Annotated in this window: 447 protein-coding genes, 1 tRNA gene and 5 riboswitches (1 of these 453 only partly in view); of the genes, 249 read left to right on the top strand and 199 right to left on the bottom strand. The window is 49.0% G+C overall.

Annotation, left to right across the window (positions count from 1 at the left end; translation table 11 throughout):
* The 18 genes from H9Q78_RS02240 to H9Q78_RS02155 form a co-directional block, all read left to right on the top strand.
* A protein-coding gene (locus H9Q78_RS02240) for an aminopeptidase (protein WP_249303376.1) crosses the window boundary here: on the top strand, positions 1-741 show its 3' portion. Its footprint begins 219 nt before the window's first position; the window shows 741 of its 960 coding nt (coding positions 220-960); its start codon lies beyond the left edge, outside the window; it ends in the stop codon at positions 739-741.
* Positions 742-778: 37 nt separating this feature from the next.
* A complete protein-coding gene (locus H9Q78_RS02235) occupies positions 779-1,531 on the top strand; it encodes a helix-turn-helix domain-containing protein (RefSeq protein WP_249303375.1) in 753 nt (250 codons plus the stop codon).
* A 258-nt stretch (positions 1,532-1,789) separates the two neighbouring features.
* Complete coding sequence (locus H9Q78_RS02230) at positions 1,790-2,935, top strand: M20 family metallopeptidase (RefSeq protein ID WP_249303374.1); 1,146 nt, start codon at positions 1,790-1,792, stop codon at positions 2,933-2,935.
* 14 nt (positions 2,936-2,949) lie between these two features.
* The gene (locus H9Q78_RS02225) at positions 2,950-4,068 is read left to right on the top strand and encodes a mandelate racemase/muconate lactonizing enzyme family protein (protein ID WP_249303373.1); all 1,119 of its coding nucleotides are present in this window, start codon (positions 2,950-2,952) and stop codon (positions 4,066-4,068) included.
* A gap of 59 nt (positions 4,069-4,127) precedes the next feature.
* A complete protein-coding gene (locus tag H9Q78_RS02220; RefSeq protein WP_249303372.1) occupies positions 4,128-5,534 on the top strand; it encodes a sodium:solute symporter family protein in 1,407 nt (468 codons plus the stop codon).
* Positions 5,531-6,280: a gamma-glutamyl-gamma-aminobutyrate hydrolase family protein gene (locus H9Q78_RS02215; protein ID WP_249303371.1), complete on the top strand. Its 750-nt coding sequence runs from the start codon at positions 5,531-5,533 to the stop codon at positions 6,278-6,280. Before H9Q78_RS02220 ends, H9Q78_RS02215 begins: the two co-directional genes overlap by 4 nt.
* A gap of 26 nt (positions 6,281-6,306) precedes the next feature.
* Positions 6,307-7,671, top strand: a complete 1,365-nt coding sequence (locus H9Q78_RS02210; protein ID WP_249303369.1) for an alanine/glycine:cation symporter family protein — start codon at positions 6,307-6,309, stop codon at positions 7,669-7,671.
* A 108-nt stretch (positions 7,672-7,779) separates the two neighbouring features.
* Entirely contained in the window at positions 7,780-8,943 is a 1,164-nt protein-coding gene (locus H9Q78_RS02205) for a M24 family metallopeptidase (RefSeq protein ID WP_249303368.1), read from the top strand.
* Positions 8,944-9,035: 92 nt separating this feature from the next.
* Positions 9,036-9,896 (top strand): ABC transporter substrate-binding protein, encoded by an 861-nt coding sequence (locus H9Q78_RS02200; RefSeq protein WP_249303367.1) that lies wholly within the window; start codon positions 9,036-9,038, stop codon positions 9,894-9,896.
* Between the two features lie 52 nt (positions 9,897-9,948).
* A complete protein-coding gene (locus H9Q78_RS02195; RefSeq protein WP_249303366.1) occupies positions 9,949-10,653 on the top strand; it encodes an amino acid ABC transporter permease in 705 nt (234 codons plus the stop codon).
* 23 nt (positions 10,654-10,676) lie between these two features.
* Positions 10,677-11,417 (top strand): amino acid ABC transporter ATP-binding protein, encoded by a 741-nt coding sequence (locus H9Q78_RS02190; protein ID WP_330595215.1) that lies wholly within the window; start codon positions 10,677-10,679, stop codon positions 11,415-11,417.
* 713 nt (positions 11,418-12,130) lie between these two features.
* A complete protein-coding gene (locus H9Q78_RS02185; protein ID WP_249303364.1) occupies positions 12,131-13,282 on the top strand; it encodes an ABC transporter substrate-binding protein in 1,152 nt (383 codons plus the stop codon).
* Between the two features lie 88 nt (positions 13,283-13,370).
* The gene (locus H9Q78_RS02180) at positions 13,371-14,237 is read left to right on the top strand and encodes a branched-chain amino acid ABC transporter permease (protein WP_249303363.1); all 867 of its coding nucleotides are present in this window, start codon (positions 13,371-13,373) and stop codon (positions 14,235-14,237) included.
* The gene (locus H9Q78_RS02175) at positions 14,234-15,214 is read left to right on the top strand and encodes a branched-chain amino acid ABC transporter permease (protein WP_147596541.1); all 981 of its coding nucleotides are present in this window, start codon (positions 14,234-14,236) and stop codon (positions 15,212-15,214) included. The genes H9Q78_RS02180 and H9Q78_RS02175 overlap by 4 nt, the downstream gene beginning before the upstream one ends.
* Entirely contained in the window at positions 15,214-16,005 is a 792-nt protein-coding gene (locus H9Q78_RS02170) for an ABC transporter ATP-binding protein (RefSeq protein WP_249303361.1), read from the top strand. The genes H9Q78_RS02175 and H9Q78_RS02170 overlap by 1 nt, the downstream gene beginning before the upstream one ends.
* Positions 15,992-16,699: an ABC transporter ATP-binding protein gene (locus H9Q78_RS02165; RefSeq protein ID WP_147596539.1), complete on the top strand. Its 708-nt coding sequence runs from the start codon at positions 15,992-15,994 to the stop codon at positions 16,697-16,699. Before H9Q78_RS02170 ends, H9Q78_RS02165 begins: the two co-directional genes overlap by 14 nt.
* 34 nt (positions 16,700-16,733) lie before the next feature.
* Positions 16,734-17,729, top strand: a complete 996-nt coding sequence (locus H9Q78_RS02160; RefSeq protein ID WP_249303360.1) for an agmatinase family protein — start codon at positions 16,734-16,736, stop codon at positions 17,727-17,729.
* 85 nt (positions 17,730-17,814) lie between these two features.
* Complete coding sequence (locus H9Q78_RS02155; protein WP_249303358.1) at positions 17,815-19,017, top strand: M24 family metallopeptidase; 1,203 nt, start codon at positions 17,815-17,817, stop codon at positions 19,015-19,017.
* 40 nt (positions 19,018-19,057) lie between these two features.
* Here H9Q78_RS02155 and H9Q78_RS02150 read toward each other — a convergent pair whose 3' ends face one another.
* The gene (locus H9Q78_RS02150; protein ID WP_249303357.1) at positions 19,058-19,555 is read right to left on the bottom strand and encodes a flavin reductase family protein; all 498 of its coding nucleotides are present in this window, start codon (positions 19,553-19,555) and stop codon (positions 19,058-19,060) included.
* A gap of 243 nt (positions 19,556-19,798) precedes the next feature.
* Here H9Q78_RS02150 and H9Q78_RS02145 point away from each other — a divergent pair, with 243 nt between their 5' ends.
* A complete protein-coding gene (locus H9Q78_RS02145; RefSeq protein ID WP_249303355.1) occupies positions 19,799-20,722 on the top strand; it encodes an AEC family transporter in 924 nt (307 codons plus the stop codon).
* Between the two features lie 167 nt (positions 20,723-20,889).
* Positions 20,890-21,780: a YitT family protein gene (locus tag H9Q78_RS02140; RefSeq protein WP_249303354.1), complete on the top strand. Its 891-nt coding sequence runs from the start codon at positions 20,890-20,892 to the stop codon at positions 21,778-21,780.
* Between the two features lie 87 nt (positions 21,781-21,867).
* On the opposite strand, the gene H9Q78_RS02135 is transcribed toward H9Q78_RS02140, so the two are convergent.
* Positions 21,868-22,614: a hypothetical protein gene (locus tag H9Q78_RS02135; protein WP_249303352.1), complete on the bottom strand. Its 747-nt coding sequence runs from the start codon at positions 22,612-22,614 to the stop codon at positions 21,868-21,870.
* Between the two features lie 202 nt (positions 22,615-22,816).
* Between H9Q78_RS02135 and rlmH the strand changes: the two genes are divergently transcribed.
* Together rlmH and H9Q78_RS02125 are read left to right on the top strand one after the other, a co-directional pair.
* Positions 22,817-23,296 (top strand): 23S rRNA (pseudouridine(1915)-N(3))-methyltransferase RlmH, encoded by a 480-nt coding sequence (rlmH, locus tag H9Q78_RS02130; protein WP_249303351.1) that lies wholly within the window; start codon positions 22,817-22,819, stop codon positions 23,294-23,296.
* Between the two features lie 27 nt (positions 23,297-23,323).
* Positions 23,324-23,656 (top strand): LPS biosynthesis protein, encoded by a 333-nt coding sequence (locus tag H9Q78_RS02125; RefSeq protein WP_249303350.1) that lies wholly within the window; start codon positions 23,324-23,326, stop codon positions 23,654-23,656.
* A gap of 11 nt (positions 23,657-23,667) precedes the next feature.
* On the opposite strand, the gene H9Q78_RS02120 is transcribed toward H9Q78_RS02125, so the two are convergent.
* The gene (locus tag H9Q78_RS02120) at positions 23,668-25,278 is read right to left on the bottom strand and encodes a sensor domain-containing diguanylate cyclase (protein WP_249303348.1); all 1,611 of its coding nucleotides are present in this window, start codon (positions 25,276-25,278) and stop codon (positions 23,668-23,670) included.
* Positions 25,279-25,440: 162 nt separating this feature from the next.
* Here H9Q78_RS02120 and H9Q78_RS02115 point away from each other — a divergent pair, with 162 nt between their 5' ends.
* Both H9Q78_RS02115 and H9Q78_RS02110 read left to right on the top strand, forming a co-directional pair.
* On the top strand, positions 25,441-25,944 hold the full coding sequence (locus tag H9Q78_RS02115; protein ID WP_249303347.1) for an RNA polymerase sigma factor: 504 nt from the start codon (positions 25,441-25,443) through the stop codon (positions 25,942-25,944).
* Positions 25,934-26,728 carry a hypothetical protein gene (locus H9Q78_RS02110; RefSeq protein WP_249303345.1) on the top strand — a complete coding sequence of 265 codons (795 nt, stop codon included), beginning with the start codon at positions 25,934-25,936 and terminating at the stop codon, positions 26,726-26,728. Before H9Q78_RS02115 ends, H9Q78_RS02110 begins: the two co-directional genes overlap by 11 nt.
* 30 nt (positions 26,729-26,758) lie before the next feature.
* Here H9Q78_RS02110 and H9Q78_RS02105 read toward each other — a convergent pair whose 3' ends face one another.
* The 3 genes from H9Q78_RS02105 to H9Q78_RS02095 all read right to left on the bottom strand — a co-directional run bounded on the left by H9Q78_RS02105 (position 26,759) and on the right by H9Q78_RS02095 (position 29,056).
* Positions 26,759-27,523, bottom strand: a complete 765-nt coding sequence (locus tag H9Q78_RS02105; RefSeq protein ID WP_249303344.1) for a nucleoside phosphorylase — start codon at positions 27,521-27,523, stop codon at positions 26,759-26,761.
* Positions 27,520-28,116 (bottom strand): TetR/AcrR family transcriptional regulator, encoded by a 597-nt coding sequence (locus tag H9Q78_RS02100; protein WP_249303343.1) that lies wholly within the window; start codon positions 28,114-28,116, stop codon positions 27,520-27,522. Before H9Q78_RS02100 ends, H9Q78_RS02105 begins: the two co-directional genes overlap by 4 nt.
* A gap of 100 nt (positions 28,117-28,216) precedes the next feature.
* Positions 28,217-29,056 (bottom strand): helix-turn-helix domain-containing protein, encoded by an 840-nt coding sequence (locus tag H9Q78_RS02095; protein WP_249303342.1) that lies wholly within the window; start codon positions 29,054-29,056, stop codon positions 28,217-28,219.
* 191 nt (positions 29,057-29,247) lie between these two features.
* Here H9Q78_RS02095 and H9Q78_RS02090 point away from each other — a divergent pair, with 191 nt between their 5' ends.
* Complete coding sequence (locus H9Q78_RS02090) at positions 29,248-29,394, top strand: hypothetical protein (RefSeq protein ID WP_249303341.1); 147 nt, start codon at positions 29,248-29,250, stop codon at positions 29,392-29,394.
* A gap of 29 nt (positions 29,395-29,423) precedes the next feature.
* On the opposite strand, the gene H9Q78_RS02085 is transcribed toward H9Q78_RS02090, so the two are convergent.
* Positions 29,424-29,774, bottom strand: coding sequence for a sporulation initiation factor Spo0A C-terminal domain-containing protein (locus tag H9Q78_RS02085; RefSeq protein WP_249303340.1), 351 nt, complete (start codon positions 29,772-29,774; stop codon positions 29,424-29,426).
* Between the two features lie 252 nt (positions 29,775-30,026).
* On the opposite strand from H9Q78_RS02085, the gene H9Q78_RS02080 reads away from it, so the two are divergent.
* The 43 genes from H9Q78_RS02080 to H9Q78_RS01870 all read left to right on the top strand — a co-directional run bounded on the left by H9Q78_RS02080 (position 30,027) and on the right by H9Q78_RS01870 (position 64,237).
* Positions 30,027-30,386, top strand: coding sequence for a DUF2089 domain-containing protein (locus H9Q78_RS02080; RefSeq protein ID WP_249303339.1), 360 nt, complete (start codon positions 30,027-30,029; stop codon positions 30,384-30,386).
* Between the two features lie 20 nt (positions 30,387-30,406).
* Entirely contained in the window at positions 30,407-30,793 is a 387-nt protein-coding gene (locus H9Q78_RS02075; RefSeq protein ID WP_249303337.1) for an SHOCT-like domain-containing protein, read from the top strand.
* A 9-nt stretch (positions 30,794-30,802) separates the two neighbouring features.
* On the top strand, positions 30,803-31,066 hold the full coding sequence (locus H9Q78_RS02070) for a hypothetical protein (RefSeq protein ID WP_249303336.1): 264 nt from the start codon (positions 30,803-30,805) through the stop codon (positions 31,064-31,066).
* An 86-nt stretch (positions 31,067-31,152) separates the two neighbouring features.
* Complete coding sequence (gene rfbD, locus H9Q78_RS02065) at positions 31,153-32,001, top strand: dTDP-4-dehydrorhamnose reductase (protein WP_249303335.1); 849 nt, start codon at positions 31,153-31,155, stop codon at positions 31,999-32,001.
* Between the two features lie 16 nt (positions 32,002-32,017).
* On the top strand, positions 32,018-32,809 hold the full coding sequence (locus H9Q78_RS02060) for a nitroreductase family protein (RefSeq protein WP_249303333.1): 792 nt from the start codon (positions 32,018-32,020) through the stop codon (positions 32,807-32,809).
* A 48-nt stretch (positions 32,810-32,857) separates the two neighbouring features.
* Entirely contained in the window at positions 32,858-33,907 is a 1,050-nt protein-coding gene (gene rsmH / locus H9Q78_RS02055) for a 16S rRNA (cytosine(1402)-N(4))-methyltransferase RsmH (protein WP_249303332.1), read from the top strand.
* A gap of 55 nt (positions 33,908-33,962) precedes the next feature.
* Positions 33,963-34,841, top strand: a complete 879-nt coding sequence (locus H9Q78_RS02050; protein ID WP_330595214.1) for an AAA family ATPase — start codon at positions 33,963-33,965, stop codon at positions 34,839-34,841.
* On the top strand, positions 34,838-35,488 hold the full coding sequence (locus tag H9Q78_RS02045) for a pentapeptide repeat-containing protein (protein ID WP_249303331.1): 651 nt from the start codon (positions 34,838-34,840) through the stop codon (positions 35,486-35,488). The genes H9Q78_RS02050 and H9Q78_RS02045 overlap by 4 nt, the downstream gene beginning before the upstream one ends.
* A 111-nt stretch (positions 35,489-35,599) precedes the next feature.
* Positions 35,600-36,643, top strand: coding sequence for a helix-turn-helix domain-containing protein (locus H9Q78_RS02040; protein ID WP_249303330.1), 1,044 nt, complete (start codon positions 35,600-35,602; stop codon positions 36,641-36,643).
* Between the two features lie 170 nt (positions 36,644-36,813).
* Positions 36,814-37,344 carry a DUF6323 family protein gene (locus H9Q78_RS02035; RefSeq protein ID WP_249304700.1) on the top strand — a complete coding sequence of 177 codons (531 nt, stop codon included), beginning with the start codon at positions 36,814-36,816 and terminating at the stop codon, positions 37,342-37,344.
* 25 nt (positions 37,345-37,369) lie between these two features.
* Positions 37,370-38,206 carry a DUF6179 domain-containing protein gene (locus H9Q78_RS02030; RefSeq protein WP_249303328.1) on the top strand — a complete coding sequence of 279 codons (837 nt, stop codon included), beginning with the start codon at positions 37,370-37,372 and terminating at the stop codon, positions 38,204-38,206.
* Positions 38,207-38,312: 106 nt separating this feature from the next.
* A complete protein-coding gene (locus H9Q78_RS02025) occupies positions 38,313-38,696 on the top strand; it encodes a VOC family protein (protein WP_249303327.1) in 384 nt (127 codons plus the stop codon).
* Positions 38,697-38,738: 42 nt separating this feature from the next.
* A complete protein-coding gene (locus H9Q78_RS02020; protein WP_249303326.1) occupies positions 38,739-39,332 on the top strand; it encodes a DUF2284 domain-containing protein in 594 nt (197 codons plus the stop codon).
* 107 nt (positions 39,333-39,439) lie between these two features.
* Complete coding sequence (locus tag H9Q78_RS02015; RefSeq protein WP_249303325.1) at positions 39,440-39,952, top strand: hypothetical protein; 513 nt, start codon at positions 39,440-39,442, stop codon at positions 39,950-39,952.
* Between the two features lie 151 nt (positions 39,953-40,103).
* Positions 40,104-41,099, top strand: coding sequence for a stage III sporulation protein AA (gene spoIIIAA, locus H9Q78_RS02010; RefSeq protein WP_249303324.1), 996 nt, complete (start codon positions 40,104-40,106; stop codon positions 41,097-41,099).
* Between the two features lie 36 nt (positions 41,100-41,135).
* Complete coding sequence (locus H9Q78_RS02005; protein ID WP_249303323.1) at positions 41,136-41,657, top strand: stage III sporulation protein AB; 522 nt, start codon at positions 41,136-41,138, stop codon at positions 41,655-41,657.
* A gap of 31 nt (positions 41,658-41,688) precedes the next feature.
* On the top strand, positions 41,689-41,883 hold the full coding sequence (gene spoIIIAC, locus H9Q78_RS02000) for a stage III sporulation protein AC (protein WP_249303322.1): 195 nt from the start codon (positions 41,689-41,691) through the stop codon (positions 41,881-41,883).
* A gap of 36 nt (positions 41,884-41,919) precedes the next feature.
* Positions 41,920-42,300 (top strand): stage III sporulation protein AD, encoded by a 381-nt coding sequence (gene spoIIIAD / locus H9Q78_RS01995; protein WP_231062497.1) that lies wholly within the window; start codon positions 41,920-41,922, stop codon positions 42,298-42,300.
* The gene (locus H9Q78_RS01990) at positions 42,297-43,439 is read left to right on the top strand and encodes a stage III sporulation protein AE (protein ID WP_249303321.1); all 1,143 of its coding nucleotides are present in this window, start codon (positions 42,297-42,299) and stop codon (positions 43,437-43,439) included. The genes spoIIIAD and H9Q78_RS01990 overlap by 4 nt, the downstream gene beginning before the upstream one ends.
* Before the next feature lie 26 nt (positions 43,440-43,465).
* Positions 43,466-44,146 carry a stage III sporulation protein AF gene (locus H9Q78_RS01985; protein ID WP_249303319.1) on the top strand — a complete coding sequence of 227 codons (681 nt, stop codon included), beginning with the start codon at positions 43,466-43,468 and terminating at the stop codon, positions 44,144-44,146.
* A gap of 48 nt (positions 44,147-44,194) precedes the next feature.
* The gene (locus H9Q78_RS01980) at positions 44,195-44,791 is read left to right on the top strand and encodes a stage III sporulation protein AG (protein ID WP_249303318.1); all 597 of its coding nucleotides are present in this window, start codon (positions 44,195-44,197) and stop codon (positions 44,789-44,791) included.
* A gap of 14 nt (positions 44,792-44,805) precedes the next feature.
* On the top strand, positions 44,806-45,561 hold the full coding sequence (locus H9Q78_RS01975) for a SpoIIIAH-like family protein (protein WP_249303317.1): 756 nt from the start codon (positions 44,806-44,808) through the stop codon (positions 45,559-45,561).
* 87 nt (positions 45,562-45,648) lie between these two features.
* Entirely contained in the window at positions 45,649-46,035 is a 387-nt protein-coding gene (locus H9Q78_RS01970) for an Asp23/Gls24 family envelope stress response protein (protein WP_147596487.1), read from the top strand.
* A 117-nt stretch (positions 46,036-46,152) separates the two neighbouring features.
* Positions 46,153-46,560: a transcription antitermination factor NusB gene (gene nusB / locus H9Q78_RS01965; RefSeq protein ID WP_249303316.1), complete on the top strand. Its 408-nt coding sequence runs from the start codon at positions 46,153-46,155 to the stop codon at positions 46,558-46,560.
* A gap of 5 nt (positions 46,561-46,565) precedes the next feature.
* Positions 46,566-47,774, top strand: coding sequence for an exodeoxyribonuclease VII large subunit (xseA, locus tag H9Q78_RS01960; protein ID WP_249303315.1), 1,209 nt, complete (start codon positions 46,566-46,568; stop codon positions 47,772-47,774).
* The gene (gene xseB, locus H9Q78_RS01955; RefSeq protein ID WP_249303314.1) at positions 47,767-47,994 is read left to right on the top strand and encodes an exodeoxyribonuclease VII small subunit; all 228 of its coding nucleotides are present in this window, start codon (positions 47,767-47,769) and stop codon (positions 47,992-47,994) included. The genes xseA and xseB overlap by 8 nt, the downstream gene beginning before the upstream one ends.
* Complete coding sequence (locus H9Q78_RS01950; protein ID WP_249303312.1) at positions 47,984-48,871, top strand: polyprenyl synthetase family protein; 888 nt, start codon at positions 47,984-47,986, stop codon at positions 48,869-48,871. Before xseB ends, H9Q78_RS01950 begins: the two co-directional genes overlap by 11 nt.
* Positions 48,872-48,880: 9 nt before the next feature.
* On the top strand, positions 48,881-50,752 hold the full coding sequence (gene dxs, locus H9Q78_RS01945) for a 1-deoxy-D-xylulose-5-phosphate synthase (protein ID WP_249304698.1): 1,872 nt from the start codon (positions 48,881-48,883) through the stop codon (positions 50,750-50,752).
* A 1-nt stretch (position 50,753) separates the two neighbouring features.
* Positions 50,754-51,548 carry a TlyA family RNA methyltransferase gene (locus H9Q78_RS01940; protein WP_249303311.1) on the top strand — a complete coding sequence of 265 codons (795 nt, stop codon included), beginning with the start codon at positions 50,754-50,756 and terminating at the stop codon, positions 51,546-51,548.
* Positions 51,545-52,369: an NAD(+)/NADH kinase gene (locus H9Q78_RS01935; protein WP_249303310.1), complete on the top strand. Its 825-nt coding sequence runs from the start codon at positions 51,545-51,547 to the stop codon at positions 52,367-52,369. Before H9Q78_RS01940 ends, H9Q78_RS01935 begins: the two co-directional genes overlap by 4 nt.
* Positions 52,370-52,388: 19 nt before the next feature.
* Positions 52,389-52,844 carry an arginine repressor gene (gene argR / locus H9Q78_RS01930; RefSeq protein ID WP_147596480.1) on the top strand — a complete coding sequence of 152 codons (456 nt, stop codon included), beginning with the start codon at positions 52,389-52,391 and terminating at the stop codon, positions 52,842-52,844.
* A gap of 13 nt (positions 52,845-52,857) precedes the next feature.
* The gene (recN, locus tag H9Q78_RS01925) at positions 52,858-54,534 is read left to right on the top strand and encodes a DNA repair protein RecN (RefSeq protein WP_249303309.1); all 1,677 of its coding nucleotides are present in this window, start codon (positions 52,858-52,860) and stop codon (positions 54,532-54,534) included.
* Positions 54,535-54,709: 175 nt separating this feature from the next.
* The gene (spoIVB, locus tag H9Q78_RS01920; protein ID WP_249303308.1) at positions 54,710-56,002 is read left to right on the top strand and encodes a SpoIVB peptidase; all 1,293 of its coding nucleotides are present in this window, start codon (positions 54,710-54,712) and stop codon (positions 56,000-56,002) included.
* Between the two features lie 210 nt (positions 56,003-56,212).
* A complete protein-coding gene (gene spo0A / locus H9Q78_RS01915; protein WP_249303305.1) occupies positions 56,213-57,007 on the top strand; it encodes a sporulation transcription factor Spo0A in 795 nt (264 codons plus the stop codon).
* A 149-nt stretch (positions 57,008-57,156) separates the two neighbouring features.
* Positions 57,157-58,593 (top strand): glycogen synthase GlgA, encoded by a 1,437-nt coding sequence (glgA, locus tag H9Q78_RS01910; RefSeq protein ID WP_249303304.1) that lies wholly within the window; start codon positions 57,157-57,159, stop codon positions 58,591-58,593.
* A 118-nt stretch (positions 58,594-58,711) separates the two neighbouring features.
* Entirely contained in the window at positions 58,712-59,152 is a 441-nt protein-coding gene (locus H9Q78_RS01905; protein ID WP_249304696.1) for an HD domain-containing protein, read from the top strand.
* Positions 59,153-59,312: 160 nt separating this feature from the next.
* Positions 59,313-59,831 carry a CarD family transcriptional regulator gene (locus tag H9Q78_RS01900; protein ID WP_249303302.1) on the top strand — a complete coding sequence of 173 codons (519 nt, stop codon included), beginning with the start codon at positions 59,313-59,315 and terminating at the stop codon, positions 59,829-59,831.
* Between the two features lie 158 nt (positions 59,832-59,989).
* Positions 59,990-60,187 (top strand): sulfur carrier protein ThiS, encoded by a 198-nt coding sequence (gene thiS / locus H9Q78_RS01895; RefSeq protein ID WP_249303300.1) that lies wholly within the window; start codon positions 59,990-59,992, stop codon positions 60,185-60,187.
* A 66-nt stretch (positions 60,188-60,253) separates the two neighbouring features.
* The gene (gene thiF / locus H9Q78_RS01890; RefSeq protein WP_249303298.1) at positions 60,254-60,907 is read left to right on the top strand and encodes a sulfur carrier protein ThiS adenylyltransferase ThiF; all 654 of its coding nucleotides are present in this window, start codon (positions 60,254-60,256) and stop codon (positions 60,905-60,907) included.
* Positions 60,908-60,950: 43 nt separating this feature from the next.
* Positions 60,951-61,718 (top strand): thiazole synthase, encoded by a 768-nt coding sequence (locus tag H9Q78_RS01885; protein WP_249303297.1) that lies wholly within the window; start codon positions 60,951-60,953, stop codon positions 61,716-61,718.
* Positions 61,719-61,837: 119 nt separating this feature from the next.
* Complete coding sequence (thiH, locus tag H9Q78_RS01880; RefSeq protein WP_249304695.1) at positions 61,838-62,989, top strand: 2-iminoacetate synthase ThiH; 1,152 nt, start codon at positions 61,838-61,840, stop codon at positions 62,987-62,989.
* A 358-nt stretch (positions 62,990-63,347) separates the two neighbouring features.
* Positions 63,348-63,533 carry a hypothetical protein gene (locus H9Q78_RS01875; RefSeq protein WP_249303295.1) on the top strand — a complete coding sequence of 62 codons (186 nt, stop codon included), beginning with the start codon at positions 63,348-63,350 and terminating at the stop codon, positions 63,531-63,533.
* Positions 63,534-63,640: 107 nt separating this feature from the next.
* Complete coding sequence (locus H9Q78_RS01870) at positions 63,641-64,237, top strand: thiamine phosphate synthase (RefSeq protein WP_249303294.1); 597 nt, start codon at positions 63,641-63,643, stop codon at positions 64,235-64,237.
* A gap of 594 nt (positions 64,238-64,831) precedes the next feature.
* Here H9Q78_RS01870 and H9Q78_RS01865 read toward each other — a convergent pair.
* The gene (locus H9Q78_RS01865) at positions 64,832-65,080 is read right to left on the bottom strand and encodes a helix-turn-helix domain-containing protein (RefSeq protein WP_249303292.1); all 249 of its coding nucleotides are present in this window, start codon (positions 65,078-65,080) and stop codon (positions 64,832-64,834) included.
* Between the two features lie 248 nt (positions 65,081-65,328).
* Here H9Q78_RS01865 and H9Q78_RS01860 point away from each other — a divergent pair, with 248 nt between their 5' ends.
* The 8 genes from H9Q78_RS01860 (at position 65,329) to rimM (ending at position 70,682) form a co-directional block, all read left to right on the top strand.
* On the top strand, positions 65,329-65,715 hold the full coding sequence (locus H9Q78_RS01860; RefSeq protein WP_249303291.1) for a BlaI/MecI/CopY family transcriptional regulator: 387 nt from the start codon (positions 65,329-65,331) through the stop codon (positions 65,713-65,715).
* On the top strand, positions 65,693-67,060 hold the full coding sequence (locus H9Q78_RS01855) for a M56 family metallopeptidase (protein WP_249303289.1): 1,368 nt from the start codon (positions 65,693-65,695) through the stop codon (positions 67,058-67,060). Before H9Q78_RS01860 ends, H9Q78_RS01855 begins: the two co-directional genes overlap by 23 nt.
* Positions 67,061-67,225: 165 nt before the next feature.
* Complete coding sequence (locus tag H9Q78_RS01850; protein WP_231062521.1) at positions 67,226-67,546, top strand: sporulation initiation factor Spo0A C-terminal domain-containing protein; 321 nt, start codon at positions 67,226-67,228, stop codon at positions 67,544-67,546.
* Positions 67,547-67,812: 266 nt separating this feature from the next.
* The gene (gene ylxM / locus H9Q78_RS01845; protein WP_249303288.1) at positions 67,813-68,154 is read left to right on the top strand and encodes a YlxM family DNA-binding protein; all 342 of its coding nucleotides are present in this window, start codon (positions 67,813-67,815) and stop codon (positions 68,152-68,154) included.
* Positions 68,155-68,196: 42 nt separating this feature from the next.
* Positions 68,197-69,534, top strand: a complete 1,338-nt coding sequence (ffh, locus tag H9Q78_RS01840; protein WP_249303286.1) for a signal recognition particle protein — start codon at positions 68,197-68,199, stop codon at positions 69,532-69,534.
* A 33-nt stretch (positions 69,535-69,567) separates the two neighbouring features.
* On the top strand, positions 69,568-69,813 hold the full coding sequence (rpsP, locus tag H9Q78_RS01835; protein WP_147596455.1) for a 30S ribosomal protein S16: 246 nt from the start codon (positions 69,568-69,570) through the stop codon (positions 69,811-69,813).
* Between the two features lie 20 nt (positions 69,814-69,833).
* A complete protein-coding gene (locus H9Q78_RS01830; protein WP_147596454.1) occupies positions 69,834-70,061 on the top strand; it encodes a KH domain-containing protein in 228 nt (75 codons plus the stop codon).
* Positions 70,062-70,169: 108 nt separating this feature from the next.
* On the top strand, positions 70,170-70,682 hold the full coding sequence (rimM, locus tag H9Q78_RS01825) for a ribosome maturation factor RimM (RefSeq protein WP_249303285.1): 513 nt from the start codon (positions 70,170-70,172) through the stop codon (positions 70,680-70,682).
* A gap of 225 nt (positions 70,683-70,907) precedes the next feature.
* On the opposite strand, the gene H9Q78_RS01820 is transcribed toward rimM, so the two are convergent.
* Positions 70,908-71,045 carry a hypothetical protein gene (locus H9Q78_RS01820; RefSeq protein WP_249303283.1) on the bottom strand — a complete coding sequence of 46 codons (138 nt, stop codon included), beginning with the start codon at positions 71,043-71,045 and terminating at the stop codon, positions 70,908-70,910.
* Between the two features lie 332 nt (positions 71,046-71,377).
* Here H9Q78_RS01820 and trmD point away from each other — a divergent pair, with 332 nt between their 5' ends.
* From trmD to yaaA, 9 genes are all read left to right on the top strand, one after another.
* Entirely contained in the window at positions 71,378-72,118 is a 741-nt protein-coding gene (gene trmD, locus H9Q78_RS01815; protein ID WP_249303282.1) for a tRNA (guanosine(37)-N1)-methyltransferase TrmD, read from the top strand.
* 87 nt (positions 72,119-72,205) lie between these two features.
* Positions 72,206-72,553, top strand: a complete 348-nt coding sequence (rplS, locus tag H9Q78_RS01810; RefSeq protein ID WP_147596450.1) for a 50S ribosomal protein L19 — start codon at positions 72,206-72,208, stop codon at positions 72,551-72,553.
* Positions 72,554-72,680: 127 nt separating this feature from the next.
* Positions 72,681-73,241, top strand: a complete 561-nt coding sequence (gene lepB, locus H9Q78_RS01805; protein ID WP_249303281.1) for a signal peptidase I — start codon at positions 72,681-72,683, stop codon at positions 73,239-73,241.
* A 52-nt stretch (positions 73,242-73,293) separates the two neighbouring features.
* The gene (gene ylqF / locus H9Q78_RS01800; RefSeq protein WP_249303280.1) at positions 73,294-74,145 is read left to right on the top strand and encodes a ribosome biogenesis GTPase YlqF; all 852 of its coding nucleotides are present in this window, start codon (positions 73,294-73,296) and stop codon (positions 74,143-74,145) included.
* Positions 74,146-74,158: 13 nt separating this feature from the next.
* The gene (gene lepB / locus H9Q78_RS01795; protein ID WP_249303279.1) at positions 74,159-74,800 is read left to right on the top strand and encodes a signal peptidase I; all 642 of its coding nucleotides are present in this window, start codon (positions 74,159-74,161) and stop codon (positions 74,798-74,800) included.
* 29 nt (positions 74,801-74,829) lie between these two features.
* A complete protein-coding gene (locus tag H9Q78_RS01790; protein WP_249303277.1) occupies positions 74,830-75,588 on the top strand; it encodes a ribonuclease HII in 759 nt (252 codons plus the stop codon).
* 48 nt (positions 75,589-75,636) lie between these two features.
* Positions 75,637-75,987: a YraN family protein gene (locus H9Q78_RS01785; protein WP_249303276.1), complete on the top strand. Its 351-nt coding sequence runs from the start codon at positions 75,637-75,639 to the stop codon at positions 75,985-75,987.
* Positions 75,988-76,001: 14 nt separating this feature from the next.
* Positions 76,002-76,883 carry a peptidoglycan editing factor PgeF gene (gene pgeF, locus H9Q78_RS01780; protein WP_249303275.1) on the top strand — a complete coding sequence of 294 codons (882 nt, stop codon included), beginning with the start codon at positions 76,002-76,004 and terminating at the stop codon, positions 76,881-76,883.
* A gap of 4 nt (positions 76,884-76,887) precedes the next feature.
* Positions 76,888-77,661: a peroxide stress protein YaaA gene (gene yaaA, locus H9Q78_RS01775; RefSeq protein WP_249303273.1), complete on the top strand. Its 774-nt coding sequence runs from the start codon at positions 76,888-76,890 to the stop codon at positions 77,659-77,661.
* A 77-nt stretch (positions 77,662-77,738) separates the two neighbouring features.
* On the opposite strand, the gene H9Q78_RS01770 is transcribed toward yaaA, so the two are convergent.
* From H9Q78_RS01770 to H9Q78_RS01760, 3 genes are all read right to left on the bottom strand, one after another.
* Positions 77,739-79,421 (bottom strand): carbon starvation CstA family protein, encoded by a 1,683-nt coding sequence (locus H9Q78_RS01770; RefSeq protein WP_249303272.1) that lies wholly within the window; start codon positions 79,419-79,421, stop codon positions 77,739-77,741.
* A 53-nt stretch (positions 79,422-79,474) separates the two neighbouring features.
* On the bottom strand, positions 79,475-79,999 hold the full coding sequence (locus H9Q78_RS01765; RefSeq protein ID WP_249303271.1) for a hypothetical protein: 525 nt from the start codon (positions 79,997-79,999) through the stop codon (positions 79,475-79,477).
* Between the two features lie 251 nt (positions 80,000-80,250).
* The gene (locus H9Q78_RS01760; protein WP_249303270.1) at positions 80,251-80,655 is read right to left on the bottom strand and encodes a DUF3783 domain-containing protein; all 405 of its coding nucleotides are present in this window, start codon (positions 80,653-80,655) and stop codon (positions 80,251-80,253) included.
* 138 nt (positions 80,656-80,793) lie between these two features.
* Between H9Q78_RS01760 and H9Q78_RS01755 the strand changes: the two genes are divergently transcribed.
* Both H9Q78_RS01755 and H9Q78_RS01750 read left to right on the top strand, forming a co-directional pair.
* Positions 80,794-80,876 (top strand) — tRNA-Leu (locus H9Q78_RS01755).
* 327 nt (positions 80,877-81,203) lie between these two features.
* Complete coding sequence (locus H9Q78_RS01750; protein WP_249303269.1) at positions 81,204-83,759, top strand: response regulator; 2,556 nt, start codon at positions 81,204-81,206, stop codon at positions 83,757-83,759.
* 6 nt (positions 83,760-83,765) lie between these two features.
* On the opposite strand, the gene H9Q78_RS01745 is transcribed toward H9Q78_RS01750, so the two are convergent.
* The 6 genes from H9Q78_RS01745 to H9Q78_RS01720 all read right to left on the bottom strand — a co-directional run bounded on the left by H9Q78_RS01745 (position 83,766) and on the right by H9Q78_RS01720 (position 89,486).
* Positions 83,766-84,668 (bottom strand): helix-turn-helix transcriptional regulator, encoded by a 903-nt coding sequence (locus tag H9Q78_RS01745; RefSeq protein ID WP_249303267.1) that lies wholly within the window; start codon positions 84,666-84,668, stop codon positions 83,766-83,768.
* A 48-nt stretch (positions 84,669-84,716) separates the two neighbouring features.
* On the bottom strand, positions 84,717-87,176 hold the full coding sequence (locus tag H9Q78_RS01740; protein ID WP_249303265.1) for an nSTAND3 domain-containing NTPase: 2,460 nt from the start codon (positions 87,174-87,176) through the stop codon (positions 84,717-84,719).
* A gap of 144 nt (positions 87,177-87,320) precedes the next feature.
* Positions 87,321-87,617, bottom strand: coding sequence for a DUF3892 domain-containing protein (locus tag H9Q78_RS01735; protein ID WP_147596437.1), 297 nt, complete (start codon positions 87,615-87,617; stop codon positions 87,321-87,323).
* 150 nt (positions 87,618-87,767) lie between these two features.
* Complete coding sequence (locus tag H9Q78_RS01730) at positions 87,768-88,244, bottom strand: SAM-dependent methyltransferase (RefSeq protein ID WP_249304693.1); 477 nt, start codon at positions 88,242-88,244, stop codon at positions 87,768-87,770.
* A gap of 63 nt (positions 88,245-88,307) precedes the next feature.
* Positions 88,308-89,126, bottom strand: coding sequence for a MerR family transcriptional regulator (locus H9Q78_RS01725; protein WP_249303261.1), 819 nt, complete (start codon positions 89,124-89,126; stop codon positions 88,308-88,310).
* A gap of 27 nt (positions 89,127-89,153) precedes the next feature.
* Positions 89,154-89,486 (bottom strand): sporulation initiation factor Spo0A C-terminal domain-containing protein, encoded by a 333-nt coding sequence (locus tag H9Q78_RS01720; RefSeq protein ID WP_249303259.1) that lies wholly within the window; start codon positions 89,484-89,486, stop codon positions 89,154-89,156.
* A 248-nt stretch (positions 89,487-89,734) separates the two neighbouring features.
* Between H9Q78_RS01720 and H9Q78_RS01715 the strand changes: the two genes are divergently transcribed.
* The 7 genes from H9Q78_RS01715 (at position 89,735) to H9Q78_RS01685 (ending at position 96,774) form a co-directional block, all read left to right on the top strand.
* A complete protein-coding gene (locus tag H9Q78_RS01715) occupies positions 89,735-90,097 on the top strand; it encodes an anti-sigma factor family protein (RefSeq protein WP_249303258.1) in 363 nt (120 codons plus the stop codon).
* Positions 90,098-90,125: 28 nt separating this feature from the next.
* A complete protein-coding gene (polA, locus tag H9Q78_RS01710; RefSeq protein ID WP_249303257.1) occupies positions 90,126-92,768 on the top strand; it encodes a DNA polymerase I in 2,643 nt (880 codons plus the stop codon).
* Positions 92,769-92,786: 18 nt separating this feature from the next.
* Positions 92,787-93,374, top strand: coding sequence for a dephospho-CoA kinase (gene coaE, locus H9Q78_RS01705; protein ID WP_249303255.1), 588 nt, complete (start codon positions 92,787-92,789; stop codon positions 93,372-93,374).
* Between the two features lie 70 nt (positions 93,375-93,444).
* The gene (locus tag H9Q78_RS01700; protein WP_231062609.1) at positions 93,445-94,242 is read left to right on the top strand and encodes an MBL fold metallo-hydrolase; all 798 of its coding nucleotides are present in this window, start codon (positions 93,445-93,447) and stop codon (positions 94,240-94,242) included.
* Between the two features lie 61 nt (positions 94,243-94,303).
* Positions 94,304-94,576, top strand: coding sequence for an ACT domain-containing protein (locus tag H9Q78_RS01695; protein WP_249303254.1), 273 nt, complete (start codon positions 94,304-94,306; stop codon positions 94,574-94,576).
* Between the two features lie 11 nt (positions 94,577-94,587).
* Complete coding sequence (locus H9Q78_RS01690) at positions 94,588-95,952, top strand: PFL family protein (protein WP_249303253.1); 1,365 nt, start codon at positions 94,588-94,590, stop codon at positions 95,950-95,952.
* Between the two features lie 30 nt (positions 95,953-95,982).
* Entirely contained in the window at positions 95,983-96,774 is a 792-nt protein-coding gene (locus tag H9Q78_RS01685) for an SDR family NAD(P)-dependent oxidoreductase (protein WP_249303251.1), read from the top strand.
* Positions 96,775-96,884: 110 nt separating this feature from the next.
* Here the strand turns inward: H9Q78_RS01685 and H9Q78_RS01680 are convergent, their stop codons facing one another.
* Positions 96,885-98,183 carry a nucleotidyltransferase gene (locus tag H9Q78_RS01680; RefSeq protein ID WP_249303249.1) on the bottom strand — a complete coding sequence of 433 codons (1,299 nt, stop codon included), beginning with the start codon at positions 98,181-98,183 and terminating at the stop codon, positions 96,885-96,887.
* 204 nt (positions 98,184-98,387) lie between these two features.
* Between H9Q78_RS01680 and pta the strand changes: the two genes are divergently transcribed.
* The 12 genes from pta to hflC all read left to right on the top strand — a co-directional run bounded on the left by pta (position 98,388) and on the right by hflC (position 111,384).
* Positions 98,388-99,383, top strand: a complete 996-nt coding sequence (pta, locus tag H9Q78_RS01675) for a phosphate acetyltransferase (RefSeq protein ID WP_231062553.1) — start codon at positions 98,388-98,390, stop codon at positions 99,381-99,383.
* Between the two features lie 94 nt (positions 99,384-99,477).
* On the top strand, positions 99,478-99,999 hold the full coding sequence (locus tag H9Q78_RS01670) for a YceD family protein (RefSeq protein WP_249303247.1): 522 nt from the start codon (positions 99,478-99,480) through the stop codon (positions 99,997-99,999).
* A gap of 40 nt (positions 100,000-100,039) precedes the next feature.
* Positions 100,040-100,219 (top strand): 50S ribosomal protein L32, encoded by a 180-nt coding sequence (gene rpmF / locus H9Q78_RS01665; protein ID WP_147596425.1) that lies wholly within the window; start codon positions 100,040-100,042, stop codon positions 100,217-100,219.
* A gap of 419 nt (positions 100,220-100,638) precedes the next feature.
* On the top strand, positions 100,639-100,860 hold the full coding sequence (locus H9Q78_RS01660) for a hypothetical protein (RefSeq protein ID WP_249303244.1): 222 nt from the start codon (positions 100,639-100,641) through the stop codon (positions 100,858-100,860).
* 314 nt (positions 100,861-101,174) lie between these two features.
* Positions 101,175-102,194 carry a phosphate acyltransferase PlsX gene (gene plsX, locus H9Q78_RS01655; RefSeq protein WP_249303241.1) on the top strand — a complete coding sequence of 340 codons (1,020 nt, stop codon included), beginning with the start codon at positions 101,175-101,177 and terminating at the stop codon, positions 102,192-102,194.
* Positions 102,195-102,210: 16 nt separating this feature from the next.
* Positions 102,211-102,441 carry an acyl carrier protein gene (acpP, locus tag H9Q78_RS01650; protein WP_147596422.1) on the top strand — a complete coding sequence of 77 codons (231 nt, stop codon included), beginning with the start codon at positions 102,211-102,213 and terminating at the stop codon, positions 102,439-102,441.
* 76 nt (positions 102,442-102,517) lie between these two features.
* Positions 102,518-103,216, top strand: coding sequence for a ribonuclease III (gene rnc, locus H9Q78_RS01645; protein WP_249303239.1), 699 nt, complete (start codon positions 102,518-102,520; stop codon positions 103,214-103,216).
* Positions 103,217-103,222: 6 nt separating this feature from the next.
* Positions 103,223-106,777 carry a chromosome segregation protein SMC gene (gene smc, locus H9Q78_RS01640; protein ID WP_249303237.1) on the top strand — a complete coding sequence of 1,185 codons (3,555 nt, stop codon included), beginning with the start codon at positions 103,223-103,225 and terminating at the stop codon, positions 106,775-106,777.
* Between the two features lie 87 nt (positions 106,778-106,864).
* Positions 106,865-107,800 (top strand): signal recognition particle-docking protein FtsY, encoded by a 936-nt coding sequence (gene ftsY, locus H9Q78_RS01635; protein ID WP_249303234.1) that lies wholly within the window; start codon positions 106,865-106,867, stop codon positions 107,798-107,800.
* Positions 107,801-107,831: 31 nt separating this feature from the next.
* Positions 107,832-109,058 (top strand): threonine ammonia-lyase, encoded by a 1,227-nt coding sequence (ilvA, locus tag H9Q78_RS01630; protein ID WP_249303228.1) that lies wholly within the window; start codon positions 107,832-107,834, stop codon positions 109,056-109,058.
* Positions 109,059-109,392: 334 nt separating this feature from the next.
* On the top strand, positions 109,393-110,490 hold the full coding sequence (gene hflK / locus H9Q78_RS01625) for an FtsH protease activity modulator HflK (protein WP_249303226.1): 1,098 nt from the start codon (positions 109,393-109,395) through the stop codon (positions 110,488-110,490).
* A gap of 27 nt (positions 110,491-110,517) precedes the next feature.
* Entirely contained in the window at positions 110,518-111,384 is an 867-nt protein-coding gene (gene hflC, locus H9Q78_RS01620) for a protease modulator HflC (RefSeq protein WP_249303224.1), read from the top strand.
* A 2-nt stretch (positions 111,385-111,386) separates the two neighbouring features.
* On the opposite strand, the gene H9Q78_RS01615 is transcribed toward hflC, so the two are convergent.
* Positions 111,387-113,135, bottom strand: a complete 1,749-nt coding sequence (locus H9Q78_RS01615; RefSeq protein ID WP_249303222.1) for an Rqc2 family fibronectin-binding protein — start codon at positions 113,133-113,135, stop codon at positions 111,387-111,389.
* A gap of 230 nt (positions 113,136-113,365) precedes the next feature.
* On the opposite strand from H9Q78_RS01615, the gene H9Q78_RS01610 reads away from it, so the two are divergent.
* The 11 genes from H9Q78_RS01610 (at position 113,366) to H9Q78_RS01560 (ending at position 120,706) form a co-directional block, all read left to right on the top strand.
* Complete coding sequence (locus H9Q78_RS01610) at positions 113,366-114,244, top strand: YicC/YloC family endoribonuclease (protein WP_249303220.1); 879 nt, start codon at positions 113,366-113,368, stop codon at positions 114,242-114,244.
* Positions 114,245-114,258: 14 nt separating this feature from the next.
* Positions 114,259-114,540: a DUF370 domain-containing protein gene (locus H9Q78_RS01605; protein ID WP_283245056.1), complete on the top strand. Its 282-nt coding sequence runs from the start codon at positions 114,259-114,261 to the stop codon at positions 114,538-114,540.
* Positions 114,533-115,168 carry a guanylate kinase gene (gene gmk / locus H9Q78_RS01600; protein WP_249303218.1) on the top strand — a complete coding sequence of 212 codons (636 nt, stop codon included), beginning with the start codon at positions 114,533-114,535 and terminating at the stop codon, positions 115,166-115,168. Before H9Q78_RS01605 ends, gmk begins: the two co-directional genes overlap by 8 nt.
* Complete coding sequence (gene rpoZ, locus H9Q78_RS01595; protein WP_147596411.1) at positions 115,169-115,426, top strand: DNA-directed RNA polymerase subunit omega; 258 nt, start codon at positions 115,169-115,171, stop codon at positions 115,424-115,426. It abuts the gene before it with no gap.
* Positions 115,427-115,520: 94 nt separating this feature from the next.
* Positions 115,521-116,864 carry a 30S ribosomal protein S12 methylthiotransferase RimO gene (gene rimO, locus H9Q78_RS01590; protein WP_249303216.1) on the top strand — a complete coding sequence of 448 codons (1,344 nt, stop codon included), beginning with the start codon at positions 115,521-115,523 and terminating at the stop codon, positions 116,862-116,864.
* Positions 116,848-117,387 (top strand): CDP-diacylglycerol--glycerol-3-phosphate 3-phosphatidyltransferase, encoded by a 540-nt coding sequence (pgsA, locus tag H9Q78_RS01585; RefSeq protein WP_249304690.1) that lies wholly within the window; start codon positions 116,848-116,850, stop codon positions 117,385-117,387. The genes rimO and pgsA overlap by 17 nt, the downstream gene beginning before the upstream one ends.
* A 2-nt stretch (positions 117,388-117,389) precedes the next feature.
* Positions 117,390-118,643: a competence/damage-inducible protein A gene (locus H9Q78_RS01580; RefSeq protein WP_249303214.1), complete on the top strand. Its 1,254-nt coding sequence runs from the start codon at positions 117,390-117,392 to the stop codon at positions 118,641-118,643.
* 54 nt (positions 118,644-118,697) lie between these two features.
* Positions 118,698-119,063, top strand: coding sequence for a hypothetical protein (locus H9Q78_RS01575; RefSeq protein ID WP_249303213.1), 366 nt, complete (start codon positions 118,698-118,700; stop codon positions 119,061-119,063).
* 16 nt (positions 119,064-119,079) lie between these two features.
* Positions 119,080-120,045 carry a hypothetical protein gene (locus tag H9Q78_RS01570; RefSeq protein ID WP_249303211.1) on the top strand — a complete coding sequence of 322 codons (966 nt, stop codon included), beginning with the start codon at positions 119,080-119,082 and terminating at the stop codon, positions 120,043-120,045.
* A 38-nt stretch (positions 120,046-120,083) separates the two neighbouring features.
* Positions 120,084-120,488, top strand: coding sequence for a GerW family sporulation protein (locus tag H9Q78_RS01565; protein WP_147596406.1), 405 nt, complete (start codon positions 120,084-120,086; stop codon positions 120,486-120,488).
* A 77-nt stretch (positions 120,489-120,565) separates the two neighbouring features.
* The gene (locus H9Q78_RS01560; protein WP_231062570.1) at positions 120,566-120,706 is read left to right on the top strand and encodes a hypothetical protein; all 141 of its coding nucleotides are present in this window, start codon (positions 120,566-120,568) and stop codon (positions 120,704-120,706) included.
* Between the two features lie 70 nt (positions 120,707-120,776).
* Here the strand turns inward: H9Q78_RS01560 and rpmB are convergent, their stop codons facing one another.
* Complete coding sequence (gene rpmB / locus H9Q78_RS01555; RefSeq protein ID WP_147596405.1) at positions 120,777-120,962, bottom strand: 50S ribosomal protein L28; 186 nt, start codon at positions 120,960-120,962, stop codon at positions 120,777-120,779.
* A 225-nt stretch (positions 120,963-121,187) separates the two neighbouring features.
* Between rpmB and H9Q78_RS01550 the strand changes: the two genes are divergently transcribed.
* From H9Q78_RS01550 to H9Q78_RS01525, 6 genes are all read left to right on the top strand, one after another.
* Positions 121,188-121,547, top strand: a complete 360-nt coding sequence (locus H9Q78_RS01550) for an Asp23/Gls24 family envelope stress response protein (protein WP_147596404.1) — start codon at positions 121,188-121,190, stop codon at positions 121,545-121,547.
* A gap of 18 nt (positions 121,548-121,565) precedes the next feature.
* Positions 121,566-123,245: a DAK2 domain-containing protein gene (locus H9Q78_RS01545; protein ID WP_249303209.1), complete on the top strand. Its 1,680-nt coding sequence runs from the start codon at positions 121,566-121,568 to the stop codon at positions 123,243-123,245.
* Between the two features lie 112 nt (positions 123,246-123,357).
* Positions 123,358-125,418, top strand: coding sequence for an ATP-dependent DNA helicase RecG (gene recG, locus H9Q78_RS01540; RefSeq protein WP_249303208.1), 2,061 nt, complete (start codon positions 123,358-123,360; stop codon positions 125,416-125,418).
* 109 nt (positions 125,419-125,527) lie between these two features.
* Positions 125,528-128,461 (top strand): metallopeptidase domain-containing protein, encoded by a 2,934-nt coding sequence (locus tag H9Q78_RS01535; RefSeq protein WP_249303206.1) that lies wholly within the window; start codon positions 125,528-125,530, stop codon positions 128,459-128,461.
* 23 nt (positions 128,462-128,484) lie between these two features.
* Positions 128,485-129,189, top strand: a complete 705-nt coding sequence (locus tag H9Q78_RS01530; protein WP_249303204.1) for an ABC transporter ATP-binding protein — start codon at positions 128,485-128,487, stop codon at positions 129,187-129,189.
* Entirely contained in the window at positions 129,183-129,977 is a 795-nt protein-coding gene (locus H9Q78_RS01525; RefSeq protein ID WP_249303202.1) for a hypothetical protein, read from the top strand. Before H9Q78_RS01530 ends, H9Q78_RS01525 begins: the two co-directional genes overlap by 7 nt.
* A 127-nt stretch (positions 129,978-130,104) precedes the next feature.
* On the opposite strand, the gene H9Q78_RS01520 is transcribed toward H9Q78_RS01525, so the two are convergent.
* Together H9Q78_RS01520 and H9Q78_RS01515 are read right to left on the bottom strand one after the other, a co-directional pair.
* Positions 130,105-130,953 (bottom strand): PHP domain-containing protein, encoded by an 849-nt coding sequence (locus H9Q78_RS01520; protein ID WP_249303200.1) that lies wholly within the window; start codon positions 130,951-130,953, stop codon positions 130,105-130,107.
* A 189-nt stretch (positions 130,954-131,142) separates the two neighbouring features.
* Complete coding sequence (locus H9Q78_RS01515) at positions 131,143-131,331, bottom strand: hypothetical protein (protein ID WP_249303199.1); 189 nt, start codon at positions 131,329-131,331, stop codon at positions 131,143-131,145.
* Positions 131,332-131,875: 544 nt separating this feature from the next.
* Between H9Q78_RS01515 and H9Q78_RS01510 the strand changes: the two genes are divergently transcribed.
* The 16 genes from H9Q78_RS01510 to H9Q78_RS01435 all read left to right on the top strand — a co-directional run bounded on the left by H9Q78_RS01510 (position 131,876) and on the right by H9Q78_RS01435 (position 149,480).
* The gene (locus H9Q78_RS01510) at positions 131,876-132,376 is read left to right on the top strand and encodes an SEC-C metal-binding domain-containing protein (RefSeq protein ID WP_249303197.1); all 501 of its coding nucleotides are present in this window, start codon (positions 131,876-131,878) and stop codon (positions 132,374-132,376) included.
* Positions 132,377-132,559: 183 nt separating this feature from the next.
* Entirely contained in the window at positions 132,560-132,985 is a 426-nt protein-coding gene (locus H9Q78_RS01505) for a cobalt transporter (RefSeq protein WP_249303196.1), read from the top strand.
* Between the two features lie 13 nt (positions 132,986-132,998).
* On the top strand, positions 132,999-133,193 hold the full coding sequence (locus H9Q78_RS01500; RefSeq protein WP_249303194.1) for a CooT family nickel-binding protein: 195 nt from the start codon (positions 132,999-133,001) through the stop codon (positions 133,191-133,193).
* A 140-nt stretch (positions 133,194-133,333) separates the two neighbouring features.
* Complete coding sequence (locus tag H9Q78_RS01495) at positions 133,334-134,254, top strand: methylenetetrahydrofolate reductase (protein WP_249303192.1); 921 nt, start codon at positions 133,334-133,336, stop codon at positions 134,252-134,254.
* A gap of 35 nt (positions 134,255-134,289) precedes the next feature.
* Positions 134,290-135,066 (top strand): ATP-binding protein, encoded by a 777-nt coding sequence (locus H9Q78_RS01490; RefSeq protein ID WP_249303185.1) that lies wholly within the window; start codon positions 134,290-134,292, stop codon positions 135,064-135,066.
* Between the two features lie 53 nt (positions 135,067-135,119).
* Positions 135,120-137,012: an anaerobic carbon-monoxide dehydrogenase catalytic subunit gene (gene cooS, locus H9Q78_RS01485; protein ID WP_249303183.1), complete on the top strand. Its 1,893-nt coding sequence runs from the start codon at positions 135,120-135,122 to the stop codon at positions 137,010-137,012.
* Positions 137,013-137,052: 40 nt separating this feature from the next.
* Positions 137,053-137,826, top strand: a complete 774-nt coding sequence (locus H9Q78_RS01480; protein WP_249303181.1) for an ATP-binding protein — start codon at positions 137,053-137,055, stop codon at positions 137,824-137,826.
* An 11-nt stretch (positions 137,827-137,837) separates the two neighbouring features.
* Positions 137,838-139,967 carry an acetyl-CoA decarbonylase/synthase complex subunit alpha/beta gene (acsB, locus tag H9Q78_RS01475; protein ID WP_249303179.1) on the top strand — a complete coding sequence of 710 codons (2,130 nt, stop codon included), beginning with the start codon at positions 137,838-137,840 and terminating at the stop codon, positions 139,965-139,967.
* Between the two features lie 183 nt (positions 139,968-140,150).
* Positions 140,151-141,092 carry an acetyl-CoA decarbonylase/synthase complex subunit delta gene (gene acsD, locus H9Q78_RS01470; protein ID WP_249303177.1) on the top strand — a complete coding sequence of 314 codons (942 nt, stop codon included), beginning with the start codon at positions 140,151-140,153 and terminating at the stop codon, positions 141,090-141,092.
* 24 nt (positions 141,093-141,116) lie between these two features.
* Complete coding sequence (acsC, locus tag H9Q78_RS01465; protein WP_249303175.1) at positions 141,117-142,463, top strand: acetyl-CoA decarbonylase/synthase complex subunit gamma; 1,347 nt, start codon at positions 141,117-141,119, stop codon at positions 142,461-142,463.
* A gap of 76 nt (positions 142,464-142,539) precedes the next feature.
* A complete protein-coding gene (acsE, locus tag H9Q78_RS01460; protein WP_249303174.1) occupies positions 142,540-143,325 on the top strand; it encodes a carbon monoxide dehydrogenase/acetyl-CoA synthase methytransferase subunit in 786 nt (261 codons plus the stop codon).
* Positions 143,326-143,347: 22 nt separating this feature from the next.
* The gene (gene acsV / locus H9Q78_RS01455; protein ID WP_249303172.1) at positions 143,348-145,282 is read left to right on the top strand and encodes a corrinoid activation/regeneration protein AcsV; all 1,935 of its coding nucleotides are present in this window, start codon (positions 143,348-143,350) and stop codon (positions 145,280-145,282) included.
* Positions 145,279-145,926 (top strand): DUF3786 domain-containing protein, encoded by a 648-nt coding sequence (locus tag H9Q78_RS01450; RefSeq protein ID WP_249303169.1) that lies wholly within the window; start codon positions 145,279-145,281, stop codon positions 145,924-145,926. The genes acsV and H9Q78_RS01450 overlap by 4 nt, the downstream gene beginning before the upstream one ends.
* Before the next feature lie 33 nt (positions 145,927-145,959).
* Positions 145,960-146,079, top strand: a riboswitch (THF riboswitch).
* Positions 146,080-146,177: 98 nt separating this feature from the next.
* Positions 146,178-147,851 carry a formate--tetrahydrofolate ligase gene (locus tag H9Q78_RS01445; protein WP_249300740.1) on the top strand — a complete coding sequence of 558 codons (1,674 nt, stop codon included), beginning with the start codon at positions 146,178-146,180 and terminating at the stop codon, positions 147,849-147,851.
* 101 nt (positions 147,852-147,952) lie between these two features.
* Entirely contained in the window at positions 147,953-148,582 is a 630-nt protein-coding gene (locus H9Q78_RS01440) for a cyclodeaminase/cyclohydrolase family protein (RefSeq protein ID WP_249303168.1), read from the top strand.
* A 46-nt stretch (positions 148,583-148,628) separates the two neighbouring features.
* On the top strand, positions 148,629-149,480 hold the full coding sequence (locus H9Q78_RS01435) for a bifunctional 5,10-methylenetetrahydrofolate dehydrogenase/5,10-methenyltetrahydrofolate cyclohydrolase (RefSeq protein WP_147595908.1): 852 nt from the start codon (positions 148,629-148,631) through the stop codon (positions 149,478-149,480).
* A 74-nt stretch (positions 149,481-149,554) separates the two neighbouring features.
* Here H9Q78_RS01435 and H9Q78_RS01430 read toward each other — a convergent pair whose 3' ends face one another.
* Positions 149,555-150,907, bottom strand: coding sequence for an MATE family efflux transporter (locus tag H9Q78_RS01430; protein WP_249303167.1), 1,353 nt, complete (start codon positions 150,905-150,907; stop codon positions 149,555-149,557).
* A 155-nt stretch (positions 150,908-151,062) separates the two neighbouring features.
* Here H9Q78_RS01430 and H9Q78_RS01425 point away from each other — a divergent pair, with 155 nt between their 5' ends.
* The 3 genes from H9Q78_RS01425 to deoD all read left to right on the top strand — a co-directional run bounded on the left by H9Q78_RS01425 (position 151,063) and on the right by deoD (position 152,983).
* Positions 151,063-151,521, top strand: a complete 459-nt coding sequence (locus tag H9Q78_RS01425; RefSeq protein WP_249303166.1) for an Lrp/AsnC family transcriptional regulator — start codon at positions 151,063-151,065, stop codon at positions 151,519-151,521.
* Between the two features lie 100 nt (positions 151,522-151,621).
* Positions 151,622-152,197 (top strand): TetR/AcrR family transcriptional regulator, encoded by a 576-nt coding sequence (locus tag H9Q78_RS01420; RefSeq protein ID WP_249303165.1) that lies wholly within the window; start codon positions 151,622-151,624, stop codon positions 152,195-152,197.
* Between the two features lie 72 nt (positions 152,198-152,269).
* Positions 152,270-152,983 carry a purine-nucleoside phosphorylase gene (gene deoD, locus H9Q78_RS01415; RefSeq protein ID WP_249303163.1) on the top strand — a complete coding sequence of 238 codons (714 nt, stop codon included), beginning with the start codon at positions 152,270-152,272 and terminating at the stop codon, positions 152,981-152,983.
* Here deoD and H9Q78_RS01410 read toward each other — a convergent pair.
* On the bottom strand, positions 152,973-153,899 hold the full coding sequence (locus H9Q78_RS01410; RefSeq protein WP_249303161.1) for a carbohydrate kinase family protein: 927 nt from the start codon (positions 153,897-153,899) through the stop codon (positions 152,973-152,975). The two genes, deoD and H9Q78_RS01410, sit on opposite strands and share 11 nt — an antisense overlap.
* 85 nt (positions 153,900-153,984) lie before the next feature.
* Between H9Q78_RS01410 and cls (H9Q78_RS01405) the strand changes: the two genes are divergently transcribed.
* Genes cls (H9Q78_RS01405) through H9Q78_RS01395 form a run of 3 tightly spaced genes read left to right on the top strand, consistent with a single transcriptional unit; the run spans position 153,985 to position 159,102 of the window.
* Entirely contained in the window at positions 153,985-155,514 is a 1,530-nt protein-coding gene (cls, locus tag H9Q78_RS01405; protein WP_249303159.1) for a cardiolipin synthase, read from the top strand.
* A 47-nt stretch (positions 155,515-155,561) separates the two neighbouring features.
* On the top strand, positions 155,562-156,536 hold the full coding sequence (locus H9Q78_RS01400) for a Gfo/Idh/MocA family protein (protein WP_249303157.1): 975 nt from the start codon (positions 155,562-155,564) through the stop codon (positions 156,534-156,536).
* 43 nt (positions 156,537-156,579) lie between these two features.
* Entirely contained in the window at positions 156,580-159,102 is a 2,523-nt protein-coding gene (locus tag H9Q78_RS01395) for a glycoside hydrolase family 2 protein (protein WP_330595205.1), read from the top strand.
* Between the two features lie 56 nt (positions 159,103-159,158).
* Here H9Q78_RS01395 and H9Q78_RS01390 read toward each other — a convergent pair whose 3' ends face one another.
* Positions 159,159-160,214 carry a PTS transporter subunit IIC gene (locus H9Q78_RS01390; RefSeq protein WP_249303155.1) on the bottom strand — a complete coding sequence of 352 codons (1,056 nt, stop codon included), beginning with the start codon at positions 160,212-160,214 and terminating at the stop codon, positions 159,159-159,161.
* 249 nt (positions 160,215-160,463) lie between these two features.
* Here H9Q78_RS01390 and H9Q78_RS01385 point away from each other — a divergent pair, with 249 nt between their 5' ends.
* From H9Q78_RS01385 to H9Q78_RS01195, 39 genes are all read left to right on the top strand, one after another.
* The gene (locus H9Q78_RS01385; RefSeq protein WP_249303151.1) at positions 160,464-161,582 is read left to right on the top strand and encodes a DUF3048 domain-containing protein; all 1,119 of its coding nucleotides are present in this window, start codon (positions 160,464-160,466) and stop codon (positions 161,580-161,582) included.
* A 65-nt stretch (positions 161,583-161,647) separates the two neighbouring features.
* Entirely contained in the window at positions 161,648-163,123 is a 1,476-nt protein-coding gene (spoIVA, locus tag H9Q78_RS01380; RefSeq protein ID WP_249303150.1) for a stage IV sporulation protein A, read from the top strand.
* Between the two features lie 159 nt (positions 163,124-163,282).
* The gene (locus tag H9Q78_RS01375; protein WP_249303149.1) at positions 163,283-164,977 is read left to right on the top strand and encodes a MutS-related protein; all 1,695 of its coding nucleotides are present in this window, start codon (positions 163,283-163,285) and stop codon (positions 164,975-164,977) included.
* 7 nt (positions 164,978-164,984) lie between these two features.
* Entirely contained in the window at positions 164,985-165,458 is a 474-nt protein-coding gene (rnhA, locus tag H9Q78_RS01370) for a ribonuclease HI (RefSeq protein WP_249303147.1), read from the top strand.
* Between the two features lie 100 nt (positions 165,459-165,558).
* The gene (gene tyrS / locus H9Q78_RS01365; RefSeq protein WP_249303145.1) at positions 165,559-166,791 is read left to right on the top strand and encodes a tyrosine--tRNA ligase; all 1,233 of its coding nucleotides are present in this window, start codon (positions 165,559-165,561) and stop codon (positions 166,789-166,791) included.
* A 34-nt stretch (positions 166,792-166,825) separates the two neighbouring features.
* Positions 166,826-166,969 carry a hypothetical protein gene (locus H9Q78_RS01360; protein ID WP_249303143.1) on the top strand — a complete coding sequence of 48 codons (144 nt, stop codon included), beginning with the start codon at positions 166,826-166,828 and terminating at the stop codon, positions 166,967-166,969.
* Positions 166,970-166,993: 24 nt separating this feature from the next.
* Positions 166,994-169,636, top strand: a complete 2,643-nt coding sequence (gene alaS / locus H9Q78_RS01355) for an alanine--tRNA ligase (protein ID WP_249303141.1) — start codon at positions 166,994-166,996, stop codon at positions 169,634-169,636.
* A 108-nt stretch (positions 169,637-169,744) separates the two neighbouring features.
* Positions 169,745-169,921 carry a 30S ribosomal protein S21 gene (gene rpsU, locus H9Q78_RS01350; RefSeq protein ID WP_003504099.1) on the top strand — a complete coding sequence of 59 codons (177 nt, stop codon included), beginning with the start codon at positions 169,745-169,747 and terminating at the stop codon, positions 169,919-169,921.
* 92 nt (positions 169,922-170,013) lie between these two features.
* Positions 170,014-170,277, top strand: a complete 264-nt coding sequence (locus H9Q78_RS01345; protein ID WP_249303139.1) for a YabP/YqfC family sporulation protein — start codon at positions 170,014-170,016, stop codon at positions 170,275-170,277.
* Positions 170,270-171,511: a sporulation protein YqfD gene (locus H9Q78_RS01340; RefSeq protein WP_249303138.1), complete on the top strand. Its 1,242-nt coding sequence runs from the start codon at positions 170,270-170,272 to the stop codon at positions 171,509-171,511. Before H9Q78_RS01345 ends, H9Q78_RS01340 begins: the two co-directional genes overlap by 8 nt.
* Before the next feature lie 80 nt (positions 171,512-171,591).
* Positions 171,592-172,590, top strand: a complete 999-nt coding sequence (locus tag H9Q78_RS01335; RefSeq protein WP_249303137.1) for a PhoH family protein — start codon at positions 171,592-171,594, stop codon at positions 172,588-172,590.
* Entirely contained in the window at positions 172,587-173,090 is a 504-nt protein-coding gene (gene ybeY / locus H9Q78_RS01330) for an rRNA maturation RNase YbeY (protein WP_249303136.1), read from the top strand. Before H9Q78_RS01335 ends, ybeY begins: the two co-directional genes overlap by 4 nt.
* 9 nt (positions 173,091-173,099) lie before the next feature.
* On the top strand, positions 173,100-174,209 hold the full coding sequence (locus H9Q78_RS01325; RefSeq protein WP_249303130.1) for a DUF3048 domain-containing protein: 1,110 nt from the start codon (positions 173,100-173,102) through the stop codon (positions 174,207-174,209).
* A complete protein-coding gene (locus H9Q78_RS01320; protein ID WP_249303128.1) occupies positions 174,202-175,869 on the top strand; it encodes a putative polysaccharide biosynthesis protein in 1,668 nt (555 codons plus the stop codon). The genes H9Q78_RS01325 and H9Q78_RS01320 overlap by 8 nt, the downstream gene beginning before the upstream one ends.
* Positions 175,870-175,988: 119 nt before the next feature.
* A complete protein-coding gene (locus H9Q78_RS01315) occupies positions 175,989-176,651 on the top strand; it encodes a hypothetical protein (RefSeq protein ID WP_249303126.1) in 663 nt (220 codons plus the stop codon).
* 80 nt (positions 176,652-176,731) lie between these two features.
* On the top strand, positions 176,732-177,964 hold the full coding sequence (locus tag H9Q78_RS01310; RefSeq protein ID WP_249303124.1) for a BaiN/RdsA family NAD(P)/FAD-dependent oxidoreductase: 1,233 nt from the start codon (positions 176,732-176,734) through the stop codon (positions 177,962-177,964).
* The gene (locus H9Q78_RS01305) at positions 177,961-179,589 is read left to right on the top strand and encodes an NAD(P)/FAD-dependent oxidoreductase (protein ID WP_249303122.1); all 1,629 of its coding nucleotides are present in this window, start codon (positions 177,961-177,963) and stop codon (positions 179,587-179,589) included. Before H9Q78_RS01310 ends, H9Q78_RS01305 begins: the two co-directional genes overlap by 4 nt.
* Before the next feature lie 67 nt (positions 179,590-179,656).
* Positions 179,657-180,499 (top strand): glutamate 5-kinase, encoded by an 843-nt coding sequence (gene proB / locus H9Q78_RS01300; RefSeq protein WP_249303118.1) that lies wholly within the window; start codon positions 179,657-179,659, stop codon positions 180,497-180,499.
* 45 nt (positions 180,500-180,544) lie between these two features.
* A complete protein-coding gene (locus tag H9Q78_RS01295) occupies positions 180,545-181,396 on the top strand; it encodes a patatin-like phospholipase family protein (protein ID WP_249303117.1) in 852 nt (283 codons plus the stop codon).
* 9 nt (positions 181,397-181,405) lie between these two features.
* Positions 181,406-181,633: a DUF896 domain-containing protein gene (locus H9Q78_RS01290; protein WP_147595882.1), complete on the top strand. Its 228-nt coding sequence runs from the start codon at positions 181,406-181,408 to the stop codon at positions 181,631-181,633.
* Positions 181,630-182,184: a 5-formyltetrahydrofolate cyclo-ligase gene (locus H9Q78_RS01285; protein WP_249303116.1), complete on the top strand. Its 555-nt coding sequence runs from the start codon at positions 181,630-181,632 to the stop codon at positions 182,182-182,184. The genes H9Q78_RS01290 and H9Q78_RS01285 overlap by 4 nt, the downstream gene beginning before the upstream one ends.
* Positions 182,185-182,218: 34 nt before the next feature.
* Positions 182,219-183,466, top strand: coding sequence for a glutamate-5-semialdehyde dehydrogenase (locus H9Q78_RS01280; protein ID WP_249303114.1), 1,248 nt, complete (start codon positions 182,219-182,221; stop codon positions 183,464-183,466).
* 123 nt (positions 183,467-183,589) lie between these two features.
* On the top strand, positions 183,590-185,029 hold the full coding sequence (gene miaB, locus H9Q78_RS01275; RefSeq protein WP_249303112.1) for a tRNA (N6-isopentenyl adenosine(37)-C2)-methylthiotransferase MiaB: 1,440 nt from the start codon (positions 183,590-183,592) through the stop codon (positions 185,027-185,029).
* A gap of 16 nt (positions 185,030-185,045) precedes the next feature.
* Positions 185,046-186,014, top strand: coding sequence for an SH3 domain-containing protein (locus tag H9Q78_RS01270; protein WP_249303111.1), 969 nt, complete (start codon positions 185,046-185,048; stop codon positions 186,012-186,014).
* A 47-nt stretch (positions 186,015-186,061) separates the two neighbouring features.
* Positions 186,062-188,695 carry a DNA mismatch repair protein MutS gene (gene mutS, locus H9Q78_RS01265; protein WP_249304689.1) on the top strand — a complete coding sequence of 878 codons (2,634 nt, stop codon included), beginning with the start codon at positions 186,062-186,064 and terminating at the stop codon, positions 188,693-188,695.
* A 1-nt stretch (position 188,696) separates the two neighbouring features.
* Positions 188,697-190,556: a DNA mismatch repair endonuclease MutL gene (gene mutL, locus H9Q78_RS01260; protein ID WP_249303108.1), complete on the top strand. Its 1,860-nt coding sequence runs from the start codon at positions 188,697-188,699 to the stop codon at positions 190,554-190,556.
* A 12-nt stretch (positions 190,557-190,568) separates the two neighbouring features.
* Entirely contained in the window at positions 190,569-191,531 is a 963-nt protein-coding gene (gene miaA, locus H9Q78_RS01255) for a tRNA (adenosine(37)-N6)-dimethylallyltransferase MiaA (RefSeq protein ID WP_249303106.1), read from the top strand.
* 22 nt (positions 191,532-191,553) lie between these two features.
* Positions 191,554-192,837: a methionine gamma-lyase family protein gene (locus H9Q78_RS01250; protein WP_249303104.1), complete on the top strand. Its 1,284-nt coding sequence runs from the start codon at positions 191,554-191,556 to the stop codon at positions 192,835-192,837.
* A gap of 151 nt (positions 192,838-192,988) precedes the next feature.
* Positions 192,989-193,687 (top strand): RadC family protein, encoded by a 699-nt coding sequence (radC, locus tag H9Q78_RS01245; protein WP_249303100.1) that lies wholly within the window; start codon positions 192,989-192,991, stop codon positions 193,685-193,687.
* 1 nt (position 193,688) lies between these two features.
* Positions 193,689-194,549 (top strand): rod shape-determining protein MreC, encoded by an 861-nt coding sequence (mreC, locus tag H9Q78_RS01240; protein WP_249303098.1) that lies wholly within the window; start codon positions 193,689-193,691, stop codon positions 194,547-194,549.
* Positions 194,546-195,070, top strand: coding sequence for a rod shape-determining protein MreD (gene mreD / locus H9Q78_RS01235; RefSeq protein ID WP_249303097.1), 525 nt, complete (start codon positions 194,546-194,548; stop codon positions 195,068-195,070). Before mreC ends, mreD begins: the two co-directional genes overlap by 4 nt.
* On the top strand, positions 195,063-197,966 hold the full coding sequence (locus H9Q78_RS01230) for a penicillin-binding transpeptidase domain-containing protein (protein ID WP_249303096.1): 2,904 nt from the start codon (positions 195,063-195,065) through the stop codon (positions 197,964-197,966). The genes mreD and H9Q78_RS01230 overlap by 8 nt, the downstream gene beginning before the upstream one ends.
* 20 nt (positions 197,967-197,986) lie before the next feature.
* The gene (gene minC, locus H9Q78_RS01225) at positions 197,987-198,661 is read left to right on the top strand and encodes a septum site-determining protein MinC (protein WP_249303095.1); all 675 of its coding nucleotides are present in this window, start codon (positions 197,987-197,989) and stop codon (positions 198,659-198,661) included.
* A gap of 41 nt (positions 198,662-198,702) precedes the next feature.
* Complete coding sequence (gene minD / locus H9Q78_RS01220) at positions 198,703-199,494, top strand: septum site-determining protein MinD (RefSeq protein ID WP_249303093.1); 792 nt, start codon at positions 198,703-198,705, stop codon at positions 199,492-199,494.
* Positions 199,495-199,506: 12 nt separating this feature from the next.
* Entirely contained in the window at positions 199,507-199,788 is a 282-nt protein-coding gene (gene minE / locus H9Q78_RS01215) for a cell division topological specificity factor MinE (protein ID WP_249303092.1), read from the top strand.
* A gap of 10 nt (positions 199,789-199,798) precedes the next feature.
* Positions 199,799-200,941, top strand: a complete 1,143-nt coding sequence (locus H9Q78_RS01210) for an FtsW/RodA/SpoVE family cell cycle protein (RefSeq protein WP_249303087.1) — start codon at positions 199,799-199,801, stop codon at positions 200,939-200,941.
* Between the two features lie 2 nt (positions 200,942-200,943).
* Positions 200,944-201,339: a methylglyoxal synthase gene (gene mgsA, locus H9Q78_RS01205; RefSeq protein WP_147595867.1), complete on the top strand. Its 396-nt coding sequence runs from the start codon at positions 200,944-200,946 to the stop codon at positions 201,337-201,339.
* A 25-nt stretch (positions 201,340-201,364) separates the two neighbouring features.
* Positions 201,365-202,396: a D-alanyl-D-alanine carboxypeptidase family protein gene (locus H9Q78_RS01200; RefSeq protein WP_249303085.1), complete on the top strand. Its 1,032-nt coding sequence runs from the start codon at positions 201,365-201,367 to the stop codon at positions 202,394-202,396.
* A gap of 91 nt (positions 202,397-202,487) precedes the next feature.
* Positions 202,488-202,907 carry a twitching motility protein PilT gene (locus tag H9Q78_RS01195; protein ID WP_147595865.1) on the top strand — a complete coding sequence of 140 codons (420 nt, stop codon included), beginning with the start codon at positions 202,488-202,490 and terminating at the stop codon, positions 202,905-202,907.
* Between the two features lie 174 nt (positions 202,908-203,081).
* Here the strand turns inward: H9Q78_RS01195 and H9Q78_RS01190 are convergent, their stop codons facing one another.
* Entirely contained in the window at positions 203,082-203,291 is a 210-nt protein-coding gene (locus H9Q78_RS01190; RefSeq protein WP_147595864.1) for a DUF378 domain-containing protein, read from the bottom strand.
* 93 nt (positions 203,292-203,384) lie between these two features.
* Here H9Q78_RS01190 and H9Q78_RS01185 point away from each other — a divergent pair, with 93 nt between their 5' ends.
* The 12 genes from H9Q78_RS01185 (at position 203,385) to H9Q78_RS01130 (ending at position 214,972) form a co-directional block, all read left to right on the top strand.
* Positions 203,385-204,776 carry an HlyD family efflux transporter periplasmic adaptor subunit gene (locus tag H9Q78_RS01185; RefSeq protein WP_249303083.1) on the top strand — a complete coding sequence of 464 codons (1,392 nt, stop codon included), beginning with the start codon at positions 203,385-203,387 and terminating at the stop codon, positions 204,774-204,776.
* A 91-nt stretch (positions 204,777-204,867) separates the two neighbouring features.
* A complete protein-coding gene (locus H9Q78_RS01180) occupies positions 204,868-205,398 on the top strand; it encodes a cell division protein SepF (RefSeq protein ID WP_147595862.1) in 531 nt (176 codons plus the stop codon).
* 12 nt (positions 205,399-205,410) lie between these two features.
* The gene (locus tag H9Q78_RS01175) at positions 205,411-206,181 is read left to right on the top strand and encodes a YlmH family RNA-binding protein (RefSeq protein WP_249303081.1); all 771 of its coding nucleotides are present in this window, start codon (positions 205,411-205,413) and stop codon (positions 206,179-206,181) included.
* 40 nt (positions 206,182-206,221) lie between these two features.
* Positions 206,222-207,343: a 3-dehydroquinate synthase gene (gene aroB / locus H9Q78_RS01170; RefSeq protein WP_249303079.1), complete on the top strand. Its 1,122-nt coding sequence runs from the start codon at positions 206,222-206,224 to the stop codon at positions 207,341-207,343.
* Between the two features lie 3 nt (positions 207,344-207,346).
* Positions 207,347-207,916 carry a signal peptidase II gene (gene lspA / locus H9Q78_RS01165; RefSeq protein ID WP_249303078.1) on the top strand — a complete coding sequence of 190 codons (570 nt, stop codon included), beginning with the start codon at positions 207,347-207,349 and terminating at the stop codon, positions 207,914-207,916.
* Positions 207,913-208,824: an RluA family pseudouridine synthase gene (locus H9Q78_RS01160; RefSeq protein ID WP_249303077.1), complete on the top strand. Its 912-nt coding sequence runs from the start codon at positions 207,913-207,915 to the stop codon at positions 208,822-208,824. The genes lspA and H9Q78_RS01160 overlap by 4 nt, the downstream gene beginning before the upstream one ends.
* A gap of 64 nt (positions 208,825-208,888) precedes the next feature.
* On the top strand, positions 208,889-209,521 hold the full coding sequence (locus H9Q78_RS01155) for a cytidylate kinase-like family protein (RefSeq protein ID WP_249303076.1): 633 nt from the start codon (positions 208,889-208,891) through the stop codon (positions 209,519-209,521).
* A 75-nt stretch (positions 209,522-209,596) separates the two neighbouring features.
* Positions 209,597-209,741: riboswitch (adenosylcobalamin (AdoCbl) riboswitch) on the top strand.
* A 154-nt stretch (positions 209,742-209,895) separates the two neighbouring features.
* Positions 209,896-211,500, top strand: a complete 1,605-nt coding sequence (locus tag H9Q78_RS01150) for an ABC transporter substrate-binding protein (RefSeq protein WP_249303074.1) — start codon at positions 209,896-209,898, stop codon at positions 211,498-211,500.
* Position 211,501: 1 nt separating this feature from the next.
* Positions 211,502-212,452: an ABC transporter permease gene (locus H9Q78_RS01145; RefSeq protein WP_249303072.1), complete on the top strand. Its 951-nt coding sequence runs from the start codon at positions 211,502-211,504 to the stop codon at positions 212,450-212,452.
* Positions 212,449-213,288 (top strand): ABC transporter permease, encoded by an 840-nt coding sequence (locus tag H9Q78_RS01140; protein ID WP_249303071.1) that lies wholly within the window; start codon positions 212,449-212,451, stop codon positions 213,286-213,288. Before H9Q78_RS01145 ends, H9Q78_RS01140 begins: the two co-directional genes overlap by 4 nt.
* Before the next feature lie 9 nt (positions 213,289-213,297).
* A complete protein-coding gene (locus tag H9Q78_RS01135; RefSeq protein ID WP_249303069.1) occupies positions 213,298-214,242 on the top strand; it encodes an ABC transporter ATP-binding protein in 945 nt (314 codons plus the stop codon).
* Complete coding sequence (locus H9Q78_RS01130; RefSeq protein ID WP_249303068.1) at positions 214,214-214,972, top strand: ATP-binding cassette domain-containing protein; 759 nt, start codon at positions 214,214-214,216, stop codon at positions 214,970-214,972. Before H9Q78_RS01135 ends, H9Q78_RS01130 begins: the two co-directional genes overlap by 29 nt.
* 63 nt (positions 214,973-215,035) lie before the next feature.
* Here H9Q78_RS01130 and glmS read toward each other — a convergent pair whose 3' ends face one another.
* Entirely contained in the window at positions 215,036-216,853 is a 1,818-nt protein-coding gene (gene glmS, locus H9Q78_RS01125) for a glutamine--fructose-6-phosphate transaminase (isomerizing) (RefSeq protein WP_249303067.1), read from the bottom strand.
* Between the two features lie 428 nt (positions 216,854-217,281).
* On the opposite strand from glmS, the gene H9Q78_RS01120 reads away from it, so the two are divergent.
* The 3 genes from H9Q78_RS01120 (at position 217,282) to H9Q78_RS01110 (ending at position 220,358) form a co-directional block, all read left to right on the top strand.
* On the top strand, positions 217,282-218,226 hold the full coding sequence (locus H9Q78_RS01120) for an aldo/keto reductase (RefSeq protein ID WP_249303066.1): 945 nt from the start codon (positions 217,282-217,284) through the stop codon (positions 218,224-218,226).
* Between the two features lie 293 nt (positions 218,227-218,519).
* Entirely contained in the window at positions 218,520-219,248 is a 729-nt protein-coding gene (locus H9Q78_RS01115) for a tRNA lysidine(34) synthetase (protein ID WP_249303064.1), read from the top strand.
* A gap of 45 nt (positions 219,249-219,293) precedes the next feature.
* The gene (locus tag H9Q78_RS01110; protein WP_249303063.1) at positions 219,294-220,358 is read left to right on the top strand and encodes a tyrosine-type recombinase/integrase; all 1,065 of its coding nucleotides are present in this window, start codon (positions 219,294-219,296) and stop codon (positions 220,356-220,358) included.
* A gap of 69 nt (positions 220,359-220,427) precedes the next feature.
* On the opposite strand, the gene H9Q78_RS01105 is transcribed toward H9Q78_RS01110, so the two are convergent.
* Positions 220,428-220,751, bottom strand: a complete 324-nt coding sequence (locus tag H9Q78_RS01105) for a LysM peptidoglycan-binding domain-containing protein (protein WP_249303061.1) — start codon at positions 220,749-220,751, stop codon at positions 220,428-220,430.
* Positions 220,752-220,992: 241 nt separating this feature from the next.
* Between H9Q78_RS01105 and lexA the strand changes: the two genes are divergently transcribed.
* Positions 220,993-221,607 carry a transcriptional repressor LexA gene (gene lexA / locus H9Q78_RS01100; RefSeq protein ID WP_249303060.1) on the top strand — a complete coding sequence of 205 codons (615 nt, stop codon included), beginning with the start codon at positions 220,993-220,995 and terminating at the stop codon, positions 221,605-221,607.
* Between the two features lie 192 nt (positions 221,608-221,799).
* On the opposite strand, the gene H9Q78_RS01095 is transcribed toward lexA, so the two are convergent.
* The 19 genes from H9Q78_RS01095 to H9Q78_RS01005 form a co-directional block, all read right to left on the bottom strand.
* Positions 221,800-222,003 carry a hypothetical protein gene (locus tag H9Q78_RS01095; protein ID WP_249303058.1) on the bottom strand — a complete coding sequence of 68 codons (204 nt, stop codon included), beginning with the start codon at positions 222,001-222,003 and terminating at the stop codon, positions 221,800-221,802.
* 3 nt (positions 222,004-222,006) lie between these two features.
* Positions 222,007-223,875 carry a hypothetical protein gene (locus tag H9Q78_RS01090; protein ID WP_249303051.1) on the bottom strand — a complete coding sequence of 623 codons (1,869 nt, stop codon included), beginning with the start codon at positions 223,873-223,875 and terminating at the stop codon, positions 222,007-222,009.
* Between the two features lie 202 nt (positions 223,876-224,077).
* The gene (locus tag H9Q78_RS01085) at positions 224,078-224,674 is read right to left on the bottom strand and encodes a recombinase family protein (RefSeq protein WP_249303049.1); all 597 of its coding nucleotides are present in this window, start codon (positions 224,672-224,674) and stop codon (positions 224,078-224,080) included.
* Between the two features lie 198 nt (positions 224,675-224,872).
* Positions 224,873-225,136 carry a hypothetical protein gene (locus tag H9Q78_RS01080; protein WP_249303047.1) on the bottom strand — a complete coding sequence of 88 codons (264 nt, stop codon included), beginning with the start codon at positions 225,134-225,136 and terminating at the stop codon, positions 224,873-224,875.
* A 512-nt stretch (positions 225,137-225,648) separates the two neighbouring features.
* Complete coding sequence (gene rsfS, locus H9Q78_RS01075; RefSeq protein WP_249303045.1) at positions 225,649-226,005, bottom strand: ribosome silencing factor; 357 nt, start codon at positions 226,003-226,005, stop codon at positions 225,649-225,651.
* The gene (yqeK, locus tag H9Q78_RS01070; protein ID WP_249303043.1) at positions 226,002-226,610 is read right to left on the bottom strand and encodes a bis(5'-nucleosyl)-tetraphosphatase (symmetrical) YqeK; all 609 of its coding nucleotides are present in this window, start codon (positions 226,608-226,610) and stop codon (positions 226,002-226,004) included. The genes rsfS and yqeK overlap by 4 nt, the downstream gene beginning before the upstream one ends.
* A 38-nt stretch (positions 226,611-226,648) precedes the next feature.
* Positions 226,649-227,275, bottom strand: a complete 627-nt coding sequence (gene nadD, locus H9Q78_RS01065; protein ID WP_249303041.1) for a nicotinate-nucleotide adenylyltransferase — start codon at positions 227,273-227,275, stop codon at positions 226,649-226,651.
* A gap of 50 nt (positions 227,276-227,325) precedes the next feature.
* Positions 227,326-227,616 carry a ribosome assembly RNA-binding protein YhbY gene (gene yhbY / locus H9Q78_RS01060; protein ID WP_249303039.1) on the bottom strand — a complete coding sequence of 97 codons (291 nt, stop codon included), beginning with the start codon at positions 227,614-227,616 and terminating at the stop codon, positions 227,326-227,328.
* Between the two features lie 8 nt (positions 227,617-227,624).
* Positions 227,625-228,911 (bottom strand): GTPase ObgE, encoded by a 1,287-nt coding sequence (obgE, locus tag H9Q78_RS01055; RefSeq protein WP_249303037.1) that lies wholly within the window; start codon positions 228,909-228,911, stop codon positions 227,625-227,627.
* A 77-nt stretch (positions 228,912-228,988) separates the two neighbouring features.
* Entirely contained in the window at positions 228,989-229,279 is a 291-nt protein-coding gene (gene rpmA / locus H9Q78_RS01050; protein ID WP_147595844.1) for a 50S ribosomal protein L27, read from the bottom strand.
* Positions 229,280-229,282: 3 nt separating this feature from the next.
* The gene (locus H9Q78_RS01045) at positions 229,283-229,630 is read right to left on the bottom strand and encodes a ribosomal-processing cysteine protease Prp (protein ID WP_249303035.1); all 348 of its coding nucleotides are present in this window, start codon (positions 229,628-229,630) and stop codon (positions 229,283-229,285) included.
* 13 nt (positions 229,631-229,643) lie between these two features.
* Positions 229,644-229,952 (bottom strand): 50S ribosomal protein L21, encoded by a 309-nt coding sequence (rplU, locus tag H9Q78_RS01040; RefSeq protein WP_147595843.1) that lies wholly within the window; start codon positions 229,950-229,952, stop codon positions 229,644-229,646.
* A gap of 177 nt (positions 229,953-230,129) precedes the next feature.
* Positions 230,130-230,498: a lipocalin-like domain-containing protein gene (locus tag H9Q78_RS01035; RefSeq protein WP_249303033.1), complete on the bottom strand. Its 369-nt coding sequence runs from the start codon at positions 230,496-230,498 to the stop codon at positions 230,130-230,132.
* A 137-nt stretch (positions 230,499-230,635) separates the two neighbouring features.
* Complete coding sequence (locus H9Q78_RS01030) at positions 230,636-231,844, bottom strand: ribonuclease E/G (protein WP_249303031.1); 1,209 nt, start codon at positions 231,842-231,844, stop codon at positions 230,636-230,638.
* Positions 231,841-232,593 carry a TIGR03936 family radical SAM-associated protein gene (locus tag H9Q78_RS01025; protein WP_334298669.1) on the bottom strand — a complete coding sequence of 251 codons (753 nt, stop codon included), beginning with the start codon at positions 232,591-232,593 and terminating at the stop codon, positions 231,841-231,843. Before H9Q78_RS01025 ends, H9Q78_RS01030 begins: the two co-directional genes overlap by 4 nt.
* Positions 232,568-234,436, bottom strand: a complete 1,869-nt coding sequence (locus tag H9Q78_RS01020; RefSeq protein WP_249304687.1) for a TIGR03960 family B12-binding radical SAM protein — start codon at positions 234,434-234,436, stop codon at positions 232,568-232,570. Before H9Q78_RS01020 ends, H9Q78_RS01025 begins: the two co-directional genes overlap by 26 nt.
* 329 nt (positions 234,437-234,765) lie before the next feature.
* On the bottom strand, positions 234,766-236,889 hold the full coding sequence (locus H9Q78_RS01015) for an InlB B-repeat-containing protein (RefSeq protein WP_249303027.1): 2,124 nt from the start codon (positions 236,887-236,889) through the stop codon (positions 234,766-234,768).
* A 32-nt stretch (positions 236,890-236,921) separates the two neighbouring features.
* Positions 236,922-238,982: an InlB B-repeat-containing protein gene (locus H9Q78_RS01010; protein WP_249303025.1), complete on the bottom strand. Its 2,061-nt coding sequence runs from the start codon at positions 238,980-238,982 to the stop codon at positions 236,922-236,924.
* A 77-nt stretch (positions 238,983-239,059) separates the two neighbouring features.
* On the bottom strand, positions 239,060-239,380 hold the full coding sequence (locus tag H9Q78_RS01005; protein ID WP_249303024.1) for a response regulator: 321 nt from the start codon (positions 239,378-239,380) through the stop codon (positions 239,060-239,062).
* Between the two features lie 228 nt (positions 239,381-239,608).
* On the opposite strand from H9Q78_RS01005, the gene H9Q78_RS01000 reads away from it, so the two are divergent.
* Positions 239,609-240,334, top strand: coding sequence for a LytR/AlgR family response regulator transcription factor (locus H9Q78_RS01000; RefSeq protein WP_249303023.1), 726 nt, complete (start codon positions 239,609-239,611; stop codon positions 240,332-240,334).
* A complete protein-coding gene (locus H9Q78_RS00995) occupies positions 240,331-241,680 on the top strand; it encodes an ATP-binding protein (protein ID WP_249303022.1) in 1,350 nt (449 codons plus the stop codon). Before H9Q78_RS01000 ends, H9Q78_RS00995 begins: the two co-directional genes overlap by 4 nt.
* Before the next feature lie 41 nt (positions 241,681-241,721).
* On the opposite strand, the gene H9Q78_RS00990 is transcribed toward H9Q78_RS00995, so the two are convergent.
* Positions 241,722-242,162: a hypothetical protein gene (locus H9Q78_RS00990; RefSeq protein WP_249304855.1), complete on the bottom strand. Its 441-nt coding sequence runs from the start codon at positions 242,160-242,162 to the stop codon at positions 241,722-241,724.
* Between the two features lie 305 nt (positions 242,163-242,467).
* On the opposite strand from H9Q78_RS00990, the gene H9Q78_RS00980 reads away from it, so the two are divergent.
* From H9Q78_RS00980 to H9Q78_RS00900, 17 genes are all read left to right on the top strand, one after another.
* Entirely contained in the window at positions 242,468-242,686 is a 219-nt protein-coding gene (locus tag H9Q78_RS00980) for a hypothetical protein (protein WP_008979746.1), read from the top strand.
* A 128-nt stretch (positions 242,687-242,814) separates the two neighbouring features.
* Complete coding sequence (locus tag H9Q78_RS00975) at positions 242,815-243,759, top strand: DUF6017 domain-containing protein (RefSeq protein WP_008979747.1); 945 nt, start codon at positions 242,815-242,817, stop codon at positions 243,757-243,759.
* 36 nt (positions 243,760-243,795) lie between these two features.
* Entirely contained in the window at positions 243,796-244,269 is a 474-nt protein-coding gene (locus H9Q78_RS00970; protein ID WP_008979748.1) for a PcfB family protein, read from the top strand.
* Positions 244,266-246,050: a VirD4-like conjugal transfer protein, CD1115 family gene (locus H9Q78_RS00965; RefSeq protein WP_008979749.1), complete on the top strand. Its 1,785-nt coding sequence runs from the start codon at positions 244,266-244,268 to the stop codon at positions 246,048-246,050. The genes H9Q78_RS00970 and H9Q78_RS00965 overlap by 4 nt, the downstream gene beginning before the upstream one ends.
* Before the next feature lie 63 nt (positions 246,051-246,113).
* On the top strand, positions 246,114-246,329 hold the full coding sequence (locus tag H9Q78_RS00960; RefSeq protein WP_003431213.1) for a Maff2 family mobile element protein: 216 nt from the start codon (positions 246,114-246,116) through the stop codon (positions 246,327-246,329).
* A gap of 82 nt (positions 246,330-246,411) precedes the next feature.
* On the top strand, positions 246,412-247,263 hold the full coding sequence (locus tag H9Q78_RS00955) for a VirB6/TrbL-like conjugal transfer protein, CD1112 family (protein ID WP_003431220.1): 852 nt from the start codon (positions 246,412-246,414) through the stop codon (positions 247,261-247,263).
* A 4-nt stretch (positions 247,264-247,267) separates the two neighbouring features.
* Entirely contained in the window at positions 247,268-248,176 is a 909-nt protein-coding gene (locus tag H9Q78_RS00950; RefSeq protein WP_044491973.1) for a hypothetical protein, read from the top strand.
* 1 nt (position 248,177) lies between these two features.
* Entirely contained in the window at positions 248,178-248,570 is a 393-nt protein-coding gene (locus H9Q78_RS00945; protein ID WP_007860207.1) for a PrgI family protein, read from the top strand.
* Complete coding sequence (locus H9Q78_RS00940; RefSeq protein ID WP_249303021.1) at positions 248,530-250,926, top strand: VirB4-like conjugal transfer ATPase, CD1110 family; 2,397 nt, start codon at positions 248,530-248,532, stop codon at positions 250,924-250,926. The genes H9Q78_RS00945 and H9Q78_RS00940 overlap by 41 nt, the downstream gene beginning before the upstream one ends.
* Positions 250,923-251,879 (top strand): DNA-methyltransferase, encoded by a 957-nt coding sequence (locus H9Q78_RS00935; RefSeq protein ID WP_044491998.1) that lies wholly within the window; start codon positions 250,923-250,925, stop codon positions 251,877-251,879. Before H9Q78_RS00940 ends, H9Q78_RS00935 begins: the two co-directional genes overlap by 4 nt.
* Complete coding sequence (locus tag H9Q78_RS00930; RefSeq protein WP_008979752.1) at positions 251,876-253,846, top strand: C40 family peptidase; 1,971 nt, start codon at positions 251,876-251,878, stop codon at positions 253,844-253,846. Before H9Q78_RS00935 ends, H9Q78_RS00930 begins: the two co-directional genes overlap by 4 nt.
* Positions 253,847-253,867: 21 nt before the next feature.
* A complete protein-coding gene (locus tag H9Q78_RS00925; protein ID WP_003508256.1) occupies positions 253,868-254,134 on the top strand; it encodes a DUF4315 family protein in 267 nt (88 codons plus the stop codon).
* Entirely contained in the window at positions 254,124-254,855 is a 732-nt protein-coding gene (locus H9Q78_RS00920; protein WP_008979753.1) for a DUF4366 domain-containing protein, read from the top strand. The genes H9Q78_RS00925 and H9Q78_RS00920 overlap by 11 nt, the downstream gene beginning before the upstream one ends.
* Complete coding sequence (locus H9Q78_RS00915) at positions 254,852-256,927, top strand: type IA DNA topoisomerase (RefSeq protein ID WP_008979754.1); 2,076 nt, start codon at positions 254,852-254,854, stop codon at positions 256,925-256,927. The genes H9Q78_RS00920 and H9Q78_RS00915 overlap by 4 nt, the downstream gene beginning before the upstream one ends.
* Positions 256,924-257,292, top strand: coding sequence for a cysteine-rich VLP domain-containing protein (locus tag H9Q78_RS00910; protein ID WP_044492000.1), 369 nt, complete (start codon positions 256,924-256,926; stop codon positions 257,290-257,292). Before H9Q78_RS00915 ends, H9Q78_RS00910 begins: the two co-directional genes overlap by 4 nt.
* A gap of 125 nt (positions 257,293-257,417) precedes the next feature.
* Positions 257,418-260,816, top strand: a complete 3,399-nt coding sequence (locus H9Q78_RS00905; protein WP_008979755.1) for a YodL domain-containing protein — start codon at positions 257,418-257,420, stop codon at positions 260,814-260,816.
* Positions 260,817-260,820: 4 nt separating this feature from the next.
* A complete protein-coding gene (locus H9Q78_RS00900) occupies positions 260,821-261,030 on the top strand; it encodes a transposon-transfer assisting family protein (RefSeq protein WP_008979756.1) in 210 nt (69 codons plus the stop codon).
* 201 nt (positions 261,031-261,231) lie between these two features.
* Here H9Q78_RS00900 and H9Q78_RS00895 read toward each other — a convergent pair whose 3' ends face one another.
* From H9Q78_RS00895 to H9Q78_RS00885, 3 genes are all read right to left on the bottom strand, one after another.
* Positions 261,232-262,566 (bottom strand): relaxase/mobilization nuclease domain-containing protein, encoded by a 1,335-nt coding sequence (locus tag H9Q78_RS00895; RefSeq protein WP_008979757.1) that lies wholly within the window; start codon positions 262,564-262,566, stop codon positions 261,232-261,234.
* Positions 262,527-262,856 (bottom strand): plasmid mobilization protein, encoded by a 330-nt coding sequence (locus H9Q78_RS00890; protein WP_008979758.1) that lies wholly within the window; start codon positions 262,854-262,856, stop codon positions 262,527-262,529. The genes H9Q78_RS00895 and H9Q78_RS00890 overlap by 40 nt, the downstream gene beginning before the upstream one ends.
* A gap of 201 nt (positions 262,857-263,057) precedes the next feature.
* Positions 263,058-263,414 (bottom strand): helix-turn-helix transcriptional regulator, encoded by a 357-nt coding sequence (locus tag H9Q78_RS00885; protein WP_002584957.1) that lies wholly within the window; start codon positions 263,412-263,414, stop codon positions 263,058-263,060.
* A gap of 386 nt (positions 263,415-263,800) precedes the next feature.
* On the opposite strand from H9Q78_RS00885, the gene H9Q78_RS00880 reads away from it, so the two are divergent.
* From H9Q78_RS00880 to H9Q78_RS00855, 6 genes are all read left to right on the top strand, one after another.
* A complete protein-coding gene (locus tag H9Q78_RS00880; protein ID WP_249303019.1) occupies positions 263,801-264,019 on the top strand; it encodes a cysteine-rich KTR domain-containing protein in 219 nt (72 codons plus the stop codon).
* Positions 264,003-264,986: a 23S rRNA (adenine(2503)-C(2))-methyltransferase RlmN gene (gene rlmN, locus H9Q78_RS00875; RefSeq protein ID WP_002584956.1), complete on the top strand. Its 984-nt coding sequence runs from the start codon at positions 264,003-264,005 to the stop codon at positions 264,984-264,986. Before H9Q78_RS00880 ends, rlmN begins: the two co-directional genes overlap by 17 nt.
* Positions 264,987-265,459: 473 nt before the next feature.
* Positions 265,460-265,897 (top strand): sigma-70 family RNA polymerase sigma factor, encoded by a 438-nt coding sequence (locus tag H9Q78_RS00870; RefSeq protein WP_002604474.1) that lies wholly within the window; start codon positions 265,460-265,462, stop codon positions 265,895-265,897.
* Positions 265,881-266,123 carry a helix-turn-helix domain-containing protein gene (locus tag H9Q78_RS00865; protein WP_002604473.1) on the top strand — a complete coding sequence of 81 codons (243 nt, stop codon included), beginning with the start codon at positions 265,881-265,883 and terminating at the stop codon, positions 266,121-266,123. The genes H9Q78_RS00870 and H9Q78_RS00865 overlap by 17 nt, the downstream gene beginning before the upstream one ends.
* Before the next feature lie 207 nt (positions 266,124-266,330).
* Positions 266,331-266,858 carry a DUF6870 family protein gene (locus tag H9Q78_RS00860; RefSeq protein ID WP_231311547.1) on the top strand — a complete coding sequence of 176 codons (528 nt, stop codon included), beginning with the start codon at positions 266,331-266,333 and terminating at the stop codon, positions 266,856-266,858.
* A 94-nt stretch (positions 266,859-266,952) separates the two neighbouring features.
* Positions 266,953-268,635: a recombinase family protein gene (locus tag H9Q78_RS00855; protein WP_008979761.1), complete on the top strand. Its 1,683-nt coding sequence runs from the start codon at positions 266,953-266,955 to the stop codon at positions 268,633-268,635.
* Between the two features lie 278 nt (positions 268,636-268,913).
* Here the strand turns inward: H9Q78_RS00855 and H9Q78_RS00850 are convergent, their stop codons facing one another.
* From H9Q78_RS00850 to H9Q78_RS00830, 5 genes are all read right to left on the bottom strand, one after another.
* Positions 268,914-269,534: an ABC transporter ATP-binding protein gene (locus H9Q78_RS00850; RefSeq protein ID WP_249303017.1), complete on the bottom strand. Its 621-nt coding sequence runs from the start codon at positions 269,532-269,534 to the stop codon at positions 268,914-268,916.
* Positions 269,524-270,453: an ABC transporter ATP-binding protein gene (locus tag H9Q78_RS00845; protein WP_249303015.1), complete on the bottom strand. Its 930-nt coding sequence runs from the start codon at positions 270,451-270,453 to the stop codon at positions 269,524-269,526. Before H9Q78_RS00845 ends, H9Q78_RS00850 begins: the two co-directional genes overlap by 11 nt.
* Before the next feature lie 9 nt (positions 270,454-270,462).
* Positions 270,463-271,335: an ABC transporter permease gene (locus tag H9Q78_RS00840; RefSeq protein ID WP_249303013.1), complete on the bottom strand. Its 873-nt coding sequence runs from the start codon at positions 271,333-271,335 to the stop codon at positions 270,463-270,465.
* Entirely contained in the window at positions 271,316-272,320 is a 1,005-nt protein-coding gene (locus H9Q78_RS00835) for an ABC transporter permease (protein WP_249303011.1), read from the bottom strand. Before H9Q78_RS00835 ends, H9Q78_RS00840 begins: the two co-directional genes overlap by 20 nt.
* 94 nt (positions 272,321-272,414) lie before the next feature.
* Complete coding sequence (locus H9Q78_RS00830) at positions 272,415-274,094, bottom strand: ABC transporter substrate-binding protein (protein WP_249303008.1); 1,680 nt, start codon at positions 274,092-274,094, stop codon at positions 272,415-272,417.
* Between the two features lie 388 nt (positions 274,095-274,482).
* Here H9Q78_RS00830 and H9Q78_RS00825 point away from each other — a divergent pair, with 388 nt between their 5' ends.
* Positions 274,483-275,328 (top strand): DUF368 domain-containing protein, encoded by an 846-nt coding sequence (locus H9Q78_RS00825; RefSeq protein WP_249303007.1) that lies wholly within the window; start codon positions 274,483-274,485, stop codon positions 275,326-275,328.
* 78 nt (positions 275,329-275,406) lie between these two features.
* Here H9Q78_RS00825 and H9Q78_RS00820 read toward each other — a convergent pair whose 3' ends face one another.
* The 16 genes from H9Q78_RS00820 to H9Q78_RS00745 all read right to left on the bottom strand — a co-directional run bounded on the left by H9Q78_RS00820 (position 275,407) and on the right by H9Q78_RS00745 (position 292,332).
* On the bottom strand, positions 275,407-275,832 hold the full coding sequence (locus H9Q78_RS00820) for a hypothetical protein (protein WP_231061051.1): 426 nt from the start codon (positions 275,830-275,832) through the stop codon (positions 275,407-275,409).
* A 68-nt stretch (positions 275,833-275,900) separates the two neighbouring features.
* Entirely contained in the window at positions 275,901-277,187 is a 1,287-nt protein-coding gene (gene hisIE / locus H9Q78_RS00815) for a bifunctional phosphoribosyl-AMP cyclohydrolase/phosphoribosyl-ATP diphosphatase HisIE (protein WP_249303006.1), read from the bottom strand.
* 26 nt (positions 277,188-277,213) lie between these two features.
* Positions 277,214-277,801, bottom strand: coding sequence for an imidazoleglycerol-phosphate dehydratase HisB (gene hisB / locus H9Q78_RS00810; protein ID WP_249303004.1), 588 nt, complete (start codon positions 277,799-277,801; stop codon positions 277,214-277,216).
* A 9-nt stretch (positions 277,802-277,810) separates the two neighbouring features.
* On the bottom strand, positions 277,811-279,100 hold the full coding sequence (hisD, locus tag H9Q78_RS00805; protein WP_249303002.1) for a histidinol dehydrogenase: 1,290 nt from the start codon (positions 279,098-279,100) through the stop codon (positions 277,811-277,813).
* Between the two features lie 40 nt (positions 279,101-279,140).
* Positions 279,141-279,800 (bottom strand): ATP phosphoribosyltransferase, encoded by a 660-nt coding sequence (hisG, locus tag H9Q78_RS00800; protein ID WP_249303000.1) that lies wholly within the window; start codon positions 279,798-279,800, stop codon positions 279,141-279,143.
* 37 nt (positions 279,801-279,837) lie between these two features.
* Positions 279,838-281,103, bottom strand: a complete 1,266-nt coding sequence (gene hisZ, locus H9Q78_RS00795; protein WP_249302998.1) for an ATP phosphoribosyltransferase regulatory subunit — start codon at positions 281,101-281,103, stop codon at positions 279,838-279,840.
* Between the two features lie 90 nt (positions 281,104-281,193).
* The gene (locus H9Q78_RS00790) at positions 281,194-281,727 is read right to left on the bottom strand and encodes a Holliday junction resolvase RecU (RefSeq protein WP_249302997.1); all 534 of its coding nucleotides are present in this window, start codon (positions 281,725-281,727) and stop codon (positions 281,194-281,196) included.
* A gap of 59 nt (positions 281,728-281,786) precedes the next feature.
* Entirely contained in the window at positions 281,787-282,800 is a 1,014-nt protein-coding gene (locus H9Q78_RS00785) for an RluA family pseudouridine synthase (protein WP_249302995.1), read from the bottom strand.
* A 33-nt stretch (positions 282,801-282,833) separates the two neighbouring features.
* Positions 282,834-283,391: a hypothetical protein gene (locus tag H9Q78_RS00780; protein WP_249302993.1), complete on the bottom strand. Its 558-nt coding sequence runs from the start codon at positions 283,389-283,391 to the stop codon at positions 282,834-282,836.
* Positions 283,392-283,398: 7 nt separating this feature from the next.
* Positions 283,399-285,003: an MBL fold metallo-hydrolase RNA specificity domain-containing protein gene (locus H9Q78_RS00775; RefSeq protein WP_249302991.1), complete on the bottom strand. Its 1,605-nt coding sequence runs from the start codon at positions 285,001-285,003 to the stop codon at positions 283,399-283,401.
* A 15-nt stretch (positions 285,004-285,018) separates the two neighbouring features.
* Positions 285,019-286,890 (bottom strand): YgiQ family radical SAM protein, encoded by a 1,872-nt coding sequence (locus H9Q78_RS00770; RefSeq protein WP_249302989.1) that lies wholly within the window; start codon positions 286,888-286,890, stop codon positions 285,019-285,021.
* 38 nt (positions 286,891-286,928) lie between these two features.
* On the bottom strand, positions 286,929-287,591 hold the full coding sequence (locus tag H9Q78_RS00765) for an HAD family hydrolase (RefSeq protein WP_249302987.1): 663 nt from the start codon (positions 287,589-287,591) through the stop codon (positions 286,929-286,931).
* The gene (locus tag H9Q78_RS00760) at positions 287,588-289,006 is read right to left on the bottom strand and encodes an RsmB/NOP family class I SAM-dependent RNA methyltransferase (RefSeq protein ID WP_249302985.1); all 1,419 of its coding nucleotides are present in this window, start codon (positions 289,004-289,006) and stop codon (positions 287,588-287,590) included. Before H9Q78_RS00760 ends, H9Q78_RS00765 begins: the two co-directional genes overlap by 4 nt.
* Positions 289,007-289,037: 31 nt before the next feature.
* The gene (locus tag H9Q78_RS00755) at positions 289,038-289,853 is read right to left on the bottom strand and encodes a GTP pyrophosphokinase (protein WP_147595818.1); all 816 of its coding nucleotides are present in this window, start codon (positions 289,851-289,853) and stop codon (positions 289,038-289,040) included.
* A gap of 106 nt (positions 289,854-289,959) precedes the next feature.
* Positions 289,960-290,763, bottom strand: coding sequence for a M23 family metallopeptidase (locus H9Q78_RS00750; RefSeq protein WP_249304685.1), 804 nt, complete (start codon positions 290,761-290,763; stop codon positions 289,960-289,962).
* A gap of 99 nt (positions 290,764-290,862) precedes the next feature.
* On the bottom strand, positions 290,863-292,332 hold the full coding sequence (locus H9Q78_RS00745) for an aminoacyl-histidine dipeptidase (protein ID WP_249302984.1): 1,470 nt from the start codon (positions 292,330-292,332) through the stop codon (positions 290,863-290,865).
* 85 nt (positions 292,333-292,417) lie between these two features.
* Between H9Q78_RS00745 and H9Q78_RS00740 the strand changes: the two genes are divergently transcribed.
* The gene (locus tag H9Q78_RS00740; RefSeq protein WP_249302982.1) at positions 292,418-293,347 is read left to right on the top strand and encodes a hypothetical protein; all 930 of its coding nucleotides are present in this window, start codon (positions 292,418-292,420) and stop codon (positions 293,345-293,347) included.
* Between the two features lie 77 nt (positions 293,348-293,424).
* On the opposite strand, the gene H9Q78_RS00735 is transcribed toward H9Q78_RS00740, so the two are convergent.
* The 4 genes from H9Q78_RS00735 to rsmD all read right to left on the bottom strand — a co-directional run bounded on the left by H9Q78_RS00735 (position 293,425) and on the right by rsmD (position 295,941).
* Entirely contained in the window at positions 293,425-293,745 is a 321-nt protein-coding gene (locus H9Q78_RS00735; protein WP_249302981.1) for a hypothetical protein, read from the bottom strand.
* Between the two features lie 411 nt (positions 293,746-294,156).
* Positions 294,157-294,849, bottom strand: coding sequence for a DivIVA domain-containing protein (locus H9Q78_RS00730; RefSeq protein WP_147595813.1), 693 nt, complete (start codon positions 294,847-294,849; stop codon positions 294,157-294,159).
* 27 nt (positions 294,850-294,876) lie between these two features.
* Positions 294,877-295,353, bottom strand: coding sequence for a pantetheine-phosphate adenylyltransferase (gene coaD, locus H9Q78_RS00725; protein ID WP_249302979.1), 477 nt, complete (start codon positions 295,351-295,353; stop codon positions 294,877-294,879).
* Positions 295,354-295,377: 24 nt separating this feature from the next.
* Complete coding sequence (gene rsmD / locus H9Q78_RS00720; RefSeq protein ID WP_249302978.1) at positions 295,378-295,941, bottom strand: 16S rRNA (guanine(966)-N(2))-methyltransferase RsmD; 564 nt, start codon at positions 295,939-295,941, stop codon at positions 295,378-295,380.
* Between the two features lie 223 nt (positions 295,942-296,164).
* Between rsmD and H9Q78_RS00715 the strand changes: the two genes are divergently transcribed.
* A complete protein-coding gene (locus H9Q78_RS00715) occupies positions 296,165-296,377 on the top strand; it encodes an alpha/beta-type small acid-soluble spore protein (RefSeq protein ID WP_147595810.1) in 213 nt (70 codons plus the stop codon).
* Between the two features lie 106 nt (positions 296,378-296,483).
* Here H9Q78_RS00715 and H9Q78_RS00710 read toward each other — a convergent pair whose 3' ends face one another.
* On the bottom strand, positions 296,484-297,299 hold the full coding sequence (locus H9Q78_RS00710) for a carbon-nitrogen hydrolase family protein (RefSeq protein ID WP_249302977.1): 816 nt from the start codon (positions 297,297-297,299) through the stop codon (positions 296,484-296,486).
* Between the two features lie 131 nt (positions 297,300-297,430).
* Here H9Q78_RS00710 and H9Q78_RS00705 point away from each other — a divergent pair, with 131 nt between their 5' ends.
* Positions 297,431-298,555 (top strand): PTS transporter subunit EIIC, encoded by a 1,125-nt coding sequence (locus tag H9Q78_RS00705; protein WP_249302976.1) that lies wholly within the window; start codon positions 297,431-297,433, stop codon positions 298,553-298,555.
* A gap of 5 nt (positions 298,556-298,560) precedes the next feature.
* Here the strand turns inward: H9Q78_RS00705 and H9Q78_RS00700 are convergent, their stop codons facing one another.
* From H9Q78_RS00700 to H9Q78_RS00685, 4 genes are all read right to left on the bottom strand, one after another.
* Entirely contained in the window at positions 298,561-299,202 is a 642-nt protein-coding gene (locus tag H9Q78_RS00700; protein ID WP_249302975.1) for a lactate utilization protein, read from the bottom strand.
* A gap of 104 nt (positions 299,203-299,306) precedes the next feature.
* Positions 299,307-299,876, bottom strand: a complete 570-nt coding sequence (locus tag H9Q78_RS00695; RefSeq protein WP_249302974.1) for a DUF305 domain-containing protein — start codon at positions 299,874-299,876, stop codon at positions 299,307-299,309.
* A 140-nt stretch (positions 299,877-300,016) separates the two neighbouring features.
* Positions 300,017-300,673, bottom strand: coding sequence for an HAD family hydrolase (locus tag H9Q78_RS00690; protein ID WP_249302972.1), 657 nt, complete (start codon positions 300,671-300,673; stop codon positions 300,017-300,019).
* Position 300,674: 1 nt separating this feature from the next.
* Positions 300,675-302,027, bottom strand: a complete 1,353-nt coding sequence (locus tag H9Q78_RS00685; RefSeq protein WP_249302971.1) for an MATE family efflux transporter — start codon at positions 302,025-302,027, stop codon at positions 300,675-300,677.
* A gap of 165 nt (positions 302,028-302,192) precedes the next feature.
* On the opposite strand from H9Q78_RS00685, the gene H9Q78_RS00680 reads away from it, so the two are divergent.
* Both H9Q78_RS00680 and H9Q78_RS00675 read left to right on the top strand, forming a co-directional pair.
* A complete protein-coding gene (locus H9Q78_RS00680) occupies positions 302,193-303,590 on the top strand; it encodes an MATE family efflux transporter (RefSeq protein ID WP_249302969.1) in 1,398 nt (465 codons plus the stop codon).
* Between the two features lie 324 nt (positions 303,591-303,914).
* Positions 303,915-304,136, top strand: a complete 222-nt coding sequence (locus H9Q78_RS00675) for a hypothetical protein (protein ID WP_249302967.1) — start codon at positions 303,915-303,917, stop codon at positions 304,134-304,136.
* Between the two features lie 143 nt (positions 304,137-304,279).
* On the opposite strand, the gene H9Q78_RS00670 is transcribed toward H9Q78_RS00675, so the two are convergent.
* The 5 genes from H9Q78_RS00670 to H9Q78_RS00650 are packed head-to-tail and all read right to left on the bottom strand — an operon-like array spanning position 304,280 to position 309,907.
* A complete protein-coding gene (locus H9Q78_RS00670; protein WP_249302965.1) occupies positions 304,280-305,479 on the bottom strand; it encodes an FprA family A-type flavoprotein in 1,200 nt (399 codons plus the stop codon).
* Between the two features lie 37 nt (positions 305,480-305,516).
* Positions 305,517-306,527 (bottom strand): NAD(P)H-dependent glycerol-3-phosphate dehydrogenase, encoded by a 1,011-nt coding sequence (locus H9Q78_RS00665; RefSeq protein ID WP_249302963.1) that lies wholly within the window; start codon positions 306,525-306,527, stop codon positions 305,517-305,519.
* A gap of 47 nt (positions 306,528-306,574) precedes the next feature.
* A complete protein-coding gene (gene plsY / locus H9Q78_RS00660; RefSeq protein ID WP_249302961.1) occupies positions 306,575-307,210 on the bottom strand; it encodes a glycerol-3-phosphate 1-O-acyltransferase PlsY in 636 nt (211 codons plus the stop codon).
* Positions 307,211-307,212: 2 nt separating this feature from the next.
* Positions 307,213-308,538, bottom strand: a complete 1,326-nt coding sequence (gene der, locus H9Q78_RS00655) for a ribosome biogenesis GTPase Der (protein WP_249302959.1) — start codon at positions 308,536-308,538, stop codon at positions 307,213-307,215.
* Positions 308,531-309,907 carry a DUF512 domain-containing protein gene (locus H9Q78_RS00650; RefSeq protein ID WP_249302957.1) on the bottom strand — a complete coding sequence of 459 codons (1,377 nt, stop codon included), beginning with the start codon at positions 309,905-309,907 and terminating at the stop codon, positions 308,531-308,533. Before H9Q78_RS00650 ends, der begins: the two co-directional genes overlap by 8 nt.
* Positions 309,908-310,094: 187 nt before the next feature.
* On the opposite strand from H9Q78_RS00650, the gene H9Q78_RS00645 reads away from it, so the two are divergent.
* A complete protein-coding gene (locus H9Q78_RS00645) occupies positions 310,095-311,315 on the top strand; it encodes a ribose-phosphate pyrophosphokinase (protein WP_249302955.1) in 1,221 nt (406 codons plus the stop codon).
* A 59-nt stretch (positions 311,316-311,374) separates the two neighbouring features.
* On the opposite strand, the gene H9Q78_RS00640 is transcribed toward H9Q78_RS00645, so the two are convergent.
* The 20 genes from H9Q78_RS00640 to ruvA all read right to left on the bottom strand — a co-directional run bounded on the left by H9Q78_RS00640 (position 311,375) and on the right by ruvA (position 341,843).
* Positions 311,375-315,358 carry a cadherin-like beta sandwich domain-containing protein gene (locus tag H9Q78_RS00640; RefSeq protein ID WP_249302954.1) on the bottom strand — a complete coding sequence of 1,328 codons (3,984 nt, stop codon included), beginning with the start codon at positions 315,356-315,358 and terminating at the stop codon, positions 311,375-311,377.
* A gap of 100 nt (positions 315,359-315,458) precedes the next feature.
* Positions 315,459-315,635: riboswitch (cobalamin riboswitch) on the bottom strand.
* A gap of 8 nt (positions 315,636-315,643) precedes the next feature.
* Positions 315,644-316,510, bottom strand: coding sequence for an AraC family transcriptional regulator (locus H9Q78_RS00635; RefSeq protein WP_249302953.1), 867 nt, complete (start codon positions 316,508-316,510; stop codon positions 315,644-315,646).
* Between the two features lie 80 nt (positions 316,511-316,590).
* On the bottom strand, positions 316,591-318,075 hold the full coding sequence (locus tag H9Q78_RS00630; RefSeq protein ID WP_249302952.1) for a DUF4430 domain-containing protein: 1,485 nt from the start codon (positions 318,073-318,075) through the stop codon (positions 316,591-316,593).
* A gap of 15 nt (positions 318,076-318,090) precedes the next feature.
* Positions 318,091-319,026 carry an ECF transporter S component gene (locus tag H9Q78_RS00625; protein ID WP_249302951.1) on the bottom strand — a complete coding sequence of 312 codons (936 nt, stop codon included), beginning with the start codon at positions 319,024-319,026 and terminating at the stop codon, positions 318,091-318,093.
* Positions 318,993-320,684 carry an ABC transporter ATP-binding protein gene (locus H9Q78_RS00620; protein ID WP_249302946.1) on the bottom strand — a complete coding sequence of 564 codons (1,692 nt, stop codon included), beginning with the start codon at positions 320,682-320,684 and terminating at the stop codon, positions 318,993-318,995. Before H9Q78_RS00620 ends, H9Q78_RS00625 begins: the two co-directional genes overlap by 34 nt.
* The gene (locus tag H9Q78_RS00615) at positions 320,657-321,541 is read right to left on the bottom strand and encodes an energy-coupling factor transporter transmembrane component T (protein WP_249302945.1); all 885 of its coding nucleotides are present in this window, start codon (positions 321,539-321,541) and stop codon (positions 320,657-320,659) included. Before H9Q78_RS00615 ends, H9Q78_RS00620 begins: the two co-directional genes overlap by 28 nt.
* Positions 321,542-321,556: 15 nt before the next feature.
* Positions 321,557-325,027 carry a cobaltochelatase subunit CobN gene (locus H9Q78_RS00610; RefSeq protein WP_249302943.1) on the bottom strand — a complete coding sequence of 1,157 codons (3,471 nt, stop codon included), beginning with the start codon at positions 325,025-325,027 and terminating at the stop codon, positions 321,557-321,559.
* Positions 325,020-326,045, bottom strand: coding sequence for a radical SAM/SPASM domain-containing protein (locus H9Q78_RS00605; protein WP_249302939.1), 1,026 nt, complete (start codon positions 326,043-326,045; stop codon positions 325,020-325,022). Before H9Q78_RS00605 ends, H9Q78_RS00610 begins: the two co-directional genes overlap by 8 nt.
* Complete coding sequence (locus H9Q78_RS00600) at positions 326,032-327,012, bottom strand: ATP-binding protein (protein ID WP_330595200.1); 981 nt, start codon at positions 327,010-327,012, stop codon at positions 326,032-326,034. The genes H9Q78_RS00605 and H9Q78_RS00600 overlap by 14 nt, the downstream gene beginning before the upstream one ends.
* On the bottom strand, positions 326,999-328,765 hold the full coding sequence (locus tag H9Q78_RS00595; protein ID WP_249302937.1) for a VWA domain-containing protein: 1,767 nt from the start codon (positions 328,763-328,765) through the stop codon (positions 326,999-327,001). The genes H9Q78_RS00600 and H9Q78_RS00595 overlap by 14 nt, the downstream gene beginning before the upstream one ends.
* An 83-nt stretch (positions 328,766-328,848) precedes the next feature.
* Positions 328,849-329,032: riboswitch (cobalamin riboswitch) on the bottom strand.
* 58 nt (positions 329,033-329,090) lie between these two features.
* Positions 329,091-331,226, bottom strand: a complete 2,136-nt coding sequence (locus tag H9Q78_RS00590; RefSeq protein ID WP_249302935.1) for a thioester domain-containing protein — start codon at positions 331,224-331,226, stop codon at positions 329,091-329,093.
* A gap of 235 nt (positions 331,227-331,461) precedes the next feature.
* A complete protein-coding gene (locus tag H9Q78_RS00585; RefSeq protein WP_249302933.1) occupies positions 331,462-332,190 on the bottom strand; it encodes an MBL fold metallo-hydrolase in 729 nt (242 codons plus the stop codon).
* 75 nt (positions 332,191-332,265) lie between these two features.
* Positions 332,266-333,789 carry a carboxypeptidase M32 gene (locus H9Q78_RS00580; RefSeq protein WP_249302931.1) on the bottom strand — a complete coding sequence of 508 codons (1,524 nt, stop codon included), beginning with the start codon at positions 333,787-333,789 and terminating at the stop codon, positions 332,266-332,268.
* Between the two features lie 122 nt (positions 333,790-333,911).
* Complete coding sequence (locus tag H9Q78_RS00575) at positions 333,912-334,364, bottom strand: NUDIX hydrolase (RefSeq protein WP_147595772.1); 453 nt, start codon at positions 334,362-334,364, stop codon at positions 333,912-333,914.
* Positions 334,365-334,453: 89 nt separating this feature from the next.
* Positions 334,454-335,950, bottom strand: a complete 1,497-nt coding sequence (locus H9Q78_RS00570; RefSeq protein ID WP_249302929.1) for a peptidoglycan D,D-transpeptidase FtsI family protein — start codon at positions 335,948-335,950, stop codon at positions 334,454-334,456.
* Positions 335,862-337,316 carry an FtsW/RodA/SpoVE family cell cycle protein gene (locus tag H9Q78_RS00565; RefSeq protein ID WP_249302926.1) on the bottom strand — a complete coding sequence of 485 codons (1,455 nt, stop codon included), beginning with the start codon at positions 337,314-337,316 and terminating at the stop codon, positions 335,862-335,864. The genes H9Q78_RS00570 and H9Q78_RS00565 overlap by 89 nt, the downstream gene beginning before the upstream one ends.
* Positions 337,317-337,324: 8 nt before the next feature.
* Positions 337,325-339,523, bottom strand: a complete 2,199-nt coding sequence (locus H9Q78_RS00560) for a U32 family peptidase (protein WP_249302924.1) — start codon at positions 339,521-339,523, stop codon at positions 337,325-337,327.
* A 96-nt stretch (positions 339,524-339,619) separates the two neighbouring features.
* On the bottom strand, positions 339,620-340,036 hold the full coding sequence (locus H9Q78_RS00555; RefSeq protein WP_249302921.1) for a cell division protein ZapA: 417 nt from the start codon (positions 340,034-340,036) through the stop codon (positions 339,620-339,622).
* 128 nt (positions 340,037-340,164) lie between these two features.
* Positions 340,165-341,175 (bottom strand): Holliday junction branch migration DNA helicase RuvB, encoded by a 1,011-nt coding sequence (gene ruvB, locus H9Q78_RS00550; RefSeq protein ID WP_249302919.1) that lies wholly within the window; start codon positions 341,173-341,175, stop codon positions 340,165-340,167.
* A gap of 53 nt (positions 341,176-341,228) precedes the next feature.
* The gene (ruvA, locus tag H9Q78_RS00545; RefSeq protein ID WP_249302917.1) at positions 341,229-341,843 is read right to left on the bottom strand and encodes a Holliday junction branch migration protein RuvA; all 615 of its coding nucleotides are present in this window, start codon (positions 341,841-341,843) and stop codon (positions 341,229-341,231) included.
* Positions 341,844-341,970: 127 nt separating this feature from the next.
* Between ruvA and H9Q78_RS00540 the strand changes: the two genes are divergently transcribed.
* Positions 341,971-343,071, top strand: a complete 1,101-nt coding sequence (locus H9Q78_RS00540; RefSeq protein WP_249302915.1) for a ribonuclease H-like domain-containing protein — start codon at positions 341,971-341,973, stop codon at positions 343,069-343,071.
* A 56-nt stretch (positions 343,072-343,127) separates the two neighbouring features.
* Here the strand turns inward: H9Q78_RS00540 and H9Q78_RS00535 are convergent, their stop codons facing one another.
* The 14 genes from H9Q78_RS00535 to H9Q78_RS00470 all read right to left on the bottom strand — a co-directional run bounded on the left by H9Q78_RS00535 (position 343,128) and on the right by H9Q78_RS00470 (position 360,368).
* Complete coding sequence (locus H9Q78_RS00535; protein WP_249302914.1) at positions 343,128-344,177, bottom strand: site-specific integrase; 1,050 nt, start codon at positions 344,175-344,177, stop codon at positions 343,128-343,130.
* 178 nt (positions 344,178-344,355) lie between these two features.
* A complete protein-coding gene (locus H9Q78_RS00530) occupies positions 344,356-344,835 on the bottom strand; it encodes a hypothetical protein (protein ID WP_249302912.1) in 480 nt (159 codons plus the stop codon).
* A gap of 118 nt (positions 344,836-344,953) precedes the next feature.
* Positions 344,954-345,901 (bottom strand): dimethylarginine dimethylaminohydrolase family protein, encoded by a 948-nt coding sequence (locus H9Q78_RS00525; protein WP_249302910.1) that lies wholly within the window; start codon positions 345,899-345,901, stop codon positions 344,954-344,956.
* Positions 345,902-345,933: 32 nt separating this feature from the next.
* Complete coding sequence (locus H9Q78_RS00520; RefSeq protein WP_249302908.1) at positions 345,934-349,473, bottom strand: M14 family metallopeptidase; 3,540 nt, start codon at positions 349,471-349,473, stop codon at positions 345,934-345,936.
* 57 nt (positions 349,474-349,530) lie between these two features.
* Positions 349,531-350,496 (bottom strand): ABC transporter ATP-binding protein, encoded by a 966-nt coding sequence (locus H9Q78_RS00515; protein ID WP_249302906.1) that lies wholly within the window; start codon positions 350,494-350,496, stop codon positions 349,531-349,533.
* Positions 350,489-351,523 (bottom strand): ABC transporter ATP-binding protein, encoded by a 1,035-nt coding sequence (locus tag H9Q78_RS00510; protein ID WP_249302904.1) that lies wholly within the window; start codon positions 351,521-351,523, stop codon positions 350,489-350,491. The genes H9Q78_RS00515 and H9Q78_RS00510 overlap by 8 nt, the downstream gene beginning before the upstream one ends.
* Before the next feature lie 12 nt (positions 351,524-351,535).
* On the bottom strand, positions 351,536-352,450 hold the full coding sequence (locus H9Q78_RS00505) for an ABC transporter permease (protein ID WP_249302902.1): 915 nt from the start codon (positions 352,448-352,450) through the stop codon (positions 351,536-351,538).
* A gap of 12 nt (positions 352,451-352,462) precedes the next feature.
* Positions 352,463-353,380, bottom strand: coding sequence for an ABC transporter permease (locus H9Q78_RS00500; protein WP_231061115.1), 918 nt, complete (start codon positions 353,378-353,380; stop codon positions 352,463-352,465).
* 151 nt (positions 353,381-353,531) lie between these two features.
* Positions 353,532-355,262 (bottom strand): peptide ABC transporter substrate-binding protein, encoded by a 1,731-nt coding sequence (locus tag H9Q78_RS00495; protein WP_249302900.1) that lies wholly within the window; start codon positions 355,260-355,262, stop codon positions 353,532-353,534.
* A 68-nt stretch (positions 355,263-355,330) separates the two neighbouring features.
* Positions 355,331-356,257 carry a dimethylarginine dimethylaminohydrolase family protein gene (locus H9Q78_RS00490; protein ID WP_249302898.1) on the bottom strand — a complete coding sequence of 309 codons (927 nt, stop codon included), beginning with the start codon at positions 356,255-356,257 and terminating at the stop codon, positions 355,331-355,333.
* Between the two features lie 152 nt (positions 356,258-356,409).
* Positions 356,410-357,525: a 30S ribosomal protein S1 gene (gene rpsA, locus H9Q78_RS00485; protein ID WP_147595753.1), complete on the bottom strand. Its 1,116-nt coding sequence runs from the start codon at positions 357,523-357,525 to the stop codon at positions 356,410-356,412.
* Positions 357,506-358,372, bottom strand: coding sequence for a 4-hydroxy-3-methylbut-2-enyl diphosphate reductase (gene ispH / locus H9Q78_RS00480; protein ID WP_249302896.1), 867 nt, complete (start codon positions 358,370-358,372; stop codon positions 357,506-357,508). Before ispH ends, rpsA begins: the two co-directional genes overlap by 20 nt.
* Positions 358,373-358,379: 7 nt before the next feature.
* Positions 358,380-359,048, bottom strand: a complete 669-nt coding sequence (cmk, locus tag H9Q78_RS00475; RefSeq protein ID WP_249302894.1) for a (d)CMP kinase — start codon at positions 359,046-359,048, stop codon at positions 358,380-358,382.
* Between the two features lie 15 nt (positions 359,049-359,063).
* Positions 359,064-360,368: a BaiN/RdsA family NAD(P)/FAD-dependent oxidoreductase gene (locus H9Q78_RS00470; protein WP_249302890.1), complete on the bottom strand. Its 1,305-nt coding sequence runs from the start codon at positions 360,366-360,368 to the stop codon at positions 359,064-359,066.
* 135 nt (positions 360,369-360,503) lie between these two features.
* Here H9Q78_RS00470 and H9Q78_RS00465 point away from each other — a divergent pair, with 135 nt between their 5' ends.
* Positions 360,504-361,610 carry a DUF362 domain-containing protein gene (locus H9Q78_RS00465; RefSeq protein WP_249302888.1) on the top strand — a complete coding sequence of 369 codons (1,107 nt, stop codon included), beginning with the start codon at positions 360,504-360,506 and terminating at the stop codon, positions 361,608-361,610.
* Between the two features lie 2 nt (positions 361,611-361,612).
* On the opposite strand, the gene H9Q78_RS00460 is transcribed toward H9Q78_RS00465, so the two are convergent.
* The 11 genes from H9Q78_RS00460 to H9Q78_RS00410 form a co-directional block, all read right to left on the bottom strand.
* Complete coding sequence (locus H9Q78_RS00460; RefSeq protein ID WP_249304681.1) at positions 361,613-362,884, bottom strand: M16 family metallopeptidase; 1,272 nt, start codon at positions 362,882-362,884, stop codon at positions 361,613-361,615.
* An 88-nt stretch (positions 362,885-362,972) separates the two neighbouring features.
* Positions 362,973-364,385: an oxaloacetate decarboxylase subunit alpha gene (locus H9Q78_RS00455; protein ID WP_249302887.1), complete on the bottom strand. Its 1,413-nt coding sequence runs from the start codon at positions 364,383-364,385 to the stop codon at positions 362,973-362,975.
* A 23-nt stretch (positions 364,386-364,408) separates the two neighbouring features.
* The gene (locus tag H9Q78_RS00450; protein WP_249302886.1) at positions 364,409-365,533 is read right to left on the bottom strand and encodes a sodium ion-translocating decarboxylase subunit beta; all 1,125 of its coding nucleotides are present in this window, start codon (positions 365,531-365,533) and stop codon (positions 364,409-364,411) included.
* A gap of 63 nt (positions 365,534-365,596) precedes the next feature.
* Complete coding sequence (locus tag H9Q78_RS00445) at positions 365,597-365,974, bottom strand: biotin/lipoyl-containing protein (protein WP_147595745.1); 378 nt, start codon at positions 365,972-365,974, stop codon at positions 365,597-365,599.
* Positions 365,975-365,999: 25 nt separating this feature from the next.
* On the bottom strand, positions 366,000-366,326 hold the full coding sequence (locus tag H9Q78_RS00440) for an OadG family transporter subunit (RefSeq protein ID WP_249302885.1): 327 nt from the start codon (positions 366,324-366,326) through the stop codon (positions 366,000-366,002).
* Positions 366,327-366,341: 15 nt separating this feature from the next.
* Positions 366,342-367,796, bottom strand: coding sequence for an acyl-CoA carboxylase subunit beta (locus H9Q78_RS00435; protein WP_249302884.1), 1,455 nt, complete (start codon positions 367,794-367,796; stop codon positions 366,342-366,344).
* Between the two features lie 215 nt (positions 367,797-368,011).
* On the bottom strand, positions 368,012-368,344 hold the full coding sequence (locus H9Q78_RS00430; protein WP_249302883.1) for a hypothetical protein: 333 nt from the start codon (positions 368,342-368,344) through the stop codon (positions 368,012-368,014).
* A gap of 597 nt (positions 368,345-368,941) precedes the next feature.
* Entirely contained in the window at positions 368,942-369,343 is a 402-nt protein-coding gene (locus H9Q78_RS00425; protein WP_249302882.1) for a VOC family protein, read from the bottom strand.
* A 57-nt stretch (positions 369,344-369,400) separates the two neighbouring features.
* A complete protein-coding gene (locus tag H9Q78_RS00420) occupies positions 369,401-370,117 on the bottom strand; it encodes a J domain-containing protein (RefSeq protein WP_249302880.1) in 717 nt (238 codons plus the stop codon).
* A gap of 1 nt (position 370,118) precedes the next feature.
* Positions 370,119-370,994 (bottom strand): DUF5685 family protein, encoded by an 876-nt coding sequence (locus tag H9Q78_RS00415; RefSeq protein ID WP_249302878.1) that lies wholly within the window; start codon positions 370,992-370,994, stop codon positions 370,119-370,121.
* 57 nt (positions 370,995-371,051) lie between these two features.
* Entirely contained in the window at positions 371,052-372,353 is a 1,302-nt protein-coding gene (locus H9Q78_RS00410; protein WP_249302876.1) for a D-alanyl-D-alanine carboxypeptidase family protein, read from the bottom strand.
* Positions 372,354-372,499: 146 nt separating this feature from the next.
* On the opposite strand from H9Q78_RS00410, the gene H9Q78_RS00405 reads away from it, so the two are divergent.
* The 4 genes from H9Q78_RS00405 to H9Q78_RS00390 all read left to right on the top strand — a co-directional run bounded on the left by H9Q78_RS00405 (position 372,500) and on the right by H9Q78_RS00390 (position 375,357).
* Complete coding sequence (locus H9Q78_RS00405) at positions 372,500-373,129, top strand: histidine phosphatase family protein (RefSeq protein WP_249302874.1); 630 nt, start codon at positions 372,500-372,502, stop codon at positions 373,127-373,129.
* Positions 373,130-373,138: 9 nt separating this feature from the next.
* Positions 373,139-373,323, top strand: a riboswitch (cobalamin riboswitch).
* Positions 373,324-373,461: 138 nt separating this feature from the next.
* Positions 373,462-374,214: an energy-coupling factor ABC transporter permease gene (locus H9Q78_RS00400; protein ID WP_249302872.1), complete on the top strand. Its 753-nt coding sequence runs from the start codon at positions 373,462-373,464 to the stop codon at positions 374,212-374,214.
* The gene (locus tag H9Q78_RS00395; protein WP_249302867.1) at positions 374,211-374,558 is read left to right on the top strand and encodes an energy-coupling factor ABC transporter substrate-binding protein; all 348 of its coding nucleotides are present in this window, start codon (positions 374,211-374,213) and stop codon (positions 374,556-374,558) included. The genes H9Q78_RS00400 and H9Q78_RS00395 overlap by 4 nt, the downstream gene beginning before the upstream one ends.
* Positions 374,559-374,574: 16 nt before the next feature.
* Positions 374,575-375,357 (top strand): sirohydrochlorin cobaltochelatase, encoded by a 783-nt coding sequence (locus tag H9Q78_RS00390; protein WP_249302865.1) that lies wholly within the window; start codon positions 374,575-374,577, stop codon positions 375,355-375,357.
* An 87-nt stretch (positions 375,358-375,444) separates the two neighbouring features.
* On the opposite strand, the gene H9Q78_RS00385 is transcribed toward H9Q78_RS00390, so the two are convergent.
* The 21 genes from H9Q78_RS00385 to fba form a co-directional block, all read right to left on the bottom strand.
* Positions 375,445-376,863, bottom strand: a complete 1,419-nt coding sequence (locus H9Q78_RS00385; protein WP_249302863.1) for a DUF6612 family protein — start codon at positions 376,861-376,863, stop codon at positions 375,445-375,447.
* A gap of 66 nt (positions 376,864-376,929) precedes the next feature.
* Entirely contained in the window at positions 376,930-378,384 is a 1,455-nt protein-coding gene (locus H9Q78_RS00380) for a tetratricopeptide repeat protein (RefSeq protein WP_249302862.1), read from the bottom strand.
* Position 378,385: 1 nt separating this feature from the next.
* Complete coding sequence (locus tag H9Q78_RS00375) at positions 378,386-379,030, bottom strand: precorrin-8X methylmutase (RefSeq protein WP_249302861.1); 645 nt, start codon at positions 379,028-379,030, stop codon at positions 378,386-378,388.
* Between the two features lie 9 nt (positions 379,031-379,039).
* Positions 379,040-379,573, bottom strand: coding sequence for a cob(I)yrinic acid a,c-diamide adenosyltransferase (locus H9Q78_RS00370; protein ID WP_249302860.1), 534 nt, complete (start codon positions 379,571-379,573; stop codon positions 379,040-379,042).
* A gap of 25 nt (positions 379,574-379,598) precedes the next feature.
* The gene (locus tag H9Q78_RS00365) at positions 379,599-381,095 is read right to left on the bottom strand and encodes a cobyric acid synthase (protein WP_249302859.1); all 1,497 of its coding nucleotides are present in this window, start codon (positions 381,093-381,095) and stop codon (positions 379,599-379,601) included.
* Positions 381,096-381,148: 53 nt separating this feature from the next.
* Positions 381,149-382,198 (bottom strand): pyridoxal phosphate-dependent aminotransferase, encoded by a 1,050-nt coding sequence (locus tag H9Q78_RS00360; protein WP_249302857.1) that lies wholly within the window; start codon positions 382,196-382,198, stop codon positions 381,149-381,151.
* Between the two features lie 10 nt (positions 382,199-382,208).
* On the bottom strand, positions 382,209-383,189 hold the full coding sequence (cbiB, locus tag H9Q78_RS00355) for an adenosylcobinamide-phosphate synthase CbiB (protein WP_249302855.1): 981 nt from the start codon (positions 383,187-383,189) through the stop codon (positions 382,209-382,211).
* A 1-nt stretch (position 383,190) separates the two neighbouring features.
* Positions 383,191-383,784: a histidine phosphatase family protein gene (locus tag H9Q78_RS00350; protein ID WP_249302854.1), complete on the bottom strand. Its 594-nt coding sequence runs from the start codon at positions 383,782-383,784 to the stop codon at positions 383,191-383,193.
* A gap of 3 nt (positions 383,785-383,787) precedes the next feature.
* The gene (locus H9Q78_RS00345; protein ID WP_249302852.1) at positions 383,788-384,132 is read right to left on the bottom strand and encodes a bifunctional adenosylcobinamide kinase/adenosylcobinamide-phosphate guanylyltransferase; all 345 of its coding nucleotides are present in this window, start codon (positions 384,130-384,132) and stop codon (positions 383,788-383,790) included.
* A gap of 106 nt (positions 384,133-384,238) precedes the next feature.
* A complete protein-coding gene (locus tag H9Q78_RS00340) occupies positions 384,239-384,997 on the bottom strand; it encodes an adenosylcobinamide-GDP ribazoletransferase (RefSeq protein ID WP_249302851.1) in 759 nt (252 codons plus the stop codon).
* Complete coding sequence (locus H9Q78_RS00335; RefSeq protein WP_249302850.1) at positions 384,994-385,536, bottom strand: bifunctional adenosylcobinamide kinase/adenosylcobinamide-phosphate guanylyltransferase; 543 nt, start codon at positions 385,534-385,536, stop codon at positions 384,994-384,996. Before H9Q78_RS00335 ends, H9Q78_RS00340 begins: the two co-directional genes overlap by 4 nt.
* Before the next feature lie 27 nt (positions 385,537-385,563).
* The gene (cobT, locus tag H9Q78_RS00330) at positions 385,564-386,694 is read right to left on the bottom strand and encodes a nicotinate-nucleotide--dimethylbenzimidazole phosphoribosyltransferase (protein WP_249302849.1); all 1,131 of its coding nucleotides are present in this window, start codon (positions 386,692-386,694) and stop codon (positions 385,564-385,566) included.
* 4 nt (positions 386,695-386,698) lie between these two features.
* A complete protein-coding gene (locus H9Q78_RS00325; protein WP_249302848.1) occupies positions 386,699-388,084 on the bottom strand; it encodes a cobyrinate a,c-diamide synthase in 1,386 nt (461 codons plus the stop codon).
* Positions 388,081-390,114 carry a precorrin-6A reductase gene (gene cobK / locus H9Q78_RS00320; RefSeq protein WP_249302846.1) on the bottom strand — a complete coding sequence of 678 codons (2,034 nt, stop codon included), beginning with the start codon at positions 390,112-390,114 and terminating at the stop codon, positions 388,081-388,083. The genes H9Q78_RS00325 and cobK overlap by 4 nt, the downstream gene beginning before the upstream one ends.
* A 24-nt stretch (positions 390,115-390,138) precedes the next feature.
* Positions 390,139-390,870 carry a precorrin-3B C(17)-methyltransferase gene (cobJ, locus tag H9Q78_RS00315; RefSeq protein ID WP_249302844.1) on the bottom strand — a complete coding sequence of 244 codons (732 nt, stop codon included), beginning with the start codon at positions 390,868-390,870 and terminating at the stop codon, positions 390,139-390,141.
* Positions 390,867-391,973: a cobalt-precorrin 5A hydrolase gene (locus H9Q78_RS00310; protein ID WP_249302842.1), complete on the bottom strand. Its 1,107-nt coding sequence runs from the start codon at positions 391,971-391,973 to the stop codon at positions 390,867-390,869. Before H9Q78_RS00310 ends, cobJ begins: the two co-directional genes overlap by 4 nt.
* A gap of 26 nt (positions 391,974-391,999) precedes the next feature.
* Positions 392,000-392,755, bottom strand: coding sequence for a precorrin-4 C(11)-methyltransferase (gene cobM, locus H9Q78_RS00305; RefSeq protein ID WP_249302840.1), 756 nt, complete (start codon positions 392,753-392,755; stop codon positions 392,000-392,002).
* Positions 392,748-393,446 (bottom strand): precorrin-2 C(20)-methyltransferase, encoded by a 699-nt coding sequence (gene cobI, locus H9Q78_RS00300; protein WP_330595199.1) that lies wholly within the window; start codon positions 393,444-393,446, stop codon positions 392,748-392,750. Before cobI ends, cobM begins: the two co-directional genes overlap by 8 nt.
* Positions 393,436-393,759, bottom strand: coding sequence for a hypothetical protein (locus H9Q78_RS00295; protein WP_249302838.1), 324 nt, complete (start codon positions 393,757-393,759; stop codon positions 393,436-393,438). The genes cobI and H9Q78_RS00295 overlap by 11 nt, the downstream gene beginning before the upstream one ends.
* A 15-nt stretch (positions 393,760-393,774) precedes the next feature.
* The gene (gene cbiD, locus H9Q78_RS00290) at positions 393,775-394,917 is read right to left on the bottom strand and encodes a cobalt-precorrin-5B (C(1))-methyltransferase CbiD (RefSeq protein WP_249302837.1); all 1,143 of its coding nucleotides are present in this window, start codon (positions 394,915-394,917) and stop codon (positions 393,775-393,777) included.
* A gap of 230 nt (positions 394,918-395,147) precedes the next feature.
* Positions 395,148-396,089 (bottom strand): class II fructose-1,6-bisphosphate aldolase, encoded by a 942-nt coding sequence (gene fba, locus H9Q78_RS00285; RefSeq protein ID WP_249302835.1) that lies wholly within the window; start codon positions 396,087-396,089, stop codon positions 395,148-395,150.
* Positions 396,090-396,322: 233 nt separating this feature from the next.
* On the opposite strand from fba, the gene H9Q78_RS00280 reads away from it, so the two are divergent.
* Positions 396,323-396,943 carry a DUF4397 domain-containing protein gene (locus H9Q78_RS00280; RefSeq protein ID WP_249302833.1) on the top strand — a complete coding sequence of 207 codons (621 nt, stop codon included), beginning with the start codon at positions 396,323-396,325 and terminating at the stop codon, positions 396,941-396,943.
* A gap of 19 nt (positions 396,944-396,962) precedes the next feature.
* On the opposite strand, the gene H9Q78_RS00275 is transcribed toward H9Q78_RS00280, so the two are convergent.
* The 3 genes from H9Q78_RS00275 to H9Q78_RS00265 are packed head-to-tail and all read right to left on the bottom strand — an operon-like array spanning position 396,963 to position 401,655.
* A complete protein-coding gene (locus H9Q78_RS00275; protein WP_249302831.1) occupies positions 396,963-398,816 on the bottom strand; it encodes an ABC transporter ATP-binding protein in 1,854 nt (617 codons plus the stop codon).
* Positions 398,809-401,034 (bottom strand): ABC transporter ATP-binding protein, encoded by a 2,226-nt coding sequence (locus tag H9Q78_RS00270; RefSeq protein WP_249302829.1) that lies wholly within the window; start codon positions 401,032-401,034, stop codon positions 398,809-398,811. Before H9Q78_RS00270 ends, H9Q78_RS00275 begins: the two co-directional genes overlap by 8 nt.
* Before the next feature lie 24 nt (positions 401,035-401,058).
* The gene (locus tag H9Q78_RS00265) at positions 401,059-401,655 is read right to left on the bottom strand and encodes a MarR family winged helix-turn-helix transcriptional regulator (protein WP_249302827.1); all 597 of its coding nucleotides are present in this window, start codon (positions 401,653-401,655) and stop codon (positions 401,059-401,061) included.
* A gap of 229 nt (positions 401,656-401,884) precedes the next feature.
* Here H9Q78_RS00265 and H9Q78_RS00260 point away from each other — a divergent pair, with 229 nt between their 5' ends.
* Entirely contained in the window at positions 401,885-402,832 is a 948-nt protein-coding gene (locus H9Q78_RS00260) for a LysR family transcriptional regulator (RefSeq protein WP_249302825.1), read from the top strand.
* Positions 402,833-402,877: 45 nt separating this feature from the next.
* Here the strand turns inward: H9Q78_RS00260 and thrC are convergent, their stop codons facing one another.
* Positions 402,878-404,089 (bottom strand): threonine synthase, encoded by a 1,212-nt coding sequence (gene thrC / locus H9Q78_RS00255; protein WP_249302823.1) that lies wholly within the window; start codon positions 404,087-404,089, stop codon positions 402,878-402,880.
* A 147-nt stretch (positions 404,090-404,236) separates the two neighbouring features.
* Positions 404,237-405,175, bottom strand: a complete 939-nt coding sequence (gene arcC, locus H9Q78_RS00250) for a carbamate kinase (protein WP_330595198.1) — start codon at positions 405,173-405,175, stop codon at positions 404,237-404,239.
* A 341-nt stretch (positions 405,176-405,516) separates the two neighbouring features.
* Between arcC and H9Q78_RS00245 the strand changes: the two genes are divergently transcribed.
* The 3 genes from H9Q78_RS00245 (at position 405,517) to H9Q78_RS14460 (ending at position 408,057) form a co-directional block, all read left to right on the top strand.
* Positions 405,517-406,497, top strand: coding sequence for a serine hydrolase domain-containing protein (locus tag H9Q78_RS00245; protein ID WP_249302821.1), 981 nt, complete (start codon positions 405,517-405,519; stop codon positions 406,495-406,497).
* Between the two features lie 108 nt (positions 406,498-406,605).
* Complete coding sequence (locus tag H9Q78_RS00240; RefSeq protein ID WP_249302820.1) at positions 406,606-407,439, top strand: C40 family peptidase; 834 nt, start codon at positions 406,606-406,608, stop codon at positions 407,437-407,439.
* Between the two features lie 483 nt (positions 407,440-407,922).
* Positions 407,923-408,057 (top strand): hypothetical protein, encoded by a 135-nt coding sequence (locus H9Q78_RS14460; RefSeq protein WP_283245055.1) that lies wholly within the window; start codon positions 407,923-407,925, stop codon positions 408,055-408,057.
* A gap of 248 nt (positions 408,058-408,305) precedes the next feature.
* Here H9Q78_RS14460 and H9Q78_RS00235 read toward each other — a convergent pair whose 3' ends face one another.
* The 7 genes from H9Q78_RS00235 to argS form a co-directional block, all read right to left on the bottom strand.
* Complete coding sequence (locus H9Q78_RS00235; RefSeq protein WP_249302818.1) at positions 408,306-409,595, bottom strand: O-acetylhomoserine aminocarboxypropyltransferase/cysteine synthase family protein; 1,290 nt, start codon at positions 409,593-409,595, stop codon at positions 408,306-408,308.
* Positions 409,596-409,631: 36 nt separating this feature from the next.
* The gene (locus tag H9Q78_RS00230; RefSeq protein ID WP_249302816.1) at positions 409,632-410,801 is read right to left on the bottom strand and encodes an iron-containing alcohol dehydrogenase; all 1,170 of its coding nucleotides are present in this window, start codon (positions 410,799-410,801) and stop codon (positions 409,632-409,634) included.
* A gap of 47 nt (positions 410,802-410,848) precedes the next feature.
* Entirely contained in the window at positions 410,849-411,913 is a 1,065-nt protein-coding gene (locus tag H9Q78_RS00225) for a hypothetical protein (protein WP_249302814.1), read from the bottom strand.
* Between the two features lie 47 nt (positions 411,914-411,960).
* Positions 411,961-413,133 (bottom strand): iron-containing alcohol dehydrogenase, encoded by a 1,173-nt coding sequence (locus tag H9Q78_RS00220; RefSeq protein ID WP_249302812.1) that lies wholly within the window; start codon positions 413,131-413,133, stop codon positions 411,961-411,963.
* A gap of 113 nt (positions 413,134-413,246) precedes the next feature.
* Positions 413,247-414,269, bottom strand: coding sequence for a dipeptidase (locus H9Q78_RS00215; RefSeq protein WP_249302810.1), 1,023 nt, complete (start codon positions 414,267-414,269; stop codon positions 413,247-413,249).
* On the bottom strand, positions 414,253-417,510 hold the full coding sequence (locus tag H9Q78_RS00210; RefSeq protein WP_249302808.1) for a DEAD/DEAH box helicase: 3,258 nt from the start codon (positions 417,508-417,510) through the stop codon (positions 414,253-414,255). The genes H9Q78_RS00215 and H9Q78_RS00210 overlap by 17 nt, the downstream gene beginning before the upstream one ends.
* A gap of 7 nt (positions 417,511-417,517) precedes the next feature.
* Positions 417,518-419,287, bottom strand: a complete 1,770-nt coding sequence (gene argS, locus H9Q78_RS00205) for an arginine--tRNA ligase (RefSeq protein WP_249302806.1) — start codon at positions 419,285-419,287, stop codon at positions 417,518-417,520.
* 160 nt (positions 419,288-419,447) lie between these two features.
* On the opposite strand from argS, the gene H9Q78_RS00200 reads away from it, so the two are divergent.
* Entirely contained in the window at positions 419,448-419,900 is a 453-nt protein-coding gene (locus tag H9Q78_RS00200; RefSeq protein WP_147595699.1) for a hypothetical protein, read from the top strand.
* A gap of 645 nt (positions 419,901-420,545) precedes the next feature.
* Here H9Q78_RS00200 and efp read toward each other — a convergent pair.
* The 7 genes from efp to coaBC all read right to left on the bottom strand — a co-directional run bounded on the left by efp (position 420,546) and on the right by coaBC (position 426,957).
* A complete protein-coding gene (efp, locus tag H9Q78_RS00195) occupies positions 420,546-421,103 on the bottom strand; it encodes an elongation factor P (protein WP_249302803.1) in 558 nt (185 codons plus the stop codon).
* Positions 421,104-421,161: 58 nt separating this feature from the next.
* Complete coding sequence (locus H9Q78_RS00190; RefSeq protein WP_249304849.1) at positions 421,162-421,662, bottom strand: YqeG family HAD IIIA-type phosphatase; 501 nt, start codon at positions 421,660-421,662, stop codon at positions 421,162-421,164.
* Positions 421,662-422,129: a transcriptional regulator NrdR gene (nrdR, locus tag H9Q78_RS00185; protein ID WP_147595695.1), complete on the bottom strand. Its 468-nt coding sequence runs from the start codon at positions 422,127-422,129 to the stop codon at positions 421,662-421,664. The genes H9Q78_RS00190 and nrdR overlap by 1 nt, the downstream gene beginning before the upstream one ends.
* A gap of 24 nt (positions 422,130-422,153) precedes the next feature.
* Entirely contained in the window at positions 422,154-422,411 is a 258-nt protein-coding gene (locus H9Q78_RS00180) for a YlmC/YmxH family sporulation protein (protein ID WP_231061853.1), read from the bottom strand.
* Between the two features lie 87 nt (positions 422,412-422,498).
* The gene (locus tag H9Q78_RS00175; protein WP_249302801.1) at positions 422,499-424,106 is read right to left on the bottom strand and encodes a peptide chain release factor 3; all 1,608 of its coding nucleotides are present in this window, start codon (positions 424,104-424,106) and stop codon (positions 422,499-422,501) included.
* 67 nt (positions 424,107-424,173) lie between these two features.
* Positions 424,174-425,706: a cardiolipin synthase gene (cls, locus tag H9Q78_RS00170; protein ID WP_249302799.1), complete on the bottom strand. Its 1,533-nt coding sequence runs from the start codon at positions 425,704-425,706 to the stop codon at positions 424,174-424,176.
* Between the two features lie 60 nt (positions 425,707-425,766).
* Positions 425,767-426,957: a bifunctional phosphopantothenoylcysteine decarboxylase/phosphopantothenate--cysteine ligase CoaBC gene (gene coaBC, locus H9Q78_RS00165; protein ID WP_249302798.1), complete on the bottom strand. Its 1,191-nt coding sequence runs from the start codon at positions 426,955-426,957 to the stop codon at positions 425,767-425,769.
* Positions 426,958-427,085: 128 nt separating this feature from the next.
* Here coaBC and H9Q78_RS00160 point away from each other — a divergent pair, with 128 nt between their 5' ends.
* On the top strand, positions 427,086-427,850 hold the full coding sequence (locus tag H9Q78_RS00160; RefSeq protein ID WP_249302796.1) for a type III pantothenate kinase: 765 nt from the start codon (positions 427,086-427,088) through the stop codon (positions 427,848-427,850).
* Positions 427,851-427,985: 135 nt separating this feature from the next.
* Here H9Q78_RS00160 and H9Q78_RS00155 read toward each other — a convergent pair whose 3' ends face one another.
* The 23 genes from H9Q78_RS00155 to H9Q78_RS00045 all read right to left on the bottom strand — a co-directional run bounded on the left by H9Q78_RS00155 (position 427,986) and on the right by H9Q78_RS00045 (position 452,911).
* Positions 427,986-428,609: an ECF transporter S component gene (locus H9Q78_RS00155; RefSeq protein ID WP_249302795.1), complete on the bottom strand. Its 624-nt coding sequence runs from the start codon at positions 428,607-428,609 to the stop codon at positions 427,986-427,988.
* A gap of 94 nt (positions 428,610-428,703) precedes the next feature.
* Complete coding sequence (locus tag H9Q78_RS00150) at positions 428,704-429,432, bottom strand: peptidoglycan recognition protein family protein (protein ID WP_249302793.1); 729 nt, start codon at positions 429,430-429,432, stop codon at positions 428,704-428,706.
* 208 nt (positions 429,433-429,640) lie between these two features.
* The gene (locus tag H9Q78_RS00145; RefSeq protein ID WP_249302791.1) at positions 429,641-430,486 is read right to left on the bottom strand and encodes a putative manganese transporter; all 846 of its coding nucleotides are present in this window, start codon (positions 430,484-430,486) and stop codon (positions 429,641-429,643) included.
* Positions 430,487-430,509: 23 nt separating this feature from the next.
* On the bottom strand, positions 430,510-432,387 hold the full coding sequence (locus tag H9Q78_RS00140) for an ATP-dependent helicase (protein WP_249302789.1): 1,878 nt from the start codon (positions 432,385-432,387) through the stop codon (positions 430,510-430,512).
* Positions 432,381-433,835, bottom strand: coding sequence for a glutamate--tRNA ligase (gene gltX, locus H9Q78_RS00135; RefSeq protein WP_249302787.1), 1,455 nt, complete (start codon positions 433,833-433,835; stop codon positions 432,381-432,383). The genes H9Q78_RS00140 and gltX overlap by 7 nt, the downstream gene beginning before the upstream one ends.
* A 27-nt stretch (positions 433,836-433,862) precedes the next feature.
* The gene (locus H9Q78_RS00130) at positions 433,863-434,600 is read right to left on the bottom strand and encodes a Sir2 family NAD-dependent protein deacetylase (RefSeq protein ID WP_249302785.1); all 738 of its coding nucleotides are present in this window, start codon (positions 434,598-434,600) and stop codon (positions 433,863-433,865) included.
* A gap of 107 nt (positions 434,601-434,707) precedes the next feature.
* Positions 434,708-436,711: a ferrous iron transport protein B gene (gene feoB, locus H9Q78_RS00125; protein ID WP_249302783.1), complete on the bottom strand. Its 2,004-nt coding sequence runs from the start codon at positions 436,709-436,711 to the stop codon at positions 434,708-434,710.
* Positions 436,708-436,935 (bottom strand): FeoA family protein, encoded by a 228-nt coding sequence (locus H9Q78_RS00120; protein ID WP_249302781.1) that lies wholly within the window; start codon positions 436,933-436,935, stop codon positions 436,708-436,710. Before H9Q78_RS00120 ends, feoB begins: the two co-directional genes overlap by 4 nt.
* A gap of 124 nt (positions 436,936-437,059) precedes the next feature.
* Positions 437,060-438,499 (bottom strand): spore germination protein, encoded by a 1,440-nt coding sequence (locus tag H9Q78_RS00115; RefSeq protein ID WP_249302779.1) that lies wholly within the window; start codon positions 438,497-438,499, stop codon positions 437,060-437,062.
* 95 nt (positions 438,500-438,594) lie between these two features.
* Positions 438,595-439,284: an L-ribulose-5-phosphate 4-epimerase gene (locus tag H9Q78_RS00110; protein WP_283245054.1), complete on the bottom strand. Its 690-nt coding sequence runs from the start codon at positions 439,282-439,284 to the stop codon at positions 438,595-438,597.
* 70 nt (positions 439,285-439,354) lie between these two features.
* A complete protein-coding gene (locus tag H9Q78_RS00105) occupies positions 439,355-439,663 on the bottom strand; it encodes a Dabb family protein (RefSeq protein ID WP_249302777.1) in 309 nt (102 codons plus the stop codon).
* An 18-nt stretch (positions 439,664-439,681) separates the two neighbouring features.
* Entirely contained in the window at positions 439,682-441,064 is a 1,383-nt protein-coding gene (gene gltA / locus H9Q78_RS00100) for an NADPH-dependent glutamate synthase (protein ID WP_249302775.1), read from the bottom strand.
* Positions 441,064-441,951 (bottom strand): sulfide/dihydroorotate dehydrogenase-like FAD/NAD-binding protein, encoded by an 888-nt coding sequence (locus tag H9Q78_RS00095; protein ID WP_249302773.1) that lies wholly within the window; start codon positions 441,949-441,951, stop codon positions 441,064-441,066. Before H9Q78_RS00095 ends, gltA begins: the two co-directional genes overlap by 1 nt.
* Before the next feature lie 177 nt (positions 441,952-442,128).
* The gene (locus H9Q78_RS00090; protein WP_249302772.1) at positions 442,129-442,461 is read right to left on the bottom strand and encodes a hypothetical protein; all 333 of its coding nucleotides are present in this window, start codon (positions 442,459-442,461) and stop codon (positions 442,129-442,131) included.
* Positions 442,462-442,755: 294 nt separating this feature from the next.
* Entirely contained in the window at positions 442,756-443,880 is a 1,125-nt protein-coding gene (locus tag H9Q78_RS00085) for a hypothetical protein (RefSeq protein ID WP_249302770.1), read from the bottom strand.
* Between the two features lie 122 nt (positions 443,881-444,002).
* A complete protein-coding gene (locus tag H9Q78_RS00080) occupies positions 444,003-444,761 on the bottom strand; it encodes a zinc ribbon domain-containing protein (RefSeq protein ID WP_249302768.1) in 759 nt (252 codons plus the stop codon).
* A gap of 19 nt (positions 444,762-444,780) precedes the next feature.
* Positions 444,781-445,749, bottom strand: a complete 969-nt coding sequence (locus H9Q78_RS00075; RefSeq protein WP_249302766.1) for an FHA domain-containing protein — start codon at positions 445,747-445,749, stop codon at positions 444,781-444,783.
* Positions 445,750-445,773: 24 nt separating this feature from the next.
* Positions 445,774-446,796, bottom strand: a complete 1,023-nt coding sequence (locus H9Q78_RS00070) for an AAA family ATPase (protein ID WP_249302764.1) — start codon at positions 446,794-446,796, stop codon at positions 445,774-445,776.
* Between the two features lie 32 nt (positions 446,797-446,828).
* Positions 446,829-447,578: a YARHG domain-containing protein gene (locus H9Q78_RS00065; protein ID WP_249302762.1), complete on the bottom strand. Its 750-nt coding sequence runs from the start codon at positions 447,576-447,578 to the stop codon at positions 446,829-446,831.
* A gap of 74 nt (positions 447,579-447,652) precedes the next feature.
* The gene (locus H9Q78_RS00060) at positions 447,653-448,888 is read right to left on the bottom strand and encodes an AI-2E family transporter (protein ID WP_249302761.1); all 1,236 of its coding nucleotides are present in this window, start codon (positions 448,886-448,888) and stop codon (positions 447,653-447,655) included.
* A 206-nt stretch (positions 448,889-449,094) separates the two neighbouring features.
* Complete coding sequence (locus H9Q78_RS00055) at positions 449,095-449,817, bottom strand: HAD family hydrolase (protein ID WP_249302759.1); 723 nt, start codon at positions 449,815-449,817, stop codon at positions 449,095-449,097.
* Between the two features lie 4 nt (positions 449,818-449,821).
* Positions 449,822-451,096: a diaminopimelate decarboxylase gene (locus H9Q78_RS00050; protein ID WP_249302757.1), complete on the bottom strand. Its 1,275-nt coding sequence runs from the start codon at positions 451,094-451,096 to the stop codon at positions 449,822-449,824.
* An 81-nt stretch (positions 451,097-451,177) separates the two neighbouring features.
* Positions 451,178-452,911, bottom strand: a complete 1,734-nt coding sequence (locus tag H9Q78_RS00045; RefSeq protein WP_249302756.1) for a DUF5050 domain-containing protein — start codon at positions 452,909-452,911, stop codon at positions 451,178-451,180.
* A 234-nt stretch (positions 452,912-453,145) separates the two neighbouring features.
* Between H9Q78_RS00045 and H9Q78_RS00040 the strand changes: the two genes are divergently transcribed.
* On the top strand, positions 453,146-453,478 hold the full coding sequence (locus H9Q78_RS00040; protein ID WP_249302755.1) for a hypothetical protein: 333 nt from the start codon (positions 453,146-453,148) through the stop codon (positions 453,476-453,478).
* A gap of 136 nt (positions 453,479-453,614) precedes the next feature.
* On the opposite strand, the gene guaB is transcribed toward H9Q78_RS00040, so the two are convergent.
* From guaB to H9Q78_RS00025, 3 genes are all read right to left on the bottom strand, one after another.
* On the bottom strand, positions 453,615-455,069 hold the full coding sequence (guaB, locus tag H9Q78_RS00035) for an IMP dehydrogenase (RefSeq protein WP_147595669.1): 1,455 nt from the start codon (positions 455,067-455,069) through the stop codon (positions 453,615-453,617).
* Between the two features lie 203 nt (positions 455,070-455,272).
* Entirely contained in the window at positions 455,273-456,895 is a 1,623-nt protein-coding gene (gene groL, locus H9Q78_RS00030) for a chaperonin GroEL (protein WP_249302753.1), read from the bottom strand.
* A gap of 29 nt (positions 456,896-456,924) precedes the next feature.
* On the bottom strand, positions 456,925-457,197 hold the full coding sequence (locus H9Q78_RS00025) for a co-chaperone GroES (RefSeq protein ID WP_147595667.1): 273 nt from the start codon (positions 457,195-457,197) through the stop codon (positions 456,925-456,927).
* A 337-nt stretch (positions 457,198-457,534) separates the two neighbouring features.
* Between H9Q78_RS00025 and H9Q78_RS00020 the strand changes: the two genes are divergently transcribed.
* From H9Q78_RS00020 to H9Q78_RS00010, 3 genes are all read left to right on the top strand, one after another.
* Complete coding sequence (locus H9Q78_RS00020; protein ID WP_249302751.1) at positions 457,535-457,795, top strand: hypothetical protein; 261 nt, start codon at positions 457,535-457,537, stop codon at positions 457,793-457,795.
* Between the two features lie 145 nt (positions 457,796-457,940).
* Positions 457,941-458,480, top strand: a complete 540-nt coding sequence (locus H9Q78_RS00015) for a sigma-70 family RNA polymerase sigma factor (protein WP_249302749.1) — start codon at positions 457,941-457,943, stop codon at positions 458,478-458,480.
* Positions 458,470-459,657 (top strand): DUF4179 domain-containing protein, encoded by a 1,188-nt coding sequence (locus H9Q78_RS00010; RefSeq protein ID WP_249302747.1) that lies wholly within the window; start codon positions 458,470-458,472, stop codon positions 459,655-459,657. The genes H9Q78_RS00015 and H9Q78_RS00010 overlap by 11 nt, the downstream gene beginning before the upstream one ends.
* Here H9Q78_RS00010 and pdxR read toward each other — a convergent pair.
* Positions 459,646-461,088, bottom strand: a complete 1,443-nt coding sequence (pdxR, locus tag H9Q78_RS00005) for a MocR-like pyridoxine biosynthesis transcription factor PdxR (RefSeq protein WP_249302745.1) — start codon at positions 461,086-461,088, stop codon at positions 459,646-459,648. The two genes, H9Q78_RS00010 and pdxR, sit on opposite strands and share 12 nt — an antisense overlap.
* Between the last annotated feature and the right edge of the window lie 285 nt (positions 461,089-461,373).

Raw genomic sequence — 461,373 nt, 5'->3', positions numbered from 1 at the left:
AAGGAATCCGACGTGATGTTTTCTGCTACCACGTTTTCGCTGTATAATAGTTCAGCGAGAATCGAGGCCTGCGAAGCCGGATCCCGATTTGTGAATATGGCGGATTACTCCATGGAGATGCTGGAGGAAGGCTGCCTGTTTACAGACTGGGGTGAAGTCCGCAAACTCGTAGATGAGACGAAGACAAAGATCGTGGGAAAAGAGCTGTCCATTACGACGCCGGCCGGCACCGATTTCCGGACGTCCATTGTTGGGAGACATGCAGATGTGGGATACGGCGTTTCCAGAGATAAAGGCGAGGCTTCTTCCCCGCCCGACGCAGAGTGTGCTGTAGGACCAGCAGACGATTCGGCCGAAGGAGTTTTGGTGATTGACGGAAGCATTCCTCTTCCGGGCCTGGGTGTCATCAAAGAACCGATCACGATCAAAGTAGAAAAGGGATACATCACCTCCATTGAAGGAGGTAAAGAGGCGGATATCCTTCGCGATACACTGGCAGGCTTCCATGACGAACGGGTATATCTGGCGGCAGAGGTAGGCTTTGGCCTGAACCCCGCAGGTACTTTGAGCGGACGCATGCTGGAGGATGAAGGCGTTTTGGGTACCATGCATATCGGTATCGGAAACAATCTGTCCTACGGCGGAACCTGTGATACGCCAGTACATATCGATCTGATCATGAAAGAGCCTACCTGTATTGTGGACGGCCATTATGTGATCAAGGACGGAAAGCTGCAGTAATTCCACAGACAGCTTATGGATGGCAGGAGGTGGCACAGTGGAATTTAAGACCTTTTGCACCGGTACGCGCACAACGTACCGGGAAGTACGGCTGGAGCATGAACTGATAAACAAGTTTTATGAAATCAGGAATCCACTGCAGGAAAAGATATTATCCATCCCAGACGGCTGTGTGAATATCTGGTTTCTATGGAAGGACGGAAAATGCCAGGCCAGGCTGATCGGAAGCGCGCTGATGGGAAAACCTTCTCTTGTGAGCAACCATGAACAATGCTTTGGCATAAAATTCAACGCAGGAGTCGTGCCGGAGGTGTTTTTGAACGACATCGGTCATATCATTAATAATAACTGCCCGGTGAATAAATATAAAGACATCTCGTTTATGGAAAAAGAAGTGGAGACTATGGAAACCTTCGAGCAGAAACTGATTTATTTTCTGGAGCGGGATTCCGTCTTCGGGAAGAACCGGGTAAATTCCATTACTAAGTTTATTGTGGAGGACGTTGCGGAGAAAATGGGGAATCTGACGGTTTCAGAGTTGGCTGATATGCTGGGATACAGCCAGCACTATACCAATCAGGTTTTTCGCCGTAATCTTGGTATGCCCATTAAACAATATTCCGGTATCGTGAGAATCCAGCAGGCGATTTATGGAATAGAAATGAAAGACAGAGATTTCATCTATGAAAACCTGGGTTATTATGACCAGTCTCATTTCATCCGTGAATTCAAAAGGTATACACTGCTGACTCCCAAGTCATATGACAAAGAGGATTGGTCTTTTGTATAAGGTTTGGTAAGAACAATAATAAGAATAGAGCCGCCGCATGGCTGAATGAAAAGCCGTGCGGCGGCTTTTTTTGTTTTAATTATATTACTTTTTAACATTGTACAAGTTTTTTTTGCTGATTCTTAAAAAAATAAAGTATTTTGGTCCTTTTTTTACAATATGTTTTACTGCTGGTTTTATAAAATGAAATCATAAATAAAGTAATAAAAATGTCGAATTAATTATAAAAACAAAATACGAGAGGGAAGGAGTGAAATTATGGAAATATTGGAGGAGGCGCTGGGACTTTTAGGACAAATGGTTGAAATCCCCAGCACAGAAGGTCAGGAAGAAAAAATGGGGGAACTGGTGGCCAAATATGCAGAGAGCCTGGGCATGGCAGTGGAAAAACAAGAGGTGGAAAAAGGGAGATTTAACGTCATTGCCAGAGCCAGTATCGGAAAGGGAGGAAAGACAGTTGTGCTGAATTCCCACATGGATGTGGTTCCCGCGGCAGACGGCTGGGATACAGAGCCCTACCGGCTGACGAGAGGAGAAGACCGTGCTTTCGGCAGGGGGGCGACTGATGCAAAAGGCTGCCTGACCGCACTTTTGATCGCCACAAAGCATATACTGGAAAATCCGGGAAGTACAAACGGAAACATCATAGTCACAGCCGTGGTGGACGAGGAGACCTACAGCAAGGGGGCCAGATATCTGGTGGACCATACAGAACTATCAGCCGATTTCGGGATTGTAGGAGAGCCTACCAACTGCCGGATTGGACTGGGGCATAACGGAAGTATCCGGCCAGTGCTGGTAATCCATGGACGGACGGCTCATTCTTCCGCGCCGGAGCTCGGAATCAGTTCTGTCAGGGTGGCGGCATATATTTCTAAGCTGGTAGATGATATCCAGGCGAAGCTTCATAAGGTTACTCATCCTTCCACTGGCAAGCCCTCCATTTCCATTACGCTGCTCAAGGCAGGAACGAAGGAGAATATGCTGCCGGATTGGTGCGAACTTGTCATAGACCGGAGGATGATACCGGGAGAAGATGAAAAGGAGATCATAAAGACAATTGAAAAAATCTGTTCCGATGCGGAAGCTGAATTTCCTGGGGCAAGAGTGGAGATTGACCGCTATCTGGTGACTACGGGGCCGGCTTCCGAAGTAAAGCCTGACAGTGAGATTGCGCAGATCGCTTACAAAGCGTGTGAGAAGGTGACTGGAGTAAAGCAGACGCCTTATGGGGTAATCTGTAATACAGATATGAATCATCTGATGAGAAAAGGAATTCCCACAGTCATAATCGGCCCGGGTAATATCAATTACTGTCATAAACCAAACGAATACGTGGAATATAAAGAGCTGGAGACGGCATGCAGGGTGGATGAACAGGTGATTCGGGCACTTTTGAGCTAAAGGAGAAAAATGGTATGAAAATCAAAAATGTCTCTGTATATACTTGCCTTCAGCCGTTAAAGATACCCTTCAGCCATGCATCTTCGGGGCTGGTGACAAACCTGGAGGGAGTTTATGTAAAACTGGAGGCAGAAGACGGGACCGCAGGATTTGGAGAAGTAAGAGGAAACTGTTCTTATTTTACCGGCGATACCACCGGAGCGGTAGTGTCCACAATCTGTTCAGCCATTGCGCCTAAAATGGTCGGACAGGATGCAGAAAATCTGAATGTACTTCATCAGATCATAGAAGAAAGTCTGGTAGGCAATACTGCCGCGAAAGCAGCCTGTGACTGTGCGGCATATGATTTGGCCGGAAAACTGGCCGGAAAACCGGTATATGAATTACTGGGAGGAAAACTTAACGACAGACTGCCGTCGGAAGAAAACATTCCATTCATGACGGTAGAAGAAGCGGAAAAGAGAGCTGAGGAGATCATAGACAGCGGCTGCCGTTTTATCAAAGTAAGGGTCGGAGGACAGCAGTTCCGTTATGATGAAGAACGGGTGAGTGCGGTCTGGGACGTGATACGGAGCAGAGGGGTACAGGATGAGGTGGTCTACAGTGTGGATGCGAATCAGGCCTGGAATACGAGAGAAGCCATACGAAATCTAAACCGTTTGGCGGAATATGGGGTCACCATCGCGGAACAGCCGGTGCATTATAATTCGCCCATCCGTCTGAAAGAATTAAAAGAAAACTGTCCGATGAAGCTTTTCGGAGACGAATGTGTGGCCACTGTGGAAGATTTGGCACGCTATATTGAGATGGGAGCAGTGGACGGTATCCATATCAAGCTGATCAAATGCGGAGGCATCTACAATGCGGTCCGGCTTATGAATCTGGCAAAGGCTCATGAAATCGAGTACATGATAGGAGGGATGGATGAAGGAATGATGGCAGTGGCCGCCGCCGTCCAATGTGGAGCCGTGGCGGAAACGAAGCTGTTTGAGGTTCACGGACATGTGAGAATCAAAGCAGATGCCACAAGCGGCCTTGTAGTGCACGGCAGCGTGGTGGAAGTACCTGACGGCCCCGGCCTCGGGGTGACAGTCAGAGAAGAGATGCTGAAGAAAGTATTCTCAGCAATCTAGAAGTAAAATGAAACGGAAGACGATGCGGGTCAAGAAAATTATAACAGGAGGGAAAGGGTATGACATTAGGATTGATTCTGGTACTGTGTATGGGCGCGGTGATGCTGACAGTCGGGCTGTGGGCGTCGAAACGGATAAAGACTTCAGATGATTACTATGTGGGCGGAAGAAGCCTCGGTCCTCTCGTCACCATCAGCACGCAGTGCGCTACCTTCGTAGGCGGAGGTATGACACTCGGATGGATCGGGATGGGATACCGGTACGGCGTGGGCGCGGCCTGGTACGGCGCGCCGCAGGCGCTGGGGTTTTTCTTTATGGCGGTCGTCATGGTAAAAGCCATGAGGAAGGGAAACAGCTTTATCTCTCTGCCGGATTGGTTCGACAGCCTGTATCACAACAAATTCCTGAGCATTATATCTGCTCTTGTTTGTCTGATCGTGCCGATTACCTGGGTGACGGCTCAGACGACGGCGGCAGCCCGTATGCTGGAGACGATCGGAGTCCCGTATCTGGTGGGAGTGCTGGTGATCGGAGGTGTCGTGATCCTTTATTCCACCGTGGGCGGATATCTGGCTGTGGCATATACAGATACCCTCCAGTGGATTTTGCTGCTGCTGATCTTTGCCGGCACGGTTCCGTTTGCCATATATTATGCGGGAGGTTTCGGCGGCATTTCTTCCGGTGTGGAGGCTCATATGATGAATCCCATGACGGTGCAGGGGATGCCGGGATATACGATACCCCTTTGGATCGTATCTGGCCTGGTATCCGGCATGGGGCTTCAGTCCAGCTATCAAAGGATTTATTCGGCCAAGACAGACCGGGTGGCAAAGCAGGGCCTGGTCGTGACCGGAATCGCGACAATCTTCTTTGCCGTACTGACTGCGTTTGTAGGCATGGCAGTTCTCAGACTGGGCGCCCCGGCTGATTTGATCAATGACAAGGTATGGCCCTGGTTCCTCAACAATTACATGCCCCAGTGGGTGGCGCTGATCTATACGGTGTGCATCATGATGGCGACTATGTCCACGGCGGATTCCATGCTGAATTCCATCTCCCTTACAATCACCCACGACCTGTACTCCAAGTTCATCAACCCGAAAGCGGATGATAAAAAGGTACTTAGAGTGGGTATCATCGTATCTGGGATTTTCGGTATACTGGCCCTCTATTGGGCGACCGGCGGCTCATGGATGATCGCGCTTTTCGGCATGAGCTATACGTTGGGTGCAGGTCCTCTGGCCGGGGCAGTCATGACGGCTGCTCTGATGAAGAAGAAGGCTAACGCGAAGTGTTTGGCGGCAGGGATGATCCTCGGAGCGATAGTAGGGTTTATCACCCTTAAGGTTCCGGCCCTTTCCGGTATTCCGGCAGGAGGGACAGTATTTTCTTTCGGAAGCTGCATCCTTGTCTGTATAATCGGTTCTCTGATCTGGAAGAACAAAGAAGGAGGTAATGATTTATGAAGCCTGTGATTGGCGTTCCAATGGATTTAATCCATGACATCGACTGCATCATGTCAGGAGGGCTTCCCGACATGATGATAGCAGACACTCCAATGGAGACCATAGACGGAATCAGGGCAGGAGGCGGGATGGCCGTAGGGCTGCCGCTTGTCTGGGGGGAAGAGCAGGCCATGGAAGTCTGCAGAAGAATAGACGGGCTCGTGGTGCCGGTGGGGCAGGATCTTTCGCCGGAAGCCAGCGGCGTCCCGGTGAACGGACACAGCGGAGTATTCTGTGTAAGAAAGGACAGAAGCGATATTTATTACATAAAGGCGATGAAAGCGCTGGATAAACCGGTATTAGGTCTTTGCAGAGGGATGCAGCTCATGAACGCGGCCGCCGGCGGTAGTATGATCAAACATCTGCCGGATATTTTGGATGAAAGCGAGGTGCACAGTTCCCCGGTCGTGCCGACGGATTATATCCTCCATCAGGTATGGATAGAAGAACATACACAGCTGGCGCTGGTCTATGGAACGAAGGAGCCGGTGGATGTCAACAGTTTTCACCATATGGCGATTGAAAAGCCGGGCGAGGGTTACCTGGTGGCCGCGAGGAGCCGGGACGGAGTCATTGAGGCCATTGAAGACGAATCTGGAAAGCGGATCGGCGTGCAGTGGCACCCGGAATGTCTCTTCAAGGAAAGAGAGGAGCATCGGAAGCTGTTTGAACGGTTTGTGGAATTAGCCAGAGAAGGAATGAAGTAAAATCGGAATCTCAAAAGGAGAAGGATATGGGGATTTTTATCAAGATAAGTGACTTTTTATGGGGATGGCCACTGATTATCATCATACTTCTGACAGCCGTAGTGCTGACCGTACGGACAGGAGCGATTCAGTTTCGCAGATTTGGGTATATGCTCCGGACTACCTTTGGCAGTATTTTTAAGAAAGAAGAAGAAGGCGAAGGCGTCATGAAGCCGTTCAAGCTGGCTATGGCAGCCATGAGCGGCACCATCGGCACAGGAAACATCGCCGGCGTAGGACTGGCGATCGGTATCGGAGGTCCGGGAGCGGTATTCTGGATGTGGATCGTCGCGCTGTTTTCCATGGTAACAAAATACAGCGAAATCGTCCTGGGCGTAAAGTACCGGGAACTCAATAAAGAGACAGGCGAATATAATTCTGGGCCAATGTATTATATCCTGAAGGGATTGGGAAGCAAATGGGGCTGGCTGGCCGTGACATACGCGCTGCTTTTCGGCCTTGGATATTTTGTTATGGCTTTTGTACAGTCCAATACCATAGCCGCGGCCATGAGCACAATGCTGAATGTAAAGCCTTTGATCACAGGCATCGCGCTGGCGGTTCTGATGAGTCTTGTAGTCTATGGCGGACTGAAAAGACTGGTAAAGGTAGCCGATGTCCTGGTTCCTTTTATGACCATCGTGTACTTCGTCGCTTCTCTTGTAATCATCCTCATGAATATCGATAAACTGCCCGGCGTTTTTGGAACTATCATATCCAGCGCGTTTACCGGAAGCGCCGCGCTGGGAGGATTTGCAGGATCCACGGTCGTGCTCTCCATGCGCCAGGGATTTGCCCGCGGCATTTATTCCAATGACGGCGGCGTGGGCCTGGGAGCAGTCATCCACGGCCAGGCAATCACGACACATCCGGCAAAGCAGGGTATGTGGGGCATTTTCGAAGTGTTTATTGATACCTGTGTTGTGTGTACGGCGACCGCGCTTGTCATCATGTTCACAGGCGTTTACGGAAGCGGTGAAAAGGGGCTGGCTCTCACGAGTCTTGCGTTTTCCACCGGCCTTCCGGGAAAATGGCTTGGTCACGCCATTGTATGTTTCGGGGTAGTGATGTTTGGCTATACGACATCCATCAACAACAATTTCCTGTTCCAGAATGCCATGGGATATGTCTTCAAAAATGTGAAGCGGAAGATCATCATCATGGTCTGCGGTACCTTAAGCCTGTTTGGAGCCATATTCGGGGCCATGGGAGGGCTGGAAGAAATCTGGGGGTTATCAGACCTGTTCCTGGCGCTTGTTATCCTGATCAATGTACCGGTGGTACTGGCACTTTCCAAAGAGGTAAAGGAACTGACAAAAGAGTATTATGGCCACGGTCAGCACCGGAAATAGTGAAGATTCAGGGAAACATGTCCGTTTTTTACAATACACAGACTGGCAGAATCACTAAAATAAATAGCAATTTAATAATATATACGAATGTCCTTAAGGAGGCGCGATATGAGTCAGAAAGAAATCGGATTTTCAATGAATGAGTTTCAGGCCAGAGTTCAGAAAGTAAAGGCATCGATGGCGGATCAGGGACTGGATATGCTTCTTGTGAACACTCCGGAAAATATTTTCTATTTGACAGGGCATAAATCACCGGGTTATTATATGTATATGTGTCTGGTACTTCCCATGGAAGGCGATATGACGCTGGTCCTCCGCAGAGGCGAAGTTGGAAACGCCAGTGTCTATTCCTGGCTGGAGGGTGACGGCTTAGTAGCTTATGACGATACAGACGATCCGCTTCAGAAGACGGTGGACGTCATACTCGAAAAGGGTTTTAAAGGAGGACGCGTCGGCGTGGAATTCACTTCCTGGTTCCTTACGACGAAAAACTTCCTGGGACTGAAGGAAAAGCTTGCCGGGGCACAGATCACAGATGCTTCCGGAACGGTGGAAGCGGCGAGGATGATCAAATCCCCGAAGGAGATCGAATACATAGAGGAATGCTGCCGCATTGCAGATATGGCGATGGCAAAGGGGATGGAAAAGGTACGTCCCGGCAACAAGGAAAAAGAAGTGGCCGCGGCGTTTTTCTCTGAAATGTGCTTGCAAGGCAGTGAATATTATGGCACAGAGCCTTATGTAGCCTCCGGTCCCAGAGCGGGCGCGATGCACTCCTCCTGGGGAGAAAGAGTCATTCAGAACGGCGAGTCGGTACTTTTGGAGCTGGCAGCCACGGTGAATCGATATAACGGAGCTCTGATGAGAACCGTTCATCTTGGAAAGCCTTCTCCGCTCATTGCAGAATGGACGAAAGTTTGTATTGAAGCTTTGAATGCGGCAATTGATGCGATTAGGCCCGGCGTAACTTCTGAATACGTGGATGCCGCCTGCTGTAGCGTCATCGAAAGGGCGGGGTTATACGAAAATTACCGGAAACGTACCGGTTATTCCCTGGGAATCGCATTTGCTCCCGACTGGGGCGAGGGTCATATCATGAGTCTCCAAAAAGGAGATAAGCGTCTGCTAAAGCCGGGCATGGTATTCCATATGCCTCCGGCGCTCCGGGAGCTGGATGCCTACGGCGTGGGATTCAGCGAGACTGTGCTGGTGACAGAGACAGGATGCAAGGTGCTCGGGAATACAAAACGTGAGCTTTTGATAATAGACTGATATAAAAACAGACTTATTGATTGAGACAGGACGAGGGCGTCATTGGGAAATCCAATGGCGCCTTTTATGTTTTTTAAGAAAGGAGAATGATTATGAAAAAAAGAATCCTGGCAGTATGTATGACGGCACTGATGGTTTTGAGCATGTTCGGCGGATGCAGAACAAAGAAAGCGGGTGAAACCACAGCAAGCGAAACCACAGCGTCTGAAACGGCGGCGCCCTCCAACCTGGTGACGAAAGGAAAACTCACCTACGCAGTAGCGGCTACCTTCCCGCCTTTTGAGTACATGAAGGACGGGGACTATACCGGTTTGGATATCGAGATGGGCGAGGCCCTGGCGAAGGAAATGGGCCTGGAAGTGGAGATTATGGACATGACCTTTGACGGATTGATCAATGCCCTTCAGGGAGGACGCTGCGATATCATCAATTCCGCCATGTATATCAAACCGGAAAGAGAGGAGCAGGTGGATTTTGTCCGCTATCTGACTCTTGGCGATACCATTCTGGTCCGTACAGGCACCGCGGAGGAGCTTGGGATCTTCGGACCGGATGACCTGTCCGGGAAAACAGTGGCCGTAACGGCCGGGGCAGTAGAGGAGATGAAGTGTAATGAACTCAATGAGCAGTTTGTTTCAGAAGGAAAAGATGCGATTAATATCCTTTCCCTTCCCACCAGCAACGACGCGGTACTGGCGGTGAAAAATTCTCAGGCCGACTGTATGATTTACTCTTCTCCAGGCGCAGCATACCTCCAGGAAGAAGAACCCGGCGTATTTGATGCAGTGAGCACCTTTGACAATGATACGGAAATTGGCATTGCCGTGAGAAAGGGCGATACTGAAATGAAAGAGGCTGTGGAAGAGGCCCTTCAGCGGCTGGTTGATAACGGTACTTACGCAGAGCTGTTGGAGAAATACAATTTTCCGGAAGAATTGAGCTATTTTAAATGATTTTAGGCAGACATTTATTATAAATATTTCCGTTGGAATAGGAGCTGACAACATGGATAAAATTCTGAACTATTTGATATCCCCGATGTTCATCGAGGGAGCGCTTAATACGCTGAAGGTCACATTGTGTTCTCAGACCTTGGCGATTCTCCTGGGATTTTTTATCGCTTTGGCGAAACGATCCAGAGTAAAGCCGCTTGTCTGGCTGGTCAGTGGCTATGTCTGGATATTCCGAGGGATTCCTGTCATGGTACAGCTGATTTTTGCTTTTAATGTCCTGCCACAGTGGGGAATCCGCTTGAGCGGATTTCAGACAGCCATCCTTGCGCTTACGCTGAATGAATCGGCCTACATGTCCGAAATCATTCGATCTGGTCTGGCCTCTGTGAGCAGAGGACAGCAGCGCGCGGGCCATGTGCTGGGAATGAGCAGGTTTCAGATCATGCGCCACATCACGCTTCCGCAGGCGCTTAGAGTAATTGTTCCTCCCACCGGAAATCAGTTCATCGGTATGCTTAAGACCTCTGCCATGGCTTCCGTGATCGGTTTCGGGGATTTGCTGAGAAGGGCTTCACAGTCAGCGGCGGCCAACTTTGACTATGTATCCGCATTGGCAGCGGCATCCATTTATTATCTGGCATTTTCCGCGATTTTTACAGCGATTCTCGGATTGATTGAAAGGAGTATGGATATCACACGGAAGGAGAAAACAGCGGCGAAGCCCGTCACTGTTTTAAGCCAGGAAAGCCAGGCGTAGTATCGGAAATAAGGAGGAAAGCTATGGAAAAAATGATCATGCTGAGAGCAGAACATATTGAGAAATCTTATAATGGGACACAAGTATTGAAAGATGTATCGCTGAATATTAAGCAGGGAGAAAAAGTTGTTATTATCGGACCATCCGGATCGGGGAAGTCCACTCTGCTCAGAAGTATTTCAGGACTGGAAAAGGCAGATGCGGGCAGCGTTTCTTACAAAGGCGTGCCGATACGGGAAAAAGGAGCATATGACAGGACAGAAATCGGCATGATATTCCAGTCTTTTGATTTATTTGAACATTTGACTGCACTGGAAAATATTATGCTGGCTCCTGTGCTGGTCCATAAAGAGAATAAGGAAAGAGCAAAGGAAAAGGCCATGGAGCTATTGGAAATCGTTCATTTGTCTGAAAGGGCAGACTATTATCCCCAGGAATTATCCGGCGGGCAGCAGCAGAGGATTGCCATAGCCAGAGCGCTGGCCATGAATCCAAAACTGATGTTCTTTGATGAGCCGACCTCCGCCCTCGATCCGGAGATGACGGTAGAGGTGCTTGATATTGTCGTGGAGCTGGTAAAGGGCGGGATGACTGTCGTGATCGTCACCCACGAAATGGAGTTTGCCAGGAGAGTAGGAGACCGTGTGGTATTCATGGATCAGGGAACCATCATTTCAGATATGCCGGCGGAGAGATTGACCATGTCAGCAGCGGAGAATCCCAGAATCAAGCAGTTCTTAAGCCAATTGGGGCAGTATAACTAAGGGAAAAAGGAAAATTTATTCTTGAAGAATGAATAGACTTTCCTTTTCCGTCATAGTATTGATTGTACAGAAGAATTGAAAAAAACGTTTAAATTATCAGATATAACCTTGGGGATATAAGCTTATAGACAATAAGCATTTGACAAATACCTCTGTCATTGATACACTATATGTACTAATAGCCTGATATTAATTGACAGAGAAAAGACAGAGACGTCGTTGAGCGAATTCAACGGCGTCTCTTTTCTATAATAGAGAAAGTCTGAGATGATAGAAGGAATCGTTTGGGTTTATTTTGAAAGGAGGGATGAGATGAAACATATTTTTTGTGATGATGGATAATGAAGAGACATATTTTGAAAGACAAATGAATAGTTTAATTTTAGACGGATCGGCTGTGAGATGATAGGTCGGAAATTCATAATCATACTTTTTGTTTCGATTAATATTTTTTTGGGGCTTTTTGTTCAGAAAAGATTGACATCGAGTGGAAACTATTGTATGCTTTCACTATAAAAAGTAAATATGTTTTTGAATATCATCGTTAATGTGCTCAAATGAAAGAAAACAGTCAGCTTAGGATTCGTCAAAATTATTCTAAAGTGGCTGTTTTTTTAAAGAAAGTAGATTGTAGACAACCTACAATCCACAAAATGGTATTACGATATGATGTTCAAACATATAAAAGTAAAAAAGAAAATGGAGGGAGAAACATGAAGAAACGGTTTGTTGCATGTGTTATGACAGTGGTGGTAGTTGCAGGACTGTTTGCCGGATGCGGGAAGAAGAAGGAAGCAGAAACTTCTTTCAGCGACAGTGAAACTATCAAGATTGGCGTGGGCGTGCCCATGACAGGCGGCTCGGCGGAGCTTGGCGGACGTGTATTCAACGGTGCGGAGCTGGCAGTGGACGAGATCAATGAGGCCGGCGGTGTGAAAGGTAAGAAGATCGAACTGGTATCCATGGATGACAAGGCTGACCCCAAGGAAGCCGCCAACGTAGCTAAGCTGTTCGTAGCCGATAAAGATATCGTGGCATGTATCGCCGGTTATAACAGCTCATGTACTTTATCAGGAGCTCCCATTTATAACAAGGCGGGCCTGGTACATATCGCAGTCGGTTCCAGCTCCCCCAAAGTGAGTACGGCCGGTGACTATACCTTCCGTGTATGGAACTCTGATGTTTATCGTGCTACCTTCGACCTGGATGTCATCATCGACGCAGGTTATAAGAAGATCGGCATCATCTATCAGAACGATGACTTTGGCCAGGGCGCTCTGGAAGTCGCGAAAGAACGTCTGAAGGAAGAAGGAATTGAGCCCCTCGTAGCAGAAGGATATCTGCTGGGCGAGACCATCGACTTTAACACCGTGATCACAAAAATGGTAGATACCGGATGTGAAGCCGTATTTGCCATCGCAGATGAGACAGAGCTGGCAGCCTTTGCAAAGCAGTGCGTACAGCAGGGTTATAATCCGTTCATTTCAGCAACCGGTACATATAATCCTTCTGTTATCAGCCTCGGCGGCGACGCGGTAGAAGGCATGGTAGGCGATTCTTATTTCGATCCCGACAATGTACCCGAAAAAGCGAAAGAATTCTTTGACAAATACAATGATAAATATTCTGCCAATGGTGTGAGGACAGAAGATCCTACGTCTCCTTGTGCATATGCGGCTATCTATATGCTGAAGGCAGCCATTGAAGACGGTGCGGAAACCCGCGAAGACATCCAGAAATATCTGGCTAACCTGAAGGATTTCGAAACTGTAGTCGGTTCCCTTTCCTTTGATGAGAACGGCGATGTGAAGATTCCGTTGGTAGCAGTACAGATTAAGGATGGTGCATTTGCAGCGTACAAATAAAAGAAAGACGTAAAGCATCCGCTAAGAGGACGGGCAGGGGTGCATCCCCTGCCTGCCCTGTATCTTACGGTCAAAGGAGGCAGAAACTTTGATAGCACAACAATTGATTAACGGTTTAACCCTGGGCGTACTGTATGCACTGCTGGCCCTCGGCTATACTCTGATATTCGGGACACTTTCCTTTATCAACTTCGCCCACGGTGAAGTATCCCTGTTGGGTGCATACCTGGCCTGGTTCGCCATAGCCAGAATGGGTCTTGGAGTGATTCCCGCCTGTATTTTCGGCGTTGTCATCACTTCTGTTGTCGGCGTCGTGATGGAGAGAGTCGGCTACAAGCCGATCCGTACAGCTCCGAAGCTGGCGATGATCACAGTATCAGTAGGATTTTCTTATATTGTTCAAACTGCGATCCAGCTGATCTTCGGAACGCAGCCTCATGAGTTCAAGGTTATGAACGTAACTTCCTGGAGTTTCGCAGGGATCACCATCAATTCTATTCATATTTTAGTTTTGATCGTATCCATTATCCTGATGGTCTCTCTCCAGCTGTTCATTCACTATACCAAGAGCGGCAGAAGTATCCGCGCCATTTCCATGGATCAGGATACGGCGGGCCTTATGGGAATCAATGTCAACGCGACGATTTCCCTGACCTTTGCCATCGGTTCTGCTCTCGGTGCAGTTTCCTCTATCCTGATGGGCATGTATTACGCGCAGGTTTATCCGATGATGGGTACTTCCATCGGTAACAAAGCCTTTGCTGCCGCTGTTTTGGGCGGTTCCGGAAGTATACCCGGCGCCATGCTGGGCGGTATCATGATGGGACTCATTGAAAGCATCGCCGGCACTGTACTGAACACTCAGGTCAGAGAGGGCGTGGCGTTTGTCGTGATGATTCTTATCCTTATCTTTAAGCCTTCCGGCATTTTAGGAAAGGAGGTCGTCAAGGATTGAAAAAGGTATATGATTTCTTAAAAAAACATTCCATTATTGTTGTAGCCGTCCTTGGAATCCTGGCACCTTTGGTGATCACCAATACGTATCACGTACATATCATCTTAATGTGCATGATGTATGGCGTCCTGGCATCCAGCCTTAATATTGCAGTAGGTATGACCGGGTTATCCAACCTGGCACATGCAACCTTCTTCGGTATCGGTGCATATGCAGCAGCCATTTTAAATACAAGATATGGTCTTCCTTTTTATCTGACGTTTTTTGCCGGCGGCCTTGTGGCCATGGTATTTGGATTCATCCTTGGCGCTCCGACTCTGAGGCTGAAGGGTGTGTTCCTCGCGCTTGTCACCACCGGATTCGGGCAGGTGATCAGGATCGTAGAGCTTAACTGGGTGTCTCTTACCAATGGGCCTATGGGTATCAGCGGCATTGACGCGGCAGAGGTCGGAAGCTACAGCTTCTCCACCGTTTCTTATATTTATTATGGACTGGCGCTCCTCATTCTCTGCATGTATATGAGTAAGCGTCTTATGGGTACCAGAGTGGGGCGTGCGCTTTTCGCTATCAAATATGATGAGACCGTAGCCCGTTCTCTGGGTGTGAACATCACATTTTATAAAGTAGGGGCATATGTACTTTCCGCATGTATGGCAGGTATGGCCGGAAGTATTTTCGCCCATTATGTATCCTTTATCAGCCCGGATACCTTTACCGTGGCAGACTCTACCACCGTGCTCTGCATGGTCATCCTCGGCGGAGCCGGTTCCCTTTTAGGCCCGGTCATCGGCGCCTTCATCCTGACCATAGCGCCGGAAATCTTCCGTTTCGCCCAGACCTACCGCATGATCTTCATCGGTGCGGTTATGGTAATCGGCGTAATTGCCAATGAACGCGGATGGGTTCCCATGATCACTTCAAAGATAAGGGGGCTGTTCCACAAGAAGCAGACATCAGAAGAGGGAGGTAAGGCATAATGGCATTGTTAGAGGCGCAACATATCAACATGTTTTTCGGCGGCCTTAAGGCTCTGAATGATGTATCCCTGCAGGCTGAGGAAGGAAAAATCTCCGCTTTGATCGGCCCCAACGGCGCAGGCAAGACGACACTTTTCAATGTAATGACCGGTTTTCTGGTCCCTACGGCGGGCAAGGTTTTATTCCGCGGCGAGGAGATCCAGGGACTGCCTTCATACAAATTTGTAGAAAAAGGCCTTTCCAGGACCTTCCAGAATATCCGCCTTCTTCAGGAAATGACGGTGCTGGAGAATGTGCAGCTGGGCTGCCATCACAATATGAAACAGAATATTTTCGATGAACTTTTCAGTTCTCCCCGCTGCAGACGGGAAGAAAAAGAAAGTCAGGAACGTTCCATGGAGGCCCTGGAATTTGTAGGGCTTGGAAACCTGGTGGGTGAAAAGGCGAAAAATCTCCCTTATGGACATCAGAGGAAGCTGGAGATTGCCAGAACTCTGGCTACCGGTGCGGAGATGCTGCTTTTCGACGAGCCCTGCGCCGGTATGAATACGGCGGAGAAAGCCCAGTTGTCTGAGCTGATCCTGGACATCAACAAGAAGCTTAAAAAAACCGTCATGTTAATTGAGCACGATATGCGTTTCGTAATGAAGCTGAGTGATACCATCACGGTTTTAGCTCAGGGCGAATGGCTGGCTGCCGGTACTCCGGAAGAAATCCAGGCGAATCCCAAGGTCATCGAGGCATATCTGGGAACCAAGAGAAAGGCGGTGGGCTATCATGTTGGAGATTAAAGACCTGACAGTACGATATGGAAATATTACAGCCCTTCATGGTATCAGCCTGGAGGTAAGGAAGAACGAGGTAGTTGCTCTCGTTGGGAATAACGGCGCAGGAAAGACGACGACTCTCCGCAGTATTTCCGGACTTCAGAAGCCGGCCAAAGGCGATATCCTTTTCCAGGGCGAATCCATTGTGGGAAAGCCCGTTCATAAGATTGTGCAGATGGGCCTTATCCATGTGCCGGAAGGAAGAAAGATATTTACAAAACTGACAGTAAAAGAGAATCTTTTGATGGGGTCATTTTCCATAAAGAGCAAGACAGAGGTGGCGGAAAACCTGGAGAGAGTAATGCAGGTGTTCCCCAAGCTGAAGGAGAGAATCAACCAGTACGGCGGCACCTTGTCAGGCGGCGAGCAGCAGATGCTGGCGGTAGGACGTGCCATGATGGCTTCCCCTAAGCTTTTGCTGCTGGATGAACCTTCTCTTGGACTTGCGCCTCAGATCGTAGACGTGATCGGCGATACCGTTTTGGATATCGCAAAGCTTGGCATTCCGATCCTATTGGTGGAGCAGAATGCCAACCTGGCTCTGGAAATTTCCAACAGGGCTTATGTAATTGAGACTGGGAATATCCAGATGTCCGCGAATTCGGCTGATCTTCTGAAGGATGATACCATCCAGAAGACCTATCTGGGCGTTTCATAACGATCGTCCTATCTGAACAGGGGGATAATGACCTATGGATGAAAGAATTTTATATCCGTCTTTTTGCGGCATCAATACGTTCCTTCGGGCTCCGTATGTAAAGCTGGATGAAATAAAAGAGGGGGATTATGTGGTTTCCGGCGTTCCTTATGATGTGACCATCGGCACCAGGCCCGGTCCGAGGTACGCGCCGAACGCCATCAGGGAAGAGACCAGGCATTTTATCTATCATCTCTGCGCCATAGACGGAGAAGTGATTGATGTCTGTACGAAAAAAAGGATGCTGGCTCCTCCGAAAGAGATTGTGAAGGATATCGGAGATATTCGCGTATATCCTACAGATGTCTGCAAGACCACCGACAGTGTGGCTTCCACGATCAGCAAGATCGTGGAGAAGGGCGCTACGCCTGTGACTCTGGGTGGCGATCATTATGTGGCGTATCCTGTGGTAAAGGGATTTGAGGACGGATTTAAGAAACGGATGGGCCGTCCCGTGAAGATTGGTTACATTCATGTGGATTCCCATATGGATATGTATGATGAAAACGATACCTGGGGGAAATATTATCAGGGTTCTCCCGCAAGGCGGATCAGTGAATTTGAGAGCGTGGACCTCAAAAATATGGTGTTTGTAGGCCTGAACGGGACTACTGGTGTGGAAGGCTATGACTATGCTGTGAACGGCGGGGCCACCCTTTATACGATCGATGATATCCGAAGGGAAGGAATCGCGGAAATTATGGAGAAGGCTATCGCCATCGCGTCAAAGGGCTGTGATACAGTCTATGTGACCATTGACATCGATGTGCTGGACAACGCTTTTGGCTGCGGCACAGGATGTTATGTGTTTGGCGGAATCACTTCCGTAGAGCTGCTGGAGATTGGTTCTATCCTTGGCAAAGCTCCCATAATAGGAGGAGTTGACATGGTGGAGGTTTCTCCGCCCTGTGATACAACAGGATCGACCACCCGGCTGGCAGCCAGCACTTTGATCAACTTCCTGAAGCCGAGGATTTTTGAGTTCCGATAGGGGAGAAAAACAGAAAAATATAAACATGGATAGGAGGGGCGTCTGCCCCTTCTTCCTTTGTGTATCCACAGGGAGGAGACGGTATATGGATGGATTACAGGATTTCCGGATGAAACGAATCAAAAAAGCCATGGGAGATGCCGGAGCGGATATTCTCGTGGCGACGATGCCGTCAAATTTGTCTTATCTGACAGGAGGCTATGTGAGTGTCATGCAGTCGGCCATCCAGCACGCGGAATGTGCGGTCGGATATGTGCCGGAGGAGGATGCGTTATTTTACGTGGCCGGATATTCGGAGCTTCCAACGGTCTTTGAATTTGCAGGGCTCTCGGCAGAGGTTTATGTGTCCGGCGGCCGGTTTTGCTTTGAAAAGGAAGAGGCTTGCAAGGACGGTTTTGCAGAAAGAGTCATGACTTATCAGAAGCAGGCATATGAGACGACGGCAGAAGCGTGGGCGGCGGCCGTGAAGGCCCATGGGAAAACGGGAGCAGTGGTCGCCGTGGATGAAGGGCGTATATTTCCGAGCCTTCTGGATGCCGTGAAAAAAGAGCTGCCAGAGTACCGTTTCGCCGGAGGAAATCCCATATTCAAGGAGGCCAGGCGCATTAAGCATCCGGACGAGGTCATGGGAATCCGAAAAGCGGCGGTGACTGCGTCGGAGGCATTGATGGAGATGCTGTCCCGGTTTCGTCCGGGCATGACAGAATATGAGATGTACAGAGAGTATAATCTGGAGCTTACGAGGAGAGGGGCGATTCCCTGCTATGGAGTGATAACCGCCGGAAAAAGGGCGGCTTATTCGGATACAGTAAGCGACAGGACGAGGAATATTCTGTCTGGGGACGTGGTACGGTTTGATTTTGGCTGCTTTTTGGATGGATATTGCTCAGATCTGGCCCGTACGGCCTATGTCGGAGAACCGGATGAAAAAACAGCTCTTTATTACCAGGCGGTGCGGGAAGGCTGTTTGGCGGCCGCAGAAAAGATGAGGCCTGGGGTCTTGTGCGGTGATATTTTTGAAACGGCGGTGGAAACGGTAAGAAGCGCCGGAATCCCCCATTACCGCAGGCATCATTGTGGACATGGGATTGGTCTTGAGATGTACGATTTGTATTCCATCGCTCCGGGAAGTGAGGATGTGGTCGAAGAGCAGATGACGTTCTGTGTCGAGACCCCCTACTATGAGCTGGGGTGGGGAGGCGTACAGCTGGAGCATACCCTGGTTGTCACAAAAGATGGGTATGAGTATCTGGATAAAACGGAAGACGGGCTTATCCTGATAGGTTGAGATATGCGAAGGGCCGGACTTGATCGTCCGGCCCTATATTCTATTTTATCATGGCTTTTTCTATTTCGACTACATACATGGTATGGTAGTCTTTGGACGGATACCATTTTTCATCTATCCAGCCGGCTGTCATGTATTTGGCGTCCATGGGCTGGGAATAGAGCTTTTCACAGATAAAGGCAATGTCTGCGTCAGCAAAGTAAGGGACGCCGTCATTCTCTTCCAATTTCAGACCGGATTTGGCAATCTTGTCTTCATTCCGCCCGGATACCGTGCCGAAGTAGGAAAGTGTCTTTCTGTGAGAGTCGTCCAGCACGGAGATGGAGAGCTTGTTCCCGGCATCTACGAATTCTTTCGTATAACGGGTGGGCCGAATAAAAATAAAGGCTACGGGCTTTCCCCACATGATGCCGACGCCGCCCCAGGAAGCAGTCATGGTGTTTACCTTGTCCCCCTTTTTCGCTGTCAAAAGAAGCCAGTCCTTCCCTATCATCTGGAAAGGGTTTCTGGTTAGTTCCTCTGGACTGATTGATTTCATAAGAGTTCCTCCTGTTCTGTATTTCTTAGTTTACACAGCATTATATTATACATATTATACCATAATACGGAAAGGGCGGCTATACTCGGTTTCACATTGGGACAGTTTGTGACGGGGACACAAGAGAATAGGAAAAAGTAGTTGTATCCCTACAAATAGGGTCATCCTAAGGGTGATAGAATAGAGTTGGCGGCTGCCGGATTTTGGCAGGCGCTGGAATCTGTAATAAAAGGGGTAAGAGGGATGGATGCAGGAATCGTATTTCAGAAAATGCTTGTTTTGTTGATCATGATATTTGCCGGGTGCCTGGTGTACAGGCTGGGAATTATCGGAAAGGAGACGAGCCGGCAGATTTCCAGCCTCATGATCAAGGTTCTGAATCCGGCGCTTTTACTTTCCAGTGCCATGGGGGATAAGGGGAATGTAACGGGGAAAGAGCTTTTGATCGTAGCGGCTTTCACCGTCTTGATGTTTGCGTTTTTGATTGTCCTTGGAATCCCGTTTGGGGCCCTGTTCGGAAAGACAAAAGAAGAGAAACTCATGTACAACATGATGACCGTGTTTTCTAATCTGGCCTTTATCGGCATTCCGGTGGTCAAGGCACTTTATGGAGACAAGGCGGTAATCTATGCGTCTGTATTCAATTTGGGATATAGCTGCTGCTTTTATACATATGGAATGATGCTGGTCGATAAGGCGGCAGGAGTGAGAGATAAAGGATTTTCTTTGAAAAGTCTTTGGAATCCTGGAGTGGTTTCTTGTGTTTTGACTCTTCTTCTGACGGTCACAAAGTTTCGGCTGCCATTTTTTATCAGCGGGCCGGTAGAGTATTTGGGGAGTGCCAGTGTCCCTATAGCACTGCTGACTGTCGGCATTTCATTGGCACAAAATGACTGGAAATCCATTTTTTTGGACTGGAAGGTGTATGTCTATTCCATATTGAAGCTGGTGGTGATTCCCGTAGCCTGTGTCTTTTTGCTGAGATTTCTGCCGATAGACGAAACGATATTGGGCGTGACGGCGGTAATGCTGGCTATGCCGGTGGGAAATATGGCAGTCATAGCGGCGGAGAGTGTGGGGATGGACGGAAGCGTCTGCGCCAGAGGGATTATGGTTTCCACCATCATGACATTGGTCACGGTTCCCATGGTGGCTGCCATGGTATAAAGGCCGGCAGCAGTGACAGGAGCTGAAAGGAAAATTTTGGAAGTCGCGACGCATAGTTTTCTTTTCATTTTTCAAAGAAAGGCTTGACAAAAAGCTCTATTTGAGATACAAGTGATACAATTCAATAGGAAAGGTTTGGCCCTGCCGGCTTTTAATGAGGGAAAAATATGAAAAGTGTTGAAGTGTATTTGGAGAGAAAACAGTGGACAAAATATATGCTCTGTGTGATAGGGGCATTGATCTATTCCTTTGGCATGAATGCGTTTGTAGTTCCGGTTCAGCTGTATGCCAGCGGTGTCATGGGAGTCAGCCAGATTATAGAGACTCTACTGGTGGAAAAAGCCCATATCAACCTGGGCGGCTTTAATCTTACCGGTACGATTTATTTTCTGATGAACCTGCCTCTTTTCTTTCTTGCTGTGCGTCAGATTGGAAAACAGTTTCTTTTAAAGACAGGGATCAACGTGGTCTGTGTCACATTTTTTATGAGTGTTCTGCCGGTTCCACGGATTCCCATCATGGAAGAGCGTCTGACCTGCGCTATTATAGGCGGCATTATCTGCGGGGTGGGATCAGGGATCGCCCTTCAGGCCGGAGGAAGCGGCGGCGGTTTAGATATTCTCGGAATCTATCTTGCGAAAAAGAATAAAGAATTCAGTGTTGGGCGCCTGTCTCTGATCATCAATGGCGTCATATATGGAATCTGTATTCTTTTATTCGATGTGTCGGTGGCAATCTATTGTATCATATACTCGACATTTGCAGCGATGATAGTGGATAAAGTGCATACACAGAGTATCAATGTGGAGGTGATGATATTCACCAGGACTGATGGAGAAGCCATTTGCAATATTATCATCCAGGAGTTTAACCGAAGTGCGACGTTCTGGAAAGGCGTGGGAGGTTATACGGAGAAGGATACGGTGATTGTCTATTCTGTCCTTTCCAAATATGAGGCTACGATCTTGAGGCGGATGGTGAAGGAAAAGGATCCTCATGCTTTCATAGTGCTGCAGGAAGGGTGTCATATTGCAGGAAATTTTCAGAAGCATTTATAATAAAAAAACGGTGGAATGTTGTAAAGCCTGCCTAGCAGAAAAAGACCGCAGCCTTTTTAATGATTAAAAGGCCGCGGTCTTCTATTGTCATGCGGTTTTGGATTCATATAATTTCTGATAGATTGTTTCTCCCAGGCTGTCGGCATGGTTTTCTTCGAGGGAAGGGTATTCCCTCAGCAGATAATCCCGAATCAGGGCCAGCCGTTTCAGGCAGAGAATCTCTTCTTTCGGTATCGAGCCTTCTTCTGCTTCAATGGTATGGTCCAGCTGTGCGCCGGTGTAAGTATCCACAAACCATTTGATGATGTCGGTTTCCATGGTAGTTTCTTCACTCATTTTGGCTTTGTAGACGTTTGCTTTTTTAAGGGAGACTGCTCCGATGATCAGGAAAGCGACAGAAATACAGCAAAGCACTAAGAACATAATGGGCTGTTCTCCCCAGGTGATAGGAAGAGGCAGGATATCCAATGAGGCCAGAATGAGGACGATGATCACCAGCGCGCCTACGACCAGGAATGACATCGCGGAAGAAGAATTCTCTTTATATTTTTCTTCACTGCCGACGAAGATACGGGCTGCCTGTTCTGCGGGCTCTTCCTCAGGAAGCTCTTCTTCCGGCTCCTGCTCCATATAAATCTTCAGCAAAGAAGCGGCTTTACTGTACTGGCTGTCGGGGACCGCCAGCTGAAAGATATCGGATTCTTCGTCAAAGACACTTTTGGCATCAATGCCTGAATATGTCAAAAATTCGATGATTCTGGAGATTCGCTCTGATTCATCAGAGATGAGGATGCTCATCGCTTCCTCTGTAGGATCTGTTTGTATAGAAGTCATGAAGTTTCGTTCCTTTTCTATTTATTGATGTGGCAGATGACTCTTCCTTTTTATTATAGTATAAGTGCCTGGCGCTGGCAACCGGTTACTTTAAAAAGAAACGGATTCCGCCAATTCCTGTCGGAAAAATACTGTAACAGGGAAAAAATGTGGTATGATGATAAAAGGAAAAGACAGTTTCGGATACAGAAAGGATTTCCATATGAGGATTACAATACTTGCGGTAGGAAAAGTGAAGGAAAAGTTCTATTCACAGGCGGCTTCCGAATATATCAAACGTTTAGGCAAATATTGCAGGCTGAATATAATAGAAGTGGCAGATGAGAAGACGCCAGACGGGGTCAGTGATACCGTTGATCGGAAGATTAAAGAGAAGGAAGGAGAGCGGCTCCTGTCCCATATCAAAGAAGGGATGTATGTTATTGCTCTGGCCATAGAGGGGAAACAGAGGAGTTCGGAGGAACTGGCGGACAGGCTGGCGGAGCTGGGGATTCGGGGTGACAGCAACCTGGTTTTTGTCATCGGAGGTTCTTTGGGACTGTCTGAAGCGGTCATGGAAAGGGCCGACGAATCTCTCAGCTTTTCCAGGATGACATTTCCCCATCAGCTGATGAGGGTGATACTGCTGGAGCAGATATACCGGGGATTCCGGATCATGCGCAGAGAGCCGTATCACAAATGACCAAGATCAGATTAAGGAGAATCACAGATGAAGATTGAAGGAAATCAAAAAGAACTAGACGCGATGAAACAGTTTCATGCAGGCAACCGGCAGGAGGGACTGCGGCTGCAGGAAGAATTTGCGGCTTCTTTCCGGGAAGAGTATAAGAATAAAGATCACTGTCCATGTAAGAAAGCCTGCCGATATCATGGTAACTGCAAAGAATGTGTCGCGATACACAGGGCACACCAAGAACACGTCCCAAACTGTATGAGGCCGGTCATCAATAAAAAAATCAAATTGCTATCAGAACTGACAGAACATACGCTCGCGAACGAAATCGAAGCTCCGAAGGAAGTTTTGCGGAAAGAATTTCAATAGAACGCAGCCGTTTATTGCTCAGATGCGTTTACATATTTTCCGTCATGTGTTTTTTTCGCGTCATATAGAGCGGCGTCAGCAATCTTGGCCAGTTCTGAATAATTGTCGCCGCGCTTAGCCAGGACCGCGCCGGCCGAGAGGGTAATGGAAGGCATGTTGCGCCGCTTGGATTCTTTCGCCAATGTATTATTGATGTCGGACATTATCCGCTGACCGATGGAATAATCGTCTACCTTGGAGACAAATATGGCGAATTCATCTCCATGCAGGCGGGATGCGAGGTCAATGGTCCGGAGACGTCCCACTATCATCTGGGCCGTAAGCTTGATGACTTCATCCCCGACGGTGTGTCCATAGTTGTCATTTACAGATTTAAAGTGATCTCCGTCTATCATGATCAGGATGCTCCGTTCATCAGGTTCCATGTTTTCCAACAGATCAGCGACGCTTTTCCGAAAAGATTTGGAATTCATGATGCCAGTCAGATCGTCCACAGCCGCGGCTTTTTGTGCAGCCGACAGCGCGATTTCCAGGCGTCTCTGTGTCTGTCCCAATTCCACATAAGCAGCTTTCAGCTCCCGGTTATTCAGTTCCTTATTGACTCTAGCCATTACATAGATGAGCAGAAGCTCCAGTATGAGTAGAGGCAGGATCCAGATTTGTACGCTTGATTTCAGCATGGACAGGAGCGGTACGAGGAGCAGGAAGCTGTATTCTTCCCCGGGAAGCAGATAGCCGCAGTATGTAGTGCCGTTCAGTTTGACAGAAACTGCTTTTTGCGGGGATGAGGAAAGCTTGTTCAGACCGGTGTCAAAGCTTTTTCGAAAACTGTAAAAGGCATCGGCTGAGTTCACCTCTTCTTTCAGCTTTTCAAATGACACGCCGGAAGACGCATCGGCTTCTGACAGTGCCTTTTTAGCTGCTTTCAGTTTATTCTCTGCATCTTCAGGCGTGGAAAAAAGACTTCCTCCCAAAAAGTCTTCGTTGGAACTGCCAATCACCGTTCCCTCGCTGTCGAAGATCATCATTTGCTCCTTGCCATATTCTTTCAGTGACAGAGCCAGGTCCTGAATGTCCCCCATTTTGATATCGTAGGCGAACACAGTTTCACCATCTGGCTGAAGCTGAGAGATTGTGGAAAGAATATAATGATTCGCATAGCTCATATATGGAGGTGTAAATACGATTTTGCCTTTGCCGGCGACCGCGTTTTTATACCAGGGGCGTTCTGTGGCGTCATAGCCGGTGCTCTCGTATTCGGAGTAGGGGGTATCCCAGCTGTACAGGTACCGTCCCTGATAATACATATACAGTCCATCAAAGGTGTCCCCTTCAATGTCAAGCATAGGGTCATTGATATTCTTTAGATATTCCCAGATGGAGTCAGGCTGAGGATTGCTGTCAAGCTTTTGGGACATCATATGGGTGAACAGACGGAAGGAGTGGATATAGTTTTCCATCACTTCTTCTGTCTTAAGCTGGAAATTTTCTGCGTGTTCGGTTAAAGCAGTCTGGATATAGTTCTTTTCATTTTTGCCGATGATAAAAAAAGCCAATAGATTGATGACTACGAATATGCCTGCGTACCAATAAGAATGATGCCGTTTTTTGTTCTTTTCCATTGTACCCTGTCCCCCGAAACTGTCTTTTTCTATTTCTTTCTTATTAAGAATATTTTAACTCAAAAGTATAAAGTATGCAATATACATATATTTACTGTTTCATGTAACTTTTTATCACGGAATGTCACTAATATTTTAAATGGACAAGAAAGGCAGAAGCGTGTGGATATATTTGAAGAAATATATATTGCATATAAAGACGATATCTATCGGTTTATCTATAAACTGACGGGCTATGATTCTGCCTTATCAGAAGAACTTTTGTCTGAAACTTTTTTTCGGGCATTTGTATCGTTCGGCAATTTTAAGGGGTTATGCGAAATAAAGACCTGGCTTTGTCAGATTGCCAAAAATACTTATTCGGGGTATGTCCGGTCGGAGATAAGAAAAAAGCGTCTTTTCAGCAAGTTTGAAAAGGCAGAAAAGGCCGAAGATTTTACAGAGGATATTGAAAATAAAGAATTGCTTTTCTGTATACAGTCTATTTTAAAAGGCTGTGATAAAAAAGCGAGGGACATCGTCCAGTACCGGATGTTTGCCGGACTTAAATTTAAGGAGATTGCCAGTATACTGGATATGAAAGAAACGACAGCGAAGGTGATCTTTTACAGGACGAGGGCGGTTATTCAAATTCAGTTAAAGGAGAAGTTCGGCTATGAAGTATAAATGTGATATGATTCGGGATCTGATGCCTTTGTGTACAGATGATTCTGCGTCTGAAAGCAGCAAAAAAGCGGTTTTCGGGCATATGGTGGAATGCAGGGACTGTGAGAAATATTATGAGGAACTGATTCATGGCGTGGAGCTTTGCACAAAAGAGGAGGATGTCTTTTCTTCGGGATACGCAGCTTTGGCGAGGAGAATCCGGAAACGGAATATGAGACGCAGGTTCACCGCATGTCTTATCGCCGGCATAGTATTTTTGCTTCTGGGAAATTATGCACTGGGATATCGGTTTTCCGCAGAAAAAGCGGCGTCTCAGTCTGGAAAGCTCAACTCTACGTCTGAACTGCTTGGCACATATGACTGGGGGAAGGTCAGGTTTTTCTTTTATGAAAGCGCCGCCAATTATGATACGATCGTATCATGCAGACACTGGAACGGCTGGAGATCGGACGATAATTATTTTGTCTGGCCTAAATATCCGGGCGATGAAGGAAAGGTCCTTGTGACGAGCGGAATATATTTCTGGGTTCGTGAGAAAGGCATCCTTCTGTTTCCGGTGCTTTCCGATGATCCGGACATTGTAAAGATAACCATCACTGCTTTTGGAGAAACAAAATCGGCGGATGTCGCCCCTGGCGCGCTGTCTGTTCTGGCTTTTGAAAACAATGATCCTTCTGTCCCGGATCATACGGCCGGTTGTGCATATGATGGAGAGGGAAAGGTGAAATACGAGCTGGAATACGACGAGTCCATGGTCCGATGGAGATGGGAGAACGCCGGCTGAAAGGGGAAACCAGCCGGCTCCTATGTGCGTTTAAAGTGCCAGTCCGCATTCCAGTGCCAAAGCCAGATATTTTTCTGAATGATGCAGTCCGTAGTCCGTCAGATCCCGGGGCTGCCATTCTTCGCCGTCCAGATTGTCCGCGCCGTAAAAGAATTGGGCAAACCGGACGCTACGGTATTTAGAGACTGCCAGCAGTGCGGAATATTCCATGTCGACGCCCACACATCCCAGATTTTTATAGGTTTGGATCGCATCCGGCGTTTCCCGGTATATGGCGTCGGTAGTCCATATTTTACCTGTAACATAGGAGTATCCGCATTTTTTCAGGCAGTCTTCTAGGATCCGGTTCGTTTCCGGGTCGGATTCAATCTCATCGTTTGGGGGCAGATAGTGGTAGCTGGTTCCTTCCTCTCTTATGGCGGCGGAGGGAATGATGAGGCGGCCGTTGACGGCGCCGTCGTCCAGAATTCCGCAGCATCCGAAGAATACGAATTTCCGGGCGCCCAGGGCGATCACTTCTTCCAGGCCGCAGACACTGGCCGGCGCCCCCACCAAAGAAAGATAAAAAGCGATTTCTTTTCCGCCATACGTGATTTTATAAATTGGATTCGCCCCATTGGCGGTATACAGATGCGCGATGACCTCTACGCCGTTCAGGCCGGCAAATTTATCAATGATTTGCTTGGAGAAGGTGGATATGCAGATTTCTGGAAAACCCTTGGACGGTTTTGTGAGATCCGTCGGGTTAATGAAAGACGCGGCAGACTGCCGTTCCTTGTAAAATACAGTATTCATTTTATATCCTCCTTTTTGAATAGCAATAAACGTTTGATCTGGCCGGTTATGTTTTGCGGCAGCTTTTTGTCTATATTCATCAGACGGCTGTACATCCGGACTCCCTGGTAGGAAAATATGATCAGATCAAAAACGGCTTCTGGGTCCACATCTTGGAATTCTCCTGTCTGAACCCCGTACTCTATCAATTCCGTCCACATTTTTTTGGAGGCCAGATATTGATAAAAGATGGAATTATCGCTTTTGGATATATGAGGGCTGCTGAAAAATTCGTATATGGCGACGCTTAAAGAGTTTTCGGAGTCGAGCATTTCATGTTCGTATCTTGTCAGGGCGTCATCCAATATCTTTGCGGCAGACTCGCCGCATTGTATCTTTCCGGAAAATTCATTCTGCTGGTCTTTCATAAGAGCAGATAAAATTTCCAAAAAAATTTGTTCGGTGCTTCCATAATGTCGGTAGAGACCGCCGCGGCTTAGATTCGTACTCTCGCAGATATCCTGCATAGTCGTTTCTTTATATCCTTTTTCAGCGAACAGTCTGTATGCTTTCGAACAGATCAGCTGCTTCGTTTGTTCTCCTTTTGTCCCCATATATACTCCTCGTTTGCGACATTTGTGTCGCTTATTATTATGCGACATGAATGTTGTTTTGTCAAGAGAACGGAGAGATATTGATGTGGAGCGGAGAGATTTATTTTTTTCGCTGTGTCATGAGATAGTCGATTCCAAAACAAATTATGGAACATATGAGTAAAGAGAGGATATTTACGATATCCTCCGCAATGTTTTTTTTCGGCTGTCTGATCAGATATGCGACCGTATAATTGATTCCCAGGCTCGTGGGAACGGCAAGTAAAAAGGTGATACCCAGAGCACGCAGCTTTCGGTTCCGAAACTTTGCAAAAACGCCGTATATACACCACAGCGCAGCTATGGAGATGACAGAAACGCATGCTCCCAGCCTGAATACCATGGATTCCTTTAAAAGCCATGCTAAAACCGCCAGATAAGGGATGGTCAGGATGCTGACGATCAGAAAAGTTTTCTTGGCGATTTTCTTTTTGGACTGAAAGAAAGGCAGCATCACTATCCAGCTGAAGACCAAAGAGACAATGACAAGAGGCGACCACGTCAGAGACTCGGTTATGCTGAAATCACAGATCAGGCAAGTGATGGCTGCGATTAGGAAAGAGGCGGACAAGATGACAAGCGTATACTTTTTTATCTGTTCTATTTTCTGCCGGGTGCTTCGGCTGGAGTATTGAAGAGCCTCTTCTACCGTGGCTTCTGTTGGTTCCTGCTGAGGGACGGTTTTTTTTTCTCCGTTTAATAGTTCGCTCGTCGTCACATCTAATATTTTAGACAGAGGTATCAAAAGAGAGATATCGGGACAGCTCAGCCCTCGTTCCCATTTAGATATTGCTTTGTCTGTTACGTCTAATTTCTCGGCCAGATCTTTTTGCGTGAGATTCTGAGCTTTTCTCATTTCATAAATGAATTTTCCGGTTTTTTCACTTTGATTGTTTCCCATGGATGTACCTCTTTCTATTCCTTCGTTTGATAATATCATAAAGCAGATTCAGGCTAGCAACAACCGATTAATGGTCGAATATTGGACTCGACCATTGGTTTAGCCGGTGTTTTCTCAGTGTATGGCAGTTACCATCATATCATGTAATAAGAAGAAGTCAAATTGCTCATACTAACGAAAGAGGTGATAATATGGACAAGGATAAACAGGAAGAACAAAACCGCAGGAAAAATGAGGAAGAATTCAATAGTATCACGCAGAAGGTGAAACCGGAGAATCAAAACCAGAGTCACAATGTGCGGAAAGAAGCGGTGGACCGGAAGAACAGACAGATATAAGTATTTGTGAAAAAAGAAAGCCAGGGATTTCATTCCCTGGCTTTCTTTATCGGGCGGTTTTGCAGGACATATTCGGCGAATGCCTCTATGATTTCTCTGGGATAAGGGGCCTTAATATCATACGGCTCACCTGGAGCTAGTTCTTTAAGAAAAGGTTTATTGTCCCGCACAATGACATCACGAATGGTGCGGATATCCCGTTCCACGTTTTGTATATTTTCCTTATACCGAATGGCTATGGGAAGATATACTTCTTTTCGGATATTGGACAGTTTTGTCTCATCCTCTGATATCATTTTGACTGCGGCCGCGAAATATTGGTATCCCCGGTATGATTGGGATATTCCAGCGGACCGCATCAACTTATAAATCTCCTTCATAGTCTCACCTCAAAATTAACGTTGTAATATACAAAAGTATTATACCGCCGCTTCAATACAGAGTCTACTGAAATGACAAAGGTCGACATGCAAAGGGACACCTTTTTTTTAGAAGAGAACTATCGTATTAAATATTTAATTGAGAATTAAATAAATCAATATTTAAATTAAAAATATTAATATACATATTGACATGTTTGAAGAATAGTATTATATTTGTTGTATCAAAACAAAACAGAAAGGAAGGATGGCATGAAAAAAGTCATCAGCCGCTGCCCAGTATGCAGCAGTGAGCTTACAGTGGCGAGGCTTAAGTGCGATTCCTGCGACACGGTAATTGAAAACAGTTTTCAGCTCAGCAAATTTGATTATCTTTCAGACGAGGAATTGTATTTTACAGAGACGTTTATCCGGTGCAGAGGAAATATCAAAGAGGTGGAGAAGGAACTTGGGATATCTTATCCGACGGTCCGCTCAAAACTGGATGCCGTGATCAAGAAGCTTGGCTATGAGACAGGGGGAGAGGCGCAGACAGCTAAGAAAGAGGAAATCCTGAAAGCCTTGGAAAACGGAGAGATAACGGCGGAGCAGGCCATCGCGCAGCTTAAATAATAGGAAAAAGGAGAATGATTATGGATGAGACATTGAGGATTTTAAAAATGGTTGAAGAAGGAACGATAACGGCGGAACAGGGAGCAGAGCTTTTGTCCGCCATAAACGCAGATATGCCGGTACAGCAGACTCAGATCATAAAGAGCAGCTATGACAAAAAAATGTTTCGGGTGATTGTAGACAGTACTTCCGGGGACAAGGTGAGAGTACAGTTTCCGGTAGGCGCCATCAAAAAGATTTTGAAAGTGACGGGGAAGCTCCCCATACCGGAAAAGGATCTGCAAGGTGTTGACCTCTCCAGTATGATGGACGCCATTTCAGAGTGTCTGGACGACGAGATTGAAGGAGATTTTGTCAGCGTGGAAGCGGCAGACGGAACAACGGTGAGGGTATTTGTTGACAAGTAGGGGAAAACTATGAGAGTGAAAATCAGGACGAAGGATATGCGTTTTTTTCTGCCGGTGCCTGTCTCCATGATCGGGTTTGTCATAAGGCTGATTCCCGCCAAAGTATTTGAGGAAATGAGGGTGAATACACCTGAGCCTTATAACAGCCTGATCACAAAAGAGAATATCATCATGATATCGCGGGAATGCCTGGATATCCTGAAGGAGAATAAAAGGCTGGAGATCATCCATGTGGAGGCGGCAGACGGTACGTTCGTCTCCATAAAATTATAGCTTTCTGGCTCTGTTGAGTTATAATAGGGATAAAGGGACGAAATGAGTTCCGGGAGTCTTGTGATTATAGCGCGAGGAGACATCATATGAAAGTTTTGGTTACTGGGGCTACCGGCCAATTGGGCCATGATATCATGAAAGAGCTGAAAAAACAGAAGATTGAGGCAAAGGGAATAGGATCGGCGGACTGTGACATAACGGACCTGAAGGAAGTGGAAAAGACAGTTCGGGCCGAGAAGCCGGACGCCGTTATACATTGTGCCGGCTACACGGCAGTTGATAAGGCGGAAACGGAGGCGGATAAGTGCAGCGCCATAAATGTAGATGGAACGAGGAATATTGTATCAGTCTGCAAAAAAGAGAATCTTAAGCTGATGTATGTAAGCACCGATTATGTCTTTGAGGGAGGCGGTACATCTCCCTGGAAAACAGATGATGAACGGTGCCCGGTCAGCGTTTATGGAAGAAGCAAATATCTGGGTGAGCTGGAAGTGGAAAAGGCTCTTTCCAGGTATTTTATCGTGAGGATATCCTGGATATACGGTATGAACGGGAGGAATTTCATCAAAGCGATATTAAAGCTTGCGGAAACGAGTCCTGAGATCAAGGTTGTCTCAGATCAGATAGGGACGCCCACATATACTGTGGACATAGCCAAGACTATGGCTGAAATCATACGGACGGAAAAGTACGGAATATATCATGTGGCAAATGAAGGGTATTGCTCCTGGTATGAATTTGCGTGTGAAGTGTTTAAACAACTGGGAAAAGAGATAAAGGTCGTCCCCGTTACCAGCGAAGAATATGGAGCAAAGGCAAAAAGGCCTTTAAACAGCAGGCTGGATAAGAGTAAATTGTCAGAAAACGGTTTTGAGAGGCTGCCCAGCTGGGAAGATGCACTTAAGAGATTCTTGAAGGAATACAATGAGGCCTGATCAAAGGAGAGTACATATGGTTGAGATAAAGAAGGAAACTTGTATCGGCTGCGGGGCATGTGTCAGGGATTGCCCGGGAAATGCGCTGAGGATGACGGATGAAAGAGCAGAGGTCATCCGGCCCTGTATCCAATGCGGTCATTGTGTGGCTATATGTCCGGTTAATGCGGTTGCGATACCGGAGTACGATATGGAGGAAGTAGAAGCGTATGAAAGAAGTACTTTTGCCATAGATCCTGTGCAGTACCTTCATGCAGTGAAATTCCGGAGGAGCATCCGGAATTATAAAGACATTCCGCTGGAAAGAGATAAGGTTCAGAGGATACTGGATGCCGGGCGCTATACGGCTACGGCGAAGAACCAGCAGGCCTGCCGTTTTGTATTCGTTCAGGACCGCCTGCCGGAGTTTAAGGAGCTTGTGTGGAAGGAAATGCCGGATATCATAGGGAAACTCAAAGAAGCTGCTCCCGATTATGCCCGGGCGTTTGAGCTGTTCTACAGGAAGTACCAAAGGAATCCCGATGAGGACACCTTCTTTTTTAATACGCCCTCTTTTCTTGTCATTGCCGCCCCAAATCCTCTGGATGGCGGACTGGCTGCCGCGAATATTGAAAACATGGCCGCCGCGGAAGGGGCCGGAGCGCTGTACAGCGGCTACATGATGCGCGTGCTGGAAGCGGGAGTATCTTTAAAGGCTTGGCTCGGTATTGAAGGAATGCCGGTGGCCTGCTGTATGCTGCTTGGATATCCAAATGTCCGGTACAGGAGGACAGCTCCTAGAAGAAAAGCAGATATTCTCTGGATATAGATGAAATGGCGTGCACAAAAGACATGCCAGAATGAAAGGTAAAATAATATGGAAGACCAGGCGGGAAAACACGTAAGGCGTCCCCGGTATCGGGGGACTCATCCCAGAACCTATAAAGAGAAATATAAAGAGCTTCAGCCGGAAAAATACGCAGATACCATAGCAAAGGTGATTCAGAAAGGGAGCACGCCGGCCGGCATGCACATTTCCATATGTGTTAAGGAGATATTAGAATTCCTGCAGATCAGGCCGGGACAGACCGGACTGGACGCTACGCTGGGGTACGGAGGGCATGCACAGGAGATGTTAAAATGTCTGGAGAGGGAAGGGCATCTGTACGCTTTGGATATAGACAAAGGCGAATCGGAAAAGACCAGGAAACGTCTGGAACTCCTGGGCTACGGACCGGATATCCTGACCATTCGGAATATGAATTTTGCCAGGCTGGATGAAATTGCCGCAGAGTCAGGGCCTTTTGATTTTATATTGGCCGATCTGGGGGTTTCTTCCATGCAGATAGACAACCCGGACAGAGGGTTCTCTTATAAATATGAAGGCCCTCTGGATCTGAGACTGAATCCGGAAAAGGGCGTCACTGCCGCAGAAAGGATAAAGAAGATTTCCCGAGAGGAACTGGAAGGTATGCTGATTGAAAATGCGGACGAGCCCTATGCAGAGGAAATAGCGAAAGCGGTTTGGGAAAAGAAAAGAACCGGATTGGAAATTTCTACGACCACGGAGCTTCGCCAGATCATTGAAGAAGCGCTGGCATTCATACCGGCGGAAAAGAGGAAAGAGACTGTAAAAAAATCCTGCCAAAGGACCTTCCAAGCCCTTCGAATTGACGTGAATCACGAATATGAAGCGCTGTATGAATTTTTGGAAAAGCTGCCGGACGCGTTGGCGCCAGGCGGACGAGCCGCCATATTGACCTTTCATTCAGGGGAGGACCGGCTTGTGAAAAAATCCTTTAAAGCTTTTCAGAAGAAGGGGGTTTACCGTGAAGTCTCCAATGAAGTCATCCGGCCGTCGGCGGAAGAATGTCTGAGAAACAGCAGGGCTCATTCAACGAAAATGAGATGGGCGATTAAGGCGTGAACAAAAACTGCTTGGCAGGATATACCGAAAATACCAGAGAAAAGGATGACGCGATATGAGCATTACCTATTTAAAATCGTTCCAGTTTCCCAGCGAAGGTATGGAATGGAGGTTTTTCATGGGCGTTCGGAGGAGCTGTTACAATTCTTTTTATCCGTTTCAGGTTTTGTCACAGCGGGGTTTGGAAAAAATAGAGTTTGAACCGGTCACGATTCTGTATGGAGGAAACGGTTCCGGAAAATCGACGGCTCTTAATATTGTCGCGGACAAAGTGGGGGCGGTACGGGAAGCAGCTTATAATAAATCAAATTTTTATCCGGATTACATAAATTTGTGTGAAATGGAACGGATCTCAGAACCGCCGGAAAACTTAAGGATAATCACCAGCGACGACGTGTTTGATTATATGCTGAATATCAGGAATCTGAATGAGGGAATCCATCAAAAGCGGGAGGACTTATTTAAAGAGTATCTGGAATCGAAATATTCGGATTTCCAGTTCCATTCACTGGAGGACTATGAGAAGCTGAGAAAAGTGAACCTGTCAAGGAGCAGATCCCAGTCGATATTTGTCCGAAAACAGCTGATGGACAATGTCCGGGAATATTCCAACGGGGAAAGCGCTTTTCGGTATTTCACGGAGAAGATAGAAAAAAATGGGCTTTATATTCTGGATGAGCCGGAAAACAGCCTTTCTCCAGAGAGGCAGATGGAACTGATGGCATTTCTGGAGGACTCTGCGCGTTTTTTTCAGTGCCAGTTCATCTTGTCTACTCATTCTCCGTTTTTGCTGTCCATGCGCGGGGCGAAGATATATGATCTGGATGAAAAACCAGTAAAAGTAAAGCGGTGGACAGAACTTAAGAATGTAAAAGCTTATTATGAGTTTTTTGAAGCGCACAGGAACGAGTTCAGGAAGGAAAGAAATATATGAAGCAGATAGAACCGGTCATGCCGGAGGAACTTGACATCGTACTGGACGGCGCTGAATTTCTTTCAAAAGCGGCGGCAGAGGAAGAACGAATTCAGGATAAGATGATCAGGGACGCGGCATCAGACGGCGGGATGTTTCTTCATCTTCTGGTTTCCGCGGTGAAATTTGAAAACTGCCGTTTCTGGGAGAGCTCCTTTGAAAGGGGAGGATTCACGGACGTCATATTTCAGTCCTGCGATTTTTCTGGATGCGACTGGAGCGGAGGATATTTTGAACGGGTTCATTTCACCTCCTGCAAAGGAGTTGGTGCGAAGTTTTCCAGCGTCACGATGAAAAATGTCACAGTGAAAGACTGCAATCTGGACTATGTGAATTTTGACGGGGCGCGGCTGGAAAAAATCGTGATTGAGGATACCAGGCTAAACAGCAGCAATTTGACGCAGTGTAAATGCAGACAGGTGACTTGGAAACGGGCGGAGCTGGTCAACGCCAGTTTTTTTAAGACATCGTTGAGAGGAATGGATTTTACGGACAGCATCATAAACGGTCTCGTGCTGTCGGAAGACAATTCAGAGCTGCGCGGAGCCGTAGTGGACGTTTTCCAGGCCGCCGAGCTAGCGAAGCGGATGGGGCTGATCATCAAATAAGCCCGTAAATATAGGCTGGCTTGACAGTCGAGCGGTGATTTCCTCCGAATTTGTTGACAATCCGACAGCGAATGAGTATAACTTCTTTAACACTTTGAGGAGGAACCGTTCATGGAAGAAAAAATAACGTTTGGAAAATTTGTGATGAGGAAGCGGAAGGAAAAAAACCTGACGCAGAAGGAGCTGGCAGAAAGGCTGTTTGTGACAGAATCGGCTGTATCAAAATGGGAAAGGGGAATTTCCTATCCGGATATTTCCCTGGTATCTTCTTTATGTGAGGTATTGGAGATCACGGAGCATGAACTGATTACATCCAGTGAAGATACCGGGCAGAAGGAAATGGAACGCCAGGCAAAAAATTTCAGGAGTCTGATAAAGACTTATTCTATTGTATTTTATGTACTTTATGGGGCGGGCCTGATAAGCTGCTTCATCGTGAACCTGGCGGTGAATCACGCGCTGACCTGGTTTTTCATTGTATTGGCAGCAGAGCTTTTGGCATTTTCACTGACTGTTCTGCCGGTCCTTTTGAAAAAGCAGAACCGGGGGGTTCTGACCTTTGCAGCCTTTTTCCTGTCTCTGAACCTGCTGCTTTTTGTCTGCTGTATTTATACGGGAGGAAATTGGTTTGGAATCACCTTTATCTCTCTGCTTTTTGGCGCTTCGGTGGTATTTCTTCCGCTTTTCATCCGGGATCTCCCGCTTCCGGAAAGGGCCTATGGACATAAGGTGCTGATCTGTTTTGCTGTGGATACGCTCCTGTTGATCTTACTGGTCGCGTCGGCTCTTATCTACACGGGCAGCCGCAGCCTGTTTTTCCAGGAAGGCCTGCCGGCCATAATTATCGGCGTGGCTCCGTTCTGGATCATGATGCTTGTAATACGGTATACGAAGATCAACGGTTTGTTCAAAACATCAATCTGCCTGTTCCTTATGGGAATTTATGAATTTTTTCTCAACAGCGTCATGGAAGTGGTACTCGATCATAAGGCGTTTTCCCTGCCGCCGATCAGGCTTTCCGATTGGAGCTTTGAGTACCAGAGCGGAAACATCAATCTTGTCATCATCCTGGCATTTTCCGGCATGGCAGTGCTGTTTGCCGTGGGAGGCATCATTTTGAGCATACGGAAGCAGGAGAGAAAAGAAATCGGTTAAGAGTGCGTTATGCGGTGCTGAGATGACGAAAAAAGAGATAGGGCCTTTTGACCCTATCTCTTTTCTGGTTTTATAATACCACAAAACTGCCTTTATTTCAAGACTTGTAATATCCGGGAGGTCCTCCTATAATAGGCTATCACTGACAGAAGGGGGGAAGCATGGTGAAAATGGAAAATGGGATATGGAGTATTAAAAAACGGGAGGAAGAGCTGACGGTTCTCGTTTCCTGCAACCAGATAACGGGACAGTTTGGACTGTCACTCACCAGGGAGGAAGCTGGAGAGCTGGCAGAGGAACGGGATGAGAGCCTGAAAAAGTACGGAAGAGTGGAATTCGGAAAGGGAATCCTTGATAAGATTATCTATCAATTCTGCGATTCGGATTATATCTATCAGGAGAAGTATCTGGAGACTCTGATACGCCTGCAGGAGATGTTCTATGAATTCAAACGGGCTGCAGAGGATCGTCTGAGTGACGACGAACTGCTGAATTTCATGAAAGAACAATTTGAAACGGTATGCACAGGGGATTTGGATTATCTGGAAGATACGTGCCTGGAGCGGTTTGCCGCCGCGGTGCGGGCCGGATACGGCGGATACAAAGCTTCCGAGGGAAGGGGCGAGTATGAAAAAATCAGCGAAGAAGTGAGATGGGATAAGAATTTGTATCAGGAGGTTTTAAAGGAGCTCTTTTGGTGAGAGATTCCAGGAAGGAGGAGTTTCAGTGGAATACCAGATGGAAGAGCTATTACCTCTGGCAGCGTCTTTGGCGGATAAGTACACCATGGGAGAGAGTAGTTCGGTGTCTTATGAGACTGCCCAGATGCTGATGGAAGCCATACTTTACTGTATTCGGGAGTTTGAAATGCCGGACGGTGAGAGGGAGTTGTCCGGCCAGGCTGTAGATGCCGGGACGGCCTGGCGGATTGGATATAAACGAGTCGTGGAAAAAGTTTTCAGGGCGAAAGCCGTATACGATGACCTGCTGAACAGATTTAAGGATTACGGCTGCCGGAACTATAGCGATACGATTCGGGCCGGGATGCCGTCGTTTTTCTTATACTATGACGCAAGGTTCAAGCCTCAGGATCATATCCTTACCCTTGATTATCCGCTTGTCCGCGACTGCGGCGGGATTTGCGGAGCTGACAGAATCTATCGATATCTGCAGAACGCAGCCATGGAGTCGGATTTTCTTTCTCAGTTTTGTGAATCGTCGGTTTGGGGGCTGTTAAAAAGAGAAGAAGAACGATATCAGACGCCTTATATGGGGAATCTATGTCAATTAGTCCTGTTGAATGCGATGGGGCGGACCGCGTCCGGCAGGCCCGGAGCGGATTTGATTTTGGATCCTGTGGATTATGAAGCCGCCAGAGAATATTTCTCAGAATACAGTCTGGAAGAAATCGAAGAAGAAGGGGCTGTGATTGTAAGACAGACAGCAAAGGCGGCCGGAAACGACGGAATGATGGATTATTTCCGCCCCCTCTGTCATGACTGCGCCTTTCAGATCCAAAACGGGCTGGAAAACGGTTCTCTTTTCCATGTTTTTGTACTGTGAGAAGGAAGACTTCTTTTTGGAGATATGCCGCTTGAACGAAAATAAAAGGTGTAGTAAACTGAACAAAGGACGGAACTAGGCGGATTAAAAGGAGGGAGCCCAAGAGATGAGAATCGATCATATGGCGGTATATGTGAAAGACTTGGAGAAAATGAGGGAATTTTATCAGAAATATTTTGGTGGAGTGTCTGGCGAGCGGTATCATAATGAAAAGACCGGCCTTATGACTTATTTTTTATCCTGGGACGGAGAACCCAGACTGGAACTGATGACACGGCCCGGGCTGAACGAAAAAGATGCAGAATCATTGATATGCGGATATGCCCATCTGGCTTTTTATGCTGGAAGCAGAAAACAGGTGGATGAATGGACTGCAGAGCTTTTAAAGGCGGGATATCATATTGTCAGCGGTCCAAGAGTGACCGGAGACGGATATTATGAAAGCTGTGTGCTGGATCCGGAGGGAAACCAGATAGAGATTGTGGAGTGAGAATGTTTTGTTTCAGGAAGTAAGACCTTTAGGAGTGGAGAGATGAAAGGAACAGAGGAAAAAAAAGCGGACGGAGAGATGAGGGTGTCTGAACGGGAGGCCGCCATGCGTGACAGGATAGAGGCCCGCCTGGCGGAACTGCCGGTCATGCAGTACGCGTTCATAGAGATCCGGGATCTGGAATTTGAGGACAGAGTACGCTATATATGTGAAACAGAGTGCTCTCAATATGGGAGGTCCTGGGCCTGCCCGCCGGCGGTCGGAACGGTGGAGGAATGTAAAAAAAGATGCTTTCAATACCGTGAGGGATTTGTATTTACGACGCTGTCTGAAGTGCCGGATATCCAGGACATCGAACAAACACTGGCGACGAGAGGAAGCCATGAGGAGATAACCAGGAAAATCTGCGGATTTTTTAGGGACGAGGGAGAAGACGTTATGGCTCTTTCCACGGAATCCTGTGCTATATGCAAAACCTGTACGTATCCGAATGGTCCCTGCCGGCATCCGGAAAAGATGTTCCCCTGTGTGGAGAGCTATGGAATCCTGGTGACAGCTCTGGCGGAAAAATACGGGATGGAGTTTATGAACGGGGGAAATGTTGTGACGTGGTTCAGCTTGATTCTTTTGCGATGAAAAGAATGTTACAAAAGTTAGAAACTTTGCTGTATTTATTACGAAGATGGTAAGATTGTAATAGGATTCTGTGAATTGTATTGCCCGAATGCCGGAGATGTGCTAGATTGAAATCAATAGCGAACGAGAACGGATATTATCTGATATTGCCGGATGGGGGTCCGGCGATTGAATGGAGAGGTGTTGTGGGGCAGATGAAATATGAGATTTGGATTCTGATCATTTTCTTTGTGCTCCTGGTTCCGACCGTGCTGCTGATTTTTCAAAGGCGCATGTCTCCGGCTGTGGGAAAGGGAACAGGAACGGCAAACGAGGATGGAAACCGGATTTTCTGGCCGGATTTCATAAAGTACAATGGTTCCTATTACCTGTATGAAGAAAAAGAATGCCGGAAGATGGACGTGGCAGAGGAGCTGGGGGAGATTCGGGAGAAATCCTCAGAGGACAGGCGGGAAGCATATGACTTTGAAGCGTCGAGGCTGGAGACGGGGACGGAGCTTTACCGAATCCGGGGCGTAATGGATGATAGCCAGCTGGCTGCCAAAAGAGAAGAGACCTATAAAGTATATGAAATGGTTTCTGATGAGGAGTTTTATAAAAATTTGTCTGAAGGTGAATAGCAGATATGCAGAGAAGACCTGCGGCTGACTGAGAGATCAGGGCCGCAGGTCTTTTTATTTCATAGGAAAATACGTCCAAGGTACCTGTCCGAAGTTTGGAATATTCAATGGACAGGTTTCATAGATTAGGGTAAGAAGGCAGGTGACAGATATGGAAGGTGGAGAAGAAATCCTTAAAGTAATGGCCGGAGGGCTCAGACGGCTGCTGGAACAGGCGGCCCTTAAATTTGAGTATCTGCAGGAATTGAGGCTGCGGGCGGGACTCCCGTTCTTCTGCCAATATGACGGCAGGGAATACGGGTTCCTGGAGAGCGGGCGCATGGTTCCGGCAGCATCACTTCAGGCTGGACATGCAGGAGGCGGAGCCCCCCATGTCGTGAGCCGGAAGGAAGTCAAAGAGACTCTGGAGTATTTGAGCAGTTATTCTCTTTATGCTTACGAGGAAGAGCTGCGGCAGGGATTTTTGACCATTCGCGGAGGCCACCGGATCGGACTGGCCGGGAAAGCGGTCCTGGAGAACGGAAATATCCGCACTGTCCGTCACATATCCTTTTTAAATATCCGGCTTGCCCATCAGATACCCGGCTGTGCCAGACGTCTGCTTCCTTATCTCTATGAAGAGGACAGCGTCTGCAATACGCTTTTGATCTCCCCTCCGGGCTGCGGAAAGACCACTCTTTTACGGGATATGGTTCGTCTGATCTCCAACGGAGAAAACGGACATGCCGGAATGAGCATAGGAGTGGCCGATGAACGGTCGGAGCTTGCGGCCTGTTATCAGGGGGTTCCTCAGAATGATCTGGGAATCCGCACAGATGTGCTGGACAACTGTCCGAAAGCCCAGGGGCTTATGATGCTGATACGTACCATGTCTCCGAGGGTGGTGGCAGCTGATGAGATCGGTGGATTCGAGGATCTGGACGCGGTCCGGTATGCCGGAAACTGCGGCTGCAGCGTGCTTGCCACAGCTCATGGCGCAACTTTGGAGGAAATACGCGGAAAGCCTGCCTTTGCCAGGATCATGGAGGAGGGACTTTTTGACCGGTATATCCTCCTGGGGAAAAAAAAGAAGGATACCGGGTGGGAAGTGGGACATGTCCAGGCCGTATATGACAGGAACGGACAGCCTATGGAATATCCTGTGTGAAACCGAAAGGCAAGAATATGGAAATGGGGAATTGAAATGACACTGAAAATCATTGGAGCCGTCTGTATCATCATCTCCTGTACGGCGATCGGGTTCAGCTTAAGCTACCGGGTGCACGGACGGTACCGGGAATTGACGGAACTGAAAAAGATCCTGTATCTTCTGAGCGGTGAGATCAAGTTCGGAAGCAGCACATTGGAAGAGGCGTTTCAGACTGTGGCAGAGAGAAGCGGGCCGCCCTATGACGGTTTCTTTTCATACCTGTCGGAGGAAATGCAGAAACGAAACAGCGTAACCCTGGCGGAGATTTGGAGATCCGGTCTGGAGACGAAGCTGAAAGCGGCGCGCCTTTCTAAAGGAGACAGGGAAATCCTTCTGCATGTGGGAAATGATATGGGCTGCCTGGATAAGGAAACACAGCTTAAAACATTGGCATTGGCAGGGGAACAGCTGGAAGACGTGCGGAAGAGCCTGTACATAGAGCTGCCGAAAAAGATGAAGCTTTACAATTATCTCGGGATACTGGCGGGGGTATTCCTCACGATTCTGCTGATCTGACAGCCGGTATCGGGAATATAGGGAGGAAGACATGACAGTTAGTTTGATTTTTAAAATTGCCGCTGTGGGAGTCCTGGTTTCCGTCATCTGCCAGGTGCTGAAGCACAGCGGGAGAGAGGAACATGCCTTTCTTACCAGCCTGGCGGGGCTTCTTCTGGTATTATACTGGCTGGTCCCTTATATATATGATCTGTTTGAGTCCATCAAAGCGTTGTTTTCCTTATGAGCCTTTCAGCGGCGGTAAAAGAAAGAGGGAATTGGATTGATTAAAATTGCAGTAGTAGGGGTAGCTGCCATCCTGATGGCCATGCAGCTTCGGGAGGTGAAGCCGCAGTTCGGTATGTATGTGGTATTCGGCGCCGGCATTCTCATTTTTTTTTATGCGTTTACCAAGCTGGAAGGAATCGTGGAGGCGATGGGGCAGCTGGGGAAATATGTGACCATTGAAGAAAAATATCTGCAGATTCTGCTTAAAATGCTGGGGATCAGCTATGTTTCCGAGTTTGCTGCCTCTCTGTGCAAGGACAGCGGGTACAATTCTGTGGCCGGCCAGATCGAATTGTTTGGAAAATTATCCATCCTTCTGATCAGTATGCCGGTGGTACTGTCCCTTCTTAAGACCTTGGGACAGCTGCTCACATGAGGCCGCGTAAAATGCTCAGCCGCATGGGCATCGTGTTTTTTCTGCTTTTTTGGCTCCTTTTTCCCATGAGCGTCAGGGCAGAATCCCTGGAAGAACAGGCAGATGACTACGATTACAGCGGCGCCCAGGAGGTAATGGACGATGCTCTGGAGGAATCGGCCCCGACTTTTTCCGGCATGGTGAACGCCCTTGTCTCAGGGAAAATCGGAGAAACGGTCAAGAAGGTGCCGGTATATCTGAAAAACAGTCTGTTGTCGGAGATATCCATAAACAGGAAAAGTCTGGGACATGTCCTTCTCATAGCGGCTTTTGGGACGATTTTTTCCGGTCTTGCTTCCTCCTTTCAGGACAAACAGGCGGGAGAGACCGGATTTTATGTGACATATCTGCTGCTCCTTTCTCTGCTTCTGACTGCGTTTTTTGAAGCGGCCGAGGTGGCCAAGGATACAGTGACCCATGTGATGGAATTCATGGGAGCGCTGCTTCCGGCATTCACATTGGCGGTAGCCGCCACCGGGAAGACCATGACTTCTGTCTTTTCCTATGAGTTTATCATGGGAGCGGTCAGTATCGTGGAATGGCTGTTTCAGGTACTGTTTCTTCCGGGGATCCAAATCTATGTGGTGCTGAGCCTGGTGAATCATATATCAAAAGAAGAGATCCTGACGAAGATGACGGAGCTTTTGGAGCTGGTCTTAAGCTGGGGGATTAAGACCGTCATAGGGCTGGTGGTTGGATACGGGGCCATACAGAGTATGGTCCTTCCGCTGGCCGATTCCATGAAGACAGGTGTGGTGACAAAGGCGCTCAGCGCGATTCCCGGTATTGGGGGAGGGGCCGGAGCGGCCGCAAGCCTCATCACCGGCACGGCCAGCCTGATAAAGAACGGGATAGGAGCGGCAGCGTTGATTGCTCTGCTGCTTATCTGCGCGGTTCCGGTCCTTAAGCTGGCCGTCATCACAATACTCTACCATGGGGCGGCGGCGATGGTGCAGCCCGTGGCGGATGAACGGGTCACAGAATGTCTGTCTGGAGTGGCCTCCGGTACCCGCCTGCTTTTAAAGGTGACGACTGCCTCTGCCGGAATGTTTCTTCTGACGATAGGGATTCTATGTGCGTTTACATCGGTTCAGATCTAAAACGAAAACAAGGAGGAGAGCGGCAGATGCTGGCGGGATTTTATCAGTGGGTGAAAAATATAGCGGCATACCTCATTTTCATGTCGCTGGTCCTTAAGCTCCTTCCGGATGGGAAAAACGTCAAATATATCAAATACTTCATGGGAATGGTGCTGGTTCTCATCGTACTGGCTCCAGTGGGAAAGCTCTTCCGCCTGGAGGATGTATTTTCCCAGTTTGAGACGGAGCTTGAAAGCCAGGGAAGAGAGGAGGAATTCCGGGAGGAGCTGGAACTCAAAGGAGAAGAGTATTCTTCCTCGGTGATTTCCCAGTATGAAGAGGAACTGGCTTCTCAGGCATCGGAGTCTCTCGCGGCTGCCGGATGCGGCAGCGCTGCTGTCAGGGTAAACCTGGATACTATGAATGGGAGCGAAACATTCGGCCAGGTACTGTCCATAGAAGTGGATTTTACCATGAGCGACCGTATGTCAAGTGAGGCAGGAAAGACCGGGAGTATCGATCCGGTCGTCATTGAGAAGAGGAAGGTAAAGATTCTGGATGAGGATGGCGGAGAAGCGGGGGATGAGGCCGGAGCAGGAGAGAAAACAGAGGAAGAACTGGGGGAAAATACCAGGAATTATAGAGAAGAGGCAGAAGATGAGACGGTACGGAAGCTGCTGTCGGAAAAATTTTCCGTGGCAGGGGACAGCATCCGAATCCGGAGATGAGGATCAGGCCGCGGCGCAGGGATGCCGGAGGAAGGGAGTGGAGCTTTCATGAAAAAATGGAATTTTAATTTCCGGAAATTAAAACAGATCAAGACGGAAACCTGGATTCTGCTTCTTCTCGCAGGCGTTCTCCTGCTCGTGATCGCTCTCCCTACGAAAAAGAATGGGGAGAATACAGAAAAAATCAGCGGACAACAGGAAGTCAGCCGTGAAAATGGAAGTGGGAGTGGTACGTCGGATGTCAGTGATTATGCAAAGAAAATGGAAAAAAGGGTGGCGGAGATTCTGTCCACCATAGACGGAGTGGGAAAGGCGGAAGTCATGGTGACCCTGGAATCGGGCGGCGAGACTATCCTCCAGACAGACGCTTCCCTGGAGCAGAGCAGTACAAAGGAGACGGACAGCGAGGGAGGCTCCCGGTCTGTGGAAGAGAAGAACCAGTCCAGCCAGACGGTTCTGACTGGCAGTGAAGACAGTCCCTACGTGACAAAAGAGCTCTGTCCAAAGGTGACAGGAATCGTCATTACAGCGGAGGGAGGAGGAGAAGCTACCGTAAAAGCTGAAATCTCTGAGGCAATGGAAGCATTATTTGACCTTCCCGCACATAAAATTAAAGTATTAAAGAGAGTCAAACAAGAATCTTAAAAAGGAGCGGTACTGTGAAACGAATTGTGAAGAAAAACCAGATTGTCCTGACCCTGCTGGCAGTGATGATTGCCGTGGCAGGCTACTTAAGCTACGCCGGGAAATTTAATTTCCTTGGCGGAGAGAAAAAGGCTCAGGCCGATGGAAATGCTGCAGAAGAGACTGTTGCCGCAGGACTTTTGGACATTTCCGATGAAGATGTCCTGGCAGAGAATCAGGCACTTTCCAAGGCAAACGGAGAAAGTCTGACGGATGTTTACACACCGGCAGAAGACGGTGATGAAACCCAGGCGGCGGCAGCTACTGACGCTCAGAACGGAGAATCTGTGGCAGCCGCAGAGGAGTCTTCCACAGCCGCGGAGGCAGGGGCTTCCGTACCCGGCGAAGCCGTTCTTACGAACGGGGTCACGGTCAGCAATTATGTGTCGCAGATGCAGCTGAACCGGGAGCAAGTACGCAGCAAGAATAAAGAGACTCTCATGGAGGTCATCAACAATGCGGCGATCGCAGATGACCAAAAGCAGGCGGCGGTGGATCAGATGATCGCCCTCACCGCAGTCGCGGAAAAAGAAAACGCGGCAGAGACTCTCCTTGGGGCCAAGGGTTTTACGGATTCCGTAGTCTGCATCAATGACGGGACCGTGGACGTGGTAGTCGGAAAAACGGAACTTACCGACGCGGAAAGAGCACAGATAGAGGATATCGTCAAGAGGAAGACAGAGGTAGACGCGGCGAACGTAGTCATCACCCTTATGGACCTGGACCAGTAAAGACTTTACATATTTGGTTGATAAATATTCATCTTTTTGGTATAATGAAAGACAAAGTATGAATTTTAGGTACAGGAGGTAGCGGCGGTGGAACATGAAAATAGAAATACTCATACCCTGCGTCACGACAAAGAGACCGTTGGTGAAGTCCAGATCGCAGATGAGGTGGTGGCGATCATTGCCGGGCTGGCGGCTACGGAGATCGAGGGAGTCGCATCCATGGCAGGAAACATTACCAATGAGCTGGTCGGAAAGCTGGGGATGAAAAATCTCTCCAAGGGCGTGAAGGTAGATGTGCTGGATACTTCTGTATCGGTGGATTTATCTCTCAATATGGAATACGGCTATAGTATCCCCGATGTATGCGCGCAGGTTCAGGAGCGTGTGAAGTCGGCTATTGAGAATATGACGGGACTTTCGGTGATTGATGTGAATGTAAAGATCGCCGGTGTGAATATTGACAAGACCAGATAGAAAGAACTGAAAAGGGTGCCCATAAAAAGCACCCTTTTTCCTTATGTCCGAAAGGACCATACGGGTTTTTCCGCGGGCTCGGCCTTTGGAAAGACTGAAGTGATTTGGAGGATGCACATGAGCAGAAGAGAACTGAGGGAGCATGTGTTCCGCATGCTGTTCCGCAAAGAATTCTATGAATCTGAGGCGGAATTCAGCGAACAGGTAAAAAGATACCTGGAAGAGCTGGAGCCCCTGGAAGAAAAAGATGAAAGCTATATGTCCGGAAAAGTAGAGGATATCTATGGACACGTCAAAGAACTGGACGACCGGATAAATGAGGTGGCGAAAGGCTGGAAGACCCGTCGTATGGGAAAGGTAGACCTGACGGTCCTGCGCCTGGCGCTTTATGAGATGCTGTACGAGGAATCGGTGCCGGAGAAGGTAGCCATCAATGAAGCGGTGGAAATAGCCAGAAAATACGGCGGAGATGATTCTCCGTCTTTTGTCAACGGGATTTTAGCCAAGCTTGTCACGGAGAGCTGAGACAGATGGGACGAAGCGTCTATACGGTGGGGCAGGTAAATGCCTATATTAAAAATATGTTTACCCAGGATTATCTGCTGGGGGCCATATCTGTAAAAGGTGAGGTGTCCAATTGTAAGTATCATTCCTCAGGCCATATTTACTTTACCCTGAAGGACAAGGGGGCAGTCCTGCAGGCCGTGATGTTCGCCGGTAACCGCGGAGGGCTTCCCTTTGCCATGAAAGAGGGCCAGCAGGTCATCGTGTCGGGAGCCGTAAATGTGTTTGAAAGAGACGGGAAATATCAGCTTTATGCCAGGGAAATCACCCTGGACGGGATTGGAAGTCTCTATGAGCAGTTTGAAGCGCTTAAAAGGGAATTGGAAGAGAGAGGACTTTTTGCATCGGAATATAAGCAGCCGATCCCCCGCTATATTAAGACTCTTGGGATTGTCACGGCCAGCACCGGCGCAGCAGTCCGTGATATCATAAATATTGCGGAAAGGAGAAATCCTCACGTCCGCCTGGTGCTGTATCCGGCAAAGGTACAGGGAGAGGGAGCCGCCGATACCATAGCGGCGGGAATCGAGGCTCTGGAACGGTTTGGCGTCGACTGTATGATCGTAGGCAGAGGCGGCGGTTCCATTGAAGACCTATGGGCTTTCAATGAAGAAAAGACGGCGCAGGCGATATTTGACTGCTCTGTGCCGGTGATATCCGCAGTCGGTCATGAGACAGATTTTACGATTGCTGATTTCGTATCAGATCTGCGCGCGCCGACTCCATCGGCTGCGGCTGAGCTGGCTGTTTATGACTACCGTCTTTTTTTATCTCAGCTTGACGAAGCGGGGCGGAGGATGTCGGAAGCTATGATAGGCCGGACGGAAAGGCTTAAGCAGATGCTGAAAGCGAAAGAGCTCCGGCTGGGCAGATTCCGGCCGGATTATCAGGTGGCGGAAAAAAGACAGCTTCTCGATCAGTATCAGGACAAGCTTTCCTCAGTCATGAGGGGCAAGCTCAAATCAGCGGATCATAAGCTGGCTGTTTATGCGGAGCGGCTGAAAGGCTGTTCTCCGCTTGACCGGATCACGAGAGGATATGCCTTTGTGACCAAAAAGGACGGAAGCCGTCTGCTGTCGGCATCTCAGGCGCTGCCGGGGGAAAGGCTGTCTTTACAGCTGTCCGATGGTGTCGTAGAAACTGAGGTTATAGGAGCAGATTCGGCAGATGAATAGAAAGGAACGGGACATGGCGGAAACTTTGAGTATAGAACAGACCTTTGAAAGGCTGGATGAAATAATCGGACGCCTGGAGGGGGAAGAACTTTCCATGGAGGAATCTTTTGCGGCTTACGCGGAAGGTCTCGCCTTGGTAAAGAAATGCCGCGGAAGTATAGATGAAGTGGAGAAAAAAGTGCTGGTATTGGAAGAAAGTGGGGAACAGCATGAACTTTAATGAGGAAATGAAGGAAAAGGTAAAAGATATTGAACGGATGATCTGTGCATATCTTCCGGAGGAAAAGGGATTTCAGAAGACAATCCTGAAAGCGATGAATTACAGTGTGCTGGCGGGAGGCAAAAGGCTTCGTCCGCTTCTCATGCAGGAAACCTTCCGCCTGTTCGGCAGAAAAGGAGATGAGATCGCTCCATTTATGGCGGCCATTGAAATGATCCATACCTCTTCCCTCGTCCATGATGATCTTCCGGCCATGGATGCCGATGAATACCGCAGAGGCAGAAAGACTACCTGGGTCGTATACGGAGAAGACATGGCGATCCTGGCGGGGGACGCACTGATGATCTATGCTTTTGAGACCGCGTCAAAAGCCTTTGGGCAGACAGACCGGCCGGATCTGGCGGGAAGGTGTATCGGCATTCTGGCAGAAAAGACCGGGATATACGGCATGATCGGCGGCCAGACGGTGGATGTGGAGATGACAGGCGAGCCGGTTCCGGCAGACAAGCTGGATTTCATATACCGTCTGAAAACTGGGGCGCTTTTAGAAGCGTCTATGATGATAGGGGCCGTTTTGGGCGGGGCCTCTTTAGAAGAGGTGAAAATGATAGAGCAGGTGGCCTCCGATGTGGGTCTTGCGTTTCAGATCCAGGATGATATCCTGGATGTTACCAGTTCGAAGGAAGTTCTCGGAAAACCGGTGCTGAGTGATGAAAAGAACAACAAGACTACTTATGTGACCCTGGAGGGGCTTGATAAAGCCAGGGGACAGGTGGAGTTCTATTCCAAGCGGGCGGTGGATACCTTAAATGGCCTGTCCAGAAAAAATGAATTTTTGAATCAGCTGATCCTTACGCTGATCACAAGAGAAAAATAAGAGGATGAGATCATGTTAGAGGAAATCAGAAGTCCTGAAGATCTGAAGGCTCTGGACCCTGCACAGTTTCCGGCGCTGGCAGAGGAAATCCGCCAGTTTTTAATAGAGAAAGTGAGTGAACACGGCGGCCATCTGGCTTCCAACCTGGGAGTGGTCGAGCTGACCATGGCTCTTCACCTGGCTCTCAATCTGCCGGAGGATAAGATTGTTTGGGATGTGGGGCATCAGTCCTATACCCATAAGCTTCTTTCCGGCAGGAGAGAAGATTTTGAGAGTCTGAGGGAATATGGAGGAATGAGCGGTTTTCCCAAGCGGAGAGAATCTGAATTTGACAGCTTTGATACGGGACACAGCTCCACGTCGATTTCGGCAGGGCTGGGCCTGGTAGAAGCGCGCGACCGGCTGCACGAGGATTATACGGTGGTGTCTGTCATCGGCGACGGCGCTCTATCGGGAGGCATGGCCTACGAAGCACTCAACAATGCGTCCAGGCTGAAGAGCAATTTCATCATCATTCTCAATGATAATCATATGTCCATCTCGGAGAGTACCGGAGGGTTTTCAAAGTACTTGTCCAAGATACGGGTGGGAAGCGGGTATAACAATCTGAAACGGGATGTGAGCCGGGGGCTTTCCAAGGTTCCGGGAGTGGGCGAGCCTCTTGTGGAGAACATTGTGCGCGCCAAAATGGCGCTGAAGCAGTTCATGGTTCCGGGCATGTTCTTTGAAAATCTGGACATCACCTATGTGGGTCCCATGGACGGCCATAACATTCCTGAAATGGTTCGTATTCTGGAGGAAGCAAAGAAATTCGAACGGCCGATCCTTATCCATGTGAAGACTAAGAAGGGGAAAGGATATATCCCCGCCGAACGGTATCCCGTCAAATTTCATGGAGTAGGCCCTTTCTGCATTGAGACAGGCAAGTCTGTGGAGGAGAAAAAAGGCATCAGCTATACGGAGGCCTTTTCTCATACGATCTGCCGGCTGGCAGAAAAGGATGATAAGATCGTAGCGGTCACGGCAGCCATGCCGGAGGGCACCGGGCTTAAAAAATTTGCCGCCCTCTATCCGGACCGGTTGTTTGACGTGGGGATTGCCGAGGAACACGCAGTCACATTTGCGGCCGGTATGGCGGCGGGAGGACTGAAGCCTGTGGTGGCGGTCTACTCCTCGTTTTTGCAAAGGGCATATGACCAGATGCTTCATGATGTCTGTCTCCAGAAGCTTCCGGTGGTGTTTGCCATCGACCGTGCCGGTCTCGTAGGCTGCGATGGCGAGACTCATCAGGGAATTTTTGATCTGTCTTATTTGAGAAGTATGCCGGGGATGGCGGTTTTTGCACCCATGAACAAGTATGAACTCAGGAATGGTCTGGAATTTGGAATACAAGCGGGGGTCCCGTTTGCCGTCCGGTATCCAAGAGGTACTGCGTATTCCGGACTTAAGGAGTATCAGGATCCTATAGAGTTAGGAAAGAGCGAAGTGATATACAGAGGCGGAGAAATCGCGCTTCTTTCTGTCGGCAGTATGATGGAGACGGCAGTACAAGTCCATGGGAAGCTGAAGGAATCGGGCATATCGGCTACGCTCATAAATGTACGGTTTGTTAAGCCCATGGATAAAGAACTGCTGGATGATCTGGCAAAGACCCACGGGTGCCTTGTGACCATGGAGGAAAATGTGATCTGCGGAGGATACGGAGAGGCGGTCTCTTCTTATATCCATGAACGAGGCTATGGGGCCAAGGTGCTGAAAGCCGCAGTTCCGGATACGTTTGTGGAGCATGGACCAGTAGATATCCTTAAAAGGGATTTGGGGCTGGATGCGGATTCCATTTTCCAGAGGATCAAGAACGAATATATACGGAAGGAAAGCTAAAATGAAGGAACGTCTCGATGTGCTGCTGGTTTCCAGGGGGTTCGCTGAATCCAGGGAAAAGGCAAAAACCATGATCATGGAAGGAATCGTTTTTGTAAACGGGCAGCGGGAAGATAAGGCAGGGGCATCGTTTCATCCGGAGGCGCCCATCGAGGTCCGTGGGCAGACTCTTAGATATGTGAGCCGGGGAGGACTTAAGCTGGAAAAAGCCATGAGCCATTTCGGAATTTCTCTGGACGGGAAGATTTGCATGGACGTGGGAGCTTCCACGGGAGGATTTACCGACTGTATGCTGCAAAACGGCGCAGTGCGGGTATACTCTGTCGATGTGGGACGCGGGCAGCTGGCTTGGAAGCTTCGGCAGGATGAACGGGTCGTCTGTATGGAAAAGACGAATATCCGTTATGTGACGCCGGAGGACATCGGTGAGCCGGTGGACTTTTCTTCCATTGACGTTTCTTTTATATCCCTTACAAAAGTACTTCTTCCAGTGCGGGAGATCCTTAAAGACGGAGGAGGCGTAGTATGCCTGATCAAGCCTCAGTTTGAAGCCGGACGGGAAAAAGTCGGCAAAAAAGGAGTAGTCAGAGAGCCGGAGATTCATCTGGAAGTCATTCATAAGGTAATGGATTATGCGGAAAGCATCGGATTTGGCAGAAGGGCTCTGGAGTTTTCTCCAATCAAAGGCCCGGAGGGAAATATTGAATACCTGCTCTTTCTGATAAAGGGAGGAGAGGATGCGGAAACCATCAACCCGGAAGACATCGTTGTGAAAGCCCATGAGGAATTGAGATGAACCGATTTTATATCATTACAAACAGAGAAAAAGATCCGGAGCTTACTGTGACCGGAAAGATTAAGAGATTTCTGGAAAGTCAGGGAAAAGTCTGTGTGCTGAATGGAGACGCGCCGATACCTGGGGATACGGACTGTGTCCTGGTCCTTGGCGGCGATGGGACTCTCCTTCAGGCGGCCAGGAACCTGGTGTGGAAGGATGTCCCGCTTCTTGGCGTGAACCTGGGAACTCTGGGGTATCTGGCGGAGCTGGATATCCATTCGGCACTCGGCGGCCTGAAAGAGCTGCTGGAAAGCGGACCCTCCGTGGTGGAAGAGCGGATGATGTTAAAAGGTTCCGTATATCATGATGGAAAGATGGTTTGTGAAGACATCGCCCTCAATGATATCCTGATCGGACGGAAATCTGGCTTTAAGGTGATTCGGTTCAAGGTTTACGTGGATGGAGAATTCCTGAATGCCTATGCGGCGGACGGCATGATCGTGGCTACGCCCACGGGCTCCACAGCGTACAATCTGTCGGCAGGCGGTCCAATCGTGGAGCCGACGGCTTCTTTGATCGTCCTGACTCCCATAGCGCCTCATACGATGATAAACAGGAGTATCGTACTTTCTGCGAAAAGCCAGATAAAGCTGGAGCTGGTAGTTCCTCCGGGACGCGCAGAGGTGGAGGCCACGGTTGGCTTTGACAGTGATAACCAATGTCCGTTCCAGGCGGGGGATTATATAGAAATACAGAAAGCCATGAGGACGACGAAGATTCTGAAACTGAATCGGATCGGATTTTTGGAAACGCTCCGCCATAAGATGTCGGCGGAATGACATAGAGGAGGAATTGGACATGAAAATTGAGCGCCACAGCAAGATTGTGGAATTGATTGGAAAGTATGACATTGAGACACAGGAAGAGCTGGCAGAGAAGCTGAATGAAGCCGGATTCCGGGTGACTCAGGCTACTGTGTCCAGAGATATCAGAGAACTGAAGCTGACAAAGGTGGCCGTGGACGGAGGAGGACAGAAATATGTGGTGCTCCACAAAGCCGACAGCAATCTGAACGATAAGTATATCAGAATCCTCCGGGACGGATTTGTATCCATGGATATGGCCCAGAATATTCTGGTGGTGAAGACCGTGCCCGGCATGGCTATGGCAGTGGCGGCGGCGCTTGACGCGCTTCGGTTCCATGAGATCGTAGGCTGTATCGCGGGAGACGACGCCATCATGTGCGCGGTCAGGAGTGTGGATGATACCATCATTGTTATGGAAAAGCTTCGCCGGGTGATGTCATCCCAGTGAGAGGAGTGATGCCATGTTACTGAATCTGCATGTGAAAAATGTTGCCCTCATTGAGGAAGCGGATGTGAGCCTCGGAGACGGCCTTAATATTTTGACTGGCGAGACCGGCGCCGGAAAATCCATTCTGATCGACGCGGTGAATCTGGCCCTGGGGGCAAAGACTGCGAGAGGTCTGCTTCGGAATGAGGAGATACCTGCCAGCGTGGAGCTCCTGTTCAGCGTTTCCGGACGAGAGAAAAAAGAGGCGCTGGAAAAGCTTGGGGTCGTTCCGGAAGAGGACGGCTCTGTTTTGATTGCCAGAAAGCTGTCCCAGGGAAAGAGCATATGCAAGATCAACGATGAAACGGTGACCGTATCCAGGCTGCGGGCAGTGACCGGCCTTTTGATCGATATCCACGGCCAGCATGAGCACCAGTCGCTTTTACATAAGTCCAATCATCTGGAGATTCTGGACGCGTATGCGAAGCATCAGGAAGAATCGGTAAAGGAACGTCTGGCAGAGGCTTATTCCGTCTATGCGGCAGCCAAAAAAGAGCTTGCGACCTATGAGATAGGGGAGGAAGACAGAATCCGGGAGCTGGACTTTCTTTCTTATGAAATCCGGGAGCTGGAGAACGCCGGTCTGAAGGCGGGCGAGATAGAGGAGCTGGAGCACCGTTATAAACGCATGATGAACGGGCGGCGGATCACGGAGAGTCTTTCGAAAGCTCAGGAGTTTACGGGAGATGAGGACGGAGCAGGCGAACTTCTCGGCCGGGCAGTCCGCGCTCTCTTTGAAGCGGCAAATTATGATGAAGGGCTGGCAGGACTTCTTTCACAGGCGGAAGAGGCGGAAGATATTGTCAGCAGCCTGAACCGAGCGCTGTCTGAATACGGAAAGGAACTGGAGTTTGATGAAAGGGAGATGAACCAGATGGAAAAGCGTCTGGATTTTCTCCACAGTATTCAGATTAAATATGGGGAGTCCTATGAGGATATGATGGAATCCCTGGATACCAGGAGAAGCCGATTTGAAAAGCTGACGGCATTTGATGAAAGAAAACAGGCTGCGAAGGCTGCTTTTGAGCAAGCAGAAAAGAAGGTGCTTTTGTTTGCAGGAGAGCTGTCGAAGATTCGGAAGGCAGAGGCGTTTTATCTGACAGAATCCATCCGTTCTGCGCTGGCAGATCTAAACTTTTTGGATGTTCAGTTTTCCATGGAATTTATGAAAAAAGGGCAGGCGGGACCGGATGGATTTGATGAGGTGGAGTTCCTCATTTCCACCAATCCCGGTGAAGAGCTCAGGCCCTTATCCCAGGTGGCGTCCGGAGGCGAGCTCTCCAGGATCATGCTGGCGATCAAGGCTGTGTTGGCGGACACGGATGATATCGAGACCTTGATCTTTGATGAGATCGATGCGGGAATCAGCGGCAGGACTGCCCAGAAAGTATCGGAAAAGCTGAACGATATCGGAAAGAGCCATCAGGTGATCTGCATCACACATCTGCCGCAGATAGCGGCGATGGCCGACTGCCATTATAAGATTGAAAAAAATGTTAAAAATGGAAGGACAGTGACGGAGGTCACAAAGCTTTCTGATAAAGAAGAAATAGAAGAGCTCTGCCGTCTTTTGGGCGGCGCGGCCATCACCGATGCAGTGGCGGAAAATGCGAGAGAGATGAAAGAGCTGGCAATGACTTACAAACAGTAAAACTGCATCCGTAATAGAAAGAATGCCTAAAACGCTAGTAGCCATGAGCCTTGTTCGATCGAGGGAAAAATTACCTCAGATTGAATGAGGCTCTTTTGCATGGCGTTTTATTTTTTGCTCCATACTAAAGGGGAGCGATTGAAAAAGAAAATTCTTTAAAATACGGAGGCGCGCCATGACACGGAAACAAAAATACAGGCAGTTCCTTATACGACTGATCTGGATTATGATTATTTTTACCTGTTTGTTCTCATATTATTATATTCGGCATATGATTCCCGGGAAAATTCGTGTCGTAGTGGGAGAAGAAGGTACTTTTCAGTTTTCTCTTCCCTGGGGAAGCACCCTGGAAACGGAAAATGAAGAGGTGCTTTTAGGAAGTATTTCGAACATACCGGAGGGCGCCGTCCGGATCAATACAGACCGGGCATTTACCGTAGAAGGGACCTCTCTTGGCAGCTATGACATGGATATCAAGCTGTTTGGCTGGCTGCCGCTCCGCAACATTCAGGTTGACGTAGTGGAATCCCGGTCAGTGATACCAGGAGGCGAATCCATAGGCCTCTATCTGGAAATGGACGGCGTGATGGTAGTCGGTACGAGCGAACTGACAGATAAAGAAGGAAATATTGTGGAACCGGCTTACGGCATCGTCAAATCAGGAGATTATATCCTGGAGGCAAATGGACAGCCGGTGACAGATAAGGAAGCACTGATTGCCGCGATATCTTCCAACGGCGAGGCGCCTTGTGTTTTTAAAATACGCAGAGACGGCGAGATCATGGAAGCAAAGGTGGATACGGTTCTGACCAGTGACGGAAGCTGCAAGGCCGGGATATGGGTAAGAGATGATGCCCAGGGTATTGGCACCCTCACTTATGTGGACGAAAACGGATATTTCGGCGCTCTGGGACACGCCATGAGCGATACGGATACAGGGCAGCAGCTGGAGGCTTCCGGTGGCGATCTTCAGAAAGCTCAGATACAGGACGTGATAAAGGGCCAGTCTGGTACACCGGGCTCTCTTCTGGGAACGATCGTCTACAGCGACAGCCATTGGGGAGATGTCTTCGGCAATACGGCGGCTGGCGTGTTCGGTCATACAGAGCTGGCCAACTGGGATATGAAAGCGGCAGACGCGATTCCCGTAGGATTTAAGCAGGATGTAAAGCTGGGGCCTGCGTCGATTCGATGTTCTGCCGACGGAGAAGTCAAGGAATATGACATTGAAATCATAAAAGCGGATATTACCACAGACAGCAACAAGGGTATGGTGGTACAGGTGACGGATCCAGAGCTTTTAGAACTGACCGGAGGAATCGTTCAGGGAATGAGCGGCAGCCCTATCATACAGGACGGAAAAGTTGTGGGGGCAGTGACCCATGTGTTTGTTCAGGATTCTACAAAAGGATACGGGATTTTTCTGGAAACCATGCTGGAAAAGCAGGAAGAGACTGTAAAGAAATAAAGAAGTTTTGATATGATCTGCAAGGATTCTCTTTTTCGACAAAAAACGACGGAAAAATGTCGATTAAAGCGTCTCTTTTCCGTTGCTATTCTACCTTCTTCTCTTTTATAATGGGAAAGTACCCCTGTAAAGGAAAAAAATAACAGGATTACGACGGAAAGCAGGACTTGCTGTCAGGCTGCGGGGGCAGACGGAAAAGGAGGATGAAAAATGGCAAAACTACAGGTGGCAATTGCTGACGACAACGAAAGAATCTTACAACTTTTAGATAACATCATCAGCCGTGATGATGAATTTGAAGTGATAGGAAAAGCGAACAACGGAGAAGAAGCTTATGAACTGATCAAAGAGAAGGAACCGGATATTATGCTGCTCGACATTATCATGCCGAAGCTTGACGGTTTATCCGTAATGGAAAAGGTCGGAAAAGACCCAACTCTTAAGAAAAGGCCGGAATTCATCGTGATCACTGCCATCGGGCAGGAGAGAATTACGGAAGATGCCTTTCAGCTGGGGGCATCTTATTATATTATGAAGCCTTTTGATTCAGACATGGTATTGAACCGGATGAAGCATATAGGGATGGGACGCCGCAGAGGTGCGGAGACCAGGAAGATCGTACCGTATGAAAGTCAGGAACAGTACATTGAAAGAAATCTGGAAACCGATGTGACAAATCTGATACACGAGATCGGGGTTCCGGCACATATCAAAGGATATAGTTATTTGAGAGACGCCATCATTTTGTCGGTTTCCGACATGGACATGCTGAATTCCATTACCAAGATGCTTTATCCAACGATCGCCAAGATGCACCAAACGACACCCAGCAGAGTCGAACGCGCCATCCGGCATGCCATCGAAGTAGCATGGAACAGAGGCAAGATGGATACCATCGATTCTCTTTTCGGCTATACTATCAATACAGGAAAGGGCAAGCCGACAAATTCCGAATTTGTTGCCCTGATCGCAGATAAGATCCGTCTGGAATATAAGAACAAATGAGTGAGGGCCCTCTGTCAGGAGGGTCTTTGAATTTCCGAACGGCTTAAGTCGGCGAATTCGGAAATACTGCTTCCAAAATCCCGCGGAATCTAGTATAATGGAACATAGGATTTGATTTTTGGGGAAAGTGATATTCTGGAGGTAGCAGAGTGAAGAAAATATTATTCGTTGCATCGGAAGGTGTGCCTTTTATTAAAACAGGCGGTTTGGCGGACGTTGTAGGCTCTCTGCCCAAATATTTTGACAAAGAGAAATATGATGTCCGGGTGATGCTTCCCTATTACCAGTGCATTCCTGCACGGTATAAGGAGCAGGCAGAATATCTGACTAATTTTTATATGGACTATATGTGGCAGGACAGATACGTAGGGCTTTTTAAAATAGAGCATGAGGGGATCATCTTTTATTTCGTGGACAATGAATGGTACTTCAGCGGTGATAAGCCTTACACCGACCAGTATTTTGATCTGGAGAAATTCGCTTTTTACAGCAAGGCGGTGCTGTCGGCGCTTCCCGTGCTGGATTTTAAGCCGGATGTGATTCACTGTCACGACTGGCAGACCGGTCTGATACCGGTACATTTGAAGGATAAATTCCGTGCCAATCCATTTTACAGAGATATTAAGTCTGTGATGACCATTCACAACCTGAAATTCCAGGGAGTGTGGAGCGTGGATGTGATACAGCGGATTTCAGAGCTTTCCGACTATTATTTCACGCCGGATAAGCTGGAATCCTACAGCAACGGCAACATGCTGAAGGGCGGCATCGTCTATGCCGACAAGGTCACGACGGTCAGCAACACCTATGCACAGGAAGTGAAGATGCCCTTCTACGGTGAGGGCCTGGACGGACTGATGCGGGCTCGTTCCCATGATCTGTGGGGAATACTGAACGGAATTGATTACGACGAATACGACCCGGCGGCGGATCCCTTCATCTACCAAAATTATGATGCAAGGACATTCCGCAAGGAAAAAGGAAAGAATAAGACAGGCCTTCAGCGGGAGCTGGGCATGGAAGTGAATCCGAAAAAGTTTATGATCGGTATTGTTTCCAGACTCACGGACCAGAAGGGGCTGGACTTGGTCCAGGCCGTGATGGATCAGATCTGTTCGGAGGATCTGCAGTTTGTCATCCTGGGGACCGGCGATGAGAAATATGAGAATATGTTCCGCCACTATGACTGGAAGTATCATGACAGCGTATCCGCGAACATTTATTATTCGGAGACGATGTCCCATAAGGTATATGCGGCATGCGACGCTTTCCTGATGCCGAGTTTATTTGAGCCCTGCGGCCTGAGCCAGATCATCAGCCTGCGCTACGGGACGGTGCCCATCGTCAGGGAGACCGGCGGACTTAAGGATACGGTGGAGCCTTACAATGAATACGACAGCACCGGCACGGGCTTTTCCTTTGCAAATTATAATGCCCATGAGATGTTAGGCAGTATCATGTACGCGAAAAATACTTATTATAATAAAAAGAGAGAATGGAATAAGATCATTGACAGAGGGATGGCGAAAGATTTTTCCTGGACCAGTTCCGCCCAAAAATATGAGGAGTTATACAGTGTCTTATAAGAAATCAGAAAATAACCAGTCTTTTGTGCTCCGGGGAGAAGACAAGGAGCTTGCCAGAGAGTGGATACAAGATACTTCATGGCTGGAAAAGGAAGCGTACGAATGGGATGATGATTACATGGAATGTGTGTCGGATATCATGGCCGCTCCGGTATTTCAGTCCATGGACCGGTATATTCAGCATGGAAATACTACGACAAAGGCACACTGTATCCAGGTTTCCTATCTGAGCTACCGCATCTGCAGGAGATATTCCTGGGATTATATGGCGGCGGCCAGGGCAGGCCTTCTTCACGACCTGTTCCTCTATGACTGGCATACGGAGAAAAATCATATCCATGGTTTTACCCATCCAAGGGTGGCGATGGAAAATGCGAAAAAATATTTTGATATCACTCCTCATGAGCAGAACATCATATTGAGACATATGTGGCCTTTGACCCCGGTGCCGCCAAAAAGCCGGGAGGGTATAGTGATCGTTTACGCGGATAAATTCTGCGGGGTCAGTGAAATGTACGGCAGAGTGAAGCAGGCGGTGCTGCGGGCAGTACACGCGTAGGACTGTAAAGCTGCTGGAATTCTGCACAACAGGCGGTCGCGGCAATGTCTGCATTTTTCACAAAATTCTCGGTATTTTTTTATTTCCCTTACGAAGAATGTCATCTGGTGGTATAATACTATTAAATCAGTTGGAAATTCTTGGAAAGGGAGGCTGTCGAATGTTTCAAGTGGGAGAATATATTGTCTGTGACCATAATGGAGTGTGCAGGGTATTGGGCGTTTCCGAAATGCCGGAGCTGAAAAAAGGGGTTCTGTATTATCAGCTGGAGCCGGTTTATTCCAAAGGCAGCCGGATTTTTGTCCCGGTGGACAGCGACAAGCTGGTGCTGAGGAGGATATCATCGGCAGATGAGGTGGAAGCGCTGCTTGATGAAATCCCTTCCATAGAGACCATTTGGATTTCCAATGAAAAAAAGCGGGAAGAAGAATACAGGGAGGTTGCCAGGAGATATGAATGCAGAGAATGGGTTAAGATTATCAAAACTATTTATCTGCGGAAAAAGAGCAGGCGGCTGGAAGGAAAAAAGATCACTTATATAGATGAAAAGTATATGAAGCTGGCGGAGGATAATCTGTATGGAGAGATCAGTATTCCTTTGCATCTCACACCGGACAAAGTGGAAAAATTCATCCGGGAGAGAATCAATAAGGCAGCGGTCCTGGTAAAAGAAGAATAGGAAGGGCCGGTATCGGATGAGAGACTTGACAGATACCAAAAAAACAGTATAATCTTTCATAGAGTGTGAACGCAGGACGGGCACACGAAGGGGTACACCACCACGGGTGTAGTCTTTCGTGTGCCTGTTTTTTGTTCCATAGAAAGGAGGAATATGGTGTGATCAAGATAAACGGCGAGCTTTTGGACCAGGCAGAAGGGAAGTCTCTTTCGGCCTATCTTTCCGAATGCGGCTATAAACGGGAAATGGTTGCAGTGGAACGGAATGGGAAGATCGTACCCAAATCGGAATATGACGATACGGTCCTATGGGACAATGATGAGGTGGAGATAGTCAGTTTTGTAGGCGGGGGCTGAAAAAAGTGTGAGTGATGGAGTGTAAAAATCACAAATGAGATATTGGAAAGGGAGGAGGTCCCGTACATGGATGATGCAGAGGAAGAAAAGCTGACAAGAGAAGAAATCGCAGCAGCAGTGGACAGCCGGTTTCCTGAAAATGTGAGAAATAGACTTAGGGAGGCCACAGTCGGCATCGCCGGCCTCGGCGGACTCGGTTCCCATATTGCCATTATGCTGGCAAGGAGTTTCGTGGGACATCTTCTCTTAGTGGATTTCGACCGTGTGGATGTGAGCAATTTGAACCGGCAGGCCTATGGGATATCACACTTGGGCATGGAAAAAACGAAGGCTCTTTCTCAGATCATAAAAGGCATCAACCCTTATCTGGATGTAAAAATCCATACGGTGCGCGTGGACAGAGAAAATGCCGGACCGTTATTTGAAGAGTGCCCGATCGTCTGTGAGGCCTTTGACCGTCCGGAAGAGAAGGCCATGCTTGTGAATACACTGTTAGAGAAGTGTCCGGACACGGTAGTGATATCTGGCTCCGGCATGGCGGGTTATGGAAGCGGAAATGAGATACGGGCAAAAAAGGTGATGAGGCGCCTGTATCTGTGCGGAGACGGAAAGACGGATATTGCGGACGGAATCGGGCTTATGGCTCCCAGGGTGAATATATGCGCGGGTCAGCAGGCGAATATGGCAGTCCGCCTGATTCTCGGAGAACCGATGCCGTGATCGGAGAAGACGATATATAGTACAGCAGGAAAAGGAGAGAAACATGAAAGAGGACAAATTAATAATCGGCGGGCATGAGTTTTCATCCAGGTTTATCCTGGGTTCCGGAAAATATAATCTGGATCTGGTCAAGGCAGCTGTGGAGTGTGCAGGGGCAGAGATCATCACATTGGCTGTCCGCCGGGCGAACAGCGAGACCGCCAGTATACTGGATTATATTCCGAAAGGGGTGACGCTTCTGCCAAATACTTCCGGAGCGAGAAACGCGGAGGAGGCTGTCCGGATCGCCCGCCTGGCCAGGGAATTGGGGTGCGGAAATTTTATAAAGATCGAGGTGATCCACGATTCCAAATATCTGCTCCCCGATAATCAAGAGACGATCAAAGCGACAGAAATTCTGGCAAAGGAAGGTTTTGTCGTGATGCCTTATATGTACCCGGATCTGAATACAGCGAGAGCGCTTAAGGACGCCGGAGCTGCTTCCATCATGCCCTTGGCCGCGCCGATCGGTTCCAATAAGGGGCTTTGTACGAAGGATTTTATCCAAATACTCGTGGATGAGATAGAGCTTCCCATTATCGTGGACGCGGGAATCGGACGTCCCTCCCAGGCATGTGAAGCGATGGAGATGGGAGTAGCCGCAGTCATGGCGAATACGGCGGTGGCGACGGCCGGAGACATAAAGTTCATGGCAGGAGCCTTTAAGAAGGCCATTGAGGCAGGCAGAGAAGCGTATTTGGCGGGACCGGGCAGAATCCTGGGAAGGGGCGGAGCCGCCTCCTCGCCTCTTACCGGATTTTTGAGAGACTGAAGACGGGAGGCTAAAGAATCATGGAGAAAGAAGCAGAAAAGGTGGCCGGCACGGCTCAGATTAACGCGGAGGAAAACAATCAATTTATTCCGGAGGATGAATTGGAGCGTTATCTGAATATGGAACGGACGAATCATATGGAATATATGGAAGGCATGGAGCAGATCTCTCCGGAGGTGATGGATGAGATCATAAGCAGGATGAACGCTTATGATTATAATTCCTATACAGAGCAGGATGTGAGGCGGGCGCTGGCGAAGGATAATCTGAGTCCGGAGGATTTTGGGGCGCTTCTTTCCCCGGCGGCCGGCCCTTTCCTGGAACAGATGGCGGTCAAAGCTCAGGCAGAAACCAGAAAGCATTTTGGAAGCTCCGTATATTTGTTCACTCCGCTTTACATAGCCAATTATTGCGAGAATTTCTGTATTTACTGCGGTTTCAATTGTCATAATAAAATCCGCAGGGCGAAGCTGGACGAGGCCGGCATAGAAAAGGAGCTCAAGGCGATCGCAGAAACGGGATTGGAGGAGATCCTGATCCTGACAGGGGAGAGCCGTCATATGTCCGATGTCCGTTATATCGGGGAGGCATGCCGGCTGGCTAAAAAGTATTTTAAGATGGTCGGAATCGAGGTATATCCGATGAATTCCGATGAATACGCTTATCTTCACGAATGCGGCGTGGATTATGTGACTGTGTTCCAGGAAACATACAATTCCGATAAATATGAGACTTTGCATATTTCAGGACATAAACGGGTATTTCCATATCGGATCAATGCCCAGGAGCGGGCGCTGAAGGGAGGAATGCGGGGAGTAGCTTTTGCGGCGCTTCTCGGCCTGGATGATTTCAGAAAGGACGCCTTCGCTACCGGCATTCATGCATGGCTGCTCCAGAGAAAATATCCCCACGCGGAAATCTCCTTCTCCTGTCCCAGACTTCGGCCTATCATCAACAACGATAGGATCAATCCGAAGGATGTCCACGAGCCGCAGCTTCTGCAGGTGATGTGTGCGTACCGCCTGTTCATGCCTTACGCGGGCATGACAATCTCCACCAGAGAAAGGGCAGGCTTCCGTGACCATGTGATAGGCTTAGCGGCGACAAAGATTTCGGCAGGAGTCAGCACTGGCGTAGGCAGCCATGGGGAGGAAGAGGAACAGGGAGACGACCAGTTTGAGATCGCGGATATCAGAAATGTGGAAGAGGTGTGCTCAGCGATTCGGGAACAGGGGCTGGAGCCGGTGATGAATGATTACGTATATCTTTAAGTACCTTTCAAACAATTTTTCTCAATCTGGTTTACAAAGCAAGAGGAAATCCGATTCCATCCAGGCGTCTCGCTGGCAGCCGTAACCAGAATCTTTGCGGCCTCCAGTCGGTCCTTTCCAACTGGCATGGATAAATCGATATTTTTCCATGTCAGATTCCAACAAAAATCCGCATGATATGCGATTTTTGCCTCCCTGCGGCCGGGAAGATTCTGCTAACGCCTTTGCGGCGCTCGCCTTACGATGGAATCGGATCGTTCCTCTCGTTCTTTCTTTCCGCACCGAAACAAGCTTTTGTTCGCCTTGAAAGTTATTTGGGCGGTCTATCGTAGCCCGCTGCGGTACGCGCGCGAGCTGTGTGGATATCCGATCCTTTTCTGGAATCAAGGGAACCGAGATTATCCGAAAAGGTGCGGCGGGCAGGATACCGGCAGAAAGATTCCGGAGCGGGGATAAAGCGGCCTTTGCATCGCCAGCGAACCGAAATCGTGACGGCCAGGAACTTCTGCCGGTGTCAAACTGGGGCTTGGCCGGAACTTACTAAGAATGATTACAAAAAGTGTTTTGTATCATACCTTCCAGGCAAGCGCACTTCGTGCGGCGGGGTATATCAGTCGAGCAACGGATTACAAACAAAAAGGAGGTCCTGATATGAAATTTATTGCGGTCACTGACAGGAGCCTATGCAGAGGATCTCTTATCACTCAGCTGGAACGGATTTTAAATTTGCCGGATGAAGCAGCTCTTCCGAAACCGGATATGGTGATTCTCCGGGAAAAGGATCTTTCGGAAGCGGAGTATGAGGCGTTGGCCGGACAGGTGATTCTTCTGTGCCGTGAGTATCAGACTGAGTGCATCCTTCATACTTATCCCCATGTGTCGGAGAGACTGGAGCACGGGAAGATACATCTCTCTCTTCCGTCACTCGAAAGGATGCAGGAGTCGGGAGAATGGTCTGAAATCAGAGGGATATTTGAAAAGACGGGCGTTTCTGTCCACAGCGTATCGGAAGCGGAGCGGGCGGTCTGCCTGGGGGCAGATTACCTGACGGCCGGACATGTGTTTTCCACAGACTGTAAAAAAGGAGTGCCGCCCAGAGGCCTTTCTTTTTTAACAGACGTGGTGGAGGCGGTGGACCGGAGGTGCCCCGTTTATGGGATTGGCGGAATGGACAGGACAAAGCTTTCTGCCGTCTCAGGGACAGGAGCGGAGGGAATCTGTATCATGTCAGGGTATATGAAGGTGTGACGGAGGAATAGAAAATCAGAAAGTCAATGAATGGAAAAGCAATAGGGAAGCGGCGGTCTGGAAACGGACCGCCGCTTTTGTGCCTTAAATGGGTTCAAAGGCTTAAATTTAAATATAATTTATAAAGGCTAACATTTAAAAACGGCCGAAAAAAACAAGGCGACATTGTCAAATACCATACAAGTTGCCGAATGGTTTGTTTTTTTCCCTTCTTCTTGTATTGGAGGCATAATTGCGATTTTTATGTATGACGGCTGGTACATACAGTTTGATAACGATGGATTTGAATATCGTTCCTGCCTGTGGAAAAAATAAACATTTTCGTATCAAGAGGTGATTGAAACAAAGAAGAAAGGAAATACAGTATACATCTATACAGACGAGACGGTAGTCAAGCTTCCGCTCCAGGAGACAGTAAACAGCCAGTTCTTTTTAAAGCATTTATCAGAGGAGATGAATCGCAGAAAACTAGGATAAATGGCCGGGATGCTGCATAATTGTGATTTGAATCAATCAAGTGACACATAACAGGGTAAGGTCCAAATGTGACCTTACCCTGTTTATGTATTGATTTTATTTTTTATGACGATACTTCTATAATTCTCTGAATAACTGGAAGGGTTCTACACCCAGCGCATTTGCCAGATCAAAAAGAACCTCAAGGGTGGGGGGATAGTTAAAGGATGAGGATTCGATCTGAGACAGATATTTGACGGAGATTTCTGCTTTTGCGGCAGTTTGTTCCTGCGTAAGCTCCAGGCGGTTCCGATAATATTTCAAATTCAGGGATAGAGTACGGTAATAGCTGTAATTGCAGATTTTAGGAGACTTTGGCTGAGACAATGCGCTAAATCCTTTCTTGGCAGCAAATGGAAGCCCTTTATTTATAGTTTATTTAAGAATAAGAAAATCTTAAACACATTATTAATAACTTTTTTCTTATTATTAATAGGATTATACTGGATAATAATAGCTGTAAAATAAAAGACTTTTGTCAACTTTTCAGTTGAAATATCTTGCATTTACCAATTAAATATAGTAATATATGGTATATGAACTACTAAGAAAATAGACGATGAGATGAGGGGAACATGAACTTTAACGAATTATCGGATGCGGAACTGATTATTATGAAAATAATCTGGGACGCCGGCCGTCCTGTCCAGGCTCCGGAGGTTACAAGAGCCGCGGCAGAAAGGTATGGACGGGAATGGGCCAGGACTACGGTATCTACTTATTTGAAGATACTGGTACAGAAAGGGTATCTGGAGATGACACGGACCGGCGGGAAGACGTACATCTATACGCCGTTGATAGAGGAGGGGGTGTATCAGAAGCAGGTGATGAACAAGTTTTCTAACTTTTGGGGAAAGGGTTTTCTGAAAAACTTTGTTACATCATTGCACGATGAGGCTTTGACAGATGAAGATATTCAGGAACTAAAGGACTTTTTGAATGGCGTGGACGATTCTAAGTAGTTGGTTTTTCGGTGTGTTTCTGACTTCTCTGACAGGAACGGTTTCCTGTTTTTTCTGGAAGCTGCTGGAGTTTGTCATGGAGAAAAAGAAGCAGTTTCGTTGGATTGTGTTTTCTGGAAAGCTGGTGATAATCTTTTATCTGGTTCCGGTCATATACCTGTATATTTATTTTTCAGAAATGCTGATTGCGAATAATACATACATGTATACGATGGTTGTTACACCAGTTATACTCTATAGTATTGTTGCCGCGTTTCTGATTTGGTTTGTGGGGTTTTGCGTTGGAATACTTCGATATTTTATGCAGAAGCAGAATTTAAAATTATTCGTGAGTTGTTCTGTACCTGCGGATTTGAAGATAAACCGGATAAAAGATGAGATTGAGAAGAGGCTGGCGCTGAAACAAAGCGTAGCGGTCCGTTTCAATTCTCAGTGCAGTGTACCTGTGGTCATGGGAGTACGGAAACCGGTGATTCTTCTTCCGGAACAGGAGTACGACCAAAAGAAGCTGAGGATAATCCTGGAGCATGAGCTGATGCATGTGAAGCACCGTGATTTATTCTGGAAACACTTTTTGTACTGGATATCCAAGGTCCATTGGTTTAACTATTCGTTTAAATGTTTAACAGATGACATCAACGGCTGGAACGAAACCTACTGTGACCGTGACGCCTGTTATGGAGAAATGGCCATTTGCACGTATGAAGAGTATTTCGATACAATCCTGGAAAATGCCAGGGTGAAACCAACTGAGAAGTTATTGTTTACCATGTATTTATATGAAAACAAAAAGGGAATCAAAAGGAGGATGGTGAGAATGAGACATTATCACGCATCAAAGGAATTGAGAAAGGTGGTGGTGGCGTTACTAACGGTCTGCTTTGTCGGCGTCAGTTCAGTGACCGCATTTGCTGCGGGTGAGGGAATGCTGAAAGGATATGATGCTCTGACGGATACGACTGCGAATAAGTTAACAGAAGCAGATGTTACAAATGACGTCGAGACGATAATACCTCCGGGAACGGATATCGGTATAATCGAGATTGAGGTGCCCGCACGCACAAGAACTTACATGGATTGGACCATTCCTGGAGATACCGGTTATCGGACAGGGCCGTTTTGGGTGACGAAGGGAAAGAAAATTGCAACATCAGCGCTTATCTCTCCTGGTAATAAATTTATTAATCTGGGGATTATTGAGCCGGATGGTACAAGACGGCAAGTTTCTGGTATGAGTGCAGTAGCACATACCTTTGATGTCAATTACACTGGCGGATACTGTGTGTTTGTAGAAAACCGGGCGAGCTCTGAGATCACAGTTCAGCTCCTGTATGAGGCACAGTAATGGGTCATGAGAAAAGGCGGTTCACCGCTTTTTCTTTCAAAGGAAAAGACTAAAAACTAAAACAATACTACCTTTTGTTTTCATATGAAATAGATTTAAAGATCAAGGAAACCGGTAACCTACAAAAGAAAAAGGAATGTTTTATTTACAAGGAGGATGGACATAATGACTTTGGAAGAGGTATTGATGGAAGTCCATTATTTGAAAAGCTACAAGGGTTATCCGTGTCTCGTTTCTTGTGTCAAACGAGTAGTGGAAGACGAAACGAGACTATGTGAGATCAGGAAGAGAGTATATCTTCCCGTAGCAGAAGAACAAGGGATAAAGCTCCAGAACCTGGAGAAAAATCTGAGAACGGTTCGAGACGTTTTTCAAATGCGCGGAGGGATTAAGATGCTGGAAAAGCATTTGGGAGGGAAACATGAGTTTTTCATATATCCCCGTGAGCTGATTGAAGCTTTGGCAGATTGTATCACAAATGAATGACAGTGCCTTTTATACCTTAAAGTAAGAAGAAGCGCAGAGGAATGAAGCGGCAGGGAGATGATATCATATATAATCTCCCTGCTTGTTTTTGTCAAGATGTAATCTGGAAATTTTTATTTGGGGTATCTCCTTTGGATTGGTTTTCTTTTTTGTCAAGAAAAAACACTTGACAGAACAGGGCGGTTCCTGTATGATAGACGAGGTGACAGATTCTGGATGGATTATGTGAATCCGCGTGAATATTTGGCCGCCGGACGAGGGAGAGCATGGAAAAGATTGTAGAGCAGACGCTTTTATATGATTTTTACGGAGAGCTCCTGACAGAGCACCAGAAACGGGTCTATGAAGATGTCGTGTTCAACGATCTGTCGTTCAGCGAAGCGGCAGAGGAGCGGGGGATATCCAGACAGGGCGTCCATGATCTGATCAAACGATGCAACCGCATTTTACAAGAATATGAAGAGAAGCTGGGACTGGTGGAAAAATTCCTGATGACTCAGGAAAAGGTAAAAGAGATTCACAGTCTGGCTCAGGAATACCGAAAGACAGAGGACAGGAAGCTGATTTTTAAAATAGAAGAGATATCAGAGGAGATCAGCCATCTGTGAAGTCAGAACATAAATAGGATTGGACAGCAGCGGAGGGAACGAATGGCTTTTGAAAGCTTATCCGACAAATTGCAGAATGTATTCAAGAAGCTGCGCGGCAAGGGGCGTTTGAGCGAGGCCGATGTCAAGGCGGCTCTTAAAGAGGTTAAGATGGCTCTTTTGGAGGCCGATGTCAGCTTTAAGGTGGTAAAACAGTTCATCAAATCCGTAGAAGCCAGGGCAATCGGGCAGGATGTGCTTAACAGCTTGACCCCGGGCCAGATGGTGATCAAGATTGTAAATGAGGAAATGGTATCCCTTATGGGCTCTGAGACTACGGAGCTCAAGCTGAATGTCGGAAGCGCCATGACGGTCATTATGATGGTGGGGCTTCAGGGCGCGGGCAAGACCACGACCTCGGCGAAGATTGCCGGAAAGATGAAGGAAAAAGGCAAGAGACCGCTTTTGGTGGCGTGTGATGTTTACCGCCCGGCAGCGGTGAAGCAGCTCCAGGTGAATGGGGAAAAGCAAGGCGTACCTGTGTTTTCCATGGGTGACAGGCATAACCCCGTCAATATCGCAAGAGCTGCCATCGAGCACGCAGAGAAGAACAATAACAATATAGTAATCTTGGATACAGCCGGACGTCTTCATATAGATGAAGACATGATGGCGGAGCTCCAGGAGATAAAGGGAAGCGTCCAGGTGGACCAGACGGTCCTGGTGGTAGACGCCATGACCGGACAGGACGCGGTGAACGCGGCCAGCATGTTCCAGGATAAAGTCGGCATTGACGGCGTTATTATTACAAAGCTGGACGGTGATACCAGAGGCGGGGCCGCCCTTTCCATCCGGGCAGTGACCGGCAAGCCGATTTTATATGTGGGCATGGGAGAAAAGCTTTCGGATCTGGAGCAGTTTTATCCGGACCGGATGGCTTCCAGGATTCTCGGTATGGGAGATGTGCTGACCCTGATTGAAAAGGCAGAGGCCCAGTTTGATGAAAGTCAGGCGAAGAAGCTGGAACAGAAGATGAAGAAGGCGGAGTTTGACTTCAACGACTATCTGGAGCAGCTGGAACAGATTAAGAAGATGGGCGGCATCGGCGATATGCTGAACATGCTTCCCGGCATGGGAAGCAAGATGAAAAATGTGGACATCGACGAATCAGCCATGGACAGGACGAAATCCATCATCTATTCCATGACGCCGGCGGAACGCTCCAATCCGGACATCATAAATCCTTCCAGAAAAAAGAGGATTGCGGCCGGAGCGGGCGTGGATATCGCGGAGGTCAACCGGCTCATGAAGCAGCATGAACAGAGCAGGAAGATGATGAAGCAGATGGCCGGCATGATGGGCAAAGCAGGAAAAAAAGGCAGGTTTAAACTTCCTTTTTAATAAATGAATACTATTCCAAGGAGGTGAATTCACATGGCAGTAAAGATGAGATTAAAGAGAATGGGTCAGAAAAAGGCACCTTTTTATAGAGTGATCGTTGCAGATTCCAGATCTCCCAGAGATGGCAGATTTATTGAGGAAATCGGATACTATGACCCTACTAAGGACCCCAGCGTAATCAAAATCGACGAGGAGTTAGCAAAGAAGTGGTTATCCACAGGCGCACAGCCTACTGATACCGTTGCAAAGCTTCTGAAGATCGCCGGTATTGAGAAATAATCCGGACTGGAGGTATGGCGATGAAAGAATTAGTAGAAGTGATTGCGAAAGCTCTGGTGGATAATCCGGACTCCGTTTCCGTTACGGAAAAGGAAGACGGCAAGGAAACCGTACTTGAGCTGACCGTTGACCCGTCTGATATGGGCAAGGTGATCGGCAAGCAGGGCAGGATTGCGAAAGCGATCCGCTGTGTGGTGAAAGCGGCGGCCTCCAGAGAAGACAAAAAAGCAGTTCTGGAAATTCAGTAAAGAAGCAGACAGAAGCGGCTGCCGCAGATTATTCTGAGGCGGCCGTTGGCATTTTTAGGATTAAGGCGTCTTTTGCAGTGTCTGCTGTTCATGATTCAGGAGGGATTTATGGTATCAAGGTTTCGGGTAGGCGTGATTTCATCCACCCACGGAATCCGCGGCGAGGTGAAGGTGTTTCCTACGACGGATGACGCGTCACGTTTTCTGGCGTTAAAGCAGGTGATTCTGGAGGCAAAGCGGGAGACCAGGGAACTGGAAATAGAGCATGTTAAATTTTTTAAGCAGTTTGTGATCCTTAAATTTAAGGGAATCGACGATATCAATGATGTGGAAAAATATAAGGGCGCGGAGCTTTGGGTGACGAGGGAGAACGCGGTTCCTCTGCAGGAGGGGGAATACTTTATCGCTGATCTTATCGGCCTGCCGGTGGTGACCGACGAAGGCGGTACGCTGGGAGTCCTTAAGGATGTGCTGCAGACGGGAGCCAATGATGTCTATGAGGTAACGATGGAGAACGGAAAGGAACTGCTGCTTCCTGTGATCGATGAGTGTGTCCTCAATGTGAATCTGGAAAAAGGCGAGATTCTGGTCCATGTGATGGACGGACTTCTGGATTTATAAGCCATACCTTGCCGCACGAAGTGCGCCCGCCCGGAGGGCATAAATTAAGGGATACCCTTGGGTATGATACAAAATACTTTTCGGAATCATTTTTAGTAAGCTCTAATCAAGCCCCAGTTAGACACCGGCAGAAGTTCCGGACCGTCACGGTTTCGGTTCGCTGGCGATGCAGTGGCCGCTTTATCCCCGCTCCGGGAGTACCGCTCACATGTCGGCATGAAATCTTTATGATTTCCTGTCTCCGGTTCGCTCAGAAACGGAACCAGTATTTTTCGTTTCTGTCTCCCTCTGCATGGGGAACACCGGCCTCTGCCCTGCGGCGCTCACCTTTAGGCTGGTCCGGAATCTTTCTGCTGGTGCCATTTCTGCCGCACTGTTTCGGATGACTTCCCTTTCATGATTCCATCGTAAGGCAAGCGCCGCAAAGGCGTTAGCAGAATCTTCCCGGCCGCAGGGAGGCAAAAATCGCATATCATGCGGATTTTTGTTGGAATCTGCCATGGAAAAATATCAATTTATCCATGTCAGTTGAAAAGGACTGACTGGAGGCCGTAAAGATCCTGGTTACGGCTGCCAGCGAGCCGCCTGGATGGAATCGGATTTCCTCTTGCCTTGTAATTCAGACAGAAAAAATTTATTTGAAAGGTATTACAAGGGACGCCCTTGTGTATAGTTAGAGATGTAGGAGATATACCATGAATTATCACGTATTGACACTGTTTCCCCAGATGGTCCTTAACGGTTTGCATACCAGCATCATCGGGAGGGCTGAGGAAAAGGGACTTCTCCATATTGAGGCCATTGATATCCGAGATTATGCGGAAAATAAGCATATGCGGGTGGATGATTACCCCTATGGAGGCGGAGCCGGCATGGTGATGCAGCCGGGCCCGGTGTATGGGGCCTATCAGGCTCTTTCGGACAGGTTGGGAAAGCGGCCGAGGGTAATCTATCTTACGCCCCAGGGACGGGTATTCAGCCAGTCCCTGGCGGAGGAATATTCGAAGGAAGAGGATCTGGTGTTTTTATGCGGCCATTATGAAGGCATAGACGAACGGGTGCTGGAGCTTATTGTCACTGATTACGTTTCCATTGGAGATTACGTACTGACGGGAGGCGAGCTGCCTGCCATGGTCATGATTGACTGCATTTCCAGGCTGGTGCCCGGAGTCCTGAGCAACGATGTATCGGCGGAATTTGAGACGTTCCACGATAGCCTTTTGGAATATCCTCAGTATACCAGGCCGGAAACGTTCATGGAAAAGAGCGTGCCGGAAGTGTTGCTTTCCGGCCATCACGGAAACATAGACAAATGGCGCAGAGAGCAGTCCGTGATCCGCACGGCGAAATTCCGACCGGATCTGCTGCCTTTCGCGGATTTGAGTGAAAAAGAAAAAGAGCTGCTGAAAACGCTTGATTTTCAGGCTAAAATATGATAAAATGCAACAGTTGTGAAAGATAAGAGATGGTCCTCTGTTACCGACGCGTATTAAGAACATCCAACAATCATAAGGAGGTCGCAAATGAACGACATTATCAGATCCATTGAGGCAGGCCAGATGAAAGAGTCTGTAGATGCTTTTCGCGTAGGCGATACCGTAAAGGTATACAATAAGATCAAAGAGGGCGCCCGCGAGAGAATCCAGGTTTTTGAGGGAACCGTGATCAAGAGGCAGAACGGCGGTTCAAAAGAAACCTTTACCGTGAGAAAAAATTCCAATGGTATCGGCGTAGAAAAAACATGGCCGGTACATTCTCCCTTCGTAGAGAAGATTGAAGTTATCAGAAGAGGTAAAGTAAGAAGGGCTAAGCTGTTCTACTTAAGAGACAGAGTAGGTAAGGCGGCCAAGGTTAAAGAGCTGGTTCGCTGATCGGAAATAATATCATCATGGGACTTTGAGGGGACAAATACTTTCGTATCTTGTCCCTTTTCCTGCTTTTTCGGAAAAATTATTTCTCATGGGAGTTTTGCAGAAAAACGCACGGAGGGATTTTGCATTGCGTTCGTACTATCAGGATAATGGGGCGGGGCAGGGCAGGCTGAAAACGCTTTTGAGCTGGGGCGTGGACATCGTGGCAGTGATCACACTGGCTTTATTTGCCGTGATGATGTTCGGAACGAAGATCACCATGTCCGGACGCTCTATGGAGCCGACCCTGCAGACCGGAGATGTTGTTTTACTGGATAAATTGTGGTATAATTTCTCAAAGCCGAAGCGGATGGACGTGGTGGCTTTTCAGAACATGGGGGATGACACGAAGACCTATATCAAGCGGATCGTAGGGCTTCCGGGAGAGACCATACAGATCCAGGGCGGAAAGCTGTATGTCAATGGAAAAGAGGCAGAGCTGGGAGAAAAGGCGGGAGCCATCGCGCTGCCGGGACTGGCTGAGACAGCCGTAGAGCTTAAGAAGGACGAGTATTTTGTCCTGGGAGACAATCCGGAAACCAGTGAGGACAGCCGCTTTGCAAACGTAGGGAACGTCCATATCAGTCAGATCAAAGGGAAGCTCTGGCTCAGGATGTCTCCGTTCAGCCGGTTCGGATTCATAAAATGAAGATTTTAAAAGAAGGCCGCCGGAAATAAACAGATAGGACAGAGGAAATAATATGCAGGTTCAGTGGTATCCAGGACATATGACAAAGGCCAGGCGCGCCATGCAGGAAGATATAAAGCTCGTGGACCTGGTGATAGAGCTTTTGGATGCGAGGGCCCCCTTATCCAGCCGGAATCCGGATATCGATGAGCTGGGGCGCCAGAAAGCCCGTCTGATCATCCTGAATAAGGCGGATCTGGCGGATGCCCGCGCCAATAAGGCGTGGGAGATATATTTTGAGGATAAAGGATGCACTGTGGTTCAGGTGGATGCCAGGAGACGGGCGGATATGAAGCCCATTCAGGCAGCCATTCTTTCTGCATGCAGGGAAAAAATAGAGAGAGACCGGCGCAGAGGTATTAAGAATCGTCCAGTCAGGGCCATGGTGGTGGGAATCCCCAATGTGGGCAAGTCCACGTTCATCAATTCGTATGCCGGACGGGCCTGTGCCAAGACCGGTAATAGACCGGGCGTCACAAGAGGAAACCAGTGGATTCGCCTCAGCAAGGATGTGGAGCTCCTGGATACGCCTGGTATCCTGTGGCCGAAGTTTGAAGACCAGGAGGTTGGAATCAGGCTGGCGATGCTGGGATCCATCAAAGATGATATCCTGAATACTGATGAGCTTTCCATGAGGCTTCTGGATTGTTTGAGCGCGCGGTATCCGGAGGCGCTTAAGGAACGTTATCAGCTTCCGGAGGAAGCATACGGGAAAGGGCCGGCGGAGATCCTGGCAGAAGTGGCAAGGCTGCGGAACTGTCTTCTTAAAGGCAGCGAGCTGGACTATGGGAAAGCGGCCAGGATGGTAATCGAAGATTTCAGATGCGGAAGACTGGGCAGGATTACCCTCGAGCTTCCAGATTAGGCAGGTATCCATTATGGAAGAGAACAGACAGGACTGGGAAGACGAAAAGCTTGAAGAGACACTGAAAGCCCTTGACCAGGAAAAAGAAAGAGAAGAAAAGCGGAAGGCAAAGAAGGAAGAAAAGAATGTGCTGCGGGATATCATAAATCTCCTGATCTACGCGGCGATTGTTTTCGGCATCACTTTTTTGATCATTACTTTTGTCGGGCAGCGGACGAGGGTATCAGGTAATTCCATGTATAATACGTTGAGTGACGGCGATAATCTGATCCTTGAGAAGCTCAGCTACCGGTTTCATGAGCCGGAGAGGTTTGATATTGTGGTTTTCCGCTTCACTCATAAAAAGGACACCTTTTATATCAAACGTGTGATCGGCCTGCCTGGTGAGACGGTGCAGATCATCGGCAGCGATATTTATATCAATGGTGAGATACTGGAAGAGGATTATGGCCTGGAGCCCATCCAGGACGCAAAAAGAGCGGCACAGCCTATCACCCTCGGTGAAGACGAATATTTTGTCATGGGGGACAACCGGAATGACAGCTCCGACAGCAGGGACCCTGCGGTGGCCAATGTGAAGCGGAGCCAGATCGTGGGCAAGGCGTGGCTGCGTATCTGGCCTCTTAATAAGATTGGATTTATCAGCCATCGATAGCATGATTTGATATACAGTAGGAGAGTTATATGACCATACAGGAGATAAAAATACAGCTTGAACAGGCAGGCAATGCGGATTTACCCGCATTGCTTGCGTTTTATAAAAAGGATGAGAGAGCCGGCGTCAGGAAGCTGGCGGAGTCTGTGGAAAAAAAGCAGATGCTCTTGCGGGCAGAATACGACCGGCTGGATTCCATGCTGTCTTATGAACGGAAGTACCGGAGGTTTGGAGTCATCTGCGGAATCGACGAGGCCGGACGGGGACCTCTGGCGGGGCCGGTGGCGGCTGCGGCGGTGATCCTTCCGGAGGACTGCAAGATCCTTTACGTCAACGATTCGAAGAAGCTTTCCGAAAAGAAAAGAGAGATGCTGTATGATGAGATCATGGACCAGGCCATAAGCGTAGGGGTTGGAATCATAGGACCGGGAAGGATTGATGAGATCAACATTCTTCAGGCGACTTATGAAGCGATGCGGAATGCGGTCGCGGAGCTCTCGCCCTGTCCGGATGTGAGTCTCAACGATGCGGTCACGATTCCCGGCCTTCCCGGGTCTGTGCGGCAGGTGCCGATCATCAAAGGAGACGCGAAGAGCCTGTCCATAGCAGCCGCCAGTATTATCGCGAAGGTGAGCAGGGACAGGATGATGCGGGAATATGACAAGCTTTATCCGGAATATGGTTTTGCCGGCCACAAGGGTTATGGTTCGGCGGAGCACATCGCCGCCGTTCGGAAATATGGGATGACGCCCATACACAGGAGAAGCTTTTTAAAGAATCTGCTGTGATCGGGGCCGGTTGCGCCGGAGACAAGGATACCGAAAAGGAGTGGGTGTTTGAACCGTCGGCAAATAGGAGCCAGGTATGAGGAGCTGGCGGCCAGGATATTGTGCAGTTCCGGTTATCGGATATTGGAGAGGAATTTCCGGTGCCAGCTGGGAGAAATCGACATCATAGCCAGGCACAGGGGCTATCTGGTGTTCATTGAGGTCAAGTACAGAAAAAACGCGGGGACGGGATATCCGGAGGAGGCCGTAGACGTAAGGAAACAGACGGTCATAAGAAAAACGGCGGAATTTTACATGAAGACCCATGGGTATGGACTGTCGGTCCCCTGCCGGTTTGATGTGGTATCCATGGAAGGGGAACGGATCCGAATCATTGAAGACGCCTTTTGGACATATTAGGAAAGGAGTGCGGGATGATGTGCGGAACATCTTCTGAGCAGACGATATTGTGGAACAGGAAGGCCGGAGAGAAGGAACAGGAAATTCAGTGCCGTATACGGAAAGGAATTCCGTTTTTAAGCTTTCCTTTGCTGGAAGAATCAGGGCTTGTGAAACATGGCTTTTCCACCCGTTTGGGAGGAGTCAGCGAGGGGGTGTGTGCATCCATGAACCTGGGGTTTCATCGGGGAGAGGCCAGGCAGAAGGTAATGGAGAATTACCGGCGCATGGCGGAAGCTCTGGAAATGCCCATGGAGCGGATGGTCTTGTCTCAGCAGACTCATACGACGAATGTCAGAGTAGTTACAGAGGCCGACGCGGGAAACGGCATTATCCGTCCGCTTCCCTATTCAGATGTGGACGGATTGATAACGAATGTGCGCGGACTTCCTCTGGTCACTTTTTATGCGGACTGTGTGCCCTTATACTTTGTCGATCCGGTCAACAGGGCTATCGGCCTTTCTCATTCCGGCTGGAGGGGGACAAAAGACCGGATGGGCCGCCATACTCTGGAGAGGATGCGGGAAGCTTTCGGCAGCCGGCCGGAGGAGGTACTGGCCTGTGTAGGGCCCAGTATCTGCCGCAGCTGTTACGAGGTGAGCCTGGATGTGGCGGAGGAATTCCGGAGGGCTTTCGGAGAACTGGCGGATGAGCGGCTGCTGGATGAAAAACCGGACGGCAAATTCCAGCTGGATCTGTGGGAGGCGAACCGTCTGATCCTGCTGGATTCCGGTATCCTGCCGGAGCATCTTGCCGTAACAGATATATGTACCTGCTGTAATCCGGAGTTTTTATTTTCTCACAGGGCGTCCGGGGGCAGACGGGGAAACCTGGCGGCGTTTCTTTGCCTGGAATGACAATATGAAGATCATTATTTCTCCTGCTAAAAAAATGAAAGAAGACATGGACAGCCTGGAGGTTTGCAGCTGTCCGGTATTTCTGGAAGAGGCGGATATACTCCTCCGATATATGAGGTCGCTGTCTTTTGAGGAGGCAAAAAAGCTCTGGCGCTGTAATGACAAAATCGCTGAACTCAATTACGGGCGGTTAAAGACCATGGACTTAAAGCGCCGCCTGACGCCGGCTCTTCTTGCGTATGAGGGAATCCAGTATCAGTATATGGCGCCTGTTGTTTTTGAAGCGGAGGGCTGGAAATATATCCAGGAGCGTCTCCGGATCCTTTCCGGATTTTATGGCGTTCTGAAGCCTTTGGACGGCGTGGTGCCTTATCGTCTGGAAATGCAGGCAAGAGCAGAAGTTTCGGGGAAAAAGAACCTCTATGAGTTTTGGGGCAGAAAGCTTTTTGAAGAGGTTTCCAAGGAGGACGATTTGATTTTAAATCTGGCCTCGCAGGAATACAGCCGCTGTATTACGCAATATCTGACGAAAGGAAGCCGGACTTCCGGCCGGTCTGGAAAGCTTCACGTTCTCACCTGCCGGTTCGGGGAAAGACGCGGAAACCAGGTAATGGAAACAGGAACACAGGTGAAAATGGCCAGAGGGGAAATGGTCCGCTTTCTTGCGGAAAATCAGGTGGATAGACCGGAGGAGATGATGAGATTTGATGGTCTGGGCTATCATTTCTGCAGGGAAATGTCGGAGGAAGACTATTATGTGTTCTTGAAAACGAAATAAACATGGAAATTATATTCAATAACTAAAAAGTGCCTCCGGGAATGATTCCGTGGAGACACTTTTTTCTATACTGTGATTTATGCCTGCTGTTTTGTCTTTCCAAACAGGACTTTGAAGCCGTCGATCACCATTATGATGGCCAGTACGACGATCGGTACTACCAGAATGTCCTGAAGCCCTTCTACCAGGAACGTCCCGGTTCCGTCAATCAGCTTCTTTATGTTGTTTATGAAGGTGATGACCAAAGAGGACAGGGTTGCGGCAAGCATGAAGAACATCGGGAAATAAAACATCTTGTGGTTTCTGCCGATTTTTTTAAGCCAGCATGCCACGGCCAGAAACGCAGGCACAGCCACCAGCTGATTGCAGGCGCCGAACAATGCCCAGATTTTGCTGTATCCGGCGATGGTCAGAAGCCCGGCGGCGGCAATTGTGATAATGGTCGCCACATACATGTTCCCGAGTATATTCTTGCTTCCGTCCTTTTTAGTGGCAAAGAGCTCCTGGAAGAGGAAGCGGCCGAGTCTGGTAGCCGTATCCAGGGAAGTCAGGGCAAAGGCGGAGATGGCCAGCAGGATGATGGTATGTACGGTGCTCACCGCCTTGTCTCCCATTCCCATATTCGCGAAGAAGGTACTGATGGCAGTTGCAAATACTTTCGGCGGGGTGCCGATGCTCGTATACGCGCCGTCCGCGGTCAGATAGCCGACAGCTACCAGTGCGATCACGGCCAGGACACATTCGATCAGCATGGAACCATAACCGATGAGCTTGGCATCCTTTTCGCTGTTGAGCTGCTTGGAGGTGGTGCCGGAGCTGATGAGACTGTGGAAGCCGGATACGGCTCCGCAGGCCACTGTGATGAATAAGAAGGGGAACAGAGTCTGCCCGTTGATATTCCATCCGGTGAACGCGCTCAGCTGTACATTGGGGTTGGTGCCAAAGATGCCGATGATAGCGGCAATGATCATGAAGTACAGTAAAAAGCTGTTCAGATAATCCCTGGGCTGCAGGAGAATCCACACGGGAGCCACAGATGCGACAAAAATATAGGCAAATACGATAAACAGCCATACATTTTTGGACACATGGAGCGGAAAATTAAGGCCGGCCACGATGCAGACGGCCAGAAGCACCACACCGATGACAGTGGAAATCAACAGATTCAGATTTTTCCGGTTCATGAATCCGAACATGACGGCCAGCGGTATAAACAGCATGGAGGCTGTGGCCACAGAGCCGTTGGCATTGGCGGCAGATACGGCGGCGGCATCCGCAGGATCAGCGGCTACACCGGCGAAGGTACCTGCTACAATATCCGCAAAGGCGGCCACGACCAGGATCAGGACCAGCCACGCAAATACGGTGAAACAGACTTTTGCTTTGGTGCTGATGTTTTCTTCAATAACTTCGCCAAGAGATTTTCCCTTATGACGGATGGAAGCGAACAGAGACGAGAAATCCTGTACCGCTCCAAAAAAGATACCGCCGATGACAATCCATAACAGTACGGGAACCCAGCCGAAAATTGCAGCCTGGATAGGGCCGTTTATGGGACCCGCCCCGGCGATGGAAGAGAAGTGATGTCCCAAAAGGATCGGAGCCTTGGCCGGCACAAAATCGACACCGTCTTCTTCTGTATGGGCGGGGGTCTTTCTGGACGGCTCCACGCCCCATTGCTTTGCCAGCCATGAACCATAGGTTACATAGGCAATCAGAAAGACTGCGATGGCAACACCTAAAATTGCTATACCACTCATTATTTTTTCCTCCCTTGTTTTATGTTATGAATGGATTTTATTCTACAAAAAGATCATTTGAAGATCTTTTTATATTCTTTGACCAAATCCCTTGCAGCAGGGTTTCCATACACTTTTTTTGCGGACAGATCGAATCCGACGGTACGAAGCTGGCAGAAGCCGCGGATGGCAAGCCGGTAATTTTTGTGGAATTTTAAATGCCGGAGCGCTTTTTTTGCTTCTTCGGAAAAGCCACATTCTTCGATGAAGATCACCGTTACGTATGTATACATATGATCCTTGGGCGGACAGGCATTTCCCTCCCGCACCAGATCCGGTTCAATATGGGAGACCAGCTGTTCCCGGAATGCGGATATCAGTTCCGGTGAGATGTGCTCCCGGCGGATAAAAAATACATGCTCTTTACATTCGGAGCGCCATAGCTCCGCGCGCCTGACCAGAACATAGCGGGAATTACTCATGGAAAAGGCGGCGTACAGATCATAGGACATATTGCCGATGGTATGGTCTTCCGCTAAGTTATAATTAGCTTCATAGTAAGAACGGAGCCGACGGGTGAACTCATCATCTTTCATCATAACGAAACAGAGCCCTTTCTATAAAAAATGCTTAAGTATGTTGCAAATATAAAGAAATTATAAAAATTCCATAAAATCATACCATCTTTGGGCTGGAAATACAAGAAAAAGAGGAGAAAATTGTGTTGTGAACATATAAGAATATGATATTGCAGATATAATCAGAAGCTATAGCAGATGAATTTCATTAAAACAGGGAAAATAAAAATGACCGGCTGCTTAACGGCAGCCGGCAAATGTACAGCGATATTTCAGTTTCCATCAGATTGCTCGGAACGGGCCTGCATAGCCGCGTGTTCCTTTTGCAGTTCTTCGTGGAGTTCGAGAGAATTCCAGTACTTGTTGTGTTCGGTGACTACAGCCTTTAGAAGGATAGGGGGTATTTCGTACCGGCGAAGAAGCTGTAAAAGCTCATCGATCCTGTTTCCGGTGAAGCCGCGCATGACCAGCATTTGTTCCGGAAAGCCGCTGCCTTTATAGACTTCTCCTGTGGGAGGGATGGCTTTGATCCCGGCCAGCCAGCCAATGGGCTCCAGATATTGGTCCGGCTCCACAAGTTTGATGCGGACACGCATCTGTAAGAGGACAGATTTGAGCTTTTGTCCGGTATCGGTGCCGGAAAAATTATATAAGAGTACTGTTTCTGTGGGATTCATAGGGGTTCCTTTCTGCTTGTCCAGATTCTATCATCCATTTTAACAATGAAAATCCCAGCCGTCAACGGGGGACTGCGGAAAAAATACTTGCATAATAAATGGGGATATGCTACAATAAATCTCGGCTTGAGAAGTCACGCGGATGTGGCGGAATGGCAGACGCATCAGACTCAAAATCTGACGGGGGCGACCTCGTGTGGGTTCAAGTCCCACCATCCGCATTTTAAAGAAAAAGAACAGCTTTCCCATTGGGGAGAGCTGTTTTTTTAACCTTCACATGGGTTTGAGGTTTTTTTTACTGATAAAGGCATAGCCAGAAAATTTGTATGAGCCGGCTCATCCGGCCGTTATCGTTTTCGGTCCTCCTGCTTTGTCAATTTGCTTTCTGCATATATCCGGGACAATATCGGTTGCGAAGCCAACGGAGATTGTGGTATAGTAGTACCAGATATAGGATAAAAGATTTACACAATGGCCGCACGCAGGCAATTTATAGCCGGTGGGGCCATCTTATACGATAAATTTTAATATTAAGGAGAACTTTCCCCATGAAAAAAAGCACGCTGCGTTTTTTATGGATCAGTCTGATCAGCGCCCTTACTCTCTGTATCGGTGTATTTGTATGGATCACCACATATATGGTGCGCCAGAGCAGTGAGGCACTCCATAAGGTAGGGACAATATATATGTCTCAGATGAGCACGCAGCTCAAGCTGCATTTTAATCTGCTGATCGATCTGCATCTGTCTGAGGCAGAAGGGATTATCGAACAGGTTTCTTCCGGGCTCTCAGACAGCGCTGGCGGAACACGGATAAGGTTAGATGCAGGCGGTGAAAATAATAGCTTTACATATTTGAGTCTTTATGCTGAGGATGGGAAAAATGATGTGCTCCGGGGAGAAACGGTTGAGATCATTGATGAAGCGGACTTTATCGATTCTCTGAACCACGGAGAAAAAAAGGTGGCGGCTGGAGTTACAGAATCCGGAGAGATGCTGCTTTTGCTGGGAGTGCCGGCCTCTTATTCCATGGAAGGTGGTACATCGTCTTTGGCCTTGGTAGCCGGACTTCCTATGAAATACGTTGGGGAGAGTCTTTCCCTGGATATCGGAGAGACACTGGTCTATTCCCATTTTATCCGGAAAGACGGCCGCTTTATCCTGCGGAATGCAGATGCCGGAGAGGATTCTTATTTTGAACGGATATTATCCCAGAAGGGAATTGATGGAAAAACGCCGCAGGAAATGGTGCAGGAAATGAAAGAGGCGATTGCGGGAGAAGAGGATTATTCGGTTGTAGTGGAAATCGATGGGGAACGCCGGAATACCTATTTTACTCCACTGCCTCATTCTGACTGGTATCTGGTATCGGTGATGCCATACGGGACTTTGGAGGAACCCATACTTACTCTCGGAAGACAGCGGATAGTCACCACTCTCGCAGGGAGCGGTCTGATCATGATCACTTTGCTGATCATCTTTTTCCTTTACTTCCGGATGTCACAGCGGCAGCTGACGGCGCTGAAGGAGGCCAGAAAGAAGGCGGACAGCGCAAATCACGCCAAGAGTGAGTTCCTGTCAAACATGAGTCATGATATCCGCACTCCGATGAATGCGATCGTAGGAATGACAGCCATAGCTTCGGCAAATCTGGAGAAAACGGAACAGGTAAAGGACTGTCTGCAGAAGATTACCTTTTCCAGTAAGCATCTGCTGGGGCTTATCAACGATGTGCTGGATATGTCGAAAATCGAGAGCGGGAAGCTGACACTGAATCTGGAGCAGATATCCCTTCGGGAGACTGTGGACAGTATTGTCAATATCGTTCAGCCACAGATTAAGATGAAAAATCAGCAGTTTGATGTGTTTCTTCAGGATGTTCATACAGAGGAAGTGCTCTGCGACGGGGTGCGGCTGAATCAGGTCCTTTTAAACCTGCTGTCCAATTCGGTCAAGTTCACGCCGGAGGGCGGGACCGTTCATCTGACCATGCGGGAGGAGCCGTCTCCGAAGAAGGACACTTTTATCCGGATCCATTTCTATGTGAAAGATACGGGAATCGGAATGTCGAAAGAATTCAAGGAGCGGCTGTTTGAGGCTTTTGAACGGGAAAGCAGCAGCCAGGTGAACAGAACAGAGGGAACCGGTCTTGGAATGGCGATCACTAAATATATTGTCGATGCCATGGAAGGAACCATTGAGGTAGACAGTGAGCCGGGTGCCGGGAGTGAATTCCATGTTACGATCGATGTGGAGAAGGCTCAGATGCTGGAAGAAGATATGGTCCTCCCCGAATGGAATATCCTTGTGGTGGACGATGATGAGCAGCTCTGCCGGAGTGCGGCTTCTGCCCTGAAAGAGCTTGGCGCTGTTTCAGAATGGGCATCTGGCGGGGAGAGCGCGCTTCGGATGGTCCAGGCACGCCAGGAAACCGGGGATGAATACCAGATCATCCTTTTGGATTGGAAAATGCCGGGACTGGACGGCCTGCAGACCGCAAGACAGCTCCGCCGGAAGATTGGAGGCGAGATTCCGATTCTGCTCATTTCCGCTTATGAATGGGGGGATATTGAAGAAGAAGCGGATGCTGCGGGCATAAGTGGTTTTATTGCAAAGCCGTTGTTTAAATCGACTCTGTTTCATACGCTGAGCCATTACATGGGAGTTTCGTCAGATGCTATGAAGGCGGAAGAACTATATAAGCCTGAACTTGGCGGAAGGCGTATTTTGCTGGCAGAAGACAATGACCTCAACTGGGAGATTGCCGATATGCTTCTTTCTGAATATGGATTGGAAATTGAACGGGCGGAAAATGGACAGATATGCGTACAAAAGTACGATCAGTCAGAGCCTGGTTTTTATGATGCGGTCTTAATGGATATCCGTATGCCGGTAATGGACGGCTATGCGGCGGCAAAAGCGATTCGGGCTTCAGGCCGGGTGGATTCCGATATCCCGATCATCGCAATGACCGCTGATGCTTTTTCAGAAGACATTCAAAAGAGTGCCGCCTGTGGAATGAACGGCCATGTGATCAAGCCGATCGATACCGCGCTGGTGATTCAGCTTCTTCAGAAGTATATCCGTCCGGGAAAAGGCTCCTGACGTCATTTAATCCATTTGCAGGATCCGTTCGGCCTGATTTTTTCGGTCGGTTTTCAGTTGGCCAGGCTCCATGATACGTACCTTATCACCAAAGCTGAATATCCATTCACGCATATTTTCATAGTTTACAAAATCGCGCTCCAGAAGCAGTTCGCCGCTTTCAGTGGAAGAAAAGCATTCGATGCCGTATTCTTCTATCAGCCGGTATTTTTCACTGGGAGCGAACAGGGCTTTTAAATGTATGGAACCAGACGTGAAATAGTCATCAAGCTTCAATTCCTTTTCTGGTATGGTTCTGACTGAATATGTTTCTTCCATAACCTGCAGCTCCCAAAGCCGGTTCAGCTTAAAAAGGCGGTAGCCTTGTCTGTCCGGACAGTAGCCGAAGACATACCAGGAAGACCATTTGAAGATCAGATGATAGGGCTCGATTCTTTTTTGCTGTTCTCCTTTTGAGTAATAGTAATGGAAAGAGAGAATACGCCGTTCCCGGATCGCATATTTTATGAGTTCTATTTTTTTCGTGAGCGGTTTCTGATAATGGGATGCCAGGTCAAGGATTATAATATCTTCTGATATCATGCGGTTTTCTTTGTCCGAGAGCTTTTCAAGGAGAGTTTTCAAATATGAGGTTTTTGATACGCTGTCGATTCCCTTTAATCCAGTAAAGATTGTCTGCAGTTCCTCATCTGTAAAGAAGGATCTGTCTATTTTGTATCTGTCGTCAATGGAAATACCTCCTCCATATCCCTGGGTGGTAATGAGGGGGATTCCAGCTTTGCAGATGTCTTCAATATCTCTGTTTATGGTCCTCCTGGAGACTTCGAACCTCTCTGCCAGTTCCGGCGCCGTTATTTTGTCCTGTTGCAGCAAAATTGTAATGATGCCGATCAAACGGTCAATTTTCATATTATTCCTCTATGATCTGAACATAGTGTTTTTGTTTTGATTTGGTTTTTACTCTGTAAACAGAGAGCAGATTTGTAGATCTTGGTTTTCCTTTTCTGTATTATTCCAATATTCCATGCTGCTACGCTCCAGGCGCAGATTATCACTGGCTTCTCGTCGTTGAGCAGTATAAGTGTCGTATGTCTCCCGTGGTAAACAATCGTACATCGCATTATCGATCATAATTTCTGCTCTACCCCAGATATCTTGATCAATCAGTACAATATCCCGGTCAATACTGATTTTTCCATCAAACCATGGCTGTGCTTCTAGTACATCTTGAATGCTGCGAATCACGCACTCTACAAATTGATCAGTCAGATCGTCTTCCAGAAATGAACTCAATTCATATTCAAAATAATCAATGACATCCTCTATGGGCATATCCGCGGGAATCTCCCGCACTAAATGGTCAAATTTCGATCGGTCGTATTTTTGTATACAAAACGTATTAAAATCACCAACCTCGTCCAGCAATTGGTTTTCTGTATACTCCGCGGCTTTTTGCCGGAAGTACGAAAGATCATAGTCATATTTTTGTACCGGATTAGAAAATACAGACCAGATGAGAGACAGCACCTGGAGCAGTTCGTTAGAATCTTGAGCGCTTTGCATCAAACTATCTACAAAACCGTTGTCTGTCAAATTACGCTCCATTTGATAGTAGGAAAACAGCGGTTTTGAAAACAGCGGCAGAATATAGGACAGACAGCCGTTCAGTAAAAACGGGCGATAGTTATCGACAGCTCCCTGCCGGAGAAGGCTGATTAATTTGTCGCGGTACACGTCATCCAGCAAGGGCTGCCGTACAATGCATTGATAAGCCAGAATATTGCCCAAATATGTATCATCCTGGAAACGCAGATTGAGGAGTGAATGATCTTCAAACTTTTGTTCTACCAGTGCAAGCAGTGCCGGAGAGTTTAGAATATTTTGTATGGAATTTCCATGCATGAGCTTATATATCTGTTCGAAATAGACTGCTGAGGCGATAATAGCCTCCTGTTCCAACGGGTGCTTCCGTATGTATTGGGACAGAAAGTCATTGACAGAAGGATTCATCACTGATATTTTCCGCGTCTCATCCCAGGTCTGCCGAAGCATGGAACGATTCAGACGCCTCAGTGCGTTTTCTGCCTGGTTGACCGTTTTATCGATTTCCGGCATGGTTCTGATTCGTGCGGCGTAACATGCTTCCAATAGAGCGAAATCCACGTTCGTATTTGTCAGGGAATATAGGGTCGTCAATAGGAGCCGATCCTCTGGGCGGAGATTTTGCTCAAACTCCTGCGCCCAGATATTTGCCGGATCATTGAGCAGTTCCAGCAGACGGTCATATAAGTCTTTTGGATCGGACAGGTTTGCTGTCATGGCGGCTATCATACCGATGATACGCGGATTAAAGTTGCGGTGATGAATAATATTCCAGTATCGTCCCTCGGAAGCAATGTAACGAAAGACCTTTGGGCAGTCACCGCACTGCTTTTTCAGAGTGTTGTGGAGTATGCGGGCTTTTTCATATTCTGTCAGTTCGTCAACATTGATTTTTTTGAGGTTTGAAAAAATCCGGGTGAAGAGAGGTATGCTCCGTTCAGCTTCCTGCAGAACCGTAATACGTGAGTTTAGGAGAATCCGCTTATGTTTGCTGCGCTGGACAAAATGCAGCAGTGTCTCAAGCTCACCGGCTTTGCCTGGATCAAGTGTTACGTACATTTGTCCCAGAAAATCGTCCAGCAGGATCAGTTCCGGCGTGTCATCCTGCGAGAGGATGCCCTTTATATCACGCAAGTTTCCGTCTGTCGTATAGTGGACCTGATATCCCTGCTGTGCCAGTTCCAAAGCAATCCGGCGCGAGATCACAGTTTTTCCTGTACCCGGCGCACCCTGCAGCAGGACTGCGTGATCCTGCTCCAGCAGTTCAATGCACGCGCAATAACTCTCCGTAGGCACAAATTCACTGAATGATTGGATATTCAAGAGCATTTCCCGTGTGTCAAAATCAATATTTTTATATAGCGCTCTGCTGAGGATATCCATGGAAAAGTTCCAAAGTTTCGGGTGTTTCTCAAGGATATCTCTATATTCCTTTTTTTGAAGCAGTTCATCCATTTTACCAAGAGTAAAAATATGTTCAAAATCAAACCTTGTGACTGGATTAAATAAGTTTACGATTTTTTCCAGACGCTTCCGAGTGAGATTTTTTGGCAAGAACAAATAATAGGCTTCTGGCTGCAGCTTGCTCACACGTTCTTTTTCCTCTTCCAATTTACGCATCAATTTATCTATGGGGGTGAGAATAAAATTCTTAGCCTGACCTATGATTCTGGAGTTTTGAGGATTATCCGTAAAATCAATACCTTCATCATAGGGACCATCCGTCAAATAAAGAGTTTTTTTGACTATTTTCTGTAAAATATCTCTGGATAACTCTGCAAACTCTTTCGGTTCCAATGTAAAGAAATTCAGCATGCTCTGGCACCTCCGCCCAATCTGTAGTTTGAACTATCACTGCTTAATTATATCAGTTTTCGTTAATATGGGCAATGTATCAAGAAGAGCTGCCGCCTTTACGATTTATAATCGTTATGGCGACAGCTCGTTTGACGGTGAACCTTAATTGGTCACAGTGGGGAGATTTCCCAAATTATTGCTTTCTGTATCGTCAGGAAGTGACTTCAGATACTCATTGCCGTTTCGTGAAGAAATTCCGACTCCCTGGATTTCTCCCTGCTTCGCAAGCTCTACTCCTTCCGCTTTGTTCACGATCCGTCCGTCGGACAGCTGATATCCTGAAATCTTACCGCTGTGCTTTACCAGCCCCGTGATCTTTTTGGCATCGGCGTTGGGCGTGGGAATCTCGCTGAGGGCGTTCATGGGAAGGCTTTCTGCTTCCTGGTATTTTACAGTCATATGCGTTTTCCTCCTGTTGAATTTTTATTCGGAACGATGTTTTAGACAAACTGTTTATTCCATTTTCTTCGTTAGTATTAATCGAAAGGGCGATAACTATTCGTGAGGAGAAAACAGGACATCCGCAGCCGTTAAAAGCTGCGGATGTATTTAAAAATTGAACTCATTTTCCCAGTCAAATTCACCTGACTGTTCGATGCTCTGCGGCCAGTGGCGGCACCATTGCGGCAGTTCGGGCGTGTCCACGCGGTCAAGGCTCGGAGTATATGGCTTGATGTCCAGAAGGGGCGTGTTGTCAAAAGCATCGATATAATCCAGTAAGATAATGCCCTTTTCATAGTCAATATGAAGAATTCCTGCGGTGGACAACGCGATTGGATTCGGGCGCACAGGCGCTCTTGTGGCGAAGATTCCCATAATCTCGGGGGATCTTTTATACGGTTTAGTTACCTTGAGAGTCTGCCTGGCTTCTTTTGTATCAAAGTCACTAAACCACCACAGGGCGTTTAAATGGGAGAATCCGTCCAAAGCTGTTAAAGCGGGGATGAACTGCTTGTCCAGTTCCAGGGACATGACTTCATCACGGACACGGATCCGGCCGATTGGGTTTATCAATAATTGTTTCATCATAAATTCCTCCATTTCTTGTCTGCTTCTAAATGGAGTGTAAACCATGACACGGTGGGAGAGTCAAGTGGTTTCTTCCAGAGGTATCTGGATTTCTGTCAGATAGTTCCGGGAGTTGTTTTCATTCCAGGGGCCCCGGTGTACAATCTGCCTGCTCTGTCCGGTCATGCGGTAGAGGCTGTGCTTCTGAAGCCAATCCGCCATTGAAAGATAGGCGCCGGCGATGTTTTCGAAAGGGCCGTATACCATGGAACAGGCCATGACAGGCACCGGTTCTGTTTCACGGTAAACGAACCCTTCACGATTGTCTCCTGTTTTTTCCGTCAGAGCGCATAATTCTACATCGACGTCCTTTTCCCGATAATCCGGATCGTGATAGATGGAAAAGGTATCCTGGGAAACCGATATCCTATGCTTTGTCACGAAACGGGACATTTCCTGCCACAGCTTGCTTTCAGCATAATAATCTGGTATGATTTTTCTCAGTGAGAGGACATGATAGCTGGGGACTGACTTTAGAGAGACCTGATAATGCATCTCATTTTTATCCGACAGGATATTTTTTTGAGCCAATTCGATTTTTTTTAGTTTCGCCTGTTCTGATAAAATGTTTTCTTTTATTTCTGCCTGTTTTCTTTCAAACTGCCTGAGAATGAAATCAGAAGAGCTGTGTTTCAGGGCCTCAGAGATTTCCGTCACATTAAAACCGCTGTCCCTCAGGAACAGGATTTTATTGAGGAGCGGGATCTGATCGGCAGAATACATGCGGTATCCCGTGTACGGATTCGTCTGTTCGGGTTTTAAAAGTCCTGTTTCATCATAGTAGCGCAGCATCCGGATGGATACTTGCGTCAGCTTGGAGAATTCACCGATTTTGAACACTGCGTTATAGTCCTTTCTATTCCGTTATTAGGTTTGATTTTTCAGATATTCCGCAAATATTTCGATGATTTCCCTGGGATATGGGCTCTTGGTGTGGCTGAATTTTCCTCCGGAAAGCTCCGTGAGAAAGTCTTCCCCTCCGTTTCTCATGATCACGTCCCGAATGGTCCTGATATCCCGTTCAATATTCTGCACGTCCTCTTTATATCGAATAGCAATCGGGAAGTACACATCTTTGCGGATGTTGCATAGTCTAGATTCATCTTCTATCACCATCTCTACCGCCAGTACAAAGTAGGGATAGCCTTGGTAGCTTTTGGATACCCCGACTGTCTGTAATAATTCGTACATCTTTTTCATATCATATCTCCTCCTAATTCTTTATATAAGAGAAATATAAGAAAGAAAGGAAATTATTACCATGAATTCGACAGATTTAGCCAAATTATGACAGATAATAGGACAGCTTTTTGGTTTTCATCTTTTTACAAGATTATTTGAATTGTAGCAAGAAAAGGAAGGGCTCCTTTTTCTTATGGATATCCTCTATAAAAATATAAGAAGACATGATATAATGGCGAAAGAATCACATAGAAAGAAGGCATTATATGACCAGATGCATGGAAGTCCAGGCCCAGATCACGGACTATATTGACGGAAAGCTTCCCGCGGAGGAGCTGGAGGCCTTTGTTTCTCATATAAACGAATGTGAGGAATGCAGGGAAGAACTGAATATCTATTATACGATATATGTGGGGCTTTCACAACTGGAACATGACGATCAGGAAATCAATGAGCTGTATGATCTGGACGGGGCCTTAGAAGAGGAACTGTACCAGTCGGAGCTTCTGATAAAAAAACGTCATTTTTTCCAGGGGTTCCGTTACGTGGTGTATACGGTGGCTTTCTGGTGTATCATGCTGGCTGTTTTTCTGCAGCTGCGATTGTTCGCCGATATGGGAATATTATAAAAGATCAAGGAAGAAAAAGGAACCGGATATGAGAGAAAAAATCGTATTGATTGACGGACACAGCATTTTGAACCGGGCTTATTATGGCGTCAATATGGGGATGACCAATTTTGAGGGGCTCCATACCAACGCCGTATACGGTTTTTTAAACATTTTACTGAAGATAATCGACGAAGAACAGCCGCAGTATATAACTGTGGCTTTTGATGTAAAGGCTCCGACCTTCCGCCATGAAATGTATGAAGCGTATAAAGGGACACGGAAGGGAATGCCGGAAGAGCTGCACGAGCAGGTGCCGCTGACGAAGGATGTGCTTAAGGCGATGGGGATCCAGGTGGCGGAGCTTCCCGGCTACGAGGCAGATGATATCCTGGGGACGCTGTCAGCCCGATGTGAGAAAGAAGGGCTGGATGTTGTTGTGGTTTCCGGAGACAGGGACATGCTGCAGCTGGCGAGCGGCAGGATAAAGATCCGGATACCGAAAACGAAGGGCGGGACGACCGCCGTTGAGGATTATTTGGAAAAGGACGTAATGGAGAAGCTGGGAGTGACCCCGTCGGAGTTTGTGGACGTAAAGGCGCTTATGGGAGATTCCTCCGATAATATTCCAGGTGTCCCTGGCATCGGGGAAAAGACAGCGTTTGCCTTGATTCAGAAATATCACAGCCTGGAGGCCGTCTATGCGGATGTGGATAATGTAAAGCCGGCCAGGGCGCAGAAAGCGCTGGCGGCAGGCAGGGAAATGGCGGAGCTGTCCCAGACACTGGCAAGGATCGACAGAGAATGTCCTGTGGAATTTTCTCTGGAACAGGCCAGGATAGGCAAGCTGTTCACTCCGGAGGCTTATGAGATCATGAAGCGCCTGGAGCTGAGAAGCCTGCTGAAACGGTTTGAAGCGGGATGCCAGACTCAGAATTCGGTGGAGAGGACTTTTTTATACCTTGATGATCTGGAAGGTGCGGAGCTGGCGTTTGAAAAGGCTATGGAAGCAGAGCGGATCGGAATACAGCTGGTGGCAGAAGACGGAGAGCTTCTCGGTCTGTCCCTGGCTTTTGGGGAAGAAGATGTCTATTTTCTGGAGGCGTCTGGTTTTCTGACCGGAGAGTATTTGACCGGAAAAGCCAGGCAGCTGTGCCTTCGTGGAAAAGATACATGGATGCTGGATTTAAAGGAGGCGCTTCCCTATCTGGATATAGAGGAAACAGAAGGAGTGTATGACGCCGGCGTAGCGGGGTATCTGCTCAATCCCCTGAAAAGCGCTTATGTGTATGATGATCTGGCCAGAGAATATCTGGAGCTGACAGTCCCTTCCAGGACGGATCTGCTTGGAAAGGTTTCTTTCCGGTCGGCCCTTCAGGATAAAAAAGAGAGCTGCATCACGTGTTTCTGCTATTCGGCATACACGGCCATGGCGTCGGGAGAGATTCTGCTCAGGAAGCTTCGGGAGACCGGCATGGAGCCGCTGTTTCGAGAGATTGAGATGCCTTTGATCTACAGCCTTTACCATATGGAGAAAGAAGGCATCCAGGTGGAAAAAGAGGCCCTCCGGGTTTACGGAGAAACGCTGCAGGTTCAGATTGAACGCCTGGAAATAGAGATATATGAGCTTTCCGGAGAAACCTTCAATATCAATTCTCCCAAGCAGCTGGGAGTGATCCTGTTCGAAAAGCTGAAGCTGCCCTATGGAAAAAAGACAAAGACGGGATATTCCACGTCTGCTGATATTTTGGAAAAGCTGGCGCCTGAACAGCCTCTTGTGGCAAAGATTCTGGAGTACAGGCAGCTTACGAAACTAAAATCCACCTATGCCGACGGCCTGGCCGTATATATCGGGGAGGACGGAAGGATTCACGGGAAGTTTAATCAGACCATCACGGCTACCGGCCGTATCAGCAGCACGGAGCCAAACCTTCAGAACATTCCGGTCCGGATGGCTTTGGGACGGGAAATCCGCAAGGTATTCGTACCGAAGGAAGGCTATGTATTTGTGGATGCGGATTATTCCCAGATTGAGCTGCGGATCCTGGCCCATATGTCGGGGGACAGCCGGCTCATTGAGGCATATCATCAGGCGGAGGATATCCATAGGATGACGGCGTCACAGGTGTTCCATGTGCCTTTTGACGAGGTGACGCCTCTGCAGAGAGGGAATGCCAAAGCAGTTAATTTTGGGATCGTATACGGCATCAGTGCCTTTGGACTCAGCGAGGGCTTAAGCATAACAAGGCAGGAAGCGCTTGATTATATCAAGCAGTATTTTGAAACATATCCCGGAGTCAAGATCTTTTTGGACGGCCTGGTGGATTCGGGCAAAGAGAAGGGATATGTGACGACCTTATTCGGCCGAAGACGTCCCGTGCCGGAACTGTCTTCCTCCAACTTCATGCAGAGAAATTTCGGGGAGAGGGTCGCCATGAACAGTCCTATCCAGGGGACAGCGGCCGATATTATGAAGATCGCGATGATCGGCGTGGACCGGAGGCTTCGCAGGGAGAAGCTTAGATCCAGGCTGATCCTGCAGATCCATGACGAGCTTCTGGTGGAAGCGGCGGAGGATGAAGTCGAGCAGGTTAAACGCATACTGAAGGAGGAGATGGACGGTGCGGCCGAGCTGTCGGTGCCTCTTGAAGTGGATCTGAATACGGGTTACAGCTGGTTTGAAACGAAATAGAGTTTTCGGAGAGAAAATATGAAGATAATTGGAGTGACCGGCGGCGTAGGTGCAGGAAAGAGCACGGTGCTGGAAATCTTAAAAGAGGACTACGGTGCAGGAATCCTGATGGCAGATGAAATCGGGAGGGAACTCATGGAACCGGAAGGCGCCTGTTTCGCACAAGTGAGAGATGCCTTTGGCGAAGGCGTCATGAAACGGGACGGGACTCTGGACCGGGGAAAGATCGCGTCGGCGGTGTTCCGGGACCAGGCAGCGTTAAAGCGGCTGAATGGTATTATCCATCCGGCAGTCCGGAAAGAGACGGAAAGGCGGCTTCAGGATCTTGAGATTTCCGGAAAGGAGATTGCCGTAATCGAGACGGCCATTCTGTTTGAAGCCGGGTATGAGGATATCTGCGATGTGGTCTGGTATGTCTATGCCGATGAGGAGACGAGGATACAAAGACTTATGAAAAGCAGAGGCTATGGAAGGGATAAATGCCGGGAGATCATGGCAAATCAGATGCCGGACAGTGAATTCCGGCGGCGGTCCGGCGTGGTCATCGACAACAGCGGGAGCAGAGAGGATATAAAAGAGCAGATTGCAACTTCCTTGTCCTTATGATAAAATAGCACACGACGTATGTAGATAAAAGGAACGAAAATTGTAGAGATAAAGTGAGGAATGTGACATGATACGCCTTGTCAGTATAGCCAGCGGCAGCAGCGGAAACTGCATCTATGTAGGTACGGAGCACACCCATCTCCTGATCGATGCAGGGATATCTGCCAAACGGATTGAATGCGGGCTGTGTGAGCTGGGGATCAAAGGCTCAGAGCTTTCCGGTATCTTGATCACCCACGAGCACTCCGACCATATAGGGGGGCTGGGAGTCTTTTCAAGAAAAAATGAGGTGCCCATATATACCACCCGGGAAACCTATGAAGGTATACGGTCGGCGAAGACAGTGGGAGAGCTGCCGGAGGGACTTCACAGGGAAATTTTCCCAGATGTGGATTTTTCCATAGGAGATATGAGGATATCGCCATTTTCCATTGACCATGACGCTGCGAATCCCTGTGCGTTCCGGGTGGGGTCCGGCGGAAGCTCAGCTGCTGTAGTGACAGACCTCGGCAACTACAGCCAATATACGATTAATCATCTGCAGGGCCTGGACGCCGTTCTTTTGGAAGCGAACCATGATGTACATATGCTGGAAGCGGGACCGTATCCTTATTATCTGAAAAAGCGGATCATGGGGAACAGAGGGCATCTTTCCAACGATTCGGCGGGGCGGCTGCTGGGTGAGGTCCTTCACGACAAGTTTAAGAAGGCGTTGCTGGGACATCTTTCCAAAGAGAATAATTATGCAGATTTGGCTTATGAGACAGTCCGCCTGGAAGTGACAATGGGGGAGAACGCTTACCGTGGCACTGACTTTGATATCGCAGTTGCGGACAGGAGCAGGATGTCGGAAATCGTGTACCTTTGATGGGTTATGATCTGGTCTAGAACAATTAAGATATTTTACATATAGGACGAGGAGAATGAAGATGAAAAAAACTATTATCACAGTCGTAGGAAAAGATACGGTAGGCATCATTGCAAAGGTATGCACATATCTGGCCAATAACCGCATCAACATTGAGGATATTTCCCAGACCATCCTGCAGGGATATTTCAATATGATGATGATCGTGGATGCCAGCCAGTCTGCCAAGCCTTTTGGCGATGTGGTCGAGGAGCTGGACCAGATCGGTGAAGAAATCGGCGTGAAGATTCGCTGTCAGCATGAGGATATCTTCAACAAAATGCACAGAATTTAAGAGGGACGGCCATGATAAACAGATTTGAAGTAGATGAGACGAATAAAATGATCGAACAGGAGAAGCTGGATGTCCGGACGATCACCATGGGCATCAGTTTATTGGACTGTATCGATTCTCAGCTTGATAAGGTAAATGAAAAGGTTTATAAAAAGATCACTTCTTATGCGAAGGACCTGGTCGAAGTAGGGCATGAAATTGAAGTGAAATACGGTATTCCAATTGTAAATAAAAGGATTTCCGTCACTCCCATCGCGCTGGTGGGAAGTGCGGCCTGTAAAACAGCGGAAGATTTTGTGACGTTGGCGAAGACCCTTGATCAGGCGGCAAAGGAAGTAAAAGTGAATTTCATCGGAGGATATTCTGCCCTGGTCAGCAAAGGGATGACTCAGGCCGAAGAGCTTCTGATTCGTTCGATTCCCCAGGCCCTCGCCTGTACGGACAGAGTTTGCAGTTCCGTGAATGTGGGGTCCACCAAGACAGGTATCAATATGGACGCGGTAAAGCTGATGGGAGAGGTGATTAGAGAGACGGCGCTTGCCACCAGGGAGCGGGATTCCCTGGGATGCGCGAAGCTGGTAGTGTTCTGTAATGCTCCCGATGACAATCCATTCATGGCCGGAGCCTTTCACGGCGTGACGGAGGCCGATGCCATCATCAATGTCGGAGTCAGCGGGCCGGGAGTGGTGAAGACTGCCCTGGAAGAAGTGCGCGGACAGAATTTTGAGGTGCTTTGTGAAACCATAAAGAAAACGGCTTTTAAGGTGACGCGGGTGGGTCAGCTGGTGGCACAGGAAGCTTCCCAGAAACTGGGAGTGCCTTTTGGGATCGTGGATCTTTCGCTGGCGCCGACGCCGGCTGTGGGAGACAGTGTAGCGGAGATCCTGGAAGAAATCGGTCTGGAAAGCGTAGGTGCTCCAGGGACGACAGCCGCTCTTGCCCTTTTGAACGATCAGGTGAAAAAGGGAGGCGTGATGGCGTCCTCCTATGTGGGAGGTCTGAGCGGCGCATTTATTCCCGTGAGTGAGGACCAGGGGATGATCGATGCTGTGAACAGAGGAGCCTTGAGCATCGAGAAGCTGGAGGCTATGACATGCGTGTGTTCTGTCGGGCTGGATATGATAGCGATTCCGGGGGACACCACTCCGGACACCTTGTCCGGTATCATTGCCGACGAAGCTGCCATTGGGATGATAAACCAGAAGACCACGGCGGTCCGTCTGATCCCCGCCATTGGGAAAAAGGCCGGCGACACGGTTGAATTCGGAGGGCTTTTGGGATACGCGCCGGTGATGCCGGTGAATCCTTATTCCTGTGCAAAATTTGTCAATAGGGGAGGCAGGATCCCTGCTCCCATTCACAGCTTTAAAAACTGATCATGGCCGGATAAAGGCAGGAGGAATATCATGGACTTGGGTTTAAAGGGCCAAGTGGCAGTCATATGCGGAGGAACGACCGGAATAGGCGCCGCCGCCGCATTGCGATTTGCAGAGGAGGGCTGTAAGGTTGCGGTCTGCAGTCATTCATCATCGAAAGTTGAGGCATTTGAACAGCAGGCGAAAGACTCCGGATACGAAGATATCCTTGCGGAACAAGTGGACGTGACAGAGCTTTCCCAGATACAGGCGTTTGCGGACGAGGTTGTAAAGCGGTTTGGAGGCATCGATATCTGGGTGAACTGCGCGGGAGGAAATAAACACGGTCCTCTCCATTCACTGCCGGAGGAGACCTTCCGCTATATCATGGATTTGAATCTGACCAGCACTTTCTTTGGCATTCAGACGGCGGCAAAGCATATGATGACGAAAAAGAGCGGAGTGATCATCAATCTGTCTTCTCTCTCCTCCAGAATACCAGTGGATTACCGGGTGACCTATGGAGCCGCAAAAGCGGGTGTCAATATGCTGACGGTTGGCGCGGCGTCGGAGCTGGCGCCCTATGGGATCCGTGTCAACGCGGTATCTCCGGGAGTGATCGATACGGTGCTTTCCGCCAAGGCAATCTATGAGCAAAAAGACTATACGATGTCCATGATACCTCTTCACCGGGCAGGACGCCCGGAGGAGATCGGAGATGTGATAGTCTGTATGGCGAGCAGCCGCTTTGGCTATATGACGGGCACTGTAGTGAATGTGGACGGCGGAAAAAACAGTGTAGAGGATACGGAGCTTCCGTGGGCAAAGCCCTGGGAGGGATGAAATCGTATCATTTTCATAAAGAAAAACGCATTTCCTGGACAAAGCCGGGAAGTGCGTTTTTTAAATATATTGAGAAAAGATGTTCCATGGAACAAAAGACCATGCTGTAATCACGGTTCAACGATCACACCCTGAGTATATTCGTTTTTCATCCGGTAACCAAATTTATGGTATACTACGGACTGATACAGATTGGAGGCGAAAACCTCCTGGTTCAGCATATCGAAGCCCATGGGCGACAGCCGGTTTTCCGCGTCGGCCATTTTGGTTAGGAGCGGGATAGAGCCGTTCTTTTTAATGCCCTTTAGTAAAGGGCCGGAGGACTTTTTGAAGCCAAGTACCCTGGCGTAGGGAACAAAGTCGTTGTTTTTATATCGGGCGATATCCTCCACCCGGATATCCAGAAGGATATGCAGCAAAGCACGGCTGATCCTAGTCCTGGTGTATTGCCTGCATTTTACCGAATCAATAAAATCCGAGAAGGTGGAAACATCGGTCAGACAGTTCTTGATCCGGTTTTCCAGTTCAGGGGAAAGATCGGAATAGTCCGTTAAATCCGCGTTCCGCGCAGAAAGAAGCTTATACAAGAGCACAGAAGAAAAATCATCCACAAAAATCGGCAGACGCTTGTTAAAGTTTTCTGCGATCAGGGAATACGCTTCTTCCGGCATATAAGAACGGACCGTTTTCAAGGTTTGCGACATGGGACCGGAAGCCAGACCGGCGCTTCTCGAATGAAAGACATGACGGATGGCAGAAGAAGAACAAAACGGAGCAGAAAGAGCTTTGGAAAGATAATCCGAAGTCCGCAGGATGGTGGCAGGCTTAATGGAAGAATGCCTTCTGTACAGGGCCTTTAAGTATTCAATGCCCAGAATATTATTGGGCGCGGAAAGAAGTGCGTTTACCTGATCCGTAAGACGGTCCTCAGGACCGGCCGGCAGTGCGCTCAGGGAAAGGTAGGAGAGAAGCGCCTGATTTCTGGCGGCCGGATAGCTCAGCCCTTTTTTCAGCAGATCTTTGATGAGCTGGGAAAATTCCTTCGGTTCATCGGACAGGATGGACGCGACGGAAGAGAGCAGGGCCAGATCACCGCTTTCGCTTCCAAAACAGAGTGAATCAACAATTCCAAGCTTATCCAGGATGGAGACCGCGCCGGCGGCAAAATATTCGGCGCTTCCGATTGCGAAAGGCACCGGCAGTTCAAGGACTAAATCTGCTCCAGACCGCAGCGCGATATGAGTCCTTAAATATTTGTCCATACAGGCTGGTTCACCGCGCTGAACATAATTTCCGCTCATGACTGCAACACAGTAATCGGCGCCGGTGACCTTTTTTGCCCGCTGGATATGATAGCTGTGTCCGTTGTGGAACGGATTGTATTCTGTGATCAGACCGACAACCCTCATAAGCCCACACTCCTTTCTTCTGTATTTAATTTTATTTTAAAACAGAAGGGGGAAAAAGACAAGATACAATTGTCTGTAAATGTACGGATAAAGAGTGGAATGTGTGAAATAAAGTACAGAAATTCCCTTGTGAAGTGAATCCAGATGCGTTATAATATGATATTAGATTAGAATTTAACGAACCACGAAAGGAGCCTTATCATCATGGCGTTTATTGACACGGTTAAAGCGAAAGCAAAGAGTAACAAAAAGACGATCATTCTGCCCGAATCCATGGACAGAAGAACCTTTGAGGCGGCAGCTCAGATTCTGGAGGAGGATTTTGCGGACCTCATCATCATCGGTACTCCCGAGGAGATAGCGGAAAACAGCAAAGGACTGGATATCTCCAAGGCGACCATCATCGATCCTCATACATACGAGAAGACTCAGGAGTATATAGACCTGTTTGTCGAACTCCGGAAAGCAAAAGGCATGACTCCGGAGAAGGCAAAGGAGACCATTTTCAATGATTATGCTTATTACGGGTGCCTGATGATCAAATCCGGACATGCAGATGGCATGGTATCCGGCGCCTGCCATTCCACGGCAAACACCCTTCGCCCCTGTCTGCAGATCGTAAAGACGAAGCCCGGTACAAAGCTGGTATCTGCGTTTTTCCTTATGGTAGTCCCGGACTGCGAGCTCGGTGAGGAAGGTACGTTTGTGTTCTCTGACTGCGGCCTGAACCAGAATCCGAATCCGGAAGAGTTGGCTGCCATCGCAGGCTCTTCAGCAGAGTCCTTCCGCCTTCTGGTAGGCAAAGAGCCGAAGGTCGCGATGCTTTCTCATTCTACCATGGGCAGTGCAAAGCATGCGGATGTGGATAAGGTAGTAGAGGCGACAAAGATCGCGAAGGAAACTTATCCGGATCTCAAGCTGGACGGCGAGATGCAGCTGGATGCGGCGATCGTTCCCAGCGTAGGCGCTTCCAAGGCTCCCGGCAGTGAAGTGGCGGGACAGGCCAATGTACTGATCTTCCCCGACCTGGATGCGGGAAACATCGGCTATAAGCTTGTACAGAGACTCGGAAAGGCAGAAGCTTACGGTCCCATGACCCAGGGCATTGCGGCTCCGGTAAACGATCTTTCCAGAGGCTGCAGCGCTTCTGATATCGTAGGCGTGGTCGCCATTACAGCGGTACAGGCCCAGGCACAGTAAAAAGAACCTTTGATCGCTGGCAATCTGCGCGATAATTGTTGACAAATTGAATGCACCTATGTATAATAGTACAGGTGTGTATTAGGAGAATACTATGCACATTCATTTATCAGACTCCCTGACCCATGAACAGGAGACAAAAGATTACACGGCAGAGCTGGAATTTGACGTGTTTGAGAACGGGTTAGCCGATTATCCGGTCATAGATAAGAAGCCTGTGAAGCTGCGGGTGACCAATACCGGAGATAAAAAGCTGCTCATTGAGGCAGATGTGTCATTTGCCCTCGTGATGCCTTGTGACCGTTGTCTGGAAGCTGTGACCGTTCCTTTTTCTTTCCCGATTAGCCGCATGGCCGATTTTCGTGAGGGAAAAGAGGAATCAGAGGAGCCGGAGGAGCAACCGTATATCGAAGGATATACCCTGGATGTGGATGCGTTGGTACGCGATGAGCTGTTCGTGCATATGCCTATGAAAGTTCTGTGCAGGGAAGACTGCAAAGGAATCTGTAATAGATGTGGTGCAAATCTCAATCATGGGGTTTGCGGCTGCGAGGTCACGGAACAGGACCCCAGGATGGCGGTTATCCGTGATATTTTCAGAGACGCGAATCAGTAATGCATGAAATGAAATTTATCGGTTAAGGAGGTGTGTGACCATGTCTATCTGTCCCAAGAATAAGCATTCAAAGGCGAGAAGAGACAGCCACAGGGCAAACTGGAAGATGAGCGCAGTGAATTTAGTGAAGTGCAGCAAGTGCGGTGCTTTGACGATGCCTCACAGAGTTTGCAAGGCTTGCGGCTGCTATAATAAGAAAGAAATCATCAATGTAGATTGATGGATTGGCTTGAGACGGGCTTTCCTGACAGGGAGCCCGTCTTTTTCATTATACCTTTGAATACTTTTAAAACAAATTTGTCTTATGTATAAGATGAGACAGGAGGAAATCCAATCCCATCCAGGCGGCTCGCTGGCAGCCGTAACCAAAATTTTTACGGCCTCCAGTCGGTCCTTTCCAACTGACATGGATAAATCGATATTTTTCCATGTCAGATTCCAATAAAAACCTGCATGAAATTCGGTTTTTACCTCCCTGCGGCCGGGAAAATTCTGCTGACGGCTTTGCGGCGCTCGCCTTACGATGGAATCGGATTGTTCCTCCCGCTCCTCTTGCCGCACCGGGATAAGGCTTCCGCGTGTTTTGAAAACCATTGGGGCGGCCCACCGCAGCCCGCTGCCATAAGGCGCGCGGGCCATGTGGATATCCAATCCTTTTGTGGAATCAAGGGAACGGAAATCATCCGAAATGGTGCGGCAGGCAGGGCACCGGCAGAAAGATTCCGGGCCGGCCTAAAGGTGAGCGCCGCAGGGCAGAGGCCGGTGTTCCCCAGGCGGAGGGAGGCAGAAACGAAAAATACCGATTCCGTTTCTGAGCGAACCGGAGGCGGGAAATCATCAAGATTTCCCGCCGACATGTGAGCGGTACTGCCGGAGCGGGGATAAAGCGGCCCCTGCATCGCCAGCGAACCGAAATCGTGACGGCCAGGAACTACTGCCGGTGTCTAACTGGGGCTTGGCCGGAGCTTACTAAGAATGATTCCAAAAAGTGTTTTGTATCATACCCTAACATAGAAAATTGGAAAAATCATTGATTTATAGATTGATATTGTGTATATTATTTCTTAGAATCCTTCGGACATGGCAGGGCACTTTTGAAAGTTGCAGCCGCTTTTCTCTGCATAGGGGAAAGGTACCGGAAGATATCAGGTTCTTCGTTATATGGAGGAAAGAAGATGCAGGAAACAGTAAGAGTTGCGCTGGATGCCATGGGCGGCGACAATGCTCCCGGCGAGTTGGTAAAAGGCGCGGTGGATGCGGTGAATGCGAAAGAAAATATCCAGGTCATCCTGGTGGGAAAAGAAGACGCGATAAAAGCGGAGCTTTCCAAGCACACCTATCCAAAGGACAGAATTGAGATTCGCAGCGCATCGGAGGTGATCACCACAGAAGAAGCGCCTGTCACGGCCATCCGAAGAAAAAAGGACTCTTCTATCGTAGTGGCTCAGACTATGGTGAAGAAGGGGGAGGCGGATGCCTTTGTTTCCGCCGGAAGTACCGGGGCTATTTTAGTGGGAGGACAGTTGGTGGTAGGCAGAATCCGGGGAGTGGAAAGGCCGCCTTTGGCGACATTGATTCCTACGACAAAGGGTGTGTCCCTTCTGGTGGACAGCGGAGCGAACGTGGATGCCCGCGCCAGCCATATGGTACAGTTTGCGAAAATGGGTTCTATTTATATGGAGCATGTCATAGGCATTAAAAAACCAAGGGTCGCCATAGTCAATGTGGGAGTGGAGGAGGAAAAAGGAAGTGCTTTGGTAAAGGAGACCTTTCCGCTTCTCAAGGAATGCAGTGATATCCATTTCACAGGAAGCATAGAGGCGAGGGAGATACCCCACGGCGGCGCGGATGTGATCGTGGCAGAGGGTTTCTCCGGCAATGTGATTCTTAAGCTGTATGAGGGTCTTGGATCTGCCCTCATCGGAGAAATAAAGAAGGGCATGATGTCTACCTTCCGTTCTAAAATGGGAGCTCTTTTGGTCAAGCCGGCTCTGAAGGAGACGCTCAAGACCTTCGATGCCACAGAGTACGGCGGAGCGCCGATGCTGGGGCTTAACGGATTGGTAGTGAAAACTCATGGGAACGCCAGCGCGAAAGAAGTGAAGAACACAATTTTCCAGTGTGTGACGTTCAAAGAGCAGAAAATCAATGAGAAAATAAAAGCGTGTTTTATAAAAAAAGAGGAGAATGAATAGGAAAGGGTGAATTTTTATGGAATTTGAAAAACTACAGGGGATTATTGCAGAGGTATTGAATGTAGAGACGGATGAGATAACGATGGATACCACATTTGTGGATGATCTGGGGGCGGATTCGCTGGATATATTCCAGATCATCATGGGAATCGAGGAAGAGTTTGACATCGAGATTCCCAACGAGGCGGCGGAGCAGATCGTCACGGTGGGAGACGCGGTAGAGCAGATCAAGAACGCCTGCAATTAAATAACGGATTCGGAAAAAGCCCTGGCCGGATTTCGGATGGGGCTTTGCTTTTAGGAATAAGTAAGGGGAAAGAAACATGAATCAGGAATATGTAAAATTAAAAATGCTGGAAGATACGGTCGGCTATGTGTTCCGTGACAAGGAGCTTTTATACCATGCCATGATACACAGCTCCTATACCAATGAGCACCGCATGAAGCGTTCTGAGAATAATGAGCGCCTGGAGTTTTTGGGAGACGCGGTCCTGGAGCTGTCCAGCAGTGATTATCTGTATCGGGAATTTCCGGACAAGCCCGAGGGAGAGATGACTAAGCTGCGCGCCAGCGTCGTATGCGAACCCACCCTGGCGTATTGCGCGAGAACGATCGGACTGGGGCAGTATCTGTTTCTGGGAAAAGGAGAGGACGCTGAAGGGGGCAGACAGAGAGATTCGATTCTTTCGGACGCTTTGGAAGCGCTGATCGGCGCAATCTATCTCGACGGTGGTTTTGCTAATGCAAAGGAGTTTATATTTCGTTTTATCATGAATGATCTGGAGCATAAGAAGCTTTTTTACGATAGCAAGACTATCCTGCAGGAAATGGTGCAGAGCCGGTTTGAGGGAGGCTTGTCTTACGAGCTTCTTGAAGAAAAAGGACCTGACCACTGCAAGGTGTTTCGTGTTCAGGCGGTAATCGCCGGAAATGCGGCCGGAGAAGGAGAGGGACGGACGAAAAAAGCGGCGGAGCAGATGGCAGCATATAAGACCATCCTCATGCTGAGGGAAAAGGAATAAAAATTTATGTTTTTAAAGAGTATTGAGGTGCAGGGATTTAAATCCTTTGCCAATAAAATCCTATTTGAATTCAATGACGGCATCACCGGGATCGTAGGGCCGAATGGGAGCGGAAAGAGCAATGTGGCTGACGCAGTCCGCTGGGTGCTGGGTGAACAAAGTGCGAAGCAGCTCAGAGGGGCCAGCATGCAGGACGTCATATTCTCCGGAACGCAAAACCGGAAGCCACAGGGCTATGCTTATGTGGCGATCACCCTCGACAATTCCGATCACTCCCTCCCCATTGACTACGATGAAGTCACCGTATCCAGACGTGTTTACCGTTCCGGAGAAAGTGAATATCTGCTTAATGGAGCGGCGTGCCGCCTGCGGGATATCAATGAGATGTTTTATGACACCGGTATTGGGAAGGAAGGCTATTCCATCATCGGACAGGGGCAGATCGATAAAATTCTGAGCGGAAAGCCCGAGGACCGGAGAGAGCTTTTTGACGAAGCCGCCGGGATTGTAAAATTCAAAAAAAGAAAGAATATTGCCCAAAAAAAGCTTTTGGATGAACAGCAGAACCTGGTCAGAGTGACCGATATCCTGACCGAGCTGGAAAAACAGGTGGGTCCTTTGGAAGAACAGTCTGGAAAAGCAAAGGAATATCTCAGGCTGAAGGAAGAGCTGAAGAATCTGGACATGCACAGCTTCTTTCTGGAAAGTCAGGCTCAAAAAGAGAAAAAAAAGAGCATAGAGGATAATCTGGCGGCGGTTTCTGCCGATCTTAATGAGAGCCGGAGGTGTTCAGAGGAACTGAAAGGCCGGTATGATGAACTGGCAGAAATTATTTCCCAGGTGGATGAGAAACTGGAGAACAGCCGAACGGCGCTGGGGAACAGCCATCTGGCGTCAGAATCCATGGAAGGCCGCATAAAAGTGCTGGAGGAGCAGATCCATACGGAAGAGGCGAGTGAAGAGCATGTGAAAGCCCGTATGTCGGCTATTTTCCAGGAGCTTTCAGATAAAATGGAGCAAAAAACAGAGTTTACCAGGCAAAAAGGAGAAATCAACGAGATCCTGGATGCTCTGGACGACAGGCAGGGGCTGCTCCGCGAAAAGCTTGAGGAGGATGAAGACAGGATTCATGCGCTGGAATTTGAGATCAGCGCCAAGAAAAACAGCATTTTAGATGCGTTGAATGATAAAGCGTCCTTGGGAGCGAAAAATCAGCGGTTTGTGACCCTGCAGGAGCAGAATCAGGTCAGAAAAAGCGAGCTGAGCCAGAGGCTTCTCAGAGTAAAGAGCGAAGAAGAGGCGCAGAAACAGGTCATAGAGCGGATTAAGGCTCAAATCAAGAAAACGAATGAAGAAATAGACGGACTCACCCGTGAGAACGAGGAAAAAAACCTTGCATATAAGGATGCGCAGGAAAATTTTTATCATGAGAATAAGATACTCAATCAGAAGCAGCAGGAATATCATACGCTTCGAACGAGACTGGAATCCCTCAGGAATCTGGCGGAACGGTATGAAGGATATGGAAACAGCATCCGGAAAGTCATGGAGGTAAAGACCTCCACACCGGGAATCATCGGCGTCGTAGCGGATCTTCTGGAGACGCCTAAGGAATATGAAACAGCCATAGAGACGGCTCTGGGCGGCTCCATTCAGAATGTGGTGACGGACTCTGAGCCGACGGCGAAAAATCTGATTGAGTATCTGAAGAAAAATAAATTTGGCCGGGCGACGTTTCTGCCGTTAACGAGCATCACGGCCCGGGGCGGCTTCCAGAAGAAAGAAGCGCTTGAGGAGCCGGGAGTCATCGGCCTTGCCCATGATCTGGTCAGCGTAAAAGGCGGATATGACAAGCTGGCTGAATACCTGCTGGGCAGGATTCTGGTGGTTGATAACATAGATCACGCCATTGCCCTTGCGAAAAAATTCAAATATTCGCTTCGGATCGTCACTTTAGAAGGAGAGCTTTTGAATGCGGGAGGCTCCATGACTGGAGGCGCTTTCCGCAACAGCAGCAATCTTCTTGGCAGAAAGAGAGAGCTGGAGGAGCTGGAGCACTCCATGAATCAAGTGCTCGCCCAGTATGACAGGGTGCAGGAGAGGGTCACGGCAGTTTCGAAGGAAATGAAGAATCTTCAGGAGGCCATTGAGGCAAATAGAAACACTCTTCAGAAAGCACAGGTGTCGTTGTCCTCTCTCGAGGCAAACCTATTCGGCGCTGGTAAGAAAGCGGAAGAGATTGCCTCGGGATATGAAAGTATTTCGGCAGAAGGAAAGCAGCTTGCGGCCCAGCTTGCGGAGATTGAAGCTGGAAAAGCAGAATTAAAGGCGGAAAGCAAGGACCTGGAATCGAAGAACAGGGAATATGAAAAAGAAATAAAGAAGTTGGAGGCGAGGGCCGAAAAAGAACGGGAAAAGCGGGAAGCCCACAGAGCAGAATTTTCCAAGGCTCAGCTGGAATTTTCCTCCATGTCCCAGAAGGACAGCTTTATTTTGGAGAACATTCTCCGGATCACAGGGGAGGCGGGACGTCTGAAAGAGGAGGAGGCTTCCCTTCGGGAAAGTATGGAGGGCTGCAGAAAAAATGTGGAGGAAAAACGGGCGCAGATTGTATCAATCCGCGGTCAGATAGAGGAAAAGGTGTCAGAGTCTGCTCGCCTGGAGATTTCTATTTCTGAATATACGGCTGAAAAAGAGCGGTATGCGAAAGAGCAGAAAAGCTTTTTTGAAAGAAGAGAGACTCTTTCCAATGAAATCAGCCGGCTGGACAAGGAGGTCTACCGTCTGGAAAGCCAGAAGGAAAAATGTGAGGAATTGATCGAACAGCAGATTCAATATCTCTGGGAGGAATATGAGCTCACGCCTTCTGCTGTTTCCGCCATGTCGTTTGAGGAGGAGCTCGGCCTGACTGCCATACGCAGGCAGGTGGCGGCGCTCAGGCAGGCGATCAAGGAGCTGGGCCCGGTCAACGTAAACGCCATTGAGGACTACAAAGAGATATCGGAGCGGTATTTCTTTATGAAGGGACAGCACGACGATCTGAAAAAAGCAGAGGAAAGCCTGATTCAGATCATCGAAGAGCTGGACAGCGGCATGCGGCGCCAGTTTGAGGAGAAATTCCGGGATATCAGATTGGAATTCGACAGAGTGTTCAGGGAGCTTTTCGGCGGAGGCCAGGGTACTTTGGAGCTGGTGGAAGGAGAGGACCTTCTGGAGGCCGGAATTCAGATCATTGCACAGCCTCCTGGTAAGAAGCTCCAGAATATGATGCAGCTGAGCGGCGGAGAAAAGGCGCTGACGGCGATCAGCCTGCTGTTCGCCATTCAGAACCTGAAGCCGTCCCCGTTCTGTCTGCTGGACGAGATTGAGGCGGCTTTAGACGACAGCAATGTGGGGCGTTACGCAGCCTATCTGGAGAAGCTTAAGAAGCATACACAGTTTATTGTGATAACCCATAGAAGAGGGACTATGCTGATCGCTGACCGGCTGTATGGCATTACCATGCAGGAAAAAGGCGTGTCGACGCTGGTTTCGGTAGACCTTACGGAACAGCCGGCATAACCTGCAGATATGTCAGACTTAGTCTATAGTTATTTGACAGAATAGCAGAAATAGGTGTACATTTAGTATAACGGAGGAGGCGCATATATGAGCCAGGAGAAAAAAGGATTTTTCAGCCGCTTAGTTGCCGGCCTAAGTAAGACCAGGGATAATATCGTCGCGGGGATTGATTCCATCTTCAATGGTTTTTCCGCCATTGACGACGATTTTTACGAAGAGATTGAAGAGACCCTGATCATGGGCGACATTGGAATCCATACGACGGAATCTATCATCCAGGATCTGAAGGCTCAGGTAAAGGAACGGAAGATCAAAGAGCCGTCCGAGTGCAAGGCGCTGCTGATCGATACCATCAAAAAGCAGATGGACCTGGGGGAGAATGCCTACGAATTCGAGAACAGGAAATCGGTGGTGCTGGTGATCGGAGTCAACGGAGTGGGAAAGACTACTTCGGTGGGAAAGCTGGCCGGACAGCTGAAGGAAAAGAAAAAGAAAGTTCTGGTGGCAGCGGCCGATACGTTCCGTGCCGCTGCGATTGAGCAGCTGACGGAATGGGCGGTACGGGCAGGAGTGGATATCATCGCGCAGCAGGAAGGGTCCGATCCGGCGGCTGTGGTCTATGACGCGGTCTCGGCGGCCAAAGCCAGAAACGCGGACGTGCTGATATGTGATACTGCCGGCCGTCTTCACAATAAAAAGAATTTGATGGAGGAGCTTCGGAAAATTCACAGGATCATAGACAAGGAATACCCGGAAGCGTATAAGGAAACGTTAGTGGTCCTGGACGGGACCACAGGGCAGAACGCCCTGGAGCAGGCAAGACAGTTCCGAGAGGTGGCGGATATCACCGGCATCATTTTGACGAAGCTGGACGGTACTGCAAAAGGAGGAATCGCCGTAGCGATACAGGCAGAGCTCGGCATTCCGGTAAAATACATCGGTATCGGCGAACAGATGGACGATCTGCAGAAATTTGATCCGGATGAGTTTGTCAATGCTTTATTCCACGTGGGCCAGTCATAAGAGACGATATATAAAGTGAGGGAAAGGGAAAATGCTGACACTTGAGAAATTTGAAGAGGCGGCGGAGGCCGTCAGCAATGTAACACTGGAGACAAAACTGGTATTTAGTGAGTATTTCAGCGCACAGACCGGAAATAAGGTATATTTCAAGCCGGAAAATCTGCAGTATACGGGAGCCTATAAGGTACGGGGGGCTTATTATAAAATCAGCACGATGACAGAAGAGGAGCGGGCAAAGGGCCTGATCACCGCGTCCGCTGGAAATCATGCCCAGGGAGTGGCTTATGCTGCAAAGAAGTTTGGAGCAAAAGCGGTCGTAGTGATGCCTACCACAACGCCTCTTATGAAGGTGAACAGGACGAAAAGCTATGGCGCTGAGGTCGTGCTCTATGGGGATGTATACGATGAGGCATGTGAATATGCCTATCAGCTGGCAGAGGAGAACGGATACACCTTTATCCATCCCTTCAATGACCTCACCGTGGCGACCGGACAGGGAACCATTGCCATGGAGATCGTCAAGGAACTTCCTACGGTGGACTATATCCTGGTGCCCATCGGCGGCGGCGGACTCTGTACAGGCGTTTCCACGCTTGCAAAGCTTCTGAACCCCAGCATCAAGGTTATCGGTGTGGAACCGGCCGGGGCCAACTGCATGCAGGAATCCCTGCGCCAGGGGAAGGTTGTCACTCTGCCGAAGATAAATACCATTGCGGACGGCACCGCTGTGAAGACACCGGGCGACCTTCTGCTGCCTTATATCCAGGAGAATGTGGACGATATCATAACCGTGGAGGATACGGAGCTTATCGTAGCGTTTCTGGATATGGTGGAGAATCACAAAATGGTGGCGGAAAATTCCGGGCTTTTGACAGTCGCTGCCCTTAAGCATCTGGATGTGAAAAATAAAAAAGTGGTATCCATCATAAGCGGCGGCAACATGGATGTGATCACCATGTCTTCCATCGTACAGCACGGGCTGATCCAGAGGGACCGGATTTTTACCGTGTCCGTACTGCTTCCGGATAAGCCGGGTGAATTAGTGAATGTTTCCTCTGTGATCGCCGGAATGCAGGGAAATGTCATCAAGCTGGAGCATAATCAGTTTGTGAGCATCAACAGGAATGATGCCGTGGAGCTTCGGATCACGCTGGAGGCCTTTGGAACTGAGCATAAGCATCAGATCGTAAATGCTCTGGAGGAAAAGGGATACCGCCCGAAGGTAGTAAAACAGAAGGGGATTTTCCAGGGATCATGATAAAAAAATGTGCTTGAGCATATGGATGCCGTAACGAATTGTTAATAAATATGAAATCCATTTATCGTTGACAAAGCTGCCGCTTCTGTGTATACTATTTCTCAATAAGAGGGAGTAGCTAACATCAGAGAGAAGATGTTCTATCCTGCGTCACGACGGTTAGGGATTAACCCGCAGATAGCTTAATAGCAAGACTTTTATTGCAGCCGGACGGCTGCGGTAAAGGTCTTTTTCTTTTATATGGCAGGAATATCCGGAGAAAGGCCTTGGAAGCTCCGCAGCGGGCTCCGGAAAGTAACTCGGAGGTTATCATCATACACACAGGAGGTTAAGTATGAGAAGCTTTTTTGAAACTTATTTTAACAAAGGTCCGAAGGTGGTAGAACCAGATTCCGACGGCCCGAAAAAATCAGGAAAAGGGAAAAAAGTCCTGAAGCATGGAAAACGGATATCGGTCATCCTGCTGGCCGCAGTGGCGGTGGTCGTGCTGGCATTTAATTCTACTTATACCATCAACGAACAGGAACAGGCGGTGGTCACAACCTTTGGAGTCGCCAAATCTGTAAAGGAATCCGGACTGCATTTTAAGGTTCCATTCGTACAGCAGGTGAAGAAGGTGGACACCACCATTCAGGGATTTTCCGTAGGATTTGACAGCGAAGGGCAGGCGGTGACCGAAGAGGCGGTGATGATCACCTCCGACTTCAATTTTGTGGATATAGATTTTTATGTGGAGTACCGTGTATCGGATCCGGTGAAAGCCGTGTTCGCTTCTGAAAAGCCGGTGGAGGTCCTTAGAAATCTGGCCCAGAGCTGCATCAGGAGCGTGGTGAGTAACTACGATGTGGATAGTGTCCTGACGACAGGGAAAAATGAGATTCAGTCCAGGATAAAAGAGCTGCTGCTGGAGCAGCTGGAACAGAAGGATATCGGTCTTCAGCTGGTGAATATCACCATACAGGATTCCGAACCTCCCACGCTTGAGGTGCTGGAGGCATTTAAGGACGTGGAGACTGCAAAGCAGGGGAAGGAAACTTCCATAAACAATGCAAATAAGTACCGGAATGAAAAGCTTCCCAAGGCAGAGGCGGATGTGGATCAGATTCTGCAGGAAGCCGAATCTACCAAGACGAAACGTATCAATGAAGCTTACGCGGATGTATCGATGTTCAGCGCCCAGTATGAAGAATACGTAAAGAATCCGCTGGTCACGAAACAGAGGATGTTTTATGAAACGATGGAGGCGGTGCTTCCCAACCTGAAAGTCATCATCGACGGGACCGACAGCACCAGCACCATGCTGATGGATCAGCTGTCCGGCGGAGCGACGGTAAACCAGGCCGCAGCGGCAGGAAGCGCTGCTGGGAGCGGCACAGGCTCTTCGGGAACTGACGCGGGCGCCTCGGGCTCAGATGCCGGCACGGCGAATTGATCGGGAAAGGATTAGGAGGACAGAATCATGAAGAAAAAATTAATAGCAGTTGTTCTCGGGATTTTTGCGGTGGTCCTTTTGGCGTTATCCATCGTGATAACGAAGGAGAATGAATACAGTCTGATACGCCGCTTTGGAAAAGTGGACAGAATCATAGCGGATGCCGGGATAACATTCAAGATTCCCTTTTTGGAATCCGCAGATAAGATTCCCAATCAGCTGCTTCTCTATGATCTGCCGGAATCGGATGTGATCACCATGGATAAAAAGACCATGATCGCAGACAGCTATGTTCTCTGGAAAGTGACAGACCCCCTGAAGTTTGCGAAGACACTGAATTCGTCTCAGACCAGCGCGGAACAGAGGATTGATGCGGCAGTATATAATTCCACCAAGAACGTCATCAGCAATATGACGCAGAATGATGTGATCGCGGCCAGGGACGGTGAGCTTCAGGAGGCAATCCAAGCAGGAATGGGAGAGTCTATGGATTCCTATGGAATAGAGCTTCAGACCATCGAATTAAAGCAGCTGGACCTTCCGGAGGACAATAAAGAGGCTGTTTATGAAAGGATGATCTCTGAACGGGGAAAAATCGCGGCGACTTATCAGGCGGAAGGCGATTCAGAAGCGCAGAAAATCCGGAATACTACGGATAAAGAAGTGGAGATCATGCTGTCAGATGCAAAGGCACAGGCGGCAGGGATCATCGCAGAAGGAGAATCCGAGTACATGAAGATACTGGCAGACGCTTATTCCGACGAGAACAAAGCAGATTTTTATGCTTACGTCCGTTCTCTGGATGCTGCAAAGGCCTCATTGACCGGTGGGAATAATACGCTGATCCTTCCCAAGGATTCTCCCATAGCAGAAATATTTATGAATCAGGGTTAAGACTATTTCACTTCCGTTAGGCCTGAGATATCCGGATCGGCTATCATGGAGTAATTGGTGTGGTAAATGACAAAGCCCGGCTTTGCGCCGCTTACCTTTTTTACCTGCTTTTTTTCCACGTAGTCGATTTCCACCTTGTCATTCTCACGGCCTTTGGAATAATATGCGGCCAGGCGGGCGGCTTCCTCGTACAGACGGTCGGGAAGCTCCTCCCTGGCTTTTCCTTCGGCTTTGACGATGACGTGGGAACCGGGTATGCCTTTGGCATGGAACCACCAGTCGCTCCCGGACGCGAAGTGAAAGGTCAGCTCCTCGTTCTGCAGGTTATTTTTTCCGACATAGATATGGTAGCCGTCTGAAGAAAGATAATGAAGCGGGATACTGGTGATCTTCGCTTTTTTATCCTTCGGGCCCCGCTTGCGGATATAGCCGGATTCCCGGAGTTCTTCCTTGATCTGGGTGAGATCTTCTTCTGTCCTGGCGATATCCAATGCAGAGGAGACGGATTCCAGATAATCGATTTCTTCTTTTGTCTCCTTTGTGAGTTCCGTGAGGGCTTCAAAGGTGCGTTTCAGTTTTCCGTATCTGTCAAAATATCGTTTGGCATTCTCCTGAGGGGTCATGGTATCGTCCAAAGGAATCTTGACCGTCTCGCCGGAATAATAATTGAGGGCCTCCAGGACTTTTGCGCCGGATTCCAGTTCATAGCCGTAGGTATTGATGAGTTCGCCGTAAATACGGAATTTGTCCCGCTTTTCTGTGTCCTTCAGCTGGCGGAGCTGCAGATCGTATTTTTTCCGGTTCCGCTCCAGGGCTGTCTGGACGATCCGGCGAAGGTCCACAGATTTCTGCCGGATACGGGTCACTGTTTCGCGGGAAGCGTAATAAGATTCCAGGACCTCACTGATGGAATCAAAGGTTTTCTGTTCGTAAGCCGCCAGATGTGTGAGCGGAAGGGCTGAAAATTCCACAGGGAGCCTGCCGTCATATGCGATACAGGGGGTAAAGCGCCCGCTTTTCACATCCTCCATAAAGGCTCGGAAGATTCCGAACAGATGGGTCAGCTCCAGACTGGATAAAGTATTGATGGGCCGCGAGCTGTCCAGAGAAGCGGCGTAGCAGATTTCCTCCGCCATTACGGGACTCAGTCCGGTGTACCCGGTATAAAGAGCCTTTGAGATCGGCATGGGTTTTGCGGCGGCGCCTGAGAAAAAGCTCTCTTCGGAAAGGGACAGGGGATTTTCTTTTTTCATGGTGTCGGGAATAAAATAAGGCCGGCCGGGAAGCACTTCCCGGACGGAGCTTACGGAGAGTGGAATATGCTTTATGCTGTCAATGATGGTATCACTGCTGTCGCAGAAGATCAGGTTGCTGTGTTTTCCCATGAATTCCGCGACCAGCCTTTTCCGGCACAAGTCCCCCATTTCATCCAGATGTTCGATTTCCAGCTCCAGAATCCGTTCCAGTCCAGGCTGTGTCACGGAAAGGATGCGCCCCCCTCCGATATGCTTGCGGAGAAGCATGCAAAAATTGGGGGCCGTCATGGGACTCTGCTTGTTCTGTTCGGTGAAGTAGACGAGGGGGAGGCTGGCTCCCGCCGAAAGGAAGAGCTTCCAGGTGTCTTTTTGGTTTTTTATGGTGAGCATCAGGGCGTCTGCCTCCGGCTGGGCGATTTTTGTGATTCGCCCTCCTGTGATGCGTTCCTTCATTTCTTTTGCCATACAGGCGATTACGATTCCGTCCAGTGCCATATGAGTCATACCTCCACATAATGATATCCCCTATTTTATCACAAGTGGAGTTAGGGGGCCAGAGAAATTTCCTTAGGCTCCGGCTCCTAAAATGACCGGGGGCTTTGGAGGCCATTTCTCATTGACTTGTATCAGGGAATGAATTATAATAAATTAGATTATGTGCAAATGCAGGACATCAAATAATCGGAGCAGGAAACGGCCCCGGTAATTGGAAGGACAAAGAGACAATGGTTAAGAGCATGACAGGCTTCGGCAGATGCGAGGCGTCCAATGAAGATTATAAGATCTCGGTGGAGATGAAATCGGTCAATCACCGTTATCTGGATTTGGGCATTAAGATGCCGAAGAAATTCGGAGCCTTTGAGGCGGATATCAGAAGCCTTTTGAAAAGCGGCATCCAAAGGGGCAAGGTGGATATCTATGTCTCTTGTGAGACATTCTCGGATAAGGCTGTGAGACTCAATTACAATGAGGCGCTGGCCAGAGAATACATGGATATTTTTTCCAAGATGAGCGATCAGTTCTCCATCGAGAATGATGTGAGGGTATCCTCTCTTTCTCGTTTCCCGGAGGTCATCACCGCGGAACAGTCGGAGGAGGACGAAGAGGAGCTTTGGCAGCTTTTAAAGGAAGCGCTTTTAGGAGCTCTGGAAAAGTTTGTGGAGCAGCGGACGGAGGAAGGCGGACATCTCAGGGAAGACCTCTGCGAGAAGCTGGATACCATGGCCGGATGGGTCGGAGAGATAGAGAAGCGTTCTCCTCAGATCATCCAGGAATACAGGAAAAAAGTAGAAGACAAGGTAAAAGAGCTTCTTGAGGGCAGCGGCATCGACGAGAACCGAATTGCCGCGGAGGTCACTTTGTTTGCGGATAAAATCTGCGTGGATGAAGAGACGGTACGCCTTATGAGTCATATTAAGACCATGAAGGACTCTCTCATGAAGGGCGGGGCCGTAGGAAGGAAGCTGGATTTCATTGCCCAGGAGATGAACCGGGAAGCGAATACGATTCTTTCCAAAGCAAATGACATGGAGATTTCCGGGACGGCCATAGATTTAAAGACAGAGATAGAAAAAGTAAGGGAACAGATTCAAAATATTGAGTAGACATGGTGATTACAGTGGGAAAGCTGATTAATATCGGATACGGCAATGTGGTCCATACAGAAAAGGTGCTGGCTGTGGTCAGCCCGGATTCCGCGCCGGGAAAACGTCTGATCCAGGCCGCCAGAGATGAAGGGCGGAGCATCGACGCCACGCAGGGACGAAAGACCAAAGGTCTCATTGTGATGGACAACGGATATGTGGTGCTGTCGGCGCTGCTGCCGGAGACGATTGCCGGCAGGTTCAACGAATCCGGGATTTCGGACAGAATTTCAGATAAGGAGGGAGACTGTGAGTAAAGAAGGGCTTATTCTCGTGGTTTCCGGCTTTTCGGGTGTCGGGAAGGGCACTGTAGTGAAGCGTCTTTTAGAGAAATATGATAATTACGCGCTGTCTGTCTCGGCCACGACCAGGGCGCCCCGGGAGGGGGAGACGAACGGAAAAGAATATTTTTTCGTGAGTGAGGAAGAATTCTCTGCGATGGCAGAAAGCGGACAGTTAATTGAATACGCAGGATATGTGGGTCACCATTACGGCACTCCCAGGGAGTATGTCCAAAACCGCCTGGAGGCAGGTGTGGATATTATTCTGGAGATAGAGATACAGGGAGCCCTGAATGTAAAACGTCAGTATCCCGATGCCGTACTGGTCTTTGTGATTCCGCCTGATGCGGCCACGCTTAAGAGACGTCTGGTCGGCCGGGGCACGGAGACGCTTCCGGTGATAGAGGAACGCCTGAAACGCGCGGTGGAAGAATCGGAGGGGATGGAGCGGTACGATTATCTGCTCGTCAACGACGACCTGGAAACTTGCGTGGAGGAGCTTCATCAGATCATGATCTGTGAGCATCGGAAGGCCGGACTTAACCAGGAACTCATCGATTGTATCAGGGACGACCTGAAAAGATTTGTGAAAGGAGAAAGATAGATGTTACATCCGTCATATTCAGATTTGATAAATGTTGTGAACAGTGAGGTGGAGCCGGGCGAGCACCCGATTATCCAAAGCCGTTATTCCATTGTGATCGCCACGGCAAAAAGGGCGAGACAGCTGATCGCAGGAGAAGAGCCTCTTGTGGAGACCACGTCCCACAAGCCGCTGTCTATCGCGGTCGAGGAGCTGCACCAGACCAAGGTCAAAATCGTCGGTGAAGACGATATCCCTGAGGATGAGATCGAGGAATGACAGACGCAGGCAGGCAGTCCATGCCTGCTTGATTTGCTTTCCCAATCGGGGATGTGTCTAAGGGAAGGAAACGAAGAAAAGGAATGAAGTCAATATGAAAATACTGTTTGTATCCCTGGGTTGTGATAAAAATCTGGTGGATTCTGAAGTGATGCTGGGATTTCTTGGCAGAGCTGGATATCAGTTTACCGACGACGAGTCGGAGGCGGATATTATTGTGGTAAATACCTGCTGCTTTATCGGCGATGCAAAAGAGGAGAGCATCAGCACCCTTTTAGAGATGGCAAAACAGAAGGAGACAGGCCGCTGCAAAGTACTGATCGCTGCCGGCTGTCTGGCGCAGCGCTATAAGCGCGAGGTCCTGGAAGAAATTCCGGAGGTGGACGGCATCTTAGGTACGGCATCCTGCGATAAGATCACGGAAGTGGTGGAGGAAACTCTGGAAGGGAAGAAGTGCGAAGAATTCGAAAGTCTTGACAGGCAGAGGACGGAGGAAGAGGGGCGTGTTGTCACAACAGGAGGGCATTATGCGTATCTTAAGATCGCGGAGGGCTGTGACAAACACTGTACCTATTGTGTGATTCCCAGCGTCCGAGGCAGATACAGGAGCGTTCCGCTTGATGAGCTTGTAAAAGAAGTGGAACAATTGTCGGAAGGAGGCGTCCGGGAGCTGATCTTGGTTGCTCAGGAGACGACCCTCTATGGCGTGGACTTATACGGAAAGAAGATGCTCCCGGTGCTGCTGAAAAAGCTGGCTTTCATATCCGGCATCCATTGGATACGTCTCCTTTACTGTTATCCCGAGGAGATTACCGATGAGCTGATAGAAGTGGTAAAAACGGAAGAGAAGATATGCCATTACATGGACATTCCCATTCAGCACGCCAGTGACCGGATATTGAAGCGGATGGGCAGAAAGACTGACCGGCAGGAGATCACAAAGCGCATCTGCCGTCTGAGAGAAGAGATACCGGACATAGCCATACGGACCACGATGATCACCGGATTTCCCGGTGAGACCGAGGAAGATATGGAGGAACTTCTGGATTTTGTAGATGAGATGGAATTTGACCGTCTTGGCGTATTCCCTTATTCCCAGGAGGAAGATACGCCGGCCGCCGTCATGGACGGACAGGTGCCGGAGGAAGTGAAAAATGAACGCCGGAATCAGGTCATGGAGCTTCAGCAGGAAATCGCCTTTGCTCACGGAGAAGAGATGGTCGGCGAAGTGCTGGAGGTATTCATAGAAGGAAAGGTTGCAGACGAAAGTGCTTATGTGGGGAGGACTTATATGGATGCGCCGGGAGTTGACGGATATATATTTGTGAACACGGAGCTGGAGCTGATGAGCGGGATGTTCGTTCGCGTGAAAGTGACCGGGGCTGTGGACTATGATCTGATAGGAGAGTTGATAGATGAAGATGAATTTACCGAATAAGCTGACGATACTCCGTGTGCTGATGATTCCATTCTTTGTATTTTTTATGCTGGCAGATTTTTTCGGGTATCCAGGCAGGATCATTGCTCTTGTTTTATTCTGCGCGGCCAGCTTTACTGATTTCCTGGACGGCTTTATTGCCAGGAAATATCATCTGGTATCGAATTTTGGAAAGTTCATGGATCCCCTGGCTGACAAGCTTCTTGTCTGTTCTGCCCTTATCTGCTTCGTGGAAAGAGGGGAGCTGGCAGCCTGGATCGTCATCATCATCATGGCGAGGGAATTCATCATAAGCGGATTCCGCTTGGTTGCGTCGGATAACGGCGTGGTGATTGCGGCCAACATGTGGGGCAAGTTTAAAACGGTATCTCAGATGATCATGATCATACTGATCATACTGAATATAAAGAGCCTATATATCCTGACGCAGATATTCATATATCTGGCGCTTGCACTGACCATTATTTCTCTTGTGGATTATATTCGGAAAAATATTGACGTACTGAAAGAGGGAGGAGCCTGAACATGGTTGTAGAAATTCTTGCTGTCGGAACAGAGCTTTTGCTGGGGAATATTGCCAATACCAACGCCCAGTACCTGTCACAAAAGTGCGCGACCCTTGGATTGTCTGTATATCATCACACGGTTGTGGGTGATAATGAAAAACGGATGACAGATGCCATCAAGCGCGCCATGAAACGTTCAGATATCATCATCCTGACCGGCGGGCTCGGGCCCACGGAAGACGACATTACAAAAGAGGTCTGTTCCAAGGTGATGGGATTTGAACTTGTGGAGGATGCTCATACAAAGAAACGGATCGCAGAACATTTCAAAGCCTCTGGAAGAAAGAATGTGACGGAAAATAACTGGAAGCAGGCGGTTGTACCCCAGGGTGCCAAGGTCCTGGATAATCATAATGGTACGGCTCCCGGGCTCATCCTGGAAGCCGAGGGAAAGACCGCGATACTTCTTCCGGGACCGCCCAATGAGCTGAAGCCTCTGTTCGCAGAGCAGGTGGCGCCATATCTGAGGAGTATCCAGCCGGAGACCATATGTTCTCAGATTGTGAAGGTATGCGGCATTGGTGAGAGCAGAGCGGAAACGATGGTGCTGGATATGATTGACGCCCAGACGAACCCGACCATCGCCACCTATGCAAAGACCGGAGAAGTGCATCTTCGTGTGACGGCAAAAGCGGAGAACGAGGAACAGGCCAAGAAGCTTTTAAAGCCCGTGGTCAAGGAACTGAAGAAACGTTTTGATATAAATGTTTATACAACGAATGAGGATGAGAACCTGGAAGACGTGGTAGTCAAGCTCATGAAAAAGCACGGGCTGACCGTAACTACGGCGGAATCCATGACCGGAGGAATGCTGGCAGGAAAGATCATCAATGTGGCCGGGGCGTCGGAATGCTTTAAAGAAGGTTTTATCACTTATTCCAACAAAGCGAAGAAAAAAACGCTGGACGTGAGCAAGGCAACTTTGAAAAAATATGGCGCCGTCAGTGAACAGACGGCAAAGGAGATGGCAAAAGGAGGCGTTTTTGCCACAGATTCTGATATCTGTGTGGCGGTGACCGGCTTTGCCGGCCCTGAGAATACGGCAGAGGAACCGAAGGGGCTGGTGTATATTTCCTGCTATATTAAAGATAAGGTTTTTGTGAAGGAATTTCATTTTACGGGAAACCGGATGAAGATTCGGGAGCAGGCTGTCGTGCAGGCTCTGGACCTGCTCCGCAGGTGTATCATCGAAAACTATAAGAGTGAAAAATAGACTGGCGGGATGATGGCAGGTATCTGGGAATTCCGTCTGTCCGGAGAGAAAAATATGAAGTGGTACCGGCAGCTGTATCTGAGTGAGAAGGCCAGGGAACAGAGAAAAACAATGATAAAGAAATTTAAGGATGGAGCCCTCCATCCCAGATTGTATGTGATAGCGCTGCCTTCCAACAAGGAGAATCTGCTGGATATCCTGCCTCAGCCGGTGCTCCTCCAGGAGCATTATAAAAAAGCCGGGATATCCGTGGTGGGAATCGCGTGCAGCAAACAGGAAGCCATGGAGCTTTCCGGAATGATTGTTATGGATGCTTATCGGGCCACCGGATCGACAGATGTGGAATCGTATTTGGGAGACGATTTTGGCTCTGTTCCTGAAGAGGGATTCGATGGAAAAGAGAGGTACAGAGAATGGTGAGTGAGGATGTGATGCGGTGCTTTCTATCATATGGGGCGTTCTGAAAGTCATTGGGATAGTGATTCTGGCTGTCCTGGGTATTTTGCTCGCCTTGATCCTGATCGTATTATTTGTGCCTCTCCGATATGAAGGAAGGACAGCAGGGCGGTTTTCTGCGGGAGAAACGGTTGACGGAGATCCGGAAGGCGGGATGGCGTATTGCGCCAGGTTTCGGGTGTCGTGGCTTTTACGGATCGTGACAGTGAGAATCCAGGCGGATGAAAAAGGCGTCAAGTATAAAATCAAGCTGTTTGGCGTTCCGATACGGAGCAGCAGGAAAAAGGAAACAGCCGGTGAGGAGTTCCGAAGAGAATCCATTCATGTATCCATGCCGGATGAAACTGCCGGGCAGCGCCGGTACGGAAATTCAGAAGAGCTGGAGGAACCGCTGACGGCACAGTCCCTGGGAAATGAAATAAGGGAAGAAGAGGAAAGAGGATTTTTCCGGAGGTTTGCCGCCAGAGTGATTTGTTTTTTCCGGAGGCTGGCCGAAAAAATTAAGTATTTTTTCCGAAGGATTCAATATACTTATGGAAAATTCCGTGATAAGATAAAAAAGGCGGGAGAGAAGTTCCATCTGGTCCGGGATTTTCTTGAGGATAAAGAGAATAAAGAGATGTTTCATTTTCTCTTGGCAAAGGGAAAAAAGGCGTTTAAGCATATTTTTCCCAGAAAACTCTCGGGGAGTGTGGCTTTCAGCCTGGAGGATCCTGCGGCGACTGGAAAGGTCCTGATGGGATTGGGATTCCTGTATCCGCTTTTAAAGGACCGGATTCGGGTGACACCGCTTTTTGAAAACAGGAATCATGTGTCGGGGGAACTTTATTTTAAAGGCAGAATAAGAGCCTTTTCTTTGCTCATAATAGCAATGAGGGTGTGGTTCAACAAAAAATTCAGGGCTTTCATGAAACGGGGACAGAAGCTTAGGGAGAATCTAGGCTGACCGGCAGACGGAACAGATTGGAATAAGGAGGAATATTTATGTCAGCAGATAAAGAAAAGAATACATTTGGAAATACTGTGGAAAATCTGTTCAAAGGAATGGACGGCTTTATCACCACAAAAACGGTGGTGGGGGACGCCATCCATCTGGACGATACGATCATCCTTCCTCTGGTAGACGTATCCTTTGGCGTCGGCGCGGGGGCCTTTGCCGGAGACAGTAAAAATAACAGTGCGGGCGGTATGACTGGAAAGATCACTCCCAGCGCGGTGCTCGTCATTCAGAACGGACATTCTAAGCTGGTCAACGTAAAGAATCAGGACAGTGTGACAAAGATACTGGATATGGTGCCTGATTTTATCAATAAATTCACAAAATCGGATAAAAAGGAAAAGGATATGGACGTGGACATTCCGGATGATGCCTTTGATTCTGCAGAATAAAAACGGGCCTTGCATATCATGCCTGTCTCCTGCATAGGATGATAGCAGATAGAAAAAGCTGCGGCAGGGGGGAGGATATGAAAAGACTGATTGGCCTCTGCCTATTCTGGATGGGAATCGGCATGTTGCTTTATCTGATTTTGCCTAATAATTTCTTCAGCATCTGCCTGATGGCGGGATCCATTGCCGGAGGGTATTATCTGTTCTGCGGCTGCTGAGGCCGCAAAGAAAAAGAATAAAATTTAAAAGGACAATCCCGCAGGATTGTCCTTTTTTAATACTTTCAAATTAAGCTCTTTCTACCAGGCCGGATTTTAAACAAGATGTACATACGTACATTTTCCTTGTGCCGCCGTTTACCTTGACTTTTACGGACTTTACGTTGGATCTCCACATCTTGTTGGATTTTCTATTGGAATGACTCACCTTATTTCCGAAGTGAGCGCCTTTCTCACAGATTGCACATTTCGCCATGATAGCACCTCCTTATACAGATTTGGCCGGCTTCCGTCCATGCCAGACCCATAACATTAAACATAATATCAGATATCAGGGAAAAAAGCAAGCAAATTCACTTTAAAATTTTAAAAAATTTATATTTCATTTTTGCCAGGAAAAGGGTATAATACTTTAAGATAGGTGCAGTGTGGTGATTTACATGTTTCTGTACTGCATGAGGAAAATAATGGAGGTCAGCTTATGAAATGTCGGATCAATAACATGATGGGCGAAATCTTGATTGATACAGATGTCATTGCAAAATACGCGGGCAGCGTGGCGGTGGAGTGCTTCGGTATCGTTGGCATGGCGGCGGTCAGTATGAAAGACGGCCTGGTAAAGCTCCTGAGAAAGGACAGCCTGACCCATGGAATTAACGTGGAGGTAATGGAAAACAAGCTTCATCTGAGTTTCCATGTGATTGTATCTTATGGTGTATCTATTTCAGCCGTGGCGGACAATCTCATAGAAAATGTGAAATACAAAGTTGAGAAGTTCACGGGCATAGAAGTCGAGAAGGTCAATATCTTCGTAGAGGGCGTCCGGGTAATAGACTGTTAATCAAGGAGGAACACTGTCGTGGCTGTAAATGCAATTGATGCGGCTCTTTTGAAAACCATGTTTCTGGCAGGAGCACAGGGTCTGGAGAGCAAAAAAGAATGGATAAATGAACTGAACGTATTTCCCGTTCCAGACGGAGATACGGGGACTAATATGACTCTTACGATTATGTCTGCGGCGAGAGAAGTACAGGCAATCGAAACGCCGACCATGGAAAACCTGGCCAAGGCGATTTCTTCCGGTTCTTTAAGAGGGGCGAGGGGGAATTCGGGTGTTATCCTGTCCCAGCTTTTCAGAGGGCTGACGAAGGAGATAAAGACGGTCGATATCATCACGGCCCAGGTGCTGGCCAGGGCGTTCCAGAGAGCTACAGAGACCGCTTATAAAGCGGTGATGAAGCCCAAGGAGGGCACAATCCTGACAGTGGCGAAGGGAATTGCGGACAAAGCCATGGAGCTGGCCGATGAAACGGAGGATATGGAAGTCTTTTTGAGAGAGATCATCGAGCATGGGGACTTAGTACTCAGCCAGACTCCGGAGATGCTTCCCGTATTAAAACAGGCGGGTGTCGTGGATTCCGGCGGACAGGGTCTGATGCAGGTCATGAAGGGTGCGTTTGACGGATTCCTGGGAAAAGAGATTTCTTTGGACGCGGGAGAGCCTTCTGTTTCTTCAGGCGCAGCAAAGCCTGCCGTGGATGATTTTGAAATTAAATACGGTTATTGTACGGAGTTTATCGTCAATCTGGAAAAGGAGTATGATGAGAATACAGAGATGGAATTCAAAGGGTTTTTAGAATCCATTGGAGATTCTATCGTGCTGGTTTCTGACGACGATTTGGTAAAGGTACACGTACATACCAATGACCCTGGACTGGCTATCCAGAGGGCGCTTATGTACGGATCCCTTTCTAAAATGAAGATTGACAATATGAGAGAAGAGCATCAGGAGAAGCTGATCAAGGATGCTGCAAAGCTGGCGGAGGAGCAGAAAGCCCTGGAAGAAGCGAAGCTGGCGGAAAAGAAGCAGGAGCCGAGAAAAGCGGTGGGATTTATTGCAGTTTCTATCGGAGAGGGCCTCAATGAGATATTCAGGGGCCTGAATGTGGATTATCTGATCGAAGGCGGACAGACGATGAATCCCAGCACGGAGGATATGCTGAATGCCATTGATCATGTGAACGCCGATACGGTCTATATCTTCCCCAACAATAAGAACATCATTCTGGCGGCGGAACAGGCCATGCATCTTTCAGAGGACAAGAAAATAGTCGTGATTCCGTCCAAAACGGTGCCGCAGGGCATCACAGCGATCATCAATTATATCCCGGAGCTTTCCGTTGAGGAAAATAAGGCGGCGATGATAGAAGAGATGTCCAGGGTCAAGACCGGACAGGTGACTTATGCGGTGAGGGATACTTTCCTGGATGGTTTTGAAATTAAAGAAGGCGACATCATGGGCATCGGCGACAAAGCGATCCTTGCTGAGGGAAAAGATATCGCGGAAACCTCTCTTGCGCTTTTGGATGCCATGCTGGATGAAGACTCGGAGCTTGTGAGCATATATTATGGAGCGGATGTGGAGCCGGAGGCGGCAGACGCATTCCGGGCAAGAGCTGAAGAACGGCATCCCGATGTGGATATTGAGCTGCATTTCGGCGGCCAGCCGATTTATTATTATGTAATCTCCGTTGAGTGATCTGCATGGAGCAGGACATCAAATTTTTTAGAGAAAGAAGAGGATTGCCGTGGGGCGGCAATCCTTTTTTATACAATGGGAAAGTCTTATGGATGCTTTGGAGGAAGACAAAATGAAGCTTACGGATTCGGTGACAGCCATAAAAGGAGTCGGAGAAAAAACCGCCAGGCTCATGGAAAAACTGGGAATACGAAACATTGAAGATCTGATTCATGCCTATCCCAGGGATTATGACCGTTATGAACCCGCCGTAGCTGTCGGAGATATCTCCGTTCCCGGAATCTGCGCGGTGGATGCCACAGTTGCCAGACGTCCGGAAGTGAAGACAGCGTCCAGGACCAAGGTGACTGCTGCTGTCCTGCAGGATGGCAGCGGGTCCTTAAAAGCTGTCTGGTTCAATATGCCTTATCTGGCCAATGCTCTTAAGCCAGGCGGACGCTATATCTTCCGCGGCAGAGTGGTGAGGAATCAATATGGCCTGTGTATGGAGCAGGCGGCTGTCCTGGGATATGACGAATATGAAAAACTTTTGCACACCAGACAGCCGGTTTACAATCTCACCGCAGGGCTTACCAATAAAGCCATGATGAAAGCAGTATACCAGGCTTTAGAAGCGCTTCCGGTACAAAAGGATTATCTGCCTGACTGGATAAGGAAGAAGGAAGAGCTGGCAGAATATAATTTTGCCCTGAGGACGATACATTTCCCGAAGGACGAACAAGAGCTTCTGTTTGCAAGGAAACGGCTTGTTTTTGATGAATTCTTTCTGTTCATTCTTGCTCTCAGACTTTTGCGGGGGAGCAGTGAACGAAAAGAGAACGGATTCCCGGTCAATACTGTAAAAGAGGCAGAAAGGCTGGAAAAGGAACTTCCATACGCGCTCACCGGCGGACAGAAGGAAACGCTGCGGGATATCTTCCGGGATATGAAAGGAAAGAGCCTGATGAGCCGTCTGGTACAAGGAGACGTGGGCTCCGGCAAGACCATAGTGGCAGTCCTTGCGCTGCTTGCCGTAGTGGAGAACGGCTACCAGGGAGCCATGATGGCGCCGACGGAGGTGTTGGCGAAACAGCATTATGAATCGATCACCGCGCTTTTTTCAGCTCATGGCATTGAAAAAAACATTGTACTGCTGACTGGTTCCATGTCTGCCCGGGAAAAACGGGGGATATATGAAAAGATCGCTTCCCATGAAGCGGATATCATCGTAGGAACCCATGCCCTGATACAGGAAAAAGTGGTATATGACAGCCTTGGCCTGGTGATCACAGATGAACAGCACCGGTTCGGCGTCCGCCAGCGGAAATTATTTTCTGAAAAAGGAGGCGAGCCTCACGTTCTTGTCATGAGCGCTACGCCGATTCCCAGAACTTTGGCGATCATTCTATATGGAGATCTGGATATTTCCGTTATAGACGAGCTGCCGGCGCGGAGGCTTCCCATAAAAAATTGTGTCGTCGGAGTCTCATACAGGAAAAAAGCCTATCAGTTCATAGAGGGAGAAGTAAAGAAAGGGCATCAGGCCTATGTCATTTGTCCGATGGTTGAGGAAAGCGAACAGATGGACGGAGAAAATGTCATAGATTATGCCAGAAAGCTCCGAGGCATTTTCCCCCCATTCATCAAGGTGGAATACCTCCATGGCAGGATGAGCGGCGCCGAAAAAGAGGAGATCATGGAAGCCTTTGCGGAAAACCGGATCCATGTATTGGTGTCCACCACCGTGATCGAGGTGGGAATCGACGTGCCGAACGCTACGGTGATGCTGGTGGAAAACGCGGAACGGTTTGGACTGGCCCAGCTCCACCAGCTCAGAGGACGCGTGGGGCGCGGAAGTTTTCAGTCCTACTGCATTTTTGTAAACGGCTCAGAGGATGAGGAGAAAAACAAGCGCCTGGAGATTCTTAATAAGTCCAACGACGGATTTTATATTGCCTCCGAGGATCTGAAGATGAGAGGGCCCGGCGATATCTTCGGAATCCGTCAAAGCGGCCTGATGGAATTTTCTATTGGAGATGTCTTTACAGACGCGGATATTCTCAAAGAGACGGCGGAAGCGGCAGAGACTGTCCTTTCAGAAGATCCGGACCTTTCCTCGGAGAAACACCGGGTGCTCCGCCAGAAGATCGATCTTTTGCTTGCACGGAGGGCAGATAGCGCTCTGGCTTTATAAAGGAATATCTGCGAAGGATTCTTAAGATTGAAAAAGAAGAATATACAGCCGTATGAAAGAATGATATAATGAGTTGGTAATAAGACAATGGTAAAGGGGAGGTCCGGATATGAAAAAAAAGTTTCGAGGGACAATTTGTGCGGCGGCAGTGCTGTTTCTTGGGATTATATTATCTGTTCTGGTGCCGGTCGAGTCCAGCGGACAGAAAAACGGCAAGGACGAAAGCTTTGCTAATGTTGTGGTTTTTGTCCGGTTTGCCGACAGTCCTACGGAGAATTTTCTGGAGGATAAAGACAGCCTGACGGATATGTATGGATATGGGACAAGAACAGAAAGGGCGCGGAAATTTTTTCAGGATACTACCTATGCAGCTTCCCTGCCTTCCTATCTGGAGGCTGTTTCCTATGGCCAGTTTCATGTGAAAAGCTTCTTTCCTCAGGATAACGGCACGAAGATCATACCGTATACACTGTCAAAAGGATTTTCAGAATACCAAAATAACAGCGCCCTGGGAGAATATGAAATTATTGCAGAGCTGTTAGAGAGCGGAACTTTGTCCATGGATTCCAGTGTGAATCTGGATTATAACGGAGACGGGTGCGTGGATAATCTGACGGTTGTTATGGATACTACAGGCCGGACCATTTCGGACAGAGACGGCTTTGCCTATCCTCACAAGGCGAATTTTGACGGCTCCCAGACCCTGAACGGCAGCTACATAGGAGCTTATAATGTGCTGAACGTGAGTACGGCTTTTGATGATGCCGGGACGATCTGCCATGAATTTCTTCACTCTATTGGATATCCGGATCTATATGTGGGAGACGATGCGAATACGGACCGGCCGGTCGGAGGATGGGATATCATGGCTTCCAGCATGGTGCCTCTCCGATTTCCGCTCGCTTATATGCGCTCGGCAGTTTCTGGATGGCTGACGGTTGATACCCTCAAAGACAGCGGAAGAGTCACCCTTGCCCCTGCCACGAGCCCTAACGGCAGTCAGGCTTACATTCTTAAAACTGACCAGTCAGAGCTGGAATTCTTTGTGGTAGAATACCGGGTAAAAGGAAATCCGATCGATGCGTCTTATGATCTGCGTGTTCCTGGCACGGGGCTCATTGTGTATCGTATCAACACACGGGTAGAACGGCTGAGCAATATTACCGGTGAGTATGGCGTATACGTTCATCGGTATGATGATGGAAGCTTCAGTCAGGTGCAGTTAAATAATCTGGAGCATTCTGTGTTCGCAGATGGTAGTACGATTGGAAACGGTGATATGACCAAGGGCGCATCGGAAGGTGCGATCGTTTATTCCGACGGCAGCAATTCAGGCATTACCATCGACGGTATTGTGACCAATGAAGATGGAACCGTTTCCTTTGATGTTCATTATGGGGACACAGAATCTCTGGATTTATGGAAAAAGGATGCGGCTTCCATTCCGGAATGCAGCAGCACCATGATGGATATGGTTCAGGCATCCGACGGAACCATTTATATGTTGCATAAATCGGGCAATGCCTATCAAGTATCTTTTTTAAAAAATGGGACATGGGAACAGATCGGCAACGTTTTAAAAGATGGGAATGAGCCCTGCATCACTTTGTATGAGGGACGTCCCGTCGTATCTCTTATGGACCCTGCCTACAAAAAACAGTCTGTGTTTTTGTACCAGGACGGGAATTGGAAGGAAGTGTCTTTGCCTGCAGCGGATTTTTGGAATAAAGCCAGCATAGTGGGAACGGATTTTGGCCTTTTTTCTGTAGTGACGGGGAGTGACAATGCGCTTTCTGTATATCGTTATCGAGCGGATACGGGGATTTTAGAAGTATATATGAAAAATCTCATTCCCTCTTCTGAATATCCTGTTCAAGTACATTTGACGCCGGGAGAAGGAGCATTCTATCTGGGATATCGGGCATTTGGGGACGGGGAGCTTTTGAAGTCTGTCAAGGTAAGCAAAGACGGAACGGTTTTAAAAAGCAGTTCGGGATTTGCCTGTGAGGATTTGACCATGGCCAGGTCAGATAATGGTTATCTTTACGTCCTGGCCCGCCAGAAAGGAAAAGCAGAGGCGGCTTTGTTCCAGTACGACGATTCTTCCTGGAAGGGGCTGGATTCTTTCCCAATAGGAAAATCCACTGCGGATATGTCACTTTTGATTCGGGGCGGTGTGCCTTATGCTGCTGTGAGAAGCGATGGACAGAGCGGGACCGATGGGAAAACAGCTGTGTTTTACAGATCGTCCGATGGCGTGTGGAGTCAGTTGGGATATTATGCAGGCAATGAAGCGCCTGAGTTTGCGTTTCTGTACTCAGACGAAGAGTATATAAAACTTGTATTCTCTTATGGGAGCGGTAATGGCGGCAGCTTGGCGGAACATAAGTACCACAGTTTGGCTCCGAATGGAGGAAAGGTGGAGGAAAGTACGTCCCAGCCGTCCAGCAGTGAATCCAGTGCGGATGATACTAAACTGTATTGTTCGGGGATTTATCTGATGGAAGACGATGGAATCACGATTACGGCCGGTGCTGTAACAGAGTCCAATGCAGAACATGTTATGTACCGGTGGGAAATAACAGATGAACGGACAAAGCAAATTGTATACATTCAGGATTGGATTGAGTTTCCATTTATAAATTGGAAGCCTGAAAATACTGGATCATACCGTTTACATGTAGAGGTGATGGCTGATAATAAAAATGTCAGTTCAGAATTACTCTATAATTTTAGTTCCGTGAGAATTTCCGGGATATGCCAGATGCCAAATCCGTATGGGAATGGCTTTATGATTGGAGTGGAGACAAATGTTAATCCAAATAGTAATTTGAGATACGAGCTTATGATTTTGGATTGTACTCTTTTGGCTCAAGGCAAGCCGGCATGGATATGGTCTACAGGACAGACATCTATTGCGTCGGGAAAAACGTTATGGGCAATCTGGAATCCGAAGTATGGATATTATTGGACCTATTTTCGTGTGTATAACCGTGATGGTATTTTGCTCGATGACAAATGCTTTGGGTTCCAAAACATATAGTTTTAATAAAGGAGATGATAAAAGTGGCTTCTATACTAGAATGCAGAAATTTGGAAAAGTCTTATGACGGCGGAAGGACAAAGGCCTTAAAAGGGGTGAGCTTATCTCTGGGCAAAGGAAGGATCATTGGCCTTCTGGGTCCGAACGGAAGCGGAAAGACGACATTTATCAAGCTGATCAATGGACTGCTGACCCCGGAAAAAGGCGAGCTTTATATCGGCGGTTACCCGGTGGGAGAGGAAACAAAACGTATCATATCGTATTTGCCGGAGGTGACATACCTGAATAAATCCATGAGGATTCATCAGATCATCGATTATTTTCGTGATTTCTATGATGATTTTGATACTACGAGGGCTTATGAAATGCTGAAAAGACTGAACATCGATCCGCAGGACAGGATGAAGACCATGTCGAAAGGGACCAAGGAAAAGGTCCAGCTTATCATGGTCATGAGCAGAAATGCCAGCCTGTATGTGCTTGATGAGCCGATCGGCGGAGTGGATCCGGCTGCCAGGGACTATATTCTGAGTACCATCGTATCCAATTATAATCCGGAAGCGACGATTCTGATATCCACCCATCTGATCGCAGATGTGGAACAGATTCTCGATGATGTGATATTTTTAAAGGATGGAAATGTGGTGATGGCCGCCCAGGCTGAGAATCTGAGAAAAACGAAGGGCTGTTCCATTGATGCCACGTTCCGGGAGGTGTTCAGATGTTAGGCAAATTGTTAAAATATGATTATAAATCCAATCTTTATTATTTTCTGCTCATGTATGCGGTTTTTATCGGTATCACATTCTTGGCGCGTGTTTCCATTGCCATGGTGGATATTGATTACCCGGCCTTTGACAATGACGTTCTTTCTATGATGACCGTAATGGGATCTGTCGTCATGTATTTCATTGGCTGCGGCGCTCTGATGGTGCTGACGTATCTTATGATCGCCATGCGCTTTTACAAAAATCTGATGGGAAATGAGGGATATCTTTCCTTTACTCTGCCGGTGTCCTATCATTCCCATCTGATCTCAAAAATCATCAGCGGTGTGACTCTGCTGATAGTCAGCTTTGTGATACTGGCTTTGTCCGGAGTGATTCTGACTGCGGGAACCGAAATGTGGGGATATCCCATGGCAAGTTTTGCAGAGAGGCTGTTTGAGGCAGTTAAACTCTATAATCCTTTTGTAGCGATCTTGTATGTCCTGAACGGGCTGGTTTCTGTCGTTCAGATGGTATTGGTGATATATTTTTCCATCTGTGTCGGCCAGCTTGTATCAAAACACAGAGTGCTGGCGGCCATCGGCATTTATATAGGAACGAATATCGTGCTGGGGATGATCTCAGCGCTCGGCAGTACGATTTTTATCAGTATTCTTGACGGTTCTTACGGTTCTACCTTGTATTTCACTGTGACGAATCTTGCCTCTATATTGTTTAAGGCCGCAGTTGCAGTGGGAGGATACATTGGTTCTTACTGCATTTTAAAGTATAGGCTGAATCTGGAATGAGAAGTCTGTGTTAAATAAAGAGAGCGTTCAATTCGTGCCAGGTACCCCTTTACCGGACAAAACCAGTATGGAGGATACCTGTCATTCGTTGGACGCTTTAATTATTTAAAACAATATGAGACAACATTCAGGAGACAAGATTTAAAAAACAGGAGTACGGAACGTGCAGGTTCCCTTTCCCCGTACCTAGGGAGATGGAAGGCTTGGCGGTGCCGTGAAAGTCGGAACCGCCGGTAAGAAAAAGACCGTGTTTTTTAGCGATTCTGGCAATTGATGCTTCGTCAGATGGAGCATATCCGGAGTAATAGCCCTCTATCCCACGTAGACCGAGAGCTTTCAGATGGCCGGTGAAAGAATCCAACTGCATTTCACACATATGACATAAGATTGGGTGAGCGAATACCGGTATTCCGCCGTAGGACAGGAGAAATGAAATGGCTTCTTCCGGAGCTATTGGTTTTCTAGGAACATAATAGGGGCAGCCTTTTCCGATCAATTTGGAAAAAGCAGTATCTTTGTCTGCAATCTGCCCTTTTTCAGCCAGATATACGGCTATGTTGGCTCTGGTGAGGACGGCCTCCTTAAAATACCGGTGTAGGGCTTCCATGGATATATCAAATCCTCCATTTTGAAGCTTCTCCACGATTTTTTGATTCCGGATTTCCCGGTCTGCCTGCCATTGCGCCAGCTGTTCCTGAAACCCAGAAGCCTGCCAATCCATCCCGTATCCCAGGATATGAACGCTTTTTCCCTGCCAGGTGCAGGACAGCTCGATTCCCGGGAGTGCCTGGATGCCCAGGCGGTCACAGGCTTCCAGAAGCTCAGGTATTCCTGCGGCGGTATCATGGTCGGTCAGGGAGATGGCGGCCAGCTCTTTTTCCTTTGCAAGGGCAGCCAGCTCATTCGGAGTAAAGGAGCCGTCGGAATAAGTAGAATGGATATGAAGATCTATAGATAAGTCTGCATTTAAGTTCATGGAAGAAGATCCTTTCCTGATGATATGTGAAAACTTGGCCTATTGTGTATGATACAAAATACTTTTTGGAATCGTTTTTCGTTAGCTCCAATCAGGCTCCAGGCTGACACCGGCAGAAGTTCCGGACCGTCACGATTTCGGTTCGCTGGCGATGCAGGGACCGCTTTATCCCCGCTTCAGGAGTACCGCTTACATGTCGGCAGGAAATCTGGATGATTTCCTGTCTCCGGTTCGCTCAGAAACGGAATCGGTATTTTTCGTTTCTGCCTCCCTCCGCCTGGGGAACACCGGCCGCTGCCCTGCGGCGCTCACCTTTAGGCCGGCCCGGAATCCTTCTGCCGGTATTCTTTCTGCCGCACTTTTTCGAATGACTACCACTTCATGATTCCAGAAAAGGATCGGATATCCACACGGCCCGCGCGCCTTATGGCTGCGGGCTGCGGTGGGCCGCCCCAATAGCTTTCAAGGCAATCGGAAAATACTTTGGTGCGGGAGGAGGAGCAGGAGGAACGATCCGATTCCATCGTAAGGCGAGCGCCGCAAAGGCGTTAGCAGGATCTTCCCGGCCGCAGGGAGGTAAAAACCGAATTTCATGCAGGTTTTTATTGGAATCTGACAAGGAAAAATATCGATTTATCCATGTCAGTTGGAAAGGACCGACTGGAGGCCGTAAAGATCCTGGTTACGGCTGCCAGCGAGCCGCCTGGATGGAATCGGATTTCCTCCTGCTTTTAAAGCAAACAAAGAAAGCTTGTCTGAAAGGTGTTCAAGGGTATAGTATATCACACTTGCTTTTTTGCGGCAACATTGCTGGAAAGGAGAGACAGAATCCTGAATTTGCTATTGCCATAACCTGTCCGTGTCGGGTATAATGGACACTAGAGAAGTATTATTTTTAATCAATAGAAGGATGGTACAGGGAATGACACTTTTAGAACAATGGAGAAAAATGGCTTATGAGAGCCAGATGAGTGAACAGCAGAACAATTATTTCTGGGGGAATTATTTTAACCTGGAAAAAGGAATTTACGAGAAACTTCTTTCCGCGCCGGAGGAAGCAGTGACCGGCACGGTAAAAGAACTGGCGGAGAAATATGAAGTGGATCTGATGACCATGGTTGGTTTTCTGGACGGCATCAACGACAGCCTGAAAAAAAGCAATCCCATAGACAGCATGGAAGAGGATACCCCCGTCAGCCTGGAATTTGATAAGGAACTTTTGTATAAGAACATGGTCGGAGCAAAAGCAGACTGGCTTTACGGACTCCCTCAGTGGAATGATATTTTCACGGAAGAGCGGCAGAAGGAGCTCTATAAGGAGCAGAAATCTTCCACGACCGTTGTAAAAGGAAAAAAAGTGGGGAGAAATGATCCCTGTCCCTGCGGAAGCGGAAAAAAATACAAATACTGCTGTGGAAGATAATGACAGACACCATATGTCGGGATGGGCATATTTTGTATTTTTTTGTGAACATTGTCAAAATAACCCCAAAAAAAAGGAAATAGCCTTGATTAATATTACCAGACAAGGTATAATGACTAAGAATAATTAAAAATTTAACACAATGTTTTTTTGGAAAATCAAGTATAGAAAGGAGATTGTGGAATGCACGTAATTACGGATGAAAACGGAAATGTCGTCCACAGCCATCATGCGCATCCCCACACCCATTTGATTGAACACACCCATGAACATGTTCATGAGGAAGGCCATGAAAATGAGCATGATCATGAACACGGCGGAAACCACTCTCACAGCCATGACGGCGAAGAGTGCGGCCATGCTCACAGCCACGGATGTGCCGGCGCCTGTGACAGCTGTGCGGAGGCAGAGGATGAGACTCTGGCGCTTGTGAGCTATATGCTTCAGCATAACAAGCATCATGCGATGGAATTGGATGAAATGGCGAAAAGGCTTCGTTCCATGGGAAAAGGAGAAGCGGCAGACCAGATCGAAAAGGGTGTTTCTGAATTCCAGAGCGGCAATGTACGCTTGGAAGTGGCACTTTCCTTACTGAAAGCAGATAAGTAGGAGGTGAAGGAAAATGTGTCTGGCAGCAGTTTATGGCAAACGGCCGGAAGAGGATGAGACGCTCCTTCTTAAGAACGTCAGCAAGATCCTTATTGATGGAGATTTGATTACCATGTATGACATCATCGGCAAGGAAATGAAAATAAAGGGAGCTTTGACAGAGGTTGACCTGGCGGGCAGCATTGTAAAGGTCCGCTGCACCGACTGAAGTCTTTAGAGTGAATGGAATACTGCCTCGGATAAAGTATCAGGAGGCAGTATTTACTGAGTTTAAGAAGGTTACATAATCACTCACATAATTAATAATGGGTTCAAAACAAAATGAAATATACTTAGGAGGTATGTATTATGAAACAGTTAACCGCGATCATGAAGGAGAGGACAGCTTTTTCCTTCGAACTTTTTCCGCCGAAGACCGACAAAGGCATGGAGAACCTTCCGGGGACCATTGAGCATCTTTGCGAATTCAAACCGGACTATATTTCCGTGACCTATGGCGCCGGCGGAACAAATGTTGGAAAGAACATGGATGTCTGCGGGATGATCCAGAAAGCCGGAACAACGCCGGTGACTCATTTTACCTGCATCGGCAATACCCGTGAAGGCATCAAAGAACAGCTGCAGGATTACCTGGACCACGGCGTTAATAACATGCTGGCGCTCCGCGGCGACCTTCCTTTTGGTTGGACCGGAACAGGCGGGGATTTCGCTTATGCTACGGACCTGGTAGCTTTTGTACGGAAGGAATTCGGCGATAAGATCGAGATTGCTGTCGCAGGTTCTCCGGAGGGACATATTTCCTGCCGCAGCCTGGAAGCCGATATCGCTGTTCTGAAACAGAAACAGGATAATGGCGCTGACTATATCATGACTCAGCTCTGCTGGGATATGGAACAGTTCAAGCGCTGGCTGGATGCGATCCGCAAAGCCGGCATCACCATGCCTGTAGATGTAGGTATCATGCCGATCCTGGATATGGCTGCTACCATCAATATGGCACTTTCCCGCAACGCCTGTGTGATGGACCGCAAGCTTTGCGAGATTATTTCAAAGAACTGGATTTTCCCGAATCCGTTTGATAAAGAGCCTTTCGATGCCGCGGTTGATGAAAAGAAAGCTGCCTTCAAGGAGGCCGGTATTGAATATACCATCAAACAGATGGATGAATACCGTGCATGCGGCGTTGACGGCATCCATATGTATGCTCTTAACAAATGGAAGGATGTATCGGAGATCATCAACCGGTCAGGGCTGCGTACGATCGTTTGATCACATAAACATGAGACATGAAGGAGGGCACTGAAATGGCCTATACGATTGCAGTAGCAGGCAAGGGCGGCGTTGGCAAGACAACTCTTTGCGGTCTGCTGATTCAATATTTGTGCGAAAAGGAAAAAGGGCCGATCCTGGCCGTGGATGCGGATGCCAATTCCAACCTGAACGAGGTTCTCGGCGTGGAAGTGGAATCGACTCTGGGGGATATCCGGGAGGAGATAGCCCGGGCGGAAATGATGGATCCCAGTCCGATTCCGGCAGGCATGTCAAAGCAGGATTATGCGGCGTTCCGGTTCAATTCCGCGCTGGTTGAAGAAGACGACTATGATTTGCTGGTGATGGGGAGAACCCAGGGCTCAGGCTGCTACTGCTACGTGAATGGCCTTTTGACGGCCCAAGTCGCCAGACTCTCCAGCCAATATGAATATATTGTCGTGGACAATGAGGCCGGTATGGAACATATCAGCCGGGGGATTCTTCCCCATGTGGATGCAGTGATTCTGGTAAGTGACTGTTCCAGGAGAGGAATCCAGGCAGTTGGCAGGATTGCGGAGCTGGTGAAGGAATGCAAATTGAATCCCGGAGCAATGGGGCTTATCGTGAACAGGGCGCCTGAAGGCAGCCTGAACGAAGGTATCCGGGAGGAGATTGGTAATCAGGGACTGAATCTGATCGGCGTAGTTCCCCACAGTGAAGCAGTATATGAGTTTGACTGTGAGGGGAGGCCGACGGCAGTGAACCTGCCCCAGGATTCCCCGGTGAGAAAGGCCTTGATTGAAGCAGTGGAAAAGCTGTTACATTCTTAAATGGATTGAATGGCCCGCCTGATCAGGCGGGCTGAAACTGAAGGAGGTTAATAATGGGAGACTTTAAGTTAACAAGCGTTGATGAATTTGAGGCGGCTACAGCCAGACTCCTGGAAACAGGTGCAAAAGTTGGCGCTGATTCCTGGCAGCTGAGGGTGAAGAACCAGTCGCCTCACTGTAAATTTGGTGAGACCGGTGTCTGCTGCCGTATCTGTGCCATGGGACCCTGCCGTATCACACCAAAAGCGCCCAGGGGCATCTGCGGATGTGACGTACACGGCATCGTAGGACGTAACTACCTGAAATTCACCGCTGGCGGAGCGGCTACTCACTCGGATCACGGACGTGAGATCTGCCATACTTTGTATCTGTCCGCGGAAGACGGAAATTACAAAGTAAAAGACCCCGAGAAGCTGAAAAGGATTGCAAAAGAGTGGGGTGTGGAAACAGAAGGGAAAGATATTTACGATCTGGCTCATGAGATGGCCGAGCTGGCTCTGCTGGAATATGGCAAACCCTTCGGTACACAGAGATGGCTGAAGAGGGCTCCTCAGACCACCCAGGATATCTGGGATAGAGAAGGGATCGCTCCCCGGGCGATCGACCGTGAGGTTTCCACTTCCTTACATATGACTCATATGGGATGTTCTTCCAAGCCGGAAGCTCTGATCCGCCAGTCTCTGCGGGCAGGACTTGCAGACGGATGGGGCGGATCCATGTGCGGCACGGAATTTTCGGATGTTCTGTTCGGCACTCCTAAGCCCATCGATACAGAGGCAAACTTAGGTGTTATGAACGCAGAAAATGTAAATATCATCGTACACGGCCATGATCCGAGCCTGTCCGAGATGATCTGCGAGTATGCCGATGATCCCGAAATGATCGCATATGCAAAATCTTTCGGTGCAAAGGGCATTACCGTGTCCGGCGTCTGCTGTACCTCCAATGAAGTAGCGATGCGCCGCGGGATTCCCATGGCTGGAAACTTCCTGCAGCAGGAAAACGTAGTTCTGACCGGAGCATGCGAAGCAATTGTCGTTGATGTTCAGTGTATTTTCCCGGCACTCGGGCCGCTGAGCAAATGCTTCCATACAAAATTCATCACTACCTCTCCGATCGCTCAGATGCCTGACTCTGAGTTCATCGAGTTCCATGCAGAGAACGCGGGAGAAAATGCCAAGGCGATCGTTAAGCTGGCCTGTGAGAATTTTGTAAACAGAAACAAAGATTTGGTATACATTCCCGATATGAAGCAGAAAGCTACTGTCGGTTATTCTGTAGAAGCAATCGTAAAGGTTCTGGACGGCGTCACAAACTCTCAGGTGGATGAGACCGGTACTACCAAGCCTCTCATTGAGTGCATCACTTCCGGCGTAATCCGCGGTGCGGTTGCGATGGTAGGCTGCAATAACCCTAAAATCCGTCCTGACCATGCTCATATCGAGCTGATGAAGAAGCTGATAGCAAACGATATCGTAGTCATCGCTTCCGGCTGCGCCGCGCAGGCTGCTGCGAAAGCAGGACTTATGGATAAGCAGTCAAAAGATCTTTGCGGCGCCGGCTTAAAGAGAGTGTGTGAGCTGGCAGATATCCCTCCCGTGCTTCATATGGGCTCTTGTGTGGATATCAGCCGTATGATGATCCTGGCTGCGACTTTGGCTAAGGATTCCGGACTTAAGATCTCTCAGCTGCCGGTAGTGGGCTGTGCTCCTGAGTGGATGTCAGAAAAGGCCGTTTCAATCGGTAACTATGTTGTGGCTACTGGTATTGATACCTTCTTAGGCGTTGACCCTTATGTATCTGGATCTTCTGAGGTTGCCGAGCTTTTGACAAATGGCGTCAGAGAGTGGGTTGAAGCAGCTTATACGGTAGAAAAAGATATTGATAAGCTGGTTGATTCCATGATTGATAGAATTGAAGAAAAGAGAGCTGCGATCGGTATCTGATGCAAGGCTTTCGATGATAAAAACTAGAGGTGAATAAGACATGAAAATTGCTGTGACAGGAAAGGGCGGCGTAGGAAAGACTACGTTCGCGGCTACTCTGGCAAGGCTTTATGCTGAGGAAGGGAAGAATGTACTGGCCGCAGATGTGGATCCGGATGCGAATCTGGGATTGGCGCTCGGCTTTTCCGATGAAGAATTGGACCGTATCGTTCCCATAACCAAGATGCGAAAGCTCATCCAGGAAAGAACCGGCGCCGATGAGACGAATAAGTTTTTTCGGATAAATCCAAAGGTGGATGATATCCCTGCACTGTACGCAAAAAGCTGCAACGGCGTTAAGCTGCTGGTATTGGGCACTGTGGAGACAGGCGGCAGCGGCTGTGTATGCCCGGAGCATGTGATGTTAAAACGAATCATCAACCATCTGGTCCTCAGAAGCGACGATGTGGTGATCCTGGATATGGAAGCCGGCCTGGAGCATCTGGGCAGGGGAACAACAGAAGGGATGGACCAGTTCGTCGTAGTGATCGAGCCAGGTGCCAGGAGCGTACAGACCTATCGGAATGTTAAGCGCCTGGCTGACGACCTGGGCGTGAAGCAGGTGAAGGTCGTGGCCAATAAGGTCCGCGGGACGGAAGATGAAGAGTTTATAAAGAGCAAGATTCCTGCCGAAGACCTCTTGGGCTTCATCCACTATAATTCTGAGGTGATCGACGCTGACAGACAGGGGAAATCTCCATATGATTTCAGTCCTGCCGTTAAGGCGGAGATTCAGAAGATCAAAGAAAAAATTGATGAAGAGGCAAATTGTTAGGAGGTAGAACAGTGACACTATTTGATAGAGTATTTAATGGTTCGGATGCAGTGTATGGCCTCACAGAAGGCGCGATCAACGCTGCGATCGAGAAACACGGCGCGGATAAGGAAGTATCCTTCCCCAATACCGCATACAGCTTACCCTGCTATTACGGTGTGACAGGCACAAAAGTCACCAATCTGGGGGAATTAAAGGATGCTTTGGGTGTGGCTAAGAGCCTTATGACCCGTGAGAAGAGACTGAATGATGCGTTTATGTCCGGCGTTGCTACCGCATTATGCGCAGAATTTATTGAAGTACTGAAATATATTGACGGAGCGGAGCCCTACAGCGAACCTTGCTATGGCCATCTGGCCGATGCCATTATCCGTGAGCTGGGCGTGCCGCTGGTAACCGGCGATATCCCCGGGGTGGCAGTTATCCTTGGAAAAGCGCCTACGGCCGATGATGCAGCTGCTCTTGTAAAGAGTTATCAGGCACAGGGTATTCTGGTGACGTTGGTAGGCGATGTGATCGACCAGTGTGCGGAGAAGGGTGTAAACATGGGCGCAGGTGTCCGTGTGATTCCGCTTGGCAAGGATGTGACGGCTGTGATCCATGTGGTATCCGTTGCCATCCGTGCGGCCCTTATCTTCGGCAATGTGGCTCCTGGAGATGCAGGTGCCCTTATGAAGTATACCTTTGAGCGTGTACCGGCATTTGTCAATGCCTTCGCTCCTCTTGATGATGTCGTGGTCGCCTGCGGCGCCGGCGCGATCGCCCTCGGCTTCCCGGTCATCACCAATGAAACGGAAAATATTTTCAGAGTGCCGAAGAGTCTGATCGTTCAGGAAGACGTATCCAAGTTCAATGCAACCTCCCTGGAAGCACGCGATATCAAGATTAAGATCACGAATATTGATATTCCCGTGGCATTTGCATCTGCATTTGAGGGTGAGATCATCCGCAGAAAGAACATGCAGGTTGAGTTTGACGGTTCCAGAGTGGACTGCTTTGAGCTGGTCCAGACAAAAGACGCTTCTGAGATCGAAGATCATAAGATTGAAGTGATCGGGCCTGATTTTGACGAATTTGAGTTCGGAAGCAAGCACAGCATCGCTTATATTGTAGAAGTTGCGGGCAAGAGCATGCAGTCCGACTTTGAGTCCGTATTCGAGCGTAAATTCCATAGCTATATCAACTGTATCGAAGGTGTGATGCATACCGGACAGCGTGACATGATCCGTGTGCGTATCAGCGATACGGCGTTCCAGGCAGGCTTCCGTGCAAAGCATATCGGCGAGGTGCTGTATGCAAAGATTAAGAATGACTTTGACGCGGTCGTTGACAAATGCCAGGTGAAGATTTACACAGATGCGGATAAGGTTACTGAGCTTCGTCATAATCTGGCGATTCCCGCGTTTGATAAACGTGATGACAGACTGAAGTCCCTGACCGATGAATCGGTTGACGTATATTACAGCTGTATCCTCTGCCAGGCATTCTCTCCGAGCCATGTATGTGTGGTAACTCCGGAGCGTCTTGGTCTCTGCGGAGCCGTTTCATGGCTGGATGCTAAGGCTACCAACGAGCTGGAGCCCAATGGCCCCTGCCAGGTCATCACGAAAGAACGTCCCATCGATGAGAGAATCGGTGAATATGAGGATGTGAATGAAGCCGTCCGCAAGTTCTCTCAGGGCGCGCTGGAAGACGTATCCCTGTATTCTATCATGGAGAAGCCTATGACCTCCTGCGGATGCTTCGAGTGTATCTGCGGTATCGAGCCTTTCTCCAATGGCGTTATCATCGCAAACCGTGAGTACGCGGGTATGACTCCTCTTGGAATGACCTTCCCCGAGCTGGCCTCCATGACAGGCGGCGGTGTTCAGACTCCCGGTTTCATGGGCCATGGCAAGCATTTTATTGCTTCCAAGAAATTCATGAAGGCAGAGGGCGGAATCGAGAGAATCGTATGGATGCCTAAGGATTTGAAGGAGCAGGTGGCGGACAGACTGAACGCGACTGCGAAAGAACTGTACGGAATCGATAACTTTACCGATATGGTCGGTGATGAGACGATAGCAGAAGATCCCGAAACCTTGCTTGAATTCCTGACAGAGAAAAACCATCCGGCTCTAGCAATGGAACCTATGATGTAAGATTTTCAAAGTAAAGTATCAAGTGTTTTTACCTAACTGACAGCAGCGGTTCAGGAGCGCCCTGATAGGGAGGGCGGCTCCTGCTTCCTGCTGATAGAGGCTTGTCCTATCGAAGCATGAGAGAAGGACAGGCTGCAATATCAATATAAAGTGTACAATTAATTTCAAGGAGGCGAGTAGGAAATGCCGTTCACAAAAAAAGCACAGAAATTTAACGCTGCCATTCAGACAGTAGAAATTGGAACAGGCGACAACAAAATCACACTCGGAGGTGAAAATGTATTTCCTTTTTATACATTTGACGCTCCCATTGAAAACGCACCTAAGATTGGTATCGAAGTATCCGATATGGGGTTGGAAAATGAACCTGCCTGTATGAAGGAATTTTATGCCGGATGCGAGACCGTCGTCGACATTGCAAAGAAAGCCGCCACTGTAGAAGGAGCAGATTTCGTCTGCCTGAGACTGGAAGGCGGAGATCCCAATGGTGTGAATAAGTCCACAGAAGAACTGGTAGAACTGGTAAAACAGGTCGCAGATGCCGTAGACAAGCCGCTCGTGGTGGAAGGCTCCAAAAATGTGGAGAAAGATGCAGAGCTCTTGGCAAAGGTGGCGGAGGCGACACAGGGCAAGAATGTCCTTCTGCTGGCTGCAAGAGAAGAGAATTACAAGAACGTAGGTGCTGCCGCGGGTCTGGCTTATGACCAGGTCGTCGGCGCAGAATCGGCCGTAGATATCAACCTCGCAAAACAGCTTAACGTATTGCTGACACAGCTTGGCGTAAAGCCTGAGCGTATCTGCATGAACGTAGGCGCCGCCGCTGCCGGCTATGGCTTTGAATATGTGGTTTCAACCATGGACCGTGTAAAGGCTGCAGCTTTGGCTCAGGGTGACGCTATGCTTCAGATGCCCATCGTGACTCCGGTAGGAGATGAAGTATGGAATGTTAAAGAAGCAGCCGCTTCGGAAGAGGATGTTCCGGAGTGGGGTCCCGCTGAAGACAGAGGTATTGATATGGAGGTTGAAACTGCTGCCGCTTGTCTGGCATCCGGCTCCAATGCAGTTATTTTAAAACATCCTGTATCTATTGCAACAATTTCCAAGATGATTAAAGAATTGATTTAAGGAAGAACAGGAGGAAAAATAACAATGGCACTTAAAGGTCTTGATATTTTCAAATTAACACCCAAAAAAAACTGTAAGGAGTGCGGCTGCCCTACCTGTATGGCGTTTTCCATGAAGGTGGCCAGCGGCGCCATGAAAATCGAACAGTGTCCTCATATGAGCGAGGATGCGATCGCATCCTTGTCCGAGGCGACAGCGCCGCCCATGAAGACGATCAAAGTCGGAGCTGGAGATGCAGAGCAGACATTGGGCGGTGAGACCGTTCTGTACAGACACGAAAAAACATATGTGAGCAAGACAAGATATGCCGTATCCGTATGCAGCTGCATGGAGGACGCAAAGATCGATGAGATCCTGGCTGCCATTCCTGCCGTTGACTATGTGCGTATCGGTGAGAGGATGTATGTGGAATTTGTGTCCATAAGCTATGGCGAATCCGCCGGTGTCGACAAGTATGTGGAGGTTGTGAAAAAAGCCGCCGCTCTTGGAAGGACTTTGATCCTGAATGTGAAGGATGAGGCTGCCGCAAAGGCTGCTTTAGATGCCTGCAAGGACGCAAAGCCCATCCTCAACGGCGCGGATGCTTCCAACTTTGAGGCTATGAGCAAGCTGGCTTCAGAAGCCGGCGTTGTACTCGGAGTGACCGGAAGCAGCATCGATGAGCTTTACGATACTGTAGCTAAAATTGAGAAGCTTGGAAACAAGAACCTGGTTTTGGATGTCGGAACAAGCTCCATCAAGGATGCGTTTGCAACTGCAGTACAGATGAGAAGGGCTGCTCTGAAGGATCAGGACAGAACCTTTGGCTATCCTTCGTTGGTGAATGTAGGCGTATTGGCTTCCGGTGATTCTCATCTGCAGGCAGCATTGGCTTCCCTGTTCACACTGAAGTATGGTTCTATCATCGTTATGGAAGGCATGAGCTATGCACAGGCTCTGCCTCTGTACGGTTTGAGACAAAATGTATTTACAGATCCTCAGAAGCCTATGAAGGTGGAGCCAGGCGTTTATCCGATCAATGGCGGAGATGAGAACTCTATCTGCCTGACGACAGTTGACTTTGCGCTGACCTATTTCGTGGTATCCGGTGAGCTGGAGCGTTCCGGCGTTCCCTGTAACCTGCTGATCAGTGATGCAGGCGGGCTTTCCGTACTTACTGCCTGGGCCGCAGGCAAGCTGTCCTCCACCTCCATTGCGAAATTCATTCAGGAAGAGGGAATCGAGGACAAAATCAAGAACAGGACCCTGGTACTGCCCGGTAAGGTTGCCGTATTGAAGGGCGATGTCGAAGCCAAGCTTCCCGGCTGGGATGTGATTGTTGGGCCCACTGAGGCTGTACAATTGGTAAAATTCCTGAAAGACATGCAATAATGAAATCTTTGGCGTGTTCATCTGCTCTGCGTTTGGCATCAGATGAACACAAAAACAAGAAAAGGAGAACAAGACAATGGCAAAATTCGTTACAATTGGTGAAAGACTTTCTACCACTGCTCCTGCAGTAAACAAAGCGTTCTTGGAGAGAGATCCTGAGCCCATTTTAAAGAGGGCAAAAGAGCAGCTTATTGCTGGCGCTACATATTTAGATGTGAATATCGGACCGGCAGAATCATACGGTGTTGAACTGATGAAATGGGCGGTAGAGCTTCTCCAGAGTGAGTTTGATAATGTGCCGCTTGCCTTGGATACATCAAATAAAGCAGCGATTGAAGCTGGTATTTCCGTATACAACCGTTCCAAAGGGAAACCTATCGTGAACTCTGCAGATGCTGCCGGAAGGATTGAGAATATTGATCTGGCTGCCGCAAACGATGCGATTGTAATCGCACTTTGCAATGGCGAAGGAATTGCAAAAGACAATGATGAGCGAATGGGATATTGCCAGATGCTTCTGGAAAGAGGTATGTCTTTAGGAATGGAAGCGGAAGATATGTGGTTTGATCCGTTATTCCTGGTAGTGAAAGGAATGCAGGATAAGCAGATGGACGTATTAGAGGCAATTAAGATGTTCAGCGACATGGGCCTCAATACCACAGGCGGCCTGTCCAACAATTCCAACGGTATGCCGAAGCATATCCGGCCGATCATGGATGCCACACTGGTAGCCATGGCTATGATGCAGGGCCTGACCTCCGCCATCGTGAACCCTTGTGATTTACGGCTGATGGAGACGATCAAATCCTGTGACGTATTTAAAAACAATACTTTATATGCGGATTCTTATCTTGAGATTTAACAGGCATTTAAGGTGAGACATCATGTTTAAAGTGACATTTAAGTTTGAGAGCGGCGAAGATATTATTGTCTTCGCTGCTTCCGGTGAAAACCTTCTTGAGGTAGCGAGAAAAACAAATGTAGCTATCGATGCGCCCTGTTCCGGCAATGCCGCGTGTGGAAAATGCCGGGTGAAACTGATGGGCGGCCAGTTGGAGTCCCCGAAGACGCGCCATATTTCCGATGAGGAATATGCAGACGGATGGAGGCTGGCCTGTGTCAGCAAAGTGATCGCAGATGTGGAAGTCCTGGTTCCGGACATTGCTTCGGCTTATAAGAGCCGGATGAAAGCGGCTGATCTAAGCTCTGATGAAGAGCTTAGAATATTTGAAGAAGTCAAAAACCGCATGGAAGAATCGGGGATAGCTTTAAAAAACAGCCTGGAAGTCGTACAGGTGGAAATGGATGTTCCAAGCCTGGATGATACCATGCCTGATGTGGAACGCTTGGAACGGGCGGTGGCGGCAGCCACAGGCACTTCTAAGGTGAGAGTTCCCTATTCAGTGCTCCGGACACTGCCGGATAAGCTGCGGGAAGCAGATTTCCGGGTACAGTGCGTCGTCAGACGGACGCCAAAGGATGTGTTTGTCTATGATGTATACAGCATGGATGCAAACGTCAGGGCGGGAGGTCTGGTGGTGGATATCGGCACGACTACGGTGTCTGCACTGATTATCAATATGCTGAACGGGGAAATACTGGCAAAGGCGACAGCCGGAAACGGCCAGATTCGTTTTGGAGCCGATGTCATCAACCGTATTATAGAATCCAGGAAAGAAGGCGGCCAGAAGAAGCTTCAGGATGCCGTTATTAAGGAGACGATCAATCCGCTGATCCATACGATGTGCGAATTCTGCGGGCTGGAGCCTGAGCAGATTTACCGGATGTGCGTAGCTGCAAATACTACGATGAATCATTTATTCGCGGGTATTAACGCGGACCCTCTCCGTATGGAGCCCTATATTCCCGCATTCTTTAAATCCAATGCCTTTTTTGCAAATGACCTGGACATTGACATTAATCCGGACGCCCATATCATCATAGCGCCGAATACAGGAAGCTATGTGGGCGGAGATATTACAGCCGGAACACTGGTCAGCCAGATTTGGAACAGACCGGAGTTCTCTATCTTTATTGATTTGGGAACTAATGGAGAAATTGTATTTGGCAATTCAGATTTTCTCATGAGCTGCGCCTGCTCGGCCGGCCCTGCTTTCGAAGGCGGAGATATCAGCTGCGGCATGCGTGCCACGGACGGCGCGATCGAAGCTTGTACCATAGATCCGGAAAGTATGGAACCTTCCTTTTCCATCATAGGCGAGAAGGGACAGAAGGCGGTGGGTATCTGCGGATCCGGTATCATCGACGTGATCAGTGAGCTGTTCCGCTGCAATATGATAAGTCCCAAAGGGAAATTTATCCGCGAGGGAACGCGTATCCGCCACGATAAGTACGGAATGGGCAGTTATGTCCTGGCTTTTAAAGAAGATGCGGATTCTGTCAAGGATGTGGAGATCACAGAAGTGGATATTGATAATTTTATCCGTGCGAAGGGCGCGATTTTTTCCGCGATCCTGACCATGCTCTCTTCTCTGGACTTTGATATTTCCATGGTGGACGACGTATATGTGGCCGGAGGAATCGGAAGCGGCATCAACATGAAGAATGCCGTGGGAATTGGTATGTTCCCGGATATCCCTCTGGATAAATTCCACTATATCGGAAATTCTTCCTTAGCCGGGGCTTATGCGATGCTGCTATCCGGTGAAGCAGAACGGAAGGTCTATGAGCTGGCTCAGAATATGACTTACATGGAATTGTCAACGACTCCCGGATATATGGATGAATTCGTAGCGGCATGCTTTATTCCGCATACGGATACGTCTTTGTTCCCGTCTGTGACACAGGTGAATCTATGAATATTCCTTACGAGAAAAATCAGAAGGACAGGGTTCCTTTTGAGATGTACAAGAAGATGTTTGCCGAAGCAGATGCTGCGTTCCTGTCCTCCGTGAGCGGTGTTCCTTATGAAGAGGAGACCGGATTATTCATGGTGACGCTGATGGATAAAAGGTATTCTGTCCATCATCCGGATTTCGTTGTGGAGTGTTTGGACGAGGATGGTACTTATGCGCCTTTGCTGACGGATATCGAGACAAAGATCCTGATCATCCGGTATCTTCTGGAGAGCAGAAAAGCAGCGTTTAAAGGCGGGTTTTATGCTTATGCCGATATGCCCTGGGGGAACCATTATAATCAGGTCTTTCAGGGAAGGTGTGTGAAGCGCCTGGCGTTTACCTTCGGGTTTCAGATGGACAAATTCTGCAGGGTTATGGAATCTGTGGGAGGAAAGAAGATTCCGGTTGGAGACGCAGGCTATGAGTTTGCATTTCTGGATGATTTGAGATTACAGTTTGTTTTGTGGGAGGGTGACGAGGAATTTCCCCCGTCTGCTCAGATTTTATTCTCCGATAATTTTTCTTCCGCTTTTCAGGCGGAGGATATGGCGGCAGTTGGAGATATCTCCATCGGTACGCTGAAAACTTTAGCCAAAAGCATATAAAGCCGGGAACGTGTCCGGCAGCAATGGTTATAGGGTAGAGTAGGTATTGTGCGTTAAGTGTCACTGGATGGAATGTTGAAAGTGAACGAAGGGTGCCGGGTCACAGTTGATTTGGTGAAAAGGCACCTGCGTTACAATACCGCGTTCGCTACTGTATATATAACAGATCCGTTTTTGGAGAAGGAACGGATACTTAAAACGTATGTACAGGCGGGCCTAAAGGGCCCGTGCGAGAAAGGAGAGTTTTTATTATGGGATTCAAAAGTGACATTGAGATCGCACAGGAGTGCACAATGGCTCCGGTAACGGAGATCGCGGCAAAGGCAGGGATCGAGGAGAAGTACCTGGAGCAGTACGGAAAGTACAAAGCAAAGATCGATTACAACCTGTTGAAAGAGTCAGACAAGAAGGACGGAAAGCTGGTGCTGGTCACCGCCATCAACCCCACACCCGCAGGGGAAGGGAAGACGACGACGACGGTCGGCCTGGCAGACGGCCTCCAGAAGATCGGAAAGAACGTCATGGTAGCCCTGCGTGAGCCTTCCCTCGGGCCGGTGTTCGGCGTGAAGGGCGGAGCGGCAGGCGGCGGATACGCCCAGGTAGTGCCCATGGAGGACATCAACCTCCATTTCACCGGTGACTTCCACGCCATCGGAGCGGCGAACAACCTGCTGGCAGCCATGCTCGATAACCATATCTATCAGGGCAACGCCCTGAACATCGACCCCAGGAGGATCACCTGGAGGAGATGCGTGGACATGAACGACAGACAGCTGCGTTTTGTGGTGGACGGACTGGGCGGAAGGACGAACGGGATGCCCCGCGAGGACGGCTACGACATCACCGTGGCATCGGAGATCATGGCGGTGCTGTGCCTGGCATCCGACATCACGGATCTGAAGGCCCGTCTCTCCAGAGTCATCGTAGGATATACCTACGATCAGAAGCCTGTGACAGCAGGGGATCTGAACGCACAGGGAGCGATGACAGCCCTGTTAAAGGATGCGCTGAAGCCGAACCTGGTGCAGACACTGGAGCATGTGCCGGCCATCGTACACGGCGGCCCCTTCGCGAACATCGCCCATGGATGCAACTCGGTGATCGCGACAAAGATGGCGATGAAGCTGGGCGACTATGCGATCACAGAAGCTGGCTTCGGAGCAGACCTGGGAGCGGAGAAGTTCCTGGACATCAAGTGCCGGATGGCAGGGCTCAGGCCGTCGGCAGTAGTAGTGGTGGCGACGGTGAGAGCGCTGAAGCACCACGGAGGAGTGGCCAAGGCAGACCTCAACAATGAGAACCTGGAAGCATTGGAGAAGGGACTCCCGAACCTGCTGCAGCATGTGGACAATATGAAGAACGTATATAAGCTGCCCTGCGTAGTGGCGATCAACGCGTTCCCGACGGATACCAAGGCGGAGCTGGACCTTGTGGAAGCGAAGTGCCGTGAGCTGGGAGTGAACGTGGCGCTGTCCGAGGTATGGGCAAAAGGCGGAGAAGGCGGAGTGAAGCTGGCAGAGGAAGTAGTGCGCCTCTGTGAAGAGCCGAACGATTTCAGCTTTTCCTATGAGCTTGACGGCAGCATTGAAGAGAAGCTGGATACCATCGTGAAGAGAGTATACCATGGCAAGGGAGTGGTGCTGACGGCGGCAGCGAAGAAGCAGGCGAAGCAGCTGGAGGAGCTGGGCTATGGGGACTGCCCGATCTGTATGGCGAAGACGCAGTACAGCTTTTCGGATGACCAGAAGTTACTGGGAGCGCCGAAGGACTTCGAGGTGACGGTAAGGAACCTGAAGATATCGGCAGGAGCAGGATTCATCGTGGCATTGACAGGAGAGATCATGACGATGCCGGGACTGCCGAAGGTACCGGCTGCAGAGAAGATCGATGTGGATGAGAGCGGAAAGATCACCGGCCTGTTCTAAGAAGCGAAATCTGGAATAGCTTTTTGTTTGTTTATTTGGGGACAGTCCTCCAGGCTGTCCCTTTTTTGAAAGATTCCTGACAGAAAAGCGGAGGTAAGGAAATGGGATTTTCAACTGTACAGTGTAATGAATTTGTGGAAGTGCTCGCTTCAAAGGCTCCTGTACCGGGCGGCGGCGGCGCCAGCGCTCTGGTGGGAGCGGTAGGTACGGCTCTTGGAAATATGGTGGGCTCTCTGACCGTGGGAAAAAAGAAATACGCGGATGTAGAAGAGGAAATGTGGACGCTGAAGTCTAAGGCGGATACTCTTCAAAAGGAGCTTCTTAACCTGATTGAAAGAGATGCGGAAGTATTTGAGCCTTTGGCAAAGGCCTATGGAATGCCCAGAGAAACAGAAGAGGAAAAGGCAGAAAAAGCCCGTGTAATGGAAATTGTCCTGAAGGATGCCTGCTCCGTTCCCATGGAGATCATGGAGAAATGCTGTGATGCGCTCGACCTGATCGTGGAATTTGCCGCAAAGGGTTCTGCTCTGGCTATCAGCGACGCCGGTGTAGGCGCGGTATTCTGCAAAGCCGCGCTCCAGGGAGCCAGCCTGAACGTATATATCAATACAAAGTCCATGAAAAACAGAGAGTACGCGGAAGAACTGAATCAGAAAGCGGATGCGATGCTCGCTAAGTATACGAAACTGGCGGACGAAGTATTTGAAAGTGTATTGGGAAGATTGAAATAATAGCCTGATGGCTTGAATAAATCAATTACAACAGGAGGATTTTGCGATGGCAAAGCAGTTGCTCGGCAAAGAGGTTGCCGCCGCTTTGAATGAAAAGATCAAAGCGAATGTGGAAGGATTAAAAGCAAAAGGAATCAATCCCACACTGGGGATTGTCCGTGTAGGGGAAAGACCGGATGATCTTTCTTATGAAAGAGGCGCGACGAAACGGTGCGATACGCTTGGAGTGGCGGTGGAGAAGTTTCTGCTTCCAGTGGACGTGACGCAGGAAGAGTTGATGGCTACCATTGATAAGGTAAATGAGGATGAGAATATCCATGGGGTATTGATCTTCAGACCGCTTCCCAAGCATTTGGATGAAGCTGCCGTGATTAAGGCGCTGAAGCCGGAAAAGGATGTGGACGGAATCACAGACGGCTCCATGGTGGGAGTATTTGCCGGAACAAAGCAGGGCTTCCCTCCCTGTACCCCTCAGGCGTGTATGGAGATTCTGGATCATTATGGAATCGACTGCACCGGAAAAAAAGCCGTTGTGGTAGGCAGAAGCCTTGTGGTGGGCAAGCCGGCTGCCATGATGCTGATCAAGAAGAATGCTACCGTTACCATTTGCCATACGAGGACAAAGGATATGCCTTCTGTGACAAGAGAAGCGGATATCGTAATCGTAGCGGCAGGACGTGCCGGAGTTGTCAATGAATCTTATGTGGCTCCCGGACAGGTAGTGATCGATGTGGGAATCAATGTGAATGACGAAGGCAAGCTCTGCGGCGACGTGAAATATGACACGGTGGAACCCGTAGTAGACGCGATAACCCCCGTACCCGGAGGAGTAGGAGCAGTTACTACTTCCGTATTGGTCGGACATGTGGTTGAAGCAGCCATGAGAACAGTGGAATAAGGAATCAAAAATACCAGCCCCGACGGCGGACCATAGGTGAACCGGGGGTTGGTATTTTGATATATTTTGTGGGATTATCGCTGTGGAATGCTTGCCTTAAGCAGAGTTTTTCTATGTATTCGGTAATACACCAGCCCAATCGCGTCCGCCAGAAGCCATCCGGCGGGTACAGATACCCATATTCCAATCACTCCGACGGAAGGAATGGCAGAGAGAGCATAGGCCAGCGCGACACGGGTACCCAGGGATACGACAGTGAGGATGACGGACATTCCCGGCTTCTGGACGGCCCGGTAAAGGCCATAGAGTAAGAACAAGCAGCCAATGCCACAGTAAAAGGCTCCTTCTATTCTCAGATACTGTACTCCAATGGAGAGAATCTCAGTCTCATGCGGCTGGACAAAAATCAACATGAGCGGCCGGGCAAATATGCAGACAGCAGTCGTGATCGCCAGACAGAACAGAAGAGATACCAGCATGGCGCTTCGGATACCTTTTTGAATCCGTTTTGTTTCATGAGCTCCGAAGTTCTGCGCGATAAACGTGGAGAAGGCATTCCCAAAATCCTGCACCGGCATGTATGCAAAAGAGTCAATTTTAACAGCGGCTGCAAAGGCAGCCATCACAACGGGACCAAAGCTGTTGATCAGGCCCTGTACCATGAGGATGCCGAAATTCATAATGGACTGCTGCAGACAAGTCAGGAAGGAAAACTGTGCGATTTCTGTTAAATATTCTTTTTTAAACGTTCGGTTCTTTTTTTGTATCCGGAATTCCGGAACGCGGATCAGGGTATACAGAAGAATACCTATGCCGGAGACAAACTGCGACAGGACGGTTGCAATGGCAGCTCCTGCGACTCCCCAATGGAATGAGAGGACAAATACCAGGTCTAAAATGATATTAAGCCCTGCGGAAATGCCGAGAAACAAAAGCGGTACCATGGAATTTCCGATGGAACGAAGGAGAGAGGCATAAAAATTATAGAGGAATGTCGCGCTGATTCCAATGAATATGATCCATAGATAGCTTCTCATGAGAGGATAAATTTCGGGAGGAATTTGGAGCAGCCGCATGATCGGGTCTATCCATATAAAAACGGCGATATTGAGAAAAAGTGTACAGGCTGCTATCAATATAAAAGAAACGAAAAGGCTGGATTTCAGACGATCCATATCTCTTTCTCCATAACGAGTAGAGAAGACGACGCCGCTGCCCATACAGAGCCCCATCAGGATAGAAGTAAGGAAGGTCATGAGCGTGTAAGAAGAGCCTACGGCTGCCAGGGCATTGGAACCCAGGAACTGTCCTACAATAAGAGTATCTGCTATATTGTAAAGCTGCTGCAGAAGATTGCCCAGTATCATAGGGAGCGCAAAGCGCAGCATGGTTGATGTGATATTACCGTGTGTAAGGTCCTTCTTCATGACTCCTCCAAGACAAATAGAAATTTATAAATTTCGTTTCGTATTGATTTTAGGACATATTTTACTTTATGTCAATATTATTATTTCTTTTTGTTGCGAAAAGGGTGAGAATCTAGTAAACTAAAAGAAAAAATACAGAAAAACGAGGTGGCGATATGTTTTTGAGTGGGTTAGACGATCTGGACCAGAAAATCCTGACACTTCTGATTGAAAACGCAAGACTTTCTTATTCCGATATCGGAGAGAAGACCGGTATCTCCCGTGTGGCGGTGAAGGCCAGGATAAGTGCCCTGGAGGACAAAGGGATCATAGAAGAATATACGACTGTCATCAATCCTCAGAAAATAAGCGGAGCCGTGTCCTGTTATTTTGAAATTGAGACAGAACCTGCCTGTCTCCAGGATGTCATAGATCGTCTGAATGGGAATGAATCCATCACGCAGATTTATCGTGTGACCGGCAGGAGCAAGCTTCATGTACACGCAGTCGCGGCAGGGCAGGAGGAGATGGAACGCCTGATCCGGCAGGAAATGGATACCCTTCCCGGGATTCTGAATATCACCTGTGATACGATTCTGTCCCGGATCAAGGATATCAAGGGCCTGCGGCTGTAGACGACCCTATTTCCGATTGACAAGATGGGAAATATATGATTCTATTTTATTAAATATATATTCAATGAAATATAATTTAACGAAAAGATGAGGAAAATCAATGGGTCTGAGGTCCGAACAGAAGGAAAAGAGAAAAGAAGCAATCATTTGGGCGGCTGTTGACCAGTTTTCGTCTAAAGGGTATTCCGCTACAAAGATTGAGGATATCGCGAAGGCTGCGGGGATGAGCTCTGGTCTTTTGTTTCATTATTTTGACTCCAAAGAAAATCTTTATGAAGAGCTGATCAAAATGGGGCTGGATGGAAAGAGCTTGCCGTTTGAAATGGATTTTTCTTCACCTCTGGCTTTTTTTCAAAATTATACAGTAAAGCTTTTTTCTCTTGTAAAGGAGAAACCGCAGGCGGCAAAATTATTTGTTTTGACGGCACAGGCGCAAAGAGGAGACGGCGCCCCTGAGAAAATACGGAGGTTGGCTAGGAATGAAAATACCATAGAGTTCTCAGCTGAGCTGATTCGGCTGGGACAGATGCAGGGAAGCATCCGAAAGGGAGACGCCATGGCTTTGTCACTGGCTTTTTGGTGCAGCGTCCAGGGAATCATGGAACAGCTGGCAGTCAGCGAGGCTTTGCCGGTTCCGGATTCGGACTGGCTTTTGGATATTCTGAGAGGGAAATAATCGGTATGGTTCCTGGTAATCTTCTACTAAATGTGGTAAACTGGTAAAAACAGAAAACAGGAGGTATGGAAAATGGCGACCCCTCACAATCAGGCGGAGACAGGTGAAATAGCGGAAAGTATCCTGTTGCCGGGCGATCCGCTGAGAGCGAAATTCATTGCAGAGAATTTTCTGGAGGATGTGGAGGAATTCAACTCCGTGCGGAATATGCTGGGATTTACGGGAAACTATCAGGGAAAACGGGTATCGGTCATGGGAACTGGCATGGGCTGTCCGTCCATAGGGATATATTCTTATGAACTGATTCATTTTTATGGCGTGAAGAATCTGATCCGGGTGGGATCTTGTGGAAGCGTTCAGGAACATGTGCGGGTGGGAGATATCGTGATGGCCATGGGAGCCAGCACCGACGGAGGTTATGCCCACCAGTATAAACTGCCTGGGACTTATTCTGCGACAGCTTCCTATGAGTTGCTTGCAAGAGCCGTGCAGTCGGCATCCGAACACGGATTTTCCCATGTGGAAGGAAATATTCTTTCCTCTGATCTTTTTTACACGGAAACTCCTGAATGGAAGGAATGGGCGAAGATGGGGATTTTGTCCATTGAGATGGAAAGCTATGCGCTCTACTGCAATGCAAACCGGGCTGGGGTCCGGGCGCTGGGGATCTTTACGGTATCCGATTCCATTGTGACAGGAGAATCCCTTCCGGCGAAAGAACGCCAGGTGGGATTCACCAATATGATGCAGGTGGCATTGGAAACAGCCGTTTCCTTTACGGAATAGGAAGACTTTGCGGAGCCGGGACACAGAGGGCGTCAAATGCCTCTTTGGAGAGACAAGCTCCCCTTGTCCCGACGACCGCCGCGGAAACCCGGTTGGCAGTCCGGATGGATTCTTTCAGGGAAAGTCCCATTGCCAGACAGGCCATGACGGCTCCGATATGCGCGTCTCCGGCGCCTATGGTGTCTGTCACGGTATCTGTCTGTACCGGGGGTACATATCCGCAGGAGGTCCCTTCATTGTAATAAGCGCCGTTTTCTCCCAGCGTGACGATCACGATGTTTCCGGTGAGGGTGTGAAGCGTCTGAGCCGCCTGTTCCACCGTTTCTTTTCCGGTATAGGACAGCGCTTCTGTCTCGTTCAGGTGAAGGACGGGGCGCAGGGCGAAAAGGCGGTTCAACTTGTCTTGTTCAATCTGGCAGATTCGGGGCCCCGGAGCGAAAAATATCTGAAGGCCGGGAGCTGCTTCCAAATAGCGCAGGATAGTTTCTCCTGTGGATTCTTCTATTTCCAGGCCGCACACGTAAGTATAGTCCCGGCAGTTTTTTGGGAGAAGCTGGAACCATTCCTCCCGGAACCGGTATTCGGCGCCGCGGTGGGAAAGAAAGGTCCGTTCCCCGCTGTCTTCTACGAAGCAGTAGCAGCATCCGTTTTTTTCCTCGGGGGATGGGATGGGAACAGAGACATTCCGTGCGGCAAGCTCACTGCGTATGAAGTCTCCGTAGACTCCTGTCCCTATGGGAGAAAATAAGACCGCCGGAATCTGGAACAGCCGGATCGTATGAAAGACGTTCCAGGCACATCCGCCCAGAGACATTTCCTGACTTATGATATGAATATCTTCTCCGGTAGAGGGAAGATGTGGAATCCGTATGATGACATCGGCTGCGGCAGAGCCGATCACTAGACAATTTGGCATATAAAGCCTCCCTTTCTTGACTGCCATTATAATACCATAAAATGCTGGGAAAAGAAATGATATCATCGGGGGCAAAGAGGTGTTTATGAAATACAAAAAGCTGATAACCAACAGAATTCTGATCACAGGACTGCTTCTGATCATTCAGGTAGTATGGATGGCAATCCTTCTTTTAAAGCTGGGCAACTATTCCGTTTGGATCAATATTGCATTTTCTGTCCTCAGCGTTCTGATCGTGCTTTATATAATCGGTAAAGATGAAAACTCGGCGTATAAAATTGCCTGGATCATCCTGATTCTTTGTCTGCCCTTGTTCGGCGGCCTTTTGTATCTTTGCTTCGGAAATAAAAATCCATCTAAAAAGATGCGCAAGCGCCTGGAATTGGAACACAGACGCCTGGAAAAGGAATTTCAGGGTGACGATACGGCCATAGATGAAATACGGGCGCTGGATGAACGGGCCTCGGGCGTCAGCACTTATCTTAAAAATGCCAGCGATTATGCCATATATAAGGACACGGACTCCAAATATTATCCTGTAGGCGAGCTGATGTTCAAAGACATGCTGGAGGCCTTGGAGAAGGCGGAATATTATATTTTCATGGAGTACTTCATCATAGAAGAAGGCGTCATGTGGAACAAGATTCTGGAGGTCCTGGAGCGTAAGGTGTCACAGGGCGTGGATGTCCGGCTCATTTATGACGACATGGGCTGTGTGGCGCTGCTGCCCGGCAGCTACGCAAAGATTCTGGAGAAAAAAGGGATTAAGTGCATGGCGTTCAACCCATTCGTTCCATTCCTTTCCATGGTCATGAATCACCGGGATCACAGAAAGATCATGGTGATAGACGGCCATACAGCTTTTACCGGAGGAATCAATCTGTCGGATGAATATATCAACCTGAAGCAGCGGTTCGGCCATTGGAAGGATACGGGAGTACGGCTTAAGGGAGAAGCGGTCTGGAATTTCACTTTGATGTTCCTGGAAATGTGGAACGCTTACCGGAAGGAGGACAGGAGCCTGGAACAGTATAAGACTCATGTCCATCATCCAAATGCTTTTGCAGGCAGCGGATATGTGCAGCCCTTCGGAGATTCTCCTCTGGATAATGAGACCGTCGCGGAAAATGTCTATATTGAGATTCTTAACCAGGCGAGACATTACTGCTATATCTTCACACCGTATTTGATCGTGGATAATGAGATGAAGACGGCCCTTTCCCTGGCAGCCAAGCGGGGAGTGGATGTGCGGATCGTGACTCCGGGGATACCGGATAAGCCTCTGGTCTTCCGGCTCACCCGTTCCAATTACGCGCCGCTCCTCCGGGCAGGCGTGAAGATATACGAATATACACCGGGCTTTATCCACGCGAAGAGCTATGTATGCGACGATGAATTTGCGGTCGTAGGAACCATTAATATGGATTACAGGAGTCTGTATCTGCACTTTGAGTGCGGAACATTCATGTATCGGACAGAAGCGGTGATGGATCTTAAGATGGACGCTGTCCAGACCATAGGAAAGAGCAGGCCGGTTTCCCTCAGGGAATGCCGGACTGGAATCTTTGGAGGTCTGCTGGATTCGGTACTGCGGATACTGGCCCCTTTGTTTTAAAATAATGGAAGGATTTGTACATCACATGGTACGGAAGGAGGCTATCTATGAAAGTGGGAATTTTGGGGGCGGGGAATATCGCCAATCAAATGGCGGAAGCGGTCTGCGGTCTTCGTGGAAAACAGGTGGAGGCATACGCCGTAGCGTCCAGGGATCATGCACGGGCAAAGGCATTTGCAGATAAATACGGTATTAAAAAAGCGTATGGCTCATATGAAGAGCTGGTAAACGACGGAGAGGTGGATCTGATTTATGTGGCGACACCCCATTCCCATCATTATGAGCATATGAAGCTGTGCCTGAATCATGGGAAAGCGGTCTTATGCGAAAAAGCGTTTACCGTAAACGCCGCACAGGCCAGGGAAATCTGTGCCCTTTCAGAAGAAAAAGGGATTCTGGCGGCAGAGGCCATATGGACCCGCTATATGCCCAGCCGAAAAATGATCGATGAGATCATCGCAGACGGCGCCATCGGGAAGGTACGTTCTCTCAGCGCCAATCTGTGTTATGTCATCCACCATGTTCCGCGGTTAAAGGATCCGGCTTTGGCCGGAGGCGCGCTTCTTGACGTGGGAGTCTATACCCTGAATTTCGCCTCCATGGTCTTTGGAGACGACATAAAGACGATGGCCTCGGCAGCCGTCTTGACAGACGCCGGCGTGGACGAACAGAACAGCATTATTCTGACCTATGAGGACGGCAGGATGGCTTATCTTTACAGTGGAATGTCAGTCCAGAGCGATAGAGAAGGGATCATAAACGGCGATAAGGGATACATAAAGGTTCAGAACATCAACAACTGTGAATACATCCGTGTATATGGCCTGGACCGGGAGCTGAAAGCAGAATATAAGGTTCCGGAACAGATAAACGGATATGAATATGAAGTACTGGCCTGCCAGGAGGCACTTAAAAACGGCGCGGTCGAATGCCCTCAAATGCCCCATTCTGAGACCATACGAATCATGGAATGGATGGATGAGCTTAGAGCTTCGTGGGGCGTGGTATATCCCTGCGAATAAAGAAGCGGAGGCAGAATCAGGAGACAAGAGAGGCAGAAAGTGAATGGAAGGATTGAAGACGAGGTGGAGTGATTCCGTTACCCCCGATCATGTCTGGAGGGAATATCCCAGGCCTTCTCTGGTGCGAAACGGCTGGATGAATCTGAACGGCTTCTGGGAATATAAGTTCACAGAAGATGAGAATATACCGGACGCATATGAAGGACAGATTCTTGTTCCTTTTTCTCCAGAAGCGCCTCTGTCCGGGGTGAACCGGCAGCTTATGCCGGAAGAGTGGCTCTGGTACCGGAGATTTTTTTCGGCTGGAGATCTGCTGCAAAAATATGAAGCCGGCCGTCTGCTCCTCCATTTTGGAGCAGTGGACCAGTCCTGTACGGTATACGTCAATGGGAAAGAAGCAGGAAATCATGTGGGAGGATATCTGCCGTTCACATTGGATATCACGGATTTTTGCAGTCGGGAGGCAGAAAACGAGATACTGCTTAAAGTGAAGGATGTAAGCGATGCCTCATGGCACAGCAGAGGGAAGCAGAAAATCGCCTGCGGCGGCATGTTTTATACGGCTCAAAGTGGTATCTGGCAGCCGGTCTGGCTGGAAGCCGTACCGGAAGATTCTGTCCGCTATGTCCGGATCCGCACGGACTATGAGGAAGGGCTGGTTAAAATCAAGGTGGGGACCAGGAGAACGGTCCCGGTGCAGATAACAGTCTTAAAACCGTTTTCCGACGCACTTGTAACGGGATTTTCGGAACACGGAGCTTTGCCTGAGGGAGAATGGGAAGAGCATAAAGTTAGAATCATGGCTTCTGGAAGCAGGGAGTGGACCATCGGCCTTGGGGATTTTGAGAGCTGGTCACCGGAGCATCCCTTTCTCTATGGAGTGCTCATAAAAACGGAGCAGGATTCTGTGCTCAGTTATTTTGCCATGCGAAGATGTGAAGTTAAAAGAGACGAAAATGGAATCGCCAGGATCTTTCTGAATAAACGCCCTTATTTTCAGACGGGCGTCCTTGACCAGGGATACTGGCCTGACGGTCTCTATACGGCTCCATGTGACCAGGCGCTCATCCATGATATTGAGCTGGCAAAAGGCATGGGATTCCGGATGATGAGAAAACACGTGAAGATAGAACAGGAGAGATGGTACTATCATTGTGACAGGCTGGGAATGCTGGTTTGGCAGGATATGGTCAACGGAGGGAGCTCATACAGACAATGGTTTGTCACTTATCTGGCGACCGTTTTCAGCTATCTTCATATTTCCGTGAAGGATTGCTGGCGGAGGCTTCTTTCCCGAAGGGAGAAGGAAGGCTGCGCGGAGTTTCGCAGGGAGGTCAGGGAAACGGTGAAGGCTCTTTACAACCATCCGTGCATTGTCTGCTGGGTTCCGTTCAATGAAGGATGGGGGCAGTTTGACGCAGAGGGGATCACCGGGGAGATTCGGAGCCTTGATGAGTCGCGCATCATAGACCAGGCCAGCGGCTGGTATGACCAGGGCGGAGGAGACATAAAAAGTATCCATTCTTATTTTCTGCCTTTCGTGTTTCGAAAGGAGGAGCGGGCAGCAGCTCTTACGGAGTTTGGCGGCTATTCTCTGCAGGCAGACGGATACCGCCTCAGCGGAAAAGCATATGGCTATAAGCGGTTTGATTCGGAGGAGGAACTAAAGAATGGTTTGAAGCGCCTCATGGAAAAAATCGTGATTCCTTCTGTAAAAAGAGGGATTTCCGCCACGGTATATACCCAGCTTTCCGATATTGAAGATGAAATAAATGGATTAGTGACCTACGACAGGGAAATTGCAAAGGTGGATAAAAACTGGATGAAGGCTTTGAATGAGAGGCTTATCCGCCAGGGGGAGTCAAACAGCATTCCAGAGGGCACGGGGCGGAAAAAGACGGTATTTGCCGAAAAAAAGAGTGCGGCGGTGTCCATTATTGGAGGCAGCGACGGGCCGACTGCCGTTTTCCTGGCGGGAAAGAGCAGGAATAAAGGAAAAGCGAGAGAGAAATGGGAAAGGCAGCTGGAGTTTCTTTGCCGTGATACAGAACCGGGCACTCACACCGTTGAAGAATTGGAAAAGTATCTGATTGAGAAATATGGAGCAGAGAAGCAGGATCCGAATTCCCGTTCTTATGAGATGGCCAGACGGTGCATGTGGGGAAGCCTGGTGCTTGACGAATGTCCGGAGCTCGTAAAGACTCCGAAGCCTGCGCCTCTTGGAAGGCATCCGGGAAAAGCAGAGCTGGAGGCATATATCAGCCAGATGGAGAAACGGAACCGGGAGGCAGAGCTGGTTCCCTCCAGTGCACTTCCCATGAAATATGAGAGGTATCGGATTCACTTGAAGGAAGACGGAAAGGTATACGGGGAATTAAACGTGGAAACAGAGGCGGTGCGCCAGCGTATGTCGGTTTCGTTTTCCGCGGAAAGCAGATGGGACGAAGCAAATAAAGCGGCTGCCGATATTTATCGGTATTTTGGCGTCAGCGCGGAGGACATGGAGAAAAGAAGCGAGCGGTTCCTGGCTTATGCGGCTGCCATGGATATGAAAAGACATCTGTGAACCAGAAAACCGGCCTGTGTATATAGCGCAGGCCGGTTTTGCCGTATTCAATGTGATCAAACGTCCAGCTTCATATCGCCGTCCTTGATCCAGTTCTTTTTTCTCATGAACCAGGATATCAGATAGGCAAGGATACCGGGCAGAAGGAAATGGAGCAGTGCGATTTTAAGGAGCACGACGGCGGCGCCCTCTGCGGCTGCCATGGTCTGGAAAGTCATGATCTGTCCCACCAGGCCGGCAGTCCCCATTCCTGAGCCGACGGGGTTATTGGTCATATGAAAGACCATGGTGGACAGAGGCCCTAATATGGCGCTGCTGATGATGGCCGGCAGCCAAATGACCGGTTTTCTGACGATATTGGGAACCTGGAGCATACTGGTGCCGATGCCCTGTGCCAGCAGTCCGCCCATTTTGTTTTCTTTATAACTGGCTACCGCGAAGCCTACCATGTTGGCGCAGCACCCGACTGTGGCGGCACCCGCTGACAGGCCGGCCAGACTCAGGGATACGCCGAGGGCTGCTGAGCTGATGGGCAGGGTGAGGATCATCCCCATCAGGACGGATACAATGATGCCCATGAGGAAAGGCTGCTGCTCGGTTCCCCAATTAATCAGCGCTCCTAAAGAGGTCATGAAAGCGGAGATGGGAGGGCTGAGGACAAGGCCGACGGCGGAACCGGCGGTGATACAGACAATCGGAGTCAGGACAATGTCCAGCTTCGTTTTGCCCGCGATCAGGTGCCCGATCTCAATTCCCACATATGCGGCGATAAACGCGCCGAGAGGTTCTCCGGGGCCGGTCAGGACGATGCTCCCGTCAACAAGCACCTTTCCTGCGATGATCTGGCTGGCGAAAGCGCCGACCATGCCGCTGGTGGCCGCGGAAAGGACTACCAGGGGACTTTCTTTAAATTTGCATGCTACGCCGCAGCCAATGCCTGCGCCGGTCAGAGCCGCAGCCATTTTGCCGAAGAAGAACAGAAAGTTCCCCACGGGCCCGCCGATCAAGTTTCCGATCTGCTGGATGATGGTTCCGACGATCAATGTGGAAAAGAGGCCAGTGGCCATGCCGCTGAGGCCGTCGATGAACAGCCGGTTCAGCCATTTTTTCATAAGTGTTACCGCCTTTCTCATACTTTGTTTTGCTCTCCCAGACAATACTTATGTAAAATAAATAAATACAACTGTCTTGTCATATGCCGCAACCCAGCATACCACAGAACAGGAAAAGAAGCAAGAGATTTTTATGGGAATCCATGGAAAAGAAAATTGCGGTAAAGTACTGGATATGATACAATTGATATACATCAATGCTGAGTTTAAGGAAAGTCTGAATTCTATATGGGGGAGGCGGGAATGTATATGAAAAAACTTAGAAAAAGAAAGCTTCAAATGGGAGTATCTTTGTTTGTTATTCTGATGCTTTTGGCCGGCTGCGGAAAGAAGCAGGAGGAGACTGCGAAAGCGACTGAAACGGAAAAAGCTGCGGCAACTGTTCCGGAAACGTCGGCTGTCACGGAAACGGCAGAGACAGAGCCGGAGACAGAAGCGGTCCCGGAGGGGATGGTCAGGAGCTATCTGACGGGCCAATGGGTGCCGGAGCAGATTGGCCGGAGACGGCCGGCCGCCGTGATGATCAGCAATGTAAAAGCAGCCCAGCCAAGCTATGGATTGAGCGCGGCGGATGTGATATATGAAGCGCCCGCAGAGGCCAGCGCCGTGCGTTTTGTGGCCTTTTTTGAACAGTATGACGATCTGAAGGAGATAGGCTCCATCCGGAGTGCCAGAACTTACCATGCGTTCTTTCAAAAGGAATTTGAGTCTATCTTTTTCCACTATGGACAGTGCGAATATGCAAGGCCTTATCTGGAAGGCGGCCAGTGCGACTGCGTGAACGGTGTGACAGGGGCCAGCGAGTGGGCTTACCACAGCATGGAGGGCCGTGAAAAGCCTCATCACCACTTTACATCGGGCGAAGAGATTAAGTACGCTATAGAACGGATGGGATACGATAACCAGTATCCGGAAAGCTATACGGGCCATTATCAGTTTGCGGCGGACGGAGAAACGCCGTCCATGCCTGATGCGTCGCCTGCAAGCCGGGTATCTGTGGAATACATTTCCAATAAGCCTTGGTTTGAATACAATGCCGAGGACAGTCTTTATTACCGCTATCAGTTCGAGGGGCCTCATGTGGACGCTGGCAATGACGAACAGCTGACCTGCAAAAATATCATCATCCAGGTGTGTGACTATGAACATTATTTTGATACGGATTATCTGAATATTTTTGTACAGGGGGAAGGCGTAGGACAGTTTATCACCGACGGAAAAGTGATACCGGTCACCTGGAAAAAGGACGGAGAATGGGGCGTGACCCATTATTATGATTCGCAGGGCAACGAGATCAAGCTGAACCAGGGAAAGACCTGGGTCTGTATTGTCCGGACGGAACGGGTCGGACGAGTACAAATTTCATAATTAAAGGGAATAATGGGAAATCCCTTCTGCATATACTTTATCAGCATATACAGGAGGGATTTTTTATGGACAATTTTCATGTATACAAGGACATCCAGGCAAGAACGGGCGGAGAGATCTATGTGGGAGTGGTGGGGCCGGTACGGACGGGTAAATCTACTTTTATTAAAAGATTTATGGATCTTCTAGTGCTGCCGAATATCAAGGATGCCCACGAAAAGAGCAGGGCACAGGATGAACTGCCGCAGTCAGCGGCCGGAAAGACCATCATGACGACGGAACCGAAATTTATACCGAAAGAAGCGGCGGCTATCCAGGTGGGAAATGACGTGGATGTAAAGGTGCGGCTGATCGACTGTGTAGGCTTTATGGTGGACGGGGCAAGCGGGCATATAGAGAACGAAGAAGAGCGGATGGTAAAAACGCCCTGGTTCGATTATGAGATCCCCTTTACCCAGGCGGCGGCCATCGGGACGGAAAAGGTAATTAAGGAACATTCCACCATCGGTATTGTCATCACCACCGACGGTTCCTTTGGAGAGATTCCCAGGGCCGGATACATAGAAGCAGAGAAACAGACCATCGATGAGCTTAGGGAGATCGGTAAACCTTTTGTTATGCTTCTGAATACCATGATGCCCTATTCTGATGAAGCTAAAGGGCTGGCAGCGAAGCTGTCGGAGGAATACCAGGTTCAGGTGCTCCCGGTCAACTGCGAGCAGCTTAAAAAAGACGATATTACCAGGATACTGGAAGAGGTGCTGAATGAATTCCCGGTATCGGAATTGGATTTCTATATGCCGAAATGGGCAGAGATCCTGCCTGCCACCCACTGGCTGAAGGAAAGGATTCTGGGCATCGTGAAGGAGATGATGGGTGGAATTACATATATGAAGGACCTGCTGTCGGAATATATCCAGGGAGATGATTCCCCCATTAAGAGGGTACAGCTCCGGCGCGCCGATCTGTCCGATGGGAAGGTTTCTCTCGATGTAATGGTAGACGATGGAGTCTATTATCAGATACTGAGCGATTACACCGGCGTGCCAATCGGCGGGGAATATCAGCTGATGGGGATTTTGAAGCAGTTCGCCAAAACCAAAGGAGAATATGACAAGATGAAGAATGCCATGGACGCTGTCCGGCAAAAAGGATATGGAGTCATCATGCCGGAGCGGAGTGAGATTCTTCTGGATGATCCTGAGGTCATTAAGCACGGGAATAAATTTGGAGTCAAGATACACGCTCAGGCTCCTTCCATTAACCTGATCCGGGCTTCCATAGAAACAGAGATTGCTCCCATCGTAGGAGATGAGAAACAGGCGGAGGATCTGATCGCTTATATCCGGGAGAACAGCCAGGAGAATGACGACGGCGTATGGAATACCAGTATTTTTGGGAAATCCATAGAACAGATCGTCACAGACGGCATTCAGACAAAGGTGGCTCAGATGACTGACTCCTGTCAGCTGAAGCTTCAGGAAACCCTCCAGAAGATCATCAACGACAGCAATGGCGGCATGATCTGTATCATCATCTGATTGTTGACTTTCAGACGGGAAGCTTTTATACTTGTTCTGATGACCGCAGAGAGAAACGAGGGTGCATAGATCCGGCGGCGCCGGCCGATTCCAATACCGCCGCAGGCCGGGATGTGCATCTTTCATAGCTTTGACAGAGAATCACAAGAGGATGACAGAATGGATGAACAGACTATGATTTATATTGGCATTATTGCCGGGGTGCTTCTGATCCTGTTGGTACAGTATTTTGTATCCAGAAAAGCAAACTATCGGAATATATGTCAGAAGGTGAAGGAACAGTGGGGAAAGGTTTCAGACCGGGAATATACACTGGAAGAATTTGACAAGATCTCCCATTACTATGAACAGCATAAGGGAGAACGGTTTTCCATCGACGATATCACATGGAACGACATGGGAATGGATGATATTTTTCTCCTTTTAAATACGACTGGATCGGCAATCGGAGAAGAATACCTGTACTGGGCGCTCCGTACGCCGGAATTTGATGAGAAGGTTCTTAAGCGCCGTTCGGAGCTGGCTGATTATTTCCGCGCCAATGTTTCTGCACGGGAACAGTACGCAGTCTGCTTCGCGCAGATGGGGAGAAAAAAAAGAATCGCGCTTGCGGATTATGTCCATAAGCTGAAAGAGATGCCAAAAACAGCGGCATGGCCCCATGTGCTGGCAATACTGCTTTTGATCGGCGCCGTCGGCTCCTTCGGGATTCGTCCGGCTTATGGCGTCGGAATCCTGCTGTGTGCGATCATATTCAATGTCATCACTTACTATAAGTATAAAGGGGATATGGATGTCTATTTCCAATGTATGTCCGAGGTAGCGGACCTGGTGGAATACGGCATCAGGCTGAACCGTATTGACGTAAAAGCAGAGGTTCTGGAGCCTTATCAGGAAAATCTCAGGGAGACTTGTAAAGGCCTTAAGCCGGTCAGGAGTCAGTCCTGGATTCTGTCCACCAAATCAGGAGTGGGAGGTTCCCTCATGGAAGCTGCCATGGACTACCTGTGTATGATGACACATCTGGATCTTCTGATGTTCCACAGGATCACAAAAGTGGTAAAAAATAAAGGAGCGGAGCTGGAGCTCCTTATGGAAACCATGGGACGCCTGGAACTGGGACTCTGTATCGGATCCTACCGGGAGTTTCTGGGCACCTTTTGTGAACCGGTTTTCCACAGAAAGTCTGCTGGAACACTTTGCTGTCAGGAAATCTACCATCCGCTGGTGGAGAATGCCGTACCGAATACCATAAGGACGGACAAGCCGGTGCTGGTGACCGGCTCCAATGCCTCCGGCAAATCCACATTTCTTAAGACCATCGGGATAAACGCCATTCTGGCACAGACCATATACACGGTTTCGGCAAGATATTATGAAACGGATTTTTGCAAGGTGTATTCCTCCATGGCTTTGAGCGACAGCCTGGAGACCAAAGAGAGCTATTATATGGTGGAGATAAAATCCCTCAAGCGGATACTGGATACCATTGGAGATGAGATACCGGTACTCTGTTTTATCGATGAGGTCCTGCGGGGCACCAATACGGTGGAGCGGATTTCAGCATCAACTAAGATCCTGGAGAGCATGGCGGGGAAAAATGTTCTCTGCTTTGCCGCTACCCATGACATCGAGCTGACGAAGCTTCTTTGCGATCTATATGCCAACTATCATTTTGAAGAGCAGATTGAAGATAATGATGTACTGTTTTCGTACAAGCTGTATCCGGGCAGGGCGGAGACCAGAAATGCGATTCGGCTTTTGAGTATCATGGGATATGACGGCAGGATCATCGAAAATGCTCAGGCTATGGCGGAGCGGTTTGTAAAAACCGGGGAATGGAGTCTTAAATAGGATGAATATGAAGGTGACGATATATACGGACGGCTCGGCCAGGGGAAATCCCGACGGGCCTGGAGGCTATGGAGCCGTTCTCCAATATGTGGACGGCAGCGGCGTGCTTCATGAGAAGGAATTGTCCGCAGGATATAAGAAGACTACGAATAACCGGATGGAACTCATGGGAGTCATTGCGGGCCTGGAGGCCTTAAACAGGCCGTGTGAGGTGGAGATTGTTTCCGATTCGGCCTATGTGGTGAAGGCATTCACAGAGCACTGGCTGGACGGATGGATTCGGAAGGGATGGAAGCGCGGAAAGAACGAACCGGTAAAGAACGTAGATTTGTGGAAACGGCTTTTGAAAGCCAAGGAACCGCATGAGGTATCCTTCCGATGGGTGAAGGGGCATGCAGGACATCCGGAAAATGAAAGATGCGACTGTCTGGCGACGGCCGCCGCGGACGGAGACAATCTTTTGACAGACGAGGGCGCTTGACAGCGTCCTTTTCCACTTTATTCTTGCAGAAAAAAGCGGTTTGTGATACGATATGATAATGAGTAAAAATATGGACGATTTTACAAGGAGGAGATAATAGATGTCTCAAAATGTGTACGACACCCTGGTAGAACGCGGTTTCATAGAACAGGCGACCAACGCGGATGAAATCCGTGAGATGCTTGGGAAAGAACGGGTGACGTTTTACATCGGTTTCGATGCTACGGCCGACAGTCTGACGGCCGGACATTTTCTGACCATCATGGCCATGATGCATATGCAGAAGGCGGGACACCGCCCCATTGCGCTTCTGGGCGGCGGGACCACCATGGTTGGCGATCCGAGCGGCAAATCGGATATGCGTAAGGTCATGACGAAGGAGACGATCGCGCACAATGCCGAATGTTTTTATAACCAGCTGTCCCGTTTCATAAGCTTTGACAATGACGGTGCGATCATTGAAAATAATGCCGACTGGCTTTTAAATCTGAATTATGTGGATTTCCTACGGGATGTAGGTGCTCACTTCAGCGTGAATAAAATGCTGACCGCGGAGTGTTATAAGCAGAGGATGGAAAAAGGCCTGACATTTTTCGAATTCAATTATATGGTCATGCAGTCCTATGATTTCCTGGTGCTGAACCGGAAGCATGGATGCAGGCTGCAGATGGGCGGCAATGACCAGTGGTCCAATATCATAGGAGGCGTAGAACTCATACGCAGAAAGGAGAGTAAGCCCGCATATGGCCTCACATTTAAGCTTCTCACTACCAGTGAAGGCATTAAGATGGGGAAGACCATGAAGGGAGCCGTGTGGCTGGATCCGGCCAAGACCTCTCCTTATGAATTTTACCAGTACTGGAGGAACATTGAGGACGCAAAGGTAGAAGAATGTCTCGGGCTTCTTACTTTCCTTCCCATGGATGAAGTGAGGCGGCTGGGGGCTCTAGAGGGTGCGGAAATCAACCGCGCGAAAGAAGTGCTGGCCTATGAGATCACCAAGATTGTTCACGGTGAAAAAGAAGCGGAAAAGGCTCAGGAAGCAGCGAAGGAGCTTTTCGCCCGTGGCGGCATGAGTGAGGACATGCCTACCACCGTGTACAAGAAGGCGGAGCTGGATGAAGGGAAGGATCTGATCACCCTGCTTGTGGATACGAGGCTGGTGCCCACCCGGTCGGAAGGGCGGAGATTGATCACCCAGGGCGGAGTGACGGTTAACGGCGAAAAGGTGACGGCCATTGACCGGGAATTTACCAGTGCCGATTTAAAGGACGGCGCCCTGCTCATAAGAAAAGGTAAAAAAGCGTATCATCAGGTTAAAATAGAAGGGTAACGTATAGATTGAAATCAGAAATGGAGGGTTTTCCATGGGAGCGTTTTTTTCAGTACTGTATCAGACCGCAGTAAAATTTGTATTTTTGGGCGCGGTAGCATTTGGCGGTATCATGTGCGGGATTAAGCTGAGGAAACACAAAGATGCCAAGGTGAATGAAGACCCGGCTAAAAAATAAAGACAGAATGAAACACATGGAGGAATGATCGTGGAAAAGTACGGCGTAAATCAGCTCAGGCGGATGTTTCTTGAGTTTTTTGAAAGCAAAGGGCATTTGATAATGAAGAGCTTTTCTCTGGTGCCCCATAATGACAACAGTCTGCTGTTGATCAATTCGGGCATGGCACCGCTCAAGCCCTATTTTACAGGACAGGAGATACCGCCCCGAAAACGGGTGACTACCTGCCAGAAATGTATCCGTACAGGAGATATTGAAAATGTTGGGAAAACGGCCCGCCACGGCACGTTTTTTGAGATGCTGGGAAATTTTTCTTTTGGAGATTATTTTAAGCATGAAGCCATCGCGTGGTCCTGGGAATTCTTGACAAAAGTGGTAGGGCTGGACGCTGACCGCCTGTATCCTTCCGTATATCTGGAGGATGATGAAGCCTTTGAGATTTGGAATAAGGAAATTGGCATTCCGGCGGACCGAATCTTTAAATTCGGGAAAGAGGATAACTTTTGGGAGCACGGAGCGGGGCCCTGTGGTCCCTGTTCTGAGATTTATTATGACAGAGGGGAAAAGTATGGCTGTGGCAGGCCGGGATGTACCGTAGGCTGTGAATGTGACCGGTATATGGAGGTTTGGAATAACGTTTTCACCCAGTTCAACAATGACGGCCATAACAACTATACTCCTCTGGACTATAAGAATATTGATACCGGGATGGGCCTGGAACGTCTCGCGGTAGTGGTTCAGGATGTGGATTCCATATTTGCCGTGGATACCATTAAGGCTTTGCTGGATAAGGTGGCGGAGCTTGCCGGGATTTCTTATATGGAGAATGAGGAAAAAGATGTGTCGCTCCGTCTGATCACGGATCACGTCCGCTCCTGTACCTTTATGATCTCTGACGGCATCATGCCTTCCAATGAAGGCCGGGGTTACGTGCTGAGGAGACTTCTGCGCCGTGCGTCCCGTCATGGGAGGCTTCTTGGGATCGAAGGGAAATTCCTGGCCAGACTGAGCGAAACAGTCATTGAACTGTCCAAGGACGGCTATCCGGAGCTGGATGAAAAGAAAGAGATGATCTTCAAGGTCCTTACAGAAGAAGAGGACAAATTCGATAAGACCATCGACCAGGGCCTGAGCATCCTGGCAGAACTGGAAAGCAGGCTCAGAGAAGAAGGAAAAACAGTGCTTGAGGGAGAAGATGCCTTCCGCCTCTATGACACTTATGGATTCCCTCTGGACCTGACCAGAGAGATTCTGGAAGAAAAAGGCTTTTCCGTGGATGAAGATGGGTTTATAAAGGCCATGGAGGTCCAGCGGGAAATGGCCAGAAGCTCCAGGAAAAAAAGCAATTATATGGGGCGTGAAGATATCTATCAGGGTCTTGACGCGGAGCTCACTACAGAATTCACCGGATACGAGACGCTTTGTGATACCGGACGGATAACGGCTCTTACTACGTCGGATGAGATTGTTCAAGCTCTGACGGACGGTCAGGCCGGCACGGTGATCACAGACAGGACTCCTTTTTATGCCACCATGGGCGGACAAAAAGCGGATACCGGTATCCTGTGTACCGGTGACGCCGAGTTTATCGTGGAAGACGTCATAAAGCTTCAGGGCGGAAAAGTGGGCCATGTGGGCCATGTGTCAAAAGGGATGCTCCAGGTGGGAAGTCAGGTGTCCATGAAGGTGGACGGAGAGAACCGTACAGAGACCTGTAAAAACCACAGCGCGACCCATCTTCTTCAAAAGGCCCTGCGTATGGTGCTTGGTTCTCATGTGGAACAGGCTGGTTCTTTTGTGGCGGCTGACAGGCTCCGGTTTGACTTCACTCATTTTTCAGCCATGACTCCCGAAGAAATCGAGAAGGTAGAAGAAATCGTAAATGAAGAGATTTTGGCTTCGATTCCTGTACAGACGGATATCATGAGTATTGAGGACGCCAAGAAAGCCGGAGCGATGGCATTGTTCGGCGAGAAGTATGGGGATACGGTCCGGGTGGTGTCCATGGGAGATTTCTCGAAGGAGCTCTGCGGCGGAACTCATGTGGCGAACACCGCGTCCATTACCACGTTTAAGATTATTTCCGAGGCGGGTATTGCCGCCGGAGTCAGGAGAATTGAGGCTCTTACGGGAAAAGGAGTATTCCGTTATTATAAGGATCTGGAGGCCGAGCTCCACGCGGCCGCAAAGGCTGCCAAAGCGGAGCCGTCAGGGCTTATCAAGAAAATCGAGGCCCTGCAGGAGGAAATAAAAACCCTTCATTCTGAAAATGAAAAGCTCAAAAGCAAGCTGGCCAATGAAGCCGTAGGCGACGTGATGAACCAGGTTACGGAGATAAACGGCGTTAAAGTCCTGGCTGTCCAGGTAAAGGATGTGGACATGAACGGACTCAGGGGTCTGGGCGATCAGCTGAAGGAGAAGATTGGTGAAGGCGTGGTAGTCATCATTTCTGAAAACGCAGGCAAGGTCAGCCTGATGGCGACGGCGACGGAAGAAGCACAGAAGAAAGGCGCTCATGCCGGAAATCTTATAAAAGCGATCGCATCCTGTGTCGGCGGCGGAGGCGGCGGACGTCCCGGTATGGCTCAGGCTGGCGGAAAGAATCCCGCGGGCATAGAGGAAGCGCTGAAAAAAACACTGGAAGTTGTCGCAGAACAAGTAAAATAGGTATTGACGAAAACGGATTTTATGATATACTAAAGGTAGTGCGAAAAATATACCCAAACAGTTGTATTATGCACAATACACAACTGGAGGGAGGTTAGGTGTGAGTCTATGTCAAACGTTATTGTGAAAGACAATGAAAGTTTAGATAGTGCCTTACGCAGATTCAAAAGAAACTGTGCGAAGGCCGGCATTCAGCAGGAGATTCGTAAAAGAGAACATTACGAAAAACCCAGCGTTCGTCGCAAGAAGAAGTCTGAAGCCGCAAGAAAACGTAAATACAATTAATTGTGCAGACAAAAAAGAGCCATTGTACCTCAATGGTTCTTTTTTTTGTCTCTTTTTCATAAACTGAAATGTAAAAGAAAAGAGGGGCGCCGATGAAAAAAGGGATGGAATCTTTGGTGTCGGCCCTGGAGCTTCCGCAGGACTTATGTCTGGGGGCCGCCGTCATCACTGCTCTCGGATGCAGGGAGCTTACCATCGAGAACCATAAAGGAATCCTGGAGTACGGGCCCGAGTGTATACGGGTCTTAAGCGGTATGTGCAGAATAAAGATCACCGGATGTGATCTGGTGATCTCCTATTTCAACCGGGAGGCCATGAAAATCGAAGGAAGGATTCGTGAGATCATTTATGAATAGACGTGGGCAGTGGAACGGAAGCTTAACGGTCAGAGCGGAAGGTGGAAGCCCTGAACGTTTTTTTAATTTATGCGGTTTTCATGGAATCTCGCTTACAAGGATTGAACGGGACGGAAACGGATACCGGTTTTGCATAGCTGCCGGCGATTTTTATGAGGCCAGGAAGCTCTCCAGGAAAGCACAGGTGAAGCTTCTGATAAAGGAAAAAAGAGGGCTTCCTTTTTTTCTGAGGAGAAGCAGGAAGCGGCTGGCTTTTTATGTGGGAATCCTAGTCTGTACGGGCCTTCTGTACGCTTCTTCGTTATTTATTTGGGACATCCGCATGGAGGGAAATACCAAATACACGGACATCACTCTTCTTCATTTTCTGGAGTCGAAGGGCTATGTGCATGGAATGAAGAAGGCGGGGATCGTATGTGAGGATATTGAAAAAGATATCCGGAATCACTATAACGATATTACCTGGGTGTCCGCGGAGATATCCGGAAACCGTCTGATCATCCGGATTAAGGAGAACCAGGTGCTGGAAGCGGCGGCCGATACCGGACAAGAGGAAGAAAAGGAAGAGGCAGAGTCTCTGACCGGCCAGGAGGTGCCGGATACCTCGGCTCTGGGCCGTGACGTGACGGCCAGCAGAGGAGGAATCATTCTTTCCATGATCACCAGGACCGGGACTCCGGCTGTCCATGTGGGGGACACGGTGGAGCCCGGGCAGATTCTGATCTCCGGAATCGTGGAGATCAAGGATGAGGGCGGAAATCTTTTGAAGACCGGGGGAGTAAAGGCTGACGGCGATGTTATTGCCAGCACGACTTATCTCTATAAGGACAGTTTTTCTCTGACATATCCCAAACAGTATTATACGGGGCAGAAAAAGGTACGCCGCTATCTGTGGCTGTTCGGAAGCCGCCATTATGTGCCGGGAGGTAAGAATACTTATGAGAAGTCGGATGAGGTGGACACTTACAGTCAGGTACACCTTTGGGGAAACTTTTATCTTCCGGTAGGATGGGGAACTGTGACTGCCAGGGAATACCGGGATGCCGAAGGAGTATATTCAGAGACTGCTGCAAAAGAGCAGGCAGAAAAACGGTTTCGTGCATATTGTGAAAATCTGGAGGCCGCAGATGTGAAGGTGGAGGAGGCTTCTTATCAGGTTTCGGTGGGGACAGATACCTGCGACGTGACCGGTACGATTCACGCTACGGAAGCCATCGCACTTACAGAGGAATAACTTTTTTTGGAAAAGGGGTTCTATTTACGGAAAAAAATGTTAGAATAAGAAATAGCAAATAGAAGGAGACAGAAGAAAGCATGGGTATTGTGGAAACGATGATCGACATTCCTGCGGAACATGAACGGAATGTCTGCGGCCAGTTTGACGCTTATCTGAAAAAGATCGAGCGGACTCTTCGTGTGACTATGGTGTCCAGAGATGGATGCATCAAGGTCATAGGTCCGGAGCAGATGGTGACAAGGGCCAGCAGCGTCTTCGGAAATCTGATCGAGCTTTCAAAACGAGGCAATATCATTACAGAACAAAATGTGGATTATGCGTTATCCCTGACGTTTGAAGAAAAAGACGGCAAGATCCTGGAAATCGACCGGGATCTGATCTGCAGGACGATGTCCGGAAAACCGGTGAAACCAAAAACCATCGGACAAAAAGAATACGTGGACGCCATACGGGAAAAAATGATCGTATTCGGTCTTGGGCCGGCCGGCACCGGAAAGACATATCTGGCTATGGCCATGGCGATCCAAGCTTTTAAGAACAATGAAGTCGGCAGGATCATCCTGACTCGGCCGGCCATAGAAGCGGGAGAAAAACTGGGTTTCCTTCCGGGAGACCTGCAGAGCAAGATAGACCCCTATCTGCGCCCGCTTTATGATGCTCTTTATGAGATCATGGGGGCCGACAGCTACCTGCACAACGCGGAAAAGGGACTCATTGAGGTAGCTCCTCTGGCTTACATGAGAGGCAGGACTCTGGATAATGCGTATATCATCCTGGATGAAGCGCAGAATACGACTCCGGCACAGATGAAGATGTTCCTTACCAGGATTGGATTCGGCTCCAAGGTCATCGTGACCGGGGATATGAGTCAGCGTGACCTTTCAGGGGACGGGCCTTCCGGATTGGATATGGCGGTGAAGGTGCTCCGAAAGATTGAGGAGATTTCTTTTATACGCCTGAGCAGCAAGGATATTGTGAGACATCCTCTGGTGCAGAAAATCGTACAGGCTTATGAGGCATACGAAAGCAAAAGCCCGTCGGGAGGAAAGGCGAGAAGGCCGGGAGGAAACAGATGACCTGCGATATTTCATATGAAGCACGCGAGCCTTTTGAGATTCCTTATGAGGATATCGTAAGGCGCGTGGTGGATGCTGCTCTCATACAGGAGTCCTGCCCCTATGAGAGCGAGGTCAGCGTGACGCTTACGGACGCAGAAGAGGTACGGAGGATCAACCGGGAATTCCGGGGGATTGATAAGACGACGGATGTATTGTCTTTTCCCATGGCGGAATATGACTCGCCGGCGGATTTTGACTTTCTGGAGGAAGAGAGTGCGTTTGATTGCTTCAATCCGGAAACAGGGGAACTTCTGTTGGGCGACATCATTCTTTCTGTGGACAAGATTCGGGAGCAGGCGGCCGCATATGGCCATTCGCTCACAAGGGAGCTGGCTTTTTTGACGGCGCACAGCATGCTTCATCTCATGGGCTACGACCACATGGAGGAAAAAGACAGGATTTTAATGGAGGAACGCCAACGGCTTCTGATGGAAGCCCTGGACATTCCGAGAGAATAGGATGGATATATGAAAAAGAGGCCGACAGTTTTTGCTGTCCTCATATTGGCGCTCGTCCTGCTTTCCGGCTGCGGAAAACAGGCTGATGAAACACTTCCGGTCACGGAGATATCTTCTGAGACCGAGGCAGTGAAAGAAACGACAGAGGAAGAGAATGAGACGGCAGAAGAAGAAACGGAAGAAGTGCTTCCAGAAGGAATGTGCAGAAGCTATCTGACTGGAAAAGTCGTATCTGAGGCCATAGGTAGAAGGCGTCCGATCGCTGTGATGCTGAGCAACGTCCGGGCCGCCGTCCCGCAGAGCGGCATCGGAAAAGCCGATGTGATTTACGAAGCTCCTACAGAGGGAAATACCGTCCGGCTGATGGGAATCTTTGAAGACTGGGACAGTTTGGAGAAGATTGGCTCCATGAGGAGCGCAAGGACCTATTATGTTTTGCTCCAGCATGAATTTGATCCTATCTTCGTCCATTATGGCCAATGCAATTATGCCCTGGATTATATGGATACAGACAACTGCGATAATCTGAATGGTGTGCTGGGCATCGGAGAGACCGTCTTTTACCGGACGGACGACCGGCCGAAGCCTCACAATGCCTATGCCTCCGCTGCGGGTATAACTGCCGGGGCGGAGAAAATGGGATACAGCTGGCAGTACGCAGAGGATTATACGGGACATTATCAGTTTGTGAAGGACGGAGAAGCCCCGGAGCTTACCGGTGCGTCAGCGGCGAATTTTGTGAAGCCGGGTTATTCATCCAACACCCCTCTTTTTACCTATAACTCTGAATCGGGAGTGTATTATCGCTCCCAGTACGGGGAACCGCAGATCGACGATACGACCGGAGAACAGCTGTCCTGCCGGAATATTCTGTTCCAATATTGTGAATATGAGCATTATTATGACACAGAATACCTTTATATCTATGTGATGGGAGAAGGCGCCGGGAAGTATATCACTGACGGGAAAGCCATCGACGTCACCTGGAAAAAGGACGGCGACTGGGGAATCACCCGGTATTACGATACAAATGGAAATGAGATCAAGCTGAACCAGGGAAAGACCTGGGTCTGCATCATTCAAACAGAAAAGGCAGAGAACGTAGAAATCTATGAGTAGCCAAAATCAAAGACCAAAGAGAAAAAAGAAAAATAATAACTTCCTTGTGCAGGGAACAATCCTTGCGGGGGCCGGGATCCTGGTGCGGATCATAGGACTTGTGTACCGGATTCCCATGCAGAATAAGATAGGCAGCGCAGCTATGGGGATGTATTCATCCGCGTTTTATATTTACAATATCATGCTGCTGCTGTCTTCCTACAGCCTGCCCCTTGCCGTATCCAAAATGGTTTCGGCCAGGGTGGCTTTGGGCCAGCATAAAAACGCATACCGGATATTCCAGAGCTCCCTGCTGTTTTCCCTGGTATCCGGCGGTGCAGCGTGTCTGCTTACATTTTTCGGGGCGGACTTCTTTGCTGCAAAATTATTAAATGAACCGGGGGCGGCATATGCGATCAAGGTACTGGCGCCCACAATCTTCGTCATGGCGTTCCTGGGAACTCTGAGAGGATATTTTCAGGGACTCGGCACCATGATTCCGACCGCTGTGTCACAGGTGTTTGAACAGATCATCAATGCCGTGGTCAGCGTTGTAGCTGCGTTCCTTTTGTTTGATATGGGCGCGAAGATGGACATTGCAAAGGGGAAGGATTTTTATGCGGATGCCTATGGCGCTGCCGGCGGTACCATTGGTACGGCGGTTGGAGCCCTGGCGGCCCTTTTCTTCTGCTTCGTAGTGTTCCGCATGTATAAACAGGTCCTGAACAAGCAGATGCGGAGGGATAATACGGTGATGCTGGAATCCTACGGCAATATCGCCAGAGTCCTCATAGCGACCATCATCCCGGTCATCATCAGCGGGACTGTATACAATATCAGCAACCTGATCGACAACAGCATATATGGATTCTATATGAAGTCCACAGGCGGCACGGCTCATTACATGGCCAATTGGGGGGTATATTCCGGTCAGTACTATCTGCTGATAAACGTACCTATTGCCATTTCCAACGCGTTATCTTCCTCTATGCTTCCTTCTCTGACAAGAACAGTGACGGAAGGAAAGAAGGGAGAGGTGCTCCGGAAAATCAATGTGACGATCCGTTTTTCCATGATCGTAGCAATCCCTGCGGCTGTCGGACTGACGGTCCTGAGCTCTCCAATCGTGAATATGCTGTTTAAGCAGGATACACAGCTGGGCGGAGATCTGCTGTTCTTAGGTTCTCTTGCCGTAATCTTTTTCTCCCTGTCTACGGTGAGCAACGGCATCCTCCAGGGAATCAATAAAATGAAGGTTCCTGTGAGAAATGCCCTGATTTCCCTGATTCTTCATGTGGGTGTTCTCATTGCCCTCCTGTATGGGCTGAAGACAGGAATCTACGGAGTCGTTATAGCCAATATGCTGTTCGGTCTTTCCATGTGTATCCTGAATGGGATATCCATAGCTAATTTCCTGGGATACAGACAGGAAGTCAAGAAAACGTTCGTGCTTCCGTTCCTGGCCTCTGTCATCATGGGAGGGGCTTCCTATCTGGTCTATTATTTGGTGAACATGATAACGAAGAGGAACTCCATAGCCTGTCTGCTGGCCGTTATTGTGGCTGTCGTCGTATATTTTGTGATGCTGATCGTATTCCGCTGTGTCAGCGAAAGCGAGCTTCGAAGTATGCCGATGGGCGGTAAACTGGCGTCCGCGGCGAAAAAACTGCATCTGATGTAACCTATGGTCATGTTTAAAATCTGCATAGTGGTAGATACTAGAAAGAGGATAATACTATCCTCTTTCTTTTTTATTTTTGGGAAAGTGCATTATCAACTTAAAAATAGGGGTGAATCACTATGAAAAAAACCATATGGTTGTATCTTTTAAGCTTTTGCCTGCTTTTTTTCGTGTTTTCTACAGTCTATTATTTCAGCTACCGGAATCTGGAACAGAAAAAGGAGCTGGAGCTGGCCAAGGAAGAACAGGAAAGCAAATCGCAGTTTAACACGGTGGAAGCGGAGACTCATGTTCCGATGACCGCAGCCGCGGACGGCGCCGGATCAGGGCAGAATACGGATGAGAATGCTGTGGCGGCCGGAAAAAAAGACGGGTCGGTGGTGACAAAGGATATGCTTTATATTTCTCAGAATTACGACCCGAAGACAGAAGTCCTGACAGAAACCATTCTGCCCATGCCGGAGGATTATCTTGGACTTACCAGGGAAGAATTAATCTCCCTTATGAAATCATCGGACAGCGGAAAGAGCCTGGTTTCCTTTTCTGCCTCGCGCCTGGTAGTTAGGAGTGAGGAGGCGGTGAATCCCGACGATTATCGGTTCCTTCTTATTTTGGAGGAAGGTTATCTGAAAATTTACTACAGCGACAGACGGGATGTCTATATGGAAACCTATCTGACAGAAGAGGAGCTTCCGGATTCCGAGCTGGAGGTTCTAAAGAGCGGCTATTATATAAAGGGAGTGGGAGAGCTCTACGACTATCTGGAATCCATCACCAGCTGAACTTGCAATCCCACGGTACTCATATTATAATGTCTGTAGCTAAACTGCGGGAAAATTTCAGCGCAGAAAGGAGACAGGCCATGAAGAAGACAGTGATAATCGGGGGCGGAGCGGCCGGCATGACGGCAGCCATCGCTTCCGCCGGCGCCGGAGATTCGGTCACTCTTCTGGAACACAGCCCTCAGCTGGGGAAGAAGCTGTTGTCCACGGGAAACGGCAGGTGCAATCTGACCAACCGGAATCAGGACGCTTCTTTTTACCGCTGTCCGGAATCGGATTTTCCGGAAAAAGCACTCAAACAGTTCGGATATAAAGAAACACTTGAATTTTTTCGGGGACTTGGACTTTTTTTAAAAGAAAAGGAAGGATACGTATATCCCCGCTCGTCCCAGGCCTCTTCCGTACGGAATGCTTTGCTGCGTGAACTTGAACGCCGAAAGGTAGACCTTAAGATGGAAACAGATGTGCGGGAAATTGTAAAATATGAAAAAGGATTCCGAGTGAGAACATCGGATACATCCTATGTATCTGACCGAGTCATCCTGTCCTGCGGAGGAATGGCGGCTCCGTCCACCGGTTCCGACGGAAGCGGGTATCGTCTGGCGGCCGAAATGGGACACAGGATCATTGAGCCGGTGCCGGCGTTGGTGCAGCTTCGTTCTTTCAGAACCGCCCTCCAAAAGGCAGCAGGTGTACGGGCAGACGGGCGGATTTCTCTTTACATAATGGAAAACGGCAGACGGGCATTTGCCGGAGCCGATACCGGGGAGATTCAGCTGACGGATTATGGAATTTCTGGAATCCCTGTTTTTCAGGTCAGCCGCTACGCTTCGAAAGCTCTGTCGGAGAATAAACAGGTATGGGCTGAAATTGACTTTCTTCCGGAATATACATCTATGGAGGAAAAACAGAAGCTTTTCCAGTCTGTTCGTCAGGAAAAGAAAGGCTATGACTGTCTGGAGGTGCTTTGCGGCCTGTTTCCGGAGAAGCTGGCTCTGGCATTTCTAAAGGAGGCGGATATTCCGTTTCATCTTCCGGCGGAACAGCTGGATGAGAACAGGACAGAAAAGCTCTGCCGGACCGTCACATGCTTTTCGGTGCCGATTTCCGGTACGAATTCCTTTTCTCAGGCCCAGGTGACCGCGGGAGGAGTTGATGTACGGGACGTGGTGCCTGAGTCAATGGAGTCAAGGCTCGTCCAAGGACTGTACTTTGCAGGAGAGATTCTGGATGTGGACGGTATCTGCGGCGGATATAATTTACAGTGGGCATGGACCAGCGGCTGGCTGGCCGGAAAGCAGGGCAGGAAATGATTCGGATCACACAGCTTAAGCTTCGTCCCGGAGAGGATGAGGCTGAACTCTATAAAAAGCTTTGCAGAAAACTAAGACTTCGGGAAGAGGACATTCTTTCCTGGAAGATTGTTAAAAAATCCATTGACGCCAGGAAAAAGGAGGATATTCAAATTGTCTTTCAGGTGGATGTGGAGATAAAGAAGAAAGAGTGCGCCATAGCAGATCATCTGAAAAGCGCACAGATTCAGTTGATAAAAGAAGAAAGCTACCGGTTCGCAGAGCCGGGAGCGGAACCGTTAAAGAACCGGCCTGTGATCGCCGGTACAGGACCTGCAGGACTCTTCTGCGGCTATATGCTGGCGAAAGCCGGTTACTGCCCGATTCTTTTAGAGCGAGGCGGATCTGTGGATGAACGTGAGGAAGCAGTATCAAAATTTTGGAAGACTGGAATCCTGGATCCGGAATGTAATGTTCAGTTCGGGGAAGGCGGCGCCGGGACATTTTCCGATGGAAAATTAAATACTCTTGTAAAGGATCCGGCTCGCCGGGGGCGGAGGGTCCTGGAAATATTCGCCGAGATGGGTGCCGGAGATGAAATTTTATATGAACAAAAACCCCATATCGGAACAGATGTGTTAAAACAGGTATTAAAAAATCTGAGAAGGGAAATCGAACAGGCCGGAGGAGAATTTCACTTCCATTCCAAAGTGGCCGGACTGGACATAGAGGGAGGCAGGCTGACCGGAATTCACGTTGCCGGTACAAAGAAAGAGGGAGGACAATTCTTTCCTGCAGACTGTCTTGTGCTGGCCATCGGCCACAGCGCCCGGGACACCTTTCAGCTGCTGTATGAAAAAGGGCTGGATATGAAAGCCAAATCCTTTGCCGTGGGCTTACGGATCGAGCATCCACAGCAGATGATACAGATATCCCAGTATGGAGAGACTTTTGCAGGACTTCTTCCCCCCGCTCCTTATAAGCTGACCGCAAGGTCGAAAGATGGAAGGGGAGTCTATTCCTTCTGCATGTGTCCCGGCGGCTATGTGGTCAACGCTTCCTCTGAACCGGGGATGACGGCTGTCAATGGTATGAGCAACAGAAGCCGGGACGGCAGGAACGCAAACAGCGCCATGATCGTAACGGTATCGCCGGAGGATTTTGGAAACGGGCATCCCCTTTCCGGGATCGCATTTCAGAGAGAGCTGGAAAAGGCTGCCCATGAGCTGGGCGGAGGAAGGGTTCCTGTTCAGCTTTACGGAGATTTCAAAGAAGACAGGATGAGCAGTTCTCTGGGAGATGTCCTGCCGGATACGATGGGTGGAAACCACTTTGCCAATCTGCGGCGTCTTCTCCCAGAATATTTAAACCGGGCGCTTATGGAGGGCATTGAACAATGCGGGCAGAAATTGCGGGGATTTGACCGGTATGATGCAGTGCTTTCCGGCGTTGAGAGCCGGACGTCGTCCCCTATACGGATTGAGCGGAATGCTTCCATGGAGGCGAGTGTTCCGGGGATCTATCCGTGTGGAGAGGGAGCTGGATATGCGGGAGGAATCACTTCAGCCGCCATGGACGGGATACGGGTGGCGGAGGCCATCGCGGCCCGCTTTTCCCCTCGTCTCCTGCAGAGCAGAAAAGATTGATTCTGAATGCCAAATCTGCTAGAATAACGGTGTCGAGAAGAGAAAAAGAAGATTAGAGAGGATACATATGGACAGAAAAACAAGGCTTTCAGGAAAGAACCGGATCGTCGTAAAAATCGGTTCTTCCTCGCTCACCCATAAATATACGGGATATCTGAATTTAAATAAGGTGGAAAAGCTGGCGAGGGTGCTCTGCGATCTGAGAAATCAGGGGATGGAGGTCGTGCTGGTGAGCTCCGGCGCCGGAGCGGTAGGCAGAAAAACCATGGGATACATGGAGCGTCCGGATGATCTGCCGGTCAAACAGGCGCTGGCTGCAGTGGGTCAGGCAAAATTAATGATGACCTATCAGAAGATTTTTTCGGAGTATAATCAGGTGGTCGCCCAAATCCTGATGACAAAGACGACCATGCTCAATGACAATTCCAGAAGGAATGCCAGAAATACCTTTGATGAGCTGTTCAAAATGGGAGTGATTCCCATTGTCAATGAAAATGATACCGTCGCCACCCATGAGATTGAATTCGGAGATAATGACCGGCTGTCTGCCATTGTGGCGGCGGTGATACATGCAGATCTGCTGATACTTCTTTCCGATATTGACGGTCTTTATGAGGATGATCCGAAGCGTGACCCGGAGGCAGAATTTATTCGGGAGGTGGAAGAGATTACCGATGATCTGCAGGAAATGGGAAAGGAGACCACCGGGAGCACCGTGGGAACCGGCGGGATGTCTGCAAAGATCGTGGCGGCCCGGATGGCCACCGACGCCGGGATCGATATGGTGATCACCAACGGAGAAGATGTGGAGAATATATACCGGGTCCTGGACGGAGAACAGGTCGGCACACTGTTCCTGGCCCATAAAAACAAGGACTTTGATCTGATCGAATATCTGACTGCATACTGAGACATCTTATGGGGCGGTGCACGGACAGGAAGGAGTGGACACAATATGAAGAAAGCAAGTCTTGTTCTGGAGGGCGGAGCTACCCGCGGAGTTTTTTCCGCTGGGGTCCTGGATTTCCTGATGGAGAAAGAATTATATATCCCCTATGTGATCGGCGTTTCCGCAGGAGCCTGCAATGCGGTGGATTATCTGTCCCGACAGATTGGAAGGACGAAAGACTGTATGATTCCCCGCGATAAAAAAAACGGCTACATGAATTTAAAGAAGGCATTAAAAACAAAAAGCCTGTTTGATATGGATATGATATTTGATCGATATCCTAAGGAGCTGTTTCCATTTGATTTTAAGACCTATCAGGAATCAGCCCTGCGCTGTGAGATGGCTGTGACCAACTGCCTGACCGGAAAAACGGAATATCTGGATGACCGGGAAGATGAAGACCGTCTGTTCACCATCTGCCGTGCTTCCTGCAGCATGCCGGTAGTCACCCCTATGGTAGAAATCGACGGAGTTCCCTATCTGGACGGCGGTCTGTCCGATTCGGTACCTGTTGCCAGGGCCCTGAGGGAAGGCTATAAAAAATGTGTGGTAGTCCTCACCAGGAACGCAGGCTATCGAAAAAAGCTGTCCCATAAAGCTGCCGTGATCTATCATTCTGTTTACAAGGAATATCCGGAGCTGGTAAAGACAATCTGCAGGCGTCCGGTAATGTATAACCGAACAATGGAACTGATTGAACGGCTGGAAAAGGATGGGCATATTTTTGTGCTGAGACCGTTTGAGCCTGCCGTATCCAGGACGGAGCAGGATCCAGAGGTGCTGGAAAGCTTTTACCGGCACGGTTATGATTTGATGGAGTCCAGATATGAAGAGCTTCTCTCATATTTGGACAGATAAGGAGAGTTTATGACGGAAAAAGAAATTCAAAGAATCAACGAGCTTTATCATAAATCGAAAAAAGAAGGACTTACCCCAGAAGAAAAAAGGGAACAGGCGGCCCTTCGTGAAGCTTATATTCAGGCGATCCGCATGAATTTGAAGGGAACTCTGAATAATGTAAGCATTCTGGAGCCGGACGGCAGTGTGACGGAGCTTAAAAAGGTCAAAGAAGCGAAGGACAGGAAAAGACAATGATGACAAAAAAAGAGATCAGGAAAATGGCCAATGAAAGCAGAAAAGCCATGCTTCTTAGGGAAGAGGAAGAGAAGAGCAGGAAAATCTGCGGGCAGATCCTGTCTATGCCGGAATATAAAGAAGCCCGAAGCCTGTACTGCTATGTGGATTTCAACCATGAAGTCAGGACCTGGGATATCATGAAAAATGCCATGGCGGAAGGTAAACGGGTCGCGGCCCCCAGAGTGGACGGGGATTCCATGGACTTTTATTATATCACGTCCAGGGAGGATCTGGAGCCAGGCTGCCTCGGAATCCTGGAGCCGAAGGCCGGGCTTACCATGGCGGCAGAGGAGGATGCCTTTTTTCTGATGCCGGGGGTGGCTTTCGACAGAGAACATCATCGCGTGGGATATGGGGGCGGCTATTATGACCGGTATCTGGAGCGGTTCCCAAAGCTGACAAAAGTGGCGGTAGCCTATGAATGTCAGGTATTTGATCAGGTTCCCCATGAGACTTTCGATATCTGTCCCGCCGTTCTTGTGACGGAGGCAGGAATCAGCAGGAAGTGAGCGGAGAGCCGTTTTGCACTCAGGAGGATTAAAAATGAAAGAATTGATCAGGATGGGAGAACGGGCCAGGACGGCTGCGTCTCTGTTGGGCAGCTTAGGGATAACTGAAAAAAACAGAGGCCTGTCTGCGGCGGCTGATGCACTGACTGCCAATGCAAAGTCCATATTAAAAGCCAATGAGATGGACATGGAAGCGGGAAGGAAAAAGGGGATGCATCAGGGACTCCTGGACCGGCTTATGCTGACCGAAGCCCGGATAGAAGCCATGGCCGAGGGCCTGCGCCAGATCGTATCCCTGGATGATCCGGTGGGAGAAGTCCTTTCCATGAAAAAGAGGCCGAATGGACTTGCGATAGGGGAAAAAAGAGTGCCAATCGGCGTGATTGGAATCATATACGAATCTCGTCCCAATGTAACGGCTGACGCGTTCGGGCTCTGCTTTAAAGCCGGAAACGCTGTGATCTTAAAGGGAGGGAGCGACGCTTTGAATTCCAACAAGGCGATCGCATCCTGCTTAAGAGAGGCACTGGCCGGATGCGGGCTTCCGGAGGATTCCATCCAGCTTCTGGAGAGCACGGACCGGGAGGCTGCTAAGGCCCTTATGCGTATGAACGGCTACGTTGATGTCCTGATACCCAGAGGGGGCGCCGGACTCATCCGCACGGTGGTGGAAAACAGTACGGTACCCGTAATAGAGACAGGAACAGGCAATTGCCATATATTTGTGGATGAAAGTGCGGATATTGATATGGCGGTATCCATCATCTTCAATGCCAAGACTCAGAGGATCGGTGTGTGCAATGCCTGTGAGTCCCTGGTAATCCACAAAGGCATTGCAGACAGGCTGATGCCTGCCCTCGCGAAAAAGCTTTCAGAAAAGCAGGTGGAAATCCGCGGGGATGAAACGGTCTGCAGGCTGCTTCCGGGTGCGGTCAGGGCTTCAGAGGAGGACTGGGGAACCGAATATCTGGATTATATTTTATCCGCCAAGACAGTCGGCTCTGTAGGAGAGGCAATTGCCCACATCAACCGTTATAACACGAAGCATTCGGAAGCAATCATCACAAAAGATTATGCAAATGCCCAGAGGTTCCTGGACGAGGTGGACGCCGCCGCCGTATATGTAAACGCCTCCACCCGGTTTACCGACGGTTTTGAGTTCGGCTTCGGAGCGGAGATTGGTATCAGCACGCAGAAGCTCCATGCCAGAGGACCGATGGGGCTTAAGGCGCTGACAACGACTAAATACATCATATATGGAAACGGGCAGGTCCGCCCCTGAGCGGGTAGAAGAGACAGGAAAAACCTGTCTCTTTCTTTCTCATATGCGTACAGGCAGACTTTTATTGATTTTTTAAAAAGCGTCGGCTATAATAGAAAGGATTAAGAGAAGGGATAAAGGACCGTGGATAAAACAATATATGTCAAGATAATAGAGCAGGCGCCGGCCGGTGAGCCGGAGCGGCAGCACTATTTCATGCAGAAGCTCCGTGATATCGTAACGGAGAGATCCAATCGATTGGGAAGGCCTTTCTATGCCAATGTGACGACCTTCGGGTGTCAGATGAATGCAAAGGATTCGGAAAAGCTTCTTGGTATTTTGGAGGAAGCCGGATTCACCCCATCGGAGAAGGAAGCTTCAGATTTTGTGATCTATAATACCTGTACGGTCAGAGACAACGCCAACCAGCGGGTATATGGACGCCTGGGTTATCTGAACAGCCTGAAACAGAAAAATCCGGATATGATCATTGCCCTCTGTGGCTGCATGATGCAGGAACCGTCAGTGGTGGAAAAAATAAAGAAAAGCTATCGATTCGTAGACCTTATATTTGGAACCCATAATATCTTCAAGCTGGCAGAGCTTCTTTACCGGCAGATGACAGAACGGCATATGATAGTTGACATATGGGACGGAACGGATGAAATTGTGGAAAAGCTTCCTGCTGAACGGAAGTATTCCTTTAAATCCGGGGTGAATATCATGTACGGCTGCAATAATTTCTGCAGTTACTGTATCGTACCGTATGTCAGAGGGAGGGAACGCAGCCGGAGTCCGGAAGATATCGTGGATGAAGTAAAGAATCTGGTAAAAGACGGCGTAGTGGAAGTGATGCTGCTCGGACAAAATGTCAATTCCTATGGAAAGACCCTGAATCCGCCAATGAGCTTTGCAGAACTTTTAAAAAGGGTAGCCGATGTGGAGGGCCTTGAACGCATCCGTTTTATGACGTCTCATCCAAAGGATCTGTCGGATGAATTGATAAGAGTGATGAGAGACTGCCCGAAGGTCTGCCGCCATCTGCATCTTCCTCTCCAGTCAGGAAGCTCCAGAATACTTTCTCAGATGAACCGGGTTTATGGGAAAGAGCAGTATCTGGCCCTGGCAGAAAAAATAAAGACAGAAATTCCGGACATTTCTCTGACTACGGATATCATCGTAGGGTTTCCTGGCGAGACGGAAGATGATTTCCAGGAAACTTTGGACGTAGTCCGCAAAGTGAGATATGACAGTGCCTTTACTTTCCTCTATTCTAAGCGGACAGGCACACCCGCGGCCGCCATGGAAAATCAGGTGCCGGAAGAAATCATGAAGGACCGGTTTGACCGGCTCTTAAAAGAAGTACAGAGGATTTCCGCCGAAGTGAGCGGAAAAGATGTGGGGAAAGTCATGCCTGCCCTTGTGGAAGGGCTGGATGACCATAATCCCGGTATGGTTACCGGCCGTTTGAGCAATAATATAATGGTACACTTTCCGGGCGAGGCTTCTGATATCGGAAGAATCATTCCGGTGAAGCTTGAAGAATCCAGAGGATTCTATTATATGGGGACGCGCCTCCCTTAAATATGGAGGTAGGGGTATGAAAAAGTGGATTTGTTTTTGTCTGAAAAAGGAAAAAAGAGTGTGGGAAGTCCTGCTGGCAGCCTTTGCCGTGGGTTTTTTCTGCTATGGAGCGTTGGCATCCTTTGGGACAAGCTGGCAGAATGAATTTAAAATACAGTTTGCGAAGGTAGCGCCGGCCGCGGGGAAAAGCGTTAAGGTCTTTGACCGGTCAGGGAGTTCACCGGAAGCTTCCGCGAAAGGGAATGGCTCTGTCCAGAAATTGTCTTATGAACGGATGAAGAGCGGGGACATCATGTATTCCGGTTATTTTGGCCTTCTGAATATCAGGAGCGCTCCCTCAAAGAGGGGAGAGCTGCTTGGCCAGATTGCTTACGGGGATGAAGTGCAGGCGTACTGGAAGGAAGATTCCGGCTATGTCAGGGTCTTATTTAAGAAAGCGCACTCCGATGAACTCATAGAAGGATACTGTACCAGGAAAGAGCTTTCCGATACAGAACCAAAGGACGCTCGTATTTATCTTGGCGTCGCTGATTTTAAGCAGTACGACGGACGGTGGGCAAACGTTTCACTGGGAGGCAGCTATGAGACGATTGCAACCGCCGGCTGTACCACCACCTGCCTGGCAATGGCTTATTCGTACCTGGAGGGCCATGTGACGACACCTGATATGATGGAAGAACGGCTGTTTTATAATGATGACGGCCTTTTGAGCTTTCCGAAAGCATATGTGAAGATCTCCGAAAAAGATTATCTTTCTGCAGCCCTTGAAAAGCTGCAGCAGAAGATTCCTGTACTGATCGGATGCAAACGGGATGACGGAAGTCCTCACTGGGTGCTGATCATGGGATACAGCGGGGACGGTGTGAACCTGAATACGGAAGATTTTCTGATTCATGACCCAGCCTCCGAGGAGAGACATACTCTGGCGGACTTTTTTGCGGAATTTCCAAATTTCAACAAGATCGCATATTATAACGGGACATGAAAGTCCACAGAATAGAGAGGTAAAACGTGGCAGCACAATTATCACCAATGATGCAGCATTATCTGGAAACTAAAAAACAGTATCCTGACTGTATCCTTTTTTACAGGCTGGGGGATTTTTATGAAATGTTTTTTGAAGATGCACAGACGGTTTCCAGAGAGCTTGAGATTACACTGACAGGAAAGGACTGCGGGCTGCCGGAACGGGCTCCCATGTGCGGAGTCCCTTATCATGCAGTAGATACGTACCTGAACCGGCTGGTTCAAAAAGGCTATAAGGTGGCCATTGCAGAACAAATGGAGGACCCCAGGCTTGCAAAGGGACTGGTCAAGCGGGAGGTCATCCGGGTCGTGACTCCCGGTACGATCTTGAGCAGCCAGGCTCTTGATGAGACCAGAAACAATTATCTGATGTGCATTGTCTATCTTGCAAAATCCTTTGGAATCGCCGTAAGCGATGTGACAACCGGTGAATTCCTGGTCACAGAAGTGCCTGCGATTCGTGCTCTTTTGGATGAGATCTATAAATACATGCCTTCGGAGATTATATGCAACGAAGCCTTTTATATGTCAGGAGTCGATCTGGAGGATATGAAGAACCGCATGAATTTTATTATCTCTCCTCTGGATAATCATTATTTTGATGAGGATATCTGTCAGGATACTCTAAAACGGCATTTTCATGTGGAACGCCTCGAAGGCCTTGGACTGGAGGATTATAAAATTGGTCTGATTGCTTCCGGAGCCGCACTTCTTTATCTTTTAGATACTCAGAAAAATTCATTGGGGCACATTACAAAGCTTTTGCCTTACCGGTCTGGAAAATATATGGTGATCGATACTTCCACCAGACGGAATCTGGAACTTTTGGAGACTCTGCGGGAGAAACAGAAAAGAGGCTCTCTTTTATGGGTGCTCGACAAGACCAGAACTGCCATGGGCGCCAGAATGCTCAGGAGCTTCATTGAGCAGCCTCTTATAGAAAAGGCGGAGATCACAAAACGCCAGGATGCAGTGGAAGAACTGAATGGGGAATATATCACCCGCGAGGAGCTGATCGAGTACCTGAATCCCATCTATGATCTGGAGCGGCTCATCGGAAGGATTTCCTATCAGACAGCCAATCCAAGAGATCTGATCGCATTTAAGAATTCCCTGCAGATGCTTCCCCATATTAAACATCTAATGGAACAGCTGACGGCGCCCCTTTCAAAGGATATCTGCGGACAACTGGATACGTTAGAAGATCTGGCGGAGCTGATCGGACGCGCGGTCGTGGAGGATCCTCCCATAGGTGTGCGGGAGGGCGGCATTATCCAGGAGGGCTTCAACGAAGAGGCCGACCGTCTGCGGAAAGCAAAGACGGAGGGCAAGAAGTGGCTTGCTGAGCTGGAGACAAAAGAGCGGGAAAGAACGGGGATCAAAACGCTCCGGGTCAAGTTCAACAAAGTATTCGGCTATTATCTTGAGGTGACGAATTCCTTCCTGTCCCAAGTGCCTGACGACTACGTCAGAAAGCAGACCCTCACCAACGCAGAACGCTTTACGACGGATGAACTGAAAAAACTGGAAGAAATCATCCTGGGAGCGGAAGACAAACTTTTCATCCTGGAATACGATTTGTTCTGTTCGCTGAGGAATACCATAGCAGAGCAGGTGGCCCGAATCCAAAAAGCGGCTCACAGCATTGCCTGGATCGATGTATTGACCTCACTTTCTGTGGTGTCCACCAGGAATGGTTACGTGAGGCCAAAAATCAATGAAAAGGGTCTGATCGATATAAAAAACGGCCGCCATCCTGTGGTGGAACAGATGCTTCGCGACGACCTCTTCATTGCCAACGACACGTATCTCGACAACGGGAATAATCAGATATCCATCATCACCGGGCCGAATATGGCCGGAAAATCCACTTATATGAGACAAACGGCGCTCATCTGTCTCATGGCGCAGATTGGAAGCTTTGTTCCGGCGGAAGCTGCCAATATCGGCATTTGTGACAGGATTTTTACGAGAGTAGGAGCCTCCGACGACCTGGCCAGCGGCCAAAGCACCTTCATGGTGGAGATGACTGAGGTGGCAAATATACTCCGGAATGCGACAAAAAACAGTCTTCTGATTTTGGATGAGATTGGCCGGGGGACCAGTACCTTTGACGGCCTGAGTATTGCCTGGGCTGTCATCGAATACATATCCAATACGAAGGTTTTGGGGGCGAAGACGCTGTTTGCCACCCATTACCATGAGCTTACAGAGCTGGAAGGCTCCATAAGCGGCGTGAATAATTATTGTATCGCAGTGAAAGAAATGGGAGACGATATCGTATTCCTCCGGAAGATTGTCAAAGGCGGTGCAGATAAAAGCTACGGAATTCAGGTGGCCAAGCTCGCCGGAGTGCCGGATCCGGTGATCATGAGGGCCAAAGAGCTGGTGGAAGAATTATCGGATGCCGATATCTCTGCCCGTTCCAGAGAAATCGCCGATGCCGGCCGGCAGGCGTCCCATAAGAAACCGGTCCCGAAGCTGGATGAGGTCGATTTAAAACAGATGAGCCTGTTTGATACGGTGAAGGATGACGATATCCTGAAAGAGCTGGAATCCCTGGAGCTTGTCACGATGACTCCGATCGATGCCCTGAATACCTTATACCGACTGCAGAACAATTTGAAGAACAGGTGGTAGTATGCCAAAGATCACAGTATTAGACCAGGATACAATCAATCAGATTGCCGCAGGCGAGGTCATAGACCGGCCGTCCTCCGTTGTTAAGGAACTGATGGAAAATGCCATTGACGCAGGCGCGACAGCCGTGACAGTGGAGATCAAGGACGGGGGAATTTCTTTTATCCGCATTACCGATAATGGATGCGGGATTGAAAAAGAACAGATTCCGACGGCATTTCTCCGTCACTCTACCAGCAAGATCCGCTCCGTGGAGGATCTGCTCACGGTATCTTCTCTGGGGTTTCGCGGAGAGGCTCTTTCAAGCATCGCTTCGGTATCCCAGGTGGAACTGATCACAAAGACGGCAGAGGCCCTGACCGGCTCCCGGTACCAGATCCACGGCGGAAAAGAAATTTTGCTGGAGGAGATCGGGGCGCCGGACGGCACTACGTTTCTGGTCCGAAACCTGTTTTATAATACGCCGGCCAGAAAAAAATTTTTAAAAACAGCTCAGACGGAGGGGGCCTATATCAGCAGCCTGATAGAACGCATGGCCCTGTCCAGGCCAGATGTATCCATCCGGTTCATCCAGAACAATCAAAGCCGGATCCACACTTCGGGAAATCACAATTTGAAGGATCTGATCTATATGATATATGGCAGAGAAATCGCCGGGAACCTTCTGCCAGTGGAAGCTGTAAAAGAAGCGGTGAAGATTTCCGGATTTCTGGGGAAGCCGCTTATCTCCCGGGGGAACAGGACCTACGAAAATTATTTCATCAACGGGCGTTATATCAAAAGCAATTTGATCAATAAAGCCATTGAAGACGGTTATCATTCTTATATGATGCAGCATAAGTACCCCTTCGTGGTTTTAAATCTGGAGATCGAACCGGAATTTCTGGATGTAAACGTCCATCCTTCCAAAATGGAGCTTAGATTCCGGAACCCGGAGGAAATCTATGATTCGGTCTGCAGGGCGGTACATGATACCCTGGCTGGAAAGGAACTGATCCGCAAAGTATCTCTGGATGCGGAGCCACAAAAGGACAGCCCCCAAATTTCTGCGAAAGAGAACGCAGATACCAAAAAGCACACTGTCCAGAGAGCGCCGGAGCCTTTTGAGGTAAGGCGCATGATAAAGGACCGGGAACCGCTCTGGAATCAGGAAAAAGTGCGGGAATCCGCAGCGTATGCGAAAATTCCGGTGAAACAGCCTGAATCAAAGACCGAACCTTCCGAACCGGAGGCTCCGAAGCAGTTGGAGCTGTTTGAGGAAAAGCTGCTGACGAAGGAGGCACGGGATGAATACCGCTTTATTGGACAGCTGTTTGATACCTATTGGCTGATTCAATACCGGGATGAATTTTTGATCATCGATCAGCACGCAGCCCATGAAAAAATCCTTTATGAACGGATGGTACGCCAGTTAGCGGAAAAGAAGGTCCTGGCTCAGATGGTCAATCCGCCGATCATACTCACGCTGAATCTGCGGGAGGAGGAGGTTTTAAAGAGCCATAAAGAAAGATTTCTGGCTCTCGGTTTTGAAATTGAGCCTTTTGGAGGCAGAGAATACGCTGTCTACAGCGTTCCCTCCAACCTCTACGGCATCGCCCAGACGGATATTTTGACGGAGCTTCTCGACAGTCTGGCGGAAGAGCTGGAGCAGGAGTCCGAGCAGGTGATCTTGGAGAAGCTGGCCTCCATGAGCTGCAAAGCCGCCGTAAAAGGCGGGGATTCTCTGTCTGTGAAGGAAGCAGAGGCCCTGATCGACGAACTCCTCACGCTAGAGAATCCTTATGCCTGCCCCCATGGACGGCCTACCGTCATTTCCATGAGCCGCAGGGAATTGGAAAAGAAATTTAAAAGAATCGTATAAAGGATCACAAAAATGAAAAAACCCTTATTGATATTGACCGGCCCCACGGCCGTCGGGAAGACAGCGCTTTCCATCCGGGCAGCCAAGGCCTTTGGAGGAGAGATAATCAGCGCGGATTCCATGCAGGTCTACCAATACATGGACATTGGGTCCGCGAAAGTTACAAAGGAAGAGATGGCGGGGATTCCCCACCATCTTATTGACGTCCTTTTGCCGGAAGAATCCTTTCATGTGGTAAAATTTCAAAGGATGGCCAAAGAAGCGATGAATGGGATTTATGAACGGGGACATCTGCCGATTCTCACCGGAGGAACCGGTTTTTACATTCAAGCCCTGTTATACGATATTGATTTTACAGAAAATGACGCGGATGCCGGGTACAGAGAAAAGCTGGAAAAACTGGCGGAGGAAAGGGGGGCGGGATATCTCCATCAGATGCTTAGGGAGAGGGATGCCCAGGCCGCAGAGGATATCCATGAGAATAATATAAAACGTGTGATCCGCGCTTTGGAATTTTTTGAGAAAACAGGGAAGCCTATTTCGGAGCATAACCAAGCTGAGCGGGAAAAGGAATCTCCCTATCAGTTTGCTTATGTGGTTCTGTTCCGGGACAGGACGGAACTTTATAAGCGGATTGACCGGCGCGTGGACAAGATGATGGAGGAGGGGCTTTTAGACGAAGTCCGGCAGTTGAAAAATATGGGATATACGAGGGATATGGTATCCATGCAGGGACTGGGCTATAAAGAACTTCTGGCATACCTGGATGGGGAAACGACTCTTTCCGAAGCCGTCCGGATACTGAAGCGGGATACCAGACATTTTGCGAAGAGACAGCTGACCTGGTTCAAGCGGGAGAGGCAGACAGACTGGATCTCCATGGACGACAGATCGGAGGAAGCGATTCTTTCAGAGATCGAAGCCATCATGAGAAAAAGAATGATCACGCCCGGACGGACAGATGGCCGGGCATGAGAAAGACAAAGGGAGACAGAATATGGAATCATTGGAGACGATGTATCAGAACATCGGTATAGATAAAAAGGTCCTGGAGCTTGGAACAGAGGTGGAAGCTTCTTTAAGGGACCGGTTCGAGAAAATAGACAGGACTGCTGAATATAACCAGCTTAAAGTGCTTCATGCCATGCAGAAGAACAGAGTGGCGGAAGCACATTTTTCTGGATCGACCGGATACGGATACAATGATCTGGGCCGGGAGACCCTGGAAGCGGTGTATGCAGATGTCTTCCATGCGGAAGCGGCATTGGTACGGCCGCAGATCACCTGCGGCACCCATGCGCTGAATGTTGCGCTGGCCGCGAATCTCCGGCCGGGAGACGAGCTCCTTTCTCCGGTGGGAAAGCCTTATGATACGCTGGAAGAAGTCATCGGCATACGGGAATCCAAGGGATCCCTGAAGGAATTTGGCATCACATACGCTCAGGCAGACCTGAAGCCCGACGGTTCCTTCGACTTTGAAGCGATCGAGGGGCGCTTGAATGACAGAACGAAGCTGGCCACCATCCAGCGGTCTAAAGGATATGCCTCCAGGCCCACCTTGTCTGTCTCACGGATCGGAGAATTGATTTCTTTTCTCAAGGAAAAAAAGCCGGATATCATCTGTATGGTGGATAACTGCTACGGGGAATTTTCAGAAGAAACAGAACCGACAGAAGTGGGGGCCGACATGTGCGTGGGTTCTCTTATCAAAAATCCGGGAGGCGGCCTGGCTCCCTGCGGCGGGTATATCGTGGGAAAGGAAGCTTGTATCGAACAGGCGGCATACCGGCTGAGTTCGCCGGGTCTTGGAAAGGAAGTGGGGGCCAGCCTTGGGCTGAACCAGACTCTTTTTCAGGGATTTTTCCTTGCGCCTACGGTGACTGCCGGCGCCATAAAAGGAGCCATATTTGCGGCTTCGGTGTATGAGAGACTGGGATTTCCCGTATATCCGTCTTCGGATACTGCCCGTCATGACATCATCCAGGCGGTTGATCTCGGATCTCCCGAGGCTTTGAAAGCTTTCTGCCTGGGGATTCAGGCGGCGGCTCCTGTGGATTCTTTCGTCACCCCGGAACCCTGGCCGATGCCGGGATACGATTCCGATGTCATCATGGCGGCCGGAGCGTTTATACAGGGCTCCTCCATCGAGCTATCTGCCGACGGGCCTCTAAAACCGCCCTATACGGTCTTTTTTCAGGGAGGGCTGACCTACTGTCACGCGAAGACCGGCATCCTTTTTTCCGTGCAGAAAATGCTTGATAAAAATGTGATATCTTTCTGAGGAATTCATTAAGATTCATATTTCTGGTGTACAGAGGATAAAAATTGTGCTAAACTGTTAGTTAGTAAAATATTGGTTTTACGGGGGGTTTTTGGTAAGACTCCGGTTTTTGACTGGCTTGTCATCCCATATGGAAAAAGGAGACGAGCCTATGGAAGAAAAGAAAAATACCATTCGGGAGCTGCCGGCTTCCGAACGTCCTTATGAAAAATGTATGGCCTTGGGACCGGCGGCACTGTCCGACGCAGAGCTTCTGGCAGTGATTCTCCGGACTGGTACGAGAGGGCAGGGAGCGCTGCAGACAGCCAGGCATGTGCTGTCTCTGAATCCTTCTGTGGACGGGCTTTTGGGACTTCATCATCTGAACGTCCGGGAGCTTCAGTCCATACCTGGTATCGGCAAAGTTAAGGCCATACAGCTTTCCTGTATCGGAGAGCTTGCAAAACGGATGAGCAGAAAAAGCATCGACAGGGAGAAGGCGTTTGTTTCTCCCGGAGCCGTTGCGGCATACTTCATGGAAGAAATGCGCCACAAGGAAAAAGAAGAGCTCCGGGTGGTGCTTTTGGATACAAAAAGCCGTTTTCTCCATGACCTGGTGATTTCTGTGGGCACGGTGAACAGCTCCCTGGTCTCGCCCAGGGAAATCTTTTTGGAAGCGTTAAAATACCAGGCGGTCAGTATCATTTTGCTGCATAACCATCCCAGCGGAGACCCTGACCCCAGCAAAGAGGATATCCTGGTAACCCGCAGGGTATATGAAGCAGGCAGGCTTCTGGGAATCACCCTGGCCGACCATATCATAATCGGGGACAATTGTTTTATCAGTTTAAAAGAACGAGGAATATTGTAGGATGAAGAACAAAAAGAAAGCTTCTTTGCCGGCCAGATACCTGTTGTTTTTTCTGATACTGTTTTGTATCGGGCTTCTGACCGTCAATTACTTTAAGCCGGGATTCTTAAGTCCGGTGACCAACGCAGTGAACTCTGTGCTTCTTCCCATGCAGAAGGGACTGAACCATCTGGGAACCGGCTTTGCGGATACCGCTTATGACTATCAGAGTCTGGAGGAGGCCAGGGCGGAGAATCAGCAGTTAAAGGAGGAGCTGGCTTCTCTTAAGGAGGATATCGGAAATTATCAGCAGGGGCAGACGGAGCTTAAGCAGCTAAAAGAGCTGTTTGAACTGAAGGGACAGTATACAGACTATGAGATGACAGGAGCCCGGGTGATACAAAAGGACGCGGGGAACTGGTACCATTCCTTTGTGATCGACAAGGGGACAGAGGACGGCATCCAGGTGGATATGAATGTGATCGCCGGCGGAGGCCTGGTAGGGATCGTCACAGAAGTGGGAAAAGATTTTGCCAAGGTCCGTTCCATCATAGATGACGACAGCAACGTAAGCGCCATGTCCTTGAATTCCGGCGATACTTGTATCGTTTCCGGAGATCTGAAGCTTTACAGTGAAGGGAAGCTCCGTCTCAGCTATATCGATAAGAATGACAATATCTGGGATGACGACAAGATCGTGACCTCCAATATCAGCGACAAATATCTGCCGAACATCCTGATCGGCTATGCCCAGGATATTCAGACGGACAGCAATAATGTGACCAAATCCGGATATCTCGTACCGGTGGTGGATTTTGACCATCTGCAGACGGTTCTGGTCATCAAGACCCTGAAAGTAACGGGCGAGGAGAAACAGTCATGAAAATCAAGCGGATCCTTGTGATGGCAGCCGTCATTTTTGCCGGTTTTTTCCTCCAATACGGAATTTTTGCAAATGTTCCGCTGATCGATACGGTTCCCAATATCCTTTTGATCATCACCGTGTCTTTTGGATTTATGAAGGGAAAGACCCAGGGAATGGTAATTGGGCTGTTCTGCGGCCTGCTTACGGATATTGTATCGATGAACGCGCTGGGGTTCCATATGATAATCTATATTATCATAGGCTATATAAACGGCGCATTCCATCAGTGGATGTATTCAGATTACATTGTGTTCCCGCTCATTGTCACCACATTCAGCAGCATCTTGTATAACCTGTATTTTTATGTTTTCCAGTTTCTTGTGAGGAACCGGCTGGATTTTATATACTATCTGACTCATGTGATCTTGCCGGAAGTAATCTATACGGTGGTCCTGACAGGTATCATCTATCAGCTGCTTTCTTTTATCAATTATAAACTGGAAATGACAGAACGAAGGAGTGCGACAAAATTTGTTTAGTGAAATTTGGGAAATTCTCGTAAGCGGCGTTAAAAGAGTAGTGAAATCCAGGCTGTTCGTGGTCAGCATTATTTTTATCGCCATGTTCACCAGTTTGGTGTTCCGTCTTTTCAAGCTGCAGATCGTGGAGGGGGCTGACTACCAGGAAAACTATGTCCAGAAGACGCTCAAGACTGTCAATGTTTCCGGAACAAGGGGGAATATTTATGACCGGAACGGAAACCTTCTGGCCTACAACAAGCTGGCCTATGCGGTCACCGTCGGCGATACGGGAGTTTATGCGAACGGATATCAGAGAAATGAAATGCTGCTCCGCCTCATCCCTATCCTGGAGAAGCATGGTGAGACCCTGATAACGTCTTTGTCCATTGCGCTGGACGAAAACGGTGTTCCGCAGTACACGACCAGCACAGAAGAAGAGAGGCGCCGGTTCCTTCGGGATGTATACGGCTTAAAAAGCACCGATGAACTGGATGACGAGAAGGGAAAACATCCTTCCAATATTTCCGCGGCCGATTTGTTTGAGACGCTTAAAAAACGGTATGGAATCGGGACGAATCAGGACAAGACCACTTACGAGATTGAAGACACCATGGCGCTCAAGCTCATGAATATCCGCTATGCGATGGCACTTAACGCATACCGCCGTTATGATGCCGTAACGGTGGCTTCGGATGTGAAACTGGAAACGGTGGCGGATATCAAAGAACATTCGGATGAACTGCAGGAGGTAAACGTGGAAGAAGAGACAATCCGCGTTTATAATGACAGCTATGCTTTCGCTCATATTCTCGGTTATACCGGAAAGGCGGATCAGGAAGAGCTGAAGGAGCTTCAGGGACAAAATGACAGCTATGAGCTGAATGATGTGGTGGGGAAATCCGGAATCGAGTCCGCTATGGAGCTCGATCTGACTGGGATCAAGGGAAGCCAGACCATGTACCTGGACAGCGAGGGGCGTATTCTGGAAGTGACCGATACGGTGGACCCGGAGGCCGGAAGCGATGTATATCTGACCATAGACCGGGATCTGCAGGTGGGCATTTATGCCCTGATCGAGCAGAGCCTGGCCGGTATCCTGGTAGCAAAGCTGACGGATGATGAATCCTATGTGATCACAGACGATACCGACACTTCCGATATAAAGATTCCTGTAAAGAACGCGTATTATCAGTTTATCAATAACAATATTCTGTCCATGAGCCATTTTGCTGCGGATGATGCCAGCGATCTGGAAAAGAGCATTCATGACCGTTTCGTGGACAGGAAAGCATCCGTGATCCCGGAGCTTTTATCCCAGCTGTCTTCGGCGGAGGCTCCCGCGTTTGATAAGTGTGAGAAATCCATGCAGGATTATCAGGATTACGTATTTGATTATATGAGGGACAATTCCTATTTCCTGGAAGGTTCCCTGAATTCAGAAGATGAGATTTATCTGGGCTGGGTCAATGAGACGGTCAGCTTCCATGATTTTCTGTATCATGCGGTGGAGAGCAATTGGATCGACACCACGAAGCTTTCCTCAGAGGAAAAATACACCAGCACGGATGATACCTTCCAATTTCTGGTGAATACGCTTGCAGCAGCCATGGACAGTGATGTCGGATTCCATAAGCTGATTTATAAATATTTGATAGAGGATGACGTTATCTCAGGAAGAGAGCTCTGTCTCTGCCTTTATGAACAGGGCGTTTTGGCACATGACGAGGCCGCCATTGCCAGTCTGTCAGAAGGAGGAAAGAAGGCGGCGTTTAATTTCCTGAAAGAAAAGATAGCCAATTTGGAGCTGACTCCGGCTCAGATGGCCCTCGACCCCTGCTCCGCCTCCTGTATCATAACCGATGTCAAAACAGGAGAGGTCAAGGCACTGGTCACTTATCCTGGATATGATATCAATAAATTTTCCGGTTCCATCGACGTTGCATATTATAACCAGCTTTACAACGATCTGAGCCAGCCCTTCCTGAATCGGGCTACGCAGGTGGAGACGGCGCCGGGTTCCATTTTTAAGGTACTGACCACGGCCATCGGCCTGGAGGAAGGCGTTATAACAGAGGCAGAGGAAATTGACGACACGGGCGTCTTTGAAAAACAAGGTCTGCATCTTCGGTGCTGGCAGGCCGGCGGCCATGGAAAGCTCAGCGTGATCGGAGCGATCGCCCAGTCCTGTAACTATTACTTTTCGGAGGTGGGCTTCCGTCTTTCCCAGTCCAATGGAAATTACGACGGGGACAAGGGCATTGCCACCATACAAAAGTATGCAAAAATGTTTGGCCTGGGTACGAAATCCGGTGTGGAGATCGCGGAAAGCGAGCCTCACATAACGGATCAGAACCCGATTCCTTCATCCATTGGACAAGGTACTCATACCTACGCGAACATCCATCTTTCCAGATATCTGACGGCAGTAGCCAGCAGCGGAAATCTGTATAAATACAGCCTGATCTCCAAAGTACAGAAGAATAATGGGGAAGTGACTCAAGAATATACGCCTCAGCTGGAAGGGCATGTGGAGCTGGCGCAGTCCACATGGGATGCGATGCACAACGGCATGGAGGCCGTGGTAGGCCCGGCCGGTACGTATTTTACCACGTTTGCAAATTCGCCCATTAAGACAGAAATCGGATTTGCAGGTAAATCCGGTACGGCCGAGCAGGCAAAACAGCGGGCCAATCATGGTACCTTTATCGGATATGCCCCGGCGCGGATCCAGGAAACGGATCCTTATGTGGAGCCGGAGGTGGCCGTTTCTGTTTCCATACCCAACGGCTACGGGGCCAGCAATGCGGCAGCCATCGCGGAAAAAGCTCTCCGACTGCAGTACGGTTATATCACTCTGCAGTCAATCTTAGAGGAAAACCACGCGGCGGATGCCAATGATTATATACCAGAATAAAAAACCGGTGAGGTGATAAGATGCGGCAGACAGTCATTATCAAAGGCAATAATTATGGCCTTTCCGTATTCCTGGATCCGGAAATCCCCATGGACAAGCTTCTTGAGGATATTACCGCAAAATTCCGGGATTCCGCGAAATTTTTCCGCGGAGCGAAAATGGCCGTTACCTTTGAAGGACGGACTCTTACACCAGAAGAAACGAATCAGATCGTAAATACCATTTGTGAAAATTCAGAGATAGATATCTCCTGTGTCATCGACACGGACAAAGCACGAGAAGCCTTCTTCCGGCGCACGCTGGAAGAAGAGGCGGAAGAAGAAGGCGACGGGAAGCCTGTCGGGAGCGGTCAATTCTATAAAGGGACGCTTCGTTCGGGACAAGTCCTGGAAGCAGAGGGGAACATTGTCATTTTAGGAGATGTGAACCCTGGGGCGAGGATCGTCGCCAAAGGAAATATTATTGTGCTGGGAACCCTGCGCGGTACGGCGATAGCCGGACTGGGCGGAAAGAAGCATGCCATTGTCGTGGCCCTGGAGATGGAACCAATTCAAATCCGGATAGGAGACGTGACAGCCCGCACCGGCGGTCATCACGTCTTTGAGGGCGGTGCGCAGATCGCGTACCTGGACTTCGGCAAGATCTACATAGAGCCTCTCTGCAAAGAGGTCATCGATGAGGTCAGCTTCCGTTAGGTATCTGACAGCAGGAATTTGAATCTTGGAGGAATGAGTTTATGAGTGAAGTCATTGTAATTACGTCCGGCAAGGGAGGAGTTGGAAAAACCACTACATCGGCCAACCTCGGTATCGGCCTTGCCATGCTGAACAAGAAAGTAGTTTTGATCGACACAGATATTGGTCTCAGGAACCTGGATGTGGTGATGGGGCTTGAGAACAGGATCGTTTATAACCTGGTGGATGTGGTGGAAGGAAGCTGCCGTATGAGCCAGGCGCTGATCAAGGATAAGAGGTATCCGAATCTGCAGCTTCTGCCCTCGGCACAGACAAGGGACAAGTCCAGTGTGTCACCGGAGCAGATGAAGAAAATGATCGATTCTTTGAGGGAAGAGTTTGACTATGTCCTTTTGGACTGTCCCGCCGGCATAGAGCAGGGCTTCAAAAATGCCATAGCCGGAGCCGACCGGGCGATTGTGGTCACCACGCCGGAGGTTTCCGCCATCCGGGACGCCGACCGTATCATCGGGCTTCTGGAGGCCAATGAAATCCGCCGCATCGATCTGATCGTGAACCGGATTCGGATGGATATGGTTCAGAGGGGGGATATGATGTCGATCGAAGATGTCATTGATATCCTGGCCGTCCATCTGATCGGCGCTGTCCCTGACGATGAACACATTGTGATCTCCAGCAATCAGGGCGAGCCGCTGACAGGATCGGACTGTATGGCGGGACAAGCCTATATGAATATCGCAAGACGTGTCACCGGTGAAGAAGTGCCAATGCTGGACCTGAATGTGAAAAACGGGTTCTTTTCCAGATTGGCCGGGCTTTTTAAGAAGAAATAAGGGGGACAAGTCATGGGATTGTTTGATTTTTTTTCGAAGAATAAATCGGGGAATGTGGCAAAGGACCGTCTGAAGCTTCTGCTGGTATCCGATAGGGCCAACTGTTCTCCTGAAATGATGGAGGCCATTAAAAATGACATCATCAAGGTGATTTCCAAATATATGGACGTAGATACCGATGCGCTGGACATCCAGATCACCCAGACGGAATCAGAAGGCGGCCACGGCGCTGTCCCGGCCCTCTTTGCAAATATTCCAATTAAAGATATAAAAAATGGGAATCCTAACAGATAAAGGATGAAATATGTTTAAGTTTAAAGAGTACCGTTTTCGTTATTTCAATATCAGACTCATATTATTTGTACTGTCCCTGGCAGTGATCGGCATATTGTTTGTGAAGAGTGCCACGATAAATTCCGGAACAGATACTTATAACAAACAGATTTTTGGCGTGGCTCTGGGAGTGGCATGCATGTTCTTAGTCTCCCTGATCGATTATCATTGGATCCTGCAGCTTTACTGGCCTATTTACGCAGTCAATATCGCGATGCTCCTAGCTACAAAGTTCATGGGACAGTCCGGCGGAGGAGCGCAGCGCTGGCTGAACCTGCCGGTAATCGGTCAGATACAGCCGTCTGAGTTTTCAAAGATTATGCTGATCTTGTTTTTCGCCATGTTTTTCTATAAGCACCGCGAAAAGATCAGTTCGGTGCGGATTGTGATCCTGTCACTTGTTTTGTTTGGGATTCCGGCGTATATGATATTTGACCAGCCGAATCTTTCCACGACCCTTGTGACGGTGGTCATATTTCTGGTCATGCTGTATGTGGCGAAAATAAGCTATAAATGGATTGGAGGCGTGTTTGCTGTGCTGGTGCCTGCCGGCATTTGGTTTGTCTACTACATCCAGCAGGAGGGGCAGAAGCTCCTGCAGCCGTATCAGGTGAACCGGATCATGTCGTGGATCAACCCGTCCAAATATCCGGCGGACAATACTCAGCAGCAGATGAATTCCATCATGGCCATCGGTTCTGGGCAGCTTCATGGAAAGGGACTGGCAAATACAACACTGGCTTCCGTGAAAAACGGAAATTTCCTGTCCGAAGAGGACACGGATTTTATTTTCGCCGTGATCGGGGAAGAGGCCGGTTTTGTGGGAAGTGTCATTATCATCAGCCTGCTGGCCCTTCTGACGGCAGAGTGCATCTATATGGCTGCAAGAGCGAGGGATATGACAGGAAGGCTTATCTGCAGCGGCATGGCGGCGCTGATTGCATTCCAATCCTTTGTGAACATCGGAGTGGCAACCGGGCTCCTTCCGAATACAGGACTGCCGCTGCCTTTTATCAGCGCCGGACTGAGCTCGCTTCTGAGCATTTTTATAGGTATGGGATTGGTTTTGAATGTCGGTCTTCAAAGAAAATATGATAATAGAGGAGGGTTTTAAGTATGAATGTGGGACTTATCGCACATGATGCAAAGAAGAAGCTGATGCAGAATTTTACAATTGCGTATCGGGGTATTCTTTGTAAGCATGAACTCTATGCGACAGGTACAACGGGGCGTCTGATTGAAGAAGTGACGAATCTGAGCATCCACAAATTTCTGGCGGGCCATTTGGGCGGAGAGCAGCAGCTGGCGGCACAGATTGAGAACAATCAGATCGATTTGATGATCTTTCTGCGGGATCCCCTCCACCCGAAGTCACACGAGCCGGATGTTTTCGAGGTCATCCGTTTGTGCGATATCCACAATATTCCTCTGGCTACGAATCTGGCTACAGCTGAGCTTCTGGTGAAAGCGATGGAGCGGGGAGATATGGAATGGCGGGAAGCTTACAAATAATTTTAAGAAGGAAATGATACAGGTTATGCCACGAACAACAACAGCGAAGCAGGTAAAACGTACCCGGATTGCACTGAAATTCGGCCTTGCCATATTGGCGGTCGCCGCCTGCACGATCGTCTTCTTATGTTTTATTAATAGCCCTTTTTCAGGAAAAGGCAGTACTTCCATTCTGGCTGCTTATGAAGGACAGGATGAAGATTTGTCCATGGAGGCGCCGGAGGTTTTAGGAGAGGCCCCGTCCCTGTTCGCAGAGAAGCTTTGTGTAGTCACGGCGGATTCAGAGCCTGATCCCAGCATCACATCTGAGGCGGGCGTGACCTTTGACCGAACCAACGGAGAAGTAGTCTACAGCAAAAATGCTTATGAACGGCTTTATCCTGCCAGTGTCACAAAGATCATGACCTGTCTGGTGGCTTTAAAATACGGAGATTTGTCCGAGGAGATCACGGTACGGGCCGATATGCTCGCAAATCTGGACCCGGATTCCTCTGTATGCAATGTAAAGGATGGGGATACTCTAAACCTGGAGCAGCTTTTGTATGGTCTGATGCTCCCCTCCGGAAATGACGCGGCCAATGCGATCGCGTATCTAGTCGCCGGGAGTGAAGAAGCGTTCGTGGAGCTGATGAACCAGGAAGCCCGCGCTCTGGGAGCGACGGACAGCCACTTTGTCAATGCTCATGGGCTGAATGACCCGGATCATTACACAACGGCGTATGATATCTACCTGATTTTTAACGAACTGATGAACTATGAGGAGTTCATGAAGATCATCGGTACGCAGCAATATACCGCACAGTATACCAACAATGGACAGCCGGTGACCAATACATGGAACAGAGGAATCTGGTATTTCTGCGGACAGGCGGCGGCGCCAGACGGCGTGATTCCCCTTGGAGGAAAGACGGGGACGACTCCGGAAGCGAAATTCTGCCTTTCTCTGGCATCGGAGGATGAAGCGGGAGCGCAGTATGTTTCAGTGGTGCTGAAAGCCGACAGCCGTGAATCGCTGTACGTTACCATGACCTCTCTGCTTTCAAAAATTCAGAAATAAGGATTGTACTTTCATATTATTTATACTATAATTAGAACAGGGTTTTGTAAATATCCGAACTATTACTTAGTGACTAAAGGAGGAGTGCATTATGGTGCAGATCATAGCAGGAAAGATGGGGAAGGGCAAGACAAAGTTTCTGCTTGAAAAAGCAAATGTGGCGGTGAAAGAGTGTAAGGGGTCCCTCGTATATCTCGACAAAAATACGAAAAATATGCACGAATTAGACAACAAAGTTCGTCTTATCAATGTCTATGATTATCCGATTCGTTCTTATAATGCTTTTATTGGATTCCTGTGCGGTATTATTTCACAGGATTATGATCTGGAATATGTATTCCTGGATAGTTTCTTAAAGCTGGCGCACCTGGAAGGCCAGGACATCTCCGCCGCCTTGATTGAATTAGAACAGCTTGGACAACAATATGGAGTTACCATCATCCTGAGCATTTCCATGGACGCACAGGATCTTCCTGAACATGCACAGTCAAAAGTGATTGTTTCTTTATAGTAACTTACATAATGAATGATAAATATGGTTCGGGACGTGATAACCCCACGTCCCGAATTTATTCTTTGACACCAGCCCTATATACATTTTGCTTCCCTGCCAAAGAATAAAGCCTCTGGCGGATCGCAGAGGCAGGAAGAACGCATCTGCATCCCAAAATAGGACGGAACGTTTTCAGTCGGTACCGTTTCCGACACGGCCGAACATACTGATAAGGTACAGGCCGCAAATGCCCACAACAGCGTAGATGATGCGGGAAATCAGGGTCATGTCCCCGAACAGGAATGTGACCAGGTTGAATTTGAAGAATCCGATTAGACCCCAGTTCACGGCACCGATGATGGTGATGACGAGAGCGGTGTAATCAAGTGGTTTGGAATTCATGAGCTTTTCCCTCCTTTCCTTTTTTTAGTTTATTCTTATTTCAGGATATTATTATGGGAAAGATTTCCAAGGTTTGTTTTAAAGGAGCCTTTTATGGCAAATACAAGTAAAAAGATCATTCGTTATAAAAAACCGAAAAATATGAATATCGGCATAGCCGTATTTGCCGTTATTTTTTTATATTTGATCATTGTGCTCATTCAGTTTATGGTCAAACCTAAAATTAAGATGTATGAAGTACTGGATGGAGACATTGCCAACGATTCTTTTTATACGGGAGTGATACTCCGAAACGAAACAGTGGTGAATTCCGATTATGCCGGATATGTAAACTATTATCTGCGGGAAAAACAAAAGGCTGCAGTCGGGAACCTGATCTTCACTGTGGATGAGAATGGTTCCATGACGGAATATCTGAATCAGTCCTCCGGAGAGGAAAGCCGGCTGTCTGATGAAAATCTGAAAGAAATGAAGGAATTATTGGCAGATTTCAGCACGTCTTACTCTGACAGCCGGTTTTCGGACGTATATGATATCAATACAACGCTTAATTCCATGCTGATGGAGTATATCAATATCAACGCTCTGCAGGAGCTGAGCGCGGCAGAAGGAGAAGGGAACGCAATCTCCTTTCAGCGATGTTATGCACAGGCCAGCGGGATTGTCATCTATTCAACGGACGGAATGGAGGGACTGACTGCAGATCAGGTATCAGCGGATACTTTTTCCAAGGAAAATTATCAGAAGACCGCTCATGCAGGCGGACAGCTGATAAACATCGGTACTCCTGCCTATAAGATGATCACCGATGACGCCTGGTCGGTGGTGATTCCTCTGGAAGAGGACGAGCTGTCGGATTACACCGACGTGACTTCAGTGTCTGTTCATTTTCCCAAGAAAAATCTAGATGCGGCGGCCGGTTTTTCCGTTTTTACTGGAAAAGACGGAGCATCCTATGGAAAAATCGATCTCACTAAATATATGATTCAATTTGCAGGTGAGCGTTTTGTGGAAGTGGAAGTGAAAAATTCCCAGGCTGAAGGGCTGAAAGTGCCTAAGACGGCGCTGACCACGAAAGACTTTTTTGTTATCCCCGTAAATTTCATTGCCTCAGGAGGAGACAGTGCCGAAGAAGGCTTCTATAAAGAAGTCTATGCCAATGACGGCACTTCCACAATGGAGTTTATTGCGGCCAGCATATACCGCACCACTGATGAATACTACTATGTTTCCATGGATGATTTTAAAGAAGGAGACTATATCATACTTCCAGATTCCAATGAACGATATCAGATCGGCGCCAAGGAATCTCTGCAGGGAGTTTACAATATAAACCGGGGATACGCTATCTTCAAACAGGTTGAGATCCTGGATGAAAACAGTGAATACTGTATCGTCAAGAAGAATATGGCATATGGCCTTCGAAGCTACGACCATATTGTGCTGAACGCATCTCTTGTAAAGGAGGACGATATACTCCGCTGATTTTTAGAAAAAATACACATAATCTGTTGACACAATTCGCAAAAACATTGATAATGATAGGTGAGTAAAAAATGAAAGGCGGTCTTTACCCATGAGTAAGTTTATTGATAAATTTCTTGACTCCATGAAACTGAACGACGAAGACGATTACGACTACGAAGATGACTATATGTATGATGAGGAGGAAGACGACGATTACGAGGAGGAACAGCCGAAGAAAAGCTTCTTCCATCGTGAGAAACGAACTGCAGAGGAGGAACCGGAAATGGTGGATAGAAAGCCTGCGGCTGCAAAGTCTAAACCGAGGACAAGCAATGTAGTTCCCATGCGTGCCGCCACGAGAGGCGGGATGGAAGTCTGTATGGTAAAGCCCAGCAGTCTGGGAGATGCCCGCGAGATTTGTGATACGCTTTTGAGCGGACGTGCAGTTGTCATCAATATGGAGGGGATTCCCACGGAAACCGCGCAGAAGATCATTGATTTTACATCTGGCGCATGCTATTCCATGAATGGAAATATGCAGAAGATTTCCAATTACATATTCATTGCTACTCCTCAGACTGTGGAATTATCCGGTGATTTTGAAGATTTAATGGGCAGTTCTTCAGGTCTTTCAGACTGACGGGACGAAAAGATGGATAAAGAAGAACAGTTATTTCTGCACCGTCTCCATGATTTGGCTGATGTGTGCTTTCAGCGGGGGATTCCCGTTTATACGGATTTTTTGAATTTACATGAGCAAACGGTTTTTCTGTCGGCGCTGCCGGAGTTTTCCCATGTCCGCTGTTATCTGGACGGCGGTTATGAGACAGCGGAGAGAAAGATTGTTTGCTTTCTTCCTGTCTATGGGGGATTTGAAGAAAAACCGGACAGAGAACAGCTTCCTATGGTTCCGGTACGGATTTCCTCTTCTGCGGGAAAATTTACAGTACCAAGCAGCCATCGGGATTATCTGGGAGCCGTGCTGAGCCTGGGAATTGAGCGGGGAAAGATTGGAGATCTCATCGTAGGGGATGGATTCGCGTACTGCCTTTGTGCGAAAAATATGTCTGATTTTCTGATGGAAGAATTGAAGTCCGTCAGACGCAATCCTGTGGTCTGCACCAGAGCCTCCTTTGCAGACTTGGAAGAAAACCAGAGTTTCACTGCCGTCACTGGATCCATCGCTTCCCTGAGGATGGATGCGCTGCTGGGGCTTCTTATGAAGTGTTCCCGCTCAAGAGCATCTGAATGTCTGGCAGAAGAGAGGGTGTATTTGAACGGAAAATTATGTGTTTCTCAGACGGCTGTGCCAAAAACAGGGGACATCCTTTCCATCAGGGGAGTGGGAAAATATATTTTCGACGGAATCCTCACTTCGACGAAAAAAGGACGCCAGATGGTGAAGCTGCGAAAATATGACTGAAGCGACATTCAGATTATAGAATATGAAAGGGTGATAAGAAATGACAGCAGAAAAGAAAGCGCAGCCCGAGGAAATCATGGTACATCAGAATGGAAAACCCATATACCCGATCGTTTTAACGGATTCCTTTGACAGCCTCCTGGAATCGGCGGCAAAGCTTAACCTTTCCGGCAGAAAAGTATGTATTGTTACAGACAGCAGGGTGGCAAAGCTGTATTTGGAAGAAATAAAAAACATATTTCATAAAATATCCGCAAAAACAGTATACTTTGTTTTTCCGGCGGGAGAGCCCTATAAAAACCTGGATACCGTAAAAAGCCTCTATGAGTATCTGATCTGTCATTCCTTCGACCGGAACGATATCCTGGTGGCGCTGGGCGGCGGAGTGACAGGAGACCTGACAGGCTTCACGGCCGCCACCTATTTAAGAGGAATTGATTTTATCCAGGTGCCGACCACTCTCCTTTCTCAGGTGGACAGCAGCATCGGCGGCAAGACAGGCGTGGATTTCGATGCTTATAAAAATATGGTCGGAGCCTTTTATATGCCCAAGCTGGTTTATATCAACGTTTCGGTCTTAAAAAGCCTTCCGGAAGAACAATTTGCTTCTGGCATGGGCGAGGTCATCAAGCATGGCTGTATCCGATCTGGAGAATACTATCATTGGCTGGAAGCCAACAAAGAGGGAATACGGCAGAGAAAGACAGGTTTCATGGCAGAAATGGTGAAGGGAAGCTGTCTCATCAAACGTGCTGTCGTGGAAGAGGATCCGAAGGAAAAAGGGATTCGTGCCCTTCTGAATTTCGGGCATACCCTCGGACATGCCATTGAAAAGGAAATGGGATTTACGATGAGCCATGGTGCCTGTGTGGGAGCGGGATGTGTAGCGGCGGCTTATCTGTCCGAGCGGCGCGGTATGCTGAAGCCAGAGGAATTTAAAAATCTAAAGGAACTCCTCGTTTATTTCCGGCTTCCCGTTTCGGTACAGGACATCAATGTATCAAAAGTGCTGGACGCGGTAAAGCATGATAAAAAAATGGACTCCGGCGTCATCCGGTTTATATTGCTTCGGTCCATCGGGGAAGCCTACATTGACAAAACCGTCTCAGCGGAAGAAATGGTGTCAGCCATGGACTATCTGACAAAACCAAGAGGAGAATGACATATGGAAGCAAACCAAACAAAAAAGCGGTTTTTTACGGTGTTCTGCTATCTTTTGGGAGCCGTTCTGCTCGTAGGATTCGATCAATGGACAAAGAGTCTGGCGGTGGCGCATCTGAAGGGGCAGGAAGCATATCCAATCATCAAGGGAGTCTTTGAACTTTCCTATCTGGAAAATCGGGGAATGGCATGGGGGCTTTTATCCGGCCAGCGGTATATCTTCCTGGCAGGGAGTGTTCTCATCCTTTTTCTCATTGCATATGCTTTCTGGAGAGCTCCTTCGACTAAGAGATACCTGCCGGCGCGTCTGGTTCTGACTGTGCTCTTTGCCGGAGCCATTGGAAATCTGGTGGACCGTCTGGCGCAGGGATATGTGGTGGACTTTTTTTCCTTTACCCTGATCAATTTTCCAGTATTTAATGTGGCGGACTGTTATGTGGTGGCTGCGGGGATAGCGTTCGTGATCTTTTTTCTGTTTTATTATAAAGATGAAGAACTCGCCGTCTTCCTTCCCGGAAAAGGGAAGAAGAAAAGCACACCGGACAAAAAAAGCGGAGAGGATGCGCAGATATGACGTTTTTCTCTTACAGGACGGCTGAAGAGGACGCAGGAAAAAGACTGGATAAGTTTCTGTCTGAAAAACCGGAAATGCCCTCCAGAAGTTATTTAAAGAAACTGATTGAGGAATCCTGGGTCCAAGTTGATAAAAAAGCTGTAAAGGGCAATTACAAGGTTCAGGCGGGAAACGAAATCGAGGTATCCGTTCCGGAACCGAAGGAGCTGGAAGTAGAAGCAGAAGCGATGGAACTGAATATCGTCTATGAAGATGATGACCTGCTCATCGTTGACAAGCCGAAGGGCATGGTAGTACATCCTGCCGCAGGGCACGAATCACACACACTGGTCAACGGTCTTCTGTATCACTGCCAGGGCAAACTGTCCGGAATAAACGGAGTGCTCCGCCCCGGTATCGTCCACAGGATTGACCGGGATACAACTGGACTTCTGCTGGTTTGTAAAAATGATTTTTCCCATGCGGCCATTGCAGAACAGCTGAGGGTCCATTCTATCAACAGGCGCTATCATGCCATAGTCCATGGCGAGATCAGAGAAGACGGCACGGTGGACGTCCCCATTGGAAGGAATCCCAATGACCGGATGAAAATGGCGATAAACTTAAAGAATGGAAAAGAGGCGGTTACTCATTATCATATATTGGAGCCGCTTAAGAAATACACTTACATCGAATGTCGGCTGGAGACCGGCCGCACCCATCAGATCCGCGTCCATATGGCATCCATCCATCATCCACTGCTGGGCGATACGGTCTATGGACCTTCGAAATCTCCGATTTCTCTGGAGGGCCAGACACTTCACGCTAAAGTTCTCGGTTTTATTCATCCTAGGACAGGGAAATATCTGGAATTTGAGGCTCCATTACCGGAGTATTTTGAAAGATTATTGGTGAAATTGCATATATAACTATACTTTCTTTGACAAATATAGTATAATATAACTATTATAAGGATGAGAGGAGCTGAATGCTATGCATGGAAATCTAGTGATTACCATCGGAAGAGAATGCGGAAGCGGCGGAAGATTCATCGGACAGAAGCTGGCAGAGCGCCTTGGAGTCAGATGTTACGATAAGGAATTGCTTGCATTATCCGCGAAAAACAGCGGGCTGTGTGAAGAAATCTTTGAACATCATGATGAAAAGCCCACCAACAGTTTTTTATATTCACTGGTTATGGATACTTATTCCATGAGCTATAATCCTTCCAATTTTGTGGATATGCCCTTGAACCAGAAGGTATTTCTTGCACAGTTTGATACTATCAAAAGGCTGGCAGAGCAGGAATCCTGTGTGATCGTAGGGCGCTGCGCCGATTATGCGCTTGCGGAATATCCGAATATGGTCTCCGTATTTACCACGGCAGCCTATGATGACAAGGTAGAGTACTTGAAAGAGCATTACCATATTGAGCCGTCCAAAATTAAGGATTTTATTACAAAGACCGATAAAAAACGCGCGTCTTATTATAATTATTATGCCAATAAAAAATGGGGGAGCGCGAAGAGCTACGACCTCTGCATCAACAGAAGCGCGGTGGGATTTGACGGGGCGGTGGATGTCATACTGAACTTCGTAGATGTCAAAAAAGCGAATAAGAAATAAATAAAACGAACTTTTTGTTACAAAAATGTCAAAAGCCATTGACAAATCATTTCATCAGATGCTATACTTTTCTGCGTAATTTCATACCATCAGCCATACATGGGGAAGTCAGGTGAAAAACCTGCGCGGTCACGCCACTGTAATGTGTAGATCACAGAGCCAGATTGCCATGTAGCGGTAATATTAGTTGTTTGACCTGCGAGGGAAAGGGAGACTGATGATCAAATGTTTTATTTTGGTATCTAAAGTCTTTCTCAATCTATGAGAGAGACTTTTTTATGCAGAAATAAAACTTTTCTGAGAACGTTGCGCTATTTTTCCTCCTCAAGATCAGACAGCAAGAAACCAGATAATTGTTGAACAGAGGAGGAACTATGAAAAAAAGGTTTGTATCAAAAGCTTTGTCACTGCTGCTCGTATTGATGTTGCTGGTATCAGGATGCGGGACTGAAACATCTCAGAGAGAAAGTACCGACGCAAAAGAAAGTACGGCTGAGACTGTCGGCGAAACCGAGGATAAGAGCCCCAATGACGAGGAAACAATCGTTCTGGCGGGATCCCGCGATCCGGGCAGGGGCACTGCCGATCCTTATTTTACCAATGTAAATCTTTATGTATGGGAGCCGCTGATCGGGGAATCCGATGACGGTGAAGTAGAACCCAGGCTTGCTACCAGCTGGGAGATGTCAGAAGACGGAAAAGAGTGGACATTTCATCTGAAGGAAGGCGTCGTTTTTTCCGACGGATATCCTTTTAATGCGGACGCGGTACTGCTTAATTTTGACCGATATAAAAAATTGGGAGTCGTATCCTCTACTTTCTTTGCATTCGACATTGATTCTGTATATCCCGGACTTCAGTCTGTAGATAAAGTAGATGACTATACAGTAAAGCTGACTTTTGAAAATCCGGTCCCCACACTTCCTTATACGATCATTAATTTCGGAAGCGGTATGTTCAGCCCGGATTGCTACGATTCTGAGACCGGCGAGTTCAAAGAATATTGTGTTGGCACAGGTCCCTTTGTCATCACGGACCATGTCCCGGATGAATCACTCACCCTCGGACGAAATGAACGTTACTACGGTGATCCTGCCAAAGCGGAGAGTATCCAGATCCGGGTCATCCCTGACCATGAAACACGGGTGGCAGCCCTCCGGTCCGGAGAGATCATGGGAGTATATGATAACAACGCGATTCTGCCTCAGTCTGCAAAGGAACTGGAAGCAGAAGGAGGATTTACTGCATCAGCAAAGATTTCCGCAAATATTCAGTATCTGAATGTGAATAACCGGAACTTTCCCTTTAATGATGTAAGAATGCGACAGGCTATGAGCATGATAATCGACCGTGAGACTTTGTTAAACAGTGTATACCGCGGCTATGGAGAAATTACTGCCAATGTGCTCAGCCCTCTTTCTGTATTTTATAAAGAGATCACACCCGAATACAACCCTGAAAAAGCAAAAGAATTGGCATCCGAGGTATTGAACGGACAGACTCCCACTGTACGGCTTTTGACTGCTTCCACCTATAAAACAGACGCAGAGCTGATCAGCTCCTGGCTTCAGGAACTGGGACTTCAGGTAGAAATCCAGGTAATGGAGTCTTCCGCTGTATCGGAAGCACTTAAAAATACAGATTTTGACCTTTCCATGGGATTCAAGGGAATGAACAATGCAGAACCAGAAACCATGCTGCGTGGCTTTTTGCATTCAGATGGTTTCATGAACAACGGATTTGCCATGAGCGGCTACAGCAATGAGGCAGTGGACGGGCTGCTGGATCAGCTGAACAGCACCTACGTAAGAGAAGACCGGGTCAAGTTATATGATGAACTTCAGGAAATCAGTGCAAAAGAGCTTCCGGTCATTCCATTGATAGCCGTGACTACCCTTGTTGTTCACAGCGACAAGATTACCGGCTATGACGCTATGTTCACCGGCGTCACGCTTCCAGAAACCAGATGGGCCGATTAAAATGATTCTTAAATATTTGGGCAGACGGCTGCTGCTTACGATACCGGTACTTTTCGGAATTACTCTTCTTGCTTTTCTGCTTGGTGTCCTGAGTCCCGGAAACCCTGCGGAAATTGCTCTCAGCGGAGGAGGAGAATACGCCGTAACAGAGAAACAAATATCCAGTATAGAGGAAGAAATGGGTTTGGATAAATCTTATCCGGCCCAGTATCTTAGCTGGATAAGGGGCGTTCTTAAGGGTGACTGGGGAACCTCCTTTCGTACGAAAAAGCCGGTTCGTGACGAGCTTTTCAGCCGTTTTGGCATCACACTAAAGTTGGCTGTATGTGCCATTTTTCTTACGGTTGCCGTCGGGATTTCCCTAGGGATTCTCGGCGCAGCCCGAAGGGGCCGATTTATAGATAAGGCAGGGCAGGGGCTGAGCGTGCTTTTTTTATCCATTCCCAGCTTTTGGGCCGCGATTTTACTTATTCATATTTTTTCCGAACGGCTGCATCTGCTTCCCACCAGCGGACAGGACTCATGGAGGCACATGGTCCTGCCGGTTATCGCACTGTCCCTTAACACCACAGGAACCACAATTCGTCTGATGCGTTCCTCCATGTTGGGTGAGCTGGGGAAACAATATATCACAGCTGCCCGTGGAAAAGGGATTTCCGAACGAATTGTCTTTCTAAAGCATGCCCTGATCAATTCACTGGCTCCTGTGGTCACGCTTCTCGGCAATTACCTGGGCGGTATCCTCGGAGGTGTCGTTGTCGTAGAATCCGTGTTCGCGATCAACGGTATTGGAAAATTTGCATTGGATTCCATAGCCGTACGGGATTATCCTGCCCTGCAGGGCTATGTGCTCATCACAGGAACGGCCTTTGTCATCATCCACATGCTGGTGGATCTTATCTGTTACTTCCTGAATCCACAGATCCGTTTGGGAGAGGGGGAGACTGTATGATTCGAAAAGGACATTGGTATGTGGACGGAGTAACGATGCTTGCTCTTACCCTGATGGGAATCATTTTGCTTGGCAGTGTATTTGCCCCGCTTCTTGCCCGGTACAGCCCTACAGCAATCAATATGGAAGAGAGTCTGCAGGGAATATCTCCCGCGCATCCGCTGGGGACTGATTATTTGGGCCGCGACCTACTTTCCCGTGTGTTATACGGCGGAAGAGTATCTGTGCTGACCGCAGTAGCTGCCACAGCTCTTTCCATGCTTTTAGGAATGGCGGTGGGAATCCTGGCCGGTTATTTCGGGGGAGTTGCAGATGCGGTGATAACTTGCCTGACAAGTATCTTTCAGGGACTTCCAGGCACAAGTATGATGATTGCCGTGTCCGCCATTATGGGACCAGGGGTGCAGAGTCTGCTGGCAGCTTTAGTGATCAATTCCTGGGCGGGGTTTTCCAGAATAGTCCGGGAAAATGTATTGAGTCTTAGGGAACAGACTTATGTGGAAGGCGCCCGCTGCCTGGGAGCCGGCCGTTTCCATATCATCATCCGCTATATCATTCCCAACATGCTCCCTGATGTCATCGTTTTATTTACCACCAGGATAGGAGGAGCCGTTTTGTCCATCGCCGCTCTCAGTTTTCTCGGTCTCGGCATCCAGCCGCCCACGCCAGACTGGGGAATGATGATCAGCGAAGCCAGAACATATTTCCGGACCTCTCCTATGCTGATCATTGCTCCAGGCGCCTGTATTATTTTTCTGTCCTTCGGCATCAACTATCTGGGAGAAATGTTCCGGAATCATTTTGACATAAAAAGCCAGACCATTCGGCAGGACTAGGAGGCTTCCATGGCAGAAAACATCATTCTTGAAGATTTAACGGTGTCCTTTGGCAATGGAAATGTGGTGAATCATATTTCAACTGTTTTTCAGTCCGGATATATTACCGGACTGCTTGGAGAGAGCGGAAGCGGAAAATCGGTGCTGGGAATGTCCGTTATCGGATTGCTGCCTTCCAATGCGAAGCAGTCGGGCAGGATTCTTTTCGGAAATCGGAATCTGCTCGCTCTGACTCAGAAGCAGCTGAGAGGAATTCGTGGGAAGAGGATAGGATTGATTCCCCAAAATCCGGCAGACTCTCTGAATCCAGCCAGAAGGATTGGGCCGCAGATGACAGAGGCTGTACGAGTAAATATTAAAAAGAAAAAAGAAGCAAAAAAGAAAGCGAATCTACTGCTGCAAACATTCGGGTTTCTAGATTCGGCCCCCATTTTGAGAAATTATTCGTTTCAGCTGAGCGGAGGAATGAAGCAGCGTGTCCTATCCGCAATGGGTCTTGCCTGTGATCCGGAATGGGTGATTGCAGATGAACCGACAAAGGGCCTGGATGCCGCGCTGCGCGGACAAGTTTGCAGTCTTTTGAATGAAATATCCAGGAAAAAAGGAAAAAGTATGCTGATTATCACCCACGATCTGATGCTTGCGGAAAAATCCTGCCAGTGGCTGATGGTGCTCTATCAAGGCCGAATCATGGAGGAAGGAAATACAGAGGAAGTCTTACACCATCCGCTCCACCCTTATACGGAAGGGCTCTTATCGGCACAGCCATCTCATGGGATGCACTCCATTCCCTATGCAGCTTCCAAAAAGGGCGGGAACAGCGGCTGTGAGTTTTCAGACCGCTGTCCCAAAGCCTCCAAAATCTGCTGCGAAGCTGATCCCCCAGTAATCGTCTTGAATGGACACAGAAAGGTAAGGTGCCATTATGCTGCTGGAAGTCCGGCATCTGAATAAACAGTACAGCTCCGGGCTGTTAAAGAGACAAGTGGTAAATCCTGTCCAGGATATATCGTTTCAAATTGAAGCAGGATCCACTTTCGGCTTGATGGGAAACAGCGGCTGCGGAAAGACCACATTATCTCGAATAATTCTGCGCCTGATTCCCGCGGACAGTGGTCAGATCCTGTTCGAGGGGACTGATATCACTAAGTGCTCTGGCAAATATTTGAAGACTATCCGGCCGAAAATGCAGATGATTTTTCAGCATCCGGAATCCTCCCTGAATCCTCTGATGAATATAAAAAATAACTTGCTGGAACCATTTAAGATTCACAAGCTGTATGACAAAGAAAGAAGAGAAGAGGAGATTCGTGAAAAGCTTGCCCTCGTGGGGCTTCCAGAAGGTCTTCTGTCACATTATCCCCATGAGATTAGCGGAGGAGAAGCTCAGCGTGTTGTAATCGCACGGGCGCTGACCATGGATGTTCGATTCTTTGTTTTGGATGAACCGACTTCCATGCTGGATGTTTCGGTCCAGGCGCAGATCATGAATTTATTCAGAGACCTGCAGAAACGATTGGGCCTGACATATCTGTTCATTTCCCATGACCTGGAGGTGGTGCGGTGGATCAGTACTCATATAGGCTTTATGAACGGAGGAAAACTGGTTGAACAGGGAAAAACAGAAGAAATAATAGAAAATCCCAAAATAGAATTTACAAAGAATTTTATCAATAGTTTTTGAAAATAAAAACAGAGAAGCAATGAGAGCCATAGACGGATATTTTGTCTATGGCTCTCATCATGATTATTCTACCGTTACAGATTTTGCCAGGTTCCTCGGTTTATCCACATTAAGCCCTTTCATATCAGAAGTGTAATAGGCCAGGAGCTGCAGGATTACGGCAACCGGAAATACCGTAAATCGGTCATGGGGTACCGGAACTGAAAAATGCATGTCGCAGATATCATCGGTTATTTCCGCATGCTGCTTGGTGATCAGAATGACAAAAGCGCCTCTGGCTTTTACCTCTTTAATGTTGGAAATTGTTTTTGCGTAAATATGGTCCTGGGTGGCTACCGCAATAACAGGGGTGTCTTCTTCTATCAGGGCGATCGTACCGTGCTTTAATTCTCCCGCTGCATAAGCTTCTGCATGGATATAGGAAATCTCTTTGAGCTTCAGGGAACCTTCCAGAGAAAACGCATAATCCAGACCCCTTCCCACAAAAAACGCGTCCTTTGCCTTCGCCAGGATACTGGCTGCGGTTTTGAGTTTCGCTTTGTTTTCCAGGATTTTCTGGACTGCCGGAATTGTATCCAGAAGGCGGGATACAAATTCACCGGCATCCTTTTGTGAAAACTTTCCGCGGACCATCGACATGCGGCAGCCGATCAAATAGAGACTTGCCAGCTGTACCATATACGCTTTTGTACTTGCCACAGCGATTTCAGGCCCGGCATGAGTGTAGAACACATAATCACTTTCCCTCGCGATAGTAGAACCCTTGACGTTGACCACGGACAATATTTTAGCGCCGCGTTCTTTGGAAAGGCGAAGAGCCGCAAGGGTATCTATGGTTTCGCCGGACTGGGAGATTACGATCACCAGAGTCCTGTCATCCACCAAAGGATTCTCATAGCGGAATTCAGAAGCGACGTTTACAGATACTGGAATCTTGATGATTGGCTCAACCAGCGCTTTCCCAACCATACCCGCATACATCGCAGTCCCGCAGGCCACGATGGCAATTTTATCACAGAAGGAAAAGAGCTCATCGGGAATCTCGTCTTCAGAAAAGTCAGGAATCCCATCCCGAAGCCGGGGAAGAATCGTATTCCTGAGCGCCTCCGGCTGTTCATGGATCTCTTTCAGCATGTAATGAGGATAGCCGTTCTTTTTGGCTGCCTCCACGTTCCAGCTCACCTCAAGGATTTCCAGTTCCACCGGATTTCCATCCAGATCCTGTACAGAAATGCCATCCTGACGAAGAGTGACAATCTGATATTCCGGAATCACGAAATAGCGGTTTGTATAGGGGATGATGGCTGTGACATCAGACGCCACAAATGAACCGTCCTCCATATGGGCGGCCACCATGGGGCTTATGTTCCGGACACAGAATATCTGATCATGGATATCCTCAAACATGATGCAAAATGCATAAGATCCTGTGATTTCCCGAATGGTTTTCCGGATAGCGGCGTAAGGATCTCCCTCATAATAATGATCAAGAAGCTTTGCAGCCACTTCCGTATCGGTTTCCGAAACCAGAGATTCCCGAAATCCAAAACGATCGATCAAATTGTGATAATTTTCTATGATACCGTTGTGAATCAAAGTTATCCTGCCAGCAATATGGGGATGGGCATTGATATCGTTTACTCCGCCATGGGTAGCCCATCTGGTGTGACCGATGCCGCAGTGTGATTCAATATCCACAGTGGTGCACGCGTCCTTTAACGTAGCTACAGGCCCGGCTTTTTTCATCAGAAAACGATCATTCCCACTGGATAAAAGCGCGACGCCGGCACTGTCATATCCGCGGTATTCCAACTGCTCTAAGCCCTCCAGTAAGACAGTCAGGGCGTCAAGGCGCCCCGTATAGCCAATAATTCCGCACATAAATAAGTCTCCTTTATAATTCCAAATGTATGTGATTTTTGTATGAAAAATCCCTGATCATATTGGATTTGTTTTGCCGTCACCGGCATATTTGCCAATATGTGCACGCACAGGGAACATGGAAGAGTACCCGCCGAATTTTCGATAATCTCTTCTCCTCGTCACCCTCATAAATCAGAGGGGCATGGCGCTTTTTTCTATGAAGTTTTTTCGCCACGGCCTCCCTGCCCATAACTCTTCCTTACTATATCATTTTCACCTTTTCCAGTCAAGTTACGCATAAAACATGGAGAATTTGCAGAAGAATTTAAAATATACCCCTTGTTTACAGACGTTACACGCCTTATAATGGTAAATGAGAGTTCTATTCTATATTAAGTTTCAGATGGAAACAAGATACCGAAACCAATTTGAAAGGAGTAACTATCATGAAATACATAGAGGTAGGAAAATCTGGCGTTAAAGCCTCCAACCTGGTCATGGGCTGTATGCGGCTAAAAGGAAAAACACCGGCGGAGGCGGAAAAGCTGATCCGAACGGCCATGGAAGAGGGTATCAATTACTTTGACCATGCGGACGTCTACGGCAGAGCCGGAAAACGCGGAGAATGCGAAGAGATATTCAGTAAGGCAATCGGCCTTTCCAAACCTTCTGTCCGGGAGAAAATGATCATCCAAAGCAAATGCGGGATTGTAAAAAGTGCAACCGGGGCTTATGATTTTTCCAAGGAGCATATCCTGAAGGCCACAGACGGCATTTTAAGCCGGTTAAACACAGATTATCTGGATTTCCTCCTTCTTCACCGGCCCGATACCCTCATGGAACCGGCAGAGGTAACAGAGGCTTTTGAAACCTTATTTAAGCAAGGCAAAGTACGTCACTTCGGAGTATCCAACCAGAAGCCTTTTCAGGTCAAGCTTCTGCAGAAATATCTTCCCTATAAGCTGGAAATAAACCAGCTGCAGTTAAGCATCGTCCATTGTCCGATGATCGATTCCGGCATATCCGTGAACATGGATATGGAACAGGCCTATGACAGAGAGGGGTCCATATTGGAATATTCCAGGCTTCATGATATGACGATTCAGGCATGGTCACCGTTTCAGAAGGGATTTTTTGGCGGGCCATTCCTTGGAGATCTGGAAAACTATCGGAAGCTGAACGAAGTGATCGATCGTCTGGCAGCTAAATATGAGGTGACAAATACAGCGATCGCCGTAGCGTGGATCACCAGACATCCGGCCAACATACAGGTAATCCTGGGCACCACAAATATACAGAGAATGAAGGATGCCTGCAAGGGCTCTGAGATTACTCTGACCAGAGATGAGTGGTATGAAGTCTATCAGGCAGCCGGAAAGAAGCTGCCGTAATACACAGTTGAAAATAAGAGTATCATAGTGGAAACAAAGGCACAGAGACAGCCGGCATGGATTGACGGTTTCTGTGCCTTTATGGTATAATTCCGTTATATCTATTCGTTAAAGTTGAGTTTAGCGAATAGATACGGGTATTAAAGAATACTATTCTCCTAATATATTCTTTTAGATTATATCGTGCTTCTGAATCATTTTTCGGATAGCTCCGGAAGCTATTGATAAGTGCTCTTATCTTGTGATAAAATGTTTATTTGTAAGAATTTAATAAAGGATAAAGGACCGATGACATGAATCTCCAAAAATTACTCAGTTACACCCGCCGTGCGGTGGATGACTATCAAATGATCTCACCCGGCGATAAAATAGCCGTAGGGATATCCGGCGGAAAAGACAGCCTGACTCTTTTATACGCGCTTCGTGGTCTTCAGAGATTTTATCCGAATCCCTTCACCATTGAAGCGATCAGCATTGCTGTTTTTAAAGAGATGGATCTGAATCCGGTAAAGGCTCTCTGCGGGGAACTGGGGGTTCCCTATACCATTGTTCCGACGGACATCTCAGAAATCGTTTTTAAGGAGCGTAAGGAGGACAACCCCTGCTCACTTTGCGCCAAAATGAGGAAAGGGGCCTTTAATGAAAAGGCCAAAGAATTGGGATGCAATAAAGTGGCTTACGCCCACCACAAGGATGATATTGTAGAAACCATGTTGATGTCTTTAATATTTGAGGGACGCTTCCACTCCTTTTCCCCCTATACATATCTGGACCGCATGGACCTGACGGTCATCCGGCCGCTGTTATATGTACCGGAGGCGGATATCATCGGATTTAAAAATCAATATGAGCTTCCGGTCTGCAAAAATCCCTGTCCTGCCGATGGCCATACAAAGCGGGAATATGCGAAGAATCTGGTGCGTCAGCTGAGTACAGAGCACCCCGGCGCCAAAGAACGGATGTTTACGGCTGTAATAAACGGGAGAATCCCCGGCTGGCCTGAAAAGAAAGGGAAAGAATAAACTTCATGGATCTACATGAAAAAACAAGAAAGGAGCTTAGACCCCATGGAACAAAAGCCTTATTATGAACAGGTCGATATACAGAATACGAAAAAGCTCCGGGAACTGGTGTCCACTCTCCCATCCTTTTCCGCCACATTTTTCCGCGGCATTGAGCAGACCACCTCATCCCGTACCAGAATTGCATATGCTTATGACCTCCGGGTATTCTTTGAATTTTTGCTGAAGGAGAACCCTTATTATAGGAACAAAGAGATGAAGGATATCACACTTGACGATCTGGACAGGGTGAGGGCTTTTGATCTGGAAGAATATATGGAATACCTCAAGTATTATTCCAATGATGAAAATACGGAACATATCAATAAGGAACGTGGCATAACACGGAAAATTTCCGCACTCAAATCTTTTTACAATTACTTCTATAAGAAAGAAATGCTTCAGAATAATCCTGCCGCGCTGATCTCGCTTCCAAAGCTCCATGAAAAGGACATTATCCGCCTGGATATCGATGAAGTGGCCACCCTTTTGGACCAGGTGGAAAATGGGGAAGGGCTTACGAAACGTCAGCAGGCATTTCACGAAAAAACGAAGATACGGGACGTCGCGCTGCTGACTTTGCTGCTCGGCACAGGTATCCGTGTTTCCGAGTGTGTTGGCCTGGATATAAATGATGTGGACTTTCGAAATGACGGAATTCGGATTCATCGGAAGGGCGGAAAAGAAGTCGTCGTTTATTTTGGTGAGGAAGTGCGTGAAGCACTGCTGGATTATATCGAAGAACGGAAACGGGTCATACCGGCTTCCGGACATGAACAGGCACTTTTTCTGTCTCTCCAATCCAGGAGGATGAGTGTAAAAAGCGTGGAGAATCTGGTAAAGAAATACGCAAGGATCGTATCTCCTCTGAAAAAGATCACGCCTCATAAGCTTCGGAGCACCTATGGTACAAATCTTTACAGGGAAACAGGTGACATTTATCTTGTAGCGGATGTGCTTGGCCATTCCGACGTGAACACCACCAGGAAGCACTATGCCGCACTGGAAGAAGAACGGCGGCGAAGTGCGAGAAACGCAGTTCGTCTGCGGGAGAAACCGGATAAAAATTAAAGAAAAAGAAGAGGAACTTTTCTCCTCTTCTTTTTCTTTGGTAAATGTTTTCTTTTTTATATTCGTGATTTATTTGTATTCCTCTGAATAGTATACAACCGTCAGATAATTGCCGGCATGGATCTCGTCAGATTTCAGATGATTGATGTTCTTCAGCTCTTTTACATAGGATTTCAGCTGATCAGAATCGGGACAATATTCTTTTGCGATATCCCACAGCGTGTCTCCGCGGTCAATTTGTACAGCCGTGTAATATTTATACAGGGATGTGTCTGGCATACTGCTCTTGGCACTGACCAGCACACTGAAAAAAATAACGGAAAACATGAGAATCACGCCAAGTATCACGGCAAACCTAACTTTCATCCGGGAATATCTGGTTTTATTTTGCATGTCTGCTCTCCTCCCCTACCTAAAAACTCAACTAAAAAATCGAACTTCCTTTTATATTTTACTCCAGGTACAAAACATTTGTTTGCGAACATTCGTTCTCTTTTGTATATTAAGGATACTACAAGAACAAATGTTTGTCAATGGATTTTCGACATTTTTCAAACAAACGTTTGGATTTTTGCTTGCATAATAATCGAACGTATGTTACTATTAAAACAGAAATTTTTGAGGAGGATTCCCTATGTCTGGTAAAATTACGGCAAAGCAGATGGAGATTTTAGAATTCATAAAGAAAGAAATCTTAAAGAAAGGGTATCCGCCCACCGTCCGTGAAATTTGTGAGACTGTCCATTTGAAATCGACCTCGTCGGTCCACTCTCATCTTGAGACATTGGAAAAAAACGGGTATATACGGCGCGACCCGACGAAGCCCAGGGCCATTGAAATTGTAGATGATGTGTTCGGACTGACCCGACGGGAGATGGTGCAGGTTCCTGTCATCGGTACGGTAGCGGCCGGCCAGCCGCTTCTCGCTGCAGAAAATATTGAAAACTACTTTCCATTTCCGGCGGAGATGCTGCCCAATAAAGATACCTATATGCTTCGCGTAAAAGGCGACAGTATGGTAAATGTGGGTATCTTTGACGGAGATCAGATTCTCTGTGAGACGGCTTCCACTGCCTCCAATGGAGAAATCGTCGTGGCTTTGGTAGAAGACTCTGCAACAGTAAAAAGATTTTATAAAGAAAAAGGATATTATCGCCTCCAACCGGAAAATGATTCCATGGAACCGATTATTCTAAAAGAAGTGAAGGTAATCGGAAAAGTAATCGGGCTGTTCCGTCTGATGTCCTGATTTAAGATAGAATTACGGTCATTCTTAAAAAAGAGGTGCGGTCAGATAGCCCCGACATGATAAGGAAGTAACGATTTTCGGTAGCGCAGGACACGTTTTCGCGTGTCCTGCGCTATTGTGTTGTCCCAATGTAATTGAAGTTGAAGTGAATGTCAATCTCCCGCAGGATTTCCGGCGTCAGCTCCGGTACCTCTAAATGCCGGTCGCCAGCTTCTCAAAGGTGGCCGCTATCAGGTTGTCAAGCTCCGCCTGCCGGGCTTTCGCCTGTTCCAGCTCCTTCCGCTTTGCCGCCAGCTCCTTCTTTAACTGCCCGGATTTCTTCGCCGTCAGAGCTGAACAGGGATAAAAAAGCCGAGGTACGGATTTTGGTATCTGTACCCCGGCTTTGTGGGTCAAAAACTATCTGCTGTGCTTTCTCTTTCTGCTGTAAACGATGGTTCCCGCCATTCCAGCGCCGGCCATGAGCATAACGGTAGCCCAAATAAACAGGTTGCTGTTATCCCCGGTCTGTGGCGTGTCGGGGCCGTCTGGCTTTTCAGGCTTCTCCGTGCCGGGCTTTGTGCCGTCTGGCTTTTCAGGCTTCTCCGTGTCGGGCTTTGTGCCGTCTGGCTTTTCAGGCTTCTCCGTGTCGGGCTTTGTGTCGTCCGGCTCTTCAGGGTCAACCGGAGGCTTAACAGCGGAAATTTCTTCCGTCCTCATCACCTTGCCGCAAACGGAACAGGAGTATGTCATCACGCCCTTTTCAGTCTCTGTCGCGGGAGTGGTCACAACGCCCTGACCCTCGGTATGGGCGGCATAGCTGTCTTTCACAGTGTTATCTGTCACAGGGCACCCTTCTTCCAGGCACTCGTGCCAATGGTGGGTTTTATCCCCGCTCCACTTGGTGTCAAGATTGTGCTTCATTACAATCCCGTTCCCGTCCACCGGGAACAGTCCGCTGCATATGCTGACAATCTCCCCCTCGTTTTTAAGAGCAGTCCCATCATTTACCGTAACAATGCCGTTGTTTATAATAGTGCCCCTGTTTACCGCGGTATCTCCGTCAAATAAAACTGTACCGCTGTTTTCCAGTGTTCCGGCTATTACGACATCCGGGGACTGGGTGAAGTCAAGGCTTGCGCCCTCTTCGACCGTCACTTCCGCCCCCTCTGCAATTAAAGTGGAATTGTCAACTGTGAGAGGCTCGGAAATATTCACTTTGCCGCTGAATGTGGTTACGCTCTCTCCCTCGGACAGAACTATCCCGTTTACAGACGCCGTATCTTCACAGGTGTAAGCGCCAAGGGACTTCACTGTCACCCCGCAGTCTCCGCCAACTGCCGCAACACCTTTTATATGCACGTCGGTAGTATACTCATCGCCTTTTTCCTTAGTGGTTACAAGGCCTGTTTCAGAATTCAGGATAAGGCTGCCGTTTTCTACATTGATATCACCGTAGGACTGCACGCCTGTCGCAGCATTTATTTCAAGGTCTGTATCCTTAATCTCCACAATTTCGTCGCCGTCAAGGTTTTTTGCAATTATTCCGGCATTGTCTGAATTAAGTTCACCAGTGCAGGAGGTGAGATATACGCCTCCGAACCTGCTCTGGAGGGCGCCGCTTGATTTTCCCGTCACGTCAAGCGCCGTACCGCTTATTACAAGCCCTTCATTGTTGGCATGAATTCCCACAACATCTGCGTTAACTGTAACGTCGCTGTCAGTAATTGTGAGGTGGTCAAAACATGTAAGTCCCACGCCGTTGCTGACGAGGTCCAGGCTGCTGTTTTTAACGGTAAGGTTAAACTCCGACTGTATACATTCCATATCTCCGGAGCTCGACATTGGTGACTGATTAACAGCTTTTATATCGCAGTTTTCAATGGTTATGCTGCCTGTAGCGTGTATCGCATGGACCGCCCCTGTAATGTTTAAAACAGGGCGCGCCCCCTCTCCGCGGATATCAAGAGTATATGTAGTGCCGAAGCTCGTCCCATTGCCCAGGGCGGTTCCCTCCGCCGTGTTTATGGTGTTTGTGCTTCCCTCCGCCAGAATAACCGTCAGATTGCAGTGTGCCACAATCTTGCCCCCATTATAGCCGTCAAGGGTGAGGGTCATGTTCTCCTTATCAAATACCCAGCCATCTCCTTCGGGAGTTTCAAACGCGTCTGTACCGTCCACTGTCAGCGCCTCCGGCTGGTCTGCCGCCGCCATTGCCGTGCCCGAAATCAGCATGACCGCCATGCACAGGCACAACAACATAGCCCATGCTTTTTTTAGTCTTTTCATCTCGTTTCCTCCGATACACATTCAGATTTTCTCGCTTTGCAATCGTCTACTTTTGCAAAGTGGAAAAAATGGGGCTGAAAAACGGAAGATTTTCCCTGTTGGGTATTGAAAAACGGCGTGTTTTCTGGTACATTTAGTATGTATATTTAGGCATATGCTGACTTTGTAAAAGTAGGCTTTTCCAAAGTTTCAGGCACTTTATTTAATCAACTTTTTCAAATTTGACCACTTTCGCATAGAATGTGCCTTCCGGCATTCCGCAGGCTTCCGCCGCCTGCCGGAGTGTCATTTTTTTGCCCCGCCATGCCCTGTGTACCTCATAAAAGTTGCCCGGCAAGGGGACAGGCGGCCTGCCGAATTTAACGCCCCTTGCTTTCGCCGCCGCAATCCCTTCCGCCTGCCGTTTGCGTATGTTTTCCCGTTCGCTCTGGGCCACGAAAGATAAAATCTGCAATACCAAATCGGCAATAAACGTTCCCATCAGGTCTTTTCCCTGCCGGGTGTCCAAAAGCGGCATATCTAAAACGCAAATATCTACGCCTTTTTCCTGCGTCAATAACCGCCATTGCTCCTGTATCTCCCGATAATTGCGCCCCAAGCGGTCAATGCTCAGGATATACAGCAAATCGCCCTGTTTCACCCGCCGCATCAACCGCTTGTATTTGGGCCGGTTAAAGTCTTTCCCCGACTGCTTATCCATGTAAATCCGGCTGTCCGGTATGCCTTTCCCATGCAGGGCTATGAGTTGCCTGTCCTCGTTCTGGTCTGTGCTGGAAACACGGATATATCCATATTCCAAAAAATCGCCTCCCTTCCCACTTTAATATGTAGGGAAGAGAGGCGAAAAACAAATGAAAATGGCCTGCACAGGAGAAAAGCGGAATTTCCGGTTTCCGGCGGCTTTATAGATGGTTATCTGCATGTAACCGTCGTTTTTCTCCACACGCGGCTGTTTTTATTCTGATAGCTCCATTTCTCTTTCCCTACCGGCTGTTTTTTACTTATCCAGATAGTGTCCGGCAATGACCGAAATGCGGCTCCCGTCTGGCTTTTTAAGATAACTTCCGTACGGTTTCCGTACCGGCCTTAATTCCCATATGGGCGGCAGGTTGCGGAAATCCCGGCCTTCTGTTTTCCGCAGCTTTTCTTGATAGCTGTGATACATGGCGTTTGCGTACTCCCTCCGGCACCCGTGTACGTCCATATGGGAGGGGACAGAAGCAAAGACAAGTTTTCCGGCGGGATTTCCCGCAAATTTCAAGACCGCTTCCTCCTTCCCCGGAAGCACGTCAATGTCCCGCACCTTGCCGCCCTTGCCTTTGACCCCGCAGGCCGGTCGCTCCCTCCCGTACTCAGCGGGAGCCGCACAGCCTTGTCGGGCCTGCTGTGCTTCCTTCGAACCGCTTGCCGCCGTTATCCGTCTGGACGGGGCCGCTGCTCTTCGAACCCTTTAGCCGCCTCTTTATCGTCAAGGTAGGCCACTGCTTTTTTCACTCCCTTCGTCTTTTCATACTACATCTTTAGTATGACAAATACTGATAACACTCAATAAACGCAGAAAAGCGGCGCTCCCATGATTGGGGGCGCCGCCCGCAGTTTCCCGCCTCACTCTTAGTATGACGGAATTTGACCCATTTGGACGCATAAAGAAAGGACAGGTGTTTTCGCCTGTCCTTTTCCTTCCCTTATGCCGGTTCCCTCTGCCCTTATACTTCCTTTTCAGGTCGTGGCTATGACTGCGCCTCTTTTTTCTTATACTATATACTGACAGCTTTAAAGCGCCAGTTCCTTTTCTGTAATAAACTTACCGTCCCTCCAGATACGTTCCAAATCATAGAAACGGCGGTCCTCTTTTGAAAACACATGCACGACCACGTCTTTATAGTCCAGAAGGATCCATTTCGCAGCCTGGTAGCCCTCTCTTTGAGAACATTGGTAGCCGGCCTTATCCATCTCCTCTTCCACATTGTCTATCATCGCCTGAACCTGGTTGCTGTTTTCACCATTGGCAATGATAAAATAATCAGCCAGGCAAGACACCTCCGAAATATCGATGATCGTCACATCCTGCCCTTTCTTGTCACTGAGGGCATTATACACGATGGAAGCCATTTTTTTAGATTGGTTCATGAGCAGTTCTCCTTTTGTTCCATAGTATTCTTCTCGAACAGCGCCTGGTAATAGGCGCATGCCTCCTGCGTAGTCTCATCGATACAGTCCGGCATTTCTTTCAGATAATCAAGTGTGTCCGACATGATTTCATATACGGCCCGGTCCAGATCCACAAAAGCCAGGCAGCGGATTTTTTCCAGATTTGGCGCTTTAAACCGGCGGGGCTCCATATAGTCGGCCACATAGATAATCTTTTCCAATAGTGTCATCGCCGGCCGGCCGGTCGTATGATACCGTATGGCATCCAGGATCTCCGGGTTCTGCACGTCATATTTGTGCTGTGCCAGATAAGCCCCCAGCTTTGCATGAAGAAGAGACGGATTTTGTCTTTCCGCTTCAGAAACCGGAAGCTCGTATTTTAAACTCTTTTTTAGCAAAGTACTGTTGTCATACTGTTTGGCGCAGTCATGGAGCAGACCGCCCAGCTCTGCATCTTCTGGGTTACAGCCATAGCGCATGGCAAGACAGGAGGATGTGTACGCCACGCCCAACGTGTGCTCAAACCTCCCAATGCCAAGCTTATGACGAAGCTTTTCTTTTATGGTCAAACGATCAGGTTTCATATCTGTATTCCCCTCTCATTTTCAGTTGTCTTCCTTTTCTATTGATACAGCTGTTTTTCCATAATATATTGATAGACAGATTCTGGAACATAATATCGTATGGGAAGCCCGGAGGCCCTTCTGTTCCGCACTTCATGGGAAGAGATGGCGATATCCGGCATATCGATCGGATAGATCTGTCCGCCAAAATGGCCCTCTAGATATTGAATCTGCCGTTTCAGCTTATCCTCCGGCATATCCATACGGTTCCCCACCAAGAGAATCGCTTTCTGGAAGATTTCTTCCGGTTTATGCCAGCTTCCTACGGCAAAAAGAGAATCGGCGCCCATGATAAAATAAAAAATGGTATCCGGATGAGAAACACACAGCTCTTTCAGCGTATCGCTGGTATAGGTCGTACCAACTCTCCTTATTTCCAAATCGGAATAAACAAACTTATCATTTCCGTCAATGGCAAGCTCTACCATGGCCTGCCTGTGCTCCACTGAGGATACCTGCCTGTTATCTTTATGGGGAGGCTGGGAAGACGGCATGAAAAGTACTTCATCCAGGTCAAACTGGACGCACGCCTGTTGGGCTAAAATCAAATGGGCAATGTGTATGGGATCGAACGTACCTCCCATTATCCCCACTTTTTTTCTTGTCGATCTGTCCGATAATTCCATCTCCTGCTCCTCATCACGTCCGTTTCGCTCTAAACTCTTATAAACGGATATTATTTTGGAAGTTCAAGCTTCTTTTTCGTTTTGGATTCCCGATACAGGACAATCTTTTTTCCTATGACCTGTACGACCTGTGAACGTGTCCGCTCTGCCAGTGCCTCTGCGATCATGCGAGGATCATCCAGACAGTTTTTAAGAACGTTTACTTTCACCAGTTCCCGTGCTTCCAGAGCTTCGCTGACAGCTTCTGTGATCTCCGGCGTCAGACTCGACTTGCCTATCTGCATGACCGGATCAATTGTCATGGCCAGACTTTTTAAATATGCTCTTTGTCTGCTGTTCATAACCCCTCCTATTTATAATAATCAAATTCCAGTCCGTACATTTTTACGGTATCGCCTTCTTGTATGCCTGCCTTTTCCAAATCCTCCAGAATACCAGTCTTTTTTAAGAAATTCTGGAAAAACTCAAACCCTTTTTCCGAATCAATGTTGGTGTAACCCAGCATTTTTTCTATTTTAGGTCCCTCTATACTATAATAACCTTCCTTCAGCTTTTCAACCGTATACGGCAGATTCTCATTGATCAATATCTCTGACGGATCGAATTCCCGTTCAAAGACGACGGGGGTATCATCCAGTTCCTGCAGAAGGCCATAGACATAATAGAGAAGCTCCTTTAATCCCTGTCCGCTGACTGCTGAGATCGGGAATACCTTTATCCCATCTTTTTCAAAGAAGCTGCGGATCTTCTCCGTCGTTTCCTGTCCGTCGGGCCCCAGCGCGTCAATCTTATTAGCTGCAATGACCTGAGGACGTTTAAGCAGCTCCGGATTATATTTCTCAAGCTCCCCGTTTATGGCCTTTATATCCTCTATGGGATCGCGCCCCTCTGTGGAGGCAGCGTCAACCATATGGATAAGAACTTTTGTCCGTTCGATATGCTTTAAAAAAGCATGTCCCAAGCCAACGCCCTCTGAAGCTCCTTCTATGAGTCCGGGGATATCAGCCATGACAAAGCTCTTATGGTCATCCAGATCGACGACCCCTAAGTGGGGATTGATCGTGGTGAAATGATAATTGGCGATTTTGGGCCTTGCATTGCTCACTCTGGAAAGAAGGGTGGATTTCCCCACATTTGGAAATCCTACCAGTCCCACATCCGCGATCACCTTCAGCTCCAGAATGACCCAAAGCTCCTGGCCGTCCTGGCCCGGCTGGGCATATTTCGGCACCTGCATGGTGGCTGTGGCGTAATGCATGTTTCCATTACCGCCGTTACCGCCCTTTAATATGGTTTCTCTCATGTTGCCGCCGGACATATCGGCTATGACCTTTCCACTTTCAAAGTCCTTGATGACGGTGCCCTCCGGTACTTTGATGACCAGATCCTGGCCGTCTTTTCCGTGACAGCGGCGTTTTCCGCCCTCTTCCCCGCTGGTCGCCACATATTTACGTACATGGCGGAAGTCTGTCAGCGCATTGAGGCCCTTGTCCACTTCAAATATAATGTCTCCTCCACGGCCGCCGTCACCGCCGTCCGGTCCTCCGTTCGGCACATAGAGTTCCCTGCGGAAGCTCACGTGACCGTCACCGCCTTTTCCGGATTTTATAAAGATCTTTGCACTGTCTGCAAACATTCTGCCACATTCCTTTCTGTTTATCCCATGGGGTAAAAAAGCCGACGCTCACAGCGCCGGCTTCTATTATGCATGGCTTATTCGTTTACAACCTTAGGGTACACAGAAACCTGCTTTTTGTCTCTGCCTTTCCTCTCGAAACGCACCACACCATCTACCAGAGCAAACAATGTGTCGTCGCCGCCGCGGCCTACATTGACTCCGGGATGGATCTTTGTACCGCGCTGTCTGTAAAGGATATTGCCGGCCAGCACAAATTGTCCGTCCGCCCTTTTCGCACCAAGTCTCTTGGACTCGGAATCTCTGCCGTTCTTAGTAGAACCAACACCTTTTTTATGAGCGAATAACTGAAGATTCATCTTCAACATGTCTTACACCTCCTCAGTCAGGATACATATCAACTGATTTCCTTTTTTGTCCGTCCTGTAACTCTCTTCGACGCTTTCAAGTCCAAGCATCAGAGCGTTCAGCAACAATTTAGATTCTTCACTGACCATCCCCGGAAGGGAACACTCCAGATAACCGTCATCGGCCGAATAAGAAATATCATCTTTCGTAAAGGTCTCAATGGCATTTATGGTGTTCTGTGTCAATACAGAGACAGCAGCGCACACGATATCCTCACCGGCGGGCGCAAAACCCGCATGGCCTTTTACCTCAAAACCGCGGTATCTTCCATCCGAATCTATCTTTACTTTAACCGTAATCATCGTTTTCATTCAAAAATGCCAATTAAGCATTGATCTTATCAATCTTTAACTGGGTATAAGCCTGTCTGTGACCGTTTTTCTTGTGATATCCGGTCTTCCTCTTATACTTGTAAACGATAACCTTTTTGCCTCTGCCATCATTCATCACAGTAGCAGAAACGCTTGCACCTGCCACAGTAGGGCAGCCAATGGTAAGCTCTTCACCGCCTACGGCCAATACCTGGTCGAATGTGTAAGTCTCGCCGGCTTCTGCGCCAAGCTTCTCCACCTTGATGATATCGCCTTCGGCAACTTTATACTGCTTTCCACCTGTTGCTATAATCGCGTACATAGGGCACCTCCTATTTATCATTACTCGCCAACTACGGTGTCCGGAATCCCGGCCCTTTTCAACCTCATTGTGCGGCATACTATATAAATATAACAGGGATTTCCATGGTTGTCAATGTATTTTTGCAGCCAATCCATCCCTGTTATATTAGTTTTATTGCTTATAAATAACAGATACTTATTTCTCGAACGTCATGGTTCCTTCGTCCATGGTCATGACCAGTTTTCCATCCTTGTACTCAGCATCGACATCTTCTCCATCCGCAGTCAGAGTGCAGACAGAATCTTTGTATTTCCAGGTTCCTTCTGCTTTCTCTCCCGCCACATCCATGCTGAATTTTCCATCGGCACTGATGGTCAGAGTCATATTTACATTATCCTGACCAGCCATGGCCAGGAACTGGTCCACATCAAGGGTCATCCCGCTGACTTCGATTGTAGTCATCTTCCAGTCGCCTACCACAGGGGCGCTTTTTTTACCGCAGCCTGCCAGAGTCATAACTGTCATGGCCAGCACCAACATGAGCATCACAATACGCTTTTTCATTCCAAATCCTCCATTTGTCTCAATATTCGGTTCGGGCACTCCCTATGTATTCCGGTATGGCTCCTTTAAAGCTCCGCCGGAATTTTAGCCCGCCTTTAATAATCTACTATAAATCCAGACAAAACACAAGTGAATTTTCATTTTTCGCCGGAAGCTCCGGGCCATATTTCGTGAAGAGGCTTTCGGACCTTCTTTCTTGTGAGCTCTGCGAGATTCAGGCGTGTGAGGCCAAGCAAAACCGTTTTTACAGGATCCTTCCGGAGCGCCTCTTCAAAAGCTTTGAGAAGAGCCTCTTTATGCTCTTTTTTCGTCATGTCAATGAAGTCTACGATGATAATGCCGGAAAGATTCCGAAGCCGGAGCTGAACGGCTATTTCTTCGGCAGCTTCCAGATTAATCTTAAAGAAGGTTTCCTCCAGGCTCTTCTTCCCGTCAAATTTTCCGGTATTCACATCTATGGATACCAGAGCTTCTGTCGGCTGGATCACCAGATAACCGCCCGATTTTAACCATACTCTTTCCTTTCGTGCACGCTCAAGGACCGTTTCCAGACTGTAGAGCTTCGTCAGCGGATAGGCGTCCTCATAGTAGCGGAGAAAAGGGAGGCGGGAATTTTCATCTGCCATCCGGATGGATTCTGCTTTTTTTCTTACAATGTCATAGACCTGCGGATCATCAGTGACCACTTCATCCAAGGAAGATAAGCGGTTGTTGAATATCTCAGAAAGGAACGCCGGCTCCGGCTCGTGGAGAAGCGAACCGCCTGTACGGCTGGTCCATGTGGACAAAATGACATTCATCTGAGCTTCCAGACGCTCTTTTTCCAACAAGAGCGCCTGCTCCGACGCGTTTTCTCCATTGGTCCGGACAATCATCCCAAAACCAGTGTTCTCACCGCCCGATGGACAAAGCAGCGCCTTAAGCGCCTCCTTCCGTTCCCTGTCTTTTATTTTGGCAGAAAAGGATATCCCCGTCTTTCCGGTCATGAGCACCAGATACTGTCCGGTGAAGGTAAGCTTAGTAGTTACGGAAGGGGCCTTTGTCTTAACTGCGTCCTTTTCCACCTGGACCAGGATCTCATCTCCCTCGTGCAGAGGACGGCCAGCCATCCCGACGCTCGGGTACCGTTCCCATTCTTCCAAAGGATAATAGCAGACCATATCTTCTCCGATATCCACAAAAGCAGACCGGATATTTTTTATGATATGCTTTACCCGTCCCACATAAATCCGGCCGATAAGAGAACACGCTTCCAGATCTTCCAGAAAAAGACTCGTGATCCGGCCGTTATCTTCTTCAGCGGTTATTCTTCTGTCATTCAGGGAAGTAATGATGGTTTTCCTCATGACGCATCCTCTTCTGTTCTGGTAACTGGAGCCAGGATCTCCTCTCCCATTTCTTCCAAAGGAACCAAAAGCCGCTGCTCGTCTTCTCCCATGTCGGCATAAAGCTCCAGCCGGTGTATGGAAAACGCATACGGGCAGAATTCTCTCCCTGCGTATTGGAAAAAAGCCTCTAAAAAGAGCTCCGGCTTTAGATTCTCGGCGCTTCCGGCCGCCAGTTGCAAAAATATATCTGATTCTTCCACTCTCCACTCATATATCATTGGACGGATGTCCACTTGTTTTTCACTTTTTTTCGTTTTTTTCCAGATTAAGATGGATTCCTGAGAACAGAAAGAAACAAAGGAAGTTTTCCACCCATCCCAAAGGACTTCTTCATATCCTTCCTTTGAAGATACCATATAATCAGCGGCAGCTACTATGGACATCGCAGGCTTGGCAGTATCGGGCAGCCTTCGGTAGCTTAAAATCTCCATTCCCTCTGCCATTTCACGATTCATCCGGTCCTTCATCGTGCGGGAATCCTCCGTGCTGTTCACTTCCATATCCAGGTATTCCCCTTCGCTGGTCAGGCCAAGTCCCAGGGGAGAAGCGAAGGACATGATCTGGTGAGGGCTGAATCCGCCGGAATATGCAATATCCACTCCCGCTCTCCGATTTACTTTTTGAAAATAGCGCATTACGTCCAGATGACCGATGAATTTCATGACGCCGGTCTTGGAAAATTTAATCCTGATTTTCAAAGCATACACCTCCGCCGAATTTCCTGACACCGCAGCCCTGACACTGCGCCCGGCAATTGGGACTGACAATTCCCTCCAAGGCGCGCTTCCATTCTCTCTTTAAAAAATCTTTTGTCACTCCGGTATCAATAAAGTCCCAGGGCAGCAGCTCGTCTAAGGATCTCTCTCTGAGATTATAAAAAGCCGGATCCAGGCCCTGGGCTTCAAATGCTTCCATCCATTTTTCATTATCAAAACATTCGGACCAGGAATCATAGATACATCCCCGGCGGTAGGCGTCTAATATGACCTTGCTCACCCGGCGGTCTCCTCTTGCCAGGACTCCCTCCAACACGGAGACGTCGGCCTCGTGCCAGTTATATTTAAGGCTTTTATGATTCAGCTGGCTTTTTATAGCCTCATTGACCACACGGGCCTTTGCCAGATATTCTTCCTTGGTAAACATAGACGCCCATTGAAGCGGAGTAAAAGGCTTCGGAATAAAGAAAGAAGTACTCACATTGACCTGGACCCGTCCCTGCCGTTCCTCCTTCGGGACAGCTTCATAGTATTCCTTCGCCACTTTATTGGCCAAATCTGCGATTCCTTCCATATCTTCTCTTGTCTCCGTCGGGAGCCCCAGCATAAAATAGAGCTTCACCTTATTCCAGCCTCCCCGGAATGCTTCAGACGATCCGTTCAAGATGTCCTCTTCCGTAAGGCCTTTATTGATCACATTCCGCATTCTCTGGCTTCCGGCTTCTGGTGCAAAGGTAAGGCTGCTTTTTTTCACATCCTGAACACGGCTCATCACATCCAGAGAAAAGGCGTCGATTCTCAAAGAGGGAAGGGAAATGTTCACGTCCTTGTCCCGAAATTTTTCAATCAGAAAATAGACCAGCTCCTTTAACCGGCTGTAATCACTGGAACTCAGAGAACTCAGGGAAATCTCATCATGACCGGTGTTTTCCAGAATATTTACCGCATACTGTTCCAGCTGCTCCAGGCTTCTTTCCCGTACCGGCCGGTATACCATGCCGGCCTGACAGAACCGGCACCCCCGGATGCAGCCTCTTTGAATTTCTAAGACCACTCTGTCCTGGGTTGCCTTTAGATAAGGCACCAGAGGCTTTTCCGGATAACTGACCTGCTCCATGTCCATGACCAGCTGTTTTTCAACCCGTTTCGGAGCATGAGAATTATTGGGCGCCATGGATTTAAGTGTACCGTCCTCGTGATATAAAACATCATAAAAGGACGGGACATAAATGCCCGGAAGCCCCGCGGCCTGCTCCAGAAAATCCTGACGGCTTTTGCCGGAAGCTTTATTTTCTTTATAAATGTCCATGAGTTCATCATACCGGGTCTCGCCTTCTCCGATATAAAACATGTCGAAAAATGCAGCGATAGGCTCTGGATTATAGGTACAGGGCCCTCCCCCTATGACAATGGGACAGTTTTCTCCGCGGTCTGCAGCATGAAGGGGAATCTGACTCAGATCCAGTATCTGGAGAATATTTGTATAACACATTTCATATTGGATCGTAATACCGAGAAAATCCGCGTCCTTTACCGGAAGCTGACTTTCCAACGTAAATAAAGGGATGTGTTCTTCCCGCAGGATCCTGTCCATATCAATCCATGGAGAATACACCCGTTCACAATAGACATCCTCTCTCCTGTTGAACATATCATACAGAATCTGGATCCCCAAATGAGACATCCCGATTTCATATACGTCGGGAAAGCACATCACAAAACGGACATCCACCTTTCGAGGATCCTTTTTCACCGAATTTACCTCGTTACCGATATAGCGCGCAGGTTTTTCGACTTTTAACAGTATTTCATCACTCAAAGCCAGTTTTCTCATCATATCTCCTTGATATTTTGTTAATAATGCACAATACAAAACTGTTCATTCAGCCCACATACAGATAAGGCATGCTATCAGAAGAGATACCAGAAAAATAATTACGACATACCTGCAACACTTAGCTGTATATAAGCTCCAGCTGTCCCTGAACGCTCCGTCTGCTGTTTAAAAACACTGTTGAACACAATACTTTGCATATTGCCGCTCAAATTCAGTTTGTGTAACTACGCATACTTATATAAGTATACGCAGTTTAAAGAAGAACTTCAAGTAGATATTTATTGTCTACAGCTCTGAATTTTATGCTGCTATGTCCTGGTTCTTTCTTATTCCCTGTTGCTATGTTTCTTCTTCCTGACTCCAATCGTAATCCCTGCGCCTGACGCCAGCATGAGGCATACCCAGATGAGGGAGTTCGCCGTATCCCCGGTCTTTACCCCGCCTGTGGTCTTTTTTACCGGGAGATAACCGGAATTGCCGCCTTTGCCGTCATTGTCTTTTTCAAGCAGACTTTTTTTGTTCTCTGCGTCCCACCGGGCATACAGGGTCAGGTCTCCGGTGCTTCCCCTGGTTATGGTGTCAAGCTGCTCGTTTGTGCCGTCTACGGTGAGGGTGTTCCTGTACCAACCTGCAAAGACCGCGCCTTCCTTTGACGGGGCTGCCAGTATGATGTCGGGCGACTCTACAGTGTAGGAAGCCGGATTGGCTGGGTTATTGGTCCCGCCGTCCAGGATGTAAGTAATGGTATATGCCTCAAGCTGCCATTTGGCGTACAGGGTAACTGCCTCCGGCGGCTCTGGCGGGATGAAGCTCTCCCCGTCGGAGGCATCGTATGGAGGCAGGTGGTCTACCCGGTTGGTACGTTCAGGCTCTTTATACCAGCCGAGGAAGGTGTAACCTGGCCGCACCGGAGCTTTGAGCAGTATACTTTCGTTCATCGTGTAGGTGTCCGGATTGTCCGGATCGTTGACTGCCTTCGCCAGGGTATCCGCGGGCTCGCAGTCCCCTAAGTCGTAGGTGACCAAGTATTCATAATCCTGCCATCCGGCGTATAGAGTAACAACGCCGTTTTCATCCGCCTGGCTGTTAAGCAGCTCCCGGGTCAGCTCTGCATTTTCAATACGGCTTTCTGCTCCTGTAGCGGAGTCTGTATACCAGCCGGTAAAGGAAGCGTAGTCTCTGGACGCATCCGTAAGGGTGACTCCCCGGGTGTCTTTTGGTAAGGCCAATGGATTCCCCGGGCCATTTACACCGCCGTTCAACTGGTAATCGATCTGGTAGGATTCCCCTGCTAAGTTCTCTCCCATATGGATGATAACCGGTGCAGAGTATGCCCTGGGATCATCCGGATCGCCGGTTCTATATTCTGTGGCCAGTCTGCAGATTCCTTCATCTGCGTCTGTACCCGGGCCTGTCTGAAGGGTGGCTGTTACCTGTCCATTCTTATCTGGTCCCTCCTCTCCTTCATTCAATTTATATATACGGTCGAAAACCTGGTTCATTTGATACCCAATATCTATCGCTCCCGAATCTACCGGACTATCGTCTGGCTTGATCGCTGTTGCTGTTAATGTTACTTTTTCTCCAGGATTTATATAGTATTCCCCGTTATATTCCGGAAGTGGAGTCCCGTCTTCATAGACGGCGGTGAGCCCAACAGCCGCCCTTCCTTTGCCGTCGTTATCTATCACATGCAGGGTGGCTGCCCGTGAATATAAGGTGGTGATGGCGGAATGTGTGCCGCCCTTTTGGATATCTGCCTTTACCCGGTAGTGCTTGCCGTTTAACTCACCGCGGTTATCCGCGTGGATGGTCCTCTTAAGCACATTGGTCTGCTCTCCCCACGTTTCTATATTGTTCCATTGCCCCTGGTAGATACCGGCTGCGTCATATTGCTGCCATGTGTAGGTTACAATGTCCTTTGTCGCATCTATGCCCTGAACCTCTACTTCAAACTCCGCCGTCTCCCCTTCCTTTTTAAACTGATCTTGAGGACCGGTGAGGGTAAAACCATCGGGCAGGGTGGCGGCCTGTACGGCAGCGGATTTCTCCCCTTCGATGTCTCCTCTTACGCCGGCAAAATGGAACTGGTAGGTCGTATCCGGAGTAAGATTTGTCACAAGGTAATAACCATATGCAGCATCTATCTTTTCCCCGCCGTTCAGTGAGGTCTTTGCATCGTCCTGGTAGATCTTATAACCGTCCGCCGAACGCGGATCACTCCCGTCCGGTGCATCCCACGCCAGCATAGCCCATGTCTTTCCAGTGGCGTACACGTATGGATGTAAGGGCGGAAGCGGTAATACCCTGCCGCTTTCGCCTTCTGCGTGTACGGTGCTGGTAACGACATCCAAAAGGCCCGGTATATTTCCTGCCGTCAGAACTCCTGCGATGACTGCCGCCAGAAATATGGAGGCAGCGAATATTTTACAGCTCTTTTTCATATCCATTTTCCCTTCCTTTGCAGCGAAATGTTGATATTCTAACGCTGCTTACGTCTCCTGTCCTTAGGCACTGCAGCGCTGATTCCGGCTGCCAGAGCTGCTGACATAACCGCCAGAAGCGTCCACACATTGCTGTTATCCCCGGTAGATACACTTGTTTTCTTTGCCCCATTGCCTTGACTGCTGTTATCCCCGGTAGATACACTTGTTTCCTTTACCCCATTGTCTTGATTGCCATTCTGGGCAGGGGTTGGCTTTCTGTCAGGATCTGTATTGCCTCCAGGACCGGTTTCCTCTTTCAGCGGGCTGAAGCCGGCGTAAAGGGTGATGTCCTGCCCTTTCTTTTCCGGGGAGAGATCTCCCGGAATTGTTCTGATCTGCTTCGTGAGCGCTGCATCCTCGTACCAGCCGGTAAACTCATACCCTTCCTTTCTAATGTCTGCAAGATCCACATTACTGTATGATGTGTACACGGCAGGGTTTGGATTGTCTATACCGTCCGCGCCTTCATAAGTAATAGCGTGCTCCTTGTCCGCCCAGACTGCCTCCAGTGTGATGGATTTATTCCCTTTTGTGTCCGCCCCTTTGATCTCTTCGACCGTAAGATATGTCTGCAGGCTGTCCGCATCCATAGGGAGCGGATTCTGGGAACCTTCAAACCGCCATCCCTGAAATTCACTATCCTGCTTTGCAGGGGCATACAGGGTAATCCCCACCGCCTCTGCGCCGATATACGACAGATTCTCCGGTGCGTTATTTCCTCCGTTTACATCATATAATAAAGCATACCTGTCCGCACCGGGTGTCAGTATGCTGACCGGTTTCTGGTCAGAGCTTGCAAGAATATTGCCATTCTCATCCAGAAGTTCCCCCTTCAGCATAAACTCGCTGCTGGGTTGCTGGTCAGTTGAGAAAATTACGTTGCTGGTATCAGAAAGATCATACGTTGTCTGCTGCATTGGCGCATTCCCGTATAACATAGTGACCCTCCATTGGTCCGCTTTATCCTGATTGTCCTGGATTTCTGCCGTTATCGGAATAGACAGATCATCCCCGGAACCAGGGTCAAAAAGCACAGCCGTCCTATTATGTAGACTTCCAGTATCGCCGTCCAGGTAACTGTAGGTAAAGATCTCATTCTCAGTACCATCCACGATCTGCAGGTTCATGTCATAGGGGCCCTCTCCCACATACAGTTCTGCACTTTTAGAGTCGCTCACGGAGGGCTGACTTGAAGTCCTATAATATCTGGTTACCCTGATCCGGTAGCGGGAGCCTGCGTCTTCCAAAGATACAGGCCCAGTTGCATATTGGGTTGTTATACTATCCGATGTTGTCTCCGTTGCACAGGCTCCATCAATATCTACCCAGTTTCCGTCACGATCAAGCTTTTGCCACTGGAAGATGGTTTTCTCAATCCTATTACCTTGCTCACCCTCTACAGTGGCCTCAAATATCACCCCTTTCCCTGCCTGAGCCATTAGACTTTTGGGCTGTCTGGAAATTATGATTGAATTCTCCTCCCGTGTTGTCAGATGGATGTCCGCTCCCATCACGCTGCCGCCTTCTGGGGACTGTCCCTGAAAAGCAAATGTATAAGGTGTGTCGGGCTTGAGTTTATGAAGGGTGAAATAGCCCTTTGACGGATCTATTCCCGTCCCGTTTTTCACGGGAACATAACTTCCGTCCCCTTGTTTCTGACACAGGGTATAAGAATAGGACCCGGATTCATTACTGCCGGGAACATCCCAGGCCAGGATGGCCTCCCTGGTGAGAGCTGCATATACATAAGGATTGTCCGGGAAATTCTCGTTTCCCTCTGCCTCAAACTCTCTTAATTCTGTCGCAGTACCGTTATCTGGATCATATGATGCAGTGTTAGACCTACTATTCCAAGAATCCAGTTCTGTCTTCTCATCCCCGGCTGCCAGGGCGCTGGTTTTATCTTTATCGGCGGGCTTGAGCAGATACTCATAGATGATCGCGTAGCCTGTGTTGTCTGCCGTGTCCCCTGCTTTGGCATCTGCGCCTGGGAATGTGCAGAATAGTAAGAATACTCCTGCGCTGATGATTGCTTTATAAAATGTTTTTCGTTTCATTCCATATCCCCCCTCTTCTCATTCATTTGTAATCATATCCGGTATTCTTTTATACGTAGAGCTTTGGAACACAGCCATCAGCGCTGCATCGCTGTCTCAATATGACGTAGAGCCTGTGAGACCTTTTCCTGCGTGACGGGCAGCAGGTTAAAGTAGGCTACGTTCAGACGGTATGCCTGCAGGGCAAAATCCAGATCGGAGAACCAGATGACCTTTCCTGCCGGGACATTCAGCCCTGTGATGATATCCAGCCCTTTTACCCCGCTCTGCGCTATAATAATAACATCCGCTTTCCGCTGTCTGATTTCTTTGCACAACTCCTGCCACTCCCCGCAGCTTCTTATCTGTACGTCTATATCCTTATCCCTATAATAGTTACGGACACAGTTTTCTATCAAACAGTTTTCCTTAACATCAGTGTCACAGATAATTGCTTGCATACATTTTCTCACCCTTTCCTACGCATCTATCTCTAGCTTTTACCATATCAAAAAACAAGACTACAGTATATAGGGTGGCTGAATTATGCACTTTTTGGCTTCAATTTGTATTGTTCCGCGCTTTTTTTTCGTGTAAAATAGGATTAACTAATCATTTTAACTTGTTTAAGGAAGTGAGAGTTGAACATGAAAATCGCAATCATTGATGACGTTTTGGAATGCAGGAGTGAAATCCAGCTCTGTCTGCACCGGTTCTTTTCGGACCATTATGAGGATGAATCACTTTGCGTTACGGAATTTTCCGGCGGAGAAGATTTTCTGTCCGCGTTCCAGAAAGCAGCCTATGACCTTATATTCATAGACCAGTACATGCAGGGCTTCTCAGGCATTGATACCGCAAGACAGATCAGGCAGAGGGATGACCTTGTTACTCTCGTGTTCATCACGACCAGCCGGGACCATGCGATAGAAAGTTATCAGGTAAGGGCAGGCGGATATATGCTGAAGCCATTTTCCTATGAGGCTTTTGAACAGACCATGCTCCTGCTCGGAATAGCCAGATTACGAAATGCCCGGTTTATATGCGTACAGGATGAAAAGATACTGCTGCGCGAAATTTTCTGGTGTGACATGGATGGACATTACGTTCAGATCCACACACGCCAGAGAGGGATTCTTCGCTTCCGCGTTCCCTTTGGTCTAGTGGCGGACAAACTTTTGGCATACCCCCAGTTTCTGACCTGCTACAAAGGGGGTATCGTCAATCTTGACCATGTAGAGCGCATAAACGACCTGGATTTTCTGCTGATAAACGGGGAGAAGGTTCTCTTTTCCAAGAGAGACAAGAAGAAGATAAAAAGTGACTATCATACCTATCTGTTTCAAAAAGCAAGAGAGGAGGGACTGCTATGATTGATACATGGATGGTTATACTGTTTCCATACCTGGATTTTATCCCTTTTGCCATTCCACGTTACCTGATGTTTAAGGACAGGCTGCGTATCCCGTTTCGATACGTCTTGATATTAATAACGGCTGTGGCAACTCTCAACAGCCTGTGCTTTTATCTCATCAACAGGGGCGGGTATGAGATGGCGATGCAGTGGACGACCATCATGCGCTACGGGTTCATGATCGTCAATCTGACATTGTCCTTTACACTCATAAAAGAAAGTTTTTCCAAACTAATGTTCACATATTTACTGCTGTTTGCCTGGTCATTCTTTGTGTTCGGAAATGCCAACTACATAGAGAGCAGGTTTTTCTGGGATTTTTCAGACCAGCATCCTTATCTTGTATACAACATCGCCCGCGTCATTGTATACCTGCTGACCTGCCCTTTCCTGTTCCATTTTTTCAGACATACGATCGCAGATGCCATAAAGATACAGGATGAAACGATGTGGCACCACCTCTGGAAAATACCGCTGTTCTCGTCACTGTTTGGAATGCTGTACTGCTTCAATGACGATGTCTATGCATATGCTACCTGGCAGTTCATGGTATCACGTTATCTCATGCTGTTTGGCACATGTTATGTGTCCTATGTGGCGTTGGAGGTACTGGAGATATCCAAGAGCCGTACGCAGCTGGAAGAAGCGCTGAAATACGCCGACCACAGCATACTGGCACAGAAGAAGCAGTTCGACAGCCTTGCAAGGCACATGGATGATATGCGCAGAGCCAGACATGACCTGCGCCAGCACCTGGCGGTCGTGCAGTCTTTTATTGAAAAGGATGACAAGAAAGGACTTAGGAGTTATATCGACCTGTACCGCAGTGAACTGCCGCCCGATGTGCTTGAGTTCTACTGCCGCAATGATGTGGTGAATGCTGTCATCTGCTATTATGCAGCTCTCTCCAAAGATTCCCATATACGTTTTGACGCCAAGGCAGACTATCCGGAGTCCTGTTCCATATCGGAAACAGACATCACCGTACTGCTGGGGAACATTCTGGAAAACGCGGCAGAAGCCTGCCAGCGCCAGTCGGGAAACCAAACTTTTATTAAACTCAGGATCCTGCGCCGCAGCAGCTCGGAACTGCTGATTCTCGCAGACAATACATGCAGTACCCCTGTTATATTCAAGGAGGGCGTACCCATGTCCTCAAAGCGGGATGGCATGGGAATCGGGACATCTTCCATACAGGATATCGCAGAGCGCTACCACGGCATAGTACGCTTTGAATGGAAAGAAGGGATCTTCTATACTTCTGTGATGATGCAGTACAAAAGGCAGATTCCCCTGAAGTTTTAAAATGGACTGTACGCTCCGGGATAAAGGGAGCCGGTACGTTATCAGCACCGCTGTTGTGCGGTCCTGTTTAACTTAAGAATGGTCAGAGAAACCTCAGCGTCGATGGCAGTGTCGGGACCGTTAAATGTCAGATTAAACACCGTCTGCGACGGGACGTAAAGTATAAAATAGGTAGAACCAGAAGCGCTGGAAGAGTCAGAACCGGTCTTAAAGTAAACGCCTGTCTCAATGTGCGCAGCATTATTATAAAAGGGTGTTATCTGCATATAACCGGCAGAACGCAGGATGGCCGAAACACCATAGGATATCAGATAATATCCCGGCTCCAGTATGATATTGGCCGGACCATCATAGAGAATCTGTCCGGCGGGGTCAGAAACCTGGGGGTTCAAAGGAATCCGGCTACCGTTTGTGAGAAGGACCGCATAATTGGCAAACGAAGCAAAGACATCGTCCGGAGCTTTTCCAGCCGGACCTGTCATACCAGTATCTCCCTTGGGACCTGCTGGCCCTGCGGCGCCGGTCGGACCGGCAGGTCCCATAGGGCCGGCAGGACCCATAGGACCAACTGCTCCGTCAATATATGCACAACACGGAAATTGCCGTAACCATGCGGCTTTCCACTATCTTAAAGACAATTAAACAGCCCCTATGATTACACCTAAAACGCCGTAGCAAGGTTGGACAAGCCTTGATATGGCGTTTTTAAGTGGGTAGGATATGCCGCCGCAGCTTCAAAGAAGTTGTGGCGTTTTTTTATGCCCGCAGGAAAGGAGGCGCAGCCGGAATGTATTTCACAAAGGGCAAGCAGCGGGCGTTTGAACTGCTCATGCAGCAGAAGCCGGGATTTGACCGCTATCAATCCGGTTGTGCCGGAGATGATGAAGATTGCGGCACTTGCCGTTTCTACCGCCCCGGGTGGAAATATGAGTTTTGCGTTTTCAAAGAGTGTCCCTATTGCCCCGGCAAGAGGACGCGGAAAACGCCCGCCAGCATGGACAAATAGACGGGCAAAAGCCCTTGTGCCATGCGGCTTTGCAGACGCGAAAACGGCAAAGGGCATATTGCAATACCAAAACCGCCGAAAACGGCTTTCTAATTGTCCACGCAGACCAAGAGAGGAAGTGAGGAAATATGGCAGTTTTCAGAGTGGAGCGAAATACGGGATATACCGTTATGAGCAACCACCACTTGCGCAACAAAGAATTGTCCTTAAAGGCAAAGGGCTTGTTGTCGCAAATGCTGTCTTTGCCGGAGGATTGGGATTATACCCTTGCGGGCTTATCCCATATCAACCGGGAGAAGATCGACGCAATCCGCGAAGCGGTAAAGGAACTCGAAAAAGCCGGATATATCGTGCGCAGCCGGGAGCGCGACGAAAAGGGACGCTTGCGGGGCGCGGATTACGTCATATACGAGCAGCCGCAGCCGCGAGAGCCGGAAGCAGCTACCAGCGGCGGACAGCCGCCTATATTGGATTTACCTACATTGGAAAATCCAACATTGGATAATCCAACGTTGGAAAAACCTACGCAGGAAAAACCTACGTTGGAAAATCCAACGCAATTAAATAAAGATATATCAAGTAAAGAACAATCAATTACGGATTTATCAAGTACCCATTCCTTTCCATTCCATTCCCTAAACCCCTTGCCCTTTGAGCAGGGCGAAGCGGCTACGCCGCCGGAAAGGAAAAGAACGGAAGCGAAAAGCAATAGCGCAGTAGAGATTTACAGGGAGATTATCAAGGACAATATCGAATACGACCATCTCATTCAAAACTGCAAAATTGACGCAGACCGCCTAAATGAGATAGTTGACCTTATGCTGGAAACCGTCTGCACAGCGCGAAAGACAATCCGTATTGCCGGGGACGACTACCCCGCCGAATTAGTGAAATCAAAGTTTTTGAAGCTGAACAGCAGCCATATTGAGTTTGTTTTGGATTGCATGAGGGAGAACACAACCAAAGTGCGCAATATCAAGCAGTATTTGAAAGCGGTACTGTTCAACGCGCCGAGTACCATTGACAGCTATTATACCGCCCTTGTCAATCACGACTTTTACGGCAGCAAATGAGCATAGCCGCAGTTTACCGGGAAAGGAGTTGATACCTTGCAGGAGGAAGTAACCCAAAAAACGATTGCCCTATCCGTCAATGTGGGAAAAGGCGCGGCAAGGCTTACCGAACAGGCGTTGCAAAAAGCAATCAAGAAGTTTTTGGAGCAGAAAAGCAAAGCCCCGCATGGGAAACAGACCATGCGGCAGCTTATGAAGCAAAATGCGGGTGTTTCCAACATCGAGATCACCGACAGCAATATCAAAGCCTTTGAGAGTACCGCGAAGAAGTACAACATAGATTTTTCGCTGAAAAAGGTTAAGGGCGAACAGACCCGTTACCTTGTGTTTTTCAAAGGCAGGGACGCGGACGTTATGATCGCAGCGTTTCAAGAGTTTTCCGCAAAGAAGCTGAACAGGGATAAAAAGCCCTCTATCCGCAAAGCCCTTGCCGCAGCAAAGGACAAGGCGAAGCAGCTTAACGCCGCCCGCGACAAGGTAAAGAAAATAGACAGGGGGCGCGAGATATGAAGCAGATAAACTACAAAAAGCTGATAATCCCGAATATCCCCTATGTGTTCTTTGTCTATCTCTTTGATAAAGTAGGACAGGCGACGCGGCTTGCCCCCGGCGCGGATATTTCCGAAAAGATACTCAATATCACACAGGGATTTTCCGAAGCGTTTTCAAATGCCTTGCCGAGCGTTCACCCGTTGGATTTGCTTATCGGCATTGTCGGCGCGGTGGTTATTCGTCTGATTGTCTATGTCAAAGGGAAAAACGCAAAGAAATACCGCAAGGGCGCAGAATACGGCAGCGCACGTTGGGGCAACGCCGAAGATATAAAGCCCTACATCGACCCGGATTTTCAGAACAACATCATTTTGACGCAGACCGAACGCCTTACCATGAACAGCCGCCCGAAGCAGCCGAAATATGCGAGAAATAAAAACGTCGTGGTGATCGGCGGCAGCGGCAGCGGCAAGACAAGGTTTTTCGTAAAGCCTAATTTAATGCAGCTTCATTCTTCCTACGTCTTGACCGACCCAAAAGGCACCGTCCTAATCGAGTGCGGAAAGCTGCTGCAACGGGCAGGCTACCGCATTAAGGTACTGAACACGATAAACTTTCGGAAAAGTATGCACTATAACCCCTTTGTCTATATCCGCAGCGAAAAGGACGTGTTAAAGGTTGTCAATACCCTTATTGTCAATACCAAAGGCGAGGGAGAAAAAAGCGCGGAAGATTTTTGGGTGAAAGCCGAGAGATTATTATATTGCGCGTTGATCGGCTACATTTGGTATGAAGCCCCCGCCGAGGAAATGAGCTTTACAACGCTGCTTGAACTTATCAATGCAAGCGAAGCACGCGAGGACGACGAGGAATACCAAAGCCCCGTTGATCTGCTCTTTGCCGATTTAGAAGAACGCAGCCCCGACCATTTCGCGGTGAAGCAATATAAAAAATACAAATTGGCGGCGGGCAAAACGGCAAAGTCAATCCTTATTTCTTGCGGTGCGCGTCTTGCCCCTTTTGATATAGAGGAACTCCGGGAACTCATGTCCTATGATGAATTGGAACTTGATACATTGGGCGACAGGAAAACCGCGCTTTTCCTCATAATGAGCGATACCGACGACACCTTTAATTTTGTTATCGCTATTCTGCAATCGCAGCTTTTCAATTTGCTTTGTGATAAAGCGGACGACGAATACAACGGCAAATTGCCTATTCATGTCCGGTTTTTGCTTGATGAATTTGCCAACATCGGGCAGATACCCCGCTTTGATAAGTTAATTGCGACCATTCGCAGCAGGGAAATGTCCGCTTCTATCATTCTGCAATCGCAGAGCCAACTAAAAGCCATTTACAAGGACGCGGCAGAAATCATACTTGATAATGCCGACAGCACCTTGTTTTTGGGAGGACGTGGGAAAAATGCAAAGGATATTTCGGATAACTTGGGACGGGAAACAATCGACAGTTTCAATACTTCCGAAAATCGCGGCACGCAGGTTTCTCATGGACTTACTTATCAAAAATTAGGAAAGGAGCTGATGACACAGGACGAAATAGCAGTTATGGACGGTGGGAAATGTATTTTGCAGCTACGCGGTGTGCGTCCCTTTTTAAGCGACAAATACGACATCACGAAACACCCGAACTACAAATACCTTTCCGACTTCGACAAAAGAAACGCTTTTGACGTGGAACGGTATATGTCTACCCGTCCGGCAATCGTAAAGCCCGATGAAGCCTTTGACATATACGAAATAGATTTGTCCGACGAGGACGCAGCCGCCGAGGAATAACGGCGGCATTTTCATTTTCAACAACTTTTTTTGAGCCGCACAGCGGCAGAAAGCGAGGTTTATATGGAGTTTTTCAACAGCGCAGTTGGTGTATTGCAGACTTTGGTTATCGCGCTTGGCGCAGGTCTTGGCATTTGGGGTGCCATTAACCTCATGGAGGGTTACGGCAACGACAATCCGGGCGCAAAGAGCCAGGGCATGAAGCAGCTCATGGCGGGCGGCGGCGTCGCTTTGATCGGCGGCACCCTTGTTCCCCTGCTTTCTCAACTTTTTGGATAATGCCTAAAACAAATACCACCCGCCGCGCCCTCTCGGAAACGGGAGGGCGCGGGAAAGGAGGGATTAACTTTTGATATGGCAGATGATTGAAGATTGGTTTCGCGGCATTTTGACAGACGGGATTTTATCGAACCTTTCCGGCTTGTTTGACAGCGTAAATACAGAGGTTGGAGAAATCGCAACACAAGTCGGCACGACCCCCGCCGGGTGGAACGCGGGCATATTCAACATGATACGCAGCCTTTCGGAAAACGTCATTGTACCGATTGCGGGCGTTATCATTACCTTTGTCATGTGTTATGAACTAATCCAGCTTGTAATTGAAAAAAACAATCTGCACGATCTCGACACTTGGATTTTCTTCAAATGGATTTTTAAGACCTTTGTTGCGGTGCTGCTGGTAACAAACACTTGGAACATCGTCATGGGAGTTTTCGACGTTACGCAGAGCGTCGTCAATCAGAGCGCGGGGGTTATCATATCCGATACAAGCATAGACGTTACCACCGTCATTACCGACATTGAAGCAAAACTCGACGCTATGAGCGTGGGCGGTCTTTTGGGGTTATGGTTTCAATCCCTCTTTGTAGGGCTTACCATGAAAGCCCTGTCAATCTGCATTATGCTTGTGGTGTATGGGCGCATGATTGAAATATATCTTGTAACGAGCGTTGCCCCTATCCCTATGGCAACAATGGTAAATCACGAATGGGGCAGCATGGGACAGAATTACTTAAAATCTTTGCTTGCGCTTGGTTTTCAGGCGTTTCTGATCTTGGTGTGTGTCGGCATTTATGCGGTGTTGATACAAACAATCGCAGCGACCGACGACATTTCCGGCGCGATCTGGGCTTGCATGGGCTATACCGTCCTCTTGTGCTTTACGCTTTTCAAAACGGGAAGCCTTGCAAAGAGCGTCTTTTCGGCACATTAAGGGGGTGAGTTATGATTTGAAAATCGGTTTAATCGACGTTGACAGCCATAATTTCCCCAACCTCTGCTTGATGAAGCTATCCGCGTATCATAAAGCAAAGGGGCATACGGTGGAATGGTGGAACGCAAAGGGGCGGTACGACCTTGTATATAAAAGCCGCGTCTTTACGGACACCTATTCCAAAGACACGATAACCGTTACCAACGCGGAACAAGTTATTTTCGGCGGTACGGGCTACGACACGAAAAACCGCTTGCTGCCGGAAGTGGAACACAGTTACCCGGATTATTCTATCTACCCGCAGTTTTTCGGGATTGCCTACGGCTTTTTAAGCCGGGGTTGTCCGAGAAATTGCGGGTTTTGCATTGTCAGCAGTAAAGAGGGACGCGAAAGTGTTAAGGTTGCGGATTTGTCCGAGTTTTGGAAATGGCAGCCGGAAATAAAAATCATGGACGCTAATCTGCTTGCCTGTCCCGACCATGAAAATCTCATTGAGCAGCTTATACGAAGCCGCGCATGGGTGGATTTTTCGCAAGGGCTGGATATTCGCCTTGTGAACAGGGATAATGTCAGCCTGTTAAATCGGGTACGGATAAAAGCGGTACATTTTGCATGGGATAATCCCGACGAGGACTTAACCGGGTATTTCCAACGTTTTTTGGATTTGACCGCCATTAAGAGCAGCCGCCAGCGGCGCGTGTATGTTCTTACCAACTACGGCAGCACTCACGAACAGGATTTATACCGCGTGAACACCTTGCGGGCTATGGGCTTTGACCCGTATGTGATGATTTACGAGCGTCCAACCGCCCCGCCTGTTACCCGCCATTTGCAACGGTGGGTAAATAACAAACGGCTTTTCTATGCTGTCCCCCGTTTTGAAGATTACATTCCGGGCAGAAAGGAGGTTTGAAATGGCGTATGTAACCGTCCCAAAGGACTTAACAAAAATCAAAAGCAAGGTAATGTTCAACCTTACGAAACGACAGCTAATTTGTTTCAGCGCGGCGGTAGCAATCGGACTGCCGCTGTTCTTTTTGGTAAAAGACAGCGTTGGAACAACCACAGCGGCATTGTGCATGGTGCTTGCCATGCTGCCTATGTTTTTGCTTGCCATGTACGAGAAAAACGGGCAACCGCTGGAAGTGATTATTCGGCAATTTGTGGAAGTGAAGTTTCTTCGCCCCAAAGAGCGACCTTATCAGACCAACAATTTTTATGCCGCCCTTGCGCGGCAAGAGCAATTAGATAAGGAGGTACGGGCGATTGTCAAAGGAAAAGAAAAACACCCAAAACGAAAAGCGTAAACTTTCCCGACAGGAAAGAAAACAGATAGATACCCTTATCCGACAGGCAAAGGGCGACGGGAAGCCCCATACGGCGCAGGACAGCATACCGTTTGAGCGAATGTATAAGGACGGGATTTGCCGCCTTGCAAACGGGCGGTATTCCAAGTGCATTGAGTTTGAGGACATCAACTATCAGCTTGCGCAGCCGGACGACAAAACCGCCATTTTTGAAGCCCTTTGCGATATGTATAACTCGTTCGACGCTTCTATCAGCGTGCAGCTTTCCCTAATCAGCCGCCATGCGAACAAGGACGATTTCAAGAACAGTATCACGATTGCGCCGCAGAATGATGACTTCGACAGTATCAGAGCAGAATACACCGAAATGCTTAGGACGCAGCTTGAACGCGGAAACAACGGGCTTATCAAGACCAAGTTTCTCACCTTTACCGTTGAAGCAAAGGACATTAGATCGGCGCGGGCGCGTCTTGCCCGCATTGAAACGGACACCCTCAACCATTTTAAGGTGATCGGCGCGGCGGCGCGGGTATTGGACGGGAAACAGCGTCTTGAAGTGCTGCATGGGATTTTCCACCCGGACGGGGAACGCTTTAACTTTGCGTGGGAATGGCTACCCGCAAGCGGTCTTTCTGTCAAAGACTTTATCGCGCCGTCCTCTTTCCGATTTGGCGACGGGCGAATGTTTCAAATGGGCGGCAAGTTTGGCGCAGTTTCCTTTTTGCAGATCGTCGCGCCGGAACTCTCCGACCGTATGCTTGCCGACTTCATGGACGCGGAAAACGGGATTATCGTCAATCTGCACATTCAGAGTATCGACCACAACGAAGCAATCAAGACGATTAAGCGCAAGATTACCGACCTTGACCGTATGAAAATCGAGGAACAGAAAAAAGCAATCCGCAGCGGCTACGACATGGATATTATTCCGTCCGACCTTGCCACCTACGGCGGGGAAGCAAAAAACCTACTCCGCGATTTGCAGAGCCGCAACGAAAGAATGTTTCTGCTTACGCTGCTTGTCTTAAACCTTGCAGATACCAAGCAGAAATTGGATAACGAAGTATTTGGAGCGGCGGCAATCGCGCAGAAATACAACTGCATTTTGACCCGCCTTGACTACCGGCAGGAACAGGGGCTTATGTCCTCTATCCCGTTGGGGGAAAACCTTATCCATATCCAGCGCGGCTTGACGACCAGCAGCACCGCCGTTTTCGTTCCCTTTACGGTGCAAGAGCTGTTCCAAAGCGGCGAAGCATTGTATTACGGCTTAAACGCCCTTTCCAACAACATGATTTTGTGCGACCGAAAGAAGCTGAAAAATCCCAACGGCTTGATACTCGGCACACCGGGCAGCGGCAAAAGTTTTTCTGCAAAACGCGAAATCACAAACGCTTTTCTTATCACGTCCGACGACATTATCATTTGCGACCCCGAAGCCGAATATTACCCCCTTGTCGGACGTTTGAAAGGACAGGTTATCAAGGTTTCGCAGAACAGCACGCAGTACATTAACCCTATGGATATTAACCTCAATTACAGCGAGGGCGACACGCCCATAGCCTTAAAGAGCGATTTTATCCTTTCCTTTTGTGAGTTGATTATGGGAGGTAAAAACGGGCTGGAAGCTGTCGAAAAGACCTTGATTGACCGCGCTGTTATCAGCGTGTACCGCAACTACCTTGCCGACCCGAAGCCGGAGAATATGCCGATTTTGGGCGACCTCTACGACGAGATCAAGAAGCAGCCGGAAAAGGAAGCGCAGCGTATCGCGGCGGCATTGGAACTCTATGTAAACGGCAGCTTGAACATTTTTAACCACAGGACAAACGTTGACATTCATAATCGCCTTGTCTGCTTTGATATTAAGGAACTCGGTACGCAGCTTAAAAAAGTCGGTATGCTTATCGTCCAAGACCAAGTATGGAACAGAGTAACGGTAAACCGCAGCGAGGGCAAGGCGACGCGGTATTACATCGACGAATTTCATTTACTCTTGAAAGAGGAACAGACCGCAGCATACAGCGTCGAGATTTGGAAGCGTTTTGGGAAGTGGGGCGGTATTCCGACAGGTATCACGCAGAACGTCAAAGACCTTTTGACGAGCAGAGAAGTTTCAAATGTTTTTGAAAACAGCGATTTTGTCTATATGCTCAACCAAGCCCAGGGCGACCGGGAAATCCTTGCCAAGCAGCTTAACATTTCACAACAGCAAATGACCTATGTAACCCATTCCGAAGCGGGCGAGGGACTTATCTTCTATGGCAACGTGATTTTGCCCTTTATTGACCGTTTTCCGAAAGATACGGAGCTCTACCGCGTAATGACGACCAAGCCCGGCGAGGTGTCGGCATGAGGATAGAAACGGATAAAATCTATTGCGGCGACAGCTTGCAGGTGCTTCAAACCTTGCCGGATAACTGTTTGGATTGTTGCGTAACGTCCCCGCCCTACTATGCTTTGCGCGATTACGGCACAGACGGGCAGATCGGGCGTGAAGCAACGCCGGAGGAATATGTTTCCCGCATTACGGCGGTTTTCCATGAGGTAAAGCGGGTGCTTACGCCGGAGGGTACTTGTTGGCTGAATATCGCGGACACTTATTGCGGCACAGGCAGCAAAGCCGACCACCAAGACCCGAAATACCCCAAAGGCAGGAACGGGCAGCAAGTGGCGGTAAACCACCGCGCCCCCGGCTGCAAGCCGAAAGACCTAATCGGTATTCCGTGGCTTGTAGCCCTTGCCTTGCGGGGCGACGGTTGGTATTTGCGAAGTTCTATCATTTGGCACAAGGGAAACGCCATGCCGGAAAGCACGCGGGACAGACCGACCCGCTGCTATGAATATGTGTTTCTGCTTACCAAGTCAAAGAAATATTACTACGATTGGCAGGCAGTAGCCGAGCCGATAGCCCCCACAACGGCGGTACGGCTGAAAAGCGGAGTTGGGAAAGGCAACAAATATGCCGCTACCGTTCCGGGGCAAAACCAGCCGCAGAAAATCAACCGCCCCCGCAGGAAAGGCGCATACACCGACGAAATGATTTCCCCCGTCCGCAGCCGCCGCAACGTTTGGCAGATCAACACAACTTCCTATCGCGGCGGGCATTTTGCAGCGTTCCCGCCCAAACTTGCGGAAACGTGCATTTTGGCGGGCTGTCCTGTCGGCGGGATTGTGCTTGACCCGTTTTTAGGCAGCGGCACGACCGCAGCGGCGGCAAAAAGCCTTTCCCGCCGCTATATCGGTATAGAGATCAACCCCGAATACTGCACCCTTGCAAAACAGCGTATTGGAGGTGATGAACATTGAGCAAGGAATTAAAAGCCCCCGACAAGGTAACGCAGAAAATGACCCGCGACGGGGCGATTGCGGAAAACCTTACGACGGGCGAAACGACGAGTATCAGCGAAAGACCGCCGGAGGAAAACTATTCAGCCCCCGCAGCGGGAGCAGCGGAAAAAGCGACCCAACGTATCAGCACAGAGGTTAGCCGCCATTTAGAAAAGGGCGCGGAGAAAAAGAGCCTTGACGCAGCGCAGCTTAAAACCCATACTTCCCGCTTGCAGTTTTCCGCAGAGGAACGGGCAACGCCGGAACTTCAAAAGGCAATTAGGAAGTCGGACAAGGCGGCAGACCGTTTAGACGCGGCGCGGGCGGCTATCCCCAAGCATACCAAAATCAAGAAAGAGCGCGTTTTTAACGAAGCGAAAGGCAGGGCAAAAACGCGCCTTTCCTTTGAAAAGACGGATAAGCCCCCAAACGGCAAGTTGCGGCATAACCCCTTATCACGTCCGGCGCAGGAGTTAAACAGCACCGTACATGGAAAAATCTACGAGGTAGAGAAAGAAAACGTCGGTGTGGAAAGCGGGCACCGGGTAGAACTTGCGGGCGAGAAAGCGGGCGGCATGGCGGCGCGGACGGTAAAACGCGGCATACGCAGCCACAAGCTGAAACCCTACCGGGCAGCGGCGGCAGCGGAGAGAAAGGCGGTAAAGGCAAACGCCGATTTCCTCTATCAAAAGGCGCTGCACGATAACCCCGCCCTTGCGCACTCTAACCCCATTTCCCGTTTTTGGCAGAAGCAGCGCATTAAAAAGCAGTATGCAAAGACGCTGAAAGCGGGCGGCAAGGTGAAAAAGACCGCCGAAGCCACCGCAAAGGCAGCGAAGAAAACCGCGCAGGAAACCAAACGGGCGACGTTCTTTGTCGTCCGGCATTGGAAAGGCTGCTTGCTTGTGGGCGGGATTGCCTTTATCGTGCTGCTGCTTTTCGGCGGCTTGTCCTCTTGCTCCCTCTTTGGCGGCAACAGCGGTAGCGGCTTGATTGCGTCGTCCTATCTTTCCGAGGACGCGGATATTACGGGCGCGGAAGCAGCTTACACCGATATGGAAGCAGAGTTACAGGATATGCTGAATAATATCGAGCGCGAATACCCCGGCTACGACGAATACCGGGTGAACGCAGACGAGATCGAGCATGACCCCTATGTGCTAATCTCTATCCTTTCCGCGCTGCATGAGGGCGTGTTTACCCTTGATGAAGCGCAAAGCACCCTTGAAATGCTCTTTGAGAAACAGTATATCTTGACCGTTACGGAGGAAGTCGAGGTACGCTACCGCACCGAAACGAGGACGGACAGCGAGGGCAACGAATATGAGGTTGAAGTCCCATATAACTATTACATTCTTCATGTGGATTTGGAAAACTTCAACCTTTCCCATGTCCCCGTCTACATTATGGGCGAGGAACAGCTATCCATGTACGCTATGTATATGTCGTCGCTGGGGAACCGCCCCGATTTGTTCCCGTCGTCCGGCTATGTGTCAAAATACTATGAAAACCCGCCCGCCGATTACGAAGTACCCGCCGCGCTGCTTAATTCCGATGAAAAGTTTGCGCGGCTCATTGAGGAAGCGGATAAATACGTCGGCTTTCCCTATGTGTGGGGCGGCAGCACCCCGGAAACCTCTTTTGATTGCAGCGGTTTTGTTAGCTATGTGCTGACGAACAGCGGCTTATACAATACGGGCAGACTTGGGGCGCAGGGGCTTTACAACATTTCAACCCGCGTTTCCAACCCGCAGCCGGGGGATTTGGTTTTCTTTACGGGTACATACGACACGCCGGGGGTATCTCATGTGGGTATCTACGTTGGCGAGGACGGGGACGGAAGCCCCGTCATGCTGCATTGTGGCGACCCGATACAATACACAAAACTTGATACAAGCTATTGGCAATCCCATTTTTACGCCTATGGGCGGCTACATTACAACTGACTTTGAAAGGAGTTAATTTCTATGGCAAACACGAAACTTGACCGTATCGAACGGGATATTGAGAAAACGAGGGCGAAAATCCTTGAATACCAAAAAAGGCTGAAAGACCTTGAAGCGCAGAAAATCGAGGAAGAAAACGCGCAGATCGTTCAAATGGTGAAAGCGGTACACCTTGACGGGGCGCAGCTTGCCGCGTTCCTCTCCGCTTACGCCAGCGGCGAAATTGCCTTGCCGCAGCCGGACGCAGACTATACCGACGAACAGGAGGAAACCGAAGATGAAGCATAAAAAACTGTTCCGCAGCGTTACCGCTTTGCTTGCCGCCCTTGTACTCATGGGCGGCTTTTCTGTTACCGCTTTTGCGGGCGGCGGTGATGTGAGCGACGAGCCGCCTACCCCCGTAACCGAAACCGAGCCGGAAGAAACGACGGGCGGCTATGAGCCGCAGCCCTTAACGCCGGAGGGCAACATGAGCCTTGTGGACGACATAACGGGCGAAGCGTCCGGCGATAAACAGTTTATTACCGTCGTTACGAAAAACGGAAACTATTTTTACATCATCATTGACCGAGCCGAGGACGGAGAAAACACCGTCCATTTCCTCAATCAAGTTGATGAAAAAGACCTTTTGCAGCTTATGGAGGACGAACAGACCGAAACCCCCGCTTGTAGCTGTACTGAAAAATGCGTTGCCGGAAGCATCAACACCGATTGCCCCGTTTGCAGCGTCAACATGAGCGAGTGCGCGGGCAAGGAAGCCGAGCCGGAGCTGGAAGAAACCGAGCAGCCGGAGCCGGAGGAAGATAAAGGCGGCGGCATGGGCGGTGCTATTCTGCTTGTCGTGCTGCTTCTTGCCGCAGCGGGCGGCGGCGCGTTCTATTACTTTAAGATTATGAAGCCCAAAAAGGACGCGGCAAAAGGCAGCAGCAACCTTGACGATCTCGACTTTGACGAGGACGACGAGGACGCGGAAGAATTAGAAACCGAGCAGGAGGACGAGGAAGTATGAAACTTGTAATTGCAGAGAAACCGAGCGTCGGGGCGGCGATTGCCGCCGTACTTTGCGCGAATGAAAAGCGCAGCGGATATTTTGAGGGCAGCGGCTACCTTGTGTCCTGGTGTATCGGGCATTTGATTAGCCTTGCGGACGCGGCGACCTACAACGAGCAGTACCGAAAATGGAAGTATGACGATCTCCCCATTGTCCCGCAGGATTGGCAGTTTATCGTTGCCAGCGGCAAGGAGCAGCAGTTTTCCGTACTCAAAGACCTTATGCACCGCAGCGACGTTTCCGAGATTGTCAATGCGTGCGACAGCGGGCGCGAGGGAGAACTCATTTTTCGATTTGTCTACGAACAGGCAAATTGCAAAAAGCCCTTTTCCCGCCTTTGGATTAGCAGCATGGAAGAAAGCGCAATCCGCGAGGGCTTTTCAAACCTCAAAGACGGGCGCAGCTATGACAACCTCTATCAATCCGCGCTTTGCAGAGCAAAGGCAGATTGGCTTGTCGGGATTAACGCGACCCGCCTTTTCTCTATCCTCTATCACAAAACGCTGAATGTCGGCAGAGTGCAAACGCCCACCCTTACCATGCTGGTAAACCGCGACTATGCGATCAGCAGCTTTAAGAAAGAAAAATATCATGTTGTCCGTCTGGACGCGGGCGGTGTTTCGGCTTTGTCCGAAAGACTGAACGACGAAGCGGCAGCGCAGCAGATGAAAGCGGCTTGCGAGAAATCGCAAGCCGTTTGTACTTCCCTCAAAAAAGAGAAAAAGACCGTTGCCCCGCCGAAGCTGTTTGACCTTACCGCGTTACAGCGCGAAGCTAACCGCCTGTATGGATTTACGGCGAAACAGACCCTTGATTATGCGCAAGCCCTCTATGAAAAGCGGCTTTTGACCTATCCCCGCACCGACAGCAAATATATCACTTCCGATATGCAGGACAGCACAAAGGAACTCATTACCGGGCTTTGTTCGCTGCTTCCCTTTATGCGGGACGTGAAGCTGCAAGCAGACCTTATAAGGGTTTGCGACAACAGCAAAGTAACCGACCACCACGCTATTTTGCCGACAGCCGAGTTTTTGAAAGCGGGCTTTGCTTCCCTTGCCGACAGCGAAACAAAACTTATGACCCTTGTGTGTGCAAAGCTGCTTTGCGCCGCAGCCGCGCCCTATGCGTATGAAGCGGTTACGGCGGTTTTCACTTGCGGCGGCTATACCTTTACCGCAAAGGGCAGGACAACGCTTTGCGAGGGTTGGCGTGAGATTGAAAGATTATCCCGCGCCGCGTCCGAGGAACAGGACGAGGACGCAGAGCCGGAAGCGGTTTTGCCCCCGCTTACCGAGGGACAGACCTTTGAAAATACCGCAGCGGAGATCTCCGAGCGTTACACGCAGCCCCCAAAAGCATATACCGAAGATACGCTTCTGTCCGCTATGGAGAACGCGGGCAAGGAGGAAACGCCGGAGGACGCGGAACGCAAGGGATTAGGCACCACCGCGACGCGGGCGGGTATCATTGAAAAGCTCATTTCAGCGGGCTTTGCCGAGCGCAAGGGCAAGAAGCTAATCCCCACAAAGGACGGGTATAACCTTGTCGCCATTCTGCCCGAAAGCCTTACGTCCCCGCAGCTTACGGCAGAATGGGAAACGCGCCTTACCGGGATTGCAAAGGGCAGCGACAGCCCCGCCGACTTTATGCGAGGGATTGAGGAAATGACAGCGGGGCTTGTCAAGACCTATTCCGCGATTTCCGAGGATAAAGCAAAACTGTTTACCCCGCAGCGGGAAGCAATCGGCACTTGCCCCCGTTGCGGCGCGGCGGTTTACGAGGGCAAGAAAAACTACTACTGTTCCGACAGGGCGTGCAGCTTTGTCATGTGGAAAAATGACTTGTTCTTTCAGCAGCGCAAAAAGACTTTCACAAAGGCGATTGCCGCCGCCCTTTTGAAAGACGGAAAGGTAAAAATCAAGGGTATGTACTCCACCAAAACGGGAAAGACCTTTGACGGGGTTGTGCTGCTTGCCGACACAGGCGGCAAGTATGTAAACTTCCGCGTCGAGCAGAACCGAAAATGATTAGGCTTGATGAAAAGCAGTATCGAGCCGTTAAGAAAATGGCCCGAGCCGCGTGCGCCAACAATGATTGCGGGAACTGTCTGCTATTGGACGACGGGGAAACTTGCGTTTGTGTGCAGAGTATCAGCTATTCGCTGTTATGCCGTTATTTCCGCGAAGCGGTTTTACCCGCAGACAGGCAGCTATGCGAACAGATCACCCGCAGCGGGGAAACCGATTTGAAGCGTTGCGCGGTATGCGGCAGCACGTTTGCGGCGGGCAGCAATCGGGCGAAATACTGTCCCGATTGTGCGGCAAAGATACGCCGCAGGCAGAAAGCGGAAAGCGAGAGAAACAGGCGTTTACGGATAAAAATAACTACATAGCAAGCACAGCAAACGAGTACCCGTTTGCGAGAAATACCCGCGCTGCTCTATGGGAAGCGCGGGCATTTTGCTTGTTGGGATAGTCCCAAACCCTTAAAAATCGAGAAAGGACGTGATGAAACAATATGCCGTATTCTTCATACGACCATGACAAATTGGAAACCGCCGAAACCATGCGGATAGAACGCCGGATATATTTTGAAGCAAAGGACGGGGATATTGCCCCCTATGTTTCTTTGCCGCTGGAACAGCTACACGCCATGCGTGAGGAAAGCGCGGCAGCGGAACAGGCGATTTTTAACGATCTCTCAACCCGCGCCGCCGCTTGGGAACAGCAGGCGGGAAAAACGCTTTTGCTTGACAAAGCGATTGAATACACAAGGACAACCGTTGTGCAGCACACTTCTAACGAGTGGCAGAAAGGCGAATATGACCGATATACCCGCAGCAACCGGGTATATCAGATGAACTACCACATTTACGAGAACACCCGTTACGACAGGGAGAAGCAGCAAAGCGTCCCTTACTCTTATTCTCTCACATGGGGCGTTTATACCAACAGCCCGAACAGGAACGGGCAAGCGAAGATTGCCGGACAGGACAGAAAGGTTTTTTCCGATAAGGCGGCTATGGAAAAGTATCTGAATGGACGTATCAAAGCATACGACCGTCTGTTTACGGAAATCTCCCCGCCTATCCCGCAGGAGTACGCCGAGCATTTCAAAGTAAACGGTATGCTTTTACCGGGCTATACCATTGAGGGTGAGGAACCCCCGCAGCAGCAGCCACAGGCGGCAGCTATCCCCGAAACTACCGGGCAGCAAAAGGAGCGTGAACACATGAGCGAACAGTTTTCTATTATGATTGGCAACCGCAGCCGTTTTGAAGCGGGCGACCCCGGCGGTTATTGGCTGGATATGCCCGCCACAAAGGAGCAGTTACAGACCGCTATGCAGAGCGTCGGCATTACCGCCGATAACCCGCAGGATTTTTCCATTCGCGGCTATTCCGACGACCCAGAGAAACATATTGCTTTGCCTTATGAAATGGTATGCGCCGCCGACGTGGACGAACTCAATTTTCTTGCGGCGCGGCTCGAACAGCTTGACCCCGCCGAGGTTGGCAAGCTGAACGCAGCTTTGCAGCAGAAAAACGGGCTTGCAAATATCGGACAGGTAATTGACTTCACCTACAACGTGGATTTTTACGTCCATATTCCCGAAGTACATACCTACCGCGATTTGGGCGACTATTACTTAAATCAATCCGGCATGGTACAAATGCCCGAAGAATGGAAAGGCGGCATTGACCTTACTACTTTTGGCAGGAACGCCGCCGCGCAGGAAAAAGGCGCGTTTACCGAATACGGCTATATCGTGGAAAGCGGCGACGAGTGGGAACGGCAGTTTGAGGGGCGCGAAGTGCCGGAGGAATACCGCATTATGAGTTACCCGCAGCCGGAGCGCGGCGAACAGGACAAAGCCTATATGGACGCAGCCGAAACGCAGCAAGCAGCCGTACAGACCGCAGAGCCGCAGCAGCCCCGCCCCGTCGTGCCGATTATCCTTTCTTCTGAAAAACCCGGCGACAAGGTAAAGGAGATCACCGCCCGTCTGGAACAGGGCATACAAGCGATTTTTGACAGCGACCGCTACAAAGAGTTTTTAACGGCTATGTCAAAGTTTCACGATTACAGCTTGAATAACACTATCCTAATCGCCATGCAGGGCGGCAATTTGGTAAAGGGCTATTCACAATGGCAGAAAGAGTTTGACCGCCATGTGAAAAGCGGCGAGAAAGGTATTAAAATCTTTGCCCCCGCACCTTACAAGGTAAAAAAGCTGGTGGATAAAATCGACCCCGACACAAGAAAGCCCATACTTGACAGCGAGGGAAAGACGGTTAAGGAAGAAAAGGAAGTTACCGTTCCCGCCTTTAAGGTTGTAACCGTCTTTGACATTTCGCAGACCGAGGGCAAGGAGTTTCCCGACCTCTCCGTCAAACCGCTGCTTGCCGATGTGGAACAGTACGAGGACTTTTTCGCTGCCCTTGAAAAAGCGTCCCCCGTTCCGATTGCTTTTGAGCAGATCACAAACGGCGCAAACGGATATTTCAGTTTGACCGATAAGCGAATTGCTATCAAAGAGGGTGTGAGCGAGCTGCAAGCGGTTAAGACCGCCATTCACGAAATCGCCCATGCGAAGCTGCATGACGTGGACTTAAACGCCCCGCTGGAGGAACAAAACCGCGTTGACCGCCGCAGCCGCGAGGTACAGGCTGAAAGCGTTGCCTATACGGTGTGTCAGCATTTCGGGCTTGATACGTCGGATTACTCTTTCGGGTATGTTGCCGGGTGGAGCAGCGGCAAGGAAATGACCGAATTAAAAGCGTCCCTTGAAACGATACAGGCAACCGCAAAGGAACTCATTACCGAGATCGAGGGGCATTTTACCGAATTGCAGCAGCAGCGGCAAGCCGAGCAGGAGCAGGAAGCGAAAACAAAAGAAACCTTGCTTCTCAACGGCAAGGAGGACAGCTACGGGATTTATCAGTTAGCCCGCAGAGAGGAAACTATGGATTTGCGCTTTGAGCCTTTCGACCGTCTGCAAGCAACGGGGCATTTCGTTGACCGGGCAAATTATGAACTCGTCTATACCGCACCGCTTACAAAGGATATGACGCTTGGCGGCATTTGGGAAAAGTTTAATATCGACCGCCCCGCCGACTTCAAGGGGCATAGCCTTTCCGTTTCCGACATTGTTGTGCTTCATCAGAACGGCGAGAACACCGCCCATTATGTAGACAGCATAGGTTTTCAGCAGGTGCCGGAGTTTTTACAGGAGCAAGCGCAGCAGACCCCCGTATTTGATAAGCTATCTCCCGAACAGCAGCAAGCCCTATCCGATACCGTAAAAGATACGCTGCAACTGCTTGTAGACGCAGACAAGCGGATTTATGGCGACGTTACGGGCAAGACCCTTGAAGCAATCGCGGCGCAAGGGTATTCCTACAAGGGCGGGCAGCTTGAAAAGCAGCAGCCGGAAGCGACCCCCGAAAGCCTTATGACGGGCGAAACCGTCAGAACGCCGCGAGGGAACTTTTACATTACCGACATGAGCCGCGAACAGATCGAAGCGGCGGGCTTTGGTTTTCATCATGCGTCGGAGGACGGGAAGTATCTCATTATGGGAAATGGCACACAGGCTTATGCCATAGCCGCCGAGCAGCCGCAGCGGGATAATCCCTTAAAGCACGTTGAGGACATTGTAGAGCAGAACGACAACAACTTTGACGGGATTATCAATAATACGCCGCAAACGCCCACCGTCGCGGATTTGGAGCAGCGGGCAAAGGCGGGCGAAGCGATTTCCGTTACCGACCTTGCGAAAGCGGTAAAAGCCGAGAAACGGGAGCAGCCGCAAAAGAAACCGTCCATTTTGAAGAAGCTGGACGAGTACAAGAAACAGGCGGCGCAGCAGCCGAAAGACAAGCAGAAAGAGCAGAAAAAGGATTTGGAGGTTTGATAGTATGAATATCCGCTTTACCATTGAGGAAGAAAACATAATTGCGATTTACGCCGAGGACAGCCGGGAAACAACGCTTGAAAATATCCTTGCCGCCATGCCCTATATGGACGAGGATATGCGCCAGCTTGCCGCCGCAGCGGTGAAAAAGCTGCAAGCCATGACGGACAGCGAGTTTTCCGAACGGGAGTTTATCTTGACCGACGAGGAATAGCCCATAGAAAACAGGGGCGCGGTTGCCGATTTCCGGCACCGCGCCCCTGTTCTTTTTTTGTCCTTGCGTGGACAATTAGAAAGCTGTTTTTGCGGGTTTGAATATAAAGTATCGTCTATGCCGTTTCCCCGCGCTGGAAGCCGCAGAAACACAGGCGTTTTCAGCCCTTAATGTTCCACTTGCTACCCCTTGTTTTGCGCCTTATCGCTCCTGCTCCCGCGCCTTGCTTTGGGACGGGTAAAGAATACTATCGACGTTCTTTTTGACAACGCCGTACTCCTGCATTTGCTTTTTCGCTTGGCGGTAATCCTCATACAATTTGCTTTTCCTGTCGTTTAAGCCGCTATACTCCTTGCGCAGCGCGGCGAGATCGGGCAGCTTCTTTATCTGCATTTCCCGGAGTGCCCTTGCCGCAGCTTCAAACAGGATAATTTCGCTTTCATGCCCCCGCAGATACTTTTCCTTGTCCCGCGATTTCTTGTATTCCTCGTAAATCGGTTTTAATTGTCGGTATGTGGTGGTGTGCTTGATAAGCAGCGATAAATCGGACATACGCTGTTCCACTTCCTTAACCGCCCTTGCCGCCGCGTCATGGGCGGTCATAATATCCGCGATTTTGCTTTCGAGGTCGCTGTAATATTCAATCTTGTTTTCGGTCAAGAAGTTCATGCTTTTTGCAGCCTGTTTCAGATTATGGATTTTCGCCCACCGTTCATAGCCCGCCGATTGTTGGGCTTTAATGCTGTTTTCAATATCGACGACAAGCCGGATTTTCTTATCTTCCCGCAGCGGCTTTGACTTGGCAATATATACGCCCTTGATACGCTCCTTTATGGCTTCTTCCGTATAGGCCGCGCCGAGCGTCTTTGCGCGGGTAAACCGTTCCTGTCCGGCAGCGCGGAAAGAAATATATTTGCCCTGTTTGATTTCATACCCCATTTCCTGCAAACGGCGCAGCAGTTCGTCAAAATCTTTGACTTGGGGAATGAGGGTATCTATCGCCGTTTTCAGCTTGGCTTTGTAGCTTGTTCCTTGCTTTTCGGCGGTGTATTCCGCATAGCTTTTCCCTTTGTCCTGTCCCGGCACGACGACGGATAGCCCATGCTCTTTACATATCCTGTCGCTGGTGCGTCGGATAGCGTGATAGCTTTGCTTGTTGGAATGATACTTTTTGTAGTCAACGAAGCTAACCGCGTTGAAAATCAAGTGATTATGCAGATGGTCTTTATCGACGTGGGTTGTCAAAACAAACTCATACTTGCCGCCTAACACCGCTTGCGCAAGTTCCATGCCGATTTTGTGCGCTTCTTCCGGCGTGGTTTCGCCTACCGCAAAGGATTGTATCAAGTGCCGCCCTAAATGTGTGCCGCGATCTCCGGCAGCTTCCCGCGTCCATGCAAACTCTATATCGGCGGTTTCCAGCCCGCAGCCGAAAGAGGACGCAAGCAGCTTTCCGTCTGTCTTTTCGGGATTTAAGATATAGTCTATTGCGGCCTTTAAGGTTGATTTAATAGGGTGCGTCTTTGTAACCGCCATATCTCGTCCACCGCCTTTTTTATATCCTCAATGTCCTGCTGGTAAACCGCCCCCGTCGCGTTGGCGCGTTTGGCAATTTGATTGATGTTCCGGCTCACCGCTTGCAGTTCCCGGATATATGCTTTCGTGTCGCTTCGGTCAATGACAAGGATATACCCGTCAATCGCCATTTTGCGGAAGTATGCCCCATACTGCTTTATGGGAAGCTGCTTCATCTTCTCGTCGATCAGCCGCTTTTCTTCTTCCGTAACGTAAAACTTCATTTGGATATTTCTCTTTCGGTTTTCCATTTCCGCGCCGCCTTTCGGTATAAGGGTTTGGGATTATCCCAACAAGCATTTTTCGCAAACGGGTACTCGTTTGCTGTGCTTGCTATCTACTCCATACCCCTACCGAAAGGCGGTATTTGTTGCGCATTCCCTTGATTTTGGACGCAAAAAAAGATTGCAGCCGCCATGCGCTGCAATCTCCCGATTTCTCATATTGTGAGGTTAATCCTCTGCTTTTTCGACTTCCGTTATCTCCCTTGCTGTTGCGGTTACAATCCGTATGCCTTTATCGCTCATACCGTCCAGCAGCGCGTCAAGCTGCCGCCGCCCGGTGGATTTCTCCGCATTGCTGTTCGGGAAGAAAAATTGATCTACCGAAATATGATACCGGGTTACAAGGTCATAGAATACCTGTAAACTCGGCTGTTGTCCCTTGTTCTCGATATTCGCAAGGTAGCGCGGGGAAATATATAACTCGTCGCTTACCTTTTTGCGGCTCTCGCCGTATTCATTTCTCGCGGCTTTTATAGCTGCCCCGAAAGCCTTAAAGTCGTACAATGGTACGGGTCTTTTTGCCATTTTCATTCACCCTGTTACATTTTACAGTTCACCTTTCTTTTTGGATATGTCCACACAATTCATATCATTAGGTTAAATACTTCCTGTTGTGTATTGACAGTAGACTGATTTTCTGATAAAATAAAATTTATGTAAAAGGAGGCGGCGTTTATGTTGCATAGCATGCGTATTAGATAAGCATTGAAAAAAAGGATTTTCCCATTTTCAACATGGGCTTTTTTGTCATGCTTATTTTGCGGATGCTATACAAAAAACTAACGACGTATAGATATAGTGCAAGCTATGCCTTAGTTTTGTTGTACTGCTCTGTGCATTATAAATGCAGGTCAATGCTCATGTTGAGGATTGACCTGCATTTTTTGTGTAAAAAGGACGAGTGAAATATAATGCTTAAAAAATATTGGATAAAATGTCCGATTTGTAACGGAAAGACGAGAGTTCAAGTATTTCATAATACTGTATTAAAAGATTTTCCTCTTTTCTGCCCTAAATGCAAATTGACGCATATCATTGATGTAGAAAAATTAGAGATTGTAATCAAAAATACAGAAAAACAAACTTTTATTATTTATAAGAAAGGATATAAAAATGAAACGTTTACCTAAATATACGCCTGCGGAAGTACGGAATGATCCATACGGATTTACTTACAAAGAAATGTCGGAAGTTATTGGCGAGAATGAAGCAAAAGCCTTATATGAAGAATTATATAAGCAATTACCACGCAAAAAAAATCTATCAATGTTGGTAAAAAATATTTGCAAAAGCAGTGATACTGAAAAGTATGTTTACGAACTGAAAGACAACAAATACATTGAAACGGTTTTTATCAAGCGGCGAGATGGTGGAACTGTTTGCGTGAGCACACAAGTCGGTTGTCCTGTTGGTTGTATTTTTTGTGAGTCCGGGCGAAATGGCTTTGTTCGTAATCTAACATCGTCAGAAATCGTACAACAGATTATATTGTTGCGTCGAAAAGTAAACCGTATCGTTTTTATGGGTATGGGAGAGCCTTTATTCAATTATGACAACTTGATAAAAGCAATCCATATTCTCCGAGATAGATATGGGCTCAACTTTCCAACCGACGGCATTACCATATCAACAGTTGGTCCGGTCGATCAATTAAAAAAATTGCGCGAGGAACATCTTAAAATTCAGTTGACAATATCTTTACACGCAGCAACACAATCTGCAAGAAATCGTATTATTCCTCACATGCGCATATATGCTATTGAAGATGTTGTTAAGCAAGCCTTATCCTATTCTGAAAGGCATAATCGCAAAATTGTCTTTGCGTATTTGCTTTTACCGGGTATAAATGACCGGCCCTCAGATGTAAGACAACTTGCAAAATGGTTTCGGGGCAAAAAAGTTATGATTAACGTGTTACAATACAACCCAACAAGCAATTCAAGAATTAAAGCACCACAGAAACGGGAAATAGTTGCATTCAAACATCAATTAGAGCAAGCAGGACTTGAAGTTACTATGAGAGTTTCTCATGGCAGAGAGATTAACGCGGCTTGTGGACAGTTAGCTAACACATATAATAAATTCAAAAAAAAATGATTAAAAGTGCCAGACGCATAGACGCAGAGCCGATAACGCATTAGGTCAAAAAACCTATGTGTTATCGGCTTTTTTATTTAATATTGCGCAAAAGCCGCTGTTCCCTATTATAGAATGGATTGCGGGTAGTGTATTAAAGTCGCCCTTTTTTAAGGATACGGCGGTATCGGGGAGGTATCGCCGTGTCCATTTTTATTTACTGTAACCCGCCTAATGCTTTGCGGTCAAAAAAAGCTATGCTCCGCAAGCGGGATATTCCGGCTATGAATGTGAACTGTCAATACATTTAGCTACTGCTTACATTTCCTTTGCGCCCGTCCGCGTCTTGCGGACGGGCGCATTTTGCTTTTTTCAACTTTTTTCTGAAAAGCGCACTCAAGAGCCATCTCCCGAACGGGTACGGAGCGAAAGGGGCAGAGAGGACAAGCCCTTAACTCCCGTCCTCTACTCCACGCGGGAAGGAGGTGAACTCTATGGAGCTATCTTCTTCCGACAAGGAAAGAATACAACATCAGTACGACGCATTAGCAAAGAAAACTTTGGTCGGCGAAGCGAAAAGCCACCGCCGCACTCTTGCGAAACGCGCAGCACGCGAAGTTACTTTTTCGGATTTGAGCGAAAGCGAACTCGCGCAGCTTTTCACAACGGACGAATACGAAAGCGATTATTTCCGTTTTCAAGTGTCCGGCTTTGATGTACTCGTCAAAAATGAACTGCTTGCCGAAGCCCTTAACGCTTTGCCCGAAAGGAAACGCGACATTATCCTTTTGTCCTACTTCTTGGATATGAGCGACGCGGAAATTGGCGAACTGCTGAATGTTGTACGCACGACGGTTTTCCGGCACAGGAAATCCGCGCTTGCGAAAATCAAACAGTATTTGGAGGGAAAAGCAGATGATGAATACCGTTAGGAAGTCTGAAAATCTGTTGCCGTTCCCTGTCATTTCCGCAGCGGCAAACGGCGACACAACCGCCATGTGCGCGATCTTGAAGCACTACGAGGGTTACATAGCGAAACTTTGTACCCGCACGCTGAAAGACGACGCGGGCAATACCTATTCCTATGTGGACGAGGAAATGCGTAACAGGCTGCAAGTGCGCCTTATTACCCGCACCCTTGCTTTTCATGTAGGATAATCTTTTAGCCCATGCGGGGAGCGTGTCCCCTTTCCACGCTTCCCGTTATGGGCTATTTGTCGTTCCGCAAAAGCATATCCGCTGTTGATGTGCTTTTGCAGGCCGACAAAGCCTATTGTTCTTTGACAAAGAAAGCGGCCTTTGGTGCGCAGCATAACAGGCAAACGGGTACATTCCGTCTGTACCGAGCCAGTCGGCGGGTACGCCATGACAGCTTTTCCCCTACGGGGAAAAGTCGAGCGACAACTACCGCGCCGTAAAACAGGTTTAGCAGCTTGTGGGCGACGACATACAAGGCGGCACAATGATACTCCCGCGTTGAACACCCTCAAAGTATTGCGCGGCGCACCCATAAGCATGGGCCGGGGTGAAACTCCCGTGAGGTTGCAGCTAACAACCGCCCGTTTCAGCCTTATTTCTCATATCGTACAAGCCGGAGCGCATATTCTGTACTATGCCGCTAACCGGGAGGGAAAGAAGATGATTACCAAGTTACAACTTCAACAAATGAGAAATGTTGATATTACACAGGTTGACCGCAGCACTTTGGTTGATATTCGTAATATCCATATTGACAGTTCTTTGCCAGCAGCAAAAAAAATGCAAAGCTACTTGGAGCAGATCGTCAATCCGTATTGTTTTCTTTGCGGCGATACGCCCGTAAGAATACGGTTTGTCGCAGAGGATAGAACGCTAAAGCAATCATTGTGCGATTACTTTTTAAGTCTGAAATAACCGCCGACTTTCCCTAACTCTATGGGTAAGACCTTGTGATTACGGGGCGAAAATGGTATAATTAACTCGTAATTATAGGGGGAAAGGAGGTATAATGCCCCGCATACGCAAAGACAAAATGGCACGCAGTTATGCAGAGCCGTTTTGGAAAATTGGGCTATACATTCGACTATCCAGAGAGGACGACAACGAGGACGAAAGCGAGAGTGTTATCAACCAAGAAAAGATACTCCGCGACTTTGTAGACAGCTATTTTGAGCCGGGAACCTATGTGATTGTAGACGTGTTTGCCGACGACGGATTGACAGGCACCGACACAGCGCGACCAAACTTCAAACGGCTTGAGGGCTGCATTGTCCGAAAAGAAGTAAACTGCATGATTATCAAATCCCTTGCACGCGGTTTCCGCAACCTTGCCGACCAGCAAAAGTTTTTAGAGGAGTTCATACCCATTAACGGTGCAAGGTTTATTTGCACAGGCACACCATTTATTGACACTTACGCAAATCCCCATTCTGCAAGCGGCCTTGAAGTACCTATTAGGGGAATGTTCAACGAGCAGTTTGCCGCGACCACTTCCGAAGAAATCCGCAAAACATTCAAGATGAAACGGGAGCGCGGCGAGTTCATAGGCGCGTTTGCCCCTTACGGCTACAAGAAAGACCCAAACGACAAAAACAGCTTGATTGTAGATGAAGAAGCAGCGGAGGTTGTCAAAAGCATTTACCATTGGTTTGTCAATGAGGGGTACAGTAAAATGGGGATTGCAAAGCGGCTTAACCAAATGGGAGAGCCGAACCCCGAAGCCTATAAGAAGAAAAAAGGCTTTAAGTATAACAACCCTAATTCCGACAAAAACGATGGTTTGTGGTCTGCCAGCACGATTGTAAGGATATTGCAAAATGAAGTTTATACGGGCGTAATGGTGCAAGGCCGTAATCGCGTAATAAGCTACAAAGTACACAAGCAGATCAACGTCCCCGAAGAAGAATGGTTTGTCGTCCCCAACACACACGAAGCGATTATTGACAGGGAAACATTCGAGAAAGCGCAAGCCCTACATAAGCGCGACACAAGGACAGCCCCCGGCAAACAGGAAGTCTATCTCATGTCCGGCTTTGTCCGTTGCGCGGATTGCAAAAAGGCCATGCGGCGCAAAACCGCCCGCGATATTGCCTACTACTCTTGCCGCAGCTACACCGATAAGAAGATTTGCAGCAAACATTCTATCCGGCAAGACAAGTTGGAAAACGCGGTATTGGCAGCGTTGCAAATGCAAATTGCCCTTGTAGATCGGCTTGCAGAAGAAATTGAACGGATTAACAACGCGCCTGTTATCAACCGGGAAAGCAAGAGATTATCCCATTCCTTGAAACAGGCAGAGAAGCAGCTAAAACAGTACAATGACGCTTCCGATAGCTTGTACCTTGATTGGAAAAGCGGTGAGATTACCAAAGAGGAATACCGCCGCTTGAAAGGCAAGATTGCAGAACAGATACAACAGCTTGAAGCGAACATCTCCTATCTGAAAGAGGAAATGCAGGTAATGGCTGATGGTATCGGAACCGACGACCCGTATCTAACCGCCTTTCTGAAATACAAAAACATTCAGAGCCTTAACCGCGGGATTATGGTTGAACTCGTAAAAGCGGTTTGGGTGCATGAGAACGGGGAAATAACGGTTGACTTCAATTTTGCCGACGAGTACCAGCGAATTATTGATTACATCGAGAATAACCACAACGTTATCCGAGTGATTGAGAACAAGGCAATCTAACGGCTTGCCTATTCAACACAAAGGAAAATCTAATGTTGTGCATAAATAAACGGCTCTACAGGACCCGCGGGGCCGCTCGGTCCCATAGGGCCCTCTGGCCCGCGTTCACAGCAGCAGTCTGAACAGCGGCAGCTGTTATTTCCAAAGAGATTTGAGAACATATATGAATCGCCTCTTTTCTGATAGAATAAATAAACTCATGATATTGTATGAAAATGAAAGAAACATTGTGAAAAACAAAGAGGCCCTGGCGGCCCCTTGTCTTCTGCTATGATAAATCATAATTCTTTGCTGTTGATTTCTTCTAAATGGATTTCCCGGTCACAGATTTTTTTCGCCAGTTCTTTGTTATGGGTGACCATCAAAAGTCCCAGGCGGCGTTCTTCCACTTCTTTCAGCATCAGATTCCAGATCTGCGCCTGCGTGATCACATCCAGCATAGTGCTCATCTCATCTGCAAACAGAAAGTGAGTTCCGTGAAACAGGGAACGGGCCACACAGAACCGCTGCAGCTCACCGCCGGACAGCTCTCTTGGATATCGCTCCAACCAATCCTTTTCAATCCCGAGCGCTTCCATCACCTCGTCCCGATACATGCCGGATTCCTGCAGCACTTTTTTCATTTTCCACCGGGGATTTATGGCTTTTTCCGGATGCTGATAGATTAACTGTACCGGAGAAACGCCTTTTCGCGGAAGCGGTTTTCCGTCCAGCAGGATTTCCCCTTTTTGCGGGCGGAGATACCCGGCCATGATCCGGATCAGCGTACTCTTCCCATATCCGCTTGGCCCTACCAGACCGACCCGCTCTCCTTCTTCTACGCTCAGACTGACGTCCTGTAAAATCCACGGAGACTTGGCGCCATACCGAAAGCTGATATTTTTAGCTTCAATCCGCATGAATACACCTCACATATCCCCCACGCACTTCTCTCATGGGTATCTCTTGTTCACATTCCTTTGTTTTATGAGGACATCTGGGAGAAAATAGGCAGCCGTCAGGGAGATATTTTGCATAAGGCTGAAAACCAGCGATCGGTTTAAAACCATTCTGCGGAAGAGCCTCCCACAATGCCTTAGAATAAGGGTGGCGGAGAGCCTCCGGCCCTTTCCTGAAGTCCTCCGCTTCCGCTATTTCTACGGTTGTTCCCGCATAGAAAACGGCGATACGGTCCGCTATATGAAACGCCAAGTCTATATCATGGGTGATCAATACCACGGCCTTACCCTCATCTGCCAATTCCCGGAAAACCTTCAGGGCTTCCAGGGCCATCTTAAGGTCCAGTCCCGGCGTAGGCTCGTCGGCAATGATCAGATCCGCACCGCTGATCACTGCCGTGGAGACGAGGACTCTTCTGGCCATGCCGCCGGAAAGCTGAAAAGGATACAGCTTTTCTGTTTTCTCGTCCAGATGAAACCGTTTGAAAATTTCCTTCTGGGCGTCTATACGTTCCCGGTCCGGCTTGCTGCCTCTCACCTGTGCATCCACCTTCATCAATGGATCCAGATAAGCGACTGACTGGGGGACCAGCGCCATTTCTTTTCCCCTCAGCTTCTCTTTATCTTTCTGGGACAATATGCTGCCTTTATAAGAAATCTCCCCGCTCATTGCCGCGTTCCCCGGCAAAAGCCCCATGACCGCATGAGCCAGAAGACTTTTCCCGGAACCGCTGGAGCCGGCGATTGCCACGATTTCTCCGGGGCATACATCCAGATTCAGGTTGGAGATCACTTTAAGATCGTACTGCTCAAGTCCGGTGTCATACATATGAAAGGATACTGACAGATCCTTGACTGTTAAAATTGGTTCTTTTTCCATAACTCTCTCCTATTCGTGGGCGCTGTACGGATCTATGATCTTCTTCAGATTCTCTCCCAAACGGTCAAACAGCAGGACGATGATCACCAGCATCAGTCCAGGGAAAAAGGCCAGCCACCACATTCCTGTTGAAAGATATTTCATGGATTCTGACAGGATGATACCGATAGCGGGCTGCTCCGGGGGCAGTCCAAATCCAAGAAAGGTAAGACTGGATTCGTGCATGATGGCGTGGGGGAACATCAGTATGAGCCCAATGATAAACTGAGGCACCATATGAGGCAGAATATGATGGACGGTGATCCACCAGCTGGAATGTCCAAGCTTTCTGGACACCTCGATATACTGCTGGGACCGGATCTGAAGGACCTCACTTCGGATGATACGGGCCAGCCCTGTCCAATGGGTGACCGCCACGCCTATGAGAACTCCTTTAAGCCCCTTCCCGCAGGCAAAGGATATTAAGATCAGCAGGACCGTGTGAGGAATCCCCATCACCAGGTCTATCACCCAGTTGATAAAGTGATCCAGCCAGGAGGCCCCTGTAGCCGCCACAACGCCCACGATCAAAGCAATTACGGCGCTTACACAGGACGCCACAGTCCCCACTACAATACTGACAGATAAACCCTTTATGGTCCTCACCAGCATGTCTCTGCCCAGCATATCTGTTCCGAACGGATGTTCCCAGGAAGGTTTTAAACCTTTCTGGGAGAAATCCGCCGCGATCAGATCATTGCTTGATAAAGCCCCCGCCAGATATATCCCAACGAGTACGGCAAACATCAGTACCGCCAGAACGATGATCTTTGTCCTCCTGTTCAGAAAACAGGAGCCTTTTTCCCCCCGCAGAGTACGGTCCTTAGCTGCCATATGACTCATTCTTATATCCCTCCTTAATCTGCGGATCTACGATTCCATAGATAATATTGGCCAGCATATTTCCGGCAAAGACAAACAGGGCGCTGAACAGGGTGATACCCAAAAGCAATGGGATGTCCGAGCCCATACCTGCCGCAGCCGCAGCCGCGCCCAGTCCGGGGTAGGAGAAGACACTTTCCGCCAGCACAGAACCGCCGAACAATTCACTGAATGAACCGAACTGCATGGTAACAGCGGGAAGCAGTATATTTCGGAACCCGTGCCGCTTCAGGATGCTGAAGCGTGATTCTCCTCTCGCCTTGGCAAACAGAACATAATCACTTTCCAGCACATCTACCAGCTTTTCTCTGGTATGAAGCGCCACATTGGCAAAGGAAAGAAAACTCAGAGTCAATGCGGGCAAAACCAGATGATGAATTCTCTGCAGGATGGTTACCTCATCGGCCGGCACCCCCTTTGGCACGCTCATCCCCATGGGGAACCAGCCCAGCTTTACAGAAAAGAACATGAGGAATACAATTCCTATCCAAAACGTAGGAATCGAACACATGATAAGGCAGATCTTTTTCAGAATCTTATCCAGCCACTTTCCATTGAAAATCCCCATGGCGCATCCAATGCCAAAGCCAATCAGACCCGAAAAGAGCCAGGCCGTCAGCATGAGCGCCAAAGAAGCAGCGAACTTTTCTTTGATGATATCCAGAACCGGACGACGGTATATCAATGATGTACCGAAGTCGCCATGGAGAATGGAATTTCCCCACGCGAGAAATCTTTCCAGCGGAGGATCATTTAATCCCCAGTATTCTGCTATTTTTTCTCTTTGTTCTTCACTGACGTTTGGAACTGCTCCCACGTACTGCTGTACAGGATCCACAGGAGACGCGCTGACCAGAATGAAACTGATTATACTGACTGCGATAAGAAGTGTCACCACCCGGACCAGATATTTGCCCGTAAATTTAAGAACGTGCATTTTTTTCATAAGCCCACCTTCATTTTTCTTTTATTATAAACGCACATTTCGCTCCGGACAAAATCTGCCCGGAGCAAAATAGTATTTTTATCGGTGATTTTATTTATTCCCAGGTCCACTCTGCCAGATTGGCAATCAGGGGCCAGGCTTGTCCATGGGCGTGGATTCTCTGATTTCCGATATCCAGTCCATCCTTTACATAGTAAAGATGCGTCATATTCACGTAGAACGCCCAGGGGGCCTCTCCTCTCATGGAGGTACCCGTCTCTCCGTCCCACTGCGCTTTCTGCCACCATTCATAGGAGTCCTCGATCGTGAGAGAGTTCATCGCCTTATCCAAATATTCATCTGTTTTTTCACTGGTATAAAATTCAGGATTATAAAAATCTGTCTTACCTGCATTGCTGCTGTGATACAGCATATAGGAAGTCATCGGACTGTCGGAGCCCCATCCCATGATCATGGGTTCCGAGAACATTCTTTTCACAGTATCGTCCGCACTCACACCTTCGACGTTTATATCAAATCCCATATTTTCTTTAGCCTGATTTGCCACAGACATTGCCACTGCCTGACGCATGGAGTCCCCGGCGAAGTACATCAGATTAAAGGAAAGCTTCTCTCCGTCTTTTTCCCGGATTCCGTCTCCATCCGTATCCTTCCAGCCGGATTCCTCTAAGAGCTTATTGGCATATTCAATGTCCGTATCAATCACATCTTCTTTGTTCCACCACAGCATTCCGTCACATTCGGAATACGCCGGAGCCGCATAGCCGTTTAAAGCTTCCTCTATGATCTTCTCCCGGTCAATGCCGTAACAAAGCGCTTTTCGTACCTTGACATCGCAAGTGATGTTATTTCCAATTTTATAGCCGTCCTCTGTCGTCTTTCCTTCATCGGGAACGGTAGGAAGTGTGATGCCCCTGTTGTCCACAGATTCGACTTCTTCCACATGCATTCCTTTGATTTCCGTGGCGGCCAGTGTCGCAGAGGTAAGAGCGATATCCACTTCTCCGGCCTGTGCGGCTACAAAACGAGCGTCTTCTTCCTGGATCAGGACAACCGCTCTCTTTATCTTAGGCTGTTCGCCATAGTAGCTTTCGTTTGCTTCCAGGATAAACTGCTGTCCTTTATCCCACTGGACCATTTTATAAGGACCTGAGCCGATGATCTGGTCCACCTCCAGACCAAATTTATCACTGTAGGCATGCTCCGGCACGATACCCATCTGAGCGACTGTATAGATAAATGTCACACAGGGCTTTGACAGCTTGAATTCAACAGTAGTATCATCCGTTGCGAGGCAGCTCTCCATCATGGTCAGATCCATGTAAGTGGCCTTTTCCTTGGCGGTGTTGAACGAGAAAGCCACATCGGAAGCCTTCAGTGGATCACCATTAGTAAACGTCACATCGTCTCTTATTTTAAAAGTCCATGTCAGCGCGTCGTCATTGACCGTATATTCTGTAGCCAGATCATTTTCCAGCTGATCGTCGCCGTTTACTTTTACCAGGCTAGAATAAAGAGGAGAGCCTGTGTATCCGAATCCTGTACAGGGATCGAAAGAATCCCCTTCACTGGAAAAGCCGATGGTCACCTCTGTTTTTGCTTCCGCAGGTTCCCCCTCGTTTTTCTCTGTCTCTTCCTTCTCCGTCTTCTCTGCGCCGTCTGTCGTCTGGCTCGGCTTGACTGTCGATGTCCCGGAATCTCCGGATCTGCCGCATCCTGCTGCCAAAGCGGTTATACATAAAAGCACTGCGAGTGCCTTCATTCCCTTTTTCATCTTTTCCATCCTCCTGTTTTGTGCATTTCCAGCCAACGGGTTTATTATACATAATTCGAGCTTCTTCTGGAAGCCGCCCCGGGGGATATTTTTTTAACATTTGCATAGAGTTGTATAAACAGGCTGGAAACGAATGCAGTACTATGGGCAGGAGGAATCCGATTCCATCCAGGCGGCTCGCGGGCAGCCATAAGGCGCGCGGGCCGTGCGGATATCCAATCCTTTTATGGAATCAAAGGAATAGAAGTTATCCGGAGAATCCAAAAGTACTAAGTAAAATGTGTTAAGAAAGCATCAAGCTCATGCCGGAATTATGGACAGACGGCTCCTCGTCTGTTATAGTGGTATCAATTTCACGTCATCTTGTTTACACAATTCAAGAGAAAATATGAGAAAGGCAGACAGAATGTTCGAGATTTCAACGATAATCAAAGGGTTTATCATCGGCGGCTCCATGCTGATCCCAGGGGTCAGCGGCGGAACCATGTCCATGATCTTTAACATATATGACCGCATGATTTCATCGGTCAGTTCCTTTATGAAGCACAAAAAAGAGAGTTTTTTCTTTTTGCTCCAGTTCGTGCTGGGAGCCGGAGCCGCATTCTTGATCTTATCGGGGCCCATGGCTTCCCTGAACCGTCATTTTCCACAGGAAATGGGATTCTTTGTGATCGGAGCTGTCATCGGAGGGATTCCGGTCATCTATAAAGAAACTAGGACGGAACGCCTGACCTTTATAAGCTTCCTCTATCTTGCCGCCGGACTGGCCCTTGTATTTGGCATCGCCATGCTTCCGAAAAATCTGTTTCATGCCGGAAACGGGGGCCTCATCAGTTTCCTCATCCAGTTTCTGGCCGGTATTTTAGGTGCACTGGCGTTAGTTTTGCCTGGGATTTCTTTTTCTTCCATGCTGTATATGATGGGAGTCTATAATTTTATTTTCGGCGCGCTTGGAGACAGAAATTTCCTGGCCCTTCTTCCCTTTGGCGCAGGATGTATCCTGGGTATTCTTCTGCTGACCAGATTTCTGGAAACAGCCATGAAACGATATCCTCATCCCACCTATATGATCATATTGGGATTCGTGATGGGTTCCATCGGAGATATCATGGGCGAAATCCCGCGAATGCCGGCCGGGAAAGAAATCTTTTCCTGCATCTTTTGGGCGGCGGCAGGATTTTTTATCATTTTTCTTCTGTCCAGGTGGGAAGAACGGCATCCGGAAACGGCATGAACCGATAAAAAAATATGCCGAACAAGGCCGCAACTGCCCAATCCAGCATATTTCATTTAAACCTCATATTTGTCTCATTTATTCCAAAGCATCCAAAAGACGTCCTGCCTCCAGAGTATTGTCCGCGATCGGAACCCAATGATGGGCCAGCTTTAAGAGGAACCGCTCGTCCGGTGTCCTTCCTTCCTCTTCCAGAAAACGGATAGAGAGTTTAAACAGCTCCCGTTCGCTGAGGGCGACATTGTCCAGCACGACTCTTCCTTTTTCCAGCATATAGGAGGTATCCGTGTCTTTCCTGGCGATCATCTCATCCACCGTGTCCTTCAGGAACTGATAATGCTCCTGGTCCCACGCCGCCATGAACAGACATTTACACATCCCTTTTGTACAGAAAGGCTGCTTTTTCAGAACTTTCCACAATTCCTTGAACCTCTCCATATGCGCCGTTGATAAAAACAGTTTCGCATCCATTAAGGAACGAAAACATTTCTCCTTCCATGCCATGGCCGCTCCCCCTTTGCAGTTCTTTTATGTAATTTTACCCTATTCCGGAGGGACAATCAAGTAATAAGTCAGCGATTTGCCAATTCTTTTGTAATATCTTCCCAGGTCACGCCCTTTTCCGCCATCAATACCATGGCGTGATAGAGGAAATCCGACAGTTCGTAAACGATTTCTTCCGGGTTGGGGTTTTTGGCGGCAATGACGATTTCCGTCGCCTCTTCTCCTACCTTCTTTAATATCTTATCGATACCTTTGTCAAACAGATAGTTGGTATAAGAACCTTCCTTGGGATTGGCTTTTCTGTCCAGGATCACCTGATACACATCCTCAAATACCATAAGCGGGTTGGTATCGTCATACTCCTTTTTTACCAGATTATTAAAAAAACAGGAGCGGGAACCGGTGTGACAGGCAGCGCCCACTTGAGCCACCTTGGCCAAAAGGGTATCATTGTCACAGTCCGAATAGAGGGATTTTACGTATTGGAAGTGACCGGAGGTCTCCCCCTTCAGCCACTGGCTTTTTCTGCTCCGGCTGTAATAGTGCATTTTGCCCGTTTCCAGCGTGGCCTCAAAGGCTAATTCATTCATGTACGCCATCATGAGGACTTCAGAGGTCTTATAATCCTGTACGATGACCGGAACCAGGCCGTCCGGTCCCTGCTTAAGTTTTGAAAAGCTCACCGGGCTTTCAAACGTATTCATGGAAAGCCCTTCTTTTTTTAGCTGCTGTTTAAGGGCCATACAGTCGGTGCCATCATCTTTCCCAAATGAAAGAACGGCTCCCTTTACTCCGGGAAGCGACAGGATGGGTTTAAGCTCCTGCGCTGTACGCATCTGTGTCAAAAGCAGCATAGGATACCCGCTGCCTTCCGGAAGACATGTGAAAGCGGCCCCCATATCCAGGATAAAGCAGCCGGCTCCCAAAGAAGCGTACTCCTCCATCCGTGAGATCTTATCCTCCCTGTCCAGCCAAACGGCGATCTTCTCTTTCCCAAAACGGTCGGAAACTTCTTTTAAAATATCAATGCTTTCTTCCTCGGAGGCTTTTAGATACACCATTTTAGCTCCGGCATAGAGATATTTCTTTACATCCTCCACCCGTTTGACCCGTCCGCCTGTGATCACAGGGATATCCACGGTGCGGGCAATCTTCTTGATCATGCCGATATGGGCGTCATGTCCTGCATCATCCTCCGAGAGATCCATGATCATTAATTCATCAGCGCCGTTGTCATCGTAATAACGGCACAGCTCTTCCGGGCTGCCGCCGGGGAACCCTCCCCGTTCGATTTCAATTTCCACCTGACCGTTTCTAAGGGCAAACAAAGCCGCCAGTTTCTTTTCTTCTGCCATGTTGTCTTCTCCTCACGATTTATAAATTATAAAGAACCTTTTGTGGACAAGAGGCCGGGAATCCGGCTGTCTGTCATGGTGGCCATATCCAGGGACTTGGCAAACGCCTTAAACATGGCTTCAATCACATGATGAGTATTCTCGCCGTGAATCTCCTTGATGTGGAGATTCATAGCCGCCGAATAAGAAACCGCATAGAAAAATTCCCTGATCATCTCTGTCTCAAGGCAGCCGACGCGTTCTGCCGTGAGAACGGCGTCATATACCAAATAGGGACGGCCCGAAAGATCCAGGGCGCAGAGAACTAAAGATTCATCCATGGGAAGCAGGAAAGAGCCATAACGGCGGATTCCCGTCTTATCTCCCACCGCCTTTAAAATGGCCTGCCCCAGGGCGATGCCTGTGTCCTCAATGGTATGATGGGTATCCACTTCCAGGTCTCCCTTGACCGATACGTTTAAATCAAACAGGCCATGCTTCGCAAAGCTAACGAGCATATGGTCAAAAAAACCGATTCCGGTCTGAATCTCGCTCAAGCCTGTTCCATCCAGATTTAATGTAACGGATATGTCTGTCTCGCTCGTTTTTCTTGAAACTGTTCCGATTCGTTTCATGGCGCCCTCCTATTCAAACCGAACTTTTATGGCATTGCCGTGGGCGGTCAGCTTCTCCTGATCCGCAAATCGTATGATATCTTCATGGATGGGCTCCAGGGCTTCCCTGGAATACGATATGATACTGGACTTCTTTACAAAATCATCCACGCCCAGAGGTGAAAAGAATTTGGCCGTCCCGTTGGTGGGAAGCACATGGTTCGGACCTGCAAAATAATCTCCCAGCGGCTCGCAGCTGTGTTCTCCGACAAAGATGGCTCCTGCGTTCCGAATCTTCGTCATGACGGTAAAAGCATCTTTGGTCATAATCTCCAGATGTTCAGAAGCAATCTCATTGGCAGCTTCTATGGCCTCATCCAGGGTGTCTGCAAGCAGGATATATCCGTAATTCTCAAGAGATCTGGAGATGATATCCCTTCTGCTGAGAATTTTAAGGAACCCGTCTATTTCCTGGTTTACCGCATCTGCCAGCCGTTCAGAGGTGGTGACCAGAATAGCGGAGGCCATCTCGTCATGCTCCGCCTGGGACAAAAGATCCGCGGCCACATAGCGGGGGTCTGCCGTTTCATCAGCCAGTACAAGAATCTCACTGGGGCCGGCGATAGAATCGATGCTCACAAAACCAAACACCGCTTTTTTAGCCAAAGCGACAAAAATGTTTCCGGGGCCTACGATCTTATCGACCCGTGGGATGGACTCCGTCCCAAAAGCCAGAGCGGCGATCGCCTGAGCCCCGCCTGCTTTAAAGACCTTGTCCACACCGGCTTCTTTCGCGGCCACCAGGACAGCCGGATTTACTCTGCCGTCTTTGCCGGGCGGGGTGACCATGACGATTTCTCCCACTCCCGCCACTTTGGCAGGAACGATATTCATGAGTACAGAGGATGGATACACTGCCTTTCCACCCGGAACATATACGCCCACCCGGTTAAGGGGCGTGACCTTCTGTCCCAGCAAAACGCCGTTCTCACTGGAATCAAACCAGCTGTACCTCCGCTGTTTTTCATGAAAGGCCCGGATATTCACAAGCGCCTTTCGAATCACCTCCACAAGCTCTTTTTCCACCAGGCCGTACGCCTCTTCCATCTCAGCCTCTGTGACACGGACGGCAGAAGCGTCCAGCCTGCAGCCGTCAAACTTTTCCGTATAAGCAAACAGGGCTGAATCCCTGTTCTTCCGTACTTCCTCCACAATGGCATTTACGGTCTCCGTATAGGCGCCATAGTGTCCGGGACTTCTCTTCAAAAGCTGATCCAGTATGTCCTTTTTGGATGATTCATCCAACTTCACTATTCTCATTTTGTCTCCTCCTGTCTTCTGACGGCAAAAAGTACGGATATTACCGCCCGTCCCGCTCCCTTGACTGGATAAGTGTTCTCATATCGGCAATGATCCTGCTGATGCGTTCGTGCTCGATTTTCATGCTGACCTGATTGACCACCATCCTGGCGGAGAGCCCGACGATCTCCTCCAAGACCGTAAGCCCGTTTTCCCTCAGAGTAGAGCCCGTTTCCACGATGTCCACAATGACTTCTGAAAGGCCTACAATGGGAGCAAGCTCTATGGATCCGTTCAGCTTGATGATCTCTACGGTCTGATGTTTTTTATTATAGAAATAATCCTTGGCGATACCAGGATACTTGGTGGCTACCCGGATGAGCTCATGATGCTTAAGCTTATCCGCCGCATCCTTCGGTCCGCAGACACACATCCTGCACTTTCCGATGCCCAGATCCAGGACTTCATAAAGCCGTCTTCCCTCTTCCAAAATAGTGTCCTTACCGACGATTCCGATATCGGCCGCGCCGTATTCCACATAAGTAGGAACGTCATTGGCCTTTGCCAGGAAAAAGCGGAGTTTAAGCTCTTCATTCACAAAGATCAGTTTACGGGTCCCTTCCTCCTTCATTTCTTCACAGGACAGCCCGATGGCTTCAAACAGCTCCATGGTCTTTTTAGCCATACGTCCCTTAGCCAGGGCAAATGTTAAATATCTCATATGTTATCCTCTTCTATCTGTCTCATTTTCCTGGGTACTATTTTTGCTCAATTCCTTCCGGAAAAGAAAGATGTCTTATCTCTCCCGTATCCGGACAAACCGCCTGGATGTCCTGTCTGCCGTCGGATAAATAATAAATCTCCTCCAGACGGTTCCGTCTGGCAAAGGCTGTGTAATCTTCAAGCGTAGTCTCTTCCTTTCTTCGGATGAGCTGCAGATTCTTCCCAGAATTTCTGAAACGGGAAGCCAACGGTATCGCAGATGCCTGTCTGGATCTGTCATAGAGCAAAAGGATGTCCACCTTTGGAGTCTCAATCTCGATCTTCTGCCTGGAAAGTGCCGACATCAGGCCGTCTATGGAAATAGAAAAGCCTACGGACGGAGCGTCCTTTCCAAACTGTTTCATCAGGCCGTCATAGCGACCGCCCGATACGATTGGTTCCCCCATGCCAAAGGTAACTCCCCGAAAAATGATTCCGGTATAATATTTATATTTGCCCAGCATCCCCAGGTCAAAGGATACATAATCGGACAGCCCGTAGTAGCTGAGGATACGGTATAGATTCTCCAGGCGTGTCACGGCCGCCTTTGAGCGGGCGTTCACAGTCATGGCTTTTGCTGTCTCTATGAGCTCAGCGGATCCGAAAAGCTCAGGAAGCTTTAAGAATACCTCTGTAAGTTTCTCATCAAGGTTCTGCTCCTGCATCAGCTCCTCCACACCAAAGAAATTCTTTTCTTCGATGAGCGCCCGGAGCCTCTCTTCCGTGTCCTCGTCAAGTCCTGCTTCTTCCACCAGTCCTTTGAAAAAGCCCACTTGTCCGATGTCGACCTGAAAATCTTTTAGGCCTGCTTTTAATAGACAATCGATGGTAAGAGCGATCATTTCCGCATCTGCGTCACTGGAATCGTCCCCGATCAGCTCGGCCCCCTGCACGGTAGATTCCTTCAGGCGTCCCTGATAACTGCTGTGATTGATGAATGTATTGGCAAGATAGCTGAGACGGATGGGAAACGGCTCGTCCGTATAATATTTAGCGGCGCATCTGGCCACAGGAGGCGTCATATCCGGCCGTAACACCAGAGTATTCCCTTCCCGGTCAAAAAATTTATACATCTCCTTAGAAGCGACGCTTCCCCGCTCTTTGTTGAAAATATCAAAAAACTCAAAGGTAGGGGTTTGAAGCTCGTTATATCCGTACCGCTTTAATGTACTGCGGATCCTGTCCTCGATGACCAGCTTTCCAGCATATTCGGAATTATAAATGTCCCGGACTCCCTCCGGCGTATGTAGTAATTGTTTCATACAGATCTCCTGACGCTTTAATATATTAACGTGATAATTCATTATCATAGTAGCACGCAGAATAAATTATACTGGATGAGACGGAATCTGTCAATCTCTGCTGTCCAAATCTTTTTGCAGCATCTCCAGATAATGGACATAGGCTCCGTGTTTTGTATGTATTTGATAGGTTTTGTCAATTTCTTCGTAAGTAAAGCTTTTTCTTCCTCCGTTTCTCCCGCGGTTCCAATACTCCAGAAGGCGGCGAAAGGGAACATAATACATTTCGTCCAGGCCGGTAAAATAGAGAATAATAAACGAAACGCCTCCCTGCTTTTCAAATTCCTCCATGAATATCATCTGATGCTCGTGGATATTCTGCAGAGGGAACGTCGTGCTCACGCACTCCTTCGCATCGAAACACACAGGAATCCCCTGGACGGCCCCGATGTAGTCCACCGTACTCTTCTGGTCAAAATAAGCCAGCGTTATATGGCGGCTTTCTTTATCGATATTGATAGGTTTAATGGGCGTCGGTATCTTTTGGATCAATGCCAGGCCGCTCTCTTTATATCTTTCGTTCGTATGGTTGATCAAATCCTCCAGGGTCGAACCCCGGAGCCCTCTTGTCCCCCAGGTAGCCATGGGCTTTTGCTTCCTCTCCAGTTTATGATATGTGCCGGATTTGGTCTGCCGGCAGCGTCTTATTCCGGGCTGCTCCAGGTATCCGCTATGCCAGGAAGCGGCAATACCTTTTCCTCTTTCAGAATCTTGCGGAAAAGTTCCGGAGGAGGGGCCTGTACCGAACGGCCTGAAAGCCCCTTAAGCGCTCCGGAAAGCTCCGGAAATTCCATGATCCAAGAATGGAGCAGCTGATGCTCCAGATGATATTCAGACCGAAATTTCCGGTTTACAGATGAATCCCCGTACTTCTCATCACCAATTACGGGATGGCCGTCAGCCGCCAGATGCGCCCGGATCTGATGGGTACGTCCGGTTATGAGCTCTACCTTAAGCAGAGTCTGATTGCTGCCGGCGGCAACTGGCTCATAAGCCGTATGGATCTCACTGCTTCCCTCTCTCTGTTCCGAATAGATCTTCACCTGATTGTTTTTTTCATCCTTGACAAGCCATCCGTGCAGGCGGCGTTTCTTTACTGCAGCGCCGTCCACAAGGCACAGATAGTATTTGCGGATACTCCGCTCCTTGAAAAGTATGGAAAGCTCCTGAAGGGCTTTCAGAGTCTTTCCCGCGGTCACAAGACCGCTGGTATTCCGGTCAAGACGATTGCATACAGAAGGGCGGAAGCTCCTAAGAGTTTCTTCCGTTATCTCTTCCCTTTCCAGCAGATACGAGAGCAGATATTCCACCAATGATACGTCTTCTTTTCCGGCTTTCTGGGAAAGCATACCCGCAGGCTTATTGATCAGGACCACCTGAGAGTCTTCATAGATAACAGACAATTTTGAAGCAGGACGTTTAAAGGAAGTCTCTGCTTTTCTGCGAAACCCTTCAATCGTTTCTTCGGAAAGAAAAAGCTGGATTCTGTCCCCTTCCTTTATCTGTTCTCTACCGCTGCATTTCTTTTTGTTTATGGTGATGTTTTTTTTCCGAAACATTTTATAAAAAAAACCCTTTGGCGCAAGCGCCATATATTTTTGGAGATATTTATCCAGTCTCTGCCCTGCCTCCGCCGCCCCTACCGGCAATTCCCTCATCGGTTTCCTCCTGCTTTTCTTCCGTCTTCTGCTCTACATGGAATAAACAAGGAATTCTTCCTTTTTCTTCTCTAGCTCCTTCTTTTTTTCATCGGATTCAGGAGGCTGGATTCCGTCCACCCTCTTTAAAAACGCGCTGTAATCGGTATACAGCTGAATCTTTGAATAGACACCGATACTCTTCAAGAGCCCGTTTATATCCTTTTCTGCCTGCTTGACTTCCACTTTCTTACTGGCCGTATAGGCGGTGATGCCCATTTCATGGAAAACAGCCGCCTGAACCGGGATCAGCTTCTGACCGGCCGTCAAAATCATATCGCAGGAAAGCACCAGCCCTCCCGATACTTTGGCAAGTCGTTCATATTCTTCGCTTTTCAGAGGAAGCCCCTTGCACCTGGCTATGACGTTCACCGCAAAAGTCGCTGCGGGCAGTACGGAACAGACCGCGCCTACCGTCCAGATGTTTTTCCGGTTTCCGGTGGTGATGAGGCCTATGGTCAGCGCGCCGAAAACCAGGACGCAGCAGGCCGCCAGTTTCAAGATCTGTGCCTTTAGTTTCTTTTTTCCATAACCGTAAGTTCCTTTTTCCATGTTTTGTTTATCTCTCCCATTTATCACACAGCATATTGACCTGATCTGCCATTCTGGCCAGATCCTTATTGGCGCTTCCCTCGTTCTTCCGAATGAGCGCCATCAGACGTTCTCCTGAAGCTAAAAGCCTCGCAAATACGGTATTGGCCTTCTTTACCGCAGATTTTTCACGCCGCTTCAGGATGCGGACGCCTTCCGAGACCCAAGAATCCGTTTTCATATCATAGACCGCCCCGCTGTAAGGAGCCGAAGCATCCATCCCATGTTCTTCTTTTAAACAGGATACAAAGTGGTCGCATACGCTGTCCTCGCCATGGACTACGAATACTTTTTTCGGTTTCGGATTAAAAGAATCAATCCATTTCAGCAGCCCGATTTTGTCCGCGTGGCCGCTGATTCCATCCAGCTTCTTTATCTCTGCCTTTACTTCGATGGTCTCTCCAAAAAGCTTTACGGTGCTCATGCCGTCCAGCAGGGCGCGCCCCAAGGTGCCACCCGACTGGTATCCCACAAACAGAATCGTACATTCCGGGCGCCACAGGTTATGCTTCAGGTGATGGCGGATACGGCCTGCCTCACACATTCCGGACGCCGATATGATGACCTTCGGCTCCTGGTCAAAGTTTATCAGCTTAGAATCGGCGCTGCTTACCGATACGGTCAGCCCCGGAAATTTAATGGGATCGATCCCCTTCTCCAAAAGCTCCGTGGCCTCTTTATCAAAGCAGCTATATTTGTATTTGTTGAAGATATTTGTGGCTTCTATGGCCAGCGGACTGTCCACATATACCTTAAAGCCCTCATGGCCGCGAATCAGCTTATCTTCTTTGATTTTTCTAATGAAATAAAGCATTTCCTGGGTACGCCCTACGGCAAAAGAAGGAATCACCACATTCCCGCCCCGGTCAAAGGTCTTTTGGATAATTTCCGTCAATTCTTTCACATAGTCCACACGGACGTCACTGTGGATCCGGTCTCCATACGTGGATTCCATCACGACGTAATCAGCCGTGTCCAGATATTGAGGGTCTTTGATCAGAGGCTGATCCAGGTTTCCGACATCGCCGGAAAAGACCAGTTTTCTATCTTCTTGGTCCTCAGAGATCCATAGTTCGATGCTGGCGGAACCGAGCAGATGGCCGACATCGGAAAAACGGACCTGTATGCCTTCCGCAATGTCCACCAGCTCGTTATATTCGCAGGCGACCAGCTGTTCCAAAAGCCCTAAGGCGTCGTCCATGGTATATAAGGGGATAAATTCCGGCTTTCCGGCACGTTTCCCCTTCCGGTTGCGCCATTCCGCCTCAAACTCCTGGATGTGGGCGCTGTCACGGAGCATGATCTGGCATAGATCGCAGGTCGCCCTGGTGGCATACACCTGCCCCCGGAAGCCTTTCGCGTAAAGAAGAGGAAGGAGCCCGGAATGGTCAATATGGGCATGGGTCAGAAGAACACAATCGATTTCCGAGGCATGTACCGGAATCTCCTGGTTCTCATAAACATCCTCTCCCTGCTCCATTCCACAGTCGATCAGCATATTCATACCGGCGGCCTTTACCATATGGCAGCTTCCGGTCACTTCATGATCTGCGCCTAAAAATATCAATTCCATACTATTATCTCCTTATTATCTCTTTTTGGGATGAACGTTTCGGATGGCCGTTTTCTTTTTATCCCTCTGTTTCCCTCCGGAAGAAATTCCATCTTTGTCAGGCCGTATGAGACAGCGGCTCCCATAGCCGATCAGATCTGTTCTGCCCGCCTGTCTGAGCGCCTCCAGGACCAGCTCCCGGTTCTTTGGAAGGCGGTACTGGATGAGTGCGCGCTGCATGGCCTTTTCGTGAGGGCTTCTCGGCACATAGACCCGTTCCATCGTTCTTGGGTCCAATCCCGTATAATACATGCAGGTGGAAAGAGTGGACGGGGTCGGGTAAAAATCCTGCACCTGCTCCGGCATATGCCGGATATCCCTCAAATATTCTGCCAGGACCACTGCATCGCGGACAGTACACCCCGGGTGGGACGACATCAGATATGGCACAAGATACTGCTTCTTTCCAAGTCTTTCATTCATCTCCCGGTATGACTCCGCAAATTTTAAATACACACGGCTGTCCGGCTTTCCCATATATTTGAGCACTTTCGGTGAAATATGCTCCGGCGCCACCTTCAGCTGTCCGCTTATATGATGCTCACACAATTCTTTCAAAAACTCACGGTCCTTGTCTGCCATCACATAGTCAAACCGGATGCCGGAGCGGATAAATACCTTTTTTACTCCGGAAACAGCACGCAGCTTCCGCAGAAGCGCCAGATAGTCTTTATGACTCACCTGCAGGTTTTTGCACGGAACCGGGAACAGGCACTGCCGGTCGGGGCAGGCGCCGGATTTGAGCTGCTTTTCGCAGGACGGCGCCCGGAAATCCGCAGTAGGTCCGCCTACGTCATGAATATAGCCTTTAAAGTCCGGATCTTTTGTGAGCAGTTCTGCTTCCTTTACCAAAGACGCATGGCTTCGCGCCTGTACGATCCTTCCCTGATGAAAGGTCAGAGCACAAAAGCTGCAGCCTCCGAAGCAACCCCTATTGCTGACCAGACTGAACTTGATCTCAGAAACAGCCGGCACTCCTCCCTCTTTTTCATACATGGGATGATAAGTCCTCATATAAGGCAGATCATAAATATCGTCCATCTCCGTCTGGCTAAGAGGCACGGCCGGAGGGTTCTGCACCACATATCCCCGGTTTCCATAAGCTTCCGTCAAAGCTTTTCCGCGAAATGGATCGGTATTCATATATTGAATCAGAAAACTCTCTGCATAGGTTTTCTTATCCTGCCTCACACGTTCAAAGTCCGGAAGGGTTATGGCCTCATATACGGAGTCCAGAGTTTTTGTCTTATATACGGTGCCTGGCACATATGTGATCTCGGATACCGGGATACCAGCTTCCAGCGCTTCCGCGATTTCCACGATGGAGCGCTCTCCCATGCCATAACTGATCAGATCCGCCTGAGAATCCATCAAGATAGAGCGTTTCACCTGATCGGACCAGTAATCATAGTGGGCCAGGCGCCGGAGACTCGCCTCAATCCCTCCGATGATCACAGGTATCCCGCCGAATACCTTCCGGATCAGATTACAGTATACGGTCACCGCGTAATCCGGCCTTTTTCCCATGATTCCTCCCGGAGTATAGGAATCCGTCCCGCGGCGGCGCTTGGACACAGAATAGTGATTGACCATGGAATCCATATTTCCGCCGCTCACTAAAAAGGCAAGTCTCGGCTTCCCGAGTACCTGGATGCTTCCGTCATCCTTCCAGTCCGGCTGAGCGATGATCCCCACCTTATAGCCCCTGGATTCCAGGACACGGCTTATGATGGCCGGTCCGAAAGACGGATGGTCCACATAAGCATCTCCGATGATATAAACAAAATCCAGCTGTGTAAAGCCTCTTTTTTCCATGTCCGTCCGGCTGACGGGAAGAAAATCCTTCATGGGCGCATCTCCTGTATATATTCCGCTGGTACGGCGTTCTAAACACTCAGGTCTATTTCGCTATAAGTTTCAATAAATCCGTCGGCCAGTCTCTTCTTCTCTTCTCTCACCGTCTCAGAATAACCGTCTGCTACCGCCCATACGGTCATACCGGCCCGCTTGCCCGCCAGGATCCCGGCAGGCACGTCTTCAAAGACCAGGCAGTGCTCCGGCTTCTCTCCGAGGCTTTCCGCCACACAAAGATAAATATCCGGGGCCGGCTTCCCTTTCGCCACCTGACAGCCGACTGCGATCACAGAAAAAAACTCCGAGATATTAAGAGCGTCGGTGACGGCAGTGACTAACTCCCTGGAATTGCTGGTAGCAATCCCCATGGGAATCCCCCGCTTCTTTAAGTATTCCAAAAATGCTTTTACTCCAGGCTTTAACGGGACCTCGTGGCTGTACTGGTACAGGGCCATCTGGTTCCAGCAGTCTTTAATCTCCTGAAGGCTCATGGGAATCTGGAAACGCTCCTTAAAATAATACGCCGTTTCAGAAAAGCTCATGCCCTCGACAGCATCCGAAAGGTCTTCCGGAAGAGGAATATGAAACCTTCCTAAAAATTCAATATCAATATCCTTCCACATGCCCATGGAATCCACAAGGGTGCCGTCCAAGTCAAATATCACGGCTTTTATAGAATCTGGTATTTGAATCATTGCCATCTCCATCCTGGATAATACTTATTTTTAAGAGTCATCCGGCTCCGCTTTGCAAAACCGAGAGGATATCCGTCGGTACAGACGAGGCACCATCCGTCTTTCCCCCATGTAACTGCATTATCCGCTTCCACCGTCTCACCTTTTAAGTATTTCACTGTCCTTGGATCCTCCGACGGAAAATCTACGCCGTTTTCAAACTCTTCTTTTTTCAGATACATGGCCAGAGCCTGGGATGGCTCAAAGCGTTTTTTCTTAAGCGTGCCCAAAAGAAGACCGGTGCGAAGAAAACGTATGGGCGGAAGTTCCTCCTTTGGTACGGGGAGCAGATAGACCTGCCCCTCCCGTTCCCAGAAATACCCTTCTTTTTCAATCGGACGGTGAACGAGCTCTAAAAACCCGGCAAGCTCTTCTCTCTTTTTCAGAAAATCCCGGTTGTTCTTTTCCATATCGTCTGAGCGAATCTTCCGAGTCTCTCGGGAATCAAATTCCGGGCGGCCTTTTTTACGAAGCAGGGAAAGGAAATGCCCTTCTCCGGAAAGCCTCCAGGGAAACAAACGAATGGATGCGCCGTCGCTTCCCCGGACAAATCCATACTTTGGCGGTATCGGCACCGGCTCCAGCTCCGGAATTTCCTTCCGAATCCATTCAATATTATCTTCATCCTCTTTCGCCGCAAAGGTACAAGTGGAATACAGCAGCATGCCGCCCGGCTTTAACATCCCGCAGGCGCACCGAAGAAGTTCCTTTTGAATCGGACTGTAATGCTCCGGTCCTTTCTCCATCCAGCTCCTGATCATGGACGGTTCCCGCCGGAACATGCCTTCTCCGGAGCATGGGGCATCCACCAGGATCTTATCAAAATATTCCGGAAAATTGCGGAGAAGCCGCTTTGGCTCTTCGCTGGAAACCAGGATATTTCCGATTCCAAAGCGCTCCAGATTTTTTAATAGTCCGTTGGCCCGGGAGGCGCTGATATCATTGGACAGCAAAAAGCCGCTTCCGGCCAGTCTTGCACCCAGCTGGGTGCTTTTTCCTCCCGGTGCGGCACACAGATCCATTACCCGATCTCCCGGCTCAACCGGCAGAATGGCTCCAGGCGCCATGGCGCTGGGCTCCTGCAGGTAATACAGGCCCCCATAATAATATGGGTGCCTGGCGGGTGTCCCTGTTTCTTCATAATAATATCCCAGCGAATCTGACCACGGAACCGGCTCCTCCGTCCGGGCGTCTGCAGAAGAAAGGACCCCCGCTATGCCGTCCTCCGCCACCTTTAGCGGATTCAGCCGGATGCCGCGGAAGGTTTCTTCTTCCATACAGGTCAGATATGCTTTCAATTCCGTCTCCCCCAGGAGCCGTCTCATCTCTTCCAGGTATTTTTCTGGCAGTTCTATACTCTTTTTCTCTGGATTCATCCATTCACCGCACAATCGTTTTCTTTATGTATCAAAAGGAATGAAGCCCCTGGACCTTCCTGACTGCCGCCAGCTTATCCAGCCGTCTTCCGAATTCCTCCAGCTCTTCCAGTGAGCCGTTGTGATAGATTTCATAGAATTCATTTTGTATATTCAGCATGGCATCTTCGTATTCTTCTTCTCCGCTGTATAAATTCTGAAGATTATTCAGGATATCCGCCACCACAGAGGCTTTCTCCTGAAAGAGCTGCTGGGCGTCCACGATTTCATCGCGGATGGCCGACATCTCACAGTCCAGCGCCAATACCGCCTCTGCGGCGGCGCTCAGACGTCCTGCCAGCTTCTCAGGAATCTCTTCCTGATATTTATAGCGCAGGGAATGTTCGATCGTAGCCCAGAAATTCATGGCCATCGTCCGAATCTGTATCTCCACCTGTATATTATGACTTCCGCTCATGGTATAAACCTCATAGAGGACATTCACATGATAGCTGCGGTAACCGCTTTCTTTCGTATGACTGATATAGTCCCGCTCACTGACGACTTCCATATCTCTGCGGCTGCGTATGAGCTGCACCACTTTGTCGATATCCTCCACAAACTGGCAGATGATACGGATGCCGGCGATATCATCCAGCTTTTCTGTAAACTCATTGAGCGCAATACCCTTGCGCTGAGCTTTCTCCAGGATGCTGGAAATCTTCTTCACCCGGCCCTGAACCGCCTCAATAGGAGAATAAACGCCTGATTCACGGCATTCATTGATGATGTGGTTGAACTTTACTACAAGCTCCTCCACCGCCAGATGATACGGAGCGAGGGACTCTCTCCATAGTTGAATCTTCATAAAACCGTACTCCTGTAAAATAATAGGAATGGGCGAAAGCAGCAGCTCTGCCTTTCTACTTTGCTTCTTCGCAGTTATTATACCATATTTTCTGCCAAATAGGGAGCTAATAGGAATATTTTACTTTCTTATCCTCCAGATATTTTAGAATCCAATAAGGATTCACACTGAGCTCTTCATAGTGATCCGTCCGAAAATAGATTCCAAAATGCAGATGGACCGCAAAATTCCCGGTGGTCCCCTCGACCTTGCTGTAGCCGGTATCGCCCATAAATCCCAAAAGCTGTCCCGCCTTTATTTCTTCTCCTGGTACAAATTCATGGTCATAAGAGCTCAGATGGGCATAATAAAGATATGCGCCGTGGGGCGTACGGATGCCGATACGCCAGCCGCCCAGCTCAAGCCACCCGATATGCTCGATGGTCCCGTCGCTCACGCTTATCACTGGAAAGAATCCCCGGCTGTTTCCGCCGCCCATAATATCTGTCCCCTCATGACGCCGCTCCCCTCCGTATGTACGTTCATATCCCCAGGAGTCTTCATAGCCGTAATTCCGGGAGGCTTCGCTGTCTCCCTGCGGCAGCGGAAAATATTCAAGGTCTGCCAAAAGCGTTTCATAGGCATGGGAAAGCTTCGTAAACTCCACCGGCTTCACCTTGCTCACACCCTTTTTAATGTCCTGCCACCGTCCAAAAGAAAGGGATTTACCTTTCTCGTCCGTCAGATCATATTCACTGTCCGCCATGAATGCGGCGATGACTTCAAAGGGGTCCTCTTTTTTTTCCTCCGCCATGGAAAACATGGCGGACAAGTTCCCTTCCCCAAAAGCCATAGCGCGGAAGGGCTCTTCTTCGGAAGTATACTCATTCAACTGGTAATAGACCGGATTCTCCCAGAAAAAATGCAGCATGCAGACTAGGACGATTCCCAGAAGAAGCACTGCAAAGCCGAGGAATCCCAGGCTGTTTCGTTTCCTCACGGCACGCTCCGGTTCCATTTTTATAAAGGTCTATGCATCCTTCATCTGTTTTAGTACCTCGATCAGAAATTTCCACACCCGGTCCACCGAGGAAATGGACAAACGCTCCTTCGGGGTATGGATATCCAGGATATCCGGCCCCATGGATACTGCATCAATGCCGGGAATCCCCGCGGAAAAAAGCCCGCACTCCACGCCCGCATGAATTGTTTCCACCCTGGCCTCTTTCCCGTATTGCTCTTTATATACCCTGCAAAGCAGCCCGCGAAGCGGTGATTCCGGCCGGAATTCCCATTCCGGATAGTCTCCAGATGTATGAAAGGAGCCTCCTGAGAATTTTATAAAAAGCTCCAGTTTCTGGCACAGCGCGCGTTTTCTGGATGAAGAGGAACTTCGCACCAAATAGGAAGCAGAAAATCCATCCGTCTCTGTCAGGGTCAGGACGCCCAGATTCAAAGAAGTCTCAACCAGCTCCGGAAGCTCCTGGCTCATGGCCTGGACGCCGTTTGGCGTATTCAGAAGAAGAAAACAGACTCGCTCCATATCCTCCGGTATAACTGCCGGCAAAAAAGCTTCTTTCTCATCCGCCTCAAAGAGAAGGCGCAGCTTTGGATCTGTAACCCGGTACTCGGAACAGAAAATATCTTCCCATTCTTTCACCTTGGATTTTAAGCAGTCCAGGTCCTGGCACTTAACCAGCAGGTGAAGTTCCGAATTTCTGGGAATGGCGTTGTCCTGAGAGCCCCCTCTCGCGGAAAGAAGCCGCATATCCGGAAGCTCCTGAGAAAGCTCCCATAGGAGCCTTCCTATCAGCAGATTCGCGTTGGCACGTCCTTTATGAATGTCTACGCCAGAATGGCCGCCTGTAAGACCGACCAGCTGTATCCGTACCGGAACTCCTTCAGCCATTTTCCACGAAAGAGGAAGTTCCAAATCATAACGGACCCCGCCGGCACACCCTGCCAGAAAGCTGCCCTCTTCCTCAGAATCCAGGTTCAGCAGATACCTGGCGCGGAGCCCGTCCATATCCAGGGCATTCGCCCCCAGCATTCCAATCTCTTCGTCGGAAGTAAATACACATTCCAGGCGCGGATGGGCAATCTCATTGGAATCCAGGATGGCCAGGGCATAAGCGACCGCTATACCGTCATCCCCTCCCAGCGTCGTCCCTTCGGCACGGATATAATCTCCTTCTGCTGTCAGGCAGATCGGGTCCCGTTCAAAGTCATGCCGAACGCCCGCCTCTTTCCCGCATACCATATCCAGATGGCCCTGCAGCATGACGGTGGGAGCCGTTTCATATCCGTCAGAAGCTTCTTTTATGATCACAATATTATCCGCTTCGTCCTGCCGGTAAAAAAGCCCGCGCGCCCGGGCGAAATCCGCACAATAGTCACTGACGGCTTTCGTATTTCCAGAGCCCCTGGGAATATCTGAAAGCGCCTTGAAATACTCAAACACCTTTTCCGGCATTCTTCCTGCAATTTCTTTGTACTCCATCTGAATCCTCCTTGACCGGCGCGTTGTTTGTCATGGACAACGGCCTCTGTTCATAGACTATAAAAAACGAAAGGGGTAAATCTGCGTGAAAAAACTCTGGTTTCCTCTATGCATGCTGCTTCTTTTTCTCTTTTGCATCTCTCATCCTGCGGAAGCCATTCCTGGAGCGGCGGCCGGCCTTTCCCTTTGGTACTGTACGGTTCTCCCTACGCTGCTCCCCTGCATCGTCCTTTCAAGCTATCTGATCTCTACAGAGCTTGTAAAAAAACTGCCTCCCGGCCCGTTTGCATTTGTCATCGGGTGGTTCTGCGGCTACCCAATGGGGGCAAAAGCAATCGCCGATCTATATAAAACAGGGCGGCTGTCCAGAGAGGACGGAAACCTGCTTTTAATCCTCTGCTGTGAACCCAGCCCCATGTTCCTCACCGGATTCTTATGCACTGGTATGCTGCACCTTCCTATTCTGCAGGTACTTCCCTGCCTGATTGCCATTTATCTTCCGCCGGTGCTCTGCTATGGCGCGGCCATGGCTGTCCGTCACAAAAAAACGGAGATATCCCGGCATTATGCACCGATAGATGCAGAGAGGTCCGATACTCTGTCCGAAAATGAAAGAAGCGAAGGAATCCTGGCTTCTTTCCTCCGATTTGAAGGGGCGATGATGGACGGGTTTCTGGTCATAGCCAAAATAGGGGGCTATCTGATGTTTTTCACAATGCTCTCCTATTTTTTCCGGGACAGATGTCCGATACCGCTGTTGAATACTCTGGTACCGGGGCTCCTGGAAATGACATCCGGAATCGCCTTCACAGTCCAGTCCGGCCTTTCCCGCACTCTTGTGGTCGCTCTCTGTTTTACCTATACAGCATTCGGAGGACTTTCCGGTCTCGCGCAGACGGCCAGCGTCCTAGGCCGCACTCCGCTGTCCAAACGAAGCTACCTTTTCTGGAAGCTTCTGCAGGCAGCTATGACCTTTGTTATCCTATTTTTACTTTTCCCTCTTCTGCAGGCATGAATACATACAGCTGGAACTTTCCTATAGAAGAACAAAGTATGCATCTTATACAACTAAATACTTTTTGGAATCATTCCTTAAGAGTCTTTACCAATACATCGGCAGAAGTTCCGGACCGTCACGATTTCGGTTCGCTGGCGATTCAGGGGCCGCTTTATCCCCGCTCCGGAAGTACCGCTCACAGTCGGCAGGAAATCTTTATGATTTCCTGTCTCCGGTTCGCTCAGAAACGGAAACGGTATCTCCGTTTCTGCCTCCTTACGCCTGGGGAACACCGGCCTCTGCCCTGCGGCGCTCACCTTTAGGCCGGCCCGGAATCTTTCTGCCGATGCTCTCTCTGCCGCACCATTTCGGATGATTTCCGTTCTAGCGATTCCAGAAAAGAATCGGATATCCACACGGCTCGCGCGCCTGACGGCAGCGAGCTGCGGTGGGCCGCCCCAATAGATTTTACAACAGATGAGAGCTTATTTCGGTGCGGAAGAAAAAGCAAGAAAAAGGATTCGATTCCATCGTAAGGCGAGTGCCGCAAGGCGTTAGCAGGATCTTCCCGGCCGCAGGGAGGTAAAAACCGAATCTCATGCAGGTTTTTATTGGAATCTGACATGGAAAAATATCGATTTATCCATGTCAGTTGAAAAGGACCGACTGGAGGCCGTAAAGATTCTGGTTACGGCTGCCAGCGAGCCGCCTGGATGGAATCGGATTTCTTCTTGCTTCTTCTAGCTATAAAGATAAGTTTGTTATAAAGATATTTAAAGGTATGAAATAAAAACGGGGATGCCGCTGGCATCCCCGCCTCATTTTTCTTATTCCAGCATATCGGCGTTCAGAACGCCGTTATCCTCCGGTACTGCCTCTGCCCTTCTGTCTTCTGCGGTGGGGGCGGCCTCCGCCTGCGGCACCTGCAGTTCATTCCGGTTATTCGTCACGATATCGCCGGTGGACTGAAGTGAATCAATAAAAGAGTTGAATTTACCGGTCGTCTGTTCGATGGCAAGATTGATTATGGACTGAAGCCCCTTGAGCATATCATCCGTATATCGGATGGCCCCCTCACGAATGTTGTCTGAATCAGCCACAGCGTCGTTGATGATCTGCTGAGCCTGCCCGTTGGCCTGATCCACTACTTCACCCGCCTGCTGGTACGCCTGCTGCATTACTTCATGCTCACTCACCATCTCAGCAGTATGCTGCTCCGTCTCAGCGATGATTCCCTCCGCCTGAGCCTGGGCTTCTGCAAGAATCCTTTCTGCATCGGCACGCGCACTTTCAATGATGTGATCCGCTTCTTCCTTCGTGGAGCTCAAAATAGCCTCCTTATTGCTGATGATCTTCTGATATTTCTTGATCTCATCGGGAGTGCGCAGGCGAAGCTCCACCAACAGCTCTTCCATCTCATCTTTGTCCACGATGATCTTCTTATTATTGGTAAAGGGCTGTGCTTTACAGCCATCTATGTACTCCTCAATCTCGCTTATCAACTGTTCAATCCTGCTCATGTCCTGTTTCCTCCCAAAGATTATTTATCACTCAAATTTCTTCAGCACCCGTTCCACAATCAACGCAGGCACGAAAGCGGAAATATTTCCGCCGTAACGAGCCATTTCACGGACGATACTGGAGCTTAAATAAGCATATTTCAAATCTGTCGTCAAGAAAATCGTATCCATTTCCGGACAGATGATCCTGTTCGTCTGTGACATCTGCAATTCATATTCAAAATCCGTGATGGCGCGCAAACCTCTGACTACCATCTTTGAGCCGCATTGTCTGGCAAAATCCACGAGGAGACCATCGAAAGCCTCGACCCTCACATTCTGCAGATGTACCGTCACTTCCTTTAACATAGTAACACGTTCCTCTACAGAAAACAACGGATTTTTTGAACTGTTGTTCAGGACTCCCACCACCAGCTCGTCTACCATTTTGGATGAACGCTCGATGATGTCCAGATGCCCAAGTGTGACCGGATCAAAGCTCCCCGGATATACGGCAATCCTCATACCTGCTCTCCTTTATCTGAAGTCTTATAGCTCTTTCATCGAAATAAACACATGTTTATTGGTCTTATACTTCTTTTCACGTACTATCGTAAATATGGTGTCTTCCAGATAAGAAAAATCCGTATCAAGAGACGCTTCCACAAGGATCAGCGTGACTTCATCCACCAGTCTGGAGTGGCTTAAGCAGGTCAGCGTTTCTCTTTCCAAATCCTTTCCATAAGGCGGATCCATATATATGATGTCAAAGGCCTCATTTCCCGCATCTTCCAGCTTCCGCAGTGCGGTGAGGACGTCACATTCCATCAGCACCGCGTGTTCCTCCAGACGGGTGACAGAAAGATTCTCCCGGATACAGGCAGCGGCTTTCCGATTCTTTTCTACAAAAACACATTCCGACGCCCCGCGGCTCAAAGCTTCAATGCCGATGGAACCGCTCCCAGAAAACAGATCCAGGAACCGGCTGCCGCTCACATCTGCCTGAATCATATTAAAAAGGGTTTCTTTGATCCTGTCTGTAGTCGGCCTGGTATCCAGTCCGTCCAGTGTCTTCAAAGGCAGCCGCCTGGCTGTCCCAGCTATCACTCTCATTGTTGTTTCCTCAATTCTAATCCGTTCATAAATAATTTTCACCGGATTGGTTAGCTTGTTATATTATAGTATGGATTGTTTTTTCAATCAAGTATTTAATCATTACATTTTTATGAGGAATTAACAAATTCTGACAGAAGAATCAGAAGTTGCCAGTGTATTATTTTATTGCATGCACATAATAAGCGTGTACCAAATAACAACCGAAAAGGAGGTGCTTCACATGTCTAAGAGCACAGGAAGCAGCAATCAGGTAAACGTACCTGAAGCAAAAGAAGCAATGGATCGCTTCAAAATGGAAGTAGCAAACGAACTGGGTGTACCGTTAAAGAATGGTTACAACGGTGACCTTACTTCTTACCAGAATGGTTCCGTAGGCGGATATATGGTTAAGAAGATGATCGAAGAGCAGGAAAGACAGATGGCTGGCAAATAAATAAGGCCTCTGACCTGAATGACCTGGAAATATAATAGTTTCCAAATGGAAAATGGCTGTCCGGACAAAAATGCGGACAGCCATTTTTCTTATTTTCAAGCGGCTCTCAATAAATTTCTTTTCTTCTGTGCTTAAGCAGCGGAAGCTGCTCTCTTGCGCGTTCTACTTCCGTCAGATCTATTGTTTTCGTCAAAACGGTCTCGTCTTCTTCCGCTTCGTATAGAATTTCACCCCATGGCGATACCAGGATGGAATGTCCGTATGCGATATAGGAGGCACTTTCGTCTGCGGCCGGAGAAACACCTGCCACAAAAATCTGGTTGTCCACTGCCCGGCTCCGGAACAAAAGCTCCCAATGTCTTGGTCCGGTCGTCCGATTAAAGGCCGCCGGGCAGAACACCATATTTGCCCCGTCCTCCACCATTCTGCGGAATAGCTCCGGAAAACGGATATCATAACAGATACAAAGGCCTATCATACCAAATTCTGTGGAAAAAACCGTCGCCTTATCTCCAGGCGTGAGCGTATCGGACTCTTTAAAAAACTGACCGCCTTTGATATCAATATCAAATAAATGGGCTTTCCGGTGCTTTGCGATGACACGGCCCTCACGATCAAAGACGAAAGAAGTGTTATATACCTTCCCAGTGTCATCCCGCTCCGGAAGGCTGCCTCCGACCAAATACACATGATTTTCCGCGGCGGCAGAAGAAAGTCTTCTTACGCTTTCTCCGTTCTCATCCTCGGCATATATAGGAAAATTCTCTGTTTCATAAGGACAAGTGAACATCTCTGGCAGTATGACAAAATCCGCTCCGTCTTTTGCGGCGGTTTTGATCTTTTCTCCCGCAGTGAGCAGACTGTCTTCTTTCGTTTTCCTCACCCTCATCTGAATCATTGAAACCTTACAGGATAATTTCATATCCGCTTCCTTTCATGCCCGGAATTTCCTTGAAAACCCATTCCGGCAATGCTATACTTGCTTTGTGGCACAGACGGCAGAGGCCGTCTGCCGTATCCTGATCTTAAAAACATTTCCTAGGAGTGCGTATCATGGAACAGAATAAAAAAAAGAACATTGTTACCGCGGTCATTGACCACATTTCCAGCTGTATGGCGCCAGTTATTCCCATTCTCGTGGCGGGAGGGCTGATTAAGCTTCTGGTCATTATCCTGACCATGACGGGAGCACTTTTGGAGGGCAGCCATACAGAACTTGTCCTGTCCATAATCGGAGACGCTCCCCTCTATTTCCTGCCTTTTTTCCTCGCATATACGGCTTCTGTCCATTTTCATGTGAACACAGTACTGGCCATAGGCGCCGTCGGAGCAATGATGAGCCCCGCCTTTGTGGAGCTGGTATCTTCAGCAGGGAAACTCTCTTTCGCGGGAATTCCCCTGGTGAAGGCTACCTATGCGTACAGCACCATTCCCATCATTCTGCTGATCGCGGCCATGATTCATGTGGAAAAGCTGGTACATAAATTAATGCCCAAGGTTCTGGACGATATTCTGTCTCCCCTGGTGATCCTGCTCCTATCCTCTTTGCTCGGCATCCTTTTGATCGGTCCCATCGGCACTCTGATCGGAAACTTTCTGTCCGGCATCATGGTATGGCTCCAGGCTCATGCGCCTGTGGCTGCCTGGGCTCTGTTTGCCGGCCTTTCTCCCCTCTTCGTCATCACCGGGACTCACTGGGTATTCGTCGCGGTGGCTCTCAGTCAACTGGGGACGTTCGGCATGGAAGACGGTGTCATGGTGGGATTTTTCATCCTTACGCTGTCACAGGCGGGCACCTGTCTGGCCGCTTTTTTCCGTGCTAAGACATCCGCTCTGAAAAAGCTGGCCTTGAGCTGCGCCGTCACAGTCTTTCTGACCGGCGTCACAGAACCGCCCATCTACGGCGTATCACTTCCGTACCGGCGGCCGCTGATCACCTCCATGATCGGAGCCTCCATCGCCGGCGCTTACCAGGGACTTGTCACGATCCACTGCTATGTATACGCCTTTCCGGGGATGCCGTCTTTCCTGATGTTTGCGGATTCCGGTGAACCGGACAATCTCATGAAAGCCATGATAGCCGCCGCCATAAGCTTCGCAGCATCCTTCCTCCTGACTCTTGTCTTCGGAGGCCGTTTCGATGGGGACAGCCAGACGGAAGAAGCCGTTCATGCCTAAATCAGTCAATACCCCAGCTCTTCTCCGACCAGCACTACCTTGATCCTCCCGGCAGGACTGCAGTTTCTGGTGATCAGGACCTGATTGCAGATACAGTCGGGTGATATGCAGTCCCCGCATGCGCCGGTAACCGTACACGGCGTTTTTCTCTGAAAACGCTGCTGATTTGTGGGAGCGGCTATGGTCCTCGCCCGAACCAGCGCATCATCCGCTGTCTTCGCCACTTTATTCATGCCGGCGACCACTATGACATATTCCGGTCCATATACGATCGCTGCGACGCGGTTTCCCGTACCGTCCACATTTACCAGCTGTCCGTCTTCACTGATTCCATTGGCGCTGGTCAGATAGTATTCCGCAGACATGGCGTCCCTGTATGCTTTCTTCTTTTCTTCTTCATTCTCTGCCTTATCCCGGTCGATCGTCCGGTAATTCCCCCGGTTCAGCGCATCCGTAAGTCCCATATCCCGGATGGTCATGGAGCCTCCCCATGATACAGACGACTCTTCCGGTATTAACTCCAATACCTTTTGAAGGGCTTCTTCTTCTGTGGGACAGTAATATGCCTCGAAATGACGGTTTTCCAGATTCTTCACTACGGTAATGCCGCGCTTTTCCTGAAATAGTTCTTTAGGTGTTTTATCCATGTTTCCTTCCTCCTGTTCTTCTCCCGTTTGACGGATGACCTCATATAAGTATAGAATAGCATAAGATCACCGGAAAAAGCAATGTAAAGAAGGGTTCGTATCCTCTATTGCCCGATACACCGGAGCAGCCGTTTCATCTCCTGTATCCCTCGCTCCTGTGACGTAATGATCGCTTCAAGAATCGGGACAAGCTCCCGGCATATGGAATAGTTAAGTACATTTTTCGACATCCGGACCGCACCTTCGTGGTGGGGGATCATCTCTCTCATGAAATCAGCATTGATATTATTGTCGGAACAGGCATTTTGCATCTGAAAAAACATGGTCTGCGTAATCTGCCGGAAATGCCTGTCATAAAGGCACAGATCCTGTTCTGAATTACAAAGCCCGCTGCAGTTTTCCAATATCTGCTGCATATTTTCAATGCTTCTCGTCTGATCGCTTATGATATTCTGAGCGATGTTCTGTACAGGAATTGAGGTCGTATACTGCAGAATATTATACGACATTTCAATGGCTGCCCGGTGATGGGGAATCATCTGTACGATAAAGTTATGAGACAAGCTGTCTGTCAGCTCTGCTTCTGTCATTTCCGAGATCATATCCTCCAGTATTTCATAAAAACAACACAGATATTTCTTGGTAACATCACTGAATGGCTGTCTGCAAGACATATGGTATCCCTCCTTTTCCTTTTAGATTATTCACTATGCCGATAACAGGTGACCCCTTTATTTTTCAGAAAGGAGGAAACGTAAAAAAATGCCGGCAAACAAGAAGATTGCCGGCATTTTTCCGTATTCGTTTCCTTTAATCACAGTTTTAAGAGAAGTTCTGTCAGTTCTTCCACCGTATCGACGATATGGCCGGCGCCTGCCTGTGAAAGCTCTTCATAGCCTCCATATCCGTATGTGACGCCCACAGAATTCACGCCGGCTTTCAATGCGCCGAGGATATCGTGCTTCCTGTCTCCTACCATGAAGACGTTTCCTTTCTCTTCCGGTCCTGCGCCGAACCGTCTTAAGGCCTCTTCGATGACCTCACTCTTCTGAACACGCTCGCCGCTCAGTTCACTCCCCGTCACAAACTCAAAATAATCCAGGATTCCGAAATGCCTCAGAATCGGTTCCGCGAATACCCAGGGCTTGGAAGTCGCAACCCCCAGGCGTATGCCCGATTCCTTAAGCGTTCTTAGCATATCCTCTATACCTTCATAAATCTCGTTTTCATACATTCCTTTTTCAGAAAACCGCTCCCGGTATTTCTTGACGGCTTCATCCGCCTGCTCCGGTTCAAAACCGCAGTATTCCATGAACATGTCCTTTAACGGGGGCCCGATGAACGGCGTCAGCCGGCCGAGATCCGGCTCCGCATATCCCAAAGCCTCCATTCCATACTGGACACATCTGGTGATCCCTTCCTTCGGATCCGCAAGAGTGCCGTCCAGATCAAATAAGATTATCCGTGCCATTTTATTCCTCCGTAACTGCCAATTTCTTAGTCTTCCACCTGCCGCTGGCAAACCTGCTCCCAGAGATCAGAGCTCCCACAATCCATCCGATGGGAATCGCCCACCAGATTCCACTGGCTCCCATAGGGGAAGCGGCCAAAATATGGGCACCGGCCACGCGGACGGAAAAATTGCACAGAGTGGCGAGCATGAATACCCGGACATCGCCGGCCCCCCGGAGGACTCCATTAAAGACATTCATCGTGCCCATCACAACGTAAAAGGAAGAAACCACCCGCATATAATGGACTCCTACTCCTATGGCCTCCGCACTCTTTCCGCTGTCCATGAAAGCTCCTATAAAAGCTCCTCCGAAGAAATACAGAATCACCGCCAGGGACACAGAGATTGAGGAAGCTATGATAAGACCGGAACACATCCCCGACTTGACCCTCTCCGTTTTTTTGGCTCCCATATTCTGAGCCGTAAAGGTGGACACCGCGTTTCCGACCTGTACCATAGGATTGATGGCTATCGTATCAATCTTGGTGGCTGCCGTATATCCTGCGATCACGACAGAACCATAGCTGTTCACAAGTCCCTGAACAAATACAAGCCCCAGCGACACAATGGACTGCTGGATGGTGGTAGGGACCGCCAGACGGAACATCTGCCCCAGCAGATGGCCGCTGAACAGCGCCGGCTTTTCTATTGTCTCAATCCTTCTCACACTCCTTATGAGAACAAGAAAAGAAAGGACTGCGGAAATCCCCTGGGCTATCAGCGTCGCCCATGCCACACCCGGAACTCCCATATGAAGCCCGATCACAAAATACAAGTCCAGTATCACATTGAGGATGGAGGACATGGTCAGAAAGATAAGAGGGAACCTTGACTCCCCCAGAGCATTGAAAATGGAATTCAAGATATTATACATGAACAAAAACACCAGGCCCATGCAGTAAATCCGCAGATAAGCGGCGGCATCCGCAAAAATATTTTCCGGCACCTTCATAGATCTCAGAATCCATTCGTGGGCCGCCAGACCGAATATGGACAAAATTACGCTGAGCACCAGCATGGAAATCAGCGCAGTGTGAATGGCCAGCTTCATCGTATCCATATTCTTGGCCCCAAACAGCTGGGAGATCACCACGGAACAGCCGATACCCATGCCGATGGCGATGGCGATAAACAGAAATGTGATTGCCGTGGTGGTCCCGACCGCCGCCAGGGCATCTTCACCCACGAAATTGCCCACTACCATGGAATCCACCACATTATAAAGCTGCTGAAACAGATTCCCAAGCACCATGGGCATTGCAAATTTGAACAAAGTAGGAAACGGTTTTCCCACAGACATATCCTTTGCCATAATTTAAAACTTCCTTATTCTGATTTCTTTGCGAGCCTTTTGTTCACTCCATTCCTAAAAGTACCACATTTTCTCTGTTTCTACAAGGAATATATTGCGGCATTTTTTTAATTGTGCTATGCTTGTTCCTGATGCTGTTTGAAATCAAGTGAATGGAGTGAGTTTATGACAGAAGAAAAAGTCAAAATGACACAGCCTCAGGAAAATAAAATGGGGGTTATGCCGATCAATAAGCTGCTGATCAGCATGTCTCTTCCCATCATGATTTCCATGCTGGTACAAGCAATGTATAATATCGTAGACAGTGTATTCGTAGGACGGCTGTCGGAAGCCGCCCTTACAGCCGTATCCATGGCATTTCCCATTCAAAGTCTCATGATCGCCTTCGGCACCGGTACTGCAGTCGGCATCAATGCGTATCTTTCCAGGAATCTGGGAGAAAGGAATTTCGCTCAGGCGGATGCCGCCGCTATCAACGGAATTTTCCTGGCATTTTTAAGCTATATCGCCTTTGCCGTTTTCGGCCTGTTCGGAAGCCGGTTCTTTTTTGCCAGCCAGATACAGGATGAAGTGATCGTCCGGTACGGAACGGATTATCTGACCATCTGTACGATGGTGTCCATCGGCCTTTTCATGCAGATGACGCTGGAACGTATCCTGCAGTCCACCGGAAAAACAATCTATACTATGATCACCCAGGGGACAGGCGCCATCATAAATATCATCTTTGATCCGATCATGATCTTCGGTCTGTTCGGTTTTCCCCGCATGGAAGTGGCGGGAGCCGCAGCGGCTACGGTCCTTGGCCAGTGTGTCGCCGCCGTAATGGCTCTCATTTTCAATTTAAAGAAAAATGACGAGCTGCACTTCCGGTTCCGCAAATTCCGTCCAAGCGGCTACATCATCCGGCAGATCTACAAGGTCGGGATTCCCTCTATTATCATGCAGGCAGTCGTCTCCCTGATGACTCTCTTAATGAATGGGATTCTCCTGATGTTCTCTTCCACTGCCGTATCGGTTTTCGGAGTATATTTTAAGCTTCAGAGCTTTGTTTTCATGCCGGTCTTCGGCCTGAATAACGGCATGATTCCCATTGTCGCCTATAATTTTGGAGCGAGAAAGAAAAAACGGATCATAGATACCATCAGACTGAGTGTCGTTATCGCGGTCGGCATCATGGCAGTGGGCTTTGCCGTGTTCCAGATCTTTCCGGAAGCCCTCATCCGGATGTTCAACAGCTCCCCTGATATGATTTCCATGGGGGTTCCCGCCCTGCGCCGAATCAGCCTCTGCTTTATATTCGCAGGCGCCGCCATCGTTATCTCCTCTGTGTTTCAGGCTCTGGGAAATGGGTTTTACAGTCTGCTCATTTCCCTGATACGGCAGATCTTCGTCATCGTACCCGTCGCTTATTTGTTCGCGGTCACCATTGGCCTGGACGCCGTTTGGTTTGCCTTTCCAATCGCGGAGATCGTTTCAGCCGCCCTGTGCGTCGTTCTCCTGATCAGAACTTACAGAAAGCAGTTAAAAAACATACCGGATTCCGTGCCGGAAAGCGTCTGAATCAGAATATCCAAAAACCCGGAAGGGAACTGCACATAACAAGTGCAGTCTCTTCCGGGGTTTTTTTATACCTTGCCGCACGAAGCGCGCCTGCCCGGAGGGCATGAATTAAGGGGTGCCCTTGGGTATACCTTTGAATATCTTTTAAACAAACTTACCTTTATAACCAGATGAGGCAGGAGGAAATCCGCTTCCATCCAGGCGGCTCGCTGGAATCGGATTGTTCCTCCTGCTCCTCCTCCCGCACCAAAGCGGGCTTCTGTTTGTTTTGAAAGCTATTGGGGCGGCCAACCGCGGCCCGCAGCCGTAAGGCGCGCGGGCCGTGTGGATATCCGATCCTTTTCTGGAATCAGGGGAACGGAAATCATCCGAAACGGTGCGGCAGAAAGGATACCGGCAGAACGATTCCGGGCCGGCCTAAAGGTGAGCGCCGCAGGGCAGAGGCCGGTGTTCCCCAGGCGGAGGGAGGCAGAAACGAAAAATACCGATTTCGTTTCTGAGCGAACCGGAGACGAAAAATCATCCGGATTTTCCGCCGACATGTGAGCGGTACTCCCGGAGCGGGGATAAAGCGGCCCCTGCATCGCCAGCGAACCGAAATCGTGACGGCCAGGAACTTCTGCCGGTGTCTAACTGGAGCCTGATCAGAGCCAACGATAAATGATTCCAAAAAGTATTTTGTATCATATTTACATGGATCCTGCGATTGCCTTGACAAGCGCTTCCATCTGCGGAAGCTGTTCTTCTTTGAGCGCGGATCTGATCGTCAGCTCCTCGGAAAGAATCGTCATGTTCTTCATGGAAGATATGATTTCCTTCATCTGACGGCCTGCCGCCGGAGCCCAGGTCCCGTTCTCTATCACCGCCACTGTGCGGTTCTGCAGATTATGTGCCTTAAGCTCCAAAAGAAGTGTCTCCATGGGAGTAAAAATCCCTCCGTTGTAAGTGGAAGACGCAAATACCAGATGACTGCACCGGAAAGCCTCAGAGAGTATATAAGAAGAATCCGTCACCGATACGTCATACATGGCGATATTCTTCACTCCGGCATCTGCGAGACGGGAAGCGAGGACGTTCACTGCATTTTCCGTATTTCCATAAATGGAGCCATAGGCGATCATCACCGCCGAATCCTCCGGCGTGTAACTGCTCCACGCTTTATATTTGTCTATGAACCAGCCGAGGTTCTCTCTCCATACGGGTCCATGGAGGGGGCAGATCATCCGGATGTCCAACGCGGAGGCTTTTTTCAGCAGCGCCTGTACCTGCGGGCCGTACTTTCCTACGATATTCGTCAGATATCTTCTGGCGTCATCCAGCCAGTCCTTCTCAAAATTCATTTCATCCGCATAAAGATTTCCGCTCAACGCGCCGAAGGTGCCGAAAGCATCTGCGGAAAACAGAGCTCCGGTGACGGAATCAAAAGTCACCATCGTCTCCGGCCAGTGAACCATAGGTGCCATGACAAACGTCAAAGTATGCTTTCCGGTATTCAAGGTATCCATTTCTTTTACCAAGAGAATCCTGGAGTCCACATCAAAAGAATAGAACTGTTTCAGCATGGCGGCTGTTTTTGTATTGCATACCAGTTTCACATCCGGATAACGAAACACCACGCCGGAAATGGCCGCGCAGTGGTCAGGCTCCATATGGTCGATCACCAGATAATCCAGATTCCTTTCTCCCAATACGTGGGCGAGGTTTTCAAAAAACAATTCACTTATGGAAGAATCCACCGTATCCAGCAATACAGTCTTTTCGTCCATTAAAACATACGCATTATAGGAAACTCCATTCGGTATGGGATAAATATTTTCAAACAGCGCCAGCCTGCGGTCACTTCCGCCAATCCAGTATAAATCTTCCGTAATATTCTTCACACAGTACATAATCTGTATTTCCCTCCTGTATTCAGTCTGTCCGGTATTATTGCTCCCAGGGAATATTGGGATGTTCGATTCCTTTATCCCGGAGCATCAGATCTTCCACTGCGTCGGAGGCTTTCTTTCCTTCAAAGAGCACTTTGTTGATCTCCTTCGTAATGGGCATCTGCACCCCGTATTTATCCGCCAGCTTGGACGCGGCTTTCGCAGAATAGACGCCTTCGACGACCATCTGTACTTCTTTCATCGCCTCATCCATGGTCTTTCCCTGTCCGATGAGGATGCCGGCCCGCCTGTTCCGGCTGTGCATGCTGGCACAGGTCACGATCAGATCGCCGACTCCGCTCAGACCGTACATGGTCTCCATCCTGGCTCCCATTTTAAGGGCCAGCCTGGTAATCTCCGCCATCCCTCTGGTGATCAGAGCCGCCTTTGTATTGTCGCCGTATCCGAGGCCGTCCGCGACGCCGGCCGCAAGGGCTATGACGTTTTTTAAAGAACCGCCCAGCTCGATTCCCATGATATCAGGACTTGTATAAACCCGGAAAACGCTGCACATAAAAATGTTCTGGATATATTCCGCTGTCTTCTTATCCCTTGCTCCCACGACACAGGTGGTCGGGATCCCTCTTCCCACCTCTTCCGCATGGCTGGGGCCGGAAAGGACCGCTACATTCGCACAGGGAATTTCTTCCTCGATCTGCTCTGAGAGTGTCATCAGGGACTCCTCTTCAATCCCTTTCGCCACATTAACGATGATCTGCCCATTTTCCACAAAGGGAGCCATCCTTTTCGCTGTGGCACGGGTAAATACAGAGGGCACAGAGAGGACCATAAGGTCCGCTCCTTTTATGCAGGCCTCCAAATCCCCGGTGATTTCCATATCTTCCGGTATCGGTACGCCCGGAAGATTCTTGTGCTCCCGTTTTTCCCGGAGCATATCCACCTCTTCTTTTATCGCTGACCATACCTTTACCGTATGCCCCTTCTTGTACAGCAGAAGGGATAAAGCCATTCCCCATGTGCCGGAACCGATTATGCTGATATTCGCCATGATTTCTTCTCCTTCAGAACCGTCTGGTCCTCTTCTTTTCTGAATTCTTATTTCTTGGAACCGAATTTATTTTCCGTTCCATTTAACAGCCGTTTGATATTGGCACGGTGGCGCCAATAGGCCAAAGCGGCAAACACGAGAACAACGATATAAGATTCGGTCAGATACGCTCCTGTCAGCGGCAGAAGCCCAAAAAGTCCGAATCCGATCCACATGGCCAAGAAAATACTGACCACCAGCAGAGAGCCGACGGAGACGATCCTAGTCGCTGCCACGCTGACGATAAATGCCAAGAGACACACCAGAGTGATCCTCCAGTCCATGCTGATGATCACGCCCGACGTGGCGGCAATTCCTTTTCCTCCCTTAAAATTCAGATAAAAAGGATAATTATGCCCCAGCACGACGCCAAGCCCTCCATACAGCATCAGAAGAGGCGCCATTTCCGGCTGCGTCTTTCCATAGAGGAAACGTACCAGGAGGCAGAGGACGACCGCTTTCAGAAAATCGCCCAGAAATACGACCGCTCCGGCCTTTTTCCCCAACACCCGCAAAGCGTTGGTCGTCCCGGCGTTTCCGCTCCCATACTGCCTGATGTCCTTGTGTATGATCTTTCCATAGATATAGCCGGTCTGAATTAGGCCAAAAGCGTAGCCGGCCGCAAGACAAATAAGACGTTCCATGATTACTCCTTGTCCTTCCTTTCCCTGGTGATGAACCGGAGGGACGTTCCGCCGAAGCCGAAAGCCTCCCGGATCTTATTTTCCAGATATCTGGTATATGAAAAATGCATCAGTTCCTTGTCGTTCACAAAGAGGACAAAGGTCGGCGGCTTTACGGCCACCTGCGTCATATAATAGATCTTCAGGCGATGCCCTTTATCTGACGGAGGCTGCTGCATGGCCACGGCTTCCATGAGGATTTCATTTAAGACTCCTGTTGAGATCCTCAGGTTCTGATTTTCTATTACCACGTCGATGTGATCAAACAGCTTCGGCAGCCGCTGGCCGGAAAGGGCGGAAATATATATGATATCCGCATAAGGCATAAAAGAAAGGATTTCCCGGATCTTCGCGGAAAACTCATTGACCGTCTTATTATTTTTCTCTATGGCATCCCATTTATTGACGGCGATGATGATTCCCTTTCCCCTCTCATGGGCAATGCCGGCAATCTTGGCATCCTGCTCCGTTACGCCTTCGGTGGCATCGATGACCAGGACCACCACATCGGCCCTTTCCACTGCCGTGACGGTACGGATGATGCTGTAGCGTTCCAGCTCTTCCTTTATTTTGCTCTTCCTCCGAAGGCCTGCCGTATCAATGAACACATATTCTGTTCCGTTCCGTTTTATGACCGTATCAATAGCGTCTCTCGTAGTTCCCGCTATATCGGATACGATCACCCGGTTCTCTCCCAGAAGTTTGTTGATGATCGAGGATTTCCCCACATTGGGTTTTCCCACGATGGCGACCCGCGGCCTGTCATCATCCTCATCGTCTCCCTCCTGTTCGTCAAAATGTTTTACGACTTCATCCAGGAGATCTCCGATCCCCAGCCTGGAAGCGGCTGAAACGGGAACCGGATCCCCGATTCCCAGGTTATAAAATTCATAGACATCGGGCATAAATTTTGCAAAGCTGTCCACCTTGTTGACAACAAGCACCACCGGCTTTCCGGAACGGCGCAGCATATCCGCCACCTTCGCATCGGAATCCACCAGCCCCTGGCGGACGTCAGTAATAAAGATGATCACATCGGCCGTAGAAATGGCGATTTCCGCCTGTTCCCGCATCTGGGACAATATGATATCCTTGGTATCCGGCTCTATGCCTCCTGTATCGATCAAGGTAAATCGGCTGTTCAGCCAGGTACAGTCCGCGTAGATCCTGTCACGGGTGACTCCCGGCGTATCTTTTACAATGGAGATCATCTCCCCTGCCAGTACATTGAACAGGGTGGACTTTCCCACGTTGGGGCGGCCTACAATGGCCACGATCGGTTTACTCATCTGGTTTCTCCTTTAATTCATATGCCTGATAGACGGCCGTTCCACCAGTCCCGCAGGCTCCTGTCAGGGCATCTACAAACTCCTGCCCGCTTGATTTTACAATAACTATTCTCGTCTGCAGAGCAGCCTCTACCTGCTCCACGGTGACATCATCCAGAAAAACGTTCTCTCCGCTCCGTAGCATATTCGCCGGAAGGAGAAGCCTGTTTCCCAGGTTCTTTCCCTTTAGCTGCTCCATCAGATCAGTTCCCGTGATCAGCCCTGATACGGTGATCTTTTCTCCAAAAAAGCGGTTCTCTATGGCGTATATATGGACTTTCGGCCCTCTATACTGTGCCCGTACCCGGCCTGCAAGCTTTTCGATAAAAGGGGCTGCCAGGCATCCGGTCGCGATGGATACCGCCTGTACTTCTGCCTCCCTTTCCGCTGCCGCCAAAAGGGCTTCCTCCACTTCTTCTAAAAGAAGCCTGAGCATCCCTACTCCATTTTCCAACTGCAGATATCCGTCATAGCGCGCTTCCTCCGGAAGCTCTTTTCCCGTCATCAGATAGAACTCATCACTGGCGTGGACAAAATGACTTCCGAATCGTTCAAAATAATAGTCCTGCCACGCTTCAATACGGCGGATGGTATCCTCCATATCGTCTTTTGTCAGGGATTCCAAAGGATACAGGGATTCTCTGTACCGGGTGAGCCCCACCGGGACCACCGATACACTTTTCATATGAGGCAGATATTTTTCCAGAGACTCAATGGTATAATCCAGATGCTCCCTGTCGTTGATTCCTCTGCAGAGTACGATCTGTCCGTTCATCTCAATACCTGCATCTGAAAGCCGGCCGATTTTCGCAAGAGCCTCCCCGGCGAACCGGTTATGGAGCATCCGGCAGCGAAGCTCCGGTTCCATGGTATGGATGGAAATATTGATCGGGCCCAGATGATAGGCGATGATCCGGTCTATATCGTGGTCGCTCATATTGGTGAGCGTGACATAATTTCCCTGAAGAAAGGAAAGGCGGCTGTCATCGTCTTTAAAATACAGCGTGTCCCGCATCCCGGCGGGCATCTGGTCGATGAAGCAGAACATACACTTATTTCTGCAGGAGCGGTATTCATCCATCAGGCCGTTTTCAAACTCAGCCCCCAGGTCTTCATCCTCGTCCTTCTCGATTTCCAAAAGCCATTCCTCTCCGTCCGGCTTTTTCACAAGAAGTTCCACATACGTATCTTCCATATAATATTGGTAATCAAAAATATCTTCGATCCTGTGCCCGTTTATTTCCAACAGGACATCTCCGGGGGCAAGCCCCAGATCTTCCGCTGCGGAATCGGGATGCACACAGGTAATGACATGTCCTTCTTTTTTCATAATCACACTCCTGGGCGGACCTTCCGCACCTTCCCTATCATAACAATATTTGCCTCCTTTGTAAAGGATTTGCTTCTTTTGTACTTGCGAAAAGGCGCAAGAAATGTTATAAATTGTATGGGTGGATATGAGTGTAAGGTTTCTGTTCCGCCACTGTACAAGGATATATCATTACTGGAGGATTCCCATGTCCAATGATTACGCTTTTAAAAATACGATTCCTGTAGCACCGCTTAAGCTCTGCGCTCTGGAAAGCTGCCGTTCCTTTGCAGAGAAGGTCAACCGGCATATCGTGACTTTCCGAAAAAATGACACGGAAGAGCTGCTCAGCCGTCAGGCCAGCATCGAATACCGCGGCTATGACTGCAATTCTTATCTGCTGAACGCTTCCTGTCCCAGATTCGGCACCGGGGAAGGGAAAGGCATCATTCACGAATCCGTGAGGGGCACCGATCTTTTCATCATGGTCGATGTGGTCAACTACAGCCTCACCTATACCGTCTGCGGCCATCAGAACTTCATGTCCCCGGACGACCACTATCAGGATTTAAAACGAATCATCGGCGCATCCATCGCCAACGCCCACCGGGTGAATGTGGTCATGCCTTTCCTGTATGAAGGGCGTCAGCATAAACGCAGCAAACGGGAGTCACTGGACTGCGCCTGCGCGCTGGAGGAGCTTTCCAATATGGGCGTGGCAAATATCATCACCTTTGATGCCCATGACCCCAGAGTACAGAATGCTATCCCGCTGCATGGATTTGATAATTTCATGCCGCCTTATCAGTTCATCAAGGCGGTATTTCAAAAGGACCATGATCTGACTATCGACAAGGATCATTTAATGGTCATCAGTCCGGATGAAGGCGCCATGGGGCGCGCCGTATATTTTGCCAACAACCTGGGCGTCAATATGGGGATGTTCTATAAGCGGCGTGATTATTCCACAGTCATAAACGGCAGAAATCCCATCGTGGCCCATGAATTCCTGGGGGCTGATGTGGCCGGAAAGACCGTGATCATCATCGACGATATGATCTCCTCGGGTGAAAGCATGCTGGATACGGCTAAGGAGCTCAAGGACCGCCACGCGGACAAGGTGATCATCTGCTGTACCTTCGGTCTGTTCACCGACGGCTTTGATAAATTTGACGAATTCCACAGCCGCGGCTATTTTGATTATGTGGTCACAACGAATCTGAATTACCGCCCGGACGAACTTTTAGCGCGTGAATGGTATCTGGAGGCCGATATGTCCAAATTCACCGCCGCCATCATCAACACCATTAACCATGACCGGTCTCTGAACACGATCATCGATCCTACCGAAAAGATTCAAAAACTGATCGCGAAATACAACCGGACCCGTGAAGAACAATTCCGGCAGTTTGAGCTCAACTTTAAGTAAATACAGTACTTTTAAAAAGGGGCCATATCCCATCAGGGACATGGCCTCTTTTTTATGTTTTAAATACTCTTCTTTTTCCTGCTGACTGCCAAAAGAGCCACCGCCGCCGCAGACATAACAAATATCAGCCATGCCGCATTGGATTCATCTCCGGTCTTTACATTGCCGTTTGAAAGAGTCTTTGTCGCTCCTCCCGCCGTCTTTGTATTCCCACCGGCTGTTTTAGTAGCGCCTCCCGGCGTCTTTCCGTCATTCTTGGAGTCGCCTCCATTATTCGTTCCATTTCCGTCCTGCTTATTATCTTCCTGCTTATTGTCATCCTGTTTAGTGTCATCCTGTTTATTATCGTCCTGCTTGTTATCGTCCTTTTTATCTTCCTCTTCTTTGAAGGCATCGATCTTCGCCTGAACTACGGATACGGCGCTGTAATTCTCCAGATATTTCTCGTCGTCCTCCAGCACACCGTCATGAAGCCGCCTGATCTCATCCAAAAGGGACTGCAGAGTACCGATGTTATCTTTGGTGATCTCCAGCTGATTTCCCAGCTTATTTTGCTTGATCAGCTCATTGATGAGCTTTACCTTTGCAGGGCTTACATAATATTCGTAGCTTTCCAGGCTCATCAGGTCCTTTTTATTCAGTCCCTCTGCCGCTTTGTCGACCGCGTCGATGAGCGCGCGGTTTTCCAAAGTTATGGTCACTCCGGGGAGAGTCTCATTTATGAGAGAATCCACGTCGCTTCTCTGTTTGATGACCTGGTCCACACGTGCTTTCGCCGAGGTAAGTCGGGAAAGGTTCGTAATGGCAGATGTGTCATCTCCAAGCGCATTCACTCTCTCTAAAAGTGAATAGATTCCATCCTTATCCGTCGTCAGGATATCCGCTTCTGCTGGCAGCTTTTCAATATCCGCCACGATCGCGTCGGTGATCACCTTCCGCTCCAGGATCGGAATCTGTGCATAGGCCGCTTCCAGAATACTGTAGCCGATGACCCGCTCTTTGTCAGCTTCCTCCATCAATTGGTAACCCTGGTATAGATTCTCGATCATATCCCTGTCATTCAAGGTGATATCATTGATTGACGGAATCGCCGCTATCCCGTTGTTCATCCGTTCTGCCGGATCCATGGAGGAAATAGCCATGATATCAAGAAGCTTCTGATACTGTGTTACCATCGCCTTTTCACTGTCGCTCAGCGCGTCATACCGGGATTTGATTCTTCTTATCTCCGCATCATTATAGAACTTATATTCGTTCACTTCCGGCTGACGTTTGATCTGCTGGTCCACATCCGCACCGGTGATGATCCTGGCCGTCAGATCATCCAGACCATACGCATAAAGGTAATTGGCATCATTGTAGTAATAAATAAGGCCGTTGCTTCCGATGGTCATGCTCTGGGAACAATACTGGCCCACGCCTATGTTTTCCACCTTTTCGTAGATTGGGGTTGTCTGTCCTACGCTGTCCTGAATGATATACATGTTGGAAACCCGGTCGGAAACGGCTCCCTCCGGCGCATAGGGCACCACATAAAGATAAACCTTGTGGTTGTTCGCCTCTGTCGCATATGCGGTGGAAAGTACCGGTGTCCCCTTTGAAGCGATCTCGTCGATCCGGTAGATCTCCGTCATGGTATTGGCATCGATGACACGGAAGGGTTCTCCGCTTCCGCCGTGTCCGCCGCCGCCGCATACATACAGTCTGTCATTATAGATGACCGGCGAGGATTTAATGCCGGATCCCGCGATGTCCGATTTGAACCATTTCTCCGATTCTCTGTTAAAGGTGCCGTCCGCGTTCATTTTGATGGAAAGAATCGCGCCGCTGTTCATGGCAAGCGTCACGTAAAGGCGCTGGTTCTTCTCATAATAATTCGGAGTCGACTGTACCTGATATCCGTCCAGGATCAAAGTATCCACTACTTCTCCCGTTTTGGAGTTCACAGCAAACAGTCTGCCGTCTGTGTCGCCGAAATACGCATAGTCACCGACGAACTCCGCTCCGCCCCACAAAAAGCCCTGGTTGGAGGTGGGCAAGGCGCCTACTGACCATTCCGGACTTATATCATAGTCAAGCTTTTCATCCGTTGCGATAAAGGCATAGTAAGCTCCTTTTCCATAAGATGCGAAATAGAAATATCCGTCATGATACATGATCGGCGTCTCGATCTGAGCCCCGCTCAGCGCAACTGTCTGATAAAGGAACTCCAAAGTGTCCGCGTTATATACACGCACGCGGGTTTTGTTATTGTCATCCGTACTCATTGCAAACACTTTTCCATCCGCGCAGGTTACCTGAGGGAGAAGCATCATGCTTTTGGGCACATCATTTTCAGCCTCAATCGCTCCGGTTTCCGGGTTTACCTTCCGGACCTTGTCATCCGACGTGTAGTATACATAGTCATTATAATACGCAGGCGCGCTGACATGCTGCATCATCGTATTTCCGCCTGTGGCCTGGATTTTCCATTTCTCTGTCAGCTCGTCGCCGCTCTGAGGCGTCTTCGCATCCGAAATCCCCTTCAAATCCTCATTTCCGAGGAACTGATTCCAGTTAAGGGCATCTTCCGGTGAAGGATTTTCTGTTTTGGCCAGAAGCTGGTTATAATAATGCTCCGCTTCTACCAGTACATCATAGTTGCTCACTTTTGGCTTTTCTGCTTCTGCCAGGTTGTTGTAGGCTTCTCTCGCCGCATCGATCTTCGGCTTGCTGAGTCTTAAGGTAACGCCTCCGATGAAGGAGATCATGTTCTCCACGTAAGAAACGTCACTGTAATCTGCCGCTTTTGTCAGACTCTCCTGGATACTGACTGCCTGTCCTTTTCCAACGCTCAGGCTCTTTTCCAGATCCTGATAGCCGTTCGCCGTTATTTTATAGGTGTAGCTGCCGGCCGGAAGAGTATAGACACCGTTTACCGGCGCCATCTCCGTACCGTCAGAGCTCAGCACAGTCACAGAAGCAAACACTGGATCGGGCTGGAAGGTAACATCGTAAGATTTCGTCACTTTCAGATTATATACCGTCGACGTCTCCGCACCGCCCGTTGTATCCTTCGCAACGACAGGTATGGTGAAGGTATCTTCATCTGGCAGAGTGACTGTTACATTCCCGCCTTCCACATCCGGATCACTGAGAACACCATTTACCGTCAGCTGCTGAACATCTCCGTCCGCAGATCTCTGAATCGCCCCGATCGTCATGGAAGTGTCCGATGAAGGAACCACAACTTCGTATTCTGTGGTGCTGTAATTGAATTTGGGACTCAGAGTGGCAGTGCTCATATCCTGGGTATATACATTCAGCGCGCTCAGAGTGGGTTTCCAGTTTATGGTTACTTTATACTCCTTTTTATTCCCATCTGCATCCGTCAGGGTCAGCGTCAGGACATTAGAACCATTCTTCAGCAGGTTGGTAAGTACCACGCCCCGGCTGTTTCCGGCTGTCAAAGTGACAGAAGACGCCGCATCAGAGCCGTAAGGGACATAAGAAGCCTCAATGGTCTGAGCGTTCTCCGCGTTCACTTTGATATAAAGGTTCCTATTCGTATAACGGTAGACCGTGCAGCCGTATTCCAAAACGCCGCTGTCAAATTCCTTATCCAGGGGAAGTTTGTTGCTGTCGGTGATACTCAGGCTGTTGCCAAGCATCAGGCTGGTCAGCTGCGCCGAAGAAACGTCGGAATATAATATTATCCCTTTCTCAGCCGTTTTCGTTGCGGGAATTTCAGCCGCAGCATTTTTGGAAGCGCCGGTAGCCGGCGCCGTAGTTTCAGCCGCAGTCGTTTCCTCGGAGGTTTCCGAAATGGTATCCTCGGAAGTACTCTCCGTCTTGGCCTCCGTAGTCTCCTCAATCTTTGTTTCCTCTCCGGCCGTCGTTTCGATTTCCCCCGTCGAAACAACCGTTTCTTTCGGATCGCCTGAAACAGTTGATGACGCTTCTTCACTGGCAGCCAGCGAATTCATCGGAACCGTGCCGGCCAGGAGAAGAAACGACAGTACCAAAGACAGTACTCGTTTTTTGATCTTGCTTATCCTTCTCATCTTTCTCTCCTTCTTTCGGCAGAAATTTAAATCCAGATGACCTTCCGGTACATCTGGATTTAAAATAGCTTTAAAAACCCAGACCTTCCCTCCCGAAAAGTCACCCATTGCAATGCCGGCAGGTCTCCTGACTCGAGTTCCCTTTACTGGTCTGCGTCTTCCCGGTCTCCCAGTGACTTATGCAGACGTTCATCCCTCTTACAGTAGCGGGGGCTGTCCCGGTTTTTCACCGTGTTCCCTATTAATGTAACAAACAACCGCCATCGCGAATTCTATTTTCTGCTTCTATTTATGTTTTCTCACGGGTATATAAATATCCATGCAGGAAGCGTGTTTATCCTTACATCTGGCATCGTAACACTCAAAATCATAGCCTTCTTCATCCAGGTCATAGCCGCTGGTCTCCAGCCAATCCTCATATATATATTTCCAGGTCTCCCGGATGCTCTCCGCAAAAGCTTTATGCCCCTCTTCCAGGGTCATATCCAGCGGTCTTGTCGTAAATACCGCATACTCCGCGGCAGGAATCGTGACCACATTCAATCCTTCCGGACCAGTCTGATCTGCTTCTAGTTTTTTACCGAAAAAATAGGACAAATTACCCTGGGCATCCGGCTCTTTCAGCCATAAACCAATCTTCACCGTGTTCTCATCCATATGTCCATGATGATGTTTTTGTTTCTCCTCGGAGCCTTTTTCCCGAAACCAGTACGCCCCGTTCTGAACGCTGTCCAGCTCTTTTTTATCGGACTCACAGCTGTGTCCCAATACATGAATCGGTCCTAACGCCACAAATCTGGGTTCTTCCATTTGTACCCCTCCTATACCGCAGGCCTGCATTTTTAAATATTCCGTGGGCGTACAGCCAAACTTCTTTTTAAAGGCCTTTACGAAACCGCTGGGTGTTTCAAATCCCACTTCCAAAGCCGCTTCGAATATACCGGTTCCTTTTTTCACCTTTTCTGCCGCCAGCTCCAACCGTTTTTCCCGTATATAAGACGCTACGGACATACCGCTGGAAATCTGGAAAATCCGGCAAAAATGATAATAAGAATAATGGTAACGCTTCGCCAGCTCCATGGCCGACAGCTCTGACTCCAGATGACTGTCTATATAGTTTCGGCATTCTTTCATCATATCTGTGCATCCCACTGCTATTCCTCCTGCACTTTCTTCACTATAGCACATACCTTCTCCGGTTTTCTAATCCGGAATTGCGGTTTCACCGGAATTCACCAGTAATGTCCGCCGATATCCCTTCCCAGATCACAGGTATAAATCCACTGAATGACATCATTATCCTCCAGAACATACTTTGCGCATCCATAGTTGGGGAACCATCCGTTGACCGTATACATCCATCCGCTGCCTTCTCCGCAGTCAAATTCATTCAAATGGTTAATGCCTACAATGTAGCCGGCTCCATGTACGCCGTCGTTCCGGAATTCCAGTTTGATCCCGGTTTCCCTTGTCGTCCGTTTCAGGACGTCAAATACGGTCTCTCCTTCATAAAGCTCCACCTCGGAAGCGGATAAGATCACACCATTGCCGGGGATATACCCCTCTAAACCTTCTGTCAGCTGATCCATATTGTTCAAAACGGTATCGCAGCGAATCTCTATGATGCAGGTACGCGTTACTTCTTCCGGCTCCGTCGCAGTCTGGGTTGGTGCGGGCTGAGTCGGCGCAGGCTGAGTCGGAGCCGTCTGGGAATTTCCGCCCTGATTCCCAGACGTATTCCCTTCTGTATTCTCCGTGCGGCCGCCGGAACTGGGATTCTCCCCGGAAGCCGTATTTTCTTCGCCCTGCGCGCCGGAGGGAACAGACCCTTCTATTGTCTCTCCCTGTGATGACGTACTTTCTGACGCCTCGGAATCGCTTTCTCCGGATGTCCCTTCTGAAGCTTCCGATGAATCGGCACCCTTCGTACCAGTATTCGTATTTCCGTGATTTACCAGCTCTTTTTCTTCACCCCGGAGAATAACATAATCCCCGCCCTGTTCCACGCCAAGTTCCAGAAATCCGTTCTTCAGAGAAACCTCCAGCTCCTCGATTCCCTTTGCCTCTCCGTCATATCTGCAGGCCAGATAATTTTCCTCCTGACTGAAATCCCCCTTCAGAACAAGCGTCGCTTTTCCCGGAAGCTTTCCATCGTGACGAAGGGAAAAATTACAAACCCTCTCTGCCTCATAGCTGTCCGAAACCTGCTGGTTCAGATCGGCGGTATATACGCCGTCTTCTTTGATGTCCAGATTGACAGGAGCAGCCTCATCCAGATTGTTTCCTTCGATCCTCCATTCTGCCTGAAGGCCTTCGGATACCTCTTCTGTGTGTTCTTTTATCCCTCCCTCATCCATAAGGGCCTGAACATCCGCCGCGGAAATGGAATTTTCGTTTTCCGCCACTTTAAAATCTTCTATGTCGGATTTGATTTGTTCCAACGCTTTTTTGGAATCGTCCTCGGCGGCTTTTCTGTCCGCCATCACAGCAGCGGCAGCCTCCACTTTTTCCGAAAATGATTTTACCGCGTATTCCGAATACTGACCGTTATCGTTCCCTTTATCAGCCGTGTTCACAAGCTCCCGCCCGATGGATACCTGTTTGGAAATCTTGCTCTTAATATCGGGGCCTTTAATGGAAAAATGCAGTACGATCCCGGCCACGATCACAACAGACAAGATACCCAATATAATTTTCCTGACTTTATTCTCTTTCATATTTGCTCCTCTCTTTCATCGGTAAATCCCATATTTGATTTTTACACGTTCTACTTTCCGGATCACCTTTTCTCCAAAAACAAACAGGAAAAAGGCGCTCCCCAGGGCATGGGTGAAATCATACGGGACGCCGGAAATATATAATATCTTTAAAGACTCCCAGTTTATATCCAGCCCGGAAGCTGAGACATAGCTGTTGAATACCAGCGCCGAGATATTCATGATGCCGCCGTAAATAATAAAGGTCGTGAGGAATCCATATACGGACAAGGTCAAGTCATCCACCGGCATCCTCTTCCTCTGTATCAAATATCCGGCGATCAATCCGACCGCGCCGAAGACATACAGCCGCCAGCCCATAAAGATACCGTTACCGCTTATCCGCCATTCGAGCCAGGCCGCCAAAATGGCAAGAAAAACTCCTGTGATCGGTCCAGCTATCACCCGGAAACTCCGGCTGTTCAATTTATCCAGATCTTTTTTATTGAACACCACCCCTGCCAAAAATCCGAGAATCCCCCAGCAGAACATCTGCCATGGGGTCCATGGTCCCTGCCCCAGAAAGAAATTGCACACAAACCGCGCCAGCGCTCCCACAAGGAAGCCGGCCTCAGGTCCCAGAGAAATTCCGGAAACGATCGCCATGGCGGTCCCCGCCTGGAAAGGTATCGTGATATAGCATATCATGTTTCCGAGAGCGGTGAGCGCCGTCATCATAGCCACGAGAACAATCTCTCTTGCCCTTGGCTTCCTTCCCTCAAACATCATGAAAAAGGGCGCCATAATATAAAAGATGATCAGCAGACTGATAAATAGAAAACTTCTGTCCTCCAGAAATTCGATCCCAACAAAAATGGTGAGCGGTATCAGAACAAAAATCACAGCCGCTGAGACAAAAATCCGTTTACGTCTTAATTTCAGGAATTGTTTTTCTGTATATTTCTGCCACATAACTCCACCACTTCCCTATAAGTGATCGCCCGTTCAAATAGATGTCTGGACATCCGGTTCGCCGCTGTCGTATAAAAATTATTTCCGCCGAAAAATTCATGAGGTGTATCTATCGCTGATATCCCTCCGTCAAAGAACATTGCACACCGATCTGCATATTCCCCACAGAACTCAATGTCGTGGGTCACCATAAAAATCGTGACCCCCTGGTTTTTCAGCTCCCTCAATATGTCGGCCAATATTGTCTTGAAAAAAGGGTCCAGCCCTTTTGTCGGTTCATCTAAAAGCAGTATTTTAGGCTCCCTGAGGAGTATCTTTCCAAGAGCGAGCCTCTGTTTCTCTCCTCCGGACAGATCATAGGGATGAGCCTGTTCCATGCCGCCAAGCTGCATTTTCTGCATCATCTGCTGAATTCGCAAAAGCTTTTCCTCTTTGGGCACAGGGTCATAGTAAAGCGCTTCATAAAGCTCTTCCTCTGCCGTGATCTCTGTAAAAACAGACGCCGGATTTTGCGGCAGGACCCCCAGGCAGTTTGTAAACAGTTCATTTCCCTTGTATTTTTCCAGCGGCTTTCCTAAAATCCGTATTGCGCCTCTCCACGGCTTGTTTACCCCAGATACAATACCGAGCGTTGTGCTCTTTCCTGCGCCGTTGCCGCCGAGCAGGCAGAAAAACTCTCCCGTCTCTATGGAAAGAGATAAGTCTCTCACCACATCTTCTGAATTTCGCTCATAACGGAACCAGGCATTCTTGATCGTAACTGCTTTTTCCCTGTCTTCGCCGGACTCTTCTTCCGATTCTGGAAGCGACTTCACCATAATTTTCGGAAAAACCTTTGACAGCCATAGTCTTCCCTCCCGGATAGTCAGAGGATAATCATCCCCTCCGTCCACATCCGCATATATTTTCATAGGGGCCGGAAGACCCAGAAACATTTCATGGCGGCATTTTCGGTCGCTTAAATAAGCGCCTGTCTCCCTGGGAGTCCCCCAAAAGCAAAGTCTCCCTTCTTCCATGACCATGACCTTGTCCGCCATTGGAAACACTTCTTCCAGACGGTGCTCAGAAATCACGATAGTAATACCAAGATCTCGGTTTATCTTTCTCAGGGTTTCCAGGAATTCCAAGGCGGCAATCGGGTCAAGCTGTGCCGTTGGCTCGTCTAAAACGATTACTTTAGGATACATAGCCATCACAGAGGCCAGATTTAAAAGCTGCTTCTGCCCGCCTGAGAGTTCGCTCGTATTTTTTCGAAACCAGGACTGGATTCCAAAATAGCACGCCATTTCAGAGACCCTTCTGCGGATGGAATTTGTGGACAGTCCCAGATTCTCCAGGCCGAAAGCCATCTCATGCCAGACCTTATCGGTGACGATCTGATTTTCCGGATCTTGTCCTACAAATCCGATTTCTTCCGCATCTGTCCGATCATCCAGGTGCATAAAATCTTGTCCGCAATAATAAATCTCTCCTTCTCCTTCCCCATATGGAATCAGGCTTTTCTTCATATGGCGCAGGAGAGTGCTCTTCCCGCATCCTGATTTTCCGCATATTAAAACGAATTGGGACTCCTCGATGGAAAAACTCATTTTATCAAGAGCCTTTTTCTCTCTGCCCGGATAGCAGAAATTTACATCTTTGAATACAAATGTTTCCATTTTATCTCTCCCTGCAGTTCTATGTAAATGGGAAGCAGCAGCAAAATACCATAAGCTATATATACAACAGCGGACAGTGCCGTTACCTCCCGGAAAACAATTCTTGGATAATACAAGATGGAATTGACCTTCTGGAAACATCCATAGATGACAATTCCAGAAAGAGCGGCTATGGAAGTGAGCATGAACGCATCCCGCCTGTCAAAGCGAAAGATACTGTAGCTGCTCCTCCCTTTCAGTCCATATCCTCTGGCTTCCATAGAATCAGATGTTTCAATTCCCGCCTCCAAAGACCAGGCGATCAATATGGATATCTCTTTGCCCAACTGCCTCACTCTCCGAAACAGCTTCTGACCGGTAAAATTCCGTCCAAGGTACTTTTGCCCCTGGGCGATCTCGCGGAACCTTCTTTTTAAAAGAGGGATAAAGCGGAAACACATGGATAAGACCAGGCCGACAGACGGTATGATCCTCCCGAACAGATATATGAATTTATCCGTATTCATGACACAGCTGAAACAGGAAAACCAGATGATCATACTGGTGAACATAATGGCCGCCGCTACTCCAAAGGCAACTGCTTCCATGGTCACCGCGGCATCGTTGAGATAAAAAAGAATGGTCTGTCCTCTCTGAGTAAAAAGAGGGTTCAAAAGAACCGCCAGCAGCACGATCGGTATCAGGAAACAGAGATTCCGCTTTACCGCTTTTCCGCCTTCCAGCATGAAGGAATAAAGAAAAGATACCAGAAACGTCATGGCCAAAAAAAGCGGATGCATGGAGAACATCGTGATCAGAAGCACCATTAAAAAATAAGTAAAGTTCACAACCGGATGGTATCCTTCAAATGTATCCATAGCTTTTCCTCCTCTCTATCCCATATCCTCCAGGCTTCCTTCCATCTCCAGATATATATCCCGGGCAAGCGTAAGGCTCTCTTCCTCCGCATCCCACATTCCGCGCCCATAAGCTTCCAGAAGACGTCCGCTCATATTGTGCACGGCCCATGGATTCTGTTCCTTTATCCATTCTTTCAGTGTCTCATCCGCCAGGTAGGTCTGCACCAGCCCTTCGTATACCCAGCCGTCGATATTCCCTGTCGATGCATCCCAGCCAAAGGTGATATCAAACATGGCAGACATTTCCTGTGCGCCTCTGTAACCATGCTCCATAAGCCCCTGGATCCAGGAAGGATTTAATAACTTCGTTCTGACCAGCCGCTCCAGCTCTTCTTTTGTGGTGCGTATCTGCTCCTCTTTTCCGTCGCTGGATGAAACCGTATAGGATACCGCGCTGCCGCCGGCCGCCTCTGCCGCGGCTATAGCGCCGCCAAAATAATTATAAAAGTCATCACTGTCCAACAGATCCTCCTCCACAGAAGATAGATTCTTAAGGACCACCTGACTGTCTTTCATACGGTCGGCAAAGGAATCCGCCATTTGTATCCCCTCGCGTCCCTGTCCATATGCAAAAGCGCTCCAGGCCAGATAAGCGTCTCCCAGCTCTTTTCGTCCCTCCCACTTTCCGCTGGAGATAAGCAGATTGATGCCGGCTCCATATTGTCCGGGAGGACAGCTGAAAATCCGGGCAGACGCCTGCTTTCTCGCCTGCTCCTGTTCCATCCCCCGGCTGATAAGCTTCCTGATATCGCGGTTAATATGTTTTCTTATGTAATTAAATTCATCCGGTTCTTCTTCGGAAGCCGCAAGGTTTACCGCTTCATCCAGTAGCTCCATCAAATTCGGAAAATTATCCCGGAACAGACCGCTTACCCGCAGCGTAACATCAATACGGGGATGATCCAGCTCTCCTGCGGGGATGGCCTCCACTCCGCAGACTCTGTCATGCTTCGGAAACCATTTGGGCCGTACACCATAAAGATAAAGGACCTCCGCGATCGTAGTTCCATAAGTCTTCATGGTTTCCCCGGAATATATGACTATCGTAACTGCTTCCGGAGCCTTTCCCAAATCAGATACCGTTTTATGGAGGAGCTGCCTGGCCAGCTTCTCTCCTGATCTCCATGCCTCCCTCGTCGGTATCTGGAAGGGATGGACACCGTAGAAATTACGGCCGGTGGGAAGCGCTTCATAAGCCCCGCGGCTCGGACACCCGGACGCACCGGGTTTTATAAATCTACCATGAAAAGCATTTATCACTGCATCCAGCTCTTCCGGGATTTTGAGAACTTTTTCTATTAAGTCTCTTCGGTCTCCCCCGCCCAGCTCCAAAAAGTCCAGCAAATGGTCCATCCGTTCTTTTTCCGGAATCTTTCCCAGCACATGCAGTCCATCTCTTATCTGGGAATGGCGTATCTCTTCCAGCCTGCTGTGCAGTTTATTTACTATGGCGTCTGGTTCATTAAAAAAGCCCCGGATTTCTTCTTCCGACAGGAGATGTAAAGAACCGCCGGCGACCTTCCTGATTTCCTCCAGGAGTCCCCTCCCCTGACTTTTATCAAACTCCATCGCATTTTCATACTGCTCAAGCTTATCCTCCAGGACCTCCATATCACCGTAGATCCCGCTTTCTTTCATAGCGGGAACCATATGACTGATCAATACGGCCGAAGCCCTGCGCTTGGCCTGTGTCCCTTCTCCCGGCAGATTCATGATATATGGATACGCATGGGGAAGCTCATCCAATACAATGGACGGATAGCAGGAAGCAGACAAGCCCACTGATTTCCCAGGAAGCCATTCCGCTGTGCCATGGGCGCCCACATGGTAAATGAGATTCGCGCCAAACACCTCTTTTATCCAATGGTAATATCCCAGATATTGATGAGGGCACGGGTGCTCCATGGAATGATACACTCCCTCCGCCTTTTCCGCCGATTCTCTGGACGGCTGGATTCCGATGAACAGATTGCCGTTTCGGATTCCGGGAATCAGGATATTCTTCTCCAGCGTCATGAAATCTCCGGGCGCTTTTCCCCATACCCGCTCCATTTCCTCCCGCACGGAAGGCGGAAGACCCTCAAACCAGCCGGCGTATTCTTCCTCTGACATAAGGTCCGCGCTTCTCTCCTTTATCTGTTCGTTCGATAGATATCCAAATTCGTTCATCAGCCCTTCTGTCAGTTCACGGATGATCTCCTGCCCGTCTTTCCAATCCCTGTCAAGGGTCAGTCCTTCTCTTTTAAGCACTTCTACCATTTGAAAAACCGACTCCGGCGTATCAAGCCCATAAGCACAGCCAAGCATATCCATTCTCGGCGGCATGTTATGCAAAAGGACTGCTACTCTTTTTTCGGATGATTTCATAAGGCTTAAAAGCCCCCAGTTTACCACTGATCCCGCCAGCTTCTCTATCCGGTCCGGTACCGGCACGATACGATTCATTTTCCCGTATTCCGTTTCCCGGACTTCCGTACACCCAATCACAGAGGTGATGATCTGCCCGTCCAATTCCGGCTCATAAATATTGGAACACATCGTCATAGCATCCATACCTTGTGTGGACCCTTCCCACTTTTCATAGGAAAAATAAGTGGTCATCGCCTGAAATACCGGGACTCCCAAGCCAGTGAACACACTTTCACCGGCATCCTCTCTGCCTTTTCCGGGAGAGGCGAGCATGGTCATGGAAAAACCTGTGGTGACGATGAGTCCCTGTATTCTTGCGCTTCCGTCATCTCTTTTCAGGTACCGTCTGATCATCCCGGAAAGCCCCTCTGTCCTTTCCGTAGGCTGCATCGTGCTTACTACAGGCAGAGGAAAACCGCCGCGTTTCCTGATCTCCTCCGATAACATGGCCACATGGGCCGTGTCGTCATTCAGCGCGTTCAGATAGTGCACCAGAATCCCGATCACAGGCCCCTCAAACGCATCCGCCTCCTGCAGGACGCTTTGTTCTTCACACTCAGGAACCTTCCATATCCCTTCCCGATACGCTGGAACAGGTTCCTCAAAAGAAACCTCAGCATTACCGAATTCCCGAAGCAGATAAGCGATCAGGTTCTGAAAGTTTCCGGTTCCTCCCAGTTCATAATACTCTGCGATTTTTTGATACTCTTCCGGAAGCAGGCCGCTTTTCTCCTGCAGCTGGCAGACCTCCTCTTCCATCTCCGAATGAAAGAAGAACGGCTTTTTATGACAGACCTTTTCTTCTAATTCCGAAAATTCGGGAAACCATGCGAGCCCTCCATGTAAAAGCAGGACCAGGAAATCGGCTTCCTCCACCGCATTCATGAGCTGTTTTTTATCCGCTTTCCCTGCCTTCCAGGCATCAAAAGAGTGAAATTCTATTTTCCCCTTAAGAGGCGGAGTCAGCTCCCTTTCGGCTTTCAGGAAATGATAAGCCCTCTCATCACTTTGATGAATCAATACCAGTTTAAACATCTGAGTTCTCCACAATCTGAAACGCTGTCTTTCTGAGGGTGCAGTCCACTTCCGGCTCCCCATTCAAAATCATACGAGAAGGGCATCCCTCCGGGCAAAACTTTTCATACCGGCATAAAAAACATTCCTTTTTCCGGAGCTTCCCCAGCTTTGCCTCCCCGTCCAGCTTTTTCAGAGAAACTTGTTCCAGGATATTTCCCATAAAATAATCTTTTTCTCCCGCCAGAGAGCCGCAGGGATAGCAGCTGCCATCCGGAAGCAGAGCGGCTGCTCTTCCGCAGCCGGCATAACAGTACGGCAGCTTCTTTCCGAAGGTCATTCTCCTCCGGGCCTCTTCCACTTCCCTAAGCGCTATGCTCCTTCCGGATAAAGTTCTCAATTGATCGCATCTGTTCTGCATGGCCGGAAGAACCTCTTCAATCTGAGAGGGAGTAATACGAAGTTTGTCAAAAACCGGCCGTCCCCTTCCGGCAGACCGAAAAAGATCCAGGCCAATCCCGTTTACCGATCCCAAATACCAGCAAAAATCCACCAGTCTGGGAAGCTCTCTTACATTCATGGCTGTTACTACCGCATTTATATTTACCCTGATCCCATATTCTGCGAGCAGCCGGACACCACGGACAGCGTCCGCCGTTTTTCCTCTCAGAAGCTCATTGACCTCTGGCACTCCATCCAGACTGATCCCAATTGATATGGCATGTTCTTTGATAAACTCGGCATGTTTTCTCTCCAAAAGAGTGCCGTTCGTCTGAAGACGGAATTCCGCGTCTATCCCCTGCTTCTCCACATTCCGCACCACCTCACAGATCGTCTCCCATCCAAGGAGCGGTTCTCCGCCGGTAAACTGGATAATAAGCGGCGCGTCTGCAAATCTTGTTATGGCAGCCATCGCGGTTTTCACCGGCATGTCCTGGCATTGGCTCAGTTCACTTCCCGCACTGGCATAGCAATACATACATTGAAGATTGCATCTGCCCGTCACCCACAGGACCAGAAGCATTTTATTCTTTTTCATGACGGCCGCCGTCTTCTCCGGAACACAGCCGGTCAAGCTCTTCCCAGTCCAGAACCTCATCGGAAAAAGGACGTTTGTGCATCCGATGCGGCAGTACATAAGAAGCGGCCCTTCGGATGTCTTCTCGGATCACTTCCGTCCGTCCTTCCCATGCGGCCAGTGTCCTGGCGGTATTCACCATACAGATATCCGCTCTGTGTCCGTCCACATGCAGGGAAATCCCAATCTGGGCGGCCAGCATCAGAATATCCTTCGAATAAGAAACCATGTGAAAGAGTTTCTTTGCCTTTAAAATCCGCGCTGTGAGTTTTTCCTCCTCTTTCCGGTATTTCTCAAGAAACGGTTCCGGATCTTCCTCAAAATCCAGTCTTCTGGATATCACCTCTACCCTATCTGCCGTCTCTTGTTCGCCTTTCACGTCCGTTACCAGGCCAAACCTGTCCAAAAGCTGAGGACGGAGCTGTCCCTCTTCCGGATTCATAGTCCCAACGAGGACAAACCGGGAGGGATGACTGTAGGAGATTCCTTCCCTTTCTACCCGGTTGACTCCCATCGCCGCCACATCCAGGAGCAGATCCACAATATGATCGTCCAGAAGATTGATCTCATCTATGTACAAAAGGTTCTGATCCGCTTCTGCCAAAAGCCCCGGCTCAAATCTCCGTTTTCCTTCTTGTATGGCGCTTTCCAGACTAAGCGTGCCTACTACTCTATCCTCTGTGACGCCTACCGGCAGATTCACCACCTTCATTTCCGGCATCAGAGACGCCAGCGCCCTGACCGCGGTGGATTTCGCCGTCCCTTTTTCTCCCCGTATCAGGACTCCTCCCAATTTGGGATTGATGGCGTTCAGAAGAAGCGCCGTTTTCATATCTTCCTGTCCCACAATGGCAGAAAAGGGATAATTATACTCTGTCACCATAATGTCCTCTTTCCCGGCCGCAGCCGTTCTTCTATCGTATTTCATTCAGGATATCCTGGAAGATATCCGAACTCTCCGTCAGCTTCTCCAAGGGAATCCGATATCCGTTCATGGCATCTGCCAGCTGCTCTGCCAGTCCCAGACGCACATATCCTTGCTCTGTATCGATCACTATGCTGCGGATTGCCTCGCTCGCAAAGCGTTCTGCCTGGCAGACAGCCTCTTCATAGGGTGCCTTTTCACCGGCTGTCGCCCTTCCGTCTGTGATGAGCATGAGCACTGGAAACACCGTTTTTTCCTTGGCCAAGACTCCCTTCAATATCTCGTAAGAAAGACGGATTCCCTCTGCAAGAGGCGTTTTCCCCTTCGTCCTCAATTCCATCAGCCGGCTGGCAGCCAGATCCACACTGTTTGTAAACTCCAGTAAAAGGCGGGCTTCCCTATCCTGAAAAATGAGCATAGCGATCTTGTCACGCTTTTCATAAGAATTCTGGAGAAGAGAAAGTACGATTCCTTTCACGGCAGCCATCCGTTCGTTCGCTCCCATGGATGCGCTGGCATCCACCGCAAATAAAAGATAACATCCCGTCTTTCCGCTTCTTACTTTCAGCCGGATATCCTCTGACTTTATCCTGACCGCCATTTTTTGTTCCCCCGCCCCTTTTTCTCCTGTAGAATGAAATGCTGCGTGAAGCAGGGTGTCCCCGAACGCGACATCTGAGGCGCTCATTGGGATTCCCGGCCTGCTTTTCACGACGTGTCCCTGACCTTTCATTTCATCTGCCCGAATCCTCCGGCCGGTACAGTTTGCAGAGTGTATCTTTTCGCCGTATTTCATCCAATCATTGACCGGATGGACTTCGCTTGGTGCTTGAAGATCCTCCTCTTTTAGAAGGTTTTCATCCGTCCCCCGCTCTGTTTTCGTGCCTTCCTCTTTCTTACTGCCTTTTAGTTCTTTTTCCCGTTCCGCCTCATTTCCCTGACTCTTTTCCGCCCATTCTTCCGACAATCTGTGACGGCCTCTGTGAGGGAATACATATTGTGCCGCTTCCAAAAGATGAGCCGCAGTCACCATGGTCCCATTCCCCCAGGCTGCGGCGGCCCGGGCAGTCTGAATCAAGAAAAGCTCCGCATGGTTTCCCTCACACCCGGCTTCTTTCACCAGTTCGGAAGCCAATGTTTTAGAGCCCTCCGTGATTTCTATCCTATGCAGCCGTTTTCTGGCTCTGTCTAAGTTCCTTGCTATAATCTGTGTTTTATCACGAAATCTGTCGCAGAACTTTTGAGGGTCCTCTTCGTATTCCAAGCGGCGTTTAATGATCTGCATCCGCTTCCTTAATTCCTTTTCTCCTTCCATGTATACTAGAAGACCGAATTTATCCAAAAATCCAGGGGAGACTTGTCCCTCTTCCGGATTCATGGTTCCAATAAAAACCATATTTCCAGCCTCCGCAGAGATTCCGGCCGCCGTCTCATCCGGCAGCAGATTGGATTCATCCATGTATAACAGATGTCCCCGCGCCTGTTCCAGTATTCCCGGAATATGCTCTCTGCGTCCGTCTTTTGTAAGACTTTCCCAGTCATCGCATCCATAAAGCCTGTCTCTCGTCGTATGGAGAGGGACTTCGTACAATTTCATGTTATGGTCCAATTCTGCAAGACCGCGAACCATGGTGGATTTTCCCGTCCCCTTTTCACCCGTGAGCATCACACCGCCCACAGCCGGATTGATCAGCGCATAGATCAACGCCTGTTTCGCCTTTTCGTTTCCTACCAGTGCACTGAATGGGTATCCCATTTTTTTATCCTCCAGCAACAAAACAATAAAGGACCTCTTTTGCCGGAGCAAAAGAGGTCACTAAAAAATAACCAATCCCCTCATCCCGGAAATATCTGGAAACGGATATCCTGACTTCGCTTCTTCCTCCAAGGCCCTTCTCAGCAAATCTGCCAATGGTCTCCGCCTTTTCGTCTGCGTTACAGTAGAGGTGACTGTCCCGGATTTTCACCGGATTCCCCGTTCATTATTCTGTTTGTTACAAACATGTCATATTTTTTTATTATAACACCTTTTTACCCTTTTGACTTATCCAAAATTGCTATTTGATAAATCCCGGCCTTTTCTATCCCCTCCTTCTGTTCGCCCATAAACACACAAACAACAATATGATAGAAAATGTACTCCCCAATATCAAGAACCAAATACCTCCATTTTGGCGGTCTCCTGTTTCCGGAGATGCCGTAGTCTGTACCGTCTCTCTTTCTGTCTTCTCCTCAGTCGTCGGTTCCTTTTGAACTTCTGATGTCTCCGCCTTTTCCTGAACCGTCGTTTCTGCACAAGCCGTCGTTTCTTCCTCTGGTTCTTCCGGACTCTTTTTATTTATTGCCGTGATTACCAGCTCCCCTTTTGACTCCCCTTCAATCTGTACCTCCAGTTCATCACATGGTTCATATCCTTCCGGAACGTCTGTTTCGCGGACCAGATATACACCATAAGGAAGCGGCACCGTTTCTAGTTTCCCATTGGAATCTGTATAGAGAATCGTCTCTCCCAGGCCTCCGATCACGACCGGCTCTGCCTTCTCCCAATCATATTCCCCCTCCTTTCGTACCAAAGATGACTTTAAATAAAATGAAAAACCTGCGTGAGGAAGAGGGAGCTCCTTTCCCGCATCTCCATATTTTTTTAGGATGACCGGCCGTCTGATCATTTCGTCCTCTGCCTCAATCATAACCTCTACGACAGGCGTCGTATCATCCTGATATTGAAGCGCTGCCTCATATTCCTCCGGATTCTTCCAGTATCCTTTCGGCGGAGCAGCCTCTGTCACTATATAGTCTCCAAGTGGAAGACCGCCGAGTGCCCCTTCTCCCTTCTCATCGGTGACAATCTGTCCCATCAGAATACGCTCTCGTTCGCCGTTTTCTGCCTGGCCGGAAAGAAAATAGACCTCATAGACCGCGCCGGCCAACGAAGCGTCTCCAAAAAGCTCTCCCTCCTTTGAAGAGCGTTTTTTTAAGGACAGGGCTCCCTTTGCCGGAAGATTTTCCCAGGTACTGTCCACGATCTGTCCCGCCCGCACTATGACAGTTTTTGGCTCCTGCGTCCTTATATATCCTTCCGGGACCTCAGTCTCCCTTATTTCATAGCTGCCGTCGGCCAGATAGCCGCTCATACCTATTCCATCATTTCCGGTGAAAAATTCGCATATGGGGTCAGAATCTGCAGGAGCATTCAAGGGAAACACGCCGAAACGAACGCCGGCCAGCGGTTCATTCGTTTCCCCGTCATACTTTTTGACCTGGATTTTTCCCGGCTCCTCCGGCAGCTTGATCCCATTTTCTGCATGCTTTATTTCTGCTGTTCCTATCTTTTCTACCTTTCCCATCGTTTGATAAGCACTGTCTGCCGGTTCGAACACCGACACCTGGTTACCGTCCCCCGCATATCCTGTCGCCTTCAGAATCAGTTGTTTTTTACCGTTTCCTTTCCAGGGAAAGCTCAAAGAATACGTCCTTCGGTCCGTGAGCTCTGTTTCCGTACTCCAGGAATTTTCGGACAAGATTTCTCCGTCCAGCTTGATCTCACTCCCTTCTTCCAGGCCCTCTGCCGATATGGTACAGGCGTCCATATTTTCCGCGAAAACAGAAAAACTGACGACAATCTCTTCTTCACTCCGGCTCGCAGAAACGCCTGTAATGCTGATAGAAAGATATCTCTTTATACGGTTTCCATAGATGGCATTTCCGGCCAGTGTGCGGAACATGGAGGCTGCATCCACTCCCTCCAGATTTATGGGGGAGGCTTTTTCGTAAGCAAAATAGTCGTAATCACTGCCATCCTCGCGCATGGAGGCCAGCACCGACCATATGGCCAATTGTGTCGCCTGCCGCTGCGCCTCTTCGGGAATCCCCTTACTCAGCCAATATCTGGTATTCAATGGATAACCGTCGGCTATGACATTCCGTATGGCTTCTATTCCTTTTCCGCTTATCCGTCCACCGCCTCCGGCGCCTCCATAGGACTGGTTCCCGTCGGGACTCTGGAGCGTACTGTTTAAACAGTACGCCACCGCCCCGTCCGAGGTGTCCTGATACGCCTGAATCACATTGCTGGTATCGTTGATCACCAGATACATCTTTTCAAAGGGAATTTTTAAAAACCCGGATACAGAAACCTCCTCTGCCTTTGTCACAGAACAAATAGCTGTCAATCCTATAAACAGGTACAAAATAGTTCTGCTTATTTTTCTTTTCATATAATCCGTCCTCTCATATAATGGTTTTTGGACGGACAGGAAGCAAACTTAATAACAGACCTTCCCCTCCTTTATAATTTAAATTTGCTTCTCTTTGGTATTCACTCTATTGATTTTTTAATATGATATGGAAACTATTGACCAGAACCGGTCATGAAATAACTGATGTGCAAAGAATAAGCTGGCTTCCTGCCCTTCCCTGCAGAAGTCATTATAACAGGAAACCAGCTAAAGTTCAACAGGAAAACGTCTCTCCTTCTTTTCTGATTCGCTTTATCTTACCCCGGTATGGCTCGGAGACCGGCTCTTCCAGCAGACGGTCCATCACCGTATAATCCATTTGAAAATGCATGGGAAATACAACATCCGTATCTGTCTTCCTCATGAAATAGTCAAATCCCCACCAATATCGTTCTTCCTGCCTGGGATCCAGCGGAACAAAGGCAGCATCAAAATGTCTTCCGTCCATTTTCTGAATCTCAGTCTGGAACCGCCTGGTCATATCTTCATATTCTGCCTCTGTCTCTCCAATCCAGGTCCACCAGTTCAGATCTCCCGCATGGTACAGGCTTTTTCCTTCATAGGACAGAAGAAAGGCCACACCCTCGTCTGTGGAGGCCAGTGTCTCCACCTGGAGAACGCTGCCGCCCACTATAAATTCCGCCGAAGCGTTCTTTCCAATGTAAGAAATCTTATCATACGCCGAAGCCGGAACCTTTATCCTTTCCAGATAGGCGCGGCTCATCCGGATATCCTTCGACAGGAGAAAATGGATATTCGGATAGATTTCAGCCAGGGACAGCACCGACACCCGGAAATGATCGTCGTGTTTATGGCTTGCTAAAACAAAAATATCCTTTTCCCTGGGAAATTCCGGAAGCTCTCCCGCATAATAATCAAACAAAAAGACAGCGTTGGGAAATTCAATGGAGAAGCTGCTGTGATGGATATATGTAATTTTCATACAAAACCTCCTTTCACTGTGGGCGGAGACGGCGGCCCGCCGCTTCGCGCGCAGGCCGTGTGAATGCCCGATGATCTACTGTTCCAATCCATAAAGTGCCGAATACTTGTGCTTCAAATAGGCGATATAGTAATGAGGATTGAAAGGCTCGCCTGTCATATCCTGCAGCACCTCACCCATGTTTCTGGCCGCGCCAAACCTGTGGATGTGTTGATTCAGATACCCGGTGATCTGTGCCAGGCCGCTGTTCTTTAACAGGCTTTCCACATCCAATTCCTTTGACATCTGATGATATATTTGGGAAGCCATGGCATTTCCCAGGGCATAAGAAGGAAAATAGCCGAATTCTCCCATGGCCCAGTGGATATCCTGGAGCACCCCTTCTGTAGGGTTACTCGGCTTCAGTCCCAGATATTCTTCGTAGAGCCGTTCCCATTCCTCCGGCAGCTGCTCCACCGAAAGGCTTCCGTCAATCAGCTTCTTCTCCAGTTCATACCGGACGATGATATGGAGACAATAGGTAAGTTCATCGGCCTCAGTCCGGATAAGCCCCGGCTCTGCACGGTTTATCGCCCGCAGAAACTGATTTAAGGATACGTCTTTTAGCTGATCCGGAAACTGATTCTGTAATCTTCCATAGATTGGTTCCCAAAACGCCTTGCTTCTTCCCAGGATGTTTTCATAAAACCTGGACTGTGACTCATGTACACCGCAGGTTCCTCCCATGACCGGGGTCTGCGTCACTTCGTCGCCGTTCCCCTGTTCGTATATCGCGTGTCCCGTCTCATGTATCGTGGAAAAAATGGCGCTCTCCAGATTATCTTCATAATAATGCGTCGTGATCCGCACATCGTCTTTATGAAGACTGGTCGTAAACGGGTGTTCACTTTCCGCAAACACGCCCCTGGAAAAGTCAAATCCCAGATAAGCCGCCAGCCATCTGTTCCAATTCTTTTGTTTTTTTATATCATAGGTTTGAAAAAGGAATCCCGATTCCACAGGCTCCTTCTTGCTTTTTTCTGTAACAGCCTTCACAAGCGGAACGACTTCTGCTTTCACCTGATCAAAAAAGTCATCCAGGATTTCCATCGTAAATCTTTCTTCATAGTCTGAAAGAAGAATGTCATAAAGGTTTTCACCCTCTTTTTTCCGATATGACGCAAACCGTTTTCTCGTATCCACGATCTCAGACAAAACCGGTGCAAATATTTTAAAGTCACCGCTTTTCTTTGCCTGGCTCCATTTGCTGACAGACACAGCCGTAAGCTCCGAAAAACGGCGGTATTCATCCGGCGGGATAACAGACAGCTTCTCCCGCTCCCGTTCCAGAGATTTCAGCACAGCCCTCTGAATTTCCGAAAGCCCCTCCTTTTTTTTCTCCTTCTCTAAAAGCTTTCCGGTTTCTTCCCTCACAAGAAGCTCCTGGTAATCGGCGGATAACGTTCCTACAACCTTCGCGGTCCGGTCCGCCGCTTCCGGCGGCGCCAGAGTCTCATTGTCCCAATCAAAAAGAGTGAGGGCAGTCTGAAGGGCATTCCACCTCTCTAGGAATCCTGAAAACTCATCTCCCTTATTTTCTTCTGCTTCTTTGGCTTCCATAAAGTCCCTCCTTTGAATATCCATAAAAAATTAATGTGGGCAAACCTGCGAAGCTCTCTTTTCCCACAAAGGAATGAAGAGGATGCTCCCACATCCTCTTCTCTATTGTGTTCTATTTTCGTCTAAACATTCCTTTTGCTGCTCCAGAGGTTCCTTTTCTTCAGATCCAGATACTCATGATAGGCTTTTTCCATAATCTGCTTTTCATTTTGAAATTTCAAGAGATGATAAGCTTCATAAAATTTATAATATCCGGAATCCAGGAAATATTCCTCCCGTTGTGGTTTACTGTAATAGCTGTCCGCCATCATCAGATACCAATGCACGTCCTTTTCCACAGTATCCTGCGGAATGTTGAACGAATATTGGCTTTTCCCAATATATTTGACAATGGATGCCTGAACGCCCGTTTCCTCTTTCACTTCGCGCAGCGCCGTCTCCTCATAGGATTCTCCTGCTTCTACAGTTCCCTTCGGCAATACCCAGCCCTCGTATTTATTCTTATAATTCTTATAAAGGACAAGAATTTTGCCGCGAAATATAACCACACCGCCACAGCTCGTTGCTTCGATCATTGCAATCCCTCCTGGTCTTGGTGTGTCTGACTCTAACGAGATTATACCCCATTTTGCAAACAGGTGCAAGGGCCGCCGCTGTCATGTGATCATTGTCCGTTTTTTTTGGAGAAATATCCTTCAAAAAGTGCTTTGGCGCCTTTTGTAGCCACAGAACCGCCTAACCCTCCATTCTCATAGATGATACTGATGACGATTTCCGGATTTTCCGCAGGAGCAAATCCGACAAACCAGGCATGACTGTCTTCTTTATTGGAATTAAATTCCGCAGAGCCAGTCTTTCCGGCTACCTGATAGCTGTCCGACTTCAGTGAAGGACTGGTCCCTTCATTTACCACAGCTACCATAAAATCTGTAAGAGTTTCCGCCTCTGAGGCAGATAAAAGCTTACCATAAGACGAGGGCATGAACTGCTTGACGATTTTGCCATCGGAGCTTTCCACTCGGTCGATCAAATACGGCGACATCATGGTCCCTCCGTTGGCGATCGCGGACGTAATCATCGCGTTATGAATAGGGGATATCATGGTCCTTCCCTGCCCGATGGAGGTCTGCACCCGCTCGGCCAGGCCTGAGGTGCCGTCCATGACAAAGGAACTCTCTTTATACTCCATGGACAGCGGAAGCTCCGTATTGAACAGGAAGCTGTCGCAAAGTGCATGGAAACTATCCAGGTTTAACTGCTGTCCGACGGTAGCAAAAGAACAGTTACAGGAGTTTGCCAAGGACAGACGCAGATTCAGATGGCCGTGTACATGGTTGTCATAACAGCTCATGACCGCGTCCCCATAGGGAAGTGTACCTTCACAGTCAAACTGATAGTTTTCCCAGGTATCCGGGTACTCCCGGATATATTCCAGAGTAGTCAAAAGCTTAAACGTGGAGCCAGGCGGATAAAGCCCCTGGGTCGCCCGATTCAATAGGTTCGCGTCCTGATTCTCTTCCGAGATCAAAGACTCCCAGTCCGCGGATATCGTATTTGGATTATAGTCCGGCTTTGATACCATCGCCAGTATTTTTCCGGTACTGGGCTCCAGGATCACACAGGCTCCCTTATAATCTCCTAATGCATCATATGCCAGCTGCTGCAGATACGGGTCAAGAGTAGTCACCACATTATCCGCGGGGCTCTTCACCTCAGACAGTTCATTGTTCACCTGGTCGATAACATTGAGGTGGGAAGTGAGAAGATACTGGTTCGCCGACGACTCCAGTCCAGTCTTTCCTGACGCGGAATATCCGACCACATGGGCAAACAGGTTCTCATAAGGATAATTTCTCGTTTCATTTCCCTCTTCATCTTCCACTGTTTTAGCCAGCACCTCTCCGCCGCTCCCGCGAATCTCCCCTCTCACGATCTTTTCCGAAAATGTATCAAGCCTCGCATTATAAGAGCTGTTGATGATATCCCTGCTCTTCGCCGTAACATAATAGGAAAAGTAACCGATGGTCGCGATGAACATCAGTACGAAAAGGACTCCAGCAAGGCGGATCTCCCTATTTACTTTTCTGGTTCTTTCCTCTACCTGAAGGATTTCTTCTTCTTCCTTCACCTGACTTTCCAGAGCCTTCTGCACCTTTTCCATATCTCTTCGCGTATACGGCCTGTCGTCTTCGTTCCTGTTCTTCTTCCTGTTCAATTCTATCAACCTCGTCCTGTTTCAAAATATAAAGCCCCTGAATAATCCCAAACATGATGAAAGTACTCATGATCGAGCTGCCTCCATAGCTCACAAACGGAAGCGTAATTCCCGTAGAGGGAATAAATTTGATGACGCCTCCGATATTCAGGAACACCTGTACGCCATAGACTGCCGCCAGCCCGAAGGCTATGATCTTATAAAACATTCCGTCCATCCAGGTGGAAATCCACAAAAACTGCAGTAGGCAGCTTAAGCAGATCAAAATCAGCGCAATGGCAAAAATCGCCCCAAATTCCTCAGAGATCGCGGAAAAGATAAAGTCAGACCGGACGACCGGCACAGTTTCCGGCATTCCCTGATAAAGCCCTGCTCCCAGCCAGCCGCCGCTGCCGATGGCAAACAGAGACTGGATGATCTGCCAGCCGTCGCCGGTCGCGTCCACCCAGGGATCCTTCCATACCTGTACGCGTGTCCGTACATGGCCGAAAACCTTATAAGCAAGCACGGAAGCTCCGCTTCCCGCTATGGTCCCTCCCAGCAGATATAAGTAGCTTTTCGTCGCCACGAAAAGCATCAGGAGATAGGCAGCGAAATAAATGAGCGCGGCTCCCAGATCCTTGGAGGCCACAAGGACTAGTACGTGCATAGCCGCGACCACAGTTGTGACGCAGACCCGCTTGAAGCTGATACTGGTCTGAAACATGGACGCCACAAAAAATACAAAGGAAATCTTCACAAATTCCGAAGGCTGCAGTGAAAACAGCCCTCCGATATTAAAGGAAAGCTTCGCCCCATAGGAAGTCATACTGAAGACCAGTACCAGCGCAAGGGCTGCGATTCCAATTCCCGCGTAAATCCAGCCAAATCTCCAGAGATACCGCATCTTCCGCACGATCACCGGAACTGCCATAGCCACCACAGCGGCCGCCACCGTTATGATGAACTGCCGCACGGCCCGGTCCACATTCAGCCTGGTGAGCATGATAAAGCCTATGGCCAGCAGCATACAAGTATTATTGATCAGAAGCCGGGACGCTTTCCGGTAAAAAATATGGAAAAACATCAGATATAAGATGAAGAAAACCAGCTGAGCCAGATAAAACGTCACCATGGACACCTGATTCGTATATAATGTGATGGCCAGATATCCGGTCAGATGCAGCATGAACATACAAAAAAGCTGCATTACGCAGGCTCGGTTCCTGCGCTTATGGGTCTTCATCCGAAGATAATGATATGTGGACAATGTATACAGAATAATCAACACTATCATCACATACTTGGTTGCCTGAATCACTAAACTCGTCACTTTTCCACCTACTCTGCTCCCCGTCTGAAATGCCCTTTTGTGCGGGCGGCGGGTTGATATCCGGGCTCTTCGCCCCTCAGCGCCTTTCCAAATGCTTTCAGGACAAGAGTAACCTCTCCGGGCTCTTCCGTTGTAAACTGGAGCCGCATCATAGAAGGCTTTAAGCGCATGATCGCCGGTATCTCATCCGCCAGCCACAGCACATCACTGTTATAGATCATATTATAACAGAATCTGCAATCATTTTTCACTGGGAATCGCTTCTTTTTCCTGTCCTCCAGCTCCATAAGAACAGGCTTTTTGTCGCAGACTCCCGCTGTTTTGCGAATGCACTGGGCCGATACCATCATGGGGAGCCTTCCGTACACGATCATCTCGCTTCCAGCACATCCTCTTTCTCGGAGATCCTTTTCATTCAGCTCCAAGGGCGCCGTGTCCATGGACATTCCCGCCTGTCTGAGCCAGTCCCTGGCTTCTTTATTAAAGGAATATAAGGAATGATCCGCCACATAGTCATATTCTGTTCCCAATTTTTCCATAAAATGCAGTTCATCCACTACTCTTATTAAAAAACCGTCGACATCTCCGATGTGCCAAAAACGTTCCTGGGCGGAAAACTCTTCGTCTGCCCGGCTCCTATAAATCTGAGGAAGCGCCAGATAAAACTCTTTTCCCCTTTCATGGCATTCCTCCGCGTATACAGATATCTTTTCCCATGAAATCCGGTTCACGGAAAAGTAGATCCTTCGGACTGCCTTCTCCTTCACCGCTGCACAGAACTGTCCTTCCTCCTCCACATAAACAGACAGCGAAGCAAAAGCCTCTGTGGACGCCTCCCGAACCTTTGGCGCTCTTTCCGTGTCTTCTGCCTGTATGATTTCATCTGACGCTTTTCTTTTGTATTTTACCAATATGGCATCCTTTAAAGCATCCACAGCCTTTCTCCGCAGCTCATTCAGAGCTTTGACCGGCAGGAATATACCGGCATCCATTTGAATGGAGAGTTCTTCCAAAACAAAAGGCGTCCCTCCCAATTTTTCCATCTGCTTCCTCAGATCTGTCTCTTTCAGCGGACAGCTCTTCGCCGGAAGCGCCGTGTCTCCTTCCACAGTAATACTAGAATCTCTCTGGATTAAAGATAGTTTAGCAGGCAAATCTTGAGCAATTGTTAAGTTTCCCTTTATTTTCTCTTTAATTTCATGATTCAAATAACGGCGGTCTAAATCCGCCAGAAGCCCGGCATCCACATCCCGGAAAGCCGGCTTTTCCCTGAGCGCCACCATCTGCTTCCCGTTGTGGTCATGAAAATATCCGTCTGAAAATCCGCCTCTGTCAAAAAGCTCCAGCAGAAGCTTCCTGTCTTCCTGTGACACCCGGTATTCCCGCTCTCCTCTGTCAAGAAGCATATCGACATATTTCCGGTAAACGCTCACCACTCCCGCCGTATATCTGGGGCTTTTCATCCGTCCTTCTATTTTCAGGGAATCCACTCCCGCTCTCATGAGCTCCGGAAGAAAATCCAGACCACACAGGTCCTTCAGATTCATCACATAGCCCTGATCCACCCCGGACAATCTGCGGCCTTTTTCCCATACGCCATAGGGAAGACGGCAGGACTGCGCGCACCGCCCCCTGTTTCCGCTTCTTCCGCCAATCAGGCTGCTGTAAAGACATTGGCCAGAATAGCAGTAGCACAGCGCTCCGTGGACAAAGGTTTCGATTTCAATATCCGTCTGTTCGCGGATTTCCTGAATCTCTTTTACTGTCAGTTCTCTGGCCGTCACGATCCGGGATGCTCCCAGCCGCTCCGCTTCCACAGCTCCCTTTGCGCCTGTAATAGTCATCTGTGTGCTGGCGTGGATCGGGAGCTCAGGAAACCAGCGTTTCACTGCCTGCCAGACTCCCATGTCCTGCACGATCAGCGCGTCTATCCCCGCTTCATACAAAGGAAGCAAAAAGTCATAAAGCTCTCCTTTCAGCTCCTTCTCTTTTAACAAAGTGTTGACTGTCAGATACAGCTTTCTTCCGTGCAGATGTACAAAATCGATAGCTTCCAGCAGCATATCCTGCTCCGGGTTCTCCGCATACGCCCTGGCGCCAAACCGCGTGCCGCCCATATACACCGCGTCAGCCCCCGCATTGACAGCCGCCCGCATACTCTCAAAGGAGCCGGCCGGCGCCAGCACTTCCATTCCCTTTTTCTTCATATCTTGTCCCTCAACAGAAAAACAGGGGGCCCGTGCTGATCAGCCGCCCCCAATTCATTTCACCGTCAATCCCTGCAGATATATAACTGCCTGAACTCATTGTTTTTCCTCCGGCTCGTCCTGTATCCCCTGTTTAAGCTGCTTCTCTTGTGCTTCCTGTGATACCGCCTGCCGGTGTGATTCATCCAAATCCCGTTTCATCTCCTCCAGTCTGAGCTGAGCCGTCACCAGCTGATGCTTCAGGCTGTATATTTCCTTTTCCTGCGCCTCTGTCTGGGCCTCCAGCTCTTCCAGTTGGCCAACAGCCTTAAAATAGTCGTCCGCCACATTCAGCTGTAAAAGCACATTCTGATAATCCGGCGTCTGCCTCAGAAAACCGTCTACTTTTCTGAGCTCGCTGTTTTTACCGTTCAGATAGCCGGCCACCTTCTGAAGATACTCTTCACTCTCGTAGCCGCCCAGAGTATATACTTTTCCGGCAATGATCACATCCGTATAATTTCTGGAACTCATCCTGCTTCTCCTTATGTTCCCTGGTCCCGCCAGTCTTTCCTTTTATTATAATGGGATTCCCCACAAAAGACAACTAGAAATATACAACTTTAGAGAAAAGACACAAGATATAGTATCCATTGCCCGCTTTATGCCTCTGTGTCCTCCAAAAAAGGCAGACCCAGATGGTGATAAGCCCGTTTCGTCACCGTCCTGCCTCTGGGAGTACGGTTTATAAATCCATTTTTAAGGAGATATGGTTCGTATACGTCTTCCAGAGTGCCCACATCCTCACATAAAGCCGCCGCCAGAGTATCCAGGCCGACGGGGCCCCCGCCGAATTTTTCGATCATAGTAAGCAGGACCTTCCTGTCCGTATAATCCAGGCCAAGAGGATCTACATCCAGAAGATCCAGGGCATCTGATGCCACCTCAGCAGTGATCACGCCGTCATACCGAACCTGGGCAAAATCCCGGACTCTTTTTAAAAACCGGTTAGCCAGTCTCGGCGTCCCTCTTGATCTGGAGGCAATCTGTCTGGCCCCCTCTTCTTCGATTTCCACCTGAAGTACCTTAGCCGACCGCAGGATGATGGACAGAAGCTCCTCTTCCGTATAGAATTCCAAATGATGCACCACCCCAAACCTGTCCCGGAGGGGAGCCGTCAGAAGCCCCGCCCTGGTAGTCGCTCCTACCAGCGTAAAATGAGGCAGATCCAGCCGTATGGAGCGGGCGGACGCTCCCTTTCCGATGACAATATCGATAGCATAATCTTCCATAGCCGGATAGAGCACTTCTTCTACCTGCCGGTTCAGCCGATGGATTTCATCTACAAAAAGGATGTCTCCGTCATTCAGATTATTGAGAATGGCCGCCATCTCTCCCGGCTTCTCTATGGCAGGTCCTGCGGTTATCTTAAGTTCCGACCCCATCTCGTTGGCTAATATACCGGCCAGGGTGGTCTTTCCAAGTCCGGGCGGGCCATAAAATAAAACATGATCCAGGGATTCTCCCCTCGACTTTGCAGCCTCGATATAGACCCGCAGCATATCCTTGGCCTTCTGCTGTCCAATGTATTCATCCAGGGTTCTGGGCCGCAGGTGATTTTCTATCCCCTGCTCCTCTCTGGTAAATTCCGTATTGATGATCCGCTTTTCCATCGGCAGAAACTTCCTTTCTCCTTACCGCTCCTATTGCCCCTTTATTTTCTCAGTCAAAACAGCGCCATCGTTTTCAGGGCGGCTTTTAAAATCGCTTCCACTTCCATTTCCTCTGCACCGGGTATCTGACGGACGGCTTTCATGGCTTCCGAAGCACTGTATCCAAGCGCTGTCAGAGCCTGAACAGCCTCTCCTTTGTTGTCCGCCGAAGCCCCCGAAAGCTTCCCCTTCACCATCTCGTGGGCGCTCTTTCTTTCAAATGCGTCCTCCAGGCTGAGCTTGTCCTTCAGCTCCAATATGACCTTCTGAGCCGTTTTAAGGCCGATTCCGGGTGCTCTGGCTATGGACTTGGCATCCTCCGAGAGGACCGCAAAGCGCAGGTCATCCGGCGAAATGGCAGAAAGGACCCCCAGGGCCCCCTTAGGCCCGATTCCATTGACACCGATCAGCAGCTTGAATATATCCAAATCATCCCGGGAAGAAAAACCATAAAGGTTTAGAGCATCCTCTCTCACATAGAGATAGGTATAAATCTGGACCTCTTCTCCCATGGAAAATTCTGTCAGAGCTGAGACCGGCACCTGAATCTGATAACCGATCCCGCCATTTTCCACGATGACCGAATCTTCATACACTTCCAGAAGTCTTCCCTTGATATATGAAATCATTTTTCTGTCCTTCTTTCCTTCTTCCGTTTCATGAACAGTTTAACATAGTTCCCAGGCCATGGCAAGTTTTTTCGTACAGGTGTTCTTTTTTCTTGACACTGAAAAATAAGCCGCTTATAATAAGGACATGATAGCAATCACGAAAGAATACTCATTTAAAACTGCATATGATATAAAACGTCTGGGAAATCCAGAAGAGCTTCTGTTCTTCGATATCGAGACGACCGGCCTATCTTCCAAAAGAGACATGATCTACCTGATCGGATGTGTGTACGTAAAGGATGGAGTCTGGCATCTGAAGCAGTGGTTTGCGGACTCACCGGAAGCGGAACGGGAGCTTTTATTTCATTTTCTCACGTTCTCTTCCGGCTTTTCCACTTTAGTCCACTTCAACGGAACTACTTTTGATATTCCGTTCCTCAGAGAGCGGGCAGCCAAGTTCCAGACGCCCTCCGGCAGACAGGCTCCGGCCAGCCTGGATATCTACCGGAAGATCCGGCCGCTTAAAAAGCTCCTCTCGCTTCCTGACTGCAAACAGAAGACTTTGGAGGCATTTCTGGGAGTCGGCAGAGAAGATCCGTTTAACGGCGGGCAGCTGATAGAAATCTATGAGGAATACCTCCGCTCAAAGGATGACCGGCTTTTTCGTGTGCTCCTTCTGCATAATGAAGAAGACGTTAAGGGACTTCCCGCCATGCTTTCTCTTTTGTCTTACCAGGATTTTTTTGGAGGCACATTTCGCTTTGAAGAGGAGCGCCTCCATACCTACCAGACATATGAGAAAGAAACAGCCAGGGAGCTTCTTGTTACATGCAGGAACGAATCGGAAGCTGTACCCGTACCCTGCCGTTTTTCTGCTGATTCCTATACGTTTTCCTGTCAGGAAGACCGCCTTGTATTCCGAATGCCGGTCTTAAACGGAACACTCAAATATTTCTTCCGGAATCACAGCAGCTATTACTATCTCCCCGAGGAAGACAAAGCCCTGCACAAAAGTGTCGCCGCCTATGTTGATAAAAACCACCGGGTGAAAGCCACAGCCAGGACCTGCTATCAGAAACGCGACGGACTCTTTATCCCCTTTCCGGAAAACGCCGCCGGAGAACATCCTCTGTTTTATGAAGAATATAAATCCCGCCCTTCCTATGTGGAATATCAGGAAAACATATGGCTGGAGGATGGGCTTTTAGAGCAGTTCCTCTCCTCCTCTCTTTCCTTTCTGAAATAAAAGCAGAAAAATTCAGAACCTCCAGCCGCTGGATGAGACACGGCCGGAGGTTCTGGTTATTTTGAATTATAATCTTCCAAATACTCTTTCACCATGTTCTCTCCCTGCTTTCTTGCCGACACAGCATCTTCTAATTTCGTGTATGTGCCCAAACTGTATCGATGACGGCGAAAAGTAATGGTGGCATTATATTTTCCACTCCTCAAAAGCCGGACTCCTCGGACCCCGGTGTCAGAAGAGGTACTTTTAGTGGGCCTGTCAATATTTTTCAGAAATTCAATACAGGTGCCATCCCTGTAAGTCAATACCTTCTTAAAATCCCTTCCGGCATCGATATCCGCTTTCACACAGCCGCAGCTGACAGCCGTACCCGCGTTTAAATGTCCCGTACTTTTGTAGGTGATATTCCCACAGTCACAACGACACTTCCATTTTCCCGTTCCCTTCTCCGGCCTCACGTATTCCAGCACCAATAGCTTCCCAAAACGTTTTCCAGTGAGATCCTGACAGAGTTTCTTTTCCGGCACTGCCTTTATCCCAGCTTTATCCATCGTACCATGCTCCCTTCCATCAAGAAGACGCGGTACTCTCCTAGCCATAGGAACATAATTTGTATTATGTAGTATCATCCGATGGGAAACTGATTTAAAATTTAGCATTGATGGAATATTAAAATATTGCAGCTCTGATACCCGTATACCAGTTCCGCAGATGGTCTGAAGCAGAAGACATAACCGCGGACTGCCCTTCGCTGCCCTCAGAAGCCGATAATACTCTGCCTTAGTCAGTTCTTTTTCTTCCTCCAAAAAGGTCTGCCGCTGCGTCCGGATCGTTTTGACAACGCAGTCCGGCCTGTCCAAAAACGCCAGCAGGCGGTTGATAGATACCAGTATGGAATTGATGGAACGTACGGCATACCCGTCTTCTGCCAGTTTACGTTTGTAGCTCACCGTCAGTTCTTTGCTCACAGCCCGTCCTGACAGAAATGAGGAAAATGCACGGACATCCCGGTTATATTTCTCGATCGTGGCCGGACTCTTTTCTTCACGGACCAAATGCGACTGATAGCAAGTGATCATACCTTCTGTTATGATGATTTCTTTCATATAAATCCCTCCTGTACTTTCAGTATGAATATTTCATTCATCTTTTATCCAACTCAGCCGCGTTTTTCTTTCAACGGCTCTCAGAAGGTACTTTTTGTGAAAGAACAAAAAAATACTCCCTCCTGAGCGACAAGCTTTTTTGCTTGTCAGTCCAGAAGGGAGCTGATCAATGCTTTCATTATCCCAATATTCTTTGATACTCCAACATCAATTCTTTTGCGGCGGGACTGCATATCAGGGTCCCTGTTTCCGTATCAAAAGCGGCAATCCGTGCCTGACAGTATCCGCGGTTATAAAACCCATAGCCCCTGTAATAGCGGAAACGCCTGATAATGCGTCGTACATCATCCCGAACCTTCCGTTCACTGATAAAAATACCGGTCACATATGTATATATATGTCCCGGAGCAGGGAACTCTTCTCCTCCGCGCACCAAAAACGGCTCTATGGCCGTAGTCAGATGGCTCTTAAAACGAAAAAGATCTCCCTTTGACAAAGTGAGCGTGTCACGGATGAACGCGTGCTCAAAACAGTTGAAGTGGCTGTAAGCGGCATAAGTATCATAAATTGTGTCTCCCAGCTGGTAAGGACAGGTCAGATCATAATCATTCGCATAATACTCCATCAGCCGTTCCAAAATGGCTGCAGAATCTATCATAAACAACACTCCCAAAACAACACCTATAATTCGACAATTTTCTCATTAATCGCTAGGTAAAAGCATATCATTATTTCAGGAGGCTTGCAAGCAGAAACTGCTGGTCATTTCTTCCACTTCATTCTTTTACCGGATATACAGGGACAGGGTCTCTCTTCAAAAAGGCAGTGATGCAGTGCAGCGCTCCTCCGCCCTTCTTGATTTCACTGATGTCCACTTCTATACATTCTACTCCAGCCTCTGTTAAAAGCTTTTTCGTCAAAGGATTTCCGGCCGGCATTAAGACCTTCCCCGGTTCAAGCGCCACCAGATTTGCAGCCAGATTATCCCGTTCTTCCAAAGTCGGGATTTCCAATACGCGGAAGCCCCTTTTCTCCAAGGCTTCGTACACGATTTCCGGAGTACTCCTTGAAAAAGCGAGCGCCACGTCATGGTCCGCTATGGACAGCATACCGTCCAGATGCTTCAGTCTCCTGGGAATACTCAGCTTGTAAATATTTTTCACGCCCATGTTATAGAGTTCCTCCGACACCTGATCGTATCCGGACTGGTTGCAGCGGGTGCCGGTCCCGAAAATCACCGTCTCCCGGTCAATCCAGAAAACACAGGCGCCGTCAAAGGTCCCCGACCCATTGACCGTCTTGATGATCGGCACTCCCAGCTTTGCCGCCGCCTGGGCCGCATATTTCACCTCAGGAACACGGACGGCGATTCCGGGCCTTGCCATGATCACGCCTTCCGGAGTTCCCAGGACCAGATCCCGGCAGAACATGGCATTGGGACAGCTTTCATCCATCTCCTCCACGTAATTCACCTGTACGCCGTTTTCCCGGTAGATCCGAGCCACCTCATCATGCTGTTTCCTCACTAATTCCGGATCATAGTCATCTCCGTCTGTCATGACAAAGGCCAGTCTTTCACTGTCCTCTCTCGTGATATTCTCGATTTCCTTTCCCGGACGGCGCATCAGCACAGAGCGCAGCTTCCCGATTTCCGAATCCACCCCCCAATCTCCATAAAGCTTCGGCAAATCCTCCCTGAAAGTATTTGTCGTCTGTTCAGCCATATTCTCATCCTCCTTTTATACTGCCCCGGCGCTCACATGAGCGGGCGTCTGCGAAACTTCGTATATGTATAATGTCCATGCTGCTCCGATACCCGGCATTCAGATATCAGGTCCGTCTCTCTAAGAACCTCAAACAGAGCCAGGTCCGACAAAAGATGTGCTCTGGCATTCAGCCACATGTCATCTCCCGTCACCGTCTCATCGGCTACCTCTGTAGTCCAGTCAAGCGTCGTGATCTCCGGATCACTCAAATTGAAATTATTTGCCCGTTTCTGCTTGTTGGTCTCTATCCAGTAGAAGATCACATCTTTATAAGTTTCTGTGTGGAACATGGTGGGGAACCATTTCTCTGCATATTTATAAAACCGTTCCTGGCAGACCTTGTTCCGCTCCCAGATTTCCTGATCCCCATTGATGTAATCGGCCACCTTGCTTCTCACCCGGTCTCCAAAAGAAATGGTATAGGGATTTCTCTCATCAAACCAAATATAACCATAATAGAGAGCTTTGGGAATCCAGAAGCCCTTATACCAAGGAGAGATATATCCGGAAAAGGGCTGGACCAGTTCGTGTCCCTCAAATCCATGGTTATCCGTTACCACATCAAACAGCCATTTCCTCCAGAGCTTGACCACGGCGCGGGATTCTCCATAAATGGTATCCGGATTGTTATAATCCTTCCGGAATTCAAAACCCGCGCTGTTATACCTGGCGGGGTGGCAGAGCCACTTCGGATTCTCTTTCTGCACCGTACAGTGAAGCTCCCCGCCATCGATGTTCTCCCAGGGCAGCGTCAGCACATTTACCGTATCCAGCTGGTTCCTCAGGCTTTCGTCTTTCAGAAGACGGTCGAGCAGCAGAAATGCCGAATTCACACTGGACGCCTCGTTTCCGTGATGCCGTCCGTTGAACAAAATCATAAGCCGGTTGGTCATCAGCTTGTTCCGGGCATACAGGATGCCCGCGTCTTTCTTGATATATTCGATATAGTAAATCTTCCGTCCCTGATAAGTAGTTTCCACGGGACGTATTTTCAGTTCCGGATACCGGCTGTAATAGGTAAGGAGCTCTTTATATCCCGCATAATCAATGACGTCCTCCCGAAGTATCCGGTCTTTCTCTTTTTCCTTAAGCGCCGAGTCTTTCACATCGGCAGGCAGGATATCCAGGACTGCCTCTTCCCCACACCCTCTGTATATCAGCCTCCACGGAGAATCCGGACAATAATTCAGGATTCCTTTTTCCAAAAGCTCTCCTGCGACTCTCAGACGGGAAACGGCGGACGAAACGCATGAATTCTGCATTTCTTCCTTTTCTGTTTTGAATTCCATGAGTAAAACCGCAGTATCGCCTTCAAAATGAAGAGAAGCCGGTTCTGCTTCCACCTTTTCCTGCACGATCGGACAAATCTTTCCGTCGAAGCTTCCATAAGGCTCCTCCGCATAATCCTCATAGAGGATCACCTCAAAGCGGGAGTCTTTCTCCTTCACATTTTTTATCTCCGGTATGATCAGTCCCACATTATCCAGGCCGCGGCCGCACTCGCGCTCCCCAAAGGTCTTAAACCAATCCAGAAGATAGAAATACATATCCTCCTGCATATTTTCCGTGGTCGATACGCGTTCCTCACGGATTCCCGTATCATAGTCCACCTCACTCATCGAAACATTCAGCTGAAGGCGGTTAAAAAACGGCTGGGCTGCGACAAGCCCGTCCACCGTATATTTGTCCGTCAAAAGTTTTTCCAGCTCCGGCAGGACTGTATCCTCCATGGCTGTCCAGACTCTTTCCGTATCCGTCACGACCTGCTCATCCAAAAGAATTCTGCCGTTCTTCTTTACAGTTATCCATCCTGTCGTCACATGGGTCTTCCCGATCACAGGGTAACGGTTCATATAATATTTTTCGATGTATTTTACATCGAAGGTATCTGTAAACACCTCTGCATTCCCTGCACCGTAGGCTCGGACTCTGTAAGTATGACCCAGATTGTCGGCACGATGGAAGGTAACGGCATCGGCAGAAATGGAAAGACTGTCCGCCAAAATCTCATCCACAGGAAACAGCTCCTGAAGCCATCTGGTCGGTATGTCAAACCATTTATGAGGTTTGTCCTGATGTTCCCCATAATTGGGGGCAGATTCATCTTCAAATTCTTCTTCGCCCAATTCATTGACAAAATAAGAAAAATCAATTTCTATCCTCTTTATATCGCCCAGCATCTTCAAACGGGGAAGGACTGATTCCTCTATCCAGCAGCTTCCGGATTTAAAGGAACGGCAGACTGAAATACTGTCCGCTCTGGCCCCGGCCGCCTCAACGGCATCGCAAAGCTTTTTTTCTATCCGCCTTCTGACGTCCGCATCTTCACTGAGCCGTCCGGAAATCTCCACAACGTCTCCTTCCGAAAGGAATGGAAGCGCCTTCTGGCTGAATTTATCCCAAAATTCTTTTCCCTCCCAGACAGACGTAAAATTCCACCGCTTCACTTCCCGCCCCGTCTGGCATTTCTTCACATCCACAGGTACGCCAGTTCGCTCCGTCAAATAACGCTCAAAAGAAGTCTCGTCCAGAATTCCGGCCGTATACTCCTTTGTGACCAGCTCTGCCTGTTTTTCCGCTTTCTCCTTCCGTGTCAAAAACGCGGCGGCCTGCCCTACTTCCTTTCTTCCACCGGCTAAGGCTGACAAATCCTCCAGCCATTCCTGATCCCGAAGCTCCTCTGACCTCTCCATCCAGGAGGCTACCAGTTCCGGAAACGTTTTTTCACTTCCCACAAATACAATATCATTTTGCTGAAAAAGGATTTTCGCCGTATCCTCCTCCTGGAAACGGAGATATTCTATTCCTTCTGCGTCATCTGTGGATTCCGCTGCAGCAAGGGGATAGACCGTTTCAAAATTCCGAAGGCTTATGAACAGCGCCAATGATAATAAACTGTCCGTATCCAGAAGATCAGCTTTCTCCATATGAATCCGCTTATTCAAGCTCTGAGAGAGACTGGGCTTCAGCGCATCATAGGATTTACAGGAATCTTCCTCCTCTTTCGAATCGCCGAAATCAGCAGCCAGTTTTTTCAGCCATTCTTCGTTCAGTTCTTTCCTGGATCCATCCTCCCGATAGATTACGCCGGTAATCCTGCCTTCCGGAAAATGAATCCGTACTTCCTCCACACATATCTCTGCAGAAAAAGCTTCCGCCAAATGTTCCTTCAGCCTTCTCACATTTCCCGCGGGAGCTTCAGGAAAACGGCAGGCCAGATATTCAGTCAGACTCTCCAGGTCCCGCTGACTCCCCGCCTCTGCCAGCACACCTCCGCAGGACAATAAGATCCGGCCGTTTCCGGCTCCCAGTTCCAGATTCCGTAACAGGCGGACGGCAAGCTCCGGCTCACTTTTCCAGACAGGCCGTTTCATCCCGGAACATTCCACACCAATACGGGCGGCCAGGTTGACAAACAGCCTCTCCTGTTCCCTGTTTTCCAAACAGAAAATGCCCGGCCTGTTTATAAGCAGCCCGGAGCTCTTTTCCAATAATCCCTGCTCTGTATAGAGCTCGCATAAACACTTCACTTCTTTTTCCCCTTATCCGTGATTATTTACCGTGATTATTCGATTTCTTTTAAAGTTCTATTCTCCCGTTACCAGATGGCACGCCACAAAATGTCCCGGCTCCACTTCCTTTAGCTCTGGAGCCTTTTCAAAGCAGGAGGGCTTCGCCATCTTACATCGGGACGCGAACTTGCAGCCCGGCTTGGGATTCACAGGGCTGGGAACGTCTCCCTCCAGAAGAATCCGCTTTTTAGCCCGCGTCACATCCGGATTTGGAATCGGTATGGCCGAAAGAAGCGCCTCGGTATAAGGATGCAGCGGATTCATATAAAAATTGTGACTGTCGGAGACCTCCATGATCGCCCCCAAGTACATCACCGCTACCCGGTCAGAAATATGCTTCACCACGCTCAAATCATGAGCGATGAATAAATACGTCAGATTCAACTCTCCCTGGAGCTTTAAGAGCAGATTGATCACCTGAGCCTGAATGGAAACATCCAGCGCGGAAATCGGCTCATCGCAGACAATGAAGGCCGGATTCAGGGCCAGTGCCCTGGCGATTCCAATCCTCTGCCTCTGTCCGCCGGAAAACTCGTGGGCAAAACGGTTGGCATGCTCCTTGTTGAGCCCTACCAGGTTCAAAAGCTCATATACTCTTTCCTGCCTTTCGCTTTTGCTGGAGCAGATTTTATGGATATCCATGCCCTCGGAAATGATACTTCCCGCCGTCATCCTGGAATCCAGGGAAGCATACGGATCTTGAAAAATCATCTGAGCTTCCTTTGTAAAGTTCAGATATCCTTTTCTGGAAAGCTTCGTGATGTCCTTGTCCTGAAAAAGGATCTGTCCTTCCGTGGGTTCGTAAAATTTCATTATGGTCTTTCCCAAGGTGGACTTTCCGCAGCCGGATTCTCCCACAAGCCCCAGAGTCTCTCCTTTGCGGATAAAGAGACTGACACCGTCCACAGCCTTCAGCTCTTTCCCCTTGCCCACATTGAAATATTTCTTCAGGTTCTTTACTTCCACCATGTTTTCACTCATCGGATTTACACTCCCTGTTCGTAATCGGATTCTTCACCTCAGGCGCATTCTCATGGTAAAGCCAGCAGCTGGCCGTATGCTTCTCTCCCAGCTCAAAAGCTTCGGGAGCCTGCTCATAGCAGATTTTCATTGCATATTTACAGCGGCTTTTAAACGGACATCCTTTGATATCCGAATGCAGGTCCGGCGGAGTCCCAGGTATGCTGTCAAGCTCTTCCTTGCTCGCCTGGTCAATCTTCGGAACTGATTCCAAAAGCCCCCAGGTATAAGGGTGCCCCGGCCGGTAAAACACGTCCTTGCAGCTTCCCTTTTCCACCAGACGACCCGCATACATGATCACAATATTTTCAGCCATATCTGCAACAATGCCCAGATCATGGGTTATCAATATGATAGAGGTGCCCAAGCGCTTCTGAAGGTCCTTCATCAGCTCCAGAATCTGAGCCTGGATCGTCACATCCAAAGCGGTGGTCGGTTCATCCGCGATCAAAAGCCTCGGATTGCAGGCCAGAGCGATGGCAATGCTGACACGCTGGCGCATACCTCCAGAGAATTCATGGGGATACTGACACGCCCGCTGCTCCGCATTGGGAATCCCGACCATCTTAAGCATTTCCACAGAACGCTTGATGGCCTCGGTCTTATCGAGATGCTGATGTTTTATCAGGCCTTCCGCAATCTGCTTGCCCACGAGCATCGTAGGATTCAGAGAGGTCAGCGGGTCCTGAAGAATCATTCCAATCTTCACACCGCGGATCTTCTCCATTTCCTTCTGAGAAACCTCAAGGATTTCTGTATCCTCAAACCGGATACGGCCGCTTTTGTACTGAATCTGATCGTCCGGCGTAAGCCGCATCACAGCCTGGGCCGTTACGCTCTTTCCTGAACCGGACTCGCCTACGATTGCCAGCGTCTCTCCTTCATGTACCTCAAAGGAAACTCCCCGCACCGCTTTCACTTCACCGGCATAGGTGTCAAAAGACACCTGCAAATCTTCAACCTGCAATAATATTTGTTCTTCCTTCATGGGACAGCCTCCTTATTTCCTGAGTTTCGGGTCCAGCGCATCTCTGAGGCCGTCTCCCAAAAGCTGCAGAGACAGCATGGTGACGCTGATAAAAATAGCCGGAATAATCAGCTGATAAGGGAACGCTTTCATCACCTTGGAACCCGCGTCGGCCAGCTGTCCCCAACTGGTGAGAGGCGGCTGCAGGCCGATACCGATATAGCTCAGATAAGCTTCCGTAAAGATAGCGTTTGGTATATTCATCGTCAGTGTCACAATAATGACCCCCAGCATATTAGGCACCATATGACGTATGATGATCCGCCATTTGCTGGCCCCCAGCCCGGTGGCCGCCACCACATAGTCCTGAGTCTTCAGCTGCAGGGCCTGCCCGCGGACAAGCCTCGCCATCTTTATCCATCCGGTCAGCGCAAACGCCATGATGATCGGCAGCATACCCGTGCCAAACAGCATGGTGATCACGATCACATATACCAAAAACGGAATGGAATCAATCACATCGGTGGCCCTCATGATAAATGTATCCAGCTTGCCTCCGAAGTAACCGCTGATGCCGCCGATGATCACGCCGATGGTGCTCTGGACCACCGCGGCGACCAATGCGATGAACAGCGATACCCTGGCTCCCATCCATACGCGGGCCCAGATATCACGCCCTACGTCATCTGTCCCAAACCAATGCTCTCCGCTCGGCCATTTGTTGGTATTGATGAGGTCCACGTCCGCATGATTATATTTGCCCATCATCGGACCAAAAATGGCCATGATAGCCAGAAGGATCAGAATCACAACACCAAACATTGCCACTTTATTCTTTTTCAGACGGCGCCAGGCATCCTTCCAATAGGTGACGCTGGGGCCGTACAGCTCTTCTGCTTCCGCATCTGAATGCTCTATAAATTCAAACAATTCCTTATTTTCTTCCATATCCGCTCCACCTTATTGATACAATTTTATCCTGGGGTCTACCAGTCCATATACAATATCCACAAACAGCTGCATGACGATCAAAAACACACTGTATACCAAAGTCATGCCCAGAATCAACGGATAATCCAGTGTCTGGATACTGTTCACATAGTGCTTGCCCAGACCAGGAATCGCAAAAATATTCTCAATTACAAAGGTACCTGTAAGGAGGACCGCCACCATGGGGCCAAGGACCGTCACGATGGGCAGAAGCGAGTTACGCAGCTTATGCTTTCTAGTAATCTCAAAATTGCTGAGTCCCTTCGCCTTTGCGGTCTTTATATAATCTTCATTGGAAATTTCCAGCATACTGGTACGCATGATCCTCGCCACACTGGCCACGGAACCAAGTCCCAGGGCAAAAGTCGGAAGTATCGTAGACGCCTCTGTTTCCCACAGCGCGACCGGCAGTATTTTAAGCTTCACCGCAAATACATATTGGATGAGGCTCCCTATGATAAAGCTTGGCACCGATATCCCGATGACCGCTATGGTCATACTGAAATGGTCCCAGAATTTATTATGTTTCAAAGCGGCCAGGATACCCAGGCCCAGTCCGGCAACCACCGCAAAGATCAGGGCGCGGATTCCCAGATCCAGTGAATAGGGAAATGCTTTTACGATAATTTCATTAACAGTACGGTTCTGTGTCCGGAGGCTGTATCCCATATTGCCATGGAGCAGATTATTCATATACGTCAGATACTGTTCATGGAGAGGCTTGTCCAGACCATAATATGACCGCATCTTCTCCTGAGTGGCCTTGGGCACCTTCACATCGTTAAAAGGGTCGCCGGGAAGAAGTCTTATCATCAGAAAGACCACAGAGACCAATATGAAGATTGTAAGGAATGCAACACAAATCTTTTTAACTATGTATTTAACCATACTCTCTACCTTTTTCTGAATATAGTGTCCTCTTTCCCGACGGGAGCAAGGAATAATATATAAGGATGCCTCCCGCCGAAAGGCCGGCCGCGAAGGCATCCTTATACTGCCAATTACAAAACAACCGGAAACCGATCAGGTTCCGCTAAAATCACTGTGCGTCCCCCACATATTTCACTCTTGCAAAATCAGGGTCGTTCGCACCAAAGCCACACTTGGAAACGCCTGTCAGCGTCTTCTTCATACCCCAGTAGCCGCTGGTCTGGAAAAGCGGTACGCAGAACATCTCGTCCAGGGCCTGCGTCTCCGCCTGGAACAGAAGCTCCGCACGTTTCTCCATATCATCCGTAGTATTCGCCTCTTTGATCAACGCATCGTAATCCGCATTCTCAAATCCGCCGAAGTACATATTATAGCTGCTTCCACTGCTGTAACATTCCATGAAGGTCATAGGATCGTTATAATCCGGCGCCCAGTTGGTGATACAGAAATCATAATCACCCTGGTTTTCCTTATCCTGTCTTGCGGAATAGGTCTGCGTATCAATCTGCGCGTCAATATTGAAGTTTGTCTTCAGCACGTTCTGAAGAATGGTAGCGGATGTCTTGGCCGCTGCTTCGTCAAAGGTCAGAATCGTCATCTTGGGAAGGCTGTCCTTGCTCAGGCCCGTCTCAGAAAGTGCCTGTTCAAAAAGCTCAGCCGCTTTGTCGGTATCCGCAGATGTGGGAAGAGGATTCTCAAGCGGGAACTTCTCTGCCCATGTGGAGTCGCAGATTGACATCAGATCCGGCATCATTCTGGTCACCGCAAAGGAACCGTCGCCCCTTGCCGCCTGAACCAGTCCTTCTCTGTCAATGGCATAAGAGAATGCCTGACGGAAGCTCTTGTTCTTAAGGAGCTTGGAAGCTTCGCCGCGGTCCGTTTTCACATTGATGACGGAATACCAAATGGTAGCGCCCACGATATTTACAGCCTCGCCATTATCAATATATTTCTGGATCTGCTCCTTGGGAATCGTATTGGTGATGTCCAGCTCCCCATTGTCAAACATATCCATGATCGTATTTTCGTCAGAGATAATGTACGCTTCGATCGTATCCACATTGATGGCATCCGCATTCCAGTATCCGGGATTCTTCTCAAACACCAGCTTGCTTTCATGATCCCACTGTTTCAGTACGAAAGGCCCGTTGCATACGACAGTCTCAGGAGAAGAAGCATAATCCTTGCCGTACTGCTCCGCAATATCCTGGCGGACAGGGTAGAAGCAGGGCATCTTCATAAGGTCGAGGAAATAAGGCATATTCCTCACCGCAGTAATCTCCAGAGTCTTTTCATCCAAAGCTTTTACGCCCACTTCATCGGCAGAACATTCCCCATTGTTGAACTCCTCGCCGTTCTTGAAATAATACCCCATCCAAGAATAATTCCCATTGGGCGCATCTTCGCTGGGATCCAGGAGACGCTTGATTCCGTATTCAAAATCCTGTGCAGTCACAGGTTCGCCGTCCGCCCATTTCGTATCTCTTAAATGGAAGGTATAGGTTAGGCCGTCGTCGCTGATATCCCAGGATTCTGCGATAGCCGGCTCGATCTTATTGTCATATATACGGACAAGTCCCTCATACATGATACCTCTGGGGCAAATGCTGTCAGAGCTGTTGCCGAATCCAGGGTCCAGGGAGGAAGGCTCCGCCGCAAAGGGAATACGAATCGTCACACCTGTTCCGGTATTAACCGCCTCCGTGCTCTTCGTTTCACCGCCTGCTCCTGTCTCTTTTGCTTTTGTCTCGTCTTTGTCTGTCTTTCCTGTGGCCCCACAGGATGCCAGCATAACTACCACGAGAAGCAGTGATAATGCACTTATCAATTTCTTTCTCATTACTGTATCCTCCTTGTCTCTCTTTTTAATTATAACATTCCCAACCCTTTCCCGCAACCCTAACCGGGTCATTCGGGCAGATACAGGGGGACGCTATCACGTTTTAAAAAGGCCGTCATGCAATGAATCGCGCCATTGCCCTTCATTACCTCGCTGACATCAGTCTGGATCACTTCCACTCCGGCTTTCTCCAGAGCAGCCACTGTCTTAGGGCAGCCGGTGGGCATCACGATTTTTCCCGGCTCCAGCGCGACCAGATTCTGGCAAAACCCTGCAAACTCTCCCAGATCCGGAATATCGACGATATTAAAATCCCGTTTTTCGAGCTCCGTATATACGGTATTCGGCGCCGCCATCCGCAGCACCAGGGCCGTTCTGTAATCCACAAACGCCATAAAGCTGTCCAAATGTGCCATTCCTCTGGGAATCTCCACTTTGATAACGTGCTTCACCCCCATGGCTTTCAGCTCCGCTTCTATCTGTTCCATACCGGATTGGTTGCAGCGCAGGCCATACCCCAGCATGCAGGTCTCTGCATCCATCCACAAAAGACAAGCTCCGTCAAATATACCGGTTCCATGGATGGTTTTTATGATTGGTACACCCAGCTTCGACAGTTGTCTCGCCGCATACACTTCTTCTCCCACACGGCATTCTGCCGCGGGACGGGCTACAACTGCACCCTCGGGAGTCATAAGGACAAGGTCCCTCGCATAGATCCCGTTGGGATAAGCGTCTCCCATTTCCTCTATGTAATGGACCGCTACACCGTTGTTTCTGTAAATATCCGCAAGCACGTCCTGCTGGTAACGAACCTTTTCTGGATCCCAGTTTTCTTTCATTGCCATGGCTTTCGGATCTTCTATGCCTTCTATTTCCCTGCCTGCCCGGCGCATGAGCACCGCCCGAAGCTTTCCTATCTCGGAATCCACGCCCCAATCGCCATAAAGCCGCGGCATATCGTCGCGGAAGCTTCCTTCTGTTATTCCATACATACATCCCACCTCTTTCCCAAATTTTCCAAACACAGGCGCAAATGCACCCAATGAATAATTATACAAAAAACCAATTATTTTGTCAATTGTATTACGTAAGAAACAAAACGCCTCTGGAAAATCTTTCCAAAGGCGTCGTCGCTATCGCATCATTATTCTTCAGTCATTGCCTCTTCGCCGGATTCCTCTATGAATTCATCTGCTACCGGTTCTGCAGGTGCTTCCAGCACCTTCATGCTCAGGCTGATCTTTTTGTCTTCCCCATTGAAATCCACAACTTTGGCTTCGATTTCCTCTCCAATGGCAAGTACATCGGAAGGCTTTTCCACATGCTGTCTGGAAATCTGGGATACGTGGAGCAATGCATCGATACCGGGTTCCAATTCTACGAATGCGCCGAAATCGGTCATCCTGGCTACTCGGCCCGTCACGATATTGCCCACCGCATAATTCTCAGCTGCGCGAACCCAAGGATTTTCCTCAGGGAACTTAAGACTGAGTGCAATCTTGTCACCATTGATATCTTTAATGAATGCCCTGATTTCTTCACCGACCTTGAAGACCTTTTTCGGGTTCTCCACACGGCCCCAGGACATTTCTGAAATGTGAAGCAACCCGTCAGCGCCGCCCAAATCGATGAACGCGCCGAAATCCGTGATGTTCTTCACAATACCCTCTACTGTCTGTCCAACCTCAATGCGCTCAAACAACTCTTTCTGCATCTCTGCTTTCTTCGCCATGAGCAGCTGTTTGCGGTTGCCGATGATCCTTCTCTTCCTGGGATTGAACTCCGTGATGACAAATTCAATCTCCTGGTCAGCGTACTTGTCCAGATTCTTCTCATAAGAATCGGATACAAGGCTCGCCGGTATGAATACTCTGGCGCCGTCCACATTCACGCTGAGCCCGCCGTCAAGTACCTGGACCACCTTAGCAGTCAGGATCTCTCCGCTGTTGAATGCTTCTTCCAGACGCTTGTTCCCGCGGTCAACGGCCAGCCTCTTGTATGACAGGAGCACCTGTCCCTCGCCGTCGTTTACCTTCAGGACTTTGGCTTCCATTTCGTCGCCTACATTTACGACACTAGTAAGATCCAAAGAGGAGTCATTCGTATATTCATTCTTGCTGATGATGCCGTCTGACTTGTAACCTATATTTAAGATGATCTCATCTTCTTTAACACCGATAACTGTGCCAGTGACTACCTCTCCTGTTCTGATTGTTTTCAATGATTCTTCCAGTAATTGCTCAAAACTTAATTCTGACATTCCTATGAACCTCCTCTATGATATGATTCGGGGTGGATGCCCCCGCTGTAATACCTACGCTTCGTCTGCCCTCCAGCCATTGCTCCTGCAAATCCCGGATAGTCTGAATATAGTAAGTATTGTTGCATTCCTTTCTGCAGATTTCAAATAGCTTCTGGGTATTAGAGCTGTGCTTTCCGCCGATTACCAGCATCACATCAATTTTGGAGGCGAGCTGCCTTGCTTCTGCCTGACGTTCATGGGTAGCACTGCAGATAGTATTCACAACGATACTATCATAACTCTTTTTTAATATTATTTCAACTAAAACTTGAAATTTATTGTAATTAAATGTCGTCTGTGACACGATACAAAGCTTTGTCCCTTCCGGAAATCTAAGCTTTTCCGCCTCTTCCGGCGTTTCCACCACAAAAGCCTCTTTGCTGCACCAGCCGCGGATTCCCTCCACTTCCGGATGGTTCCCGCTTCCCACGATCACGATCGTCTTTCCTTTTTCAGACTCTTCTTTGACGATCCTGTGGATTTTCTTCACGAAAGGGCAAGTAGCGTCAACCACATTCACACCCTGTCTTTCGAGAAGCTCATATACCCTCTCGCTGACCCCATGGGACCGGATGATCACGGTACCGCCTGACAGCTTCCCGATCTCTTCTTCACTGTTTAGGACGCGGACCCCCTTTTCCTCCAGGTCGCGGACCACCTCTTCATTGTGGATGATAGGGCCATATGTATAGATAGGCTTCTCCTTTTCATTTTCCTCCGCCCGGGCCGCCTGTTCATAAACGGTGTCAACTGCCCGCTTCACTCCAAAACAGAATCCCGCGGTCTTCGCTACCACTACTTTCATGAAATGCCTAACCTTCTTTGCTTTTTAATTTTTCCAGTATCGCTTCCACTACCTGACCGATGTCCATATCCGAAGAATCCAGATAGACAGCATCCTCCGTCCTCCTGAGAGGAGAGTTTTCGCGGTGCATATCCCGGTAGTCTCTTTCTTCTATGTCTTTTTCAATTTCTTTTATATTACAGGGAATCCCCTTTTCTGTCAATTCCAGAAATCTTCTTTTTGCTCTTGTTTCCACGCTTGCGGTCAGATAAACCTTCAAATCTGCCTTCGGAAGCACAACAGTTCCGATATCTCTTCCGTCCATCACCACATTCTCCGACGCGGCCAGCTTCTGCTGCAGCTCCACCAGTTTTTCTCTCACCGGCAGATATCCCGACACGGCGGAAGCCATCTTTCCCGCATCCTCTGTCCGCAAAAGTCCGGTCACGTTCTCGCCGTTTAAGAACACCTGCTGGACTCCATCCTTATATACAATGGAAATATCCACATCTCCGCAGGCTTTTCCAATGGAGACTTCATTGTCCGGCGATATCCCCTTTTTCACAAAATATATCCCCATGGCGCGGTACATAGCGCCCGTATCCACATAAACAAAGCCGAGCTTCTTCGCCACCAGCTTTGCAATGGTGCTCTTTCCGGCCCCCGCGGGCCCGTCAATGGCAATGTTGATACTCATGTGCCCTATCCTTTCTCACTGCTCTATTCTTTCAGACTGGCAGCCTGCATCCTGCCCGCCGGCGCTCTGTCCCGCCGCATATCCTGTTGACCAGGCTATCTGAAGATTATAACCGCCGGTCACCGCATCCAGATCCAGCATTTCGCCGGCAAAATACAGTCCCCGGACGAGCCGGGACTCCATTGTGGCGGGATCGATCTCCCGTACCTTCACACCACCCTGTGTGATGATTGCTTCCTTATAATCACGAAGCCCTGTCAAGGTAACGGTAAATGCTTTCGTGAGACTGACAAGCGTCTCCCGTTCCTCCCTGGAAATCTCATTGACTCGTTTATCCCCGGAAATACCGCTTCTTTTTATTATAACAGGAATCAATTTGGAAGGATAGAGGCTTCCCAGAGAATTTTTAAACTGCCGGTTCTTTGCTTCTCCAAAATCTCTCAAAATTCGATGATCAAGCTGTTCCCTGGACAGGGCGGGCTTCAGATCGATACTCAAAAGAAGAGGAACTTTCCGGATCTGCCTGGTCACAATACTGCTTCCGCTTAAGACAGCCGGTCCGCTTACCCCATAATGAGTGAACAGCATCTCTCCGAACTCTTCATACAGAACCTTTTTCCCGCTGCTGATCTTCAGGCTGACATTCCTCAGAGACAGCCCCTGAAGTTCTTTGACCCATTCCTCCTCCGCTTCAAAAGGCACCAGCGCCGGCGAAAGCTCCGTTATCGTATGCCCGGCGGCGCTGGCAAACCGGTATCCGTCCCCCGTGGACCCGGTAGAGGCATAGGACAGGCCTCCCGTGGCCAAGATCACCGCATCTGCCCCGCAGAATTCTCCCCTGTCTGTCAGAACTCCTTTTATCCTCTTTGAATCTTTATTTCCGGACTCAGCTTCTTCCGCCGCGTCTTCCATAACGATTTCTTTTACAGCCTCCCGAAGCCTCACTTCCACCCTAAGCCTCTTCAGCTCCCTCTCCAGACAGGCGATCACATCGGAAGAATGATCAGATAACGGAAACACACGATTTCCCCTCTCTGTCTTAAGTCTGAGCCCGCGAGTTTCCAGAAAGTCCTTCATATCCCGACTGGAAAAGCCATAAAAAGCGCTGTATAAAAATTTAGAATTCGTGACCACATGGGACAAAAGAGTTTCCACATCACAATCGTTTGTCACATTGCAGCGCCCTTTCCCGGTTATGAAAAGCTTTTTTCCCAGCTTCTCATTTTTCTCCAAAAGAATCACCTGGTTCTTTTTTTCCGCCGCTCCAATAGCTGCCATCATGCCCGCCGCGCCGCCTCCGACTACTATGATCCTTTTCATACAAGGCCCTCCTGTCTGTACACAGATGCTATTAATTATATTTCAAAAGGGGAATCCCGTCAAACAGTTCTTTCTGCGCTTGTAATTCTATTCGGATTCCATTAAAATAAAAGAAATGCAGAAGGAGGCTTCCCAATGAAAAAAAACGATATATTCATGATTCACGGCTCTGATTACCGGGAGATGACCAAGTCACTGCTGCATGCGGCGGACTTGGCCGGCATGATCGGAAACAGAAAAGCCGTCATCAGCCTCAAACCCAATCTGGCGGTGGCCAAATCTCCCTCTTCAGGAGCTACCACTCATGCAGAGCTTCTGGAGGGCACCATCGAATATTTAAAAGAGCAGGGATTTTCCCGTATCCGTATTATGGAAGGCTCCTGGGTCGGGGACAGCACAGAACGGGCATTCCGCGCGGCCGGCTATGACAGAATCTCGGAGCTTCATCAAATCCCGCTCATCGATCTCCAAAAAGACAGATTTCAGGAATATGACGCGGCCGGCATGAAGATCAAGCTGTGCGACACAGCCGTTTCCTCAGACTTCGTGATCAATATGCCTGTGCTGAAAGGACACTGCCAGACCACGATCACCTGTGCGCTGAAAAACAATAAGGGAGTCATACCCAACAGTGAAAAGCGGCGCTTCCATACTCTTGGGCTGCATAAACCAATCGCACACTTAAATACGATTGCCAGAAACGACTTTATTCTGGTGGACAATATATGCGGAGATCTGGATTTTGAAGAAGGCGGAAATCCAGTTCCCATGGACCGGATCCTTGGCTTCACAGACCCGGTGCTCTGCGACGCCTTTGTATGCGACACCATGGGTTTTTCCTTAGACGAGGTTCCCTATATCCGAATGGCGGAAAAGCTTGGAGTCGGTTCCTCTGATCTTTCACAGGCAGAAATCCATATGCTGAACCAGCCCTCTGAACCTGATTTCTCTCCGAAACCGTCCAGAAGGGTAGAAGCCCTGGCCCAATACATCTGTCCTGAAAATGCCTGCAGCGCCTGCTACGGCTCTTTGATCCATGCCCTGAACCGGCTGGATGAAGCCGGTCTCTTAAAAAAACAGCTTAAAGCTTCACCAATCGCCATCGGGCAGGGCTGCCGGAATCGATCTGGGTTCATCGGCGTCGGCCGCTGCACCGGAAAATTCTGCCGTTCTTTAAAAGGCTGCCCCCCAAAGGCCAGTGAAATCCTAGAATTTCTGAAAAAAAACTGGCTGAATGATTGATTTCATTCAGCCAGGGTCCGAATCAGCCCTTTTATCTTTTCCACGGGGATTTTCTTTTTATTCCCTTTTATTACCACCACCATGTTTTCCGGTCGGAATATTTCTCTGGCCATCCGCGCCATATCCTCTTCTGTCACCCTTTGAAATGCTTCTTTTTTCTTCTCGATATCCGGATATTCTTCGTCCAGTATATGGCAGTCATACGCCCGGTTCCAGTTGAAATCATCGGCATCATCCAGCGCCATGTCCCCGTTGTCCACATAAATCGCCCTGACGTATTCCAGGCTTCCTGGAGAATGCTTCATCTTCCGAAAGACTTCCATCGTTCTCTGAAAGGCTTTCATAAGCTTTCCAGAAGAAACCTCATAGTTAAGCTGCAGGCTGCCCAGATTCTTATAGCGTTCAAACCGGTCATCATAGCTGTATATATATCCGGTCTTTTCCGAAAGCTCCTGATACATAGGACAGTAATCTCCCACAAACAGCATATCATAAAACAAGCACAGCATCGCGTCGGTATATCTGGATGTGTCCACGTCAAAAGATACAGCCAGCTCTGTCTCACCGCCCTTTATCAAAACAGGCTCTATGCTCCGGTGAAAAAAGTTCTCCGGCACCGGGGCCAGATTCATCCTTTTCGACCCGGCATCATACCATTCGCTCTGTTCCAGGAGTTCCCGAAGATACTCCAGATTTTCCTGGCTGCACCGTCCCGTCGCATATAAAAAAAGATTCCCAAACGACAAAAACTGTCTTCTGTACTCAGACAGCTCTTTCTTTCCTGTCCGCTCCAGGTTTTTCTTCTTTCCTGCAATGGTCTGTGTCAGGGAAGTCCCCTTCCATACGGCTATTTCCATTCGCCGTTCTGCAGACTTTTTCTTCTCGCATTCCCGAATCTCCGCCTTGACCCGCTTACGCTCTGTTGCAACTTCCTCTTCCGATAAGGCCAGAGGCTCAAACAGCTTTACAAATATCTCTGCAGCCTCATTCCAATGTTCAGCGGCGCCGCTTATACTGAATTGTACAAATTCCTTATAGGTCGCTCCATTGAAGGAAAGGCCAAACCTGTCCAGGACTTTATAAAACTGCCCATTCATGAGGCTGTTAATATTGCGGATGACTACATGCTCATAAAAATGCGCGATACCGTTTTCCTGCTTTTTTTCGTACATGGAGCCTGCTTTCACATACATGCACAGGCAGAAACTGTGCAGATGCTGATTCGGATAAGAATAGACCGGTATCCCGTTTTTCGTCAGCATACATTGTTCCATCAATCTCAATTCTCCTAAATCCATCTTTTACTAACAAAAGGCCTGCCGTATATTACGCCAGGCCTTTCTTTCAAAATTCGTTTGATGCTTACACAGGATATGCCTTATTGTCCGTATCTGCAACAGCAGGGTCAACTTTGCTCTTCTGTGCTTCTCTGTATTTAAAGAAATCAACGGCAACCTGAGGGAACAGAGCATAAGAGAGAACGTCCTCATCCTGCTCCTTCCACTGGGACATTTCTGCTTCAATCTTATCCAGCTCATTCTCGATCAGATCGGCAGGACGGCAGGTAATCCTTTTTTCATCTCCGATACATTTCTTGATCACATCGGGATTCATCGGTTTCACTGTCTGGCCGTATTCGCCCCGCAGCAGAGCTTTGGATTCCTTAGTAGCTACCTTATAGCGCTCTCCCATCAGAACATTGAGAACAGCCTGAGTACCTACGATCTGGCTGGAAGGCGTAACAAGAGGGGGCTCTCCAAAGTCCTTCCTCACTCTCGGAACTTCCTCCAGAACTTCCCGGTATTTATCCTCTGCTCCCTGGTCCTTTAACTGAGAGAGCAGGTTGCTGAGCATACCGCCGGGCACCTGATACATCAGGGTCTTAACATTTACGCCCAAAACCTTAGGATTCAGAAGGCCGCTCTTGAGCGCTTCTTCGCGTATCGGCGTGAAATAATCGGCAATCTCAGACAGCTTATTCAGATCAAGTCCTGTATCATAAGGAGTATCCTTAAACGCCTCGACCATAACCTCAGTCGCCGGCTGGCTCGTACCCATCGCCAGGGGTGACATAGCCGTATCAATGATATCGCAGCCGGCTTCTACCGCTTTCATATAAGTCATGGAAGCAACGCCGGAGGTATAATGGGTATGCAGATCGATGGGCAGGCTGGTCGCGGACTTAAGCGCCTGAACCAGCTCAGTCGCTTTTGCAGGTACCAGAAGGCCTGCCATATCTTTGATACAGATGGAATGTGCGCCCATATCTTCGATTCTCTTTGCGATATCCATCCAGTAATCCAGCGTATAAGCCTCTCCAAGCGTATAGGAAAGGGCTACCTGTGCATGGCCTTTTTCTTTGACGGCTGCCTTGACCGCACACTCCAAGTTGCGGATATCGTTCAGGCAGTCAAAAATACGGATGATGTCAATACCGTTTGCAATGGATTTCTGTACAAAATATTCCACTACATCATCTGCGTAATGGCGGTATCCCAGGATATTCTGTCCGCGAAACAGCATCTGCAGCTTCGTATTCTTAAATCCGTCTCTCAGCTTCCGGAGCCTTTCCCAGGGATCTTCCTTCAGGAACCGAAGGCTGGCGTCAAAGGTGGCGCCACCCCAGCATTCTACGGCATGATAGCCGATCTTATCCATTTTATCAACAATGGGAAGCATCTGCTCCGTGGTCATTCTTGTCGCGATCAGGCTCTGATGAGCGTCTCGCAATATAGTCTCGGTAATTTTTACCGGTTTTTTCACTACTTCTGACATGTTATTTCCTCCTGTCTTCTCTATTATTTCACACCGAATACTGCCATAAAGGTACCGGCAGCCACTGCCGTACCGATAACACCTGCTACGTTGGGGCCCATGGCGTGCATTAACAGGAAGTTAGTCGGGTCTGCTTCAGCACCAACCTTCTGGGATACACGGGCAGCCATCGGAACTGCGGATACGCCGGCAGAGCCGATGAGCGGATTGATCTTGCCGCCGGAAAGCTTGCACATCAGCTTGCCGAGAAGCACTCCTGCCGCCGTACCGAACGCGAACGCGATCAGTCCGAGCAGGACGATCTTTAAAGTAGCCACATTGAGGAATGCAGATGCACTCGTGGTCGCGCCAACAGAAGTACCAAGCAGGATGACTACGATATACATCATGGCGTTGGAAGCAGTCTCTGTCAGCTGTCTTACCACACCGGATTCCTTAAACAGGTTGCCGAGCATCAGCATACCGACTAACGGCGCTGTAGAGGGCAGAATCATGCAGACAACGATAGTTACGATGATTGGGAACAGGATTCTTTCCAGTTTGGATACCGGACGAAGCTGCTCCATCTTGATTTTCCGCTCTTTTTCTGTGGTAAGGAGCTTCATGATAGGCGGCTGGATGATCGGCACCAGGGACATATAGGAATATGCCGCCACTGCGATCGGTCCGAGAATCGCCTGCTGTCCCAGCTTGTTGGCCAGGAAGATGGACGTAGGGCCGTCGGCGCCGCCGATAATAGCGATAGCTGCAGCCGCTTTGTCACCAAAGCCAAGAAGCATCGCGCCGATATACGCGGCATAGATGCCGAACTGAGCGGCCGCTCCCAAAAGGAAGCTCTTTGGATTCGCGATCAGCGGACCGAAATCGGTCTGCGCGCCTACCCCCATGAAGATTAAGGACGGCAGGATCGCCCACTCATCCAGCTTGAAAAAGTAGTTCAGAAGGCCTCCCTCTTCCATGATCGGCGGATAAATATTAACGAGCAACATACCAAAGGCAATCGGAACGAGAAGAAGGGGCTCAAACCCTTTCGCGATCGCCAGATAAAGGAACGCACAGGCAACTACAATCATCAGGTAGTTTCCCCATTCGAGGCCTAAGAACGCAGTCTGCCCCAGCAGGTTCCCTAACGTATCAAAAATATTCATTGCGCTACCTCCCATTTCGCATTGTAAGATGAATTCGTTTCCAGAAACAATGGAAATGAGTGATTAGTTCAGGGTCGCCAAAACTGCGCCTGCCGCAATCTCGTCGCCGACTGCCACGTCAATGCTGGCCACGGTGCCGTCCTCGGGTGCCACAACGGGAATTTCCATCTTCATTGCCTCAATGACAACGACAGGATCTCCTGCTTTTACCGCCTGTCCTACGCTGGCTTCCAGTTTGAAGACCTTTCCGGCCGCGCCCGCTTTTACCTGAATGCTGCCCGCGCCGCCTGCCGGTGCTGCTTTCGGAGCCGCTGCCGGAGCCGCCTTGGGAGCTGCTTTCGGAGCCGCCTTAGGAGCCGCTGCCGGTGCGCTTCCTGCGCCTGCTTCTTCCACTGTCACATCATATGCCACACCATTTACTGTAATTGTATAATTTTTCATTATGATTTCCTCCTGAATTCTTATTTTACCAATTTCTATGCTGTGCTCTCTTGATGGAGCGTACTACAAAACCATCGGTGGAAGTTCCCGCAGATGCCGCCACGGCTGCAGTGATAACCGCGACTAATTCCAGATCATCCGTAACTTCTTCCTCTTCCACAGGCGCAGCCGGCATAACCGGAGCCGCAGCCTTCGGTGCTTCCAAAGCCTCTTTTCCTCTGTTCTCGTAAGAACGGACACATTTGCTCATCAGCATGATCACCAGGATGATGATGATCAATACGACGAACACCGTCCCCATACCGAGAAGCGTATTGGAAAGGGCGTCTGCAAAAATATTACTTAAGCTCATATGCTCACCTCATTTTTAGACTGTTCCGTGTTTTTTGGCCGGGCGCTCTTCCCTTTTGGTGAAAAGCATCTCAAATGCGCCGATCACATATTTCCTTGTATCCTGAGCATCGATGATATTGTCCACATAGCCTCTCTTCGCCGCGGACAGCGCGCTGGACTGGAGCTCTGCATATGCCTTGGCTTTCTCCGCCAAAAGCGCAGCCCCGTTGTCTGCTTTTTCAATCTCATCCGCATAGATGATCCTTGCAGCGCTGGTGGCATCCATCATACCGACGGAAGCATCCGGCCATGCGAACACGACATCTGCGCCGATGGATTTGCTGTTCATCGCGACATAAGCGCTTCCATAGGCAGCCCCTACGATCACATTTACTTTTGCCACTGTGGCATTGGCAAACGCATAAGTCATATCCGCCACCGCTTTCGCAATCTTTCTCTCCTGATGCATATCGGCTTTATAGCCTTTTACATTGGTAAGTGTCAGAACCGGAATGCTGAATGCGTCACAGAACTCCACAAACTCCGCAGCTTTTCTGCAGCCGGCGCTTGTCAGCACATTATCAAAGGTCGAAACGGCTTTTCCCTCTTCATCACAGATTTCGGAACGGTTTGCTACCGCCCCTACCGTGGTGCCGTTCAGGCGGATAAAACCGGTGACCATTTCCTTTGCGTATTCCCTCTTGGTCTCGAAGAAGAAATTGTCGTCTGAAATCATGGACAGGGCAATGGAGGTATCTCCCGCACAGTTTTCAAGTCCGTCACATACGCGGTTTAAGTCATCTGTACATTCATCGTAGGACATATCGTCCTCATTGTTTGCAGGTAAAACGGAAATAAGGGTCCGAATCTCTTCAAAAATCTCAGACTCCGCCGCCGCAACGTCCACAGAGCCGATTGCTTCGCTCTGGTAAGCCGCGGAAGCCGTATCGCACTTTGACACGATATTGCCGTCCAGCGCATTGGGAGCGTTTACAAACAGCCTGGCCTTTTCCTTCTCCATGAAAGTAAAATCCGTAAGGGCCGGCACTACGCCCATACCGCCGCCGCAGGTTCCGAAAACAGCCGTGATCTGAGGAATCACACCGGAAGCATCCGTCTGGTTTTTATAAAGCTCTCCAAACGCCTGCAAAGCGTCCGTTCCTTCCTGAAGCCTGAGTCCGGCACAGTCAACGAGACCGATGACCGGTGCTCCCATCTTCATAGCCAGAGCGTATACATTAGAAATCTTTTTCGCATGCATCTCGCCCATGGAACCGCCAAGCACGGAAGCGTCCTGACTGTACACATACACCAGATTACCGTCGATCGTACCGTAACCGGTAATAACGCCATCTGCCGGCGTCTCTTTTTCCGGCAAATTAAAATCAGTGCTTCGGGCTGTTACATAACTGCCGATTTCCACGAAGCTCTGAGCGTCAAGTAAGCCAGCGATTCTCTCGCTTGCTTTTCCTGTTGATAAATTACTCATTTTGCAGTCCTCCATTTTCATTTATTTAAAAGTAAAACAATTTTCTGCCGATTTTAATTATATCTTAAAGGCAATAAATTATCAAGAATTATTTAAGAGTTTTGTCACAATTTAGGAGCTTATCACAAAGAAATAACACTTTCTATGTTTCAAAATACAAACTTGAGTATTGAGAAGTCCTTGGGTATGATACAAAACACTTTTTGGAATCATTCTTAATAAGCTCCGGCCAAGCCCCAGTTAGACACCGGCAGAAGTTCCGGACCGTCACGATTTCGGTTCGCTGGCGATGCAGGAGCCGCCTTATCCCCGCTCCAGGAGTACCGCTCACATGTCGACGGGAAATCTTTATGAGTTCCCATCTCCTGTTCACTCAGAAACGGAATCGGTATTTCCGTTTCTGTCTCCTTCCGCCTGGGGAACACCGGCCGCTGCCCTGCGGCGCTCACCTTTAGGCCGCCCCGGAATCCTTCTGCCGGTGCCCTGCCTGCCGCACCAATCTGGATGATTTTCGTTTCATTGATTCCAGAAAAGAATCGGATATCCACACGGCCCGCGCGCCTTACGGCAGCGGGCTGCGGTGGACTGCCTCAATGGCTTTCGAGGCAAATGAGCGCTTATTTCGGTGCGGAAGAAAGAGCAAGAGGAATGATTCGATTCCATCGTAAGGGGAGCGCCGCAAAGGCGTTAGCAGAATTTTCCCGGCCGCAGGGAGGCAAAAATCGCATATCATGCGGATTTTTGTTGGAATCTGACATGGAAAAATATCGATTTATCCATGTCAGTTGGAAAGAACCGACTGGAGGCCGTAAAGATTCTGGTTACGGCTGCCAGCGAGCCGCCTGGATGGAATCGGATTTCCTCTTGCCTTGTAAGCCAGATTAAGAAAACTTGTTTGAAAGGTATTCAAAGGTATACCCAAGGGCATCCCTTAATTCATGCCCTCCGGGCGGGCGCACTTTGTGCGGCAAGGTATGAAATGAAAAACGGCAGCAGCCAAAGCTGTGCCGTTCTCGCAGCGCAAAAACCGCGCAGCAGTCCTATATCGCATACCCAAGGGCATCCCTTAATTCATGCCCTCCGGGCGGGCGCACTTCGTGCGGCAAGGTATGAACTCATAAAAAGCCCGGACCATCCGGACGCCGTCACCGCTCACAGAAAAACTCAATTTCTTCACCCGCCGGTCCTCTGCAGAATCCTACCCGTATGGAATAAGGAGGCTCCGACGGAAGACAGACATCCTTCGGCTCCACAAGAATCTCATATCCCGCATTCCGCACCCGGGATATCATTTCATCCGTATCAGATACATGAAAAGCCAGATGGACAGATCGGTTCGGTGATAAAGCTGCACCATCGTCTACTTCTATGATCTCTATAAAGCTGCCTCCTCCGGCGGACACCATCGCCCCCCGTGCACCCTCCTTTGTCCAGCTTCTTTCCAGGTGAAGCTCCAATAAGCCGGTGTAAAACGCCGTCACCTTTTCAAAATCTTTTCTGGCAGGCTTGATGCCCACATGATGGATTCCTTTAATGATCGGATTCATAACCCTTCCTCCCTTCGGCACAGACAAAATGAGCTTGCCGCTCTCATATCCATAAAATCAGAAAGGCCGGCAGCAGCACAGATTCAATATGGCATTCAGCGCGATTATCTGGCAGCACCAATTGCTCGCGCCGCCCATACTCCGCCCGTAGCCTTCTCCCATGGACTGATACCAGCTCCCTCCAGACTGCAGCTGGTTGAGCAGTGTACGGAACTGCTGGTTGTCCGGCTCCAGCTCAACCGCTTTTTTCGCCGACTCCATGGCTTCAATATTATTTCCCAGTCCTGAATTGGCAGCGGCATGGTAATAATACCAGGTCCCATTCCGATTGCTGATTCCTGACAATACGTTGAGCGCTTCCTTATAGTGCGCGGAATTAATATAATTAGCAGCAGCCCGGAGATGGCTGTCCGTCTCGCTCTGATAAGTGTTCTGGCGCTGACTGCTTCCGCCGTAAGCGCCTCCGAAACCTCCGAAACCGCCAAAGCCTCCGAACCCCCCAAAGCCGCCGAAGGGATCCTGATATTCCCGTCCCCCATAGGTGCCTCCGCCATAGCCTCCGGAATCAAAGCTTTCGCTGCCTCCGTTCTGCCTATGCTTCATGATGATCTCATAAGCCTGCTGAACCTCTTTAAACTTTGCCTCGGCAATTTCCGGATGGGCGCTGTTTACATTGGAATCCGGGTGATATTTCCTGCTCAGATTCCTATATGCTTTTTTTATCTCTTCATCGGATGCCGAGGAATCCACTCCCAGCACTTTATAAGGGTCCATGCTATTCTCCCGTTCTTTCTGCTCTCTTCTTTTTTATGATATCGTACTTTGTCCATACACCAGCATACAATATATTCCGTAAAATATCAATATCCTTTAAAATAGGCAGGCGCTCAAATTCCCTGGAACATTCCGCCATCATCATGGTCAGCACCTGGCCGCACCAAACGTCAAACTCTTCCTTTTCTTTCATTTCACGGAGAGGATTATACCGGTCTTTCTTTTCATCTTCTTCCAGGTCCTCATACGCATCCATCAAATATATGAACTTACCCAGATAGAATCCAATCCTTCTCAGAGAAGCGGCCCATTCATCTTCCTTAAAAACAAGCAGTTCTCCCAGCATCTCTCCGGTGAATCTCGCTGCCGTATCCAGGCTTTTTCCCTTCTTTTCCTCATAGGCATGAAGCTTCTTCAGATATTCTACCATGGAGTTCCACTGACGCGGATATTTTTCTCTTAAAGACGCACAGTCTTTCCTCAGGATCCGGGCCGCCGCCAGACAGCCCACATTCCGGTCATCCATCCAGTCATCCAGCAGATTGTGATAAGTCAGAAGGACCGTCATATCCGCCGCATAGTCAATATAAGGATTCTGGATCGACATATGCTTTGCCGTCGGATGGAGAGCACATCTTCTCATGGACAAAAACTCTCCGCCCTCGTAAAGCCCCGTGAGAAGCGCCGCCAGAAATACCATATCGTAATTTAAAGCCAGCTGTCCCGTAAATCCGTACCGCATGCGAAGACTTCTGCACAGTCCGCAGTAATATCCCTGATATCGTTTAAAATCCTTGATCTTAAGCTCCGGCTTATTGATCGTCACGTATCCGAACATATGCACACCCTCTCTCGTATCATCGTCCAACTGTTCCATTACAACATACTTTCGTTGTTTTTATCATAGCACATTCTGAGAATGCTGACACGGTTTTTAGAAATTTAACAAAAAATTATCAATTATTTTTGAAATACACCAAGATAAGCTGACCGCTTCCACCCGTCCTGCCGTGCGGATCTCGCTGGATGCCACCATTTCACCGTTCAGGCTGTAAACGATCCGTCCCACAGTCTGCCCTGCTGTCACAGGGGCCTCAAGGCTCTCCTCCAGTGTCTGTTCAATCTTTACTTCTTCTCCCTCTTTCATCAGCAGCTCCCATCTGCTCCCCTCTTCCTTTACCTCTACGAGTCCAATCTCCGCTGTGTCCGTAAGCTCTCCGCTTTCCGGTATTCCATTTAACACCGGTACCGGCTTAAGCTCCGGCGCCTTATAAATCTCGCGGTATTGATAATTCTCCAGTCCATAGCCCATCAGCTTCTTGGTATCGCTCCATTTATAGCTCTTATTATTTGGCCATCCACAGGCCAAAAGAGCCACGATGAACGTTTTTCCATCCTTCTCCAGAGCCCCGACATAGCAGTATCCCGCGTCTCCTGTAAAACCAGTCTTTCCAGAAAAAGCTCCTTCCATCATGGACAAAAAAGCATTGTGATTATAACAGGAAAAGCTCCTCCCTGCCGCCGAAAAAGCATAGTCTTTTGTTCCCGTGATCTCCCGGAACCGTTCCTTTGCCGGCGATTCCATGGTACAATAGCGCATGATGCGCGCCAAATCTACCGCAGTCGTGGAGTGGACTTTTTTTTCTCCGTCCACGTCTTTTTCCGCGTCCAGACCGTTGGGCGTCAGAAAGCAGGTGTCCTCGCATCCAATCTCCCTCGCTTTCTTGTTCATCATTTCCGCAAACCCTTCCACGCTTCCTCCTGCCGCTTCTGCGACGGCCACGGCCGAATCGTTATGGGATTCCAGCATCAGAGAATACAGCAGGTCCCCAAGGCGGTATTCTTCCCCCGCCCGCATGCCCAAATGAACCTTTGGCTGAGACGCGGCGTATTCGGAAACTGTGACAGCCGTATCCTCATCAAGCGTCTCCAAAGCCAGAATACAGGTCATGATCTTAGTAGTACTGGCCATGGGCCGCACCTCGTGACCGTTTTTCTCAAAAAGGATCCGGCCGGAATCTCCGTCCAGAAGAACGGCAGAAACGGCGTACAGCTGTCCCAGCTCCTCTGGTACAGACATCGTCCCTTCTCCATTGGAGGGTCCGGATCCGGCCGGTTCCTCTGCCAGTATGGGAACTGCCGGGCATACCGCCATCACGGCTATGACCAAGGAAAAAAGAACTGCCGCCCATCTCCTCCGGATGCTTTTTTTCTGGTAATGAGGTTTTTGTTTCATGGATACCTTCCCGGCTTTTCCGTCATCAGTTCATTTTATGCCGGATTTTCTGCTCTATTCGTCCCGGTTATTTGCATAAACAGAGTCCATATGATACGATACCATATTATAAACGTTTATTAAATTTTTTAGAAAGAGGAAACGACTTGGAAATTTACCTTATCCGGCACGGTCAGACCGATTGGAATGTTCGCGGCATCATGCAGGGCCAGACTGACATTCCGTTAAACGCGGCCGGCCGCAGCCAGGCAGAATCCTTGGCGGAATCCCTTAAGGCTCTGCCAATAAAAGCTCTGTACTCCAGCCCTCTTTCCCGGGCACTGGAAACAGCTCAGATACTTGGAAAAGTTCTTCGCCTCACTCCTTTTCCGCTCCCCTCCATGAAAGAGACCGACATGGGACGCTGGGAGGGAAAAACATGGGCGCAGATCAAAGCTTCCGACTCTCGGGCCTACAAAGCCTGGCTGGCAGATCCTTTCCGCGTCCCCCATCCGGAAGGAGAATCCTATGCTCAGGTAGCTGTCCGTGCCAAGGAGGCGCTCCTGTCACTGGAAGAAAGAAAAACGCCGGCCGCCGTGATCACCCATGGTGATGTCATGCTGGCTCTTCAGGCCTTGTCCGGAGAAAAGCTTATGCACGATACGGTCCACGGTATTACGGCCGGTCTGGAACGGCTCGGCCTTTCCAACAGCTGTGTCTGGAAGTTTTCCCTGAATGATGGGAAATTAAAGTTTGACGGCCCACTTTTTATTGACAATGGTTTCACAGGATGGTAGACTTTTAATGAAAATCTAGTGCCTTCAGGTGCCGGAGCCAGAAGCTCCGGAGAATAGGGAAGTAAGTGAGATTCTTACGCGGTCCCGCCACTGTAAAGGAAGAAAGAGGATTCAGATGCCACTGTCTGCGGATGGGAAGGCGAATCCACCTAAGAAACCTAAGCCAGGAGACCTGCCTGATGACACCATTTTTGCACAGAAACTGCGACGATGGTTTCGGTGTAATGCAGACAGAATCTGTTACGGTATTAAGCAGATTCTTTCCGTTATGCCTTTTCCGGTCCAGACCAGAAGAGGCTTTTTTATTTATACTATATAAGGAGGTCATATCAATGACTAAGAAACAAAGGAAGCTGGTCGTTGCCGCCAGCGCATTTGCTCTTGGGTTCGGAATCATGCCCGCTGCCAATGCCATGCACATCATGGAAGGATATCTTCCCATTTCCCATGCCATCGGCTGGGGCGCTGTCTGTATCCCGTTTCTGCTGGCAGGGCTTTTTTCCATTAAAAAGACTGTCTCAGAGCACAGAAGGACGCTGACCATCCTGGCCATGGTCGGAGCTTACGCGTTCGTCCTTTCCTCGCTGAAGATTCCTTCCGTTACAGGAAGCAGCTCTCACCCGACCGGGACCGGCCTGGGCGCCATCTTATTCGGCCCCTGCGCCATGAGCGTACTGGGTGTTATCGTCCTTCTCTTCCAGGCAATCCTTTTAGCCCACGGAGGACTTACCACTCTCGGCGCCAACACATTTTCCATGGCCATTGCAGGTCCGTTCGTTTCCTATGGCGTTTTCAAGCTGGCTGCAAAACTTAAATGCCCGAAATTGGTATCGGTATTCCTAGCTGCATTCCTGGGCGATCTGTTCACTTACTGCGTGACTTCTGTCCAGCTGGGCATGGCCCATCCTGGAACGAGCGGTATCGCAGGCTCCTCTCTCGAGTTCCTCGGAATATTTGCAGTGACTCAGATTCCTCTGGCAGTCATCGAAGGGATTCTTACCGCCATTGTGATCATGGGATTGGAGACTTACGCAAAGAGCGAACTCACAGATCTTGGATATTTTAAAAAAGGGGGACTTGCATGATGGAACAGACAAAAGCATCTGCGGGTAAATGGAAAACCATCCTGATCCTGCTTTTAATCTGCGTACTGATCGCAGTCATCCCACTTGCCATAAACAAAGATTCTGAATTCGGAGGCGCCGACGGAGCGGCTGAAGATGCGATTTCAGAAATCGATCCTGATTATGAGGTATGGGCGTCTCCTGTGCTGGAGCCCCCCGGCGGAGAAACGGAATCCTTGCTGTTCTGTCTCCAGGCGGCCATCGGTTCGGGCGTCTTCTTCTATTTCTTCGGCGTCATGAGGGAACGGCACAGAAGAGAAAAAGAAGCGGAAGATAAACAAAAAGAAAGTGGAAAAAGCATGTAAAAGGAGCTCATTACCCATGCAAAAGACAGGAATCCTGGTCGTCAGTTTTGGGACCAGCTATCAAGACTCATTGGCCAATAACATACAGGCTATAGAAAAAAGCATCGGAAAAGCATTTCCAGACTGCGAACTCCGCCGCGCTTTTACAAGCGGCATGATCATCCGGAAGCTGCAAAAACGGGACGGCTTCCATGTAGATACGGTGGAAGAAGCCCTGGAATCGTTTGTTATGGACGGATTTTCCGATCTCATCGTTCAGCCGACCCACATCATCAATGGTATTGAAAATGATATCATGCTGGATACCGTGCGTTCCTACCTGGATAAGTTTCATTCTGTCCGCGTAGGAACTCCGCTCCTGACAACCACCGATGATTATCGGGCTCTGATCGACGGGGTCATGTGTGAATTCTCCAGTTTAAAAGACGATGAATTCCTGGTCTTCATGGGCCACGGGACGGAGCATGACGCCAATGCTGTCTATCCTGCGCTGGATTATATGCTGAAGGCAGACGGGCACACTAATGTTTATATCGGCACTGTAGAAGGATATCCGGATCTGCCTCTTGTCAAGGAGCTGGTCCGTGAAAAAGCTCCTAAACGTATCATTTTGGCCCCATTGATGATCGTGGCCGGCGATCATGCCACCAACGACATGGCCGGGGAAGAAAAAAGCTCCTGGAAAAATGAGTTTCAGAGAGAAGGTTACGAAGTGGATTGTATCCTTAAAGGACTGGGAGAATACCCCGCTGTCCGGAATATTTTCGTGGAGCATGCCAAAGAAGCCGTTCTTCTGTAGGACGTATCGTATGCAAAATACAAATTTAAACAAACAAAACGGGAAAGCCATTTGGCTTTCCCGTCATTGTTTTACGGAACTTATCCTTTACAGTGATATCTTGGAAAACAGCGTTTCCATTATGGTCGCCTCATCGATCAGGGCACATTCCTGCTGGTACGCATGCTCTTCAATGGAGCATTCCAGAACCAGGTTCCCCTCCAGGAAAGTCCATGCATAATATTCCACATAGTTACTGTCTTCGTCAAAGATATAGCTCACCTTGATATAGCTGACTTCTCTTCCGCCTGCCTGGACTTTTTTAAGCTCCTGCACCTCCACGTTGGTATAGTCATCATCCTCCTGGTAATAAGCCACATCGTCCTTGCAGTCCTGGACCAGCTGCTCTTCCGTGTAGTCAGAGCTCAGCCGATAGGTCAGATACACATCGTCAAAATCCTGTTCATTGGTATCCGTAAAAGCAAGATATGTTTCATCCGAATACGGATTCAGTACATAACCCTCCGGAGCGCCGATATTCACACTTCCGTCACCAAAATAACTTTTGAGCGTATAGCTGCCGTCTGCGTTGGGAGTGACGCCGGCTTCCTCTCCGCTTTCGCTTTCACCGGCCTGATTGCTCTCTTCCATGCTCCCCGGTTCGTTTCCGTTTCCGCCCAGGAAGTCATCCAGCTGATTGTCTCCTGTTCCGTCTGAAGAAGCGGATTTCGCCTCGTCCGGCACTACAATCTCATTCACATTGTCAAATCCCGTATAAGCAAAAGTAAGGGTAAAGCTGTCAACTTTAGCCGACGCACCACTTCCCCCGGCAGCGCCTTCCATCAGCTCAGACATGCCTTCACTGCAGTCCATGATCATTTCTACCGGAAGCATGGTCTTTTTATCAATCTTCATGGTCACATCAGCACTGAATTTCGACCAGTCTATTTCTCCCGACATCTCTCCCATGCTGTCAGACATCTCTCCCATCATGTCTTCCATCAGATCGCCGGAAACCTTGGATCTCAGGACATATACGTCTTTTCCGTCCACCTTCTCCAGCTTATCGTTCAGCGTATAGGCCACAGAACTGTCAAACAAAGACTGAATGGATTCCATCTGATCTTCCTCCGGAAGCTCAGCCTCCGTTCTGGTCCACTGGTCCATACTCTTCGTATAAGTTACGGCTTTGCCGTCCTCAACTACCGTATAGGATTCTATATCCACGCTGAGGCCCATCAGGCTCATGGAAACATTTCCTTTCATATGGGTTGCCATAGGCTCCTGAATGACATCCATGTCAACATCCATATTCACATCGATATCCACGCTCATGCCGCTCTGTTCCACGGACATTCCCATATCCAGCTTCATATTCGCACTCATGGAGCCGATTTTCTCCACGTTAGCCTGTACTTCTTTCATCAGGCTTTCTGCGGTGGTCTTTTTTCCGCAGCCGGAAAGCGCCGCCGCTGCCGCCAGCAGCATGCATAATACCAATCCGATCCATTGTTTTCTTTTTTTCATTTTTTCCTCTTTTCCTCCCTGATTTTTCCATGTTGTGACTCTCAAGTCATCTATGTCATTATGCCGTCAGACCGGTCCATAACCATATACTACAATATGCTGGCCGTCATCTGACTCTGCATAAATCCACCCATCATAAATACTTCTTATCACCGCATCTTCCGAAATACTCTGTCTGCTCTCCAAAATAGCATTTTCCATGACCTGATAAAGAATCCTGTCGTAGTAATCAAACAAATAAATCTCCGTATCGTCGGTAAATGCATCCATCCAGGATATCTCCTCCGTCAAAAATGATTCTGTCCCCTGCAGGAAATCCACCTCAAAATAAGCCCAGCTGTACTGGTTCCCCCTTTCAGCCCCCGTACAATAAATGGCTGAATCCGAAGTCATGGAGATCACAAAGCCGTCCTCAGACTTGGATTCCCCCAGAACTGTATACAACTCTTCCGCCGGATCATACCGGTAAAAGATGAGTGTTGACCATTTATATGACTGTCCTTTGCCCTCCGCTTCTGCGAAATACAAGGCTCCGTCCTGGACGTCCATATAACGGCAGCCCGCGGATATCTCCATGATATACCCCGCTCCGTCGATCTGATACAAGACTGCCTCCGCGTCAGTGCCGTCCGGCTGCTCCATACAATAAATATAGTCTCCGCCGCACCGAGCCTGTCCGGCTTGACTCAGAATGAGCTCAGGCTGACTGGCTTCCGGATCTACCCGGTACAGACCGCTTGTCTCCCCTTCCCCGGGAGCAGACAGAAAATAATAATCTGCTCCAATCCGGCCGACAGGCACCGGGATATCCTCCCAGATTCCGATTATCTGCTCACCGGAACCATCGTACTCATTCCGATAGATTGCATAGGCATCCTCTTCCGTCTTTTTCACATAGATGAGCTCTTCTCCGTTAAAGGCAATTTGAGCGCATATCCCTGGTACCGACAGCTCCCATAGAATCTGCCCCTGTGAATAGATATTTACTCCTGTCCCCTCAGACACAGCAGCAATGAGCCCTCCCTGAGCAGCCAGATAATACCCCTCGGCAAAATCCAGACCCGAACTGGAAGATTTTTCGGATTCCATCCACATGGTCTCTGACTCTTCCATGGTCTCCGACCTGATAGTAATCTGTGACTCACCAGAAAGACCGGCTTCCGCGACCCTGCTCTGGCGTTCCAGCTCCGAATAGGTGCCCAGACACCCCATCCCTTCCTCGATGACACTCTGGGCCGATTCGTAATCTCCCTCCAGCAGATAAATATCCACCAGCTTTACATAGGGTTCTTCATCCCTTCTGGGCTCCAAAGAAATAGCTTCTCTATAAGAAACAGCCGCCTCCTCATAACTTCCTTCCTCCTGATAGATGTCGCCCAGCTCTATAGCCTCACGCCACCGCCCGGATGCGCGGGATTCATGCTTTTCAAATACCATCATGCAGGCGGACAGGATGAGAATCAGACTGAGACACAGGACTCCCAGCAGGACCGCCAGTTTTTTCTGGCTGTCTTTTTTCATATCACTGTCCCCTCGTCTCGTCAATCATGTACAGCAGTGCATTGCAGATGGCCGCCGCTACATTGCTTCCGCCTTTCCGCCCCCGCGCCACGATATAGGGCGCCTCTGTTTCCATGATCAGCTCTTTAGACTGAACTACATTCACAAAGCCCACCGGTACTCCGATGACCAGCGCCGGATGGATCCTTCCCTCTTTGATCAGCTCATACAGGCGGACCAGCGCCGTGGGCGCGTTGCCGATGGCAAAAATGAGAGGCCCTTCCAGGGAAGCCGCCTTGTCAATGCTCGCCACCGCTCTCGTAGTGCCGTTTTCTCTCGCCTGGCGCGCCACGTCTTCATCTCCCATGAAGCAGTACACCTGCCCCCCATACCGGGCCAAAGATCTTTTATTGATCCCAGACCGCCCCATCTGGGTATCTGTTACTATGGACGCTCCGCCCCGGATGGCCTCCAGCGCCTTACCGATGACACCATCTGAAAAACAGAGCGTGTCCGCGTATTCAAAATCCGCTGAAGTATGGATGACACGTTTTATCACCGGCGCCTTATCCTCATCTAGCTTCCGGCCTCCCAGCTCTTCTGTGATGATTTCAAAGCTCCGGGCCTCTATCTCGCCGGGCAGTACATTCTCCAACGCTACTTTCATCGTTTCCTCCTAATATTCTATACCCCTTCTGGCGACGATTCCTTTATCAAACGGATGCTTCACTTTTTTTATCTCCGACACGTAATCAGCCGCCTCCATAAGCTCCGGGGCCGGACCGCGTCCTGTCATGACGACTTCCAGGTTATCCGGCTTCGTCCGCAGGAAATCCAGAAGTTCTTCCCGGTCGACCAGTCCATGGTTATAAGTCGCTATGATCTCGTCCATGATCAAAACCGTATCATTCTTTTCAGCGGCTGCGATTGCAGCTGCAGCCGCCTGGCGGAATACCTCCTGATATACTATAGCCGCTTCCTTCTTCTGCTCCTCGCTCATCTGAAAATAAAAACCAAAGCTTTTTTCACAGGGGATCATCACGACTCCGGGAATATCCCGCAGTACTGTCAGTTCTCCGGATCCGTCTGTCTTTAAAAATCTGGAAAACACCACGGTGAGCCCTGCCCCCGCACTCCTCACAGCCTGTCCGGTGGCCGCCGTCGTCTTGCCTTTTCCGTCGCCGCAGTAAATCTGTATCAATCCCTCCATACAGCCGTCCTTTCCCTTATATGTCTTAAAGACCGGCCTCCAGAATACGGTATACCGCATCCATATCCATGCCCTGTCTTATCCCATCGGCCAAAATATCATACTGCCTTTCCTTATAAGCCTCCATATCAAAAGCCTGAACCTCTGAAATATCCAGTCCCTTCTTCTCATAAAGGCTGCCGATCACAGCTTTCAGAACAGCCTCCTCATCAAAGATACCATGGACATATGTACCATAAATGCTTCCGCTCTGAGCGCCGTCAGCCTTTCCGAAGCTGTCAAGCCAGGTAAGCGGACGTCCATTCCCCTTTAAGCTGCTTTTTCCCATGTGGATCTCATATCCTTTGAACCGGACGCCAGACAAACCGGCCAAAATGCCGGACACATCCCGGAAGCTTCCTTCCACCTGTGTCCTGGTCTTATGCTCTTCAAATACCGTATCCATAGGCAAAAGACCCATTCCCCGGATACTTCCTCCGGCTTCCACTCCAAAAGGATCCGACAGCGTCTCTCCCAGCATCTGGTAGCCTCCGCAGATACCCATGACAATAGTTCCCGCAAATGAAGCCTTTATCACCGCGGCCTCCAGTCCGTTTTGGCGCATCCACAAAAGATCTTCCATGGTATTTTTCGTTCCTGGAAGAAGGATCATGTCAGGATTTCCCAGCTGTCCCGCAGCCGTCACATACCGGAGCGTAACCCCCTCCATGGCTTCAAGCGGCCTGAAATCCGTAAAGTTTGAGATTCTGGGAACCCGGATGACCGCAATATCCACAAGGCCTCCGCCCTCATGCCGCTCAAATCGCTCCGTCAGGCTGTCCTCATCATCAATGTCCACATGGAGGTATGGGATAACTCCTACAGTAGGAATGTGGATTCTCTCTTCCAGCATCTGTATGCCCGGATCAAGTATAGTCTTATCTCCCCGGAATTTATTGATGACCGTCCCTTTTATCAGGGAACGCTCTTCTTTTTCCAAAAGAGTGACCGTTCCGACCAGCTGGGCAAATACCCCTCCTCTGTCAATGTCTCCGGCCAGAAGCACAGGAGCGCCTGCCAGCTTCGCCATGCCCATATTCACGATATCATCCGTCTTAAGGTTGATCTCTGCGGGGCTTCCCGCCCCTTCCAGGACAATTATATCATATTCTTCCGCCAAAGAGTTATACGCTTTCATAATATCAGGAACCAATGCCTTTTTATAGCGGAAATAGTCCCGCGCCGCCATGTTCCCGCGCACTTCTCCATTCACGATCACCTGGGATCCAGTGTCATTGGTAGGTTTTAACAGAATCGGATTCATCCGCACCGAGGGCTCAATTCCCGCCGCTTCCGCCTGCATGACCTGGGCCCTTCCCATCTCCAGCCCCTCTTTGGTGATAAAGGAATTGAGCGCCATATTCTGTGATTTGAACGGCGCCGCCTTGTATCCGTCCTGTCTCATGACCCGCAGCAGCCCGCCCGTCAAAAGACTCTTTCCCGCATTGGACATGGTCCCCTGTATCATCAGTGCTTTCGCCATGTGTTTGTCCTCCTGTCACTTTCCGCCTGACTTCCGTTCTCTTATTCTCCGACTTATGAATCCGCTGCGTTATATATCTGTCCCAGGGCCTTCAGGAGCACTTCGTTCTCCTGCCTTGTACGCACCGCTATCCGGTAATATCCGGGGCAGAGTCCCTGGTAATTACCGCAGTCCCGGATCAGGATGCCGAGGCGGACCATAGCTTCTTTGAGATCCTTCCTGTCGCTGTGAAAAAACAGATAGTTGGCGCTTCCCCCATATACGGTAAGCGGATAATTCCTCATCTGTTCCAAAAGCCACTGCCGCTCATTCCTTATATAACGGACGGAAGCTCTCAGAAAATCTGTTTCCTTCAGCGCCTGGATGCCGGCGGCCTGGGCCGGCACCGATACGCTCCAGGGCTGCCGCAGCTCATTCATTTTTTCTAATAGAAACGTATCCTCCGTCATTCCATATCCCAGGCGGAGACCGGCCATGGCATAGGACTTTGTAAATGCCCTTAGAAGAAAGATTCCGCCCTCCGATATGCTTCCGACCATGGAAACGCGCTCCTTTTCTCCCGTGAGTTCCAGGAAGCATTCATCCAAAACTAGAAAGATTCCAAGACGCCGGCATTTTAACAGTACTTCCTTTAGAAAATCCCGGCTGGTGAGAATGCCCGTGGGATTATTGGGATTGCATAAAAACGCGATGTCCGTCTCTTCTGTCAGGGCGTCCAGATAGTCTCTTCCGATCTGAAACCCCTGCTCCCGTTTTAAGGGATAATACCGGCACCGGCATCCAAAGGCCTCCAGCGCCTGTCCATACTCGGCAAATGACGGAGCTGTGAGAAGCGCCTGCTTTGGCCTCTTGGCCGCCGCCAGCAGAAAAATAAGCTCGGCGGCTCCGTTTCCGCATATGATATGTTCCGGGCAGATCCTCTCTGTCCGGCCGATGGCCTCTCGAAGCTCCGTACAGTCAGGGTCCGGGTAATGCTCCGACCGGTCAATGCTTTCCCTGGCCACCCCTTTCACCCCTTCCGGCATGCCGAGGGGATTCAGGTTCGCGGAAAAATCCAGAATCGTTCCGTATTGGTATATATTTCCGCCATGTATATGTTTCACCTGCGCCACCTCATCCCAGTTTAAATATCACACGGTACAAAAGAAGAGAACAACCCATAAAGAGGACAAGTCCGAGAGCTGATGTCATATACATGAGCCTGTTGGCTCTCCGTATGTCTTCAACAGCAGCCGGCCGTTTTGCATCTCCGATGGTCTTTTTTTTGTAAAGGACCCCGAAATACCAGGCATCCCCCGCCAGCTGGATATCCAGGGCCCCCGCGCAGACAGATTCCGTCTGTGCTGAATTGGGACTGGCATGATTGTGGCGGTCACGCCAGAACACCATCCAGGCATTCCGCCAGTCCATTTTCAGAAAAGCACTGGAAAGCATCATCAGGAATGCGGAGATCCTGGCCGGAATGTAATTGCAGATATCATCCAGCCAAGCCGCTGCCCTCCCAAAGTACAGATACTTTTCATTTTTATATGCGATCATAGAATCCATGGTATTTACAGCTTTATAAAAATACCCCAGCACCGCGCCGCCAAACGCCATGTAAAGCATGGGTGCGATCACACCGTCTGAGGTATTTTCCGCAACTGTTTCTACCGCCGCTTTTATGACACCTTCTTCAGAGAGCTTTTCCGTATCACGGCCCACAATCCGGCCGACCGCTTTCCTGGAGCGCTCCAGATCCCCTTTTTTCAGCTGTCTGTACACTTTCATACTCTCTTTTTTCAAGGATCTCGCCGCGAGAAGCTGATAACACATAAAGCTTTCTATGGCCAGCCGCAGATATGGATGCACCATGCCGGCCAGATATAGAACCAGAAATGGAATGCCCGTGGAAACAACCAAGACCAGAAAGACCAGCAAAACCCCGCCGGCCATCTGATCTCCCCTCGTATCCGGAAAAAAACTGCGTATCTTTTTTTCTAAAATAGAAATCAGGCTGCCGATCAGGCAGACCGGATGCGGAAGCCGGCAGGGATCGCCAAAAATCATGTCCAAAAGAAACCCTATGCCAAGCGCAAATGCAAAATATTTCATGTCACGGAACACCCCTGATATCTGTAAGTTTATTGTCCCCGGACTTCCAGTCTTTTTCGCATAACCATGCGGAAAACCCCTGTCCGTTCTTTACCTGCCATTCATAAAAATTCCGTTTCGGAGAGCCAAACCGCTCCAGAATGGACATGATCGTCCCTCCATGGACTACAAAGGCCGCCGAACCGGCTCCTTCTTCCATGAGCTCACCGACAGCGAGACAAAAAGCCCTGCAGCATCTTTCTGCAAAAACGCTGCGGCTCTCTCCGCCTGGAAACGGCAGTGCGCCGCCGCTGTCCACCCAAGCCTGATACTCCGGCACGTCCTTAAGCTCTTTATAATTTCTATTCTCAAATCTTCCAAAATCACACTCATTGAAGCCTGTTCTGATCCGAACAGGCAGCGACGGAAACAAAAGAGACGCGGTTTCTTTCGTGCGGAGCAGGCCGCTCACATATACAGCCTCCGGATCCGGAATAGAAGATCCGGCCGCAAGCGCCTTTTTTCCTTCCGCACAGAGCGGTTCATCCGTTGTCCCGATATAACGTCCAAGAAGATTCCCCGAAGTTTTTCCATGCCGGATTAAATATATCTTCATGCCCTATCCTTTGATCTTTCCGGGAATCCCGGCCACGACCCGGTAAACCTCGTCTGCCTGCTTTGCCAGATCACAGAGGATCCTGCCGGCTGTCTCCCGGTATTTTCTCTCAAATGCATCCACCGGCACGATACCGCAGCCAATCTCATCTGCCACAAATATCATATCCTTCCTGTGCTCCGCTATCGCAAACAGCTCGTCCCGGATCTCATCCTGGTCAGCACCGGCTTCCATCCGCCCCCTGATCCACTCATGGACTCTGTTCATCACCCGGTCCGGTTCTTTTCCGGCTATTTCAAGGGCAGCTTCCGTTTTTCCCTGGTAAGCTCCTCCAATTATCAAAACCATACTTTGCTCCTTATCATTTTATCACAAAATAAAAGCTGTGTCATGGTCTGTCCGTTATCCTTTTGAACTTTCTCCCATACAATGCCGGCTTCTTTTTCCGTTCCGCCTAAAACGGCAGATACCAGGCGGCTGCCACGGCTATTCCCATGAACAGCTCACAAAGCTCTGTAAACCAGCCGGCCAGGTCGCCGGTAATACCTCCAAATTCCTTATAAGCTTTATAGCGGTAATAACAAAAAACGAAAAGCCCGGCAGCTACGGCAAAAAGTCCGGCTTTCCAGTCCAGAAGGATCATGCCGGCGCCAGCTGCCAAAAGAAAGACAGCCAATACGAAGCGGGTGACATACTTTTCCGCATTGGTGGAAAAGGTCGCCAGAAGGCCGTCCTTCCTGGCATTTTTAAAGGTCACCACAGACATTCCGCTGAGGGCTCTGGAAAATACGAAAGAGACGGCCATGACCATCAGATACTCATCCGGAATACCGCTCCACATGCCCAGAGAGACGACCAAATAGATTCCTGTGACGATTATGGCAAAGGCTCCCGTATGAGAGTCTTTCAGAATCTCCAGCTTTCTCTCTCTGCTCTGGTATGAGGAAAGCGCGTCTGTCGTATCCACGAAACCATCCATATGGATACCCCCTGTCACCAAAAGCGGTATCACCGTGAGACCGGAAGCCCGCAGAAGCTCCGGCGTCTCCAAACAGCTGCAGAGAGCTCCGAACCCGGCGGCCAGCGCACCGATGACCACGCCGATCAGAGGAAAAAAACACATGACATATTTCATTTTGTCTTCCGACCAGTCGGCCCGCGGCACCGGTATCTTAGAATACATGGCAAAGGCCAGTAAAAAGGAATTTATCATAACAGTCCTCCTTTGTGACAGACAGGAATGGAATACACCACCTCTATCAGGGCATCTGACTCTGCCGCCATTCTCCGGTTGATCTCCCCCAGGGCTTTCTTGTACGCTTCCGTGGACGCGTCATAAGATACGCCGTCCGAAAACACTTCGTTGCTCACTACCACCAGATGATCCGTCTGCGCTCTCAGATTCCGGATTCCTTCCATGACCGCCTCCGGCGTCCTGACGCCTGCTCCGCCCTCCTGATAGAATTCATTGGCAGTCAGGTTGGACATACATTCCAGAAGTACGGACGGCTTCTTTCCTTTTACGGCAGGCAGCAGCAGACTGTTAAGACCAGTATAGCACTCTACGGTGGTGAATCCTTTATCCTTCCTCATCTCCCTGTGCCGTTCGATTCTCCTGAGGCTTTCTTCGTCGAACGGAAACATTGTGGCAAGATAAAATCTGCCGCCCTTTCCTTCATCCATCCTTAAGAGCAGGTTTTCACTGAATTCCGATTTTCCGCTCCCGCTTCCTCCCGTCACTACCACAAACATCTGTTTTCCTCCGTACTTCCAAAATGCTTATAACGGCTGATACTGCTCCACGTTCATATCATCAAAGGTAGCCATCCTGTGGTAAACTGTGAGCCCCATATCCAGAACGGATAGGGCGGCCACCGCGCCGGTCCCTTCTCCCAGGCACATCTCGCAGCAAAGCATGGGCTTAAGACCCAGCTCGTCTAATATAAGCTGGCCGGCCGGCTCCTTGGAAACATGGGAAGCGATCATATAATCCCTGGACAAAGGTTCAAGATTCATCGCCAAAAGGGCGGCCACACTGGAAATAAACCCGTCGATCAGGACCGGTATCCGATATATGGCGCCTCCGAGAAAGAGACCCGTCATGCCGGCGATATCATATCCGCCTACTTTTACCAGGATATCCATAGGATCTTCTCGGTCAGGCTTTAGATTTTCAAGCGCCTCTTGGATTACTTTTATTTTTCTTTGCAGCCCCTCGTCGGAAAGGCCTGCTCCCTTTCCGGTCATCTGTTCCACCGGCTGGGAAAGAAGCGCTGCGGCCACTGCGCTGCTGGTGGTAGTGTTGCCGATACCCATCTCCCCTGTGGCCAGGATATCGTATCCCTGTGCCTTAAGACGTCCTGCTATCTCGATTCCCACCAAAACAGCCCGGAGCGCTTCTTCCCTGGTCATGGCCGGCCCCTTCGCGAAGTTCCGGGTACCTCTTCTCACCTTTCGCGGAAGCAATGTTCTGGAAAGAAGCTCCCCCTCCTCCTTCGGAACTCCTTCTAAAAGACAGCCCTCCGTTGCCATTCCAATATCCACAGGAAATACGTCGGTCCTGGCTGCCTCCGCCATCACTGTCACCGTAGTACTTCCTACTGCCATATTCTCCGCCACAATGGCGGTCACTTCACTTCCCGTCTGAGTGACCCCCTCTTCAATCACGCCATTGTCCGCACACATGGCCACAAGCGCCCTCTTTTTAAGATCCACACGGCTGCTGCCGTGAATCCCTGCTATCTTTGCCACATTCTTTTCCAGCAGCCCCAGGCTCTTTAAGGGTTTTGCAAGGCTGTCCCATCTTTTCTGGGTATCCCTGGCGGCGTCCTCGTCCACGGGACTCACGCTGCGAAGCAGTTCATCAAGTCTCGCCGCAAGCTTCCCTTCCATCGTCATCTCTCCGTCCATCGTCTTATCCTCTCTTTTTTCTCTGAAATTCCCGGCAGCTCTTCAAAAAGCTTCCGGCAGATTCCAGATTACCATAGTAGTAAAAATGCGGGAATCCGGCCAGCAGACTGCCCTGATTCACCATACATTCCCACTTTCTCTTCCCCGCAGGCTTCTCTGCCAGAAAGGAATCTCCATTACAGGTGCTGTCCCAATAATGGAATTCATGGGCGGGGAAACGCTCCCCGGCCCTCCCGGCTATGGTATCCTCCTTAGCCGTCAGCGTTACGTAACCAAACCGAGAAAGTCCCGGCGTACGGTAGGCATGTCCTTTAATCACACCTGCCATCGGCCATACCTTTCCTTCTCCGTCCTCCAGCGTCTCGTGGAGATACAGAAAACCGCCACATTCGGCCAGGCAAGGAAGGCCTCCGTCCAGCACATTCTTTATCTCCGAAAGCATTGCCGTATTTTCCGAAAGCGCTCCTGCATAGAGCTCTGGGTATCCTCCTCCGAGAAGCATTCCATCCGTTTCGTCCGGCAGCGTTTCATCCCTAAGGGGACTGAAAGGAAGCAGCTCTGCTCCCATATCCTCAAGCAACTGAAGATTGTCCGCATAATAAAAGTTGAAAGCCTCGTCCCTCGCCACCGCGATCCGGACCGTCCCGCCGGAGGCAAAACGATTCAGATCCGGCTTCTTACTGCAAAGAGGCGGCGCCGTTTCTCCCAGCGCATACAGCCCTGCCAGATCAACAGTCTCCGAGATCACTTCTGCGAGTCCTGACAGCTTTTCTTTCAGATCTTCTATCTCATCGGGACGCTTTAATCCCAGATGACGGCTTTCCAGGAAACATTCGGACAGCCTCGGCACATACCCGTAAACCTTTACCGGAAGCTCTGCTTCGATCAATGCCTTCATTTTTTCATATATCATTGGAGAAACCTGGTTTAAAACAATCCCGCGGATCTGCTTCTGCTTCTCATAATCAAGAAATCCCTTTATCAGGGGAACCGCTGACAGGCTCATCCCCCTGCAGTTTACGATGAGGACCACCGGAGTCTCCGTCAGAGCGGCCACTTCATAGGTACTGGCCTTCGCCGACATGCCGCCTAAACCGTCAAAATATCCCATGACGCCCTCTATCACAGAAAGATCCGCTTCCCCGGCCCCTCTCTCCAGGAGGAAGCGCAGTGTTTCCTTTTCTGTGAAAAAGCTGTCCAGATTTCTGGATTCCATGTCCAACACGCTCCTGTGAAACATCGGATCGATGTAATCCGGACCGCACTTAAAGGAAGCCAAGCGGACCCCCTTCTGCTTCCACGCTTCCAGCAGGCCGCAGGTGAGAAGCGTTTTTCCGCTTCCGCTGCTCGCTGCCGCTAAAAGGATCCTTGGAGTCTTCCCCGCCATCATATCTCTCCCTTTCCGGTCAAACTGACGATGTAGACCGGATTCTGCCCCATCATCAGCTGATGCTCCCCCAGCTTCTTTGCCCGGGAGACCATCACCTGAGATATCTCCCCGTCTTCTGCAGCATACGTCTTCATCAGCGAAACAGCTTCGGCCACCGTCTCCAGGGCAATGGCGTTTATGACGATCCGTATCCCTGGATTTTTCCGGAACAGAAGCTCGACGATAGGCCTCAGATTTCCAGAAGAGCCTCCGATGAACGCATGGGTCGGAGCCGGAAGCGCCTCCAGCGCTTCCGGCGCTTCCCCTTCTATGATCTCCAAATTAGGGACGCCAAATTTCTGTTTGTTCTCCCGAAGGAGAGCGACCGCCTCCGGATTTTTCTCCACGGCATATACCCTACCATCCGCGGCCTGAAGCGCGGCTTCCACTGAGACCGACCCGGTGCCCGCCCCGATATCATAAATCACAGAATCCCGGCACAGCCTCATCCTGGAGATGGATACTGCCCTGATCTCACATTTGGTCATTGGCACCTTTCCCCGTATAAAAGCGTCATCTTCCAGACCATGGGTCACCACATGTCCGGCGGCCTTGGGATTTTCAATAAAAGCCACCGCCAGAGGATGGAACTCCTCGGAAAGGAGCATTTCTGGAGTTCCCCGCCGAATGCGCTCCTCTTTATAGGAGAGCTCTTCTCCCACAGTCAAACCCACATCAGAAAACCCATAGTACAAAAGCTCCTTGCAAAGCTTCCCCACGCTGTCCTTCCCTCCAAGGAGGGCAAAGACCTTTCTATTTTCCCGCACGGACTGTATCAGGTTCTCAAATCGGCCATGGATGCTCATAAGCTTTGCATCATCCCATGAGATTCCCAGCCTTGCCGCAAAATAGATCAGCGAGGACATGCCTGGAATACAGCGGGCGAGGTATCCCTTTTCCTCCAAAAGCGGCAGCAGTTTTTTGGCGCCGCTGTAAAATCCCAGATCGCCGGAAAATGCCACCGCAATATTCCGATACTCCGGGTGCTCCTCCATCCAAGAGATCATCTCCTCATTTTTATAGGATACAAAAGACGGCTTCCGAAAGGTCCCCAATGCCTGCAGCATCCGCTCTGCTCCTATGACCGCATCACATTTATCAAAAGCCTCCTTTGCCGCCTCTGTCATCTGAGAAAACGCCCCGGTCCCAATGGACACCAGCACTGCCTCCCTACGCTTCATTTGAAAGCCGCCTTCATCCGGCGCCTCTTTCTCTGCCACACAGGAAGGAAGGATCTCCATTTTCTCCAGAAGACCGAGAACCTGCTCATAGGAATATCCCTGGTGCTCCTCCGGCCGCCCTACGATCACCACAGCCGCCCCTGCTCGTTCTGCCGCACGGAGCTTCTCGTCGAATCCTCCGGCTTTTCCCGATGACTTTGTCACAAGATAGCGGATGTTATATTCTTTCATGAGGGCATAATTCAGTTCTTCAGAAAAAGGTCCCTGCATGCAGATAAGATTTCTCCCCTCAAATCCCAGACTGCGGCTTGCACAGACAGATTCCTCTGTGGACAGCACCCTGGCAAATACCCGTTTCCTGTAATCCTTTATTTCTGTATATTCCTTAAGCTCCTTGCTCCCCGTGGATGCAAGAATGTTTCCATCCGTTGTCTTAAGATATTCGGCGGCGGCTTTCACACTGTCCACAAAGACCGTATTTTCGCCATATTCCCCTGTCGTTTCTTCCCGAAGAAGGCGAAAATAAGGCATGCCGATCTTCTCCGCTGCTTCTCTGATATTTGCAGACACTTCCACCGCATAAGGATGAGTGGCATCGACCACACAGGAAAAGCCCTCCGCCGCCATCAGGGATTCCATCTGTTTCTCATCAAGGCGTCCGGTCAAGTGTGTGATGGTCTCGCCCTTCGGAAGAAGCGTCTCTCCGTATTCCGTCGCCACACAGACCGACGTCCGGACCGACGCGCCGGAAAGCCGTTCTGCCAAACGCCGTCCTTCCGTAGTCCCTGCGAATATCAGTATCTTATTCATCTTCCTTCACCTTCCTGACCGTTTTCAGACGTTTCGATATCCCCTGGGAGTTACCATCTTCCCTTCGATATTCTTCGTCTGAGAATTGCCGATCCATACAGTAGTGAACATATCCACCTGAGTCTCACGCAGCTCTCCCAGGGTCAGAACATGTCCTTCTTCGCCGCAGCGGCCGATATTCTTCACATAGCCGCAGACCGTATCCGGCTTCTGATGCTCCAGGACCAGATCACACGCTCTCTGCAGATAATCCTGTCTTTTTTTACTGGAAGGATTATAGAGACAGATCACAAAATCCGCTGCCGCCGCCAGTGATACCCTTTTCTCAATTTTCTCCCAGGGCGTCAGCAGATCGCTCAGGCTGATGACCGCGAAATCATGAATAAGAGGAGCTCCAAGCACCGCCGCGCCGCTCGTAGCCGCGGTCAGGCCTCCGATCAAACGCAGTTCCACAAACGGATATCTGACGCCTATCTCATACATCAGCCCCGTCATACCGTAGACGCCGGCGTCTCCGCTGCAGATCATCGCAACAGTCTTTCCTTTCATCGCCTCTTCAAAGGCCAGCTCACACCGATCCACTTCCCGTTTCATGGGAGTGCTCATATATTCTTTTTCCGGAAAATGCTCTTTGATCAAGTCCACATAAACCGTATATCCTACGATCAGGTCGCTTTTTTTCAATGCCTCGGCCGCCTCTATGGTCATTTTCTTATAGGCTCCCGGACCAATTCCTATCACATATAATGTATTCAATCCTCGTTCTCCTTATCAAACCGTATCTCAATTTCTCGCCTTGCAGCCGCTATGGTAATACCGCTTCCTGCCTGCTTCCTGAGCAGAACACAGCCGTTTCCGCTTCCTGCTGCAGCCGCCCGTTCACATACAGAATCCACGCCTACCGTTTTCTTCACAAAATCCGATCCTGTATACATTCCCGGAACACCGGACAGCTCTTGTCCGGAATAGAAACAAATAGGAAGACCCAGGGTCTTTGAAAGCTTTATAAGGCCCTCCTCCTCCTTTTTCACATCTATGGTGGCAATCTGCTCCAACGCCTCCTTAAATATTCCGGAAATCAAAAGCTGTCTTTCAAGGGCTTCTTTCAGTCTCTCCTCGGAAACGCCTCTTCTGCAGCCCATTCCCACCGTCACGGTGCGGGGAATCAGGTACAAAGTATCCTCGCCGGAATCCAGTTCCCGCTCCGACACGGCCACTTTAAGACCATCCCGTTCCCGAAATGCTTCTACCGTCTCACAGAAGCATAATTCTTCCGGTATCTTTTCTCCTCTGACAGGCTGGCTGCTGTAAAAGGGTACGGTATTTCCTGACAGCAGAAAAGCGGACACCCGCTTCGCCAAACTCCTGTCCGAAAGGAAAAGTCCATTTTTCACAGCAAATACATCCACCGCGAACCGTCCGTTTACATCGGTAGCGGTGGAGATCACCGGGACAGCGCCGGCGAGTCCCGCAGCTAAAACAGCCAGCTCATTGGCTCCGCCCACATGCCCCGACAGCAAAGATACGGCGAATCCGGCCCGCTCATCCATCACTACCACCGCCGGATCGGTGAACTTGTCTTTTAAAAACGGCGCGACCGCGCGCACGGCAATCCCACATGCCCCGATGAAGATCAGACCGTCGTATTCCAAAAAGGCCCGGCCGGTCCAGTCCTTCAGAGAGCTTTTCACGCTTTCCGGCTGATCCGCTTCCTGCGAACCCTCCCAGTCCTCTGCCTGATTCTTTTTCGCCCTCTTCTCATATCCTTTTGCCAGATATCCAAGGCCGCGAAGCTTCCCGCACAGCTTCCGGTTCAATCGGCTTCCCGTCTTCGTAAAACTGATGACCGCTATCCGCATGGACCCTCCTTTTTTCCTAAAGCAGCCTATTTTACCGCCTTTCGGAATTCTGTGGTAAACGCCGGGTTATAAAGCTCTGAACGGTCATAGGTATCACCCAGTACCTTTCCGACCACGATAAGGGCCGTCTTCTTGATTCCGTTCTTTTCCGCCGTTTCCGCCAGAGTAGAGACCGTGCAGCGGAATACCTGCTCATCCGGCCAAGTCGCTTTGTATACGATGGCCGCTTCCGTATCCTCCCCATATCCGCCGGAAAGAAGCCGCGTTTCCAGTTCCTTAAGCATCCCTGTGCTAAGAAAGATCACCATAGTAGCCTGGTGAGCGGCAAGGAGGGAAATTTCCTCCTTTTCCGGGACCGGAGTCCTGCCGGCCATCCGAGTTATGATCACAGTCTGTGATACATCGGGAAGCGTGTATTCCGCATGAAGGGCGGCGGCGGCCCCGCAAAAAGAACTGACTCCCGGACACGACTCAAAGGGAATCCCAAGTCTTTCCAGCTCGTCCATCTGCTCCCGGACCGCGCCATATAGACAGGGGTCCCCCGTATGAAGGCGCACCGTCGTCTTTCCCGATTTCTCCGCACTCTTCATCACCTCTATAACTTCTTCCAAGGTCATGACCGCACTGTTGTATACCTCACAGGAATCCTTCTTATAATCCAAAAGTGCCGGGTTTACCAGGGAACCTGCATAGATGATCACATCAGCCTGTTCAATAAGGGCCTTGCCTCTGACTGTGATGAGATCCGCAGCGCCCGATCCTGCTCCCACAAAATTAATCATGATGTGCCTCCTTTACGATCAGCAGAGAATAATATCCCGCGTTTTCGTCAATTTCTTCCACAGACCGATAAATCCTTTCATTTACCATCCCGCAGTTTTCCACCATATAAGTTTCGCAGTCCTTCTTTCGGAGAAGCTCCTTGACCGCACCCATTTTCTTTCCTGATTTCATCAGGATCTTAGTTCCCGGGAGCTTCAGAGCTTCTTCCGCTCCATAAGTAGCCGGTATCACATGAAGCTCTTCCTTCGTCTCCACAAGTCCCAGATTGAGCCTCGCGGCAGCCGCGCAGAAAGAAGGAATCCCGTTTATGATCTCCGTAGGATATCCTGCCGCCGCCACCCTTCTGTGGATATAAAGATAGGTGGAATAGACCGTTACGTCTCCCAAGGTGAGAAACGCCACCTGTTTTCCTTCCCTTAGATGCTCTATAATGCGCCAGGCTCCCCCGTCATGGCTTTCCGCCAGCTTATCCTTATCCTTTGTCATGGGCATATCAACGCAGAGGAATTCTTTTTTTTCAATTCCTTCCACAGCCCCCTCCGCGATCCGGTATGCCACACATTCTTCCTTCGAAGCCGCCGGCAGGGCGATCACATCAGCCTCCCGAATCACTCTCACCGCCTTTAAGGTCATGAGCTCCGGATCTCCGGGCCCTACTCCGACCCCAAAGAGTTTTCCACTATTCATCATTTTTCCTCCGATATTTATCCAGAACGACTGAGTAAGCTATCATCATAACAATACACAGAAGCATAGTCCCCAGGATCGTCACGATAGCCCCCGGTGAATTCTGTCCGCCTCTTGAAAAAAGTCCAAGCACAAAGAGCAGAACAGAAAATAAGATCCATATGATTCCGACGGATCGGTTATACCGCCTGATGTCTGTCACCTCCGGAGCTTTTGCATTGGCCCAGAACCCCATCTGTCTCTTCGCAAAAAAACAGCCGACTCCCAATCCCAGAAAAACAGCGCTCACCAGGCTCCAAATGACCATGAACAACATACCGCACCTCCTGTCTCAGAATCCCCGAACCCCCTTCAGCATAGCCGCCGCGCCGGACGTCTGCCCCAGAATTCCGTATACATTTGAAAATGTGACCGCCTCTGTCTCCATGCCCCCCAGGCACCTGTGGTCCAGATAAAAGCCGATCCGGTCCATGACGATTTCCATTGTTCCTTTTAAATATCCACATTCTTTCAATATCCTTACCCCGTCATCGGTGGTGGGGGCTTCCAGAAGCTCCCGGAGTTTTTCCACAGGCGCCCCAGCTTTAAGCGCCGCCGATGCAAGGAGCTCCATCCGGCAGTCTGCGTTTCGGGAATGGGTATTCATGATTCCGCCGGACAGCTTTATGAATTTTCCAATATGCCCTATGAACAGTATCCCTTTCACTCCCAAGCCCATGGCGATGTCAATGGTATCCCCGATATAATTGCTGCATTTCATGGAACGGGAAGGATCGATCTGGAACTCCTCTCTGGAAAACACAGTTCCATAGTTTCCCGGAATCACCACCAGATACTCCAATCCGCTTGATATCAGCACTTTCATTTCCACTTCTATGGACTTTATCAGCGCAGCTTCGCTCATAGGCTCCACAATTCCGGTCGTCCCCAAAATGGATATCCCGCCCTGTATTCCCAGGCGTGGGTTGAAGGTCTTTTCGCCTATCCTTCTCCCATCCGGCACGGAAACTGTAATGTTCAGATTTCCCCTGTATTCATAAGCTTCGCACGCCTCCGATACCGCTTCCTTTATCATCTGCCTCGGCACCTGATTGATGGCGGCTGCTCCCACAGGCTGTTCCAGCCCTTTTAGCGTCACTCGCCCCACGCCTTCGCCTCCGTCCACAAGAAGACGTTCTCTTCCGTCCTTTTCCCTGTACTCTACTCTGGCGCAAATGAGAAGGCCGCTGGTGGCATCCGGATCGTCTCCGCCGTCCTTTTCCACAGCGCAGCTGACCCATCCTTCCCCTCTGTTTATATCCTGTATATCCAGCTGCAGGAGGATTCCCTTTGGCGTCATCAGGTCCACCCGCGTGACCTCCGATCCTCCTAAGAGCATGAAAGCCGCCGCCTTTGCCGCTGCTGCGGCACAGGACCCGGTCGTATAGCCGCACCGCAGCTTCTTATTCTGCTTCATCACATATTTTTCAAGCATCTGCCGTTTCCCCATGGTCCAACACAGAAAAGGCCGCTGAAAACTCAGCAGCCCGCCGTCATTCCACTGCTATTTACTTCCGCAGATATTTTAACAAAATCGACATGCTTTGTCAACGCAGGCGCTGAACTCTCCATCGAATTTTCTATACCGTCAATATGCGAAAGAAATAAGAAAAAGCGGTATGGAAATCCACACCGCTTGTCCGTTTCACAGATAAACTCCTGCTGTTACAGAGCTTTTCCTGAAGAGCCGAGCACTTCTGCGATCTTATGCTTAACAACTGCCTTTACGTTAGCTCTGGCAGGCGTCAGATACTGTCTGGGATCAAAATGATCCGGATATGCCGCCATATGCTCTCTGATTCCGGCGGTCAGAGCCAGTCTCAGGTCAGAATCGATATTGATCTTGCATACCGCCATCCTTGCCGCCTGACGAAGCTGATCTTCCGGAACACCGATGGCATCCTTCAGAGCGCCGCCGTTTTCATTGATGATCTTTACATACTCCTGAGGAACAGAGGATGCGCCGTGCAGCACGATGGGGAATCCGGGCAGTCTCTTTGCCACTTCTTCCAGAATATCAAATCTCAGCTGAGGATTTGTACCGGGTTTGAATTTATATGCGCCATGGCTTGTACCGATGGCAATAGCCAGGGAATCAACGCCTGTGCGGTCTACAAATTCCTGAACCTCTTCCGGCCTTGTGTAAGAAGAATCCTCTTCGGAAACCTTTACATCATCTTCGATGCCGGCCAGAGTACCGAGCTCAGCCTCTACCACAACGCCTCTCTCATGAGCATATTCCGCAACCTTTTTCGCAAGGGCCACATTCTCATCAAAGGGCTTTGAAGATCCGTCGATCATAACGGATGTGAATCCACCGTCAATACAGGATTTGCAGATTTCAAAGTCTGCGCCGTGATCCAGATGCAGAGCGATCGGAAGATCCGGATAAATCTCCAGGGCAGCATCTACAAGATGCTTCAGATATGCAGCGTTTGCGTATTTTCTTGCACCGGCAGACGCCTGCAGGATGATAGGGGATTTCTCCTCCGCTGCGGCTTCTGTGATACCTTGAACGATCTCCATGTTGTTTACGTTGAATGCACCAATGGCGTATCCACCTTCATATGCTTTTTTAAACATTTCAGTTGTTGTAACTAAGGGCATTGTTTTTTCTTCCTTTCCTTATGGATTCTGCGCTTCCTGCGCGCTTCGTTTTTATTATATCATAAAGTCTCTATTTTAACAGTTCTTTTTTCACTAAAAAAATGCGCAAAATATCAGGGTTTTCCATTCACATTTTGTAAAAAAATGTCAACGCTTCTTTTCGTATAAGTTTCACCAATCCCTTGAACTGACATATCATAAATCAACAGCATTTTCCTGAAAGGATGTTTTCCTTGAACGAAACCTCCTGTTATATCCGGTTTTTTCACGCTGCTGCAGACACAGAAGCCCTTCAAGTTTCCGTGGACGACACGTCTTTTATCCCCAGCCTCCCTTTCCGTACCGTCAGTGGATACGGTCCGGTCAAATGCGGCTTCGTGACTATCACGCTGTCCGGTACACGCACCAGACGGGTTTATCTACAAAAGACTCTGCCTTTTTTCCTGCCCATTAAATATACCATCGCGATCATTCAGACGGTCAATGGACTGGATCTGCGGCAAATGTATGATTACATGTGCCCGTTGTTTCCCGACACGTTCGGATGCATCCGAGCCGCAAACCTGGCATACGGCAGCCAATCCATGGACTTTTTCCTCTACGGCAATAAGCTGATGTTCACCGACGTGGGCTTCAAAGAGGTCACCCCCTTCAAGCCTCTGCGTCCCGGGGAATATGGCTTTTACCTGACGTCGACTCAGGATGAGGAAAATCCTCTGGTATCCGTGCTCACTGACATAGAAGCCGGGAACATGTATACCATGTGCGTACTTAACGGTACCTGGGGGCCGGATGCCATAGACGTCATGGTCCTGAGCTATGACGATACCATACCGGAGATCCAGCCCCGATGACCGAACAAGATGCGGTGTTTTACGCAGTTTTCTCAAACTGGCTGTTGTAAAGATCCGCGTAGAATCCCTTCTTCGCCAGCAGCTCTTCGTGGGTACCCTGCTCGATGATGTCCCCGTCCTTCATGACGAGGATCAAATCGGCGTCTCGGATGGTGGAAAGCCGGTGGGCGATGATGAAGCTGGTACGCCCCTTCATCAAATTGTCCATAGCTTTCTGAATTCTCTCTTCCGTTCTCGTATCCACGGAACTGGTGGCTTCGTCTAAAATCAGTATCTTATTGTCCGCAAGGATCGCGCGCGCTATGGTCAGCAGCTGCTTCTGCCCCTGGGAGACATTGTTCGCCTCCTCGTTTAACTCCATATTATACCCTTCCGGCAGTGTGGAAATGAAATGATGAGCGTGAGCTGCCTTAGCTGCGGCTATGACCTCTTCGTCAGTGGCATCCAGATTCCCGTACCGAATATTTTCCATAATGGAGCCTTTAAACAGCCAGGTATCCTGAAGGACCATTCCGAAAAGCTCCCGGAGCTCGCTTCTGTTAAAGGAACGGATATCATGGCCGTCAATCTTTATGGAGCCGCCGCTTACATCATAAAAACGCATGAGCAGCTTAACAAGCGTTGTCTTCCCCGCACCGGTAGGTCCGACAATGGCGATTTTTCTGCCCGCCGATATCTCCGCGCTGAAATCTCCTATGATGATCTTGTCGGGGCGATAGCCAAATTTCACATGGTCAAAGGTCACATTTCCCTCAATCCCTTCGATGGATACGGGATTCTCCACGACCTGATCTTCTTCCTCCTCTTCAAGAAATTCAAAGACACGTTCTGCCGCTGCTGCCGTCGACTGGAGCAAATTGGATACCTGAGCGATCTGAGTGATCGGCTGTGTGAAGGTCCTCACATACTGAATGAAGGACTGGATATCGCCGACTTCTATGGTCCCGCGGATGGTCAGGAAACCGCCCACGATTGCCACGGCCACGTATCCCAGATTTCCCACAAACTGCATGATCGGCTGCATCATCCCGGAAAAGAACTGGGACTTCCATGCCGATTGGTACAAGGTTTCATTGGTATCGTTAAATTCTTCCAGGACAGCCTCTTCCCGGTTGAACACCTTCACTACCGTATGGCCGCCGTAGGTTTCCTCCACCTGCCCATTCACATGGCCCAGATATTCCTGCTGCTGGCTGAAGAACTTCTGTGAATGCTTCACAATGAAGGAAATCAGCAGCATGGAAATGGGAAGGATCAGCAGTGCGATGATAGTCATGAGCGGGCTTATGCTGAGCATCATGACCAGGACGCCGATAATGGTCGCCACTGATGTGATCAGCTGCGTAATGCTCTGGTTCAGGCTCTGCCCGAGCGTATCGACATCATTCGTCACCCGGGAAAGCACTTCTCCGTGTGTCCTTGTATCATAATAATTCATGGGCAGACGGTTTATCTTCTCAGACATCTCCCGCCTCATCCGGAAGCTTACCTTCTGTGAAATGGAGGTCATCACCAGGCCCTGGATAAAGCTGAAAAAGGCACTGATCACATATAACCCAAGCAGGATCAGAAGTATCCTTCCAATGCCGGAAAAGTCAATTCCGGCTCCTCCGCTCAGCTTCCCAGTGAGGCCATTGAAAATCTTAGTCGTTGCTTTCCCCAAGATTTTCGGCCCGATCACAGTGAATATGGTACTGCCGACGGCAAAAATGAGCACCGTCAAGATTCCCCATTTATAACGTCCCATATAAGCCAAAAGCTTCTTCATGGTCTTTTTAAAATCTTTCGCTTTCTCACCTGCGCCCATGGGCCCGTGTCCCATACGGCCGCCCATACGCACCTTCCCCGGATTCTTTCCTGTCTCATTACTCATTGTCTGCAACCTCCTTTTCCAGGTTCTCGCTGCCAGAGCTTCCATCTGTTCCCGAAAGCTCCGCCTCTGACAGCTGGGACTGGGCGATCTGACGGTATACCTCATTCGTTTTAAGCAGCTCTTCATGGGTGCCTTTTCCCACTATTCTCCCCTCGTCCAGAACAATAATCTGCTCCGCATGGAGGATCGTGCTGACACGCTGTGCCACGATCAGCATGGTGCTGTCGGACACCTGCTCCTTAAGAGCCCTTCTGAGAGCTGTATCCGTCTTAAAGTCCAGTGCGGAAAAGCTGTCGTCAAACACATAGACCGGCGGCTTCTTTGCCACAGCCCGCGCAATGGAAAGACGCTGCTTCTGTCCGCCGGACACATTGGCTCCTCCCTGGGCGATATGGCTGTCGTATTTATCCGGCTTTTCTTCTATAAAATCGGAAGCCTGGGCAATCTCTGCCGCCTTCCGGATCTCTTCGTCGGTGGCGTCCTGTTGTCCGAACCTCAGATTGGATGCGATGGTCCCAGAGAACAGAACTCCCTTCTGAGGAACAAATCCAATCTGACTGCGCAGTTCTTTCTCCGACAGATCCCGGATATCCACTCCGTCCAGGGTGATAGCGCCCTCCGTCACATCATAGAGACGGGGGAGCAGATTCACCAAAGTGGACTTACCGCTTCCGGTACTGCCGATGAATGCCGTAGTCTCACCTGGCTTTGCCACAAAGTCAATATCGTGGAGCACATCATTTTCTGCCCCCGGATACCGGAAAGAGACATGTTTGAACTCTACTATTCCCTTCTTGTCTCTTGGCAGGCTCACAGGGGATTTTTTCTCTTTTATGGAAGGCTCTGTTACGAGTATCTCGTCAATCCTGTGCGCCGCAACGCTGGCCCTCGGCAGCATGATGGAGATCATAGTGATCATCAAAAACGCCATGATGATCTGCATGGTGTAAGTGATAAATGCCATCATATCGCCTACCTGGATGTTCCCGCTGTCAATACCGTGCGCCCCGGTCCAGATGATCAGTACCGTGATGCCGTTCATGATCAGCATCATAGCCGGCATCATGAATGTCATACAACGGTTGGTGAACAGCATCGTCCTGGTCAGATCCCGGTTGGCATCGTCAAACCGCTTCTCTTCATGCTTCTCACGGCTGAACGCCCGGATGACGGGAAGGCCGGTCAAAATCTCTCTGGTCACCAGGTTCAGGCGGTCAACCAATTTCTGCATCTTCTGGAACTTCGGCATTGCCACGACCATGAGGACTGCCACCAGGCAGCTGACTGCCGCTACTGCCACCGCGATGATCCACGCCATGGAGGTATTGGTGCGAAGCACCCTCACCAGGCCGCCGATACCGATGATCGGAGCATAGAGAACCATCCGCAAAAGCAGCACCACCACCAGCTGTACCTGCTGAATGTCGTTTGTACTTCTCGTGATCAGGGAAGAGGTGGAGAATTTATCCATCTCCGCATTGGAAAAGGAGACCACCTTCGAGAACACCTGACCTCTCAGTCTCATGCCGACCGAAGCGGCTACTCTTGAAGCAATCAGACAGACCAGTACGCTGGCCGCCATGCTTAACAGGGCAATCCCAAGCATCTGGAGCCCCTCTGACCATAAATAGTCTGTTTGAAGCTTGTTGATATTTATCCCGACAGCCTGATACTCTGCCTTCACGTAGGTAATCCCCATCTGATCCATAATGGAATCCGAAAGGGCTGCCATCTGCTTATCCATTTCCCCTCTTATTTGAGAGATTGCCTCTTCCGGCAGAGCCGACACATCCATTCCGTTCTTCTCTGCCATCAGAAGTGAAACGACCGGCCCGCCCATGATGCCGTCCAGAATCTCCAGGTCGTCCTTTTCCATTTCGTTTCTCAAAAAAAGATCCTGGCTGCGAAGCTCCGGATACTTCTTCGCATATTTGTTAAATTCTTCTTCTGTCAGGCTTTCTTTGGAAATACGGGTGTAGGAAGCTTCCGCAGCTTCCCGCTCCTCTTCATCCATAAACCGCAGGAGCTTATCCATTTCCGTTCGGCGGATGACCTCCGGCGACACATGGCTGATACCCCCCTGCTGTATTCCCACGTCCACAATGTCGGACGTATACGCCGGCAGCGACAGATCGCAGAACGCCTGCAGGCCTAAAAGCGCCAGGATCAACAGCACCCAGCCCGCCGACTTTCTGAGATATTTCAATATTTTAGTCATAATACATATTCTCCTTCTGATGTCTTATTCTGTAAAAGTTGCCTTGCGTCTTTCTACCTCTTCCTCTGCGTAATCGAAAAGCTCTTCCGACAGATTCAGCAGCATCAGCATTTTTTCTTGACCCATCCGCTCAAAAATCTGTTCTGCCATCTGATCCCGGTACATCCGCTCCTCCTCCAGACATCTTCTTCCCAGCTCCGTGAGTTTTACGAACACTACCCTCCGGTCGTGTTTGGACGCTGTCCGTTCGAGATATCCCTTTTCTTCCAGATTTCCAAGCATCCTTGAAACAGCCGGCTTGCTGATAAAACCGCCGCCTGTCAGATCAGAGGGCTTCACACCCTCTTCATGAGCGGATACCTCCGCCATGCGGTCCACATGAATCATCATCATCATCTCACTGGGCTTAAGCTTCAGGGACATCTCCTGCAGACAGGAAAAACGGTGAAACCGTTCTATTTGCTCAAAAAACATTCTTCCCATCTGAGCAACCGATTCCTCTCCGGTCCTTCTGCGGTAATACCGCCTATTCCTCCCTCTGGGAATCCCGCAGTCACCGTGGATCTTCCCATGGGGCCCGGCTCTTCGCTCTGAGGTCTCTCTTTCCCTATTGTTTTCCATTTTCTCACTTCCTATCTGTATGCCATCCGAGTAAATATAATTAACAATGTAAACTATTAACAATGACAAACACTTATTATAGTTCAAATTCTTTGAAAGTCAATACTGTTTATGATTTCTTAAGAATTCACAAAATTCTATTTAATAACATTATTTCCTGGTTTCTTTTACAAAAAGAAGTTTCTGCTCTATACTTATCTTATCAAGGATTTTTTAGGAGGAGCCTCCCATGAAAAAAGAAATGTACTACGTCTATGAGATCTACCGGGAAAAAAGCTTTTCAAAGGCGGCAGAAAAGCTTTTTATTTCTCAGCCCGCCCTGAGCGCCATTGTCAAAAAGCTGGAGAACGAGATCGGACTGCCGCTGTTTGACCGGAGCGCCAAGCCCATCCGTCTTACAGAAGCCGGCAGGTTTTATATTCAATCTGCCAGGAAGATCATGGACATTGAATCCGATATGGAGGCTTATTTCCACGACCTGTCAAACCTGCAGACAGGAACAGTACGGCTCGGTGCCGCCACATATTTCTGTACCTACATCCTGCCTCCGCTCATCCATGATTTCTCTGCCTCTTACCCTGGTCTGAGAGTCCAGCTCACGGAAGGTTCTTCCCCTGAGATTCTGGAGCTTCTAAGAGATTCTTCTCTGGATTTTTCCTTGGACAACCTGACATGTGACGAACCCGGATTCCTCTGTGAAACATTTGCATCAGAGTCCATAATCCTGGCAGCGCCCTCTTGTCTCAAAACCACAAAGCTGCTGTCCGAAATCAGCCTGTCTCACACCGATATCCGAAATGGGAGGCATCTTTTGGAGGACTGCCCCGGCGTCTCCCTGAAAGCATTTGAAAATGAGTCCTTCATTCTTCTTCGCCGCGGCAATGATATGTATCAGAGAGCTTCCGCCATGTTTGAACATGCAGGCATCTCCCCCACTGTCAGCATGTATCTGGATCAGATGATGACTGCTTACCATTGTGCAGCTTCTCAGATGGGCATAACCTTCATAAGGGATTCCATCCTGCACTATGTGCCGGAAACCGACCGCCTCGTATTCTTCAAACTGCTCGACCCATCTGCAAAACGGGGGATTTATCTTACCTACCGGAACGACCGTTATCTGCCCCGAGCCGGCGCCGCCTTCTTAAAATTTTTGATTCCGTCCGACCGGCCATAATAGAAAAAGCTTCTGCCATTATAGCAGAAGCCTTTTTCTTTTCCTCTATAGACCTGCAATAAAATCATCCAGCTCTTCTAACTTCGTATTGTGACATACCAGCTTATGTCTCGACAAGATAGAGGTATATTTGAGACCTGTGGACGTGGTCACGCAGACGATTCGTTCATTTCCCTTAAGCATTCCCTGCTGTCCCATCTTCCGCACAGCGGCATAGGAAGCGGCAGAACCCGGCTGTACAAAAAGGCCGTTCCGGCACAAAGTCCGCTGTGCTTCCAAAAGCTCCTCATCTGTCACGGACACAGTCTTTCCTCCATATTCCTTCAGACATCTCAGCACCGCATTCCCGCTGGGAGGAAACGCATTCTCAATGGAATGGGCGATAGTATCCGGATTCTGGGTGCGTTCGATTTTATCCAGTCCTTTTCCATACGCATTGTTAATAGTAGCACATCCAACCGCCTGGGCACACACCATAACAGGAATCTTAGAAATAAGCCCCGCTTTCTTAAAATCCAGAAAACCTTTTAATATTCCTCGGAAATGTCCTCCCGCGCTGGTAGGCACTACAACAAAATCTGGAACTTCAAAATTCAACTGTTCGCAGACCTCAAAGGAAAGAGTCCGGTATCCCTCTATCCGGAAGGGCTCATCGGAATTCACAAAGTAGATTCCATGGCGCTCTCCAATGGAAAGACTCTCGTCATAAAGCTTGGCGTAGTCTCCCTCCACCTTAATGAGACAAGGATCATAGACGGCGATTGGATTCAGTTTTTCCTCGTCAATATGGTCATTTACCAGGATAAACGCCTTTAAGCCCGCACGGTTGGCAAATGCCGCCATGGAGATCGCCATATTCCCGGTGGACAAAGTGCCCACCTTCCGATATCCCAGCTGCAGGGCCCGCCGGATGCCGGCGGCTGATCCTCTGTCCTTAAATGACCAGGTGGGATTCACGCTTTCATTCTTAATCAGAATCTCTCCTGCTCCGGTTTCCTCTGCAAGTCTCGGCATGAAAAGGAGCGGTGTGAATCCTTCCCCCATGTTCAAGGCGTCATTTTTTTCAAAGTAAGGGAAAAATTCTCTGTATCGCTCAAACAGAGTTCCCCCGAATGGCTCTTCCTTTCGTATTTCCCCTCGGCCGTCAAATGGGACCTCCAGAGTTTCCCCACACTTTTCACAGCGAACTGCGGCTTTCGACGCGTCATACTCCGCGCCGCATCCGGTGCATACTAATTTACAATTCCAATCCGACATATCGGTTCCCCCTTTTCCTATCCTCCTGAATTGCTTTTCTGTCCTCAGTGTAGCACTGGCGGAGGAAAACAGGCCAATACATCTTTTTATATGGGCCATAACCTAAATCATATGACAACATCTCTAATACTACCGTCCATAAAGAAATCACTGACAGATGAGGGTACCGGTCGTTCCGCAGATTCCGTCCCGTGCCTTTTCTAAAAGTGTGATCAGCGCATTCCTGCCGGGCCGGGAGGAAGCAAACTCTGCAGCGGCCTGCACCTTCGGAAGCATGGAACCCGGGGCAAACTGCCCTTCCCTGATATAATGCTCCGCATCCTTGACAGTCATCCTGTCCAGCCATGTTTCATTTTGTTTTCCAAAATTGATCGCAACCTTCTCAACCGCAGTCAAAATAATTAGAAAATCTGCATCCAGCTGTTCTGCGAGCAGACAGCTGGCAAAATCCTTGTCGATCACGGCGCTGGCTCCGGAAAGCCTGGCTTCACACCTTGTGACAGGGATCCCTCCGCCTCCGCAGGCTATGACGAGATGGCCGGAATCCACCAGAGAACGGATCGCGTCCATTTCAATGATCTCCGCCGGTCTCGGCGAGGCGACCACTCTCCGGTATCCGCGTCCGGCATCTTCCTTCATCACATATCCGTATTGTTTTTCAGCCTCCTCTGCCTGCTTTTTCGTCATGAAATGACCGATGGGTTTAGACGGTGACAAAAACGCGGGATCATCTTCATTGACCCTCACCTGTGTCATCATGGTAGTGACCGGCGTATCATATCCACGTAACCGCAGCTCCTCGCGGAGAGCATTCTGCAGATCATATCCGATATACGCCTGGCTCATAGCAACGCAAACAGACAGCGGGGTATTCGGCTGTTCCGACCTTTCCCGGCTAAGTGCCGCCATGGCATTGCTGATCATTCCCACCTGTGGACCGTTCCCATGGGTGACGATCACCTCACATCCCTCGTCCACCAAATCTACAATGACCCTTGCCGTATGCCCTGCTGCCTTTCTCTGTTCTGAAAGGGTACTGCCCAGCGCATTTCCCCCAAGGGCGATCACAATCCTTTTCTTTCTCATAAATATCCCTCCAATATAAATATCTGCCTCCCGACCGTATTTCGTGTCAATGATATCCGGCGTCGAAGGGCAGATGAAATATATCTCTCATAATTATCATACCACAGACGTCTGTAAAATCAAGATATTATGTACGATAATAAGCAAATTCAAAATAATGCATAATGATTACAGTTAATATTTATAAATATAAAAAGATATCAGAGAATATTTATGCAGCACTTATGTAAAAAAATCATCAGAAACGATTGCTGAAAAAAGGGTTGAAAATCATTTCTTATTCGTTTATCCTTAGTGTCGATACATAAGAGGCAGCATGAAAAAAAGAGAGGTCGTATTCTATGAATCAGGTAAAAACAGCAGAATTGGAAGAGCGAATATACCAAGATTATGCTACAGTCGCAGGTATAATCGTATTGAAAAACGGTCAGCTTCAATACGAAAACTATTTTAACTCCTGTACAAAGAACAGCCGGATCCACATATATTCTGTGACGAAAAGCATTCTTTCCATATTGATCGGAATCGCCATGGATAAAGGATATTTAAAAAGCTGCAATCAAAAGGTGCTGGATTTTTTCCCGGATTATACAGTCAAAAGGAAAGAAAACGCCATACAGAATATCACCCTCGGAAATTTACTGACCATGACAGCTCCGTATAAATATAAATATTTTGTACCCTATATTAAATATTTCAAGAGCAGTGACTCAGTAAGATTCACCCTGGACCTGTTGGGAGGAAAGAGACAAATAGGAAAGTTCCGATACACGCCCGTCATCGGACCGGATATTTTATCTGGTATTCTTACAAGAGCGGCAGGACGGACGGTACTTGACTTTGCCTCGGAATACTTATTTTCGCCGCTGGGGATCACAGTCGAAAAGTCCATTGTGTTTCAAAGCAAAGAAGAACAGATTGCTTTTAACAGCTCCAAAGAGATAAGCGGCTGGGTATCAGATCCGGCGGGAGTGAACACAGGAGGATGGGGCCTCACCATGGCTCCTTCTGATATGGCGAAAATAGGCCAGTTATACTTAGACGGCGGAGTATGGAACGGCAGACAGATCTTGCCATCTGAGTGGATAAAAGAGAGTACCGAAGTACAGAGCAAATGGAGAAACTTGTCTTATGGTTATTTATGGTGGATCATCGATGAAAAAGAACATGCCTATGCCGCCCTCGGAGACGGTGGAAATGTAATCTATGTCAACGAAAGGAAAAATCTGGTGGCCGCAGTCACTTCTCTTTTTGCACCAAGGGCCAAAGACAGAATAGCACTGATCAGGGAGCATATTGAACCTATGTTTGAGAACGGTTAAAAGGAAATGGGAAAGAATTCTGGATTCATAATCGAATCTTCTTTCTCATAGGATGTCTTAAAGTCATGTACAAGACAGTACAGGCATTCAACGGGAAGGAGAACATATATGTGGAGTAACTGCGGAATTGTAAAAATACCGGTGCTCAAGATGAAGGAGCATCCTCTGGATGAGGCTCAGACGGTAGACGAGGCCCTATATGGCATGGAAATCTTTATCCGTGAACGGGCCCCAAAGGGCTGGGTCTCCATTGAAACCGATTATGGATATCAGGGATACGTAAAGGCAGAAGGACTGGAGCTGCACGAATGGACAGTCAGACGCTGGCAGAGATTCCGCCGGCTTGTGGTGGATGTGCCGTTTTCAGATGTCTTTGAAGTTCCCGGCTTTAAAAATCCGTATTTCCTGAGCCTTCCAAAGGGAAGCCAGGTGGCCGCGACGGAAAATCCGGGACAGGCCGGCTGGAATCAGATCCGGCTGGTAGACGGGCGCGGCGCATATATGAGAAAAAGTCATCTCCGCCCTCTTCTTGAATCCCACTATTCTCTGAAAAAGGAAGAGGATGTCTTAAGAGAGAGCCTGGTCCGCACCGCGCTCACTTATCTCCATACTCCATACCGATGGGGAGGCAAAACACCTCAGGGAATCGACTGCTCCGGGCTCTGTTCCATGGTCTATCTGCTTCATGGAATCTCCATATACCGGGACGCAAAGCTGAAGGAAGGCTATCCCGTCAGGGAAATACCTGTATGCGCAGTAAAGCCCGGCGACCTTTTATACTTTCCGGGACACATGGCCCTCTATATCGGCGGTCTTCAGTACATCCATTCTACAGGCCGCATGGGGGACGACGGAGTCGTCATAAGCAGCCTGAATCATACGGCAGAAAATTACAGAGACGATCTGGCCGGCAATGTGACTGCGGCAGGCACCATATTCTAATACCAGAATGTAGAAGTATACCTTTTCATACCTTTCAAACAAGCTTTCTTTGTCTAATCTACAAGGCAAGAAGAAATCCGATTCCATCCAGGCGGCTCGCTGGCAGCCGTAACCAGCATCTTTGCGGCCTCCAGTCGGTCCTTTCCAACTGACATGGATAAACCTTAATTTTTCCATGTCAGATTCCAACAAAAATCCGCATGATATGCGATTTTTGCCTCCCTGCGGCCGGGAAGATTCTGCTAACGCCTTTGCGGCGCTCGCCTTACGATGGAATCGGATCCTTCCTCTTTGCCTCTCTTCCGCACCGAAATAAGCGCTCATTTGCCTCGAAAGCCATTGGGGCGGCCACCTCAGCCCGCTGCCATAAGGCGCGCGGGCCGTGTGGATGTCCAATCCTTTTATGAAATCATGGGAATGGAAGTCGTCTGAAACGGTGCGGCAGAAAGAATACCGGCAGAAAGATTTCGGGCCGGCCTAAAGGTGAGCGCCACAGGGCAGCGGCCGGTGTTCCCCATGCGGAGGGAGGCAGAAACGGAAATACCGATTCCGTTTCTGAGTAAACAGGAGATGGGAAATCATAAAGATTTCCCGTCGACATGTGAGCGGTACTCCTGAAGCGGGGATAAGGCGGCCCCTGCATCGCCAGCGAACCGAAATCGTGACGGCCCGGAACTTCTGCCGGTGTTTAACTGAAACTTACCAGGAGCTTACTAAAGATGATTTCAAAAAGTCTTTTGTATCATACCCAAGGGCATCCCTTAATTTATGCCCTCCGGGCGGGCGCACTTCGTGCGGCAAGGTATATTAAAAAACACTTCAAGGCGCCGGAGTCAGATCCGGCATCTTGAAGTGCGTCTGTTTTTTTATTCTTTAACAGAATCAAGTGCCTGTTCAATATCGGCGATGATGTCGTCTGCATTCTCGATTCCAACGGAAAAGCGAATCAGATCCGGCTTTACGCCTGCTTCGATCAGCTGCTCATCGCTCAGCTGCCGGTGAGTATGGCTGGCAGGATGAAGCACCGATGTTCTTGCATCCGCCACATGGGTCACGATACAGGCCAGCTTCAGATTGTCCATAAAGCGGATGGAAAGCTCTCTCCCGCCTTTAAGGCCGAAAGCAATCACGCCGCAGGTGCCGTTCGGCATATATTTCTGAGCCCGTTCATAGTAGGGACTGCTTTTTAACCCAGGATAATTCACCCAGGCCACCTGTTCATTCGCTTCCAGGTACTCGGCGACCTTCTGTGCGTTCTCGCAGTGGCGGGGTACCCGCAGATGCAGCGTCTCCAGGCCCACGTTCAAAAGGAATGCGTTCTGGGGAGATTGGATCGCTCCCAGGTCCCTCATCAGCTGGGCCGTCGCTTTCATGATATACGCCTTTTTCCCAAACGCTTCCGCATATACAAGTCCGTGATAAGAGTCATCCGGAGTCGTAAGTCCGGGAAATTTTTCTTTGACAGCCATCCAGTCGAAATTCCCGCTGTCTACGATACAGCCGCCCACGCTCATCGCATGCCCATCCATATATTTCGTAGTGGAATGAGTCACAATATCTGCGCCGAACTCAAAAGGCCTGCAGTTGATGGGAGTCGCAAAGGTATTATCCACAATAAGCGGAACGCCGTGCTTATGCGCCGCCTCTGCAAATTTCTCGATGTCCAAAACTACCAGCGACGGATTAGAGATTGTCTCTCCAAACACGGCCTTGGTATTGGGCTTAAATTCTTTTTCCAAATCCTCCGGTGATATTTCCGGATCCACCAATGTGAAATCAATGCCCAGCTTTTTAAGCGTCACGGTAAACAAATTGGAGGAGCCGCCGTAAATAGTGGCGGAGCTTATGATATGATCTCCCGCCGAAGCGATATTGAATATCGCGTAAAAAGTCGCCGCCTGCCCTGAGGAAGTCAGCATCGCGGAAGAACCGCCCTCCAGCTCGCAGATTTTCTGTGCGACCGCGTCGTTGGTAGGATTTTGCAGCCTTGTATAAAAATACCCGTCATCCTCCAGATCAAAAAGCCTGGCCATCTGCTCACTGGTATCATATTTAAACGTTGTACTCTGATAGATGGGCAGCACTCTCGGCTCCCCCTTTTTAGGTGTCCAGCCGCTTTGAATGCAGATAGTCTCCGGTTTATACTGATGTTCCATGATGGTTGTATCTCCTCTCTTTTAAATCCTGTATTTCTACAGACAAGCGCGGTATATATTTACCACATCCTGCTCATGCAGAGGCACGTAAGCCTGTGTATCCAGCTGTGCGTAAGGTACCGCGGCCTTTGCCATTACCTCAAACAGGGAATCGTCGATCCCCAGCTCGGAAAGTGTGACGGGAAGCCCGCAGTCAACAAAAAACTGCTCCGTAGCGTCAATCCCCATATTAGCCAAGGCAAATTCATCCGGCTGCCTGGGAAATCCCCACACATTTATGGCATAGTCCACAAACTTCCCTACTGTGTTTTCCGACAAGATATAGCGCATCCAGGCAGGAGTTATGACAGCCAGCCCCACGCCGTGAGTGATATCATAATATGCCCCAAGCTGATGCTGTATGGCATGACAGGACCATTTTCCTTCCTTGCCGCATCCGCACAGCCCGTTCAGAGCCATGCTGGCCGCCCACATGATATTCGCCCTGGCCGAATAATTCTCCGGCTCTGTCAGGGCCACAGGACCCCATTTGATGCAGGTCTTAAGGATACCCTCTGAAAATTTATCCTGGACATACGCGTCCTCTGTCTTTTTAAAATACCCTTCAAAAATGTGGGACATGATATCCGCCACACCGGCTGCTGTCTGAATCGCCGGAAGTGTATACAGATATGTGGGATCCAGGACAGAAGCCCGGGGGTATAAATGGCTGCTGTGTACTCCCTGCTTCTCATGGACGGCCTGATTGGTGATCACCGCTGTCGGATTCATCTCCGATCCGGTAGCCGCCATGGTCAGCACAGTAAATACCGGAAGCGCGCCGGCAATCAAGGACGGGTCCTTCACTACGTCCCAGGCGTCTCCTTCGTAGAAATATCCTGCCGCTATCACTTTTCCACAGTCCACGGTGCTCCCGCCGCCCACGGCCAGGATCATGTCCGCCTGATGCTCTCTTGCCATGGCGATCCCTGCCCGTACAGTCTCAATTTTAGGATTCGGCGTCACACCCCCAAGCTCCCAGAACTGAAAGCCGCTATCCTTCAAAATGCCGCATACGGTATCATAAATACCATTCTTTTTAATGCTCCCGCCGCCGTACACCATGAGCACCCTGTTTCCGAACGGTCTCATTTCTTCCGGCAGGCAGACTGCCTTCCCTTTGCCGAACAACATCTTTGTCGGCGCATAAAAATCAAAATTCTCCATGGCCTACCCCTTTTCGCTCCTCCTTTTAAGCTACACGCCTTCTGCCGTCAATATTTGTCATATTCGTCCAGGCACTCCAGAGTACAGTAATAGCTCCCCTCGTCTATGGAAACGTAAAGATCACTCGTTCCCCACTCCGTAAACAGATAGCCCTCCTCTTCCGCATCGGAAAAAAAGCCCTGCACCTCCTGCCAGAGCTGGTTCCGGTCCGTAGCAGGATTAAGGCCGCAACCCGCCAAAAGCAGGAGCTTCTGAGCCGCATCCTTCTCACTGGCGGAGACTGACACCTGCATCACCTCCCCGGTGACTGTATCGGAAACGATCCGAAAATAGCTTCCCGTATCATCGCCGATATCAACATAGACGCTCTTCTCATAATAAGTGTAGTCTCTGTCCCCATAGGAGGACAGCCAATTGCTGGTCACCGCATCGGAAATCTGGATATCTTCACTCTGCCACAGTTCTTTACAGTAACCGGCCAGCGTGTCCACATAAAGCTGTCCGTCCACATCGTAATGAGTATGACCATTGCATGGCTCTCCGACAGCCAGAATTTCTTCCTCATCAACCTCCTGTGGATAGATATCTGAATCATCTGGCTCCTCGTCCGAAGCATCCTCTCCGTTAAAGACCGTCTCCAGACCGCTGTCCTTCCAGAGCTTGAGAGCCGTCATTTTGATCGGTTCCCAGCAAAGGATAATGACCAGAATCAGGGCCGCCGCAAAAAACAGCCGGCCCACAATCTTCATGCCGCTTCCGTCCTTCTTTTTTTCATCCTCCAGAGTATTTTTCCTCCGATGAGGATCGACATTTGGTATACCATATGTATGCTTTCCGCCACAGGTATCCGGATACCTGGTGTTTTGGTAAGCGTCCGGCGAAGGTCTTTTTGAACCGGTGCGCGCAGGAGCGCTCCCATAGCTCCCTGCACTCCATGTATCCTTCGGCTTCACTGCCGCGGTTTCGAGGACGCCTGCCCCCGAACCACTTTCATTGGGCAGGAAATCTCCCTCATATATGATCGGCTCCTTCCGAAGCCGCTTACACTCCGGACAAAAACTCTTTGCCGTCAGCTCATGATCACACACTGGGCACAAATAACGTTTTTTCATCTCTCTCCCGCCCTTCTCATCCGGCTTTCATCATTCCTGTCAAGTCTCTATCTGCAGGCCAGACGGTAAACCTCTTCACATTCTTTTCGTCCCAGTTTCACAAAAAATCCCTCTGTACGTCCGTCGATCTGCAGAGTATCCAGAAGCTTCGGTATGTCCTCTTCTTTTGCTCCCAGCTCCGCGAAAGAGGTCGGCATGCCAATGGAATGGAAAAATGCCTTGGTCCTGGCAATCCCTTCCTTGGCCGTCTCCTCCGGATGTTCGAAATCCATCTCGCATCCCCAAACGCGGACCGCAAACTGGGCAAAACGGTTCACATCATGGGGCATCACATACGTCATCCATGCGGGGAACATCACAGCCAGGCCCGCTCCGTGGGCACAGTCATAAAGCGCGGAAAGCTCATGCTCCAGATTGTGGCTCGCCCAGTCCTGCTCTCTTCCAACTCCGCAGATGTCATTGTGCGCCATGGTGCCCGCCCACATGATATTGGCTCTGGCCTCATAATCATTGGGATCTTCGAGGACCTTCGGAAGCTCCTTGATAATAGTCTTTAAAACGGCCTCACAGAACCGGTCCGTGATCTCCACATTTCTCGTATTGGTAAAATACCGTTCAAATACATGAGCCATGATGTCCGTACAGCCGCTCGCCGTCTGATACGGCGGCAGAGTCATCGTGAGCTCCGGGTTCATAACGGCAAATACCGGCCGGATGACTTCACTTCCGTAAGGCCGTTTGTACATACCGTCTTCATTGGTGATCACGGAACCGTCGCTGCCCTCGCTGCCGGCAGCCGCTATGGTCAGGACCGACGCTACCGGAAGGGCGCGCTCCGCAGCTGCCCTGCCTGCGTAGAAATCCCAGAAATCTCCGTCGTAAACAGCCCCCATGGCGATTGCCTTGGAGGAATCAATGGTGCTTCCTCCGCCTACTGCCAGGACAAAATCCACCCCTTCTTTTTTGCACAGCTCGATGCCCTGATATACAAGGCCGCTCCTGGGATTCGGCTTTACGCCGCCCAGCTCTATGTAGGAAATCCCTTCCTTGTCCAGAGAAGCCTTTACCCTGTCTAAAAGACCGGAACGGACAACGCTTCCGCCGCCGTAATGGATGAGCACCTTACTGCCGCCGAAGCGCCTTACATAATGGCCTGTCTCATTCTCTTTTCCTTTTCCGAATACAAAATATGTCGGGCTGTAAAATGTAAAATTATCCATACCTTCTCTTTCTCCTTACCGTTTTATTTTTATCCAAGATGAATTCATTCTATCACAATTCCCTTTATTCTTCCATAGCAATCATGGAAAAACTCTGCCGGAAACCGTAAAACTTATCCCATGGCATCCCGAATGACCCGTTCTGCGTTTCCGCGCATGACAAGCTCCAGCTGGCGTTCCGTAAAGCCTGAGTTTTTGAGAGCTTCCCACAGAAGATACATCTTATCCGGAGAGTCGATCTCCAAATCTCCTGTAATGCCGTCCAGATCGGATCCCAGCGCCAGGACGCCTTCCCCGCCGCAGTCCAGGATATGACGCGCATGGGCCGCCATTCGGACAACACTGCTGTGTTCACTGAAAAAATCCTCATCCAGAAATCCGGGAGCGAAGTTCAGCCCCATGACGCCGCCCTTTTCCGCCAACAGACGAATCATGCCGTCACTCATGTTCCTGGAACAGTCCGCCAATGCTCTGGCATTGGAATGGGACGCCACAAAAGGCCTGGCGCAAAGCTCTGCCACGTCATGAAATCCCTCATCCGACAGATGAGACACATCTACGATCATTCCCAGATCATTCATATAGGCCACCGCCTCTTTTCCGAAAGAGGAAAGGCCGCTGCCTTTGCTCCCATAGACGGCGTCCCTGTAGTTAGCCCTTCCGAAGCAGTTGTCATGATTCCATGTCAAAGTTATCAGCCGGATTCCCATGTCATAAAACCGCTTCAGGTTTTCAAGCTCTCCGCCCACCGCCCTGCCGTCCTCCAGAGTCAGGAAAGCGGAAATCTTTTTATCCGCTTCATTCCGTTTTAAATCCCCATAGGAACCGGCAAACGCAATCTCGTCTCCATGCAGAGAAACCTCCCTTTTGATTCCGGAAATCAATTTTTCAATATAGGATTCATCCCATAAAGCCAGCTCTGATCCCGGGCATTTTCCGTCCTCGTCTTTCTCCGGCAGGCTCCTTACCTGGATTTTCGCATCCTCATCCGGCATCCAGATGGCAAAGAATTGTGCAAGGCATCCCCCCTTCTTCAGTCTCCGGATGTCGATCTTCATCTGATTCTCATAGAGACTTCCGCCCTCATCCGCAAATACCAAAAGCGTATCACAGTGCATGTCAATATAATCCAGCATCCTCTTCCTCCAGCAATTTGATCAGCGCCTCCCTGCTGAGACTTCCGAACGAAGCTGCCTCATTTTCGATCACCTGATCCGTCAGCTCCTTCTTCATTTCCTGAAGCCGCAGAATTCCTTCTTCAATGGTATCTTTGGCTATGAGACGGAACACCGACACTACCTTTTTCTGTCCAATCCGGTGAGCTCTGTCAGTGGCCTGGTTCTGTGCGGCCAGATTCCACCACGGGTCAAAGTGAATGACCACATCAGCCGCGGTCAGATTAAGTCCTGTTCCGCCCGCTTTGAGGGAGATCAGGAATACCGGTACCTCGTCATGGTTGAACGCATTGACAAGTTCCATCCGTTCCTCCTTTCCTGTCTGTCCCGTCAGCTTATAATATGCGATTCCTTCTTTAGAAAGACGTTCTCCCAAGATATCCAGCATAGAAGTAAACTGGGAGAACAGCAGAATCTTATGGCCTGACTCCGCTCCGCCCAAAATCAGCTCCATACAAGTCTCCAGTTTGGCCGAACCGCCTTTATAATCTTCATAGCAAAGACCCGGGTCACAGCAAAGCTGTCTCAGTCTTGTTAGTTCCGCCAGAATCTGTATCCGCCTCTTTTGATATTGCTCATCTCCTGAGGATTCCAGCTCCTTTTTTAGCTTTATGGCATTGGCTGCATACAAACTTCTCTGGCTCTTTCCCAAACGGGAATATACTACGCTTTCCAATTTATCCGGCAGATCCTTTAGGACATCTTTTTTATAGCGCCTCAGAAGAAATGGGCCAATCATTCGATGCAGACGTTTCAAAGCGGCCTTATCTCCGTCCCGCAGCACAGGCACCTCAAATTCTTTTTTAAACTTTTGATAGCTGTATAGAAAGCCAGGCATCAGATAATCAAATATGCTCCACAGATCCCCAAGGCGGTTCTCAATGGGCGTTCCGGTCAAAGCAAATTTGGTAACCGACCGGATCCGTTTTACCGCCCGCGCATTCTGCGTCGCATGATTTTTGATATACTGAGCCTCATCGATAATCTGAAAACGAAACTCCATACTCCGGTACAGCGCCGTATCTCTTCGCAGAAGGTCATAAGAAGTAACATATACCTGTGAAGGCTTCCGTCCGACGGACAGGAGCTCCGCCCTCTCCGCTCCCGAACCGGCCACAACGGTCACCGTAAGCTTCGGCCCGAACCGGCGCAGCTCACTCTCCCAGTTGTAGATCAAGGAAGCCGGGCATACGATAAGCGCCTTCATATCTGGATTTTTTCTGGCCTCATCCACCAAAAGGGCTATGACCTGAATTGTCTTGCCGAGGCCCATATCATCCGCCAGGATGCCTCCGAAACCATAGACATCCAATGTGCGGAACCAGAAGAATCCGTGCTTCTGATATTCTCTGAGGATATCTCCCAGGGACGGCGGCACTTCAAAATCACTTTCTCTCACGGAATTCATATTCCGGACAATGGATTTAAAAGCGCTGTCCCGGTTTACATCAATATGTCTTCCGTCCTTCAGCACTTTATCCAGATAGAGGCTCCGATATCTCGGCACATGGATTTCGCCCTCAAGCGGCTGACGATCATCCAGGGCCAGCCCCTTTGACAGCTCAGCCAGTGTTCCGAATCCGGTTTCGGACAGCCTCAGAAAATCTCCTGATTTCAAACGGTAATAGGTCTGTTTCTGACGATAGGCGGACAATATCTCCGACAGCTCTGAAGAAGAGAGCCCGCCTGTATCCACTTGCAGATTCAGCCACTCTCCCTGCAGGCTGACGCCCACTGAGACCCTGCTCTCGGAAAGTATCCTGCGTTCCTTCATCGCGTTACTTAAATATACTTCTCCATGCTTTTCAAACTCCGAGATTCCTCCGTCCAACAGGCTGAACATGGCTTCTTCATCCCCTTTGACGGTAAAGCAGCTGTCATCGGCATAACGTCCGGTAAAATACTGCTTTATCAGAGTACCGACTATCAGTTCCCCCACCTGGTCACGAAACACTTCCGAATACCTCGTTCTGTCAAAAGGGGTGAATTTAACCGAGCCATACCAGAATTCCGCCTTCAGCGTAATCTCATCAGCAGAGGGACTGTCAAAGTAAAACTTCGTTCTGAGAGGCTCCGTATGGTACTGTTCCAGATCTATGCCCATGGATTCCAGGCTGACATAGCCTGAAATTCTCGGGAGGACATAGTCACAAAAAGAAGGAAGATCCTTTTCACTCATTTCCACAGACAGGATTCTGCTTCCATTCCTCGGACTCATGGCCTGCAAAAACTCCTTTAAAACGGCAGTGCAGCCCTTGTCACAGCAGTATAGAATATCCTCTCGTATTAGGTACATCCTTCTTTTTCCGTAAAACACCGTAATCTCATCCAGAAGGGAGATTCTGGCCCCGTCCCTTCCGTGCGCCCGGATGACGCCAAACAGTCTCGGATTCTCCTTTTTTACCTTGAGCTCTTTTATGCTTCCTTCCTGTGTCTCAAATTCCACCGTTCGTCCTATCAGCGCTTTCATAAAGCTGTCACAGGCTCCCGGTGAAAGCTCCAGTTCCCGGAGCACTGGCATCATCGCCCCTCTTATGGGGTTCAGCTTCTCGTAAAGATAACGGTATTCTCCTACAGCCCTGTTTATCTCCTCAGCCAGCCGGGCAGATTCATCATCAAAGGCTTCCAGGCTGTGATAAAAGCCCAGCTGCTTTCCATACTCCACATATGCATCGCATTCCAGGGCTTCGGAAAATGCCGCCATATCCTTCACCAGATAAAGTCTGCTTATACCAACCTTCAGATAAATGCGGAGCATTCCGCCTTTCTCACGGAGCACCGGCTCCAGATGGATCTTCTCTTCCATTTTGGAAGCCATCAGCTTTGTCATTTCCCGGCTGGTATACGTGTGGATCATCCGCCGGACTTCTGGTGGCGTAGATACATGGGGAGAGGCCTCTGCTTCCCTTTTTTCCATTGCATAAAAGGCTGCCGCCGCCTCATGGCAGCACAGCCCTTTGTATTCTTTATGGGCGGGGCATTGGCAGGTTGCCTGATAAATGCAGTCTCCCTTGATCAGCAGAGATACCTGATAGACCCTATTCCCGTCCGCCACGGATGTTTTTATATTCTCTTCCCCTTTCCAAAAGCTCTCGCTGGAGAGAAAGCGAACCTTTCCCATCTGAAAAAGCTCCCTTCCTTTCTCGTATTCCTGTGCACTTCTGGATTTTCTGCGAATCGTATCGCTGGAGAATGTCATCATTTCCCACCTACATTCTGTCTGGTGCCTCAAAGCCGAGAAGACCGATGCAGGTTTCAAGTACCCGCTTTACAAGCTCCAGCAGCCGGATATATGCCGCCTGCCTCTCTTTGTCTTCCTCCGCCATGATCTTTGTTTCATGATAAAATCGGTTAAAGGCATTGGATAAGTCATATATATACTGGCAGATCTTATGAGGCGCCTGTTCTGAAAATGCAGACAGCAGAGCGTCAGAAACCTTGCTCACCTCAATCTGAAGAGCCTTCTCACTCTCGGAAGCCGCGGGAAGCACCCTTACCGTTCCCGTATAATGTTCCGGCAGTGCTTCATATTTTGCCTGAATGGATTTAATCCGGACAATGGTATACAGAATATAAGGGCCCGTGTCTCCTTCAAAGGAAATAAACCTGTCCACATCAAACATATAATCCTTTGAAGCCTGATTGGACAGATCCCCATACTTGAGCGCCGCCAGACCGATGACTTCAGCCGTCTTCCTGGCCTCTGTCTCTGAAACCGTGCGGTTTTCCATGATTTTTTCATATACCGCATCGCAGATTTCCTTTATCAGATATTCCAGCCTCATCACTCCGCCGTCTCTGGTCTTAAAGGGCTTTCCGTCTTTTCCGTTCATCGTGCCAAAGCCCAGGAAATCCAGTTTCACCTCAGGCCTTACAATCCCGGTCTTTTTGGCGCAGCGGAATACCTGTGTGAAATGAAGCTCCTGCCTCTTGTCAACCACGTAAAGCACACGGTCCGGAGAAAACAGCTTCTCCCTTTCCACCAGCGTGGCCAGATCCGTCGTCGAATAAAGAGTGGCTCCATCCGACTTTAGAAGGATACAGGGCGGGATTTCCTTAGTGTCCGTATCTTCCTTGACATCTACCACCAGGGCCCCCTGGCTCTCATGGGCAAACCCCTTCTCCTTCATCTCCTGGACCATAGCCGGGATATAAGGCTGTGCATCACTCTCTTTTTTCCAGATGTCAAAGGTCACATTCAGCTTTTCGTAATTCTTCTTCAGATCCGAGACAGATACATTCAGAATATGATTCCACAATGCCATGTATCCCTTGTCGCCACGCTGCAGCTTAAAGGTCGCATCATGGGCTTTTTCCGCAAAGGCCTCGTCAGCCTTGGATTTAGCGCTGGCCGCCGGATAAATCTCTTCCAGCTCTCCTATGGTAAACGGCGCCTCCTCCGGATAATCCCCCGTATACGCCTCATCAAAATAGGGAAGCTCCGGTTTTCTTTCTTTCAGTTCCTCGATGATCAGGCCCATCTGGAGACCCCAGTCGCCCAGATGCACGTCTCCTATGACTTCATGGCCGAGGAAACGGCCCAGACGCTTCATACTCTCACCTATGATCGCGGAACGGAGATGCCCCACATGAAGAGGCTTGGCCACATTGGGGCCGCCGTAGTCGATGACGATTGTCTCCTTATCACCGTCATAGGCCACTCCTAGTTTTTCCGAATGATCCATTTCCTCCAGATAATCCGCTAAAAATGTTTTGGAAAGCTTTAAATTGATAAAACCGGGAGATACCGCGGCAGCCTCCTCGAAGCACGGAGCGATCTTCAGCTTTTCCACCACATCGCCGGCGATCATGATGGGGGCCTTTTTATAGAGCTTCGCACCGGCCATGGCGCCGTTACACTGATATTCACAAAGGTCCGGACGGTTGGACAGCGTCACCTTGCCCAGTGACCCCTCATATCCGCAGGCCTCAAATCCCTGCTCTACGGTCTCTGTTATCAAATCAATCAGTTTCTTCATGGTTCCTCCTCGGTTTCAATGATTTTTCCTGTTTTTTTCATTTAGCCTATCCGATATATTATAATATGTATTCCCCAAAAAATCCAGCATTTTATCTTTTCAATCCTGTCCTGGGGTGTTATACTGTTTAAAGGTATAAAATAAAACGGAGGATATTAATATGAACGTAAAGATTCAGGATTTAAAGGATGTAACCATTAAAGGAGTAAATGTGGCTTTCACTGACACATGTGAAGCTTATAAGGAAAATTTCTTCGAGTGGACCGCTTTTCCTGTCGTGACCGGATTCAAGACCGGAAACATCATGTCCGGCGTACTTCAGGGATGGCACCATACTCCCAACTTCGACGTGATTGAATTTCATGAGGACGCAGAGCAGTTCTATTTCTTTGAAGGAACCGCTCTGATGCTGTTCATCGATATCGTTGACGGAAAACCCGCCATGGATACCGCTCAGATGGTTCGTATCCCCGCAGGAGTTCAGCTGGATATCGCTGCTGGAAAAGGCCACTTCGTAGCGGTAGCCGAAGGATGTACCTTCAAGGCCGTTGTGGTCTCTCCGGTACAGGAAGCTCCCAGGATGGACCTGCCCGAAATGATCTGCGGAGAATGATCTAGTCATATCCAAATGTGATACTAGCATAAGACCTGCGGCGCCGTCTCTCGAACAGAGAAGGGACTGCAGGTCTTTTATTTATACCCTTGAACACCTTTCAGACAAGCTTTCTTTGTATGCTTTAAAAGCAGGAGGAAATCCGATTCCATCCAGGCGGCTCGCTGGCAGCCGTAACCAGGATCTTTACGGCCTCCAGTCGGTCCTTTCCAACTGACATGGATAAATCGATATTTTTCCATGTCAGATTCCAATAAAAACCTGCATGAAATTCGGTTTTTACCTCCCTGCGGCCGGGAAGATCCTGCTAACGCCTTTGCGGCGCTCGCCTTACGATGGAATCGGATCGTTCCTCCTGTTCCTCCTCCCGCACCAAAGTATTTTCCGATTGCCTTGAAAGCTATTGGGGCGGCCCACCGCAGCCCGCAGCCATAAGGCGCGCGGGCCATGTGGATATCCAATCCTTTTGTGGAATCAATGGAACGGAAATCATCCGAAATGGTGCGGCAGGCAAGATACCGGCAGAAGTTCCGGAGCGTCACGATTTCGGTTCGCTGGCGATTCAGAGGCCGGGGTTCCCCAAGCGGACAGTCAAAAAAACACTTCGGTTGTCAGCCGAAGTGCCTTTGTTCTTTGATTCTGAATTTATACTCTGGATAAATACTCGCCCGTTCTGGTGTCAATCTTGATTTTGTCCCCCTGCTCCACAAACAGAGGCACATATACCACCGCGCCGGTCTCGACCGTAGCAGGCTTCGTCGCGCCGGTAGCCGTATCGCCCTTGAAACCGGGTTCCGTTTCCGTAATCTCCAATTCAACGAACAGAGGAGGCTCGATAGAGAATACCTGTCCTTTATGGGAACATACCTTTACCATCTCATTCTCTTTTACAAATTTAAGCGTATCGCCGACCATATCCTGACCAAGAGGAATCTGATCATACGTGTTCACGTCCATAAAATAATACAGCTCTCCATCTGAATAAAGATACTGCATGTCGGCCCTGTCAATATGAGCGTTTTCAAATTTTTCTGTGGGACGGAAGGTCTTTTCAATCACACCGCCACTCTTAATATTTTTTAATTTCGTTCTAACAAAAGCTGCGCCTTTGCCGGGTTTTACATGCTGGAATTCGATGACCTGGAACACGTTCCCTTCGATTTCCACCGTAATACCGTTTCTAAAATCGCCAGCTGATACCATCTCTGATATTCCTCCTTCAGTTCAACTTGTCTATCTGTTTAATTCTATACTATATCAATTAGTTTTTCAAGGATTTTTTGTAGAAATGTAGGACCACCCGCTCCAGATACCGTTTGAGCACGATCTGGATCTCTTCCTTCGGATGGATGGGATTCACCAATATGCTGTATATCCCGCAGCGCTTGGCTCCGTACACGTCGGTAAACAGCTGGTCGCCGACAAATACTGTTGTTGAAACATCCGTTCCCATCTCTTCCATGGCACGCCTGTAATTTTTCCTGGACGGCTTATGGGCATTGTACAGATAACGGCTGTTCATCGCCTTTCCAAAGGGCGCCACCCTCGGCTCCTGGTTATTGGATATCAAACAGGTTTCAAATCCCATGTCATGGAGCCTGGCAAAAAGGGCCACCGCATCCTTCGTCTCCGGCTTTCCATGAGGCACCAGCGTGTTATCAATATCAAACAAAAGACCCCGGATTCCTCTGGCCCATAACGCCTCATAATCAATCCCGTAGGAGGAGTCCACATATTCATCCGGATAAAATCGTCCAAACATCATAGCTCCCTTTTCCCGCCTTTATAAAGCTTCTCCAGCTCCTTCAAGAAGGTATTCACATCCTTGAATTCCCGGTATACAGAGGAAAAACGGACATACGCCACCTCGTCCAGCTGTTTCAGCTTGTCCATGACCAGGTTGCCGATCCTGGTGGTGGTGATCTCTTTTTCTTCCGAATTGAAGATTTCATTCTCCACTTCGTCCACCAAGCGATTGATATCCTGGGTGGATACCGGCCTTTTATGGCATGCCAGCAGCACTCCAGCCTCGATTTTCGCACGGTCATAGGCCTGTCTGGTGTCATCCTTTTTGACCACCATCAGCGGAATCGTCTCGATCTTTTCATAGGTGGTAAATCTCCGTCCGCAGGCCTCGCACTGACGCCTCCGCCGGATGGCGTTATTGTCCTCTGCAGGCCTGGAATCGATCACCTTGATGTTCTCGTTATTACAGAACGGACACTTCATGGTATATCCTCCTTTTTCCGCTGCTCATTTGCATTTATTCAGGCAGTCCTCCGTGATCACCTTCACCAGTACAAAGTCCTCCCCAATCTGCTCTACACAGCCATATGGAATTATGTATTCCGAATCCCTGCCCAAGAAACCACAGATATGGGCCGGGCCCGGTATGATGAACTTCTGAATGCAGCCCGTTTTACAGTCAAATTCTGCATCGGTTATAAAGCCCAGCCTCTTTCCGTCGCAGATATTGATGACCTCTTTCATTCTTAAATCGCTCATCCTCATGGCAAGCTCTCCCGGCATAATACTTTCCTTAAAGATATTTTATGCCATTCGGCCTGTACTTGTTGCCTGTTGCCGGTGATATCCCGGTCAGTTCCTGCTGAACTCCTCCAGGACAAGGCCCGGATTCCGGTCGAGCACCATTCCCATGCTCCAGCTGTTGATAAACAGAAGAAGCGGATTCCCTTTCAGATCTTTCACCCTCTTCATATCAGAGGTGCCCTGAATCTTTTCCACATCCAGGCCGTCCTTGTTGGCGATCCAGCGGATATGCTCATAGGGAAGCGGATCCAGCTTCACTTCCACATTGTACTCGTTATTCAGGCGGAACAAAAGGACATCAAACTGCAGGACGCCTACCACTCCCACAATAATCTCCTCCATGCCGGTATTAAACTCCTGGAAAATCTGGATGGCACCCTCCTGGGCAATCTGGTTCACACCCTTTAAGAACTGCTTCCGCTTCATGGTATCCATCTGCCGAAGTCTCGCGAAATGCTCCGGAGCAAAGGTCGGGATTCCCTCATAGGCAAATTTCTGGCCGGAGGAGGTAAGGGTATCGCCGATTGAAAAAATCCCCGGGTCAAAGACGCCGATGATATCCCCCGCATAGGCTTCCTCCACAATCTTCCTCTCCTGTGCCATCAGCTGCTGAGGCTGGGACAGCTTCACCTTTCTGCCGCCCTGGATATGGTTTACCTCCATGCCTGCTTCAAATTTTCCGGAACAGATCCGCATAAACGCAATCCTGTCTCTGTGGGCCTTGTTCATATTAGCCTGTATTTTAAATACAAAGGCAGAGAAATCCGGACTCACCGGATCTATGATTCCGATGTCTGCCTTCCTTGGAAGAGGAGGAGTCGTCATCTTAAGGAAATGCTTTAAAAACGTCTCCACCCCAAAATTTGTGAGCGCTGACCCAAAGAAAACCGGGGACAGCTTCCCCTGCCTCACCAGCTCCATGTCAAGCTCCTGGCCCGCGCCGTCTAAAAGCTCAATGTCCTCCAGCAGCTGGCTGTGATAGCCTTCCCCAATCAGCCAGTTCACCTGAGGGTCGTTCAAGTCCACCTCTTTTGTGTCCACTTCCCTTTGTCCGTTCATTGCCGCCGTGAATGTGGTGATACATTTCCTGTCTCTTTCATATACACCTTTGAACTCCCGCCCTGAACCTATGGGCCAGTTGACCGGGCAGGTGGCGATGCCAAGAACCGACTCGATTTCATCCATCAGGTCAAACGGATCGTTTGCGTCCCGATCCATTTTATTGACAAAAGTGAATATAGGAATCTGCCGGAGCAGGCAGACCTTGAAAAGCTTGATCGTCTGAGCTTCTACACCCTTGCTGGCATCGATTACCATGACTGCGGAATCCGCCGCCATCAGCGTCCGGTAGGTATCCTCAGAGAAATCCTGATGTCCCGGTGTATCCAGGATGTTGATGCAGAATCCTCCGTAATTGAATTGAAGAACCGACGATGTGACAGAAATACCCCTCTGTTTTTCTATTTCCATCCAATCAGACACCGCATGCTTCGCGGTCTTTTTTCCTTTCACGGAGCCGGCCAGGTTGATCGCGCCTCCATAGAGAAGGAATTTCTCCGTTAATGTTGTCTTTCCCGCATCGGGATGGGAAATGATCGCGAACGTCCGCCGTTTTTCTATCTCGTTTTTCCATGATTCCTGCTGCTTAAAAGCCACTTGATGTGTTCCTCCTAATTGTGATATTCAAAGTTCCTTCCCCATTCCGTTCCTCCGCCAAGTCAATTTAAAACAGGGGGGTAAACAGACTCATTGCTGAAACCAGCAGCTGTTCATATAGCGGGCGGCGCCTGCAAAAGTCCATGGTGATCTCCATGGATTCTTCCATGGTCGATTCAAAATCCCGTTTTAATTCATTTACCGCTTCCGTCTTATAAAGCAGAGCTCCGCACTCGAAATGCAGATAAAGACTGCGGAAATCCAAATTGATGCTTCCGATGGCCGCCAGAGCATCGTCTGCGACGAATGCCTTCGTATGGAGGAATCCGGGCAGATATTCGAAAATCCTCACACCTGCGTTTATCAGCTGGGCGTAATAGGATCTGGTCAGCATGAAGATCAGCTTTTTGTCGGGGATGTGCGGCGTCATGATCCTCACATCCACGCCACTTTTTGCCGCCAAAGTCAGCGCCACCATCATCTCGTGATCGATAATAAGATACGGCGTATAAATATATAAGTATTTCCGGGCGTTATGGATGATGTTCAAATACACGTTTTCACCGGTGCACTCATGGTCCAGCGGGGAATCTCCATAAGGCTGGACATATCCTTTTTCTGCGCTCTCACCCATATGCTCTTTCACACGGTAGGCTTCATAGTCAAAATCCGTATGCTTTATGGAATTCCACATGCCTAGGAACATAGAGGTATAATTCCAGACCGCTTCGCCTTTTACCAGGATTCCTCCGTCTTTCCAATGACCGAAGCGTTCTACCTTATTGATATATTCATCAGCCAGGTTAAGGCCTCCGCAAAACGACACGCGTCCGTCTATCACGGCCATTTTCCTGTGGTCTCTGTTGTTGAAGATAGCAGACATTACAGGGCGGAAGGGATTGAAGGTCCGGCAATGGATGCCTTTTTTCTCTAAAATACGCGGATAATTTCTCGGAAGCAGCCATATACAGCCTACATCGTCATATAAAAGCCGCACCTCTACGCCCTCTTTTGCTTTTTCCTCCAGAATCTTAAGGATCGTTTTCCACATGTAACCCTGTTCTATGATAAAATATTCCAGAAAAATGAATTGCTCCGCTTCCTTCAGAGCTTTGCACAGCTCTTCAAAATACTCTTCCCCTCCGGAAAAATAATGGGTGGAACCATTCCGGTAAGCCGGGAAATGAGCAGTCTCATATAAATACCTGGACTGCTTTGCCATGGCAGGATCAGCCGCCTTGAGCTCCTGATCTATCCCCTCCCGCTGGACCATATAAGGATACAGCTCCTCGTCTATCCTTTGATGTCTTTTCCGATGGGCGACTATTACATTCGCCCTGCCAAAAAGCAGATAAAGTATTGTCCCCACGATGGGCACGCTCAAGATCAGGATGCTCCAGGCCAGTTTATAGGCCGGATTATTCCATTGGCGCACGATATGGATGACCAGCAGAAGTCCGATCAGGGACAAAAGGACAGTGATCGTCCAGTAATACTTTCCCAAAAGCAGCACGGAAGCCACGATCCACGCCACCTGCAGGATGATCACCATGGCCACCCATACCATTCGGCTGGTCAGAAATGTAAGTATCCGCCTCATGTCCTCTCCTTCCTGTCTTTTCTCCCCGCGCAAACGGTTTCTCCCCAGGTAACACAGGGCCTACAGTCTCTTTAATATCTCATCCAAAATGATTTCCGCCACAGCGTCTTTGCTCATTTTGGGAAGCACTGTCTCCCCTTCTGCCGTAAGGATAGTGACCACATTGGTGTCGGTTCCGAAGCCTGCTCCCTCTACCTTCACATTGTTGGCCACGATCATATCCAGATTTTTTTTCTCCAGCTTTTTCCTGGAGTTCTCCACCATATTCTCTGTTTCCATGGAAAAGCCACAGAGAAACTGGCCCGGCCTCTTATTCTTCCCCAGATAACCCAGGGTATCCTCTGTCCTTTCCAGCTGGATAGAAAGAAAATCATCGGATTTCTTCACCTTTTCCTCACTGACGGATACCGGACGATAGTCTGCCACCGCAGCCGCCTTTATAATGATATCCTGATCCGGCGCCCGCTCCGCCACCGCCTCAAAAAGCTCTTTCGCCGTCGTGATCTCCACTGTTTCTACGAAATCCGGTTTCTGGATTTCCACAGGCCCCGTGACCAGAGTGACGCGGGCTCCCCGGTACATGGCCATTTTCGCAAGGGCATATCCCATCTTTCCCGTGGAATGATTGGTAAGGAAGCGCACCGGATCAAGAGATTCTCTGGTGGGGCCTGCTGTAACCAGCACGCGCTTTCCCGCCATATCCTTTTCGAAAGCCAGCTCCCTGAGGATATAGGACAAGAGAGTCTCTTCATCCGCCATTTTTCCATTCCCTGTATCGCCGTTTGCCAGCATCCCCACCACCGGTTCTACAAATTCATATCCGTAACCCCTGAGCTTCTTTATATTTTCCTGGACGATAGGATTATTGTACATATTCGTATTCATGGCCGGCGCCACCAGCTTCTTGCAGGGGCATGCCATGATCGTGGTGGTCAGCATATCGTCGGCAATGCCGTTTGCGATCTTTCCTATCACATTGGCGCTGGCCGGAGCAAGCATCACCAGATCCGCCATTTTTGCCAGAGCCACATGCTCCACACTGAACTCAAAATTCCGGTCAAAGGTATCCATCAGGCATTTTGTCCCGGTCAAAGTCTCAAACGTCGTGGGCGTGATAAAATTGGCCGCGTTCTTTGTCATCAGCACATGCACCTGGCAGTGCTGCTTCTTCAATAGTCTTGCCAGATTGGCGATCTTGTAAGCGGCAATGCTTCCGGAGACACCTAAAAGTACCGTCTTTCCCTGCAGCATATCTTATACTCCTTCTATTGGCAGTGATTGTTATTTTCGTGGTTCTGTGCTATAATCGCACCGTGGCCGGCTGCCGGCCGCACCCTATTCTAAAGACGGCATACGCCGCAAGAAAGGATTTATCTCAAATGATTCTCGCTATAGATATCGGCAATTCCAACGTCGTAGTCGGATGTATTGACTCAAAGCAGACCTATTTTGTCGAACGCGTTTCCACCAATGTAAACCTGACCGTATTGGAATATGCCATCACCATCAAAAACATACTGGAGCTTTACCATATCAACCCCAAGGGGCTTGAAGGCGCTATCATTTCCTCCGTGGTCCCTCCTATTTCAAACACGGTAAAACTGTCCGTGGAAAAGATCATCGGAAAACCCTGTCTCCTGGTGGGTCCCGGCATCAAGACCGGGCTCAACATCGTCATGGACAATCCCGCCACCGTCGGCAGTGACCTGGTGGTAACAGCAGTAGCCGGCATCAAGGAATATCAGGCGCCCTTCGTGGTGATCGATATGGGGACCGCTACCACGATTTCCTGTGTGGACAGGCATCACAACTATATCGGAGGCGCAATCATGCCGGGAATCCGTGTCTCTCTGGAATCCCTGGCCCAAAAAGCCGCTCAGCTTTATACCATCAGCCTGGAGACACCGAAACACGTCATCGGCAAAAATACCATTGAATGTATGAGAAGCGGCATCGTCCTCGGCAGCGCTTCCATGCTGGACGGCATGATCGACCGGTTCGCAGAGGAGCTGGGGGAAATTCCCACCGTCATCGCCACCGGCGGCCTGTCCAAAGCCATCATCCCACACTGCCGGCATGAAATCATCTATGATGACAGCCTGCTTTTAAAAGGGCTTTGGATCATCTATGCCAAAAACCAGTAAAGCCCACAATTCCATAGGGATTTTACCATAAACAGGCAGAAAATACAATAGCAGAATTTTACTGTGATGCGGCTGAAAGAACAGACAAAAAGCGCTTGTCTCCGGCGGAGACAAAGCGCTTTTAATTAGTTTTATCTATCGGCTGAAATTAAAATGCAAAAGAACTTTTCCCAGTGCCATGGTAAGTACCAGCGCAACGATGGCTTCCGGCACTCCGTTGGCTATAACGATCCCTATGATCACCTGATATACTGCACCGACCGCGATTTCCTTTGCGGCAGCGAACTGTTCCACAAAGCAAAAATAAATCAGGTTCATCACCAGCAGGGTATTGGTCAAAGCTCCTACCACGCCTGCTGCGGGCAAAGCTACATATTCCATGGACTTCTTTCCCTTCCCCAGCATCATGATGCCCTTAAACACAAAATAGGGAAACACCCCTACTAAAATCCGGGGGACAAAGCAGATCAAAAGGCTCCATAGGTTGCCTCCGGAATAAAAAGGCGAGAACGCAAATGACAAAAGACTGGGATTAAAGGTGTTGTTGATCAGGCTGGTGAGCCCAAAGATAAATCCAAGAAACGCGCCCTTTTTCGGTCCTAAGACTACGGATCCGATAATGACGGGTACATGGATCAGAGTGGCCTTTATGACCACAAGGTTGATGTAGCCTACGTAAGGCACGAAGGCCATCAGAATGATAATGGCTGCTATGACCGCAGTCAAGACCATGTTCCGGGTTTTTACCGAAGTATTCATTTTTCCTCCTGCTACTGTTCCGCTTCCCGGATCGCCTGACGTTCCGGAGCCGCTGGATACAATGCGTTTTCAGTTCCTCCCCGATTATAGCATATTATCTGGACTTGTCCACCTCTTTTAAAAATTTCTCCCATTTATCTTCATGATCCACAAAATATTTGGGGCAGATTTTTCCTGTTATATCGTAATGGCGGATGATATCCTCCGTATCGATCAGATAGGTATCAGCCAGCCATGCGGTCAATTTCACCAGAGACTGATAAGTAGCCTTCGTAAATTTTCCGCTCTCGTCCTCATGGCAGCACTCAATGGAGATGGTGTTGCTGTTCCTGTCATTGGAAGCGTATGCCACTTCACTCATGGGAACACATTGGAGAATCGTACCGTCCGTGTCGATGATAAAATGGCTGCTGGCATAGGTGCCGGAGCTCCCATCTGCCAGGCCCGCGAAATAATTCCGGTTCTGCTTGGCGGTGGTGCCGGGATTTGCCGTATAATGGACCACTATGCCGTCCACATCGTCCAGAGCCGTACCCGGTCTGGAATATTCATTGGTCGGAAGAAGGTCCCTCTCTATCCAATCCGGAACTTCTATCTTCTCCCACTGAATGACCCGTTTTCCTCCGGCGTCAATATAAACCGGCTGACTGGAATCTCCCGTCTTCCCCTGACTGCCCGTAGTTTTGATGCCTGGGCCGTCTCCGCCCTCCGTCTGCCTGCTATTCCCAGAAAACACCACAGATTTTACAAACATGGCCAATAATATTATCACAAGAATGATTCCCGCTGCGATCGTAATCTTTCTGACCCGTTCCTCCCTCATCGAAACCCCTGCCTTTCTCCTTTGTCTTATCCTTCTATACGCTTTATGTTCTATTTATCTAAGGCGCCAAAAAGGGCGCCTTTCCTGCCGGCACCCTAAGTATAGCATAAAACCCCTATTAAAATATCTGAATTTTCCCTTAAATATTCCCTTCAATTTCATTAATTCCATAAATGGAAGCATTTTCCCGCGCGATTTATCTGTCCAGTCACATCACCGCCTGCAAAAGCATTCCCGCGATTATGGAACATAAAAACAAGATTCCCAGGATCTTCAGATTTTCTTTTCCATTTTTATTCACGCGGAAAAGCACCGCGAGTCCAATCCCCGCACTGGCGCAAAGTCCCGCGATCACAGAGCCAAAGCTCAAGACTCCGCTCAGATAAAGCTCCGTCAGTGCCACAGATGCGGCGCAGTTCGGGATCAATCCTACGAGTCCGGCCAGCACCGGCTGAAACAGAGAATCCTTCATTAATATACGGGATAAGGTCTCGATGCCGACCGCTTCCAGCAGAAGATTCAGGACACAATTAAACAGAAGCAGATAAAGAAAAATCTGTATGGTGTGACGGACAGCCGCTCTCAGGACGCCGCCTTCCTCTTCGCATCCGCAGTGATCACAGATATTTCCCAGCTGTTTTCGTTTCATCGGACTTTTCCTGAGTAAAATATCCACCGCATATCCAAACAAAACTCCTATCACCACCTTGATGGCCAGCAGACGGATCACCACTGCTCCGTTGCCCGGGTTCCCCAGAATCAAAAGTACGGCCTCATCCGAGGTGGAAAGGAACACTGCCAGAAGCGTTCCCACGGTGATCACTCCGCCGGAATACAGATTGGCGGCCGCCACAGAAAATCCGCACTGGGGAATACACCCGAAAAGCGCTCCCACAAGGGGGCCGGCCCCGCCAATCCGCGTGAGCATCCCATTCCTGTGTTTTTCTGAATAATGCTCTATAACCTCCAGAATCAAAAATGCAGCAAACAGGAAAGGCAGCATTTTCACGGTATCCCAAAGTCCGTCTTTTAATGCGTCTATTATATAGTCCAAAGAGACTGCCTCCTTTTTTATCCTTATGATCCGCCGGTATCCTTCCGGCTTTTAATCTCATCCACGAACCGGCTGACCACAGCGGATTTCCCATAGCGTTCCTTGACAGAATAGATGTGCAGCTTTTCTTTTGCTCTGGTCATCGCCACATAGAACAGCCTCCGTTCCTCCTCCACATCCGCCGAAAGACCGGCCTTTTCATGGGGAATCACCTGTTCGTTGACATCCGGAAGGAAGACGACAGGATATTCAAGCCCTTTCGCCCCATGTATGGTCGAGATCACCACTCCGCGGCGATCCGCCGCCGAATTCTCTCTCTGCCGTCTCATCTCCTCGCGGTATTCAGACATGTGACTGAACCAGGCAGCAAAGGTTTTGTATTCTCCCGCATCCGACTGAAGCTCCTCCAGAATCTCTAAAAGACCGTTTTCCTCCAAATGCCGTTCCTTCGCGTATCCTTTCAGATACCCGTCGTATCCGATGGTTTTTCGGATATACCCCACCGCCTGATAAGGAGAAAGTCTGCCCACTGCACGAAGGTCCTCACGAAGAGACCGGATTCGTTCCGCCATCCATGGCTTTTCTTCATACATCGCTTCTATTTCATCCAGAGATACCTTGCTTCCGGAAAATACAGTTCTGGAGATGTAACGGCAGGGCTTGTTGATGATCCGCAGGAGGACAGTCCGGCTCTCATCTCCCATAGCCGCCCGGATATAGGCAAAAATGTCACCGCTGGTCCAATGGTCATACAGACAGGGGACTGTATCCCTCGTCTGGAACGGGATATTATATTCCATAAGCTTTCCAAGAAGCTTCCTGGCCCCCGTATTCGTCCGCACGAGCACAGCGATCTCTTCATAAGCCCTGCCGGCTTCCCGGTAAGAACGGATATGGGACAGAATCCGTTCGTATTCCTCTCCTGTCCCCGGAAAGCTTCCCAGGATAACAGGTCCTCCATCCTTTCCCGTTCCGGAAATTTCCTTGCGGAACCGAACCTTGTTATGGGAGATCAGATTTTCCGCCGCCTGGATGATCTTTTCCGAAGAACGGTAATTCACCGCCAGCAGATACCGGTCCGCTCCCGGATATTCCTTTTCAAAACCGAGCATCAGCTCCGGTCTGGCTCCCCGGAACCGGTATATGGCCTGATCATCGTCCCCCACTATGAACAGGTTATTCTCCGGCAGTGCCAAGAGCTTTAATATTTCATACTGAAGCCGGTTGATATCCTGAAATTCGTCACAGAGGATATATTGGTATTTCCTCTGCCACCCAGAAAGAATATCTTTTCTGGCTGAAAACAGCTCAAAGCAAAGGGAAAGCATATCGTCAAAATCAATTACCTGCTCTTTTCTCAGCCGCTCCTCATATACTTGATAGATCTCCCGAAATGTGTCCTCCGGACAGGTTCTGGAATAATAGTGGCTGATATCCAGCATATCGCTCTTTACCGCGCTGATTTCACTGAGCAGCTCCTGAAGGGACTCTATGCCCTCCTCCGCCATGGCTGGTTCCACCTGTGCCGACACTTCGGAAAGGAGACGGAGCCGTCTCTCCTCCCCAATGATCTGGGACGCGTCGTAGTGATAAGCATGCTTCAGCACGCGGAAATACACGGAATGAAAGGTCCCGAAGGTTACAGGAAGATGCTGTCCTTCCATCAGTTCTTCAAACCGTGTCTTCATCTGCGTGGCCGCCGCCCTGGTAAACGTAATGACCAGAATATGCTCCGGCGCCACACCGTATTCCTCTATGAGCATCCGAATCCGGTGGGTGATAACTAGAGTCTTTCCAGAACCGGGTCCCGCTAATACAAGAGCGGGACCCTCTTTATGGCTGACTGCCATCTTTTGATAAGAATTCAGCTGTGATTGTTCCGATAATGGCTGTTTTAGCATGCGCTTAGCTTTTCAATGCCTTTCTGTATGCGGGAAACCGTCTCCTCTTTCCCGATGATCTCCATGATCTCCGTAGCCCCGGCAGGCGTCATCTGTTTCCCGGACACCGCAGTGCGGACCGGCCACAATACGTAGCCATTCTTGCAGCCCTTTTCCTTCGCGTAATTCTTTAGGACACCGTAAAGCGCGTCATTGGTGAAATGCTCCTGGGCTTCCAGCACCGGCAGGATCTCTTTTAATACCGCCAGGGAGCTTTCTTCTGTGGTCTTCATCTTCTTATGGACGTACATAGATGTCTCATATTCTGGAAGGGCCTCAAAAAAATCGACCAGCCCCGCGATGTCTGGAAATACTTCAATCCTCGTCTGAACCATCTGTGCGATCTTCTTTAAATCCAGCGGTTTATGGATGGCCTCTCTGAGATAGGGCTCTGCCATGGCATAAAACGAATCCGGATCCATCGCCTTTATATATTCACCATTCATCCATTTAAGTTTCTGAATGTCAAATACTGCCGGTGATTTGCTCATATGACGATAATCAAAGGCCTTTACCAGCTCCTCCAGGGAAAAGATTTCCCGGTTCTCCTCCGGGCACCAGCCCAGAAGCGCCACGTAATTCACCACTGCCTCCGTCACAAAGCCCTGAGAGATCAAATCCTCAAAGGAGGAATGGCCGCAGCGCTTACTCAGTTTTTTATGCTGTTCGTCGGTGATCAGCGGACAATGGACATACACCGGCTCCTTCCAGCCGAAAGCATGGTACAGCCTCGTATACTTCGGCGAGGAGGAAAGATATTCGTTGCCTCTTACCACATGGGTAATTCCCATTAAATGGTCGTCCACCACATTGGCAAAATTATAAGTGGGATATCCGTCCGACTTGATCAGGATCATATCGTCAAGCTCAGAATTTTCCACGGTGATATCCCCATAAATCTCATCGGAAAAAGTCGTCGTCCCTTCCGTGGGATTGTTCTGGCGAATCACATAGGGCACTCCGGCTTTCAGCTTCTCTTCCACTTCTTCTTTGGATAGGTGCAGACAATGCTTATCATATACCACGATTTCTTTACCCGCAACCTCAGTCTTTAGAGAATCCAGCCGGTCCTTATCGCAAAAGCAATAATACGCCTCCCCCTTATCCACCAGTTCTTTTGCATATTGCAGATAAATGCCCCGGGCATTTCTCTCGCTCTGCACATAGGGGCCGCAGCCGCCGTCCTTGTCAGGGCCCTCATCATGGATAAGCCCCGTCTTTTCAAGCGTCCGGTAAATAATATCCAGGGCTCCCTCCACAAAGCGTTCCTGATCCGTGTCTTCCACACGCAGAAGGAAATCACCCCCGTCGTGTTTCGCGATCAAATAAGCATACAGCGCCGTACGCAGGTTTCCCACATGCATTTTGCCTGTGGGGCTCGGCGCAAACCTCGTTCTTACTCTTTCCATGATAGCTGTCCTTCCTATTGTATAGTTCTATTGAATGACCTCTGGCAGTACATCCGATACTTTTTCATAGATCACCATATCGGCTTCCCGGTCCGTCGGATGAGTCTCATTGTTGATCAGCACCAGCTTGTCCCCAGTGTAATAAAGGCGGAACCTCTTGGTCAGATAAGCATCCAGATGGGTGCCTATCACAAGAAGCATATCGGCCGCCTCCGTTTCATTGGCCACCTTAGTGATCAGGCCATTGTCGAGCATCTCTCCCGCCAGAAGGATACCCGGCCTGATCGCACTCTGGCACTTGTCACAGTGGGGAATTCCGTGGGATTTTAAAATATACTCCGGTGAAAATTCCTTTCCGCACCCGGTACACCTGTTGTTGTGAAAGTTTCCGTGCAGCTCTATGACATTTTTCACTCCGGCCGCCTGATGCATACCAGATATGCTCCTGGTCGCTACGGTCACATATCCCCCGGTTTTCTTTTTCTGAGCTTCCAGACGAGCCAGGGCATAATGAGCCGGATTCGGCTCTCCGCCTCTGCTTAAGACCTCTTTCTTATAAAAGTTGTAGAAGGAGCCTGGACGGCTGTTGTAAAACTGGGCGCTTAAAAGCTCTTCCGGCGACACACCGTATTCAGCTTCAATCTGATACGCGTAAGGCTCATCCCGAAAGTAAGCGATTCCCGATTCCCGTATCATACCCATGCCGCTGAACACCATAATCTTCTGGCTTTCATCGATCATCTTCTTCAATATTTCATATGCCATATCATCACCTCTGTCAATTCCACATTCTGCAGCCCGTTTACCCTTCCCCTTTATAAAACTACAGCCATTATATACGATTTTATTTTAATTAGAAAGCCCTTTTTTTCTCAAAGAAAAAGGCTTCCTATCTGATATACCAGCACGGCCGCCGTCCACGCCAGAAGCATCTGAAACAAAACCATTCCGGCCGTCCACTTCAAAGAATGGGTCTCTCTGCGGATGGTGCCGATAGCCGCCACACAGGGCGTATACAGCAGACAAAAAAGCATGAACGCATATGCGTTCAGCGGACCGAATCCCTGCGAGCCCAGGGCTCCCGAAAGGGCGGTCATGCCATAAGCCGAATTGATATTGCTGATTCCAAAGAGCACAGAACAGCTGGATACCACTACCTCTTTTGCGGATAACCCACTGATGAGCGCTACCGCGATCTGCCAGACGCCGAGGCCCGCGGGAGCCAATACCGGGACAAGAGCGTGGCCGAGCATGGCCCCGAAGCTGTCCGACACTTCTGTGACCATTCCAGAAAAATTAAAGTTCAGGACGAACCAAAGTACTATCGATGCAATGAAAATTGTGGTTCCCGCTTTGGTAAGATAATCCTTGATCTTTTCCCATACATAGATGGCAATGGTCCTGGCATTGGGCGTTTTATATTCGGGCAGCTCAATGAGAAGGGCATTTTCCAGTTTTTTAGGCGACAGGCGGTCGACCACCAAAGCGACGACAATGGCCATCAGGACGCCGATGACATAAAGGGAATAGGCGACAAACATGGCTTTGTTTCCGAAGAATACACTGGCAAACAGGACATAGACCGGAAGTCTCGCCGAACAGGACATGAACGGCGTGATAAGGATAGTTCTTCTCCTGTCCCTCTCGCTTTCCAGACCCCTGGTCGCCATAACGGCAGGCACCGTGCAGCCAAAGCCCAGGACCATGGGCAGAAAGGCTTTTCCGGAGAGACCCACCCTGCCCATGATATCGTCCATTACATAAGCCACTCTCGCCATATACCCGGAGTCCTCTAAAAAAGCGAGGGCGAGAAACAGAATGAATATATTGGGCAGAAAGGTAAGAATACCGCCCACCCCCGCTATGATTCCGTCTACGATCAACGATACCAGCCAGTCTGCAGCCCCGATATTCTGCAGCAAAAGCAGCGTTTGACCGGAAAACCACTCCAATCCCATTTCAAAATAACCCTTAAGAAAATCTCCTATGGTAAAGGTCAGGAAAAACACCAGGGCCAGGATTCCCAGAAATATCGGCACTCCCCAGATACGGTGCGTCATCCACCGGTCAATCCGCTCCGTGCTGGCCGCTTTTTTCTCCTTATTGACCATACACTCTTCCATAATCTCTTCTATGTAGTCATATTTCTCATTAATAATCTGCTTTTCATAGGATTCATCCAGCACTCCGGGCAGATCCAGCGGATATTCTTTCGTGACCTCTTCGTCAAAATCCAGTTCTTTAATGGCCAGCCACCTGACACCAGGCAGCTCTCCATATTTTTTATTCAGAGCATTCTCTGTCTTGGCAATCCTGGCCTCCAGCCCTTTGGAATAAAACATCACCTGACTGTGAAGCCCCTCCTCGGAATGATGCACCACAGCGTGAAGAAGGACCTCCAGCCCGGTCCTTTTCCTTGCGGACACCGGAACCACGGGAATTCCACCCAGCATTTCCGGCAGACGGTGGAGATCGATCTCCAGCCCCCGCTCCTCCACGATATCCATCATATTCAGCGCCAGGATCACAGGTTTTCCAAGCTCCAAAAGCTGAAGCGTCAAATACAGGTTCCGCTCCAAAGAAGACGCATCCACCACATTGATGATGACGTCTACTTCTTCTCCCATGACACACCGTCTGGATACCTTTTCCTCGATACTGTATGAAGTCAGGCTGTATATGCCCGGAAGGTCAATGACCTTGATCCTCTGGGATCTGTATTTCGCCTCTCCCTCCACACGCTCGACAGTAACCCCCGGCCAATTGGCCACTTTAAGGGATGCTCCAGTCAGGGCATTGAACAATGTAGTTTTTCCGCAGTTTGGGTTTCCGACAAATCCTACCGTAATGCTTTTTTGACCTGAAGCCGCCTTCATCCCTGTACCTCCTTTATGAAAATACCGTCGGTGATCAAGCGGCCCAAAGCCAGCCTCGTTCCCCGCACGCGGATGATGGTCGAACCATTCCGTTTATTATTTAAAATCGTGATCTTCGTCTGTTCATTGACCCCCAGCGCCTCCAGGCGCCGGGTCACAGTTTCTTTCACCTGCAGACGCTCCACTTGATAAACACAGCCTATTTTCCCTTCAGTCAGAGTCATTCTCCTCATTCCCTCCGCGACGTTCATTCTGACAGATAGCCCTGGTGCGGAATTCCTTCCTCCAGGGCTATTCTATGAGAATTGTATGCCAATTAAGAATATTTGTCAACAAAAGTTTCGGAAATCAGGATTCCTTCTCCCCGGGAGTCAGGCGGGCTCGGAGAAACCGTCTTTTCACTTCCCGAAGGCTGAACGGGATGATCGGGTATATATAGCTCTTTCCGGCAATGGTCTTATTCGTCACCACAGCCAGAACAAAAATCAGCATGCCGGCGATGAACCCCCACAGATTGAATATCGAAGTAAGGATAAGCAGGATCAGACGCATGAATTTAAGTGCATATCCCAGTTCAAAGCTGGACTGCGTGTAGTTGGACAGAGCGACAAACGCCATATAGAGCATTGTTTCAGAATTGAACCAGCCGGAATTTGCCGCAAATTCTCCGACCACGAGGGCCGCTATCACGCTGAGCGGCGTCGACAGCATACTGGGCGTATTCAAGGATGCCAGCCTCAGACCGTCAATGGCGAATTCCAGAATGAGCAGCTGCCAAATCAATGGAATGTTCACCGCATCCTTGATCATGATAAACTGAAAGCTATCAGGAATCCATTCCGGATTCTGCATGAACAAAAGCCACAGCGGCGTAAGGATTACTCCGAGGATTGTGATCAGCATCCTTGAAAGTCTCAGATAGGTCCCGGTGACCGGCGGAAAATAGAAATCATCCGCCTCTTCAATGATATCAAATACAGATGACGGAAGAATCATAGCCGCAGGCGATGTATCCACCAGAATGATGATATTTCCCTCAAGCAGCTGGGCGGCAGCAGTGTCGGGACGTTCCGAATATTTGAATTTCGGAAAAGGATTATACCATTTATATGGATATATACATTCTGCCAGACTCTCCTGGCTCATGGTCAGAGCGTCCACCTGGATATCTTCAATCCTCTTTTTGATCTTCTTCAAAAGCTCCGTATCCACACGCCCTTCCATATAACAGATGGCAATGTCCGTCCGGGAGCTCTTTCCCGCCTGGGTGATTTCCACGCTCAGCTTCGGATCTCGGATTCTGCGCCGTATCATGGCGGTATTGAAGATCAGGGTCTCTACAAATCCATCCCGTGAACCGCGCAGCACTTTTTCTTTTCCTGGCTCTGACACACTTCTAGCCGGATATGTCCTGCAGTCTATGGTCAAACAGGCGTCATAGCCGTCAATGAACAGACAGGTGATGCCCATCAAAAGCTGTGTCGTGATCTCATCCACGTCCCTCAGAATACCAATCTCTCCATAGGGCAGGTGCTTTTTAGAAAACTCGTGGGCCTCCTTGGGAAATTCTTCCGCGGATATCCCGCACATATATTGGATGATCCTCTGCAGTACCGCGTCTTTTACAAATCCGTCCACAAAATAAAAGCAGGCCTGACGGCCTCCGATTTTCATGGTGCGGTAAACCACGTCGAAGTTGGTATCCACTCTCAAAAGTTCGTGGAACAGCTGCATATTATCCCCGATATTGGAAGATATGGACTGTTTCGTTTTCTCGTCTTCTTTCATCACTCTTCTCCTTTCCGCGCTTCTGTCCTTATTGTCCGCAGGGAAAGGAGATTCTATACGATAATCTTTTATCTTAATATAATGGCAAGCTCTGTCTACTTCTGGCCATAGGTCGCATTGGGACCGTGCTTCCGGAAATAATGCTTATCCTGGATATAAGAAAGAGCCGGCTCCGCTTTCGGATTCAGCATCTCTGTCCGAGTGGCCATTTTAGCCACTTCTTCCAGCACGACTGCATTGTGGACTGCCTCTGCCGCGTTCTTTCCCCAAGTAAACGGACCATGGCTGGTGCAGAGTACTCCGGGCGTGGACAAAGGATCTTTTCCTTCGAAGGCCTCAATGATGACCTTCCCTGTATTCTTTTCATAAGCGCTTTCGACTTCTTCTTTCGTCAGTACACGCGCACAGGGAATCTCTCCGTAAAAATAATCCGCATGGGTCGTTCCATAACAGGGGATTCCCCTGCCAGCCTGTGCCCAGGAAGTGGCCCAGGAAGAGTGTGTGTGCACGATACCGCCTATCCCTGGAAATGCCTTATAAAGCTCCACATGGGTCGGCGTATCGGAAGACGGACGGAGCGTGCCTTCTACTACCTTTCCATCCAAATCCACAACAACCATATCCTCTGGCTTCATCGTGGCGTAATCAACGCCGCTGGGTTTGATCACCACCAGGCCGCTCTCTCTGTCAACGGCGCTGACATTTCCCCATGTGTAAACTACCAGACCGTGCTGGGGGAGCTCCATGTTTGCCCGATATACTTCCTCTTTTAATCTCTCCAACATATTATCCTCTCCTTTTTTCGTTGAAAAAGAACCGCCGGTCTTTAACGTCCCGGCGGCCCTTTACCACTATCTATTCACACTCGTAATCACAGCAGGTCCTGTCAGTCAGGTACGGTTTTACACAAACCCCCACTGCTTCCACATGTCCGGGATGTACCTGATATGCAGCCAACGCTTCTGCCGATACGAAGGTGCTGTCCAGAACGATGTCTGCAGAGCTGGTGGGCAGGGGCGGAGCGATCACTTTTACGTCCACTACTCCTTCTGCCACAGCTTTCACTGCCTGCAGGCGTTCATTGAACTCCGCCGCAACAGCTGCTTTCTGCTCCTCGGACAATTCCGGCTTAAACTTCCAGCTCACCAAATGCTTAACCATCATAAGTCTCCTTCACATGCCTTATTTCGATAAGAACTCATGGATGCCCTTAGCGCCTGCGCGTCCGGCTTCCATAGCCAGAATGACCGTAGCCGCGCCGGTAACGGCGTCGCCGCCGGCGTATACGCCTTCTTTGCTGGTCTTTCCTGTTTCAGCTTCTGCAACGATACATTTCCTCTTATTCACATCCAAACCAGCCGTCGTAGAAGAGATAAGAGGGTTGGGGGAAGTTCCCAGTGACATGATCACCGCATCCGCCTCAATCTCAAACTCAGAACCTTCGATGGCAACAGGTCTTCTTCTTCCGGAGGCATCAGGCTCGCCAAGTTCCATCCGTATGCAGCGGATGCCTCTTACCCAGCCTTTATCATCCGTAAGGATTTCTACAGGATTGGTCAGAAGATCAAAGATAACGCCCTCTTCTTTTGCGTGATGAACTTCTTCCGCTCTGGCAGGAAGCTCTGCTTCACTTCTCCTATATACGATATGGCTCTCTGCGCCCAGACGAAGCGCCGTCCTGGCAGCATCCATAGCCACGTTTCCGCCGCCTACGATGACTGCTTTTTTGCTTACAGGCATGGGAGTCGCATAATCATCCAGTCTTGCTTTCATCAGGTTGCTTCTTGTCAGATATTCATTGGCAGAAAATACGCCGTTGGCATTTTCTCCAGGAATCCCCATAAACATGGGAAGACCTGCGCCGGAGCCGACAAAGACAGCAGAAAAGCCTTCTTCATCAAGCAGCTCATCGATCGTCACAGATTTGCCGATGATCACATCTGTCTCCAGTTTCACACCCAAAGACTTCACATTCTCCACCTCGGGCTTCACAACCGCGTCTTTGGGAAGACGGAATTCCGGAATCCCGTATGTAAGCACACCGCCGGGCTCGTGAAGAGCTTCAAAAATCGTTACATCATATCCCCATTTTGCCAAATCGCCTGCACAAGAAAGGCCTGCGGGGCCGGAACCGATGACTGCCACCTTCTTGCCGTTCTGCTTGTCCGCTTTTTTGGGTTTGATTCCGTTTTCCTTTGCCCAATCGGCCACAAAACGCTCCAGCTTACCGATGGAAACAGGATCACCCTTCTTTCCACGGATACATTTTCCTTCACACTGGCTCTCCTGGGGGCATACGCGTCCGCATACAGCCGGCAGAGAAGAGGAATCCGAAAGTATCTGATAAGCGGCAGCAAAATCTCCCTCAACGACTTTCCCGATAAATCCGGGTATATCGATGGCTACCGGACATCCCTGTACGCAAAGCGGCTTTTTACACTGCAGACAACGCTTTGCTTCTTCAACTGCTTCCTCCTGGTTATAGCCCAGGCACACTTCTTCAAAGTTAGCGGCCCTTACTTTGGGGGCCTGCTCCCTTACGGGTACTCTCTTTAATCCTTCCATTACTTGTCACCTCCGCAATGTCCACATCCACCATGATGGGTATCACCCTCCTGGAATTTAAGCAGGGCTCTGCCCTCTTCTGTCTTGTACATAGCCTGACGCTTCATAGCCTCGTCAAAATTAATCTTATGGCCGTCAAACTCAGGACCGTCTACACATGCGAACTTCACTTCATCCCCCACAGTCAGGCGGCAGGCACCGCACATACCAGTGCCGTCTACCATAATGGGGTTCATGCTGACAATAGTAGGAATACCTAATTTCTTGGTTGTCAGACAGCAGAATTTCATCATGATCATCGGGCCGATCGCCACACACAGATCATACTGCTTGCCTTCTGCAACCAGATCTTCGATGACCTTTGTCACCATACCGCTTCTGCCGTAGCTTCCGTCGTCGGTAGTAACATAAAGATTTCCTGCCACCTCTTTCATCATGTCTTCCATAATGATCAGGCTCTTAGTTTTTGCGCCGACGATGACATCGGCATCAATCCCATGCTCATGAAGCCATTTTACCTGAGGGTATACAGGCGCCGTGCCGACACCGCCTGCCACGAACAGAATTTTTTTCTTTTTCACTTCTTCCAGATCATCTGTAGTGAGCTCGGAAGGGCGGCCCAGCGGACCTACAAAATCCATGAAGCTGTCCCCGGCTTTCAGATTTGCAAACTGATAAGTAGATGCTCCAATCGGCTGGAATACAATAGTTACGGTCCCCTTTTCCCTGTCATAGTCTGCGATGGTCAGAGGGATCCTCTCCCCTTTTTCGTCCAGCCTGACGATGATGAACTGTCCGGGCTGGCAAGCTTTTGCCACACGCTTTGCTTCCACATCCATAAGAACAATGTTCTCTGCAAGATGCTCTGCTCTCAGAATCTTGAACATTTTATTTCCTCCTTACCTTTCCTCCCGCACGCCGGCGTATACCGCCGCCATGCTATCGTTATCATTCTAACACTCTCTTTTCACCTTTTCAACCCATAATTCGTGAAAATTCAGGCCAGAGCCTGAGAAAACCTGGTATATTTCAATCATACCTTAGAATACTTTTTGGAATCATCTTTAGTAAGCTCCAATCAAACCGCAGCTTAGCATCGGCAGAAGTTCCGGGCCGTCACGATTTCGGTTCGCTGGCGATGCAGGAGCCGTTTTATCCCCGCTCCGGCAGTATCGCTCACATGTCAACAGGAAATCTGAATGATTTCCCGTCTCCGGTTCGCTCAGAAACGGAATCGGTATTTCCGTTTCTGCCTCCCTCCGCCTGGGGAACACCGGCTTCTGCTCTGCGGCGCTCACCTTTAGGCCGGCCCGGAATCTTTCTGCCGGTGTCCTGCCTGCCGCGCCATTCTGGATGATTCCCGTTCCATTGATTCCAAAAAAGGATTGGATATCCACACGGCCCGCGCGCCTTATGGCAGTGGGCCGCGGTGTCCGCCGCCGCACTTTTTAAAACAGCCTTACTTCGTGACGGTGCGATATCGATTTATCCATGTCAGTTGGAAAGGACCGACTGGAGGCTGTAAAAATTCCGCTTATGGCTGCCAGCGAGCCGCCTGGATGGAACCAAATTTCCTCTTGTCATTCTGGAAACCAAAAATGTTTTAAAAACATTATAAGGCATGCTAACAAACGCAAACCGCCGAATCTCCAAACAGATTCGGCGGTACGCTGTTTCTTGCTGTTTTTAATTTAGAAAAGGCTGGAATAGCCCGTAAGCTGACCGAGAATATTTCGTCCGGCCACGTTCAGGAAAATCCACGAAATAATCGCCGCTGCAACTATATTCACAAGGAAAGTCACAAACAGCATCCAAATTCTCTTGTTTTTATCATTCGGGCAAAAAGAATCCATCGCTGCCGGAATGAAGAAGTAACACAAAAGACTGCCAGCTTCATAAACAAGAAGGAACAAAATATAAGTAAATCGGCCGCTCAAAGGAAGAATCAAAATGAGCAGTGCTGATAATGCCGTGAACGGCATCTGTGCCAGGGCTTTTGCTGAAGCAACACCGAGCCCCTGCATATAAGTCATCGGCTTCTTCGCCATGGATTTCGCAAACAGCATGGAAAAAGCGGCCCAAATCGCAAAAATCGCCGCACCTGCAAGAAGCGCCATAAAGAAAAGCAAAGGAGTATTGACCACCTTGATTCCCAAGCCATAACTATATTTACTCACCATTGAATTGATCTTAAATCCGAAGAAAGCGAACATCAGAGCAAACAAGACCACCTGAATTCCCAAAAGGCCGAATATCACATGGCTCTTTCCGGCTGCGGCCAGGTTTCCAAGAGTTCCGGCCGGCTTTTTAAACGCATCCAGAATCGTTCCCCACAGTCCCTTCACATAAACGCCTGCGGCCCCGGGCTGCTTCGGTGCCTGAGGTCCTCCATAAGGCTGACCCTGGCCAGGCTGCTGTGCATATCCCTGCTGATTCCCATAGGGCTGACCCTGATTCGGCTGCTGCGTATATCCCTGCTGATTCACGTAAGGCTGACCCTGATTCGGGTGCTGCGTATATCCCTGCTGGTTCCCATAGGGCTGACCCTGGTTCGGCTGCTGTGCATATCCCTGCTGATTCCCATAGGGCTGACCCTGGTTCGGCTGCTGCGTATATCCCTGCTGGTTCCCATAGAACTGGCCCTGATTCGGCTGCTGTGCATTCGTCTGCTGTCCTTCTTTATCCGGCTGTATCGGCGCCTGCCGCTCCTCTGCAGCTGCTGGCGGTGTCTGAGGCGCCTGTGTTTTTTGCTGCTGACACGTACAAATTTCACCTTCATTCAGCGGCCTGCCGCATTGACTACAAAACTTTGCCATACTTCTTCCTCCTTGATGTCGTTCCGCATTAAAGCTAAAGAACTTTTTTATATTGATATTTACAAGTAAAACCAAGATTTTTATGTTTTTATTCGCTCTCTGCGCAGCCTGATTCCGTTTCGTCAATCCAATATGGAACCGACATCCTCCGCCGATATTTTCCAAACGGGAATAAGCAAAAATTTCCTTCCGCTCTTCACCACCGTTATGGTCGCTTCCTGATTCTGAGACATCCCCAGAGCCGAGACACTCATATTCACTGTCAGATCTTTACAGATAAGCCCATCCGAATTCCGGTATGGCGTCCCTTCCGCCACCTTGCTCACCTTGATATTGCCGAGCATCGATATGTAGGAAACTAATTGTCCCATATTTTCCCTTGCTTCGGAGATAAAGGTCTTTCTGTCATATTCCGGTACTGTGCCCCAATAAACACTGTCATATAGAGCTCCCCAGTCGTTTTTTTTAAGTGCTCCCACAAGCTGTTCCACCGGCGCCATCGGCCTGCTCTCCTTATATGCGATAAATCCAAAGGCCGAAGCGGCAGCCACCGCCAGAATCAAAGCAACGGCGATGACCAGCCCTTTTTTCCCCTTCTTCCTATCATTTCCCTGATAGGACGGCATCCCAGGCTGTGCTCCATACTGCGCCGAGTTTCCATACTCCGGATGAGGAGGCTGTACTCCAGGCTGTACTGGATCCCCATACTCCGGATTAAAAGGTTGTGTTACCGGCTGACCGGCCCGATTCCAAGACTCCTCTCTCGCGGCCTCTTTCATCTCATCTGCCAACGGAATGGTCTCTGATTCCATCGGCCTGCCGCAGCTTCTGCAAAACCTTGCCCCATCGCTGTTCTTCACGCCGCAGTTCGTACAATACATACTCTCCTCCCTTTCTGCCTTACCTGATCATAAACTGGAACGGCTCATCCGCCAAGACAAACCCGTCTCCGTGGCATAGCCTGTATTCATCTCCCGGATCCAGCCGCATGCCGTTCAAATATGTGGAGTTAGTAGAGTTATGATCTACCAGATAATATTCACCTTCATCCATCAGGATACTGGCATGGTGACGGCTGACCGCCCGGTTATCCGGGATACAAAAGTCCGCGTCAGGACTCTTTCCAATGAGAGTCTCATCCAGCACGACCGCCATTTCATCACCGGTCCGGATACGGATGATATAAGCGATCTCACGGGCGGCAAACGCATCCGGGAGCATGATATCCAGCCCATCCTCCGACGTCTCTTCTTCATACGAAAATTCCGGCGCGTTATCTGTTCCCGGCATTTCCAATCCAAAAGATACCGGATTCTCTGCCGCCGCAGCTTCCGCTGAATCAGCTGCGATATCCTGCAGAAGAAGGGCGTCCGCCATTTCCCTGCACTGATCCAGATTATCCTGCTTCACTCCCTTTACGTATTTTAAAAGCGTGATCATATTTTCCTGATTTTTTTCTGGATTCCCTTCCATGACATTTACCAGCTCCGTCATAAAAAGGCGCAGCTTTTCTATCGGACTCCTCGAATCTTTTTGAAGCCCGCAGATCCATTTGATTTCTCCGCTCTCCTCGTTGATAAATACATCGGAAAGCTCCATCAGCAGCTCATTTCTCGGAATCATGTATTCATCCAGGTTCACCCAAACTCCCAGAAGACTTTTAAGCACCTGGACCACCGCTTTTTTCGGCATTCTGCCAGGAAACATCCGAGGGAGCGGAGAATATCCATCCGTAATATATCTCGCCTCTCCTGCCGTTTCGTCAATCTCCAGCTTCAGAACACCTTCTATATCATTAAAAATAAGCATTTCATAAGTAATCCCATCAAATACCGCTTCTGTCGGCGCTTGTCTATCGATCCTGTCCATATGTAATCTCTGCTCCCTTCTGTTCTACCGCAATATTTCCTGCAGCACCTCCAGCCGGGCCATCTGCTCTGCCATCTGCACCGTTCCGGCCGGCGGAAGAACTTCTATGCTCCCAGCAACCGCAATCTCCGGGTTTTCATAACGTTTCCCGTACTGGGAATGGAATTTGTTATAAAGCAGTGCCGTCTTCTGGCAAATCCCCGGATGCGTGGACAAATCCAGACGTTTCATCAGCGTCCAGATCTTATGGAATCTCTGATTGGAAACAAAGGTTCCGTCATTGACCACAACCACCTTATCCGCAGCTCCAAGAGCCGCAAAAAGCCCATGATTTACGGAAAAACTGCTGTCTATGATAAGATAGCGGAAATCTCCCCGCTCTTTCAGCATCCTCAAAAATGCTGCCACCCGCCCTTCCTCGATATCCATAATGCTCAGAGGGGCATCGGCATTGTCATAAAAATACACTCCGCTGGAATCCCGGTTCAGCGCGGCAGACATGGCGGCATCTATATCCGCTCCTGCTTTCATTTCCGTCAAAAGGAACTGGAAGTCTTTTGGATTGACCCCCTGAAAGATACTGCCGGTGTCGCCCAAATCGCTCATATTGATGTACAGAACCCGTTTTTCCTCCGCGGCAAGACGCATCGCATATGCTGCAGCCGCCGTGGAAGTCCCCACCGCCGCATTCGCACCGATAAACGCCACTGTCTTCACTGCAGTGTCTTCCTGGTCCAATATCATTTCTATACCATGAAAAAGTTCCCGGCAGCTCTGAAAGCGGAAAATCTTTCCCGGCTCTTCTGAGACTTCTGCAGTAAAATATCCCACATGGATATCCCCTATAAACGGTGGATATTCCTCCCGAAGCGCATCAGCCGTCAACACGACATCCACAGATCTGGCGGCGATAAGGCCATCCAGTTCATTCCTTTCATAGACCGGGCAGAATTCTGCTGTCTGCCCATATCGTTCTCCCATATACTGACAAAACCGTTCCGTATACACGGCATCCAAATCATATACCGCTATCCGTATCTGCTTCATTTTCTCAAACGTCCTTCCTGGGATAACTGAATTCAATACCCCATCTTCTTTTCGTAATCCGCGATCAGCTTCCGGTTCGCAACCTCATAATCATTGAATACGCTGTCCCCCAGATTTTCAAATTGGTTTGGCTCGTAAAGAGGCGTATACCAAGACTTGCTCATAAAATATTCGTTCAGGGACGCATCCTTAAATTTTCGTCCGTGGCGGGCATATATCTCGTTTCTCGCTATCCTCAGCTGCTCTTTCGTAAGTCCGGCCAAATCTGCTTCCGTCAGATAACTAGAATCACTGCCAGGCAGTACGTATTCACTTTCCGCAGCCGTTGCAGCCGCAGTAGTCACAGGTGCTGTGGTCGCCGGCGATGTGGAAGGCGCCGTAGGTACTGCTGTCACGGAGGATTCGGCAGGCGACTCACTGGTCCTTGTTTCCTTTTTACTCTCTTCTTTCCCGCCTTCCATACTGGCCTCAGAGGTGGTCTCCGCTCCCGCTATTTCCACATTGCCTCCATTTTTTCCGCCGAAAACTTTTACCCCAAGGAATATAAGCACGCCTATCAGCACTACGGCTACCACACCCAAAACGGCAATTAAAATCGTCGTACCCCTGCCTTTTTTCTCGTTCTCCGGCATATCATAAGCAGACTGCCCGCCTCTGTACGGATCCTGCCAATCCTGAGGCAGCGGATCGTCCTGCCGCTCCACAGGCCGGACCTTTGCGCCACATCCGTCACAGAACCTGGAATCATCCGGTATCTGCTTCCCACATTCTTCACAATACATGATCTATCCTCCTGCATCTTATGTCAGACATTGAAAATTCACTGTTATTTTATCATAATTTCCCGAATCATGCATCAAATTTCTTTGTCAATTTTCCCCTCATCCGCCAAGGCCGTCAGCCCTTTTTTCCTCAATTTATAATCGACAATGGAGCTGACGATCTGATATATCACGGCAAATACGGGGACTCCGATGAGCATCCCCACGATCCCAAAAAGCCCTCCGAAGAAAAGAATTGAAAACACCACCCAAAAAGCTGAAAGTCCTGTGGATTCCCCTAATATCTTCGGTCCAATGATATTTCCGTCAATCTGCTGGAGAATGATGATGAATATGATGAAAATGACACCTTTCGCCGGATTGGCTAAGAGTATCAGGATCGCGCTGGGAATGGCCCCCATATACGGTCCGAAAAACGGTATCACGTTGGTCACACCCACTATTACGCTGACGAGGACTGTATAAGGCATGTTCAGGAAATAAAGCACGATAAAGCACAGAATCCCGATTATCAAGGAATCCACAAGCTTTCCGGCTATGAAACCGCCGAATATCCTGTTGCTGTCTTTCAGCGTATCGATGAGGATTCCCGCATTTTTCTTGGAAAAGACTGCATAAATGACCTGCTTCGCCTGCCTCTTAAAAGTACGCCTGCCGTTCAGGACATACAGCGCGACGATCACGCCCACCACGATGTTCAAGGTAGTGCTGAAGAAATTGATGACTCCCGCAGTCAAGTATCCAAAGACCATGTTCATATCCTTCAGGAAATCCGTCTGTACCCAGTTATTAAAGAAAGTGATGATCTTTTCCGTAATATTCCGGACAATCTCTGTATTCATCCCCTCCTGGCCCATATAGTCGGTAATCGCTGCCGACGCATGCTGAATCTGCCCCGGGAGCGCCACGATCATATTGCGAATATTGGTATACAGCTCGGGAAGTACCATGACACCCAAGATCACAATGATGGCGACCCAAAAGACAAGCGCCAAAAAAATGCTGAGTCCCTTATTGAGTTTAACCGCCCGTTCATCCTTTTTTATGAGCTTCTTAATAAGACCGTCCAGCCTCTTTTCAAAGAATCTCACTACCGGATACATGATATAAGCGAATACAAATCCAAAAACAATCGGCTCCAGGATCTTTAAGATGGTCCGGATGGCTTTCAAGACTACATCTATTTTGAATAAAAGCAGAAAAAACAGAATACTCGCCGCAATCACTAAAAATGCCGTCAGACCCATGGAAGCGTATTTCTTCATCCCATGTCTGGCAGTTTCCAATCTTCCATCTTCTTCCTTATTCATATGCCCGCTCCTTCCATTTGAGGAATTTCCCCAACCATGACAAGTATATCACAGGCACACCATAATTTCCATAGGAAGAACCTCCGGCCGGATCGCCCCTTTTTTTAATTAAGACGGAAAGAAGTTACATGAACGGACGGAGTAAAAACAAAAGATGCCGTTCGTCTTCCGCCGGCATCTTCATCCATATTATGTACTTCCTCCTGTCAGGACAGGCTAGGCATTTTTTCGGCAAATCTCCGAAATTCCTCAAAGCTTCCGGAAAGATATCCCTCCAGAGGCCTTCCATGGCGGTTCAGCAGACAGTCTGTCAAAAGATATCCCTTGATTCCCAGGGATGTGACACACATATCCTCATCCACGTCGTTTCCTACCATCATACACTGTTCCGGCATTTTGCCGAAACGCTCCAAGATGGAGATATAATATTTAAGGTTCGGCTTACAGAATGTCTCTTCTTCATAAGTGGTCACCAAATCAAAATCCTCCGGAGAAAGTCCCGCCCATTCCATCCTGCGGCGGGTGGCCACAGAAGGAAACAGCGGATTCGTGGCCAGGATCACCGTGTAGCCCTTTTCCCGGAAGATTCTCACAGTTTCACCTGCCAGAGGCTGGAAAACCGTAGCCGCTTTCGCTTCTCCAAACTGTTCCCGGTAGAACTGCTCGAATACCGGCTCTTCGCTGAGCATTTCCCGTCCCATCACCTGCGAGAACACATTCCAGAACCGCTCCCGGTTGCTCATGGTCCCGTCATTGCGCACCATAGCTTCCGTACCCTTCCACACGGAAGACGTCAGTTGCTTCGGGTCATAGCCCGACGGAGCAAAGGTCCTTCCCAGCGCGCCCATATAACGCTTAATGAACTCATCCTGATCCATTGGCAAAAGGCTTCCGTCCAAGTCAAACAGTATCGTGTCTATCCTATGCATTTCCTTATTCCTGCCATTTCATATCTTTTAATATATCACAAAAATCAAACGTGGCGAAATAATCCCGGGGAGTTTCCGCCCGCCGTATCAGCTGAACGCTTCCGTCCTCCCTAAGTAATAGCTCCGCCGAACGCAGCTTCCCATTATAATTGTATCCCATGGAAAATCCATGGGCTCCCGTATCGTGGATTACCAGAAAATCTCCCACATCAACCTTAGGGAGCATACGGTCAATGGCAAATTTGTCGCTGTTCTCGCAAAGTGAGCCCGTTATATCATATTTGTGGTCACAGACACTGTTGTCCTTACCCATGACCGTGATATGATGGTATGCTCCGTATATCGCCGGCCGCATCAGATTCGCAGCGCAGGCGTCACAGCCCACATACTCTTTATAAATATGCTTCTGATGTATCGCCTTTGTCACCAGACAGCCGTAAGGCCCCATCATAAAACGCCCCATCTCTGTGTAAATGGCAATATCATCCATGCCGGCCGGCGTAAGCACTTCTTCATATGCTTTTCGCACTCCTTCTCCGATCGCCTGAATATCATTGGGCTCCTGCTCCGGCCGGTAGGGAATTCCCACTCCTCCTGACAGATTGATGAATTTAATATCCGCCCCAGTCTTCTCCCTCAGCTCCACCGCCAGCTCAAACAGCACCTTGGCAAGCATCGGATAGTATTCGTTCGTCACAGTATTGCTGGCCAGGAAAGCATGGATACCGAATGTTTTCACACCTTTCGCTTTCAGTATCTTGAATCCCTCGATAATCTGTTCATGGGTAAAACCATATTTTGCATCGCCGGGATTGTCCATGATGCCATTGCTCATCTTGAAGATTCCTCCCGGGTTATACCGGCAGCTGATGGTTTCCGGAATCCCCGCACATTTTTCCAGGTATTCTATATGGGTAAAATCATCCAGATTGATGGTCGCATTCAGATTTCTTGCAAACTGATATTCCTCGGCCGGCGTCGCGTTGGAGGAAAACATGATCCCGTCTCCGGTAATTCCCAAAGCATCCGCCAGCATAAGCTCTGTCAATGAAGAGCAGTCACAGCCGCAGCCATACTCTTTTAAAATATTTATCAAAAAGGGATTTGGAGTGGCTTTCACCGCAAAGTACTCACGAAAGCCTTTGTTCCAGGCAAATGCTTTCTTCACCCGCATGACATTCTCCCTTATTCCCTTCTCATCATACAAATGATAAGGAGTCGGATAACTCTTGTCGATTTCTTTCAACTGTTCCAGTGTTACAAAAGGTTCCTTTTTCATGTAAGCGCTGCTCCTTTCGTTTCTCATAAGTCAAACAAAGCATACTATAGCTCTTCTTAATTGTCAACCGGACGCCTGCCATTAGTTTCCATACAGAAACTCCTGCTTTGTCCCATCTTTGGATATTCTGCCCAGCTCCTGCTTTTTCAGACTGTTCTGTCCGCTCTTCATCCGGTAATATACCCAATCCTCTGTCACGTTGATCTCATAAAAAATCTCATTAAAATAGCTGTCTCCCCCGTACGCGGCTTCATCAAACACCTTCAGGAGCTTCTCCGCCTGACCATTGACTCCGCAGACTGCCATGGCCCGGTTAGTAAGAGGTGCCCCATTTTCCCCCCAGACTCTTCCGCCCGTGGCGGCATACAGCTTTCCGTCCGAAGCGACAGTTCCGACCCAGCTTCTTTCTTCCAGCAGCTTATCTCCAAAAGTCTCCTTGGAGGCATCATACACATGGAATCTGGAATCCGGGAATTCCCCCTCACTGTCCCCGCAGGAAAGATACAGCTTTCCGTCCGAAACCTGGATTCCCAGCACATATTCCGTATAACTGCCGTAATCGCTTGTAAACGGCGCATTATTTTCCCGATGTACCGGCAGCTCTTCCGCCATGGTACCGTCCAAAGAAGCCCGGTAAAATTTGGTAAAATTATAAGGTCCGAAGAAGCAGTTGTAATAGCTGACTGTATAATAGAGCTTTCCATCTGAAATGCACATTTGAGGAGAAGCGTTCCCCAAATTCTCCGCCAGCTCCATCACATTTCCTCCGTCCAGATCCATTCGGTAGAGGGAAGCATTGTCATGATAGGTCACCGTCGCCGTCTGGTCGCCATTGCTGTTCAGATTGGCGCAGGTATAAGTCCCTTCTCTCCCGTTTCTTCCTATATAGTAAAGATATCCGTCATATACAGTGAATCCCCGGTAGCCGGCTCCAGCCGTATACTCATCCATATAATAATCCGAAAAGCTCATGACCGCATTGCCCTCATCGGCCGGCACACCGATTGCGGTCAGTCCGTCTCCATCCAATCCAACACGGTACGGTGTCCGCGTCTTATACGGCCTGTCATATTCTCCAGTCTTTTCTTCTTCCGCCAGAAAATAGATCTGATTCTCCCACAGGTTCAGAGAAGAACAGCTTCCGTCAAAAAGCTTCACTCTGCCGCTCCCATCCTGATTCATACGCCAAAGGGCATTCTCATAGCTGTATACTACGTAGGTTTCATTCTCGACCACGTATCCGCCGTTATTTATATTTCCAGCCAAATTTCCCGCTCCGGTCACATTCCCTGTTTCTTGTTCAGAATTTTCTTTTGTCTCGTCTACAGTGCTCTCTCCATTTTCCTCTGCTGTTTCCTGTTTTTCATCATTCCAATAATCTTCAATGGTCTTCTCTGGCAGTTCCGGATAGACCGTCTTTACCATATCCAAAACTTCCCGTTTTTCTGTCTCATCCGAACGCTTCTGCCCAATCTCCAGCGCTTTTTTCACCAATACAGAATTATTTGTTCTTTGAATACCATCGCAAATTGTTCTAACCGCTTCTTTCCAATAGGAAAAATCCGCGCCAAGAGATGCGTCCGCAAACCCTATGTAAGCATCTGTATATTCTGGCTCCATTTCGATTGCCTGCTTAAAAGAAGATATGGCCTCCTCATAATTTCCTTCCGCCAAATCCTTCTTCCCCGCTTCCATCCACTTCTCATACCCCGTCTTTTTCTCCTTATTCATATAAATAAGAAGACAAAGGCTGCCTGCTGCCGCTGCGATGATCACACACACAAGGGCGATAATAATGCCTCTTTTCTTTTTCATATCTCTTCTCCCAGTTTTATCATAAAAAAATTTTGGGTGTACCTTTGAATATCTTTCAAACAAGTTTTCTTAATCTGGCTTACAAGGCAAGAGGAAATCCGATTCCATCCAGGCGGCTCGCTGGATGCGGATCCTTCCTCTTGTCTTCTTCCCGCACCGAAATAAACTCCCATTCGTTTTAAAAGCCATTGGGACGATCTATCGTAGCCCGCTGCCATAAGGCGCGCGGGCCGTGTGGATATCCAATCCTTTTCTGGAATTTGGGACATGGCGCCCATCTTTAACAATGCGGCAGAAAGAAAACCGGCAGAAAGATTCCGGGCCGGCCTAAAGGTGAGCGCCGCAGGGCAGCGGCCGGTGTTCCCCAGGCGGAGGGAGGCAGAAATGGAAAATCCGATTCCATTTCTGAACGAACCGGAGACGAAAAATCATCCAGATTTTCCGTCGACATGTGAGCGGTACTGCCGGAGCGGGGATAAAGCGGCCCCTGCATCGCCAGCGAACCGGAATCGTGACGGTCCGGAATTTCTGCCGGTGCCCAACTGGAGCTTAATCGGAGCTTTCTAAAAATGTTTCCAAAAAGTGTTTTTTATCATACCTTGCCGCACGAAGTGCGCCCGCCCACAGGGCATGAATTAAGGGATGCCCTTGGGTATCATCTAAAAAACCGCTGCCGGTGATATCCGGCAGCGGTCCTATCCCGTTATTCGTCCACGCTGTAATTGGGCGCCTCTTTGGTAATATGAATATCATGGGGATGGCTCTCTTTCAGGGATGCGGCCGAAATCTTCACAAATTCCGCTTTTTCCATCAAAGAAGGAATATCCTTCGCTCCGCAGTAGCCCATTCCGGATCGGATGCCGCCTATCAGCTGGAACACTGTGTCTTCTACCGTTCCCTTATAGGCCACTCGTCCTTCCACGCCTTCCGGCACAAGCTTTTTCGCACCCGTCTGGAAATACCGGTCCTTACTCCCGTTTTCCATCGCCGCAATGGAACCCATACCACGATATACTTTATATTTTCTTCCCTGGAACAGTTCAAATGTTCCGGGGCTTTCGTCACAGCCGGCAAAAATGCTGCCCATCATACAGACACTTCCGCCTGCGGCGATGGCCTTTGTCATATCTCCAGAGTACTTGATGCCTCCGTCCGCCACGATTGGAATCCCAAACTCCTTCGCTACCGCATAACATTCCATAATAGCTGTAATCTGAGGTACGCCAATGCCGGCGACCACTCTGGTCGTGCAGATGGATCCAGGTCCGATTCCCACCTTTACCGCATCCACTCCAGCCTCGATCAAAGCCCTGGTCGCCGCACCTGTAGCCACATTTCCGGCCACGACCTGGAGCTCCGGATAATTCGCCTTGATATCACGGACGGCATTGAGAATATTGGCGGAATGTCCATGGGCAGAATCCACTACCACACAATCAACCTTTGCCTTGACCAGTGCTCCGACACGCTCCAGAAGGTTCGCTGTGATTCCAACAGCAGCTCCGCACAGCAGACGTCCCTGATCATCCTTCGCGGACTGCGGATATTTTATCTGTTTTTCTATATCCTTGATGGTGATCAGGCCCTTCAGATTGAAATCCTTATCCACGATGGGAAGCTTCTCTTTTCTGGCCTTCGCCAAAATCTTTTTCGCCTCTTCCAGCGTGATTCCCTCAGGTGCGGTAATCAGCCCCTCCGAAGTCATAGAATCTTTAATCTTCTTCGTAAAATCCGTCTCAAACTTAAGGTCACGATTTGTTATGATGCCTACCAGCCTGCGCCCTTCTGTAATGGGGACGCCGGAGATCCGGAACTTGCCCATCAGCTCATTGGCATCCGCCAGTGTATGTTCAGGAGATAAATAAAAAGGGTCGGTGATGACACCATTCTCAGAGCGTTTAACCTTGTCCACTTCTTCGGCCTGGGCCTCCACCGACATATTCTTATGGATAATGCCGATACCTCCCTGTCTTGCCATAGCAATCGCCATCCTGTGCTCTGTAACTGTGTCCATCCCGGCACTCATCATCGGAATGTTCAATTTGATTTTCTTAGTCAGATGGGTCGATAAATCCACCTGATTCGGTGTTACCTCGGAATATGCCGGTACCAGCAGCACATCATCAAAGGTAATTCCCTCACCGATTATTTTGCCCATGTTTATTTCTCCTTTCTTCCTCACATGCTCAAAAGCTCATCTTATTTAATATAATACTCTACCAAAAATGTCCGCCGGTGTCAAACAAATTCGACAAGGTTTTGCAATCTTTTCATACAAAAAAGGACCGGTCTGAAATAGACCGGTCCCCCTGCATTTATCACTTAAAATCCTGATGTTTCGTTGGATTTCCAACTGAACAATTACATCATTCCCATTCCGGGAGCGCCTGCGGGCATTGCCGGAGCGTCTTCTTTGATGTTTGCTACTACAGACTCTGTAGTCAGCAGCGTAGCTGCAACGCTTGTGGCATTCTGCAGGGCGCTTCTCGTAACCTTGGCAGGATCCACAATGCCGGCAGGAATCATTTCTACATATTCTTCCTTCAAAGCGTCAAAGCCATGGCCTACTGCCGCCTCTTTTACTTTATTTACGATTACAGAGCCTTCCAGTCCTGCATTGGCAGCAATGTGATACAGGGGAGCTTCCAGAGCCTTCAGTACAATCTTAGCACCTGTCTTCTCGTCACCATCCATAGTGCTTACCATCTTTTCAACTTCTTTTGCAGCATGAATATATGCAGAACCGCCGCCTGCTATGATGCCTTCTTCCACAGCCGCCTTGGTAGCCGCAAGAGCATCTTCCATACGCAGCTTCGCTTCTTTCATCTCAGTCTCGGTAGCCGCTCCAACGCGGATGACTGCCACGCCGCCGGATAATTTGGCAAGGCGCTCCTGTAATTTTTCTTTATCAAACTCTGAAGTTGTCTCCTCAATCTGAGACTTAATCTGGCCGATTCTGGCTTTGATATCTTCACTCTTGCCTTCGCCGTCCACGATGATTGTACTTTCCTTCTGAACCTTTACAGATTTCGCACGGCCCAGCTGATCGATGGTAGCTTCCTTCAAATCCAATCCGACTTCTTCGGAGATCACGGTGCCGCCCGTCAGGATAGCGATATCCTTGAGCATTTCTTTCCTTCTGTCGCCATAACCGGGAGCCTTTACTCCTACAACACTGAAAGTTCCTCTCAGTTTATTTACGATCAAAGTGGTCAGAGCCTCACCCTCGATATCCTCTGCGATGATCAGCAGCTTGGAACCGCTCTGCACGATTTGCTCCAGAAGAGGAAGGATCTCCTGAATATTGCTGATCTTCTTATCAGTGATCAATACGTAAGGATTGTCAAGCTCTGCACACATTTTTTCCATATCTGTGCACATATAAGCTGATATATAGCCTCTGTCGAACTGCATACCTTCGACGAGATCCAGCTCTGTTTTCATGGTCTTTGATTCTTCAATGGTGATAACGCCGTCCTTGGAGACTTTCTCCATAGCGTCAGCTACCATCTCGCCTACGCTATCCTCGCCGGCAGAAATCGCCGCGACTCTTGCGATCTGGTTCTTGCCGCTGATGGGCTCACTCATTTCAGCAATCGCTTCCACAGCCTTATCGGTCGCTTTTTTCATACCTTTTCTTAAGATAATGGGGTTTGCACCTGCCGCCAGGTTCTTTACACCCTCATGTACCATGGCCTGAGCCAATACTGTAGCAGTCGTTGTACCGTCTCCGGCCACATCGTTCGTCTTGGAAGCTACTTCCTTGATGAGCTGTGCGCCCATATTCTCAAATGCGTCCGCCAATTCAATTTCTTTCGCGATAGTCACGCCGTCATTGGTAATCAGGGGAGTTCCGAAGGATTTATCCAGAACGACATTCCTTCCCTTCGGTCCCAATGTCACTCTTACTGTATCTGCCAGCTGATTCACGCCAGATTCCAGTGCTGCTCTTGCTTCAGCACCATATTTGATTTCCTTTGCCATAGCTTCTCAATCTCCTTTTCGCTGTTATATTACTTTACAATTGCCAAAATGTCGTTCTGTTTCACTACGATATACTCATCTTCTCCCAACTTAACTTCCGTTCCGGCATACTTGGAATAGATGACTTTGTCGCCTACGGCAACTTCCATTTTTACTTCTTCGGTTCCGGGACCCACAGCAATCACTTCTGCCTGCTGGGGTTTTTCCTTTGCCGCTCCGGGCAGCACGATTCCTGACTTTGTGGTTTCTTCAGCTTCAACCTGTTTTAATACGACTCTGTCGCCTAAAGGTACTAATTTCATTACGATTCCTCCTATCTAATTATTAGCACTCACTCTAATCGAGTGCTAACCGACTGGTATTATATTATATAATTTAAGGTCAAAATGCAACATCCGTTTACCGGCTAATTCAGTGAATTTTTCTCTATTATCTCCACTTTTCTCTTGTTTTCTTCACCTATTTTGTTTTTTCTATAATTTTATCAATATCTTCTCTGTTTTTGGGACTTTCCGATTCGCCAGAATCCATCAAAACGAAATTTTCTATAAAGAAATGGAAATAGCCCTTTTCATCCGGCCAAAAAAGGATTACAATAATACAAAATTATTTTCTCTATAATAGAAAGGAGTTTGTGCCATGCGTAAAGGCATTTTAGGAAAGGTTCTGGCGGTTTCCGCCATAGCCGGCGGCGCGGCCATCCTCATTACAAAGCTTGTAAAAAACAGCGCCATAAAAGATTCTGAGAACGGTGATTTTGAGGAAGATGATTTCTGCTGCTGCGATGACTGCGGCAAGGATACTCTTTCAAGGAATTACGTCCCTCTCTCCCACGGTTCAAAAGAAGAAGACAGCGAAGAAGCAAAAGAAAACGAAAGCCAGGAAGAAAAAGAAGACTGACGGCAGCCAAAAAAAGGACCTCATAAACCAATGGTTTATGGATGGCCCTTTTTTCATTTCCTGGTAACCTTTTCCCTGTATTCTCTGTCTAATAGACAGATGGACCATCTGAATTCACAACTGACCAATATAAGGAGGGCATGCCATGGAAAATTCACAAGCTGATACGCTGTCGCTGGTCAAGCGGGCCGTCCGTGGAAATATCGATGCCTATGGCACCCTGATCACTGATTATCAGGATTATCTGTACCGCACAGCTTTTTTATATGTAAAAAAGGAGGATCTTGCCCTGGACGTGGTGGGCGACTGTATCTTGAAAGGATTTCAGTCTATCCATACATTGAAAAAACCGGAATTCTTCAAAACCTGGCTGACAAGGATTCTGATACACTGTGCCATGGACACTTTTCACAAATTGCTGCCTCTGGCTTCCGCAGATACCTTTCAGGCTGTCTCTTCTTCTCCTGGAATTTCTCCAGAAGAAAAATGGGATCTATATGATGCGATTGATCTGCTGCCCGAAAAGCACCGGACTGTGATCATTCTGAAATATTTCAATGACTTGACTGTGAATGAGATTGCCTATGCCATGAATATACCGGAAGGTTCCGTCAAGGCTTATTTAAGCCGTGCGAGAAGAGAACTCCGAAATTTTTTAAAGGAGGATTATATTTATGCCACTTAAATTAGATAAGATTCCCATATCCCCGAAACTGGAAGCAACCGTAAAATCCAGTCTGGACAAATTAAAAAATGAACGGCGGAAAAAAATCCGAAAGAGAATCTGGATGGGCATCGGATCCACTGCTGCCGCATTTATCATCGCCATTCTTTTTTGCGTCAGTAATCCGTCGCTTGCCGCCAAACTCCCCTTTGTCGGAAGCCTATTCTCAGATTTACAGGATGACTTTGCCTATCCCGGTGATTATTCTGACCGGGCTCAGGTATTGACGCCCACAAAAAGCACCACTCCCGCGGAAAGCGAAGCAGATACTGTGACACAGACCAATACTTCAGCAGCAATCGCTGAATCGGATGCTTCCCCGTCGGAACTCTATACGGTCACAGATCAAGGAATCACCTTGACTGCTTCCGAGGTATACTGCGATGGTATTTCTGTCTTCCTTTCCCTGTCTTTTTTCTCAGAAGAACCCATGGGATTTTTCTATGATGAGACAGGCAGCCCGATTCCCGCACATGTCTACCTTTCCGGATCGGCCCTGATCGACGCGGAAGAAGCTGGCGGAGACGGAGAGCTCGGAAACACGTCCTTCCATATCGAACAACCGGATGAACACAATTTCAGCGGAATGTTAAAGATAAACCTGCCAGATTCCATAATCGGATCAGACGGTTCCCATAATTTGACCATCCGCCTGAATACCATCGGCGCCGATTTCGCTGACATTAATAAAAATCCGGTCATTGTAGAATCCAATCCTATCGGCGCTTCCATGTGGGTAAAGGGCAGCTGGGAGGTAAGCTTTTCTTTTAACGCTGATGTCACAGAGCTTCAGATATATGATGATCTGAATCCCGAACAGACTGTGTATGGTATATCAACCGTATATATTTCTCCATACCAGATCAAAGCTATTTTTCTTCCGGATTATGAAGCTTTCGAAAATGAAGGAGCTTGTATGAGCGGCCTGTCTTTATTTGACCAGGATGGAAATGTCATACAATGCGGGGATAATTCAAGCTCAATGAACAGTGCCTGCTTCCCACTGGAAGGTAAACGTCCCACCCAGCTGAGATTCTATCATCTGGAGGACTGGATCGACGCATGTAAAACGACAAATGAGGAAGCCGCCGCGTCTCAGGCACTTACCTCCCTTTCTCTGGATATTTCATGGCCGTAAATCGGCATCAGCCATTCTAAAGGCGCGGCAAAGCAAATCCGCGCCTTTTTCTATTTCCTTCCTGCTAAGATTTGCGTAGCCCAGCAGCACGGTCCCAGATCTGTCTTTCTGAATTTCCTGCGATGAGTTTCCCTCTCCGATACCAAATTCTGACAGCCCGTAAACCCTCACTCCGGCTTCCTCCGCCAGGGAGACCAGACGCTCCTCCGGAACCCCCCGCATACTTTTTAACAAAATATGAATTCCGGCGTGTTCTCCGCCAATGGAATATTCCTTTGCCAAAGGCAAAAGTGCCGCGAGGAGGGCATCATGCTTCGCTTTGTAAATCCCCCTCATCTTGTTCAGATGCCGCTCATAATAACCATCTTCAATAAATTCCGCCAGAATCCTCTGATCGATCCTGGACACTGTGGAGGCATAAAAGCTGCAGGTCCTTTCATATTGTTCCAAAAGAGGCATCGGAAGCATCATATAGCTCACACGGATAGCAGGAGCGACCGCCCTCGAAAACGTGCCGAAGTAAATAACGCGTCCGGCCGTATCCGCGCTCTGCAGGGAAGGAATCGGCTTTCCCCGATAGCGAAATTCACTGTCATAGTCATCCTCGATGATATACCGTCCTTCCTTTTCCGCTGCCCATGACAAAAGCTCCATGCGTCTGCGGATGGGCATGACAATTCCCGTCGGAAACTGATGGGACGGCATCACATAGGCAATATCCGCATCTGACACAGACAGCTTCCTGATATCCATCCCGCTCTCGTCCATCTCCACTGGAACCACAAGATGTCCCAGTCGGTCAAATACCCGGTATGCCTGACGGTAGGTGGGCGTCTCCATGGCGATCACATTCTGATTTCCAAACAGCTGGTTCAAAAGCATGAGGAGATATTCGTTCCCTGCTCCGACAATCAACTGTTCCGGCCGGCAGGTCACCCCTCTTGCCCCGTATAGATACGTACAGATTGCCTGCCTGAGCTTAAAATCTCCTTTATTATCTCCCGCGGAAAACAGTTCTTTATTATCTCCGTTTAATATATTCCTGGATAACCGTCTCCAGATTCCATATGGAAAACTCTCCAAGTCAATTCCCCGCAGGGAAAAGTCATAAATCCACTTCTTATCTTTCTCCTGTTGTCTCTCCTCGCCCGGAACTGACTGTCCGCCCAGGTCGAACAAAGCTTCCAGTTCTGACACATAGTATCCCCGGTACGGCTCCGCTTCCAGATAGCCTTCAGAAAGAAGCTGGTCATAGGCCATCTGCGTGGTACTTCTGCTGACTCCCAGATGCTCCGCCAGCTTCCTCGTAGAGGGAAGCTTCGTCCTTGCCGGCAGGTTACCCTGTTTGATCTGTCTTTTTATATACACATATATCTGTTCGTAAAGAGGTCTGTCCTCCGATTCACTTAAGGGAATAGTCAGTTCATACATCTTTTTTTCCTCTCACAGTTCGCCTTCTCCGTTTTTATGCGCCATAAGCCAGGCGGCTGCCAAGACCGCATGGCTTTTTTCCTTTAAACGAAACCTTCCGTTATCAACGCCTCCGCTCCATATTGATTCTGCTACTCGAAAAAAACATCCAAAAACGGAACCTTCCAAACGGCTCCATTAGTATACCTTACCGCACGAAGTGCGCCCGCCTGGAGGGCATGTATTAAGGAATGCCCTTGGGTATACCTTTGAATACTTTTAAAACAGTCTTATGAATCAGATGAG

It is taken from the genome of Qiania dongpingensis, assembly GCF_014337195.1.
Taxonomy (GTDB): domain Bacteria; phylum Bacillota; class Clostridia; order Lachnospirales; family Lachnospiraceae; genus Lientehia; species Lientehia dongpingensis.
Note: the sequence above shows the minus strand (reverse complement) of the source record. Positions and strands in the feature narration are given on the sequence as shown.

Bases quoted from the DNA above. Each gene is read 5' to 3' on its own strand.
- H9Q78_RS02230 (WP_249303374.1), top strand. From the start codon at position 1,790: ATGGAAATATTGGAGGAGGCGCTGGGACTTTTAGGACAAATGGTTGAA.
- H9Q78_RS02225 (WP_249303373.1), top strand. From the start codon at position 2,950: ATGAAAATCAAAAATGTCTCTGTATATACTTGCCTTCAGCCGTTAAAG.
- H9Q78_RS02220 (WP_249303372.1), top strand. From the start codon at position 4,128: ATGACATTAGGATTGATTCTGGTACTGTGTATGGGCGCGGTGATGCTG.
- H9Q78_RS02215 (WP_249303371.1), top strand. From the start codon at position 5,531: ATGAAGCCTGTGATTGGCGTTCCAATGGATTTAATCCATGACATCGAC.
- H9Q78_RS02210 (WP_249303369.1), top strand. From the start codon at position 6,307: ATGGGGATTTTTATCAAGATAAGTGACTTTTTATGGGGATGGCCACTG.
- H9Q78_RS02205 (WP_249303368.1), top strand. From the start codon at position 7,780: ATGAGTCAGAAAGAAATCGGATTTTCAATGAATGAGTTTCAGGCCAGA.
- H9Q78_RS02200 (WP_249303367.1), top strand. From the start codon at position 9,036: ATGAAAAAAAGAATCCTGGCAGTATGTATGACGGCACTGATGGTTTTG.
- H9Q78_RS02195 (WP_249303366.1), top strand. From the start codon at position 9,949: ATGGATAAAATTCTGAACTATTTGATATCCCCGATGTTCATCGAGGGA.
- H9Q78_RS02190 (WP_330595215.1), top strand. From the start codon at position 10,677: ATGGAAAAAATGATCATGCTGAGAGCAGAACATATTGAGAAATCTTAT.
- H9Q78_RS02185 (WP_249303364.1), top strand. From the start codon at position 12,131: ATGAAGAAACGGTTTGTTGCATGTGTTATGACAGTGGTGGTAGTTGCA.
- H9Q78_RS02170 (WP_249303361.1), top strand. From the start codon at position 15,214: ATGGCATTGTTAGAGGCGCAACATATCAACATGTTTTTCGGCGGCCTT.
- H9Q78_RS02165 (WP_147596539.1), top strand. From the start codon at position 15,992: ATGTTGGAGATTAAAGACCTGACAGTACGATATGGAAATATTACAGCC.
- H9Q78_RS02160 (WP_249303360.1), top strand. From the start codon at position 16,734: ATGGATGAAAGAATTTTATATCCGTCTTTTTGCGGCATCAATACGTTC.
- H9Q78_RS02155 (WP_249303358.1), top strand. From the start codon at position 17,815: ATGGATGGATTACAGGATTTCCGGATGAAACGAATCAAAAAAGCCATG.
- H9Q78_RS02150 (WP_249303357.1), bottom strand. From the start codon at position 19,555: ATGAAATCAATCAGTCCAGAGGAACTAACCAGAAACCCTTTCCAGATG.
- H9Q78_RS02145 (WP_249303355.1), top strand. From the start codon at position 19,799: ATGGATGCAGGAATCGTATTTCAGAAAATGCTTGTTTTGTTGATCATG.
- H9Q78_RS02140 (WP_249303354.1), top strand. From the start codon at position 20,890: ATGAAAAGTGTTGAAGTGTATTTGGAGAGAAAACAGTGGACAAAATAT.
- H9Q78_RS02135 (WP_249303352.1), bottom strand. From the start codon at position 22,614: ATGACTTCTATACAAACAGATCCTACAGAGGAAGCGATGAGCATCCTC.
- rlmH (WP_249303351.1), top strand. From the start codon at position 22,817: ATGAGGATTACAATACTTGCGGTAGGAAAAGTGAAGGAAAAGTTCTAT.
- H9Q78_RS02125 (WP_249303350.1), top strand. From the start codon at position 23,324: ATGAAGATTGAAGGAAATCAAAAAGAACTAGACGCGATGAAACAGTTT.
- H9Q78_RS02120 (WP_249303348.1), bottom strand. From the start codon at position 25,278: ATGGAAAAGAACAAAAAACGGCATCATTCTTATTGGTACGCAGGCATA.
- H9Q78_RS02110 (WP_249303345.1), top strand. From the start codon at position 25,934: ATGAAGTATAAATGTGATATGATTCGGGATCTGATGCCTTTGTGTACA.
- H9Q78_RS02105 (WP_249303344.1), bottom strand. From the start codon at position 27,523: ATGAATACTGTATTTTACAAGGAACGGCAGTCTGCCGCGTCTTTCATT.
- H9Q78_RS02100 (WP_249303343.1), bottom strand. From the start codon at position 28,116: ATGGGGACAAAAGGAGAACAAACGAAGCAGCTGATCTGTTCGAAAGCA.
- H9Q78_RS02095 (WP_249303342.1), bottom strand. From the start codon at position 29,056: ATGGGAAACAATCAAAGTGAAAAAACCGGAAAATTCATTTATGAAATG.
- H9Q78_RS02090 (WP_249303341.1), top strand. From the start codon at position 29,248: ATGGACAAGGATAAACAGGAAGAACAAAACCGCAGGAAAAATGAGGAA.
- H9Q78_RS02085 (WP_249303340.1), bottom strand. From the start codon at position 29,774: ATGAAGGAGATTTATAAGTTGATGCGGTCCGCTGGAATATCCCAATCA.
- H9Q78_RS02080 (WP_249303339.1), top strand. From the start codon at position 30,027: ATGAAAAAAGTCATCAGCCGCTGCCCAGTATGCAGCAGTGAGCTTACA.
- H9Q78_RS02075 (WP_249303337.1), top strand. From the start codon at position 30,407: ATGGATGAGACATTGAGGATTTTAAAAATGGTTGAAGAAGGAACGATA.
- H9Q78_RS02070 (WP_249303336.1), top strand. From the start codon at position 30,803: ATGAGAGTGAAAATCAGGACGAAGGATATGCGTTTTTTTCTGCCGGTG.
- rfbD (WP_249303335.1), top strand. From the start codon at position 31,153: ATGAAAGTTTTGGTTACTGGGGCTACCGGCCAATTGGGCCATGATATC.
- H9Q78_RS02060 (WP_249303333.1), top strand. From the start codon at position 32,018: ATGGTTGAGATAAAGAAGGAAACTTGTATCGGCTGCGGGGCATGTGTC.
- rsmH (WP_249303332.1), top strand. From the start codon at position 32,858: ATGGAAGACCAGGCGGGAAAACACGTAAGGCGTCCCCGGTATCGGGGG.
- H9Q78_RS02050 (WP_330595214.1), top strand. From the start codon at position 33,963: ATGAGCATTACCTATTTAAAATCGTTCCAGTTTCCCAGCGAAGGTATG.
- H9Q78_RS02045 (WP_249303331.1), top strand. From the start codon at position 34,838: ATGAAGCAGATAGAACCGGTCATGCCGGAGGAACTTGACATCGTACTG.
- H9Q78_RS02040 (WP_249303330.1), top strand. From the start codon at position 35,600: ATGGAAGAAAAAATAACGTTTGGAAAATTTGTGATGAGGAAGCGGAAG.
- H9Q78_RS02035 (WP_249304700.1), top strand. From the start codon at position 36,814: ATGGAAAATGGGATATGGAGTATTAAAAAACGGGAGGAAGAGCTGACG.
- H9Q78_RS02025 (WP_249303327.1), top strand. From the start codon at position 38,313: ATGAGAATCGATCATATGGCGGTATATGTGAAAGACTTGGAGAAAATG.
- H9Q78_RS02020 (WP_249303326.1), top strand. From the start codon at position 38,739: ATGAAAGGAACAGAGGAAAAAAAAGCGGACGGAGAGATGAGGGTGTCT.
- spoIIIAA (WP_249303324.1), top strand. From the start codon at position 40,104: ATGGAAGGTGGAGAAGAAATCCTTAAAGTAATGGCCGGAGGGCTCAGA.
- H9Q78_RS02005 (WP_249303323.1), top strand. From the start codon at position 41,136: ATGACACTGAAAATCATTGGAGCCGTCTGTATCATCATCTCCTGTACG.
- spoIIIAC (WP_249303322.1), top strand. From the start codon at position 41,689: ATGACAGTTAGTTTGATTTTTAAAATTGCCGCTGTGGGAGTCCTGGTT.
- H9Q78_RS01990 (WP_249303321.1), top strand. From the start codon at position 42,297: ATGAGGCCGCGTAAAATGCTCAGCCGCATGGGCATCGTGTTTTTTCTG.
- H9Q78_RS01985 (WP_249303319.1), top strand. From the start codon at position 43,466: ATGCTGGCGGGATTTTATCAGTGGGTGAAAAATATAGCGGCATACCTC.
- H9Q78_RS01980 (WP_249303318.1), top strand. From the start codon at position 44,195: ATGAAAAAATGGAATTTTAATTTCCGGAAATTAAAACAGATCAAGACG.
- nusB (WP_249303316.1), top strand. From the start codon at position 46,153: ATGAGCAGAAGAGAACTGAGGGAGCATGTGTTCCGCATGCTGTTCCGC.
- xseA (WP_249303315.1), top strand. From the start codon at position 46,566: ATGGGACGAAGCGTCTATACGGTGGGGCAGGTAAATGCCTATATTAAA.
- xseB (WP_249303314.1), top strand. From the start codon at position 47,767: ATGAATAGAAAGGAACGGGACATGGCGGAAACTTTGAGTATAGAACAG.
- H9Q78_RS01950 (WP_249303312.1), top strand. From the start codon at position 47,984: ATGAACTTTAATGAGGAAATGAAGGAAAAGGTAAAAGATATTGAACGG.
- H9Q78_RS01940 (WP_249303311.1), top strand. From the start codon at position 50,754: ATGAAGGAACGTCTCGATGTGCTGCTGGTTTCCAGGGGGTTCGCTGAA.
- H9Q78_RS01935 (WP_249303310.1), top strand. From the start codon at position 51,545: ATGAACCGATTTTATATCATTACAAACAGAGAAAAAGATCCGGAGCTT.
- argR (WP_147596480.1), top strand. From the start codon at position 52,389: ATGAAAATTGAGCGCCACAGCAAGATTGTGGAATTGATTGGAAAGTAT.
- recN (WP_249303309.1), top strand. From the start codon at position 52,858: ATGTTACTGAATCTGCATGTGAAAAATGTTGCCCTCATTGAGGAAGCG.
- spoIVB (WP_249303308.1), top strand. From the start codon at position 54,710: ATGACACGGAAACAAAAATACAGGCAGTTCCTTATACGACTGATCTGG.
- spo0A (WP_249303305.1), top strand. From the start codon at position 56,213: ATGGCAAAACTACAGGTGGCAATTGCTGACGACAACGAAAGAATCTTA.
- H9Q78_RS01905 (WP_249304696.1), top strand. From the start codon at position 58,712: ATGGAATGTGTGTCGGATATCATGGCCGCTCCGGTATTTCAGTCCATG.
- H9Q78_RS01900 (WP_249303302.1), top strand. From the start codon at position 59,313: ATGTTTCAAGTGGGAGAATATATTGTCTGTGACCATAATGGAGTGTGC.
- thiF (WP_249303298.1), top strand. From the start codon at position 60,254: ATGGATGATGCAGAGGAAGAAAAGCTGACAAGAGAAGAAATCGCAGCA.
- H9Q78_RS01885 (WP_249303297.1), top strand. From the start codon at position 60,951: ATGAAAGAGGACAAATTAATAATCGGCGGGCATGAGTTTTCATCCAGG.
- thiH (WP_249304695.1), top strand. From the start codon at position 61,838: ATGGAACGGACGAATCATATGGAATATATGGAAGGCATGGAGCAGATC.
- H9Q78_RS01870 (WP_249303294.1), top strand. From the start codon at position 63,641: ATGAAATTTATTGCGGTCACTGACAGGAGCCTATGCAGAGGATCTCTT.
- H9Q78_RS01860 (WP_249303291.1), top strand. From the start codon at position 65,329: ATGAACTTTAACGAATTATCGGATGCGGAACTGATTATTATGAAAATA.
- H9Q78_RS01855 (WP_249303289.1), top strand. From the start codon at position 65,693: ATGGCGTGGACGATTCTAAGTAGTTGGTTTTTCGGTGTGTTTCTGACT.
- H9Q78_RS01850 (WP_231062521.1), top strand. From the start codon at position 67,226: ATGACTTTGGAAGAGGTATTGATGGAAGTCCATTATTTGAAAAGCTAC.
- ylxM (WP_249303288.1), top strand. From the start codon at position 67,813: ATGGAAAAGATTGTAGAGCAGACGCTTTTATATGATTTTTACGGAGAG.
- ffh (WP_249303286.1), top strand. From the start codon at position 68,197: ATGGCTTTTGAAAGCTTATCCGACAAATTGCAGAATGTATTCAAGAAG.
- rpsP (WP_147596455.1), top strand. From the start codon at position 69,568: ATGGCAGTAAAGATGAGATTAAAGAGAATGGGTCAGAAAAAGGCACCT.
- H9Q78_RS01830 (WP_147596454.1), top strand. From the start codon at position 69,834: ATGAAAGAATTAGTAGAAGTGATTGCGAAAGCTCTGGTGGATAATCCG.
- rimM (WP_249303285.1), top strand. From the start codon at position 70,170: ATGGTATCAAGGTTTCGGGTAGGCGTGATTTCATCCACCCACGGAATC.
- H9Q78_RS01820 (WP_249303283.1), bottom strand. From the start codon at position 71,045: ATGGCACCAGCAGAAAGATTCCGGACCAGCCTAAAGGTGAGCGCCGCA.
- trmD (WP_249303282.1), top strand. From the start codon at position 71,378: ATGAATTATCACGTATTGACACTGTTTCCCCAGATGGTCCTTAACGGT.
- rplS (WP_147596450.1), top strand. From the start codon at position 72,206: ATGAACGACATTATCAGATCCATTGAGGCAGGCCAGATGAAAGAGTCT.
- ylqF (WP_249303280.1), top strand. From the start codon at position 73,294: ATGCAGGTTCAGTGGTATCCAGGACATATGACAAAGGCCAGGCGCGCC.
- lepB (WP_249303279.1), top strand. From the start codon at position 74,159: ATGGAAGAGAACAGACAGGACTGGGAAGACGAAAAGCTTGAAGAGACA.
- H9Q78_RS01790 (WP_249303277.1), top strand. From the start codon at position 74,830: ATGACCATACAGGAGATAAAAATACAGCTTGAACAGGCAGGCAATGCG.
- pgeF (WP_249303275.1), top strand. From the start codon at position 76,002: ATGATGTGCGGAACATCTTCTGAGCAGACGATATTGTGGAACAGGAAG.
- yaaA (WP_249303273.1), top strand. From the start codon at position 76,888: ATGAAGATCATTATTTCTCCTGCTAAAAAAATGAAAGAAGACATGGAC.
- H9Q78_RS01770 (WP_249303272.1), bottom strand. From the start codon at position 79,421: ATGAGTGGTATAGCAATTTTAGGTGTTGCCATCGCAGTCTTTCTGATT.
- H9Q78_RS01765 (WP_249303271.1), bottom strand. From the start codon at position 79,999: ATGATGAAAGATGATGAGTTCACCCGTCGGCTCCGTTCTTACTATGAA.
- H9Q78_RS01760 (WP_249303270.1), bottom strand. From the start codon at position 80,655: ATGAATCCCACAGAAACAGTACTCTTATATAATTTTTCCGGCACCGAT.
- H9Q78_RS01750 (WP_249303269.1), top strand. From the start codon at position 81,204: ATGAAAAAAAGCACGCTGCGTTTTTTATGGATCAGTCTGATCAGCGCC.
- H9Q78_RS01745 (WP_249303267.1), bottom strand. From the start codon at position 84,668: ATGAAAATTGACCGTTTGATCGGCATCATTACAATTTTGCTGCAACAG.
- H9Q78_RS01740 (WP_249303265.1), bottom strand. From the start codon at position 87,176: ATGCTGAATTTCTTTACATTGGAACCGAAAGAGTTTGCAGAGTTATCC.
- H9Q78_RS01735 (WP_147596437.1), bottom strand. From the start codon at position 87,617: ATGACTGTAAAATACCAGGAAGCAGAAAGCCTTCCCATGAACGCCCTC.
- H9Q78_RS01730 (WP_249304693.1), bottom strand. From the start codon at position 88,244: ATGAAACAATTATTGATAAACCCAATCGGCCGGATCCGTGTCCGTGAT.
- H9Q78_RS01720 (WP_249303259.1), bottom strand. From the start codon at position 89,486: ATGAAAAAGATGTACGAATTATTACAGACAGTCGGGGTATCCAAAAGC.
- H9Q78_RS01715 (WP_249303258.1), top strand. From the start codon at position 89,735: ATGACCAGATGCATGGAAGTCCAGGCCCAGATCACGGACTATATTGAC.
- polA (WP_249303257.1), top strand. From the start codon at position 90,126: ATGAGAGAAAAAATCGTATTGATTGACGGACACAGCATTTTGAACCGG.
- coaE (WP_249303255.1), top strand. From the start codon at position 92,787: ATGAAGATAATTGGAGTGACCGGCGGCGTAGGTGCAGGAAAGAGCACG.
- H9Q78_RS01695 (WP_249303254.1), top strand. From the start codon at position 94,304: ATGAAAAAAACTATTATCACAGTCGTAGGAAAAGATACGGTAGGCATC.
- H9Q78_RS01690 (WP_249303253.1), top strand. From the start codon at position 94,588: ATGATAAACAGATTTGAAGTAGATGAGACGAATAAAATGATCGAACAG.
- H9Q78_RS01685 (WP_249303251.1), top strand. From the start codon at position 95,983: ATGGACTTGGGTTTAAAGGGCCAAGTGGCAGTCATATGCGGAGGAACG.
- H9Q78_RS01680 (WP_249303249.1), bottom strand. From the start codon at position 98,183: ATGAGGGTTGTCGGTCTGATCACAGAATACAATCCGTTCCACAACGGA.
- pta (WP_231062553.1), top strand. From the start codon at position 98,388: ATGGCGTTTATTGACACGGTTAAAGCGAAAGCAAAGAGTAACAAAAAG.
- H9Q78_RS01670 (WP_249303247.1), top strand. From the start codon at position 99,478: ATGCACATTCATTTATCAGACTCCCTGACCCATGAACAGGAGACAAAA.
- rpmF (WP_147596425.1), top strand. From the start codon at position 100,040: ATGTCTATCTGTCCCAAGAATAAGCATTCAAAGGCGAGAAGAGACAGC.
- plsX (WP_249303241.1), top strand. From the start codon at position 101,175: ATGCAGGAAACAGTAAGAGTTGCGCTGGATGCCATGGGCGGCGACAAT.
- acpP (WP_147596422.1), top strand. From the start codon at position 102,211: ATGGAATTTGAAAAACTACAGGGGATTATTGCAGAGGTATTGAATGTA.
- rnc (WP_249303239.1), top strand. From the start codon at position 102,518: ATGAATCAGGAATATGTAAAATTAAAAATGCTGGAAGATACGGTCGGC.
- smc (WP_249303237.1), top strand. From the start codon at position 103,223: ATGTTTTTAAAGAGTATTGAGGTGCAGGGATTTAAATCCTTTGCCAAT.
- ftsY (WP_249303234.1), top strand. From the start codon at position 106,865: ATGAGCCAGGAGAAAAAAGGATTTTTCAGCCGCTTAGTTGCCGGCCTA.
- ilvA (WP_249303228.1), top strand. From the start codon at position 107,832: ATGCTGACACTTGAGAAATTTGAAGAGGCGGCGGAGGCCGTCAGCAAT.
- hflK (WP_249303226.1), top strand. From the start codon at position 109,393: ATGAGAAGCTTTTTTGAAACTTATTTTAACAAAGGTCCGAAGGTGGTA.
- hflC (WP_249303224.1), top strand. From the start codon at position 110,518: ATGAAGAAAAAATTAATAGCAGTTGTTCTCGGGATTTTTGCGGTGGTC.
- H9Q78_RS01615 (WP_249303222.1), bottom strand. From the start codon at position 113,135: ATGGCACTGGACGGAATCGTAATCGCCTGTATGGCAAAAGAAATGAAG.
- H9Q78_RS01610 (WP_249303220.1), top strand. From the start codon at position 113,366: ATGGTTAAGAGCATGACAGGCTTCGGCAGATGCGAGGCGTCCAATGAA.
- rpoZ (WP_147596411.1), top strand. From the start codon at position 115,169: ATGTTACATCCGTCATATTCAGATTTGATAAATGTTGTGAACAGTGAG.
- rimO (WP_249303216.1), top strand. From the start codon at position 115,521: ATGAAAATACTGTTTGTATCCCTGGGTTGTGATAAAAATCTGGTGGAT.
- pgsA (WP_249304690.1), top strand. From the start codon at position 116,848: ATGAATTTACCGAATAAGCTGACGATACTCCGTGTGCTGATGATTCCA.
- H9Q78_RS01580 (WP_249303214.1), top strand. From the start codon at position 117,390: ATGGTTGTAGAAATTCTTGCTGTCGGAACAGAGCTTTTGCTGGGGAAT.
- H9Q78_RS01575 (WP_249303213.1), top strand. From the start codon at position 118,698: ATGAAGTGGTACCGGCAGCTGTATCTGAGTGAGAAGGCCAGGGAACAG.
- H9Q78_RS01565 (WP_147596406.1), top strand. From the start codon at position 120,084: ATGTCAGCAGATAAAGAAAAGAATACATTTGGAAATACTGTGGAAAAT.
- H9Q78_RS01560 (WP_231062570.1), top strand. From the start codon at position 120,566: ATGAAAAGACTGATTGGCCTCTGCCTATTCTGGATGGGAATCGGCATG.
- rpmB (WP_147596405.1), bottom strand. From the start codon at position 120,962: ATGGCGAAATGTGCAATCTGTGAGAAAGGCGCTCACTTCGGAAATAAG.
- H9Q78_RS01550 (WP_147596404.1), top strand. From the start codon at position 121,188: ATGAAATGTCGGATCAATAACATGATGGGCGAAATCTTGATTGATACA.
- recG (WP_249303208.1), top strand. From the start codon at position 123,358: ATGAAGCTTACGGATTCGGTGACAGCCATAAAAGGAGTCGGAGAAAAA.
- H9Q78_RS01535 (WP_249303206.1), top strand. From the start codon at position 125,528: ATGAAAAAAAAGTTTCGAGGGACAATTTGTGCGGCGGCAGTGCTGTTT.
- H9Q78_RS01525 (WP_249303202.1), top strand. From the start codon at position 129,183: ATGTTAGGCAAATTGTTAAAATATGATTATAAATCCAATCTTTATTAT.
- H9Q78_RS01520 (WP_249303200.1), bottom strand. From the start codon at position 130,953: ATGAACTTAAATGCAGACTTATCTATAGATCTTCATATCCATTCTACT.
- H9Q78_RS01510 (WP_249303197.1), top strand. From the start codon at position 131,876: ATGACACTTTTAGAACAATGGAGAAAAATGGCTTATGAGAGCCAGATG.
- H9Q78_RS01505 (WP_249303196.1), top strand. From the start codon at position 132,560: ATGCACGTAATTACGGATGAAAACGGAAATGTCGTCCACAGCCATCAT.
- H9Q78_RS01500 (WP_249303194.1), top strand. From the start codon at position 132,999: ATGTGTCTGGCAGCAGTTTATGGCAAACGGCCGGAAGAGGATGAGACG.
- H9Q78_RS01495 (WP_249303192.1), top strand. From the start codon at position 133,334: ATGAAACAGTTAACCGCGATCATGAAGGAGAGGACAGCTTTTTCCTTC.
- H9Q78_RS01490 (WP_249303185.1), top strand. From the start codon at position 134,290: ATGGCCTATACGATTGCAGTAGCAGGCAAGGGCGGCGTTGGCAAGACA.
- cooS (WP_249303183.1), top strand. From the start codon at position 135,120: ATGGGAGACTTTAAGTTAACAAGCGTTGATGAATTTGAGGCGGCTACA.
- H9Q78_RS01480 (WP_249303181.1), top strand. From the start codon at position 137,053: ATGAAAATTGCTGTGACAGGAAAGGGCGGCGTAGGAAAGACTACGTTC.
- acsD (WP_249303177.1), top strand. From the start codon at position 140,151: ATGCCGTTCACAAAAAAAGCACAGAAATTTAACGCTGCCATTCAGACA.
- acsC (WP_249303175.1), top strand. From the start codon at position 141,117: ATGGCACTTAAAGGTCTTGATATTTTCAAATTAACACCCAAAAAAAAC.
- acsE (WP_249303174.1), top strand. From the start codon at position 142,540: ATGGCAAAATTCGTTACAATTGGTGAAAGACTTTCTACCACTGCTCCT.
- acsV (WP_249303172.1), top strand. From the start codon at position 143,348: ATGTTTAAAGTGACATTTAAGTTTGAGAGCGGCGAAGATATTATTGTC.
- H9Q78_RS01450 (WP_249303169.1), top strand. From the start codon at position 145,279: ATGAATATTCCTTACGAGAAAAATCAGAAGGACAGGGTTCCTTTTGAG.
- H9Q78_RS01445 (WP_249300740.1), top strand. From the start codon at position 146,178: ATGGGATTCAAAAGTGACATTGAGATCGCACAGGAGTGCACAATGGCT.
- H9Q78_RS01440 (WP_249303168.1), top strand. From the start codon at position 147,953: ATGGGATTTTCAACTGTACAGTGTAATGAATTTGTGGAAGTGCTCGCT.
- H9Q78_RS01435 (WP_147595908.1), top strand. From the start codon at position 148,629: ATGGCAAAGCAGTTGCTCGGCAAAGAGGTTGCCGCCGCTTTGAATGAA.
- H9Q78_RS01430 (WP_249303167.1), bottom strand. From the start codon at position 150,907: ATGAAGAAGGACCTTACACACGGTAATATCACATCAACCATGCTGCGC.
- H9Q78_RS01425 (WP_249303166.1), top strand. From the start codon at position 151,063: ATGTTTTTGAGTGGGTTAGACGATCTGGACCAGAAAATCCTGACACTT.
- H9Q78_RS01420 (WP_249303165.1), top strand. From the start codon at position 151,622: ATGGGTCTGAGGTCCGAACAGAAGGAAAAGAGAAAAGAAGCAATCATT.
- deoD (WP_249303163.1), top strand. From the start codon at position 152,270: ATGGCGACCCCTCACAATCAGGCGGAGACAGGTGAAATAGCGGAAAGT.
- H9Q78_RS01410 (WP_249303161.1), bottom strand. From the start codon at position 153,899: ATGCCAAATTGTCTAGTGATCGGCTCTGCCGCAGCCGATGTCATCATA.
- cls (WP_249303159.1), top strand. From the start codon at position 153,985: ATGAAATACAAAAAGCTGATAACCAACAGAATTCTGATCACAGGACTG.
- H9Q78_RS01400 (WP_249303157.1), top strand. From the start codon at position 155,562: ATGAAAGTGGGAATTTTGGGGGCGGGGAATATCGCCAATCAAATGGCG.
- H9Q78_RS01395 (WP_330595205.1), top strand. From the start codon at position 156,580: ATGGAAGGATTGAAGACGAGGTGGAGTGATTCCGTTACCCCCGATCAT.
- H9Q78_RS01390 (WP_249303155.1), bottom strand. From the start codon at position 160,214: ATGAAAAAATGGCTGAACCGGCTGTTCATCGACGGCCTCAGCGGCATG.
- H9Q78_RS01385 (WP_249303151.1), top strand. From the start codon at position 160,464: ATGAAAAAACTTAGAAAAAGAAAGCTTCAAATGGGAGTATCTTTGTTT.
- spoIVA (WP_249303150.1), top strand. From the start codon at position 161,648: ATGGACAATTTTCATGTATACAAGGACATCCAGGCAAGAACGGGCGGA.
- H9Q78_RS01375 (WP_249303149.1), top strand. From the start codon at position 163,283: ATGGATGAACAGACTATGATTTATATTGGCATTATTGCCGGGGTGCTT.
- rnhA (WP_249303147.1), top strand. From the start codon at position 164,985: ATGAAGGTGACGATATATACGGACGGCTCGGCCAGGGGAAATCCCGAC.
- tyrS (WP_249303145.1), top strand. From the start codon at position 165,559: ATGTCTCAAAATGTGTACGACACCCTGGTAGAACGCGGTTTCATAGAA.
- H9Q78_RS01360 (WP_249303143.1), top strand. From the start codon at position 166,826: ATGGGAGCGTTTTTTTCAGTACTGTATCAGACCGCAGTAAAATTTGTA.
- alaS (WP_249303141.1), top strand. From the start codon at position 166,994: ATGATCGTGGAAAAGTACGGCGTAAATCAGCTCAGGCGGATGTTTCTT.
- rpsU (WP_003504099.1), top strand. From the start codon at position 169,745: ATGTCAAACGTTATTGTGAAAGACAATGAAAGTTTAGATAGTGCCTTA.
- H9Q78_RS01345 (WP_249303139.1), top strand. From the start codon at position 170,014: ATGAAAAAAGGGATGGAATCTTTGGTGTCGGCCCTGGAGCTTCCGCAG.
- H9Q78_RS01340 (WP_249303138.1), top strand. From the start codon at position 170,270: ATGAATAGACGTGGGCAGTGGAACGGAAGCTTAACGGTCAGAGCGGAA.
- H9Q78_RS01335 (WP_249303137.1), top strand. From the start codon at position 171,592: ATGGGTATTGTGGAAACGATGATCGACATTCCTGCGGAACATGAACGG.
- ybeY (WP_249303136.1), top strand. From the start codon at position 172,587: ATGACCTGCGATATTTCATATGAAGCACGCGAGCCTTTTGAGATTCCT.
- H9Q78_RS01325 (WP_249303130.1), top strand. From the start codon at position 173,100: ATGAAAAAGAGGCCGACAGTTTTTGCTGTCCTCATATTGGCGCTCGTC.
- H9Q78_RS01320 (WP_249303128.1), top strand. From the start codon at position 174,202: ATGAGTAGCCAAAATCAAAGACCAAAGAGAAAAAAGAAAAATAATAAC.
- H9Q78_RS01315 (WP_249303126.1), top strand. From the start codon at position 175,989: ATGAAAAAAACCATATGGTTGTATCTTTTAAGCTTTTGCCTGCTTTTT.
- H9Q78_RS01310 (WP_249303124.1), top strand. From the start codon at position 176,732: ATGAAGAAGACAGTGATAATCGGGGGCGGAGCGGCCGGCATGACGGCA.
- H9Q78_RS01305 (WP_249303122.1), top strand. From the start codon at position 177,961: ATGATTCGGATCACACAGCTTAAGCTTCGTCCCGGAGAGGATGAGGCT.
- proB (WP_249303118.1), top strand. From the start codon at position 179,657: ATGGACAGAAAAACAAGGCTTTCAGGAAAGAACCGGATCGTCGTAAAA.
- H9Q78_RS01295 (WP_249303117.1), top strand. From the start codon at position 180,545: ATGAAGAAAGCAAGTCTTGTTCTGGAGGGCGGAGCTACCCGCGGAGTT.
- H9Q78_RS01290 (WP_147595882.1), top strand. From the start codon at position 181,406: ATGACGGAAAAAGAAATTCAAAGAATCAACGAGCTTTATCATAAATCG.
- H9Q78_RS01285 (WP_249303116.1), top strand. From the start codon at position 181,630: ATGATGACAAAAAAAGAGATCAGGAAAATGGCCAATGAAAGCAGAAAA.
- H9Q78_RS01280 (WP_249303114.1), top strand. From the start codon at position 182,219: ATGAAAGAATTGATCAGGATGGGAGAACGGGCCAGGACGGCTGCGTCT.
- H9Q78_RS01270 (WP_249303111.1), top strand. From the start codon at position 185,046: ATGAAAAAGTGGATTTGTTTTTGTCTGAAAAAGGAAAAAAGAGTGTGG.
- mutS (WP_249304689.1), top strand. From the start codon at position 186,062: ATGATGCAGCATTATCTGGAAACTAAAAAACAGTATCCTGACTGTATC.
- mutL (WP_249303108.1), top strand. From the start codon at position 188,697: ATGCCAAAGATCACAGTATTAGACCAGGATACAATCAATCAGATTGCC.
- miaA (WP_249303106.1), top strand. From the start codon at position 190,569: ATGAAAAAACCCTTATTGATATTGACCGGCCCCACGGCCGTCGGGAAG.
- H9Q78_RS01250 (WP_249303104.1), top strand. From the start codon at position 191,554: ATGGAATCATTGGAGACGATGTATCAGAACATCGGTATAGATAAAAAG.
- radC (WP_249303100.1), top strand. From the start codon at position 192,989: ATGGAAGAAAAGAAAAATACCATTCGGGAGCTGCCGGCTTCCGAACGT.
- mreC (WP_249303098.1), top strand. From the start codon at position 193,689: ATGAAGAACAAAAAGAAAGCTTCTTTGCCGGCCAGATACCTGTTGTTT.
- mreD (WP_249303097.1), top strand. From the start codon at position 194,546: ATGAAAATCAAGCGGATCCTTGTGATGGCAGCCGTCATTTTTGCCGGT.
- minC (WP_249303095.1), top strand. From the start codon at position 197,987: ATGCGGCAGACAGTCATTATCAAAGGCAATAATTATGGCCTTTCCGTA.
- minD (WP_249303093.1), top strand. From the start codon at position 198,703: ATGAGTGAAGTCATTGTAATTACGTCCGGCAAGGGAGGAGTTGGAAAA.
- minE (WP_249303092.1), top strand. From the start codon at position 199,507: ATGGGATTGTTTGATTTTTTTTCGAAGAATAAATCGGGGAATGTGGCA.
- H9Q78_RS01210 (WP_249303087.1), top strand. From the start codon at position 199,799: ATGTTTAAGTTTAAAGAGTACCGTTTTCGTTATTTCAATATCAGACTC.
- mgsA (WP_147595867.1), top strand. From the start codon at position 200,944: ATGAATGTGGGACTTATCGCACATGATGCAAAGAAGAAGCTGATGCAG.
- H9Q78_RS01200 (WP_249303085.1), top strand. From the start codon at position 201,365: ATGCCACGAACAACAACAGCGAAGCAGGTAAAACGTACCCGGATTGCA.
- H9Q78_RS01195 (WP_147595865.1), top strand. From the start codon at position 202,488: ATGGTGCAGATCATAGCAGGAAAGATGGGGAAGGGCAAGACAAAGTTT.
- H9Q78_RS01190 (WP_147595864.1), bottom strand. From the start codon at position 203,291: ATGAATTCCAAACCACTTGATTACACCGCTCTCGTCATCACCATCATC.
- H9Q78_RS01185 (WP_249303083.1), top strand. From the start codon at position 203,385: ATGGCAAATACAAGTAAAAAGATCATTCGTTATAAAAAACCGAAAAAT.
- H9Q78_RS01180 (WP_147595862.1), top strand. From the start codon at position 204,868: ATGAGTAAGTTTATTGATAAATTTCTTGACTCCATGAAACTGAACGAC.
- H9Q78_RS01175 (WP_249303081.1), top strand. From the start codon at position 205,411: ATGGATAAAGAAGAACAGTTATTTCTGCACCGTCTCCATGATTTGGCT.
- aroB (WP_249303079.1), top strand. From the start codon at position 206,222: ATGACAGCAGAAAAGAAAGCGCAGCCCGAGGAAATCATGGTACATCAG.
- lspA (WP_249303078.1), top strand. From the start codon at position 207,347: ATGGAAGCAAACCAAACAAAAAAGCGGTTTTTTACGGTGTTCTGCTAT.
- H9Q78_RS01160 (WP_249303077.1), top strand. From the start codon at position 207,913: ATGACGTTTTTCTCTTACAGGACGGCTGAAGAGGACGCAGGAAAAAGA.
- H9Q78_RS01155 (WP_249303076.1), top strand. From the start codon at position 208,889: ATGCATGGAAATCTAGTGATTACCATCGGAAGAGAATGCGGAAGCGGC.
- H9Q78_RS01150 (WP_249303074.1), top strand. From the start codon at position 209,896: ATGAAAAAAAGGTTTGTATCAAAAGCTTTGTCACTGCTGCTCGTATTG.
- H9Q78_RS01145 (WP_249303072.1), top strand. From the start codon at position 211,502: ATGATTCTTAAATATTTGGGCAGACGGCTGCTGCTTACGATACCGGTA.
- H9Q78_RS01140 (WP_249303071.1), top strand. From the start codon at position 212,449: ATGATTCGAAAAGGACATTGGTATGTGGACGGAGTAACGATGCTTGCT.
- H9Q78_RS01135 (WP_249303069.1), top strand. From the start codon at position 213,298: ATGGCAGAAAACATCATTCTTGAAGATTTAACGGTGTCCTTTGGCAAT.
- H9Q78_RS01130 (WP_249303068.1), top strand. From the start codon at position 214,214: ATGCTGCTGGAAGTCCGGCATCTGAATAAACAGTACAGCTCCGGGCTG.
- glmS (WP_249303067.1), bottom strand. From the start codon at position 216,853: ATGTGCGGAATTATTGGCTATACGGGGCGCCTTGACGCCCTGACTGTC.
- H9Q78_RS01120 (WP_249303066.1), top strand. From the start codon at position 217,282: ATGAAATACATAGAGGTAGGAAAATCTGGCGTTAAAGCCTCCAACCTG.
- H9Q78_RS01115 (WP_249303064.1), top strand. From the start codon at position 218,520: ATGAATCTCCAAAAATTACTCAGTTACACCCGCCGTGCGGTGGATGAC.
- H9Q78_RS01110 (WP_249303063.1), top strand. From the start codon at position 219,294: ATGGAACAAAAGCCTTATTATGAACAGGTCGATATACAGAATACGAAA.
- H9Q78_RS01105 (WP_249303061.1), bottom strand. From the start codon at position 220,751: ATGCAAAATAAAACCAGATATTCCCGGATGAAAGTTAGGTTTGCCGTG.
- lexA (WP_249303060.1), top strand. From the start codon at position 220,993: ATGTCTGGTAAAATTACGGCAAAGCAGATGGAGATTTTAGAATTCATA.
- H9Q78_RS01090 (WP_249303051.1), bottom strand. From the start codon at position 223,875: ATGAAAAGACTAAAAAAAGCATGGGCTATGTTGTTGTGCCTGTGCATG.
- rsfS (WP_249303045.1), bottom strand. From the start codon at position 226,005: ATGAACCAATCTAAAAAAATGGCTTCCATCGTGTATAATGCCCTCAGT.
- yqeK (WP_249303043.1), bottom strand. From the start codon at position 226,610: ATGAAACCTGATCGTTTGACCATAAAAGAAAAGCTTCGTCATAAGCTT.
- nadD (WP_249303041.1), bottom strand. From the start codon at position 227,275: ATGGAATTATCGGACAGATCGACAAGAAAAAAAGTGGGGATAATGGGA.
- yhbY (WP_249303039.1), bottom strand. From the start codon at position 227,616: ATGAACAGCAGACAAAGAGCATATTTAAAAAGTCTGGCCATGACAATT.
- obgE (WP_249303037.1), bottom strand. From the start codon at position 228,911: ATGTTTGCAGACAGTGCAAAGATCTTTATAAAATCCGGAAAAGGCGGT.
- rpmA (WP_147595844.1), bottom strand. From the start codon at position 229,279: ATGTTGAAGATGAATCTTCAGTTATTCGCTCATAAAAAAGGTGTTGGT.
- H9Q78_RS01045 (WP_249303035.1), bottom strand. From the start codon at position 229,630: ATGAAAACGATGATTACGGTTAAAGTAAAGATAGATTCGGATGGAAGA.
- rplU (WP_147595843.1), bottom strand. From the start codon at position 229,952: ATGTACGCGATTATAGCAACAGGTGGAAAGCAGTATAAAGTTGCCGAA.
- H9Q78_RS01035 (WP_249303033.1), bottom strand. From the start codon at position 230,498: ATGAAAAAGCGTATTGTGATGCTCATGTTGGTGCTGGCCATGACAGTT.
- H9Q78_RS01030 (WP_249303031.1), bottom strand. From the start codon at position 231,844: ATGAGGAAAACCATCATTACTTCCCTGAATGACAGAAGAATAACCGCT.
- H9Q78_RS01020 (WP_249304687.1), bottom strand. From the start codon at position 234,436: ATGAGAAAACTGGCTTTGAGTGATGAAATACTGTTAAAAGTCGAAAAA.
- H9Q78_RS01015 (WP_249303027.1), bottom strand. From the start codon at position 236,889: ATGGATATGAAAAAGAGCTGTAAAATATTCGCTGCCTCCATATTTCTG.
- H9Q78_RS01010 (WP_249303025.1), bottom strand. From the start codon at position 238,982: ATGAAACGAAAAACATTTTATAAAGCAATCATCAGCGCAGGAGTATTC.
- H9Q78_RS01000 (WP_249303023.1), top strand. From the start codon at position 239,609: ATGAAAATCGCAATCATTGATGACGTTTTGGAATGCAGGAGTGAAATC.
- H9Q78_RS00995 (WP_249303022.1), top strand. From the start codon at position 240,331: ATGATTGATACATGGATGGTTATACTGTTTCCATACCTGGATTTTATC.
- H9Q78_RS00990 (WP_249304855.1), bottom strand. From the start codon at position 242,162: ATGACAGGTCCGGCTGGAAAAGCTCCGGACGATGTCTTTGCTTCGTTT.
- H9Q78_RS00980 (WP_008979746.1), top strand. From the start codon at position 242,468: ATGTATTTCACAAAGGGCAAGCAGCGGGCGTTTGAACTGCTCATGCAG.
- H9Q78_RS00975 (WP_008979747.1), top strand. From the start codon at position 242,815: ATGGCAGTTTTCAGAGTGGAGCGAAATACGGGATATACCGTTATGAGC.
- H9Q78_RS00965 (WP_008979749.1), top strand. From the start codon at position 244,266: ATGAAGCAGATAAACTACAAAAAGCTGATAATCCCGAATATCCCCTAT.
- H9Q78_RS00960 (WP_003431213.1), top strand. From the start codon at position 246,114: ATGGAGTTTTTCAACAGCGCAGTTGGTGTATTGCAGACTTTGGTTATC.
- H9Q78_RS00955 (WP_003431220.1), top strand. From the start codon at position 246,412: ATGATTGAAGATTGGTTTCGCGGCATTTTGACAGACGGGATTTTATCG.
- H9Q78_RS00945 (WP_007860207.1), top strand. From the start codon at position 248,178: ATGGCGTATGTAACCGTCCCAAAGGACTTAACAAAAATCAAAAGCAAG.
- H9Q78_RS00935 (WP_044491998.1), top strand. From the start codon at position 250,923: ATGAGGATAGAAACGGATAAAATCTATTGCGGCGACAGCTTGCAGGTG.
- H9Q78_RS00925 (WP_003508256.1), top strand. From the start codon at position 253,868: ATGGCAAACACGAAACTTGACCGTATCGAACGGGATATTGAGAAAACG.
- H9Q78_RS00920 (WP_008979753.1), top strand. From the start codon at position 254,124: ATGAAGCATAAAAAACTGTTCCGCAGCGTTACCGCTTTGCTTGCCGCC.
- H9Q78_RS00915 (WP_008979754.1), top strand. From the start codon at position 254,852: ATGAAACTTGTAATTGCAGAGAAACCGAGCGTCGGGGCGGCGATTGCC.
- H9Q78_RS00910 (WP_044492000.1), top strand. From the start codon at position 256,924: ATGATTAGGCTTGATGAAAAGCAGTATCGAGCCGTTAAGAAAATGGCC.
- H9Q78_RS00905 (WP_008979755.1), top strand. From the start codon at position 257,418: ATGCCGTATTCTTCATACGACCATGACAAATTGGAAACCGCCGAAACC.
- H9Q78_RS00900 (WP_008979756.1), top strand. From the start codon at position 260,821: ATGAATATCCGCTTTACCATTGAGGAAGAAAACATAATTGCGATTTAC.
- H9Q78_RS00895 (WP_008979757.1), bottom strand. From the start codon at position 262,566: ATGGCGGTTACAAAGACGCACCCTATTAAATCAACCTTAAAGGCCGCA.
- H9Q78_RS00890 (WP_008979758.1), bottom strand. From the start codon at position 262,856: ATGGAAAACCGAAAGAGAAATATCCAAATGAAGTTTTACGTTACGGAA.
- H9Q78_RS00885 (WP_002584957.1), bottom strand. From the start codon at position 263,414: ATGGCAAAAAGACCCGTACCATTGTACGACTTTAAGGCTTTCGGGGCA.
- H9Q78_RS00880 (WP_249303019.1), top strand. From the start codon at position 263,801: ATGCTTAAAAAATATTGGATAAAATGTCCGATTTGTAACGGAAAGACG.
- rlmN (WP_002584956.1), top strand. From the start codon at position 264,003: ATGAAACGTTTACCTAAATATACGCCTGCGGAAGTACGGAATGATCCA.
- H9Q78_RS00870 (WP_002604474.1), top strand. From the start codon at position 265,460: ATGGAGCTATCTTCTTCCGACAAGGAAAGAATACAACATCAGTACGAC.
- H9Q78_RS00865 (WP_002604473.1), top strand. From the start codon at position 265,881: ATGATGAATACCGTTAGGAAGTCTGAAAATCTGTTGCCGTTCCCTGTC.
- H9Q78_RS00860 (WP_231311547.1), top strand. From the start codon at position 266,331: ATGACAGCTTTTCCCCTACGGGGAAAAGTCGAGCGACAACTACCGCGC.
- H9Q78_RS00855 (WP_008979761.1), top strand. From the start codon at position 266,953: ATGCCCCGCATACGCAAAGACAAAATGGCACGCAGTTATGCAGAGCCG.
- H9Q78_RS00850 (WP_249303017.1), bottom strand. From the start codon at position 269,534: ATGCGGATTGAAGCTAAAAATATCAGCTTTCGGTATGGCGCCAAGTCT.
- H9Q78_RS00845 (WP_249303015.1), bottom strand. From the start codon at position 270,453: ATGGAAAAAGAACCAATTTTAACAGTCAAGGATCTGTCAGTATCCTTT.
- H9Q78_RS00840 (WP_249303013.1), bottom strand. From the start codon at position 271,335: ATGAGTCATATGGCAGCTAAGGACCGTACTCTGCGGGGGGAAAAAGGC.
- H9Q78_RS00835 (WP_249303011.1), bottom strand. From the start codon at position 272,320: ATGAAAAAAATGCACGTTCTTAAATTTACGGGCAAATATCTGGTCCGG.
- H9Q78_RS00830 (WP_249303008.1), bottom strand. From the start codon at position 274,094: ATGAAAAAGGGAATGAAGGCACTCGCAGTGCTTTTATGTATAACCGCT.
- H9Q78_RS00825 (WP_249303007.1), top strand. From the start codon at position 274,483: ATGAGAAAGGCAGACAGAATGTTCGAGATTTCAACGATAATCAAAGGG.
- H9Q78_RS00820 (WP_231061051.1), bottom strand. From the start codon at position 275,832: ATGGCATGGAAGGAGAAATGTTTTCGTTCCTTAATGGATGCGAAACTG.
- hisIE (WP_249303006.1), bottom strand. From the start codon at position 277,187: ATGGCAGAAGAAAAGAAACTGGCGGCTTTGTTTGCCCTTAGAAACGGT.
- hisB (WP_249303004.1), bottom strand. From the start codon at position 277,801: ATGAAACGAATCGGAACAGTTTCAAGAAAAACGAGCGAGACAGACATA.
- hisD (WP_249303002.1), bottom strand. From the start codon at position 279,100: ATGAGAATAGTGAAGTTGGATGAATCATCCAAAAAGGACATACTGGAT.
- hisG (WP_249303000.1), bottom strand. From the start codon at position 279,800: ATGAGATATTTAACATTTGCCCTGGCTAAGGGACGTATGGCTAAAAAG.
- hisZ (WP_249302998.1), bottom strand. From the start codon at position 281,103: ATGAAACAATTACTACATACGCCGGAGGGAGTCCGGGACATTTATAAT.
- H9Q78_RS00790 (WP_249302997.1), bottom strand. From the start codon at position 281,727: ATGGCTACCTGGGGGACAAGAGGGCTCCGGGGTTCGACCCTGGAGGAT.
- H9Q78_RS00785 (WP_249302995.1), bottom strand. From the start codon at position 282,800: ATGAGGGAATTGCCGGTAGGGGCGGCGGAGGCAGGGCAGAGACTGGAT.
- H9Q78_RS00780 (WP_249302993.1), bottom strand. From the start codon at position 283,391: ATGGAAAAAGGAACTTACGGTTATGGAAAAAAGAAACTAAAGGCACAG.
- H9Q78_RS00775 (WP_249302991.1), bottom strand. From the start codon at position 285,003: ATGGAATTGATATTTTTAGGCGCAGATCATGAAGTGACCGGAAGCTGC.
- H9Q78_RS00770 (WP_249302989.1), bottom strand. From the start codon at position 286,890: ATGAAGGATTTTCTTCCCGTCAGCCGGACGGACATGGAAAAAAGAGGC.
- H9Q78_RS00765 (WP_249302987.1), bottom strand. From the start codon at position 287,591: ATGATTCAAATACCAGATTCTATAAAAGCCGTGATATTTGACTTGGAC.
- H9Q78_RS00760 (WP_249302985.1), bottom strand. From the start codon at position 289,006: ATGAATCCAGAGAAAAAGAGTATAGAACTGCCAGAAAAATACCTGGAA.
- H9Q78_RS00755 (WP_147595818.1), bottom strand. From the start codon at position 289,853: ATGAAGATTCAACTATGGAGAGAGTCCCTCGCTCCGTATCATCTGGCG.
- H9Q78_RS00750 (WP_249304685.1), bottom strand. From the start codon at position 290,763: ATGCTGCATTTTTTCTGGGAGAATCCGGTCTATTACCAGTTGAATGAG.
- H9Q78_RS00745 (WP_249302984.1), bottom strand. From the start codon at position 292,332: ATGGAGTACAAAGAAATTGCAGGAAGAATGCCGGAAAAGGTGTTTGAG.
- H9Q78_RS00730 (WP_147595813.1), bottom strand. From the start codon at position 294,849: ATGAGCAGGATTGAACAGTTGATAAGCGAGATTGAGGAGTACATAGAT.
- coaD (WP_249302979.1), bottom strand. From the start codon at position 295,353: ATGAGGATTGCCGTATATCCGGGGAGCTTTGATCCGGTCACACTTGGG.
- rsmD (WP_249302978.1), bottom strand. From the start codon at position 295,941: ATGAGAGTGATAGCTGGGACAGCCAGGCGGCTGCCTTTGAAGACACTG.
- H9Q78_RS00715 (WP_147595810.1), top strand. From the start codon at position 296,165: ATGTCTAAGAGCACAGGAAGCAGCAATCAGGTAAACGTACCTGAAGCA.
- H9Q78_RS00710 (WP_249302977.1), bottom strand. From the start codon at position 297,299: ATGAAATTATCCTGTAAGGTTTCAATGATTCAGATGAGGGTGAGGAAA.
- H9Q78_RS00705 (WP_249302976.1), top strand. From the start codon at position 297,431: ATGGAACAGAATAAAAAAAAGAACATTGTTACCGCGGTCATTGACCAC.
- H9Q78_RS00700 (WP_249302975.1), bottom strand. From the start codon at position 299,202: ATGGATAAAACACCTAAAGAACTATTTCAGGAAAAGCGCGGCATTACC.
- H9Q78_RS00695 (WP_249302974.1), bottom strand. From the start codon at position 299,876: ATGTCTTGCAGACAGCCATTCAGTGATGTTACCAAGAAATATCTGTGT.
- H9Q78_RS00690 (WP_249302972.1), bottom strand. From the start codon at position 300,673: ATGGCACGGATAATCTTATTTGATCTGGACGGCACTCTTGCGGATCCG.
- H9Q78_RS00685 (WP_249302971.1), bottom strand. From the start codon at position 302,027: ATGGCAAAGGATATGTCTGTGGGAAAACCGTTTCCTACTTTGTTCAAA.
- H9Q78_RS00680 (WP_249302969.1), top strand. From the start codon at position 302,193: ATGACAGAAGAAAAAGTCAAAATGACACAGCCTCAGGAAAATAAAATG.
- H9Q78_RS00670 (WP_249302965.1), bottom strand. From the start codon at position 305,479: ATGTACTGTGTGAAGAATATTACGGAAGATTTATACTGGATTGGCGGA.
- H9Q78_RS00665 (WP_249302963.1), bottom strand. From the start codon at position 306,527: ATGGCGAATATCAGCATAATCGGTTCCGGCACATGGGGAATGGCTTTA.
- plsY (WP_249302961.1), bottom strand. From the start codon at position 307,210: ATGGAACGTCTTATTTGTCTTGCGGCCGGCTACGCTTTTGGCCTAATT.
- der (WP_249302959.1), bottom strand. From the start codon at position 308,538: ATGAGTAAACCGATCGTGGCCATTGTAGGCCGCCCCAACGTGGGAAAG.
- H9Q78_RS00650 (WP_249302957.1), bottom strand. From the start codon at position 309,907: ATGAAAAAAGAAGGACATGTCATTACCTGTGTGCATCCCGATTCCGCA.
- H9Q78_RS00645 (WP_249302955.1), top strand. From the start codon at position 310,095: ATGTCCAATGATTACGCTTTTAAAAATACGATTCCTGTAGCACCGCTT.
- H9Q78_RS00640 (WP_249302954.1), bottom strand. From the start codon at position 315,358: ATGAGAAGGATAAGCAAGATCAAAAAACGAGTACTGTCTTTGGTACTG.
- H9Q78_RS00630 (WP_249302952.1), bottom strand. From the start codon at position 318,075: ATGAAAGAGAATAAAGTCAGGAAAATTATATTGGGTATCTTGTCTGTT.
- H9Q78_RS00625 (WP_249302951.1), bottom strand. From the start codon at position 319,026: ATGTGGCAGAAATATACAGAAAAACAATTCCTGAAATTAAGACGTAAA.
- H9Q78_RS00620 (WP_249302946.1), bottom strand. From the start codon at position 320,684: ATGGAAACATTTGTATTCAAAGATGTAAATTTCTGCTATCCGGGCAGA.
- H9Q78_RS00615 (WP_249302945.1), bottom strand. From the start codon at position 321,541: ATGGATACATTTGAAGGATACCATCCGGTTGTGAACTTTACTTATTTT.
- H9Q78_RS00610 (WP_249302943.1), bottom strand. From the start codon at position 325,027: ATGTTTAAACTGGTATTGATTCATCAAAGTGATGAGAGGGCTTATCAT.
- H9Q78_RS00605 (WP_249302939.1), bottom strand. From the start codon at position 326,045: ATGAAAAAGAATAAAATGCTTCTGGTCCTGTGGGTGACGGGCAGATGC.
- H9Q78_RS00600 (WP_330595200.1), bottom strand. From the start codon at position 327,012: ATGAAATACGATAGAAGAACGGCTGCGGCCGGGAAAGAGGACATTATG.
- H9Q78_RS00595 (WP_249302937.1), bottom strand. From the start codon at position 328,765: ATGGGATACCCATTCAGTGCACTGGTAGGAAACGAAAAGGCGAAACAG.
- H9Q78_RS00590 (WP_249302935.1), bottom strand. From the start codon at position 331,226: ATGAAAAGAAAAATAAGCAGAACTATTTTGTACCTGTTTATAGGATTG.
- H9Q78_RS00585 (WP_249302933.1), bottom strand. From the start codon at position 332,190: ATGAAAATTACATATATCCATCACAGCAGCTTCTCCATTGAATTTCCC.
- H9Q78_RS00580 (WP_249302931.1), bottom strand. From the start codon at position 333,789: ATGGAAGCCAAAGAAGCAGAAGAAAATAAGGGAGATGAGTTTTCAGGA.
- H9Q78_RS00575 (WP_147595772.1), bottom strand. From the start codon at position 334,364: ATGATCGAAGCAACGAGCTGTGGCGGTGTGGTTATATTTCGCGGCAAA.
- H9Q78_RS00570 (WP_249302929.1), bottom strand. From the start codon at position 335,950: ATGGAAAAGGTGCAGAAGGCTCTGGAAAGTCAGGTGAAGGAAGAAGAA.
- H9Q78_RS00560 (WP_249302924.1), bottom strand. From the start codon at position 339,523: ATGAAGAAAAAGGGAATGGAAGTGCTGGCGCCGGCCGGCTCCTTTGAG.
- H9Q78_RS00555 (WP_249302921.1), bottom strand. From the start codon at position 340,036: ATGAGTTCCAGAAATTATACGGATGTGATCATTGCCGGAAAAGTATAT.
- ruvB (WP_249302919.1), bottom strand. From the start codon at position 341,175: ATGGAAAAGCGGATCATCAATACGGAATTTACCAGAGAGGAGCAGGGG.
- ruvA (WP_249302917.1), bottom strand. From the start codon at position 341,843: ATGATTTCATATATCAAGGGAAGACTTCTGGAAGTGTATGAAGATTCG.
- H9Q78_RS00540 (WP_249302915.1), top strand. From the start codon at position 341,971: ATGATAGCAATCACGAAAGAATACTCATTTAAAACTGCATATGATATA.
- H9Q78_RS00535 (WP_249302914.1), bottom strand. From the start codon at position 344,177: ATGAAAGAAATCATCATAACAGAAGGTATGATCACTTGCTATCAGTCG.
- H9Q78_RS00530 (WP_249302912.1), bottom strand. From the start codon at position 344,835: ATGATAGATTCTGCAGCCATTTTGGAACGGCTGATGGAGTATTATGCG.
- H9Q78_RS00525 (WP_249302910.1), bottom strand. From the start codon at position 345,901: ATGGCTGAACAGACGACAAATACTTTCAGGGAGGATTTGCCGAAGCTT.
- H9Q78_RS00515 (WP_249302906.1), bottom strand. From the start codon at position 350,496: ATGAGTGAAAACATGGTGGAAGTAAAGAACCTGAAGAAATATTTCAAT.
- H9Q78_RS00510 (WP_249302904.1), bottom strand. From the start codon at position 351,523: ATGAAGGAAGAACAAATATTATTGCAGGTTGAAGATTTGCAGGTGTCT.
- H9Q78_RS00505 (WP_249302902.1), bottom strand. From the start codon at position 352,450: ATGGAAGAAAATAAGGAATTGTTTGAATTTATAGAGCATTCAGATGCG.
- H9Q78_RS00500 (WP_231061115.1), bottom strand. From the start codon at position 353,380: ATGGTTAAATACATAGTTAAAAAGATTTGTGTTGCATTCCTTACAATC.
- H9Q78_RS00495 (WP_249302900.1), bottom strand. From the start codon at position 355,262: ATGAGAAAGAAATTGATAAGTGCATTATCACTGCTTCTCGTGGTAGTT.
- H9Q78_RS00490 (WP_249302898.1), bottom strand. From the start codon at position 356,257: ATGTATGGAATAACAGAAGGAAGCTTCCGCGACGATATGCCGCGGCTT.
- rpsA (WP_147595753.1), bottom strand. From the start codon at position 357,525: ATGTCAGAATTAAGTTTTGAGCAATTACTGGAAGAATCATTGAAAACA.
- ispH (WP_249302896.1), bottom strand. From the start codon at position 358,372: ATGAAAGTAGTGGTAGCGAAGACCGCGGGATTCTGTTTTGGAGTGAAG.
- cmk (WP_249302894.1), bottom strand. From the start codon at position 359,048: ATGAGTATCAACATTGCCATTGACGGGCCCGCGGGGGCCGGAAAGAGC.
- H9Q78_RS00470 (WP_249302890.1), bottom strand. From the start codon at position 360,368: ATGAAAAGGATCATAGTAGTCGGAGGCGGCGCGGCGGGCATGATGGCA.
- H9Q78_RS00465 (WP_249302888.1), top strand. From the start codon at position 360,504: ATGAAAAAAAACGATATATTCATGATTCACGGCTCTGATTACCGGGAG.
- H9Q78_RS00460 (WP_249304681.1), bottom strand. From the start codon at position 362,884: ATGGAACAATGTATGCTGACGAAAAACGGGATACCGGTCTATTCTTAT.
- H9Q78_RS00455 (WP_249302887.1), bottom strand. From the start codon at position 364,385: ATGTCAGAAGTAGTGAAAAAACCGGTAAAAATTACCGAGACTATATTG.
- H9Q78_RS00450 (WP_249302886.1), bottom strand. From the start codon at position 365,533: ATGAATATTTTTGATACGTTAGGGAACCTGCTGGGGCAGACTGCGTTC.
- H9Q78_RS00445 (WP_147595745.1), bottom strand. From the start codon at position 365,974: ATGAAAAATTATACAATTACAGTAAATGGTGTGGCATATGATGTGACA.
- H9Q78_RS00440 (WP_249302885.1), bottom strand. From the start codon at position 366,326: ATGAGCTTAAGTAATATTTTTGCAGACGCCCTTTCCAATACGCTTCTC.
- H9Q78_RS00435 (WP_249302884.1), bottom strand. From the start codon at position 367,796: ATGAGTAATTTATCAACAGGAAAAGCAAGCGAGAGAATCGCTGGCTTA.
- H9Q78_RS00425 (WP_249302882.1), bottom strand. From the start codon at position 369,343: ATGAATCCGATCATTAAAGGAATCCATCATGTGGGCATCAAGCCTGCC.
- H9Q78_RS00420 (WP_249302880.1), bottom strand. From the start codon at position 370,117: ATGGACCCTTATAAAGTGCTGGGAGTGGATTCCTCGGCATCCGATGAA.
- H9Q78_RS00415 (WP_249302878.1), bottom strand. From the start codon at position 370,994: ATGGAACAGTTGGACGATGATACGAGAGAGGGTGTGCATATGTTCGGA.
- H9Q78_RS00410 (WP_249302876.1), bottom strand. From the start codon at position 372,353: ATGAAACAAAAACCTCATTACCAGAAAAAAAGCATCCGGAGGAGATGG.
- H9Q78_RS00400 (WP_249302872.1), top strand. From the start codon at position 373,462: ATGACTAAGAAACAAAGGAAGCTGGTCGTTGCCGCCAGCGCATTTGCT.
- H9Q78_RS00395 (WP_249302867.1), top strand. From the start codon at position 374,211: ATGATGGAACAGACAAAAGCATCTGCGGGTAAATGGAAAACCATCCTG.
- H9Q78_RS00390 (WP_249302865.1), top strand. From the start codon at position 374,575: ATGCAAAAGACAGGAATCCTGGTCGTCAGTTTTGGGACCAGCTATCAA.
- H9Q78_RS00385 (WP_249302863.1), bottom strand. From the start codon at position 376,863: ATGAAAAAAAGAAAACAATGGATCGGATTGGTATTATGCATGCTGCTG.
- H9Q78_RS00380 (WP_249302862.1), bottom strand. From the start codon at position 378,384: ATGAAAAAAGACAGCCAGAAAAAACTGGCGGTCCTGCTGGGAGTCCTG.
- H9Q78_RS00375 (WP_249302861.1), bottom strand. From the start codon at position 379,030: ATGAAAGTAGCGTTGGAGAATGTACTGCCCGGCGAGATAGAGGCCCGG.
- H9Q78_RS00370 (WP_249302860.1), bottom strand. From the start codon at position 379,573: ATGGAGGGATTGATACAGATTTACTGCGGCGACGGAAAAGGCAAGACG.
- H9Q78_RS00365 (WP_249302859.1), bottom strand. From the start codon at position 381,095: ATGGCGAAAGCACTGATGATACAGGGGACCATGTCCAATGCGGGAAAG.
- cbiB (WP_249302855.1), bottom strand. From the start codon at position 383,189: ATGAAATATTTTGCATTTGCGCTTGGCATAGGGTTTCTTTTGGACATG.
- H9Q78_RS00350 (WP_249302854.1), bottom strand. From the start codon at position 383,784: ATGAAGATATATTTAATCCGGCATGGAAAAACTTCGGGGAATCTTCTT.
- H9Q78_RS00345 (WP_249302852.1), bottom strand. From the start codon at position 384,132: ATGGTTTTGATAATTGGAGGAGCTTACCAGGGAAAAACGGAAGCTGCC.
- H9Q78_RS00340 (WP_249302851.1), bottom strand. From the start codon at position 384,997: ATGATAAATTCCTTTTTACTGGCCTTTGCCATGTATTCTAAGATACCG.
- H9Q78_RS00335 (WP_249302850.1), bottom strand. From the start codon at position 385,536: ATGTTTGTGGTAGTGACGGGAGGAAGCGGGAGCGGAAAATCGGAATTC.
- cobT (WP_249302849.1), bottom strand. From the start codon at position 386,694: ATGGACGGAGAGATGACGATGGAAGGGAAGCTTGCGGCGAGACTTGAT.
- H9Q78_RS00325 (WP_249302848.1), bottom strand. From the start codon at position 388,084: ATGATGGCGGGGAAGACTCCAAGGATCCTTTTAGCGGCAGCGAGCAGC.
- cobK (WP_249302846.1), bottom strand. From the start codon at position 390,114: ATGAATAAGATACTGATATTCGCAGGGACTACGGAAGGACGGCGTTTG.
- H9Q78_RS00310 (WP_249302842.1), bottom strand. From the start codon at position 391,973: ATGCGGATAGCGGTCATCAGTTTTACGAAGACGGGAAGCCGATTGAAC.
- cobM (WP_249302840.1), bottom strand. From the start codon at position 392,755: ATGATTAATTTTGTGGGAGCAGGATCGGGCGCTGCGGATCTCATCACA.
- cobI (WP_330595199.1), bottom strand. From the start codon at position 393,446: ATGATGAATAGTGGAAAACTCTTTGGGGTCGGAGTAGGGCCCGGAGAT.
- H9Q78_RS00295 (WP_249302838.1), bottom strand. From the start codon at position 393,759: ATGTTGTTCATGGTCATTTGGAGCCTGGTGAGCGCTGTTTTTCTGGGA.
- cbiD (WP_249302837.1), bottom strand. From the start codon at position 394,917: ATGCTTGAAAAATATGTGATGAAGCAGAATAAGAAGCTGCGGTGCGGC.
- fba (WP_249302835.1), bottom strand. From the start codon at position 396,089: ATGCCCTTAGTTACAACAACTGAAATGTTTAAAAAAGCATATGAAGGT.
- H9Q78_RS00275 (WP_249302831.1), bottom strand. From the start codon at position 398,816: ATGAGTAATGAGACAGGAAAGAATCCGGGGAAGGTGCGTATGGGCGGC.
- H9Q78_RS00270 (WP_249302829.1), bottom strand. From the start codon at position 401,034: ATGACTAAAATATTGAAATATCTCAGAAAGTCGGCGGGCTGGGTGCTG.
- H9Q78_RS00265 (WP_249302827.1), bottom strand. From the start codon at position 401,655: ATGGAAAACAATAGGGAAAGAGAGACCTCAGAGCGAAGAGCCGGGCCC.
- H9Q78_RS00260 (WP_249302825.1), top strand. From the start codon at position 401,885: ATGAAAAAAGAAATGTACTACGTCTATGAGATCTACCGGGAAAAAAGC.
- thrC (WP_249302823.1), bottom strand. From the start codon at position 404,089: ATGTCGGATTGGAATTGTAAATTAGTATGCACCGGATGCGGCGCGGAG.
- arcC (WP_330595198.1), bottom strand. From the start codon at position 405,175: ATGAGAAAGAAAAGGATTGTGATCGCCCTTGGGGGAAATGCGCTGGGC.
- H9Q78_RS00245 (WP_249302821.1), top strand. From the start codon at position 405,517: ATGAATCAGGTAAAAACAGCAGAATTGGAAGAGCGAATATACCAAGAT.
- H9Q78_RS00240 (WP_249302820.1), top strand. From the start codon at position 406,606: ATGTGGAGTAACTGCGGAATTGTAAAAATACCGGTGCTCAAGATGAAG.
- H9Q78_RS00235 (WP_249302818.1), bottom strand. From the start codon at position 409,595: ATGGAACATCAGTATAAACCGGAGACTATCTGCATTCAAAGCGGCTGG.
- H9Q78_RS00230 (WP_249302816.1), bottom strand. From the start codon at position 410,801: ATGGAGAATTTTGATTTTTATGCGCCGACAAAGATGTTGTTCGGCAAA.
- H9Q78_RS00225 (WP_249302814.1), bottom strand. From the start codon at position 411,913: ATGAAAAAACGTTATTTGTGCCCAGTGTGTGATCATGAGCTGACGGCA.
- H9Q78_RS00220 (WP_249302812.1), bottom strand. From the start codon at position 413,133: ATGGATAATTTTACATTTTACAGCCCGACATATTTTGTATTCGGAAAA.
- H9Q78_RS00215 (WP_249302810.1), bottom strand. From the start codon at position 414,269: ATGCTGGATTATATTGACATGCACTGTGATACGCTTTTGGTATTTGCG.
- H9Q78_RS00210 (WP_249302808.1), bottom strand. From the start codon at position 417,510: ATGATGACATTCTCCAGCGATACGATTCGCAGAAAATCCAGAAGTGCA.
- argS (WP_249302806.1), bottom strand. From the start codon at position 419,287: ATGAAGAAACTGATTGATTTGATAACAGAGACCGTAGAGCAGGGATTT.
- H9Q78_RS00200 (WP_147595699.1), top strand. From the start codon at position 419,448: ATGAACGTAAAGATTCAGGATTTAAAGGATGTAACCATTAAAGGAGTA.
- efp (WP_249302803.1), bottom strand. From the start codon at position 421,103: ATGGTATCAGCTGGCGATTTTAGAAACGGTATTACGGTGGAAATCGAA.
- H9Q78_RS00190 (WP_249304849.1), bottom strand. From the start codon at position 421,662: ATGTTTGGACGATTTTATCCGGATGAATATGTGGACTCCTCCTACGGG.
- nrdR (WP_147595695.1), bottom strand. From the start codon at position 422,129: ATGAAGTGTCCGTTCTGTAATAACGAGAACATCAAGGTGATCGATTCC.
- H9Q78_RS00180 (WP_231061853.1), bottom strand. From the start codon at position 422,411: ATGAGGATGAGCGATTTAAGAATGAAAGAGGTCATCAATATCTGCGAC.
- cls (WP_249302799.1), bottom strand. From the start codon at position 425,706: ATGAGGCGGATACTTACATTTCTGACCAGCCGAATGGTATGGGTGGCC.
- coaBC (WP_249302798.1), bottom strand. From the start codon at position 426,957: ATGCTGCAGGGAAAGACGGTACTTTTAGGTGTCTCCGGAAGCATTGCC.
- H9Q78_RS00160 (WP_249302796.1), top strand. From the start codon at position 427,086: ATGATTCTCGCTATAGATATCGGCAATTCCAACGTCGTAGTCGGATGT.
- H9Q78_RS00155 (WP_249302795.1), bottom strand. From the start codon at position 428,609: ATGAATACTTCGGTAAAAACCCGGAACATGGTCTTGACTGCGGTCATA.
- H9Q78_RS00150 (WP_249302793.1), bottom strand. From the start codon at position 429,432: ATGAGGGAGGAACGGGTCAGAAAGATTACGATCGCAGCGGGAATCATT.
- H9Q78_RS00140 (WP_249302789.1), bottom strand. From the start codon at position 432,387: ATGCTAAAACAGCCATTATCGGAACAATCACAGCTGAATTCTTATCAA.
- gltX (WP_249302787.1), bottom strand. From the start codon at position 433,835: ATGGAAAGAGTAAGAACGAGGTTTGCGCCGAGCCCCACAGGCAAAATG.
- H9Q78_RS00130 (WP_249302785.1), bottom strand. From the start codon at position 434,600: ATGGCATATGAAATATTGAAGAAGATGATCGATGAAAGCCAGAAGATT.
- feoB (WP_249302783.1), bottom strand. From the start codon at position 436,711: ATGAAGGCGGCTTCAGGTCAAAAAAGCATTACGGTAGGATTTGTCGGA.
- H9Q78_RS00120 (WP_249302781.1), bottom strand. From the start codon at position 436,935: ATGACTCTGACTGAAGGGAAAATAGGCTGTGTTTATCAAGTGGAGCGT.
- H9Q78_RS00115 (WP_249302779.1), bottom strand. From the start codon at position 438,499: ATGAAAGAAGACGAGAAAACGAAACAGTCCATATCTTCCAATATCGGG.
- H9Q78_RS00110 (WP_283245054.1), bottom strand. From the start codon at position 439,284: ATGTTGGAGAGATTAAAAGAGGAAGTATATCGGGCAAACATGGAGCTC.
- H9Q78_RS00105 (WP_249302777.1), bottom strand. From the start codon at position 439,663: ATGATGGTTAAGCATTTGGTGAGCTGGAAGTTTAAGCCGGAATTGTCC.
- gltA (WP_249302775.1), bottom strand. From the start codon at position 441,064: ATGGAAGGATTAAAGAGAGTACCCGTAAGGGAGCAGGCCCCCAAAGTA.
- H9Q78_RS00095 (WP_249302773.1), bottom strand. From the start codon at position 441,951: ATGTTCAAGATTCTGAGAGCAGAGCATCTTGCAGAGAACATTGTTCTT.
- H9Q78_RS00085 (WP_249302770.1), bottom strand. From the start codon at position 443,880: ATGGCAAAGTTTTGTAGTCAATGCGGCAGGCCGCTGAATGAAGGTGAA.
- H9Q78_RS00080 (WP_249302768.1), bottom strand. From the start codon at position 444,761: ATGTATTGTACGAACTGCGGCGTGAAGAACAGCGATGGGGCAAGGTTT.
- H9Q78_RS00075 (WP_249302766.1), bottom strand. From the start codon at position 445,749: ATGGACAGGATCGATAGACAAGCGCCGACAGAAGCGGTATTTGATGGG.
- H9Q78_RS00070 (WP_249302764.1), bottom strand. From the start codon at position 446,796: ATGAAGCAGATACGGATAGCGGTATATGATTTGGATGCCGTGTATACG.
- H9Q78_RS00065 (WP_249302762.1), bottom strand. From the start codon at position 447,578: ATGTATTGTGAAGAATGTGGGAAGCAGATACCGGATGATTCCAGGTTC.
- H9Q78_RS00060 (WP_249302761.1), bottom strand. From the start codon at position 448,888: ATGAATAAGGAAGAAGATGGAAGATTGGAAACTGCCAGACATGGGATG.
- H9Q78_RS00055 (WP_249302759.1), bottom strand. From the start codon at position 449,817: ATGCATAGGATAGACACGATACTGTTTGACTTGGACGGAAGCCTTTTG.
- H9Q78_RS00050 (WP_249302757.1), bottom strand. From the start codon at position 451,096: ATGAAAAAGGAACCTTTTGTAACACTGGAACAGTTGAAAGAAATCGAC.
- H9Q78_RS00045 (WP_249302756.1), bottom strand. From the start codon at position 452,911: ATGAAAAAGAAAAGAGGCATTATTATCGCCCTTGTGTGTGTGATCATC.
- guaB (WP_147595669.1), bottom strand. From the start codon at position 455,069: ATGGGCAAAATAATCGGTGAGGGAATTACCTTTGATGATGTGCTGCTG.
- groL (WP_249302753.1), bottom strand. From the start codon at position 456,895: ATGGCAAAGGAAATCAAATATGGTGCTGAAGCAAGAGCAGCACTGGAA.
- H9Q78_RS00025 (WP_147595667.1), bottom strand. From the start codon at position 457,197: ATGAAATTAGTACCTTTAGGCGACAGAGTCGTATTAAAACAGGTTGAA.
- H9Q78_RS00020 (WP_249302751.1), top strand. From the start codon at position 457,535: ATGCGTAAAGGCATTTTAGGAAAGGTTCTGGCGGTTTCCGCCATAGCC.
- H9Q78_RS00015 (WP_249302749.1), top strand. From the start codon at position 457,941: ATGGAAAATTCACAAGCTGATACGCTGTCGCTGGTCAAGCGGGCCGTC.
- H9Q78_RS00010 (WP_249302747.1), top strand. From the start codon at position 458,470: ATGCCACTTAAATTAGATAAGATTCCCATATCCCCGAAACTGGAAGCA.
- pdxR (WP_249302745.1), bottom strand. From the start codon at position 461,088: ATGTATGAACTGACTATTCCCTTAAGTGAATCGGAGGACAGACCTCTT.